The organism is Agrobacterium sp. CFBP 3001 (genome assembly GCF_027871605.1).
GTDB lineage: Bacteria > Pseudomonadota > Alphaproteobacteria > Rhizobiales > Rhizobiaceae > Agrobacterium > Agrobacterium leguminum.
The window spans coordinates 113597-572527 of record NZ_JAQAHD010000001.1 but is presented as its reverse complement, the minus strand read 5'-3'; the positions used below and the strand labels follow the sequence as shown (position 1 = coordinate 572527).

441 protein-coding genes, 7 tRNA genes and 1 riboswitch (2 of these 449 only partly in view) are annotated in these 458931 nt (G+C 60.0%); of the genes, 192 read left to right on the top strand and 256 right to left on the bottom strand.

Going from position 1 to position 458931, the window contains the following annotated elements:
- The 3 genes in view from PH605_RS02775 to PH605_RS02765 are tightly spaced (at most 15 nt apart) and all read left to right on the top strand, a layout consistent with a single transcriptional unit that may run on beyond the window.
- Positions 1-322, top strand: partial view of a 2-dehydro-3-deoxygalactonokinase gene (locus tag PH605_RS02775; protein ID WP_142843977.1) — the end only. It extends 593 nt beyond the left edge of the window; the window shows 322 of its 915 coding nt (coding positions 594-915); its start codon lies beyond the left edge, outside the window; its stop codon occupies positions 320-322.
- Positions 323-337: 15 nt separating this feature from the next.
- The gene (locus tag PH605_RS02770) at positions 338-967 is read left to right on the top strand and encodes a 2-dehydro-3-deoxy-6-phosphogalactonate aldolase (RefSeq protein WP_142843978.1); all 630 of its coding nucleotides are present in this window, start codon (positions 338-340) and stop codon (positions 965-967) included.
- Positions 968-971: 4 nt separating this feature from the next.
- Positions 972-1859 (top strand): SMP-30/gluconolactonase/LRE family protein, encoded by an 888-nt coding sequence (locus PH605_RS02765; RefSeq protein WP_142843979.1) that lies wholly within the window; start codon positions 972-974, stop codon positions 1857-1859.
- Between the two features lie 228 nt (positions 1860-2087).
- On the opposite strand, the gene PH605_RS02760 is transcribed toward PH605_RS02765, so the two are convergent.
- Both PH605_RS02760 and PH605_RS02755 read right to left on the bottom strand, forming a co-directional pair.
- Positions 2088-3440 carry a putative bifunctional diguanylate cyclase/phosphodiesterase gene (locus PH605_RS02760; RefSeq protein WP_003521030.1) on the bottom strand — a complete coding sequence of 451 codons (1353 nt, stop codon included), beginning with the start codon at positions 3438-3440 and terminating at the stop codon, positions 2088-2090.
- A gap of 86 nt (positions 3441-3526) precedes the next feature.
- The gene (locus tag PH605_RS02755; protein WP_065654838.1) at positions 3527-5146 is read right to left on the bottom strand and encodes a response regulator; all 1620 of its coding nucleotides are present in this window, start codon (positions 5144-5146) and stop codon (positions 3527-3529) included.
- Between the two features lie 409 nt (positions 5147-5555).
- Between PH605_RS02755 and mutL the strand changes: the two genes are divergently transcribed.
- Positions 5556-7388 (top strand): DNA mismatch repair endonuclease MutL, encoded by a 1833-nt coding sequence (gene mutL, locus PH605_RS02750; RefSeq protein WP_142844259.1) that lies wholly within the window; start codon positions 5556-5558, stop codon positions 7386-7388.
- A gap of 148 nt (positions 7389-7536) precedes the next feature.
- Positions 7537-7758: a DUF2093 domain-containing protein gene (locus tag PH605_RS02745; RefSeq protein ID WP_003521027.1), complete on the top strand. Its 222-nt coding sequence runs from the start codon at positions 7537-7539 to the stop codon at positions 7756-7758.
- A 195-nt stretch (positions 7759-7953) separates the two neighbouring features.
- Here PH605_RS02745 and lpxK read toward each other — a convergent pair whose 3' ends face one another.
- The 6 genes from lpxK to PH605_RS02715 all read right to left on the bottom strand — a co-directional run bounded on the left by lpxK (position 7954) and on the right by PH605_RS02715 (position 13967).
- Positions 7954-9000 carry a tetraacyldisaccharide 4'-kinase gene (gene lpxK, locus PH605_RS02740; protein ID WP_065654357.1) on the bottom strand — a complete coding sequence of 349 codons (1047 nt, stop codon included), beginning with the start codon at positions 8998-9000 and terminating at the stop codon, positions 7954-7956.
- A 149-nt stretch (positions 9001-9149) separates the two neighbouring features.
- Positions 9150-9887 (bottom strand): HAD family hydrolase, encoded by a 738-nt coding sequence (locus PH605_RS02735; protein ID WP_142843980.1) that lies wholly within the window; start codon positions 9885-9887, stop codon positions 9150-9152.
- Positions 9881-11203, bottom strand: a complete 1323-nt coding sequence (gene waaA / locus PH605_RS02730; RefSeq protein ID WP_003521024.1) for a lipid IV(A) 3-deoxy-D-manno-octulosonic acid transferase — start codon at positions 11201-11203, stop codon at positions 9881-9883. The genes PH605_RS02735 and waaA overlap by 7 nt, the downstream gene beginning before the upstream one ends.
- Positions 11204-11419: 216 nt before the next feature.
- Complete coding sequence (locus tag PH605_RS02725) at positions 11420-11659, bottom strand: DUF4170 domain-containing protein (RefSeq protein WP_003494094.1); 240 nt, start codon at positions 11657-11659, stop codon at positions 11420-11422.
- A 61-nt stretch (positions 11660-11720) separates the two neighbouring features.
- Positions 11721-12527: a 3'(2'),5'-bisphosphate nucleotidase CysQ gene (locus PH605_RS02720; protein WP_080856002.1), complete on the bottom strand. Its 807-nt coding sequence runs from the start codon at positions 12525-12527 to the stop codon at positions 11721-11723.
- 93 nt (positions 12528-12620) lie between these two features.
- Positions 12621-13967 carry a TldD/PmbA family protein gene (locus PH605_RS02715; RefSeq protein WP_003522934.1) on the bottom strand — a complete coding sequence of 449 codons (1347 nt, stop codon included), beginning with the start codon at positions 13965-13967 and terminating at the stop codon, positions 12621-12623.
- 116 nt (positions 13968-14083) lie between these two features.
- Between PH605_RS02715 and PH605_RS02710 the strand changes: the two genes are divergently transcribed.
- Positions 14084-15913, top strand: a complete 1830-nt coding sequence (locus PH605_RS02710) for a monovalent cation:proton antiporter-2 (CPA2) family protein (RefSeq protein ID WP_080852599.1) — start codon at positions 14084-14086, stop codon at positions 15911-15913.
- Between the two features lie 175 nt (positions 15914-16088).
- On the opposite strand, the gene PH605_RS02705 is transcribed toward PH605_RS02710, so the two are convergent.
- From PH605_RS02705 to PH605_RS02695, 3 genes are all read right to left on the bottom strand, one after another.
- Positions 16089-17015, bottom strand: coding sequence for a patatin-like phospholipase family protein (locus PH605_RS02705; protein ID WP_142778770.1), 927 nt, complete (start codon positions 17013-17015; stop codon positions 16089-16091).
- A gap of 188 nt (positions 17016-17203) precedes the next feature.
- Complete coding sequence (gene rsmD / locus PH605_RS02700) at positions 17204-17761, bottom strand: 16S rRNA (guanine(966)-N(2))-methyltransferase RsmD (protein ID WP_035259743.1); 558 nt, start codon at positions 17759-17761, stop codon at positions 17204-17206.
- A complete protein-coding gene (locus PH605_RS02695; protein WP_142843982.1) occupies positions 17742-19649 on the bottom strand; it encodes a pseudouridine synthase in 1908 nt (635 codons plus the stop codon). Before PH605_RS02695 ends, rsmD begins: the two co-directional genes overlap by 20 nt.
- A 71-nt stretch (positions 19650-19720) precedes the next feature.
- On the opposite strand from PH605_RS02695, the gene PH605_RS02690 reads away from it, so the two are divergent.
- Complete coding sequence (locus PH605_RS02690) at positions 19721-20179, top strand: nucleoside deaminase (protein WP_003522940.1); 459 nt, start codon at positions 19721-19723, stop codon at positions 20177-20179.
- A 50-nt stretch (positions 20180-20229) separates the two neighbouring features.
- Here PH605_RS02690 and PH605_RS02685 read toward each other — a convergent pair whose 3' ends face one another.
- The 4 genes from PH605_RS02685 to PH605_RS02670 all read right to left on the bottom strand — a co-directional run bounded on the left by PH605_RS02685 (position 20230) and on the right by PH605_RS02670 (position 26078).
- A complete protein-coding gene (locus PH605_RS02685; protein ID WP_161987669.1) occupies positions 20230-20874 on the bottom strand; it encodes a hypothetical protein in 645 nt (214 codons plus the stop codon).
- A 142-nt stretch (positions 20875-21016) separates the two neighbouring features.
- A complete protein-coding gene (gene ileS / locus PH605_RS02680) occupies positions 21017-23920 on the bottom strand; it encodes an isoleucine--tRNA ligase (RefSeq protein WP_142843983.1) in 2904 nt (967 codons plus the stop codon).
- A gap of 280 nt (positions 23921-24200) precedes the next feature.
- Positions 24201-25181 (bottom strand): bifunctional riboflavin kinase/FAD synthetase, encoded by a 981-nt coding sequence (locus tag PH605_RS02675; RefSeq protein ID WP_078051201.1) that lies wholly within the window; start codon positions 25179-25181, stop codon positions 24201-24203.
- 48 nt (positions 25182-25229) lie between these two features.
- On the bottom strand, positions 25230-26078 hold the full coding sequence (locus PH605_RS02670) for a TIGR01459 family HAD-type hydrolase (protein WP_142843984.1): 849 nt from the start codon (positions 26076-26078) through the stop codon (positions 25230-25232).
- Positions 26079-26445: 367 nt separating this feature from the next.
- On the opposite strand from PH605_RS02670, the gene groES reads away from it, so the two are divergent.
- The 4 genes from groES (at position 26446) to PH605_RS02650 (ending at position 30274) form a co-directional block, all read left to right on the top strand.
- Entirely contained in the window at positions 26446-26742 is a 297-nt protein-coding gene (groES, locus tag PH605_RS02665; protein WP_004440196.1) for a co-chaperone GroES, read from the top strand.
- 74 nt (positions 26743-26816) lie between these two features.
- On the top strand, positions 26817-28451 hold the full coding sequence (groL, locus tag PH605_RS02660; RefSeq protein WP_063947704.1) for a chaperonin GroEL: 1635 nt from the start codon (positions 26817-26819) through the stop codon (positions 28449-28451).
- Between the two features lie 784 nt (positions 28452-29235).
- Positions 29236-29676, top strand: coding sequence for a hypothetical protein (locus PH605_RS02655; protein WP_142843985.1), 441 nt, complete (start codon positions 29236-29238; stop codon positions 29674-29676).
- Positions 29677-29827: 151 nt separating this feature from the next.
- Positions 29828-30274 (top strand): DoxX family protein, encoded by a 447-nt coding sequence (locus tag PH605_RS02650; protein ID WP_142843986.1) that lies wholly within the window; start codon positions 29828-29830, stop codon positions 30272-30274.
- A 60-nt stretch (positions 30275-30334) separates the two neighbouring features.
- On the opposite strand, the gene hisG is transcribed toward PH605_RS02650, so the two are convergent.
- The 3 genes from hisG to hisS form a co-directional block, all read right to left on the bottom strand.
- Positions 30335-31027, bottom strand: coding sequence for an ATP phosphoribosyltransferase (gene hisG, locus PH605_RS02645; RefSeq protein WP_065654370.1), 693 nt, complete (start codon positions 31025-31027; stop codon positions 30335-30337).
- Positions 31024-32151, bottom strand: coding sequence for an ATP phosphoribosyltransferase regulatory subunit (locus PH605_RS02640; protein WP_142843987.1), 1128 nt, complete (start codon positions 32149-32151; stop codon positions 31024-31026). Before PH605_RS02640 ends, hisG begins: the two co-directional genes overlap by 4 nt.
- A 168-nt stretch (positions 32152-32319) precedes the next feature.
- The gene (hisS, locus tag PH605_RS02635) at positions 32320-33840 is read right to left on the bottom strand and encodes a histidine--tRNA ligase (protein WP_142843988.1); all 1521 of its coding nucleotides are present in this window, start codon (positions 33838-33840) and stop codon (positions 32320-32322) included.
- A gap of 157 nt (positions 33841-33997) precedes the next feature.
- On the opposite strand from hisS, the gene relB reads away from it, so the two are divergent.
- The 5 genes from relB to copM are packed head-to-tail and all read left to right on the top strand — an operon-like array spanning position 33998 to position 36119.
- The gene (relB, locus tag PH605_RS02630; RefSeq protein WP_142843989.1) at positions 33998-34225 is read left to right on the top strand and encodes a type II toxin-antitoxin system RelB family antitoxin; all 228 of its coding nucleotides are present in this window, start codon (positions 33998-34000) and stop codon (positions 34223-34225) included.
- On the top strand, positions 34209-34478 hold the full coding sequence (locus tag PH605_RS02625; RefSeq protein WP_142843990.1) for a type II toxin-antitoxin system RelE family toxin: 270 nt from the start codon (positions 34209-34211) through the stop codon (positions 34476-34478). The genes relB and PH605_RS02625 overlap by 17 nt, the downstream gene beginning before the upstream one ends.
- A gap of 6 nt (positions 34479-34484) precedes the next feature.
- Positions 34485-35246 carry a hypothetical protein gene (locus tag PH605_RS02620; protein WP_142843991.1) on the top strand — a complete coding sequence of 254 codons (762 nt, stop codon included), beginning with the start codon at positions 34485-34487 and terminating at the stop codon, positions 35244-35246.
- A 41-nt stretch (positions 35247-35287) separates the two neighbouring features.
- Positions 35288-35686, top strand: a complete 399-nt coding sequence (locus PH605_RS02615) for a hypothetical protein (protein ID WP_237680905.1) — start codon at positions 35288-35290, stop codon at positions 35684-35686.
- A 58-nt stretch (positions 35687-35744) separates the two neighbouring features.
- A complete protein-coding gene (gene copM / locus PH605_RS02610; RefSeq protein WP_142843992.1) occupies positions 35745-36119 on the top strand; it encodes a CopM family metallochaperone in 375 nt (124 codons plus the stop codon).
- A gap of 52 nt (positions 36120-36171) precedes the next feature.
- Here the strand turns inward: copM and PH605_RS02605 are convergent, their stop codons facing one another.
- Complete coding sequence (locus PH605_RS02605; protein ID WP_080855993.1) at positions 36172-37089, bottom strand: LysR family transcriptional regulator; 918 nt, start codon at positions 37087-37089, stop codon at positions 36172-36174.
- An 81-nt stretch (positions 37090-37170) separates the two neighbouring features.
- Here PH605_RS02605 and PH605_RS02600 point away from each other — a divergent pair, with 81 nt between their 5' ends.
- Positions 37171-38214 (top strand): YeiH family protein, encoded by a 1044-nt coding sequence (locus PH605_RS02600; RefSeq protein ID WP_121490399.1) that lies wholly within the window; start codon positions 37171-37173, stop codon positions 38212-38214.
- Positions 38215-38228: 14 nt separating this feature from the next.
- Here the strand turns inward: PH605_RS02600 and PH605_RS02595 are convergent, their stop codons facing one another.
- Together PH605_RS02595 and PH605_RS02590 are read right to left on the bottom strand one after the other, a co-directional pair.
- The gene (locus PH605_RS02595) at positions 38229-38672 is read right to left on the bottom strand and encodes a hypothetical protein (RefSeq protein ID WP_003524901.1); all 444 of its coding nucleotides are present in this window, start codon (positions 38670-38672) and stop codon (positions 38229-38231) included.
- Positions 38669-39298, bottom strand: a complete 630-nt coding sequence (locus PH605_RS02590) for a DNA-3-methyladenine glycosylase I (RefSeq protein ID WP_003524902.1) — start codon at positions 39296-39298, stop codon at positions 38669-38671. Before PH605_RS02590 ends, PH605_RS02595 begins: the two co-directional genes overlap by 4 nt.
- A gap of 236 nt (positions 39299-39534) precedes the next feature.
- On the opposite strand from PH605_RS02590, the gene PH605_RS02585 reads away from it, so the two are divergent.
- Together PH605_RS02585 and PH605_RS02580 are read left to right on the top strand one after the other, a co-directional pair.
- Complete coding sequence (locus PH605_RS02585) at positions 39535-40311, top strand: L,D-transpeptidase (protein WP_127756312.1); 777 nt, start codon at positions 39535-39537, stop codon at positions 40309-40311.
- A gap of 263 nt (positions 40312-40574) precedes the next feature.
- A complete protein-coding gene (locus tag PH605_RS02580; RefSeq protein WP_080817713.1) occupies positions 40575-41234 on the top strand; it encodes an outer membrane beta-barrel protein in 660 nt (219 codons plus the stop codon).
- 209 nt (positions 41235-41443) lie between these two features.
- On the opposite strand, the gene glcF is transcribed toward PH605_RS02580, so the two are convergent.
- The 3 genes from glcF to PH605_RS02565 all read right to left on the bottom strand — a co-directional run bounded on the left by glcF (position 41444) and on the right by PH605_RS02565 (position 45638).
- Positions 41444-42745, bottom strand: coding sequence for a glycolate oxidase subunit GlcF (glcF, locus tag PH605_RS02575; RefSeq protein WP_142843993.1), 1302 nt, complete (start codon positions 42743-42745; stop codon positions 41444-41446).
- Between the two features lie 3 nt (positions 42746-42748).
- Positions 42749-43963: an FAD-binding protein gene (locus PH605_RS02570; protein WP_142843994.1), complete on the bottom strand. Its 1215-nt coding sequence runs from the start codon at positions 43961-43963 to the stop codon at positions 42749-42751.
- A gap of 241 nt (positions 43964-44204) precedes the next feature.
- A complete protein-coding gene (locus PH605_RS02565) occupies positions 44205-45638 on the bottom strand; it encodes an FAD-binding oxidoreductase (protein WP_142843996.1) in 1434 nt (477 codons plus the stop codon).
- A 110-nt stretch (positions 45639-45748) separates the two neighbouring features.
- Here PH605_RS02565 and PH605_RS02560 point away from each other — a divergent pair, with 110 nt between their 5' ends.
- Positions 45749-46648 carry a LysR family transcriptional regulator gene (locus PH605_RS02560; protein ID WP_142843997.1) on the top strand — a complete coding sequence of 300 codons (900 nt, stop codon included), beginning with the start codon at positions 45749-45751 and terminating at the stop codon, positions 46646-46648.
- A 161-nt stretch (positions 46649-46809) separates the two neighbouring features.
- Here PH605_RS02560 and PH605_RS02555 read toward each other — a convergent pair whose 3' ends face one another.
- On the bottom strand, positions 46810-48084 hold the full coding sequence (locus tag PH605_RS02555; RefSeq protein WP_142843999.1) for a DUF3422 family protein: 1275 nt from the start codon (positions 48082-48084) through the stop codon (positions 46810-46812).
- Positions 48085-48372: 288 nt separating this feature from the next.
- Here PH605_RS02555 and PH605_RS02550 point away from each other — a divergent pair, with 288 nt between their 5' ends.
- The 7 genes from PH605_RS02550 (at position 48373) to PH605_RS02520 (ending at position 55994) form a co-directional block, all read left to right on the top strand.
- The gene (locus PH605_RS02550; RefSeq protein WP_142844000.1) at positions 48373-49146 is read left to right on the top strand and encodes a FadR/GntR family transcriptional regulator; all 774 of its coding nucleotides are present in this window, start codon (positions 48373-48375) and stop codon (positions 49144-49146) included.
- 103 nt (positions 49147-49249) lie between these two features.
- A complete protein-coding gene (locus tag PH605_RS02545) occupies positions 49250-50596 on the top strand; it encodes a glycosyltransferase family 4 protein (protein WP_161987672.1) in 1347 nt (448 codons plus the stop codon).
- A complete protein-coding gene (locus tag PH605_RS02540; protein WP_104679325.1) occupies positions 50593-51339 on the top strand; it encodes an HAD family hydrolase in 747 nt (248 codons plus the stop codon). The genes PH605_RS02545 and PH605_RS02540 overlap by 4 nt, the downstream gene beginning before the upstream one ends.
- Positions 51340-51638: 299 nt before the next feature.
- Positions 51639-52079 carry an NUDIX hydrolase gene (locus PH605_RS02535; RefSeq protein ID WP_065654391.1) on the top strand — a complete coding sequence of 147 codons (441 nt, stop codon included), beginning with the start codon at positions 51639-51641 and terminating at the stop codon, positions 52077-52079.
- A 162-nt stretch (positions 52080-52241) separates the two neighbouring features.
- Positions 52242-53747, top strand: a complete 1506-nt coding sequence (locus PH605_RS02530; protein WP_065654392.1) for an inorganic phosphate transporter — start codon at positions 52242-52244, stop codon at positions 53745-53747.
- 17 nt (positions 53748-53764) lie between these two features.
- Complete coding sequence (locus PH605_RS02525; protein ID WP_161987674.1) at positions 53765-54502, top strand: 16S rRNA (uracil(1498)-N(3))-methyltransferase; 738 nt, start codon at positions 53765-53767, stop codon at positions 54500-54502.
- Positions 54503-54620: 118 nt separating this feature from the next.
- Positions 54621-55994 (top strand): glutamate--cysteine ligase, encoded by a 1374-nt coding sequence (locus PH605_RS02520; protein WP_065654394.1) that lies wholly within the window; start codon positions 54621-54623, stop codon positions 55992-55994.
- Between the two features lie 224 nt (positions 55995-56218).
- On the opposite strand, the gene PH605_RS02515 is transcribed toward PH605_RS02520, so the two are convergent.
- A complete protein-coding gene (locus tag PH605_RS02515) occupies positions 56219-56512 on the bottom strand; it encodes a DUF1127 domain-containing protein (RefSeq protein WP_125144775.1) in 294 nt (97 codons plus the stop codon).
- 203 nt (positions 56513-56715) lie between these two features.
- Between PH605_RS02515 and PH605_RS02510 the strand changes: the two genes are divergently transcribed.
- Entirely contained in the window at positions 56716-57666 is a 951-nt protein-coding gene (locus PH605_RS02510) for a LysR substrate-binding domain-containing protein (protein ID WP_004432791.1), read from the top strand.
- 108 nt (positions 57667-57774) lie between these two features.
- Here the strand turns inward: PH605_RS02510 and PH605_RS02505 are convergent, their stop codons facing one another.
- Positions 57775-60213 (bottom strand): DUF1217 domain-containing protein, encoded by a 2439-nt coding sequence (locus tag PH605_RS02505; protein ID WP_065654395.1) that lies wholly within the window; start codon positions 60211-60213, stop codon positions 57775-57777.
- A 366-nt stretch (positions 60214-60579) separates the two neighbouring features.
- Here PH605_RS02505 and PH605_RS02500 point away from each other — a divergent pair, with 366 nt between their 5' ends.
- Positions 60580-61146, top strand: coding sequence for a DUF6101 family protein (locus PH605_RS02500; protein WP_004432786.1), 567 nt, complete (start codon positions 60580-60582; stop codon positions 61144-61146).
- A gap of 78 nt (positions 61147-61224) precedes the next feature.
- Here the strand turns inward: PH605_RS02500 and ubiA are convergent, their stop codons facing one another.
- From ubiA to PH605_RS02480, 4 genes are all read right to left on the bottom strand, one after another.
- The gene (ubiA, locus tag PH605_RS02495; protein WP_142844001.1) at positions 61225-62178 is read right to left on the bottom strand and encodes a 4-hydroxybenzoate octaprenyltransferase; all 954 of its coding nucleotides are present in this window, start codon (positions 62176-62178) and stop codon (positions 61225-61227) included.
- A 121-nt stretch (positions 62179-62299) separates the two neighbouring features.
- Positions 62300-63100 carry a MipA/OmpV family protein gene (locus PH605_RS02490; protein ID WP_065654840.1) on the bottom strand — a complete coding sequence of 267 codons (801 nt, stop codon included), beginning with the start codon at positions 63098-63100 and terminating at the stop codon, positions 62300-62302.
- An 88-nt stretch (positions 63101-63188) separates the two neighbouring features.
- Positions 63189-64445, bottom strand: coding sequence for an SAM-dependent methyltransferase (locus tag PH605_RS02485; RefSeq protein WP_065654397.1), 1257 nt, complete (start codon positions 64443-64445; stop codon positions 63189-63191).
- Between the two features lie 168 nt (positions 64446-64613).
- Complete coding sequence (locus PH605_RS02480) at positions 64614-66932, bottom strand: Tex family protein (RefSeq protein ID WP_142844002.1); 2319 nt, start codon at positions 66930-66932, stop codon at positions 64614-64616.
- A 213-nt stretch (positions 66933-67145) separates the two neighbouring features.
- Between PH605_RS02480 and purD the strand changes: the two genes are divergently transcribed.
- From purD to PH605_RS02465, 3 genes are all read left to right on the top strand, one after another.
- On the top strand, positions 67146-68417 hold the full coding sequence (gene purD / locus PH605_RS02475) for a phosphoribosylamine--glycine ligase (RefSeq protein ID WP_065654399.1): 1272 nt from the start codon (positions 67146-67148) through the stop codon (positions 68415-68417).
- A gap of 157 nt (positions 68418-68574) precedes the next feature.
- A complete protein-coding gene (locus tag PH605_RS02470) occupies positions 68575-69084 on the top strand; it encodes a plant virulence effector HPE1-like domain-containing protein (protein ID WP_142844003.1) in 510 nt (169 codons plus the stop codon).
- A gap of 326 nt (positions 69085-69410) precedes the next feature.
- Positions 69411-71234, top strand: coding sequence for a methyl-accepting chemotaxis protein (locus tag PH605_RS02465; protein ID WP_142844004.1), 1824 nt, complete (start codon positions 69411-69413; stop codon positions 71232-71234).
- Between the two features lie 116 nt (positions 71235-71350).
- Here the strand turns inward: PH605_RS02465 and PH605_RS02460 are convergent, their stop codons facing one another.
- The 12 genes from PH605_RS02460 to PH605_RS02405 form a co-directional block, all read right to left on the bottom strand.
- Positions 71351-71842 carry a DUF523 domain-containing protein gene (locus PH605_RS02460; protein WP_142844005.1) on the bottom strand — a complete coding sequence of 164 codons (492 nt, stop codon included), beginning with the start codon at positions 71840-71842 and terminating at the stop codon, positions 71351-71353.
- A gap of 230 nt (positions 71843-72072) precedes the next feature.
- Positions 72073-74226 carry a glycine--tRNA ligase subunit beta gene (gene glyS / locus PH605_RS02455; RefSeq protein WP_142844006.1) on the bottom strand — a complete coding sequence of 718 codons (2154 nt, stop codon included), beginning with the start codon at positions 74224-74226 and terminating at the stop codon, positions 72073-72075.
- Between the two features lie 125 nt (positions 74227-74351).
- Positions 74352-76289, bottom strand: coding sequence for a DUF2207 domain-containing protein (locus PH605_RS02450; RefSeq protein WP_142844007.1), 1938 nt, complete (start codon positions 76287-76289; stop codon positions 74352-74354).
- A 21-nt stretch (positions 76290-76310) separates the two neighbouring features.
- The gene (gene aroA, locus PH605_RS02445; protein ID WP_142844008.1) at positions 76311-77588 is read right to left on the bottom strand and encodes a 3-phosphoshikimate 1-carboxyvinyltransferase; all 1278 of its coding nucleotides are present in this window, start codon (positions 77586-77588) and stop codon (positions 76311-76313) included.
- Between the two features lie 87 nt (positions 77589-77675).
- On the bottom strand, positions 77676-78227 hold the full coding sequence (locus tag PH605_RS02440) for a LemA family protein (RefSeq protein ID WP_078051226.1): 552 nt from the start codon (positions 78225-78227) through the stop codon (positions 77676-77678).
- A 78-nt stretch (positions 78228-78305) separates the two neighbouring features.
- Entirely contained in the window at positions 78306-79268 is a 963-nt protein-coding gene (locus PH605_RS02435; RefSeq protein ID WP_020813609.1) for a glycine--tRNA ligase subunit alpha, read from the bottom strand.
- Positions 79269-79348: 80 nt separating this feature from the next.
- Positions 79349-79765, bottom strand: a complete 417-nt coding sequence (locus PH605_RS02430; protein WP_142844009.1) for a PIN domain-containing protein — start codon at positions 79763-79765, stop codon at positions 79349-79351.
- A complete protein-coding gene (locus PH605_RS02425; protein ID WP_065654408.1) occupies positions 79762-79992 on the bottom strand; it encodes an AbrB/MazE/SpoVT family DNA-binding domain-containing protein in 231 nt (76 codons plus the stop codon). Before PH605_RS02425 ends, PH605_RS02430 begins: the two co-directional genes overlap by 4 nt.
- 52 nt (positions 79993-80044) lie before the next feature.
- On the bottom strand, positions 80045-80239 hold the full coding sequence (locus tag PH605_RS02420; protein ID WP_142844010.1) for an NfeD family protein: 195 nt from the start codon (positions 80237-80239) through the stop codon (positions 80045-80047).
- A 20-nt stretch (positions 80240-80259) separates the two neighbouring features.
- A complete protein-coding gene (locus tag PH605_RS02415) occupies positions 80260-81126 on the bottom strand; it encodes a S49 family peptidase (RefSeq protein WP_161987679.1) in 867 nt (288 codons plus the stop codon).
- Between the two features lie 91 nt (positions 81127-81217).
- Positions 81218-82018 (bottom strand): tRNA1(Val) (adenine(37)-N6)-methyltransferase, encoded by an 801-nt coding sequence (locus PH605_RS02410; RefSeq protein ID WP_142844011.1) that lies wholly within the window; start codon positions 82016-82018, stop codon positions 81218-81220.
- Between the two features lie 6 nt (positions 82019-82024).
- On the bottom strand, positions 82025-82255 hold the full coding sequence (locus tag PH605_RS02405; RefSeq protein WP_003503261.1) for a putative signal transducing protein: 231 nt from the start codon (positions 82253-82255) through the stop codon (positions 82025-82027).
- A 111-nt stretch (positions 82256-82366) separates the two neighbouring features.
- Here PH605_RS02405 and PH605_RS02400 point away from each other — a divergent pair, with 111 nt between their 5' ends.
- The 4 genes from PH605_RS02400 to moaB all read left to right on the top strand — a co-directional run bounded on the left by PH605_RS02400 (position 82367) and on the right by moaB (position 86883).
- Positions 82367-83383 (top strand): polyprenyl synthetase family protein, encoded by a 1017-nt coding sequence (locus tag PH605_RS02400; RefSeq protein ID WP_080856960.1) that lies wholly within the window; start codon positions 82367-82369, stop codon positions 83381-83383.
- A gap of 189 nt (positions 83384-83572) precedes the next feature.
- Positions 83573-85420, top strand: coding sequence for a tetratricopeptide repeat protein (locus PH605_RS02395; RefSeq protein WP_078051500.1), 1848 nt, complete (start codon positions 83573-83575; stop codon positions 85418-85420).
- 6 nt (positions 85421-85426) lie between these two features.
- Positions 85427-86311 carry a 4-(cytidine 5'-diphospho)-2-C-methyl-D-erythritol kinase gene (locus PH605_RS02390; RefSeq protein WP_142844012.1) on the top strand — a complete coding sequence of 295 codons (885 nt, stop codon included), beginning with the start codon at positions 85427-85429 and terminating at the stop codon, positions 86309-86311.
- A 26-nt stretch (positions 86312-86337) separates the two neighbouring features.
- Complete coding sequence (moaB, locus tag PH605_RS02385; RefSeq protein WP_161987681.1) at positions 86338-86883, top strand: molybdenum cofactor biosynthesis protein B; 546 nt, start codon at positions 86338-86340, stop codon at positions 86881-86883.
- Between the two features lie 234 nt (positions 86884-87117).
- Here moaB and PH605_RS02380 read toward each other — a convergent pair whose 3' ends face one another.
- The 5 genes from PH605_RS02380 to PH605_RS02360 form a co-directional block, all read right to left on the bottom strand.
- Positions 87118-87993, bottom strand: a complete 876-nt coding sequence (locus PH605_RS02380; RefSeq protein ID WP_080855973.1) for a dienelactone hydrolase family protein — start codon at positions 87991-87993, stop codon at positions 87118-87120.
- 118 nt (positions 87994-88111) lie between these two features.
- The gene (adhP, locus tag PH605_RS02375) at positions 88112-89140 is read right to left on the bottom strand and encodes an alcohol dehydrogenase AdhP (protein WP_004432721.1); all 1029 of its coding nucleotides are present in this window, start codon (positions 89138-89140) and stop codon (positions 88112-88114) included.
- 150 nt (positions 89141-89290) lie between these two features.
- Positions 89291-89692: an MAPEG family protein gene (locus PH605_RS02370; protein ID WP_065654414.1), complete on the bottom strand. Its 402-nt coding sequence runs from the start codon at positions 89690-89692 to the stop codon at positions 89291-89293.
- Positions 89693-89804: 112 nt separating this feature from the next.
- Entirely contained in the window at positions 89805-91310 is a 1506-nt protein-coding gene (gene guaB, locus PH605_RS02365; protein ID WP_065654415.1) for an IMP dehydrogenase, read from the bottom strand.
- Positions 91311-91595: 285 nt separating this feature from the next.
- Complete coding sequence (locus PH605_RS02360) at positions 91596-92597, bottom strand: MBL fold metallo-hydrolase (protein WP_065654842.1); 1002 nt, start codon at positions 92595-92597, stop codon at positions 91596-91598.
- Positions 92598-92806: 209 nt separating this feature from the next.
- Here PH605_RS02360 and PH605_RS02355 point away from each other — a divergent pair, with 209 nt between their 5' ends.
- Complete coding sequence (locus tag PH605_RS02355) at positions 92807-94204, top strand: MDR family MFS transporter (RefSeq protein WP_035236057.1); 1398 nt, start codon at positions 92807-92809, stop codon at positions 94202-94204.
- On the opposite strand, the gene PH605_RS02350 is transcribed toward PH605_RS02355, so the two are convergent.
- The 3 genes from PH605_RS02350 to PH605_RS02340 form a co-directional block, all read right to left on the bottom strand.
- Positions 94205-94945 carry an RlmE family RNA methyltransferase gene (locus tag PH605_RS02350; protein ID WP_078051233.1) on the bottom strand — a complete coding sequence of 247 codons (741 nt, stop codon included), beginning with the start codon at positions 94943-94945 and terminating at the stop codon, positions 94205-94207.
- The gene (locus PH605_RS02345; protein ID WP_161987683.1) at positions 94942-96555 is read right to left on the bottom strand and encodes a Ppx/GppA phosphatase family protein; all 1614 of its coding nucleotides are present in this window, start codon (positions 96553-96555) and stop codon (positions 94942-94944) included. Before PH605_RS02345 ends, PH605_RS02350 begins: the two co-directional genes overlap by 4 nt.
- A gap of 233 nt (positions 96556-96788) precedes the next feature.
- Positions 96789-96865, bottom strand: a tRNA-His gene (locus PH605_RS02340).
- 316 nt (positions 96866-97181) lie between these two features.
- Here PH605_RS02340 and PH605_RS02335 point away from each other — a divergent pair.
- Entirely contained in the window at positions 97182-100967 is a 3786-nt protein-coding gene (locus PH605_RS02335; protein ID WP_142844015.1) for an ATP-binding protein, read from the top strand.
- Positions 100968-101045: 78 nt separating this feature from the next.
- Positions 101046-102710: an ABC transporter permease gene (locus tag PH605_RS02330; protein WP_065654419.1), complete on the top strand. Its 1665-nt coding sequence runs from the start codon at positions 101046-101048 to the stop codon at positions 102708-102710.
- A gap of 310 nt (positions 102711-103020) precedes the next feature.
- Here the strand turns inward: PH605_RS02330 and PH605_RS02325 are convergent, their stop codons facing one another.
- The 5 genes from PH605_RS02325 to PH605_RS02305 all read right to left on the bottom strand — a co-directional run bounded on the left by PH605_RS02325 (position 103021) and on the right by PH605_RS02305 (position 108821).
- Positions 103021-103833 carry an ABC transporter permease gene (locus PH605_RS02325; RefSeq protein WP_065654420.1) on the bottom strand — a complete coding sequence of 271 codons (813 nt, stop codon included), beginning with the start codon at positions 103831-103833 and terminating at the stop codon, positions 103021-103023.
- Positions 103834-103837: 4 nt separating this feature from the next.
- Positions 103838-104746 (bottom strand): ABC transporter permease subunit, encoded by a 909-nt coding sequence (locus PH605_RS02320; RefSeq protein ID WP_078051236.1) that lies wholly within the window; start codon positions 104744-104746, stop codon positions 103838-103840.
- An 11-nt stretch (positions 104747-104757) separates the two neighbouring features.
- Positions 104758-105915 carry an ABC transporter ATP-binding protein gene (locus PH605_RS02315; RefSeq protein ID WP_142844016.1) on the bottom strand — a complete coding sequence of 386 codons (1158 nt, stop codon included), beginning with the start codon at positions 105913-105915 and terminating at the stop codon, positions 104758-104760.
- A 240-nt stretch (positions 105916-106155) separates the two neighbouring features.
- The gene (locus PH605_RS02310; RefSeq protein WP_004432613.1) at positions 106156-107253 is read right to left on the bottom strand and encodes a polyamine ABC transporter substrate-binding protein; all 1098 of its coding nucleotides are present in this window, start codon (positions 107251-107253) and stop codon (positions 106156-106158) included.
- A gap of 152 nt (positions 107254-107405) precedes the next feature.
- Positions 107406-108821 (bottom strand): helix-turn-helix domain-containing protein, encoded by a 1416-nt coding sequence (locus PH605_RS02305; protein WP_065654424.1) that lies wholly within the window; start codon positions 108819-108821, stop codon positions 107406-107408.
- A 257-nt stretch (positions 108822-109078) separates the two neighbouring features.
- Here PH605_RS02305 and aceA point away from each other — a divergent pair, with 257 nt between their 5' ends.
- A complete protein-coding gene (aceA, locus tag PH605_RS02300; RefSeq protein ID WP_004432607.1) occupies positions 109079-110368 on the top strand; it encodes an isocitrate lyase in 1290 nt (429 codons plus the stop codon).
- A gap of 84 nt (positions 110369-110452) precedes the next feature.
- Positions 110453-110710: an SMc00767 family acetate metabolism repressor gene (locus PH605_RS02295; protein WP_003493954.1), complete on the top strand. Its 258-nt coding sequence runs from the start codon at positions 110453-110455 to the stop codon at positions 110708-110710.
- A 13-nt stretch (positions 110711-110723) separates the two neighbouring features.
- On the opposite strand, the gene PH605_RS02290 is transcribed toward PH605_RS02295, so the two are convergent.
- Complete coding sequence (locus tag PH605_RS02290; protein WP_142844017.1) at positions 110724-111596, bottom strand: LysR family transcriptional regulator; 873 nt, start codon at positions 111594-111596, stop codon at positions 110724-110726.
- Between the two features lie 85 nt (positions 111597-111681).
- Between PH605_RS02290 and PH605_RS02285 the strand changes: the two genes are divergently transcribed.
- A complete protein-coding gene (locus PH605_RS02285; RefSeq protein WP_065654426.1) occupies positions 111682-112029 on the top strand; it encodes a hypothetical protein in 348 nt (115 codons plus the stop codon).
- 308 nt (positions 112030-112337) lie between these two features.
- Here the strand turns inward: PH605_RS02285 and PH605_RS02280 are convergent, their stop codons facing one another.
- The gene (locus tag PH605_RS02280; RefSeq protein ID WP_142844018.1) at positions 112338-113522 is read right to left on the bottom strand and encodes an NAD(P)/FAD-dependent oxidoreductase; all 1185 of its coding nucleotides are present in this window, start codon (positions 113520-113522) and stop codon (positions 112338-112340) included.
- Positions 113523-113645: 123 nt separating this feature from the next.
- On the opposite strand from PH605_RS02280, the gene PH605_RS02275 reads away from it, so the two are divergent.
- The 6 genes from PH605_RS02275 (at position 113646) to PH605_RS02250 (ending at position 122234) form a co-directional block, all read left to right on the top strand.
- The gene (locus tag PH605_RS02275; RefSeq protein ID WP_035260676.1) at positions 113646-115082 is read left to right on the top strand and encodes a glutamine synthetase family protein; all 1437 of its coding nucleotides are present in this window, start codon (positions 113646-113648) and stop codon (positions 115080-115082) included.
- A 14-nt stretch (positions 115083-115096) separates the two neighbouring features.
- The gene (locus PH605_RS02270; protein ID WP_142844019.1) at positions 115097-116383 is read left to right on the top strand and encodes an NAD(P)/FAD-dependent oxidoreductase; all 1287 of its coding nucleotides are present in this window, start codon (positions 115097-115099) and stop codon (positions 116381-116383) included.
- Positions 116384-116519: 136 nt separating this feature from the next.
- Entirely contained in the window at positions 116520-117995 is a 1476-nt protein-coding gene (zwf, locus tag PH605_RS02265) for a glucose-6-phosphate dehydrogenase (RefSeq protein WP_065654429.1), read from the top strand.
- A gap of 10 nt (positions 117996-118005) precedes the next feature.
- The gene (pgl, locus tag PH605_RS02260) at positions 118006-118704 is read left to right on the top strand and encodes a 6-phosphogluconolactonase (RefSeq protein WP_142844020.1); all 699 of its coding nucleotides are present in this window, start codon (positions 118006-118008) and stop codon (positions 118702-118704) included.
- A gap of 128 nt (positions 118705-118832) precedes the next feature.
- Positions 118833-120653: a phosphogluconate dehydratase gene (gene edd / locus PH605_RS02255; RefSeq protein ID WP_104679319.1), complete on the top strand. Its 1821-nt coding sequence runs from the start codon at positions 118833-118835 to the stop codon at positions 120651-120653.
- 216 nt (positions 120654-120869) lie between these two features.
- Positions 120870-122234 carry a metallophosphoesterase gene (locus tag PH605_RS02250; RefSeq protein ID WP_142844021.1) on the top strand — a complete coding sequence of 455 codons (1365 nt, stop codon included), beginning with the start codon at positions 120870-120872 and terminating at the stop codon, positions 122232-122234.
- 21 nt (positions 122235-122255) lie between these two features.
- Here the strand turns inward: PH605_RS02250 and PH605_RS02245 are convergent, their stop codons facing one another.
- From PH605_RS02245 to PH605_RS02220, 6 genes are all read right to left on the bottom strand, one after another.
- Complete coding sequence (locus tag PH605_RS02245; protein ID WP_035236048.1) at positions 122256-122612, bottom strand: hypothetical protein; 357 nt, start codon at positions 122610-122612, stop codon at positions 122256-122258.
- Between the two features lie 240 nt (positions 122613-122852).
- Positions 122853-123941, bottom strand: coding sequence for an ABC transporter ATP-binding protein (locus tag PH605_RS02240; RefSeq protein ID WP_142844022.1), 1089 nt, complete (start codon positions 123939-123941; stop codon positions 122853-122855).
- 20 nt (positions 123942-123961) lie between these two features.
- Positions 123962-125617, bottom strand: coding sequence for a beta-galactosidase BglA (gene bglA / locus PH605_RS02235; RefSeq protein WP_059760843.1), 1656 nt, complete (start codon positions 125615-125617; stop codon positions 123962-123964).
- 37 nt (positions 125618-125654) lie between these two features.
- Positions 125655-126815, bottom strand: a complete 1161-nt coding sequence (locus PH605_RS02230) for a carbohydrate ABC transporter permease (protein ID WP_142844023.1) — start codon at positions 126813-126815, stop codon at positions 125655-125657.
- A 1-nt stretch (position 126816) separates the two neighbouring features.
- Positions 126817-127830: a carbohydrate ABC transporter permease gene (locus PH605_RS02225; RefSeq protein WP_004432574.1), complete on the bottom strand. Its 1014-nt coding sequence runs from the start codon at positions 127828-127830 to the stop codon at positions 126817-126819.
- 105 nt (positions 127831-127935) lie between these two features.
- A complete protein-coding gene (locus PH605_RS02220; RefSeq protein WP_142844024.1) occupies positions 127936-129297 on the bottom strand; it encodes an ABC transporter substrate-binding protein in 1362 nt (453 codons plus the stop codon).
- Between the two features lie 268 nt (positions 129298-129565).
- Between PH605_RS02220 and PH605_RS02215 the strand changes: the two genes are divergently transcribed.
- Positions 129566-130591, top strand: a complete 1026-nt coding sequence (locus PH605_RS02215) for a LacI family DNA-binding transcriptional regulator (protein ID WP_020812905.1) — start codon at positions 129566-129568, stop codon at positions 130589-130591.
- A 196-nt stretch (positions 130592-130787) separates the two neighbouring features.
- Here PH605_RS02215 and folD read toward each other — a convergent pair whose 3' ends face one another.
- The 29 genes from folD to motA form a co-directional block, all read right to left on the bottom strand.
- The gene (gene folD / locus PH605_RS02210) at positions 130788-131687 is read right to left on the bottom strand and encodes a bifunctional methylenetetrahydrofolate dehydrogenase/methenyltetrahydrofolate cyclohydrolase FolD (RefSeq protein WP_078051250.1); all 900 of its coding nucleotides are present in this window, start codon (positions 131685-131687) and stop codon (positions 130788-130790) included.
- A 77-nt stretch (positions 131688-131764) separates the two neighbouring features.
- The gene (locus PH605_RS02205; protein ID WP_142844025.1) at positions 131765-133537 is read right to left on the bottom strand and encodes a GumC family protein; all 1773 of its coding nucleotides are present in this window, start codon (positions 133535-133537) and stop codon (positions 131765-131767) included.
- A 114-nt stretch (positions 133538-133651) separates the two neighbouring features.
- Positions 133652-134326: a WecB/TagA/CpsF family glycosyltransferase gene (locus PH605_RS02200; protein ID WP_142844026.1), complete on the bottom strand. Its 675-nt coding sequence runs from the start codon at positions 134324-134326 to the stop codon at positions 133652-133654.
- 202 nt (positions 134327-134528) lie between these two features.
- Complete coding sequence (locus tag PH605_RS02195) at positions 134529-135062, bottom strand: flagellar basal body-associated FliL family protein (protein ID WP_142844027.1); 534 nt, start codon at positions 135060-135062, stop codon at positions 134529-134531.
- Positions 135062-135430 (bottom strand): hypothetical protein, encoded by a 369-nt coding sequence (locus tag PH605_RS02190; protein WP_026363659.1) that lies wholly within the window; start codon positions 135428-135430, stop codon positions 135062-135064. The genes PH605_RS02195 and PH605_RS02190 overlap by 1 nt, the downstream gene beginning before the upstream one ends.
- 29 nt (positions 135431-135459) lie before the next feature.
- The gene (locus PH605_RS02185) at positions 135460-136017 is read right to left on the bottom strand and encodes a rod-binding protein (RefSeq protein WP_065654443.1); all 558 of its coding nucleotides are present in this window, start codon (positions 136015-136017) and stop codon (positions 135460-135462) included.
- Positions 136018-136132: 115 nt separating this feature from the next.
- Positions 136133-136552, bottom strand: a complete 420-nt coding sequence (locus PH605_RS02180) for a hypothetical protein (protein ID WP_004432556.1) — start codon at positions 136550-136552, stop codon at positions 136133-136135.
- A 14-nt stretch (positions 136553-136566) separates the two neighbouring features.
- Positions 136567-137322: a flagellar biosynthetic protein FliR gene (fliR, locus tag PH605_RS02175; protein WP_020812910.1), complete on the bottom strand. Its 756-nt coding sequence runs from the start codon at positions 137320-137322 to the stop codon at positions 136567-136569.
- The gene (gene flhA, locus PH605_RS02170) at positions 137319-139406 is read right to left on the bottom strand and encodes a flagellar biosynthesis protein FlhA (protein ID WP_004432552.1); all 2088 of its coding nucleotides are present in this window, start codon (positions 139404-139406) and stop codon (positions 137319-137321) included. The genes fliR and flhA overlap by 4 nt, the downstream gene beginning before the upstream one ends.
- 157 nt (positions 139407-139563) lie before the next feature.
- Entirely contained in the window at positions 139564-139830 is a 267-nt protein-coding gene (gene fliQ / locus PH605_RS02165) for a flagellar biosynthesis protein FliQ (RefSeq protein ID WP_003503352.1), read from the bottom strand.
- A gap of 48 nt (positions 139831-139878) precedes the next feature.
- A complete protein-coding gene (gene flgD / locus PH605_RS02160) occupies positions 139879-140349 on the bottom strand; it encodes a flagellar hook assembly protein FlgD (protein WP_065654445.1) in 471 nt (156 codons plus the stop codon).
- Complete coding sequence (flbT, locus tag PH605_RS02155; RefSeq protein WP_003503362.1) at positions 140340-140789, bottom strand: flagellar biosynthesis repressor FlbT; 450 nt, start codon at positions 140787-140789, stop codon at positions 140340-140342. Before flbT ends, flgD begins: the two co-directional genes overlap by 10 nt.
- The gene (flaF, locus tag PH605_RS02150) at positions 140786-141130 is read right to left on the bottom strand and encodes a flagellar biosynthesis regulator FlaF (RefSeq protein ID WP_004432537.1); all 345 of its coding nucleotides are present in this window, start codon (positions 141128-141130) and stop codon (positions 140786-140788) included. The genes flbT and flaF overlap by 4 nt, the downstream gene beginning before the upstream one ends.
- Before the next feature lie 34 nt (positions 141131-141164).
- The gene (locus PH605_RS02145) at positions 141165-142268 is read right to left on the bottom strand and encodes a flagellar hook-associated family protein (RefSeq protein ID WP_065654446.1); all 1104 of its coding nucleotides are present in this window, start codon (positions 142266-142268) and stop codon (positions 141165-141167) included.
- Positions 142269-142271: 3 nt separating this feature from the next.
- On the bottom strand, positions 142272-143750 hold the full coding sequence (gene flgK, locus PH605_RS02140) for a flagellar hook-associated protein FlgK (RefSeq protein WP_065654447.1): 1479 nt from the start codon (positions 143748-143750) through the stop codon (positions 142272-142274).
- 22 nt (positions 143751-143772) lie between these two features.
- Positions 143773-145068, bottom strand: a complete 1296-nt coding sequence (locus tag PH605_RS02135) for a flagellar hook protein FlgE (protein WP_142844028.1) — start codon at positions 145066-145068, stop codon at positions 143773-143775.
- Positions 145069-145173: 105 nt separating this feature from the next.
- On the bottom strand, positions 145174-145845 hold the full coding sequence (locus PH605_RS02130) for a response regulator transcription factor (protein ID WP_004432529.1): 672 nt from the start codon (positions 145843-145845) through the stop codon (positions 145174-145176).
- Between the two features lie 282 nt (positions 145846-146127).
- Complete coding sequence (locus PH605_RS02125) at positions 146128-146694, bottom strand: lytic transglycosylase domain-containing protein (RefSeq protein WP_161987685.1); 567 nt, start codon at positions 146692-146694, stop codon at positions 146128-146130.
- Positions 146642-148003 (bottom strand): flagellar hook-length control protein FliK, encoded by a 1362-nt coding sequence (gene fliK / locus PH605_RS02120; RefSeq protein WP_142844029.1) that lies wholly within the window; start codon positions 148001-148003, stop codon positions 146642-146644. Before fliK ends, PH605_RS02125 begins: the two co-directional genes overlap by 53 nt.
- Positions 148000-149277, bottom strand: a complete 1278-nt coding sequence (gene motC, locus PH605_RS02115) for a chemotaxis protein MotC (protein WP_125144810.1) — start codon at positions 149275-149277, stop codon at positions 148000-148002. Before motC ends, fliK begins: the two co-directional genes overlap by 4 nt.
- Complete coding sequence (locus PH605_RS02110; RefSeq protein ID WP_125144811.1) at positions 149274-150581, bottom strand: MotB family protein; 1308 nt, start codon at positions 150579-150581, stop codon at positions 149274-149276. Before PH605_RS02110 ends, motC begins: the two co-directional genes overlap by 4 nt.
- A complete protein-coding gene (locus PH605_RS02105) occupies positions 150578-151234 on the bottom strand; it encodes a hypothetical protein (RefSeq protein ID WP_125144812.1) in 657 nt (218 codons plus the stop codon). The genes PH605_RS02110 and PH605_RS02105 overlap by 4 nt, the downstream gene beginning before the upstream one ends.
- A 313-nt stretch (positions 151235-151547) precedes the next feature.
- On the bottom strand, positions 151548-152840 hold the full coding sequence (locus tag PH605_RS02100) for a flagellin N-terminal helical domain-containing protein (protein WP_065654453.1): 1293 nt from the start codon (positions 152838-152840) through the stop codon (positions 151548-151550).
- Between the two features lie 308 nt (positions 152841-153148).
- A complete protein-coding gene (locus tag PH605_RS02095; protein WP_004432518.1) occupies positions 153149-153586 on the bottom strand; it encodes a hypothetical protein in 438 nt (145 codons plus the stop codon).
- Positions 153587-153591: 5 nt separating this feature from the next.
- A complete protein-coding gene (flhB, locus tag PH605_RS02090) occupies positions 153592-154674 on the bottom strand; it encodes a flagellar biosynthesis protein FlhB (RefSeq protein WP_004432517.1) in 1083 nt (360 codons plus the stop codon).
- A 127-nt stretch (positions 154675-154801) separates the two neighbouring features.
- Positions 154802-155845, bottom strand: coding sequence for a flagellar motor switch protein FliG (gene fliG / locus PH605_RS02085; RefSeq protein ID WP_020811423.1), 1044 nt, complete (start codon positions 155843-155845; stop codon positions 154802-154804).
- 27 nt (positions 155846-155872) lie between these two features.
- Positions 155873-156412 carry a flagellar motor switch protein FliN gene (gene fliN, locus PH605_RS02080; RefSeq protein ID WP_065654454.1) on the bottom strand — a complete coding sequence of 180 codons (540 nt, stop codon included), beginning with the start codon at positions 156410-156412 and terminating at the stop codon, positions 155873-155875.
- A 64-nt stretch (positions 156413-156476) separates the two neighbouring features.
- Positions 156477-157436, bottom strand: a complete 960-nt coding sequence (locus PH605_RS02075; protein ID WP_065654455.1) for a FliM/FliN family flagellar motor switch protein — start codon at positions 157434-157436, stop codon at positions 156477-156479.
- On the bottom strand, positions 157433-158305 hold the full coding sequence (gene motA / locus PH605_RS02070) for a flagellar motor stator protein MotA (RefSeq protein WP_020010426.1): 873 nt from the start codon (positions 158303-158305) through the stop codon (positions 157433-157435). Before motA ends, PH605_RS02075 begins: the two co-directional genes overlap by 4 nt.
- 186 nt (positions 158306-158491) lie before the next feature.
- On the opposite strand from motA, the gene PH605_RS02065 reads away from it, so the two are divergent.
- The 17 genes from PH605_RS02065 (at position 158492) to PH605_RS01985 (ending at position 172101) form a co-directional block, all read left to right on the top strand.
- On the top strand, positions 158492-159271 hold the full coding sequence (locus tag PH605_RS02065) for a DUF1217 domain-containing protein (RefSeq protein ID WP_035263933.1): 780 nt from the start codon (positions 158492-158494) through the stop codon (positions 159269-159271).
- A 1-nt stretch (position 159272) separates the two neighbouring features.
- Complete coding sequence (flgF, locus tag PH605_RS02060) at positions 159273-160007, top strand: flagellar basal-body rod protein FlgF (RefSeq protein ID WP_004432506.1); 735 nt, start codon at positions 159273-159275, stop codon at positions 160005-160007.
- An 11-nt stretch (positions 160008-160018) separates the two neighbouring features.
- The gene (gene fliI, locus PH605_RS02055; protein WP_078051257.1) at positions 160019-161425 is read left to right on the top strand and encodes a flagellar protein export ATPase FliI; all 1407 of its coding nucleotides are present in this window, start codon (positions 160019-160021) and stop codon (positions 161423-161425) included.
- A 42-nt stretch (positions 161426-161467) separates the two neighbouring features.
- Positions 161468-161992 carry a hypothetical protein gene (locus PH605_RS02050; RefSeq protein WP_374996852.1) on the top strand — a complete coding sequence of 175 codons (525 nt, stop codon included), beginning with the start codon at positions 161468-161470 and terminating at the stop codon, positions 161990-161992.
- Positions 161993-162162: 170 nt separating this feature from the next.
- Entirely contained in the window at positions 162163-162555 is a 393-nt protein-coding gene (flgB, locus tag PH605_RS02045) for a flagellar basal body rod protein FlgB (protein ID WP_004432502.1), read from the top strand.
- A 3-nt stretch (positions 162556-162558) separates the two neighbouring features.
- On the top strand, positions 162559-162978 hold the full coding sequence (gene flgC / locus PH605_RS02040; protein WP_004432501.1) for a flagellar basal body rod protein FlgC: 420 nt from the start codon (positions 162559-162561) through the stop codon (positions 162976-162978).
- Positions 162975-163310 (top strand): flagellar hook-basal body complex protein FliE, encoded by a 336-nt coding sequence (locus PH605_RS02035; protein ID WP_142844030.1) that lies wholly within the window; start codon positions 162975-162977, stop codon positions 163308-163310. The genes flgC and PH605_RS02035 overlap by 4 nt, the downstream gene beginning before the upstream one ends.
- A gap of 18 nt (positions 163311-163328) precedes the next feature.
- Positions 163329-164117, top strand: coding sequence for a flagellar basal-body rod protein FlgG (gene flgG / locus PH605_RS02030; RefSeq protein ID WP_004432499.1), 789 nt, complete (start codon positions 163329-163331; stop codon positions 164115-164117).
- Positions 164118-164137: 20 nt separating this feature from the next.
- Positions 164138-164626, top strand: a complete 489-nt coding sequence (gene flgA, locus PH605_RS02025; RefSeq protein ID WP_059760559.1) for a flagellar basal body P-ring formation chaperone FlgA — start codon at positions 164138-164140, stop codon at positions 164624-164626.
- Positions 164623-165744, top strand: coding sequence for a flagellar basal body P-ring protein FlgI (locus PH605_RS02020; RefSeq protein WP_142844031.1), 1122 nt, complete (start codon positions 164623-164625; stop codon positions 165742-165744). Before flgA ends, PH605_RS02020 begins: the two co-directional genes overlap by 4 nt.
- Positions 165741-166277 (top strand): MotE family protein, encoded by a 537-nt coding sequence (locus PH605_RS02015; protein ID WP_078051261.1) that lies wholly within the window; start codon positions 165741-165743, stop codon positions 166275-166277. The genes PH605_RS02020 and PH605_RS02015 overlap by 4 nt, the downstream gene beginning before the upstream one ends.
- Positions 166274-166993, top strand: coding sequence for a flagellar basal body L-ring protein FlgH (gene flgH / locus PH605_RS02010; protein WP_078051262.1), 720 nt, complete (start codon positions 166274-166276; stop codon positions 166991-166993). Before PH605_RS02015 ends, flgH begins: the two co-directional genes overlap by 4 nt.
- 28 nt (positions 166994-167021) lie before the next feature.
- A complete protein-coding gene (locus tag PH605_RS02005; protein WP_065654462.1) occupies positions 167022-167522 on the top strand; it encodes a flagellar basal body-associated FliL family protein in 501 nt (166 codons plus the stop codon).
- On the top strand, positions 167519-168256 hold the full coding sequence (gene fliP, locus PH605_RS02000) for a flagellar type III secretion system pore protein FliP (RefSeq protein WP_059760555.1): 738 nt from the start codon (positions 167519-167521) through the stop codon (positions 168254-168256). Before PH605_RS02005 ends, fliP begins: the two co-directional genes overlap by 4 nt.
- Before the next feature lie 372 nt (positions 168257-168628).
- Positions 168629-169549: a flagellin N-terminal helical domain-containing protein gene (locus PH605_RS01995; protein ID WP_065654464.1), complete on the top strand. Its 921-nt coding sequence runs from the start codon at positions 168629-168631 to the stop codon at positions 169547-169549.
- 408 nt (positions 169550-169957) lie between these two features.
- Complete coding sequence (locus tag PH605_RS01990) at positions 169958-170920, top strand: flagellin N-terminal helical domain-containing protein (protein WP_078051263.1); 963 nt, start codon at positions 169958-169960, stop codon at positions 170918-170920.
- Between the two features lie 239 nt (positions 170921-171159).
- Positions 171160-172101, top strand: coding sequence for a flagellin N-terminal helical domain-containing protein (locus PH605_RS01985; protein WP_065654466.1), 942 nt, complete (start codon positions 171160-171162; stop codon positions 172099-172101).
- Between the two features lie 187 nt (positions 172102-172288).
- Here the strand turns inward: PH605_RS01985 and PH605_RS01980 are convergent.
- Positions 172289-172363: transfer RNA gene (locus PH605_RS01980), tRNA-Thr, on the bottom strand.
- A gap of 155 nt (positions 172364-172518) precedes the next feature.
- Here PH605_RS01980 and PH605_RS01975 point away from each other — a divergent pair.
- From PH605_RS01975 to PH605_RS01930, 10 genes are all read left to right on the top strand, one after another.
- Positions 172519-172785, top strand: a complete 267-nt coding sequence (locus tag PH605_RS01975; protein ID WP_125144832.1) for a hypothetical protein — start codon at positions 172519-172521, stop codon at positions 172783-172785.
- Positions 172786-172888: 103 nt separating this feature from the next.
- Positions 172889-174181 carry a UDP-N-acetylglucosamine 1-carboxyvinyltransferase gene (gene murA / locus PH605_RS01970; protein WP_004432483.1) on the top strand — a complete coding sequence of 431 codons (1293 nt, stop codon included), beginning with the start codon at positions 172889-172891 and terminating at the stop codon, positions 174179-174181.
- 113 nt (positions 174182-174294) lie between these two features.
- Positions 174295-174735 carry a DUF2948 family protein gene (locus tag PH605_RS01965; RefSeq protein ID WP_004432481.1) on the top strand — a complete coding sequence of 147 codons (441 nt, stop codon included), beginning with the start codon at positions 174295-174297 and terminating at the stop codon, positions 174733-174735.
- A 132-nt stretch (positions 174736-174867) separates the two neighbouring features.
- Positions 174868-176166, top strand: coding sequence for a histidinol dehydrogenase (gene hisD / locus PH605_RS01960; protein ID WP_142844032.1), 1299 nt, complete (start codon positions 174868-174870; stop codon positions 176164-176166).
- A gap of 3 nt (positions 176167-176169) precedes the next feature.
- Entirely contained in the window at positions 176170-176643 is a 474-nt protein-coding gene (locus PH605_RS01955) for a UPF0262 family protein (RefSeq protein ID WP_004432477.1), read from the top strand.
- A gap of 2 nt (positions 176644-176645) precedes the next feature.
- Positions 176646-177134, top strand: a complete 489-nt coding sequence (locus tag PH605_RS01950; RefSeq protein ID WP_004432476.1) for an arsenate-mycothiol transferase ArsC — start codon at positions 176646-176648, stop codon at positions 177132-177134.
- Between the two features lie 143 nt (positions 177135-177277).
- Positions 177278-177496 (top strand): translation initiation factor IF-1, encoded by a 219-nt coding sequence (gene infA, locus PH605_RS01945; protein ID WP_003503453.1) that lies wholly within the window; start codon positions 177278-177280, stop codon positions 177494-177496.
- A 33-nt stretch (positions 177497-177529) separates the two neighbouring features.
- Positions 177530-178153: a Maf-like protein gene (locus PH605_RS01940; RefSeq protein WP_020010410.1), complete on the top strand. Its 624-nt coding sequence runs from the start codon at positions 177530-177532 to the stop codon at positions 178151-178153.
- A 3-nt stretch (positions 178154-178156) separates the two neighbouring features.
- The gene (yacG, locus tag PH605_RS01935; RefSeq protein ID WP_065654468.1) at positions 178157-178384 is read left to right on the top strand and encodes a DNA gyrase inhibitor YacG; all 228 of its coding nucleotides are present in this window, start codon (positions 178157-178159) and stop codon (positions 178382-178384) included.
- Positions 178385-178532: 148 nt separating this feature from the next.
- On the top strand, positions 178533-179366 hold the full coding sequence (locus tag PH605_RS01930; protein ID WP_161987686.1) for a DUF6030 family protein: 834 nt from the start codon (positions 178533-178535) through the stop codon (positions 179364-179366).
- 12 nt (positions 179367-179378) lie between these two features.
- Here the strand turns inward: PH605_RS01930 and galE are convergent, their stop codons facing one another.
- The 3 genes from galE to mscL form a co-directional block, all read right to left on the bottom strand.
- Complete coding sequence (gene galE / locus PH605_RS01925; protein WP_142844033.1) at positions 179379-180410, bottom strand: UDP-glucose 4-epimerase GalE; 1032 nt, start codon at positions 180408-180410, stop codon at positions 179379-179381.
- 327 nt (positions 180411-180737) lie between these two features.
- On the bottom strand, positions 180738-181904 hold the full coding sequence (locus PH605_RS01920; RefSeq protein ID WP_078051268.1) for a pyridoxal phosphate-dependent aminotransferase: 1167 nt from the start codon (positions 181902-181904) through the stop codon (positions 180738-180740).
- 154 nt (positions 181905-182058) lie between these two features.
- On the bottom strand, positions 182059-182487 hold the full coding sequence (mscL, locus tag PH605_RS01915; RefSeq protein ID WP_080855948.1) for a large conductance mechanosensitive channel protein MscL: 429 nt from the start codon (positions 182485-182487) through the stop codon (positions 182059-182061).
- A 219-nt stretch (positions 182488-182706) separates the two neighbouring features.
- On the opposite strand from mscL, the gene PH605_RS01910 reads away from it, so the two are divergent.
- Complete coding sequence (locus tag PH605_RS01910; RefSeq protein WP_142844034.1) at positions 182707-186216, top strand: PAS domain-containing hybrid sensor histidine kinase/response regulator; 3510 nt, start codon at positions 182707-182709, stop codon at positions 186214-186216.
- Positions 186217-186271: 55 nt separating this feature from the next.
- Here the strand turns inward: PH605_RS01910 and PH605_RS01905 are convergent, their stop codons facing one another.
- The 13 genes from PH605_RS01905 to PH605_RS01845 form a co-directional block, all read right to left on the bottom strand.
- A complete protein-coding gene (locus PH605_RS01905) occupies positions 186272-188119 on the bottom strand; it encodes a methyl-accepting chemotaxis protein (RefSeq protein ID WP_078051270.1) in 1848 nt (615 codons plus the stop codon).
- Between the two features lie 132 nt (positions 188120-188251).
- Entirely contained in the window at positions 188252-188953 is a 702-nt protein-coding gene (gene visR / locus PH605_RS01900) for a transcriptional regulator VisR (protein WP_003522758.1), read from the bottom strand.
- A 53-nt stretch (positions 188954-189006) separates the two neighbouring features.
- Positions 189007-189738, bottom strand: a complete 732-nt coding sequence (gene visN, locus PH605_RS01895) for a transcriptional regulator VisN (RefSeq protein ID WP_065654475.1) — start codon at positions 189736-189738, stop codon at positions 189007-189009.
- Between the two features lie 370 nt (positions 189739-190108).
- Positions 190109-191791 carry a flagellar basal-body MS-ring/collar protein FliF gene (gene fliF, locus PH605_RS01890; protein WP_035262795.1) on the bottom strand — a complete coding sequence of 561 codons (1683 nt, stop codon included), beginning with the start codon at positions 191789-191791 and terminating at the stop codon, positions 190109-190111.
- Positions 191792-191920: 129 nt separating this feature from the next.
- Positions 191921-192304, bottom strand: a complete 384-nt coding sequence (gene cheT / locus PH605_RS01885) for a chemotaxis protein CheT (protein WP_035262798.1) — start codon at positions 192302-192304, stop codon at positions 191921-191923.
- 14 nt (positions 192305-192318) lie between these two features.
- The gene (gene cheD, locus PH605_RS01880; RefSeq protein ID WP_003522762.1) at positions 192319-192864 is read right to left on the bottom strand and encodes a chemoreceptor glutamine deamidase CheD; all 546 of its coding nucleotides are present in this window, start codon (positions 192862-192864) and stop codon (positions 192319-192321) included.
- Positions 192861-193250 (bottom strand): chemotaxis response regulator CheY2, encoded by a 390-nt coding sequence (gene cheY2, locus PH605_RS01875; RefSeq protein WP_003503467.1) that lies wholly within the window; start codon positions 193248-193250, stop codon positions 192861-192863. The genes cheD and cheY2 overlap by 4 nt, the downstream gene beginning before the upstream one ends.
- Positions 193250-194305, bottom strand: a complete 1056-nt coding sequence (gene cheB, locus PH605_RS01870; protein ID WP_142844035.1) for a protein-glutamate O-methylesterase CheB — start codon at positions 194303-194305, stop codon at positions 193250-193252. The genes cheY2 and cheB overlap by 1 nt, the downstream gene beginning before the upstream one ends.
- A complete protein-coding gene (gene cheR / locus PH605_RS01865) occupies positions 194302-195210 on the bottom strand; it encodes a protein-glutamate O-methyltransferase CheR (RefSeq protein ID WP_003522764.1) in 909 nt (302 codons plus the stop codon). The genes cheB and cheR overlap by 4 nt, the downstream gene beginning before the upstream one ends.
- Positions 195211-195223: 13 nt before the next feature.
- Positions 195224-197491 (bottom strand): chemotaxis protein CheA, encoded by a 2268-nt coding sequence (locus PH605_RS01860; RefSeq protein WP_142844036.1) that lies wholly within the window; start codon positions 197489-197491, stop codon positions 195224-195226.
- A 16-nt stretch (positions 197492-197507) separates the two neighbouring features.
- A complete protein-coding gene (cheY1, locus tag PH605_RS01855) occupies positions 197508-197873 on the bottom strand; it encodes a chemotaxis response regulator CheY1 (protein ID WP_003493773.1) in 366 nt (121 codons plus the stop codon).
- Complete coding sequence (locus PH605_RS01850; RefSeq protein ID WP_003503483.1) at positions 197870-198169, bottom strand: STAS domain-containing protein; 300 nt, start codon at positions 198167-198169, stop codon at positions 197870-197872. The genes cheY1 and PH605_RS01850 overlap by 4 nt, the downstream gene beginning before the upstream one ends.
- A complete protein-coding gene (locus PH605_RS01845; protein WP_271192669.1) occupies positions 198169-199776 on the bottom strand; it encodes a globin-coupled sensor protein in 1608 nt (535 codons plus the stop codon). Before PH605_RS01845 ends, PH605_RS01850 begins: the two co-directional genes overlap by 1 nt.
- Before the next feature lie 505 nt (positions 199777-200281).
- On the opposite strand from PH605_RS01845, the gene PH605_RS01840 reads away from it, so the two are divergent.
- The 7 genes from PH605_RS01840 to mnhG all read left to right on the top strand — a co-directional run bounded on the left by PH605_RS01840 (position 200282) and on the right by mnhG (position 206766).
- Entirely contained in the window at positions 200282-200659 is a 378-nt protein-coding gene (locus tag PH605_RS01840; RefSeq protein ID WP_065654481.1) for a hypothetical protein, read from the top strand.
- Between the two features lie 106 nt (positions 200660-200765).
- Positions 200766-203684, top strand: a complete 2919-nt coding sequence (locus PH605_RS01835) for a monovalent cation/H+ antiporter subunit A (RefSeq protein WP_142844038.1) — start codon at positions 200766-200768, stop codon at positions 203682-203684.
- Positions 203684-204019 (top strand): Na+/H+ antiporter subunit C, encoded by a 336-nt coding sequence (locus PH605_RS01830; protein ID WP_020810384.1) that lies wholly within the window; start codon positions 203684-203686, stop codon positions 204017-204019. The genes PH605_RS01835 and PH605_RS01830 overlap by 1 nt, the downstream gene beginning before the upstream one ends.
- Positions 204016-205662: a monovalent cation/H+ antiporter subunit D gene (locus PH605_RS01825; protein WP_035239397.1), complete on the top strand. Its 1647-nt coding sequence runs from the start codon at positions 204016-204018 to the stop codon at positions 205660-205662. Before PH605_RS01830 ends, PH605_RS01825 begins: the two co-directional genes overlap by 4 nt.
- On the top strand, positions 205659-206147 hold the full coding sequence (locus PH605_RS01820; protein ID WP_161987688.1) for a Na+/H+ antiporter subunit E: 489 nt from the start codon (positions 205659-205661) through the stop codon (positions 206145-206147). Before PH605_RS01825 ends, PH605_RS01820 begins: the two co-directional genes overlap by 4 nt.
- Positions 206144-206425: a K+/H+ antiporter subunit F gene (locus PH605_RS01815; protein ID WP_078051276.1), complete on the top strand. Its 282-nt coding sequence runs from the start codon at positions 206144-206146 to the stop codon at positions 206423-206425. Before PH605_RS01820 ends, PH605_RS01815 begins: the two co-directional genes overlap by 4 nt.
- On the top strand, positions 206422-206766 hold the full coding sequence (gene mnhG / locus PH605_RS01810; RefSeq protein ID WP_142844039.1) for a monovalent cation/H(+) antiporter subunit G: 345 nt from the start codon (positions 206422-206424) through the stop codon (positions 206764-206766). The genes PH605_RS01815 and mnhG overlap by 4 nt, the downstream gene beginning before the upstream one ends.
- 9 nt (positions 206767-206775) lie before the next feature.
- Here mnhG and PH605_RS01805 read toward each other — a convergent pair whose 3' ends face one another.
- Positions 206776-207108, bottom strand: coding sequence for a helix-turn-helix domain-containing protein (locus PH605_RS01805; protein ID WP_059760526.1), 333 nt, complete (start codon positions 207106-207108; stop codon positions 206776-206778).
- A 78-nt stretch (positions 207109-207186) separates the two neighbouring features.
- Between PH605_RS01805 and PH605_RS01800 the strand changes: the two genes are divergently transcribed.
- A complete protein-coding gene (locus PH605_RS01800; protein WP_142844040.1) occupies positions 207187-207465 on the top strand; it encodes a hypothetical protein in 279 nt (92 codons plus the stop codon).
- Between the two features lie 53 nt (positions 207466-207518).
- On the top strand, positions 207519-207779 hold the full coding sequence (locus PH605_RS01795) for a helix-turn-helix domain-containing protein (RefSeq protein ID WP_142844041.1): 261 nt from the start codon (positions 207519-207521) through the stop codon (positions 207777-207779).
- Here PH605_RS01795 and PH605_RS01790 read toward each other — a convergent pair whose 3' ends face one another.
- From PH605_RS01790 to PH605_RS01765, 6 genes are all read right to left on the bottom strand, one after another.
- Positions 207780-208370 (bottom strand): alpha-ketoglutarate-dependent dioxygenase AlkB, encoded by a 591-nt coding sequence (locus PH605_RS01790; RefSeq protein WP_142844042.1) that lies wholly within the window; start codon positions 208368-208370, stop codon positions 207780-207782.
- Between the two features lie 160 nt (positions 208371-208530).
- A tRNA-Phe gene (locus tag PH605_RS01785) sits at positions 208531-208606 on the bottom strand.
- Between the two features lie 239 nt (positions 208607-208845).
- Positions 208846-209271 (bottom strand): hypothetical protein, encoded by a 426-nt coding sequence (locus PH605_RS01780; RefSeq protein ID WP_003522779.1) that lies wholly within the window; start codon positions 209269-209271, stop codon positions 208846-208848.
- Between the two features lie 154 nt (positions 209272-209425).
- The gene (locus PH605_RS01775) at positions 209426-211642 is read right to left on the bottom strand and encodes a 3-hydroxyacyl-CoA dehydrogenase NAD-binding domain-containing protein (protein WP_142844043.1); all 2217 of its coding nucleotides are present in this window, start codon (positions 211640-211642) and stop codon (positions 209426-209428) included.
- Between the two features lie 254 nt (positions 211643-211896).
- Positions 211897-213105: an acetyl-CoA C-acetyltransferase gene (locus PH605_RS01770; RefSeq protein WP_142844044.1), complete on the bottom strand. Its 1209-nt coding sequence runs from the start codon at positions 213103-213105 to the stop codon at positions 211897-211899.
- Between the two features lie 36 nt (positions 213106-213141).
- Positions 213142-214938 (bottom strand): acyl-CoA dehydrogenase C-terminal domain-containing protein, encoded by a 1797-nt coding sequence (locus PH605_RS01765; protein ID WP_142844045.1) that lies wholly within the window; start codon positions 214936-214938, stop codon positions 213142-213144.
- Between the two features lie 376 nt (positions 214939-215314).
- Between PH605_RS01765 and podJ the strand changes: the two genes are divergently transcribed.
- From podJ to PH605_RS01745, 4 genes are all read left to right on the top strand, one after another.
- Positions 215315-219064 (top strand): cell division protein PodJ, encoded by a 3750-nt coding sequence (podJ, locus tag PH605_RS01760; RefSeq protein ID WP_142844046.1) that lies wholly within the window; start codon positions 215315-215317, stop codon positions 219062-219064.
- Between the two features lie 263 nt (positions 219065-219327).
- Positions 219328-220254 carry a sulfite exporter TauE/SafE family protein gene (locus tag PH605_RS01755; protein ID WP_003522786.1) on the top strand — a complete coding sequence of 309 codons (927 nt, stop codon included), beginning with the start codon at positions 219328-219330 and terminating at the stop codon, positions 220252-220254.
- Positions 220251-221078, top strand: coding sequence for a TIGR02186 family protein (locus PH605_RS01750; RefSeq protein WP_035265149.1), 828 nt, complete (start codon positions 220251-220253; stop codon positions 221076-221078). Before PH605_RS01755 ends, PH605_RS01750 begins: the two co-directional genes overlap by 4 nt.
- A 160-nt stretch (positions 221079-221238) precedes the next feature.
- Positions 221239-221676 carry a universal stress protein gene (locus PH605_RS01745; RefSeq protein ID WP_003522788.1) on the top strand — a complete coding sequence of 146 codons (438 nt, stop codon included), beginning with the start codon at positions 221239-221241 and terminating at the stop codon, positions 221674-221676.
- 48 nt (positions 221677-221724) lie between these two features.
- On the opposite strand, the gene pdeM is transcribed toward PH605_RS01745, so the two are convergent.
- Positions 221725-222453, bottom strand: coding sequence for a ligase-associated DNA damage response endonuclease PdeM (pdeM, locus tag PH605_RS01740; protein ID WP_065654494.1), 729 nt, complete (start codon positions 222451-222453; stop codon positions 221725-221727).
- A gap of 34 nt (positions 222454-222487) precedes the next feature.
- Entirely contained in the window at positions 222488-225007 is a 2520-nt protein-coding gene (locus PH605_RS01735; RefSeq protein ID WP_142844047.1) for a ligase-associated DNA damage response DEXH box helicase, read from the bottom strand.
- A 121-nt stretch (positions 225008-225128) separates the two neighbouring features.
- On the opposite strand from PH605_RS01735, the gene PH605_RS01730 reads away from it, so the two are divergent.
- Entirely contained in the window at positions 225129-225632 is a 504-nt protein-coding gene (locus PH605_RS01730) for an RrF2 family transcriptional regulator (RefSeq protein ID WP_003519926.1), read from the top strand.
- A gap of 97 nt (positions 225633-225729) precedes the next feature.
- The gene (locus tag PH605_RS01725) at positions 225730-226191 is read left to right on the top strand and encodes a carboxymuconolactone decarboxylase family protein (protein WP_035227571.1); all 462 of its coding nucleotides are present in this window, start codon (positions 225730-225732) and stop codon (positions 226189-226191) included.
- A gap of 26 nt (positions 226192-226217) precedes the next feature.
- On the opposite strand, the gene PH605_RS01720 is transcribed toward PH605_RS01725, so the two are convergent.
- The 3 genes from PH605_RS01720 to PH605_RS01710 all read right to left on the bottom strand — a co-directional run bounded on the left by PH605_RS01720 (position 226218) and on the right by PH605_RS01710 (position 228618).
- Positions 226218-226859: a YitT family protein gene (locus PH605_RS01720; RefSeq protein WP_035236609.1), complete on the bottom strand. Its 642-nt coding sequence runs from the start codon at positions 226857-226859 to the stop codon at positions 226218-226220.
- 71 nt (positions 226860-226930) lie between these two features.
- Positions 226931-227542 carry a YitT family protein gene (locus PH605_RS01715; RefSeq protein WP_065654497.1) on the bottom strand — a complete coding sequence of 204 codons (612 nt, stop codon included), beginning with the start codon at positions 227540-227542 and terminating at the stop codon, positions 226931-226933.
- 134 nt (positions 227543-227676) lie between these two features.
- Positions 227677-228618: a class I SAM-dependent DNA methyltransferase gene (locus tag PH605_RS01710; protein ID WP_161987690.1), complete on the bottom strand. Its 942-nt coding sequence runs from the start codon at positions 228616-228618 to the stop codon at positions 227677-227679.
- A gap of 168 nt (positions 228619-228786) precedes the next feature.
- Between PH605_RS01710 and PH605_RS01705 the strand changes: the two genes are divergently transcribed.
- A complete protein-coding gene (locus PH605_RS01705) occupies positions 228787-229053 on the top strand; it encodes a DUF6460 domain-containing protein (protein ID WP_003493739.1) in 267 nt (88 codons plus the stop codon).
- Between the two features lies 1 nt (position 229054).
- Positions 229055-229552, top strand: coding sequence for a CAP domain-containing protein (locus PH605_RS01700; RefSeq protein ID WP_142844048.1), 498 nt, complete (start codon positions 229055-229057; stop codon positions 229550-229552).
- Positions 229553-229741: 189 nt separating this feature from the next.
- On the opposite strand, the gene PH605_RS01695 is transcribed toward PH605_RS01700, so the two are convergent.
- A complete protein-coding gene (locus tag PH605_RS01695) occupies positions 229742-230833 on the bottom strand; it encodes a quinone-dependent dihydroorotate dehydrogenase (RefSeq protein WP_142844049.1) in 1092 nt (363 codons plus the stop codon).
- A complete protein-coding gene (locus PH605_RS01690) occupies positions 230833-231186 on the bottom strand; it encodes a DUF952 domain-containing protein (RefSeq protein ID WP_059759483.1) in 354 nt (117 codons plus the stop codon). Before PH605_RS01690 ends, PH605_RS01695 begins: the two co-directional genes overlap by 1 nt.
- 244 nt (positions 231187-231430) lie before the next feature.
- Here PH605_RS01690 and PH605_RS01685 point away from each other — a divergent pair, with 244 nt between their 5' ends.
- On the top strand, positions 231431-232081 hold the full coding sequence (locus PH605_RS01685) for a response regulator (protein ID WP_035265127.1): 651 nt from the start codon (positions 231431-231433) through the stop codon (positions 232079-232081).
- A 112-nt stretch (positions 232082-232193) separates the two neighbouring features.
- Positions 232194-232844 (top strand): S24 family peptidase, encoded by a 651-nt coding sequence (locus tag PH605_RS01680; protein ID WP_003519935.1) that lies wholly within the window; start codon positions 232194-232196, stop codon positions 232842-232844.
- A gap of 55 nt (positions 232845-232899) precedes the next feature.
- Here PH605_RS01680 and PH605_RS01675 read toward each other — a convergent pair whose 3' ends face one another.
- Both PH605_RS01675 and uppY read right to left on the bottom strand, forming a co-directional pair.
- The gene (locus PH605_RS01675) at positions 232900-233652 is read right to left on the bottom strand and encodes a polysaccharide deacetylase family protein (RefSeq protein WP_142844050.1); all 753 of its coding nucleotides are present in this window, start codon (positions 233650-233652) and stop codon (positions 232900-232902) included.
- Positions 233653-233678: 26 nt separating this feature from the next.
- Positions 233679-234974 (bottom strand): Wzy-type polysaccharide biosynthesis protein UppY, encoded by a 1296-nt coding sequence (uppY, locus tag PH605_RS01670; protein ID WP_142844051.1) that lies wholly within the window; start codon positions 234972-234974, stop codon positions 233679-233681.
- A 287-nt stretch (positions 234975-235261) separates the two neighbouring features.
- Between uppY and uppX the strand changes: the two genes are divergently transcribed.
- Positions 235262-236554 (top strand): Wzx-type polysaccharide biosynthesis protein UppX, encoded by a 1293-nt coding sequence (gene uppX / locus PH605_RS01665; RefSeq protein WP_026363784.1) that lies wholly within the window; start codon positions 235262-235264, stop codon positions 236552-236554.
- 37 nt (positions 236555-236591) lie between these two features.
- Here uppX and PH605_RS01660 read toward each other — a convergent pair whose 3' ends face one another.
- Positions 236592-237353, bottom strand: coding sequence for a transporter substrate-binding domain-containing protein (locus PH605_RS01660; protein ID WP_142844052.1), 762 nt, complete (start codon positions 237351-237353; stop codon positions 236592-236594).
- A gap of 170 nt (positions 237354-237523) precedes the next feature.
- Between PH605_RS01660 and PH605_RS01655 the strand changes: the two genes are divergently transcribed.
- Positions 237524-239494: a glycosyltransferase family 2 protein gene (locus PH605_RS01655; protein WP_161987692.1), complete on the top strand. Its 1971-nt coding sequence runs from the start codon at positions 237524-237526 to the stop codon at positions 239492-239494.
- Positions 239495-239671: 177 nt separating this feature from the next.
- Here PH605_RS01655 and PH605_RS01650 read toward each other — a convergent pair whose 3' ends face one another.
- From PH605_RS01650 to PH605_RS01635, 4 genes are all read right to left on the bottom strand, one after another.
- Positions 239672-239965: a hypothetical protein gene (locus PH605_RS01650; protein WP_003519942.1), complete on the bottom strand. Its 294-nt coding sequence runs from the start codon at positions 239963-239965 to the stop codon at positions 239672-239674.
- Between the two features lie 52 nt (positions 239966-240017).
- A complete protein-coding gene (gene aqpZ / locus PH605_RS01645) occupies positions 240018-240743 on the bottom strand; it encodes an aquaporin Z (RefSeq protein ID WP_078051291.1) in 726 nt (241 codons plus the stop codon).
- A 132-nt stretch (positions 240744-240875) separates the two neighbouring features.
- A tRNA-Gly gene (locus PH605_RS01640) sits at positions 240876-240949 on the bottom strand.
- A 56-nt stretch (positions 240950-241005) separates the two neighbouring features.
- Positions 241006-242103: a 2'-deoxycytidine 5'-triphosphate deaminase gene (locus tag PH605_RS01635; RefSeq protein ID WP_080856951.1), complete on the bottom strand. Its 1098-nt coding sequence runs from the start codon at positions 242101-242103 to the stop codon at positions 241006-241008.
- A gap of 73 nt (positions 242104-242176) precedes the next feature.
- Positions 242177-242255, top strand: a riboswitch (SAM riboswitch).
- A 43-nt stretch (positions 242256-242298) separates the two neighbouring features.
- Here PH605_RS01635 and PH605_RS01630 point away from each other — a divergent pair.
- Complete coding sequence (locus tag PH605_RS01630; RefSeq protein WP_142844053.1) at positions 242299-243483, top strand: O-succinylhomoserine sulfhydrylase; 1185 nt, start codon at positions 242299-242301, stop codon at positions 243481-243483.
- 233 nt (positions 243484-243716) lie between these two features.
- Entirely contained in the window at positions 243717-244109 is a 393-nt protein-coding gene (gene apaG / locus PH605_RS01625; protein WP_003503545.1) for a Co2+/Mg2+ efflux protein ApaG, read from the top strand.
- A 49-nt stretch (positions 244110-244158) separates the two neighbouring features.
- Here apaG and PH605_RS01620 read toward each other — a convergent pair whose 3' ends face one another.
- The 3 genes from PH605_RS01620 to PH605_RS01610 form a co-directional block, all read right to left on the bottom strand.
- On the bottom strand, positions 244159-245148 hold the full coding sequence (locus PH605_RS01620; protein WP_065654528.1) for an Hsp33 family molecular chaperone: 990 nt from the start codon (positions 245146-245148) through the stop codon (positions 244159-244161).
- A 242-nt stretch (positions 245149-245390) separates the two neighbouring features.
- Positions 245391-246308, bottom strand: a complete 918-nt coding sequence (gene argF / locus PH605_RS01615; protein ID WP_003519982.1) for an ornithine carbamoyltransferase — start codon at positions 246306-246308, stop codon at positions 245391-245393.
- Positions 246309-246365: 57 nt separating this feature from the next.
- Positions 246366-247565: an aspartate aminotransferase family protein gene (locus PH605_RS01610; protein WP_142844054.1), complete on the bottom strand. Its 1200-nt coding sequence runs from the start codon at positions 247563-247565 to the stop codon at positions 246366-246368.
- Positions 247566-247996: 431 nt separating this feature from the next.
- On the opposite strand from PH605_RS01610, the gene PH605_RS01605 reads away from it, so the two are divergent.
- The gene (locus PH605_RS01605; protein WP_078051295.1) at positions 247997-248530 is read left to right on the top strand and encodes a GcrA family cell cycle regulator; all 534 of its coding nucleotides are present in this window, start codon (positions 247997-247999) and stop codon (positions 248528-248530) included.
- A 291-nt stretch (positions 248531-248821) separates the two neighbouring features.
- Here the strand turns inward: PH605_RS01605 and phoB are convergent, their stop codons facing one another.
- From phoB to phoR, 7 genes are all read right to left on the bottom strand, one after another.
- Positions 248822-249505 (bottom strand): phosphate regulon transcriptional regulator PhoB, encoded by a 684-nt coding sequence (gene phoB / locus PH605_RS01600; protein WP_003493692.1) that lies wholly within the window; start codon positions 249503-249505, stop codon positions 248822-248824.
- Between the two features lie 30 nt (positions 249506-249535).
- Positions 249536-250261 (bottom strand): phosphate signaling complex protein PhoU, encoded by a 726-nt coding sequence (gene phoU / locus PH605_RS01595; protein WP_065654531.1) that lies wholly within the window; start codon positions 250259-250261, stop codon positions 249536-249538.
- Positions 250262-250357: 96 nt separating this feature from the next.
- A complete protein-coding gene (pstB, locus tag PH605_RS01590) occupies positions 250358-251173 on the bottom strand; it encodes a phosphate ABC transporter ATP-binding protein PstB (protein ID WP_003519986.1) in 816 nt (271 codons plus the stop codon).
- A 14-nt stretch (positions 251174-251187) separates the two neighbouring features.
- A complete protein-coding gene (pstA, locus tag PH605_RS01585; protein WP_003519987.1) occupies positions 251188-252510 on the bottom strand; it encodes a phosphate ABC transporter permease PstA in 1323 nt (440 codons plus the stop codon).
- On the bottom strand, positions 252507-253991 hold the full coding sequence (pstC, locus tag PH605_RS01580) for a phosphate ABC transporter permease subunit PstC (RefSeq protein ID WP_065654532.1): 1485 nt from the start codon (positions 253989-253991) through the stop codon (positions 252507-252509). Before pstC ends, pstA begins: the two co-directional genes overlap by 4 nt.
- A gap of 263 nt (positions 253992-254254) precedes the next feature.
- Complete coding sequence (locus tag PH605_RS01575) at positions 254255-255289, bottom strand: substrate-binding domain-containing protein (RefSeq protein WP_142844055.1); 1035 nt, start codon at positions 255287-255289, stop codon at positions 254255-254257.
- 195 nt (positions 255290-255484) lie between these two features.
- Positions 255485-256756: a phosphate regulon sensor histidine kinase PhoR gene (gene phoR, locus PH605_RS01570; RefSeq protein WP_142844056.1), complete on the bottom strand. Its 1272-nt coding sequence runs from the start codon at positions 256754-256756 to the stop codon at positions 255485-255487.
- A 233-nt stretch (positions 256757-256989) separates the two neighbouring features.
- On the opposite strand from phoR, the gene ppk2 reads away from it, so the two are divergent.
- Positions 256990-257871 (top strand): polyphosphate kinase 2, encoded by an 882-nt coding sequence (gene ppk2 / locus PH605_RS01565; protein WP_142844057.1) that lies wholly within the window; start codon positions 256990-256992, stop codon positions 257869-257871.
- 48 nt (positions 257872-257919) lie between these two features.
- Here the strand turns inward: ppk2 and PH605_RS01560 are convergent, their stop codons facing one another.
- On the bottom strand, positions 257920-259065 hold the full coding sequence (locus PH605_RS01560) for a hypothetical protein (protein WP_142844058.1): 1146 nt from the start codon (positions 259063-259065) through the stop codon (positions 257920-257922).
- Positions 259066-259319: 254 nt separating this feature from the next.
- On the opposite strand from PH605_RS01560, the gene PH605_RS01555 reads away from it, so the two are divergent.
- A complete protein-coding gene (locus PH605_RS01555) occupies positions 259320-260282 on the top strand; it encodes an NAD(P)H-dependent flavin oxidoreductase (protein ID WP_020811427.1) in 963 nt (320 codons plus the stop codon).
- Between the two features lie 136 nt (positions 260283-260418).
- A tRNA-Thr gene (locus PH605_RS01550) sits at positions 260419-260494 on the top strand.
- A 109-nt stretch (positions 260495-260603) separates the two neighbouring features.
- Here the strand turns inward: PH605_RS01550 and PH605_RS01545 are convergent.
- Positions 260604-260792, bottom strand: a complete 189-nt coding sequence (locus tag PH605_RS01545) for a hypothetical protein (protein ID WP_161987694.1) — start codon at positions 260790-260792, stop codon at positions 260604-260606.
- A 326-nt stretch (positions 260793-261118) separates the two neighbouring features.
- On the opposite strand from PH605_RS01545, the gene PH605_RS01540 reads away from it, so the two are divergent.
- Positions 261119-261277: a YqaE/Pmp3 family membrane protein gene (locus tag PH605_RS01540; RefSeq protein ID WP_020811433.1), complete on the top strand. Its 159-nt coding sequence runs from the start codon at positions 261119-261121 to the stop codon at positions 261275-261277.
- 317 nt (positions 261278-261594) lie between these two features.
- Positions 261595-261837 carry a DUF982 domain-containing protein gene (locus tag PH605_RS01535; RefSeq protein WP_003519998.1) on the top strand — a complete coding sequence of 81 codons (243 nt, stop codon included), beginning with the start codon at positions 261595-261597 and terminating at the stop codon, positions 261835-261837.
- A 96-nt stretch (positions 261838-261933) separates the two neighbouring features.
- Here the strand turns inward: PH605_RS01535 and PH605_RS01530 are convergent, their stop codons facing one another.
- The 6 genes from PH605_RS01530 to PH605_RS01505 all read right to left on the bottom strand — a co-directional run bounded on the left by PH605_RS01530 (position 261934) and on the right by PH605_RS01505 (position 269785).
- Positions 261934-262326, bottom strand: coding sequence for a PRC-barrel domain-containing protein (locus PH605_RS01530; protein ID WP_020810556.1), 393 nt, complete (start codon positions 262324-262326; stop codon positions 261934-261936).
- A 128-nt stretch (positions 262327-262454) separates the two neighbouring features.
- Positions 262455-263336 carry a helix-turn-helix transcriptional regulator gene (locus PH605_RS01525; RefSeq protein WP_003520000.1) on the bottom strand — a complete coding sequence of 294 codons (882 nt, stop codon included), beginning with the start codon at positions 263334-263336 and terminating at the stop codon, positions 262455-262457.
- 109 nt (positions 263337-263445) lie between these two features.
- Complete coding sequence (locus PH605_RS01520; RefSeq protein WP_142844059.1) at positions 263446-265635, bottom strand: TonB-dependent siderophore receptor; 2190 nt, start codon at positions 265633-265635, stop codon at positions 263446-263448.
- Between the two features lie 179 nt (positions 265636-265814).
- On the bottom strand, positions 265815-267491 hold the full coding sequence (locus PH605_RS01515; protein WP_142844060.1) for an ABC transporter permease: 1677 nt from the start codon (positions 267489-267491) through the stop codon (positions 265815-265817).
- 73 nt (positions 267492-267564) lie between these two features.
- Positions 267565-268581 (bottom strand): extracellular solute-binding protein, encoded by a 1017-nt coding sequence (locus PH605_RS01510; RefSeq protein ID WP_003503602.1) that lies wholly within the window; start codon positions 268579-268581, stop codon positions 267565-267567.
- A 148-nt stretch (positions 268582-268729) separates the two neighbouring features.
- A complete protein-coding gene (locus PH605_RS01505; RefSeq protein ID WP_142844061.1) occupies positions 268730-269785 on the bottom strand; it encodes an ABC transporter ATP-binding protein in 1056 nt (351 codons plus the stop codon).
- Positions 269786-270144: 359 nt separating this feature from the next.
- Here PH605_RS01505 and PH605_RS01500 point away from each other — a divergent pair, with 359 nt between their 5' ends.
- Entirely contained in the window at positions 270145-271857 is a 1713-nt protein-coding gene (locus tag PH605_RS01500) for a long-chain fatty acid--CoA ligase (protein ID WP_142844062.1), read from the top strand.
- A gap of 139 nt (positions 271858-271996) precedes the next feature.
- Entirely contained in the window at positions 271997-273622 is a 1626-nt protein-coding gene (pgi, locus tag PH605_RS01495) for a glucose-6-phosphate isomerase (protein WP_142844063.1), read from the top strand.
- 62 nt (positions 273623-273684) lie between these two features.
- On the opposite strand, the gene PH605_RS01490 is transcribed toward pgi, so the two are convergent.
- The 17 genes from PH605_RS01490 to PH605_RS01410 all read right to left on the bottom strand — a co-directional run bounded on the left by PH605_RS01490 (position 273685) and on the right by PH605_RS01410 (position 293308).
- Positions 273685-274413, bottom strand: coding sequence for an esterase family protein (locus PH605_RS01490; protein WP_125145244.1), 729 nt, complete (start codon positions 274411-274413; stop codon positions 273685-273687).
- Complete coding sequence (locus PH605_RS01485; protein WP_142844064.1) at positions 274410-275375, bottom strand: acetylxylan esterase; 966 nt, start codon at positions 275373-275375, stop codon at positions 274410-274412. The genes PH605_RS01490 and PH605_RS01485 overlap by 4 nt, the downstream gene beginning before the upstream one ends.
- Positions 275376-275499: 124 nt before the next feature.
- Complete coding sequence (locus PH605_RS01480; protein WP_003520009.1) at positions 275500-276426, bottom strand: carbohydrate kinase family protein; 927 nt, start codon at positions 276424-276426, stop codon at positions 275500-275502.
- Between the two features lie 100 nt (positions 276427-276526).
- On the bottom strand, positions 276527-277225 hold the full coding sequence (locus PH605_RS01475; protein ID WP_003520012.1) for an orotate phosphoribosyltransferase: 699 nt from the start codon (positions 277223-277225) through the stop codon (positions 276527-276529).
- A gap of 164 nt (positions 277226-277389) precedes the next feature.
- Positions 277390-278427 carry a dihydroorotase gene (gene pyrC, locus PH605_RS01470; protein WP_142844065.1) on the bottom strand — a complete coding sequence of 346 codons (1038 nt, stop codon included), beginning with the start codon at positions 278425-278427 and terminating at the stop codon, positions 277390-277392.
- Between the two features lie 111 nt (positions 278428-278538).
- The gene (locus tag PH605_RS01465; protein ID WP_142844066.1) at positions 278539-279576 is read right to left on the bottom strand and encodes a 4-hydroxyproline epimerase; all 1038 of its coding nucleotides are present in this window, start codon (positions 279574-279576) and stop codon (positions 278539-278541) included.
- Between the two features lie 129 nt (positions 279577-279705).
- Positions 279706-281028: an alpha/beta hydrolase gene (locus tag PH605_RS01460; protein ID WP_142844277.1), complete on the bottom strand. Its 1323-nt coding sequence runs from the start codon at positions 281026-281028 to the stop codon at positions 279706-279708.
- Positions 281029-281214: 186 nt separating this feature from the next.
- Positions 281215-282711 carry an acetyl-CoA hydrolase/transferase family protein gene (locus PH605_RS01455; protein WP_142844067.1) on the bottom strand — a complete coding sequence of 499 codons (1497 nt, stop codon included), beginning with the start codon at positions 282709-282711 and terminating at the stop codon, positions 281215-281217.
- 291 nt (positions 282712-283002) lie between these two features.
- Positions 283003-283803 carry a phosphodiesterase gene (locus tag PH605_RS01450; RefSeq protein ID WP_142844068.1) on the bottom strand — a complete coding sequence of 267 codons (801 nt, stop codon included), beginning with the start codon at positions 283801-283803 and terminating at the stop codon, positions 283003-283005.
- A gap of 66 nt (positions 283804-283869) precedes the next feature.
- Positions 283870-285162: an ABC transporter substrate-binding protein gene (locus PH605_RS01445; RefSeq protein ID WP_142844069.1), complete on the bottom strand. Its 1293-nt coding sequence runs from the start codon at positions 285160-285162 to the stop codon at positions 283870-283872.
- A 42-nt stretch (positions 285163-285204) separates the two neighbouring features.
- Positions 285205-286026 carry a carbohydrate ABC transporter permease gene (locus tag PH605_RS01440; protein ID WP_142844070.1) on the bottom strand — a complete coding sequence of 274 codons (822 nt, stop codon included), beginning with the start codon at positions 286024-286026 and terminating at the stop codon, positions 285205-285207.
- Complete coding sequence (locus PH605_RS01435) at positions 286026-286952, bottom strand: carbohydrate ABC transporter permease (protein ID WP_003520025.1); 927 nt, start codon at positions 286950-286952, stop codon at positions 286026-286028. The genes PH605_RS01440 and PH605_RS01435 overlap by 1 nt, the downstream gene beginning before the upstream one ends.
- Positions 286949-288094, bottom strand: coding sequence for an ABC transporter ATP-binding protein (locus PH605_RS01430; protein ID WP_161987696.1), 1146 nt, complete (start codon positions 288092-288094; stop codon positions 286949-286951). The genes PH605_RS01435 and PH605_RS01430 overlap by 4 nt, the downstream gene beginning before the upstream one ends.
- Before the next feature lie 216 nt (positions 288095-288310).
- On the bottom strand, positions 288311-289123 hold the full coding sequence (locus tag PH605_RS01425; RefSeq protein ID WP_142844071.1) for a class I SAM-dependent methyltransferase: 813 nt from the start codon (positions 289121-289123) through the stop codon (positions 288311-288313).
- Between the two features lie 173 nt (positions 289124-289296).
- A tRNA-Arg gene (locus PH605_RS01420) sits at positions 289297-289373 on the bottom strand.
- Between the two features lie 217 nt (positions 289374-289590).
- The gene (locus tag PH605_RS01415; protein WP_161987750.1) at positions 289591-291009 is read right to left on the bottom strand and encodes an ATP-binding protein; all 1419 of its coding nucleotides are present in this window, start codon (positions 291007-291009) and stop codon (positions 289591-289593) included.
- A 250-nt stretch (positions 291010-291259) separates the two neighbouring features.
- Positions 291260-293308 carry a methyl-accepting chemotaxis protein gene (locus PH605_RS01410; RefSeq protein ID WP_142844074.1) on the bottom strand — a complete coding sequence of 683 codons (2049 nt, stop codon included), beginning with the start codon at positions 293306-293308 and terminating at the stop codon, positions 291260-291262.
- Positions 293309-293660: 352 nt separating this feature from the next.
- Between PH605_RS01410 and rpmH the strand changes: the two genes are divergently transcribed.
- The 4 genes from rpmH to yihA are packed head-to-tail and all read left to right on the top strand — an operon-like array spanning position 293661 to position 296670.
- Positions 293661-293798 carry a 50S ribosomal protein L34 gene (rpmH, locus tag PH605_RS01405; protein ID WP_003493611.1) on the top strand — a complete coding sequence of 46 codons (138 nt, stop codon included), beginning with the start codon at positions 293661-293663 and terminating at the stop codon, positions 293796-293798.
- A 36-nt stretch (positions 293799-293834) separates the two neighbouring features.
- On the top strand, positions 293835-294218 hold the full coding sequence (gene rnpA / locus PH605_RS01400) for a ribonuclease P protein component (protein WP_003520031.1): 384 nt from the start codon (positions 293835-293837) through the stop codon (positions 294216-294218).
- On the top strand, positions 294218-296020 hold the full coding sequence (gene yidC / locus PH605_RS01395) for a membrane protein insertase YidC (protein ID WP_142844075.1): 1803 nt from the start codon (positions 294218-294220) through the stop codon (positions 296018-296020). The genes rnpA and yidC overlap by 1 nt, the downstream gene beginning before the upstream one ends.
- Positions 296017-296670 (top strand): ribosome biogenesis GTP-binding protein YihA/YsxC, encoded by a 654-nt coding sequence (gene yihA / locus PH605_RS01390; RefSeq protein WP_065654559.1) that lies wholly within the window; start codon positions 296017-296019, stop codon positions 296668-296670. Before yidC ends, yihA begins: the two co-directional genes overlap by 4 nt.
- A gap of 12 nt (positions 296671-296682) precedes the next feature.
- On the opposite strand, the gene PH605_RS01385 is transcribed toward yihA, so the two are convergent.
- On the bottom strand, positions 296683-297060 hold the full coding sequence (locus tag PH605_RS01385; RefSeq protein ID WP_271040137.1) for a hypothetical protein: 378 nt from the start codon (positions 297058-297060) through the stop codon (positions 296683-296685).
- A gap of 270 nt (positions 297061-297330) precedes the next feature.
- Here PH605_RS01385 and argB point away from each other — a divergent pair, with 270 nt between their 5' ends.
- The gene (argB, locus tag PH605_RS01380; RefSeq protein WP_003503698.1) at positions 297331-298215 is read left to right on the top strand and encodes an acetylglutamate kinase; all 885 of its coding nucleotides are present in this window, start codon (positions 297331-297333) and stop codon (positions 298213-298215) included.
- A gap of 46 nt (positions 298216-298261) precedes the next feature.
- Here argB and PH605_RS01375 read toward each other — a convergent pair whose 3' ends face one another.
- The gene (locus tag PH605_RS01375; RefSeq protein WP_065654855.1) at positions 298262-299179 is read right to left on the bottom strand and encodes a DMT family transporter; all 918 of its coding nucleotides are present in this window, start codon (positions 299177-299179) and stop codon (positions 298262-298264) included.
- 106 nt (positions 299180-299285) lie between these two features.
- Here PH605_RS01375 and PH605_RS01370 point away from each other — a divergent pair, with 106 nt between their 5' ends.
- Together PH605_RS01370 and PH605_RS01365 are read left to right on the top strand one after the other, a co-directional pair.
- Positions 299286-299999 carry a pyrimidine 5'-nucleotidase gene (locus tag PH605_RS01370; protein ID WP_065654562.1) on the top strand — a complete coding sequence of 238 codons (714 nt, stop codon included), beginning with the start codon at positions 299286-299288 and terminating at the stop codon, positions 299997-299999.
- A gap of 100 nt (positions 300000-300099) precedes the next feature.
- The gene (locus PH605_RS01365) at positions 300100-300717 is read left to right on the top strand and encodes an EF-hand domain-containing protein (RefSeq protein ID WP_125145236.1); all 618 of its coding nucleotides are present in this window, start codon (positions 300100-300102) and stop codon (positions 300715-300717) included.
- A 41-nt stretch (positions 300718-300758) separates the two neighbouring features.
- Here PH605_RS01365 and PH605_RS01360 read toward each other — a convergent pair whose 3' ends face one another.
- Together PH605_RS01360 and PH605_RS01355 are read right to left on the bottom strand one after the other, a co-directional pair.
- Positions 300759-301016 (bottom strand): DUF1150 family protein, encoded by a 258-nt coding sequence (locus PH605_RS01360; protein ID WP_003520040.1) that lies wholly within the window; start codon positions 301014-301016, stop codon positions 300759-300761.
- A gap of 56 nt (positions 301017-301072) precedes the next feature.
- Positions 301073-301498, bottom strand: coding sequence for an Hsp20 family protein (locus PH605_RS01355; RefSeq protein ID WP_003520041.1), 426 nt, complete (start codon positions 301496-301498; stop codon positions 301073-301075).
- Positions 301499-301704: 206 nt separating this feature from the next.
- Here PH605_RS01355 and PH605_RS01350 point away from each other — a divergent pair, with 206 nt between their 5' ends.
- Positions 301705-302649: a nucleoside hydrolase gene (locus PH605_RS01350; RefSeq protein WP_065654563.1), complete on the top strand. Its 945-nt coding sequence runs from the start codon at positions 301705-301707 to the stop codon at positions 302647-302649.
- 71 nt (positions 302650-302720) lie between these two features.
- On the opposite strand, the gene PH605_RS01345 is transcribed toward PH605_RS01350, so the two are convergent.
- Together PH605_RS01345 and PH605_RS01340 are read right to left on the bottom strand one after the other, a co-directional pair.
- Positions 302721-305054 (bottom strand): methyl-accepting chemotaxis protein, encoded by a 2334-nt coding sequence (locus tag PH605_RS01345; protein WP_271040136.1) that lies wholly within the window; start codon positions 305052-305054, stop codon positions 302721-302723.
- Positions 305055-305220: 166 nt separating this feature from the next.
- Positions 305221-306087, bottom strand: a complete 867-nt coding sequence (locus tag PH605_RS01340; RefSeq protein ID WP_031234344.1) for an LOG family protein — start codon at positions 306085-306087, stop codon at positions 305221-305223.
- A gap of 138 nt (positions 306088-306225) precedes the next feature.
- On the opposite strand from PH605_RS01340, the gene dapD reads away from it, so the two are divergent.
- Genes dapD through PH605_RS01325 form a run of 3 tightly spaced genes read left to right on the top strand, consistent with a single transcriptional unit; the run spans position 306226 to position 308872 of the window.
- A complete protein-coding gene (gene dapD, locus PH605_RS01335; RefSeq protein ID WP_003520045.1) occupies positions 306226-307080 on the top strand; it encodes a 2,3,4,5-tetrahydropyridine-2,6-dicarboxylate N-succinyltransferase in 855 nt (284 codons plus the stop codon).
- 15 nt (positions 307081-307095) lie between these two features.
- Complete coding sequence (gene dapE, locus PH605_RS01330; protein WP_142844078.1) at positions 307096-308292, top strand: succinyl-diaminopimelate desuccinylase; 1197 nt, start codon at positions 307096-307098, stop codon at positions 308290-308292.
- Positions 308276-308872: a hypothetical protein gene (locus tag PH605_RS01325; protein WP_003520047.1), complete on the top strand. Its 597-nt coding sequence runs from the start codon at positions 308276-308278 to the stop codon at positions 308870-308872. The genes dapE and PH605_RS01325 overlap by 17 nt, the downstream gene beginning before the upstream one ends.
- A 22-nt stretch (positions 308873-308894) precedes the next feature.
- On the opposite strand, the gene truA is transcribed toward PH605_RS01325, so the two are convergent.
- The 3 genes from truA to def are packed head-to-tail and all read right to left on the bottom strand — an operon-like array spanning position 308895 to position 311191.
- The gene (gene truA / locus PH605_RS01320; RefSeq protein ID WP_078051324.1) at positions 308895-309698 is read right to left on the bottom strand and encodes a tRNA pseudouridine(38-40) synthase TruA; all 804 of its coding nucleotides are present in this window, start codon (positions 309696-309698) and stop codon (positions 308895-308897) included.
- The gene (gene fmt / locus PH605_RS01315; protein ID WP_142844079.1) at positions 309698-310633 is read right to left on the bottom strand and encodes a methionyl-tRNA formyltransferase; all 936 of its coding nucleotides are present in this window, start codon (positions 310631-310633) and stop codon (positions 309698-309700) included. The genes truA and fmt overlap by 1 nt, the downstream gene beginning before the upstream one ends.
- Before the next feature lie 45 nt (positions 310634-310678).
- Positions 310679-311191, bottom strand: coding sequence for a peptide deformylase (def, locus tag PH605_RS01310; RefSeq protein ID WP_003503724.1), 513 nt, complete (start codon positions 311189-311191; stop codon positions 310679-310681).
- Positions 311192-311339: 148 nt separating this feature from the next.
- Between def and PH605_RS01305 the strand changes: the two genes are divergently transcribed.
- Complete coding sequence (locus tag PH605_RS01305) at positions 311340-312533, top strand: DNA recombination protein RmuC (protein WP_161987698.1); 1194 nt, start codon at positions 311340-311342, stop codon at positions 312531-312533.
- A 53-nt stretch (positions 312534-312586) separates the two neighbouring features.
- On the top strand, positions 312587-313486 hold the full coding sequence (locus PH605_RS01300) for a ribokinase (RefSeq protein ID WP_142844081.1): 900 nt from the start codon (positions 312587-312589) through the stop codon (positions 313484-313486).
- 12 nt (positions 313487-313498) lie between these two features.
- Here the strand turns inward: PH605_RS01300 and trmB are convergent, their stop codons facing one another.
- From trmB to sppA, 27 genes are all read right to left on the bottom strand, one after another.
- A complete protein-coding gene (gene trmB / locus PH605_RS01295) occupies positions 313499-314197 on the bottom strand; it encodes a tRNA (guanosine(46)-N7)-methyltransferase TrmB (RefSeq protein ID WP_078051327.1) in 699 nt (232 codons plus the stop codon).
- Positions 314198-314367: 170 nt separating this feature from the next.
- Entirely contained in the window at positions 314368-315630 is a 1263-nt protein-coding gene (metK, locus tag PH605_RS01290; RefSeq protein WP_003520054.1) for a methionine adenosyltransferase, read from the bottom strand.
- A gap of 190 nt (positions 315631-315820) precedes the next feature.
- Entirely contained in the window at positions 315821-316240 is a 420-nt protein-coding gene (locus PH605_RS01285) for a helix-turn-helix domain-containing protein (protein WP_003520055.1), read from the bottom strand.
- A 133-nt stretch (positions 316241-316373) separates the two neighbouring features.
- Complete coding sequence (gene lnt / locus PH605_RS01280; protein ID WP_080855865.1) at positions 316374-317963, bottom strand: apolipoprotein N-acyltransferase; 1590 nt, start codon at positions 317961-317963, stop codon at positions 316374-316376.
- Between the two features lie 223 nt (positions 317964-318186).
- A complete protein-coding gene (locus PH605_RS01275) occupies positions 318187-319332 on the bottom strand; it encodes a hemolysin family protein (protein WP_080855864.1) in 1146 nt (381 codons plus the stop codon).
- 15 nt (positions 319333-319347) lie between these two features.
- The gene (ybeY, locus tag PH605_RS01270; protein WP_080855863.1) at positions 319348-319854 is read right to left on the bottom strand and encodes an rRNA maturation RNase YbeY; all 507 of its coding nucleotides are present in this window, start codon (positions 319852-319854) and stop codon (positions 319348-319350) included.
- A gap of 9 nt (positions 319855-319863) precedes the next feature.
- Positions 319864-320919 carry a PhoH family protein gene (locus PH605_RS01265; RefSeq protein ID WP_080855862.1) on the bottom strand — a complete coding sequence of 352 codons (1056 nt, stop codon included), beginning with the start codon at positions 320917-320919 and terminating at the stop codon, positions 319864-319866.
- A gap of 40 nt (positions 320920-320959) precedes the next feature.
- Positions 320960-322363: a tRNA (N6-isopentenyl adenosine(37)-C2)-methylthiotransferase MiaB gene (miaB, locus tag PH605_RS01260; RefSeq protein ID WP_065654573.1), complete on the bottom strand. Its 1404-nt coding sequence runs from the start codon at positions 322361-322363 to the stop codon at positions 320960-320962.
- A 65-nt stretch (positions 322364-322428) separates the two neighbouring features.
- On the bottom strand, positions 322429-323223 hold the full coding sequence (locus tag PH605_RS01255; RefSeq protein ID WP_125145228.1) for a lysophospholipid acyltransferase family protein: 795 nt from the start codon (positions 323221-323223) through the stop codon (positions 322429-322431).
- Between the two features lie 30 nt (positions 323224-323253).
- Positions 323254-323682, bottom strand: coding sequence for a Fur family transcriptional regulator (locus PH605_RS01250; protein ID WP_003503749.1), 429 nt, complete (start codon positions 323680-323682; stop codon positions 323254-323256).
- A gap of 63 nt (positions 323683-323745) precedes the next feature.
- Positions 323746-324240 (bottom strand): GNAT family N-acetyltransferase, encoded by a 495-nt coding sequence (locus PH605_RS01245; protein WP_020812438.1) that lies wholly within the window; start codon positions 324238-324240, stop codon positions 323746-323748.
- A 52-nt stretch (positions 324241-324292) separates the two neighbouring features.
- Positions 324293-324961: a tRNA (adenosine(37)-N6)-threonylcarbamoyltransferase complex dimerization subunit type 1 TsaB gene (tsaB, locus tag PH605_RS01240; RefSeq protein WP_142844082.1), complete on the bottom strand. Its 669-nt coding sequence runs from the start codon at positions 324959-324961 to the stop codon at positions 324293-324295.
- 19 nt (positions 324962-324980) lie between these two features.
- Entirely contained in the window at positions 324981-325544 is a 564-nt protein-coding gene (locus PH605_RS01235; RefSeq protein ID WP_020812436.1) for a NifU family protein, read from the bottom strand.
- Between the two features lie 145 nt (positions 325545-325689).
- The gene (locus tag PH605_RS01230; RefSeq protein ID WP_003503758.1) at positions 325690-326181 is read right to left on the bottom strand and encodes a universal stress protein; all 492 of its coding nucleotides are present in this window, start codon (positions 326179-326181) and stop codon (positions 325690-325692) included.
- A 114-nt stretch (positions 326182-326295) separates the two neighbouring features.
- Positions 326296-327360: a tryptophan--tRNA ligase gene (gene trpS, locus PH605_RS01225; RefSeq protein ID WP_059759352.1), complete on the bottom strand. Its 1065-nt coding sequence runs from the start codon at positions 327358-327360 to the stop codon at positions 326296-326298.
- Between the two features lie 100 nt (positions 327361-327460).
- Positions 327461-327868, bottom strand: a complete 408-nt coding sequence (locus PH605_RS01220) for a VOC family protein (RefSeq protein WP_065654576.1) — start codon at positions 327866-327868, stop codon at positions 327461-327463.
- Entirely contained in the window at positions 327868-329457 is a 1590-nt protein-coding gene (gene murJ, locus PH605_RS01215; RefSeq protein WP_142844083.1) for a murein biosynthesis integral membrane protein MurJ, read from the bottom strand. The genes PH605_RS01220 and murJ overlap by 1 nt, the downstream gene beginning before the upstream one ends.
- Positions 329458-329464: 7 nt before the next feature.
- Positions 329465-332293: a [protein-PII] uridylyltransferase gene (locus tag PH605_RS01210; protein ID WP_142844084.1), complete on the bottom strand. Its 2829-nt coding sequence runs from the start codon at positions 332291-332293 to the stop codon at positions 329465-329467.
- Positions 332294-332389: 96 nt separating this feature from the next.
- Positions 332390-335041: a DNA mismatch repair protein MutS gene (gene mutS / locus PH605_RS01205; RefSeq protein WP_142844281.1), complete on the bottom strand. Its 2652-nt coding sequence runs from the start codon at positions 335039-335041 to the stop codon at positions 332390-332392.
- A 190-nt stretch (positions 335042-335231) separates the two neighbouring features.
- Positions 335232-336113 (bottom strand): GNAT family N-acetyltransferase, encoded by an 882-nt coding sequence (locus PH605_RS01200; protein WP_065654580.1) that lies wholly within the window; start codon positions 336111-336113, stop codon positions 335232-335234.
- Between the two features lie 94 nt (positions 336114-336207).
- On the bottom strand, positions 336208-338454 hold the full coding sequence (locus PH605_RS01195; RefSeq protein WP_142844085.1) for a hybrid sensor histidine kinase/response regulator: 2247 nt from the start codon (positions 338452-338454) through the stop codon (positions 336208-336210).
- Between the two features lie 55 nt (positions 338455-338509).
- Entirely contained in the window at positions 338510-338998 is a 489-nt protein-coding gene (gene lspA / locus PH605_RS01190) for a signal peptidase II (RefSeq protein ID WP_003520075.1), read from the bottom strand.
- The gene (locus tag PH605_RS01185; RefSeq protein WP_078051340.1) at positions 338998-339858 is read right to left on the bottom strand and encodes a TrmH family RNA methyltransferase; all 861 of its coding nucleotides are present in this window, start codon (positions 339856-339858) and stop codon (positions 338998-339000) included. The genes lspA and PH605_RS01185 overlap by 1 nt, the downstream gene beginning before the upstream one ends.
- Positions 339855-340988, bottom strand: coding sequence for a class I SAM-dependent methyltransferase (locus PH605_RS01180; RefSeq protein WP_142844086.1), 1134 nt, complete (start codon positions 340986-340988; stop codon positions 339855-339857). The genes PH605_RS01185 and PH605_RS01180 overlap by 4 nt, the downstream gene beginning before the upstream one ends.
- 93 nt (positions 340989-341081) lie before the next feature.
- Complete coding sequence (locus tag PH605_RS01175) at positions 341082-341423, bottom strand: LapA family protein (RefSeq protein ID WP_065654584.1); 342 nt, start codon at positions 341421-341423, stop codon at positions 341082-341084.
- A 62-nt stretch (positions 341424-341485) separates the two neighbouring features.
- On the bottom strand, positions 341486-341812 hold the full coding sequence (locus PH605_RS01170; protein WP_333780280.1) for an integration host factor subunit beta: 327 nt from the start codon (positions 341810-341812) through the stop codon (positions 341486-341488).
- A 2-nt stretch (positions 341813-341814) separates the two neighbouring features.
- Positions 341815-342768 carry a signal peptide peptidase SppA gene (gene sppA / locus PH605_RS01165; protein WP_142844285.1) on the bottom strand — a complete coding sequence of 318 codons (954 nt, stop codon included), beginning with the start codon at positions 342766-342768 and terminating at the stop codon, positions 341815-341817.
- A gap of 234 nt (positions 342769-343002) precedes the next feature.
- Here sppA and lptC point away from each other — a divergent pair, with 234 nt between their 5' ends.
- The 6 genes from lptC to ptsN all read left to right on the top strand — a co-directional run bounded on the left by lptC (position 343003) and on the right by ptsN (position 348231).
- A complete protein-coding gene (gene lptC / locus PH605_RS01160) occupies positions 343003-343668 on the top strand; it encodes an LPS export ABC transporter periplasmic protein LptC (RefSeq protein WP_059759327.1) in 666 nt (221 codons plus the stop codon).
- A 13-nt stretch (positions 343669-343681) separates the two neighbouring features.
- The gene (locus PH605_RS01155) at positions 343682-344245 is read left to right on the top strand and encodes an LptA/OstA family protein (RefSeq protein WP_003503784.1); all 564 of its coding nucleotides are present in this window, start codon (positions 343682-343684) and stop codon (positions 344243-344245) included.
- 9 nt (positions 344246-344254) lie between these two features.
- Positions 344255-345064: an LPS export ABC transporter ATP-binding protein gene (gene lptB / locus PH605_RS01150; RefSeq protein WP_003520083.1), complete on the top strand. Its 810-nt coding sequence runs from the start codon at positions 344255-344257 to the stop codon at positions 345062-345064.
- Between the two features lie 265 nt (positions 345065-345329).
- Positions 345330-346880 carry an RNA polymerase factor sigma-54 gene (rpoN, locus tag PH605_RS01145; protein ID WP_142844087.1) on the top strand — a complete coding sequence of 517 codons (1551 nt, stop codon included), beginning with the start codon at positions 345330-345332 and terminating at the stop codon, positions 346878-346880.
- 234 nt (positions 346881-347114) lie between these two features.
- On the top strand, positions 347115-347687 hold the full coding sequence (hpf, locus tag PH605_RS01140; RefSeq protein ID WP_059759321.1) for a ribosome hibernation-promoting factor, HPF/YfiA family: 573 nt from the start codon (positions 347115-347117) through the stop codon (positions 347685-347687).
- 82 nt (positions 347688-347769) lie between these two features.
- Positions 347770-348231 (top strand): PTS IIA-like nitrogen regulatory protein PtsN, encoded by a 462-nt coding sequence (gene ptsN, locus PH605_RS01135; protein ID WP_003503792.1) that lies wholly within the window; start codon positions 347770-347772, stop codon positions 348229-348231.
- Positions 348232-348312: 81 nt separating this feature from the next.
- On the opposite strand, the gene grpE is transcribed toward ptsN, so the two are convergent.
- Positions 348313-348948 (bottom strand): nucleotide exchange factor GrpE, encoded by a 636-nt coding sequence (gene grpE, locus PH605_RS01130; protein WP_078051343.1) that lies wholly within the window; start codon positions 348946-348948, stop codon positions 348313-348315.
- Positions 348949-349060: 112 nt separating this feature from the next.
- Positions 349061-350152 carry a heat-inducible transcriptional repressor HrcA gene (gene hrcA, locus PH605_RS01125; protein ID WP_020811203.1) on the bottom strand — a complete coding sequence of 364 codons (1092 nt, stop codon included), beginning with the start codon at positions 350150-350152 and terminating at the stop codon, positions 349061-349063.
- A 135-nt stretch (positions 350153-350287) separates the two neighbouring features.
- Between hrcA and rph the strand changes: the two genes are divergently transcribed.
- Genes rph through hemW form a run of 3 tightly spaced genes read left to right on the top strand, consistent with a single transcriptional unit; the run spans position 350288 to position 352871 of the window.
- Positions 350288-351004, top strand: a complete 717-nt coding sequence (gene rph, locus PH605_RS01120) for a ribonuclease PH (protein ID WP_003503798.1) — start codon at positions 350288-350290, stop codon at positions 351002-351004.
- Positions 351005-351021: 17 nt separating this feature from the next.
- A complete protein-coding gene (rdgB, locus tag PH605_RS01115; RefSeq protein WP_003520089.1) occupies positions 351022-351666 on the top strand; it encodes an RdgB/HAM1 family non-canonical purine NTP pyrophosphatase in 645 nt (214 codons plus the stop codon).
- Between the two features lie 5 nt (positions 351667-351671).
- A complete protein-coding gene (gene hemW, locus PH605_RS01110; protein ID WP_142844287.1) occupies positions 351672-352871 on the top strand; it encodes a radical SAM family heme chaperone HemW in 1200 nt (399 codons plus the stop codon).
- Between the two features lie 72 nt (positions 352872-352943).
- Here hemW and dnaA read toward each other — a convergent pair whose 3' ends face one another.
- From dnaA to mutM, 4 genes are all read right to left on the bottom strand, one after another.
- The gene (gene dnaA / locus PH605_RS01105; protein ID WP_236780815.1) at positions 352944-354404 is read right to left on the bottom strand and encodes a chromosomal replication initiator protein DnaA; all 1461 of its coding nucleotides are present in this window, start codon (positions 354402-354404) and stop codon (positions 352944-352946) included.
- An 868-nt stretch (positions 354405-355272) separates the two neighbouring features.
- On the bottom strand, positions 355273-355539 hold the full coding sequence (gene rpsT, locus PH605_RS01100; RefSeq protein ID WP_003493474.1) for a 30S ribosomal protein S20: 267 nt from the start codon (positions 355537-355539) through the stop codon (positions 355273-355275).
- Positions 355540-355734: 195 nt separating this feature from the next.
- Positions 355735-356508, bottom strand: coding sequence for an enoyl-CoA hydratase (locus tag PH605_RS01095; protein WP_078051345.1), 774 nt, complete (start codon positions 356506-356508; stop codon positions 355735-355737).
- A 31-nt stretch (positions 356509-356539) separates the two neighbouring features.
- Positions 356540-357436 carry a bifunctional DNA-formamidopyrimidine glycosylase/DNA-(apurinic or apyrimidinic site) lyase gene (gene mutM, locus PH605_RS01090; RefSeq protein WP_125145220.1) on the bottom strand — a complete coding sequence of 299 codons (897 nt, stop codon included), beginning with the start codon at positions 357434-357436 and terminating at the stop codon, positions 356540-356542.
- 143 nt (positions 357437-357579) lie between these two features.
- Here mutM and ubiE point away from each other — a divergent pair, with 143 nt between their 5' ends.
- The 3 genes from ubiE (at position 357580) to PH605_RS01075 (ending at position 361047) form a co-directional block, all read left to right on the top strand.
- Positions 357580-358356, top strand: a complete 777-nt coding sequence (gene ubiE, locus PH605_RS01085) for a bifunctional demethylmenaquinone methyltransferase/2-methoxy-6-polyprenyl-1,4-benzoquinol methylase UbiE (protein ID WP_003520094.1) — start codon at positions 357580-357582, stop codon at positions 358354-358356.
- A 36-nt stretch (positions 358357-358392) separates the two neighbouring features.
- On the top strand, positions 358393-359967 hold the full coding sequence (gene ubiB / locus PH605_RS01080; RefSeq protein WP_080818093.1) for a 2-polyprenylphenol 6-hydroxylase: 1575 nt from the start codon (positions 358393-358395) through the stop codon (positions 359965-359967).
- Between the two features lie 165 nt (positions 359968-360132).
- Positions 360133-361047: a sterol desaturase family protein gene (locus PH605_RS01075; protein WP_080855853.1), complete on the top strand. Its 915-nt coding sequence runs from the start codon at positions 360133-360135 to the stop codon at positions 361045-361047.
- A gap of 9 nt (positions 361048-361056) precedes the next feature.
- On the opposite strand, the gene PH605_RS01070 is transcribed toward PH605_RS01075, so the two are convergent.
- The 3 genes from PH605_RS01070 to PH605_RS01060 form a co-directional block, all read right to left on the bottom strand.
- Positions 361057-361431, bottom strand: coding sequence for an MmcQ/YjbR family DNA-binding protein (locus PH605_RS01070; RefSeq protein ID WP_080855852.1), 375 nt, complete (start codon positions 361429-361431; stop codon positions 361057-361059).
- Positions 361428-362633, bottom strand: coding sequence for a bifunctional phosphopantothenoylcysteine decarboxylase/phosphopantothenate--cysteine ligase CoaBC (gene coaBC / locus PH605_RS01065; protein ID WP_142844089.1), 1206 nt, complete (start codon positions 362631-362633; stop codon positions 361428-361430). The genes PH605_RS01070 and coaBC overlap by 4 nt, the downstream gene beginning before the upstream one ends.
- 69 nt (positions 362634-362702) lie before the next feature.
- Positions 362703-364286, bottom strand: coding sequence for a peptide chain release factor 3 (locus tag PH605_RS01060; protein ID WP_003520100.1), 1584 nt, complete (start codon positions 364284-364286; stop codon positions 362703-362705).
- A 90-nt stretch (positions 364287-364376) separates the two neighbouring features.
- Here PH605_RS01060 and dut point away from each other — a divergent pair, with 90 nt between their 5' ends.
- The 3 genes from dut (at position 364377) to cysK (ending at position 366662) form a co-directional block, all read left to right on the top strand.
- Positions 364377-364847: a dUTP diphosphatase gene (gene dut / locus PH605_RS01055; protein WP_080855850.1), complete on the top strand. Its 471-nt coding sequence runs from the start codon at positions 364377-364379 to the stop codon at positions 364845-364847.
- Positions 364848-364934: 87 nt separating this feature from the next.
- Positions 364935-365552 carry a LysE family translocator gene (locus PH605_RS01050; protein ID WP_142844090.1) on the top strand — a complete coding sequence of 206 codons (618 nt, stop codon included), beginning with the start codon at positions 364935-364937 and terminating at the stop codon, positions 365550-365552.
- Positions 365553-365693: 141 nt separating this feature from the next.
- Positions 365694-366662, top strand: a complete 969-nt coding sequence (cysK, locus tag PH605_RS01045; RefSeq protein ID WP_003520103.1) for a cysteine synthase A — start codon at positions 365694-365696, stop codon at positions 366660-366662.
- Between the two features lie 216 nt (positions 366663-366878).
- On the opposite strand, the gene PH605_RS01040 is transcribed toward cysK, so the two are convergent.
- The 10 genes from PH605_RS01040 to rsmI all read right to left on the bottom strand — a co-directional run bounded on the left by PH605_RS01040 (position 366879) and on the right by rsmI (position 376719).
- Positions 366879-368411: a YifB family Mg chelatase-like AAA ATPase gene (locus PH605_RS01040; RefSeq protein WP_142844091.1), complete on the bottom strand. Its 1533-nt coding sequence runs from the start codon at positions 368409-368411 to the stop codon at positions 366879-366881.
- A gap of 184 nt (positions 368412-368595) precedes the next feature.
- Complete coding sequence (gshB, locus tag PH605_RS01035) at positions 368596-369555, bottom strand: glutathione synthase (protein WP_065654862.1); 960 nt, start codon at positions 369553-369555, stop codon at positions 368596-368598.
- 244 nt (positions 369556-369799) lie between these two features.
- Entirely contained in the window at positions 369800-370312 is a 513-nt protein-coding gene (locus PH605_RS01030; RefSeq protein WP_142844092.1) for a cupin domain-containing protein, read from the bottom strand.
- A gap of 109 nt (positions 370313-370421) precedes the next feature.
- Positions 370422-371522 (bottom strand): sn-glycerol-3-phosphate import ATP-binding protein UgpC, encoded by a 1101-nt coding sequence (locus tag PH605_RS01025; protein ID WP_142844093.1) that lies wholly within the window; start codon positions 371520-371522, stop codon positions 370422-370424.
- Positions 371523-371532: 10 nt separating this feature from the next.
- Positions 371533-372375 carry a sn-glycerol-3-phosphate ABC transporter permease UgpE gene (gene ugpE / locus PH605_RS01020; RefSeq protein WP_003520108.1) on the bottom strand — a complete coding sequence of 281 codons (843 nt, stop codon included), beginning with the start codon at positions 372373-372375 and terminating at the stop codon, positions 371533-371535.
- Between the two features lie 11 nt (positions 372376-372386).
- A complete protein-coding gene (locus tag PH605_RS01015; RefSeq protein WP_170985783.1) occupies positions 372387-373355 on the bottom strand; it encodes an ABC transporter permease subunit in 969 nt (322 codons plus the stop codon).
- Between the two features lie 83 nt (positions 373356-373438).
- On the bottom strand, positions 373439-374737 hold the full coding sequence (locus PH605_RS01010) for an extracellular solute-binding protein (RefSeq protein WP_142844094.1): 1299 nt from the start codon (positions 374735-374737) through the stop codon (positions 373439-373441).
- A gap of 108 nt (positions 374738-374845) precedes the next feature.
- Positions 374846-375406 carry a sugar O-acetyltransferase gene (locus PH605_RS01005; protein ID WP_142844095.1) on the bottom strand — a complete coding sequence of 187 codons (561 nt, stop codon included), beginning with the start codon at positions 375404-375406 and terminating at the stop codon, positions 374846-374848.
- A gap of 13 nt (positions 375407-375419) precedes the next feature.
- Positions 375420-375788 (bottom strand): YraN family protein, encoded by a 369-nt coding sequence (locus tag PH605_RS01000; RefSeq protein ID WP_065654598.1) that lies wholly within the window; start codon positions 375786-375788, stop codon positions 375420-375422.
- Positions 375778-376719 carry a 16S rRNA (cytidine(1402)-2'-O)-methyltransferase gene (gene rsmI, locus PH605_RS00995; protein ID WP_065654599.1) on the bottom strand — a complete coding sequence of 314 codons (942 nt, stop codon included), beginning with the start codon at positions 376717-376719 and terminating at the stop codon, positions 375778-375780. Before rsmI ends, PH605_RS01000 begins: the two co-directional genes overlap by 11 nt.
- Before the next feature lie 267 nt (positions 376720-376986).
- On the opposite strand from rsmI, the gene dnaN reads away from it, so the two are divergent.
- From dnaN to PH605_RS00965, 6 genes are all read left to right on the top strand, one after another.
- Entirely contained in the window at positions 376987-378105 is a 1119-nt protein-coding gene (dnaN, locus tag PH605_RS00990) for a DNA polymerase III subunit beta (RefSeq protein WP_142844096.1), read from the top strand.
- A gap of 193 nt (positions 378106-378298) precedes the next feature.
- Positions 378299-378892 (top strand): phospholipid N-methyltransferase PmtA, encoded by a 594-nt coding sequence (gene pmtA / locus PH605_RS00985; protein ID WP_080855846.1) that lies wholly within the window; start codon positions 378299-378301, stop codon positions 378890-378892.
- 95 nt (positions 378893-378987) lie between these two features.
- Entirely contained in the window at positions 378988-379584 is a 597-nt protein-coding gene (locus tag PH605_RS00980; RefSeq protein ID WP_142844097.1) for a histidine phosphatase family protein, read from the top strand.
- Positions 379585-379588: 4 nt separating this feature from the next.
- Complete coding sequence (gene pyrF, locus PH605_RS00975; RefSeq protein WP_125145210.1) at positions 379589-380296, top strand: orotidine-5'-phosphate decarboxylase; 708 nt, start codon at positions 379589-379591, stop codon at positions 380294-380296.
- Between the two features lie 20 nt (positions 380297-380316).
- Complete coding sequence (locus tag PH605_RS00970; RefSeq protein WP_065654603.1) at positions 380317-380604, top strand: DUF1330 domain-containing protein; 288 nt, start codon at positions 380317-380319, stop codon at positions 380602-380604.
- 121 nt (positions 380605-380725) lie between these two features.
- Positions 380726-381706, top strand: a complete 981-nt coding sequence (locus PH605_RS00965) for a complex I NDUFA9 subunit family protein (protein ID WP_065654604.1) — start codon at positions 380726-380728, stop codon at positions 381704-381706.
- 605 nt (positions 381707-382311) lie between these two features.
- On the opposite strand, the gene PH605_RS00960 is transcribed toward PH605_RS00965, so the two are convergent.
- On the bottom strand, positions 382312-383118 hold the full coding sequence (locus PH605_RS00960) for an undecaprenyl-diphosphate phosphatase (protein ID WP_142844098.1): 807 nt from the start codon (positions 383116-383118) through the stop codon (positions 382312-382314).
- Between the two features lie 159 nt (positions 383119-383277).
- On the opposite strand from PH605_RS00960, the gene PH605_RS00955 reads away from it, so the two are divergent.
- The 13 genes from PH605_RS00955 to guaA all read left to right on the top strand — a co-directional run bounded on the left by PH605_RS00955 (position 383278) and on the right by guaA (position 396839).
- A complete protein-coding gene (locus PH605_RS00955) occupies positions 383278-383970 on the top strand; it encodes a glutathione S-transferase family protein (protein ID WP_003520121.1) in 693 nt (230 codons plus the stop codon).
- 130 nt (positions 383971-384100) lie between these two features.
- Positions 384101-385252: a tRNA epoxyqueuosine(34) reductase QueG gene (queG, locus tag PH605_RS00950; protein ID WP_065654606.1), complete on the top strand. Its 1152-nt coding sequence runs from the start codon at positions 384101-384103 to the stop codon at positions 385250-385252.
- Between the two features lie 3 nt (positions 385253-385255).
- A complete protein-coding gene (locus PH605_RS00945; protein ID WP_142844099.1) occupies positions 385256-386128 on the top strand; it encodes an SDR family oxidoreductase in 873 nt (290 codons plus the stop codon).
- A 428-nt stretch (positions 386129-386556) separates the two neighbouring features.
- The gene (locus PH605_RS00940; protein WP_059759243.1) at positions 386557-386925 is read left to right on the top strand and encodes a septal ring lytic transglycosylase RlpA family protein; all 369 of its coding nucleotides are present in this window, start codon (positions 386557-386559) and stop codon (positions 386923-386925) included.
- A 61-nt stretch (positions 386926-386986) separates the two neighbouring features.
- A complete protein-coding gene (locus tag PH605_RS00935) occupies positions 386987-388276 on the top strand; it encodes an RsmB/NOP family class I SAM-dependent RNA methyltransferase (RefSeq protein WP_142844101.1) in 1290 nt (429 codons plus the stop codon).
- Between the two features lie 155 nt (positions 388277-388431).
- Positions 388432-389709 carry an imelysin family protein gene (locus PH605_RS00930; protein WP_020812392.1) on the top strand — a complete coding sequence of 426 codons (1278 nt, stop codon included), beginning with the start codon at positions 388432-388434 and terminating at the stop codon, positions 389707-389709.
- Between the two features lie 58 nt (positions 389710-389767).
- The gene (locus PH605_RS00925; protein ID WP_142844102.1) at positions 389768-391291 is read left to right on the top strand and encodes a di-heme oxidoreductase family protein; all 1524 of its coding nucleotides are present in this window, start codon (positions 389768-389770) and stop codon (positions 391289-391291) included.
- Positions 391291-392412 carry an imelysin family protein gene (locus PH605_RS00920; RefSeq protein WP_142844104.1) on the top strand — a complete coding sequence of 374 codons (1122 nt, stop codon included), beginning with the start codon at positions 391291-391293 and terminating at the stop codon, positions 392410-392412. Before PH605_RS00925 ends, PH605_RS00920 begins: the two co-directional genes overlap by 1 nt.
- A 4-nt stretch (positions 392413-392416) precedes the next feature.
- The gene (locus tag PH605_RS00915; protein ID WP_142844106.1) at positions 392417-393511 is read left to right on the top strand and encodes a DUF1513 domain-containing protein; all 1095 of its coding nucleotides are present in this window, start codon (positions 392417-392419) and stop codon (positions 393509-393511) included.
- Positions 393512-393562: 51 nt separating this feature from the next.
- A complete protein-coding gene (locus PH605_RS00910) occupies positions 393563-394015 on the top strand; it encodes a TspO/MBR family protein (protein ID WP_142844108.1) in 453 nt (150 codons plus the stop codon).
- Between the two features lie 78 nt (positions 394016-394093).
- Entirely contained in the window at positions 394094-394543 is a 450-nt protein-coding gene (locus tag PH605_RS00905; protein ID WP_142844110.1) for a PaaI family thioesterase, read from the top strand.
- On the top strand, positions 394540-395178 hold the full coding sequence (locus tag PH605_RS00900) for a 5'-methylthioadenosine/S-adenosylhomocysteine nucleosidase (protein ID WP_065654614.1): 639 nt from the start codon (positions 394540-394542) through the stop codon (positions 395176-395178). Before PH605_RS00905 ends, PH605_RS00900 begins: the two co-directional genes overlap by 4 nt.
- Before the next feature lie 83 nt (positions 395179-395261).
- Positions 395262-396839, top strand: coding sequence for a glutamine-hydrolyzing GMP synthase (gene guaA, locus PH605_RS00895; protein ID WP_020812399.1), 1578 nt, complete (start codon positions 395262-395264; stop codon positions 396837-396839).
- Positions 396840-396878: 39 nt separating this feature from the next.
- On the opposite strand, the gene PH605_RS00890 is transcribed toward guaA, so the two are convergent.
- Positions 396879-397367 (bottom strand): hypothetical protein, encoded by a 489-nt coding sequence (locus PH605_RS00890; RefSeq protein ID WP_065654663.1) that lies wholly within the window; start codon positions 397365-397367, stop codon positions 396879-396881.
- A gap of 143 nt (positions 397368-397510) precedes the next feature.
- Positions 397511-398089, bottom strand: coding sequence for a TetR/AcrR family transcriptional regulator (locus PH605_RS00885; protein ID WP_142844112.1), 579 nt, complete (start codon positions 398087-398089; stop codon positions 397511-397513).
- Between the two features lie 189 nt (positions 398090-398278).
- Here PH605_RS00885 and PH605_RS00880 point away from each other — a divergent pair, with 189 nt between their 5' ends.
- Positions 398279-398995 (top strand): 2'-5' RNA ligase family protein, encoded by a 717-nt coding sequence (locus tag PH605_RS00880; RefSeq protein WP_080855833.1) that lies wholly within the window; start codon positions 398279-398281, stop codon positions 398993-398995.
- A gap of 194 nt (positions 398996-399189) precedes the next feature.
- On the opposite strand, the gene PH605_RS00875 is transcribed toward PH605_RS00880, so the two are convergent.
- Entirely contained in the window at positions 399190-399357 is a 168-nt protein-coding gene (locus PH605_RS00875) for a hypothetical protein (protein WP_003503889.1), read from the bottom strand.
- A gap of 237 nt (positions 399358-399594) precedes the next feature.
- On the opposite strand from PH605_RS00875, the gene PH605_RS00870 reads away from it, so the two are divergent.
- From PH605_RS00870 to PH605_RS00860, 3 genes are all read left to right on the top strand, one after another.
- Complete coding sequence (locus PH605_RS00870; protein ID WP_125145166.1) at positions 399595-399942, top strand: ArsC family reductase; 348 nt, start codon at positions 399595-399597, stop codon at positions 399940-399942.
- Between the two features lie 12 nt (positions 399943-399954).
- Positions 399955-400431, top strand: a complete 477-nt coding sequence (ybaK, locus tag PH605_RS00865; protein ID WP_142844114.1) for a Cys-tRNA(Pro) deacylase — start codon at positions 399955-399957, stop codon at positions 400429-400431.
- 88 nt (positions 400432-400519) lie between these two features.
- Entirely contained in the window at positions 400520-401758 is a 1239-nt protein-coding gene (locus PH605_RS00860; protein WP_142844116.1) for an aminopeptidase, read from the top strand.
- 6 nt (positions 401759-401764) lie between these two features.
- Here the strand turns inward: PH605_RS00860 and pecM are convergent, their stop codons facing one another.
- A complete protein-coding gene (gene pecM, locus PH605_RS00855; protein WP_080855831.1) occupies positions 401765-402628 on the bottom strand; it encodes a 4-hydroxybenzaldehyde efflux transporter PecM in 864 nt (287 codons plus the stop codon).
- Between the two features lie 81 nt (positions 402629-402709).
- On the opposite strand from pecM, the gene PH605_RS00850 reads away from it, so the two are divergent.
- The 3 genes from PH605_RS00850 to PH605_RS00840 all read left to right on the top strand — a co-directional run bounded on the left by PH605_RS00850 (position 402710) and on the right by PH605_RS00840 (position 405275).
- Positions 402710-403210 carry a MarR family winged helix-turn-helix transcriptional regulator gene (locus PH605_RS00850; RefSeq protein WP_161987702.1) on the top strand — a complete coding sequence of 167 codons (501 nt, stop codon included), beginning with the start codon at positions 402710-402712 and terminating at the stop codon, positions 403208-403210.
- A 107-nt stretch (positions 403211-403317) separates the two neighbouring features.
- Positions 403318-404025 carry a FadR/GntR family transcriptional regulator gene (locus tag PH605_RS00845; RefSeq protein WP_142844119.1) on the top strand — a complete coding sequence of 236 codons (708 nt, stop codon included), beginning with the start codon at positions 403318-403320 and terminating at the stop codon, positions 404023-404025.
- A 47-nt stretch (positions 404026-404072) separates the two neighbouring features.
- On the top strand, positions 404073-405275 hold the full coding sequence (locus PH605_RS00840) for a mandelate racemase/muconate lactonizing enzyme family protein (protein ID WP_020011125.1): 1203 nt from the start codon (positions 404073-404075) through the stop codon (positions 405273-405275).
- On the opposite strand, the gene xseA is transcribed toward PH605_RS00840, so the two are convergent.
- Positions 405276-406874: an exodeoxyribonuclease VII large subunit gene (gene xseA / locus PH605_RS00835; RefSeq protein WP_142844121.1), complete on the bottom strand. Its 1599-nt coding sequence runs from the start codon at positions 406872-406874 to the stop codon at positions 405276-405278.
- A gap of 189 nt (positions 406875-407063) precedes the next feature.
- On the opposite strand from xseA, the gene PH605_RS00830 reads away from it, so the two are divergent.
- Both PH605_RS00830 and PH605_RS00825 read left to right on the top strand, forming a co-directional pair.
- Positions 407064-407306 carry a hypothetical protein gene (locus tag PH605_RS00830; protein ID WP_078051379.1) on the top strand — a complete coding sequence of 81 codons (243 nt, stop codon included), beginning with the start codon at positions 407064-407066 and terminating at the stop codon, positions 407304-407306.
- Positions 407307-407318: 12 nt separating this feature from the next.
- Positions 407319-407690: a hypothetical protein gene (locus PH605_RS00825; protein WP_078051380.1), complete on the top strand. Its 372-nt coding sequence runs from the start codon at positions 407319-407321 to the stop codon at positions 407688-407690.
- Here the strand turns inward: PH605_RS00825 and PH605_RS00820 are convergent.
- Positions 407687-408670, bottom strand: coding sequence for a Gfo/Idh/MocA family protein (locus PH605_RS00820; RefSeq protein ID WP_142844122.1), 984 nt, complete (start codon positions 408668-408670; stop codon positions 407687-407689). The genes PH605_RS00825 and PH605_RS00820 overlap by 4 nt on opposite strands.
- Before the next feature lie 180 nt (positions 408671-408850).
- Here PH605_RS00820 and PH605_RS00815 point away from each other — a divergent pair, with 180 nt between their 5' ends.
- The 4 genes from PH605_RS00815 to PH605_RS00800 all read left to right on the top strand — a co-directional run bounded on the left by PH605_RS00815 (position 408851) and on the right by PH605_RS00800 (position 411899).
- Complete coding sequence (locus PH605_RS00815) at positions 408851-409411, top strand: cysteine hydrolase family protein (RefSeq protein ID WP_080855827.1); 561 nt, start codon at positions 408851-408853, stop codon at positions 409409-409411.
- On the top strand, positions 409411-410394 hold the full coding sequence (locus PH605_RS00810) for a GlxA family transcriptional regulator (RefSeq protein WP_125145158.1): 984 nt from the start codon (positions 409411-409413) through the stop codon (positions 410392-410394). The genes PH605_RS00815 and PH605_RS00810 overlap by 1 nt, the downstream gene beginning before the upstream one ends.
- Positions 410395-410503: 109 nt before the next feature.
- Complete coding sequence (locus PH605_RS00805; protein WP_065654675.1) at positions 410504-411454, top strand: aldo/keto reductase; 951 nt, start codon at positions 410504-410506, stop codon at positions 411452-411454.
- A 1-nt stretch (position 411455) separates the two neighbouring features.
- A complete protein-coding gene (locus PH605_RS00800; protein WP_080855824.1) occupies positions 411456-411899 on the top strand; it encodes a GNAT family N-acetyltransferase in 444 nt (147 codons plus the stop codon).
- Here the strand turns inward: PH605_RS00800 and PH605_RS00795 are convergent, their stop codons facing one another.
- Entirely contained in the window at positions 411900-412790 is an 891-nt protein-coding gene (locus tag PH605_RS00795) for a LysR family transcriptional regulator (protein WP_065654677.1), read from the bottom strand.
- Positions 412791-412905: 115 nt separating this feature from the next.
- On the opposite strand from PH605_RS00795, the gene PH605_RS00790 reads away from it, so the two are divergent.
- Complete coding sequence (locus tag PH605_RS00790; protein ID WP_142844124.1) at positions 412906-413907, top strand: aldo/keto reductase; 1002 nt, start codon at positions 412906-412908, stop codon at positions 413905-413907.
- A 38-nt stretch (positions 413908-413945) separates the two neighbouring features.
- Here the strand turns inward: PH605_RS00790 and pheT are convergent, their stop codons facing one another.
- From pheT to infC, 6 genes are all read right to left on the bottom strand, one after another.
- The gene (pheT, locus tag PH605_RS00785) at positions 413946-416369 is read right to left on the bottom strand and encodes a phenylalanine--tRNA ligase subunit beta (protein ID WP_142844126.1); all 2424 of its coding nucleotides are present in this window, start codon (positions 416367-416369) and stop codon (positions 413946-413948) included.
- Between the two features lie 24 nt (positions 416370-416393).
- Entirely contained in the window at positions 416394-417476 is a 1083-nt protein-coding gene (gene pheS / locus PH605_RS00780) for a phenylalanine--tRNA ligase subunit alpha (RefSeq protein ID WP_142844128.1), read from the bottom strand.
- Positions 417469-418347, bottom strand: a complete 879-nt coding sequence (locus PH605_RS00775) for a lipopolysaccharide kinase InaA family protein (RefSeq protein WP_142844129.1) — start codon at positions 418345-418347, stop codon at positions 417469-417471. The genes pheS and PH605_RS00775 overlap by 8 nt, the downstream gene beginning before the upstream one ends.
- Positions 418348-418523: 176 nt before the next feature.
- Positions 418524-418928: a 50S ribosomal protein L20 gene (rplT, locus tag PH605_RS00770; protein ID WP_003493358.1), complete on the bottom strand. Its 405-nt coding sequence runs from the start codon at positions 418926-418928 to the stop codon at positions 418524-418526.
- Positions 418929-418968: 40 nt separating this feature from the next.
- Positions 418969-419172, bottom strand: coding sequence for a 50S ribosomal protein L35 (gene rpmI, locus PH605_RS00765; RefSeq protein ID WP_035264590.1), 204 nt, complete (start codon positions 419170-419172; stop codon positions 418969-418971).
- Between the two features lie 189 nt (positions 419173-419361).
- On the bottom strand, positions 419362-419898 hold the full coding sequence (gene infC, locus PH605_RS00760) for a translation initiation factor IF-3 (protein ID WP_078051391.1): 537 nt from the start codon (positions 419896-419898) through the stop codon (positions 419362-419364).
- Between the two features lie 187 nt (positions 419899-420085).
- On the opposite strand from infC, the gene PH605_RS00755 reads away from it, so the two are divergent.
- On the top strand, positions 420086-420874 hold the full coding sequence (locus PH605_RS00755) for an alpha/beta hydrolase (protein ID WP_125145153.1): 789 nt from the start codon (positions 420086-420088) through the stop codon (positions 420872-420874).
- A gap of 118 nt (positions 420875-420992) precedes the next feature.
- Entirely contained in the window at positions 420993-421607 is a 615-nt protein-coding gene (locus PH605_RS00750) for a transglutaminase-like cysteine peptidase (protein ID WP_003524508.1), read from the top strand.
- A gap of 56 nt (positions 421608-421663) precedes the next feature.
- On the opposite strand, the gene mbfA is transcribed toward PH605_RS00750, so the two are convergent.
- The gene (gene mbfA / locus PH605_RS00745) at positions 421664-422647 is read right to left on the bottom strand and encodes an iron exporter MbfA (RefSeq protein WP_142844131.1); all 984 of its coding nucleotides are present in this window, start codon (positions 422645-422647) and stop codon (positions 421664-421666) included.
- Between the two features lie 140 nt (positions 422648-422787).
- On the opposite strand from mbfA, the gene PH605_RS00740 reads away from it, so the two are divergent.
- Together PH605_RS00740 and PH605_RS00735 are read left to right on the top strand one after the other, a co-directional pair.
- Complete coding sequence (locus PH605_RS00740; protein WP_142844134.1) at positions 422788-423258, top strand: group III truncated hemoglobin; 471 nt, start codon at positions 422788-422790, stop codon at positions 423256-423258.
- 162 nt (positions 423259-423420) lie between these two features.
- Positions 423421-424524 carry a TRAP transporter substrate-binding protein gene (locus PH605_RS00735; RefSeq protein WP_125145151.1) on the top strand — a complete coding sequence of 368 codons (1104 nt, stop codon included), beginning with the start codon at positions 423421-423423 and terminating at the stop codon, positions 424522-424524.
- Positions 424525-424530: 6 nt separating this feature from the next.
- Here the strand turns inward: PH605_RS00735 and PH605_RS00730 are convergent, their stop codons facing one another.
- Positions 424531-425625, bottom strand: a complete 1095-nt coding sequence (locus PH605_RS00730) for a helix-turn-helix domain-containing protein (RefSeq protein ID WP_161987704.1) — start codon at positions 425623-425625, stop codon at positions 424531-424533.
- A 145-nt stretch (positions 425626-425770) separates the two neighbouring features.
- On the opposite strand from PH605_RS00730, the gene PH605_RS00725 reads away from it, so the two are divergent.
- Positions 425771-426844 carry an alpha/beta hydrolase family protein gene (locus tag PH605_RS00725; RefSeq protein WP_142844138.1) on the top strand — a complete coding sequence of 358 codons (1074 nt, stop codon included), beginning with the start codon at positions 425771-425773 and terminating at the stop codon, positions 426842-426844.
- Between the two features lie 18 nt (positions 426845-426862).
- Here the strand turns inward: PH605_RS00725 and PH605_RS00720 are convergent, their stop codons facing one another.
- The 3 genes from PH605_RS00720 to PH605_RS00710 form a co-directional block, all read right to left on the bottom strand.
- Positions 426863-427381: a GNAT family N-acetyltransferase gene (locus PH605_RS00720; protein WP_142844140.1), complete on the bottom strand. Its 519-nt coding sequence runs from the start codon at positions 427379-427381 to the stop codon at positions 426863-426865.
- Positions 427382-427401: 20 nt separating this feature from the next.
- Entirely contained in the window at positions 427402-427983 is a 582-nt protein-coding gene (locus PH605_RS00715; protein WP_142844142.1) for a helix-turn-helix domain-containing protein, read from the bottom strand.
- 95 nt (positions 427984-428078) lie between these two features.
- Positions 428079-428480, bottom strand: a complete 402-nt coding sequence (locus PH605_RS00710; RefSeq protein ID WP_078051397.1) for a ketosteroid isomerase-related protein — start codon at positions 428478-428480, stop codon at positions 428079-428081.
- A 73-nt stretch (positions 428481-428553) separates the two neighbouring features.
- Here PH605_RS00710 and PH605_RS00705 point away from each other — a divergent pair, with 73 nt between their 5' ends.
- From PH605_RS00705 to lepA, 3 genes are all read left to right on the top strand, one after another.
- On the top strand, positions 428554-429162 hold the full coding sequence (locus PH605_RS00705; RefSeq protein WP_161987707.1) for a GNAT family N-acetyltransferase: 609 nt from the start codon (positions 428554-428556) through the stop codon (positions 429160-429162).
- On the top strand, positions 429159-430028 hold the full coding sequence (locus tag PH605_RS00700) for a carbon-nitrogen hydrolase family protein (RefSeq protein WP_142844143.1): 870 nt from the start codon (positions 429159-429161) through the stop codon (positions 430026-430028). The genes PH605_RS00705 and PH605_RS00700 overlap by 4 nt, the downstream gene beginning before the upstream one ends.
- Positions 430029-430089: 61 nt before the next feature.
- The gene (lepA, locus tag PH605_RS00695) at positions 430090-431928 is read left to right on the top strand and encodes a translation elongation factor 4 (RefSeq protein ID WP_035240402.1); all 1839 of its coding nucleotides are present in this window, start codon (positions 430090-430092) and stop codon (positions 431926-431928) included.
- Positions 431929-431997: 69 nt separating this feature from the next.
- Here the strand turns inward: lepA and PH605_RS00690 are convergent, their stop codons facing one another.
- Positions 431998-432405 (bottom strand): DUF2000 family protein, encoded by a 408-nt coding sequence (locus PH605_RS00690; protein ID WP_078051400.1) that lies wholly within the window; start codon positions 432403-432405, stop codon positions 431998-432000.
- Positions 432406-432499: 94 nt separating this feature from the next.
- Here PH605_RS00690 and PH605_RS00685 point away from each other — a divergent pair, with 94 nt between their 5' ends.
- Complete coding sequence (locus PH605_RS00685; RefSeq protein ID WP_161987708.1) at positions 432500-433276, top strand: AraC family transcriptional regulator; 777 nt, start codon at positions 432500-432502, stop codon at positions 433274-433276.
- On the opposite strand, the gene PH605_RS00680 is transcribed toward PH605_RS00685, so the two are convergent.
- Positions 433277-434164, bottom strand: coding sequence for an NAD(P)/FAD-dependent oxidoreductase (locus PH605_RS00680; protein ID WP_142844146.1), 888 nt, complete (start codon positions 434162-434164; stop codon positions 433277-433279).
- Positions 434165-434318: 154 nt separating this feature from the next.
- Here PH605_RS00680 and PH605_RS00675 point away from each other — a divergent pair, with 154 nt between their 5' ends.
- Positions 434319-434777, top strand: a complete 459-nt coding sequence (locus PH605_RS00675) for an Rrf2 family transcriptional regulator (protein ID WP_020808452.1) — start codon at positions 434319-434321, stop codon at positions 434775-434777.
- 71 nt (positions 434778-434848) lie between these two features.
- Here the strand turns inward: PH605_RS00675 and PH605_RS00670 are convergent, their stop codons facing one another.
- Both PH605_RS00670 and PH605_RS00665 read right to left on the bottom strand, forming a co-directional pair.
- Positions 434849-435166, bottom strand: a complete 318-nt coding sequence (locus tag PH605_RS00670; RefSeq protein ID WP_003524488.1) for a hypothetical protein — start codon at positions 435164-435166, stop codon at positions 434849-434851.
- A gap of 72 nt (positions 435167-435238) precedes the next feature.
- Entirely contained in the window at positions 435239-436651 is a 1413-nt protein-coding gene (locus PH605_RS00665) for an aminotransferase-like domain-containing protein (RefSeq protein ID WP_161987710.1), read from the bottom strand.
- A 116-nt stretch (positions 436652-436767) separates the two neighbouring features.
- Here PH605_RS00665 and PH605_RS00660 point away from each other — a divergent pair, with 116 nt between their 5' ends.
- Positions 436768-437643, top strand: coding sequence for a DMT family transporter (locus PH605_RS00660; RefSeq protein WP_142844148.1), 876 nt, complete (start codon positions 436768-436770; stop codon positions 437641-437643).
- Positions 437644-437655: 12 nt separating this feature from the next.
- Here the strand turns inward: PH605_RS00660 and PH605_RS00655 are convergent, their stop codons facing one another.
- The 4 genes from PH605_RS00655 to PH605_RS00640 form a co-directional block, all read right to left on the bottom strand.
- Complete coding sequence (locus PH605_RS00655; protein ID WP_142844150.1) at positions 437656-438768, bottom strand: glycoside hydrolase family 25 protein; 1113 nt, start codon at positions 438766-438768, stop codon at positions 437656-437658.
- Between the two features lie 178 nt (positions 438769-438946).
- On the bottom strand, positions 438947-439135 hold the full coding sequence (locus tag PH605_RS00650) for a YegP family protein (RefSeq protein WP_059759498.1): 189 nt from the start codon (positions 439133-439135) through the stop codon (positions 438947-438949).
- 58 nt (positions 439136-439193) lie between these two features.
- A complete protein-coding gene (locus PH605_RS00645) occupies positions 439194-439919 on the bottom strand; it encodes a type 1 glutamine amidotransferase (protein WP_161987712.1) in 726 nt (241 codons plus the stop codon).
- A gap of 138 nt (positions 439920-440057) precedes the next feature.
- Positions 440058-440507, bottom strand: a complete 450-nt coding sequence (locus tag PH605_RS00640) for a DoxX family protein (protein ID WP_003524478.1) — start codon at positions 440505-440507, stop codon at positions 440058-440060.
- Positions 440508-440652: 145 nt separating this feature from the next.
- On the opposite strand from PH605_RS00640, the gene PH605_RS00635 reads away from it, so the two are divergent.
- Together PH605_RS00635 and PH605_RS00630 are read left to right on the top strand one after the other, a co-directional pair.
- Positions 440653-440958: a SelT/SelW/SelH family protein gene (locus tag PH605_RS00635; protein ID WP_142844154.1), complete on the top strand. Its 306-nt coding sequence runs from the start codon at positions 440653-440655 to the stop codon at positions 440956-440958.
- A gap of 119 nt (positions 440959-441077) precedes the next feature.
- Positions 441078-441164, top strand: a tRNA-Leu gene (locus PH605_RS00630).
- A gap of 186 nt (positions 441165-441350) precedes the next feature.
- Here the strand turns inward: PH605_RS00630 and PH605_RS00625 are convergent.
- Positions 441351-441752 carry a pilus assembly protein N-terminal domain-containing protein gene (locus tag PH605_RS00625; protein WP_161987714.1) on the bottom strand — a complete coding sequence of 134 codons (402 nt, stop codon included), beginning with the start codon at positions 441750-441752 and terminating at the stop codon, positions 441351-441353.
- 414 nt (positions 441753-442166) lie between these two features.
- Between PH605_RS00625 and PH605_RS00620 the strand changes: the two genes are divergently transcribed.
- From PH605_RS00620 to PH605_RS00580, 9 genes are all read left to right on the top strand, one after another.
- The gene (locus tag PH605_RS00620) at positions 442167-442358 is read left to right on the top strand and encodes a Flp family type IVb pilin (protein WP_003524475.1); all 192 of its coding nucleotides are present in this window, start codon (positions 442167-442169) and stop codon (positions 442356-442358) included.
- Between the two features lie 99 nt (positions 442359-442457).
- Positions 442458-442970: an A24 family peptidase gene (locus PH605_RS00615; RefSeq protein ID WP_142844158.1), complete on the top strand. Its 513-nt coding sequence runs from the start codon at positions 442458-442460 to the stop codon at positions 442968-442970.
- Between the two features lie 127 nt (positions 442971-443097).
- Entirely contained in the window at positions 443098-443904 is an 807-nt protein-coding gene (cpaB, locus tag PH605_RS00610; protein WP_142844160.1) for a Flp pilus assembly protein CpaB, read from the top strand.
- A complete protein-coding gene (locus PH605_RS00605; RefSeq protein WP_065654703.1) occupies positions 443901-445484 on the top strand; it encodes a type II and III secretion system protein family protein in 1584 nt (527 codons plus the stop codon). Before cpaB ends, PH605_RS00605 begins: the two co-directional genes overlap by 4 nt.
- Positions 445485-445540: 56 nt before the next feature.
- Positions 445541-446233: a CpaD family pilus assembly protein gene (locus PH605_RS00600; protein ID WP_078051408.1), complete on the top strand. Its 693-nt coding sequence runs from the start codon at positions 445541-445543 to the stop codon at positions 446231-446233.
- 34 nt (positions 446234-446267) lie between these two features.
- Positions 446268-447551, top strand: a complete 1284-nt coding sequence (locus PH605_RS00595) for an AAA family ATPase (RefSeq protein ID WP_142844161.1) — start codon at positions 446268-446270, stop codon at positions 447549-447551.
- Between the two features lie 33 nt (positions 447552-447584).
- Positions 447585-449057, top strand: a complete 1473-nt coding sequence (locus tag PH605_RS00590; RefSeq protein WP_142844162.1) for a CpaF family protein — start codon at positions 447585-447587, stop codon at positions 449055-449057.
- 15 nt (positions 449058-449072) lie between these two features.
- Positions 449073-450077 (top strand): type II secretion system F family protein, encoded by a 1005-nt coding sequence (locus tag PH605_RS00585; protein WP_142844164.1) that lies wholly within the window; start codon positions 449073-449075, stop codon positions 450075-450077.
- 9 nt (positions 450078-450086) lie between these two features.
- On the top strand, positions 450087-451073 hold the full coding sequence (locus PH605_RS00580) for a type II secretion system F family protein (RefSeq protein WP_065654708.1): 987 nt from the start codon (positions 450087-450089) through the stop codon (positions 451071-451073).
- 72 nt (positions 451074-451145) lie between these two features.
- Here PH605_RS00580 and PH605_RS00575 read toward each other — a convergent pair whose 3' ends face one another.
- Positions 451146-451970 carry a tetratricopeptide repeat protein gene (locus PH605_RS00575; protein ID WP_142844166.1) on the bottom strand — a complete coding sequence of 275 codons (825 nt, stop codon included), beginning with the start codon at positions 451968-451970 and terminating at the stop codon, positions 451146-451148.
- Positions 451971-452112: 142 nt separating this feature from the next.
- On the opposite strand from PH605_RS00575, the gene PH605_RS00570 reads away from it, so the two are divergent.
- Positions 452113-453507 (top strand): leucyl aminopeptidase family protein, encoded by a 1395-nt coding sequence (locus PH605_RS00570; RefSeq protein ID WP_003524461.1) that lies wholly within the window; start codon positions 452113-452115, stop codon positions 453505-453507.
- Between the two features lie 101 nt (positions 453508-453608).
- Here the strand turns inward: PH605_RS00570 and pncB are convergent, their stop codons facing one another.
- The 6 genes from pncB to PH605_RS00540 all read right to left on the bottom strand — a co-directional run.
- Complete coding sequence (pncB, locus tag PH605_RS00565; RefSeq protein WP_065654709.1) at positions 453609-454913, bottom strand: nicotinate phosphoribosyltransferase; 1305 nt, start codon at positions 454911-454913, stop codon at positions 453609-453611.
- 210 nt (positions 454914-455123) lie between these two features.
- Entirely contained in the window at positions 455124-455483 is a 360-nt protein-coding gene (locus tag PH605_RS00560; protein ID WP_142844168.1) for a hypothetical protein, read from the bottom strand.
- 95 nt (positions 455484-455578) lie between these two features.
- Entirely contained in the window at positions 455579-456430 is an 852-nt protein-coding gene (locus PH605_RS00555) for a C40 family peptidase (protein WP_142844170.1), read from the bottom strand.
- A gap of 18 nt (positions 456431-456448) precedes the next feature.
- Positions 456449-456793: a MarR family winged helix-turn-helix transcriptional regulator gene (locus tag PH605_RS00550; RefSeq protein ID WP_003524457.1), complete on the bottom strand. Its 345-nt coding sequence runs from the start codon at positions 456791-456793 to the stop codon at positions 456449-456451.
- Positions 456794-457157: 364 nt separating this feature from the next.
- On the bottom strand, positions 457158-458264 hold the full coding sequence (locus PH605_RS00545; protein WP_142844171.1) for a DUF475 domain-containing protein: 1107 nt from the start codon (positions 458262-458264) through the stop codon (positions 457158-457160).
- A gap of 291 nt (positions 458265-458555) precedes the next feature.
- A protein-coding gene (locus PH605_RS00540) for a DMT family transporter (RefSeq protein WP_065654713.1) crosses the window boundary here: on the bottom strand, positions 458556-458931 show its end. The gene runs 542 nt beyond the window's last position; 376 of the gene's 918 nt are visible here — the last part of the coding sequence; its start codon lies off the right edge, out of view; it ends in the stop codon at positions 458556-458558.

Here is a 458931-nt window from a genome sequence, read left to right as displayed (position 1 = left end):
CACGGCGGCGGTGCGCGACATCTATGCCAATCCGCAGCTTGCGACCAATCGCTTTTTCACCCTTCGATCCGGCCAGTTGCTGCACGGCCTTACCGCCACCGACGCCAAGGCCAAGCTCTCCGGCATCATGATCGGGCTGGAAATCGCCGGCGCGCATTCCACCGCGCGGCGCGAGACACCGGTGGTGCTGATCGGTTCCGGTGCGCTCGGCGCCCTTTACGAAGGCGCCTTCACCGCCCTTGATATCCACTATACGGTCATCGATGCAGACGAGGCCGTGCGGCGCGGATTGCTGGCCGCTGCAAATGCCATCTGGCCATAAGAAGAAAGATCTACCATGCGTATTCCCTTCCCTTCCATCAAATATCCGCTAATCGCCATCCTGCGCGGTCTGAAACCCGAGGAAACCGAGGGCGTCGTCGGCGCGCTGATCGAAACCGGCTTCCGCGCCATTGAAATTCCGCTCAACTCGCCCGATCCGTTCCGCTCCATCGAGATCGCCGCGAAGATGGCGCCCGCCGATTGCCTGATCGGCGCGGGTACCGTGCTCAGCGTGGAAGACGTGGCCTCGCTGGATGCGGCCGGCGGCAAGCTGATGGTGAGCCCCAATGCCGACGCCGATGTGATCGTTGCCGCACGCGTCAAGGGCATGGTGACGATGCCGGGTGTTCTGACCCCCACCGAGGCGCTGGTGGCCGCGAAGGCCGGTGCGACGGGGCTGAAGTTCTTTCCCGCCAGCATCATCGGCCCCGCCGGCATCAATGCGATCCGGACGATCCTGCCGAAGGATCTCGTCATCGCCGCCGTCGGCGGCGTCTCGGACAATAATTTCGCTGAATATACCTCGGCCGGTATCGTGGCTTTCGGGCTTGGCACCAGCCTTTACAAGCCGGGCATGACGGCGGCGGAGGTGCGCGAACGCGCCACTGTCACACTTTCAGCCTATGATGCAGCCATCGGAGGATAAGAGCTTGGCGACTGTTTTTCCCTTTGCCGGACGTGTTCTGGACGAGACGCCGATGCTGCTCGGCGAAGGCCCGACCTTCGACCCTGCGACCGGCACCGCCTGGTGGTTCAATATTCTCAAGCGGGAACTGCATGAGCTGCATCTCGCCTCCGGCCGCAAGACCGTGCACGCTTTGCCCTTCATGGGCAGTGCGCTCGCCAAGGTCAGCGACAGCAAGCAGCTGATCGCCTCCGATGACGGGCTTTTCCTGCGCGACACGGCAACCGGCGTGCTGACGCTGCATGCGGAGCTGGAAAAGGATTTGCCCGGCAACCGCTCCAATGACGGGCGTATGCACCCTTCCGGCGCGCTGTGGATCGGCACCATGGGCCGCAAGGCGGAGACCGGTGCGGGCAGCATCTATCATGTCGCGAAGGGCACCGTGACCAAGCTGTTTGCCGAGATCAGCATTCCGAATTCGATCTGCTTCTCGCCCGATGGCGCGACGGGATATTACGTCGATACCAAGGTGAACAAGCTGATGCGGGTGCCGCTCGATGCCGATACCGGCCTTCCCGCAGGCAAGGCTGAAGTCTTCATCGATTCCACCGGTATCAAAGGCGGCATCGACGGGTCGGTCTGCGATGCCGAAGGGCATATCTGGAACGCCCGCTGGGGCGTGGGTGCCGTGGATCGTTACGATACGGACGGCAATCACATCGCCCGATATGAGGTGCCCGGCGGACAGACGACCTGCCCGGCCTTCATCGGACCCGACGCATCGCGCCTTCTCGTCACCTCGGCGCGCGAACATCTCGACGACGACGCCATTGCCGCCAATCCGCAGCATGGGTTGACGTTCGAGCTGGGGGTTGAGGTGAAGGGCCGGTTCGAGCCGCTTTATCGGTTGTGAAGCGCGGCGTAGGCCGCCCGCAACAAAACGCGGAGCGCCTTCTGGCAAGGGTTGTTCCCGAAACGACCTCCCTCATTCCTGTGCTTGTCACAGGAATCTAGCCAGCCCAAGTCCTTGGGCTGAAAGGAGTCGTTTCGCCGCGCAGACGCGCGTCGGCTGGATTCCTGTGACAAGCACAGGAATGAGGGTTGGGGGCTGCCTCGCCCCACATTCATGGTCACCCGGTTTTCAGGAAATATCCGACAATATCTCGCGGTAATTCTCGTGCAGATACCGCTGGGTCGCGGCGGCATCGGCGGGGCGGCCGTAGAAATAGCCCTGCCCCATGGCGCAGCCGAGTGCGCGCAGCTTTTCCTCTTCCGCCCGTTCTTCGATCCCTTCGGCCACGACCTCGAGATCGAGCCCTTCGCACATGGCGACGATGGCCTTGATGATATGTTCCGAGGGGCGGTCGCTGCTGATACGAGAAACGAAGGCGCGATCGATCTTCACCTTGTCGAAGGTGAAATCGCGCAGGCGGCCGAGGCTCGACTGGCCGGTGCCGAAATCATCCAGCGAAATGCGAACGCCGGCGCTCTGCAATTCGCTGATAATGCGCTGGGCGGTATCGGCGGAAGTCATGACAGCCGTTTCGGTGATTTCAAGCTCCAGCCGGTGCGGGTCGAGACCGACACGCGAGAGGATGGAGAGAATATTGTCCGCCGTGCTGGGGTCCATCAATTGCGCGGAAGAGAGGTTGAAGGACAGGAAGAGTTCACGCGGCCAGAACAGGGCCGCCTCTGCCGCCTTTCGGAGCAAAGCTTCCGACAGCGCATCGATGAAACCGCGCTCTTCCGCAAGCGGCACGAAAACAGCGGGCGATACGAAACCGAGGTCCGGATCGTTCCAGCGGGCCAACGCCTCGAAACCGATGACCTTCGCCTCTTCCAGCCTGACGATGGGCTGGAAATGCACATCGATGGCATCGGTGATGATGGCGTTTCTGAGCGCCTGTTCCAGTTGCGTCGCCCGCTTCATTTCCTGCGCGATTTCGCGCGAATAGACCGTGATCTGGCCGCGGCCACGTCTCTTGGAGCGATAGAGCGCCGTCTCGGCGCTTTTCAGCAAATCCTCGAATTCATCGCCGGCGAAGGGATAGATGGCAAAACCGAAGGAGGAGGACAGGCGGACATTGCGGTCGCCGAGATCGTAAGGGGCAGAAAGCACGTCCTTGATCATGTTGCCGATGCGCTCGGCGCCCGTGCGCTCGAACACCAGCGGCAGCACGAAGGCGAATTCGTCGCCGTCATGGCGCGTCACGACCGCGCCATCGGGAATGCAGGCCTTCAGCCGGTGCGCGACCTGGCACAGGATTTCATCACCCGCCTGCACGCCGAACAGATCGTTGATGGGTTTGAAGCCGTCTATATTGGCGATGCCGACCGTGAAGGGCGCGGGATCGCTGGAGCGCTCGCTGGCAAGCATGCGAATCTTGTCCCGCAGACGGTAGCGGTTGCCGAGCCCCGTCAGCGGGTCGCTGTAGGCCATCGCCTGCAGCTCGTTCTGGCTGACCTGCAACGTTTGCGGCTCTGCCCGTTTCATTCCTGCATCTCGTGAATCCTGTGTCGACCGCGCTCACAATGCAGGGCAAGTATTAAAAAAGCCATAGCCTCCTGACAAAGGCTACGTCATGCCTGCAGCCGCAGGACATCATTGCCGAAAAGCCGCAGGAAAACCGCCTCGACCATATCCGGGCTGACGGGCTTCAGCAGCATGTCGTCCATGCCGGACGCCCGGCATTTATCGAGATCGCCCTCGAAAGCGTGGGTGATGACGCCGACGATGGGAATGTGCTTTTCGCCGCAAAGGCTGCGCATGCGGCGCGCGACCTCGAAGCCGTCGATATCGCCCAGCGTCGTGTCGAGCAGGACGGCGGAAGGCGGCTGTTCGGCAAAGAGACGCAGGGCTTCCTCGCCCGAGGTGGCGAGCCGCCAGGAAAGCCCGAGACCCTCGAGTATCTGCGAAAAGACGATCTGGTTGACCCTGTTATCCTCGACAAGAAGTATATCGCAGACGCCGCCGGTCTTGAGGATTTCCGGAAGATCCTCCGTCATGATCTCCCAGTCCTCGTCGGCGGTTTTCTCCTTCGGAGACGATTGCAGCCCGGCCGCAAGATAATGCAGCAGCGAAGCGTCTATTTCCTCTTCCTCGATGGTGACGACGGGCAGATCATGCGCGGCGGCAATATCAAGGCAGGCGACGCTCATCTGGGCGTCGACAACGACCACATCGATGCTCACACCGGCGGAGGTCGCGACATCGATGAAGGCGCGCTGCTCGTCCTCGCTCGTCACCGCCGCATGGTCCATGCCGCCTGCCGTCAGCCGGCGACCGGCGGCTTCCGCAAAGCGTCCGTTTTCAGAGACGATCAGCACCGCCTTGCTCTTTAAAACGCCGCCGCGCTTGTCCGTTTCCTCATCCCTGCCGTAAGTGGAGGCGACGAAAGGGACATGTTCCAGCGAGGGGATGACGGGCATGCCGTTGGCATCGATGGTCGCGAGAGCGGTCACGTCCTCCATCGTCGTCACCAGGAAATATCGGCCCGGTCTGCCCACACGCTGTTTGCGGGTGATGGTCAGCACCTCTTCGCCATTCAGCCGCCGCACCCTTTCGGGGATGACGCTCGGCGTGCCGCTATCCAGCACCATGCGATCGGCTATATCGATCCGTCCGGCGACCTTGCGCGAGTGGAGATCGAAAACGGTGCGGCCGAGAATGCTCTCGGGGCTGGTTTCGACCAAGGCGCAGGCGGATTTGTTGACGGCGGCATAGGCCATGTTCCGGTCCTTGACGAAGACGGGAAACGGCAGATTGTCGAGAATATCCTCGATGAGCTGCACGCGCTCGAGGTCGATGCGCCATTGCTCTTCGCGCTTCTTCTGTTCGGAAATATCCGCCACCACGCTGATGCCGAGGCCCGACGGCAGGCGGTTCATGACGAAGCGCAGGAAGCGTTCTCCCTTCAGCCGCTCGGTTTTTTCCGATCTTTCCTTCCAGTGCAGCGCCAGCCGCTCGCCGATCCATTCCTCCCGGCCGAGCGGGCGGGCATTGGCGGAGAGGCTTTCCGCCTCCAGCAGATAACAATCGTAAAGCGCGCTCAGATAGTCGCGCAGCCGTGCGCCAGGGCCGATGACGGCCTCTTCCAGCGGAAAAAAGCTCAAGAGTTTCCGGCTTGCGAAAATAATGTGATCGTTCCGGTCGTAAACGACGATCGCCGCGCCAAGCGCGTCGCAAAGGGCATCAAGCATCACCGTATGAACGCCCGCGCCAGAGGACGCCAAATCACTCAACTGCAAACTCCCGCCTGTTTTTCAGGGGTCAGGCTTATGTTTCTAGTGGAATCGTCCGGGGCTGATGCCGGGATGAAACGAAAAATTCCGAAAAAGAGACATCAGGGTTTGCAACTTGAAGCAGTCTTGAGGGGAAGATGACGCTCACCCATATTCGACGTCACACACCGCCCGGCGAAGGCGGCCCCGTTCCTGCGGTCATTTCAAGCCGCCTCACCATAATCAAGGCCGATTAAAGGCGGATTAACGCTTAATGCCAAGTTGACGGAAATGATCGAATGCCGGACAGGCCGCAAAACATGTGCAAATTTCCGCAGTTCGAGTTTTTTGCTTTCGAAGCCACGGCGAATCCGCGAAAATGACGATCATGGCCATCAAGCAGCTTTCAGAAACCCTCATCAACCAGATCGCCGCCGGCGAGGTCATCGAAAGACCCTCCAGCGCCACGAAGGAACTGGTGGAAAACGCCATCGACGCCGGCGCGACCCGGATCGAGATCGCCACGGCGGGCGGCGGCAAGGGGCTGGTGCGGATCACCGACAACGGCTGCGGCATGTCGCCCGCCGATCTGGAGCTTGCGGTCAGGCGTCACTGTACCTCGAAGATTTCCGATACGCTTGATGATATCCGCACGCTCGGGTTTCGCGGCGAGGCGCTGCCCTCCATCGGCTCGGTCGCCAAGCTGACGATTACCAGCCGCCAACAGGGCGCGGAACAGGGTTCGGTGATTTCCGTCACCGGCGGCAAGGTGTCCGATGTGCGGCCCGCCGCCTCGAATGCCGGCACCATCGTCGAGGTGCGCGACCTGTTCTTCGCCACGCCGGCGCGGTTAAAATTCCTGAAAACGGAACGGGCGGAGGCGGCGGCCATCACCGAGGTCGTCAAACGGATGGCAATCGCCTTTCCGCATATCCGTTTCGTGCTCTCCGGCACCGACCGCTCGACGCTCGAAATCCCTTCGACCGGTGACGACCATCTTGCCCGCATGGCGCAAATCCTCGGTGCCGAGTTCAAGGACAACGCCATCGAAATCGATGCCGGGCGCGAGGATGTGACGCTCACCGGTTTTGCCGGCGTGCCGACCTTCAATCGTGGTAACTCGGCGCATCAATATGTCTTCGTCAATGGCCGCCCGGTGCAGGACAAGCTGCTTTTATCCGCCATTCGCGGCGCTTATGCCGAAACCGTGCCGCATGGGCGATATCCGGTCGCGGTGCTGTCCATCACGCTCGATCCCGCCTTTGTGGACGTGAACGTGCACCCAGCGAAATCCGATGTGCGTTTCCGCGATCCCGGCCTCATTCGCGGGCTGATCGTCGGCGCGATCCGGCAGGCGCTGACCCGTGACGGCGACAGGGCCGCGACGACAGGTGCGAGCCAGATGATGAACGCCTTCCGCCCCGGCTACAGCCCGTCCGGCCTCCGGCCCTCGCCTTCCATGGCGGCCCCCGCGCCATGGTCCGCGGCCACGTCCCCGTCGCGGCCGCTCGCCGTTTCCGGAAACATGCAATTTGCCGAAGCGGTGCAATCGCGCTTTTCCGATATCACCATGCCGACGGCGCGGGCCGAACCGCGCGAGGCTTACGAGGCCTCCCCTGACTCTTCACCAGAGCCGCTGGTGTATCCGCTTGGAGCGGCACGGGCGCAGCTGCACGAGAACTACATCATCGCGCAGACGGAAAACGGCCTCGTCATCGTCGACCAGCATGCCGCGCATGAGCGGCTGGTGTTCGAACAGATGCGCAATGCGCTGCATTCAAGGCGGCCGCCTTCGCAGGTGCTGCTCATCCCTGAAATCGTCGACCTGCCGGAAGAGGATTGCGACCGGCTGATGGATCATGCCGCCGGTTTCGATGCGCTGGGGCTCGTCATCGAGCGTTTCGGGCCGGGCGCGGTCGCCGTTCGCGAAACGCCCGCCATGCTGGGCGAAGTCAATGTGCAGGGGCTGGTGCGCCAGCTTGCCGACGAGATCGCCGAATGGGACGCCGCCTCCACGCTTGCCAACAAGCTGGAATATGTCGCAGCCACCATGGCCTGCCATGGCTCGGTGCGCTCCGGCCGGCGCATGCGGCCGGAGGAGATGAACGCGCTTCTGCGGCAGATGGAAAACACGCCGGGTTCCGGCCAGTGCAATCACGGCCGTCCGACCTATATCGAACTGAAACTTTCCGATATAGAACGGCTCTTCGGCCGTAGCTGACGCTTCATACACGCACGAACGGTGGGGCTGGCCTTGCGCCGCGCCGGGCTATATAAATTTGAGATACTGGAGCACCCAATTGTTCAGGAAAACGCTGCGCCGTTTCGGACTGGGTGCCCTGACGGGACAGAGCAGGAGACGAAAACGGATGAACAGATTTGAAGGAGGCGGCAACCGCCTCGCCGTCATCGAATATCTCGACGGTGACTTCCGCATCGTCCAGACCGGCTCGCACGTCATCTGCGCCGTGACAGGCAAGACAATCCCCGTAGATGAGTTGCGCTACTGGAGCGTGGCGCGGCAGGAAGCCTATGTGGATGCGGCGGCTTCGCTGGAAGCCGAAAAGAAGGCTGGCAATTTGCCGGCGTGAGTTGGGAAGCGGCGCATTGAGTATGGCGCGTGTGCCTCCCCTCATCCCTGTGCTTGTCACAGGGATCCAGCCAGCCCAAGTCTTTGGGCTGAAAGGACTCTTCCCGCCGCGCGGACGCGCGTCGACTGGATTCCTGTGACAAGCACAGGAATGAGGGGAAGTGAGTATACGGCGGTTTATCTTCTTCTCGGTGCTCTAAACCGACGTCCGCGCATTGTCCCGCAGGAGACGCGCACGGCAGTTCCTCACCGCCGTATCGATGATCGTCGCGGCCGCGTTGGGGTCGTCGAACACCATGTCGATTTCGATCACCAGGCTGTTCCACAGCAATTCTTCCGCCCGACCGTGGTGCCCGTTAAGCCGCACCGCGTCCTTGGCCGTCGTCACCAGTTGCAGGTTCTCTTTATCGGCGTCCTGCAGAAGATCGGCGATCTCGTCGTCGCTGAAATGGTGATGATCCGGGAAAGAGCGCTGCAGCACGATGTCGCCGCCGAGCGCCTCGACGGTTCGATAGAACTTGGCCGGGTCGGCGATGCCCGCATAGGCCAGCACGCGCCTTCCCCTGAAATCCTGCGGCTCCTGCGGCGTGATCGCCGCCACGAAGACGGGTTTGGCAGCCTTTGCCGCCTGCCGGACCAGGGCATCGGCCGCATGGCCATTGCCGACCTTCAGGAGCCCGGTCATGTGCCGCATCTGCTCGGCAAGCGGCGCCCTCACCGGGCCGCCCGGCACAAGATGGCCGTTGCCGATGCCACGCATCGTATCGATGACGACAAGCGCATAATCCAGCGTCAGGCGTGCGCTCTGGAAGCCGTCATCCATGATGATGAGATCAACGCCTTCCTTCACCAGCCGGTGTGCGCCTTCCACGCGCTTGCGGGAAATGACCGTGACCGCCTCTCGCGCCAGGAGCAGCGGCTCATCGCCGACATCGGCCGAGCGGTGCTGTCCGGGATCGACAAGGGTGGTGACGTCGAGCGTGCCGCCGTAACCGCGGCTGAGAAATCCGGGTTTCAGGCCCTTTGCAACGGCAGCTCTCGCAATTGCCATCGCCGTCGGTGTCTTGCCGGCCCCACCCACGGTGAAGTTGCCGATGCAGATGACCGGAACGGCAACGCTTGCCCTCTTCGCCGTTCGCATCCGCCGGCCGGCGATCTTGCCGTAAAGAAGCGAGAAAGGAGACAGGAGCCACGCCTGCCAGCCCGCTTTCTGCCACCAGAACGGCGGCGCTTCAGAAACCATCTATTCCCGCTCCCGGCCGCGTCGCCCACGGCATTCCGTTCGCCCGTCACATGTCAGGAGGTTGTTTGCCAGAAAAAACCGTAAATTGCAAAAATGGAATAAACGGGCTTGATGGAGCCGCACCCGGCCCGGCGGAAATTCCACCGGGCTCAGAGAGCCCGTTCCGGCAAAAGCGCTTCAAGCGCCGTGATGTCATCGAAACAAAAATCGGCATCTGCGCCAAGGCTTTCGCGTGAGCCTGTTCCGGTCAAAACGGCGATACGCAAACCGGCACCGGCGTTCTTCGCCATATGCAGATCGTGATTATTGTCGCCGACCACCGCCACACGCTCCGGCGGGAAGCCTATCGCCTCGCAGAAACCGAGAACCATGCCGGGCTGCGGCTTGGTGCCGTAACCGCTGTCATATCCCGCGACAAAATCGACGTCGTTTTCGAAACCGAAGCGGATGGCCGTCTGGCGGATGGAGTTTTCATTGTCGCTGGAGGCGATGCCGAGCTTGTAGCCGCGGGCCTTCAGCCTTGCGAAAAACGCCTTGAGATCGGTCACCGGCACGGATTTATCCGCCGCCTCGGTGAACAACCGGTCGAGGCGCGCCGTCAGCTCCCCGACATCGCAGGTCGAGCCGGCGGCAACCAGACCGGCGGCGATTTCCGCGGTGTTGCCGGCGGCCAGAAGGCTGTCCGGCACCACATGACCGGTAACGGGGTCCATGCCGCAGGCGGAAAGAAGCCGGTCGGCAAGAGCGGGATCGCCCTTGGCGGCAATCGCCGCAAGCTCGCGGTTCACCGGACCCCAGCTGGCGTCATAACCGAGAAGCGTTCCGTCCTTGTCGAAAAGGACTGCGGCGATCGATTGCGCCGCGTTGAGTTCGATATCCGCTACCATGAACCGATGGCGCTCCGCGGTTGCAGCTTGGCGGAAACGGTGAGCGGATTGATATAGGGTTCCAGCGCCTTGACGGTGGAGGACAGCGCACCGCGCATATCCTGAATGACCCGGTTGCCGGCATCGATCATCTTGTAACGCTCATTGTCGTTGACCAGCAGATAATGCACCGCCTTGGCCAGCATCTCCACATCGCGGATGATACGACCGCCGCCGGCGCGGATCAGCTTCTGATAGGCCTCGCGGAAATTCTGCACATGTGCACCAGACAGCACGGCGCAGCCGAGCATGGCCGGTTCCAGCGGGTTCTGCCCGCCCTCGGCAGTCAAGGAGCGGCCGACGAAGGCAAGCTCGGTCAGGCGCAGATAAAGCCCCATTTCGCCGATGGAATCGCCGAGGAAAATATCGGTTTCCGGCGTAATCACGTCATTGCGGCTGCGGCGGGCGACCGAAAGATTCATGCCCTTCAGCATCGCCTCGACATCGTCGCCGCGCTCGGGATGGCGCGGCACGATGATGGTCAGTTGCCCATTGCGCGACTTGATCGCCGCATGAACGGTGGCGGCAGCCTTCTCCTCGCCGTCGAAAGTGGAGATGGCGGCCCATGTCTTGCGATTGCCGACCTGCTTGCGATAGCTCTCCAGCAGCGCCTCGTCGCATGGCGGCGGGTCGGTGTCGCCCTTGAGGTTGCCTGAAATCACCACCGGCCAGGAGCCGAGATCGCGGAAACGTTCGGCATCGAGATCGGACTGCGCAACCACCAGCGCCAGCTTGGAAAACAGCGATTCAGCAATGTCATGCCGGGCTTTCCAGCGGTCGAAGGAACGGTCGGAGAGGCGCGCATTGACCCGGATCTGCGGAATGTGCCGGCGTTCCAGCTCCATCATCGTCACCGGCCAGATTTCCGATTCAGCGGTGATGGCGGCATCCGGCGCCCAGTAGGTCAGGAAACGGTTGACCGCGATTTTGATATCGAGCGGCACATATTGATGGATCACATCGTCGCCCAGCCGCGTGCGGGTCAGTTCGGCCGATGTGACGGTTCCGGTGGTCAAAAGCACGAAGATATCGCGCTTGCGGATTTCGCGGATCAGCGGAATAAGCGCCAGCGTTTCACCCACGCTTGCGGCATGGAACCAGACCAGCGGCCCGCGCGGGCGCTCGGCGCTGGCATAACCGAAACGCTCAAGCCGACGGCGCTTGTCTTCCTTGCCCTTCGCCGCCCGATAGGAAAGATAGGGCTTCGCGAACGGGTAAGCGGCGATACCGGCAATGCGGTAACCGGAAAGAGCGAAACGTGCGATACGGCTGCTCATGACATTCTGCCCTTGATCATTCCGCGCAATGCCCTTCCCCTGTTTTTGGTTGTTATCGCCGCCTACTTCTTCTCAAATTGCGTCATTTTTTGTCATCGGAAACGAAAGCGCGATCACATTTTCTCGCCGCGGTATTCCCGGCCTGCGCCGCTCGCGCAGGAATCACGGAAAAACTCGCTTTCACCCAATAGTATTACAACGCAAGGGCAAAAGGACTCAAATTTTGTCGTCCGGATTGAGAAGACGGTGCATATGCACGATAAAATAACGCATATGGGCGTTATCGACGGTCATCTGCGCCTTGGACTTCCATGCGGTGAGCGCGGAAGCATAGTCCGGATAGATACCGACGATATCGAGCGCGTTCAAATCCCGGAACTGAACATCCTGAAGGTTTTCCAGTTCGCCGCCGAATACGAGGTGCAGCAGCTGTTTCTGTTTGCCAGATTCCGTCATGTCTTTGTCTCTTTCTTAAACTCTGAGAGAGGCCTTCATCTGCGGGATTTCCCGGCAAACGTCAACTGTCAGACAGATGTGAAAACGCTTTCAAAAGTGCAGGCAGCGCATAATCTGCTGCAGCGCACAATGCGGGGTGGTTCACCTGCCGGCGATTATACATCAGAGGTTTTCCATCGAGCCCGACCAGCCGGCCGCCAGCCTTCTCCAGAATGAGGTCGGCAGCGGCGAGATCCCACTCGTGCGAGTTCGCCTTGACCAGCGTTCCGTCGATGCGGCCATCCGCCACCATGGCCAGCCGGTAGGCGAGCGAGGGTACGTGCGGAATGCGCTTGACGCCACCCCGCACCTCTTCCGGCAGATGCGTGATTACGTCTTCTGGCGCCGCCAGATGGAAGATGCCGGCATTTTCACGCGCGGCAAAAACGGGCGCTCCGTTTTTCAGCGCTTCGCCGCCTTCCAATGCGGTGAACTCCTCGGCAAGCGCCGGGGCGACAAGGGCCGCTACCACCGGCCGGCCCTCATGCACCACCGCGACGCTGACGCACCAGGTATCCCGACCGCCGATGAAGGCACGGGTGCCATCGATGGGATCGACGACGAAGACGGTGGAGCGGGAAAGCCTGTCCGTATCGTCATCCGTCTCTTCGGAGAGCCAGCCGTATTCCGGCCGGGCGGAGCGCAGGATGGTTTCGAGAATTTCATTGGCGGCGTAGTCGGCCGCACTGACCGGCGAAAGCCCGCCATTCTTCCACCAGACCTCGGGATCCTTGCGGAAGAAACCGAGGGCCGTCTCGCCCGCCTTGCGGGCGGCTTCGAGGACCAGCCTCAGATCGGAGGCCCAGCGGGCCTCAGCCATATCGTTCATTTTGCCGTCTTTTCCGCGCGCCTCACACGGCGCGCCCGTTTTTCTTCTCGCACTTGCACACAAAGTGCCGGCGAAAACAACCCGCGGGCCGTCTCACTTGCCCGCGATCGTCATGCCTTCAATGGCGAGCGTCGGGGCAGCGACGCCGTATTTACGGTCGATATCGTTGGCCGGCGTGACCCGCATGAACATGTCCTTCAGGTTCGAGGCGATGGTGACCTCGGAAACCGCGAAGGTCTTTTCGCCGTTCTCGATCCAGAAACCGCTCGCTCCGCAGCTATATTCACCCGTGATCATATTGGCGCCGTGGCCGATCAGTTCGGTGACGTAAAAGCCGGTTCCGACCTGTCGCAGCAGATCCTCCGGCGAGAGATCGCCTGGCTCCAGCGCCAGATTGGTGGAAGCCGGCGAAACCGCCGTGCCGCCGCGCACGCCGCGACCGTTGGTTTCAAGGCCGAGTTCCCGCGCCGCCGAGGTGGACAGGAACCAGTGCTTGAGAACACCGTCCTCAATCATCGTCATCTTCTCGCCGCGCACGCCCTCGCCATCGAAGGGACGCGAGGACGGGCCGCGCACGATCTGCGGATCGTCGGTGAGATAAAGGCCCTTTTTCAGAACCTGCTGACCCATCTTATCGCGCAGGAAGCTGGTCTTGCGGGCAACCGAAGCGCCGTTGATGGCGCCGGCAATCGCACCGACAAAACCGCGGGCGATGCGCGGATCGAAAACCACGGTGATGTTGCTGCCGGTATCGACCTGGCGCGGGCCGACACGGCGCACGACTTTTTCCCCGGCGCGACGGCCGATTTCTTCGGCGGCATCGAGATCGGCATAATAAAGGCGGCTGTCGAAATCGTAGTCGCGCTCCATCTTGGTGCCTTCGCCGGCGATGACACTGACGGAACGGCTGAAACGGCTGCCCATATAGCTGCCGGAAAAACCGTGCGAGGTGGCAAGCACGAGGCCGCCCATGCCGCTCGATGCGCCGGCGCCGGAGGAATTGCTGACGCCCTTGACCGCAAGTGCTGCCTCTTCCGAAGCAAGGGCTGCCTCGCGCAGCTGATCGGCCGACACTTCCGTCGCATCGAAAAGCTGAAGATCGTCATAGGAAGTGGCCAGCCGTTCCTTGTCCGCGAGGCAGGCAAACGGGTCTTCCGGCGAAACCTTCGCCATCGCGACGGCCCGTTCCGCCAAGGTCTTCAGGTCGAAGCCCGGATTGGCGGAAACGCTTGCCACCCGGCGGCCAACGAAGACGCGCAGGGAAAAATCGTCGCTTTCGGAGGATTCGGTGCTTTCCACCTTGCCGAGCCGCACGCCGACCGATTGCGAGCGGGAGCGGACGACAACGGCATCCGCCTCATCGGCACCGGCGGCGCGGGCAAGATCGACAAGCTGGCTGGCGCGATCGAGAAGTTTGGAAGAATCTATTTCTGAGGACATGAGTTGGCCTTTCATTCCTGTTCCATTTATTGTGCCAAGAACCCCGCATCAAGGGCGAAACGCCGCTTTCTCCATTCGGACGGTATTGTCGCCACCCTATTCGAAAGTCCGCCCGCATGACCGAGCACGACGCTCTCTTTTCCGAACCCCTGCTGCTTCTCGCCGGCGCGGTCATCGCGGCCTCGGTTTTCCGCAAGCTTGGCCTTGGCACCGTGCTCGGTTATCTGGTGGCCGGCATCATCATCGGGCCGTTCCTGCATCTGGTCACGGATGCGAAGGACATCTTCAACGTCTCGGAACTTGGCGTCGTTTTCCTGCTCTTCATCATCGGTCTCGAACTGAAGCCGTCGCGCATCTGGCAGATGCGGCGCGATATCTTAGGGCTTGGGATGGCGCAGGTGCTGGTGACGGGCAGCGTGCTGGCGGCCATTGCCTGGTGGGCAGGGCTGATCGACTGGCGCGGCAGCCTCGTCGCCGGTTTCGGCCTTGCGCTTTCCTCCACCGCCTTTGCGCTGCAAATCCTTGCCGACGACGGCGACATGAATACGCGGCACGGCAACCGCTCCTTTTCGATCCTGCTGTTTCAGGACCTCGCCATCGTGCCGCTTCTTGCACTCGTCACCATTCTTTCCAACCGGCCGGATGTGCCGACGGATTCGATGGTGTCCGATCTCATCGCCTCCGTCGTTGCCGTGGCCGGCATGGTGCTGGCCGGGCGTTATCTGCTGACGCCGATGTTCCAGATCATCGCCCGCACCGGTGCGAGGGAGGTGATGATCGCCGCCGCCCTCTTCGTCGTCATTGGCGCCGCCGCCATCATGGAGGCGGTGGGTTTGTCGATGGGCATGGGCGCGCTGCTGGCGGGGCTGATGCTGTCGGAATCTTCCTACCGGCACGAGCTGGAAGCCGATATCGAGCCGTTTCGCGGGTTGTTTCTGGCGCTGTTCTTCATGGCGGTCGGCATGTCGCTGCACATCCATATCGTCTATGAGCATATTCTGCTCATCCTGATCGCCGTGCCGGCGATGATGGCGGTGAAGGCGGCGCTGATCTATGGCCTTTGCCGCATCGCCGGCTCGTCGCGTTATGCATCGAGCCGCATCGCGCTGCTTCTGGCGCAGGGCGGCGAATTCGGCTTCGTGCTCTTCACCACCGCTGCCGCCTCCGGGCTGTTTCCGCAGGCAACGGCCTCGATCCTCGTTGCCGTCGTCACGCTTTCCATGGCGCTGACGCCGCTTCTGGCGGTGATTTCACGCCGGCTGACGGCGGAGGATGCGGAAGAGGACAAGCTGGAAGAGGATTTCGACGGGGCGGGCGCGGATGTGCTGATGATCGGCTTTTCCCGTTTCGGCCAGATCGCCTCGCAGATCCTGCTCGCCGGCGGGCGCGACGTGACTGTCATCGACAGCTCGGCCGACCGCGTGCGTCAGGCCGCCCGTTTCGGCTTCCGCATCTTTTTCGGCGATGGCACCCGCAAGGACGTGCTGATCGCCGCCGGCATCGAGCGGGCCGATCTCGTTGCGGTCTGCACCCACAAGAAGGAGGTGACCGACCGTATCATCGACATGATCCAGTCGGAATTTCCGAGCGTGCGCATCTATGCCCGCTCCTATGACCGCGTGCATTCCCTCGACCTCAGGAAAAAGGGCGTGGAATATGAAATCCGCGAGACGCTGGAATCGGGTCTGCTGTTCGGCAGGCGCATTCTGGAGGGGCTGGATATGGATGGCGAAAGGGCGCTGGCGATTGCCGACGACATTCGCGAGCGCGACGAGGAGCGGTTGCAGCTACAGGCCGTGGAAGGCCTCGCCGCCGGCCGGCAGATGCTGCACAACAAGCCGGTGCGCGAGGTGAAGCCCGAACCGCTGATGAAGCCGAAGACCAAGGCGGAAAAGTGGGAAGAAGAAGAGGATGCGGAGGACAGCGAGACGGAAGTTTCGCTGTGAATTGAGTTCAACTTAGTGACTGGGAGCGCCGCGCTTGTTTCTTCTCCCCGCCGGGGAGAAGTCCGCGGCAGCGGGATGAGGGGGCAAGAGTAGCGATATTCGGAGAGGGTACCCCCTCATCCGGCCCTTCGGGCCACCTTCTCCCCCTCGGGGAGAAGAAAACTCGCCTCACTCGTCACGCCTCCACACCCTGCCCGCGGTGAAACAGTTCCACCTGCATGTCGATCTGCCGTTTCAGATCGTCCTTGATGCCAGCCGATGCGTTCAGCACCTCTTCGGACTTCAGGAAATCCAGCACACCGAAACGGTGCACGGGCGGGCGCAGGAAAATATGCGGCGGGCGTAGCCTCAGTTTCAGGGCAATCGCCGCCTGCATCATCAGCTGGCTGGCGCCGAAGAGGCTGTCCAGCCGGTTCGGCATGGTGGTTCCGTCGCCTTCCGGGCCGCCGACGACATCGACGCCGATGACGATATCGGCGCGGTCCAGCAGATGCTCATAGGGCACCGGATTAAAAATGCCGCCGTCGATCATGATGCGGCCATCGATACGCACCGGCATGAACAATGCGGGAATGGCGGCAGATGCGGCCAGCGCCTGGATGATCTCGCCGCGTTCCACCACCACTTCGGTCTGGGCGTAATAATCCGTGGTTATCACTTTGAGCGGAATGGCAAGCTCGGAAAAATCCTTCGGCAGAGCCTGCGGCATCAGGGCGTGCAGGATGAGTTCGAGGTTGAATTGCCCGAGGCGAAAACCGTCCACCGCATGGCGCATCGATGCCGGGCCGAGGCTCCAGAGCCGGTTGGCGACCGAGCCTTTTCGTCCCATCAGTTCAAGTGTGTATTCACGGATTTCCCGGCCGGTCATGCCGGCCGCCATGCCAGCGCCGATGATGGAGCCGATGGACGAACCGGAAATCGCCACGGGCCGGATGCCGAGTTCGTCCAGCGCCTCGATGACGTTGATGTGGCAGATGCCGCGTGCGCCGCCGCCGCCGAGCGCCAGTCCAAAGGTCGGCTCATGGCCGCCCGCACCGTCACCTTCGAGAACCTCTTCCCCGGCGCGGACGATCGTTATGCTCTCGTTTACACCCTGCTCCATGCGAATACCCAAATTCTTTCCACGGCAAAGACTCTGCCTATTGCGCAAACAAGACAAGACCGTGGCGTGACGGGAAGGTGTTCCTGTTAGAGCGTTCTCGCTTTTCTTCGAATCGCGAAAACACTCTAACTCTTTGTTATGTCACATTTCCGGACGGAAAACCGGGCTCCGCTTTTCCTGGAAATGCTTTAGGGCTCGTAACGGTAGAAATGCATTTTCGTATCGCCGAAGATGCGGCTTTCGAGCGGTTTGAAAACCGGATCGACCTTGACCGTCACATCGCCGCGCTCTTCGAGGATGGCGAGCGCGCCGGGGTTCAGCCAGCCGCCGCCATGGGCGGCCGCGAAAGCCTTCTCGCCATGGCCATAGCCATAGGGCGGATCGGCGAAGAGAAGATCGAAGGGTTCGATATTGTTGACGCCGCCGAGCTTGGTGGCGTCACGCCGCAGGATACGGGCGCGGCCATGCAGACCCAGCGCATCGATATTTTCCCAGAGCAGCCCCCTGCCCTCGACGCCGTTTTCGACGAAGAGCGCCACGCGACAGCCGCGCGAAAGCGCCTCCAGACCGACCGCACCGGTTCCGGCAAAAACATCCAGAACGCGCGTGCCATCCAGACTTTCCGGATAGGCATGGCTCAGAATATTGAAGAGGCTTTCCCGCGTCCTGTCGATGGTCGGACGAATGGAATTCGATTTCGGCGCGGCCAAACTCCGGCCGCGGAACTCACCGCCTACGATCCGCATTACGTGTCATTCCCCTGCCTCCAGAAGGTTTGCCACCCGGGCCTTTGCCGCCCGGCTTGCCGCCGCCGGGACCACCGGGGCCTTTGCTCTTGCCTGAGAAACCCGAACGTTCGCCACGCTCGCCCGACTTTCCGAAAGATGGCTTGCCGAATCCGGATTTACCGGCCGGCTTGCCGCCACGGGGCTTGTCTCCCGCCGGGCGCTCGCCGCGTGGGCGGTCACCGTCTTCACGGGGCCTGTCGCGGAACGGACGGTCACCGAAAGGTTTTTCGCCACGTGGGCGGTCGCTGCGCGGGCGGTCACCCTCTTCGCGCGGCTTGTCACGGAACGGACGGTCGCCGAAAGGTTTGCCGCCGCGTGCCGGGCGGTCGCCGAAGCTCTTCTCACCGCGCGGACGGTCGCCCTCTTCACGCGGCCTGTCGCGGAATGGCCGGTCGCCGAACGGCTTTCCGCCGCGCCCACCACGATCACCGAAGCTCTTTTCGCCACGCGGACGGTCGCCACGTCCGCGACCACCTTCTTCTTCGCGGGGGGAATCCGAACGGATCCACTCGCCCTCGGCATCGGCATGCCGCACGACGTTGCGCCGCGCTTCGTCCTGGGCGGAAGGCTTCTTGAAGAGGTTTTCGGCTTCCGCGCGGGCGGAAGACTTGCGCTCCTTGCCGTCACGGGTGGGCCTTGCACCGGGCGCCATCCAGACATTGGCCGTACGGCTGGTGCCGGCGGCCTGGCGGGGGCGGCGGTCGTCGCCTTCATCCTCGCTGCGGCCCTTGGCGGCAAATTTCCCGGCGGGCTTGGAGCCGAACTTGCCAGCCGGCTTGTCGCCGCGCTTGGTATCGAGCCTTCCGAGCGCCTTTTCACGACGGTCCTCGGACTTGCCGCTCTTTTCGAAGCGCGGCTTGCTTTCCGGCGCATCGCTCTTTGCCCATTCGGATTTTACGGGCCGCTTCGGCGCGTCGTCTTCTTCATCCTCAACGGGCGCATTGTAGATCGGCGCGTCGAAATTGGCGCCGGCCTGTTCGATCAGACGCGGGCCGAGCTGGTCGCGCAGCATACGGCCGCGCACTTCCAGCACCTTGCCTTCAGCGAGATCGCCGAGCTGGAACGGACCGTAGGAAACGCGGATCAGCCGGTTGACCTCGAGACCGAGCGCGCCGAGCACGTTCTTGATTTCGCGGTTCTTGCCTTCACGCAGGCCCATGCTGATCCAGACATTGTGGCCCTGGGTACGGTCGAGCGTGGCGTCGATCGCGCCGTAGAGCACGCCATCGACGGCAATGCCTTCCTTCAGCTTGTCGAGTGCGGCCTGATCGACCTCGCCATGGGCGCGCACGCGGTAGCGGCGCAGCCAGCCGGTGGTCGGCAGTTCCAGCACGCGGGAAAGTCCGCCATCGTTGGTGAGCAGCAGCAGGCCTTCGGTATTGATATCGAGACGGCCGATGGACAGAACGCGCGGCAGTTCACCGGGCAGATTGTCGAAAACGGTCGGGCGGCCTTCCGGGTCGGAATTGGTCGTCACCAGACCGGCGGGCTTGTGGTAAAGCCACAGGCGCGTGCGTTCGGCGCCGCGAATCGGCATGCCGTCGACTTCGATCTTGTCGGACAGCGTGGCGTTCACCACCGGCGTATCCAGCTTGACGCCGTTCAGCGACACGCGGCCTTCCATGATCATGCGCTCGACATCGCGGCGCGAGGCGACGCCTGCGCGCGCCATGATCTTGGAAATGCGCTCGGGCTTGGAAGCGCCAACGGTTTCCGGCACCGGGGCGGCCTTTGCCTCGGTCGGTTTCTTTTCGCGCTCTGCGGCGGGCTTGCCGGGGCCTTTCGGCTTCCTGTCGCGGCTAAATGTCTTGCCGCCGTCACGCTTCGGCTTGTCTTTAAAAGTCATTTGCTGTTTGCCTGTTGTTTGGGCTGTCCTATCAGGTCCAAGCACAAGGGTTAAGAGGAAATTGAAACGCAATGGCCGAAAGGACGCATTTCATGGAGCTGGCGCTTTCGGAAGCCCGTGCCGCGGCTAAGCGGCAGGAGGTTCCGATCGGCGCGGTACTGGTTATGGACGGCCGCGTCATCGCCAGTTCCGGCAACCGCACCCGTGAATTGAACGATGTGACGGCTCACGCCGAAATCGCCGTGATCCGCATGGCCTGCGAAGCGCTGGAGCAGGAACGCCTGCCCGGCGCCGATCTCTACGTGACACTGGAGCCCTGCACCATGTGCGCGGCGGCGATTTCATTCGCCCGTATCCGCCGGCTCTATTACGGCGCGCGAGACCCGAAGGGCGGCGCAGTGGAGAGTGGCGTGCGTTTCTTCAGCCAGCCGACATGCCACCATGCGCCGGATGTCTATTCGGGACTGGCGGAAAGCGAAAGTGCGGAAATCCTGCGGCAATTTTTCCGCGAGAAACGTCTCGACGATTGAGCGACCGGCGGGAGGCGCAAGCTTTCCCGCGGGCCATCAGCCATTCGTTATTACTGGAAGGGGTTCCACCAGCTCTTGCCGGTATTTGCCACGGCCGCTTCTTTCTTGCGGCGCTTTTCCTTCTTCTGCTCCGGTTCGCCGAGATCGGTCAGCTGATCCTGCGGAACGCTGCGATATTCAGCCGGCGGATCGGTGAGGAACCTGCGCTGGGCGTTGACGACGGAGCCGCCCTGGGCTTCGGCCTTCGCCTTGCGGAAGGCTTCCCATTTCTGGGTTTCGGTCATCTGGCCGGCGGTGCCGTTGCCTGCAAGCAGCGGCGAGCGATAATGCGGGTTGTTCTTGTTCGCATCCGCCTCTTCGCGCAGGCGTTCGCGGGTTTCTTCCGGCGATTCGACCCATTGCGGATTGTTTTCGCGGCTTGCCATGTTCTGCTGCGGCTCTGCCAGCTGTTCGGCACGGGCCTGAGCGGGAACGACGAGGCCCGGGCGGGGGCTGTATTTCAGGTTGCGCTTTTCCTGGTCATTGCCGGTGATCGAGGTCGCGTTGCCAAGATCGTCGACAAGCTGTTCCGCCGCCGTCTTGCCCGTGCCGTAGGTCGGGCTCGTGCACGCGCCGAGCAACACGCCTATCGTCGTGATGCCAACAACCGTGCGAAACATGCCCAAACCCTGCGCATTACCCTGCATCGTCTTCATTGAAACCCTTCCAGCCGTCCGTCCCACTTCGCCAGACATCGTCTTTCGGCAGGCGGCAGCCCGCATTGCCGTGCAAATCCGGCCATTTTCAGGCAGGTGTACCGGATGAAGAGGCAAAGCGCAATTCATCCGGTCATTTTCGTTACGAGAGTGCGGCAAGCTCACGCAGGGCCGCTGCATCGCGGGCAGAAACGTCAGGATAATCCGGATCAGACCCGACATCGGTGGTGATGCGCCACGAACGCGCGCATTTTTCACCTTCCGCGAGCTTCTGCTCAACCACAACCTTCGGCACTTCCGGCAGGCGGAAGCCATCGGCCGGGCCTTCGTCACCCACAACCGTGATGGCCGAGGTGATGCAGATTTCGGCGAAGTCCTGATCCTTCAGCGCGGCCAGCAGATCGGCGTCGGCGATGTGGACGACAGGTGCCGCCTCCAGCGAGGAGCCGATGCGCTTTTCACGGCGCTCGACTTCAAGCGCGCCCGTCACGACGGTACGGACCTTGCGGATTTTCTCCCACTTCGCTTCCAGCGCATCGTTCTTCCAGTTTGCCGGGATTTCCGGGAACTGGGCGAGATGCACCGACTCCGCATCCGGGTAGCGCGACAGCCACGCTTCTTCCGTGGTAAAGGGAAGCATGGGGGCAAGCCACGTCACCAGGCAATCGAACAGCTTGGCGATGACCGACAGGGCGGCGCGGCGCTTTAGCGACGACGGCGCGTCGCAATAAAGCGTATCCTTGCGGACGTCAAAATAGAAGGCGGAAAGTTCGACATTGGCAAAGTCGATCAGCGCGCGGGTGATCTTCTTGAACTCGAAACCGTCATAACCCTCGCGAACCACGCCATCCAGTTCGGACAGGCGGTGCAGCACCAGCTTTTCCAGCTCCGGCAGATCGTCATAGGCGATCTCCTCGCCCTCAAAATGGGCGAGCGTGCCGAGCATCCAGCGGATGGTGTTGCGCAGCTTGCGATAGGCATCGACATTGGTCTGGATGATGGCCTTGCCGAGGCGCTGGTCTTCCCAGTAATCCGTGGTCATCACCCACAGGCGCAGGATGTCGGCACCCGACTGGCTCATGACTTCCTGAGGGGCGACCACGTTGCCGAGCGACTTCGACTGCTTGCGGCCCTGCTCGTCCATGGTGAAACCGTGGGTGACAACGGCATTGTAAGGCGCACGACCACGCGTCGCGCAGCTTTCAAGCAGCGACGAATGGAACCAGCCGCGATGTTGGTCGGAGCCTTCGAGATAGACATCCGCCGGCCACTTCAAGTCCGGTCGGTCTTCCAGCGTGAAGGTGTGGGTGCAGCCGCTGTCAAACCAGACGTCGAGGATGTCCATGACCTGCTGCCAACGGGCGTGGTCGTGGTCATTGCCGAGGAAACGTTCCTTGGCGCCTTCGGCGAACCAGGCGTCCGCACCTTCGGCCTCGAAAGCCTCGAGGATGCGGGCGTTGACGGCCTCATCGATCAGGACTTCACCCTTCTCATCCGCGAAGACGGCGATCGGCACGCCCCAGCTGCGCTGGCGCGACAAGACCCAGTCGGGGCGGCCTTCGATCATGGCGCGCAGACGGTTCTGGCCGGAGGCCGGAACGAAACGGGTCTGGTCGATGGCGGAAAGCGAACGCGAGCGCAGCGTGGTGCCGTCGCCCAGTTCCTTGTCCATATAGACGAACCATTGCGGCGTGTTGCGGAAGATGACCGGCTTCTTGGAGCGCCAGCTATGCGGATAGCTGTGCTTCAGACGGCCGCGGGCAAACAGGTTGTTTTCCGCGATCAGCGCCTTGATGACGCGGTCATTGGCATCGCCCTTCTTGCCGTTATCGTCCATGACGCGGGCAGCACCGCCTTCGGCCGACGGGCCGAAACCGGGGGCGTCTTCGGTGTAGAAACCGTCGTCGCCGACCGTGAACGGGATCTTAGAGGAGATGCCGCGCGCTTCCAGATCGCGCGCCTGCGCCATCCAAGCATCAAAGTCTTCGCGGCCATGGCCGGGGGCCGTGTGCACGAAGCCGGTACCGGCATCGTCGGTGACGTGATCGCCATCGAGAACCGGAACAGGGAAGGTGTAACCCAGCGATGCCAGCGGGTGGGCGCAGGTGACAGCCGCGAGCTCTTCCGCCTTCACGTCGCGCAGGCGTGTAAATTCGAGCTTTGCCTTGGCAAAGCATTCCGCTGCCAGCTTGTCTGCGAAGACAAGTTTTTCGCCGGGCTGCGGGCCGAAATCATTCGCAGCCGCCGTGACCTCATAAAGGCCATAGGCGATGCGTGACGAAAACGAGACGGCGCGGTTGCCGGGGATCGTCCACGGCGTGGTCGTCCAGATGACGATGGAAGCGCCATTGAGCTCCGCAGAACCTTCAACGACCGGGAACTTCACCCAGATCGTGTCGCTCTCGACGTCATGATATTCGACTTCCGCTTCCGCCAGCGCCGTGCGCTCCACGACCGACCACATGATCGGCTTGGAACCGCGGTAGAGCTGGCCGCTCTTGGCAATCTTCAGCAATTCGCCGGCGATGCGCGCTTCGGCGTGGAAGTTCATCGTCGTATAGGGGTTTTCAAAATCCCCCTCGATGCCGAGGCGTTTGAACTCCTCGGACTGGACCTTGATCCAGCCGGCCGCAAACTCACGGCACTCCTGGCGGAATTCGTTGACCGGAACTTCGTCCTTGTTCTTGCCTTTGGCGCGATAGGCTTCCTCGATCTTCCATTCGATCGGCAGACCGTGGCAATCCCAGCCCGGCACGTAATTGGCGTCGTAACCGCGCATCTGGAACGAGCGGGTGATGACGTCCTTCAGGATTTTATTGAGCGCATGGCCGATGTGGATATTGCCGTTGGCGTAGGGCGGGCCGTCATGCAGCACGAATTTTTCGCGGCCGGCGGCGGAGGCGCGCAGGCGTTTGTAGAGGCCCATTTCCTGCCAGCGTTTCACCGTTTCCGGTTCCTTCTGCGGCAGGCCGGCGCGCATCGGAAAATCCGTCTGCGGCAGATAGAGGGTGGAGGAGTAATCCAGTTTTTCTGCGGTGTCGCTCATAATCGTACCGTTGTTGCGCGCCGTGTCGGTCGCGCCGTCTCAATTTCAAAGAGGGCAAATACGGAAAGCGCCATGACCAAAGTCATGACAAGCGCCAAAATCCCGGACCTTCCGGCTCGTCAGAGCGGGCGGAAGGCCGGGCCAATAATTCGGCCAATCTGAGTTTTGAACATCAACCGGTATTGGGACATGGCCGGTTGTTTATGCGGTTTTCCGGCAAAAAGGAAGAGAAAAGCGACGGCAATATCGACCGGAACAGGGGCTGACCGGCCTTACCCGGTCAAAACGCGATCCTGGCGTCCAGTTCACTGAGCGGACGCACGCCCGATAACATCGCCCTCGCCTCTTCTTCATCGCGCCTGATCTGGGCGACGAGCGGATCGAGACCGTCGAATTTCAGCTCGTCGCGCAGGTGCCCGAAGAAGGAGACCGAACAGACCTCACCATAAAGATCGCCGGAAAAATCGAAGACGAATGTTTCGAGCAGCGCCGCACCGTTTTCGGTGACGGTCGGGCGGTAACCGAAGCTTGCCACGCCATCGCGGATCGAACCGTCCGGGCGTCGGAACCGCACGGCATAGATGCCCGCCTTCAGTTCCGTTTCCGGCGCCAGCGCCATGTTGGCGGTAGGATAACCCAGTGTGCGGCCGAGCTTCTGGCCGCCGATGACTTCGCTTTCCACCGTGAAGCGATAACCGAGCAGGCCTGCGGCGCCCGCTACATCGCCTTCGCACAGAAGCGAGCGGATCCGGCTGGAGGAGACGACATCCGCGCCCTCGTCACGGAAGGCATCCACCAGCGTCACGTCGAAGCCATGGCGTTTGCCGGCCTCCATCAGAAATGCCGGACCGCCTTCGCGGCCCTTGCCGAAATGGAAATCGAAGCCGGTGACGACAGCGCTGGCATGAAGCCAGTCGACCAGAATGGACTGGACGAATTCCTCCGCCGAGCGCTGCGAAAATTCCCGATCGAAGGGATATTCGATGACGGAGCGGAAACCGATCGCCTCAAGGATGCGCGCCTTCAGTGGCGCAGGCGTGAGACGAAAAACCGGCGTATCGGGACGGAAGACGGAACGGGGATGCGGCTCGAAGGTCAGCACCAGCGCGGGAACGCCACGGGCGTCCGCCAGCTCCAGGGCACGATCCAGCACAGCCCGGTGGCCGCGATGCACGCCGTCGAAATTGCCGATGGCGATGACGCCGCCGCGAAGAGCTTCCGGCAGCGGTTCCTTTTTTTCATTGCGGTGAAAAACGGTCATGGCAATCGATCCATTCCTGCGCCAGCTATTCCTTGAGGCAAGACGTCCTCAGGCGAGACGGGGCATCCACCAGCCGGGAGCAGCACCCTGCCCCTTGAGATAGGCATTGAGAAGCGCCTCGTCCGTCTGGCCGTTCAGCGTATATTCGGCGGCGTGAATTCCGCCGCTGATATAAAGAAGGTTGAGACCGCTCGCAATCGCGCCCTTCACATCCGTTGGCATGCCGTCGCCGATGGCGAGCACGCGATACTTGGCGAAGGCGCCGCGCACTTCTTTGGCCGCCGCAAGGCAGGCCTCATAGATCGGCGCATGCGGCTTGCCGGCAATGCGGACCTCGCCGCCGAGCTGTTCATAGTATGCGGCCATGGCGCCGGCGCATGGAATGATGCGCTCGCCGCGCTCCACTACCAGATCGGGATTGGCGCAGATCATCGGCACGTTGCGGGCAATGAAGCCCTTGAGCATTTCGGTATAGTCCTCGGGCGTTTCCGTCTCGTCATCGAAAAAGCCGGTGCAGACCACGGACTGCGCTTCCGCCTCGTCGACGCGCTCGACATCGAGACCGTCCAGCAGCGGCAGATCGCGTTCCGGGCCGAGCAGGAATACTTTTTTCGGGCCTTCCGCAATCAGGCCGCGGGTGACGTCACCGGAGGTGATGATGCGGTCATAGGCCTCATCCGGCACGCCGAGAACGCGAAGCTGGGCGATGACGCCGGGAGCGGGGCGCGGTGAATTGGTGATGAGCACCACCGTCTTGCCGGCCTCGCGCGCTTCCCGCAGCGCAACCGCCGCATCCGGAAAAGCGCTGACGCCATTGTGCAGCACGCCCCATACATCCGAAAGAATAACGTCGAACCCAGCCGTAATTTCGCCGAGAGTGAGAATGCGATGGGCCATGAGATGCTTTCCGGATGCGAGAAGAAGGTGAGCGTCACATCGCAAAGCGGGACGCCGATGGCAAGGAAAAAAGCGCCGCCAGACCGGTCTTTGGCCCCCTGACGCAGCATGAACACAAATGCCCCTTAGATGCGATGCGGCCGCAACGCACGAAAAGAATGTCGTCGCGGCGCGCATCCGCGCATGGGAAATTTCTGTCATGGAACGCTGATAACCATAAGCCATGAAATTTTTTAGACAGGGCGTTCTTGACTCCGGCAGAAGCCCTCCTTATCTCGGTTCCGCTGGCACTCGATAAAGGAGAGTGCTAACACCCATCAGGCGAGTTCCAAAAGCTCGCGCAGTCATTTGATCGAGGGATTAGACAATGACAAGCACCAATTTCCGCCCGCTTCACGATCGCGTCGTCGTTCGTCGCGTTGAGTCCGAAGAAAAGACCAAGGGCGGCATCATCATTCCCGATACCGCCAAGGAAAAGCCGCAGGAAGGCGAAATCGTCGCCGTCGGTTCCGGCGCACGTGACGAGGCCGGCAAGGTCGTCGCTCTCGACGTCAAGGTTGGCGATCGCGTTCTGTTCGGCAAGTGGTCGGGCACCGAAGTCAAGCTCAACGGCGAAGACCTTCTGATCATGAAGGAAGCCGACATCATGGGCATCATCGGCTGATTTCAGTCGACCCATCGTTTCCTTAAATTTCAAGCCGGACCCGGTCCGGCCATTCGAAACCAGGAGTTTTGAAAATGGCAGCCAAAGAAGTAAAATTCGGCCGCACAGCACGCGAAAAGATGCTCAAGGGCGTCGACGTTCTTGCTGATGCAGTGAAGGTAACCCTCGGCCCGAAGGGTCGTAACGTCGTTATCGACAAGTCCTTCGGCGCTCCGCGCATCACCAAGGACGGCGTTTCCGTCGCCAAGGAAATCGAACTGGAAGACAAGTTCGAAAACATGGGCGCACAGCTCGTTCGCGAAGTTGCCTCCAAGACCAACGACATCGCCGGTGACGGCACCACCACCGCGACCGTTCTGGCCCAGGCCATCGTTCGCGAAGGTTCCAAGGCAGTTGCTGCCGGCATGAACCCGATGGACCTGAAGCGTGGTATCGATCTGGCCGTTGCTGAAGTCGTCAAGGACCTTCAGGCCAAGGCCAAGAAGATCAACACGTCTGAAGAAGTTGCACAGGTCGGCACGATCTCTGCAAACGGCGAGCGTCAGATCGGTCTCGACATTGCTGAAGCAATGCAGAAGGTCGGCAACGAAGGCGTCATCACCGTTGAAGAAGCCAAGACCGCTGAAACCGAACTCGAAGTCGTCGAAGGCATGCAGTTCGACCGCGGCTACCTGTCGCCCTACTTCGTGACCAACCCGGAAAAGATGGTTGCGGACCTCGAAGACGCATACATCCTCCTGCACGAAAAGAAGCTCTCGAACCTTCAGGCCATGCTGCCGGTTCTCGAAGCCGTCGTTCAGACCGGCAAGCCGCTCGTCATCATCGCTGAAGACGTCGAAGGCGAAGCTCTTGCAACGCTCGTCGTCAACAAGCTGCGTGGCGGCCTCAAGATCGCTGCCGTCAAGGCTCCTGGTTTCGGCGACCGCCGCAAGGCCATGCTGGAAGACATCGCCATCCTGACCGGTGGTACCGTCATTTCCGAAGACCTCGGCATCAAGCTCGAAAACGTTACCCTCGACATGCTCGGCAAGTCGAAGAAGGTTTCGATCTCCAAGGAAAACACCACGATCGTTGACGGCGCCGGCCAGAAGTCCGACATCGAAGGTCGTGTTGCCCAGATCAAGGCTCAGATCGAAGAAACCACCTCCGACTACGACCGCGAAAAGCTGCAGGAACGTCTTGCCAAGCTCGCTGGCGGCGTTGCCGTTATCCGCGTCGGCGGTTCGACGGAAGTCGAAGTGAAGGAAAAGAAGGACCGCATCGACGACGCTCTCAACGCGACGCGCGCTGCTGTTCAGGAAGGCATCGTACCGGGCGGCGGCGTTGCCCTGCTGCGTTCGTCCACGAAGATCACCGCAAAGGGTGAAAACGACGACCAGGAAGCCGGTATCAACATCATCCGCCGCGCCCTGCAGGCTCTGGTTCGCCAGATTGCAGACAACGCAGGTGACGAAGCTTCCATCGTTGTCGGCAAGATCCTCGAGAAGAACGAAGACAACTACGGCTACAACGCCCAGACCGGTGAATATGGCGACCTGATCCAGCTCGGCATCGTCGACCCGGTCAAGGTTGTTCGTACGGCTCTGCAGAACGCAGCTTCGGTTGCTTCGCTGCTGATCACCACCGAAGCCATGATCGCCGAGCTTCCGAAGAAGGACGCTCCGATGCCGGCAATGCCGGGCGGCGGCATGGGCGGCATGGACTTCTAATCAGTCCTGTCACCGGATTAAGAAAGGGCGGTCTCCGGATCGCCCTTTTTTCGTTGCCGCCCATGCCCTTTAAGTGGTCCGGCGTCGCAAGCGCGCCCGACGGGCGGCATGGACTTCTAATCAGCCCTGTCACCGGATTAAGAAAGGGCGGTCTCCGGATCGCCCTTTTTCTTTGCCGCCCATGCCCTTTAAGTGGTCCGGCGTCGCAAGCGCGCCCGACGGGCGGGATGGACTTCTAATGGGTCCTGTCACCGGATTAAGAAAGGGCGGTCTTCGGACCGCCCTTTTTCTTTGCCGTGCCTGTGGGATTGACGGAAGGCGGCGCACCTTATCGACGCTCTCGCAAGAGATGCCTCATGAAATCAACAGGTTGCATAATTCTGAAGGCCGAAAGCGGAAGGGTTCGTGTATTGTCTCGTTTTGGAACAGGCGTGATTTTATCCGGCTATTTTTGCAACCCCATGCAATAATGGGGCACATCCAAGAGCGAATCACCACCCCATATGGGGCGGATTTCCACTCGGACCGGCTTATAAGTGCGCTATTTAGTTGTGCTTTTTCGCATGCCTCGCGATTTTGAAGAAGAAATACATAATATTTTTGATTTTCTCACTGGCTGGTTGTTGTAGGTAGGGGAAAATAAACTATAAGTCAGCCCCCGTAAGGGTTCCGCGACGGGGCGGCCAGCATTGAAAGGGGTTTCGATGCCTGGCAAATACGTTCGACTGCGGGTGGCGGTAAAGGTTCAACCTGGCAGTGGCGCTTGAAGAGGCGGCGCTGGCACGTGTTCAAGCGGGGGCGCGATTTGTTTGAAATATCAAGACGCAACGATGCTCTGCCTGCGGCGGTAACAGCCACGCCCGATCCCCGCACCCTGTCGCATTTCTTCATGTCGGAGGAGTGGAGCAGCGATCTTTCCAGTGGCGTCATCCGCCTCGGCGAACACGCATCGTTCATGCACGGCCTGCCGCCGGGCGAGTGCGGATTGCTCAGCCTTGTCCGCTGTTACGACCGCGCTGACCACGCCCGCGTTCTGGAACTTTTCGAGCAGGTTTCCACCGCACCTTCACGTTTCTGTTTTTCATCCGGCCTCTCCATCTTGCCGGCGATGCGGCAGCCGGTCATCTGCATGGGAGAATCTTCCGGCTTCGAAGACGGCCAGCAAGGGCGCATATCAGGGCTTTTCCTGTTTCCGCGCTTTGAGGATATTCGCTTCGCCGCCTGAACATGGCGGGACAGACGCCCAGCGCCGTTCACAAAATGAAGACGATTTGTCTTCTATTGTTCATCTTTATGGGCGGATGATTTTCGGTCATTGATATCTCCAGACATTGCAGTTCAACCGGCGACACGCCGATTATTTACCGGAGATATCCATGTCCAGCAGCCAGAACGTTCTCGTTCTCATCGCCCGTATTCTGCTTTCCTTCATCTTCATCACCTCGGGCTTCAGCAAGCTCGTCGATCCGGCCGGTACGGCCGGCATGATCACTGGTGCCGGCCTACCCGCTGCAACCGCGCTTGCCTATATTGCAGGCCTGTTCGAACTCGTTGCCGGTCTTGCCATTCTCGCTGGTTTCCAGACCAAAATCGCTGCCTGGGCGCTTGCCGTCTTCTGCGTCTTCACCGGTCTGGTGTTCCACAGCGGCACCGTTGCCGTACCCGGCTGGCCCGAGCCGGCTCTTGGCTGGATCAACACGCTGAACGGCATCATGATGGTGAAGAACATCACCCTCGCTGGCGCTTACATCCTGCTTGCCGCCTTCGGCCCCGGCGCCTACTCCGTCGACGCCAAGCGCGGCGCGGCTCTGGCCCACGCATAAGCCAAATGGATCGACCAACAAAAAAGCCGCCGGATCGCTCCGGCGGCTTTTTTTACGTCGTCAGACCGCAGCCCTGATGCGCGAGGCTATCTCCTGAACCGCCGCATCGCCGTCATGTTCCGGCTTGCGGGCGCGCACGAAGCAGGCTTCCGAACGGACGATGATGCCGTCGGAGAGAATTTTCAGGTGGTTGGCCTTCAGCGTCGAGCCGGTCGAGGTGATATCGACAATGATATCCGCCTGCCCTGCGGCCGGTGCACCTTCGGTCGCGCCAAGGCTTTCAACGATGCGATAAAGCTGAATGCCGTGCTGGCGCGAAAAGAACTGCTGCGTCAGCCGCCAATATTTGGTGGCGATGGCAAGCCTGCGGCCATGACGGGCGCGGAATTCCGAAGCGACATCGCCGAGATCGGCCATGCTGTCCACATCCAGCCAGATTTCCGGCACGGCGACCACGACATCCGCATGGCCAAAACCGAGGCGGGCGCAGAACTCCACCTGTGCATCGGCATTTGTCAGCCCTTCGCGCACAAGGTCCTCTCCCGTCACGCCGAAATCCACAGTGCCAGCGCCGATCTCGCGGGCGATCTCGGAAGCCGAGAGATAAGCGATCTCGATATCGTCGCGCCCTTCGATGCGGCCGCGATAGGAGCGGTCATTGCCGACAGCCGCGACTTTCAGCCCGGCGCGTTCCAGAACGGCGGAGGCGTCTTCCTTCATCCGGCCCTTTGAGGGTAATGCGATGGTGATCATGGCTTGTCGCTCCCACGCACCGCTTCGATGCGATCCAGCCAGAGCGAAAAGCCCACGGCCGGGATTTTTTCCTGTGCGCCGAGCAGGGTCAGCAGCCGGTCGAAACGGCCGCCACCGGCCAGCACACTGTCTCCACCCGCTTCCACCACCTCGAAAACGAGGCCGGTATAATAATCGAGCGGACGACCGAACGCCGCGCCATAGGTCACGGTTTCGAGATCGACACCGGCATTGGCGAGCGCTGCGACGCGTTTATCGAAAGCGGAAAGCGCGCCATCAAGCTTCAGTTGCGCCTTTGCGGCAAAATCCGCCAGAACCTGCGAGGCCTGCGGCAGAGGCGCCTTCAGGGCCAAGAACTGCTTGAGCAGCGCGAAGCTTTCATCCGGCAGGCGCGTGGCGGCAAGCGCCAGCTTCTCCCGCAGGCGGCGGGCGATTTCCTGCGGCGCGCGGCTGGCATTGGTGGAATAGCCGGTTTCCTGCATCACCGTATCGAGATAATCGACCAGCACCGTCTCGTCGCCCGTCGCCAGAAGGCCGGCGACCCGCGCGTCCAGCCCGGTCATCGGCTTGGGATGTACAAGGCTTTCCAGCAACGCGTCGAGCTGCGCCATATCGCCGAATGCCTGCACCAGCCGCTTCTGCCAGCCGAGCGGCAGGCCAAGGGCGGCAACCACCGCCTCGAACACCTGCTGGTCGCCCAGCGTGACGGCAAGCGCCCGGCCCGGCAGCAGGCGCTGCAGAATGCCGGTGGCGTCAATCACAGCGCGGGCGTCGGCGGCGGCAATATCGGTATCGCCGAGATCCTCGATGCCCGCCTGATAAAACTCGTTGGCACCTTCGCGGCGCTGGCGGAAGACTTCGCCGAGATAGGAATAACGCTTCGGCGTGCCGGTCGCCGTTTCGATATGGCGCAGGCAGACCGGGATGGTGAATTCCGGGCGCAGGCACAGGCTCTCACCCGTTTCGCTCTCCGTCATGAAGATACGGCGGCGCAAATCCTCGCCGGCCATATCCAGAAACGGTTCGGCGGGCTGGATGACGGGCGTGTTCACACGGCTCGTGCGGCGCGCGGCGAATTCTTCCAGTAGCTCTCCGGAAAATTCCGGCATGTCGATCAGGGGCATGGGATATTTCCTGTATACGCCGCTAGATACCCCCCTCTGTCACTTCGTGACATCTCCCCCTCAAGGGGGGAGATCAATAGGAGTACGCCGCGCCGGCCGCTTGCAGATCTCCCCCCTTGAGGGGGAGATGTCCGGCAGGACAGAGGGGGGTAAGCGGCTGACACCACGTTACTTGCCTTGCGCCCGCGCCAAATCTTCAGCTTGCGCGGCCAGAATCTCGCGGACCTTCGCCACCAGATCGGCCTCCGGTACGCTGACCTGCGCCACGCGCGCCTCGCGCCAGCTGGCATTGTCCTCGATCTCGCCGGAGAGGCGCTTGCCTTCGATCAGATCCTTGATCTGCACCACACCTTCGGCGCGCTCGTCACCGCCCTGGATGATGGCGATGGGCGAGCCGAGACGGTCGGCATATTTCAGCTGGTTGCCGAATTTCTTCCAGTTGCCCTGGTACATTTCAGCACGGATGCCTTCGGCACGCAGCGCCTGGGTGAAGCGCTGGTAACGGCCCATGCTTTCCACATCGCCATCCATGACGGTGATCAGAACCGGTGCGAGCGGCTTGACCTGACCGAGCTTGCCGAGGTTCTTAAGCGCCGTCATCAGGCGCGAAACGCCGATGGAGAAACCCGTGGCCGGAACCGGCTGGCCCATGAAGCGCGAAACGAGGCCGTCATAACGGCCGCCGCCGCCGACGGAGCCGAACACGACCTTTTCACCCTTTTCATTGGTGACGTCGAATATCAGCTCGGCCTCATAGACCGGGCCGGTGTAATATTCGAGGCCGCGAACGACCGAGGGGTCGATCTTGATGCGCGTCGCATCGTAACCGGCACTGGTGACCAGAGCGCCGATGATGTTCAGCTCCTCAACGCCTTCCTCGCCTTTCGAGGTGCCCGCAACCAGTTTGGCCAGATCATCGGCGCTTGCCGCATAATCCTTGATGCCGACGAAAAACAGCACCTTTTCGATCTGTTCCTCGCCAAGACCAGCGCCCTTGGTGAAATCACCGGATTCATCCTTGCGGCCGGGGCCGAGCAGCAGCTTCACGCCTTCAGGACCGAACTTGTCGAGCTTGTCGATGGCGCGCAGCACGTTCAGCCGACGACCGGCATTGTCCTCACCGCCGAGACCGATGGCTTCCATGACGCCGTCCAGCACCTTGCGGTTGTTGACGCGAATGACATAGTCGCCGCGCTGAATTCCGAGCGCTTCCAGCGTATCGGCCATCATCATGCACATTTCGGCATCGGCCTGCACTCCGGCAGCGCCCACCGTATCGGCATCGAACTGCATGAACTGCCGGAAGCGGCCGGGGCCGGGCTTTTCATTGCGGAAGACATAACCGGCGCGATAGGTGCGGTAGGGCAGCTGGATTTCGTTGAAATTTTCCGCAACATGACGGGCGAGCGGCGCGGTCAGATCGTAGCGCAGGCTCATCCACTGGTCGTCATCGTCCTGCAGCGAAAACACGCCTTCGTTCGGGCGATCGCTATCCGGCAGGAACTTGCCGAGCGCATCGGTGTATTCAAACAGCGGGGTTTCCACCGGATCGAAGCCATAAAGCTCATAGACCCTGCGGATCTTCTCGATCATCTCGTTGGTGGCATGAATATCGGCAACCGAGCGATCCACGAAGCCGCGCGGCAGGCGGGCTTTCAGTTTCTGAGGCTTTTTTGCTTTTTCGCTCATGATGCCGATCCGATATTTTCCTGAAATTATGCCGGTGTATTAGAGGATGAAGCCCGGTGCGGCAAGCCGCAAAGGCTCCGGTTTTACTGGCCGCTGCGGCCAAGCGGTGCTATATGGGATACATGTATCCCAATTCGGATCGGGAAGGACGCGACCCATGAGCAAACAGACGGCCATACGCCTGCCTGATGAGACCTATGAGCGGCTGAAAGCGCTTTCCGAGCGCACCGGCCGCACATCCGCCTATTACATCCGCGAGGCGATCGAGAAACATATCGAGGATATGGAGGACCTCTATCTTGCGGAGGAGGCGACGCGGCGCATCCAACGTGGAGAATCGAAGATTGTAAGCGCCGAGGAGTTCTGGCGTGATCTGGACAATTGAATATCACACGCTTGTCCAGAAAGAGATGCGCAAGATAAATCCGGAAATGCGCCAGCGAATCCGGAGTTTTCTGCATGAACGATTGGCGGCACTGGATGATCCACGCCAGACCGGCGCCGCCCTGCAAGGCTCCGAACTCGGAAATTTCTGGCGCTACCGGGTGGGCGATTACCGCATCATCTGCGATATACAGGACCACAAGCTCGTCGTGCTGGTGGTCGAAATCGGCCATCGCCGTGAAATCTACCGTTAGGCATTCATGATCCTCGAAGCCCTGCAATATGCCGCCACGCGCGCGGTCACGCCGAAAGAATTCCGGCCGCATATCCGCTATTCCGTCAACCTCTGGGCGCGCGCCAACCGCTGCGCCAAAGCCTGGGCGGAGCATGAAAACAACAGCCGGCAATTCGTGCTGCAATCGGCCAGAAAGCTGAAGCAGCGGCGAACGGCCGTCGTGCTGGGGTCTGGCCTGTTACGCGATGTGCCCTATGATGCGCTGGTGGCGATGTTCGATACGGTCGTGCTGGTCGATCTGGTGCATCTCGCCAGCGTGCAGGCGAAGCTGCGCCTCAATGCCAAAAAGAATGTCCGCATCGCCAACCGCGATCTTTCCGGCTTTGACGATGTTCTCGCCGGTCGGCCGGCGGAACCGCTCGATTTCCTGCGGCGGGTGCCCTATCTCGATCTCGTGGTATCGGCCAATCTCCTGTCACAGATCGGCACCGGCGCACGCCACCGGCTGGAGCGGGAAAAGATCGCAAATGCCCCGTACGATCTTCTGCCGAAGCTCATTCACACCCATCTGGAAGCGCTGGCTGGCCTGCCCTGCAAGGCCTGCCTGATAACGGACACCTACTTCGACGTCATCGGCAAAGACGGCAACCTGCACCAGCATGAAGACCTGCTGCATGGCATCGAGCTTCCCGCCCCCGCCGCATGGGAATGGCTGCTCGCCCCGTTTGGCGAGGAAAGCAGGGATTATCGCATCGTGCATCATGTCATCGCGCGTGAACTGACCTGATCGTCATGCTTATTCCATAATTCCAGCGGTAAATTCACGCCATGTCGCAAGTGGTCCGCACATTGATGTTCCTTGCCTGCCTGCTATACGGCGCAATGCCGGCGCAGATGGCGATGAGCATGTCGATGGCCACCGGCATGGCAGCGTCCTCGCAAGTGCCAATGAAACATGACGGTGCCCATTCGCATCGAGCCCCGGATCGGGACCAAGTGTCTCGGGCGCATGCGGAAAATGGGGCTCATGGAGGGGGCAAGGGCGGTTGCTCCCCGCATGGTGACGATGCCGCACATCCCGGTTCCTGCGCCGCCTGCCTGATCGTTGTTCCGCGAACGATCTTCGCCGACAGCGGCCGCGTGACCTTTGACTATCCCAAGCCGCAGCGCGGCATCGTCTTTCACGGCAAGGCTTCCGCGCCGCCGCTACCGCCTCCCCGCGCCTGACCCCAGATTTTTTCAGACCCGTCTTCGAAAAATCCGTCAGACACAGGAAGGATAATCCATGTCTATCAAGACCATTACGCTCGCCGCCGCTTTTGCGGCCTCTCTCGCCATGCCCGTTCTCGCACAGGAAGCGGGCGGCCATGCCGGACATGACATGTCAAAAGGCACTATGAGCGACAGCGCTTCCACCAAGGCCTTCATGGAAGCCAGCAAGAAGATGCATGGCGATATGGCCATCGATTATAGCGGCGATGCCGATGTCGATTTCGTGCGCGGCATGATCCCGCACCATCAGGGCGCAATCGATATGGCCAAGGTGCAGTTAAAATACGGCAAGGACCCGGAAATCCGCAAGCTGGCTGAAGAAGTCATCAAGGCGCAGGAAGGCGAGATCGCCATGATGAAGGCCTGGCTGAAGTCCAAGGGCAAGTGACGACCGCAATTGTCAAACGGGGAGCGCCGGCTGGCGCTCCCTCCCCACAAGGTTACAACCCTGCGAGACCGGCCTTGTAGTCCTCCGAGGCCGCACGGCTGAGGCGCTCCAGCTCCATGGCCGCCCGGCTGGTATGGCGTTCCTTGTGGCGCAGCAAAGCGAAGTTGCGGGCAGGCAGATCGATGCCGGCTCGGACCAGCAGCCCCTGCCGCAAAAACAGCGAGGCGACGGAGGCGGAAACTGCCGTGGCCGCGCCGCCGGAGCGTGCCGCCATCACCACCGCCTCATTGGACGGCAGTTCCAGCATGACGGACAGTTCAGCGGGGTCCACCCCCATCTGCCGCACCGCCGCCTCGAAGGCGGAGCGGGTGCCAGAGCCCTGTTCGCGCAGAACCCATGAGGTGCCGTAGAGCATATCGAGCGCGGTGAGATAACGGCCATCCGCGAAGGGATGGGCCGAACCGGTGACCACCAGAAGCTTGTCGGAGACGACCGGCTGCACCATCAAGGCCGGCTCATCGATCCTGCCTTCGATGAAACCGACCTCTGCCAGACCGTCGAGCACGGCCTGTGTAACCGTCTTGGTATTGCCGATATCGAGCCGCACGGTCACGCCCGGATAAAGCTTCTTGAACTGCATCAGGATCGGCGGCAGCCAGTAGCTTGCAATCGTCTGGCTGGCGCAGACGGTGATTTCGCCGCGCGTCAGCCCACCCATTTCAGAGAGAATCAATTCCGCATTGCGCACACGCGCCAGCGTCGCCTTCGCTTCGCCCAGAAACGCCCGGCCGCTTTCCGTCAGTTCGATGTTGCGGCCGACGCGATGGAACAGCTCGACATTATAAAAGGCCTCGAGATTCTTGATGGCGGAGCTGACGGCGGAGGCGGTCAAACCGATGGCTTCGGCGGCCCTTGTGAGGTGCTCGCGTTCGGCAACGGCGATGAAGATGCGGAGTTGTTCGAAGGTCATGGCTTTTCATTCGATTTTATCGAATAATATATGCCATATTATTTGATAGAATAAAACAGGCCGCTACGGCATTGTCTGGCCATGGCACAACATCGCACCCTCGCTCATCCCTTTCAGTTTTCGCTTCGCTGGCTCACCCCGCTTCTGCCGGGCATTCTCATCTGCGCGGCGGTCAGCTGCGCCGCCATTCTGGCGGAGCGCTTTCAGGTGCGGCTTGCAGGCCATGCATGGCTCGGCGATCTGGTGCTCGCCATTCTGATCGGCACGCTGCTGCGTTCGCTGGTGTCTCTGCCCGCGGTTGCCTCGGCCGGCATCAAATTCAGCGCCAAGACGCTGCTTGAAATCGCGGTGGCGCTTCTCGGCGCATCCTTGAGCCTCTCCATCCTCAAAGGTGCCGGCGGTTTGCTGATCGGCGGCATTGCGCTGATCGTGGCGCTGTCGCTGATCGTCAGCTATGCCGCCGGGCGGATGCTCGGTCTGCCGCCCAAGCTTGCGACGCTGATCGCCTGCGGCAACTCCATCTGCGGCAATTCCGCGATTGCCGCCGCCGCACCCGCCATCGGCGCCAAGCCGGAAGATGTCGCCGCCTCGATTGCCTTCACGGCCGTTCTCGGCGTCGCCGCCGTGCTGCTGATGCCGTTCCTGCCGCAGCTTCTGGGTCTCGACGCCACCCAATATGGCATTTTCGCCGGGCTGACGGTCTATGCCGTGCCGCAGGTTCTGGCTGCCACAGCCCCGCTCGGCGCAATCGCCGTGCAGACCGGCACCATCGTCAAGCTCATCCGCGTGCTGATGCTGGGGCCTGTGATCGCCGCCCTCTCCGTCATCCATGGCCAGTCCGGCACGGAACGCCTGAGATTGCAGCAGATGGTTCCGTGGTTCATCATCGCCTTCGTGCTGATGATCATGGCCCGGTCCTTCGGCATCATTCCCGAGGCTCTGATCGGCCCTGTCGCCTCGCTTTCCAACATTCTCACCATCATGTCGATGGCGGCGCTGGGCCTTTCGGTCGATATTCGCAGCCTTCGTCATGCCGGCGGCAAGGTTATCATCGCCGCCAGCCTTTCGCTCGTGCTGCTTGGTGTCTTGAGTTTCGGCCTGATCGTGCTGACCCAGGCGGCCTAAGCAAAAGGCGGCTGTTATTTCCCGGTGCTGACCGTCAGCGTGTAATGCGCGCCGAGACCGCGGCGTGGCGAGCCCAGAATAAGCGTCGGGCGGATCAGCCACTCCGTATCCGCCTTCGGCGTCAGCGTTGCGACCTTGCCTTCGGAATCGCTGAAGAAGATCGCGTCCTCATCCGGCGTCGAAAAATCGAAGACCGCCATCAGCACGAATTCGCTGGAGGCGGCAAGCTCGATCTTCACCGTTTGCCCAGCCTTCACCTTCAGGCGATAGACATCGCCGCGCCCGCGCCGCGTCCAGCCGTCAAGCTTCAGCGGCCCGGCTGGCGGCAGCGCCACCTGCTTCAGCCTTTCGCCGTCATCGAGCCAGATACCGTCGACATTGCGGCCTTCCGCGAAGGAGGCATGCGGCACGGCGGCCACGGCCATGGTGAGAGCCAGAAGAAGGGAGGTTACCTTCATGGACGTACAAACTCCCGCCGCATGGCCTCTATCGGCTGGCGGCAATGACAGCCTTCGATATGGTCGTTGACCATACCCATGGCCTGCATGAATGCATAGACGGTCGTCGGGCCGACGAAACTCCAGCCCCGCTTCTTCAGGTCCTTCGAAAGGCGGATGGAGGCGTCGCTGGTGGGGTTGGCCCTTAACGTCGCATAGTCCAGCCTTTGCGGCCTTTCTGCGGCGGCCGGTTCGAAACCCCAGAAATAACGGGCGAGCGAACCGAATTCATCGCGCAACTCCATGGCGCGGCGGGCATTGTTGATGGTCGAGACGATCTTGCCGCGATGGCGGATGATGCCCTTGTCGGCAAGGCATCGCTCGATATCGGCCTCACCGAATTCCGCCACTTTTTCGAATTCGAAGTTGGCGAAGGCGAGACGGAACGCCTCGCGCTTGCGCAGAACCGTCAGCCAGGAAAGGCCGGACTGGAAACCTTCCAGACAGATCTTCTCGAAAAGGCGGCGATCGTCGGTGACGGGATAACCCCATTCCTCGTCGTGGTAACGGCTGTAATCCGCAAGCCCCTGCTGCCAGAAACACCGCACAAGGCCATCCGCGCCCGTTTCAAGTCCCGCTTCATTCATTCCGCAACCACCCTTTTCCGCTCCCGCCCGTGACCGGTTCAGACCGCGCACTTACCACTCATTCACCACGTTTCAAAACCGTGTGCTAACCTTAAATCCAGCTTTCCATAATCAAGCGCTTTTTAATGAACAGCCATTTACGATTCGCTGGCGTCGAGGTGCGAACGTGTCCGGCAAAGCGGGCAAACAGTCCCGCAAATCCATAGTTGCGACATCCCGCAGAGAGAGTCCACCCGATGACGATGAAGTCCGTTTTTCTGGCGCTGAGCCTCGTTTCCACCTTTGCCGCCCCGGCCGCCATGGCCAATGAGCGTTATCGCGAGCGCCCGCCCGTCGTCGTCAGCCCGGATCTTTCCGCCCCCTGGGTCACCCAGCTCGGCGGTCGCGGCAATGTGCGCCCCGTGGTTTATCCGCGCGCGCCTGCCGCACGCCAGCCGTTCTTCCAGCAGCGCCAGGCCGCCATGCCGCAGCGCCCCAGCTCCGGCGTCACATCGCAGCGCCCGGCACGGGTGCAGAATGCCGCCGTCCGCCCCAATGCGCCGGTGCGCACCCAGATCGCGCCGCAATTCCTGCCGCAGATCGTCACCTACCCGACCAATGAAAAACCCGGCACCATCGTCATCGATACGCCGAACCGTTTCCTCTATCTCGTGCTCGCCGATGGCAAGGCCCGGCGGTACGGCGTTGGCGTCGGAAAGCCCGGTTTCGAATGGGCCGGCACCCACAAGGTAACCCGCAAGGCGGAATGGCCGAGCTGGACCCCGCCGAAGGAAATGATCAGCCGCGAGGCGAGGAAGGGACACTATCTGCCTGCCTTCATGGAAGGGGGGCCGGCGAACCCGATGGGCGCGCGCGCCATGTATCTCGGCTCGACGCTTTATCGCATCCACGGCACCAACCAGCCGTGGACGATCGGCAGCAACAATTCCTCCGGCTGCATCCGCATGCGCAACGAGGATGTCACCGATCTTTACGAGCGCGTCAACGTCGGAACCAAGGTCATTGTGATATGACGGCAACGGTTCAGCCTTTCCGGCCGCTTCAGGGCCGGTGTGGCGGCGTATCCGCTTGAATTGCCGCCTTGCGGCGGTACAATCCGGCTCACTTCATTGGAATGAAACTTGGCGGGGGACGCCAGGAGCCGGACCTCTCTCAGGGGGATGATGGAACGGCCTTAAAACGGGTGGTCAATCGGCCGCCCGTTTTTCGTTTCTGTCATTCAAATGTTATCAAAAAACGGTTTGGTGAATTACTGATATCAATCTGGATTCACTTCATGCCGCGCCATACTTTATTTGTTTGCGCCCTGCTGTTCAGCGGCGTTTCCTTCTCTGCCGCAATCGCGGGCGAATTTGAAATTTCCGGTTATGGCGGCTGGCAAAGCGCGCCGCACAGCGATGTGAAGGTTTCCGACGGGCCGGATTTCCGGGCCGGATGGGAAGGCAAGTCGTTTTCCAATCCGCCCTATTGGGGCGTGCGCGGCACCTACTGGTTCGATGAGGGCCAGCTGCGGAATTTCGGCATCTCGCTCGATTTCACCCATGACAAGGTCTATGCCGACGACCAGACGCTTGCCCGCTCCGGCTGGTCGCATTTCGAATTCACCGACGGCCTGAACCTACTGACGCTCAACGCGCTCTACCGTTTTCCGCTGGAATCGCTGCCGATCACCCCTTACGTGGGCGCCGGCGTCGGCATCAACGTGCCGCATGTGGAAGTATACCGCCCATCAGGCAAGACCTTCGAATATCAGTTCGGCGGCGCAACCCTGCAGGCGCAGGCCGGCCTCAGCTACCGCATCACCGACAACTGGTCGACCTTCGTGGAATATAAGGGCACCTATTCCTTCGTCGACGTCGATATCGACAATGGCGGCTCGTTGAAGACCGATATCATCACCAATGCGGTGAATTTCGGCGTGGCGTATAAGTTCTAGCTCTCTTCCCTCATTCCTGTGCTTGTCACAGGAATCCAGCCGACGTGCGTCTGCACGGCGGGGAGAGTCCCTTCAGCCCAAGGACTTGGGCTGACTGGATCCCTGTGACAAGCACAGGGATGAGGAGAAGCCTTTAGAAAGGTGCGCGGCCCCAATCTATACGTCACGCACCGTCATGCAGGATCGCTGCCTTATCGGCACACCACGCTCTAAACCGAAAGCCTCGCCGGTTTCGGCCCGCCATAGGCCCAGTCCAGCAACTCCACCGTGTGCAGGATAGGCATATCCGTGCCGGTTCCGATCTGCGTGATGCAGCCGATATTGCCGGTGGCGATGACATCCGCCCGGGTGGCCTCGATGTTCTTCACCTTGCGCGCCTTGAGTTTGGCGGAAATCTCCGGCTGCAGGATGTTGTAGGTTCCGGCCGAGCCGCAGCAGAGATGCCCTTCCGCCGGATCGCGCACAGTAAAACCCGCCGCCTTCAGGAGTTGTTTCGGGGCAAGCGTGATCTTCTGGCCATGCTGCATGGAGCACGCCGAATGATAGGCGACCGTCAGACCCTGGCTTTGCCCTTGCGGCAGATCGAGGGTGGCGAGATATTCAGTGACGTCCTTCGTCAAAGCCGAGACCCGCGCGGCTTTTTCGGCGTAAGCTGGATCGAGTCGCAGCATGTGACCGTAATCCTTGATGGTGGTGCCGCAGCCGGAAGCGGTGATGATGATGGCGTCGAGACCGCCGCTTTCCATCTCACGCGTCCAGACATCGACATTGCGCCTTGCCGAGGCGAGCGCCTCTTCCTCGCGGCCCATATGATGCACCAGCGAACCGCAGCAGCCCTCCCCCTTCGGCACCACGACCTCGATGCCGAGCCGCGCCAGAAGGCGCAGCGTCGCCTCGTTGATACCGGGATCGAGCACCGGCTGGGCGCAACCGGTGAGGATGGCGACGCGTCCACGCTTCTCGCCCTCGGCCGGCCGCTCTCCCGGACGGGTTGACGCGGAGGCCGCAGGCACGGCGGCGGGGGCGAGAGCGAGCATGGATTGCAGCGGCCTCAGCGCCGGAACTTTGGCAAGCAGGCCGGAGAAAGGCCGCGCCAGCCGGGCCAGATGCAGCGCCAGCCGGAAACGGGCTGGATGAGGCAGGACAGCAACCAGAAGATTGCGGATCAGCCGATCCATAAAGGGGCGCTTGTAGGTCTGTTCGATATGGGCGCGGGCATGATCGACCAAATGCATGTAATCCACGCCGGAGGGACAGGTGGTGGTGCAGGCAAGGCAGGAGAGGCAGCGGTCGATACGGGTGACGACCTCGCGGTCTGCCGGGCGGCTGTTTTCCAGCATATCCTTGATGAGGTAGATGCGGCCGCGCGGGCTGTCCAGCTCGTTACCGAGCGTGACATAGGTGGGACAGGTGGCGGTGCAGAAGCCGCAATGCACACATTTGCGCAGGATTTTTTCGGATTCCGCCACATGCGGATCGGCCAGCTGTTCGGGCGTGAAGGATGTTTGCATGGTTCAGACGGCCCCTTCCATCGTTACGGCCATCTTGCCGGGATTGAAGATGCCCGCCGGATCGAGCTTCTCCCTGATACGCGCAGAAAGCAGCGCTTCCGCCGCCGGGCGCGGTTCGAAGGCAGCGACCGTGGCGCGCACCGCATCGCTCGCCCTCACCAAAGTTGCATGGCCGCCGCCGAGCGCCCGGATCGCGCCGCGCAGTAAATCCGCCTCGGGGTCCGCCTCCATCTGCATCCACACGAGGCCGCCCTGCCAGTCGTAAAAGGCGTCGATGCCCGCTTCCATGCGCAGCGCCGCGACAAGCTGATGACCAACCGAAGGCGCGACCGATACTTTCCACAAGGGCTTCGCCGCCTGTCCGGCATAGGGCGCGACATCGCGCACCTGACGCCACAAAAGCCCGCTTTCCTCACCCTCCAGCAGCGCCCACGGCCCGACCCGGTCCATGACGGAAAGGAGTTTGGCCGTGCGCGCCTCCACCGAGGCGGAAAGCCCTTCCAGCCGCAGGATGGTCGCCGGACCGTCCGGCAATCCGCCCTCGATGAAACGGGAACGAACGCTTTCCGGCAGATGCGCCGCGCCGGAAACCTCGACGCTCATCGCCATCGCCGCCGCCATGATGCGCGTCGCCGCTTCATCGTCGAGACCGGAAACGACCACGGTTTTTTCCGCAGGCGGTTTCGGCAGCACGCGGAAGGTGACTTCTGTGAGGAAACCGAGCGTGCCGAAAGACCCGGCCAGGAACTTCGACAGATCGAGCCCGGTGACATTCTTCATCACCCGGCCGCCGGCCTTGATGACCTCACCGCTGCCATTGACGAAACGGATACCCAGCAGGCTGTCACGTGCGGCGCCCGCCACATAACGGCGGGGGCCGGAAACATTGGCGGCGAAGACACCGCCAATGGTCGGCTCACCTTCGGTGCCCATGATCGGGCGGTGATCCATAGGCTCGAAGGCCGTCATCTGGCGGTTTTCTGCAAGGGCGGCTTCGACGGTTGCGAGCGGGGTTCCGGCCTTGACGGTCATGACCATTTCGGCGGGCAGGTAGGAGACGATGCCGTTCATGGCGCGGGAAGAGAGTGCTTCATCTGCTGCGACAGCATTGCCGAAACCGGAGCGGGTGTTGCCGCCAAGGATTTTCAGCGCGGCTTTTCGGGCGGCGTGGTCGCGGATGATGTCGGCGACCTGGGTTTCTGCGTAGGGGGTCAGCATGTGGTGGCGGGCTCCGGGCATGGGGTGGCGAGGTTTGCGCGAGGGATACCCCCCTCTGCCCTGCCGGGCATCTCCCCCTCAAGGGGGGAGATCGGCAAGAGGCTGGCACATCGTTTCAATTGCACCGTTCGAGAATTGAGCGGGAGGTCGCCGCTTGTCGATCTCCCCCCTTGAGGGGGAGATGCCCGGCAGGGCAGAGGGGGGTAAACCACACCCACCACCGTCACGAAATTCACACCCATCATCCCCTCCCCTCCAGCGGAAACACCTTGGAAGGGTTCATCAGCCAGCCCTCATCGAAAGCCGCACGCACCGCCATCTGCTGGGCAAGATCGGCCTCACCATACTGGTGGCGCATCAGATCCCGTTTTTCGATGCCGACACCATGTTCGCCGGTCAGGCAGCCGCCGGCATCGACGCAGAGCTTCAATATTTCATTGCCTGCCTCTTCGGCGCGGGCCGCATCCTCCGGATCGGTGGCGTTGAACAGGATGAGTGGGTGCATATTGCCATCGCCGGCATGGAAGACATTGGCGACGCGCAGGCCGAGGCGGTCGGTGATTTCGCTCGTCTTTTTCAGCACGTAGGAAAGCTGGGAGAGCGGCACGGTGCCATCCATGCAGATATAATCCGCGATGCGGCCGGTTGCGCCGAAGGCGGATTTGCGGCCTTTCCAGATCGCCGCCGCCTCCATGGCCGACTGGCATTCCTTCACCGTCTTCACGCCATGTTTCCGGGCAATCGCCACGATGTCGGCCAGCATGGCGTCCATTTCCGCCTCGGAGCCTTCGACCTCGACAATCAGCAGCGCGCCGACATCCAGCGGATAGCCCGCTTTGGCAAAAGCCTCGCAAATTTCGATGGCTGGCTTGTCCATGAATTCGATGGCGACCGGGATGATGCCCGCGCCGATAATATCGGCCACGCAGGAGCCGGCCTCCTCCGACGTCTCGAAGCCGAACAGCACCGGTCGCGCACCTTCCGGCCTGGCGATCAGCCGCACCGTCGCTTCCGTCACGATACCGAGCTGGCCTTCCGAGCCGCAGACGAGGGCGAGCAGATCGTAGCCGGCGGCATCGAGGTGCTTGCCGCCCAGCTCCAGCACTGTGCCATCCACCAGCACCATTTTCACGCCAAGCAGATTATTGGTGGTGACGCCGTATTTCAGGCAATGCGCGCCGCCGGAATTCATGCCGATATTGCCGCCGATGGTGCAGGCAAGCTGCGAGCTGGGGTCCGGTGCATAAAAGAAACCTTCAGCACCTGCCGCATCGGAAATGGAAAGATTGGTGACGCCCGCCTGCACCCGCGCCGTACGGTTATAAAAATCCAGTTCGAGGATCGAAGCCATCTTGGAAAGGCCGATCACCACCGCATCCTCCTGCGGGATCGCGCCGCCCGACAGGGAGGTGCCGGCGCCGCGCGGCACGACCGGAATACCGTAACGGTGGCAATATTTCATCACCGCCGCCACTTCTTCCGTCGTTTTCGGCAACGCCACGGCCAGCGGCAGGCGGCGATAGGAAACGAAGGCGTCGGTTTCGAAAGGCACGAGTTCGCGCGGCTCGTGCACAAGACAGTCCGCGGCCAGAATATCCTTGAGGTCCGCTATGATGCGGTCGCGGCCTGCGACGACTTTCGCGCGCGGCTCCAGAAACTTGATCGGCTGCGTCACCGCCCCTCCTCCATGCCATCTCACCAACTGGTATTCTTTCTTTACCACTTTGAAACGGCGCAATCAAATGTTATGGATTTTTTCCTTTCTGGAAACAATCGAGGGCAACTATGACGAATCTGGGTGATCTGGAAGTCTTCGCAAGCGTTGCCGCCTCCGGCAGCATGTCGCTGGCCGCAAGGGAGCTTGGTTATTCGCCCGCCGTCATTTCCAAGCGCATCAAGCGGCTGGAAGAAAAGCTCGGCGCGCGGCTTTTCCAGCGCACCACACGGCAAATCTCGCTGACCGAAGCGGGACAGGGCTTTTACGAGCGGGTGCTTGCCGTGCTGGAAGGGCTGGAAGAGGCCGAGGATTTCGTCTCCGGCCGCGCCAATACGGTCAACGGCACGCTGAAGGTCTCCGCGCCGACTTCCTTCGGGCGCATGCATATCGCGCCGCATCTGAAAGGTTTCATGGAGCGGCATCCTGATCTTTCGGTCAATCTGGTGCTGAGCGACGAATTCATCGACATCATCGAGGGTGGTTACGATCTGGCCATCCGTATCGCCGATCTCAATTCCTCCAGCCTCGTGGCCCGCAGGCTGGCGCCAGTGCGCCGCGTGCTTTGCGCTTCGGCGGAATACGTTGCTGCCCATGGTATGCCCGCGACAATCGAGGATCTGAAAAAGCACCGCTGCCTGCCGGCCCATAATAACGATGTCTGGCGGCTGGAAGGACCGAGCTGCGCGATGAGCATTCGCCCGGAGGGGATGCTCATCACCAATTCCAGCGAGGTGATCCGCGAGGCGGTGATATCGGGGCTCGGCATTGCGTTGCGCTCCACCTGGGATATCGGCCATGAATTGCGCAGCGGCAAGCTGGTGCAGGTTCTGCCGGGTTATGAGGGATCGCGAAACGTCACGCTCTCGGCGGTTTATCCGAGCCGGCAGTTCCTGCCTGCGAAGGTTCGGCTGTTCATCGATTATCTCGCCGGGCTTTATGGGCCTTCACCCTATTGGGAGCAGGGTTGAGGCAGGCGTCGCGTCCGCACCACCTATCCTCCCTCATCCCTGTGCCCGTCACAGGGATCCAGCCAGCCCAAGTCCTTGGGCTGAAAGGAGTCCTTCCCGCCGCGCGGACGCGCGTCGGCTGGATTCCTGTGACAAGCACAGGAATGAGGGAAACTTGGCCCTCAACGCCCGCCCTCGGCATGGGAGCGGCGGATGCGGCGCACCACCCACCAGACGCCGAGGACCGCGAAGGGAACGGAGATGCCGGTGACGACGGCGGGGTCGAGCGGCAGCACATAATGGCTGATCGCCTTGGTGAGATAACCGATGAGGCCGACAACATAATAGGAAATGGCGGCGACCGAGAGGCCTTCGACCGTCTGCTGCAGGCGAAGCTGCATGGCGGCGCGCTTGTTCATGGTGTTGAGCAACACCGTATTCTGCCGTTCCAGTTCCACGTCGATCCAGCTTCGGACGAGCGCCGTGGCGCGATAGAGCTTGCGCGACAGGTTGGCCTGCCGCTCCTCCACCGACTGGCAGGTGCGCATGGCCGGCGCCATGCGCCGTTCTAGAAAGCTGCCCATGGTCTCGTGGCCCTGCACCGGGGTTTCCGCAAGCGCACGGATACGTTCGCGCACGATGCCGTCATAGGCGCGGCTGGCGCCGAAACGATAGAGGCTGAGCGCGGCATTGGCTTCCAGTTCGGCCGCAAGCCGGGTCATTTCCGCCAGCAGCGCGTCCGCCTCGTCGCGCGCCCCGTTTTTCATGCGCTGGGTGATACCCGTCAGGCCATCTTCGATACGGCGGATTTCCGGCGAGAGCGTCTGCGCCATCGGTAGACCGAGCATGGCAAGGGTGCGATAGGTCTCGATATCCAACAGCCGCTGCACCAGCGCGCCGCGGCTGTAATCGCTCAAGCCCCGGTCGATCACCAATATCTGTGTCAGCCCGTCGCGATCCTGCCGGAAATCGGTGAGGATCGCCGCCTGACCGTCGCGCACGTCGCTGTGACAGAGGCTGGTCGGCTCGAAGATCGTCTCCGCCTCAGACGCCACGCCATTTTCCGGGCGGATTTCCAGCCGCACGCCCGAGATCAGCGAGCCGGGCGGCGAAAAGCCGTCGCCGAAGGGATCGCCGGCAATCTCGCCGCCGAATTTTTCCGGCGCAGGGCCATCCCAGAACCAGGTCGAGAATTCGGTATGCCGCTCCCAGCGCAAGGTCCCCTGCCCCCAGGGCATGGCATGGTGGCGGGCATCGCGCTCCGGTGGCGCGACACCGCGGCTGCGCGACATTTCCGCGATGACCGAGTGATGCACGGCCGAACCACCATCCATCATGAAGGCAAGCTGGACGATGATGCGCGAGGGTGCGAGAAGCACCGTCGGTCGCGCATGAACCTCCCCGAGCGCCAGCGATCTTTCCGGCGCGCTTGCGAAAGCAAATCTACCCTTGGCCATTGCGATATCGTCCCCGCCTGTTGCGCCGGTTTTATTAGAGCATTGATCGCGATGAAAACACCGCAATCGAAGCCGTTGTCATTGTTTTGATCCACCTGGCGGAAAAATCCGCTATCCTGTCCTGCCGCTGCATTAACAAAAGCCAATTCGAAAAGGCAGATGCCGTGTTGCCGCAGGCATGGCACGGACGAGGCGTGTAACTGGATAGAATATTTGACCAGTACGATGCTTCGCTGATAATTTGCCCCCATCGAAATACGGGGCGGGATTTCGCCGGAGACTTCTGCGATGGACGAAACGCTTTTTGCGCGCATCGAGCACAGCCGCACATCGCAGGAGGTGATCCTACGCTTCGAGGAACTGATCCTCGACGGCATATTGCGCGATGGCGACAGGCTGCCCGGCGAGCGCGAACTGGCGCAACGCCTCGATGTCTCGCGGCCGATCCTGCGGGAAGCGCTGAAGGAGCTTGAGACCCGTGGCCTCCTTACCAGCCGGCATGGCGGCGGCACCTATGTTGCCGATATTGTCGGCCCGGTCTTTTCAGACCCCTTGAGCGCGCTGATTACCCGCCACAGCCGGGCGACGCGCGATTTCCTCGAATATCGCCGCTATATCGAAGGCATGACCGCCGAACTTGCCGCACAGCGCGCGACCGAGCCGGACAGGCGCAACCTCGCCGCCATCGTGGACAGAATGCGGGAAGCGCATGAGGCGGGCCGTTTCGAAGAAGAGCTTGCGGGCGATGTGGAATTTCACAACGCCATCGGCGAAGCGGCGCATAATATCGTGCTGATGCACACGTTGCGCTCCTGCTATCGGCTTCTGAGCGATGACATCTTCTACAATCGCCATCTCATCTTCACTGTCGCGGGCGCCCATGACGAGGTGCTGAGGCAACATATCGCCATCCACGATGCGATTGCCGCCGGCGATGCGGCTGCGGCAAGGGCGGCGGCGGAGGCCCATATCGACTTCATCGTGGAGACGACATCCAAGGCGCATCAGGCGCGGGAATGGGACCGGATTTCGCGCCTGAGGCAGCAGCAGCGAAGCCTCTGAAAACGCCATCCGGCGAAATGCGGCACCCGGTTTTTTCAGATTTTGATGGAACCTTTTGTGCGCTTTGGTCTTTTTATCGGGTTAATTGGAAAAATTTACCAAGATGGGACCCATGACGACCACGAGCGAAACTGAACGCTATCCGCGGATAGCTCTCATATCGACGCATGGCTATGTCGCCGCGCACCCGCCGCTGGGCGCTGCGGACACCGGTGGACAGGTGGTTTATGTGCTTGAGCTTGCACGCAAACTCGGCCAGCTCGGTTATACTGTCGATCTTTACACCCGCCGCTTCGAAGACCAGCCGGAATTCGATGAGGTCGATGAGCGCGTCCGCGTGGTGCGCATTCCCTGCGGCGGGCGCGATTTCATTCCCAAGGAATATCTGCACCGTCACCTGATGGAGTGGTGCGAAAATGCACTGCGCTTCATCAAGAAAAACGACCTGAATTATTCGTTCATCAACAGCCATTATTGGGATGCGGGCGTCGCCGGCCAGCGGCTTTCCGAAGCGCTGAAAATCCCACATTTGCACACGCCGCATTCGCTCGGCATCTGGAAAAAGCGCCAGATGGAAACCGACTATCCGGAAAAGGCCGATACGTTCGAACTGGAATTCAACTTCAGGGAACGTATCCAGCACGAGCTGATCATCTATCGGAGCTGCGATATGGTGATTGCCACGACGCCGGTGCAGCTCGACGTTCTGATCGAGGATTACGGTCTGAAGCGCAAGCACATCCACATGATCCCGCCGGGTTATGACGACAACCGTTTCTTCCCTGTTTCCGATGCGACGCGGCAGATGATCCGGCAGCGTTTCGGTTTCGAGGGCAAGACGGTGCTGGCGCTCGGACGCCTTGCGACCAACAAGGGTTATGACCTGCTGATCGACGGTTTTTCCGTGCTTGCCGAACGCGAACCGGAAGCCCGGCTGCATCTGGCGGTCGGCGGCGAGAATATGGACGAGCAGGAAACCACGATCCTCAACCAGTTGAAGGAGCGGGTGAAAGCGCTCGGCCTAGAGGATAAGGTGGCTTTTTCCGGTTATGTCGCGGATGAAGACCTGCCGGACATCTATCGCGCGGCCGATCTCTTCGTGCTTTCCAGCCGTTACGAACCTTTCGGCATGACCGCTATCGAAGCGATGGCGAGCGGCACGCCAACCGTCGTTACCATTCATGGCGGGTTGTTCCGGGCCGTCAGTTATGGCCGCCATGCGCTGTTCGCCGATCCTTTCGACAAGGAAGACCTCGGCATCACCATGATGAAGCCGTTCAAGCATGAGCGACTTTACGGGCGGCTTTCCCGCATGGGGGCGCACAAGGCGCGCAGCCTGTTCACATGGACCGGCATTGCCCAGCAGCTTCTCGCCCTTGTGGAAGGCAGAACCATGATGCCGGTTCTGGAAGAAGCCGATTGGGCCGAACCATGGAACGACGGCGATTGAAACCGCTTCGCCTTTTTTCCACCGATCTCGACGGAACCGTCGTCGGCGATAACAACGCCACGCGCCGGTTCCGCGATTTCTGGCATTCGTTGCCGGAGGGTCAACGTCCCCTTCTGGTTTTCAACAGCGGCCGGCTGATCGACGACCAGCTTGCGCTCATCGAAGAGGTACCGCTGCCGCAGCCCGACTACATCATCGGCGGGGTCGGCACCATGCTGCACGCGAAAGAGCGAGGCGAGCTGGCAAACGCCTATACACAGTCCCTCGGCACCGGTTTCGACCCCCAGAAGATTGCCGAGGTCATGGCCGGAATTCCCGGTGTGACGATGCAGGAGGAGCGTTACCAGCACGGCTTGAAATCGAGCTGGTTCCTGTATGACGCCGATGACGCCGCGCTCGAAGAGATTGAGGCCGCACTTGTCGCGGCCGATATCGATGCCCGTATCGTCTATTCCAGCGACCGCGACCTCGACGTCTTGCCGAAAGCCGCCGATAAGGGTGCCGCGCTGACATGGCTATGTGGACAACTACAGATCGGCCTCGACGAATCAGTGGTTGCAGGCGATACTGGCAATGATAGGGCGATGTTTGAGCTAAAGAATATTCGCGGCGTGATCGTGGGCAATGCCCTGCCGGAGCTCGTCTCGCTGACATATCATGATACGCGCTTCTTTCACTCGGCTGCGAAGGAGGCGGACGGTGTGGTCGAAGGCCTCCGGCACTGGGGATTAACCCCGGACTAAAAACAGCCCCGGCTACAATTCATAGCGGCTTTGCAATCCGTATGCTTGAAGGCGGGCGGAGAGGGTATTACCGCATCGGCTGTCCGGCCGGGGAACCACCCGGTCGCAGCTTTGTTCGCATATCTACCATGCCCACCTTTGCCCGCAGGCTTCATCAGCGTGAAGACAGTAGTGGGTTATGGGTGAAAGGGGATTGGCGGAACTTACGGCACATCTATATTAGCAATTGTCACTACCCAGCAAAAAAGGATCAATCCGGATTGAAGATTTTGAATCGATTGGCGACAGATGTTGGCTTGATGTTGCGCAGACCGCCGCGACAGCAATATGCGGCGCTGTGCTATCGATTGTCCAAGAAGAATCCGGAGCCGGAAGTGTTGCTGCTGACCAGCCGGGATACGGGACGCTGGGTCATTCCCAAGGGCTGGCCCATGGCCAACAAGAAGGCCCATGCGGTGGCCGAGCAGGAAGCCTATGAGGAAGCCGGTGTCAAAGGCACGGTGGAAAAGGCGCCCTTCGGTTATTACGAATATGAGAAAAAGCTGAACAGCGGCGTCAACGTACCGTGCAGGGTTCAGGTGCATCTGCTCGAAGTTTCGGAGATGCAGGAAAGCTTTCCCGAAAAGCAATCCAGACGGCTGGAATGGGTCAGTCCCCAGGAAGCGGGAAAACGCGTCAACGAGCCGGAATTGAAAGCACTGATGCACGCTTTCGACAAACGGATGACGCATTCGAAATAGCGCGCCCGCCCCGAACGTGGCAATGTGCAGTTTGTTTTTCCAACATGGCTTTTATCGTCTTTCCTTTTGGAAAGATGTGCGAGATGTAACAGTCTTTCTGTAAAATTGCCTTCAACCTGCGACACTGCCGGACGAAAGGGAATGCTGGCAAACGAGGTCTGAATGGCAATCAAGCCGCCATCGAATATGAAACCGACGCTCGACAAGGATCTCGACAAGATTACCCGTGTCGAAGAGGCGACGCTGCATGTCACGCAGCAGCTTGCCGGCCTTGGCGCGGGGTTCATGTTCGTTGTCCTGGCGGCCATCTTCGCCGGCGTCTTCGTCACCGGCACCGCGGGTTCGGTCATCATCATCGCCGCCGTCGCCATCGGCGCCTATATGGCTATCAATATCGGCGCGAATGACGTCACGAACAATGTCGGCCCGGCGGTTGGGGCCAAAGCCATGCCGCTTGCCGCCGCCCTCATCATCGCCGCCATCTGCGAGATTGCCGGCGCGCTGATCACCGGCGGCAATGTGGTCGAGACCATCTCCAGCGGCATCATCAATATCGAGACAATTCCCGACAGGACCGCCTTTTCATGGGCAATGCTGTCGGCGCTTCTCGCCGCCGGCCTTCTCGTCAATATCTCGACATGGACCAAGGCGCCGATTTCCACCACCCATACGGTGGTGGGCGGGGTTGCGGGAGCGGGAATGGCCGCCTATGGGGCGAAGGCGGTCGACTGGATTTCGCTCGGCAGCATTGCCTTCGCATGGGTTCTGGCACCGTTCATCAGCGCCATCATCGCCGTCGCCATCCTTGCTTTCATTAAGGAATTTATCATTTACCGCGAGGACAAGCTCACCTCCGCCCGACTGTGGGTTCCGGTTCTCATCGGTTTGATGGCGGGCGTCTTTATGGCCTATCTCATCTGGGTCGGATTGCGGCAGCTCATGCATGTGTCGCTTGGCCATGCCAGCCTCACAGGGCTGGTGACCGGGCTCGTGGTCTGGCGGCTCTGCGTGCCGATCATCCGCAAACAATCGGAAGGATTGGAAAACCGCAACCAGTCGCTTCGAATCCTGTTCCAGTGGCCGCTGGTTCTCGCCGCCGGCCTTATGTCTTTCGCCCATGGGGCGAACGACGTTTCGAACGCCATCGGGCCCGTTGTTGCCATCGTGCGGGCCCTGCATGACGAGGCGGTGAGCACATCCGCCCGTGCACCGATGTGGGTAATGCTGGTCGGCGCCTTCGGGCTTTCCTGCGGTATTCTTCTTTATGGCCCGCGCCTTATCCGTCTCGTCGGCGAGCAGATCACCAAGCTCAATCCGATGCGCGCCTTCTGCGTTTCCGTGGCCACGGCGCTCACCGTGCTCGTTGCCTCACGCTTCGGCCTTCCGGTCAGCACCACCCATACGGCAATCGGCGCGGTGTTCGGCGTCGGTTTCTTCCGCGAATGGTACACGCAATCGTCGCGGCGGCGGCAGGAGCTCGTTCAGGCTGGTGACGGCAGGCCCCGCCGGTCCGAAAGATATGCCGACAATCCTTCCGAGATACGCCGCCGTTATCTCGTCCGCCGCTCCCACTTCATGACGATCATCGCCGCCTGGCTGGTCACCGTTCCTTCCAGTGCAGCGCTTGCGGCGCTGCTCTACTGGCTCATGTCGTCCCTCTTTCTCTGAACCTGAAACAGAATCCCATGCGCGCCAATTTCCGGATGCAACGCCTGTATATCGAAGCCAGCCTTGCCGAAGGCGTCGCGCAGGAGGCGACGGGCGAACAGTTCAATTATCTCGCCAACGTGCTGCGCATGACCGACGGTGCGGAAATCCTGCTGTTCAACGGTCGCGATGGCGAATGGAAAGCGAAACTTGCCTTTCCGAGCCGCAAGAAGATCGTGCTCGTCCCCCTCGAGCAGACACGGCCCCAGCCGAACGCCCCGGACCTGCATTATCTTTTCGCGCCGCTGAAAGTCGGGCGCATGGACTATCTGGTGCAGAAGGCGGTGGAGATGGGCGCCGGCCTGTTGCAGCCGGTGATGACGCAGCATGTTCAGGGCAAGATCCACAATACCGAAAAACTGCGCGCCAACGCCATCGAAGCCGCCGAGCAATGCGGCATACTGTCCCTGCCCGAGGTGGCCGAGCCGGTGAAACTGAGGGATATGCTCGAGACCTGGCCCCACGACCGGCGCATCATCTATTGCGACGAAGGCGATGCGGGGCAAAATCCGCTGCCGATCCTGCAAGCCGTCACGGAGCGCAAACTTGCCCTGCTGGTCGGCCCGGAAGGCGGATTTTCCGAGGAAGAAAGGGAGCTTCTGCGCGGCCTTGCCTTCGTTACCCCCATTCCGCTCGGGCCGCGTATCCTGAGGGCCGATACGGCCGCCGTCGCTGCGCTCGCGGTCATTCAGGCGGCGATCGGCGACTGGAATTGACTGGCCCCATTGCGCTTCATGCATCTTTAAAAGAAATTCATTTGCCTCCGGATACGATCCGGCCCTATCTGCCAATCATATGCCTCGCCGCAACAGAGACGTCATAACAAGGTAAGCCATGGCACGCGACACGACCGACCAGACCCCCCTCTCCTCCGTCACGGAGCTTACAGATTATCTGGCGGGCGGTTGCAAAGCTGAAGCCGACTTCCGCATCGGCACCGAACATGAAAAATTCGCGTTTTTCCGCGAGGATAACAGTCCCGTTCCCTATTTCGGCGAAGCCAGCATTTCAGCACTTTTGAAGGGCATGCAGGAAAAGCTCGGCTGGGAGCCGATCATGGACGGCGGAAACATCATCGGCCTTGGCGAGCAGCACGGCATGGGCGCCATTTCCATCGAGCCGGGCGGCCAGTTCGAGCTGTCGGGCGCGCCGCTCGAAAACCTGCACCAGACCTGCAAGGAATCCAACCAGCATCTGGCGACACTGCGCGAAGTGGCCGAGCCGATGGGCATCCGTTTCCTCGGCATCGGCGGCAGCCCGCTGTGGAGCTATGACGAAACGCCACGCATGCCGAAATCGCGTTACGCGATCATGACGCGCTATATGCCGAAAGTCGGGACCAAGGGTCTCGACATGATGTACCGCACCTGCACCATTCAGGTTAATCTCGATTTTTCCTCCGAAGCGGACATGCGCCGGAAGATGCGCGTTTCCATGAAGCTGCAATCGCTGGCAACAGCGCTTTTCGCCTCCTCGCCCTTCACCGAAGGCAAGCCGAACGGTCTTCTTTCCTGGCGCGGCGATATCTGGCGCGACACCGACAATCGCCGCTCGGGCGTGCTGCCCTTCACCTTCAGCGATGACTTCGGCTTCAAGGACTATGTGGAATGGGCGCTCGACGTGCCGATGTATTTCATCGTGCGCGACGGCAAATATCATGATTGCACCCATGTCACTTTCCGCCAGTTCATGAACGGTGCGCTGAAGGGTGAAATCGCCGACTGGCAGCCGACCATGGGTGACTGGACGAACCATCTTTCCACCCTGTTCCCGGATGTGCGCCTGAAGCGCTTTCTGGAAATGCGCGGTGCGGATGGCGGCCCGTGGAGACGCATCTGCGCCCTTCCCGCTTTCTGGGTCGGCCTTCTCTACGATGACGAGGCGCTGACCGCTGCCGATGCGCTGACCGCCGGCTGGAGCTTCGACGAGGTCATCGCCCTTCGCAATGCCGTTCCGGCCAAGGGTCTTTCCGCCGAGATCGCCGGCAAGCCGCTTCTCGGTCTCGCCCGCGAGGTGCTCGACATTTCCCGTACCGGCCTGAAAAACCGCAAGCGCCTGAACGGCGAAGGCCAGGACGAGACCGTGTTCCTGTCGTCGCTGGATGAAGTTCTTGCCAAGAAGACCACGCTCGCCGAAGACCTACTTGCGCTTTACAACGGTCGCTGGGGCGGCTCCGTGCTGCCGGTATTCGAAGAATATCAGTATTGAGGCAGTGCCGCTAAAATTGCGACGCCATTAAAAAAAGCCCGGCGCGGCCGAGGGGCCTGACACCGGGCAAAGGCAGGGCTATTGGCAAATCACCCTGCGGGGAAAACTTTTCCGTTCGAAAGCAATTCCGGCGGCTGGAGGTCTGCCGGAATTGCCCGAACATTCTGGAACGTTTTGGCGCATTTCCGGACGGAAAACCGGGGCCCGCCTTTCCTCGAAATGCTTTAAACGGTCTTGAACCGGGTCACCGCGCGGTTGCGTGCGGCGCGGGTCAAATGGGCGGTCGGATCCTCGAGGAGGCCGGTATTGAGCGCATCCCTCACATCCGAGCGCGCCAGACCGATATCGGCCAGAAGGCGGTCATCGAGTTCCGTGAGACCATTGGCCACGATACGATTGTAGATGCGCTGCAAGAACGTTTTGACGCGGAAAGCAAAGAGGCCGGCGACACGACGAAGCATATCGTTCTGCCTGGAGGTTGCGAGTTCCAGTTCCATTCTCCGTTCTGCCGTGCGCATGACACTTATCCTTTCGTAACGGCACGATGCGGCACCGCCCCCGGCGCACCACGCGCGAGAAGCTGCCTCGGGTTGGGGGCCTGACGTTTCGCCGGCCCGGGGTTGATATTGATTTGCTGGGTGTCAAAATGTCGCAAGACTATTGATCAGTCCAACGAATGTTTCTAATGTGAGGCATCAATCATTCTGATGGATGACCATCCATGTCCGCACCTCTCGACATAGACCAGCTGCATACCTTCATCGCCATCGTCGATACGGGCAGCTTCACCAAGGCCGCAGACCGCGTTTTCAAGACGCAATCCGCCGTTTCCATGCAGATGCGACGGCTGGAAGAACGCATCGGCAAGCAGCTTTTCGCCAAGGACGGGCGTGGCAACCGCCTGACAGCGGAGGGCGAGAAGCTGATGAATTACGCACGCCGCATCATCCGCCTCAATAACGAGGCAATCGCCGCCTTCGACGACAACCGGCTGGAAGGCATGCTGCGCATCGGCACGCCCGATGACTATGCCGACCGCTACATGCCGGAGATTATCGGGCGCTTCGCCAAGACCCATCCCAATGTCGAGCTTTATATCGTCTGCGAACCTTCGGTCAGCCTTGCCGAAAAAATGGCGCGGGGCGAGCTTGATATCGCGCTCGTCACCCATAATCCGCGGGCGCGCTCCTCGGATGTGGTGCGCACCGAGCCGCTCTGCTGGGTCGCTTCCGCCAACCATCCGCTGAAGGACGATGCACCCGTGCCGCTCGCCGTCGGGCGGCGCGATTGCCATTGGCGCCAGCTTGCCTGTTCGGCGCTCGATGCCGATGGGCGTGACTATCAGGTCCTGTTCACGAGCTGGTCTTCCACCGTCGTCGCCGCCGCCGTGCTGGCGGGCATGGCCGTCTCGGTGCTGCCGGAATCGGCGCTGCGCACCGGCATGAAGGTTCTGACCGCCGCGGACGGCTTCCCGCCCCTGCCGCCGGTGCAGATCGGCCTGATGAAACGGCCCGGCCTCTCCCCTTCGCTGGTGAACGCCATCACCGACCACATCACTGCCTGCCTCGACAATATCTCGCCGATGAGCGTTGCCGACGAAATGGACAGCGATGTGAAGACCTACCCCAAGATGCCGCGCCTGCGCGCCGGGCACATGCTGCCGGGGTGGTAAGAGGATAGTACAAATCCCGGGGGATGACGCCGCCTATGCGTGAGGCTTCGTCATCAGCCTCAAGCCGGCTAAAGCCGCTCCTCCCGTCGCTCGTCCGCGCTTTCTCTGTTACCGCGCCCGCAGCGTGGCAACCGCCAGCAGCGTATCGGCGCTGATGCCCACCGAACCGCTGCCGTTGAAGAGCGTCATGATCGGATCGGTGGTGTTCTGCTGATTGTCGTACATGATGGTGAAACGGGCGACCAGCTTCTTGACCTTTTCCGGATCCTGAAAATCCTCGATGTCGAAATATTTCTTCATCATCGTCACCTGCGTATCGACCTCGGCATTGGCGAGCTCGTCCGGAATCCCGAAAGTGGTATTGATGAAGCTCTGGAGCGCCGTGTCGGCGAGGATCGAGTAATAGGACGTCGTTCCGGCCGCCATGCGCTGGAAATAGAGCGCCAGGCGCACGCCGGCATTTTCTTCGCCCGCCTGCGTTTCCAGCGTCTGGGTGAGGTAGTTGTCCAGCGTCTCGTAAAGGCCGCGCCGCGTCTGGATCAGGCTGCGGTCCTCGTGAAGAAGCGTACCGTCGGTATTGAAGTTGAAGGCGGTGACGAGGCGGCGGAAGACCGGATCCATCTCCTTGTTGACGTAGCTGTCCTTGTCATCGAGCTTCGAGGTGAAGGCCTTTTCGAGCTGTTCCTTCGTCACGCTTTCGGGATCGATGCCGAGCGATTCCATCGCGAATTTCGTCAGGCGATCATCGCTCAGGAATTCCTTGAGCGTCTTGATCTTCTGCATCTCGGCCGTGAAATATTCCGATTCCTTCTTCGCCGTTTCCTTGTCCTTTTCCGTGCCGAAAGCCGATTTTTTCTTGATGTAGTCGGCCGACATGGTCTGCATCTCGATTTCCGACTGCGCCAGAACCGGTGTTCCGACGCTGCCATCGGAGGCGAAGTTGAACAGCTCCGCCAGCTTGACATAACGTTCGTCTTTCAGCGTGTAGACGAAGCTCTTTTTATCCTGCAGATCACTGGTGAGGACCTTGCGAATATCGGCGGAATTCACCTTGGCCGGATCGAGGCCGACGGCTTTCAGCGCATAGGTATAGACCGCGCTGCTGTCGATGAAATCCTTGACGGAAGTGACGCTGGCTATATCGCTCTTGAACAGCTTCAGCGCCTTCTCGTCGGCGGCGTCATCCTTGTCGTTATAATAGGTCATATAACCGCTGGTGGTGGTCGCGGTCTGTGCCGTCGTCTGTGGTGTCGTGCCGGCTGCCAGCGTTCCGTCGGTCTGGAAATTGAAGGCATTCCTCAAGGCGATATAACGCTTGTCGTTCTTGCCGACGGTCGCGATGTAGTTGCTCGGATCGCTCAGATCGCTGGTCAGGATATTCTGGATCGTTGCCGTGACGACTGTGAGGTCGTTCAGGTCGAAGGCGGTCCTGATATAGTTGAGAAGCCGGGTATCCGAGGTCAGTTCGGTTACCGTCTTGATCGAACCGATCTTCGATTCGAAATAATCGCGGTTCAGCGTGGCGACGGTCGGCGTCACGCGCGGGGCGCTGCCGATATAGGCATCCGTCAGGGCCTTGAGATTGTCCGCCGTCTGCGCCTGACCGGCGGTGACCGTGCCGTCGTTCTTGAACTCGAAGGCGGTGGCGAGCTGCGCCATCTTGTTATATTGCGTGACGGTGCTGGTGAGCGTCGTCTGCTCGGCCTTGATGGCGGCGAGCTTCGCTTCCCACTCATCCTGCGGCGGCAACACCGCCTCGAGCTGGGTCAGCTGGTCCTGGCGCGTCACCTTTTCCGCCTCCAGCGCCGTGCGCTCCTCGGCCGTCAAACCGGTGCCGGCGAGTTCGGTGTCGATTGCGGTAATCCGCGCGGTGACCTGCGCGTGCAGCTCGATATTGCCCTTCATCGTCAGTTTTTCGACCGCGTCATTATAGGCCGCGCCGTATTTCTGGTTGATGTAGCTGTCGGGATCGTTGATGTCGCTCGTCATCAATCCCTTGATATGGGCATAGGAATAGGTCTTCTCATCGATGCCGAAGACCTGAAAGATATAGGCGCGGGTGCGGTCGTTGCGCAGCAGCTGGTCGACATTGGTCACCGTGCCGACGATAGCCTTGTAATAACGGGTCTCTTCCGCAAGGCTGTCATCGAGATCGGTTATCGACGTATCGTAAAGCCCGATCATCTTGTCGAGCTGCGCTTCCGTCTGAACCGTCTTCGTCGATGTGGTGAAATTGAAGGCTGCGGCAAATTCCCGATAGCGCTCGTCGGTGAGCTTGTTGGCGAAGCTGTTCTGGTCGTTCAGATCGCTTTCCAGCACCTTTTTCATGAAGGCCTTGGCATAGGTCATCTCGCCGAGACCAAAGGCATCCATGGCATAGGAATAGAGCTGGTAATTGTCGAGGAACTCGTCGACGCTTTTCACATTGCCGATGTTTTCCTTGTAATATGTCGTCTGCCGCTCGATGAGCCCCTGCTGCGACACGCGCGACAGGCTTGCCTTCATATCGCGGTTGATGAGGTCGTAGCTGAGATAAGTCGATACCATCCGAATGCCCCCTGGAGACCCGCGCGTCGCTTCAGACGCCGAATGCTCCGGTTTTCAATCCACCCATCGCGCCTCCATCGGGACGCACGGCAAGCCTTTGCCTGACTATGCGGGAGACGCCTTGCCCGGAGCTTGAAAGAGCACAATTTCGGCCGGGATAAAAACCGCATTGTCCCGATCTCTTTTACCTAAGCGAAACCATGCCACAGTGTGTTTTGCTAACCATTTGGGAATGCAAAGTTTTCTTAACCGCGATTTTTAAGCAGTCTCGAACAGGCGGCGGATATTCTCCCGACATCAGAGGACGAAAAGTCCCGATGAGAAGACCGGAAACCGGCTCTCAGGTAAAACAAGGGTAGAATAAACATGACCAAGACCGTTCTGAAGCCCGACTGGGCCGTCGCCACTCTCAGACTCGACCCGGCACGTTTTCCGCAACAGGTCACTTATGGAAAAGGCAATGGCGCGAGCGATGTCGCCGTCACCCTCGATGAACGGGGCGCCGTTCTGAGAAAGGTTCTGTCCTCTTCCGGCCTGCCTCTGTCCTTCGCTTTGCCAGCCCGCGCCTTCAAGGGCGTCGCCGCCCGCGCCATCGACCATGGCGACGGACAGGTAACGGTGACGCTGGAGCTGCACCATGACGATCCGGATCTCTGCGTTCCGCTTCTCGTCGCCCACGATCTCTGCGATATCGCCGCCGACTGGCGCAGCTGGTCCGAGGCCTACCGTATTCCCATGCTGATGGTGGAAGCCGATGGCGTCGCCCGTCCGCTGGAAGAACATCTCGGCAAGGTGCGCACCCAGAATACCCGCCCGCGCCGCCGCCATTCCTATTTCGCGGAACGCCGTCCGCGCTTCCTCGTTCGCCGCTCCACCGGTTCGCTGGGCATGAGCATGAAGATCGAGGGCAAGGAAATCATCGCCCGCAGCTGATAATCTTCAGCCAGACAAATCAAAAAAGCCCGGCGCGGATGACGCGGCCGGGCTTTTTCATTTCGTGTTTTCACAGGCTTATGCCAGCAGGAGCGGCAGGATGAGGCCCGCGAAAATCAGCACGCCGACGCGGTTGTTGGATTTGAACAGCACGAGGCACTGATCGACATCGTCGATATTAAGCACCCAGACCTGCCGGAACAGCATGATGGCCGCGGCGGCAAGGCCGCTATAGGCAATGACGTTAACCCCCGCGATCCAGAACGACAGGAACATCATGACAAGGGCTGTGCCATAAAGGAAAACCAGCCAGCGATGTGTGTTCTCTCCAAACAGCAGGGCGGTTGAACCGATGCCCACGGCGGTGTCGTCTTCCTTGTCCTGATGGGCGTAGATTGTATCATAACCGATCGTCCAGGCGATGGAGCCGACATAAAGCAGGACAGCCGGCCAGGCGATCGATCCGAACTGTCCCGCCCAGCCCATCGGCGCACCCCAGGAAAAGGCAAGGCCGAGGAAAAATTGCGGCCAGTTGGTGAAGCGCTTGGCGAAGGGATAGATCGCCACGAAGATCAGCGAGAATATGCCGGTGGCGATTGCGAAACTGTTGAACTGCAGGAGCACGACAAGCCCCGCAAGCGCCTGCAGGACGATGAAGAGCTTGGCCTGCGACCGGCTCACGCGGCCGGAAGGCAGCGGCCGCGAACGGGTGCGCGCCACGGCCATGTCGATCTTGTGGTCGGCCAGATCATTATAGGTGCAGCCCGCGCCGCGCATCGCCACCGATCCGATGAAGAACAGCAACAGATGCCAGATCAGCGTCGCCCAGGAAAAGCCGCCGCTCGCCATCGCGACATTTGCCGCAAGGGCTGCGGACCAGAAACATGGCCACATCAGCAATTGCCAGCCGATGGGGCGATCCCACCGGGCCAGTTGCGCATAGGGCCAGAGGGGCCTCGGCAAAATCCGATAGACCCAATTATTGGATGGCGCGTCGGAGACGCGATCTGACAAATCGCTGTGGTGAACCATGGGATGGTTCTACAGCATCGGCAGGAAAATCGGAATGGATTTCAGCACCCGGCCGCACACGCGGAAAAGCCCCGCAGCGGTTTCGCCACGGGGCTTTGCAGGACGATATCTCGGCTATTTATCAGGGCAGCGAGAAATTGAACTTGTAGCTCGCCTGAACGCCGATGATGAACTGGTTCTTCGAGCCGCGCTCGCGCACTAGCGAACTGTCGGCGGCGTCACCGGTCAGGCGGCGATATTCCGCAAACGAGCCGACTTCGGCGTTTTCGGTGACTTTCCAGGTGATGGCAGCGCCGATGCCGGCGGAATGCAGGCCGCCGCCCGGGCTATAGGGCGATGGCGCGCCGGCAGCCGTCTGCGCGGCGCTTACGCCGTAATAACGCTCATTGTATTTGCTGCTCACCCATGTCGCGCGCGGACCGGCAGAAATCTGGATGCCGGGGGCGATATCGGTGAAGGCATCGACGGCAACGTCGCCGACCACGCCGCTATGGCTGCGAATGCCCTGACGGACTTCGCCGCGAACGCGCAGCCAGTCGGTCGGATAGGCCTCAGCGAAACCGCCAAGCTCGCCGCCGCGCTTGATGCGGGTCATGCCCTTCAGATCGGACGAGTCGCCCTCGTCACGCGGGGATACCAGCTTTCCGGCAAGACCCATGCTGATCGGGCCATTGTCCAGAAGCGAAATCGAGGCGCTGTCGTTACGCGAGGTGAAACGCGCGCCCTGGCCCTGGCGGCCGAGCGAAATGATGGGCGAAAAGCCGAATTCATTCTTGTTGTCGCCCTGATATTTCGGTGCGGTAAAACCCGCGCCGCCGAGCTTCAGATACCAGTCGCCGGAAAACCAGCCTTCCGCATGGGCATTGCCCAAGGCAAAAAGCGACAGGACACAGGCGGCGGCTGCCGCTGATGGCTTGAACATGAAAGAACCCCAGAAACGCAATACAGACAGGTGTCCGTAGAATTAGAGGGATTGTCTTTCCATTCCATTAACCGTCACTGGGCCCTCGTCAGAACGTCACCTTCTCCAGCGGCGTGCGCGTCTTCTCGAATTCCAGCAGCTTCGCTTCGTTCTGCGCAATGTAGTCGCGACTATGCGGCACGGCATCGCGATCCTTGGCGATCTGGATCTGGAAAATGTGGAAATTTTCATGGGTAAAGGCCATTTCCGACCCCGCCAGATAAAATTCCCACATGCGGAAGAAGCGTTCGTCATAAAGCGCTACCGCTTCTGCCCTGCGCGCCACGAAACGCTCCCGCCAGTGGCGAAGCGTATGGGCGTAATGCATGGGCAGGATTTCGATATCCTTCACCAGCAGCCGCGATTTTTCGATGGCCGGCAGCACCTCGGCAAGCGAGGGAATATACCCGCCGGGGAAAATATATTTTTCGATGAAGGGGTTGGTCGCCAGCGCCGGATAGGGCTGGCCGATGGAATGCAGCACCATCACGCCCTTATCGTCCAGCACCTCCGCCACCTTGTCGAAATAATCGCGATAATGGGTCGGCCCGACATGTTCGAACATGCCGACGGAGACGATGCGATCGTATTTTTTCGAAGCCGGCAGGTAGCGATAGTCCTGCAATTCGAAACGGACATTTGCCGCAAGGCCCCGTTTGGCGGCGCGGTCGCGGGAAACGCGCAGCTGTTCTTCGCTGAGCGTAATGCCGGTTACATCCGCACCGGCGCTTTCGGCAATATACATCGCCATGCCGCCCCAGCCGGAGCCGATTTCCAGCACGCTCTGGCCCGGCTCGGTCATCAGCTTGGCGGCTATGTGCCGTTTTTTGGCAACCTGCGCTTCATAGAGGCTGATGCCTGGCGGATTGAAATAGGCGCAGGAATATTGCCAGTCCTCATCGAGGAAGAGATCGAACAGCTTGGCGCTCAGATCGTAATGATGGGCGACGTTGCTCTTGTTGTGGTTGACCGGCAGATGCATCTTGATGCGGGCGGCGATGATGCGCGCCATGCCGCGCCAGATCATGCCGAAGGACAGCGCCTCACTCAGCGTATTGCCCTTCACCAGTGCAAGGAAATCGTAGATGTCGCCTTCCGCGACCTTCGCCCGACCTTCCATGTACATTTCAGCGAGCTTCAGCGCCGGATCGGCGGCGATCTCCTGCATGGCGGCTTCGTCGGTGAAGTTCAGAACCACCTTTTTTCCCGCGCCGTTGCCGAATGTGCGGCTGCCGCCCGGGCTGTTGACGGTGAGATCACCGGTCTTGATTATCTTTTCGAGAAGAACATGCAGAGACGACGCCATGGCACCCCCAATTGCTAAGTCTCACTTATCAATTTCGCTGACCGTATTCCTTTCGGCACAAGTTTCAAGATAGTCTTATTTCAAAAAAATTGAACGATTTCATCAAGCAAAAAGCCCCGCCGGGGTGTGCGGCGAGGCTTTTGGGTAAAAAATCATTTCAACCGCAGGTCAGCGTCGCTTCATGGCTTCAGCCAGGGCGGCGGCAAGCGCACCACCGGTTTGCGACCCCTCGTTGCGCTCTTTCGGCTTGGATGTCGCGTGCCGCATGGCGCTGGCATTGCCCTTCTCGCGCATCGGCTGCGGCGCTGCCTCGCCGCCATCCTTGCGCATGGTGAGACCGATGCGCTTGCGCTTCACATCCACTTCCACGACTCGCACCTTGACCACATCGCCCGCCTTGACGACCTCATGCGGATCCTTCACGAAACGGTCGGCCAGCTGCGAGACATGCACCAGCCCGTCCTGATGCACGCCGATATCCACGAAAGCGCCGAAGGCGGCGACATTGGTGACGGTGCCTTCCAGAAGCATGCCCGGTTTCAGATCGGTGATCTCGTCCACACCCTCGGCGAAGGTCGCGGTCTTGAAGCTCGGGCGCGGGTCGCGGCCGGGCTTTTCCAGTTCGGCGATGATGTCTTTTACCGTCGGCAGGCCGAATTGCTCGTCGATGAACTTCTTCGGATCGAGCGCCTTCAACGCGGCGCTGTCGCCCATCAGCGAGCGCAGATCGCGGCCGCAGGCGGCGACGATCTTTTTCGCCACACCATAGGCTTCCGGGTGAACCGAGGAAGCATCCAGCGGCTCCTTGCCGTTCGGGATGCGCAGGAAGCCGGCGCATTGCTCGAAGGTGCGCTGGCCGAGACGCGGCACCTTCAGCAGTTCCTTACGGCTGGCGAAGGGGCCGGTCTGGTCGCGATGGGCGACGATGGCATCGGCAATCGAGCTGCCAAGACCGGATACCCGCGCCAGAAGCGGCGAAGAGGCCGTATTGAGATCGACGCCGACAGCGTTCACCGCATCTTCCACGACAGCATCGAGCGAGCGGCTGAGACGGCCCTGATCGACATCGTGCTGGTACTGGCCGACCCCGATGGATTTCGGCTCGATCTTCACCAGTTCCGCCAGCGGATCCTGAAGGCGGCGGGCGATGGAGACGGCGCCGCGCAGCGAAACATCGAGATTGGGAAATTCGGCCGCCGCCCGTTCCGAAGCGGAATAGACCGAAGCGCCCGCCTCCGAGACGATGACCTTGGTGGGCTTCGCGCCCGAAGCGGGCATCTGCGCCAGAAGATCGGCGACCAGCTTTTCCGTCTCGCGGCTGCCGGTGCCATTGCCGATGGCGATCAGTTCGACATTGTGCTTGCGGATGAGGACAGCAAGTTCCGCCTGCGTGCCGCGCACGTCGTTCTTCGGCGGGAAGGGATAAACCGTCGTGGTGTCCAGAAGCTTGCCGGTGCCATCCACCACAGCCACCTTGACGCCGGTGCGGATGCCCGGATCGAGCCCCATGGTGGCGCGGGAGCCGGCGGGGGCTGCCAGCAGCAGATCCTTGAGATTGCGGGCGAAAACATGGATCGCCTCTTCTTCCGCGCGCTCGCGCAATTCGCGCATCAGATCGAGCGAGAGCGACATGGAAAGCTTCACCCGCCAGGTCCAGCCAGCCACTTCCATCAGCCATTGATCGGCGGGGCCGGCATTGCGGATATCGAAGGCGGCGGCGATGGTACGCTGTGCGGGTTTGACCGGTGAGGGATCGTCCGCATCGACATCGATTGTCAGCGTCAGCACTTCCTCGTTCCAGCCGCGCAGCATGGCCAGCGCCCGGTGGCCCGGCACCGTCGCCCAGCGCTCGAAATGATCGAAATAGTCGGAGAATTTCTCACCCGCCGCCTGCTTGCCATCCACGACTTTGGCGCGGAAGGTGGCGTTCTGGCGCATGTAATCGCGCAGGCGGCCGAGCAGATCGGCATTTTCCGTCATGGTTTCCGCCACGATGTCGCGCGCGCCCTCCAGTGCCGCCTTCACATCGGCCACCTCACCCTGAACATAAGCTTCCGCCAGTTTCGCCGGATCGGCGGCGCGGTTCTCCCAGATGGCTTCCGCCAGCGGGCCGAGACCGCGTTCGCGGGCGATTTCGGCACGGGTGCGGCGCTTCGGCTTATAGGGCAGATAGAGGTCTTCCAGCTCCGCCTTGGTGCCCGCCTGCATGATCTTGACCATCAGTTCATCGGTCATCTTGCCCTGACCGGTGATGGAATCGACGATGGAGGCGCGGCGCGCATTAAGTTCGCGCAGATAGACAAGACGTTCCGAAAGCGTGCGAAGCTGGGTGTCGTCCAGCCCTCCCGTCACTTCCTTGCGGTAACGGGCGATGAAGGGAACGGTTGCACCCTCGTCCAGCAGCGCCACCGCCGCCTTTACCTGATCGGGGCGGGCGTTGATTTCGGTGGCGATGAGCGAGGCGAGGCGGGCATTGTCTGCGGTCATAGGGGACTCTTGGGGGTTCTCTGCTTTCACGTCTGGAGCGGCGAACATAATGTCTGATTGTGGCGTGACAACAAGAGGCGGCAACGATTCCACAGGAAAGGCGGCCTTCAAGGGAAAGACGGGTATTTGCGGCGCTTTCTCCTTGACCTTTCGCCCCCCTGCCCTTAACGCCCCTGACACAAGGTTACTGGCGAATTTGCAGGGATATTGACCATGAAAGTTCTGTTGATCGGTTCCGGCGGACGCGAACATGCGCTGGCGTGGAAAATCGCCCAGTCTCCCCTGCTCGATGAGCTTTATGCCGCTCCCGGCAATCCCGGCATTGCCGACCATGCGACACTGGTGGCGCTTGATGTGGAAGACCATGCGGCCGTCATCGCCTTTGCCAAGGAAAAGGCAATCGACTTCGTCGTCGTCGGTCCGGAAGCGCCGCTGGTTGCGGGTCTTGCGGATGACCTGCGCGCCGCCGGCATCGCCACCTTCGGCCCCTCGAAAGCCGCCGCCCAGCTGGAAGGCTCCAAGGGCTTCACCAAGGATCTCTGCGCGCGCTACGATATTCCGACCGGCGCCTACCAGCGTTTCAAGACCGCCGAACCGGCCAAGGATTATGTTCGTCAACAGGGCGCTCCCATCGTCATCAAGGCGGACGGGCTTGCCGCCGGCAAGGGCGTGACCGTGGCCATGACGGAAGCGGAAGCGCTTGCCGCGATTGACGACTGTTTCGACGGCGCTTTCGGCGCGGCCGGCGCCGAAGTGGTGGTGGAGGCCTTTCTCGATGGCGAAGAAGCAAGCTTCTTCTGCCTTTCCGACGGCAAGACCGCGCTGGCGCTCGCCACCGCGCAGGATCACAAGCGCGTCGGCGATGGGGACACCGGCCCGAATACCGGCGGCATGGGTGCCTATTCCCCCGCTCCTGTGATGACACCGGCCATGGTGGAGCGCACCATGAAGGAGATCATCGAGCCGACGATCTCGGGCATGGCCAAGGATGGCAACCCCTTCTCCGGCGTGTTCTTCGCCGGGTTGATGATTACCGCCAAGGGCCCGGAACTTATCGAATACAATGTGCGTTTCGGCGATCCCGAATGCCAGGTGCTGATGATGCGCCTGAAAAGCGATCTGCTGCCGATCCTCTACGCCACCGCCACCGGCACGCTGGACAAGGTTGAGGCGGAATGGCGCGACGATGCGGCGCTGACCGTCGTTCTCGCTTCGAAGGGTTATCCCGGCGCTTACAACAAGAACACGCCGATCGCCCATATTCCCGAGGCCAGCGAAGAGGCGAAGGTGTTCCATGCCGGAACCGCGCTGAAGGACGGCGGGCTGGTGGCGACGGGCGGACGCGTGCTGAACGTTACCGCCCTTGGAAAGACCGTCACGGAAGCGCAGTCCCGCGCCTATGCGCTGGCCGACAAGGTGGAGTGGGAAAACGGCTTCTGCCGCCGCGATATCGGCTGGCAGGCCGTCGCCCGCGAAAAAGCCTGATCCTTAAGGCAAACGGGATTGAGCGCGAATATTTCGTTCAATTTTTACCAAGTTTGCTGACCCGATGGAAACGAAACATCGGTAATACTCGCCGGAACATTGAATGGCGCACCGTGTCTCGATCACGAGGCCGCGCCGTCGTTTCGGGGGTTTTTCGATGCGTCGTCTTTTTCTGACAGCGATTGTCGCGCTGACCGGCGGGTCGGCGATGGCGTCTTCCATCGAATATATAAACGGCGTGCATGTGGCCAATGGCAGCTTCATTCGTCGCGATTGCGCGGACTGCAAGCCCATGAAGGGCAAAGCCGTGGCGCAGGGTTATGCCGTTCCCTCCATTGAGCCGGGCACGCAGCACACGGAAATGCGCGAAGTCGACGGCAAGCGCACCCTGCTGCGCACCGAAGCCTGGCTTGGCGGCGCGCCCGTTACCTTCGTCAGCACCAATCCGGCATGGATGGCGGAAACCCCGAGCACGGCCATCGCGACCTATGACGACGCAGAACCTGTGGCACATCCCGCTGAGACGGTTTCGACATCGGCCGGTATCGACGTGACGACGACCACGGCAGCCGTCAAGGAAATTTCCACCGAAAACGCAGCCGAACCGGCCAGCGCCTCGGTGATCGCCGCCCCCCAGTTCCCGGATTTCCAATTGCGCGGCAATTGACCGGCCGATGACGTCTTTCATGACGAAGGTCAAATAATCGCGTCATCGCTGCATTCCCGAAATGGCGCCGCAACCATGCGGGGAATATTGCTTTTTCTCCCGCATATTCTACCTGTCGGGCCTGATAAAGCTTTCGCTAATTAAATATTTATTCAAATTTTTAGCCGCTAAGTGCGTCTATAGTGCGATGCAGCACAGAATGAGGCCACGGCGCGGACACGCGCTTTTGGGCCCTTTTATCGCGCATCATGCGCCTCTCCCTTCTCCGAAACATCGGTACCGCGCGGCGTTTTCAGGCGCGCGATCCCAAACGCTTGTGAGCGCCCATGAAGAACCTTTCCATTTCCCGTCAGTTGATCGTTCTCGTGGTGGCCCTGATGGCCGCCTTCGCCGTGGCGACGTTTTACCAGCTGAAATCCGCCACTGACGCGATCTATGAGGAACGCTACGGCATGCTGCGGACGCAGGTGCAATCGGCAATCTCTATCCTGCAATCCTTCCACGACAAGGAAAAGGCCGGAACGCTTTCGCGCGACGAGGCCATGAAACAGGCTTACGCCACCGTCAGCGCCATGCGCTTCACGCCGGACGGCTATCTGTTTGGTTACGATTACGACGTGACGATGAAGTTCCATCCCGATGCCAAGCGCGTCGGCGAAAGCTTCAAGGGCAAGCCGGACAGCAAGGGTTTCGCCTATCGTGACGAGCTGGTGCGGCTTGGCCGCAATGGCGGCGGCCAGACGGATTTTTACGGTCCGAAGCCCGGCATGGAAGGCAATGACTACGCCAAGAGCTCCTATGCCCTTGCCTTTGAGCCCTGGCAGGCGGTGGTCGTGACGGGCGTTTACATCGATGATCTGAACGCGCAGGTTCGCGGCGATGTGATGAAGGCGCTGTCGATCGGCGCGCTGATCTTCGTGCTGGCGCTTGCCGCAGCCTTCTACGTCATCCGTGGCATTTCAAAGCCGCTCGGCGACATCCACCGTGCGCTTGGTGAAGTGGCCAATGAAAACGTCTCGCTCGCCATTCCCCATACCGGCCTGACCAACGAGGTGGGCATGATGGCGAAGGCCACCGCCTCGCTTCAGGACAAGGTGCGCGAGCGCCATGCCATGCAGCGCCGTGAGGAAGAACAGCAGCGGCAGCTCAATGCGGAGCGCCAGAGCAATCTCGACATGCAGCGCGACGAGGCAGAATTGCAGGCGCGCGTCGTCACCACCATCGGCGAGGCGCTGGAAAAGCTGGCGGGCGGCGATCTGACCGTGCGTTGCGGCGATCTCGGTAATCGCTACGCGGCGCTGCGCGCCAATTTTAACGAGGCCCTGATCCATCTCGACGCCGCCATGGCCAAGGTGAATTCCAAGAGCATCGACATCGGCGGCTCCAAGGAGGAAATCCGCAAGGCTTCCAACGAGCTTTCGCAGCGCACCGAACGGCAGGCGGCCAATCTGGAAGAAACCTCGGCCGCTCTCGATGAATTGACGGTTGCGGTGCGCCAGACGGCGGAAGGGGCGGCCGACGCCGCCAAGCGCGTCACCACCGTCAGCTCCGAAGCCATCCGCAGCGACCGGGTGGTGGAAGAGGCGATCACCGCGATGAGCGGTATCGAACAGTCTTCCGACCAGATTTCCAACATCATCGGCGTAATCGACGACATCGCCTTCCAGACCAACCTTCTGGCGCTGAATGCCGGTGTGGAAGCGGCACGTGCCGGTGAGGCCGGCAAGGGCTTTGCCGTGGTGGCGCAGGAAGTGCGCGAACTGGCGCAGAAATCCGCCGCCGCCGCCAAGGAGATCAAGGACCAGATCGCCCGCTCTTCCGCCCAGGTGGAAAACGGCGTGCGCCTCGTCGGCGAGGCCGGTGATGCGCTGAAACGCATCTCGGATCAGATCAAATCGGCAAACGAGATCGTCAGCAAAATCGCCCATTCGGCCGCCGAACAGGATACGACGCTGCGCTCGATCTCCTCGTCGCTCAACCAGCTGGATGTCGCCACCCAGCACAATGCGGCGATGGCGGAAGAAACCACGGCTTCGGCCGAGGCGCTGGCCGTCGACACCGAGGAACTGCTGAACCTCATCCGCGGCTTCCGCGTCTCCTCCGGCCACCAGCTTCATGGCATGGCAGAGCAGATGCGCATGGCGGGGTGATACGCCCCAGGACCATCGATGAACAACGGCGCCGGGCGAAACTCCGGCGTTTTCTTTTCAAGCATTTCCAGGAAAAGTTGAACCCGGTTTTCCGTCCGGAAATGCGCCAAAACACTCTAACGGGTCAGCGCATCCAGCCGGTCGATATCGGCAGGTGAAAATACGGCAATACCGGCTTTTTCGAGCAGCGCCGCCGTAACCCCATTGCCCGCGTGTTTGACGCCAGAAAACGAACCGTCATAGATCGCAACCGACCCACAGGACGGGCTGCCGTCAATCAGAAGCGCATATGTGCAGCCATTGGCCCTGGCGAAGGCCAGCGCCCTTTCAGCACCTGCGATAAATTGCACCGTGACATCGCCACCGCTGACCTCCAGCACACGGGCGCGGCCCTCCAGCACATCGACACCGGAGGCACCATTTTCGATTTCCGCCGGCGGGCGCGGCACAGGCATGCCGCCCGCCATCTCCGGACAGATCGTGACCAGCCTGCCCTCGCTTCGCCAGCGGTCTATCGCCGGGTGGGCGAAGGGTTTGCCTCTGCCGTCATAGCGGACCGGTTGGCCGAGGAGGCAGGCGCTGATGAGGATTTTGGGGGTGTGGGTCAATGGGGTCATCCTGCAAGGTCGCGGGCGCAGCTTACCCCCCTCTGCCCTGCCGGGCATCTCCCCCTCAAGGGGGGAGATCGGCAAGGGGCATGCTCACCGCTCTTCCCTAGACGTTCAATGTGGCTGAGAGGTTGCCACGGGTCGATCTCCCCCCTTGAGGGGGAGATGTCCGGCAGGACAGAGGGGGGTGAACCGCGCACACTGACATGTACGGCTACCCCAAAACCCCATCACCCCGTTATCTTCGAGAAATCCGCAACCGTTCCGGTCGCTTCGCGAATAGCCTTCAGCAACGCCAGACGGTTGGCACGGATGGCCGCATCCTCGTCATTAACGAGCACATCCTCAAAGAATTTATCGACGGGCGCGCGAAGTGTGGAGAGCGCCTGCATGGCGGAGCGGAAATCCTCGCCCGCAACAGCCTTCGCAGCATCGGCAGAAGCCGTCCTGATCGCCGCATAAAGCGCCTTTTCGGCATCGAGCTTCAGCAACTCTTCCGAAACGCTGTCCGCCACCACGGTGCCCTTCTTCTCCTCGGCGGCCAGAAGCTGGGTGGCGCGCTTGGCGCCTGCCAGAAGGTTGCGGCCATCCTCACCGGTGATGAAGGCGGTGAGCGCCTCGACACGGCGAGCGATCATCAGCAGATCGTCGGATTCCGGCGTCAGGACTGCGTCGATCAGATCGTAACGCGCGCCGAGGTCGCGGAGATAGACTTTCAGGCGGTCGTGGAAGAAGGAAAGGAGATCCGGATCTTTTGCGACGCTCAGCAGCGGCAACCGCACATTCTTCTCGAGCAAAATCCGCACCACGCCCAACGCCGCACGGCGCAGCGCGAAGGGGTCCTTCGAGCCGGTCGGTTTTTCATCGATGGCCCAGAAGCCCACGAGCGTGTCGAGCTTATCGGCCAAAGCAACCGTGATGGCCACCTTGTCGGCAGGCAGGCGATCTGACGGGCCCTGCGGCTTGTAGTGATCTTCGATGGCCGCCGCGACGCTTTCGTTTTCGCCCTGCAGCGCCGCATATTTGCGGCCCATCAGGCCCTGAAGCTCGGGGAATTCGCCGACGGCTTCGGTGCGCAGGTCGGCTTTCGCCAGCACCACGGCGCGGTCCACCAGAGCGGCATCGGCGCCGACGACGGGGGCCAGAGCCTTCGCCAGTTCGCGAATACGCGCCACGCGCTCACCCTGCGTGCCGAGCTTGGCGTGGAAGGTGACATCAAGCGCATCGAGCTTGGCCATGCGCTGGTCGAGCGGCTTCTTGAGATCGAGGCCGAATTTCGCAGCCGAATCGTTCAGCGTTTCCAGATCGGGCAGATCGCCCTGGTCGCGGTTCCAGAAGTGGCGGGCATCCGACAGGCGGGCGCGCACGACCTTGCCGTTGCCATGGATGATTTCCTTGCCGCCATCGCTTGCCTCGATGTTCGAGATCAGGATGAAGCGGTTGGAAAGACCCTCTTCCGCACCCTGATTGCGGGTGACGAAACACTTCTGGTTGGTCTTGATGGTGAGGCGAATGATTTCCGCCGGGATCTGCAGGTAATCTTCCTCGAAGGTGCCCATCAGAACCTGCGGCCATTCGACGAGGCCAGAGACTTCTTCCAGCAGGCCTTCATCTTCCACCAGTTCAAGACCGTTGGCGAAAGCGAGATCCTTGGCGTCGTGCAGGATGATATCCTTGCGGCGTTCGGCATCGAGAACGACCTTCGCCTTTTCGAGGCTCGAGACATAATCCTCGAAACGGCGCACGGTGATCGGGCCGGGTGCATGGAAACGATGGCCATAGGTGACGTTTCCGGCGACGATGCCGTCGATGGCGAAAGGAATGACCTGCGTTTCGTCATGTTCGGGGCCGAACAGGCAGACGATGGATTGCAGCGGGCGCACCCAGCGCAGGCTTTCCGAACCCTTGCCTTCGATACCGGCATAGCTCGAACCCTTCGGCATGGAGGCGGGGCCGGAGCGCATGGATTTCGGCCAGGGGAAGGAGCGGATGATGCCAGGCATCACCTCGGCGATGATCTCTTCCGCCGGGCGGCCGGGCTTGTTGATGATGGCGATGTAGAAATCGCCCTTCTTCGGATCGGAAACGACCTGCGCTTCCGAAATGTCGTTGAGGCCGGCGCCGCGCAGAAAGCCCTCGATGGCCTTTTCATTGGCGTCGGTGCGCGGGCCCTTCTTTTCCTCGCGCACATCGGCGGAGCGGGCGTTGAGGCCGCGAATATCCAGCGTCAGGCGGCGCGGCGTCCAATATTCGCGCGCACCCTCATAGGTCAGCCCTCTCTCCACCAAGGCATCGGTGACGAGTTTCTTCAGATCGCCCGCCGCCTTGCGCTGCATGCGGGCAGGGATTTCTTCGGAGCGAAGTTCAAGCAGAAGATCGGGCATGGGATCAGGACTTTATCTTTGTATCTTTTGTCGGACGATGTATGCCGTGAAAAACGACAGGTCGGCTTAGCAAGCAACGCGGCAAAAGTCACCAAGGCATTCGGTTAAATTACCGCCCGCAGGCGTTACCAGCCGCCGCCACCACCACCGCCGCCGCCGGAGCCGGAAAAACCGCCGCCGCCACCGCCCGAAAAGCTGGAGCCGGACGAGCTGACAGGCTGGGGAATGGTGGAGGCGATGGTATTGGCCATGGAGGTGGAAAAGCCGCCGATCCTGTCGCCAAAGGTTCCGTAATTGCTGCCCGCATACCAGCCGGGCGCATAACTTGCAGCAGCGGCACCGGCAGCGGCCGTTGCAAGCCATGCCTCGAAGGTGCGGCTCCACGGTTTTTCAACGCCGAGCGCCACGGCATAGGGCAGCAACGTCTCGAAATGCTGCGGCGACATGGCGGGCGCGCCGGCCATGTTCATCCGGTCTTTTTCCGCCAGCGTCAGATAGGTTCGGAGGCCCTCAATGCCATCCATCAGCTTGCGGCCGAGCGGCGTCGGCGCGCCCATCAGGAACAGGAACAGCGCGTTGGTGAGCACGATGCCGCCGATGGCGGCCAGTGCCAGCGACTTGGTGTCATGCGTCACATCCAGCAGGATTTGTGTGGCGATGCCGCCAATGGCGGAAAAGGCCACGAAACCGGCAAAAGCCAGCATGACAATGCCGCCTATCCGCTTGCGTAGCGGTGCGCCGCGCGAAAACTGGCGGCCGATGCCGATCGACAGGATGCTGAAGAAGAAGGAGAAAAAGCCGAAGACCAGCACGGCGGCAATGGCGCTTTCATCCAGATCGCCGAAGATCAACGTCGCGACGATGAGGGCGATGCTGAGGAAGATACCGAACACGGTGTAACCGGCATTGCTGCGGTAATATTTGCCGCGATGTTCTTTCTCTATCGCCGCGCGGAACTGCTTTCCGACCTTTTCAACTTCCGCACCATGGGCCTTGTCGATCGTCAAAGTCTCGCCCGGACTGCCGATGGAGGCAAGCAGCGTCTTCTGGCCGGTCGGCAGATCGGCGGCGGTTGCCTTTTCCGTACGGCGAATGACGATTGCGTTCTTCAGGTCTTCCAGAACGACATAACCCTTCACCGCAAGATCAAGGGCCGAGGCAGAGAGCGCCGTCCAGCCGGCACCTGAAAACCCGCGATTATCGACGTAATTGACCAGAGCCGGCGAAAGTCCCTCCGGCGCATCCCAGCGCGGCACGACCACACCCTTCGCCGGATCGCGGCCGACGGCGAACCAGGCGCGCAGGTAATAAAGCAGCACGGCGAAAAGCCCGCCGCCCGAAAGCAGGATGGCGATATTATCCCGCAGCCACCAGCCCGCCTCCTGTGAGGTGTCTGGTGCGGCAATCGCGCCCTTGGGCAGCTTGACGGCGACCGTCATGCCCTCGCCAACCGTAAACGGGCGGGTGGAGGCGAAGAACACCTCGTTACCTTCGCTCAAGATCCGCGCATCCTTGCCCTTCGCGCCAAGCGGACCGGTAAAGACGGCCGTATCTGTCGCCCTGACGCCCTGCGGCAACGTGATGGTGGCGGAAATCTCACCCATGGGGAATTGCCAGCCATTGCCGGTGACATTCCAGGTCAGCTCATCATAATCGCTGAAATAACGGATCTGCCGGGCGGTGGTATAGGTGATCTGGAAGATGTGCTCGCCGGTCGGCAGAAAACGCTCGGCGCTGCCGGTATAGATGCGGATGCCGCCATCGATATTCTCGGTGCGCCAGTTTTCCGGCGCGCCATCGCGTTCCACCGAAACGACGTTGAAATCCACCTTGGTGCGGCGGTTATTCGCATCTAGCGCATAAAGCGGAAAATCGCGGAAGATGCCGCGCTTGATGTTCTGCCCTTCCGCGCGGGCGGTGATGGTTTCCGTCACCGTCAGCTTGCCATCCGCCGCCAGCTCGATGACGGAATGGTAGGAGCGGATGAATTCCTCCGCGAAGGCCGGGAAGGCCGCGCCCAGGAAGACGAACAGCGCGAGAAGTCTTGCGGCGATGGTCTTCACGGGCGGTCCCTCCTCAATGGCTCAGTGCTGCGGCTCGGCAGCGCTTTCCTTTTCGGTATAGTTGACGCCGAGCGAAGCAAGCGCCTTCCAGTAACCGGGATAGGTCTTGCCGACGCAGGCCGGATTCTGGATGGCAATGCCGCCGACTTTCAGCGCCGCCAGCGCAAAGCTCATGGCGATGCGGTGGTCGGCAAAAGTATCTATGGAGGCCTTGACCGTCTGGCCTGCAAGGGCCGGATCGGCATGCACGATCAGGTCGTCGCCCTCTTCATGTGCCAGACCGTTACGTATTTCGTTGAGGCCGAGCGAGACGGCGCGGATACGGTCGCATTCCTTGACGCGCAGATTGGCGATGCCGACGAAACGCACCGGCGTCTCGTTGAAGGCGGCCAGAACCGCGATGGTCGGAATGGCGTCCTGCATCTGCGAGCCGTCGATTTCGGCGGGCAGGTGCGGAAACTTGGCCATGACATCATAGGCCTTGGCGTCCGGCTGGGTGAATTTATCGGCCGGCGTGCCGATATCGATCGCGCCGCCGGTCAGCAGTTCCGCGCCCCAGAGATAGGTGGCGGCGGAGGCATCCGGCTCGATGTGGAAATCGGTGGCCGTATAGCCCGTCGGATGCACGCGCCAGATGGCGTTGCTGACCCGCTCAATCTTCGCACCGAAAGCCTCCATGGCCGATGTGGTGAGATCGATATAGCCCTTGGCGCCGATTTCCTCACCCTTGAGGACGATATCGACAGGCTTGTCGCCGCAGGCGGCCGCCATCAGAAGCGCCGACACGTATTGGCTGGAGAGGTTGGCGTCGATGGTGACGCTGCCCTTCGGGAAACCCGTGCCCTTGCCGCAGACGGTGACGGGCGGGCAGCCGGTCGGCGCTTCCGCCTCGACACCGAGGGAGCGCAGGGCCTCTACCAGCGGCATGATCGGGCGTTTGCGCATGTGCTCGTCGCCATCGATGATGACGGCACCATCGACAAGTGCGGCAGCTGCGGTGAGGAACCGTGTGGCGGTGCCGGCATTGCCGAGGAAAAGCGGCTTTTCCGGCTGCTGCAACACGCCAGTACCCTCCACGACGAAGGTGGTGGCATCTGGCTCGGTGACCTTGACGCCCATCTCGCGCAGGGCTTCGGCCATATAAAGCGTGTCGTCGCTTTTCAGTGCGCCGGTCAACCGGCTTTTGCCCTTGGCAAGACCAGCCAGGAGAAGCGCGCGGTTGGTGATGGACTTGGAGCCGGGCGGCTCGACCTTGCCGGAAAGCGGATGGTCGGGCGGGGTGATGGTCAGTTCGATCATGATTGTCGTCTTGTCAAAGAATGCGGCGAAGAGCCGGATTATCGGAATTTGAACGGGAGGTCTTAAGCCGCCGAGGGAACAGTGCGCTTAGAATTTCACAGTCGGCACGGCGCGGTCGGCCGGGTTGTCGATCTCGAAATACGGCGCCTTGGCAAAACCGAACTGGCCTGCGACCAGATTGGAGGGGAAGCTTTCCACCTTGACGTTGAGGTCGCGGGCGGCGCCATTGTAATAACGGCGCGACATCTGGATTTCGCTTTCGATGGTTTCCAGCGAACGCTGCAATTCCAGAAAATTCGTATTGGCCTTGAGATCGGGATAGGCTTCGGCAAGCGCAAAGAGCTTGCCGAGCGCCTGCGACAGCAGCCCTTCCGCCTGCGCACGACCCTCGACATCGCCCGCCGGCACGGCCTGCGCCCGGTTGCGCATGGCAATCACCTCCTCGAAGGTGCTCTTTTCATGCGCCGCGTAACCCTTCACTGTCTCGATGAGATTAGGAATGAGATCAGCGCGGCGCTTCAGCTGCACGTCGATGCCCGACCACGCCTCTTCCTTCATCTGCCGCGCCTTGACCAGCCCGTTATAAATGAAGACGACATAAAGCGCGATTGCCGCGATGATTGCCAGCGTGATGAACATTCCCGACCCCTCCTCAAGAGGCGCGGACACCGTAGTGGCGTCCGCACGTTAGACTGTTGCCCCGCCTTACATAAACGTTCAGGCGGCCCTGTTCCAGTTCAGCCCGCCCGCATCCGTCAGCAGGAAGGCTTCGCCGCAGGCTTTCGCCAGTGTGCGCACGCGCAGGATATAGCTCTGGCGTTCCGTGACCGAGATTACGCCGCGTGCATCCAGAAGGTTGAAGACGTGGCTGGCCTTGATGCACTGGTCATAGGCCGGGAACACGCATTTGTGCAGGCGCTGGTTGTCGTTGTCACCGGGCGCGCCAGCGGCGAGAAGCGCCTGGCATTCCTTTTCAGCGTCGATGAAATGACGATGCAGCATGGCTGTATCGGCGAACTCGAAGTTATGGCGGGAATATTCCTGCTCGGCCTGGAGGAAGACGTCACCATAGGAAATCTTCTCTTCGCCTTCGCGGCCGTTGAAGTTCAGGTCATAGACATTGTCGACGCCCTGGACATACATGGCCAGACGCTCCAGACCATAGGTCAGCTCGCCCGCAACCGGCGAGCATTCGATGCCGCAGACCTGCTGGAAGTAAGTGAACTGCGATACTTCCATGCCGTCGCACCAGCACTCCCAGCCAAGGCCCCAGGCGCCGAGCGTCGGGCTTTCCCAGTCGTCTTCGACGAAGCGCACATCGTGCAGCAGAGGGTCGAGGCCGATGGCCTTCAGCGAACCCAGATAGAGTTCCTGCAGGTTCGAGGGGTTTGGTTTCAGGATCACCTGATACTGGTAATAGTGCTGCAGACGATTGGGGTTCTCGCCGTAACGCCCATCGGACGGGCGGCGTGAGGGCTGCACGTAAGCGGCCTTCCATGGCTTGGGACCGAGCGCGCGTAGCGTGGTTGCCGGATGGAACGTACCCGCGCCCACTTCCATATCGTATGGCTGCAACACCGCGCAGCCCTTGTCGGCCCAGTAATTGTGCAGCGTCAGGATCAGCGCCTGAAAAGAACGCTTCGGGTTCATATGGTCGGGAACATCGGTCATTGCAGTCATCGCGGCGTTAGGAGGACAAGTAAGCATTGACTTACTTCGGATGCGGACACGTGCCACGGCATGGCGTGAGGGTCAAGGTTTTATGCGTGGAGAGGGGCGGTGAACGGGTTGACGATCTTCATTCGCCCTTCGACGGTGAGGCCATCCTGCATGTCTTCGGAGAGGAAAACATTGCTTTCCGCCTTCAGCGCTGCCGCCAGCATCAAGGCGTCGTAAAAAGCAACATTGTATCTCTGCACAAGATCAAGCGCGTCCATGTGCAGACCAACGTCCAGCGGCACAATCTGCACCGCCGCCGTTCTGAAATCTTCCAAAGCGGAACGTATACCGCTCCATTCCATTCGCAATTTTTTACGCGCGACAACCGAAAACTCGTTAAGTGCCTGGACGCTGATAACGAATGGCTGCGATATTATCGTATTGGCCACCTCGGAGCGCGGGTCGGAGGTCGAAGCATAGACCAGAATATTGGTGTCAACGAAGGGCGCCTTGCTCAACGCTCATTAGCCTCGTCACGATCAAATTTATAGTCCGGCGGCAATGTCCATCGCAGGGAACGAATTTTTTCAAGCGCCTGTCGCCGCTCTTCGTCAGTCGTCGCGTTGACAACCGCATCGGTTGCAGCAACGACATCCACCTCGTCGCCTTCCTTGATATGCAAGGCTTCCGCGACATCCGCCGGGATGCGGACCGCAAGACTATCGCCCCATTTCGTGACACGCATGACAGCCTCCTTACTCGAAAGCGACTATAGCAAATTCTGCGTTACAGGAAAATTACGCCTCATCCTCGCGCTTCACGCGGTATTCGCCGGTTTCCGGGTCCTTGATCAGCGTGCCGATGGCGCCGGTCTCCCGTTGCTTCTCGCGCTGCTTCGATTTCGCCGAGAGCTTTTCCGCATCGCGGACGAAGCGGCGGTAAAGGATGACGGATCCCACCACCAGAAGAATAATTGTAATGAGCTGCGCCATTAGGCTTTATTCCTGAGACATCATAGACCGAAACGCGACCACAATGCCTTTTCTTCGGCGACCTCCGCAAGCCCCGATACCGCACCGGCGGCCAGCCTTTCGGCATTCACGTCCAGAGCAGCATTGACGCCCGGCACCTTTTTGCCGAACAGAGTGCGACCGCCACTGACGAGCTGCAGCTTGACCTTGGTGCCGTAACGGCGGCGAAGAACCTCACGCATGTCGCCCAGCCCGTCGATCAGGCCGAGGTCGAGGCCGCGCATGCCGGTCCAGAACAGGCCCGAGAAGATCGCCTCGTCGCCCTTCAGTTTCGAGCCGCGACGCATCTTGACCATATCAATGAAAACATTGTGGATTTCGACCTGAAGCGACTTCAGGTAATCGATATCGCCTTCCTTTTCCGGCTGGAAGGGATCGAGGATGACCTTGTTCTCGCCGGCCGTATAGACACGGCGCTCCACGCCGATCTTCTTCAGCATTTCCGGAAAACCGAAACCACCGGAGACGACGCCGATGGAACCAACGATGGAGGTGGGATCCGCGATGATTTCATCACCGGCAAGCGCGATCATGTATCCGCCGGAGGCCGCAACATCCTCGACGAAGATCAGGACCTTCTTTTCCTTTTCCTCGGCGAGCTGGCGGATGCGGTTATAGATCATGCGCGCCTGCACCGGCGAACCGCCGGGCGAGTTGAGCGAAATGGCGACAGCCGGGGCATCCTTGACGGCGAAGGCCTTTTCCAGAAGCGGCGCATAGGAGGCGAGATTGAGGGCGGGGCGGAACTGGTTGCCGCCGGCCATGATCGCACCGTGCATGCGCACCACCGGGATGACGAGCTCTTTTTTACGAAAGCGTTTCGGCACCAGATACTTCAGAAAACCCACTACTCAATCCTCGCAGCATTTATCCGTTCGTCAGGGATGTATGTATCGCCCCGGAAAACACAATGGTTTGCGGCCGGCGGAACGGCGATATTTATGACGCCGGCCGGATTGCCCTTACATTACGCGAATAGGCGGCGCGGCCATTGTTCAGGTCATCGACGAATGGGGTGAAGGCATGGCTGCCGGTCTCATGCATGATGAGCGGCGCACGGAAGGACAGCCGCGCCCGTGAACCTTTGATGGCGGTGACGAGCATGCGCACCGCATCCTCGCCAGGGCGCGGATGAATGAGGGTGATTTCGAGGCCGCCGAAACGGCTGCCGCAGGCGGCGATGATCTCCGCCACCGATTGCGGCCTTGAAATCAGGGAAAGCTGACCACCCGGCACCATGATCGCGCCTGCGGTCCTGATCCAGTCTTCGAACAGGCCATCGGTCATGGCATGCGCTTCGGCCTTCAGGGCATCCGGCGTGCGGCGGTCGCCCGCATCGTTATAGGGCGGGTTCATGATGACGTGATGGAAATGCTCGTCGGGCAACCCCGCTTCGGCGCGTGCTTTCGCCCGCAGCGTCACATCGGCTTCGCGCACGCTGACGCGCGCAGGAAATGCAGCATTCTCAGGCAGTTCGAGGCTGCGTCGGGCAAATTGCGCCATTTCCGGCGAGCGTTCGTACAGCGTCACCTCGGCCTTTTCCAGCCGCGCCGCAACCGCCATGCCGGCGGCACCTGCGCCCGCGCCGAGATCGGCGATCCGGCAGGCACGCTCATCCGCCACCAATGACGCCAGAAGCATGGCGTCCATGCCGGCCCGGTGTCCCCTGCCCTTCGGCTGGATGACGTGAAACCGGCCCCGGTGAAAGGCGTCGATCGTTTCGGAAATGCCGTCGCCCACCGCCGTTCAAGCCTCTTCGTTGCGCAACTCGTCGCCGAGCCCGGCATCGATGAGAATGCGGCGGGCCTGATCGGCCCGATCTTCCTCCACCAGAAACCTTCGTGGCAAAAGACCGAGCGATCCTTCCAGAATGCTCATCGCCTGATCGGCGATGAGGCAATGGATGCCGGCATCCTTCATCAGGCTTTCGGCGAAGGAGAGCAGCACGGCATCGTTGGTACGGATCAGTTCACGCATGGATAGACCTTAAATTCCCATCTTTTTGAATGGCTAGCGGCAATTCGCCCCTTGCCGCGCAAGGCGTCAGTTTTTATTGTCGAATTCAAATTCGAACTGGAGTCCTGTCCCTTGGGCGTCGTCATACCGCTTGAAGAAAGCAAAAACAAACTCGCATCCGTCAAGCCGCTTGTCGACCTGACCCGCCCCGATATGGAACGGGTGAACCAGCTTATCCTTTCCAAGGCCGGTTCCGATGTCCAGATGATACCCGAGGTGGCCAACCACCTCATCTCTTCCGGCGGCAAGCGCCTGCGGCCGATGCTGACGCTCGCCTCGGCCTCGATGTTCGGTTACGAGGGCGATAATCACATCAAGCTCGCCACCAGCGTCGAATTCATGCACACGGCGACGCTTCTGCATGACGATGTGGTGGATGAAAGCGATCTGCGCCGCGGCAAATCCACCGCCCGCACCATCTGGGGCAACCAGGCGAGCGTTCTCGTCGGCGACTTCCTGCTCGGTCAGGCCTTCCGCATGATGGTGGATGTCGGCTCCCTCGATGCGCTCGATGTGCTGTCCACCGCCGCCTCGGTGATCGCCGAGGGCGAGGTGCTGCAGCTTTCTGTCGCCAAGAACATGGAAACGACGGAAGACGATTATCTGCAGGTGATTCGCGCCAAGACGGCCGCCCTTTTCGCGGCGGCGGCGGAAGTCGGCCCCATCGTCGCCAAGACCGACAAGGCGACCCGCAGCGCGCTGAAATCCTACGGCATGAATCTCGGCCTCGCCTTCCAGCTCGTTGACGACGTGCTGGACTACGGTGGAAAATCCGCCGATCTCGGCAAGAATACCGGCGACGATTTCCGCGAAGGCAAGATCACCCTGCCGGTCATCCTCTCCTATCGTCGCGGCACGCAGGATGAGCGCGCCTTCTGGCGCAAGGCCATCGAGAAGGGTGAAAGCAGCGACGAGAACCTTGAAAAGGCGCTGGGCCTGATCACCAAATACAACGGTCTTGGCGATACGATCGGCCGCGCCACGCACTACGGGACCATCGCCCGCGATGCGCTCGCACCGCTGCCGCAGAGCCCCTGGAAAGATGCGCTTCTGGAAGTGATCGACTTCTGCATCGAGCGTCTGAACTGACGCTAGAGGCCGGGCGAAAGGCGGATGGAAAAGACCATCCGCCCAATGTTCCGGGCCAGCTTCTCCGCAAGGCGTGATTGTGGCCGGGGCCATAATTTCTTGCGGGGCTGCTTCAAAAAAGCCATTCTATCGTGACCAACAATGGAAACTGATTTTTCCGTGCTTCTGCACAAAGGCAAAGGTTCCCTCATGCGGCGTAAACCAGCACTCCGTCTTCTCTGCAGCGCGGCTCTTGCCGCTGCTCTCGCAATCGGCGCGGGTGCAAGCCCCGGCTTTGCGGAGACGAAGGCGACACCGGAAGACAAGGCCGTCACGTTCGATCCCGGCAAGGTCAACACCTTCTCCGGGGCCTTCCTCGCCGGGCGCAATGCCGATGTCGATCAGGATTATCCCACCGCGATTTCGCTTTACAAAAAGGCGCTGGAATTCGATCCGGCCAATACGGAAATCCGCCAGCGGCTGATGATCGCCGAACTTCTGAGCGGCAATTTCGAGGCCGGCGCCAAGATCGCCGATTCGATGAAGGACGATACCTCGGTGGAGCGCGTGACGACCATCGTGCGCGGTCTCGACGCCATCAAGGATAAGGAATTCGCCAAGGCCGAGAAGATTCTGAAATATACCGGTCCGAACGATCTCGACCGCATGGTCAACACGCTTTTGACCGCGTGGGCGCGTGCCGGTTCCGGCAAGCCGAAGGAAGCGCTGGCGCTGGTCAACAATATGAAGGGCCCGGGCTGGATTTCGATCTTCCAGAAATACAATGCGGCGGCCATCGCCCTTGTTTCCGGCAACAATGAAGCCGCCCGCAAGAGCCTGAACGAAGCGGTGACGGACCGCGAAGGTGGGGCAACCGCCTCCGATACCTATATGCGCGCTGTGATGGCGCTTGCCCGGCTGGAGGCTTCCGCCGGCAACAAGCAGAAGGCGCTGGATGCGATTGCGGTCGGAGACACTTTCGCACCGAATTACGCGCCGCTGAAGGCGCTTCGCCAGTCCATCGAAAACGGTGAAAAGCCGGAACAGCAGATCACAAATGCGGTTGAAGGTGCCGCCAGCGTCATGTTCTCCATCGCCGGCGCGCTGAACCGCGAAGGCGCCGAAGAGATCGTGACGCTTTATCTGCAGACGTCGCGCGCACTCGATCCGAAGAGCCCGGATACGCTCATCCTTCTCGGCGGCCTTTCCGAAGCGCTGAAACAGCCTGACCGCGCCATTGCCTTCTACCGCGAGGTGCCGAAGGATTCGCCGATGTATCGCATTTCCGAGCTGCAGCTCGGACTGACGCTTGCGCAGACCGGCAAGGTGGATGAGGCGCGCAAGCACCTCAAATCCCTGCTCGAATCCGATCCGAAGGACATTCGTTCCTATCTCGCCTACGGCAGCGTGCTTTCGGACGCCAAGGACTACAAGGCGATGGCCGAGAACTACGACAAGGCCATCGAGGTCATCGGCTCCGTGCCGCAGAAATCCGACTGGTCCGTTTTCTTCCAGCGCGGCATCGCCTATGAGCGACTGAAGGAATGGGACAAGGCCGAACCGAATTTCAAGCGGGCGCTGGAGCTGAACCCGGAACAGCCGCAGGTTCTGAACTATCTGGGCTATTCCTGGGTGGACAAGGGCATCAATCTCGATGAAGGCATGAAGATGATCAGCCGCGCCGTCGAGCTTCGGCCGAATGACGGCTACATCGTCGACTCGCTCGGCTGGGCGCATTATCGCCTCGGAGCTTTCGATGAGGCCGTGACCGAGCTGGAGCGGGCAATCGAACTGAAAGCCGGCGATCCGACCATCAACGACCATCTGGGCGACGCCTACTGGCGGGTCGGCCGCAAGATCGAGGCGGTCTATCAGTGGAACCGCGCATTGATCGGCGACAGCGACGACGTGGACAAGGCCAAGGTGAAGGAAAAGATCGCCAACGGCCTGCCGCCGGTGGAAAAGGACGCCGAAAATACCGCCAAGAAGGAAGTCGCGCCGGTGCCACCGGCTCCTCCGGCACCGGCACCGGCTGCCACTCCGGACAAGAAATCCTGACGCCGCATGCGCGGGCATGACGTTTCCGGGGCCACAGAAACCATCGAGGCGGCCCCGGCGAAGATCAATCTGGCGCTGCATGTGACCGGCCAGCGAGCGGATGGGTATCACCTGCTCGAAACGCTGGTGACCTTTACTGAAGCCGGGGACACGATCCGTATTCGCGACGCCGATGCCGACAGTTTTTCCATCTCAGGCCCCTTCGGCGATCTTTTGCGCGCGGGCGATGGCGGCGATAACCTCGTCACCCACGCCAGGGACCTGTTGCGCGATGCGCTTGCATCGACGGGTCAGCCAGCCCCTCCGGTCGCCATTCATCTTGAAAAGAACCTGCCGGTGGCTTCCGGTATCGGCGGCGGCTCTGCGGATGCGGCGGCGACGCTTCGGGGCCTTTTGCGGCACTGGCGTGCCGGGATCGTACCGGATGCGCTTGCATCCATGGCGCTGACGCTCGGGGCGGATGTGCCGATGTGCCTTGAGAGCCGATCCCTGATCGCGCGCGGCATCGGCGAGGACATCGAACCGGTCACCGATCTGCCAGAACTGGTGATGGTTCTCGCCAATCCGCTGAAGGCGGTCTCGACGCCGGAGATTTTCCGGCGATTGCAGAACAAGACCAATCCGCCCCTGCCGGCCTCTGCGACAATCGGCTGGATGGATTTTCTCGCCCAAAACCGTAACGATCTGCAACCGCCGGCCCAAGCGCTTCTACCGGAGATCGGGGAAATCATTGGGTTGCTTTCGCAGGAGGGTGCTGCGCTTGTGCGCATGTCCGGTTCGGGGGCAACCTGTTTCGGGATTTTTCATTCCCTTGAAGCGGCCAGGAAAGCGGAAACATCGCTTCGGAAGAGGCGCCCCGGCTGGTATTTTCAGGCGACGCGGACCATTTGAAAACCAGACACTTCGAGGATAAGGCCATGGCAGGCGAAAGACCCTTCATTCCCCTTGGCATTGCGGTTTTGACCGTTTCGGACAGCCGCACGCTGGAGAATGACAAATCCGGTGATACGCTCGTCGCAAGGCTGGAGGAAGCGGGCCACAGGCTCGCGGCCCGCGCCATCGTGCCTGATGACAGGGCAGCGATTGCCGGTACCGTGCGCGACTGGACGCTCGCTGAAGGCGTGGATGTGGTCATCACCACCGGCGGCACCGGCTTTACCGGCCGCGATGTGACGCCCGAAGCGCTGGAGCCGCTGTTCGAAAAGCGCATGGATGGGTTTTCCGCGCTCTTCCACCGCATCTCCTATGACAAGATCGGCACCGCCACCATCCAGTCACGCGCGACCGGCGGCGTGGCGAACGCGACCTTCATCTTCGTGCTGCCCGGCTCGCCGGGTGCGTGCAAGGATGCGTGGGACGGTATCCTGAAAGCCCAGCTCGATTATCGCCACCTGCCCTGCAATTTCGTGGAGATCATGCCAAGGCTCGATGAGCATTTGAAGCGTGGGGCTGGGGGCGATTAGATTAAGGGGTGGAGGGCGCGTTGGGCTTACCCCCCTCTGCCCTGCCGGGCATCTCCCCCTCAAGGGGGGAGATCGACTCGTGGTTGGGTCTCGCCCATCTCAACATTCGCGAATGAAGTGGTGGCTGCGCCTCCTGCCGATCTCCCCCCTTGAGGGGGAGATGCCCGGCAGGGCAGAGGGGGGTGAAGCCGCACCCACCTCCGGTTCGCATACAATGCCCGCCCAAAACCCCCATCACGCCAGATATTTCTTGAAGAACTCCGTCGTCCGGCCCCAGGCGAGATCGGCAGCCGTCTTATCGTAGCGCGCCGAGGACGTGTCATTGTTGAAGGCGTGGTTGACGCCGTCATAGACGAAGATTTCAAAGGTCTTGTCGTTTTCCTCCAGCGCCTTCTTATAGGCGTCGATGCCGGCATTGATGCGCTCATCGAGACCCGCATAGTGCAAAAGCAGCGGCGCTTTGATGGCCGGTACATCGGCCGCCGGAGCCTGCTGGCCGTAATAGGCGACACCGGCATTCAAAGCTGCCGATTTGGTAGCGAAACGATTGACCAGCCCGCCGCCCCAGCAGAAACCGACCGCGCCCACTTTGCCATTCGCCCCCTGCCGGGCCGCGAGCCATACCCGGCCCGCTTCGGCATTGGCGACGGTCGCGTCCATGTCGAGACCGCTGAACATCTGCCGCGCCTTCTCCTCATCGGCGGGCGTGCCGCCCTGCGGTGAGAGGAAATCGACAGCAAGCGCCCGAAAACCGGCGAGCGCCACCCGCCTTGCCACGTCACGAATATGGTCGTTCAGACCACGGTTCTCGTGGATGACGATGACGGAGCCGATGGGGCCGGAAACGGATTTCGGTGTAACGAGGTAACCCTTCATCTCGCCGCCGGCGGCGGGATAGGTCACCTCCTCGGCGACGATCCTGTCGTCATCGGCCGCGATGACAGCCGCACGGGCGCTGTTGGCCGAAAGAAGCGGGGCGATGGCCGCCGCCGCTGCACCAGACCCTGCCAATACGGTGAGCTTTTCCATGAATTTGCGGCGATCAAGGCTGAGATGGGTATATTCATCGTAAGCGTCGATCATGGCCTGCGTGATCTTGGGCTTGTCCATCGCTCTATCCTCCTTGAACGCACGGATGCGGGAGGATAGCGCAGATCGCCCCGTGGGGAACGAGGCGGGGGCAAGCGGCGCCACACATTTACGTGAGCGCCGCCAGCCAGTTTTCACATCAGGCGGCGAGGTCCACGACGATACGGCCGTCGATCTTGCCCTCTTCCATGCGGTGGAAGATATCGTTGATGTTTTCGAGCTTGTCCCAGGAGAAATGAGCCGCCACCTTGCCTTCGCCGGCGAAGGTCAGCGCTTCCTCCAGATCCTGCCGCGTGCCGACGATGGAGCCGCGCACCGTGATGCGCTTCAGCACCGTGTCGAACACCGGAATGGAGATGAAGCCCGGCGGCAGGCCGACAAGCGCCATGGTGCCCTTGGAGCGCAGGAAGCCGTAAGCCTGCTCCATGGCCTTGGGCGACACCGCCGTCACCAGCGCGCCATGGACACCGCCCGTCGCTTTCTGTACCTGCTCCACCGCATCTGGCGCGCGGCCATTGACGGTGACATCGGCTCCGAGTTTTTTCGCAAGCGCCAGCTTGTCGTCGAAAATATCGGCGGCAACGACATGCATGCCCATGGCCTTGGCATATTGCACGGCCATGTGGCCAAGCCCGCCAATGCCTGAAATGACCACCCACTCACCGGGCCTGACTTCGGTTTCCTTCAGCCCCTTATAGACGGTAACGCCGGCGCAGAGCACCGGTGCGGCCGGGCCGAAATCGAGATTATCCGGCAGGCGGCCGACGAATTTCGGATCGGCGAGGCCGTATTCCGCAAAGCTGCCATTGACGGAATAGCCGGAATTCTTCTGGCTCGGGCAAAGCGTCTCCCAGCCCGTGCGGCAGGGAATGCAGCATCCGCAGGCGGTGTAGAGCCAGGGCGTGCCGGCGCGGTCGCCTTCCTTGATGCCGGTGACGCCAGCGCCGATCTTGGCGACGTAACCCACACCTTCGTGGCCGGGGATGAAAGGCGGATTGGGTTTGACCGGCCAGTCGCCCGTTGCGGCGTGCAGGTCGGTGTGGCAAATGCCCGTCGCCTTGTAGTTGATGAGAATTTCACCCGGGCCGGGATCCGGTATCGCCACTTCCTCGATGGTCAGCGGTTTTCCAAACGCGCGGACGACGGCTGCCTTCATTGTCTTAGCCATGACATACTCCCTAATCTCTGCTCGCCTGAAATCCTTGACGGCGAGGCAGAGATTAACGGGGATGGGGCGTCATGGAATTGACCCATCGCAAATCGGAGCATTTTGCAAGGCGGGATTGTCTCACTTATGAGGCAACCCCACGGTGCTGATTTACTCCAGCGCCAACCATATGGCGAGCCACGCCCACAGGCAGACGACCAGCGCAAAGCCGATGCCGAACAATGCGCCACGCTGACGCAGGCGGTTGCTGGTGACGTGGACATAGGAATGGGCATAACGCGAGAGCACGAACAGCCATGCCAGAACGACGGTGACGATATTGTCCGCATCCGTGATGTAGAGCAGCAGGCAGGCGATGTGGAACAGCACCGGCAGTTCGAACTGATTGGCGATGTTACGGTTCACCAGATGGCTTTCACGCGCCTCTTCGCCCTGGTCGCGCAGCTTGATCGCCGATTCGCGATCCTTGAAGGTGTATTTGTTACGCCGGATGATCAGGAGCGCATAAAGGCAAAAGACCAGAAAGACATGGGCGATCATCGGCCAGAACATTGCGGTCGTGGGTGACATGCTTTCTTCTCCAATCATGAAAACGCTCCCCGATCCGGCATGAATCGGGGAGCGCCAAATACTCAGTATCCTTTTACGGATTCGCCTCGAAAGATCAAACCGCGCCGGGGTAGTTCGGGCTTTCGCGGGTGATCGTCACGTCATGGGCGTGGCTTTCGCGCAGGCCCGCGCTGGAGATGCGAACGAAGGTGGCGCGCTCCTGGAATTCCTTGATGTTGCTGCCGCCGACATAACCCATGGCGGCCTTGAGGCCGCCGGCCAGCTGGTGCAGAACACCGGAAACCGGGCCCTTGTAGGGAACCTGACCTTCGATACCTTCCGGAACGAGCTTCAGCGTGTCGCGTACTTCCGCCTGGAAATAACGGTCTGCCGAGCCGCGCGCCATGGCGCCTACGGAGCCCATGCCGCGATAGGCCTTGAAGGAACGGCCCTGGTAGAGGAACACTTCGCCCGGGCTTTCATCCGTGCCGGCCAGCAGCGAGCCGATCATGACGGCGGAAGCGCCGGCGGCGATTGCCTTGGCCAGATCGCCCGAGAACTTGATGCCGCCATCGGCGATGACGGGGATATCAGCCGCATTGGCGACTTCAACCGACGACATGATGGCAGCGAGCTGCGGAACGCCGACGCCGGCGACGATGCGGGTGGTGCAGATGGAGCCGGGGCCGATACCGACCTTGACGCCATCGGCGCCGGCATCGATCAGCGCCTTCGTGCCGTCGGCGGTGGCGACATTGCCGGCGATGATGCGAACCGAGTTCGACATCTTCTTGACCTGCGAGACGGCATCCAGCACGCGCTGCGAATGGCCATGCGCGGTATCGACGACCAGAAGGTCGACACCGGCATCGATAAGGCGCTCGGCGCGCTCGATGGCGTCAGCGCCGACGCTGATGGCGGCAGCGGCGCGAAGGCGACCCTGCGCATCCTTGGTGGCGTTGGGATTGAGCTGCGACTTCTCGATATCCTTGACGGTGATGAGGCCGACGCAATTGCCCTTGGCATCCACAACCAGCAGCTTTTCGATGCGGTGCTTGTGCAGCAGGCGGCGCGCTTCCTGCTGATCGACGCTGCTTTCCTTGACCGTGACCAGGTTTTCGCGGGTCATCAGTTCGTAAATCTTCTGCTGCGGATCGGAGGCGAAGCGCACGTCGCGATTGGTCAGAATACCAACGAGACGGCCGTTCTTGTGGCCGCCGGAACCGCCGTTTTCAACCACCGGAATGCCGGAAATGCCATGCGCCTTCATCAGCGCCTGTGCTTCAGCAAGCGTCGCATCCGGGCCGATGGTGACCGGGTTGACGACCATGCCGCTTTCGAACTTCTTCACCTGCCGCACTTCTTCGGCCTGCTCGATGGGGGTCAGGTTGCGGTGGATGACACCGATGCCGCCGGCCTGGGCCATGGCGATGGCGAGGCGGCCTTCGGTAACCGTATCCATGGCGGAAGAGAGGATCGGCAGGTTGAGATCGATATCGCGGGCAATGCGCGTGGCGATATTCGTCTGTCCCGGCATGACTTCGGAATGTCCGGGTTGCAGCAACACATCGTCAAATGTGAGAGCGTCCAAACCAGTGGGTGTTTGAATGATGCGTGCCATGACCAAATTCCTTCATACTGAAAATGCGTGGCCGTTCCGGAACGAAAAGTTCACCCCGGCGCCCTGCAAGGATTGCTTGGAAGTTGGCGAGGGCTGGTAACACGTTCATGACAGGAAGGGAATAGAAAAAACCCGGAATTGCCTTCCGGGCTTTCTTTGTTGCTGCATTGCAGCAGACGTTATAACGCGTCGTGTGGGTCCTTGCCCCACATGACGCGCTATAACTGCTTGTTTTTATGCATGTCGTTATCGCAAAACCGCTGAACACTTTTGCGCGAGATGCATTTAGATGTCGAACTGGTAGGATTTCGGCACGAAACGATAGCCGGTATCCAGCTTTTCCGCGTAACCGACCGCCGGGAAAGGCATGTGATACCCAAGGAAAGGCAAACGGTCGGTGGCGATCATGTCATAGACCTTCTTGCGGGTCGCGGCGGCTGCCGCCTTGTCCATGTCGAACTTCACCTCCCAGTCTGGCTTCTGAAGGGAAAGGACGAAATGGTTGGCCGTATCCGCCGTCAGGATGAGTTGTTTGCCTTCCGATTCGACACGGAAAATCATGTGACCCGGCGAATGACCGAAGGCCGCCACACCGGTAATCCCGGATACGACACTGGCGCCGTCGCCGATGAAGGTCGCCTTTTCCGCCAGCGGCTTGACGTTCGTGAGAACGCCCTTGTGACCGCCTTCCGCAGGCGTGCCGACACGTTTCTCATTCGTCCAGAAATCATATTCCGCCTGGCCGAACACGTAGCGCGCCTTGGAAAAAGCCGGAGCACCCTTTTCCATCAGCCCACCGATATGGTCGCCATGCATGTGGGTCAGCACCACCACGGTCACATCTTCCGGCGTATAACCGGCCGCCGCCATGCCCTCGATCAACCGGCCATTGCCCGCACCGCGCCCGGCCTCACCGAAACCGGTATCGAACAGCACGAGATCCGTGCCGGTATTGACGAGGACCGGCGAGAAGGAATTGACGAATTGCTCCTTCGGCAGAAAATTGTCTTCCAGCAATTTTCCGACCGTCTCGGCCGACTGGTCGGTGCCGAAGGTCTCGCCGGGATTGGGGGCCGCGCGTGCGCCATCCTTCACCACCAGCACTTCGAAATTGCCGAGCTTGAAGCGGTTGGTTTCAGGCGGCATCGCGTGTTCTATCTCCATGGAGGTTTGCGGCTGGCTGGTCTGGGCCGTTGCCGTGCGCGCCATCAACAGCGGCGCACCGAGAACGCTTGCGCCCGCCGCACCGATGAGGCCGCGTCTGCTCATGTTCAAGGATTGGGTCATCATCTTTCTCCCGATATCGCCAACTGGCCGTGATCGCCAACTGAACCATGCCAACGGACAATAAAGCGATAAAGTTGCAAGAAAACCGGCCTCACGCAGGTTTGATCGGAACTTGAGAAATTGATAATTAACGTGTTGGCAAGCCCGCTTATCAGGCGTAGGAGGAACGGCGATATCCTTTGTCGCAGCGGAAAGCCGCAGGCAGCCTCATGAACCGCATCATTCCCCTCATCCTGGCAGTCGCTCTCTTCATGGAGCAGATGGACTCCACCGTCATCGCCACCTCGCTGCCGGCAATTGCCGCCGACCTTCATGTCGGCCCGATCACGCTCAAGCTCGCATTGACGGCCTATATGGTGGCGCTGGCGATCTTCATTCCCATCAGCGGCTGGATGGCCGACAAATACGGCGCGAAGAAAATCTTCCGTTTCGCCATCGGCGTCTTCGTGGTGGGGTCGATCTGCTGCGCGGTGTCGTCCTCGGTGTTCGAATTCGTGCTCTCGCGCTTCTTGCAGGGCATGGGCGGGGCGATGATGACGCCCGTCGGCCGCCTCGTGCTTTTGCGCACGACCAAGCGCAGCGAACTCGTCTCCGCCATGGCGCTGCTGACAATTCCGGGGCTGGTGGGACCGCTTACCGGCCCACCCATCGGCGGCTTCATCACCACCTATTTTTCATGGCACTGGATTTTTCTGATCAATGTGCCGATCGGCGTCATCGGCATTTGGCTCTCGACGATCTTCCTGCCGGAAATCGAAACCACCAACCCGCCGCCGATGGATGGCAAAGGCTTCGTGCTGTCAGGCATCGCCGCCTCCGGTGTGGTGTTCGGCCTCTCCGTCGTCAGCCTGCCGGCGCTGCCGCCGGCCATCGGCATCGCCTCGACGATCATCGGTTTCATCTGCGGTTTTCTTTATCTGCGCCACGCCGCGCGCCACCCCGCCCCCATTCTCGATTTTCGCATATTCCAGAACGCGACCTTCCGGGCGGCGTCCGTCGGCGGCACCGTTTTCCGCATTTCCACGGGCGCCATACCCTTCCTGATGCCGCTGATGCTGCAGATCGGTTTCGGGCTCAATCCGTTCCAGTCGGGCATGATCACCTTTGCCGGCGCAATCGGCGCGATCACCACGAAATTCATGGCCAAGCGGGTGTTTGCGGCAACCGGATTCCGCTCGACACTGATCGGGGCCGGCATCGTCGGCGCCTGCACCACGCTCGCCAACAGCTTCTTCACCCCGGAAACGCCTTATCCGCTGATCATGATCTTCCTTGTGACAGCGGGATTTGCCCGGTCCTTCTTCTTCACCGGATCGAATGCGCTCAGCTATTCCGACATCGAGGACAGTCAGGCCAGCCAGGCGACTTCGATGGCGTCGGTGCTGCAGCAGATCAGCCTGGCGCTGGGTGTGGCTTTCGCCGCCTCCATTCTGGAAGTCAGCAGCATGATGTCCGGCACGCACCTGCAGCTCGCCGATTTCCACATCGCCTTCACCATCGTGGCGCTGGTATCGCTGTTCGCCATCGTGCCGATCATCCGCATGGACGGCAATGCCGGGGCGGCCGTCTCCGGCCACCGCGGCAAGGTCTCACAACCGGCGGAGTGATCAGTCTTCGGAAGCCTCTTCGGCTTCGGATGCGTCGGTCGGCTCGCCCTTGCGGCCCTTGAAGTGCTTAGCAAGCAGGAACATTTCCACCGATTCCGAGCGTGAGGACGCCGGCTTGATGTGGAGAACCTGCTTGAAGTTCTTCTTCAGCATATCCAGCAATGCCTTTTCCGTGCCGCCCTGAAAGGTCTTGGCAAGGAAGTGACCGCCTTCCGCCAGCACCTGAACGGCGAAATCGGCCGCGACTTCGCACAGATGCATGGTGCGGATATGGTCGGTCTTCTGGTGACCGGTGGTGGGCGCGGCCATGTCCGACAGCACCAGATCGGGCGTGCCGCCAACGGCCTCCATCAGCTTTTCCGGCGCGGAGGGATCGAGGAAGTCGAGCTGGAGGATTTTCACACCGGGAATGGGATCGATCTCGAGAAAATCGATGGCCGCGACGCGGATATCGTCCTCGGTCGAATCCGTCACCTTGGAGGCGATCTGCGACCAGCTCCCGGGGGCGGCGCCAAGGTCGATGATGCGGCGCGCGCCTTTGAGGATCTGGTGCTTGTCGTTGATTTCCAGGAGCTTGAAGGCGGCACGGGCGCGATAGCCCTCAAGCCTGGCGCGCTGCACATAGGGGTCGTTGATATGACGTTCCAGCCAGCGGCGCGACGAGGCCTTGAGCTTGGTCTTCTTGACCTTCTGGCCGATCTTGCGGCCGGTGCGGTTGTTGCTTGTCGGCGCCTTGCTCATGTCAAACCTTCCGTCCTGTCCTGCCGTGTCATCTGCATGCGCCTGATGCGGTTGCGCCGCCATGCGCCGTCATCCGCCATCATATCCGTCAAAAGGCCTTCGCGCAGGCCGCGATCCGCCACGCGCATACGGCGTGCCGGCCAGCGGCGGCGAATGGCCTCGAGAATGGCGCAGCCGGCCAGAACCAGATCGGCCCTGTCAGGCCCGATGCAGGCATTGGCGGCGCGGCCCGCGAAATCCCAGGCCAGCAGCTTGTCCTGCATCGCCGTCACCTCGGCGTCCGACAACCACAGGCCATCCACCTTGCGGCGATCGTATCGTGGCAGATCGAGATGGACGCCGGCAAGCGTTGTGACCGTGCCCGAAGTTCCGATAAGATGAAAATCCTCGTGATGGGTTTGCGGCGCGAGAGGCGGGCAATGGAAGGCATCGAGCAATCCTTCGACTTCCCGCACCATCGCGGCGAAGACGTCCGGCGTCACATCGCGCCCGCCATGGCGTTCCGAGAGCGTGACGACACCGACCGGCAGCGAGGTCCAGTGGGTGATGTGGTTGGCGAGTCGGTTCGAGCGGTTTTCGCCGACCTTGATGACGGCGATTTCCGAGGATCCGCCACCGATATCGAACAGCACGACCGAACGCGCCTCGCGCCCAACGAGAGAAGCGCAGCCAGACACCGCAAGGCGGGCTTCCGTCTCGCGGCTGATGATTTCGAGCTTCAGTCCCGTTTCCCGCGTGACACGCGCCAGAAATTCCTCGCCATTCGACGCAGCGCGGCAGGCCTCGGTGGCGATGAGCCGCATGCGCCTGATCGGGCGACCGGAGAGTTTCGCGGAGCAGACTTTCAGCGCCTCGACAGCTCGATCCATGGCGTCGTCGGACAGCCTGCCGCTCGACACCAGCCCCTCGCCCAGCCGGACGATGCGCGAAAAGGCATCGACGACCCGAAACTGACCGGGCCGCGTCGGCTGCGCGATCAGAAGCCGGCAATTATTGGTGCCGAGATCGAGCGCGGCATACATATCCGCCGGCGGCTCCTGGCCATGTTCATGCTGGCGGCCTGCGTGGCGAGCGGATATTTCGGATTGCCGGTGCGGTTCCTGCCCGGCCCCATTGGCGCGACCATTCTGCTTGCCGACGTGTTTCGGCGCATGGGTGGGAACCAGCGGACGGCCCTGTGGATCGCGGTGACCACGCTTGCGGTGGCGCGACTTTCGCCCTGCGCCTGGCGGCACGGCGGATGGATTGGCAGCATCTGTTGCGGCTGGAGCCTGCGCCGGCACGGTGGAAGCTGAGGCAGCCTGCTGAGAGGCACCCTTGCCGCGAGAGCGCCTGCGGCGCTTTCTCTTGCGCGGCTCGGCATCCGGCTCAAGAGCCGATGCATAGGAGGAACCGGCCGGAACATCCGCGGCAACATCATGCGACAGCACAGCAGCGTCACGGGGCTGACCGTCACGCTTGTGTTTCTTGCCACGACGGGATCGCTTCGCTTTCCCTTTGTTCGCCACCGACGCCCCTTGTTCCGACGGCTTTGGGCCGTTTCCGGGGTCGATCACTGTCTTGTCCATTTCGCCGCGCACAAGCGTAGACGCTATGCTGCTGGCTTTCATAAGGTTTCGTTGGGCGGACAATACCAGCGCAAGCGATTTTAGCCAAATGGTTTTTGCCGGGCGGCGTGTGGCAAAGGCTCACACGTCACCAAGGTTGCGTGGGGACCACCATGGACATGGCAATAATTTTGAGGATTTTCGGAAATCGGGAGGGGCCCGCGCGGATCGGGCGGGGAAAGTATTCCCCTCTCCCGGAAAGTCCTTGTGACGCATAACTTACTGGGAGAGGGGAATGGTACGGTTGAGTGGGGTCGAACCACCGACCTCAGGTGCCACAAACCTGCGCTCTAACCAACTGAGCTACAACCGCACATGAAACGCCGAAGCGGCGTCACGGGGGGTGACATAAAAGGTGTTTTCCCCATTTGCAAGTGCCTCTTCGAATTTTGCGAAAAAAGGCTGAGAAAGGCAAGTGCTTTTCAAGGGGCCGGGCTGACATAAAGAGGCCGCAGCGGCCTGTTGATGTTAACTCTATTTGGCGATTCATCCGGCGGATGGTGGACCGGACCGCGCTGTGAAGTTATTTAAAATTCTGTTAACGTGATGCCTCGGCGGGTTTACGTTTAGAGCTTCATGAGGAAGCCGAAAAGCCCGCAAGGTCCGGTAGTGCCAGAATAGGTTTCGACATGCCCGCCGTCCAGTATCCCTTTATCGATATCGCAGTGCATGAACGGGTGCGTGAAGGTTTCGGGCGCGGCGCGGCCATGGCGTTGTTCTCGCTCGACCTTAAAAACGCCCTTTGGGCCAATGGCCGGGGTGCGGCGCTGTTCGGCACGCCGATGGTTTATGATTTTCTGGAACAGGGCCCGAAACCGCAGGACGTGACCTTCCGGCAACTGGCAGCCACGGCGGCGCGGCTTTCCAAAGCAGGCGACAGCCTGCCGTTTACCATTCGCATCACATCGGGTTTCCGCAGCCTTGCCGTTACGGCGCGCGCGGAAATCATCGAGGCCGAACCCGGCCAGCCCGCCATCCTGTTTTCCGCCCTCACCGACCAAGTCGCACCCGACACGGCGGAATGCGCCAGACGCATGATCGAAGGTTTCGACGACCCCGATATCCATATGGCGGTTCTGAACGGCGAGAACGAGATTGTCGCCGCCTCGCCCGGCTTTTCGTCGCTGGGCATCACGCCGCACACGGCACGGACACTGGTGAAAATGGCAGCCGGACAGTCCGGCCATCTCGTCAAGCGGCCGGTGCCGACCGGCAAGGGTTACCTGCCCGCCGCCACCGGCCAGATTGCGGCATCGCCCGAACTGAACCTGATGTTCGTGGTCGAAACCGCGCTGGGCACACTCGATCCCGTCAATGGTTTCGCAGAAGACAGGCCGCAGGAAACGCCAGCCGCCGCCGAGGCCGCCCTGCCGGTTGCGGAGGTCGCGCCCGTTGCCGCTGCAACCTCCTCTTTCGATTCCGTGCTCGATGCCGTCGCTGGCATCGAGGATGTTGAAGAGGTGCAGGAACTGCCGGCCGATCCCGAAGAGGAAGAGGCAGCGCAGCAGGATGAGAACAACCTTCCGTCATTGCCGGAAAACGGAGCGGAGACCCCGGCGGCGCTTTCTGCGCAGGACGCCGACGCCGCGGCACATGTGGCGATGACCGACGACATCGCCGATCTTTTCGAACTCGATGAGGATGAAGCAGACGCCCCCTTAACCGAACGGGCAATCGCCGAAGCCCCTGCGGAAGAGGCTCAAGCCGAAGAAAACGCAGTCGCGGACGATGAAATCGTCGAAACAGCGCCGTCAGACGCTCCTGCCGCAGATGAGGAGATAACGGCGGAGGCGGAGACCGAGGAGGTGGACATCGGGGCTGGCGCAGAAGCGCAGCCTTTTGTTTTCAATGCCGGTGCGCGCGCTTCCCGTTTCGTCTGGAAAATCGATGCGGAAGGACGCTTCAGTTCGATCTCGCATGAATTTGCAGAGGCTGTGGGCGCCAAGGCGGCTGCCGTGGAAGGCATGGGCTTTGCCGATGTCGCGGCCCTGTTCAATCTCGATCCCGACGGCAAGATCCGCGAGCTTCTCGGCCGTCGCGACACATGGTCGGGCAAGACGATCTACTGGCCGGTGGAAGGCACATCGCTAATGGTGCCGATCGATCTTGCCGCCCTGCCCACCTATACGCGCTCACGCGAATTCGACGGTTTCCGTGGTTTCGGCATCGTGCGGCTTGCCGATGCCACCGAAGACCCGCATGCCACCGGCCTGACCTTCCTCAACGGCGAAGAGGCCGATGCGGAAGCACTGCCGCAGCCCGCTATTGAGGATGAAAGCCACGAATTGCTGGCCTTTATCGATGAGGATGACGAGGCGGCGCAAGACGCCGGTTCCATCGCTGAGGACGAGGTCCCGGCAACGGAGGCCGATGCGGCGGATGATGCATCGGACGTGGTTTCGGCCGAAGAACAGCACCATGATTATACCCCGCCGGAATTCGAAGCGCCGGTTGCAGCACCCGCGCTGGAGCCAGCCTATTCCGACAAGGTCGTCCATCTGGAGGAGCGCCGCTCGCGCTCCCGCGAGGGGTTGACCGCAGGCGAGCAGGCCGCCTTCCGCGAAATCGGCCGGGCCCTGGCGCCGGCGGATGCTGCTTCCGAAGAACACCGGGAAACGGATGCGGAAGCCATTTCCGCTGAGCCGACCGTGCAGGATATTCAGCAGGATATCGATGCGGATGCTTCGGAAAGCGCGGCCTCCGAAACGGAAAATGACGACAGGAAAACCGAACCGGCGGAAGAAGACGATCTTTTCGCCGATTATGTTCGTGGCGAGCAGCCTGCGGCCATTCGCGCACCGGCGGATGAAAGCGGTTCCGACGAAAAGCAGGAGCCTGCGGCTGACGAGCGGCCGGCGGCCGATATTGCCGCCGCTATGGTCAGCCCGTCCGTTCGCCCCGCAAATGCCTTGACGGCCGAGACGCTGGACCAGATGCCCGTGGCGCTTCTGGTGCATGCCGGCGACAGGCTGATCCACGCCAACCCGGATTTCCTGCGCTTGACGGGCTATGGCTCTCTCGCCGAGCTCGAAGAGGTGGGCGGTCTGGAAGCGCTGCTGCAGCGGCAGGAGCTGGAGGACATGCCGGACAACGAAGGCGGCATGGTGGTCGTCAGCTCTGACAACGACATCATTCCCGTCAAGGCGCGGTTGCAGTCCATCCGCTGGGAAGAAACCAAGGCGCTGATGCTGTCGCTGGTGCCGCTTGAGGAAAAGCAGGCGCCGGTTGCGGCCGCCAACGAAAATATTGCTGCCGGCGATGCCGAAAATGCGGAAGCAGGCAGCCTCTCCCTGTTGCAGGGCGAAGTGGAGGAGCTGCATTCCATTCTGGAAACGGCCACCGACGGCGTGGTGCTTCTGGGAGACGAAGGCGAAATCCGCTCGCTCAACCGTTCCGCCAGCGCGCTGTTCAACTATGACAATGGTGAAATCGCCGGCAAGCCTTTTGTTACGCTCTTTGCCCATGAGAGCCAGCGCGCCGTGCTGGATTATCTCTCCGGCCTTGCCAATAACGGTGTCGCAAGCGTGCTGAATGACGGCCGCGAAGTGATCGGCCGCGAAGCATCCGGCGGCTTCCTGCCGCTGTTCATGACCATCGGCCGGCTGAAATCCTCGCATGGCTATTGCGCGGTTATCCGCGACATCACCCAGTGGAAGCGCACCGAAGAAGAACTGCGCAACGCCAAGCGGGCGGCGGAAACCGCCAATGCCCACAAGACCGACTTCCTGGCGCGCGTCAGCCATGAAATCCGCACGCCGCTCAATGCCATCATCGGCTTTGCCGACATGATGGCGACCGAACGTTTCGGGCCGATCGGCCATCCGCGTTATGTGGAATATGCCAATGATATCGGCCGTTCCGGCCGGCATGTGCTCGATATCGTCAATGATCTGCTCGATATTTCCAAGATCGAGGCCGGGCAGATGGATGTGGATTTCGTCGCCGTGCCGCTCAACGAAACGGTCGCCGAGGCGGTCTCGCTGGTGCAGCCGCAGGCCAACAACCAGCGCGTCATCATCCGCACCGCTCTTGCGCAATCCGTGCCGCAGATCGTCGCCGACCTGCGCTCGATCAAGCAGATCGTGCTGAACATCCTGTCGAACGCCATCCGCTTCACGCCGTCCGGCGGCCAGATCGTGGTGTCCACCGCCTATGAGGCCAATGGCAGCGTGTCGCTGCGCATTCGCGACACCGGCATTGGCATGACCCGGGCGGAACTGGAACAGGCCATGAAGCCGTTCCGGCAGGTGGCCTCCTCCGGCAAGCGCGTGCGCGGCGACGGCACCGGGCTCGGCCTGCCGCTGACCAAGGCGATGGTAGATGCCAACCGGGCGAATTTCTCCATCACCTCCACGCCGAATGAAGGCACGCTGGTGGAAATCACCTTTCCCTCGCAGCGGGTTCTTGCCAACTGAGGCCATGCGGGCGTAGCAATGCGGAGGCCGCCGGCACGATGGTCGCCGGTTGAGGCCTTTGCACGACAGTAGACTGGCATGTCCATGACGGTTTCCCTTCCGGCAACAAGACGCTTCTCGGTGTTGCCCATCACGGCGGTCATCGTCGCGGCCATTGCCGCCATGCCCATTCTGGCAATTTTCTGGCTGGCGCTGACCGGCAGCACGGAAGGATGGCAGCATCTTCTCGCCAATGTCCTGCCGCGCGCCGGGTTTCGCACCTTCCTGCTCTTGGGGATGACGGCCGCGACGACGGCTTTTTTCGGCATCGTCTGCGCCTGGCTTGTCACCACATTCGAATTTCCGCTGCGGCGGTTATTGTCCGCGGCACTCGTGCTGCCGCTCGCCATCCCCTCCTATCTCGCCGCCTATGCTTTCGGCGAGTTTCTCGACTTTACCGGCCCGGTGCAGAGCGCGTTGCGCGCCGCTTTCGGTTATCACAGCATCCGCGATTACTGGTTTCCAGACATACGCTCGCTCGGCGGTGCGGTAATCGTTCTCAGTTCGGTCCTCTATCCTTACGTTTATCTCTCGGCCCGCGCCGCCTTTTCCATGCAGGGACGGTTTGCGGCCGAAGCGGCCCGCACGCTCGGCGCAAAACCGCTGAACGTGTTCTTCTCCGTGCAATTGCCGATGGCCCGGCCGGCCATCGCCATCGGGCTTTCTCTGGTCCTGATGGAAACGCTGAACGATATCGGCGCGGTTGAATATCTCGGTGTCCAGACGCTGACCTTCACCATTTACGAAACCTGGCTCAATCGCGGCAATCTCGCCAATGCGACGCAGATCGCCGCCGTCATCCTCGTCATCGTCGGTGCGCTGATCGTCATCGAACGCAATGCCCGGGAAAAACAGCGCTTCGGCGCGCCGAAAGCGACAAGCATGGCGCAGCGTCACCGGCTGAAGGCGCTCACCGGCTGGCGGCGGTGGGGTGCAAGCCTTTTCTGCTTCGTTCCCGTGGCGAGCGGCTTTTTCATTCCCGTCATCGTGCTGGGCGGTTACGCCGCGAGGAGGCTCGATGCGCTGTTTGCGCCGAAGCTTCTGAAAGCACTCGGACACAGTCTCGAAGTCTCGCTTTCCGCCGCCTTCGTGACGCTGATTGCCGCTTTCGTGTTTTCCTATGCCATCCGCACCGAGCGCTCGCGCACCTCGAAGGTGGCCGCCCGCTTCGGCTCCATGGGATATGGCGTGCCGGGAACCGTGCTCGCCATCGGGGTGCTCATTCCGCTGGCCAGTCTCGACAATGGCGTCGATGGCTTCATCCGCGCACATTTCGGCTTTTCCACCGGGCTGCTGCTCTCCGGCACCGCCTTCGCCATCATTTACGCCCATGCCGTGCGCTTCATGACCATGGCGGAAGGCACGCTCGATGCTGGTTTCCAGAAGCTTTCGCCGCATATCGACATGGCCTCGCGGACGCTTGGGCGCAACCGGGCGCAGACGCTGTTCAAGGTGCTGTTGCCGAACATGCGGCCCGCGGCGCTGACGGCTTTTCTTCTCGTCCTGATCGAATCCATGAAGGAATTGCCGGCCACCATCCTGCTTCGGCCTTTCGGTTTCAACACGCTGGCCACGCTGGTTTATGAGGATGCATCGCGCTCAAGGGTGCAGGATGCGGCCGTGCCGGCGATCATCATCATCATTGCCGGGCTTATTCCCGTGCTGCTCGTCTCGAAATCGATGGATCATCCAGAAAACCGCTGAGTGGCACGGGCCTTTGCGGCAAAAAGAAAGGCGGCCTTACGGCCGCCTGGATAAGTTGTGCTTTTCAACGAGAGAAAGGGGGACAATCTCGCCAGATGGAAATTATCAGTCCCGGCTATCAAAAATTTGACGGCCCTGCGTTGGGTTTACTTTCCGCCAACTCCTATTAACAAGCGGTTAAAACCAAAATCGATCAATTACCGACGAAAATTCCTATTCTGAGACCGTAAAGCGCCGAAACTAAATTAACAGTTTCTACTTTTCTCGCGATTTCAACAGTAACGCGTAAAAATCAACGCGGGATATTCGATCAGTTCCGTGCCGCCGCATGTTCGTCCCGCATCCGCTGCAATTCGGTGCGTTTGGAAGCGATGGAGGCGACGATCACGCCGATGGTGACAAGCCCGATCAGGATCGTGCAGATGGCGTTGATTTCCGGCGTCACACCAAGGCGAACCTGCGAATAGATCTTGATCGGCAGCGTGGTTGCACCGGGGCCGGTGGCGAAGCTGGCGATCACCAGATCGTCCAGCGAAAGGGTGAAGGCCAGCATCCAGCCGGCAATGACCGCGGGGAAGATGAGCGGCAGGGTGATGCGAAAGAAGGTTTTGACCGGCGGGCAGCCGAGATCGAGCGCGGCTTCCTCGAGACTTCGATCGAAGGTCAGGAGCCGCGACTGCACGACGATTGCCACGTAACACATGGTGAAAGTCGTATGGGCGATAACCACCGTCCAGAAACCGCGATCCACCCCGACGGCCACGAAGAGCAGCAGCAGCGACAGGCCGGTAATCACTTCCGGCATGACGAGCGGCGCATAGATCATGCCGGAAAACAGCACCCGGCCCGGAAACCGCGCGAACCGCGTCAGCGACAGCGCCGCCAGCGTTCCGAGGATGGTGCCGATGGTGGCGCTGAGGATACCGACGCGCAGCGTCACCCAGGCCGCATCCATCAGCCCCTCGTTCGACCACATGGAGCGGTACCATTGCAGCGAGAAACCGCCCCAGACGGTGACGAGCTTCGAGGCGTTGAAGGAATAAACGATCAGGATGATGATCGGGATATAAAGAAAGGCAAAACCGAGAGTGAGGACGGTGATGTCGAATTTTCCGCGCTTCATGGTCTCACCCCACCTTCTTCTGCTGATTCTGGAAGATGGCGATGGGTACCACCAGCAACAACAGCAGCAGCACGGCGACGGCGGATGCCAGGGGCCAGTCGCGGTTGCCGAAGAATTCCGTCCACAGCGTCTTGCCGATCATCAGCGTCTGGGCGCCGCCAAGCAGATCGGGGATGACGAATTCCCCTGTTATCGGAATGAAGCAGATCATCGAGCCGGCCACGACGCCCGGCAGCGACAGCGGGAAGGTGATCTTCCAGAAGGCTTTCCATGGCGGGCAACCGAGATCGGCGGCCGCTTCCAGCAGCGTATTGTCGAGCTTTTCCAGCGCCGAATAGAGCGGCAGCACCATGAAAGGCAGATAGGAATAAACGATGCCGATGAAGATCGCCGTCTCGGTGCGGAAGATATTGACCTGCTGGTCCGGCCCGAGAAGACCGAGCCATTGGAACAGCACCGTCAGCAGGCCTTCTGGCTTCAGAATGCCGATCCAGGCGTAAACGCGGATCAGGAAAGAGGTCCAGAACGGCAGGATCACCAGCATCACCAGCGTCGGACGAACGGAAGACGGCGCGCGCGCCATGGCGAGCGCCATGGGATAACCGATCAGCAAAAGCAGAAAGGTGGAGATGAAGGCGATGCGCAGCGATGATAGATAGGCGTCAATGTAAAGCGGGTCTTCCGTCAGGAAGAGGTAATTTTCGAAATCCAGTTCGGAGAAGAAGGCGCCGAGTTTCGAAAACCCTTCGAAAACCGGCGTATAGGGCGGCATGGAGATCGCCGTATCCGACAGCGAGATTTTGAAGATAATGAAAAACGGTGCTGCGAAGAATAGCAGCAGCCAGAAATAGGGAACCGCGACGACCAGCCAGCGCCAGGGGCTTTGCCGGTTTTCGGGAGTGGTGATCGCCATGAAAGCCTCCCTCAGCGTGTCAGGACGAGGCCGGAATCCGGCTTCCAGTTCAGCCACACCATATCGCCGAAGGTGATCGGGCGGTCGACGAGACGCGAAACATTCGCCTGCGCGGCGCGAATGACGCGGCCATCGGCAAGCTTGACGATGAAGACGGAGAAGTCGCCGAGATAGCCGATATCCCAGACCTCGCCATGGGCGGAATTGACGCTGCTATCGGCGGGCTGGTCGAGCGAGATGCGGACCTTTTCCGGGCGGATGGCGAAAGCCACCTGGCTGCCGGTCGCGGCAGCGCATTCCTGCTCCACCGCCACCTTCAGCCCTTCGCAATCCAGCGTCACCAGACCTGGTTTGCCGATATCGGAAGCATTGGCGACTACATTGGCGTCGAAGATATTGATATCGCCGATGAAATCCGCCACGTAGCGGCTGTTCGGCGCTTCGTAAATCTCGGCCGGCGTCGCCACCTGCACGACATTGCCCTTGTCCATCACCGCAATCCGGTCCGACACCGTCATCGCCTCTTCCTGATCGTGGGTGACGATGAGGAAGGTGAGACCGAGATTGGTCTGGATGTCCATCAGTTCGAATTGCGTTTCCTCGCGCAGCTTCTTGTCGAGCGCGCCGAGCGGCTCATCGAGAAGAAGCACCTTCGGCCGCTTGGCAAGCGACCGGGCGAGCGCCACGCGCTGCCGCTGGCCGCCGGAAAGCTGGCTGGGCTTGCGTTTGGCGAATTCACTGAGTTTGACGAGCCGCAGCATTTCCTCGACGCGCGAGGAGATTTCCGCTTTTGGCAGGCCGTCCTGTTCGAGACCGAAGGCGATGTTTTTTTCCACCGACATATGCGGGAAAAGCGCGTAGGACTGGAACATCATGTTGGTGGGGCGCTTATAGGGTGGCACGCCGGAAATATCCTTGCCCTGCAGCAGGATGCGGCCTTCGGTCGGCTCCTCGAAACCGGCCAGCATGCGCATCAGCGTGGTCTTGCCGCAGCCGGAGGGACCGAGCAGCGAGAAGAATTCGCGTTCATAGATATCGAGCGTCAGATTGTTGACGGCGACGAAATCGCCAAAACGTTTGGTGACGTTTTCAAAGCGGATGAAGGGCACCGCATCGGGGTTGTCCCAAGGGCTGAATTTGCGTTTGACCGGTCCAAGTGTCTTTGCCATGCCCGCCCCATTTTACCCAAGAATCCATCGACAACATATACGATCAGGATGCCGTATAGATGCCATCCCACTGTCTTCATCCCTGTTCCCCGGAACAAGCCCGAGGATGTTACAGGGAACCAGTCAGCCCAAGTCTTTGGGCTGAAAAGACTTCATCTAACCTGACAGACGACAGGTCGCTGGATTCCTGTGACAAGCACAGGAATGAGGGTGGATAGCTCCACCCCATCCCGAATCTGCTTAGCTGCCGGTCTTTATCTGCGTCCAGACGCGGTTCAGGACGCGCTGTTCCTTCGGTCCGTAGGGCGAGATGGTGAAGAGCTTCTTCAGCGTTTCGGCATCGGGATAAACCGCCGGGTTCTTGGCGACGGACTCATCCATCAGCGCCTGCGAGGCGAGGTTGCCATTGGCATACTGAACATAGTTGGAGGCCTTGGCGATGACTTCCGGCCGCATCAGATAGTTGATGAAGGCGTGGGCTTCCTCGACATTCTTGGCATCCGCCGGGATGGCAAGGTTGTCGAACCACATATAGGTGCCTTCCTTCGGAATGACGTAGTTCACCTCGACGCCGTTCTTGGCTTCCTCGGCGCGGCTTTTCGCCTGCAGGATATCGCCGGACCAGCCGATGGTGATGCAGCTGTCCCCGTTCGCCAGCTCATCGATGTAGGCGGAGGAGTTGAAGGTCTTCACATAGGGGCGGATCTTCATATAGACGTCGCCGCCCGCCTCGAGATCGGCGGTTTCCTTGCTATCCGGATTCTTGCCGAGATAGTTCATGGCGATGGCAAAGGTCTCGTCCGACGCATCGAGAATATTGATGCCGCAGGATTTCAGCTTTTCGGCATTTTCCGGCTTGAAGAGAATATCCCAGCTATCGACCGGAACATCGCCAAGCGCCGCCTTCACCTTGGCGACATTATAGCCGATGCCGGTGGTGCCCCACATGTAGTTCACGGCATATTCGTTGCCGGGATCGTATTTGGCCAGACGCTCGGAAACCTCGGGCCACATGTTCTTCAGATTCGGCAACTTGGACTTGTCGAGTTTCTGGAACACGCCGGCATTGATCTGGCGGGCGAGGAAGGGACCGGTCGGCACCACGACATCATAACCGGAGCTGCCGGCCAGAAGCTTGGTTTCCACAAGCTCGTTGCTGTCGAAAACGTCATAGACGACCTTGATGCCGGTTTCCTTGGTGAAATCGGCAAGGATCGATTCGTCGATATAATCCGACCAGTTATAGACGTGGACGACCTTCTCCTGGGCCATTGCCGAGCCTGCTGCAACGAGCGCGGTGGTGAGAGCCAAGGTCAGGCGGAGAGAACGGTTTTTCATGATGTCTCCTGTTAACGCATCCTCACGATGGGAGCGTGATCCCCTTTTTTGGGAGAGACTAGAAAGGAAAACAAAAGGGAGCAAGCGGGAAATGTGCAGCACAGCATTTTCAACCAAATGTGTTCCGGCCAAAAAAAAACGAATGGAAACACCTACTGGAAGTCGAAAACACTGAGACCGGTAACCATTTCATCGAGCCCGAGCGGCCGCGTCAGCGGCGCTTCCGCCCGCGACAGACAGCCCTGCCTTTCGCATAGCCGGCACGAAGGGCCGACGGCGACGGGCGCAGCACCCGAAGCGGCGGGGCCATAGACGGTCTCTCCGGCCTGGGCGAGATCGCAGCCGAGAAGCACGGCCGTTCGCCGCACCCTTTCGCCGAAACCCGCCTGCGGACCTTCCAACGTACGCGACACCGTGAGGAACGCGTCGCCATCCGGCATCTCCACCGCCTCCACCAGCACCTGTCCCGGCTGGGCGAAAGCGGCATGAATATTGAGCCGCGGACAGAGGCCGCCAAAACGCGCCCTTGGAAAACCGCCGGCCCCTGCAAGGCGGAAACGGTTGCCGGCATTGTCGATCTCCATCAGGAAAAACGGGATCGCCGCGGCCGACGGCCGTTGCAGGCTGACAAGACGGTTGGCTGCCTGTTCGAAAGAAACGTTGAAGCGCGACCGCAAAACCTCGAGATCGTATTTCGCCCGCTGGGCGGCGCTGAGGAATGCGCCATAGGGCATCATCAACGCATGGGCGGCATAACGCGCCAGTTCGAAGCGGGCGATGCGCCTTGCCTCCTCCCCTTTCAGGCCGAGCCCTTCAAGCTCGGTCCCGATTTCTTCGCGAAGCGCCAGAAGACAGGTCTCCATCGCCATTTCCCTCAGCTGGTCCGGTTGCGACAGGCGTTCGGATAAAAACAGCCGCATCGAATGCCGGTCGTAACGCCGCCTGAGGTTCGGCATGGCATGAACCGGGAGGGTGCGGACCACGATGCCGTGATTTTTCTGAAGCCATGCCCTCAGCCCGGAGGCGAGATCGTCGCCCGCCGACAGGTGTTTGTGGAGTTCTTCCGCCGCCGCATCGATGGCATGGAAATAGGCCGGCCGGTTTTCAAAGACGTGGCGCACCTCGTCAATCGGCAGGCGGGTGGAGGAGAGCGCCGTCTCATGCCCTTCCCGCGCCAGAAGATCGGAGAGGTCGGAAAGGCGCTGCGCCTGCTCCCTATAGGCCCGGTAAAGCTTGAGGACACCGCTTGCCGCATTGGGCGCGGCATCGGCAACCTCGATCAGTTCCTGCGGCGACGGCACTTCACCGGCCAGCAATGGATCGGCGAAGACCTCGCGTAGCTGCCCGGCGGAACCGGCGCTTTCACCCTGCAGGTCATCCAGATCGACCTTGTAGACGGAGGCCAGCTTCAAAAGCAGCTGCACCGTCAGCGGCCGCTGGTTGCGCTCTATGAGATTGAGATAGGACGGCGAAATCGCCAGCGCCTCGGCCATGGCCGTCTGCGTCAGCGCCAGACCATTGCGAATGCGACGCACGCGCGGGCCTGCAAAAATCTTGTTTTCCGACACCGCCTCACCTCCCCGTCCCTGCGAACTCATACAAACCTGTTACAAACTCTGCGGGCCAAAGCCTTTTACAAAACTTACAATTTTACAGTCATCGCCTGTCACGCACACTACAGCATAACCTCTTTCAAGTCACTGTTTTTTGTGTTTGTTCTGGCGCTCAAATCTCGAAAAATGTAAATGTAGTCACATCAAACGGCGCCATATGATGTTGAAGACGGCCCGTTACGGAAACCGCATTTATCATGGGAGAGAGAAGTATGACGGATTTTTACAAGCTTGTTCCGGGCGCACCGCAGGGACGTTTCGACGGCATCGAGCGCACCTACACTGCCGCCGACGTGGAGCGGCTGCGCGGCTCCGTCGACATCCGCCATTCGCTGGCCGAGATGGGCGCGAACCGGCTATGGAAGCTGATCAACGAGGAGAATTTCGTCAACGCGCTCGGCGCGCTTTCCGGCAACCAGGCCATGCAGATGGTTCGCGCCGGGCTGAAGGCGATCTATCTCTCGGGCTGGCAGGTTGCTGCGGATGCCAATACGGCGTCGGCCATGTATCCGGACCAGTCGCTTTACCCTGCCAATGCCGCACCGGAGCTTGCAAAGCGTATCAACCGCACCCTGCAGCGCGCCGACCAGATCGAGACGGCGGAAGGCAAGGGCCTTTCGGTCGACACCTGGTTCGCGCCGATCGTTGCCGATGCGGAGGCCGGTTTCGGCGGACCGCTCAACGCCTTCGAGATCATGAAAGCCTTTATCGAGGCAGGTGCTGCGGGTGTTCACTATGAAGACCAGCTGGCATCGGAAAAGAAATGCGGCCATCTCGGCGGCAAGGTTCTGATCCCGACGGCGGCGCATATCCGTAACCTGACGGCGGCGCGGCTTGCGGCCGATGTCATGGGTGTGCCGACTCTGGTTATCGCCCGCACGGATGCGGAGGCCGCGAAGCTCCTGACCTCCGATATCGACGAGCGCGACCGTCCCTTCGTGGATTACGATGCCGGCCGCACCGTCGAGGGTTTCTATCAGGTCAAGAACGGTCTTGAGCCCTGCATCGCCCGCGCCGTTGCCTATGCGCCCTATTGCGACCTGATCTGGTGCGAAACCTCCAAGCCGGATCTCGAACAGGCGCGCAGGTTTGCGGAAGGCGTGCACAAGGTGCATCCGGGCAAGAAGCTCGCCTACAATTGCTCGCCGTCGTTCAACTGGAAAAAGAACCTCGATGACGCGACGATTGCCAAGTTCCAGCGCGAGCTGGGCGCGATGGGCTACAAGTTCCAGTTCATCACGCTTGCCGGTTTCCACCAGCTGAATTTCGGCATGTTCGAACTGGCACGCGGCTACAAGGATCGGCAGATGGCGGCCTATTCCGAGCTTCAGGAAGCGGAATTCGCAGCCGAGGCCAATGGTTACACCGCCACCAAGCACCAGCGAGAAGTCGGCACCGGCTATTTCGACGCCGTGTCTCTGGCGATTTCCGGCGGCACGTCTTCCACGACAGCCATGAAGGAATCCACCGAGCACGACCAGTTCCGCCCGGCGGCCGAATAAAATCGAGAAACTGCCCTTCCCGGTGACGGGAAGGGCTTGCAAACCGGATCAAGAACCCCAACCAATAATGAGAGGAGAAATGCCATGAATGCCCATAACCCCATCAAGACCCACGTCAAGGAACGCGCCGAGGAGCAGTCCTCCGCCATGACGCAGGATCAGCAGGCCGCCATCCGCATGCTGGCCAACGATCTGCACCGCCTCAACCAGGCCGTCATGAAAGCCGTCGAGGCCGGCGTTTCCGTCGAGCTGGTCCGCTCGGCCCGCCACCATGGCGGCGGCGGCAACTGGGGCGATCTGCTTATCCCCGTCATCGTCGCACAGGGAAGTGCCGCCGCCTGAAACGGCCTTCTTTCTATGCCGGGCGGCTCTTGCGCCCGGCATAGAGATCGGAATGGCTCTTGATCAGACGGGTCATCCGATCCGCCACCGTCCTGATATCGCGGCGGTGGCGATCGTCATTGTTCATGACGATCCATTGATTGTGGCGAAGCCTCTCCAGCTCTTCGCCTTCCCGAGCGAGCCGCGCATCCGCATCACCCACGAAACAGGGAAGCACCGCGACCCCCGCCCCGGCCAGCACCAGATCGAGAAGCGCCGTCGGACGGTTCACCGTTACCACGATCCCGTTGTTACGATTTTCATGGGGCCAGCGCAGATAGGTTGAAATGGCGTTTTCCTCCGCCACCGCCAGCCAACGGTCGGCGACGGAAACGGCGGCGTTGCGCAGCCTGTAGGGCGCATAGGCCACCTCCCCCGTCCGGATGGCGGCAAGGTTCTTTTCCTGTGGTTCGAAAGCGCGAATGCCGATATCGTTTTCGCGATGGGCCAGAGACGCCCTCTGTTCGGCAATGAAAAGGTCGATGCGGAAATCGTCGCGGTCGGTGCAGATGGCGGAGAAATTTCCGGTCAGCAGCCAGGCGTTCCAGGTGCCGACGGCAATGCGCACGACAGACGAGGCCGACGACGCCTTCTGCCATCCCTCGATGTCCCTCGCCGCATTCTCCATCGCCTGAAGCCGGTCGAACAGCGTGCGGCCGTCTGCCGTCAGGGCGTATCCCGTCTGGCTGCGCTGGAACAGCGCCTTGCCGATACGCCCCTCCAGCTCGACCATGCGTCGTCCCACCGTCGCGGGGCTCAAGCCCGTCAGTGACGCAGCACCCGTCAGGCCGCCGCTGCGTGACACATCGAGGAAAAGCTGATAGGAATCCCAAGTGACGTTTTTCATGGGTGAAAAACGTAGCGCATTTTTTTGCGCAGATAAATCAAAAAACGGCGTGCATCATGGCCCTCCGCATTAGAAGGAGAGCGACATGCACGCGATTTTTGCAGCACGGGCCATCATCGAAAACCAGCAGCCGCGCACACGGCGCGAAGCCATTTTGCAGGAAGAGAAATTTTATGCCGATATGGCGCAGGCATCTCGGCCGTGGCGGCTTTTCAGCGCGCTTATAAGCCGGGTGAAGGCGAAGAGCCGCGGATCAGTGAAAGAGAGCGACCAGGGCTGCCAGAGCACCGGCGGCGATGAGGCTCAGGCGAAAGGCCAGCTGACGGCTCTCGTTGTCAGTGCGGGCGATGGCAATGGCGCGAGGGCGGCGATGTGCAGATCTGTTCATGCGCGGGTTCCTGACGAAAAACTCAACCGACCCATGCCCTGTTGAGGGCCTCCAGCATGACATCATGTGCAGCGGGATCAGTGATCCGGCTTTGCTGGCATTTGGTCAGGATGACTCCGGGCCCGTTAACAGGTTGTTAAAAAGGGCGAAGAGGGACAATAAACTCAGCCAGCAAGTTTGGCGAGCAGGCTCATCATACTCCGTCACCCCGGACTAGGTCCGGGGTCCAGCCGACGCACGTCTGTGCGGCGAGAGTAGTCTTTTCAGCCCAAAGACTTGGGCTGACTGGATACCGGCTCAAGGCCGGTATGACGGAGGAGAAAGTTGCGAACTTACTCCATGGCCAGAGACAGTCACGCGAATTCGCCTGCCGCCTGCCCAGACGCCCAGGCCCACTGGAAATTATAGCCGCCCAGCCAGCCAGTCACATCCACGCATTCGCCGATGAAATAGAGGTTGGCCAGGGATTTCGCCGCCATGCTGCGGGAATCGAGGCCAGTCGTATCAACACCGCCAAGCGTGACTTCCGCCGTGCGATAGCCTTCGGAGCCGGCGGGCTTGATCTGCCAGTCCTGCACCTCATTCGCTAACGTCGTCAGAGCCTTGTCGGACATATCGGCAAGATTGCCGGTGAGGCCTGATTTTTCGACCACATGTTGGGCCAGCCGTTTCGGCAGGATTTCCGCAAGAGCCGTTTGGGCCGACTGTCGGCCGTTCTTCTGCTTCGCTTCCTTTAGCAAGGCGACTATATCGCGCGCCGGTTCCAGCTTGAGGCGGATCGTATCGCCCTCACGCCAGTAGGAGGAGATTTGCAGGATGGAAGGGCCGCTCAAACCGCGATGGGTAAAGAGCAGCGCTTCCTCAAAAGAGGTCTTGCCGTGGAAAACTTCTGCCGGGACCGCGACGCCGGCAAGCGGGCTCAGCTTTTCCAGCGAGCCGGGATCAAGCGTCAGCGGCACGAGGCCCGGACGGGTCTCGATGAGCTTGAGGCCGAACTGTTCGGCGATCTGATAGGCAAAACCGGTCGCGCCCATTTTCGGGATCGACTTGCCGCCCGTCGCCACAATGAGGCTTTCCGCTTCGATGACGCCGGCGGATGTCGTAACGCGAAAACGGGCGCCATCATGGGTGACGGCCGAGACTGACGTTTCGAGCCGCAGCTTTGCATTCACCGCCTGCATTTCGGCAAGCAGCATGCGAATGATGTCCTTGGCGCTGTCATCGCAAAAGAGCTGGCCGAGCGTTTTTTCATGCCAGGCGATGCGGTGTTTTTCGACAAGGGCGATGAAATCGCGCGGCGTATAACGGGCGAGCGCGGATTTGGCGAAATGCGGGTTGGTGGAGAGATAATTCTTCGGCCCGGCATGGATATTGGTGAAGTTGCAGCGACCGCCACCGGAGATGCGGATCTTTTCGCCCGGCGCTTTCGCATGGTCGAGAATGACGACGGAGCGGCCTCGCTGGCCGGCGCGGATGGCGCACATCATGCCCGCGGCGCCCGCCCCTAAAATCAGCACGTCACATTTCTCTGTCATCATTCCATCCGATCCGTTTCCTTTCCTCTTTTCGAAGTGCCGCCCGTTGTCAATGGCGCTTTCCCCCTCGCCAATTGCCAAACTACGGTTATGATGGCGCCAGTCGAAACACAGACCCGGTGATACATGCCCGCCAAGAAAACCATGCTCCGCCCGAAGAAACAGGCAACCATGGCAAAGACACCTCCCCTCGACCTTTCCTCCCCCCGTGGCGTTTCCTCCTGGCGCGAAGCCGCGCAATGGCTGCGGGCGCGCGGGATAGAAGACATAGAATGCATCACGCCCGACCTTGCCGGCGTTCCGCGCGGCAAGATGATGCCGACGGCGAAGTTCACGGGCGATACCTCGCTTGCCCTGCCATCCGCGCTCTACCGCCATACAATTTCCGGCGAATATCCCGATGAGACCGCGAATTTCCGTTACGAGCCGCGCGACAGCGACCTGAAGCTGGTGCCAGATCTTTCCACCCTCTCCGTGGTGCCCTGGGAAACGGACCCGACCGCGCAGGTGATCTGCGACGTGGTGGATGCGGAAGGCAATTTCGTACCCTACACGCCGCGCAACGTGCTGAAGAATGTGCTTTCGCTCTATACCGAAAAGGGCTGGAAGCCGGTCGTGGCGCCGGAAATCGAGTTCTACCTCGTCGCCATGAATGACGACCCGGATTATCCGTTGCATCCGCCGAAGGGCCGCTCCGGCCGTTCCATCGTCGGCGGGCAGAGCTATTCCATCGCCGGCATCAACGAATTCGACGAGCTGATCGACGACATCTACCATTTCTCCGAAAAACAGGGCCTCGAGATCGATACGCTGATCCATGAGGAAGGTCCGGCGCAGCTGGAGATCAACCTGCGCCATGGCGACCCGATCGAGCTTGCCGACCAGGTGTTCCTGTTCAAGCGCACCATCCGCGAAGCGGCGCTTAAACACGGCATCTACGCCACCTTCATGGCCAAGCCCATGCAGGGCCAGCCGGGTTCGGCCATGCACATCCACCAGTCGGTGGTGGAGATCGACAGCGGCCGCAATATCTTTTCCAATGCCGATGGCAGCCCTTCGAAAGAATTCTTCTCTTTCGTCGGCGGCATGCAGCGTTATGTTCCGAATGCGCTCGTCATGCTGGCGCCCTATGTGAATTCCTATCGCCGCCTGACGCCCGACATGGCCTGCCCGGTCAACAATGCCTGGGGTTACGACAACCGCACGACCGCCTTCCGCGTGCCGATTTCCGGCCCGCAGGCGCGGCGTGTCGAAAACCGCCTGCCGAGTTCGGACGCCAATCCCTATCTCGCGCTTGCCGCCTCGCTCGGCTGCGGCTGGCTCGGCATCGTCAACAATATCGAGCCGACCGAACCCACCGCCGATACGGCCAATGAAGGCTCCATCGAACTGCCGCGTGGTCTCCTGGAGGCCGTGGCGCTGCTGGAAGGCGAAGAGCAGTTCGACCGGGTATTCGGCCATGAATTCGTGGGCCTTTATGCCGGCCTGAAACGCGGGGAATTCGAGACCTTCATGCAGGTCATCAGCCCCTGGGAGCGGGAATTCCTGCTTCTCAACGTGTGAGGGGTTCTTAAAGCATGACATGGCAGAGCCCGATTGCGCCGGGACTATCCTGGTATCAGGCAACCGTCGGAGAGCGGCCGGACTATCCGGCTCTCGACGGGTCGAAGCAGGTTGATGTCGCGATCATTGGCGGTGGTTATACCGGCCTCCAGGCCGCGTGTAACCTCGCCGAAAATGGCATCTCGGTCGCCCTCATCGAGGCGCATCGTTTCGGCGATGGCGCTTCCGGCCGCAATGGCGGGCAATTCGGCACCGGCCAGCGTTCCTTCCCCGACGAGATGGAAGAAGAGATCGGCTTCGAGCAATCCAAGCTGCTGTTCGACATTGCCGAGGACGCCAAAAACTACCTGCGCGGCTTCGCCGTCAGCCGCGGCATCGACATGGAATATCTTCCCGGGCAGCTCTATGTGGCGCACAAGGCCGCTTACGAGGACGATTATCGCCGCAGTGTCGATGCGATGAATAATCGCTATGGCTATCCGCATATTTCCTACATGGAACGTGCAGAAGCACGCAAACGCGTCGGCTCCACCCATTATTTCGGCGGCACACGCGATACAGGCACCGGCCATATCCACCCGCTGAAGCTGCTGGTGGGGCTGGCAAAAGCGGCGAAAGATGCGGGTGCCGGCATTTACGAAATGACGCCTGCGAAATCCATCCGGCAAGTGGGCGGCAAGACGATCATCGAGACCCCTTTCGGCGCGATCACCGCGCCACGGGTGTTGATCGCGACCAATGCCTATATCGGCAATCTGGAACCGGTAACGGCAGCCCATATCATGCCGATCCGTTCCTTCATCGGCGCAACCGCACCGCTTGATGCCTATCCGGATATCATCCCCGGCAAAGAAGCGGTGGCCGATTCCCGTTTCGTGGTACGGTACTTTCGCAAGACGGCCGATAACCGGCTGCTGTTCGGCGGGCGTGAGGCCTATACGGCCGATACGCCGCGCGATATTTCCAGCCATATCCGCCGGCAGATCGCGGAAATCTATCCTGCGCTGAAAGATATAGAGATCAGCCATTCCTGGGGCGGCTCCGTCGGCATTACCCTGCCGCGCAAAGTCTTCGTGCGCGACGTCATGCCCGGCGTCACCTCCATCGGCGGTTATTCCGGCCACGGGGTGATGTTGTCGAATTATTGCGGCAAGCTTTATGCCGATCTGGTTCTCGGCAAAAAGGACATGCTGGCGCCCTTCGCGCAGCTGAAGGTGCCCTCTTTTCCCGGCGGGGCGTCGCTGCGCGCGCCGCTGCTTTTCCTCGCGCTCTCGTGGTACGCGTTGCGAGACAGGTTTTAGGCCAATGTTTACAGACTGTTGCCGGCGGCGGACGAGTTGGCGGAAGCAAAATTCATAATTTCACATAACTGAGTCTGGCATTTTTAAATCGATTAGATTATTGATGCCCCAACCTTTGAAGATCGAGAGAATCGATATGAGCAGTCAGATCATTCCTGTTGAACCTTTTGATTGTGTCGTTTTCGGCGGCACGGGCGATCTTGCCGAGCGCAAGCTTCTGCCGGCCCTTTATCACCGGCAGGTCGAAGGCCAGTTCACGGAGCCGACCCGCATCATCGGCGCGTCGCGTTCGGTCATGACCCACGAGGAATATCGCAAATTCGCGCAGGACGCGCTGAAGGAGCACCTGAAGGCCGGCGAATATGACGATGCGCAGGTCGCCACCTTCCTGAACAGGCTTTTCTACGTGCCAGTCGATGCCAAGGGCAATAATGGCTGGGACGTGCTGAAGAAGCTGCTGGACGAGGGCAAGGAGCGCGTGCGCGCCTTCTATCTGGCCGTCGCGCCCGGCATTTTCGGCGATATCGCCGACAAGATCCGCGAGCACAAGCTCATCACCCGCTCGACCCGCATCGTCGTTGAAAAGCCTATCGGCCGCGATCTCGCTTCCGCGCAGGAACTGAACGACACCATCGGCCACGTCTTCAAGGAAGAGCAGATCTTCCGTATCGACCACTATCTCGGCAAGGAGACGGTGCAGAACCTGATGGCGCTGCGTTTCGCCAATGCGCTTTATGAGCCGCTGTGGAATTCCGCCCACATCGACCATGTGCAGATCACCGTTGCCGAAGCGGTCGGCCTGGAAGGCCGCGCGGGTTATTATGACAAGGCCGGTGCGCTGCGCGACATGGTGCAGAACCATATCCTGCAGCTGCTTTGCCTTGTCGCCATGGAACCGCCGGCATCGATGAATGCCGAAGCCGTGCGTGACGAAAAGCTCAAGGTTCTGCGCTCGCTGAAGCCAATCGACACCAGCAACGTCGAAAAGCAGACGGTTCGCGGCCAGTATCGCGCCGGCGCTTCCGCCGGTGGCCCGGTCAAGGGCTATCTGGAAGAGCTGGAAGGTGGCGTTTCCAACACCGAAACCTTCGTCGCCATCAAGGCTGAAATCGCCAACTGGCGCTGGGCCGGCGTTCCTTTCTACATCCGCACGGGAAAACGCCTCGCGACCCGCGTTTCGGAAATCGTCGTCACCTTCAAGCAGATCCCGCATTCGATCTTCGACGATGCGGCCGGCAAGATCGAGGCCAACAAGCTGGTCATTCGCCTGCAGCCGGACGAAGGCGTCAAGCAGTCGCTCCTCATCAAGGACCCCGGCCCGGGCGGCATGCGCCTGCGTCAGGTCTCGCTGGACATGAGCTTCGCCGAAGCCTTCAACGTGCGCAGCCCGGATGCATATGAGCGGCTTTTGATGGACACCATCCGCTCCAACCAGACGCTGTTCATGCGCCGCGACGAAGTGGAAGCGGCGTGGGATTGGGTCGATCCCATTCTCAAGAGCTGGGAAGATCTGGGACAGGGCGTGCAGGGTTACACTGCCGGAACCTGGGGTCCGAGCGGCTCGATCGCACTGATCGAGCGTGACGGCCGCACCTGGCACGATGCCGATTGAGGGCCCGGCGATGAGCGAAACGATACACGTCTTCGACACCGCCGCCGAACTGGCAACCGCTCTTTCGGCAGAGGTTGCCAAACGCCTTGATGCGGCAACGAAGGATCGCGGTGCGGCAAGCATTGCCGTCTCCGGCGGTTCGACGCCCAAGCTGTTCTTTCAGGCGCTTTCCAAACACGATCTCGACTGGCCCAATATCAGCGTGACGCTGGTGGACGAACGTTTCGTGCCGCCGGAAAGCGACCGTTCGAACCATCGTCTCGTTGCCGAGAACCTTTTGCAGAATAAGGCGAAGTCGGCTTATTTCGTGCCGCTGTTCCAGCCGGCGGCCTCGCCGGAGGATGCCGCGACGCTTGCGACCGTCAAGACCGAGGCGATCTGCGACCCGTTCGATGTTGTCATTCTCGGCATGGGAACGGATGGCCATACGGCATCGTTCTTCCCCGGTGGAGACAATCTCTACGAAGCGCTCGATCTCGATGAACCGCGCGGCGTTCTGACCATGGCAGCGGAAAATGCCGGAGAAGAACGGTTGACCTTCAACTTCTCCAGCCTGCACGATGCCGGTTTTCTGGTGCTGCATATCGAAGGCGCTGCCAAGAAGGCGACGCTGGAGAAGGCACAGTCGGGCGAGGATGAGGATGAAATGCCGATCCGCGCCGTGCTGAACCGGGCAGAAACGCCCGTGGATATATACTGGGCGCCATAAGCCAAACGCCACCGCCGCGATTGCGGCCCGGCGACAAAGCGCCCCGAAGACATGAAGACTGAAACACGACAACCGGCCGTTCACCTCCCGGAACGCCGGTTGCCGACCAACGAACAGGATGAACGCCCATGTCCGCCGATTCCCGCATTCAGGCCATCACCGCCCGCATCGTCGAACGTTCCAAGCCCTACCGCGAGACCTATCTCGAGCGGCTGCGGCTGCAGGTCTCGAAAGGCGTTCACCGTTCCGTGCTTTCCTGCGGCAATCTCGCGCATGGATTTGCCGTCTGTTCCCCCGCCGACAAGGACATCCTTGCCGGCGACCGGGTTCCAAACCTCGGCATCATCACCGCCTATAACGACATGCTCTCGGCGCACCAGCCCTATGAGACCTTTCCGGCGATCATCCGCGATGCGGCCAAGGAAGCCGGCGGCATAGCGCAGGTGGCAGGCGCGGTTCCCGCCATGTGCGACGGCGTGACCCAGGGGCAGCCGGGCATGGAGCTTTCGCTGTTTTCCCGCGACGCCATCGCCATGGCGGCCGGCATCGGCCTATCGCACAACATGTTCGACGCCGCCGTCTATCTCGGCGTCTGCGACAAGATCGTGCCCGGCCTCGTCATCGCAGCCCTCGCCTTCGGCCATCTGCCCGCCGTCTTCGTTCCCGCCGGCCCGATGACATCCGGCCTGCCGAACGACGAGAAGTCGCGCGTGCGCCAGCTTTATGCCGAAGGCAAAGTCGGCCGCGCCGAGCTTCTGGAAGCGGAATCGAAATCCTATCACGGCCCCGGCACCTGCACCTTCTACGGCACCGCCAATTCCAACCAGATGCTGATGGAGATCATGGGTTTCCACATGCCCGGTTCCTCCTTCATCAATCCCGGCACGCCGCTGCGCGATGCGTTGACGCGCGAGGCAACGAAGCGGGCGCTGGCAATTACCGCGCAGGGCAACGAGTTCACCCCGGCGGGCGAGATGATCGATGAAAGGTCGGTCGTCAACGGCGTCGTCGGCCTGCATGCGACGGGCGGTTCCACCAACCACACCATGCATCTGATCGCCATGGCGCGCGCAGCCGGCATCATTCTCACCTGGCAGGATATTTCCGATCTCTCCGACATCGTGCCGCTGCTCGCCCGCGTTTACCCGAACGGTCTTGCCGATGTGAACCATTTCCACGCCGCCGGCGGCATGGGCTTCCTCATCAAGCAGCTTTTGAAACAGGGCTTCGTGCATGACGATGTGCGCACCGTCTTCGGACAGGGCCTTGAGGCTTATACCGTGGATGCCATGCTTGACGAGAAGGGCGCGGTTGTCCGCCAGCCCTCCCCCGAGCAGAGCCACGACCCGAAGGTGCTTTCCAGCATTGAGACCCCGTTCCAGCCAACCGGCGGCCTGAAGATGCTGACCGGCAATCTCGGCAAATCGGTCATCAAGATTTCCGCCGTCAAGCCGGAACGTCACATCATCGAAGCGCCGGCTATCGTGTTCCACGACCAGCAGGAGCTTCAGGACGCCTTCAAGGACGGAAAGCTCAACCGCGATTTCATCGCCGTCGTCCGCTTCCAGGGGCCGAAGGCCAATGGCATGCCTGAGCTGCACCGCCTGACACCACCGCTCGGTGTGCTGCAGGATCGCGGCTTCAAGGTGGCGCTGGTGACCGACGGGCGCATGTCCGGCGCTTCCGGCAAGGTGCCGGCCGCCATCCATGTCACGCCGGAAGCCTCCGATTGCGGCCCGATCTCGCTTATCCGCGATGGCGACATCATCCGGCTCGACGCCATTTCGGGAACGCTGGAAGTGCTCGTTTCCGCCGCCGAACTGGCGAAACGCGAACCGGCGCGGGCTGATCTCTCCGGCAATGAATGGGGCATGGGCCGCGAGCTTTTCGCCCCCTTCCGCCGCAATGCCGGTCCGGCTGATCAGGGCGCCAGCGTTCTGTTCCATTGATTTTTGATGGGCGAAGGCCGGGTGCGGCTTTCGCCTTTCAACCCCACTTTGCGGTATCGCCTGAATGCACCTCTCATCGCCGAGAGCTGGTGCAGAAACCGCTTTATTTCCCATGTCTTAAACGTCAGACTTGTCATGCGGCTGTGATGATCGCCCGTTAGGGCCTTCTCAGCCGGCCGCGGGACGGCGGTATAGTTTCGGATGATGGGGCCTGACATGACGATATTCTCAAGCAAACGCCGCGATGTGCTGAAGCTCATGGCCGGCACCGCCCTGCTGCCGCTGATGGCGGCGGCAACGCCAGCGATGGCGCAGGACGTGGCGCTGCGTGCAATCGTCATCTCCGACCTGCATTCGGCCTATGAGCGTATCGGCCAGCTTCTCGCAGCCATCGAAACGCGCATCGCCGCCGACAAGGCGCCCCATATCGTCTTGCTGAACGGCGACCTTTTCGAAATCGGCAATGCGGTGGCCACACGGTCTGCCGGGGAAATCGAATGGACGTTCCTGGCGGCGCTCGCAAAGCTCGCCCCCACCGTCGTCAATATCGGCAATCATGAGCCCGATATCGACAACGATCTCGCCAATTTCGTAAGCCGCGCCCAGGCGCTCGGCATCACCGTGCTGTCCAACATCGTCGACAAGCGCAGCGGAAAGCCTTTTGCTCCTGGTAGCGCCGAAGTGAATGTCGGCGGACAGAGAGTCGTCGTTACGGGTCTCGCCACCAACGCGATCAACACCTATCCAAAGACGACGCGCGAGACGCTCGACATTCCGCAGCCGGTCGAATGGGCCAAGGCCAATCTTCCCGGCATCGTCAAGGCGGGTGCGATCAACATCGTTATGAGCCATGCCGGTGTCGTTGCCGACCGCGATATCCTGCCCCTGCTGCCGGACGGCACGTTGATGATCGGCGGCCATGACCACCTGAACTTCGTGCATGAACAGGGCGCGACCCGATATATTCACACCGGCTCCTGGTGCACCTCCATGACGATTGCGACCATTGCGACACCCGGCAAGGCGGCTGCCATGGAAACGGTCGCGATCGACCTCAATGCGCCTCCCTCCCCGGCTCTCAAAACGCTGATCGAGCAGACGCTCGAAAAGCACCTGACGGCGGAAGAGCGGGCCATCGTCGGTAAAAGCGCGAAGGCGATGAACGTCGATGAGGCGGGCCGCCATGTGGCGCAGCTCATCGCCGCAAAAACCGGCGCGGATGTCGGCTTCATTGCCCATACCTCGCTGGGCGCGGGCCTGCCTGATGGCGATATTCGCCGCTATGATTTTAATGCCTCGGTGCGTTTCGACGGCACGCTGATGGTGACGGAAGTGGATGGCGCGGCGCTTGCCCAAATCCTCAAGCGCTGCAACCAGCACGGCGACATTCCGCTCGCCGCGCGCACCGGCGATTATCTTTACGCCATGCCGGAAAAGCCCGAAACGAAACAGCGCTACAAACTCGTCTGCAACGACTGGTCCGCCATCAATCAGCAAAAATATTTCGGCCGCAGCGATCTTGCCTTCACGGAAGTGCCAGAGTTGAAGTTGAAGCAGACGGTTCTGGGTGGGCTCTCTTAAGCCCACTTCATCACATTGCCTTCAGAACGACCGGATATCGAGCTTCCGGTCTCTATGCGCCGGATGCGTGCTGAACACGAAAATGCGGTCCAGTTCCTTCTGCGTCAGCATGCGCAGGAAGCGTACGTGGATGGTGTTGTTGGCGTTGACGCGCAACATCACGCAGCCGATCTTGGTGATGCGGGCGTCGGGAATATCGAGATAGAACTGGTTCGGCAGGTTATATTTCGTCAGCAGCGCCAGCACCGCTTCGGTCTGGGAGATGCGGATGACATCGCAGCGGCGCGCCGCCATGTGCATCACGGCCTTTTCGGTATATTCGATGCGTGCGGCGTTCATGGTATCTTCCATGCGAAACCGGCTTTCGCGGTCATACATGAAGGATTCTTCCTTGCTCAGGTAATGGTTCCTGATGACACCCGTACCGCTCTGCACGCCCAGACTCCCATGCTCGATCAATGGATTGAGACTAGGTCATAGTCTTTAACAATTCATATCAGCGCAGGCTTAAACAGACCGGAAGCGGGACATTTCCGAGATTTTTCCACAGCGGTAAAAAGGTCAGCAAAAACCCCGGAACGAGGAGGTTCCGGGGCATGGTTTCGGTATCGACGGCGATTAGCTGCGATAGGTCTTGCCCTCGGCGTCGAATAGGTGGAGCTTTTCCTGCGGTGCCGCAAAACGCAGGGTTTCGCCCTTGCCGACGGAAACGATGCCCGGCACCTTGACGATAATCGGTTCCTGCCCCTTGGGCGCTTCGAGATAAAGCAGCGTCACTTCGCCCAGCGCCTCGACGATCGCGACTTTTCCCTCGAAAAGATAATCGTCCCCGGTGACGATGCTCAGATCTTCCGGCCGGACACCGAAGCTCGCAGCCTTGCCCTTTTCGGTTGCGGGCGTCGGAACATAAACGGCGAGCGTCTTGCCGCCGGCAAGTTCGATGGAGGTCCTCTCACCGGTTTCGGTGATCTTTGCAGCGATGATGTTCATGGCGGGCGAGCCGATGAAACGCGCCACGAAAAGATTGGCCGGTCTCTCGTAAAGTTCGAGCGGCGCACCCACCTGTTCCACACGGCCCGCATTCAAAACGACGATACGGTCCGCCAGCGTCATCGCCTCCACCTGGTCGTGGGTGACGTAGATCATCGTCGTATCGGCCATCTGCTCGTTGAGCTTGGCGATCTCGATGCGGGTGGCGACGCGCAGCGCCGCATCGAGGTTCGACAGGGGTTCATCGAACAGGAAGACCTTAGGATTGCGGCAAATGGCGCGGCCGATGGCGACGCGCTGGCGCTGGCCGCCGGAGAGCGCCTTTGGCAGCCGCTCCAGATATTGCGTCAGTTGCAGGATTTCAGCGGCGGCGCGAACGCGGCGGTCGATCTCCTGCTTGTTCTCTTTCGCGATCTTCATGCCGAAGGCCATGTTGTCGTAAACCGTCATATGCGGATAGAGCGCATAGGACTGGAACACCATGGCGATACCCCGCCGCGATGGCGGGATTTCGTTGACGAGCTGGCCGTCAATATACATCTCGCCGCCGGTGATTTCCTCCAGACCGGCGATCATGCGCAGCAGCGTCGATTTTCCGCAGCCCGAGGGACCGACGAAAACGATGAATTCGCCCTGTTCGATCTGAAGATCGATGCCGTGCAGGACCTTCACCTGCCCGTATGATTTGCGGATATCCTTGAGAACGAGACTTGTCATGGGTGTTCCTCCCTCATCTGTCAGGCGTAACGGGCGAAGAATGCGCCCCATGCCGGAAGTTCTACGCTTCTGCCTTCAAGACCGCCTGCAAAGCCGTGGCCTTCGAGAACCTCCCAGTTCCCTTCCGGCAGCGTCGCCTTTGCCGGCGTTGCGGACAGATTGAAGAGGCAAAGCACGGTTTCATTGCCGAGTGTGCGGGTGTAGCTTAGCACTTCGCCCTCAACCGGCTGGAATTCGATGCCGCCCTTGGCAAAAGCGGGATGCTTTTTGCGGAAGCTCAGGAAGCGGCGATAATGTTCCAGCACCGAGGCCTCGTTGCCCTGCTGGGCGCTGACGGCGCGCTGCTTGTGCTCGGCCGGAATGGGCAGCCACGTCTTTTCCGACGTCGAGAAGCCCGCCTGGGCATGACCGGCATCCCACACCATCGGCGTGCGGCAACCGTCGCGGCCCTTGAATTCCGGCCAGAACTGGATGCCGTAGGGATCCTGCAAATCTTCAAAAGCGATGTCCGCTTCGGTGAGGCCGAGCTCCTCGCCCTCATAGATGCAGACGGAACCGCGCTGCGTCATCAAGAGTGCCGAAAGCACCTTGGCGAAGGCGTCCTTGTCCTCGACATGCTCGCCCCAGCGGCTGACATGGCGCACGACATCGTGGTTGGAGAAAGCCCAGCAGGCCCAGCCTTCCGGTGCGGCTTTCGCAAAATCCGCCTGCACATCGGCGACGCGCTGCGGAGTGAGCGCATCGGGGGCGAGGAATTCGAAGGCGTAGCACATCTGCATCTTGTCATCGCCGGATGTATATTCGCCGACGATTTCGAGGCCGCGCTGGCTGTCACCGACTTCGCCGACGGCGGCGATGTCAGGGAACTCGTCCAGCACCGCGCGGAAGCGCTTCAGGAAGGCGATATTTTCCGGGCGGTTCTTGTCGTAGAGATGCTCCTGGAAGTTATAGGGATTGACCGCCGGAGCCGTGGAGGCGTTGCGGCGCTCCGGCGCGAGCGCCGGGTTGTCGCGCAGCTCGAGGTCGTGGAAATAGAAATTGATGGTGTCGAGGCGGAAACCGTCGACGCCGCGCTTCAGCCAGAAACGGGTGATGTTCAGCAGCTCTTCCTGCACTTCCGGATTATGCAGGTTGAGGTCAGGCTGCGAGGTCAGGAAGTTGTGCATGTAATATTGCATGCGGGTCGGATCCCACTGCCAGGCGGAACCGCCAAAGATCGACAGCCAGTTATTGGGCGGCGTGCCGTCCGGCTTGCTGTCCGACCAGACATACCAGTTCGATTTCGGATTGCTGCGGCTGGCGCGGCTTTCCACGAACCACGGATGCTGGTCCGACGTGTGCGACATCACAAGGTCGATCATGACGCGGATGCCAAGGCGATGGGCCTCGGCGATCAGCCCGTCGAAATCGGCAAGCGTGCCGAACATCGGATCGACATCGACATAATTCGAGACGTCGTAACCGAAATCCTTCATCGGCGAGGTGAAGAAGGGCGAAATCCAGATCGCGTCGGCACCCAGATTGGCAATATGCGCCAGACGGTCGGTGATGCCCTTGAGGTCGCCAATGCCATCGCCATTGGAGTCCTGATAGGAGCGCGGGTAAATCTGATAGATAACAGCGCCGCGCCACCAGTCCTTGTTGGGTGTCAAAGCGGAAGTCACCGAAGCGGTCATGGAAGTGTCCTGTCTGGTATGGGCGTTCATGGAATAATCAGCCTCCCTTGACGGAGCCTGCGAGCAGGCCACGCACGAGATAACGTTGAAGAGCAAAGAAGACGCAGAGCGGCACGATGATGGTGACAAAGGCCGAAGCGGTGAGGATTTCCCAATTGCCGCCGCGCGAGCCGAGCAGCGCATTGAGCGCGCCGGTCAGCACCAGCTCGTCCTTCTGCGTGCCGAGGAAGACCATGGCGACGAGCAGGTCGTTCCAGGTCCACAGGAACTGGAAGATGGCGAAGGAGGCGAGCGCCGGAAAGGAGAGCGGCAGGATGATCTTGACGAATATTTCAAAATCGCTCGCGCCATCGACACGGGCGCTTTCGATGATCTCTTTCGGTAGGCCGGAAATATAGTTGCGCAGCAGATAGATGGCGAGCGGCAGGCCGAAGGCGGTGTGCGCCAGCCAGATGCCGGCATAGGTCTTGGATGGCACGCCGAAGATGGTGCCGATTTCATTATAGAGCCTGAGAAGCGGGATCAGCGACATCTGCAGCGGCACGACGATAAGGCCCACCACCATGGCAATCAGCAGATTGCGGCCGGAAAAGCTCATCCATGACAGCGCATAGGCGGCGAAGGCGGCAATCAGGATCGGGATGACGGTTGCCGGCACGGCGACGGTGAGCGAGTTGACGAAGGACTGGCCGATGCCTTCCGAGGTCAGGACCGTGCGATAATTATCGAGCGTGAAGACGGGCGGCGTCGCGACGGAGATGTAAACGCGCTTGCCGCGAGAGCCTTCAAAGCTCGCGGCCTTGCTATATTCATAGGTGCCGTCCGTATTGACGAGCAATGTTTCGCCGTCACCGATATCGGCCGCCTCGCCGGCTTTGAACGCCGTGGGTTCCTGTACGCGAACGCCGAAGGCCGCAACCTTGCCGCCCTCTCCGCTTTCGAAAACATTGCCCGATATGACATAGCGGTTACCTTCCTGCTTCTGCACGGAAGCATCGGCGAGGCGCACTGCCGAGGTCTGTTCTGAACTGGAGAAGGCCGTCCACCAGCCCGACACGGTGATCTGGTCCTTGTCGCGCAGCGAGCTGACGAGAATGCCGAGCGTTGGCAGGAGCCAGAGCAGCACGACGACCAGAACGCTGGCATGGACGATGAGGCGCGGCAGGCCGACGCGGCGAAGGCGTTTGAAAATATTCATCTCAGCGGCCCTCCATCTCGCGGTTTGCCTGGCGGATATTCCAGACCATGATCGGGGTGACGGCCGCCATGATGATGAGCGCGATGACCGCACTTCGGCCGCTGTCGCCACCGCCGCGGAACATCCAGTCGAACATGAGATTGGCGAGAACCATGGTGTTCCATTGCCCGTTGGTCATGGTCAGTACGATATCGAAGACCTTGAGCACGAGAATGGTGATCGTCGTCCAGACGACGGCGATGGTGCCCCAGATTTGCGGCACCATGATCTTCCAGAAGATCTGCCAGCCATTGGCCCCGTCGATGACGGCCGCCTCGATGGTTTCTTCCGGAATGCCGCGCAGCGCCGCCGACAGGATGACCATGGCAAAACCGGTCTGGATCCAGATGAGGATGATCATCAGGAAAAAATTGTTCCAGAAGGGCATGGAAATCCAGACCTCGGGATTGCCGCCGAAAAACTCGACGATGGCGTTCAAGAGGCCGATCTGCACCTGCCCTTCGGCGCGGTATTCATAGATGAACTTCCAGATGACGGAGGCGCCAACGAAGGAGATCGCCATCGGCATGAAGACGATGGATTTGGCGATATTGCCCCACCAGATGCGGTCGGTCATGACCGCGATAACGAGGCCGAAGAAGGTGCAGGCGGCCGGAACGACGGCCAGCCAGAGGATATTGTTGAAGATCGACTGCCGGAAACCGGCATCGAAAAACGCCCAGCGATAATTGGCAAGACCGACGAATTCGCTGCCGGTCCGGTCATAGAAAGACAGGATCAGCGTGGCGATGACAGGGTAAACCAGATAGACCAGCAGGAGGATCAAAGCCGGACCGATGAACAGCCAGGGCCGGACCGCCGCGCGGCGATTGAGGTTACGGGATGCCTGCAATACGTCTCCCGAGCGGACCGGAAAGATCGCCTGAAGCACCTTGTCGGATAGCCAGTAATAGGCAGCGCAGGCAAAGACCCCCGCCACCATCACGCCGATGGCCGAAACGAGTTGTTGAGCCATGTTCCCTCCCTTGATCCTCTCCGCGCCGCGCTGATTTATGCGGTCGTCGGGGCAGCGCCGTTGGTAAGGGCCCGGCAGCAAACCGCCGGGCCCGATCCGATATCTTTACTTCAGGCCGTCCCAGGCCTTCTGGATATCGCTCGCGACCTGATCCGCGGACTTGCCGCCGACGAAATCGATCATGCCGGTCCAGAATGCACCAGCGCCGATCTTGCCGGGCATGAGGTCGGAACCGTCGAAGCCGAAGCTTGTCGCGGTCGTCAGGATTTCACCCTGTCGCTTCATCTGCTCATTGGCATAGGCATCGACATTCACACCCTTATAGGGCGTGAGGAAGCTGGACTGCGCCATCCAGACCTCATGGGCGATCGGCGTTTGCAGGAATTCGACGAAAGCCTTGGCGGCAGGCGCTTCCTTGGTGATGGTGACCAGCGTGCCAGCGCCGAGAACCGGCTTGCCGAGGTCAGGCTTGGACGCGTAAGTCGGCATGTAGAAGAAATCCGCATCCGTCCCCACTTTGGTGCCTTCCGGGAAGAAGGACGGAATGAACGACGCCTGATGGTGCAGGTAGCACTTCGGGGGAATGTCGAAGAGGCCCTTGGGGCTGTCGCGGAAATCGGTGGAGGCCACCGCCGCGACGCCGCCGCTGACATATTTTTCGTTCTTGGCGAATTTGCCGAATTCGTTGATCGCTTCGACCACGGCCGGATCGGTGAACTTGACCTCGTTGGTCGTCCATTTCTGGTAGACGTCGAGCGGCTGGGTGCGCAGCATCAGGTCTTCCACCCAGTCCGTTGCCGGCCAGCCGGTTGCCCCGCCGGAACCGAGACCGATGCACCAGGGCGTGCCGCCATCGGCAACGATCTGGTCCGTCAGCTTGAACAGGTCTTCCATGCTCTCGGGCACCTTGTAGCCCGCTTCCTCGAAGTTCTCAGGCACGTACCAGACAAGCGACTTCACGTCCGCCTTGAAGGGAAAGGCGAAATAGGCCTTGTTGCCGTCCTTGCCCTTGTAGCTGCCGAGGTCGACCCAGGACTGGCCCGCGCCGTAATTTTCCTTGACCCAGTCGGCAGTCTTTTCGCCGAGCGGCACGAGGAAGCCCTTGGCGGCCAGATCGGCCAGAAGGCCGGGCTGCGGCAGGATGGCGATATTGGGCGGCGAACCCGCCTGCGTATCGATGACGATCTGCTGCTCGTAATTTTCCGACGAGGAATAACGGACGTTCACGCCGGTCGCATCGGCGAAGTAGGCGAGCACCGACTGGAACAGGGCCTCGTCTTCACCGCGCCACGGGCCGAAAATCGTCAGCGTCTGGCCTTTCAGATCGGCATGGGCCGCCTTGAAGTCCTCGTAGCTTTTCCAGTTGAACTTGGCGTCGCCGCCGGGTGCAAACTTCAGGTCGGCGGCGAAGGCCGCACCGGACAGCAAAGCCATGACGGCGGCCGTCGCCAAAAGAGTCTTCTGCATGTGATTTACCTCCCATCACATAAAAGGCTCAAAGCGTCCTCTCCAATCAAAGCGCTTTGGCTGCCTATTCATCTCATTGTCATTAAGACGGAGTCAAGAGGCTCTTTCTGCGGAAACGTTGCAGCGCCCTATGAATATTTAATTCGGAAGGCGGCTATCCTTTTCGATTGAGAAATGCGGTGGAGACTGGTAAAAATCTAAAGCGCTTTGGGAATTGAGGAGAGGCTTTGCCGTATTCCCGAGGCGCGCGCATGGAGGAATGACAGACATGAACCTGAAACAGCTGTCGCAACTGCTGGGCATTTCGCAGACGACCATCAGCAGAGCGCTCAACGGCTATCCGGAAGTCAGCGCCGAAACGCGCCGCCGCGTCATGGAGGCTGCCGAAAAGACGGGCTATCGCCCGAATGCCGCGGCACAGCGGCTGGCGACAGGCAAGGTTGGCTCCATCGGGCTTGTCATGCCGATTGGCGAGCATCACCGTTCCGACGTGCATTTCGGCGAATTCCTGAGCGGTCTCGGAGAAGAGGCATCACGCAGCGGCTTTCATCTCGTGATCATGCCGACCGAGCCGGAAAAGGAGCGCGAAGCCCTGCGGGGGCTCGCCGCAAGCGGCAGCGTCGATGGCATCTATCTCGCCTATATGAAGAAGAACGACCCGCGCATCGCCATGATGCAATCGCTCTCCCTGCCCTTCCTCGTGCATGGCCGCTCCGTTGGCGTGGAGGAGGATTATCCCTATCTCGACGTGGACAATGAGGGTGCCTTCCGCGATGCGACCCAGCTTCTCCTCCAGCTTGGCCATACGCGGATCGGGCTTCTGAACGGCCCGGAGGGTTATGATTTCACCTACCGGCGCTGTCTCGGGGTGGAAAAGGCGCTTTCGGCAAATGGCCTGACATTGCATGCGAACAACAAGCGACACAGCAGCATGACCGACGAGGAAGGTTATCTAGGCATGGAAGCCTTGCTGTCACGCCCGGAAAAGCCGACCGCCATTCTCTGCGCCAGTACCGCGCTTGCGCTCGGCGCGATCCGTTCGCTCAACCAGCGCGGCCTGAAACCCGGCAAGGATATTTCGCTTATCGCCCATGACGACGTACTGCCGCTTTTGAAGCCCGATAATTTTTCCGTGCCGCTGACCACCACCCGCTCGTCGCTCAGGGCGGCGGGCGTGCGCGTCGGCCAGCGCCTGATCAACCGGATCAAGCTCAACCAGACGGAACCGCATCAGGAACTCTGGAAGGCGGAACTGGTGGTGCGCGCTTCGACGGGGCCGGCTCCGAAAACGTAAAGGCTGGCCTCCATCCCCCGGCCGTCATACCGGCCTTGAGCCAGTATCCAGCCAGCCCAAGTCCTTGGGCTGAAAAGAGTCGTCTCGCCGCGCAGACGCGCGTCGGCTGGATTCCGGCTCAAGGCCGGAATGACGGAAGTGAGGGCGCAGCGCACAAAAATCGCTGTGCCGTGTAGTTCGATTGAACGCGACAGGCTTAAAACTTCGGCGCGGTCAGACCCAGCGCGCGATGTGCGGCGATGACGGTGTTGGCCATCAGCATGGCGATCGTCATCGGGCCGACGCCGCCCGGAACGGGCGTGATGGCGGCGGCAACGGCGCTCGCCTCGTCATAGGCGACATCGCCCACCAGCTTCGACTTGCCTTCGCCTTTTTCCGGCGCCGGAATGCGGTTGATGCCGACATCGATGACCGTCGCGCCGGGCTTTACCCAGTCGCCCTTGACCATCGCCGCGCGACCGACCGCCGCGACCAGAATATCCGCCGTTTTGCAGATGCCGGCCAGATCCTTGGTGCGGGAATGCGCCATCGTCACCGTGGCATTGGCATTCAGGAGAAGCTGGCCCATGGGCTTGCCGAACAGGTTGGAGCGGCCGATGACCACGGCGTTGAGGCCGGAAAGGTCTTCGCCGTGAATACCACGTACCAGAAGCATGGCGCCGGCAGGCGTGCAGGAAATGAGACCGGTTGCGAGATCGCCGGTCGCGAGCTTACCGGCATTCAGCACGCTCAAGCCATCCACATCCTTCTCCGGCAGGATCGACTGGATGATCTCATCGGAATTGAAGTGTTTCGGCAGGGGAAGCTGCACCAGAATGCCATGGATGGAGGCATCGGCATTCAATTCGCCGACAAGCTTCAGGAGTGCGGCCTGCGTGGTTTCCTCCGGCAGCGTGTGCTGGATGGAGTTGAAACCGCATTGCTTGGCCATCTTGCTCTTGGAGTTCACGTAAGCGTGGCTGGCCGGATCGTTTCCGACGATGACAACCGCGAGACCGGGCTTTACGCCCTTTTCCGCCTCAAGCGCTTCTGCCGATTTGCGGACCGCCTCCGTTACCGAAGCCGCCTTCGCCTTCCCGTCAATCACAACTGCCATGCGTCCTGCTCCTGCTGGGTTACGTAGGCTCCGTATGGTGCCCCCTTCGCAGGAATGCAAGCGAAAATGCGGCGTTTTCAGGCTGTTTTGCGGTAGTCTTCGCGGCGATCGGCGTAATCGGCAAGACGCTCTCTCAGGAACGCCAGTTCGCGTCGCAATTCCATCAGTTCCTCAGCTTCGGCCTGGGCATGGTCGAAGTCCCCGGCCAAGGCTTCGGCCAGAAGCGGTGGAAGTCCGGAAGAGGCCGGATCAGCACTCCTGACCGTGCGGTTGCCCATCAGGACCTGCCGCACGCGCTCGTCCAGCGGCATGTCGTCGTCGTCATTGACGGCCTCGCCGTAATAATCGGCAAAGCCGTCTTCCTCCGGCTTGATGTCCTCTGCGGCGACGTCCGGCAGATCGTCGAACACAGCGGGCTCGATCGGTTCGAATTCGGAAATCTGCAGAGACTCGACCGGCGGCTCGACGGAGGATGGAAGTTGCGCGCCCTCTTCGCTGAGCAATGCGCCCTCCTCTTCCTCATCATGGCGACGGTAGCTCAGGAGATAAAGACTGCCCATCAGGCCGATCAAGGCGCCGCCGCCCGCCAGCATGGCAGCTTGCGTCAGATCGCGGGTCAACTCGCCGGGGGCGGCCTTTTTCACCAAACGGGTCTCGACCGCGGGCGTGGCGGAGGCGGAGAGGTCGCGGCGTTCGCTTGCCTCGAGATAGACATTTCGCGCCGTTTCCAGTTCGCCCTGCAATCTGGAGAACTCGCCGGGGACGACACCGAGTTCGTTCAGGCGGTCGAGGTATTTCTTTTGCTCGCCATTGGCGGTCGCGATCTCCTGAGAGATGCGCTTTTCATCCGCCCGCAGGCCTTCCAGCAATTGCCGCAATGCGGGGGCGGCAAGCGCCTGTGCGGCATCCACCGCATTCTGGGCGGCGATGCGGCGGGGGTGTTTCGGGCCGTAATCGACCGAAACCGCAGCAAGCGCCATGCTGGCGGTCGAGTGTTTCTGCCTGATATCCTCAAGCGCCGAAAAACCCACGCCGGCCGGCAGAGGCTTCGCAAAGACATCATTCGGCTTCAGCGCTGAAGCCGCCGTCAGATCGGCCTGAACGGACACTTGCTGCCGGGTGGTTCGCGCCAGATTGTCGTTTACGTCGCGCAGCTGCTGTTCGAGTTGCTGCGCCTCGGCCATCACGGCATCACCGTGGCGCATCTGGAAACCGTTCAGCGCGGCTTCCGCCTCATCGAGCCTTGTCCGCGCCCTCTCCGTCTCGCGCATGGCGGGCGTCATGGTGCCGGCCTTGCCATCGGCGATCACGCGCATCGAAAGATAATCGGTCAGCCGCATGGCGGTTTCCGGCGTTGCGGCCTTGCCGGTCACGATCAGCGTATTTTCATCCGGAGTGAGTTCCAGCCGGATCGCTTCGCCCACCGCACCGTTCAGCGCCTCGCGCTCGGATAGCGGACGCGCATCCGCGCCGGTCAGAAGGTCGAAAAGCAGGCCAAGCTCACCCTGATTGCGAACGCCGACCATATCGGCGGACTTCAGCTTGAGATCGGCGGTTATACGGTCGAGCCCGGAGGGTGAAAGCAGGGTACGACGCGCCATCGCGAGAAAACGGGCAGCATCGGGGGCATCGTAAGCGGTCTGGGAGACCTCGATCCGGGCCTGAGAAACATAACCGCGAAAGCCCGAATCGACGAGCAGAAGCGGAAGGGCAGCCCCGGCAACGGTGGCAGCGGCGATGCAGCCGGACGTCAGGAGCCGCCGACAATGTCTGCGCCATTGCGATACGGGCACAGCGACATCATCCTCGTCAGGGCGGATCGCCATCATGTCCGGATTGTCATCAACCATCTCAAGCCGTCTGCCGCCCTCGGTGCCGCCCGCGACGGGCGACTGTCAAAACCTTACGAGAGGTTAAAGGATCGTGGCAAACAAATGGTTAACGCAACGCCTGCGGGAACGGCATCAGCTCTTGCCGAGCGCGATGTGCCAGGGTTCGGCACAAAGGCTGTAAAGCCAGCTCATGTGAAGCTTACGGAAAATTTCCGGCATGCCGGCCACTTCCGACGACAGGACCTTGAACAGCGGGCCAACCGCGATGGTGACCCGTGCATTCTCACGGCTGACGGTGCGGTGCAGCCATGTCTCCTGGTTTTCCTTCAACATTCCCGCCAGCAGAACATCCACCTTAACGCCCGATGCATCGCGGTTCAGCATGACGAAATCGTGCCAGGGCGCGTGCGCCCGCAACCTGGCAAGAACCTCGCCGATCTGCGCCGCATCATCTCCCGCCACACCGATGCGCTTCGGCACGGCCATATAGGTGAGAAGCGCCATCACAAAGGCGACGCCGTCGATGGGCGCAGGCAAAGGCTCCCCATTCTCGCTGCGCGCGGCGGCCCTCATTGCTTTGCCCTGCGGCAGAAGCATGCAGCTTTCCAGAATCTGCCGGTAGGCGTTGTTCTTGAGCGAAAGTTTCGCCTTCTCGATGGTGAGAAAGGACAGCATCGTGTGTCCTTCACAGGCAGACGCCCTGGCGCTGACCAATTCCAGCGCCCCATTCCAGTCGAGATCACAGACGCGCAGTCCGTGGATATTCCGTTGCGATTCCGGCCGCGCGAAACCTGACGCGAAACTCATTGCCAACCCCCAAATGCCAAACCCATCGCCACCGATCCAATGCATGGTCTGCGGGATGGTGGTTCATGGGCTTGTTATACAGGTGCAGGTTGAATTTAGCTTGAAAGCAATCTCTAGAATGCCTGGGGATGCGGCAAGAGACAATTAACCAGAACGATGCTCCGCATCCCCTATCCGGCCGACGCCCCTCGCCTGCTGGTCGTCAGTGGCTTGGCGCCGCTTCTTTGCCGACTTCGGCCTTCTCGCCCTCGACGAGCTTGACCGAACGGGGCGTGCCATTGCTGTTCTGCTCGCGGATGTCGGCTTTCGACAGATAATCGAGCTGTTCAATCAGCACGTCCTCGACCACCTCGTCATCGAGCCTTTTGTTCAGCCCCTCGCGGATGCGCTGCTTGAAGGCTTCTGGATCGAAGGTGGAAATATTGGCGATATTGACCATGGAAGAACCCGCAAGCAGCGTGAACAGTTCATCGGTCATCAACTGCGTTGCCGGCAGCTCGATCTTCGCCATCTTGGTCTTGTCGACGCGCAGCGAAATGCGGCTGAGGAAATAGCCGTTTACCCCGCCATCATTGATGACGGGGATCGTGATGCTTTCGCCCTTGACCAGTTGCAGATTGGCCTTTTTCGCCCCCGCCTCATCCGGCGCGGGCGCCGTCGCCAACTGGACAGAGAAATACACCGCGCCGAGCGTGACGGCGCAAACCCAGACGCCAGTGAGAAGAAGCTTCAACATCAGGAGGCTGCGCCGTACATGAACTGTTCCTGCGAATAGGTGCCGTCCGTATCGGCTTCCTGAATGGCGTTCTTCAAGAGGTCCGCAACCGCGCGAACCGCATTCAGATGCGCCTCGACGCGGCTGGCATTGGTGGCGAGCTTGGACTTGATGCCCTTGACCTGCTCCATGTAACCGGCGGCGATTTCCTCGCGCGGCGTATCGCGGAACAGCATCGTCAGCTCATAGAGGCAACGGCTCTTGTGGGCGTTGGAGACCTTGAAATCGAACTGGGGGTCCTTACCGATATTGTCGTTCTCGTTGTCGATGATCATCTCAAGGCGGCCGAGAACGGATTGGATACGGTGGTCGTTCGACATAAGGTCCATGCTTGTCTCCTCGTTAAGGTTTTTCATTCTCAAGCCTCGTCCGTTTTCTCATTGGAAACGCCGAGGACCTGCCGCTCGAACTCCGCCACCATCCGAATTGCAGCATTATTGTCTTTTTCATTCATCGATACGTCGGTAATGCCTTTGCTTTCAGCCTTCCGAAGCGCATCCTTGTAAGCCTGTTCCGCGATGCCGACGCCGCCATTTCTGGAAATCGTGTCGGCAAACTGTTCGGCCATCATGCTCTTCCAGATCTCGCCGGCATTGCCCTTGCCGTAAACTTCCTCGCTGTCTTTCGGCAGCATGTTGGCCACGAAGGTCTGGAGCACCGAGGCTTCATATTTGCGGTATGTTTCCGGGATTTCGGTGCGGGCCGCGCGAATATTGGTGTCGCCGAGACCAGCCTTGGAGGAGGCGCCATCCAGCATGTCGACCGCGGCGCCAAAGCCCTTGCCGGCATCGGCAAGGCTGGTTGCGGCAAAAGCCGCCTTGTTCGCCTTGAGTTTTTCCTGGGCGACCTGAACTTCCTGGGGGTCCGCAGCGCGAACCACATCCATCACCAGATCACTTATCACCGATATCGCCACGTCCAGATCTCCCGAGCTGACGAATGGGCGGCACAGAAAGCCGGCGCATCCGCTCAATCAAGAAACATCGCCGGAGACGTCGTCAAAAACGCCCGCGATGCAACAATAGGACAGACTATGGATCGCCAACCTTGCTGGAGGCTGGTGTGTGGGAAACATTCGTAATTTCTAACAAATCATAGATTGCATTATCGTCGGCCTCGCGGTCCTCTAGATCGCGCGCAAGGTGCATCCTGTCCTCCAGCCGGTCAGCCTTGGTCTTTTCCTTCAGGACCTTGTTTTCCTGAAATTGCTGAACGCCTTCAAGCTGGCGGTCCTGGACGACGAGACGGCCGTAGCGGTCCGAATAGTGCCGGGAAAATGTCTGGTGCACCGGTTCCATGGAACTCATGGCCTCCAGCACGTTCTCCATGGATTGCGCAACTTCCGCCCGTGTGCGGGTGGTATCGGCCAGTTCCACCTCGGCCATTTTTTCCATGTGCCGCTGGACTGTTACCAGACGCTTGAGTTTGGCCGAGCGCTTGTCCGAAGCCATCGCATTTCCCCCGATCAAAAGCCGATGAAGACGGGCCCGAAACCATCCACGAATTGGCGGATGAGGGCCGCGACCGACAGGTAAAGCATGAAAAGACCACCCGCGAGAACGAAGGGTGTCGAGATAAAGAAGACCGGAATCTGCGGCGCGAGCTTGTTGATGAGGCCGACCGCGACGTTGAACATCAAGCCGTAAATCACGAAGGGGCTGGCAAGCCGCAGCATGATCGAAAAAGAGGCTCTGAGCGTATCGGTCAGCGTAATCAGCATCTTCTGGCCGCTGATCAGCGCGCCGACCGGCGTGGCGGTGTAGGAATCCACCAGCGCCTTGAGGACGATGTGGTGGAAATCGAATATGAACAGAACCAGCAGGCCGCCGAAGGTGATGAAATTGGATATCTGGTTTTCCTGCACGTCTTCGATCACATCGGCCCCGCCCGGCGCACTGAGACCGATGGAAGCGCCGATGAGCGCACCGGTGAACTGGAAACCGAGGGTGTAGAACCGCGCGATCAGGCCATACATCGAACCGATGACGACCTCTGTGAAGATGAGGCCGACGACCGTGCCCTGGCTTGCGCCGGAAACTTTCGGATAGATCGTGTCCCACAGCACGGGCAGAAGCGCCATGGACACCGCGACGCACAGAAGCATGCGAATCTGCGGCGAAATGCGCGAGCTTGAAAAGCCCGGCATGGTCATGAAGCATGCGCCGATACGGCAGATGGCAAGGAACAATGCAATGATTGTCCCCTGCGGGTCGGTTATCATGAAATGGCGCCCAGAATCTTGATCTCGAGACCCTTGGCCAGTTCCACATGCGAAAGAACCGGCAGGGTCGCAAAGAGTCGCTCGATAATCATGCGCACATAGGACCGCGTTTCCGGCGAGGTTACAAGGACAAAGGGCAGGCCGCGATCCATGAATTCACGGATAACTTTGGATGCCTGCTCGGAAAACTCCTCAAGATGGCGGGGATCGATGTCGAATTCGACGATTTCGCCCTTCTGGTCGCGCTTCAGCGCCTGATGGAAGACCATATCCCATTTGTTGCCGAGGCGCAGGACGCGCAACACGCCATTGTCGGCAAGATCGCCGCAGAGCTGCTGCGACATGCGCACCCGCACATGTTCGACGATCTGTTCCGTCTTGCGCACATGCGGCGCAAGTTCGGCGACCGCTTCGAGAATGAGATGCAGGTTGCGGATTGAGACGCGCTCGGCGAGCAGCAGTTTCAGCACCGCCTGCAGGCCGGAATAGGACATGTGCGACGAGCAAATCTCGTCGGCCAGCTTCTTGTATTCCGGATCGAGCCTGTCGATGAGGATTTTGACGTCCTTGTAGGACAGGAGCTGCGGCAGGTTGTTGCGGATGACTTCGCTCAGATGCGTCAGCACCACGGAGACGTTGTCGATCGGATGGAAGCCTTCGCGCTTCAGATCCTCGGTGAAGGTCTCAAGAATGGAGACGGCGGGCATGCCGAAAGCGGGTTCGCGGATTTCGTCGCCGGGAATGCTCGGCTTGCGCCCTGCCCCGGTCACGACCAGCACGTCGCCGACGCGCAGGTTGCTGGATGCGATGGTCGTGCCGTGAACGCGAATCTGATAGGCTTTTTCCGGGATCATGATGTCGTCGGAAACCTTGATCTCGGGTACGACGAAACCGTATTGGGTCGCGAATTTTTTGCGCATCTTGCCGACGCGGAAGGCCAGTTCCTGATGCGCCCCGAGAAGGCGGGTGGAAACCTGCTTGCCGAGCGCCAGTTCGATCTCGGCCGTCTTCAGCACCTGCTTGACCGAATCCTTTTCCGCCTCGGTGGTCTGGAGAACCTTGTTCTCCTCTTCCTGACGCCGCAGCGCGCTTTCGGCCTCCGCCTGGCGCGGAATATACCAGCTGCCGAAGGCCATGATGCCGCCGAGGAAGATGAAGGGCAGGAAGGGAAGGCCCGGAATGATGGCGAGCAGTCCCATCAGCATGGCCGAGACCATCAGCGCGCGCGGATAACCGCTCAGCTGGTTGACGACCGCCTGGTCCGTCGAGCCGGCGGTGCCGCCGCGCGAGACCAGAAGGCCGGCTGCCAGCGATACGATCAGGGCCGGGATCTGCGAGACGATACCGTCACCGACCGAAAGCTTGACGAAAACGTCGGCCGCTTCGCCGATGGGCATGCCGTGGCGGAAATAACCGATGATGATGCCGCCGAAAATATTGATCGCGGTGATGATGAGGCCGGCAATGGCGTCGCCACGCACGAATTTCGAGGCGCCGTCCATCGAACCGAAGAAGGAGCTTTCCTCTTCCAGCTCGCGGCGGCGGCGCTGCGCTTCCTTTTCATCGATGATGCCGGCGGACAAATCCGCATCGATCGACATCTGCTTGCCGGGAATGGCGTCCAGGGTGAAACGTGCGCCGACTTCGGCGATACGCGTCGCACCCTTGGTGATGACGATGAAGTTGACGGTGATCAGGATCAGGAAGACGATCAGACCGATCACGAAATCGCCGGACATGACGAGGCTGGAGAAGCCCGCAATCACGCCGCCGGCCGCCGTCGGCCCTTCATTGCCGTGGGAGAGAATAACGCGCGTCGTCGCGATGTTCAGCGACAGGCGGATCATCGTCGCGATCAGCAGCACGGTCGGGAAGGACGAGAAATCCAGCGGCCGCTGAATCCAGAGCGCCACCATGAGGATGAGGACCGAAAGCGCAATCGAAAAGGCCAGACCGATATCCACCAGCATGACCGGAATGGGCAGGAAGAGAACGCAGAGGATCGCCACGATGCCCAGTGCGAAACCGATGTCACGCGTGCTCGGACTGACCTTGGGCAGGGAGATGACTGGTGGTTGCGCCATAAATTCGTCCTGTCTCTTCATGAGAAGGGCGACGGAAAAGCCGTCGCACGGTTCCGTAACAACGGTTTTCGAAAAGCGCACGCAATTCGGCCCGATGCTTTGCGCCTATCACTAGCGGCTGAAGCTTGCGCGAAAGTGGCATCCGCAGCGGACGGCGTCAGAAGCCGGACTGGATGCGGGAAAAGACGAGATTGGAAAAGAGCGATATCTGCGCGCCCACGAAGGGGGCGGCGACGCCGAGGACGAGCATGATCGTGACGATCTTGGGAACGAAGGTCAGCGTCATTTCCTGAACCTGGGTCAGGGCCTGAATGAAGGCGATGACGACACCGACGATCATGGCGGCGAGAACCGCGGGACCGGCCGCAACGAGAACCGTCCAGACAGCCGCCTGCATGATGTCAAGCGCATCGGCCTCGTTCATCGTCGCATCCTCAATCCGGAAAGGCGGCGTCATGCCGCCTCTTCAATGTCAGGAACCGGTCGCGCTATCCGAATCGGTTCCGCTATCAGATGTACTCGTAATCGGGCCGTTGGAGAAGGTCACGCCGGCCTGCAGCAGCACCTTGTCACCAGCTTCGGTGATAGCGACAACGCCGTCCGAATAGACCTCGACTTCCTTCACCACGCCGGTGACGGTGTCGTCGGCGCTCTTGACCGTCTTGCCGACCAGATCGGAGGCGCGCGTCAGGGCTTCCGCCTGCAGCATGCTTTTGAGATGGGTGTTGGTCTTGATGGTCTGCTCGACCTGCGAGAAGCTTGCGAGCTGCGACATCTGCTCGCCCGCATCCATCGGGCTGGTCGGATCCTGGTTCTTCATCTGGGCGATGAGGAGCTTCAGGAAGCTGTCGTAGTTCAGCGACGCCGCGCTGCCGTCGGAGCTGCTCGCCCCGGCATTGGCCCAGGGATTTGACGCTGCCGAAGTGACTGCATCTACCGCCATGGTGCTATCTCCTTGCGAATCTGCTCGATCGTTGCGGGGGTCATTTCCTGATTGTTGAGGATTTTTTCCTCGATCGGGTAGAGACCGCGAATGGCCTTCAGCGCTTCGAAAGCCTTGCCCGAGGCAACCAGTCCGTCGATCCGCTTGAGTTCCGCCAGAACCTCGTCATGCTGGAAGCAGTTCAACAGCATGCTGACCGACTTGCGGAACATGTTGGTGGATTGGTCGCGCCCTTCCGGGTTGATGAGGATCATCTGCGCGATGAAATAAAGCTGCCTCAGCGGCGTCGTCGCCTGATCGGGCTGCAAGACGTGGTTTTCAAGCAGAAACGTGACATCGTTCAGGAATTCGAGCGCCACCTTGCGATCCACACGCAGAACCGCGCCGTTGATAAAAATCTTTTCGCCCGATTTCAGCGAAATCCGAAGTGTACTTTTCATTTAAGTCCATCCCTGATGATGGTTGTCACGTCAATTATGCCCTGGAAATTCGTCGACTGACGTTTCCGGATAAGTTCGCACTCTTTCAATATCCAGATCGCGATGGAAATCAGATTGGCCCTGAGCTCCATGGCAAGCTGGTTGTCGGGTTGCTTGAGATCCTCAATGAAGCGGATCCAGACCCGTCGAGTGTAAAAAAGCGCTTCGATCGTGTGGCGCTGCGAAGAGGAATCCCTTGCCTCCACCAGAAGGTCGATCGATTTTGTCAACGCCTGCCGCTCGCGATCCTTCGCGTTGGCGACACCATCCTCCATGATTTCGGCGTAGGAAAACTGGTACATTCATGTATCCTTTATCTGCCGCCACCCCTGTTCATCAGAGGTAGTTCACCAGACTCATTTTTTGCAGACGCGACGTGAGGCTGTATGCGATTTCAATCTGCTGCTGCAGCAGATCGAGGCGGGTCTTCGCCTCGTAGGTATCGATCCCCTCAATATCCAGCAGATGCGTTTCGATGATCTTCTTCTGGGCTGCCAGCGAATCATTGGCCTTCGAAACGCGGCTTTCGGAAAGGCCGAGCTGGCTTTGCTGCTGGTTCAGGCCACTGATGGCGGTGCCGATATTGGTCACCGACTTGGTCGCCACCATTTCGCGAACGCCGCTATCCACCTTTTCGTCGAGGAAGGTCATCGCCGTCATCGCCGTCAGTGCAAAATAACGCATGCCCTGCGAATTGCTGTTGCTGGAGGTTTCCACGACCTCGTTCTGGCTGATGCGGCTCGTCATGTTGGTGTCGCTCGCCTTGGAGCCGAAGGTCGTCCAGAAATCGTAGTTCTGGCCGGCCGTCAGGCTGCTATGGGGCGGGTTCGTTACCGTCGTGGTGCCGTTGAACACACCTTCGATATGGGTCATGAAGGCTTCGGCCTGGGTCTTGGACAGGCCGGTGATGTCGCCAACCGCCGGCGTCTGCGCCGCCATGAATGCGTTCAGCTCTGTCTCATAGGCTTCCTTCAGGGTAGACCCTTCAGCGAAATAGTCATCGACGGGCTTTACATCCGTATTGATGCCGGAGAACAGAAACTCGCCATTGACCGCCGTATTGGCGAAGCTGGTGAAATTGTTGAAGGCATTCGAGATGGTTTTGGCAACCGTCGTCAGCGTCGGCGCTTCGCTGCTGGTATTAGGGACGAGAACCTTCTGAATTTCCTGTGCGGCCTGCGCCATGCCGTCCAGCGCCGTTTGCGAGGATTTGAGGCGTTGCGTTGCAATCGAATTGACGCTCACCAGCGAAGAGATGCGGTCGATATCGCGATTGAGATCGAGGCTGCGGGCGGTGTTGGCGCCAAGCGTCACGCCGAGATCGGCATGCTTGCCCGTCGTCAGCTCGGTATTGAGATTGGTCATCTCGAGCTGAGCCTTGAGGATGGTGCTGCGCATGCTGTTCTGCATCGCCAGCGATGAAATGAATGACGTTTTCATCGTTTACCTCACCATGTCCATCAGGGACTTGAGCATTTCGTCAACGGTCGTCACCAGTTTGGTCGCGGCCTTGTAGGATTGCTCGATATCCATGAGCAGCGACAGTTCCTCGTCCAGACTGACCGCCGTATTGTTCGAATAGGACGTGGCGGAGCGCTCATAAAGCGCGCTTTTCGCTTCGTTCGCAGAAGTCGCGCCGGAACGTTCCTGTTCGAGCCACCCCATCGAGTTGGTGCCGTATTTCAGGATGCTGGTATTCGTATCGATACGTGTCGACGCGGCAAAATTCATGGGCGCGTCGAAAGCAGTAACATAGCTGCGGATCAGCTCGGAGAAACCGGTTCCCCCCGACGCTGCGGTATTGATCACGTAATCGGTACCGTTGATACCGCCGTCGCGCAACAATTCCGGATTGCCACCTTTGGAAATAATTAACGCCGGGTTGACGGTAATGCTGGCTGCGAGCCCGGGAGAGACAATCCCGTCTGCCGGAATGGTCGTCGCCGCCGGCGAGCCGTAGGTGAAGAGACCCGGCATATCCGGCAGGCCGCTGGTCGCGTCGGCCGGCTTTTCCGCAAACATGGTGATGAGGCCGCGGGCGATTTCGTCGAGCTGGCTCTGCATCGTCGGCGCCAGGTCGTCACGAACCTGCATCAGGCCCTGAAGCGAGCCCTCAGACGTCGTGTTACTGCCGCTTCCTGCCTTCAGCGCTACGCCATCGACATAGATTGCGTTGCCCGTGGTCGTCGCATCATAGCCCGGCTGCGTCTTGAAGGTGACGCTGCGCGGCACGATTTCGAACAGCGTCGCGCCATCCGTCGTATAAAGCGCCACATCGTTGTTGGGACGATTGACGACATTGATGCCGATGATGGAGGAAATATCCTTCAGAAGCGTCTCGCGCTGATCGAGAGCGTCGCTTGGATCGCCGCCTATCGCCGTCTGCGCCTTGACCTCGTTATTGGCTTCCTCGAACTTCGCAAGCAGCCCGTTCAGCTTGTCGACCTGAAGGGCGATTTCCTTGTCGGCGCGCAGACGCATCGCCTGCAATTCGTTCGAGGCCTTGTTCAGGGAACTGGCAACATCGGTGGCCGAGGTGACGGCCGTTGCGGCCAGAGCGGCATCGCTCGGCTTGGCGGCGTAAGCGTCCAGGCTCTTCAGCAGTTCCTTCATATAGGTGGCCGGCGAACTCTCATAATCGTTGCCGCCGAAAATGCTCTTCATTTCCTCAAGGCCGGTCAGAACCGTGCTCTGGCCGGAAGCGAGAGAAGAGCTGGAAATCGTCTGCCTGAGAAGACTTTCATTCTGGGCACGGCCGTTGGAGACGATACTCGCTCCAGCCATGGTCGTGCCGAGAATGGCGGTTCGCTTGACGTAGTTAGCATTGCCGACATTGGCAATGTTCTTGGAGGTAACGTCCGTCTGCTTACCTGTATTATTGAAAATCGACTGCGCAGTATTCATTGCTGACGTGAGCGACATTCATCTGTCCTCGTGAGAAGTATTATCTCTTCAGATTGATCAGGACGTCCATCAAATCCGATCCAGTCTGGAAGACTTTCGAATTCGCTGTGTAGATACGCTGGGATTCAATCATGTCGGTGAGTTCGCTGGCGATATCGACGTTCGAGCCTTCCAGCGCGCCCTTCTGGATGTAACCGAAGCTGCCGGTCTGCGCGAAGCCGATGGTGACGACACCCGACTCGTTGCTAGGCAGATAGACGTTACCGTTCTGCGGGCTGAGATTGTCGACGCTCGGCACCGTGGCCAGCGCCAGCTGGTAGATATTGCGGCGACCGCCATCCTGATAGACCGCCGTCACCAGGCCATCCTTGCCGATTTCGACGTCCTTGATCTGGCTTGGGCCGTTACCGTTCAGAACAGCGGTGCCAGGCGTGAACTTCGAGGAGAACTGCGTCATCTGCGACAGGTCGATCTCGATCGCCTGCGCCACGCCGCTGTTGTTGTCATTAATCGTGATCGAGTTATCCGATCCGGTGGTGAGCTTGTTGGTGGCGGGATCGAAGGTCAGGGTGACCGTTTCCTTGACGAGCGTAGCCGGGGCAGTTGCCGTATAGGGGAAGCCGCCATCCGTCGACTGATCCTGACGATAAACCGACACTTCCCACTGCGGATTGCCGGACGCATCGTTGTCAATGCGCGTGTAATAGAAGTCGTAAAGAACCTTGGCTCCGCCGCTGTCGAACGCCGTGAGCGACGTCTTGCTGCCAACCGTCGACGTTGCGACGTTGGCACTTGGGCGCGATCCCGCAGCAACGATTGCCTCATCACGATTAAGGTTGGCCGGGAAGCTGCCCTGTGTGGAGGGAGACGCCGTCAGACCGAAGTCATTGATATTGATGGCCTCAAGGCCGGTGAAGCCGTTGACGACCGCAGCCGGCGGGTTGGCGCCGTAAGGGTAACCCATCAGCATGAAGCCTGCCGCATTCTCCAGATAACCTTCCGAATTCTTCTGGAAGGAGCCGGCGCGGGTGAGGTAGGGCGTGCCTGCACCGTCCTGAACCACGAAGAAACCGTTGCCCTGAACGGCAAGGTCGGTGCTGGAGGTGGTGTAGGAGAGGTTGCCCTGCTCCGAAATGCTGTAGCGAACGTTGGACTGCACGCCGCCGGACGCGTAGCTGCCCGACGAGGAGGGCAGAACGAGCGAGGAGAACGACGTCGATGCGCGCTTGTAGCCGGTGGTGCTTGCATTGGCGATGTTGTCGCCCACGGTCCCCAGCTTGTTCGCCTGCGCATTCATGCCGGACACACCGGTTCGCATAGTGCCGAAAATACTCATTCAAAAACCCTCGTGGTCATCTTTCAGGGAGAAGGTAAAGCGTTTGGCTTGCGTGAAGCTGTCGGAAATACCGCGTTTGAAAAAGACCACGCGGGTCAATGAAAATCATTGCCAATCAATGCTGTAGCCGAGGAAACGTTTGGAATCGACCGGATCGTAGCCAAGCTTCTTACGCAGCTTCTTGCGCAGCTTGCTGATGTGGCTTTCAACGACGTTTTCTTCGACGTCGTCATCGAAGATGCCGTAGATGGCATTGAAAATCTGCGCCTTGGAAACGCGGCGTCCGCGATTGGCGATCAAATATTCGAGGATGCGGCGCTCACGGCGCGGCAAGGGGAACACTTCACCACCCACTTCCGGGTCGCGGCCGTCGGAGAAAACCCGGATCGGTCCAGCATCGGTGAAGTTCGAGATGACCTGCAATCGGCGACGGATCGCCGCCGCACGTGCAAGGATTTCACGGGGGTGTACCGGCTTGCGCACGACGTCGTCGACGCCGCTGTCGAAAAGCGCCAGCGTCGATTCCAGCGAGGGCTGGTCGCTGACCGCGATCACCGGGGCCGTCGTGCGATCCCTGATCGCCTTCGGCAAAGAAAAGCTCCGGTCGCCCTGGCCGATCAGGAAGGCTTCCACAGCCGCAAGATCGCTTTCCGCCGCCGTCGAGACCCACTCCCCGAATTCGACCGGATCGAACCCGGTCGAGGGAATGCCCTCACGCCCAAATAGAGATGTATAGCCGTCTTTAACGAGCTCGCGCTCATCAACCACTACGATCATTCGTCCGCCTCCGAATCAGTGTGGTGTTTTCCAATGAGGCATTGGTACGAATCGGGCGATTCAGGGACAACTGTAGGAAATCATCGATAGATATTAATAATTGATTAACCATTTTGTGCCGATTTGATCTATATATAGTGGGTATTAACCATATATGGCACAAAATTTTTGTGTAGAAATTTCAAAATTCCGAAAAAACCGCTTGAAATGCCTTTTTTCGATCAATCTATCGCCACATTTCAAAATACGAGTCCCGCGGCGCCTGAAAGCAATTTCAGGTTGTTAACCGTTGCAGAAATTTTTCGCGTTGGCGGTCCATTTTCCGTAGCCCGTCGCCACCAGATTGGCGATGACACGACAGACATATTTCTTCTGCGCCGGATCATTGTTGGGGCCGGCATGATAGCGCGCGACCGCCATGGTCCAGGTTTCATGCCTGTTGTGGAGGTTGCGCAGAAACATGGCGGCATATTCCACATTGCGGCGCGGATCGAACATTTCCCGTGCGGATGCGAAGTTTTCGCCATGGAAATAATGATTTATCTGCATGCATCCGAGGTCGATCAGCTTGGCGCCGTTGCGCTTCGCCGCTTCAAAAGTGGTCAAAGCCTCCTCGGTGGAGGAGGCAAATACCGGTTTTCCCTCGATATTCATGGCGTTGGGGTCGAGACGCCCCTTGCGGCCCGTTTCGGTCAGCCCCACCGAATAGAGAATTCCCTCCGGCACGCCATATTTGCGGGCCGCCGACTGGATCTCTCTTTCACAGACACCTGACGTTGCCGAAGCGGACGCGTTCTCAGAGGTAGACGCCATTGTCAGCAGAAGAGCGGGCAGAGCCAGAAACGCCATCCATGCCTTCATTATGCACCCCCAAATTATCGCCATTGCCTTGCCGCTCGCCCCGTGCTCCGGACTCGTCACGGTTGCGCCCGGCGGCGGCCTGCTGACCCTGCTGCTGCGCCTGCTGATTTTGCTGATTGTTGCCTTGTGTGCCCGTTTGGTCACTCTTGTCGGAAGAAGCGATGCTGATGGTGATGTTATCGACCGTCAGACCCTGCGCCTTGAGACCATCGAGGATGCTCTTGCTGTCTTCCTGGAGCTTTTTATAGGCCGCAACACTCTCCACCGTCATGTGAACGGCAAGCTCGTCACCGGCAAGCCGCAGCGACATTGTCACCGATCCAAGCTCGATCGGCGTCATGTGCAGCTTCAGCGTATGGACGACCTTGCCGGTGCTGCTCTGGGCCGCCGCATTGGAGAGCGACGAACCGGGCTGCATGGCGCTCACCCATTCCGGATCGTTGACGATCAGGCCGGTCAGGGCCGACGCGTTGGTCGAGGGCGCCAGGCCGATGAACCGCCGCGAATCAAGAACCGTTATGGTGTCGGCCGCCTTGCCGGTGCTTTCGCGTGCATCGAACTCGACACGGCCTTCACGCTGAACGGTGCTCATATCCAGAGCCCGCGCCGCGCCTGATCGCGGAGACGAAAAACGGAATGCCGAGGCATCCCCCTCGTTTTCCGAAGCAGAACCCGCCTCGTTACCGGCTGGTGCGATCCCTGTCGGCATGTCCTTGACCGAATGCTCGACCTTGCCTCGGACAGGTTCAGCGCGGTCTGATTTCACCGCGTCGGCCTTGCCGGCAATCGCCTGTGCAATTTCCTCAAGCGGTGTCTTGGCCGTCGCCATATCGGCGGTATTGGCTGTCACCAGCCGCAGTTCCGCCAGCTTCGGATCGATCGTATCGTCCGTCACCTCGGCGTCCTTGTCGGCGTCGTCCTTGAGCTTCTTGCCGGTCTTGCCGTTTTCCGGCGTTGTGCGGGCCGTTTTCACGGCGTTTTGAAACTCGGCCACCGTCTCCTGGGCACGACCTTCGCCGGCATGCTCGTTGACGATCACATTGAGAAATGTTGCGGGCCGCTTGACCGGGACATCCATCTTTTCCGCCTCGCCATCGGGCTGCGCCTGCTGCTCTTCAGCCGGGTTCTCGTCCTGCTGATGCCGCGAATGCAGCGCCTGCGGCGGGCGCTCGTCCCGAACCGTGGAAAGGACATCGCCGAAACTGCCGCCCTTGGCGTCGTCCCTGACGCTGGCGCTGCCGGCGCGCGGATCGGATGGCGGCGCATTCATTATCGCATTGATGGCTGCGTCGATCATGGTGCCCCCTCGCCTTTCTTCAACAGGCTGTCGATTTCATCGAGCTTGCTGCGACCGCTCGTCACGAGTTGCCGCACGTTGTCGCCCTCATCGTCAGCCTTCTGGGTTTCGACCCGCCATATGCTTCTTGCATCGGCAGCGTTCGCTTCGTTTTCGGGCGCATTCCGCCCGGTGTCCTTCGTGGCCGCAGTGTCGGCCTCGACGCCGGACTGCGGAGAAGGAGGACGAACCACCTGCTCGGCAATCGCTCTTGCCGCCTCCCGCAAGGCCCTGTCCCGATCCGAAAGCTGCGCTTCGGGAATCTGCCCTATTGTCTCGATTGCGCTCACCACATCGGGCGTGCCGATGTTGGAAAGGCTTTCATAGAGATTTGCCTGTACTTCCGGCTCACCCGGCAGCGCAGGAGATAGCGCCTTCGCCTTCAAAGCCGCCATGCGCGCCAGCGAATCCTTGCCGCTGATCGCCGCGAGGCGGGAAAGCCGCAGATAGGCTTCCTTCTGCCTCTCGGTATCCATCATGGCGAAGGTTTCCTGTATCGCCTCCTCCCCGATGGAATCGGCGCGCTTGACCACCAGCGAGACCAGAAGGTCCGCAAACTGGCTGGCATAGGGCGAATGCAGGAACCGCCGCGCATAACGCTGCGCATATTCGACGCCGCGTGCCGCATCGCCGTCCTCGACCGCGATGGCGAGCGAACGGCGCAATGCGGCCTCCTCGACGATGGTACCCGGCGCTTCGAGCCGGGCGATATCGTAAAAACCAAGCGCCGCCAGCGGATCGCGCGGGATCGTCACATTGCCGCCGATCAGCGCAAGGTAGGCGCCGATCCGCTTGCCGCGATATTCCGGCACCATGGCCGCAATGCTCTGCGCGACAAGCGTTCCCTTGCCGGAGAGGTATTTGCGCAGGATATCGGCAACGCGGCTGTCGAAATTGCCATCCACATCGCGCGCGACCAGCAGTTCCAGCGTGGCCGGATTGCCGCCGCTCATCGCATAGATGAGCGCCGCATCGACATTGCGCGGATCCTTGAAGATCGCCGAAGGCGCGCTCTTCAGCCGCTCGTCGATGGTCTGAAGTAGAAATCGCTGCATTTCCGAAGCGGAATGGTCGCCCATGGCGACCGAATCCTGCACGAATTGCAGTGAGCGGAGCATGGCATAAGGCATGAGATTGTCTTGCGACTGCGAAAACGCCCTGCCCGGCTCGGAGCCGAGACCGCAAAGCGTCGCCGCAAGAAGAAGCCAGCGTTTCGAGGTTTTCGTCACACTCACCCCCGATCGGCCTCAAGCAGAATTTCGATGCGGCGGTTGGCGTCCGCCAGAGGGTCCGCCGGCACCTGCAATCTGCGGTCCGCAAAACCCGACACCTGCTTTACCCGCTCTTCCGACAGGCCGCCGCGCACCAGCATGTAATAGGCGCTATGGGCGCGATCCATGGAAAGCCGCCAGTTGTCATTGGCCTCGCCCTTGAACTGCCGTCCGTCGGTATGGCCGCGTATCACCACGCTGCCACCGCGCTCCTGAAGCAGTTTGCCGATTTTTTCCATGGCCAGAACCATTTCACGCCGGGGAACGGCCGATCCGATATTGAACATCGGCGTTTCCGTCTGGTCGGAAATGGTGAGCAGCAATCCGCCTTCGGCCGGCGTCACCACCAGACCTTCGGAAAGCTTGCCGGTAATGCCGGATATCTGCTTCTCGATCTCTTCGCGCAGCGTGTCGGCCTTTTCCCAGTCGGCGTCGCTGGCCTTTTGCTCTGCATCGCTCGCCTGGCGCGGCTCGTCCGGCTTTGGCTGCGCGAGCGCTGCCTGCTCGGCGGCATCCGGGCGCTGCTGCGGCACAACGGCGGCGACTTCCATCGATTTGCCGTCTTCCGCCTTGTCGGCCGGTGTCTCGGACGCCTTGAGCGCGACCGCCTGAGCGTTTTCGGCCGCATCCTCCTGTTTGCTCTCGGCGACTTGCTGCTGTTCAACCGGTTTCTGCGGCTGATCGGCGCGGGTGATTTTCACCTGCTGGGTCCAGAAATCGGGATCGAACGGATCGCGATAGGCTTCACCGCCGCTAGCGCCGGTCGCCGGGCCGGAATCGGCGGCGCCGCCCTCGCCCTTGGCGCTGACATTGGCCTGCTGGCCCACCTGCTGGGCGATTTCCGCCAGCACGGAATAGGGATTTTCGAAAAAGTCCGCTTCGGAGAAGTTCGACTGCTCACCGGTCTGCGAGGTCAGGTCTTCGCCCGTCGCCGCGGCCGAGCCTTTGGTGACCTTTTCCGCCTGGATGTTGGACTGGTCCTTCTTCTGGACGCCCTCTTCCTTGTCCACCGGCTTTTCCAGCCCCTTGGACGAGGGTTTCTCATCGGACAGCTTGATCGGGTTGAAGTAGCTGGCGACCGAGGCCTTGGTTTCCTCATTGGCGGCATTGACCAGCCACATGACGAGGAAGAACGCCATCATCGCCGTCATGAAGTCGGCATAGGCGATTTTCCACGCACCGCCATGGGCGCCGTCATGACCGCCCTTGTGGCGCTTGACGATGATGATCTCGTTTTTACCGTGGTGGTGATTTTCGCCTTCACTCATTTCATCACCTTGCGAAGACTGGACGCCCAGGCGGACATGCGCGTCACGAACACGCTTTCACCCAACTCGACGGAAAGATCGATATCGGTGGTCTCGGTAAATTTCATCGTTTCTTCTTCAAAGCCCGGCTGCGTCTTCAGCCGCTCGAACAAATCTTTCGGGCCTTTCACGACAAGCGTGACCCCTTCGCCATCCGGCATGGCGCTACGCACCACATCCGCCAGCGCCGAGACCGCCTTCAGCGACAGCTTTTCCGTCAGGACCGGAGCAAGGATATTGGCGGTCTGTTCGCTGAGATTGGCCGCAATCGCGTCGATACCCTCGCGCAGACCACGGGACAGGGAAGCCGCGATTTCTTCGAGGTGTCCCGAACGCAGGGCCTCCAGCTCGGCCGCATGGGCGGCGATCAGCTCTTCCCGCTCCGCCTGCATCTTCTCGGTGATCTCGCGGGTAGCATCTTCGCGGCCGCGGTCATAGGCCGCCTGTTTCTCGCTCTCCACATCGACGGGAGCAAATTCGTCGAAACCGGAAGCGCCGTCGGCAAAACCGGACAGGAAATCCGTATCGGCCAACGGGTCGCCGAAGGCCTGCGCCGCCGGTTGCGGTTGCGCTTCACCGAAGTCCTTGAGAAACCGTGCGATGGACGCGCTCATGCCTGCCCCCGGCAAAACAGGAGAAAGCGGCCAGACATGTTTCGTCGCCCGCGCGAATCGCAAAAGCCTCGCCGCATTTCCGGACGGAAAACCGGGGTCCACTTTTCCTGGAAATGCTCTAAGCCGTTTGGCGGCACCACCGTCATCCTTGCTACCCTGCCCGTCTCTTCCATGTTTCCCGGCCGGATCACGCCATGCGATCCGCCCCATACTGACCCGACGTTAGGTGTTCAAACTTGTGCGAGGATGAAGGCGGGCTCGATCAGGAAGCCTGCGCCAATTCATCCCCGCGCGCCCACGCCGGCCAGAGCCGTTACTTGAAGAGCTGGAGAATATTTTCCGCATTGGCGTTGGCGATGGAGAGCGCCTGGATGCCGAGCTGCTGCTGCGTCTGCAGCGCCTTCAGCCTGGTCGATTCCTCGTTCATGTCGGCATCGACGAGACGGCCGATGCCCTTGTCGATCACATCCATCAGGCTGGAAACGAAGTTGTCCTGCATGCTGATGCGGCTCTGCAGCGAACCCAGGCTGGAAGCCGTGCTGGTCATCGCCTCAAGCTGCCCGTCGACGAAGGACATCATCATGTCGATGGCGTCTGCGTCGGTATAGGTCGTGCCGCCGCCGGCAAAACCGCCCATGGCCGCGGCAACGATATCGAGATTGCCGAGATCGAGGGTGGAAACGGAAAAGCCGAGGGAACGAGCGGCCGAAGCTGCTCCGCTGCTGGTATCGTAAAACCAGTCGTTGCTGCTGGTGTCGCGATAGGCAGGAGAAACGGTGGTGCCGCCGCTCGACGGATCCGTCCCCGTCACCTTGACCCATACATTTTCGGCAAGGCGGAGATAATTAGCGGTGCCGTCGCTATAGACATTCGGATCCGTATTCGTATCCGTCGTTGCGGCATTCAGCGCGCCGATTTCTGCGTCGGTGAGCTTCGGTACGACAAAACCCGCCTGCGTCGCCGTGCCGGCGGTCGTCGAGGTCTGGGTGACTTCATATTCCGTCTTACTGACGAAAACGGCGTTTTTGTCGAGAATACCGAGCTTTCCGCCACTGAGGTCGAAAAGGACGGTGCTGCTGTCGAGCGTGTAGTCAACGGTGGTGACCCCGACATTGCCCGAGCCAGTGCGGGTGAAGGATGCGACGACCTTTTTGGTGATCGATTCTTCAACCGGCGGCGTGCCACCGTTGCTGATACTGGCCTGCAGCCAATTTTCACCCGAGAAGGAGGCCGATTCGGAGATGCTCTTCAGCTGTTCCTGAAGCTGCTTGATTTCATCCTGAATCTTGCTGCGGTCGGCACCCACGCCATAGGCGGCGACGAGCTTGGCCTTGATCTGCTTGACGACCTCGATCGTGCTTTCAAGCGCGTCATAGGCGGTATCGACCTTGGCGGCGCCCAGACCCAAAGCATCCTGCACGGCCGAAAGCGCATTGTTGTCGGAGCGCATTGTCGTTGCAATGGACCAGTAGGCCGCGTTGTCCGCCGCAGTCTCGACACGATAGCCGGAAGACACGCGCGCCTGCGTCGTTTCCAGATTCTTGTCGATCATCCGCAGGGTTTGCAGCGCGGCCATTGCCGCCGCATTGGTCAAAATGCTGGTCATGGGGTCCACCCAACTCAAAATTTAAGAAAAAATCCGGCGCTGTGCCGACAACGAGCAGGGGCATCATGCGCATCGGCAATGGTCTGAACCGACCACCGCGACCTGCCGTTCGTTAACAAATCGTTAATACGATAGGTAACAAACAACGAGCCTGATTTGCAAGGCGTTCCTCGCTTTCGCAGCCGTGTTTCGCATAAACCGGCAGGCTTCAGGCAAGCTCGGATTAAAACGCACCGGAATGAGGCTGTTGCGCCCGCGATTTCGGCGCGCGCAACGGAGATGACGGAAATAGGGAGCGGGTGATCCGGTTAAGCCGCTTCGCCCTGACGGGTGGGCACGAATCGGGCAGCCGTCAGGCTTTGACGAAGAAACTCGGTGTTCTCGTCCGGATTTTCGGAAGGATTCTGAAACGAGACGTGATTGATCTCAATCGCCGCATGCTCGTTGGCGAGCGTCAATCGCGCATAGACCGTGGCGCCCTTCGGCTTCAGTTCGAGATCGAGGACGATCTCCGGCGCGCCTTCCCATTCGAGCTTATATTCGCCGCCGGCGCCGAAATTGATCGTACCGGGATGATAATAAAGCTCCGCAGCCGATGAAACGAGGTCGGCGATACTGCCGTAGCACTCGAATCGAAGCAGCGAAATCAGGTCGGCCGGGTCTAACAATCGAAGTTCGGTGGCAATCGGGTTGATCGCCTCTGCGACGATCATTTCCCGCTGTTCGGAATAGGCGGATTTTTTCATTGGTTTTATTGAACCCGTATTTTCGATGACTTCATGGCGTAAACCCGGTGAACGAGCTCAGCCACAGCCTTGTAAAAGACTGGTGGAATCACACTATCTACCGAGACTTGCGCAAACATGGAGCGTGCAAGCGGCGGGTCTTCAAAAACGGGGATATTGTTTTCTTCCGCAATCTCGCGGATTTTCAATGCGATAAGGTCCTGACCCTTGGCGACGACGACAGGTGCGTCGCCTTCTTCGCGAACATAACGCAGCGCCACCGCAAAGTGTGTCGGGTTGGCGATGACGAGTGTGGCGCGCGGCACATTGTTGATCATGCGGCGGCGGGCACGGTCGCGGGCGATGGAGCGCTGGCGGGATTTGACCACGGGGTCGCCCTGCGACTGCTTGTATTCTTCCTTCACCTCATGCTTCGTCATCTTCAGCTGGCTGAACCAGTGGTGGCGCGTCCACAAAACGTCGACGGCGGCAAGCAGCGCGGTCGAAAGCAGAATCACGACCATCATCTTTTTGACGATCTCGACGACGCGGACGAAAATCACCTGCGGATCGGAGAACATCAGATCGATGAGGCTGTAAAAATCGCCACGCAGGGCAAGGAACATGATCACCGAGACGATCATGATCTTGAATACGGATTTGCCGAATTCAACGAAACCCTGCTTGCTGTAGATGCGCGTGAAGCCCTTCGCCGGCGAGACGCGCGACCATTGCGGACGCACCCGCTCAAGCACCGGCGACGGCAGGTTCTGGAAAAACGACGAGGCAAGCCCGAAGACGATGAACATGATCATCGCCGGCATGAGCAGATAGGCCATCGAGGTGCCGAGAAAATACAATAGCGACAGGGCATCCGGCCGGGTGCTGAGGTCCCACTGTTCGGGCTGGCCGAACAGGTCCTTCAATGTGACGCCAAGACGACCGGCGCCATCGGGCAGGAAGAAGACCAGGTAACAATAAAAGGCGAGCGACGACGCAAAGATCGGCACTTCGCGAGAAAACGGAAGATTGCCCTTTTCCGCCGCATCACGGAGTTTTTTCTCCGTTGGGGCTTCTGTTTTACTGTCCTTGTCCTGATCGTCTGCCAAGGCACGTCTCCGGGATCAAAAAAGGCCCGCCGATCCCGGCAGGCCGTCAATCCCGAAACTAGCGCCCGTGACCGGCCATCGCAATGGCCGCTTCCGCCGTAAGGGCGGGTTATCAACCGGCTTCCGCTCAAGCAGCGGCCGGTTGTTCCTCCGCGGAAGCTTCCTTCAGCTGGATCTGGCCGGAATTGGCGAGCCGGATCGCTTCCTGCGCGACGGCGCGGCGTGCGATTGCCACTTCGCGGGTGTTGATCGAGGCCTGCGGCACCGCAAGGTCCGATTCGATCATGCGGCGCTGGCGCGGGCTGATGCTGGAGAGCACACATTCCTTGATTTCCATCGTGGCGCCGCGCAGCGCCATCGTCAGAACATCGGCCGAGACATCGTTGAGCAGCAGGACACGGCTGCGCTGCGGCATGAACATGAGGTCGTCGAAGAGGAAGATCTTTGGCTTGACCTTGTTTGCGGCTTCCTTGCTGAGCGTCTCGAGCGAGCTGAGCAGCGTATCGACCTGCGGCTTGTCCAGTTCGTTCATCAGATCGGCAACCTTCGTGGAACCGCCGGCATTACGCTCGGCCTCGATTTCGTTGATGAGGTTGACCACACGCTTCTCGATGATCTGGGCAGCCGTCGGGCTGACTTCCTTCATATTGACGGTACGGTTCATGATATCGGCGCGCTGCTCTTCCGGAATGGTCAGGAGAACCTTAGCGCCGAAGGAAGAAGGCAGCATGGAGAGGATATAGGCGATGGTCTGCGGATGTTCGCGCAGCAGGAACTTGCCGACGAATTCCGGCTCGGCTTCCTGCAGGCGGTCCCAGATCGACGCTTCATAGGCCTGGAAGGCCGCGCGACGGCCGAGAAGGCTGTCCACCTCTTCAGGGGTGAGGCCCTCTTCGAGAATGCTCTCGATTGCCTTGGCATTGTCCATGAGGCCCGTTCCTTCGGTGAACAGGTCTTCGAATTCGGCGACTATCTGGGCAAGCTCATCGGGAGGAATGACACGCAGGGTCTGGGCCGAGGAAATGATCATCTGCAATTCGTGCTGCGTGAAAAATTTCAGCAGCTTGCCGGCGACGCCCTTGCCCATGGCAAGAAGCACCGCGGCCGCCTTGTCGGCCTGAGACAACGGTTTCCCTGCCAGGGGGTTACCGAAATCCTCGAAGTCCATCATGGTCTTTCCTCTCCGTCCCCACAGGGATCAGGCTTTCTTCGTACTCAGTACTTCAATCAATTTTACGCCGAAGCGCGTATCGTCGTCTTCCAGAACCGTTATTTCACCGCGCGCAATACGGCGGCCATTCACCATGATCTCGACCGGCTCGCCGATCTTGCGATCAAGCGCGATCGTTGCGCCCTCTTCAAGGCTCATCAGCCCCGAAACGAGCATTCTGCTGGTGCCAAGCACGATCTGGACATCGATCGGGATGTCCATGATCATTTCCATGTTTTCGGACAATCCGCTGCCAAGCGGCGCCTTCACGCCCGCAACCTGCGGGGCGGCGGCAAAATCATCCATCCCAAAATCGGCCGTTCCGCCACCGAAAGCGGAAAGGTCGGTATCCGTCGAGACCTCGTCCGTGCTGCCGAAATCGCCGAAGTCGCCGAAATCGGAGAGCGAACCTTCCGCATCCGTCTTGAGGACGCCACGCAGATCGCCGATAGCCTGGTCGAGGTCGCCGCCGTCTTCAAACGACGGCAACGCCGCATCATCGGTCACAGGTGTTTTCTTCGTAGCCATGCGCTGATTATTCCCTTTGAAACTTGCGTCAGCCTGCCCAGAACCCAAAAAGGCCAGGCAGGATTTAACCCATCAAATGTCGTAAGATCTCGTCGTCCGTGCTGACATTGTTCTTCACCCGAACCATGTAGCGGTCGCCGGACTTGCCGAATTCGCAATTGTAGAGCTTGGAACCGTTGGCGCTGACCTCGACGCCGATATCGTCCTGCTTCAGAGCCTGGAACGGGATGACATCACCGGCCACCAGCTTGGAAATCGTCCTGAGCGTCAGTGTTTCAAGCTTGATGCGCGCCTCGAGCGTGACCTGCGACCGCTTCACCTGCTCCGAGATCATCTCCATCCATTCCTCCTGCTTCTTCAGCGCCTGGGCTGAAGCCTTGGGGGCAACGATGGAGGTCTTGAGCAGGGGGCGCTGCGGCACGATCAGCGAGAATTCCGAGGATACCTTGCCGATAACGATCTTCATGCGGATGGTCACGCCGTAGAGGCCGGCGATCATCTCGTCGAAGGCGCTCTTTCCGTTGGAATTGAAGGGCGGCTCAATGGTCGCTTCAAAACCGCCCGGCGCGTTGACGCCGGAGCGCAGGACGCCTGCGATGCGGCCAAGAACCATGGCCGCGAGGTCGAGCTCGATATGGGACAGGCTGCGCTCGTCCGGTTCGCCGATCATGTCCGGCGACGCGCCCAGCATGCGCTCCATGAGCGCGATGACGAAGCCGTTGCCGACCGTCATCATGAAATTGGGGCACCAGTTGCGCAGGGAACAATCGGCAACCGCGACGTTGCGCCCGACATTGGCGATCAGGTCGGTCATCAGTCCCGATTCGGAGCCGACATATTCGACGTCGATGGCGATGCCGGTCTCGCTGTGGAAGATATCAGGCAGGAATTCGCTGTAGAGATGGCCGATATCGGAGCCGATCTTGGCGATCGTCTTGCGGTCGGACAACCCACCCGTCAATTTTGCGAGAAGGGCGGTGTCGATGGCGGGTGCTTGTTGTGCTGCAGCTTTTGCCATCGTCATGCCGCCTTGTTTTCGCCGCCGGGGTTCATCATCTCCTGTTCGACGGCGTCAATCGACGGCCGCTCGTAGTTGGAGATGGTCTTGCGGCCGTATTCGAGCGCGACCTGCGGCACCGAGCCGTTCATGTAGGCGATCAGCGTCTGCTTGACGATGATGTAGAGGCGGTGCTGCTTGGTGCGGACGATCTTGACCTGGGACGCGAGCGGGTTGCAGATCGAATAGGACAGGATGATGCCGAGCATGGTGCCGACGAGTGCGGCGCCGATCAGGCCGCCCAGCACTTCCGGCGATTCGTTGATCTTGCCCATGGCCTTGATGACGCCGAGAACCGCCGCGACGATACCGATGGCGGGGAAAGAATCGCCCATGGTGGTGATCGCGTGATAGGGTTTCAGCTTGTCGTTCAGGATGGTCTCGATTTCCTCATCCATCAGCGCCTCGATTTCGTGGCTGCGGGCGTTGCCGATGATGATGAGGCGGACATAGTCACAGATGAACGAGGTCAGTTCCTTGTTTTTCAGAACCGAGGGCGCGCTCTGGAAGATCGAGGATTCTTCCGGATTGTCGATATGGGCCTCGATCTCGTTGCGCGATTTCGTGCGCAGATCGCGCATCAGCGAATAAAGCACGCCGAGCACGTCGAGATAGTTTCGCTCCTTCGGGACCGAATGCTTGAAGGCCTCGCCGAGCGCCTTGCCCGAGTCCTTCACGACCTTCATGGGGTTCGCCATAATGAAGCCGCCGAGACCGGCGCCGCCAATGATCATCAATTCGAACGGCTGAACAAGCACGTCCAGATGACCGCCCATCGCCATATAGCCGCCGATGATGCAGCCGAAGGTGATTATAAGTCCAATTACAATATTCATTGATCGACCACGCCCGAACAGTGTTCCATGCCCCCATGTCTAAAAAATGTGGCTTGCGTGAACCTGTCCGCAAAGCCTCTCCCGCGCTGCCGCCTCCAGCCAGTTTCGCACAAGCAAGCCACGGCACTATGCCGGCAAAGGCGGACGTGCGCCTTGAGATCGGGATCAAACGAGAGCGGCGGTTCAGTGACTTCCACCTACACCAGCTACAGACTGATCAGTCAGGATATCGGCAAATCGCTTGAGCGTGTGTCGGAGCAGCCCGACGTGGCGCGCGAGACCGAATATTACCGCGCGAAGATCGGCGATGTGAAATCCATCGACGATTTCATGGCCGATACGCGCCTTTACAATTACGCGCTGAAGGCGCACGGGCTCGAGGATATGGCCTATGCGAAGGCCTTCATCCGCAAGGTGCTGACGGAAGGCACCTCGGACAAGGACGCCTTCGCCAACAAGCTCTCCGACAGCCGTTATGCGGATTTTGCGAAGTCGCTGGATTTTGCCGGCCTGGGGGCCGCGGCGACCTCCACCGAGGCCGCCAAATCGGGCGTCATCGGCAAATACACCCGCCAGACGCTGGAACAGGAAGCGGGCGACGACAATAACGGCGTCCGGCTTGCCCTTTATTTCGAACGCAAGGCGTCAACCATTACATCCGGCCTCGACTTTCTGGCGGACGATGCGCTCGCGCAGGTGTTTCGCACGGCCTACAACCTTCCCGACGAGTTTGCCGCCGCCGATGTCGACAAACAGGCGGCGCTCATCGAAAAAACCATCGATATCAAGGATCTGCAGGATCCCGAAAAGGTCGGCAAGCTGCTCGAGCGTTTCACCATCATGTGGGAAATGCAAAACCCCTCGACGACCTATGATCCTCTTGCCGTTTTCGGCTCCTCCAGCGGCTACGGCATTTCCCCGGACCTGCTGATCTCCATCAACTCCCTGAAACTCGGAGGCAAATGATATGCAATCCGGACTATACGTCGCCCTGTCCTCGCAGATCGCGCTGGAGCGCCGTCTCACCACCATTTCCGACAACATGGCGAATGTGAACACGGTCGGCTTCCGCGGCTCCGAAGTGAAATTCGACGAAATGGTCGCCAAGAACCACAATGACATGAATGCCAGGGTGGCTTTCGTTTCGCAGGGCAACGACTATCTCTCCACCCGTCAGGGCGCTTTCGAGCAGACCGGCAACTCCTTCGATTTCGCCATCAAGGGCGACGCCTGGTTTTCGCTGGATACGCCCGATGGCCAGATTCTGACCCGCGACGGCCGCTTCACCATGCGTCCGGACGGCGCGCTCATCTCCTCGAACGGTTATCCCGTTCTCGATGCCGGCGGCGGTCCGATACAGCTCAATCCGAATGGCGGCCCGATCACCGTCGGTCTCGATGGCGCCATCCGGCAGAACGAAAACATCGTCGCCACCCTCGGCATCTTCCAGGCGGATTTCTCGCAAGGGTTCCTGCGTCATCCCAATAGTGGCGTGAAGCCGGTGGCCCAGCCGGTTCCGGTGGTCAACAATCATGAAGTCGGCGTCGTTCAGGGTTATCTCGAACAGTCGAACGTCAACGGCATTTCCCAGATGACCCAGCTCATCCAGGTCAACCGCGCCTTTGAAAGCATCTCCTCGCTGATGCGCGATACCGAATCGACCTTCGGCGAAGGCATCAAGACGCTTGGCGGCGCGCGTTGAGGAACTGAGTAATGACAATGCCGGAATCCATGCTCTCGGCTGACGCCATTTCACCGAAGCTCGCACAGCTAGCAAGCCTTGCAGGGCATTATGCCGATCCGGAGTTCTCGGTGGCGCATGGCGGGCATGTCCGCACCATCGCCGCCGGGCACTATACGGTTTCCGGCCTGTCACGGCATGTGCGGCTCGGAGAATTCGTCGCCCATCGCAGCGCGACCGGCATTCATCTCGGCGAAGTGGTGCGCGTGGAACCGGACATCTGCTATGTCTGCCCCATCGAGCCCGGCGAGCCGATCGGCATTCACGACACCGTCATCCGCAAGGGCGCCTTCCGCGTCTCGCCCGACGACAGCTGGTGCGGACGCACCATCAATGCGCTCGGCGAACCCATCGACGGCCAGGGGCCGCTGGCCTCCGGCATCGAGCGCCGTTCGATTTCCAACAATGCGCCGCCCTCGATGACGCGCAAAAGGGTGGAAACGCCTTTCAAGACCGGTGTGCGGGCAATCGATATCTTCTCGCCGCTTTGCCTCGGCCAGCGCCTCGGCATTTTCGCCGGTTCCGGTGTGGGCAAATCCACGCTGCTGTCGATGCTCGCCAAGGCAGACGCCTTCGACAAGGTGGTGATTGCTCTTGTCGGCGAACGCGGCCGCGAAGTGCGCGAATTCATCGAAGACACGATGGGCGAGAACATGAGCAAGTCCATCGCCGTCGTTGCGACAAGCGATGAAAGCCCGATGCTGCGCAAGATGGCGCCGCTTTCCGCCGTCACCATCGCCGAACATTTTCGCGATCAGGGCGACAATGTTCTTCTCATCATCGACAGCGTGACGCGCTTTGCCCATGCCATCCGCGAAGTGGCGGTCGCTTCGGGCGAGCCGCCGGTGGCGCGCGGCTACCCGGCCTCGGTCTTCACCGAACTGCCGCGCCTTCTGGAGCGGGCGGGACCGGGCGCGGAAGGCACCGGCACCATCACCGCCATCGTCTCCATTCTGGTGGATGGCGACAATCACAACGACCCGATTGCCGATTCGACGCGCGGTATTCTCGATGGCCATATCGTGCTTGACCGCAGCCTTGCCGAAGAAGGCCGTTACCCGCCAATCAATCCGCTCGCCTCGATCTCGCGTCTCGCCAAGAAGGCCTGGACACCGGATCAGGAAAAGCTGGTGTCGCGCCTCAAGGCGCTGGTGCATCGCTTCGAGGAAACGCGCGATCTTCGCCTCATCGGCGGTTATCGGCCCGGCACCGATCCTGATCTCGACATGGCGGTGAAGCAGGTTCCGATCATCTACGAAACGTTAAAGCAGCTGCCGAACGAACCGGCGGCGCAGGATGCCTATGCTGATCTGGCGACCGCCTTGCGGAGCGGCGCGCAGAACGGTCAGCCGCAGGTAACTCCCAGAGCGAGAGGCTGACCCGTGAAGAAAAAACGGACCAACGATAGCCATGATGAAGACGTGCTGCCCAAGCCCGCTTTCTTCACGCCCGACCGTATTCTCGCATGGACAGGCATTACGCTTGCTGCCGCGGCAGCCTTCTTTCCCTGGTACGTTTTCTTCAACGAAGAAAAGTTCGGCATGAAAGTGGCGGGCGGCGACCGCACCCGCGATCTGCCCCATACTGGCCCGCGGGAAGTCTTCAGCGTTTCGCCGATGGCCATGACCAACCGCAACAAGGAAGACACCCCGCCGCCGGCGGAGCTGCCCGACATGCTGACGACGGCGACCGTGAACGCAGGCGGCAAGGAAAAACAGAACAATCTGGCAGCCGGGATCGAGGACCAACCCTTCCCCGGCCAGACCTCCTTCCGTCTGCTGCATGTTTCCAACGGGCGCGCCCTGATCGAGGACGGTTCGGGCATGTATATGGTGAGGGTCGGCTCGACCCTGCCGGATAATGCGTTGCTGACGAAGATCGAACAGCGCAACGGCGAATGGCTGATAGAAACGTCTTCCGGAAAGACCTATCGTCCTGAAAAATAAAAGATTTTTCTCTGGCTCAAAAGGCGCGCCGCATCTGCCGGCGCGCCTTTTTGTTTTTGGCAGGCCGCATCCATATCGGCGTCTTGCGCCGTTCCACGCCTTCTCCCCTCTCCGCAAGTCTGACGCAAGATTAGCCCCGTAGGTTCGGGCCATACGAGATGGAGAAGTCTATGCAACCGATTCAACTGTTCGATCTGGCATCCCGCCAAGCGGAATGGCTGAGCGTGCGGCAGGAAGTCGTGGCGACCAACATCGCCAACGCCAACACACCCAAGTTCCGCGCCAAGGATGTCAGCCCTTTCGAAGCGGTCATGCAGGCCACCAGCCAGCAGGTCGGCATGGCGAGGACCAACCCTGCCCACTTCGGCGAGAGCACACTCAGCGACAATATCGCGGTGCGCGACAACCCGGTCAATAACGAGATCGGCATGCAGGAATCGGGCAATTCGGTCGCGCTTGCGGAAGAAATGACCAAGACCGGCGAGATCAAGCGGCAGTACGAGCTGAACGCCAATCTCGTCAAATCCTTCCATCGCATGATGCTGATGACGGTTAAGAGGTAAGCCATGGATCCCTTGAGTGCGGCGAGCAAGATTGCCGGCAGCGGCCTGGAAGTGCAGTCCACGCGACTGCGCATCGTCTCCGAAAACATCGCCAACGCCCGATCGACCGGCGACACCCCCGGCGCCGACCCCTATCGCCGCAAGACCATCACTTTCGGTTCAGAGCTGGACCGCGTCAGCGGCGTGGAACGCGTGACGGTGAAAAAGCTCGGCGTCGACCGTGGCGATTTCGTCAACGAGTACGATCCCGGCAACCCGGCCGCCGACAGCAATGGCATGGTGAAGATGCCGAACGTCAATATCCTGATCGAAATGGCGGACATGCGCGAAGCAAACCGCAGCTACGACGCCAATCTTCAGGTCATCCGCCAGACACGCGACCTCGTCGCCTCCACAATCGACCTTCTGAAGGCATCGCAATGATCGACGGTATCAAGCAAGTCAGTTCCCTTTCGCTCACCCGCGGCGCAAGCGGCATTTCCTCGCTGACGGAAAGCGTTTTCGGCAGCGAGCATACGACGCCCGCCCAGCAGACGGGCGCAAGCTTCGCCAGCGTTCTCGGCAATATCTCGGTGGATGCGATGAACAATCTGAAGAAGGCGGAAGTCGCTTCCTTCGAAGGCATTCAGGGCAAGGCGAATACGCGTGAAGTGGTCGATGCCATGCTTTCGGCCGAACAGTCGCTGCAAACCGCCATCGCGCTCCGAGACAAGATCGTGTCGGCCTATCTCGACATTACCAAGATGCAGATCTAGCCCAGCAGGAATATTGACATGAGAGCTCTTGCCATCGCTGCCACCGGTATGGACGCCCAGCAGACCAATCTGGAAGTCATCGCCAACAACATCGCCAATATCAACACCACCGGTTACAAGCGCGCGCGGGCGGAGTTCACCGACCTTCTTTACCAGACCGAGCGCATGCAGGGCGTGCCGAACCGGGCCAACCAGGCGATCGTGCCGGAAGGCGCCAATATCGGCCTCGGCGTGCAGACCTCCGCCGTGCGCAACATCCACACCCAAGGCAACCTGATCGAGACCGGCAACAAGCTGGACGTGGCGATCATCGGCCAGGGCTGGTTCCAGATCGAGGCGGCTGACGGTTCGACGCTTTACAGCCGCGCCGGCGCCTTCAACAAGAATGCCGACGGCAATCTCGTGACGATCGATGGCTATAACGTCATTCCGAACATCAATATCCCGACCGATGCGCAGGACATCACCGTTACCCGCACGGGCCAGGTGACCGCCCGTATCGGCAATGCCACGGAATTCACCGAACTCGGCCAGCTCACCATCGCCAACTTTGCCAACGAAGCCGGCCTGAAGCCGCTCGGCGACAACCTCTTCGCCCAGACGCCGGCCTCCGGCGACGCGGTGATCGGCGTGCCTGACGATCCGAGCTACGGCTACATCAAGCAGTCCTATCTCGAAGGCTCGAACGTCGACGCCGTCAAGGAAATCACCGACCTCATCACGGCGCAGCGCGCCTACGAGATGAATTCCAAGGTCATCACCACCGCTGACGAAATGGCTTCGATTGTCAGCAAGAACCTGAAGTAAGAACGGAAAGGCAGGCGAACATGAGGTTTGGCCGGAAACATAGCAGCAGCAGAACGGCGCTCGTCCGTATATGCCTTGCGTCTGCCTTTTCACTGGGCGCCCTGACGCCCGCTCTTGCCCAGGCGCCGATGGCGCTGGTTCCCACCCGCACGATCTATCCGGGCGAGACGATCACGCCCGAACAGGTAAAGCCGGTGGAAGTGACCAATCCCAATATTTCCTCGGGTTATGCGAGCGATATCAGCGAAGTGGAAGGCATGATCTCCAAGCAGACCCTGCTTCCCGGACGCACGATCCCCGTTGCCGCCCTGCGCGAACCCTCGCTTGTGGTGCGCGGCACCAGCGTCAAACTCGTCTTCACCATCGGCAACATGACGCTGATGGCTTCGGGAACGCCGATGACCGACGGCTCGCTCGGCGAAATCGTGCGGGTGCGCAACATCGATTCCGGCGTCATCGTCAACGGCACGGTCATGAAGGACGGAACCATTCAGGTGATGGCGAAATGAGAGTGCTTCGTATTCTGGCCGCGGCCGTTCTGTTTTCGGCCCAGCCCTTCCTTTCCGTTCCGGCAGCGTACGCGGATACATCCCGCATCAAGGATATCGCATCGCTGCAGGCGGGGCGTGACAACCAGCTGATCGGTTACGGTCTCGTGGTCGGCCTGCAGGGCACGGGCGACAGCCTGCGCTCCTCGCCGTTTACCGAGCAATCCATGCGCGCGATGCTGCAGAATCTCGGCATCACCACGCAGGGCGGCCAGTCGAACGCCAAGAACATCGCCGCCGTGATGGTGACGACCAATCTGCCGCCCTTCGCCAGCCCCGGCAGCCGTGTCGACGTGACGGTCAGCTCGCTGGGCGACGCCTCGTCGCTGCGCGGCGGCACGCTCATCATGACCTCCCTTTCCGGCGCGGACGGGCAGATTTACGCAGTCGCCCAAGGGGCGCTGATCGTCAACGGCTTTTCCGCCCAGGGCGATGCCGCGACGCTGACGCAGGGCGTCACGACCTCTGCCCGCGTGCCAAACGGCGCGATCATCGAGCGGGAGCTGCCGTCCAAGTTCAAGGATTCGGTCAATCTGGTCCTTCAATTGCGCAATCCCGATTTTTCGACAGCGGTGCGCGTCGCCGATGTCGTCAACGCCTTTGCGCGCGCCCGTTATGGCGATCCCATCGCCGAGCCGCGCGATTCGCAGGAAATCGCGGTGCAGAAGCCCCGTGTCGCGGATCTGACCCGGCTGATGGCGGAAATCGAAAACCTGACCGTAGAAACGGATACGCCGGCCAAGGTCGTCATCAACGAGCGCACCGGCACGATCGTCATCGGCGCGGATGTGCGCATCTCCCGCGTCGCCGTCAGCTACGGAACGCTGACCGTGCAGGTAACGGAAACGCCGCAGGTCATCCAGCCGGCGCCCTTCTCACGCGGCCAGACGGCCGTTCAGCCGCAGACGGATATCATGGCATTGCAGGAAGGCAGCAAGGTTGCCATCGTCGAAGGGCCTGACCTTCGCACGCTGGTTGCCGGTCTCAACAGCATCGGGCTCAAGGCGGACGGTATCATCGCCATTCTGCAAGGCATCAAATCCGCCGGCGCCCTTCAGGCGGAGCTTGTGCTGCAATGATGGAAACTCGGAAGAACAACTCTTTCCCGAACGGCCTTGTCCGCTTCGCGGCCGTCGCCTCGCTGCTTTTCCTGCTTCCCGCTGCTGGCGCGGAAAGCCAGCAGAACGTGGTTTCGGAACTCAGCACGCAGGATGAAATCCAGAAATTCTGCACCAACATCGCCGATGCGGCCCGCGACCAGCGCTATCTGCTGCAAAAGCAGGAGCTGGAAAAGCTGCAGTCCGACGTCAATGAGCGCATTGCCGTGCTGGAAGACCGCAAGGCGGAATATGAGGACTGGCTGGCCCGCCGCGAACATTTCCTCAATCAGGCGAAAAGCAATCTCGTCGATATCTACAAGACGATGAAGGCCGATGCCGCCGCGCCGCAGCTCGAAAAGATGCATGTGGAAATAGCGGCCGCCATCATCATGCAGCTGCCCCCGCGCCAGTCGGGCCTCATCCTCAGCGAGATGGATGCGCAGAAGGCCGCCGTCGTCGCCGGCATCATGTCGCAGGCAACCGATAAAAACACTTCGAAGGATCCTTCATGAGCACGCGTCGTCTTCCGGCCCTCCTCCTGCCGCTCGCCTTGCTTGCCGGCTGCCAGAACAACCAGACCCTGAAGGAAATCGGCAACGCACCCGCGATGAGCCCGATCGGCAGCGGCCTGCAATTCAGCCAGACGCCGCAGATGGGCATGTATCCGAAGCAGCCGAAGCACATGGCGAGCGGCTATTCGCTGTGGAGCGACAGCCAGGGCGCCCTGTTCAAGGATCTGCGCGCGCTCAACATCGGCGACATCCTGACCGTCAACATCCAGATCAACGACAAGGCCGACTTCGACAACGAGACCGAGCGCAACCGCACCAATTCCAGTGGGCTGAACTGGAAGGCCAAAGCTCAGATTCTGGGATGGACGCCGGATGCGGATTCCAGCATCAATTACGGTTCCGACACCGACACCCAGGCAAAGGGCAAGACCAAGCGTTCTGAAAAGCTGACGCTGCTGGTGGCCGCCGTGGTGACCGGCATTCTGGAAAACGGCAACCTCATCATCAGCGGTTCGCAGGAAGTGCGCGTCAACCACGAAATCCGCATCCTCAATGTCGGCGGTATCGTCAGGCCGCAGGATGTGGATGCACAGAACATGATCTCCTACGAGCGCATCGCCGAAGCGCGCATCTCCTATGGCGGTCGCGGACGTCTGACGGAAGTGCAGCAGCCCCCGGTCGGGCAACAGGTCGTCGACCTGTTCTCGCCGCTCTGACCTCGGCACACGGGAACGGGACTGACCCATGGAAAACGAACAGGCTGAGGGCAAGAAAAAATCCTCCCCTCTGGTCATGACCATCGCAGGCGTTGCGATCCTCACCCTGCTCGGCGCGGGCGGCGGCTGGCTGGTGGGCGGCATGATCGCGCCGAAGATCGCCGGCGCGGAGGCGCATGCCCCGGCTGCCGCCGGCGGACACGGCGAGAAAAAGGAAGAGGGCATCGAGAAAATCTCGGCCGAGGCCAACGGCATCGTCCAGCTCGATCCCATTACCACCAACCTCGCCTATCCCTCGACGAACTGGGTGCGGCTGGAAGTGGCGCTGATGTTCAAGGGGCCGGTCGAGGTGGGTCTCGCGGAAGAAATCCACCAGGACATCATGGCCTATGTCCGTACCGTTTCCCTTCAGCAGCTGGAAGGGCCGCGCGGCTTTCAATATCTTAAGGATGACATTCAGGAACGAGTTGACCTGCGCTCTCAAGGGCGCGTATCCAAGGTCATGTTCCGGACCTTTGTCATCGAATGATTCGATTTCTTGTAACCATCGCCGTCCTCCTTGCCTTGCCGGGTCTTGCCAGTGCCCAGCAATTTCCGTCCGATCTGTTCAACACGCAGATAGACGGCTCCGTTGCGGCATGGATCATCCGCACCTTCGGCCTGCTGACGGTTCTCTCGGTCGCGCCGGGCATCCTGATCATGGTCACGAGCTTTCCGCGCTTCGTGATCGCCTTTTCGATCCTCAGATCCGGCATGGGACTGGCTTCGACCCCGTCCAACATGATCCTGCTGTCGATGGCGATGTTCATGACCTTCTACGTCATGTCGCCCACCTTCGACAAAGCCTGGACCGACGGCGTGCAGCCGCTTCTGCAGAACCAGATCAACGAACAGCAAGCCGTGCAGCGCATCGCCGAGCCCTTCCGCACCTTCATGAACGCCAATACGCGTGACAAGGATCTGAAGCTTTTCGTGGACATCGCCCGCGAGCGCGGCCAGGAAGTGATGACCGACAATGTCGTCGATTACCGTGTGCTGGTTCCCGCCTTCATGCTGTCGGAAATCCGGCGCGGTTTCGAGATCGGTTTTCTCATCATCCTGCCGTTTCTGGTCATCGATCTGATCGTCGCAACCATCACCATGGCGATGGGCATGATGATGCTACCGCCGACCTCGATTTCGCTGCCGTTCAAGATCCTGTTCTTCGTGCTGATCGACGGCTGGAACCTGCTGGTCGGCAGTCTCGTCAGATCGTTCAACTGACGGCCTCTGTGCCTGATTGACACCCGTTAACCCTGTTTTTTAACCCCGCGCGCCCAGCTACGCGGGTTTTGCGCGTTTTTACGCTTTGGTTACCAGTTTTTCTGGCGACTTGGTAACTATCTTTTTCAATAAAAAAATTACCATTTAACTAAATCAAAAAGTAACCATAAGTATTTTCCAATATTTCTTGGCGCTCAAATTAATAATTGGGCAATTTTTCGCTGCGAGTTTCTTTCTACACGCAGCGGGTTTGGTTTCTGAAACTAAGCATTTCCGAACCGAGTGGCATGAAGCCGAAACGTTGCGACCGGTAATACCAAACCCGGTATGTCCCCACTCCAGTATCTCGTAAAAACAAGGGACACATTTATTATGGCAAGCATTCTCACCAACACCAACGCAATGGCCGCTCTCTCGACCCTGCGTTCCATCGCTTCCGACCTGTCGACCACGCAGGACCGCATTTCTTCCGGCCTGAAGGTTGGTTCGGCTTCGGACAACGCTGCTTACTGGTCGATCGCGACCACCATGCGTTCGGACAACAAGGCTCTCGGTGCAGTATCTGACGCACTGGGCATGGGCGCTGCCAAGGTTGACACCGCATCTGCCGGTATGGACGCCGCCATCAAGGTTGTCACCGACATCAAGGCAAAGGTCGTTGCCGCCAAGGAACAGGGCGTTGACAAGGCCAAGGTTCAGGAAGAAGTCACGCAGCTGCTCGACCAGCTGAAGTCGATCGGCACGAGCGCGTCTTTCAACGGTGAAAACTGGCTCGTTTCCAGCGCCAACGCCACCAAGACGGTTGTTTCCGGCTTCGTTCGTGACGCCAGCGGCAACGTCAGTGTCAAGACGACGGACTACGCTCTCGACGCCAACTCCATGCTTTACACGGAAGCTACGCCCGGCACGATCGACGCCAACTCCGGCATCCTGAACGCCACCGGTGCGACGACGACTGTCGGCGCCAAGACCTACACCCAGATCTCCGTTCTCGACATGAACGTCACCACCGACGATCTCGACAACGCCCTCTACTCCGTTGAAACCGCTCTGACGAAGATGACCAGCGCCGGCGCCAAGCTCGGTTCGCTGTCTGCACGTATCGACCTGCAGACCGACTTCGCCGACAAGCTGTCCGACACCATCGAAAAGGGTGTTGGCCGCCTCGTCGACGCCGACATGAACGAAGAGTCCACCAAGCTGAAGGCTCTGCAGACGCAGCAGCAGCTGGCAATTCAGGCTCTGTCGATCGCCAACAGCGACTCGCAGAACATCCTGTCGCTCTTCCGCTAAGAGCTGAGCTTCTCATAGCCCTTCGGGGCTGGGGGACCCATTTTCTTCCCACATGCATTCGGGGGCTGACCAAATGCATATCCGGGCAGAAAGCATAAAGGTTCGATAGGCTGAATCGAACCGAATGCACCAGACAGGCCGCATCCCGAATAAGGATGCGGCCTTATCTTTTTTTTAAATATTTCGGGATACGCGCGCGCACGCGCGAGAGTTGTAATTTTGAATTTTCATAATGCTGATTTTCTTTTCCCGCTTATCAATTCATTAACCAAACTGGCGTTACCTAAGCTCATCGAAACGGCGAGCTAACGTTAAAAATCAGCCAGTTAGCAGGCATGATGCTGTGCGCCGTTCCCGGTGAAACCGGAATGTCCCTTCTTTAATCAGCCATTCAAGGGGCACACTACTATGACGAGCATTATTACCAATGTCGCAGCAATGTCTGCGCTCCAGACTCTGCGCACCATCGGCCAGAACATGGAATCCACCCAGGCACGCGTTTCCTCCGGCCTTCGCGTTGGCGAAGCTGCTGACAATGCTGCCTACTGGTCGATCGCGACCACCATGCGCTCCGACAACATGGCGCTTTCCTCGGTTTCCGACGCTCTCGGCCTCGGCGCCGCCAAGGTAGACACCGCTTCTGCCGGTATGGAATCGGCAATCGAAGTCGTTAAGGAAATCAAGGCAAAGCTGGTCACGGCAACTGAAGAAGGCGTCGACCGCACCAAGGTTCAGGAAGAAATCGATCAGCTGCAGAACCAGCTCGTATCGATCGCACAGGGCGCATCCTTCTACGGCGAAAACTGGCTCGTAGGCACTTCGACCCTCGGCGCTGCCACGCCCGGCACGGACCCGGACAAGTCGGTCGTTGCTGGCTTCGTTCGCTCCACCGGCGGTGCCGTTAACGTCACGACCACGAAATACGCCCTCGACAACACCGCAACCGGCAACACTCTTTTCGGTTCGGTTGACGCCACGGGCGCCCCTGACACGAGCGGTATTCTCGGCACGACCGGAACGTTCACGACCGTCGCCGCCCAGTCCGTCTACACACTGGACATCACCCAGTATGCAGCCGCAGACCGCGCCACCAACATGGCCGAAGCACTGACGCTGGTTGAAAACTCCCTGAAGGCAATGACGAGCGCCGCAGCCAAGCTCGGCTCGCTCTCCATGCGTATCGGCCTGCAGGAAGACTTTGCTTCCAAGCTGTCCGACTCCATCGACAAGGGCATCGGCCGCCTCGTGGACGCTGACATGAACGAAGAGTCCACCCGCCTCAAGGCCCTGCAGACCCAGCAGCAGCTCGGCGTTCAGGCTCTCTCGATCGCCAACAGCAACTCCGAAAGCATCCTGTCGCTCTTCCGTTAATCGAAGACCGAAAGCGAAAAATCAACCGCGCCGAAAGGCGCGGTTTTTGTTTGTGCAATTGACTGCAAAATTTAGAAATTTCTTGATTAAGACTTCATTAACCAAATCACCGCTAAATCAGGCCATCGAAACGACTCGTTAACCAAGACGAAAAAGAGGTTAACAGGCATCACGCCGCGTTGTCGTTTCCGGCGATCCCGGAATGTCCCTTCCCATTTAGCCAGCTCAGAGGGGCAATTATGACAAGTATTCTGACAAACACCGCCGCCATGTCGGCGCTTCAGACACTGCGTGCGATCAGCGGCCAGCTCGAAGAGACACAATCCAGAGTTTCTTCCGGGCTGCGCGTTAAAACGGCTTCCGACAACGCCGCTTACTGGTCGATCGCGACCACCATGCGTTCGGACAACATGGCCCTTTCCGCGGTTCAGGATGCACTGGGACTGGGTGCTGCGAAGATCGATGTCGCTTATTCCGCAATGGAAAGCGCCGTCGAAGTCGTGAAAGAAATCAAATCGAAAATCGTCGCGGCAACTGAAGAGGGCGTCGACAAGACGAAGATCCAGGAAGAAATCGACCAGCTGAAAAAGCAGCTGGAATCGATTGCGCAGGGCGCATCTTTCAGCGGTGAAAACTGGTTGCTCGGCACCGGCGCAAAGACCGTCGTTTCCGGCTTTGTCCGTGACGGCAGCGGTTCCGTCAACGTTACGAAAACCGATTATACCCTTGTTGACACGACGACCGCGACGGAAACACCCAATGTGATTTTTGGCCTGACCGGCACGCCCGCAACGCTCGACACCACAAAAGGCATCATCGGAGAGGCCGGCGTAGCCTCGGGCATTTCCGTATGGGACATCGATCTCAAGCTTTTCGATAGCGCAACGCCGCCGACCTACACCATCGGCAATCTTCTCACCGATGTCGAAACCGCGTTTCAGTCGCTCAGCAGCGCATCTTCCGCGCTCGGCTCCATCAAGATGCGCATCGGGCTGCAGGAAGATTTCATTTCCAAGCTTACCGACTCCATCGACAGCGGCATCGGCCGCCTGGTGGATGCGGACATGAACGAAGAATCAACCCGCCTCAAGGCATTGCAGACACAGCAGCAGCTGGGCATCCAGTCGCTTTCCATCGCCAATACCAGTTCCGAAAATATCCTGTCGCTATTCCGTCAGTAAGCGGCGCCCGATGGCTACGGGCGGTTTCGTCCCGCTCTGGCAGCAACAGAATATTCGGATATGGAAACCGCGCTTCGCAAGGGGCGCGGTTTTCCATTTGCCGCGAAATGCGTGGCGCGCGCATGCATCAACCGCTGCAGGCGACCGGTTCAACAACCGCGTAAACATTTGAAACTTTGGAGAGAAATGGTGCTGCTAGAGAGATTTGAACTCTCGGCCTCTCCCTTACCAAGGGAGTGCTCTACCCCTGAGCTATAGCAGCATCCGGTGCCGAAGCGTTTGCTTCAGCATCAAGCGTGGCGGCCTATTGCCATAGGTTTTTGACGAGCGCAAGTCGCAAAACGATATTCTTCATCAAGCGGGGCAAAAAAGCGTGCCCCCTGTTGAAAAATACATTTTTCAGATATTGCTGAATCTATGAACGAACATCATGACAAACAGGCAAAGGCAGCGGTTTCCGCCGGCTCTTCCGCGGAAGCATCCGCCCCGGTGGCCGATGGCAAGCCGCAGGCGGGGCCTGGCGAAAAGGCGCGGCAGCGTGAGGCGGAGCGCAAGGCGCGGGCGGCCAAGAAGCTTCGTGAAAATCTTTTGAAGCGCAAACAGCAGGTTCGTGCGCGCCGTGCAGGCGAAGAGGACGAGACGATTGGCCTGCCTGCCGCAAAAACGGACGAATCATCCTCATAGAGAATTCACCAAGCATAAATTGAAACGCCGCGGAAATTCGTCTAAGGACGCGCCTTTCCGCAAGGCACGATAAAGAAAGGCGGGCACAGGCCCGTAGGGACGCATGGATCGCATCAGAATTACGGGTGGCAACAAGCTAAACGGCATCATTCCCATCTCCGGCGCCAAAAACGCCGCCTTGCCGTTGATGATCGCATCGCTTCTGACCAGCGACACGCTGACGCTCGAAAACGTGCCGCATCTGGCGGACGTGGAGCAGCTCATCCGCATTCTCGGCAATCACGGCGTCGATATTTCCGTCAATGGCCGCCGCGAAAGCCAGGGCGAGGCCTATTCCCGCACCGTGCACTTCACCTGCCGCACCATTGTCGATACCACCGCACCTTACGAGCTGGTGTCCAAGATGCGCGCAAGCTTCTGGGTCATCGGCCCGCTTCTGGCGCGTGAGGGCCGCGCCCGCGTTTCCCTGCCCGGCGGCTGCGCCATCGGCACGCGCCCGGTCGATCTGTTCATCGAGGGCCTCGAGGCGCTCGGCGCAACGATGGAGATCGACGGCGGCTACATCAACGCCACGGCGCCCAAGGGTGGCCTGATCGGTGCGGTTTACACCTTCCCGAAGGTTTCCGTCGGCGCGACACATGTGATGCTGATGGCCGCAAGCCTTGCCCGCGGCACCACCGTCATCCACAACGCAGCCCGCGAGCCGGAAGTAGTGGACCTGGCGCAATGCCTGATCGCCATGGGCGCGAAGATCGAAGGCGCCGGCACCTCCACCATCACCATCGAAGGCGTGACCTCTCTCTCCGGCGCGCGCCACCGCGTTCTGCCGGATCGCATCGAAACCGGCACCTATGCCATGGCAGTGGCAATGACCGGCGGTGACGTGGTGCTGGAAGGCACGCGCGCAGCGCTGCTCGACAACGCACTCGACACGCTCAGGCTCGCAGGCGCCACGATCAGCGAGACGGAAACCGGTCTTCGCGTCGTGCGCAACGGCAACGGCATCCAGCCGGTCGATATCGTCACCGAGCCCTTCCCCGGCTTCCCCACCGATCTGCAGGCGCAGTTCATGGCGCTGATGACCCGTTCGCAGGGTGTTTCGCATATCACCGAAACCATCTTTGAAAACCGCTTCATGCATGTGCAGGAACTCGCCCGTCTCGGTGCGAAGATTTCGCTTTCCGGCCAGATGGCCCGCATCGAGGGCGTCTCCCGCCTGAAGGGCGCGCCTGTCATGGCGACCGATCTGCGCGCTTCCGTATCGCTGGTCATTGCCGGCCTCGTGGCGGAAGGCGAGACCATGGTTTCGCGCGTCTACCACCTCGATCGCGGCTTCGAACGCCTTGAGGAAAAGCTCACCCGCTGCGGTGCGCTGGTCGAACGCGTCAGCGATTGATCCTGTCTTCGCCGCTCATCCGTTTTCTACCGTTGCAGAGTGAGCCCGGACTGCCTATTTCCAATGTAAGTCATGGAAATAGCGGTCCGCACCGCAAAAGAAGGAAGAAAAAGATGAGCGGCCTGAAATTGCTCGCGCTGGATACTGAAGATCTCTCCGTCATCTCGACGCATATGCAGGACAGTGTCTTCAAGCTGAAGGATGTTGCCTTCGAGCCGAAGCACGGCCAGTTCACGCTTTCCGCCAACCGTTTCGTCTGGGAAAGCACTGACAAAAAAAACCTGCCGCCGGAACGCTGCCGCAGCGTCGTTTTCCTGAAACGTGTCTCCGCCGTCCGCTCGCACGGCATCAACCGCGCCGACAGGGAACAGGTGCTGTCGCTTCTCGCCATCCGCTTCGTGCAGAACGGCGAAGGACCTGATGGAGCCGTGGAATTGACGCTTTCGGGCGGCGGCGCCATCGCGCTCGATGTCGAATGCATCGAGGCGCAATTGACCGATGTGAGCGGCGCCTGGGAAACGGCTGCCAAACCGCATCATCCAGACAGCGAATAAGCACACCGCACCATTGCAACGGTTGCCTTTCGTCACCGTTTCGATTTATGCCACATACCAGAGCCGCAATTTTTCTGCGGAAGTTCGTGCACCTCGCGGGATCGCCCGCGGGGACAATGAAAGGGTAATGGCGTGGCAATCTGGCTGGAGCAGGCGTCGGCGGATTTCGAACAGAAATTCGCGGCCTTCCTGACAACCAAGAGAGAAGTTTCCGAAGACGTCAACGCAACCGTTCGCGACATCATCAACGATGTCCGCCATCGCGGCGATGCGGCCCTTGCCCATTATTCCCAGAAATTCGACGGCATCGATTTCACCAAGGTCTCGATGCGTGTCACGGCGGACGAGATCGATGCGGCCTTCGCCGCCGTCGACAAGAGCGTCATCGAGGCGCTTGAACTCGCTGCCCGGCGTATCGAAAAACACCATGCACGGCAGATGCCGAAGGATGATATTTACGAGGACGATATCGGCGTGGGTCTCGGCTCGCGCTGGACCGCCATCGAAGCCGTTGGCCTTTATGTGCCCGGCGGCACGGCGAGCTATCCAAGCTCGGTGCTGATGAATGCCGTGCCGGCGAAGGTTGCCGGCGTGGAGCGCATCGTCATGGTCGTTCCGGCCAATGGCGGCGCGGTCAATCCGGCGGTGCTGGCTGCGGCGCGTATTGCGGGCGTCGAGGAAATCTATCGCATCGGCGGCGCACAGGCCGTCGCCGCACTTGCCTATGGCACGGAAACCATCGCGCCGGTCGCCAAGATCGTCGGCCCCGGCAATGCCTATGTGGCGGCTGCAAAACGCCAGGTCTTCGGCACCGTCGGCATCGACATGATCGCCGGTCCCTCCGAAGTGCTGGTTATTGCCGACAGGGACAATGATCCCGACTGGCTCGCGGCCGATCTTCTGGCGCAGGCGGAGCATGATCGCGGCGCGCAATCCATCCTCATCACCGACAATGCCGAACTCGGCAAGGCCGTTGAAGCCGCTGTCGAGCGGCAGCTGAAGCGCCTGTCGCGCTCAGAGACGGCGGCGGCGAGCTGGGCCGATTTTGGCGCAATCATTCTGGTCGAAAAGCTCACCGACGCCATTCCGCTCGCCAACCGCATTGCCGCCGAGCATCTGGAGCTTGCCGTCGATGACCCGGATGCCCTGATGGCGCATATCCGCAATGCGGGCGCGATCTTCGTCGGACGCCATACGCCGGAAGTGATCGGCGATTATGTCGGCGGCTCCAACCACGTGCTTCCGACGGCGCGGTCGGCGCGCTTCTCCTCCGGGCTTTCGGTGCTGGATTTCGTCAAGCGCACCTCGATCCTGCGGCTTGGACCGGAGCAGCTGCGACAGCTCGCGCCCGCGGCCATCACCCTTGCCCGGTCCGAGGGACTGGACGCGCATGCGCGTTCCGTCTCCATTCGCCTCAATCCGGAAAGTTAAGCGATGGCTTCAGGCGATTTCCGGCTTTGCGACGTGGTACTGGACGACAGCATCGGCCGGTCCACGCCCGACGTGGAGCATGAACGCGCCGTCGCCATTTTCGACCTGATCGAAGAAAACAGCTTCGAACCCTTCGGCCATGATGGCGGCCCCTATCGGCTGCATATATCGCTGGTCGACGCCAAGTTGGTTTTTTCAATCCGCACCGAAGACGAGAAGGATGTCGCGACCCATATTCTGTCGCTGACGCCGTTCCGCCGCATCATCAAGGATTATTTCCTGATCTGCGAAAGCTATTACGAAGCGATCCGCTCCTCTACGCCGAGCCAGATCGAGGCGATCGACATGGGCCGGCGCGGCATTCACAATGATGGCTCGCAGACGCTGATGGACCGGCTTTCGGGCAAGATCAGGATCGATTTCGACACGGCGCGCCGCCTCTTCACCCTTGTCTGCGTGCTTTATTGGCGGGGTTAGAGATGATCGATCCTGCCGCAGCGCCAAACGAGGGACGAGCGCCCAAATCGGTCCTCTTCATGTGCGGCATGAACTCCATCCGTTCTCCCATGGCGGAGGTCATCGCCAAACGGCTGGTGGCGCCCGGGATCTACATCCAGTCCGCCGGGGTGCGGGCCGGCGAGCGCGATCCATTCGTGGATGCGGTGCTGGAAGAACAGGGTTTTTCGCTGGGCAAACACAAGCCGCGCACTCTGGACGAGATCGAGGATGATTTTTTCGATCTGATCATTACATTGACGCCGGAAGCCCATCACGCCGCACTGGAACTGACGCGCTCGAATTCGCTGGACGTGGTCTATTGGCCGACCATGGACCCAACGGTGATCACAGGCACGCGCGAGCAGATTCTCGACGCCTATCGCGAGGTGCGGGACCATCTGGCAAAGCTGATCTCGGAACGACTGCCGAGGCGGCAGCAGCCGGTGGCGGATACGCTTTCAAAAGACTGAAAACTGCCTCGGCCTGTTAAAATCAATCGCGATTTTCAAGCCGATGCTTTAGAGGTTCACAAATGTGCCGGGATTGTGTAGTTTCCGCGCAATTTTCCCGGACTCGATATGTCCGGCACTATCAACAGGAAGAAAACCCTTACATGACAAAAGAAGAAGTCCTTGAATTCCCGGGCATCGTAACCGAATTGCTGCCGAACGCAACATTCCGCGTGAAGCTTGAGAACGACCACGAAATCATCGCCCACACGGCGGGCCGCATGCGCAAGAACCGTATCCGCGTTCTGGCCGGCGACAAGGTGCTGGTCGAAATGACGCCTTACGACCTCACCAAGGGCCGCATCACCTATCGCTTCAAGTAATCCACCTTCCGCATCGGACGCCCGGGCAGCGCAATGACCAATTCAAAACAAAAGCTCGTTCTGGCATCCGGCTCGCCGCGGCGTCTGGAGCTGCTGCATCAGATCGGTATCGAACCGGCACGTCTGATGCCGATGGATATCGACGAGACGCCGGCCAAGCTCGAGCATCCGCGCACGCTCTGCCGCCGTCTGTCATTGCAGAAGGCGGAAGCCGCGCAGGCCGCGCTGAAGAACGAACAGGCGTGGAAAGACGCCTATGTTCTGGGATCCGATACGGTGGTCGCCGTTGGTCGCCGCATCGTCGGCAAGGCCGAATATACGGAAGAGGCCTCGGCGGCGCTGCATCTTCTTTCGGGACGCAGCCATTGGGTCTATACCGGCATCTGCCTTGTGACCCCCGGCGGCAAGATCCGCCAGAAGGTGGCGGAGACCAAGGTGCGCTTCAAGCGCCTCTCCACGAGGGAGATCGAGGCTTACATCGCGTCGGGCCAGTGGCGCGGCAAAGCGGGAGCCTATGGCATCCAGGGCATTGCCGGCGCATTCGTGCAGAAACTGACCGGCTCCTATACCAATGTCGTCGGCCTGCCGCTTTATGAAACCATGTCGCTTCTTTCCGGAGAAGGATTTGAGGTGACTTCGGGCTGGCTCGAAGGATAGGCCATGGCAAAGTCCCCCACCGAAGGCGCTGGAAACGTCACCCCGCTTCGCAAATCCCAGCCATGCCCTGAATGCGGGCGGCCCTCGACGCGCGAAGACTATCCTTTCTGCTCGGATCGCTGCCGCTCGCTCGATCTCGCCCGCTGGCTGAACGGCTCTTACGCCATTCCGGTTGCGGACGATGAAAGCAGCGCCGGCGGACAGGACGGCGGCAAGAATAACGCCGAATGAGAACCTGCACCGCCGGAAACTTCGGCGGTGATTACATAAGATTTTCAGAGCAACCGCTCGCACCACATATTCACCGGGTTGCCGACAGCCCGAAAAACCATATCAGAACCGGCTGACGCCTTTTTCCGCCAGCCCTTAAGGTCTTGCGATGGACGCAGGCTTGCAGAAGAGAGTGAGCCATGGCGCGCTGCTGTTTGCGGTGCTGGCCGTTTGCCTTGCCATAGGCGCAACGGTGCTGCTGGCCAATGACAAGAAGCACCTCAAAAGCCTGCTGGCCTATCTCAATCTGACGCCCGCCATACAATCCGCCACGCCACCGAAGATGAAGCCCGTCAAACGGCAGAAACTCGCCACCCAAAAAGTCTCTCTGCCGCCGCATCTGCTGAAGTTCGAGCAAGTGGGCGACAGAGCATCTTTCGCCCGCGATTTCGTTGTTTCCGGCAAGGAGCTTTGCGAGCGCTTTACAGCCGCAGGTTTCTCCAACCCGCAGGGCTGGCACGCCAGCCCGGTCAACATCCGCAGCTCCGAATGTATGGCCGATTTTGCGGCAGGAAACGCATCGGACCCGGCCGAGCGGGCATCGCTCTTTCTTGAAATAAGGGGCGAAGCGTCCGGAGAAATTCGCTCCATCAGGATGAAGGCCGTTGCGCCCATAACGCCGGACGGGACGGCCGTTCTGGCGAAGCTCGATGAAGCGCTCGCCATGATTATCGGACAGACACGCTGGGCCGATCTGGCGGACATGCTTGAGCCGGCGCGCCGGATGCAGCTCTATCAGGCACAACATTTCGGTATTTCGGTTTCCATGAAACCGGAACCGACGGCGCCGCATCGCCTGAACGTGATTTTGCTCGCAAGCGAACAATCGCCGGGATTGAAGCTGACACGCAGCTTCTTTGACAGGGATCGCTGGCTTAGCCCAGCCGCTCCACAGGATCGGCCGGCGCTCTATCCCTCCGTCAAAAAAGACCGTGTCCGGTGAGGCGAAGGCCGCTCAGCCTATTGCAGCCAGCTTGCGCCGCACCGGCGGAATCCTGTCGCTTTGCTGGGCCTGACGTTTGGCCTCCCACTGAAGTGCTGTGCGAACAATTGTCGCCAGATCGTTGAAGCGGGGACGCCAGCCCAGTTCCGACTGGATACGCGACGAATCCGCCACCATGGTCGCAATATCGCCCGGGCGACGCGGACAATGGATGATCGGAAAATCGCGTTCCGATTCCCGCTGCACCGCCTGCAGGACATCCAGAACCGAATAACCGACGCCATAACCGCAATTAAGCGTGCGGGTGCCGCCACCGGCGCGCAGATGCGCCATGGCCAGCATATGGGCGTCGATCAGGTCGCTGACGTGAATATAGTCGCGGACACCGGTGCCATCGGCGGTCGGGTAGTCCGTTCCGTAAACGTCCACCTGGTCGCGGCGACCGGTTGCGGCTTCACAGGCGACTTTGATGAGGTTGGCCACGCCCGTGGGCGAAGGCCCGGCGCGGCCCTGCGGGTCGGCTCCGGCGACGTTGAAATAACGCAGCGCCACATAATTGAAATCATGCGCCTGCACGACATCGCGCAGCATGATTTCAGAGGCGAGTTTCGACAGGCCGTAGGGGTTTTCCGGGCTGAGGATCGCGGTTTCAGGAACCGGGCCATTAAAGGGCTGGTTTCCATAGACGGCGGCTGTCGAGGAGAAAATGAAATTGCGGATGCCATGGGCGACCGCCGCAGCGACGAGGGCGCGGGTCGTGCCCGTATTGTTTTCGTAATATTCGAGCGGCTGGCTGATCGATTCAGGAACGCTGACAGAGCCCGCGAAGTGGAAAATGGTCTCGATCTGGTTTTCTTCGAAAATCTGGTCGAGCAGGGCGCGGTCCGCCGCATCGCCCAGATAAAAACGCGCCGCCGGCGCAACAGCCCAACGCGACCCCGTCGAAAGCCGGTCGACAACAACGACCTCTTCCCCGGCATCGAGCAAAGCCCACACCATGTGGCTTCCTATATAACCGGCCCCACCCGTGACCAGAACAGCCATGACACTACTTCCCTGTTTGCTTTTCTTAAGCTCATCAAAGCCAATAATTCTTCATCATTGATTACTTGCACAGCGAATACGCGACCAATCCCCCGCCCCATTTAAAAGGTGGCTTACGATTGGTTAGCGCAATGAAGTGCTTTTTATCGATTAGTGAAAATGTTCTCATAAATGGAACAAGGAGCGCATATCACAGAAAATCCCCCACGTCGATGGTTGCGCCGTGGGGTTGCAGTTTTAGGTCTTCGCTGTGATTTTGTTGTCGATTTCCCTACCGCAGCGCGATCCCGGCGCGGCAGGAGAAACCATTGCACGGAAAGCCGACGCTTACCTGCCGAGGATATAGGATGCCAGCCGGCCAGCCGCGTCTTCTATCTGCCTGGGGTTGCGCAGGAAGCAGGCCCGGAGAAACAGTTCCCCTCCCGGACCGAAGGCCGTGCCGGGCGCAAGACCAACCCCGGTCTTGTCGACGATATCGAGCGCCGTCGCCCGGCTGTCGGTTACGCCGTCAATCTTGAGAAAGGCGTAAAGGGCGCCGTCCGGCTTCAGGGTTTCCACACGGTTCGTCGCGATGAGCGCATCGCAGAGAATGTCGCGGGATGTCAGAGCGCGTTCGTAATTCTCACGGACAAAACCATCGCCGTGATCGAGGGCGGCGACCGCGCCGCGCTGCATGAATTGCGCCACGCCTGAGGTGGAATATTGAATGAGATTCTCGATCACCTGACCGATGGCCGGCGGGGCGACAAGCCAGCCGACGCGCCAGCCGGTCATGGACCAGTTCTTCGAGAAGGAATTGGCGAAGACGATCTTGTCTTCCGGCTCCATGACGTCGAGGAAGGACGGCGCACGGCTGCCGGAATAATGATAGAGCGCATAAATCTCGTCAGCGACGATCCACAGATCGTGTTTGCGGGCGAGAGCCAGAACGTCGCGGAGATTGTCGAGCGTCGCCGTCCAGCCGGTCGGGTTGGAGGGCGTATTGATGAAAAGTGCCTTCGTCTTATCCGTGATCGCGCTTTCCAGCCTGTTGATGTCGAGATCCCAGCGGCCGTCGCGGAAATCGATACCGACCGGAACCGCCTTCGCACCCGCCACGCCGATGGCGGCCACGATATTCGGCCATGTCGGAGACAGATAGACCATTTCGTCGCCCGGCGAGGTCAGCGCCTGCACGGCTAGCACGATGGCCTGCATACCGGAACCGGCAGCGTAGAAATGCTCCGGCGGCAGCGACGCCGCGAAATGGCGCTCGTAATAACGGCTCAGCGCCTGCCGCAGTTCGGGAATGCCACGCTGCCAGGTATAGAAGGTTTCGCCATTATTCAGCCCGTCGATGGCGGCCTGATTGATGAAGTCTGGGCTCGGCAGATCGCCTTCGCCAACCCAAAGCGGCAGGAGATTGTCCCGCCCCCGGGCATAATTCACGACTTCAACAATGCCGCTCTCGGGAGCCGCCAGAGAGCGCGCACTCAGACTGTTCAAAATGGACATTAAAGACACTCCGTTTGGTGCCTTCTTATCGCATCGAACCAGCCGTGTGCATGATATTCCGTGAGGCGATCATGGATTTTCTTTATGGGTCATCCCCGGCAGGAGATCGCCGGCCGCATGGGGCGGCACATCAGGCCGGGGACGATGACGACAATCAACGCGTCTTCAGCAGATCGCGGATTTCGGTGAGGAGCTTGACGTCTTCCGGCGGCGGTGCTGCTTCCGGCTTTTCCTCGACCTTCTTGCGCTCAACGGACTCACGAAGCTTGTTGACGCCCTTGACCATCAGGAAAATGATCCAGGCCAGGATAAGGAAGTTGATGAGAACCGTCAGAAAGTTGCCGTAGGCGAAGACGGCGCCCTGATCGCGGGCGGCGGCAAGCGACGTGGCGTTGACGCTGGAGCTCAGCGGCAGGAAGTAGTTCGAAAAATCGAACCCGCCGAAGATCGCGCCGACAATCGGCATGATGAGATCGTTGACGACGGAGTCGACGATCTTGCTGAAAGCCGCACCGATAATAACACCCACGGCCAGATCCATGACATTGCCGCGGGCAATGAAGGTTTTAAATTCGTTAAGCATTCAGATTGTCCCTCTCTCCTGCTTCGCGAGCTGAAGCTATGTGACTGTCCCTACGGGTCAAACCATATAGGGTACGGGCTTCATTTGGAATCCGCGGGATTGCATTTATTAGCTTTTTTGCACGCTCACCTTGAACTTTATGCTCAGACCGCGCTCATTCTCAACGGCGCGGAATTCGCCTATGCTTGATATCAGGGAATTCTTGCATGGGGAGGATGCGTGCTTCCTGGGTGGATCATATTCGGTTCGGCCTTCGCTTATGTCCTGCTGCTGTTTGCGGTTGCAAGCTATGGGGACAGGAAGAGCCGCAAAAGAAACGCTCCGAACAAGGGGCGTCCGTTCGTCTATGCGCTCAGCCTGGCGATTTATTGCACCTCCTGGACCTATTTCGGCGGTGTGGGGCTTGCGGCAGACAGGGGGCTGGAATTTCTCGGCATCTATACCGGCCCGATCCTTGCCTTCACCATCGGCATGCCGATCATCCGCCGCATCGTCGAACTGGCGAAAACGGAAAAGCTGACATCCGTTGCGGATTTCATCGCCGCCCGTTACGGCAAGAACTCCACAGTGGCGATGATCGTCGCCATCATCGCTCTCGTCGGCGCCATTCCCTATATCGCGCTGCAACTGAAAGCCGTTTCCAGCTCGGTGGCGACGATGGTCGATCCCGGCGATTACGGCATTGGCAGCGGCAATCTTTATTTCCTCGATCTGCCGCTGGTCGTCACCATCGTGATGGCGGGGTTTGCCGTCATGTTCGGCACCCGCCACACCGATGCCACCGAACATCAGGACGGGCTCATTCTGGCGATCTCGATGGAATCGCTGGTCAAGCTCGTCGCCATGTGCACCGTCGGCTTTTATGTGCTCTTCGTGCTCTTCGACGGTCCCGTGCATCTGTGGCAGCTCGCCTCCGATAACGAACAGGCCATGCGGGCCATATCCTATCACACGCCCGTCAGCCGCTGGATCGTTATGACCCTGCTTTCCGGCTTCGCCATCATCCTGCTGCCGCGCCAGTTCCACGTTACCGTGGTTGAAAACCGCACGCCGCAGGAGCTGCGCATGGCTGGGTTCCTGCTGCCGCTTTATCTCATCGCGATCAACATCTTCGTGCTGCCGATAGCGCTGGCCGGCATTCTGACGCTCGGCGCCAATGGCGATGCCGATCTCTACGTGCTGCAATTGCCGCTCAATCACCAAATGCCGGTCGTGTCGCTGATCACCTTCATCGGTGGATTTTCGGCGGCGACCGCGATGGTGATCGTCGCCTCGGTGGCGTTATCGATCATGATTTCCAACGATATCGTCATGCCGATCTTCCTGCGGCAGAAGCTCCTGAACCGTTCTCCGCACCGGGACGACTTCGCCAAGACGCTGCTCAACATCCGCAGGACGGCAATCTTTGCGGTGCTGCTTCTGGGCTATGGCTATTATCGCGCCGCCGACAGCGCCACGGGCCTCGCCTCCATCGGCCTTCTCGCATTCGCCGCCATTGCGCAGATGGCCCCTGCCTTGTTCGGCGGGCTGTTCTGGCGGCGCGCCAACGCGCGCGGCGCAATCGCCGGCTTAAGTTCCGGCTTTTTCGTCTGGGCCTATCTGCTGTTCCTGCCAAGCTTCGGTGGGCCGGATAATTCCGAGGTCGCGGCGAATATTCTCGGCTTCCTGTTTTCCGGCAGCACGGTGTTCAATGGGCCTGAAGCCGACCCGTTCGTGAATGCGGTCATTCTCAGCCTGCTCGTCAACAGCCTTGCCTTCGTGCTCGGCTCGCTTTCGCGCAATCCGAGGCCGGTGGAGCGCATCCAGTCCGGCATCTTCGTCAAGCGCCACTCGAAATCGCAATTTGCGACACGCGGCTGGAAAACCCGTGTCAGCGTCGGCGACCTCAAAAGCGCGGTGGCGCGCTATCTTGGCGAAGAGCGCATGCTGCGGTCACTCGCGACCTATGAAAAGACGGCGGGCAGGAAGCTCAATGACGATCAGCCGGCGGACATGGCGCTGATCCATTTCTCCGAACAGTTGCTGGGCAGCGCCATCGGCTCCTCCTCAGCCCGCCTGGTCCTTTCGATCATTCTTCAGAAGGCGGAAGATACCAGTGCGGACACGGCATGGCTGCTCGATCAGGCAAGCGAGGCCCTGCAATATAATCAGGACATGCTGCAAACGGCGCTCGCCCAGATGGATCAGGGCATTGCGGTTTTCGACAGTTCGCAGCAGCTGACCATCTGGAACCGGCGCTTCCGCACGCTGCTGGATTTGCCCGAGCAATTCGGGCAGGTCGGCGTACCGCTGACGGATATCGTTTCGATGCTGCAGGAACGGGGCGATATGCCTGATGGCGACACGAATGAGCTGATTACCAGCTTCCTGACCATGGACCTGCCCTTCTCGCTGGTGCTGGCGGGCGGCGAGCGCATCATCGAAGTGCGCTCCAACACCATGCCGGACAAGGGCATCGTCGCCACCTTCACCGATATCACCCAGCGTGTGGCGAGCGATCAGGCGCTGAAACAGGCAAACGAGACGCTGGAGCAGCGCGTGGCGGAGCGAACCGTGGAGCTTACCCGCGTCAACCGGGAACTGGCAGAAGCGCGAGCATCCGCCGACGAGGCTAATATCGGCAAGACACGGTTTTTCGCCGCCGCCGGCCACGATATTCTCCAGCCGCTGAATGCCGCCCGCCTCTATTCCTCCTCCCTGGTCGAACGGCTTGGCGCATCGGGAGAAAGCGATCTCGTCCACAATATTGATTCGGCGCTGGAATCGGTCGAAACCATTCTCGGCGCGGTTCTCGATATTTCCCGTCTCGACACCGGCTCGATGAAGGCGCGCATGACATCCGTGCCGCTGAATGAGCTGCTGAAACGCATCGAAACCGATTTCGCGCCGATGGCGCAGGAAAAGAACCTCGACCTTGTGGTCATGCCAACCTCGCTCACGGTCCGCTCCGACCCCAATCTCCTGCGGCGTCTGATACAGAATCTCGTTTCCAACGCCATCAAATACACGTTGAAGGGCAAGGTGGTCGTCGGTGCGCGCCGCCGGGGCGGCGAAGTGGTCATTCAGGTGACGGATTCCGGTATCGGCATTCCCTCTTCCAAGTTTCGCACTGTCTTCAAGGAATTCGCCCGATTGGACGAGGGCGCAAGAACAGCATCCGGCCTCGGGCTCGGTCTTTCGATCGTCGATCGGCTGTCGCGCATGCTGCACCATCCGGTACAGCTGATTTCCACCCCGGGAAAAGGCACGACCTTTCGCATCCACCTGCCGCGCGAGGCGGATCGCCTCGTACCGGCCAAAGCCGATAGTGGAATAACCCGTCGGGCAGCCAGCGACCGCCTTCAGGGCGTCCGGGTGCTCTGCATCGACAACGAGCCGAAAATCCTCGAGGGCATGACGCTGCTCTTGACCGGATGGGGTTGTGAGGTTTTACCCGCAGGTTCCGTGGCGACGCTTGAGGAACCCTTCCTCACTTTGGCCGAAGCCCCCGACGTCATCGTCGCCGATTACCATCTGGACGATGGCGACGGCATCAGCGCCATCCGCCTCATCAGGACATTTTACGGCAAGACGATCCCTGCCCTGCTGGTGACGGCGGACCGCAGCCCGGAAGTGCGCAGCGATGCCGAAAAATACGGGATTTCGGTTCAGCACAAACCGGTCAAACCGGCAGCGCTGCGGGCCTATATCAACCAGATATCCAGTACTGTGCGGGCAGCGGCCGAATAAAAACTCCCGGACCTTGCGATCCGGGAGCGGTTTTGACCTTCAAAAAACAGACCTATCAGGCCGCCTGATTGTAGCGATCCCTGCCGGTCGCCGAACCCTGCTCCATCTGGAACCGCTGCACCAGATCGAGCAGCGCTTCCACCTCGCCGGAAAGCACCCGGCTGGCCGCGCTCGACTGTTCGGCAAGCGCCGCATTCTGCTGCGTCATCTGGTCCATCTGGTTGACGGAGCTGTTGACGTTATGAAGCGCGGAGGACTGGTCCTGCGTGGCCGTCGCGATGGTTTCGACATGCTGGCTGACGGTAACGATCTGCTGGCTGATGGCGGAAAGAACCGTGCCCGCCTCCTGCACCAGCTTCGAGCCGGAGCTGACCTCATGCGTCGACTGGTTGATGAGCTGCTTGATCTCGCGGGCCGCGTCGGCGGAGCGCTGGGCAAGCTCGCGCACTTCCTGCGCCACCACAGCGAAACCCTTGCCCGCCTCACCCGCGCGCGCCGCCTCAATGCCCGCATTCAGGGCTAGGAGGTTGGTCTGGAAGGCGATGTCGTCGATGACCTCGATGATCTGCTCGATCTTGCGCGAGGCGTCTTCGATGCGGCCCATGGCGTCGACGGCGTTGCTGACGACCGAACCGGAACTGTCGGCGCTCTGCTTGGTGATGCGCACGGCCTCATTGGCCTCCCGCGCCCGTTCAGCCGACGATCTGACCGTGACGGTGATTTCGTCCACGGCGGCGGCGGTCTCTTCCAGCGAGGCGGCCTGATTTTCGGTGCGCTTCGACAGATCGACCGACGATTGCTCGATTTCAAAGCCGCTATGCTGGATGATGAGCGTGCGCTCGCGGATCTGCCCCAGCGCATCGCGCAGGTTGAGAAGAGATTCGTTGAAATCCGTGCGCAGACGATCAAGACGACCAGCGAAAGGAGTCTCGATCGTGCGGCTCAGATCGCCACGCGAGAGCCTGCCGAGGCCGGAAGCAATCTCGCTGACCGCAAACTCGATCTGCCCGTCGAGCTCCTGTTTCTCGGCGTCGTTGCGGTGACGTTCGGACTCGGCGGCGGAGCGTTCCTCGGCGCTTTTGCCCTCAATCGCCAGTTTCTCGATCGCATTCTCGCGGAAAATCACCAGCGCGCGGGCGATGTTGCCGAATTCATTGGTGTTGGTGGCATATGGGATCGGCGTGTCGAGATTGCCGTCCGAAAGGGACTTCACCGCATCGGTCAGCTTGCCAAGCGGCTGAAGCGTGCGCTTGATGACGAAATAGGCGAGCAATCCGACGCCGAGCATGGCGAGCGCGCCGCAGATCAGCATCATGTCGCGCAGGCTGTATATCTGCGCATCGTAGACATCCATGGGAACGCCCACGAACAGGATGCCGACGGTTGCGCCGGTCTTGTTCGTAACTGGCATATAACCGGTCATGTAGCTGGTGCCGAACAGCGTGGCGGTGCCAAAATAGGCCTCACCCTTGGAGACTTTCGCAAAAGCGGGATGATCGGTAGCAAGCTTGGTGCCGGCTGCTCTCTCGCCCTTTTCGTTCTTCAGATTGGTGGTCATGCGAATGAACTCGCCGCCCTTGGCTTCAAACACGGTAGAAATACCGCCGTTACCGGCTGCGGTGCGGTCGACGAGATCATTGTCGCGCATCGTTCCGATGCTGGCGCGACCCACACTTTTGAGGTCCCCATCCACCATTTCGAGGGCGACGCCGCCGACCTTCAGTTCGTAAAGGATCGCCATGCTGCGCATTGCGCTGTGCGTATCACGCAGCGCGGTGGTGATGATGTTGTCCTTCAAGCGAATGTAGGTCGAAAAACCAACTGCCGCCACGCTGAGCGTGATCAGGCCGATCGTCAACGCGACGACCTTGCCGGCAACGGACTTAAAGAGCCGGTTGTGCATGAAACAGTTCCCCAAAGCCAAACTTATAAAAGTTCTAGTAGGCAACTGTTAAAAAAACGCGAAGCGTCGATAGCGCCTTTTAGGGGGGCACAAGCCGGCCGGCTTATGAGGGACGGGAAAACCCGTCCGCCATCAGTGGATATAACCGAGCCGGATGGCCTTGGCGATCGCCTGGATACGGTTGACGGAATCGAGCTTGATCGTCGCCGAACCGAGATAGGCGTTGACGGTGTGCACGGAAAGCCCGAGCTTTACCGCGATTTCTTCGCTGATACGGCCGTCCCCCGCCAGTTGCAGGCAGGCGATTTCCCTCTCGCTCAGCGCCTCGGAAGGCGCCGCCTTGCGCTCGTCCAGCGCCAGCATGTCCACCATGATCTCGCAGCATTTGATGTGCTGTTCGATCACGACCTCATTGTCGAGAACGAGGTTGGTGCCGCAGAACACAATGTAACCGTTGCCGATGGTGCCGAGCCGCACCGGGAGCGCCAGCCCCGCATAGGGCAATGTGTCGTTCTCGATACGGCGCAGAAGTGCGGGCACATCGGGAAGATCGGCAAAGCCGCCGGCATTCTTGTTGCGCCAGATGACCGGCAGGAGCGATGTCTCGATATGATCGAGAAGAATGTCGCCGACGGCGCGGATGAACTGCGCGCTCTGCTCTGCGGCATTCATGCCCCAGTTTTCCAGCTCGCAGGTCAGCTTCTTCTTGTTCGGGAAACCGGAAGCCGCAGCCTTCGTCACCACGAAATTTCGCGCGCCGACCAGCTTCTGCATGGCGACGAGCTTCGGAAAAAGATCCGACCGGCTCGTCACGACAGGGCTGCGGTAAAACATGCCAGTCTGACCTGAACCCTCATTGTCTTTCGTCTGTACCATCCGTCCGACCATTATACGAGGTTGTTGCGCACGGCGTAGGCAATTGCCTCCGAGCGGGTTTTCGTCGCGGTTTTACGCATCACGCTTGTAATGTAATTATTGATCGTATTGCGCGAAATGCCAAGGATCATCGCAATTTCATCGCTCGTCTTGCCTTCCGCGATCCAGAACAGGCATTCGAGCTCGCGCTCCGTGAGATCGATATCGCGCACGGTTTTTGCTTCGCTGGCAATGCCGAAGCTGACGCAATAGCCCGTCAGCAAAGCGATTTCGCGCAGCCTTTCCGGCGAAGGCACCGCTTCTTCGGGAAACAGCAGCAGCAGCGAAAGCCGGATGCGCCCCACGCAGAAAGACAGCGCCGAATATTGCCGGTCTATGCCGTAGGGAACCGAAACATCGTCGGGAAGGAAGAGCAGCCGCGGCTGCAGAAGCGAAAGGCATTTCTCCATTTCGCTCGATCTGTTCTGGCTGTTGGCCAGTTCGACACCAAGCCTGCGGACCAGATCAAAAGGCCAGTCGGAGGTGACGATGAATTTCAGTCCGGTTTCTTCGAGAAGATCATCCCGCGCCAGCAGATAATGCGAGGCGCCAGCGTAGGTTACGAGCAGATCCAATGCGCCTGCAACGTTACCGGCAGCAGCCGTGGCTGCGACGTTTTTAGCAAGCTGATCGCGCGGCAAGGGTTTACCCATGCCCTCCATAGGCTTGGCAGATAGCCTGCGGATATCAACATCGACTTTCAATCGCCTACGCCCTCTTGCTCCCAGTGGGAGATTATACCTCGGGATGGAATCATTCCATTCGAGAAGCTTACCAAAATGGGACGGCAAGCCCCCGGAGACCGAATCACTTCATTTTATGGAACGGACTGGGATTTGCCATTACCTGACACCAGCCTTTCCACGTATTTCCCTGCTCGTCTATTACTAAAAAAACATACTGAAAAGCTGTTCAATCCATAAACGGCATTCTCAGCCAATTCCCAGCAAACTGTATCGTTGCTGAATTTTTTGTAAACACTGTCCTGAAACGAGACTGCCACGGCTCGCCCGCCAAGCATAGTGAAAAGCCCAAAAACGGAAAAAAGGCCGGGTAAAACCGGCCTTTTCGATATTATGCTGCTTTTTCCACCGCCCATTTGCGCAGGATCTTGGCGGCCCTTTCCTCGCTGATTTCCACCATGCGGGAGAGCCTGCGTTCCGGTCCTTCGCGAACCCGGCGGTTGAATGTGCCCTCGCCATCGCCGCCCGCCAGAAGGTCGTCGGTGCTGTCGAAGCCGAAATCCGCCCCGAAACCTTCCATGAGACCGCCTGCGCCCGCATCCATGCCGGGAGAGAAATCCGGCAGTTCGAGACCGGCGGCCTCCTGGCTGAGCTGGCCTGCGGCGGCACCGTTGCCGGTCACCGTGCGGACCAGAGGGCGTACGCCGAGCCAGACGACAAGGAAGGCAACCGCGACAAAGGCGAGCGAGTTGATGATGCCGGCGGAATTGCGGCTCAGCACTTCCATGATGCCCGGGCCGGTTGCGGCCTCATCCAGCAATTGCGTTTCGAGGAAGTCCATCGCCGTCAGCGAGACGATGTCGCCACGGTCGGAGGAAATGCCTGCCGCCGAAGTGACGATCTTCTGCATTTCGGCAAGATAGGCGTCGATCTTCGCCTGATCGGCGGGCTCGCCGACCATCTTGGCGATCCGGCCCTTGTTGACGACGACCGCGACCGAAATCTTCTCGACAGTGTAGCCGTTCTTGACCGTGGCTACCGTCTTGGAATTGATCTCGTAATTGGTCTGCTCTTCCTTCTTGGCCGACTGGTCGGAGGACTGCGGACCGCCGCCGCCGCCCTGGGGTGCTGCCTGCGGTACGTTCTGTTCCACGGTCGCGGCCGTGTCCGGCTGCGTTTCCTGGGACTTCTGGTCTTCCTTCACCGTGCGCACGGAGCGCTCAACGCGCGATTCCGGATCGTAGACGGTTTCCTGAATCTGACGGCTGTCGGTATTGAGCTGCGCCGTGACGCTGGAGCGGAAATTGTCCATGCCGAGGAAAGGCGCCAGCGCCTTGTCGATATTGGTTTCGATTTCCTGCTGCACATTCTGCGCCAGCGTCAATGAGCGGTTCATGGCTGCATTGGTGACATCATCGCCGGAAGCGAGAAGCTGGCCGGTCGAATCAAGCAGGGTCACATCATCGACTTCAAGGCCGGGAACGGCCGAGGCGACGAGGTGGCGGATGGATGCGGACGCCTTGCGGCCGGCCGAAGCACTGGCGCGAATCATCACCGATGCGGTGGGCTTCTGTTCGCCACGGCGGAAATTGCCGACGTCAGGCATGACGATATGGACGCGTGCGGCCGCAATGCCGTCAATCTGCTGGATGGAGCGGCCGATCTCGCCCTCAAGGGCGCGAACGCGCGTCACTTCCTGCATGAAGGAGGTCAGGCCGAGAGAGCCGACATTGTCGAAAAGCTCATAACCGGCATTGGCGCTGTCGGGCAGGCCGCGCTCAGCCAGAAGCAATCTTGCCTTGCTGGTGAGGCCGACGGGAACCTGAAGGCTGGAACCATCGGTCCCCACCTGAAAGTCCAGACCCGATTCGGCAAGCGCAATGCTGATCTTGTTAAGGTCGCTTTTTTCAAGCCCCACGTAGAGGGTCTCGTAAGCGGGACGGTTCACGTAAAGAGCTGCGGCAAGGATGATGGCCATGGACACAACGCCCACGCCGCCCAGCATCAGCAGCCGTGTCTGCCCCAGCGCCGCGACATTCTTTAAGACCTGAGGGATTTGATTTAACAGATTCATTCTGTTCCGCACCGTCATTCATAGAGTCCGAGACCTTTTGGCCCCGTCGTGACAATAGGGTGCGAAGCTTGCGCGAGCGTTGCCTTTCTCCGCATTCCGCGAAGGACGGCAACGCTGGCCGAAATAGTTCTAGAAGAGGTCGAAGTCGCCCGATGCCTTGTCGAGCGGCTGGGAATGGCCATGGCGGAAGGCCGCGCCGAGCGCCTTCTGCATTTCGGCCAGCTTGACGAGGCTTAGGGCGGTGGAAACATCCACGATCCAGTCTCCGGGGATGGAACCGGTGATGGTATCGATGAATTCCGCAAGGCCGCGGGTTTTCTGGACGGCAAGGTCGATGCCCTGCAACAGCTTGACGCCTTCACTGGACAATTGACCGCTGGTCACTTCAAGCAATTGCGGCTCGATGCGCTCGATGAGATAGGCGACGTCGTGCAGTTCCGATACCACGCGCATCAGAACGTCCGGCAGGGCTTCTTCGAACGGAGTGGCGGCGGTGTGCTCTGCAAGCTGCATTGGAAACTCCGTGACTAGAAAAATTCGATGTCGTTGGCGACTGGCTTGGGGGCCGGCACCGGACGCGTTTCCATGGCAACCGTCTTCTGGGTTTCCGCGCCGCTGAGCGGATGCTGACGTGCACGCCCGGAGACCGGCCAGAATTCGATCTTTCGGCCGTGGTCTCCGCCCGTGGAGGAGCTCAAGACCGGAATACCTTCATCCTTCAGAAACTGCATGGCGAAGATGGCATTCTGCTCACCGACATTGGAGAAGCTGGCAATCGTCTTTGCGCCGCCGAAAACCTTGGCTTCCAGCCGGTCGCGCCGCGCCCCCTGCTTCAGGAGGCCGTTGATCAGGAGCTCCATGAGATGCACGCCGTAACGCGTGGCATCTCCGCCGGTCACATTTCCCGTTCCCGGCAGCAGGAAGTGATTCATGCCTCCCAGGCCGGCAACGGGGTCTCTCAGACAGGCGGCCACGCACGAACCGAGTATCGTCGTCAGCACCACATCGGGATCGCTGACGACCTTATACTCGCCCTGAATGATATGTACGCGCTTGGCCGCAGCTTCAATCATTTCAGCGATCCGAAAACCGCCTCGATGGCAGCGCGCATTTTGTCGATCGTGAAGGGCTTGGCCAGCACGTTGTTGGCGCCGAGCTGGGCTGCCTTCTGCACCAGCGCGCGGTCGCCCTGCGCGGTGAGGATGATGAAGGCGGCCTTCTTGGTTGTCGGGTTAGCCCTGACGGCGTGCAGGAAACCGAGACCGTCCATCTTCGGCATGTTGAAATCGGAAATGACGAGATGATGGGGCTGCTGCTCCATGATCTTCATTCCCTGCTCGCCGTCACCGGCGGCGGTGATCTGCTTGAAGCCGAGCTGTGTCAGCGCATCGCTGAGGAGCAGCCGGCTGGTCACCTGATCGTCGACGATCAGAACTTTGATCTTTTCTGCGAGAGACATTAGTCAGCACCTTCTTTACGGGCAGTGGTTAGTTTCAGGATTTCTTCGCCGATGGAGGCCAGCGGGAGTTGCTGTTCCACGGCACCAAGTTCATAGGCCACGCGGGGCATGCCGTAGACGACACATGTTTTTTCGTTCTGGCCGACGGTGCGCGCGCCGGCATGACGCATCTTCAACAGCCCGGCTGCGCCATCGCGGCCCATGCCGGTCAAAATGACGCCGACGGCGTTACGGCCGGCAAGCTCGGCCACCGAATCGAACAGCACATCGACGGAGGGGCGATGGCCGTTGACGAGATCACGCTCGACAAGCCGGCAGCAGGGTGCGGACCGGTTGGCGATCTGCAAATGGCGCTCGCCGCCCGGCGCAAGATAGATCTTGCCGGTCTGAAGACGTGCACCGTCCGTCGCCTCTTCCACCACGGGGGCGCAGATGCGGTTCAGCCGTTCGGCAAAACTCTTGGTGAAGGTCGGCGGCATGTGCTGGGTGATGACGGTCGGCGGGCAATTGGCCGGGAATTTCTGCAGCACGGCGATCAGCGCTTCGACACCGCCCGTGGAGGAACCGATGGCAACGACCTTGCGCCCAGCCCGATATTCACTGACCGGGACCGGCTGCGGCACGGCTGCGGCTTCCGGGCGCGCCGCGCGGTAGGCGGCGTGTTGAGAGCGGGCAGCGGCCTTCACCTTGTCGGCGAGATCGCCAAAGGGGCGTGCATCGCCCGGCGCCGGCTTGCCGACACAGTCGAAGGCGCCGATTTCAAGCGCAGCCAGCGAAGCATCCGCGCCGCGATGGGTCAGCGACGAGACCATGATGACCGGCATGGGCCGCAGGCGCATGATCTTTTCGAGAAATTCCAGCCCGTTCATTTCCGGCATCTCGATGTCGAGCGTCACGACATCGGGGTTGAGCTGCTTGATGGCCGCGCGTGCTTCCATGGCGTTGCCGGCCTGCCCAACCACCTCGACTTCCGGATCGGCCTTGAGGACAGCCGAAATCAGGCCGCGCATAGTGGGGCTATCATCGACGACGAGTACCCGTGCGAGTGCGCTCATGCCTTCCTCCCCGAAGCGTGACCAGTGAAGCGGTAGGTGGTGATGCCCGTATTGTCGAACAGGTTCTTGGCGTCACCGGAGACGCGTTCGGAATGCCCGATATAAAGATGGCCGCCTTCCGGCAGCAGCCCGGCAAAACGCGACCAGATGCGCATCTGCGTCGGCTCGTCGAAATAGATGACGACGTTGCGGCAGAAAATGACGTCGAAATTGCCTTTGAAGGGCCATTGCGTCATCAGGTTCAATTCGTTGAAGGTGATGAGGCGCTTGACCTTGTCATCGATGCGGAACTTGCGGCGACCGCCGGCATCGACTTCCGTGAACCATTGCTTGCGCATGGCGGGAGACACGGTTTCGAGCGCATTGTCGTCATAGACCCCTGCCCGGGCCTGCGCCAAAATCTTGGGGTCGATATCCGTCGCCAGGATCTTGAAATCGTAATCCGCCGCATTCGGGAACATGGCAAGCACGGTAAGCGCGATGGAATAGGGCTCCTGCCCGTCCGAGCAGGCGGCCGACCAGATGCGGACACGCCCGCCGCTCTTCGCCCGGGCGATGAGGCCCGGCAGGACCTCGTCACGCAGATGTTCGAAATGATGGTTCTCGCGGAAGAAGCGGGTGAAATTCGTCGTCAGGTGCGACAGCATTTCGCGCCGCGCCTGCGCGCCATCCGGCGAGGACACCAATGCGCAATATTCGCGAAAACCCGACAGGCCGAGATTGCGGATATGCTTCGACAGGCGGGAATAAACCAGCGACGCCTTGGTGTCGTTGAGATAGATGCCCGCATCGGCATAGATCATCGCCGCGATTTCCGACAGGTCGCGTCTCGTCAGCGGGTATTCGCCGCTGGCAAGAACCTCGTCGGGAGACTGGCGCTGATCGCTGAAATTAAGTGCTGCCATGAACGATCCGCTCTCAACCCGTCGCCGCAAGCGACATTTCCTGCTTCAGGGGCTGTCCGCGCGAGGCGCTGACGATGGCATCGACATCCAGGATGAGCGCGACACGTCCGTCACCGAGAATGGTGGCGGCGGCAATGCCCGGAACATGGGTATAGTTGGCTTCCAACGACTTGATGACAACCTGGCGCTGGCCCTGGATCGCATCCACCATCAGGGCGCGCTGGCCGCCGCCTTCCGATTCCACCAGAAGGGCGACACCTTCGACCGGATCGGCCTGGGTCGGGCGGAAGTTCAGCACGCGACCGACATCGACCAGCGGGCAGAAGGAGTTGCGGATGGAGATCAGCCGCTGGTTCGCGCCGAAGGAATGAATATTCTTCGCTTCCGGCTGCAGGGTTTCGACGATTGCCGTCAGCGGCACCACCAGCGTCTGGCCGGCAACGGTCACCACCATGCCGTCAAGAACGGCAAGCGTCAGCGGAAGGCTCATGGTGAAGGTCGAGCCATGGCCGGGGCGCGAGGAGATGCTGATGCGGCCGCCAAGCGCCTGAATGGAGCGTTTGACCACATCCATGCCAACGCCGCGGCCGGAAATGTCGGAAATCTTGTCGGCGGTGGAGAAGCCCGGCGCGAAGATCAGATTGTCGATCTCTTCATCCGTCAGGTTCGCATCGGCGGCGATGAGGTCGTTATCGATTGCCTTCTGGCGAACGCGCTCGCGGTTGATGCCCGCGCCATCGTCCTGAAGCTCGATCAGGATACGGCCCGAACGGTGCTTCGCCGAAAGCTTGATGGTGCCTTCCGGGTTCTTGCCCGCCGCTTCGCGTTTTTCCGGTGTTTCGATGCCGTGGTCGACGGCGTTGCGGATCATATGCGTCAGTGGTTCGGCCAGCTTGTCGATGACCGTCTTGTCGACTTCCGTATTCTCGCCTTCGGTGACGAGACGGATCTGCTTGCCGATCATGTCGGCGACTTCGCGGACGATACGCGACATGCGCTGGAACACCGGCTTCACCGGCTGCGCGCGGATCGCCATGACGCTGTCCTGAATTTCGCGCGTCAGCTGCTGCAACTCGTCGAGGCCCATATTGACGGCAGACGTGCCGCTCGCATCGTTTTCGATGACGCTCTGCGACAGCATGGCCTGATTGATGACGAGTTCGCCGACGAGGTTGATCAGGCGGTCGACACGGTCGAGGTCGACGCGGATGGTCTGGCCGGCGCTCGCATTGGCGGCAGCGTTGGCATTCGCCTGGGCTGCGGCAGGCGCTGCCGCCGCTTCACGCTTTTCGATGGCGGCATTGACGCTCTGGGCGATCTGCGTCGTCGCAACGGCCGTTTCGACGGCTGCGGCAACGTAGGACGCTTCAGCCGTGGCGGTTTCAACAGCGGGGTGCTCTTCCGGTCCGCTATCGAGGGCCGAAAGATCGAACGGCACCGGGATCATCGGAAGCTCTTCCGCGTCGTCTGCGGCATCCGAAACAACCGGCACGATTTCCAGATCGCAATCCCATTCGGCAAATTCGAAGACGCTGCGGATGCCCTCTTCGCCCTTGTCGGTCGCAATCGAAACCGTCCAGGAAAGATAGGATGCTTCAGGATCGAGCTTGTCGAGCGAAGGCAGCTCCGACATGTCGCAATTGATGCTCATTTCGCCGATGCGCGAAAGATCGCGCAGGAGAAGTGCCGCCTCGTTGCCTTTCGAATAAAGCGACGCATGCGGCTTGAAGGTGATCTGGAAGGACGGCGCTTCCATCAGCGGTGTGGTTTCGTCGGCAAAGTCCGTGAAGGAGAACGGGATCGGCTCGAAACCGCTCTCATCCGTCGGCTTGGGTGCGACGGGTTGCGGCGCCTTGACTGCGGCCGGCGCTGCCACAGGCGCGGAGACCTGCACGGTTTCGCCGTTTGCCAGCGCTTCCAGTTCCTTGACGAGGCCGCGGGTGCGGCTTTCATCGACGCTGCCGCCGTCTCTTGCCGCATTGGTCAGGTCCGCCAGCACGTCGGCGGAGCGCAGCATGACTTTCAGAACATCCTGTGTCGGCTCCAGCTTGTTGGAGCGGACGCAGTCGAGGGTCGTTTCAAAAACGTGGGCGAAGGCCACGAGATCATCGAGACCGAAGGCACCCGCCCCGCCCTTGATGGAATGAACGGCACGGAAAACGGCGTTGACGGTTTCCGGATCGCGGTCGCCGTCATTCAATTTAAGAAGCCCCGATTCCAGTTCCGCGAGCTGCTCCTCGCACTCCTGGAAAAAGATTTCCTTGATTTCGTTCATATCCATCGTGAAATGTCCCGTATCAGGCGGTTACGCGTTCAATGGCATCGATGAGTTTCGCAGGGTCGAACGGTTTGACGATCCAGCCCGTCGCACCGGCCTGACGGGCGCGGTTCTTCTTCTCTGCGTCGCTTTCGGTCGTCAGGACGAGGATCGGGATCGCACGATACTTTTCGTTGCGCCGTACACCCTCGATGAAGCCGAAACCATCGAGACGGGGCATGTTGATGTCCGTCACGATAACATCCGGGTTGCTCTGCTCGAGCACTTCGAGGCCCTCGATGCCGTCTTCAGCCTGAATGGTTTCGAAACCGGCATTGTTGAGCGTGACCAGGAGCATGTTCCTGATCGTCCGGGAATCATCCACGGTAAGAACTTTTTTCTTCACTTTTGCATCTCCTTGGGGAGCAAATGGTCAATATCGACGCCTATCAGTTTCATCGTCTTGTCGAATGCATCGGAAACCCTGGCAAAACCGAAGGGCTTGCCATCCTCTTCCCAGGATTTCGCGCCGGCCATTAGGACCTGGGCGCAAAGCGCACCGATACGCTCCACCTCGGAGGCATCTACCGACAAAGGTGCTCCCCTCAACGTCATCAGCTTGCCGTGCAGGGCCGATGCTTCGTTGAGATCCAGCACCGGTGACAGTTTCAGCGTCGCCTCAGCTGCTTTTCTGGCTGCCATTACATGACTCCCTGACGTCTGAATTGTTGGTAATCCTGGCCGTAATCCGTGCGATTATCCGCACGGGCCATAAATGAAGTGTCCTGTCGGTCCGCACCGGACGCCGCTCTCGCCTGTACCTGACGGGCAACGCGGAATTCGCGGATGGTGCGGCCGAGTTCGAGAATGACGGTTTGAAGCGCATCGGCCTCGGAGGCGCTCGCGCTGATATCGACGGCGTTCCGGCCGGCCTGCCTTTGCTGCTCGCCGATATCGGCGGCAACCGATTGCAGTTCGCCAGCCTGCTCGGCCGTATGCCGGGAGACTTCCGCGATCATGTCGTTGATGCCAGAGACCTGCCGGACGACACCGCCGATTGCGTCCTGCGTGCGGTTGACCATGCGCACGCCGCCCTCAACCTGCGTCTTGGTGGTGCCGACAAGGCTCTTGATCTCCCTTGCAGCGTCGGCGGAACGCTGGGCGAGCGCCCGCACCTCCTGCGCGACGACAGCGAAACCACGTCCGCTTTCACCCGCGCGCGCCGCCTCGATGCCGGCATTGAGGGCGAGAAGGTTGGTCTGAAAAGCGATCTCGTCAATCGTGCCGATGATCCTGCCGATCTGTTCGGCGGATTGTTCGATATCCGACATGGCGTCAATCGCCTCGCCGATAGCCTTGCCGCTTTCGACCGCCGCCTCGCGGGCGCGGGAAACAGCCGTTTCCGTGGCCGATATGCGCGCACCGTTTTCAGCAACGCTCCCGATCATCGTCTGGATGGCGCGGGAGGTTTCGGCAAGGGCTTCGGCCTGCTGGCGGGAGCGCTCGGCCATGGAGCGGCCCATATCGGCAAAGCGCGCGCCGAGCGCCTCGGCCTCGCCGATGCTGTTTTGCGCCGCGATCAGCGATGCGCCAATCGTTTCCAGGGCCGTATTGAAGGACGCTGCAACATCGCGATAGGCTTCCGGCACTTCGCCGCCGATGCGGGCCTGCAAATCGCCTGCGGCAAAGGCCGTCAGCGCTGTGCCCAGCAACTTCGCCGCTTCGGAGCGGTCATTGTCGCGCTGTTCCGCCAGTTCGCGGCCATGGCGCAGGCGCAATTCGTTGAAGCGCAGCGAGACAGCGATTTCGGTATCGACCATCACCAGACGGACGACATTCTTGACGGCTTCCGCCAGTTCACGGGTTTTCTTGCGGTTGCCGGGCAGGATGGAGCGCGGCGCGTGTTCGGCCACCAGCCCGCCGACGAGATGTTCCAGAACCACCGCGTGGCTGGCGATCTGCCAGCGCGGATCGAGCCCCATGCGGCTGGCATTGTCGGAAAGAACCTTCACCCGCTCGGCATAGAGCGCGTCGAAACGCGCATCGGTCAGAACGCTCCAATGCGAGGATTGCAGATCGTGCAGCCGGTCGAGCTGGTTTTCGCTTTCGAAAGACGGAGAACAGTCCGGCATGGACTGAAAACGGGTCATCACGTCCCGAAGGCCGGCCTTGACGTAAGGCTCCAGCATGCTGCGATAGCTGCGCAGGAAATCGGATTGCGTCTCGTCGAGGCCGGCAAAACGCAACCGTCCCGCCAGGCTTCCGCCTGCCGATCTGCGCGCTTGATCTGATGGCAAATCCTGCCCCAACCGACGTCCCCAACAACATGACGGCCGGTAAAACCCGGCCAAATTGGCCAAGGTTCAGAACGCCAGCACCCTAAGGGGATTTTTGAACGAACATACCCATCGCGGACGATGCGGCATCGACGCTTGCCAGACCTTCTTGAACCAAGAAACGAAAATACCGGATCGGCACCGGTACGGCAGTGCGGCGTCATGCCTGGAAGGGGAGAGAACCCCATTCCGCCGTGGAAATACCATCAATCTTTATGGTTAATTCCTTGCTTGAAAGTTAAGAAACACAGGCGTCGGCGTCAAACGGTAAAATTTGTAAAAGCTTTTAGCCAATGCCGCCCTCACTTTGCCGCAAACGGGCAAAAACGAAAAGGAATCGGACGCTGCGGGCGGTTTTTCCCGCATGCGCGCTGGACAAGCATGTCCGGCTTCCCCTAAAACAAATCAACAGGATATTCGCTCAACGGTGATGCTTTAAAGAGACCTTTACGATCAAGGAGACGCCAACTTGCCATGGATGGAGAAAAGCCGCAGTTCAAGGCGCCATCCGCAAGTGTTGATCGGTCTCGTGGTCGCGAGCCTGCTGGTCATGATCGGCTTTCAGGCGCCGGCCGGCGTCAAGCCCCTTTCCAAAACCAGCCGTCTCGAACGATTGCAGAGCGTCGATCCTGGCCGTTCCCTTTCTCTTCGCCAAAAGGATTGCGATAGCGGCAATGATTTCGGCTGCAGGACCGGCGATGCCGGTTCAGGCCTTCGCCTGGACGCGTTTGCCTCACCCACGCCAAGCCTCAGGGATAATGCGGACGTCTCGTTCGTTGCTGTTGCCATCGTGCCACAAGCTTTCCGAGACTTTGCCAGCGTGGTTCCACGCGCGCCTCCGCATATTATGTATTAGTCATTCCGGCGGTCCTCATCATTCGGTTCATTGCGAACCTTGAGGGATCGGAGTCGTCGGAAACCCGCCGTAGGCTCCCATTCCAGAGAGAAAACCGCCGCCGCATATGACACTTGCAACCATTCTTCCATTCATTGTCGCATTGCCCTTCGTTGGCGCGCTTCTGACGGCCTTCATGCCGCGCGAGGGTGCGGCCGCCGGTCCCGCCTCCGTTGCGGGCGCAGTCGCCCTTTTCGGCCTTGTCAGCAGCATTTTTCTTTATACGAGCGTCAGCGGCGGCGCGGTTCTCAAGTATGATGTGGAATGGCTGCCCCAGCTCGGCCTGAACTTTACCCTGCGGCTGGACGGATTTGCGTGGATTTTCACGATGCTCATTACCGGCATCGGCCTGCTGGTGGTGCTCTACGCGCGTTATTATATGTCGGCCGAAGACCCGATTCCCCGTTTCTTCGCCTTCCTGCTCGCCTTCATGGGCTCGATGCTTGGCGTGGTGCTCTCCGGCAACGTCATCCTGCTGTCGATCTTCTGGGAAATGACCAGCATCTTTTCGTTCCTGCTGATCGGCTACTGGCATCAGAACGCCGGTGCGCGCGACGGCGCACGCATGGCGCTGACCGTGACCGGCATCGGCGGCTTCAGCCTGCTGGCGGGCCTGCTGATCCTCGGCCATATGGCGGGAAGCTATGATCTCGACAGGATCATCGAGGCGGGTGCGGCTATCCGCGCCCATTCCCTCTACGTGCCCGCGCTCATCCTCATCCTCGGCGGCGCGCTGACCAAGAGCGCGCAGTTTCCGTTCCATTTCTGGCTGCCCAACGCCATGGCGGCGCCTACACCCGTTTCCGCCTATCTGCATTCAGCCACGATGGTGAAGGCCGGGGTTTTCCTGCTTGCGCGGTTCTGGCCCGTGCTGGCGGGCACGCCGGAATGGTTCTGGCTGGTGGGCGCGGCCGGCATCATAACCCTGCTGCTCGGCGCCTATTTCGCCATGTTCCAGCAGGACCTCAAGGGTCTGCTCGCCTATTCCACCATCAGCCATCTCGGCCTCATCACCACGCTGCTCAGCCTCGGCAGCCCGCTTGCGGCAGTGGCGGCCATATTCCACATGGTCAACCACGCCACCTTCAAGGCCTCGCTCTTCATGGCGGCCGGCATCATCGACCATGAGACGGGCACGCGCGACATGCGGCGCTTAAGCGGGCTTTATACCTATATGCCCGCAACCGCGACGCTCGCCATGGCGGCAAGTGCGGCCATGGCCGGCGTGCCGTTGTTCAACGGCTTCCTTTCCAAGGAAATGTTCTTTGCCGAGGCCGTCGAAACCCATGCCGACTCGCTGCTGGACCGGGCCCTGCCCTATGTCGCGACGCTGTCGGGCGCATTTGCCGTCGCCTATTCGCTGCGCTTCATCCATACGGTCTTCTTCGGCCCCAAGCCCGTCGATCTGCCGAACCCGCATCCGCACGAGCCGCCGCGCTGGATGCGTTTCCCCATCGAATTCCTCGTCTTCGCCTGCCTGATCGTCGGTATCGTTCCGAGCCTCTCCATCGGCCCGTTCCTGCACTCGGCCGTGCTTTCAGTGCTTGGTGCGCAAACGCCGGTCTACAGCCTGTCGATCTGGCACGGTTTCAACCTGCCGCTGATCATGAGTATCGCGGCGCTGATCGGCGGGGTTACGATCTATGCCCTGCTCGGCGGTTATTTCTCGCGCTGCGACGACGGTCCGCCGGTCTTCCGGCATTTGCGTGGACAGCGCATCTTCGAGCGCATTCTCGTCACCGTGTCCTGGAAATGGGCGCGGTGGCTGGAAAGCACGCTCGGCACGCGGCGTCTGCAGCCGCAGCTGAGGCTTCTTATCCTTGTGGCGCTTCTTGCCGGTTTCTCGCCTCTCTTCCTTTCGGAATTCTCCCTGTCGCTGCCGCGCGTCACGACCTTCGATCCGATCTTCGCCATTCTCTGGCTGATCGGCATGATCGCGGCCATGGGTGCGGCCTGGCAGGCGAAATATCATCGCCTCGCCGCGCTCGTCATGCTCGGCGTCTCGGGCCTCGTCACCTGCCTCACCTTCGTCTGGCTTTCCGCGCCGGATCTGGCCATCACCCAGCTGCTGGTGGAAATCGTCACCACGGTTCTCATCCTGCTCGGCCTCAGATGGCTGCCGAAACGCGTCGAGAAGGTCGACAGCAGCGATGAGCTGCCGGCGCAGCTGCGCCGCGCCCGCGACTTCCTGCTCGCCGCAGGCAGCGGTATCGGCATGTCCGTCATCGCCTATGCCGTGATGACGCTGCCTGTGCCGAACGCGATTGCGACCTATTTCCTCGAACGCGCCTATACCGAAGGCGGCGGCACCAATGTCGTCAACGTCATCCTCGTCGATTTCCGTGGCTTCGATACCTTCGGCGAAATCGCGGTGCTGGCCATCGTGGCGCTCACCGTCTTTGCGCTGCTTCGCCGTTTCCGCCCCGCCCATGAAAGCATCGGGGTGCCGGAACAGCAGCAGATGCAGAACGCCTTCGATGCCGAACGGCCAGACCGCAGCAATGGCGATACGGTCCGCGACTATCTCTATGTGCCGTCCATCGTGATGCAGTGGATGTTCCCGGTCATCATCACCTTCTCGATCTTCCTGTTCATGCGCGGGCACGACCTGCCGGGCGGCGGCTTTGCGGCCGGCATCACCATGGCCATCGGCTTCCTGCTGCAATATCTTGCCGGCGGGGCACGCTGGGCGGAGGACCGCATCCGCATCCTGCCGCTGCGCTGGATGGGTTTCGGCCTTTTGATGGCGGCGGCGACGGGTATTGGCTCCTGGTACTTCGGCTACCCGTTCCTGACCTCTTATTTCCAGTATACGGAGATACCCTATATCGGCAAAATGCCGACGGCATCCGCCCTGCTGTTCGACCTCGGCGTCTTCTCGCTGGTCGTCGGCTCCGTTGTTCTTATCCTGATAGCACTGGCACACCAATCGTTGCGTAACTACCGCGTTCGCACGCCTGAAGCCGCAAAAGCGGAGGACGTGTAATGGAACTCATTCTCGCCATCGGCATCGGCATCATGACCGGCTCCGGCGTCTGGCTGGTGCTGCGCCCGCGCACCTATCAGGTCATCGTCGGACTTTCGCTGCTGTCTTACGCCGTCAACCTCTTCATCTTCGGCGTCGGCGGCATCAAGACCAATGCGCCGCCGGTGCTGGTCAACGGCGTCGACAGCTCCACGCTTGCCGACCCCGTGCCGCAGGCGCTGGTGCTGACGGCCATCGTCATCGGCTTTGCCACCACCGCATTGTTCCTTGTCGTGCTGCTCGCCGCCCGCGGCCTCACCGGCACCGACCATGTGGACGGGAGGGAGACGAAATGATGTCGTTCCCCTTCCACATCGTCATCGCGCCTATCCTGCTGCCGCTGATTACCGCAGCCCTTCTGCTGTTCTTCGACGAGCGCCAGCGCGTGGCGAAAGCCGCCATCAGCCTCACCTCGACGGTACTGTTGCTGGTGGTCGCCATATTGCTGTTCCGCGAGGTCAACTCGACGGTCAATACCGAGATCGCCGCCGTAGTGTCGAGCGGTGTCTATCTGCTCGGCAACTGGCCGGCGCCCTTCGGCATCGTGCTCGTCGCCGACCGTCTTTCGGGCCTGATGGTGCTATTGACGGCGCTGCTCGCCATTCCATCCTTGATCTATTCGATGGCGAAGTGGCACAGGTCGGGCGCGCATTTCCATTCGCTGTTCCAGATGATGCTGATGGGCGTCAACGGCGCATTCCTGACCGGGGACCTCTTCAACCTCTTCGTCTTCTTCGAAGTGATGCTGGCCGCGTCCTACGGTCTGCTGCTGCATGGTTCCGGCCAGCAGCGCGTCAAGGCCGGGCTGCATTATATCGCCATCAACCTCGTCGCCGCCCTGTTCTTCCTGATCGGCGTCAGCCTCATCTATGGCGTTACCGGCACGCTGAACATGGGCGATCTCGCCCATCGCATCGAGGGGCTCAACCCCGATCAGCGCATGCTCTTGGAAACCGGCTCGGCCATCCTCGGCATCGCCTTTCTGGTCAAGGCCGGCATGTGGCCGCTGAATTTCTGGCTGCCCTCTGCCTATGGCGCGGCGTCGGCCCCGGTGGGCGGGCTCTTCGCCATCATGAGCAAGGTCGGCATTTATGTCATCGCCCGCCTGTCCTTCCTGCTTTTCGGACAGACGGCCGGGGAATCGGCCGGTTTCGGCCATGATGCCCTGCTGGTCGGCGGCATCGCCACCATCATCTTCGGGGCTATCGGCGTTCTGGCGTCGCAGGCGCTGGGGCGGCTGGCCGGCTTTTCGGTTCTCGTCTCGTCGGGAACGCTGCTTGCCGCCATGGGCACCGGCAATCCCACGGTTGCGGCCGGCGCGCTTTATTACATGGTCAGCTCCACCCTCACCATCAGCGCCTTCTTCATGCTGATCGAACTGGTGGAGCGTGGGCAGGATGCCGGCGCGAACGTTCTTGCCGTGACCATGGAGGCCTATGGCGAGGGCGACGAGGAAGAGGAGGAAGAAGAGGTCGGCGTGACCATGCCTGCCACCATGGCGGTGCTCGGCGCCTGTTTTGCCGCCTGCGGCATTCTTCTGGCCGGCCTGCCGCCGCTTTCGGGCTTCATCGCCAAATTCTCGATGCTGACCGCCATTCTCAACCCTTCCGGGCTCGGTGCCAATGACAGCGTGTCCACGCTGTCCTGGTGGCTGGTTTTCCTGATCGTCTTTGCCGGTTTCGCCTCGCTGATCTCGATGACGCGCGCCGGCATCCGCACCTTCTGGGCCTCCATCGAAGGCACTGTGCCGCGCGTGCTCGTCATCGAAATCGCCCCCGTGATGCTGCTGCTCGGCCTGACGCTTGCCATGACCGTGCAGGCAGGACCGGTAATGCGATACATGCAGGAAACGGCGCGTATTCTCGACCTGCCGGCAAGCTATATTCAGGGCGTTATTTCCGCGCCCCGGGCGGGAAGCAACCCGGAGGCAGAGCCATGATAAGCCGTGTCCTGCCCTACCCGCTGCTGACAATCTCGCTGATATTCTTCTGGATTACGATCAACAGCTTTTCGCCGGGGCATCTGCTGCTCGGCACCGGTGTTGCGCTTGTCGCCTCCTGGGCGATGGCGTCGCTCAGGCCCGCCAAGCCGCGCATCCGCAACTGGCACAGGCTCGTGCAACTGATCCTGATCGTGCTTTACGATATCGTCAGGTCCAATCTCTCGGTCGTGAAGATCATCCTGTTCAAGCGCGAGAGAGACCGCAAATCCGGCTTCCTGGCCGTGCCGCTCGATATTCGCGACCCGATGGCGCTTGCGGTGCTGGCGACGATCCTGACCTCGACGCCGGGAAGCGCATGGCTCGAATATAATTCCAGCCAGGGCACGCTGCTGCTTCACGTTCTCGACGATGTGGATGAGGCGGCCTGGATAAGCCTTATCAAGAACCGTTATGAAAAACTGCTGATGGAGATATTCGAATGAGTTCGATTATCCTTTTCTGGTCCTTTTCGCTGGCGCAGTTCATGCTCGCCATCGCCATGGCGATCTCGGTCTATCGCATCGCCATTGGCCCGCGCGCGCAGGACCGCGTGCTGGGCATGGATACGCTTTATGTCAATGCCATGCTGCTTCTTTTGACCTTCGGCCTGCGCACCGGCAATGACATCTATTTCGAGGCATCGCTGCTGATCGCCATCCTCGGCTTCGTCTCCACCGTCGCCCTTTCCAAATTCCTGATGCGCGGCGAGGTGATCGAATGAGCGAGGCGCACGAATTTCCCCTCTGGGCCGCCATTGCCGTGGCCTTCTTCGTCCTGCTCGGCGCCTCGCTGACACTGATCGGCACCATCGGCTTTGCCAAGCTCAACAGCTTCTATGAGCGCCTGCATGCGCCCACACTCGGCACCAGCTGGGGCACCGGCGGCATCGTCATGGCCTCGATCATCTATTTCTCCGTCTCCGGCGACCGCTTCGCCTTCCATGAAATCTTCATCGGTATTTTCATGACGGTGACGACGCCGGTTTCCCTGATGCTGCTGGGACGCGCCGCACTTTATCGGGACCGGGCGGAGCAGAATACGGATAATCGGGAGCATCTTTAGAGCGCCGGGCTACTTTGCCCGGCTGTTCGCCACTGCCTCAATTGCGATGGCCATGACTTCCAGATCGCTTTCCGGCAGTGCATTTGCTGCCGCAGCGATCTTTGCTTTCAGCAGATCATGGCCCGTCAGCGCGGCTGTTTTCTTTTCAAAATCAAGCAATGCGTTCGGAGTGCTATCCAGAACGGTGGCTATCCGAACGAGTGTCGCCAGATCAGGCTCCCTTCGGCCCATGATGTAATTGCCGTAACGACGCTCCGTAAGCCCCGCTCGGCGGGCAACTTCCGCATTAGAGAGACCAAGCTCCTTCGCGCGCTTTTTCAGATTTGCTGCAAATGATTCCATAGGAACAGATTGTTCCTGACAGAAACCACGGGTCTATGTACATTATGGCGTCAACTATCACGTCATTATAGGTAGGCCATGCCGCTCAGCGTCGATTATCTCTATCTCATCGCGGGCTGCAGTTTCGTTCTGGCGGCTTACCTCTGGCTCGAATGGCAGACCCGCATTCGACCCATGCTCTTACCAAGCTCGGAGATTAAACGCCTTGCCGATGACCTGATTGAACGACATGGCGAGCGCGCGGAGGAATTCGCCGCAATGGAAGAAGACCGGGCGTGGCGCTATTCGCGAAGCTTGGAGCAGGGCAAATGGCGGCGTGTGCGCAGAGAACTTGAGTGCCGCGACAATATCCCATAGCAGGATAACTCAGGATCGAACCTCGGCACTGCGATTTTGAGATTTTTCGGCACATGACAAAGTCTATGCATACACCCGAGTATCGGCTTCTTGTTGAGATACTGACCGACACGCGGCGAAAAATGGGGTTAACCCAGCAGCAAGTCGCAGACCGGCTGGGTAAGCCACAGTCCTATGTCGCAAAGGCTGAAGGGGCTGAAAGACGCATAGATGTCGTTGAGTTTGCAAAACTGTCGGCGGCAATGGATCAAGACCCGATAGCGCTTCTCCACCTTTTGCTCGAGCGGATAAAAGAGGAACCCTCTCCTCTCTGATCAAGACTGTTTCGAAGCCATGACCTTGCGAAAAGTGAGGGAAATTCGCCTGTCTCGGGCTTTCCTAACTCCGTTCACGATATCCGATTTGCGAGCCGGAATTTCATGGGTCCAGCCGTAGCGGCCAGCGTCTCTCAGCAAGACGCCGGAGCGAGGTTGAAGTAAGACGCCGCATATGGCTGGTCCGCGCAAATCACGAAAAATCATCTCGCATGTGGATAAAAGGCTTATCGATACGATTCCATCGTCAAAACAGGGCACACAATCGACATGCGCACTGATGCCCTGCCCCGGAAGATATTCGTTCGCGATAACCTGATCGGGCAAATCCCGACAATAACCTGTGGTAACCAATCGCTCCGCGAACACGCCAAGCCATGGCGGCAACGGCCCGATATACGCATCCGCGGTAACAGCGCGCGCCTTATAGTCGTACCGATAACCGAAATGCTGCACGCGGCGCTTCAACTCCGTGCTCCACACACCCGCATCCAGTTTGTCGGCAACGGAGGTCTCCTCCTCTGGAGAGAGAAAGCCGCCAAAATAGACTATGCCGGGCGGTAGAAGAGGTAGGCTTGTGACACGATCCATTTGCGGGCTGCTCTCCAACTGCCTGCAACAAACAGGGTTGGCCTATGGTTACACCGGGCCTATCAAAAGCATAAGATGGCGGTAGCTACTCATCGAAATTTGCCTGCAAATGGACAAGCCGTCCATGCGCACAATTCATCAACAATGCTATTGAGATAAATGGTGCCCGGAGGCGGATTTGAACCACCGACACGCGGATTTTCAATCCGCTGCTCTACCAACTGAGCTATCCGGGCACTTCAGGTCCTTGAAGAACCTCCGCTTTTGGCGGCCGGGGCTGTTTGGTGCCCCGAAAGTGAGCGGGGTTATAACATCTTGTTCGGACATGGCAAGCGCCATCGCGAAGTTTTTTGACAGTTTTTTCACGGCGCCTGTGGATGGTTGAAATCTATGCCCGGCGAAGGCCGGATTGCGGCGGAAAACCCGCTCCTGGTCATCCGCCGGGCCAGCGGACCGTGGCGCGGCGGGGGAAGGCTTACGCTCCCTCGTTGCGCCGTGCGGCAAGGCCAAGCGCAATTGGCACCACGGCCACCAGCGCCGCCATGACGGGCGAGGAGGCGAAGATGCGGCTTGCCAGCGAGGTGACGGCAACGGAGCGCACGACCGTCATCAGGCGCGAATTCTCACGGTCGCGCTCATGCCGGGCGTCGGCGGATTTATGATGCGGCGTGTTGGAGGCGGCTTCCAGCCGTTTGACGTCGCGGCGAATCTTTTCGAGCTGTTTGCGAAGGTCTTCCAACTCCGCCCGCAAGGATGATTCCGCCGGGGCGGCGGCACGCGCCCTTCGGGCAGCAGCGGGTTTTGCAGCCTCCTTCTCCGCGGCCTCTTCGTCCAGTTCGGCCAGATGGTCGTCAAGGTCCGAGGGCTTGTCGAAACCGTGGGATCGCAGTGGTGCTTTCATCGCTGTCTCCTGAGGCGTGCTGAATTGCGGCGGCGGGCGCTTTTGCCCGGTCAGCCTTTTCAACGCCTCAGCCGGGCAAAAGGATGCACGAAAAGCGGGGAGACAGGCATAATAAAACAGGCCCCGAAGGGCCTGTTCAATGTCTCGCGGAGCCTCAGGCCGCCTTGGCGGCGCTGGCATAGGGATCGAAGCGACCGTAAAAGGTCTCACCCTTAGCGGCCATGTCCTTCAGCAGCGGCGTCGGCTTGAAGCGCGGGCCGTAAGTCTCGCTGAGCTTCTCGGCGAGTGCCACGAAGTTCTTCACGCCCATGCCGTCGATGTAGGACAGCGCGCCGCCGGTATAGGGCGCAAAGCCGAAACCGAGGATGGAGCCGACATCCGCTTCACGCGGATCGGTGACGATGCCTTCTTCCACCGTGCGGGCGGCTTCCAGCGCCACGGTGACGAGGAAGCGCTGTTTCAGCACCTCCATATCCACCGCTTCAGGCTTCTGCTGCGGATAAAGGTCCTTCAGGCCGGGCCAGAGGGATTTTTTGGCAGGCTTTGGCGGATAGTCGTAAAAGCCCTTGGCGTTCTTGCGGCCGAAGCGGCCCTCGCCTTCCACCAGCTTTTTCACCAGTTCCATATGGCGCGGATCGACGGCCTTTTCGCCGAGATCAGCGACGGTGGCTTTCAGGATCTTGTAGGAAAGATCGATGGCAACCTCATCGTTCAGCGCCAGCGGGCCGACCGGCATGCCGGCGAATTTCGCGGCGTTTTCGATCATGGCGGCGGGTACGCCTTCGATAAGCATATCGTAGCTTTCCGCCATGTAGCGCAGCACGCAGCGATTGACGAAGAAGCCGCGCGTATCGTTGACCACAATCGGGGTCTTTTTGATCTTCGCCACATAATCCAGCGCGACGGCGAGCGCCTTGTCGCCGGTTTCCTTGCCGAGGATCACTTCCGTCAACATCATCTTCTCGACCGGCGAGAAGAAGTGGATGCCGATGAAATCCGCCGGGCGCTTCGAGTTCTTCGCAAGGCCGGTGATCGGCAAAGTGGAGGTGTTGGAGGCGAAGATCGCGCCCTGCGGCAAGACGGCTTCCACGGCTTCGATGACGGCCTTTTTCACGTCGCGGTCTTCGAAGACGGCCTCGATGACGAGATCGGCATCGGAAAGCGCCTTGTAATCCGCCGTCGGGGTGACGAGGTCGAGCAGGGCCTTGCCCTCCTCCTGCGTCAGCCTGCCCTTGCCGATGGCGGCCTTGACGCTTTCCTCGCAATGGCCCTTGCCCTTGTCGGCGGCTTCCTGATCGCGATCCACCAGCGTGACGGGGATGCCGGCGGCAGCCGTGACATAAGCGACGGCAGCGCCCATGAAGCCCGCGCCGACGACGCCGACCTTCTTGAACTCCGTCTTCGGCTGGCCGGCCGGGCGGCGCGCGCCCTTGCCCAGTTCCTGCATGGAAATGAACAGCGAGCGGATCATGCCGAAGGCTTCCTTCGAGCGAAGGATTTCGGTGAAATAACGCTGCTCCACCTTCAGCGCCGTGTCGAAGGGCAATTGCAGGCCTTCATAGACGCATTTGAGAATGGCGAGTGCTGCCGGATAGTTGCCGGCGCTTTCACGGCGCAGGATTGCCGGTGCTGCGGGCCAGAGCTGGGCTGCGGCGGGCGTCCAGATGCCGCCGCCGGGGGCCTTGAAGCCCTTTTCATCCCAGGGGGCGACCGGTTTCAGGCCGTCCTTGATCATCTGCTTTGCGGTTGCAACCAGCTGATCCGGCTCCACCACCTGATGCACCAGCCCCATGGCCTTGGCGCGCGCGCCGGTCAGCGACTGGCCGGTGGTCATCATCTGCAGCGCCGATTGGGCATCCGTCAGGCGCGGCACGCGCTGGGTGCCGCCGGCGCCGGGGAAAATGCCGACCTTGACTTCGGGCAGGGCGATCTTGAGGTTCTTGGCGCTGGAGGCGACCCGGCCGTGGCAGGCAAGCGAGAGTTCAAACGCGCCGCCCATGCAGGTGCCGTTGATGGCCGAGACCCAGGGCTTGCCATTGGTCTCGATCTTGCGGAACAGGCCCGTCATGCGGCCAACCAGCTCGAACAGCTTTGCCGCCGCCTGATCGGGGTTCTTCGTCTTCTCATCATTATAGAAGGAGAACATCGACTTGATCATCGAAAGATCGGCGCCGCCGGAAAAGGTGCTTTTGCCTGACGTGAAGACAACGCCCTCGACGGCGCTGTCGGCGACGGTGGCATCAACAATCGCTTTCAGCTCGTCCATCACTTCTGACGTGAAGACGTTCATGGATTTTTCCGGCATGTCCCAGGTCACGAGGGCAATACCGTCTGCGTCCGTCTCGATGGTGAAATTGGTATAAGTGCTCATTTGGGATTCCTCTTCCCTCAAATTTACCTGCGGTCACGACAGTCCGAGTGCGAGGCCGACACAACCGACCACAAGAACGAGAAACACGATCAAACCCCAACGCTCTGCCCGGAGCCGCCGGATCTGGACAGGGGAAACAGGGCGGATGGACGCCCTATGATCCTGTGCCATGTCCTTTTCCAGATTGTGCCGAGCCAGCTGCTGTTCAACCTCATTCTTGGGCCGCTCGTAAACCTCGCGCCTCATGACCAGCCTCAAACCCGCTCGATAACCGTCGCCGTGCCCATGCCGGCGCCGATGCAGAGCGTGACGAGCGCGGTGTTCAGATCGCGCCGTTCCAGCTCGTCCAGCACCGTGCCGAGGATCATCGCGCCGGTTGCACCGAGCGGATGGCCCATGGCGATGGCGCCGCCATTGACGTTCATCCGGTCGTGATCGATGTCGAAGGCCTGCATGTAACGCAGGACCACGGCGGCGAAGGCTTCGTTGAGTTCGAAAAGATCAATGTCGGCAAGCGACATTCCGGTCTTTTTCAGGAGCTTTTCGGTCACATCCACCGGGCCGGTGAGCATCAGCGCCGGATCGGAGCCGATATTGGCGAATGCCTTGATGCGGGCACGCGGTTTCACGCCCATCGCCTCACCGCCCGCCTTCGAGCCAACCAGCACGGCGGCAGCGCCATCGACGATACCGGATGAATTGCCGGCGTGGTGGACGTAGTTGATGCGCTCCACTTCCGGGTGGGCCATGATGCCGACGGCTTCGAAGCCGCCCATTTCACCCGGCATCTGGAAGGATGGGTTGAGGGAGGCGAGCGCCTGCATGTCCGTGCCGGGGCGCATATGCTCGTCGCGGTCGAGGATCGTCAGGCCGTTTGAGTCCTTCACCGGAATGACCGACTTGTTGAAATAGCCATTTTCCCAGGCGTGCGCCGCACGCTTCTGGCTTTCGACGGCATAGGCGTCCACATCGTCACGGGAGAAACCATATTTGGTGGCGATGAGATCGGCGGAAACGCCCTGCGGCATGAAGAAGGCCGGGAAGTTGACCGAGGGGTCCATGTACCAGGCTCCACCCGACATGCCCATGCCGACGCGCGACATGCTTTCGACACCGCCGGCGATGACGATATCGTCAGACCCCGCCTTGACCTTGCCGGCGGCGAAGTTGATGGCATCGAGACCAGAGGCGCAGAAGCGCGAGATCTGCATTCCCGGCGCCCTGTTGGAATAACCGGCCTCGAAGGCGGCGGCCTTGGGGATCACCGCGCCGGCATCCATAACGGGATCGACGCAGCCCATGATGATGTCGTCTACCGTGGATGTATCAAGTCCGTTGCGGTCGCGGAGGGCTTCCAGTGTCTTGGCGGCAAGGCGAACGGAAGGCACCTCATGCAGGCTGCCATCCTTCTTGCCGCGTCCGCGCGGGGTGCGGACATGGTCGTAGATAAATACGTCGGTCATAACTCTCTCCCTGTGGCGTTATGAACGCCAGATTTCTCAGAATGCTTCCGCAGCCAGTTCCATCATGGTGTCCGCGCCGGTTTCGATGCGGGCCTTGCGCAGCGCCGTTTCCGGCATGATGCGCTCCATATAAAACTTCGCCGTGACAAGCTTGGTCTTGAGGTAATCCTCGTCCGAAGCGCTGCCGGCTGCAAGCGCTTCGCTGGCGGCTTTCGCCATGCGCGCCTGCATGTAGCCCAGCACCACGATTCCAAAGAGATGCATGTAATCGGTCGAGCCGGCACCGGCATTGTCGGGTTTCGCCATGGCGTTCTGCATGAACCACATGGTTGCGGCCTGCAGGTCGTTCAAGCCCTTCTTCAGGCCCTTGGTGTAAAGGCTGAGCTTTTCATCGGCGCGGTTTTCCTCGCAGAAATCGCCGATTTCCTTGAACAGCGCCATGACGGCGCGGCCGCCATTCATGCCGAGCTTGCGGCCGACCAGATCGAGCGCCTGAATGCCGTTCGCGCCCTCATAGATCATGGTGATGCGCGCATCGCGGACATATTGGCTCATGCCATGTTCCTCGATGTAGCCATGGCCGCCGAAGACCTGCTGCGCCATCACGGCGTGTTCGAAGCCCTTGTCGGTCAGGACACCTTTCAGGATCGGGGTGACGAGCCCGAGCAGGTCGTCCGCCGCCTGCCGCTGCTTTTCGTCAGTGGCGCGGTGGGCGATGTCGGATTGCAGCGCGGTCCACAGAAGGAAGGCGCGGCCGGCCTCATTATAGGCCTTGATGGTCATCAGCGTGCGGCGGATATCGGGATGCACGATGATCGGGTCGGCCTTCCTGTCGGGGAATTTCGCTCCGGAGAGCGAGCGGCCCTGAATACGCTCACGGGCATATTCGACCGCGTTCTGGTAGGCGATCTCGCCAACGGAAAGACCCTGAAGGCCGACGCCGAGGCGGGCTTCGTTCATCATCACGAACATGGCCGAAAGGCCCTTGTTCTCAGCGCCGAGCAGATAACCGGTCGCGTCATCGTAGTTCATGACGCAGGTGGCGTTGCCGTGAATGCCCATCTTGTGTTCGATGGCACCGCAGGTGACGCCGTTGCGCTCGCCCGGCGTGCCGTCTTCCTTCACCAGGAACTTCGGTACGATGAAGAGCGAAATGCCCTTGGTGCCCTCAGGCGCGCCTTCGATGCGGGCGATTACCAGATGAACGATATTGTTCGTCATGGAATGTTCGCCGGCGGAGATGAATATCTTCTGGCCGGAAATTTTGTAGCTGCCGTCAGCCTGCGGCACAGCCTTGGTGCGCAGCATGCCGAGATCTGTGCCGCAATGGGGTTCGGTCAGGTTCATGGTGCCGGACCATGTGCCTTCCACCATCTTCGGCAGGTAGGTGTCCTTCTGCTCCTGCGTGCCATGCACCAGAATGGCGGCAATCGCACCCTGCGTCAGACCGGGATACATCATCAGCGACAGGTTGGCCGACGACATATATTCGCCAATGGCGGCGTGCAGCGTATAAGGCAGGCCCTGACCGCCGAATTCCGGCGGAACGGCAAGGCCGATCCAGCCGCCCTCGCAATAGGCGTCATAGGCCTCCTTGAAACCATCCGGCACGGAAACCGAACCGTCATCGGCGCGCTTGCAACCCTGTTGGTCGCCGGAAAGGTTGAGCGGGAAAAGCCGCTCTTCGGCAAGCTTTGCGGCTTCACCGGTAATGGCCTCGATCATGTCGGGGGTTGCATCCTCGAAGCCGGGCAGGTTGTTATACCGCTCCAGGCCGAGAACGTCGTTCAGGATAAAAAGCGTGTCTTTAACTGGGGCCTTGTAAACAGGCATTACCGATGTTCCTCCGCATCGTGGGCGCCGGCAATAATCCGGCCGATATGGGATGACAATATTTGACGTGCGCGTAAACGTCAAATAAATTTCAGCGGAATATCCTTCTCCTTTTTCGCGGAATGGACCTCCGACCCGGCGCAGGGCTGTCGCCTGCCGTAAAAGTTAAAAAATTCCGACCATAGTTAACCACTTCTTTACCACGTTTCGTGAATTCTCCCGACAGAGGTAACTGCTTCGTACTCCGGCGCATTTTCCTCAACGGGGGCGAATACCGGCTCTAGGATTGCTGCATGTTGCGGCGACGGCGTGTCCAGGCAGGCAACGTCGCGACAGATAACCGGGCACGGCGGGCGGAAGCGAAGCGAGCGAAAAGATGAACGGATTGCGATCGAAAACCCAACAGCCAAGCGACAGATCGTCTCTTGATGCGCTCAATCGCACCATTGAAGGCCTCGAAGCCCGTATCGAAGGGCTGATGAGCCAGAAGTTCCCGCGCGACCCCCGGGCCGCGAGCGCTCAGCCCGAAGCGAAAAGCGAGGCTTATGCCGCGTCGCGCGAACCGCGCGCCAGTGTTACTCCGCCGCAGCTCGATCCCGTCAACGAAATCCGCCAGCGCCAGCGTCTCCTCGAAGCGAGCTTCCAACGTCCGCAGGAACCCGCTCTCCGCCCGGAACGGACGATTACCAGACCGCTTGCACCGGAATACCGGCCGAGGGACGCCCAGCAGGCGGCCGCTTCCGCACCGCGGGCCCCCGCCATTCCGCCCCATCAGGAACAACAACGCAATGACGCAGCCCTGCAGGAAATCGCCCAGGCGCTCGTCAATCTGCGGCATGAGCTGAAGCACGACATTGCCGAAGGCGTTGCCCGCGAAGCGCAGGGCCTGCGCACCGAGATCCGCAATATTCGCGCGGTGGCGGAAGACCAGCAGTTCATCGGCGATCTGCGCGACGACATAGCGCGGTTGGCCGGCAGCATCGACCAGCTCGGCAATCTGGCGTCTCCGGATGCCTACGGGCTGCGCAACGAATTCGAGGACCTGCGCCTGACGATCGACCAGCTTGCGCGCGAGGACAGCGTGCACCGGATCGAAAGCCGCTGGAACAATGTGGAAGACACGCTGCGCGGTTTCGACGCCGGCGCGTTGCAGGATGAGATCGTTTCGCTCGCCTATCGTCTCGATGACATCAAGACGCAGCTCGGCGGCATGAGCAATAATCCGGCCGTGCGCGTGCTCGAAGACAAGCTGATCGCCATTGCCAGCGCCGTGGAGCAGCTCGGCAAGCACATGCAGCCGAACGAAGCGGCCTTTACCGAACAGTTTTCCGGCCTCGACCAGCGGCTGGACGAAATCAGCCGCGCCATTGCCGCAACCGGCACGCGCGCCAATGCGCAGGCAACGGACAATGCGCTGGCGCAGCGTCTGGAAAACCGGCTGAACGGCCTTGCCGAACAGCTCGGCGACATCAACCGCCTTGCCGCCGCAAAACCTGAACCGGCGCTGGACCTGACCGCTCGTCTTGAAGCGCTGGCCGGCAAGATCGACGAACTCAGCACCGCCCGCGACGCCGCCCAGTTGCATGAGCGGCTGGACCAGCTTTCCCTGCTTCTGGAGCGTTCGCAGCGCCCCTCGCAACAGGCGGAGCTGACGTCTTTCCTCAGCGACATTTCCCGCAAAATCGATGCGCTGGATCACGGTGCCGTCAATGACGGTCTGGCAGAGCGGCTCGACCTGCTCTCGCGCCGGATCGAGGACCTCGATTATCGCTACAGCCAGCCGCAGCCGGCATCGGGCCTCAGCGAAAGCGCCTTCTCGCGTCTGGAAGAGCGGCTCGGCAATATTGCCGCCCGTCTCGACGAGACCGCCCATGCCGCGCCTGCCGACAGCCACGCGCTGGCAAGCCTCGAAAACCAGATCGCCCATCTCTCGACGCTGATCAGCCAGCCGTTGCAGATGCTGGCCGCAGGCATGCCGCCTGAACTCGATGCCCGCATGGCGGCCATCGAAGACTACATGGCGTCCAACGACGAATATATCATCGAAGCAGCCCGGCAGGCGGCCGAGGCCGTTCTCGACGCCTATACCCGCAATAATCTATCCGCCGGCGCAAACCTTGCCGACATGACCATGCTGACCGATCTTGCGACCGATCTGCGCAATCTCGAAGCCTTGAGCCGCAACACCGAAGAACGCACGCACCGCACATTCGAAGCGCTGCATGAGACGCTGGTGCAGATCGCCGGCCGGCTGGATAACCTCGACAATGCTCCCGCCTACCGCGAAGAGGCCGCGCCCCGCAACGTCGCGAAGCCTGTGTCGGCCCCCGCGCACGAAAATGTATCCATGCCGGCCGCCATCTTCCCGGAAGAGGGTTATATCGCCGAAGAACAGGCCATTCTCGACGCCGACGGGAAAGACGGGGATGCCATCGTGCCTCCCGCTGCGGCAAAGCCCGCGAAGGCGGAAAAAAAGAGCCTGCTTGCCGGCCTGACGAAGCGTTTCAAGACGGGTACTGCAAAGACCGTCAAGGCCGCAGCAGAACCCGTATCGGCTTCCTCCTCCGCCCGCACGCAGGTCGAGCCCGCCCCGTCGCTCGATCCTATCGACGTTCTGCCGGCTGGTCAGGAGAACGAACTTCTGGAGCCGGGTTCTGGTGCGCCCGATATCAAGAAAATCCTCGAGCGCGTGCGCGCCAGCCAGGTGGCCGCCAGCGGCAAGGCCGCAGACGCCGAAGGACGGACGGATTTCATTGCCGCCGCCCGTCGTGCGGCGCAGGCCGCCGCCATGGAAACATCGCCGGAGAAGCTTGATACCGGCAAGAAGGGCCGCAAGGCCGAGGCATCGGGGCTTTCGCGCTATCGCCGCCCGCTGCTGCTCGGCATCGGCGCCATTCTTCTGGCGATGATGGCCATGCCGCTCGTCAAGACGCTGATCGGCGGCGCGGAAGCTCCGGCTCCGGTCATCGAGCAGAAGCAGGACAATAGCCCGGTCTCCGCGCTTCCTGAAGCGGGCGACAAGGCCGTGACCATTCCGTCCGATCTCGCCATCGATCCGGAACAGGCAGCATCCGCCGACAGCATCGAAAACACCGCACCGGCGGAAAACGCCATCGATCCCCGCACCGTCGGCGGCGCACCGCTGCCTGACGAGCCGCCGGTTGCCGACGTTCCTGCCGTGGATGCGGCAAATTCCGGCACCCTCGCGCAGAACGAACCTTCGGCTCCGGCACAGGCCGCCGCCACGGCTGCTCCCGCCCAGGACGCCATCACCGTTCCCGCCGGCATCGAGCCGGCATCTCTTGCCGAAGCGGCCGCCAAGGGCGACACGCAGGCGCTGTTCGAGATCGCAGCCCGCTACACCGATGGCCGCGGCGTTGCCGCCAACCGCACCGAGGCGGCAAAGTGGTACAAGCTCGCCGCTGATCGCGGCCTTGCACCCGCGCAATATCGTCTCGCCAATCTCTACGAGAAGGCGAACGGCGTCGAACGCAACCTTCCCGAAGCCAAGCGCTATTACACGCTGGCCGCGGAACAGGGCAATGCGGGCGCCATGCACAATCTTGCCGTGCTGCTTGCTTCCGATGCGGCCGGTCAGCCGGATTTCGCCGCCGCCGCGCAATGGTTCATCAAGGCTTCCGACCTCGGCGTTCGTGACAGCCAGTTCAACCTCGCCATTCTCTATGCGCGCGGCAGCGGCGTGAAGCAGGACATCGAGGAATCCTACAAGTGGTTCGCCATCGCAGCTAAGGATGGCGACGCCGACGCCGCCCAGAAGCGCGACGAAGTGGCAGGGGCCCTGAACCCGCAGCAGCTTCAGAGCGCCAAGGCCAAGGTGGACGCCTGGAAGGTCAAGCCGCTTTCGGAAGATGCCAACAGCGTCAACCCGCCCGAGGAATGGGCCGGCAAGGAAGGCGTGAAAACTGCCTCCGTGGACATGGAAAAGGCGATCCGCAACATTCAGGCGATCCTGAACAAGAACGGTTTCGATGCCGGCCAGCCTGACGGCAAGCTCGGCAAGAACACCGTGACGGCCATCAAGGACTTCCAGAAGTCCGTGGGCCAGACGCCGGACGGCCGCATTACCAACGAGCTGGTGACCGCGCTTCTCGCCCGCAACAAATAAACATTCGAGAACCCGCGAAGCGGCCCCTGGGCCGCTTTCGCTCAGCCCACCGCAGGAATGTGGCCGGCTGCCGACACACGGCCGCTATCTTTCCAAATTATCAACGTATTTACCGTTGAATGTTGACAGGTCAGGCCCTCGCGGGCATGACGGATGAAGGCCGGGCATGCCCGGTCTTTTCAGACAGAAAGTGTAAATCGCGGCGCGGCCCCCTCACCCGGACAAGCCCTGCCGCCCGGAACCATTTGCCCGAGGTCCGAGCCGTGACTGTCTATCTGCCGATCGCAGAACTGTCGGTGAATATTTTCATCATTCTCGGCATGGGCGCGGCCGTCGGTTTTCTTTCCGGCATGTTCGGCGTGGGCGGCGGCTTTCTGATTACCCCGCTTCTGATCTTCTACAATATTCCGCCTGTGGTGGCCGTGGCGACGGGGGCAAACCAGGTGGTCGCCTCCTCCGTGTCAGGCTCGATCACGCATTTCCGGCGCGGCACGCTCGACGTCAAGCTCGGCAGCGTTCTGCTTGTGGGCGGTCTGGTGGGGGCGACGGTCGGCGTGTGGATATTCTCCTTCCTGCGCAGCATCGGCCAGCTCGATCTCATCGTCTCGCTGCTTTATGTCATCCTGCTCGGCACCGTCGGCGGGCTGATGCTGAAGGAAAGCATTTCGGCGCTTCGCCGCGCCGCCCGCAACGAAACCGTGACGCTGCGCCGGCCGGGCCATCACAACTGGGTGCACCGCCTGCCGCTGAAAATGCGGTTCAAGAAATCGAAGATCTATCTCAGTATCATTCCCATCGTCACGCTGGGTTTCGGCATCGGCATCCTCACCTCGATCATGGGTGTGGGCGGCGGCTTCATCATGGTGCCGGCGATGATCTATCTCTTACGCATCCCCACCAGCGTGGTTGTCGGCACCTCGCTGTTCCAGATCATTTTCGTAACCGCCTATACGACCGTGGTTCAGGCGGCGACCAACTATTCCGTCGATGTAGTGCTGGCCTTCATTCTGATGGTGGCGGGCGTCATCGGCGCGCAATACGGCGTGCGCGTCGGCCAGAAACTGCGCGGCGAACAGCTGCGCGCCCTGCTGGCGCTTCTCGTTCTCGCTGTTGCGCTTCGCCTTGCCGTATCGCTGGTGGTGCGACCCGAAGACCTGTTTTCGGTTGCCGTCGGGGGGTTAGGTTATTGACCCGCCATTTGCTGCTTGCCGCCCTTGCGCTGGCCTCATGTCTCACTTTCGGGCAGACCGCTTCGGCCCAGACGCCGCCGCTTGCCCTGCCGCCCGGCCCGCAGCAGCGATCCCTGCTGGAAAATATCGAAATCGGCGCATCGACGACCGAAATTCCCATTGCTTCCGATTTTCGCGGCGCGGATTTCACGCTTTTCGGCGCGCTGAACAATACCGACCAGTTGCTGCTCGCCATCGGGCAATACGACATTGTCGTGACGCTCGAGGGACCGAGCGACTATATGACCGTGCGCAAGAAGGAACGCGTGGCGGGCATCTGGATCAATACCAGCGCCATCACCTTCACGCCGCTGCCGGAATCCTATTCCATGGCCAGCACGCGCAATATAAGCGATGTCGCTTCGCCCGGAACGCTCCGCGCCATGGGGCTTGGCGTCGATCATCTGTCACTGAAAAGCGCGGTCTTTTCCGGCGTGCCCGACAATGTCTTCGATTTTCAGGAAGCCTATCGGCGTCTGAAGCTTTCCAGCGGCATCTATCGCAACGATACGACCGGGGTGCGGCTGGAACGCACCGGCCTGTTCTGGGCGACTTTGCGCCTGCCGGCCAACGTGCCGAACGGTGTGCACACCGCACGCGCCTATCTCTTCAAGAGCGGCAAATTCATCGCCCAACGCGAACTGAAACTGCGCGTCGTCAAGACCGGCATGGAACAGGCGATCACCGACGCCGCGCATCAGACGCCGCTTGCCTATGGCGCGCTCTGCGTTCTGCTTGCCGTCGTGACCGGCTGGGGCGCCAGCATCATCTTCCGCAAGGACTGATCGGTTTTCATCCCGCAAAAGAGAGCGTCTGCCGCCCCTGTCGGCAAAGATAGCATTCGCTTCCGCCGTCGGTTTGCAGTAAAATTCAAGGCGTTACAATCATACGTGCAGCTCCAGGCGAGCATGTGTGGTTGTGACCGGGATGAAAAGGAGAAATGTCATGTTCAAGCACATTCTCATTCCCACCGATGGCTCGCCGCTGGCGCAGATCGCAATCGACCAAGGGTTCGCTCTCGCCAAGGAGGCAGGCGCAAAGGTGACCGTCGTGACGGTATCGGAACCCTTTCACGTGATTGCCAGCGATGTCGAGGACATTGCCGCCATTGCCGAAGAAGAATTCCACCGCTGCGAGGAAGCGGAACATCTGCTGAGGGATACGCAGGCGCAGGCCACTTCCATGGGGCTGGATTGCGAAGCGCTGCTGGCGCGTGCGGGAAGGCCCGACGAGGCGATCATCGAAGCCGCCAACAGGAGCGGCTGCGATCTCATCGCCATGGCCTCGCACCGGCGCAGGAGCTTCGTGGAGATGCTGCTCGGCAGTGTCACGGCCAAGGTGCTGAAGAATTCGAAGATACCGGTGCTGGTCTACCGGCAATAGAGCATTTCCAGTAAAGCTGCGTTGCGGTTTTACGTCCGGAAGAGACGCTCAGCCGAGAAGATTTGAAAACCGCACCGAATAGATGCGGTCCCTCCCCATCAGATGCGCGACGAGAGCGGCATGATCGAACAGGCCGCGCATGGCTTTGTGCCGCAGATCCAGCCCGCCGCTCATCACCCCGAAAGCCGGCATCAACAGACGCGAACCGTCGGTGGCGAAACAGGGCCGCCGCACCGTCTTTTCACGGCGGCGGACCGTGGCAGAGGGATGCAGGTGCCCGGCGATCTCGCCGGCGGCATCGCCCGGTTTCGGCTCGTGGCGGAAGACGAGAGTGCCGTAAAACATTTCGTCCACCGAAGAGCCCGGTAGATCGACCGTGCCGTCGGGATCGTGATTGCCGTTGATCCATATCCATTCGCGGCCACGGGCCATGTCGCGAATGAGTTCGCGCAGCGGCAGCGGCAGGTGCTCGGAACCGACGCGGTCGTGGAAATTATCGCCGAGGCTGACCACGATCTTCGGATCGTAACGGCTGACAAGGGAGGAGAGGATTTTAAGCGTGGCGATGGTGTCGTAAGGCGGCAGCATGCGTCCGCGCCTTGCAAAGGCCGCGCCTTTTTCCAGATGCAGGTCGGAAACGACGAGCAGCGACAGGTCCGGCAGGTAAAGCCCGCCCAAAGGATCGCACCAGGCGGCGACGCCATTGATGGCAGTTTCGCTGCCGAGGCATTCGAAGCCATTGGAAAACCTGTCGCTCAATGTCAGCCGGCTCAGCACTTTTGCCTTTGTTCCTTCATTCCGCCCAGATGTTTCAGGACATGGCCTCGGCGATCAGCTCGTCTGCAGCCTCGGCCAGCACATCGTCCATCGCCTCACCCGCCACCGTCTCGCGGCCAATTTCCAGCATGACCGGAACGGCAAGCGGCGAGACATGTTCCAGCGCGCGATGGGTGGTGTGGCCCTTGATTCGCTTCAGCATATCGCCAAGACGGCCAATGTCCAAAAGTCCCGCTGCGGCATCGCGCCGCGTCGCTTCCAGCAGGATATGATCCGGCTCATGGCTGCGAAGAACGTCATAAATAAGATCGGCGGAGACCGTGACCTGCCGGCCCGTCTTTTCCTTGCCGGGATGGCGGCGTTCGATCAGGCCGGAAATGACGGCGCAGTTGCGGAAGGTCCGCTTCAGCATGAAGGATTCGTCGAGCCACGCTTCCAGATCGTCGCCCAGCATGTCCTCATCGAGAAGGTCGGCCAGCGACAGGCGGCGGGATTTCAGCCGCATGCCGATATCCTCCATGGCCCAGATGGCGAGTGAATAATCGGTGGCGACGAAACCCATGGGTTTTGCGCCCGCCCGTTCCAGCCGCCGCGTCAGCAGCATGCCGAGCGTCTGGTGCGCCAAGCGTCCCTCGAAGGGATACATGACCATGAAGAAGCGCTTGCGGAAGGGGAAGGTCTCCACCAGCAGCTCGTCGCGCTTGGGAATGATCGACTTTTCCTTCTGGATCGCCAGCCAGTCGCGTACCTGATCCGGCAGCGCATGCCAGCGCGTCGGGTCCGAGAGCATGGAGCGCACCTGATCCGCGAGATAGGTGGAGAGCGGAAACTTGCCGCCGGCATAGGAGGGAATTTTCGGGTCCATGGAGAAGGCCTGGGAGACCAGGCATTCATTCTCCCTGATACCCTCGAAGCGCAACACCTTGCCGGCGAAGAGGAACGTATCGCCCTGCACCAGTTGCTCAAGGAAATACTCCTCGACCTTGCCGAGAGACATGCCGCCGCGCCCGACGGTGCCCTTGGCATTGCGCTTGACCATGCGGACATTGAGTTCCGCCGCCTCGACGATGGTGCCGAGGTTCAGGCGATATTGCTGTGCGACCGCCGGATTGGAGACGCGCCAGCGACCGTCCTTCATCTGGCGGATGCGGGCGTAACGCTCATAGGTGCGCAGCGCATAACCACCGGTGGCGGTGAAATCCACCACCCGGTCGAAGGTGGCGCGCGGCAGGTCGGCATAGGGCGAAGCGCTGGTTACTTCACGATAGAGATCGTCCGCATCGAAAGGCTCGGCGCAGGCCATGCCGAGCACATGCTGGGCGAGAACATCGAGCGCGCCCTCGGCAATCGGCGGCGTATCCTGCGCGCCGATATAGTTCGCATCAAGCGCTGCCCGGCACTCCATCACCTCGAAGCGGTTGGCGGGAACGAGGATGGCCTTTGACGGCTCGTCCATGCGGTGATTGGCGCGGCCTATGCGCTGGGCAAGGCGGCTTGCCCCCTTTGGCGCGCCGACATGCACGACGAGATCGACATCGCCCCAGTCTATGCCGAGATCGAGCGTGGAGGTGGCGACGACGGCGCGCAATTTGTTTTCCGCCATGGCCGCTTCCACCCTGCGGCGCTGGCCGGCATCCAGCGAACCGTGATGCAGTGCAATCGGCAGATTGTCGTCATTGATGGTCCAGAGCTCCTGGAAGATCAGCTCCGCCTGCGAGCGGGTGTTGACGAAGATCAGCGTCGTCTGATGGTCCTTCAGCGCGGCATACAAATCCTTCATGGCGTAACGGGCCGAGTGGCCGGACCATGGGATGCGCTCTTCCGTGCTCAGGATGGAGATATCCGGCTTTGCCCCGCCTTCGACGGTGATGAGGCCGGCGGGCGGCTCATCCTGCCCCTGCGGTGCGAGATAACGGCGCAAATCCATCGGCTCCGCCACCGTGGCCGAAAGGCCGATGAAGCGCACATCGGGTGCGTGCCGGCGCACACGGGCGAGCGCCAGCGCCAGCAAATGGCCGCGTTTGGAGGTGACGAGCGAATGCAACTCGTCGAGCACCACATATTTCAGGTCACGGAAAAAGCGCTCGGCCTCCCTGTTGGCGAGCAGCAGCGAGACCTGCTCCGGCGTCGTCAGCAGAATATCCGGCGGCTTCACCTTCTGGCGCTGGCGTTTGCCCTGCGGCGTATCGCCGGTGCGGGTCTCGATGGAAATCGGCAGGCCCATTTCGGAGACGGGTCTGGTGAGATTGCGTTCGATATCCACCGCCAGCGCCTTGAGCGGCGAGATATAGAGCGTGTGCACGCCGACGAAGCCGGAGCCCGGCGGCACCTTGCCGCGTTCTGCCAGATCGGTGAGAGAAGCCATGAAGCCGCCCAGCGTCTTGCCGGCGCCCGTTGGCGCGATCAGCAGCATGTTCTCGCCGCCGCGTGAGCGCGCCATCAGCTCCAATTGATGCGCGCGCGGAGACCACCCCTTTTCGGCAAACCATTTCTGGAATGGAAGGGGTAAAGCGCCGACATGGGTGCCGGAAATGGGAGACTCGGTGTGTTTCACATCTTCAAGGTAGTGAAAAACCTGCAAAAAAGAAGGGCGGAACGGGGCCGCTTGACAGAAAGCATAATCGCGGATAAATTTTATCCATGATATTGAAACGAACCGCACAGGGACAAGTCGGATGAAACTCGGCGACGGCGTGGAACAGGCCATTCACAGCGTGGGCATGCTGGCGGGACTTTCCGAAGGCGGCGTGCTGTCGGCGGCGGCGCTGGCGGAATTTCACGGCGTTTCCACGAGCTATCTGCTGAAGCATCTTCAGTCGCTGTCCAATGCCGGGATTGTCGCCACCGTGCCGGGGCCGAAGGGCGGTTACCGTCTGGCGAGGGCGACCGACAGGATCACGCTGCTCGATATCGTGCTGGCCGTCGAAGGGCCGCAGCCTGCCTTCCGCTGCGCGGAAATTCGTCAGCGTGGGCCGAACCCCTTGCCGGGGCGTTATTTCACCAAGCCCTGCGGCATCAATGCCGCGATGCTGAAAGCGGAAAAGGCCTATCGAGCCGAACTCGCCAAGACCACCATCGCCGATATTCTGGGCGATCTTGCCGCCAATGACGATGGCGGGATTGCCGCCCGTGGCTGCGCCTTTCTGGAGCTGAACGAGCGCAAAACAGCGACGCGCTGAGACCCAAAAAGACAGGATCACCGAAATACCGGAAACCTCACAGCTTTCCGGACCGATGACGCATGACTTCAAACAGACCCAACCAATGGAGAGACCCATGAAAACCCGTATCAACTATGCCAAAGCATCCCCCGAAGCCTTCAAGGCCGTCATGGCTCTGGAGAATTACGTTCAGGGCAGCGGGCTGGAGCGCCGCTTCGTTCACCTCATCAAGCTGCGTGCCTCGATCATCAACGGCTGCGCTTTCTGTGTGGACATGCATGTGAAGGAAAGCCGCCATGACGGGCTTTCCGAACAATGGATCAACCTGATGAGCGTGTGGCGGGAATCCCCCGTTTATACCCAGCAGGAACGGGCGCTGCTCGGCTGGGTGGACGCGGTGACGAAGATTGCCGAAACCGGCGCCCCGGATGACGCCTTCGAGACGCTGAAGGCGCATTTTTCCGATGAGGATATCGTGAAGATCACCGTCGCCATCGGCGCGATCAACACCTGGAACCGCATCGCCGTCGGTTTCCGCTCGCAACATCCGGTGGATGCGGCTGCGAAGGCAGCGTGACCTCTTAAACCCGAAACGGGCGGCCGCTACATGGCAATGTAGCGGTCGTTTCTGTGATTGATGGCGAGCGTGAGGTTCATGACCAGCGCGCCGAGGACGGAGCAGATGATGACGAAAGGTGTGGCCACGAAAAAAGAGCAGGCCAGCACCATGCCATCAAAGGCGAGCTGGACGAGGCCTGCACGCCAGCCGAAACGATCCTGCAGATAAAGCGCCAATATGCCGAAACCGCCAAGGCTGGTGCGGTGGCGAAACAGCGCCAGCATGCCGGCCGCAACCGTCAGCCCGCCGAAAAGTGCGGCGGCAACCGGATTGATGCTCTGAAATGCGAAAAAGCCGGGCATATATTCCGACAGCAGCGCCGTCATGGCGATGGCGCAGAAGGTCTTGACCGTGAAGGCAAGCCCGAGACGACGGAAGGCGAGATAATAAAACGGCAGATTGACGAGGAAGAACACCGCGCCGAAGCTTAGATCGGTGCCGTAATGCACGAGAAATGCCAGCCCGACCGTGCCGCCCGTCAAAAGGCCGGCAGCGGAAAACAGCGTGACGCCGAGCGAAACCAGCATGCTGCCCGCGAGAACGCCCTGCGCGTCTTCCAGCAAGGAATGACGATCCGGCGCGGAGGCCCAAAGGTTCAGACGCCTGCGCGCAGTCGTATCATCCATGCCCATTCCCCTGTCTTTCGGCCCCTGCCGAGCTATTGCGCCGAAGCGCGACGGATTTCAACCGCTGTCGCTCAGCGCACGACGATATATCTGTCCGAGCGGTGATTGATGGCCAGAAACATGTTGAGCACGAAAGCGCCGACAATCGAATAAACGACGGTGGCCGGATCGATGACGAGGAAGGCGCAGAGCATCACGAAGGCGTCGAAGGCGAGCTGGATGAGACCGGCGCGGACGCCGAAGCGATCCTGAATATAGATGGCGAGAATGCCGATGCCGCCGAGGCTTGCGCGGTGACGATAAAGCGCCAGCAAGCCGTAACCCAGAAGCAGCCCACCCAGCAGCGCCGCCCAGAGCGGGTTGATGCTGTCGATCACCATCCAGCGCGCTTCGACTTCCGTCAGCACCGAAACAAGGCCGATGGCGATGAAGGTCTTGAAGGAAAAGGCAAGACCGAGGCGGCGGAAGGACAGGTAATAGAAGGGCAGATTGACGAGGAAGAACAGGAGGCCGAAGCTGATGCCGAAAGCATAATGAAGCAGGAAGGCGACGCCGGCGGTGCCGCCGGTCAGAAGGCCGACCTTGTTCAGAAGATAAAAGCCAAGCGCCGAGACGATGGCACCGGTAACGATGCCCTGCACGTCTTCCACCGGCGCATGTTTGGCCGGATCGGAACTCCACATGCCGTAAACACTTCTCGTTCTGCTCACGCTTTTTTCCTCAGCTTCAGGCATATTTTGCACTGCAAAAAACATCTGAGCAAGATGGATACGTAAGGAAGCCTGACCTATCGCGAAAATGGCAAGAAACGGAATGTTCAGCCTTTGGCGCGGGCAAGAAAAAGAATGCCGGAAAGGGGTTTTCCGGCATCCTTGCGAATGGTGGTTTTGCGGATTTCGATGAGGGAAAAGCCCGTCCGCTCAAGAAGCTCGCTCACATAGCTCTTCGAGTGGGCGTAACGAAGGGATTCCCGAAGCACGAAACCGTCCTCCTCCCCCGCATCCTCCACCGAAAAGGCGAAAAAGCCTGAAGGCGCAAGCAGGGCGGAAACGAGCGGCATGACGGTTTCGAGACTGCCGAGATACATCATCACATCGGCGGCGGCCACAAGGCCGGCGCGGTGCTGCGCAAGCGTGGGGGTGAAGAGCCCCGAGGCCTCCGGCTCCAGCGAAAGATCGGCCTGGTCGAGATGATCGTAAAGCCTCTTTTCCTCCGCCTTGGCCAGCATATTCTGGGAAATATCGAAACCTTCAAGCCGGTTCGCGAAAGCGCGGATTTCAACGCCGAGGAGACCGGTGCCGCAGCCAATATCGATAATGGTGTCGAAGACGCCGCCTTCCGCTGCCTTGCCGATCAGTTCCGCCAGCTTTTGCGGCACGCTGTAATCCAGCTTTTCCACAAGCGAGGTTTCGAAACGGTCGGCATAATCGTCGAAGAGCCCTTCCACATAGCGGCTTGGCGGTTGCTCGGGCGTTTCGGCGGCGCCGAGAACCGCGAGTTTCAGTTCGGCTGCAAACAGTCCTTCGGTGTCCAGCTCGGCGACTTTCCCGTAGGCCGCGACGGCTTTTTCCGTTTCGCCCGCTTTTTCGTGATATTCCCCGAAGCGAAACCAACCCGCCGTCCACCGCGGCGCAAGCTCCAGCGCCTGTTCCATGAGTTCGGCGGCGGCGGGAAAGTCACCGCTCTCCGCCAGCATGCGGGCATAGTCCGCCCGGCGGTCGGCAATGACGTCACCGGAAGAAAACTGGTTTGGGGCCATTCAAGATTCCTGAGAAGATGTCGGCTGTCATTTATCAAGCCATAAAAAAACTCAAGTCCTATTTCATGGCGGCCTCGTGGAATTGGCGAATTTGACGCGATATAGTGCGCCGAAACTTGCATCGAAGCGTCGTGCTTCATATGTCAGGACAAAACAGGAGACGTGCTGATGGCCGGTGAGGTCAACAAAATGCTGGGTGACACGGTGGCCCGTACCGTGGTGAAGCTGCTGGTGGTTTCATTGCTCGTCGGCTTTCTGATGGCGATCTTCGGATTGACGCCATGGAACATCATCTACGGCGCGCGCGATTTCGTGGTCGACCTGTGGCGCAGCGGTTTCCATGCGCTGGGCGCAATCGGCGACTATCTGATCCTCGGGGCAACGATCGTCATTCCGGTTTTCATCATCCTGCGCCTGCTGAGCTACCGCCGCTGACATGACACACTCCCCGTTTCAAACGCTTTCACGGCGCGGCTTCGTGCTGATGTCCGCCAGCTCCGTTCTTTCCGCCTGCGTCTCCATGCCCACCAACAAGGGCATGCCCTCCGGCACCCGCGACGAAACGGCGGCGGCGCTTCCCATGGTCAACGATCTGCGCCGCTCCAAGGGGCTTTCGCCGCTTGCCATCAATGGCGCGGCAAGCGGTGCTGCCGCCTATCAGGCCGGCCGCATGGTCAAGGCGCAGAAGATGGCGCATCTGATCGGCCTGACCGACAGTTTCCTGATCCGCATGAAAGACGGCAATGTGCCGCTTCCGGCAGCGGAAAACGTGGCCGCCGGGCAGGACAGCGTCGAGCGGGTGGTGAAGGCCTGGATCGGCTCACAACATCACCTCGAAAACATGCTCGGGCCTTATAACGGCCTCGGCGTCGCGGTCGCTTATGACGCGGCCAGCCGCAACCGGCCCTATTGGGCGATGGTGCTCTGCGCCTGAGGTAAGCGACGGGAACCACCCTCTTCCCTCATTCCTGTGCCTGTCACAGGAATACAGCCGACGCGCGTCTGCGCGACGGAAAGACTCCTTTTAGCCCAAGGACTTGGGCTGGCTGGATCCCTGTGACAAGCACAGGGATGAGGAAGGAGAGCTCCTGAGGAAGCGCTGCCGACCGTCCAGGGTCCGCTGTCAGCTAAGCTTGCGATCCGCCCAGCGGTCCACCGCGCTGTCGCGCAGGTCACGAATGGACTGTACGCCCTCGCGGGCGACCAGCTTCGACAGGCCCTTGACGATGGCCGAGGGCAGGCCGGGGCCTTCATAGACCATGCAGGAATAGAGTTGCACGAGATCGGCCCCTGCCCTCACCTTTTCCAAAGCGGTTTCTGCCGATGACACACCGCCGACACCGATGATCGGCAGGTTGCCGCCGACGCGGCGGCGCATCTTGGCGAGAACCGTGGTGGAAAGCTCGAAGAGCGGCTTGCCAGAGAGACCGCCTGCCTCGCCCTTGTGCGGGCCGGGCCTCAGGCCTTCGCGGGAGAGCGTGGTGTTCGAGACGATCAGGCCATCGAGATCATGGGCGAGCGCCTCTTCGGCAACGTCGTCCAGCCCCTCTTCGGTCAGATCGGGGGCGATCTTGAGGAAAACCGGGATGCGTTTGCCGAAACGTGCGGCTTCCACTTTCCGGCGTTCCAGCACAGCGGCGAGAAGAGCGGCAAGGCTTTCGCGCGCCTGAAGATCGCGCAGGCCGGGCGTGTTGGGCGAGGAAATATTGACGGTGAAATAGGATGCAACCGAATAAAACGCCTCGATGCCATGCACATAATCGGCAATGCGGTCTTCGCTATCCTTGTTGGCGCCGATATTGACACCGACGATGCCACGCAGCTTTGCCTGCTTCAGGCGCTCCAGCGCGGCCGCATGGCCTTCATTGTTGAAGCCGAGGCGATTGATGACACCTTCGTCTTCGACCAGACGGAAGATACGCGGTCTGGGATTGCCGGATTGCGCCTTGGGCGTGACGGTGCCGATTTCGGTAAAGCCGAAACCGAGCCTCAGAAGCGGCCCCGGCACTTCCGCATTCTTGTCGTAACCCGCCGCCAGGCCGAGCGGATTGGGGAAGACGAGGCCAGCCACGGTCTGCTGCAGACGCGGATCGTGTGGCACCATGCAGGTGGGCAGGAAGCCGCTTTTCAGCGCCGCAATGGACAGGCCATGCGCCTTTTCCGGATCGACCAGAAACAGGCCCTTGCGGCCGATAGAGGAAAATAATCCGCTCATCACAAAATCTCCGGAAACTGGTGCTGGCCGTCGTGACCGAGCGAAAGCGGCGTTTCCCAAAGCACGGCGGTCAGGGGAAGAGGCGCATAAAGATGCGGGAAAAGATCGCCGCCTCTGGAGGGTTCATAAACCAGCTTGTCGCCGAGGGCCGCGCCGTCGACCGCGATCAGAAGCAGATCGACCTGGCCGGAAAAATGCCGCGCGGCTGTCTCTGCCGCCTGTTTTGCCGTTGAAAAATGAATGAAGCCGTCGGTCAGGTCGATGGCCGCACCTTCGAAGACGCCCTTCGCCTTTGCCGCGCTCCATAACGTCTCCGGCACGATTTTATAGATGATCGCGGGCGTTTCCTGCATAGGGCTCTCCAAGCCTTTCCACTCAGCGGGATTTGCCGCAAAGCTCGAAGATTGTCCACAGTTTCCACGGCATTTTTATTGCGGAGAGCCTGAAAGACCGCCTGTCCACAAGCTTTTCCTTGTAATGCGGGACCGATTGGCGCAACCTTTCGCGGAGGAGCCGGACGTGTTTTCGACCGCCGGCAAATGGGAGTGAGCCAGTATCAGAAAAAGAACCGCATAACGCCCTTGGGAGGGGGCCAGAATGTCGGAACTTGTCATTATCATAGCAGATGACCACCCGCTTTTTCGCGGCGCCCTGAAACAGGCCGTATCCGGCCTCGACGGGCAACAGAGCATTATTGAAGCCGGGGATTTTGAGGCCGCCCGCAGTGCAGCCGCAGCGCGCAACGACGCCGATCTCATGCTTCTCGACCTCGCCATGCCGGGGGTGAGCGGATTTTCAGGCCTGATGGCGCTCCGGGCGGAATTCTCCAGCCTGCCGATCGTCATCGTTTCGGCAACGGACGACGCTACCACCGTGCGCCGCTCCATCGAACTCGGTGCTTCCGGTTTCATTTCCAAATCCTCGGGTATCGACGATATCAGGGACGGCATCCGCGCGGTTCTGGAAGGCGATGTCTGGATACCGGCGGGTCATCAGGGCGATAAGGAACAGGATCCTGACGTGGCCGATCTCATCGGCCGGCTCAGAACGCTGACGCCGCAGCAAAGCCGGGTTCTGGGCATGCTGGCCGAAGGGTTGCTGAACAAGCAGATCGCCTATGAGCTCAATGTTTCCGAAGCCACCATCAAGGCGCATGTCTCCGCAATCCTGCTGAAGCTCAAGGTCGACAGCCGCACCCAGGCGGTGATCCAGCTCGCCAAGATAAATACATCGGCCATGGTGGCGTAGAAAAGGATTTTATTCCTTTCCTTGCTTTACTCCTGACCGGATATGGTCTAGATTCCGGTCAGTAAACGACAGGAGCTTTTCCGCTATCGGCTCCACTTGCGGGCTTTCTATCATGCTGTCACACGAGACGATCTGGAGCGCCATCGATACGCTTGCCGAACGCCACCAGCTAACGCCTTCGGCATTGGCGAAGCGCGCCGGCCTCGATCCCACCTCGTTCAATAAATCGAAACGTTTCGGGCCAGATGGCCGCAAACGCTGGCCTTCGACTGAATCCGTCTCCAAGGTGCTGGAGGCGACGGGGGCAAGCGTCGACCAGTTTTTCGGTTATGCTTTCGGCAGGGCGCAGACCATGCAGCCTTCCGGCGCCGACAACGCCATTCCCCTGCTCGGTTTCGCCCAGGCGGGCTCCGGCGGCTTTTTCGACGATGGCGGTTTTCCGGCGGGTCAGGGCTGGGATGTGGTGGAATTCCCCTCTTCTCCAGAGCGCAGGCAGGGCGTCTATGCACTGGAAGTGCAGGGCGAGAGCATGATGCCGCTCTACCGCGACGGAGATATCCTCATCGTGGAGCCCGGCGCGCAGGTGCGGCGCGGCGACCGCGTGGTGCTGAAAAGCCGCGACGGCGAAGTGATGGCCAAGGTGCTGGCGCGGCAAAGCCCCAAAAACATCGAGCTTCTTTCGCTCAACCCGGAACATCCGAACCGCAGCTTCGACATGGCCGACGTGGAATGGATCGCCCGCATCATCTGGGCCAGCCAATAACCCGCAATTGCGTTTTCCGCGGTATCGACCGGGCACGCGTGCCGAGAATATTCCTCTAAAGACCGAGTGTCCTTGCGGCGGCATCGACCGTCATGATCTTCGCACCGCCCGACACCGCCCTGCGGACGAGACCCTGAAATCTGTCTTCCGGACAACCGTAAAAGCTCGGTGTGTGCGAAACATCATGGGTGAAGATGATGAGCCAGCCGCCTTTTTGCAGAACATCCTCCAGCCAGCCATCGGCGGCGTCGAGGTAGTTTTGATCCGAACGCAACTCGACCGCGGCAAGATTATGCGGGTCGACACTGCCCCGGTTGATCCCTGGCATGATGCCGCGCGCCGTCCTGAACCGGCGCCGCAGCAGAGGCTGCATGACCGGTGAAGCCATACCGAAGGGAACGGAGAAATTGCGCCCGTGGCGGCTTGCATCGAACGAGCCGAGCACGCGGTCATTGCGATCGAGATCCTCCTCGAGCCCCCGTCGGGAAAAGCTCGAGAGTTTGCGATGAGAAAAGGTGTGGCAGGCAAGCTCATGGCCGGCCGCCGCCAGTTCCGAGCAGCCTTTCGCGGAAATCATCTGCTGCTGTTCATCGTATTGGTCGATAAACACGCCGGCGATGTAAAACGTGCCGCAAACGCCCTCGTTTTCCAGAATGCGCGCACCAGCCGTCCAGGCGCTTGCCGGCACATCGTCGAATGTGAAGGACACGATCGGTTCGGACGTTTCGATCCGCACCGCCGGTCCCGGCAAATAGCGCACCAGCCGGTTATTGATCCGGTCGGTAAAAGTCCCGATTTTTTGCGTCATCCAAAGCCCCCCGGCCTGTCTGCAAATTACTGTCCCTCTTCGAGTATGTCGTAAGCCTGATGCCTCAAACAATAGATTGCGATTAGAAGAGAAGACCAGATAGGCCCGGTTCCGGTAAAGAAATTGCTCTCTAAACACGAAGAAAGTAACGCATACACCCAAATTCTGGCAAAAAGTCGGGTAAGTGCCGGGTCCGTGCCCTTGTCCACCGCCGTGCGGAAATCGTTCGCGGGTATGATGACCAGCCAGATGACGGTGAGAATGAAGGCCGGCAGGCCGCCATTCAGCAGGCTTTCAATATAGCCATTATGGGCATGGAAGGCTGTGACCGCCCAGGTGCCGGCAATATCGGCCTGCGACAGGAGCCGGTCGCTCGTCCAGAATGCCTGGAACCCCTGACCGAAGATCGGCGATTGCGCGAAAGTGTCGAAGGATAGCCGCCATATGTCCGTCCGCCCGGTGAAGGTGGAATCGATGCCCAGGCCTTCGACGAAATTCTGTATACTCGGAAAATAGGTGGAGCCGACCGCGGATATGTTGATGAAGGCCAGAAGACCGCCGATCATCAACAAAGTACGGTTGGCATGCCTTTCCATGATCCAGATCAGCGCCACGGTGACGGGCAGCAGCATGGCCGCGGTTTTTCCGTTGGTCTTCCAAAGGAAAAACCCCGCCAGCAGCGTGATGGCGAGGCCGCCCAGCGTCGACCAGGCATTGCGCAGGTAAAGCCCGATCATGAAGAGAATGATCATCGCCGGCGCGGCGGCATTCTTGTGATTGAAGATACCGCGCCAATCACCCGCCAGCGCTTTTTCATCGAGATCATAGGGTTGATGGATCGAGCGCGAGCTAAGGAAGATCACCCCCAGATAGCACAGCACCAGGAGAATGATGGCGAAGATGGCCATCATCCGGTCGAACTGCCGCCGGTCGCGCGGCATGACGACAAGGACGCTGGTGATGAAGCACAGGAGCGCCGTGAAGATCAGACGTTGCAGCGACGTGCCGGGCTGGGTTCCGACCACCGAGCATATCGCCAGCCAGAAAAACAGCAGCAGAATGGGCAGCCGCGGCCGCAGCAGAAGCCCCGTCAGCCGGTGGCGCAGCGCAAAAACGCCGAGGATCAATGCGATCACGAGGCCGGTCAGCTGGTTTGCGGCAGCGTGCGGCACCGGCGGTGCTGCGAGATTTTCGAAAGGCGCGACGGAAATCCAGATATAGAGCATGGTGGCGACGAAGAAAAACGCGTCGCGCCGGCCGCCGGCAAGGGAAATGGCGCTGCCTTGCGCAGAGACGGGCTGCGTATCAGCCAAACGCGGCATGGTCGCCTGCATCGAAAATGGATAGTCGGATCATTGGCCTGCCTTGTGACGAACAACGAAACCCTTCTGAAACAGGGCCATGTCCAAATAACCATAAACAGTCATTATCATCATTATTATGCAATTGCTTTAACCCTCTCTTACCTCAAGAGGGATAAGACAGGATAAACTGCCATTCATTCGGGTCGCGGACTTTCGCTTTATTGGCCGGTTGCGGCTTTTTCAGTTCGCCAGATTTTAAAAAGCAGCGCAGTCATTTTTGAATTCGCCCGGCAATGCCGGAAAACATGGAGAATGAGGTGTCGTTCAATACGCCGCGGCTCGGCCATCTAGTCAGATTGGGATTGACCTACATGGCATCCGGCGGAGCGCTCCTCATGTCCAGCGCCGCCCAGCTTCTGACCTTTGCGCTGCTTGCCCGCCATCTCGGTGTCGAACAATTCGCGCTTTACGCCTCCATCACGGCCGTCACCAATCTCGGCGTCCAGATCTGCGGTATCGGCTCGCAGGAATCGCTGATCCGCCGTGTCGCGCAGGATCGCAGCATGTTTCCCGTCATGCTCGGCCACAGCTATCTTTTGAGCGCCGCGACAGGCGTGGTGCTGACCATCATCGGCATGGTGACGATCCCGGTATTTTTCCCGACCTCGGAAACATTGCTGCACACGCTGATCACCACCTTCCTGATCCTGTTCACGAACCTCGTCCTCCTGAAAGTCATCTCGCTTTCCACGCAGAGCTTCATCGCCCATTCCGACTTCGCCTCCGCCAACAAGCTGGAAGTGATGTTTGCCGTCGCCCGCACCATTGCCGCGGTGGTCGCCTGCCTCATCTTCAAGGTGGAAACGGTGGAGGCCTGGGCGCTATGGAACCTTGCCGCCCACACCATTGCGGCCATGATCTCGGTCAAGGCGATAGCGAGACTCGGCCGCCCGGTGTTCCGCATCGTGCGTGAGGAAATCCGCATCGGAGTCCTGTTTTCCACCCAGTTCCTGTTCAAGGCCGTGCGCGGCAATGCCGATATTCTCGTTCTCGGCGCCATTGCAAGCGCGGAGGTACTGGGCAGCTATTCCATCGCCCGGCGCATTCTCGACAGTTCCTATCTCTCCGTCGAGGCCCTCAACCGGCTGATCTATCCGGGTTCGGCTTCCGCCGCCCTGCAGGGTATCAGCAAGACCATAGAACGCGCCTATAACGTGCTGAAGGCCGCGCTTTTCATCGCGACCGGCAGTGCGCTCGTCATTTTCATCATTGCGCCCTTCCTGCCGCTTTTGTTCGGCGATGAATATGTTTCGCTGCCCATCATCACCCGCGTGCTTTGTTGGGCGGTTCTGCCCATGGCCGTTGCCGCCACCGCTCTCGAGGCGCTCGGCGCATCCGGACGGCAGGATATTCGCGCGAAGATCTGGAACAGTGGCAACCTCATCGGCTCCGTCGTCGTCGCCTTCTTCACCTGGTCATTCAGCATTTCAGGAACGATCGGCAGCTATTTCATGGTGGAAACCGCCATCGCTGCCGCCGTATGGATCGCGCTGCTGCGCCTGCGCCGCAATGAAGAAGTTTTCGCGCCAGCAAAATAGGCGCTGGCGCAGGAACCGATCCGGTGGCCGGCTCTCCCTAATAGAGCCCATAAGGGAAATAACGCCGGTAGATTTCCTCCAGCCGGCCGTTGCGGGAAAGGGCCGCCAGCGCCTGATCGAAAGCCGGAACGAGCACGTTATCGGGATCGACGGTCATGATGGACAGGCCTTCACCGAGAAACCTGTCGGACATATAGGGACCGCCGAAGAGTGCGCAACAGCCATCGGAAGCGCTTCCTGAAACCCAGAAAGGCAGGCGCAGACCATCGGCGAAGATGGCGTCCACCTTGCCTTTCTTCAGCGCGTCATACATCGGCTCGTAACCATCGAAGCCCTCAGCCGCGGCCTTTGGAAAGAATGCCTTCAGCATCTGTTCGTGCCGCGAGCCGGCAACCACACCCACCTTCTTTCCCGAAAGCGCATCGGCACCCGCGCCGGTGAATTTGGCCGCCTTGTTCACCGCAAGACGGGCAGGCATCAGGAGATAGGGCCGCGAGAAGGTAAAACTCTTGCGCAGGTCGGCGGTGGTGGCGAGGCCGGAAATCACCGCTTCGCCCTCGCCCATTTCCAAAGCCGCCTCCAGCTCATCAAACGGCAGCGCCTGCACCTGGCATTTGCTTTCGACCTTCAGTTGCGCGCAGATTTCACGCACCAGATCGACATGGAAACCCGCAAGCCGGCCTTCCTGATCGGTAAAATTGAAGGGCGGGAAATCGACCGACATCAGAAATCTGATGCGGGGAACGGAAGAAAGATCGCCGCCCGGAAACCGCTCCTGCGCATCGAACAGCACCGGCATCCGGTTCCCGTCCGACAGGCCCTCCGCGCGTACATCGCTAAAAAAACCAGTAAATTGTAAAGCGAAAGCTAAAGTAAATCCGAGACCTATATTCCGCGTTACATTCGTCATTCTCATCTATACTATCCGTGACAGGAAGTGGGGCGTTACCATGACGGCGGCGGCGATGCATGGATTATTTTAGGCAATATACACGAGATTCGTTTCGCACGACGCCGGCGACACGAAAAATTACATTTTCCCACGCCAGTGAAAATCCGCTTTCAACCGCTCCCGAACAGGACCAGGCCGGACAGGCCCGCTTTCTCTCTTCGCTGGGATTTGGCAGGCCCTACATCGAGGCATTCGAACAACGGGCTCTGGAAAATGGCTCGACTTTGGAGGACGAATTGCTGGCAAGCGGTCTCGTCACGACGGATGCCTATTTCGGCGCTTTCGCCCGATTCCTGCGATTGCCGTTTCTCCCCGAAATCGGCCCGGACCGTGTGACGGATTTGAATAAGCTGGACACTCAGCTCTCCGAACCGAGGTTTCTGCGGCTGACACCGCTGAACGGCACGCCAACGCTGCTGATCGTACCGGAACTGGCGCGAATGGCGTCGCTGAAAAACATGCTGGATCAACGTCCGCGTCTTCTCGACGAATTTGCCGTGACAACCCCGCAGGCCATGCGCAGCGCAATCTGGAAAGCGGGCGAGGCCCGCCGCTCGGCGGAAACCCAGCAGCGGCTTTTCAACACGGCGCCGCACCATTCCGCCAGGATCACGCTACAGGGCCAGCAGGGTTTTTACAGCGGCGTCCTCCTTACACTGCTCATTCTGTCGCTGCTATTTTACACGGAAGCGGCATTTGCTTATCTGCACGTCACCCTGACGATGCTTTACCTTTTGACCCTGCTTTTCAGGCTGTTCGCACTCGTCCATGCGCCCCGGGGAAACGACGCGAAGAGCATCTTGCCTCTTCGGCAGGAAAACGAATTGCCTGTCTATACCGTTCTGGTGGCGCTTTACCGGGAAGAGGCCATCGTCGGGCAGCTCATCGGGGCATTGGAACGTCTGGACTGGCCCAAATCCCGGCTGGACATCAAGCTTGTCTGCGAAGCAGACGACGCTGCGACGATCGAGGCGATCCAGCGGATAAATCCCGGCCCGCACATAGAGGTCGTCAGGGTGCCGCCCTCCCTGCCGCGCACCAAACCAAAAGCCCTCACTTACGCGCTTTCCGGCGCGCGTGGCGCATTCGTTGCGGTCTATGATGCCGAGGATCGGCCCCATCCGCAGCAATTGCGTGAAGCCTATGCCACCTTCCGCAACGAGCCGGACGAGGTGGCCTGCCTGCAGGCGCCGCTCATCATCAGCAATGCCTCTTCCTCCTGGCTCAGCGCCTGTTTCGCACTGGAATATTCCGGTCTCTTCCGCTGCATGTTGCCTGCCCTTGCCGCACACGGCTTGCCGCTGCCGCTTGGCGGCACCTCCAATCATTTCCGGACCGCCGTGCTGCGGAAGGCCGGCGCCTGGGACCCCTATAATGTAACTGAGGATGCCGATCTCGGCCTCCGGCTGCATCGGCTGGGTTATCGTTGCGGCGTCATCCGGCGACAGACGCTGGAGGATGCGCCGACCTCGCTACCCGTGTGGCTGAACCAGCGAACACGCTGGTACAAGGGCTGGCTGCAAAGCTGGCTGGTGATGACCCGTGCGCCCTTTGCGACCGCGCGCGACATGGGATGGTTTGCCTATGTGGTCTTTCAACTGCTGATCGGCGGCATGCTTCTGTCGTCGCTGGCGCACCCCCTGCTCTTCGTTTCGCTCGCATTCATGACCATCGCCCTCCGGGAAAATGGCGCTGACCTGCTGCTCACCTGGCAGGGTCTTCTGTTTTTTATCGATGTGCTGAATATCGTCGGAAGCTACACGATCTTCGTGCTGATGGGCCGCGGCAGAATGATTGCCTATGAAAGAAGGCATGTCGGAAGGCGGTGGCTGGCAATACCCGCATATTGGCTGATGCTGTCCATCGCGGCCTGGCGGGCCGTGGTGGAACTCAACACCAAACCCTTCGCATGGAACAAGACGCCACACGCGCCTGTCGCCAAAAATACTCATGATCCGGCATCTTCGGCAGAGCCGAAACAGTCCTGATACTTTTTCCGATCAGCCGCGACAGCCGTTCTCGGCTTCACTCACATTGCCGCTCCGGCAAAGCCGTTTCAGGCCTTACGTTACTGCCGTCATCGGTAACGGCAGCCAGTGCCTTGCCGAACGAAGCTCCTCCCTCGGCAAGGACCGTCATTTCATCCTGAAGGTGGCCGAACCGCTCTACTTGGTAACGAGCTTGTTCTTGATCAGGCCGACGATGATCTGCACGATCAGACCGCCGACACCGCCGCCAACGAGCTGGCCGGCGAGAGCGCCGATATCCACGCCTCCGGCTGCCGCATCGCCCGCCGCGCCGAGCAGCGAACCGAGCACGGTTCCGCCGCCGAGGCCGCCGATGGCGCCGGCAATCAGATTGCCGAGCGAACCAAGATCGGAGTCCTTCACTATCTTTCCGCCTGCCGTGCCGCCTACCGCACCGCCGACGATCTGGGCCAATATCGAAGCAAGATCCATGTCATCCTCCTCAGTCGTTTCCCCGACTATTCGAGGAAACAAAGCCTCTTATTCAAGTCTGCGCAGGTTGAACCGAACCGGCATGGCCGGCCTTCTCTTCCTCGCCGAAGATTTTCCAGATCACGGCCCCGATGGCGCCGCCGAGGATCGGAGCGAGCCAGAACAGCCAGAGCTGCTGCAGCGCCCATCCGCCAACGAACAATGCCTGTCCCGTGGAGCGGGCCGGATTGACGGATGTGTTGGTGACCGGAATGGAAATCAGATGAATAAGGGTAAGGGCAAGACCGATGGCGATCGGCGCGAAGCCGGCAGGAACCCTGCCATGCGTAGAGCCCAGAATGACGATCAGGAAAAACGCCGTCAGGATGACTTCGATCAGCAGCGCCGATACGAGAGAATATCCGCCCGGCGAATGTTCACCATAACCATTGGCGGCAAAACCGCCGATTTCAGCCCCCGCCTTGCCGGTGAGGATGACATAAAGCGCCGCAGCCGCGACGACCGCCCCCAGAACCTGCGCCACTATGTAAGGCACGAGGTTCGCCGCCGGGAACTTACCGGCAACAGTGAGGCCGACTGAAACGGCCGGATTGAAATGACCGCCCGAAATGCCGCCAACCGCATAGGCCATGGTCAGAACCGTCAGACCAAAAGCGAAAGCGACACCAAGGAAGCCAATGCCGAGTTCAGGAAAAGCGGCGGCAAAAACCGCACTGCCGCATCCTCCGAAGACGAGCCAAAAGGTTCCCAGAAATTCCGAAAGAAGTTTGCGACTCATAACACTTCCCCCATGTTACGACCGCATCAACTATTACGTGCAATTTAATCGTAGTCAAGCTAAATTGCATATTCGCGTGGCTACCGACACAATGGTGGCTAAACGCAGCAAGAGTGTCAGATGTCTGGAAAATGGAGCGGGTGAAGGGAATCGAACCCTCGTATTCAGCTTGGGAAGCTGCTGCTCTACCATTGAGCTACACCCGCACCGCGCATAAGACATCGGATAGTTCGCAGCGGGTGTCAAGCACCCGCCAGGGTCGTTATTCGGCTCGAAAATGCTTGGAGAGCTTCAGCCCCTGCGCCTGATAATTGGAGCCGAGGCCGGAGCCATAGAGGCCTTCCGGTTTCTGCAGCATGTGCTCGTAAACCAGCCGGCCGACGATCTGGCCATGTTCGAGGATGAAGGGAACCTCGTGGCTGCGCACTTCTAGCACGGCCCGGCTGCCGGTGCCGCCGGCCTGCGCATGGCCGAAGCCGGGATCGAAGAAGCCGGCGTAGTGCACGCGGAATTCGCCCACCAGAGGATCGAAGGGTGTCATTTCGGCCGCATAGAGCGGTGGAACGTGCACGGCTTCGCGCGAGACGAGAATATAGAATTCATCCGGGTCGAGGATCAGTTCGGCACGGCCGCGGGCGTAGAGCGGCTCCCAGAAATCGAGAACGTCGTGCTGGGCCTTCTTGTCGACGTCTACCACGGCTGTGTGATGTTTGCCGCGATAACCGATCAACCCGTTTTCACCGAAACCCTTGAGGTCGATCGAGAGCGCGATGCCACCGCCGGTCACGTTGGGCGTGTCGCTGGCAACCAGCGTTTCCGTCTCGTGCAGCTTCAGCAGTTCACTTTCGTTGAGCAGCGAATGGCCGATGCGGAAGCGGATCTGCGACAGGCGCGAGCCGCGTCGCACCACGATCGGGAAGGTGCGCGGGCTGATTTCCAGATAGAGCGGGCCAGCATAACCGGCCGGTATCTTGTCGAATTCCTGCGCGCTGTCAGTCATGACGCGGGTGAAGATATCGAGACGGCCGGTCGAGCTTTTCGGATTGGCCGAGGCCGACATGTCCGCGGGCAGCGCAAGGCTTTCCATCAAGGGAACGATATAGACACAACCGGTTTCCAGCACCGCGCCCTGGGTAAGGTCGATCTCGTGCAGGCTGAGACGATTGAGTTTGTCGATGACGCGGTTTCCGGGGCCGGGCATGAAGCTGGCGCGCACGCGATAGGCCTTCGAGCCGAGCCTGAGATCGAGGCTGGCGGGCTGCACCTGATCAGCATCGAGATCGGCCTCGCTCTTCAGCTTGCCGCCCGCAAACAGCGCCTTGATTGCGCCATCCGCCAAAATGCCCGTGGTTCTGGTCATGGTCATCATTCCTTTTTACGGCGACAAAACCAAAAGGAAAGCATTGACGCAAGCCGGTAACGGCAGTATGGCAAGCTTATCCCGTGGTGATTTGGCCGGTCGGCTTGCAGCCACGTTAAACAAGTGGCTAAAAAGACCGGGTGCTAGGAACCGGTCTGCTTTTGCGGCCGGTTTTTTTGTTTTGAAGGTGATCACATGAGCAATAAATGGCGCCCGGCAACCCAGCTCGTTCACGGCGGTACGCTACGCTCCCCTTACGGTGAAACGTCGGAAGCGATCTATCTGACCCAGGGTTTCGTCTATGAAAACTCCGAAGCCGCCGAAGCGCGCTTCAAGGGTGAAACGGATGGGTTCATCTACGCCCGCTATGCGAGCCCGACCAACGACATGTTCGAAAAGCGCATGTGCCTGCTGGAAGGCGCTGAAGACGCCCGTGCACTTGCGTCGGGCATGGCCGCCGTCACCGCCGCCATCATGTGCCAGTTGCGCGCCGGCGACCATATCGTTGCGGCCCGCGCCCTCTTCGGTTCCTGCCGCTGGGTGGTGGAAACGCTTGCGCCGAAATATGGCATCGAATGCACGCTGATCGACGGTCGCGATCTCGGCAACTGGGAAAAGTCTATCCAGCCGAACACCAAGCTGTTCTTCCTCGAAAGCCCGACCAATCCGACGCTTGAAGTGGTGGATATTGCCGGGGTGGCAAAGCTCGCCAACCAGATCGGCGCCAAGGTGGTAGTCGACAACGTCTTTGCCACACCGCTTTTCCAGAAGCCGCTCGAACTCGGCGCCCATATCGTCGTTTATTCGGCCACCAAACATATTGACGGCCAGGGCCGCTGCCTTGGCGGCGTGATCCTTTCCGACAAGAAGTGGATCGAAGAAGAGCTGCAGGATTATTTCCGCCATACCGGCCCGGCCATGTCGCCTTTCAATGCCTGGACGCTTCTGAAAGGCATCGAGACCCTGCCACTGCGTGTGAAGCAGCAGACGGCCAATGCCGGCAAAATCGCTGATTTTCTCGCCGATAGCGGCAAGGTCGCCAAGGTCATCTATCCCGGCCGCGCCGATCACCCGCAGGCCGATATCATCGCGCGGCAGATGTCCGGCGGCTCGACGCTGGTCGCTTTCGAGCTGAAGGGCGGCAAGGAAGCAGCCTTCAAGCTGCAGAACGCGCTTGAGATCGTGAAGATTTCAAACAATCTCGGCGACGCCAAGAGCCTCATCACCCACCCCGGCACGACGACGCACAAGAACCTCACCGACGAGGCGCGTGCCGAACTCGGCATTTCCGGCGGCACCCTGCGCCTTTCCTGCGGCATCGAGGATACCGACGACCTGCTGGAGGATCTGGCGAAGGGTCTGGCGGCCGTTTCGGCCTGAAAATTCAATCCGCAAGGCACCATGGCCTGACCGCGTGTCGGGCCGTGGTTCGCCTGTCCGGTCCAAAAAGATCGCTTCAGGCAACCAATATTTACCTTTACCGTTATCCCTAACGGTGGAAAACAGCGCAACAGGAGACGCCTCCTGCCCGTCAAGTCATTCATTTTCTTGACGATAGCCAGAGCCTATAGTGTAGGATGCGGCGGCAGGCATAATATCGAGGTGTGGCGCGTATGTATCGTGCTCTGACAAGGGATATCGAGGTAACGGTCGATCCGTATTATCTCGAGGAACAATCCGACCCGGATGACGATCGTTACGTCTGGGGCTACAAAGTCGTGATCGCGAACAATTCCGATATTCCGGTTACCCTCGTCAATCGCTATTGGCACATCACCGATCAGAACGGACAGGTGGATGAGGTCTATGGGCCGGGCGTTGTGGGTGAGAAGCCGCATCTGAAACCGGGCGACAGCTACGAATATTCTTCCGGCTGCCCGCTGGACACACCTTCCGGCCTGATGTTCGGCCATTATGAAATGGAAACGGAAAATGGCGAGGTGTTCAACGTCACCATACCCGCCTTTTCGCTGGATTCACCCGGCCTGATGCGGGTCCTGAACTGACATTCACCCGGCAACGAAAAAGCCGCGCCCTTCAGGACGCGGCTTTCATTCAGGCATTCTCAAATTCGCTGACATCGTAGCGATAGGTGGTGGAGCAGAACTCGCAGGTCACGGCAATGGCGCCGTCTTCTTCGCTTGCCTCGATCTCCTCAGCAGTGAAACCGGACAGGACGCCCTTAATCTTGTCCCGCGAGCAACTGCAACGGTCGAAAACCGCCTGCGGATCGTAGATGCGCACACCGCTCTCGTGGAAAAGCCGGAAGAGAAGACGTTCCACCGGGACCTGCGGATCGGTCAGCTCGTCGGTATCCACCGTGTTCAGCAGCGTTACCGCCTCCGTCCAGGCATCGTCTTCCTGCACCTCGTGACCGCCTTCATCGCCATCGCCGCCATGCAGGTCGCGCATGCGCAGCCGCTCAGGCGCCTGCGGCAGGAACTGCGCGATAACACCGCCCGCACGCCAGCCATGGCGCGGCTTACCTTCGCCATCACGGTCGAAGAATTCGGCGACGCCCAGCCGCACGCGGGTGGGAAGCTGTTCCGACTGGCGAAAATAAACCCCGGCAATGTCTTCCAGCGAGGAGCCATCGAGCGGCACGATACCCTGATAAGGCTGCATGCCCGCACCCTGATCGATCGTGAAGGCCAGAATGCCGTTGCCGAGCAATTGCTCCGGCGACGTCGCCCCGGCCGCAATCGCCTCCGCCAGCCGCTCCTCATCGAAACGGGCATAAGCGCGCATGCTTTCCGGCGCGGTGAAATCCGCAACCAGAAGGTCGACCGGGCCGTCACCCTTGGTCTGGACGGTCAGCTTGCCGGAAAACTTGAGCGACGTGCCGATCAGCGCCGTCAGAACGGTCGCTTCCGCCAGCAGGCGGGCGACCGCCGGGGGATAGTCATGCCGCTCAAGGATGGCATTCAGCAGCGGACCCACCTGTACGGCGCGGCCGCGCACATCCAGACCTTCGACCTGAAAGGGCACAACCTTGTCGTCGCCAGCAAAATCGAGATCGTCCAGTTCAACCGTTACATCTGCCATGTCATACTCCCTGGCGCAGCCGTGGCGCCGCTACCGTCCAAAAGTCCGGCTTTTAAAATGTGCTTTTTTCGCTTGTCGCACAGAGACCCGGGAAGAGAAACCGCTTCCGGGGAAAAACGTGCAAATCGTGAATGTGGCCCGCCAGCAAAACCGACGAGCCTCTTCGAAGTCCCACAGATGGTAATCTATGCGGTCAAGTTCAAGCACCCGGCGTGACGCGTGTCAGGCCGGGCGATTGCTCATCAAATGACGCCCATGCACCATGCAATGATGGACTTCTGCGCGTGGAGGCGGTTTTCCGCCTCGTCGAAGACGACGGATTGCGGACCGTCGATCACGGCATCCGTCACTTCCTCACCGCGATGGGCCGGCAGGCAATGCATGAACAGCGCGTCTTTTTCCGCCTTGGCCATCAGGGCTTCATTCACCTGATAGGGCTGGAAAATGTTGTGGCCGCGCGCCTTGTGTTCCTGGTTCATGGACACCCAGGTATCGGTGACGACGCAGTCCGCACCCGCAACGGCCTTGTCGGCATCATGGCACAACATGATCTCGCCGCCATTGTTGCGCGCCCAGTTCAGGAACTTGTCATGCGGTTCGGAGCCCATCGGCACGGCCATCGTCATGCGGTAACCGAAACGGGCCGAGCCTTCGACGAAGGAATGCAGGACGTTATTGCCGTCACCCGTCCAGGCAATGGTCTTGCCTTTGACCGGGCCGCGATGTTCCTCGAAGGTCATGATATCCGCCATGATCTGGCAGGGATGCGTGTCGTCCGTCAGGGCGTTGATGACCGGCACGGTCGCGTGTTCGGCAAGCTCCAGCAGGCGCGAATGATCCGTCGTGCGGATCATGATGGCGTCGACGTAACGCGACAGCACCTTGGCCGTATCGCCGATCGTTTCGGCGCGACCGAGCTGCATTTCCGTACCGGAGAGGAAAAGCGTCTCGCCCCCGAGCTGGCGCATGCCGACATCGAAGGAGACGCGGGTGCGGGTGGAAGGCTTTTCGAAGATCATAGCCAGCATCTTGCCGGCAAGCGGCTTTTCCGCCGTTCCGGCCTTGGTGGCGGCCTTGCGTGCGCGGGCATCGTCGAGAATTGCCCGCAGGTCCTGCGAGCTGACGGCCGACAGGTCAAGAAAATGTTTAGGTGAAGCCATTTCAAACTGTCCCATGCTCGCGAGCCTCGGGGAAGAGGCCCGCCCTTTATTGTTTCCTCAGGCGATTTTTGCCTGTTTCGCTGTCAGGGAAGCGGCGGCCGCTTCCACGCGTGACAGACCCTCGCGGGCCTCTTCCGCCGTGGTGACGAGCGGCGGCAGAAGACGGATGACGTTGTCGCCCGCCGGCACACCCAGCAGATGCTCGGCGCGCATGGCCTGCAACAGCTCGCCCGATGGAACCTTGGCCTTGATGCCGAGAAGCAGGCCTTCGCCACGGATTTCTTCGATAACGTCAGGATAACGATCCTTCAGCGAAGCAAGGCCCTGGCGGAAGACCAGCGCGACATCACGAACCTTTTCCAGAAAACCCTCGGAGAGGACGACATCGAGCACGGCGTTGCCGACAGCCATGGCCAGCGGGTTGCCGCCATAGGTGGTGCCATGCACGCCCGCCGTCATGCCGGAAGCAGCATCCGCCGTCGCAAGGCAGGCGCCGAGCGGGAAACCGCCGCCGATACCCTTGGCAACCGCCATGATATCCGGTGCGACGCCCGTCTGCTCATAGGCAAAGAGCTTGCCCGTACGGCCAACGCCGGTCTGGACCTCATCGAAAATCAGCAGCATGCCATGCTCATCGCAGAGCGACCGCAGCAGCTGCAGGAATTCCTTGGCTGGCGCGCGAATGCCACCCTCGCCCTGAATGGGCTCGATCAGAAGCGCGGCCGTCTCGGCCGTGATGGCGGCTTTCAACGCATCGACGTCACCGAAGGGCACCTGGTCAAAACCTTCGACCTTGGGACCGAAACCTTCGAGATATTTCTGCTGGCCGCCGGCGGCAATCGTCGCCAGCGTGCGGCCATGGAAGGCACCTTCGAAAGTGATAATCCGGAACTTTTCCGGATGCCCCTTGGAATAATGATAACGGCGCGCGGTCTTGATCGCGCATTCCAGCGCTTCTGCGCCGGAATTGGTGAAGAAGACCTTGTCTGCGAATGTCACTTCCGTCAGGCGCTTTGCAAGCTTTTCCTGGCCCGGCACTTCATAAAGGTTCGAGACGTGCCAGACCTTCTCGGCCTGGGTCTTGATCGCTTCCACGAGGTGCGGATGGGCATGGCCCAGCGAGTTGACCGCGACGCCGGCCGCAAAATCCAGATATCGTTCGCCGCTTTCCGTGAACAGCCAGACGCCTTCGCCTCGCTCGAAGCGCAGGGGGGCTCTTGCAAACGTATCGAACAATGGCGCGGCGGCTTCGGCCATGGCTGTATCACTCCTTGCGCGGATGCGCTGTCAGACGGTTGTCAATAGGCTTTCGGGGTTATCCCTTGCCTGAAAATCAAAAATGCCGCCTCGCGGCGGCAGGGGCACTATTGTCACTTCGCCTGCCGATGTCAACAAAAGTCCGCGTTTCCCGGGCTTCTCAAGCCCTAGTAGGTAGCGACGGACGAGGCCCAAGGTGTTGCCTTTCAGACTCAACTCGCCAGCAAGTTGGGGAAAACCGGAAAATCGATTCGAGATGATTCCCGCGACTCTTGCCACGGAGTCTGCGTGGCACTAGGTTAATCGCTAATTACTAGACTGCATTGCGGCGGAACTAGTCACCAAAAATCAGGCAGAAACCACGCTCGCGGCACGCCCGCGAGGCGGAGAGGGATTCTGCCGACATTATACGCGACGAGCGGAGAAGCGGCATGAACTGGACAGACGAACGGGTCGAAAAACTCAAGAAATTGTGGTCCGAGGGGCTTAGCGCCAGCCAGATAGCAGCACAGCTGGGCGGCGTCAGCCGCAATGCCGTCATCGGCAAGGTCCATCGCCTCAACCTGCCGGGACGCGTGAAGGCCGGCGGCCCGGTTACTTCGGCGCGTTCCGCGCCCAAGCGCACTGCCGCCCCTGCCCCGCGCGCGACGAATTTCGCAGCCCGCGTCAGCGCAGCACCTGCACGCGCCCTGAACCGCTCGAGCGCGGCAACGGCGCTGCACGAGGAGATCGATATCGAGACCGCCGAAGTTCTCGATTACGTTCCCTCCAAAAATGTCGTGACACCGATTTCCCGCCGCCTGACGCTGACGGAACTGACGGAGCGCACCTGCAAGTGGCCGGTCGGCGATCCGCTGAAGGATGATTTCCATTTCTGCGGTTGTGAAGCACTGGAATCTTCGCCCTATTGCAAGTTCCATGCAAAGCTTGCCTACCAGCCGGTAAGCGAGCGTCGCAAGGCTTGAGTGTTGCGGCACGCATTCGACACTCAAAAACTACGGGCCTTCGGGCCCGTTTTTTTGTGACAAACGCACCACGCTTCCCGGACGGCTACAGCAGAACACAAAGGCTTATTCTTCGTCGTCGCGTTTCGCCCTTCAATCCGGATTTCGGTGGGCTCTCAACCGCTCGTCAAGCAGATGAAAGTATCGTGCTTGCGGAAGGTTCAAAATGAAAAGGCCCGACACCATTCCGGTTTCGGGCCTTTTCATTTTGGCGGAACGTCATGCTGAGGGGAACCGTCAGTTCGGTTCCGATCAGGCTTCCATCGAATATCCTGCACCGCGCACGGTGCGGATGACGTCTTGCATATGGGAAAAATTGAGCGCCTTACGCAGGCGTCCGACATGCACGTCGACGGTACGCTCATCGACGTAGATATCATGGCCCCAGACGCCATCCAGCAACTGCGAGCGGGAGAACACCCGGCCCGGAGAGGTCATCAGGAACTCCAGCAGGCGGAATTCCGTCGGGCCGAGACGCACTTCACGGCTCTTGCGGTGAACGCGATGGGTCTCGCGATCCAGTTCGATATCGCCGCATTTCAGCACCGAAGACAGAACCTCGGGGCGGGCCCGGCGCAGCATCGCCTTGACGCGGGCCATGAGTTCCGGTGTCGAAAACGGCTTGACGACATAATCGTCGGCGCCGGTGGCGAGGCCGCGAACCCTTTCGCTTTCCTCGCCGCGCGCCGTCAGCATGATGATGGGCAGGCGCTCGGTTTCCGGCCGCATCCTGAGCCGACGGCACAGTTCGATACCGGAAACGCCGGGAAGCATCCAATCCAGGATAAGGAGGTCCGGAATACGTTCCTGCAGCCTGATTTCTGCCTCGTCTCCACGGGGTATCGTGTCGACGTCATATCCCTCAGCCTCGAGATTGTAACGAAGCAGGACGCTCAGCGCTTCCTCGTCTTCCACAACTGCAATCTTGGGCACCATATACTAACTCCGCAAGCCGCTGCCTGTCTGTTACTCGGTCACCGAACCGAGGGTGTTGGAACTGTCGTCCTTCGGACGCTCGCCTTCCGGCTGGCTTCCGGTGGTCATGTAATAGATCGTCTCTGCGATATTAGTGGCGTGGTCGCCGATACGCTCGATGTTCTTGGCGCAGAACAGAAGATGCGTGCAGGTGGTGATGTTGCGCGGATCTTCCATCATGTAGGTCAGAAGCTCACGGAAGAGCGACGTGTACATGGCGTCGATTTCTTCGTCGCGCTCGCGAATGGCATTGGCCTTCTCGGCGGAACGCGTGGAATAGACGTCCAGCACTTCCTTGAGCTGCACCAGCGCGAGTTCCGACAGGTGTTCGATTCCACGGGCGAGCTTGCGCGGCACGCCGGTGCCGGCAACCGCGATGACGCGCTTGGCGGTGTTCTTGCCAAGGTCGCCGACGCGCTCAAGGTCAGCTGCAATACGCAGAGTGCCGATGATCTCGCGAAGGTCGGCCGCCATCGGCTGGCGTTTGGCGATGGTGACGATGGCCTTGTCGCCGATCTCACGCTCGGCGTGGTCGAGGATCGCATCGTCGGAAATGACCTTCTGTGCGAGCGCGGCATCGGAATTGACGAGCGCACGCACGGCGTCGGCGCACATCTGCTCCGCAAGACCGCCCATTTCGGCGATACGACGCGTAAGGAATTTCAGTTCGTCGTCATAGGCCGACAGAATATGCGAATGGGTCGTTGTTTGTGTCATGGTCTAGTCCTCCGGCTTGGCCTGCATGCGCGTACCCGGAAGCGGGCACGGCAGAAGCACCAGTCTTGTTCGGTTTCGATAAAGCGCCGGCCGGGATCAGCCGAAGCGGCCCATGATGTAATCCTGCGTGCGCTGGTCGTCCGGATTGGTGAACATCTTGTCGGTTTCGTTTTCCTCGACAAGATGACCAAGATGGAACATGGCCGTGCGCTGGGAAACACGCGCCGCCTGCTGCATGGAGTGCGTGACGATGACGATGGTGTAATTGGTGCGCAGCTCGTGGATCAATTCTTCGACCTTTGCGGTCGCGATCGGGTCGAGAGCCGAGCAGGGCTCGTCCATCAGGATCACTTCCGGGCTGACGGCAACGGCGCGTGCGATGCACAGACGCTGCTGCTGACCGCCGGAAAGACCGGTGCCGGATTCGTGCAGACGATCCTTAACCTCGTTCCAGAGACCCGCCTTCTGCAGGCTCTGCTCGACGATCTGGTCCATATCCGCCTTGTTGCGGGCGAGACCATGGATGCGCGGACCGTAGGAAATGTTTTCGTAGATGGACTTCGGGAAGGGGTTCGGCTTCTGGAACACCATGCCGACGCGGGCGCGCAATTCCACGACGTCAATCGCCTGATCGTAGATATCGTCGGTGTCGAGCGTGATCTTGCCGGTGACCCGGCAACCGTCGATCGTGTCGTTCATACGATTCAGGGTACGCAGGAAGGTGGATTTGCCGCAGCCGGACGGGCCGATAAGCGCGGTCACCGTATTTTCGCGAACGTTGAGGTTCACGTCGTAAAGCGCCCGCTTTTCGCCGTAATAAACCGAAACGTCCTTGCCGATCATCTTGTATGAGACTTCATTCATTTTCTTGTCCAGCGCCTTTTCAACTGCTGCTTCCGACAACATGTTCATTGCTCAAGCTCCCTCTACCAGCGCCGTTCGAAGCGGCGACGCAACAGGATTGCGCCAACATTCATGACGATGAGGAACAGAAGCAGGATGATGATAGCGCCGGATGTCCTTTCGACAAAGGCGCGCTCGGCTTCGTTCGCCCACATGTAAATCTGCACCGGCAGGGCCGTGGACGGATCCATCGGCGTTGTCGGGTAATTCGCAACGAATGCCACCATGCCGATCAGGAGCAGCGGCGCCGTTTCGCCCAGCGCGTGGGCGAGACCGATGATGGTGCCGGTCAGAATGCCGGGCATGGCGAGCGGCAGCACATGGTGGAAGATCGTCTGCATCTTGGAAGCGCCGAGGCCGAGGGCTGCGGCGCGGATAGACGGCGGCACGGCTTTCAGGGCAGCGCGCGTCGCGATGATGATCGTCGGCAGGGTCATCAGCGTCAGGACGAGGCCGCCGACCAGCGAGGCCGAGCGCGGAAAGCCCATGAAGTTGATGAAGACCGAGAGGCCGAGCAGGCCGTAAACAATCGAAGGAACGGCCGCGAGATTGTTGATATTCACCTCGATAAGATCCGTCAGACGGTTCTTCGGGGCGAATTCCTCGAGATAGATGGAGGCCGCAACGCCAATCGGCAATGACAGCACCAGCACGATCAGCATCATATAGAACGAGCCGATCAGCGCCACACCCACACCCGCCGCTTCCGGACGGCTCGACGCGCCGTTGACGAAGATGCCGGTGTTGAAATGTTTGCCGAGCTGGCCGCTTTCGGCGAGCTGGTTCATCCAGCCGAGCTGCTGGTTCGAGATACGGCGATTGGCTTCATCCGCCGTCAGGTCGACCTGGCCCTTGAAGGCGCTGTCGACGTCGCCCGACGCCAGCAGCGTGACGGTGCGCGTGGTGCCGATGACGGCGGGATCGGCGACGACGATATCGCGAAGCTGCGTGCGCACGCTGTCGGAGATCAAGAGGTTGACGGCGCGAAGACCGGCGCGGTCCGTCGGCGCAACGCCAAGGACCTTGGCGACAGCATCGCGGGCGATGACGGGATAATTGGCCGTCATCAGCTTTGTGGGATTGGTGGCCCGCTCATTTTTCGGATCGATGATCTGTTCGGAAAACTCGACCGGAACGGTGATCATCGTCTGCTGGAAAGCGGTGTAACCCTTGGAAACCACCGAGAAAAGCAGCAGGAAGAGAAAGATGAGGCCGAAGGAAATCGCTGCCATGCCGTAGGCACGGAAGCGGCGTTCGGCGGCATAACGGCGCTTGATGCCGATATCACGGCGCGTGGCCTTGTTGACGGCGCTCGCGCCGGCTGCGGGAGAGACGATGTCGGTCATTCATATTGCTCCCGGTATTTGCGCACGATGTAAAGCGCGTAGATATTCAGGCAAAGCGTGATGGCGAAAAGCGTGATGCCGAGCGCAAAGGCAACCAGCGTCTGCGGCGAGGTAAATTCAAGGTCGCCGGTAAGCTGGCTGACGATCTTGACCGTCACCGTGGTCATGGGCTCGAAGGGATTGAGCTGCAGGCGGGCAGCAACACCGGCCGCAAGAACCACGATCATGGTTTCGCCGATGGCGCGCGAAGCCGTCATCAGCACGGCGCCGACGATGCCGGGAAGAGCGGCCGGAATAATGACCCTCTTGATCGTCTCGGAACGCGTGGCGCCAAGACCGAGCGAACCGTCACGCAGCGAGCGCGGCACGGCGGTGATGATATCGTCCGACAGCGACGACACATAGGGGATCAGCATGATGCCCATGACGAAGCCGGCGGTGATGACGCTCTGCGCCTGGATGAAGTTGGCGTAGTTGCCCGTCGCCAGACCGTTGATCTGCGTGGAAATGTCTCTGAGGAAAGGACCGACCGTCGTGAGCGCGAAGAAGCCGTAGACGATGGTGGGAATGCCGGCGAGCACTTCAAGCAGCGGCTTTGCCATGGAGCGGAAGCGCGGCGAGGCATATTCCGCCATGTAGATCGCCGAAAAGAGACCGACCGGAACCGCAACCAGCATGGCGACGAAGCCGATATAAAGCGTGCCGGCGAGCAGCGGGATCAGGCCGAACTGGCCGGAGGAATCGGTGGCGCCTGCCGCCGCAAAACGCGGATCCCAGACCGTTCCGAAGAAGAACTGGTGCGCAGGGACCATGGTGAAGAACTGGATCGCCTCCGTCAGCATCGAAAGGACGATGCCGATGGTCGTGAGGATGGCGATGGACGAGGCGACCAGCAGGGCCGCGAGAATGACTTTCTCGACCTGGTTGCGCGCCCGGAAACGCGGCGCGATTGCACGCAGCGCATAGGCGCCGCCGCCGAGCGCGGCCAGCAGCACGACGGCGATCATCGCAATACGGCTGGTGGAGGTCATGCTGTTGAGCGTGTGGGCGGCATCGACCATGAACCGCTCGGGATCGCCGGCGATTGCAACACCCTTCGATGCCAGAAGCGGCCGAACCGCAGCCGTGTCGGCCTCGACCTGCGCGGTTTCCTCCGGCGTCAGCCGCTGGAGGCCACGGGCGATGGAGGTCACCATACCGTAGGTCAGGCTCTGCTGCGCTTCGGATTGCGCCCGGACATCCTCGGGGAAACTACCGCGCACCGCCGAAGTGACGAGCAATGGGCTGACAATGAGCCAGGCACAGAGAATGAACGCCGCGGGCAGCACCGCCCAGACGACCGCGTAGGAACCGTGATAACCGGCACGGGAATGCATGCTGGAGGGGCGACCGCCAGACAGGGCAACGGCACGGCGGCTGCCGAGCAGATAGCTGCCGATGCCGATGAGCGCCAGTATCAGCAAAAGGATCGATGTGTTCATTAGAGTTCCCTCGGCGTGCCTCAAGAGCACGGTGCGATATCGGGCAAATCAAAAAGTCATCAAAACGAGACCGCTGGACCATCCCATGATGCCTGCCGCCTGACTGTATCATAGTCTGGCAAGCGTCAAGGTTGATACATCCTATCCATCTGTAATCCATCGACAATCATGTGGATGGCGATGGTTAGGAACTGTCAACCGCGGACGACGGCCCAAGCGAAGCCGAATGAGGGGCACGGCAAAGCCGCACCCCTCTTTCTTCATTACATCGTGGAGCCGGCCGAGAACTTCGAGCGGATTTCTTCGCGCTCTGCGTCCGGAGCAGCAACCAGGCCGTAGTTGGCGAGCGGGGAATCCGGGCCGATCATTTCGTCGGAAACGAAGAACTCGACATATTCCTTAAGGCCCGGGATAACGCCCAGGTGAGCTTTCTTCACGTAGAAGAACAGCGGGCGGGAAACCGGGTACTTGCCGCTGGCGACGGTTTCGGTGGACGGAACGACGCCCGAAACGGTCGCGACCTTCAGACGGTCAGCGTTGTTTTCATAGAAAGCGAGGCCGAAAACGCCGAGGCCGGTCTTGTTGGCATCGATGCGAGCAAGCGTTTCGGTGTAATCGCCGTCGATGTCGACTGCCGCGCCGTCCTTACGGACTGCAACGCACTTGGCAGCAGCCTGCTTGGCGTCGGTGATGAGCGTCTTGATGACGTCGGTCGCCTTGGCTTCCTTGCAGCCGTCAGCCATGATCTTCTCTTCGAAGACTTCGCGCGTGCCGTGCTTGGAACCCGGGATGTAAGCAGCGATTGCCACATCAGGCAGTTCCTTGTTGATTTCCGACCACTTCTTGTAAGGGTTGGCAATGAGCTTGCCGTCCTTGACGACTTCAGCGGCGAGCGCAAGGTACAGATCCTTCGGCTCGAGCTTGATATCCTTGTTGGAAGAGTCCATTGCGAAGACGATACCGTCGTAACCGATCTTCACTTCCTGAACGTCGGCAACGCCAGCAGCCTTACAGGCGGCCAGTTCGTCGCTCTTGATTTTGCGCGAAGCGTTGGCAATGTCGATGGTGCCTTCGCCGACGCCCGAGCAGAACGCCTTCAGACCGCCGCCCGTGCCGCCGGACTCAACAACGGGAGCCTTGAAGTTCGGGAAGGTTTCGGCAAAGGTCTCGGCAACGATCTTGGCGTAAGGCAGAACTGTGGAGGAACCGGCAACCTGGATCTGGTCGCGAGCAGCGGCGGCGCCAGCGAAGGCGACAGAAGCCACCAGAGCTGCTGCGGAAAATTTAACGATGTTCATTTGTCTCTCCCGTCGTGGGCTTTGTTGTGGACGCAGCCGATAGCGACACTCGCTCTTAGCTTGCGCTCGGCGACCTTTTCTTAACCACCGTAGCCCCATCCTTTTATGTCACTTTGACGAAAGATTTGTGACAATCTAACCTATTGATTTTATTTATAAATATGCGCGACATTAAAAGCAGATACATATTTTATGTCAGAATCTCACAGTGAAGTCCGTGCCGCTGCCCAATTCCGATTTAATGATGAGGCGGGCGCGGTGGCGGGTGAGGATGTGCTTGACTATGGCAAGTCCGAGACCCGTGCCCTTTTTCGAGCGGCTGTCGGCGACGCTGACGCGATAAAAACGCTCCGTCAGACGCGGCACATGTTCGGTGGGAATGCCGGGCCCCTTGTCGATGACGCTCACCTCCACCGGCTTGCCGGGTTCGGCCCTCAGCCAGACATCCACGACCTTGCCTTCCTGGCCGTATTTGCAAGCATTTTCAACGAGGTTCTGGAATACCTGCACCAGCTCGTCGCGGTCGCCCTGCACCTCTGCCGGTCGGTCGGGCAGGTGCAGCGTGATGGTCACATCCAGCTCGTCGGCAAGCGGCAGCAGGGTATCGCGCACATGGCCGATGACGGGAACGAGATCGACCTTCTGGTCGGGCGCTATGTTGGCCCGCAATTCCAGCCGCGACAGGGACATGAGATCGTCCACCAGCCTGCTCATGCGGGTTGCCTGATCCAGCATGATGGCAAGGAAACGTTCCTGCGCCTTCGGGTCGTTGCGCGCCGGCCCCTGCATGGTTTCGATGAAACCGCGCAGCGAGGCGAGCGGTGTGCGCAATTCATGGCTGGCATTGGCGACGAAGTCGCTGCGCATGCGGTCGATGCGGCGAAGCTCCGAGACGTCGCGGAACGACAGGATATAGAATGGCGGGCCTGCCCCCTCTCCCACATCCGCACGGGCGATACGAACGATGAAGACCCGTTCGGAAGGGAAGCGCTCCGAATGTTCGACCTGGTTAGGCTGGCCGGTGGTGATGGTTTCGCGAATGACATCCAGGAGGCCGGGAGAGCGCAACCGGGCGGAAATATGCGCCCCGGCGGGCAACTGGCCGAAGGCACGCTCGGCCGCGCCGTTCTGAAACAGCACGCTGGCGTTCCTGTCGAGAATGAAAACGGGGGTATCCAGAACCGCGAGGCCCGCCCTTACGCCGGAAATGACGCTTTCGCCGGGCACTTCCTGCTCATCTGCCTCCTCAGCCGGGCTCCCGTCCTTTGCGGGAGCGGCCCTCGGCCCCTCCCGGGCGGCGAGGATGGCAATGACGGCGCAAAGCCACAGGGCGGCGGGCATGTAGGGCGTGTTGAGCTCGGCAACGGCCACGATAGCGAGCATGCTGACGATGAGAACGGGCAACCAGTTTCGGCCGAGCTTCGTTCCCAAACGCCTTAACCCACCATCGCCTTCCATGACTGCCATTTCAGCCTGCTCTTTCCACTTTCATCTGACAGCGCATCGAAATCTCATAGGCCAGTTTCATGACAGAGATTCATCATCGCGCATTTTCCACAACGTATATGCGCAAAATCGACGCCGCAATCGCTGCCGCCGCAGCACCCCGGTCAAGCGCTCCTGTTTCACTTGAATTCTGGCTATGGATGTGAACTCATTGGCGTCGAGTTGCCTTTACACAACAACAGCCGGAGGAAACCATGGGCGAAGAAACGAAGAAGCGGGCGGTCGATATCACCATAGGCGGCAAACTGCGCAGCTTCGACATCGACGATCCGGTTCTTCCTGACTGGGTTGAGGAAAAGAAACTTTCCGCCGGCGATTTTCCCTACGACAAGAAGATGAAGCGGGAGGACTACGACAGCACCCTCGAGGCGCTGCAGGTGGAGCTGGTCAAGGTGCAGTTCTGGCTGCAGGCCACCGGCAAAAGGGTCATGGCGGTTTTCGAGGGCCGCGATGCGGCGGGCAAGGGCGGCGCGATCTTCGCGACCCGGGCCTATCTCAACCCCCGCTATGCCCGCGTGGTGGCGCTGACCAAACCGACGGAAACCGAACGTGGCCAATGGTATTTCCAGCGCTATATCTCACATTTTCCGACCGCCGGCGAATTCGTTCTCTTCGACCGCTCGTGGTATAACCGCGCAGGCGTAGAGCCGGTCATGGGTTTCTGCACGCCTGAGGAACACAAGCGTTTCCTCAAGGAAACGCCGCGTCTGGAAAAGATGCTGGTCCATGAGGACGTTCATCTGTTCAAGTTCTGGCTCGACATCGGCCGCGAAACGCAGATCGAACGCTTCCATGACCGCCGCCACAGCCCGCTGAAATGCTGGAAGCTTTCGGATATGGACATAGCCGCGCTGACGAAATGGGACGACTACACGCAGAAGCGCGACGAAATGCTGGAGAAGACCCACACCGACGCCGCCCCCTGGACGGTGGTGCGCGCCAACGACAAGCGCCGCGCGCGGGTAAACCTCATCCGTCACATCCTTCTTGCGCTCGACTATGAGGGCAAGGACAAAAAGGCAATCGGCGAAATCGACGACAAGATTTTGGGATCTGGGCCAGATTTTCTCAAATAGGACCGGAAGACACTGACAGGCGCCTCCATTCGAGACGCCTGTTTTCCCTTACTGGCCCGGCAGAATGCGCACGGAATAAAGATTGACCGGACGGCCGCTGCCATCGATATCGCTGTTGATGAAGATCCTGCCCGGCGCATTGGGGGCGAGAGATCGTTCGAATGTCGCGTTCAGCAGCATGTCCGCGCGCTCGGCCGTAGCCGTGAAGCGGTGGCGGGAGCAATCGCCCAATGTCGCGAAATCGCAGGCGACGGACACCTGGGTCTGACGGTCGCTGGAGGATTGCAGCGTGATCGAAATGGTCGAGGACTTGCCCGCCATATCCCGCATCACCTCCACCGGAACCTCGACGCTGACGGCGCCATCCTGCGAGACACTTCTCGAGGTTACCTTTATCGCCTTGCCAGCGGGTGTGGCGATGTTTTCGACATTGGCGCGTGGACCAGCCGAAACACCGGAACTGCCACGCTCCGCATTGAAGACTTCCACCCAGTCATCGGAAAAACCACGACCGGCGGAAAGGCTCGGCGCGGGCTCCGTCCCGTTGAAATCCTCGGCCTGCACCTGCGCCGGCGGATTGGGCACGCTGGTATCGCGCTGCTCCGGCGAGAGCAGGAGGCCTGAGGAATAGACCCACCAGGCGCCGAAACTGATAAAGGCCAGAAGCGTCACGTAGATGAAAAGCCGGGCGAAAAGCCCCCGGCGCTTGCGGCGGCCAACCGCACCTTCCGGCCGGAAGGCTAGCGAAGAATCGCCCGCGCGGGAGCCTCCCTTCGGCGGCTTGCCATTGCGCTGCCCCGCCCTCAGAGGCTCCGGAGCAGCGGCGGCGCCCGGCCGCACACCGCGCGTTTCGCCACGCAGCTCCGGCTCAACACCCATATCGCCGTGGTGGGACGGCTGCGAAACGGGATCGACGGAGTGATCGTCGTGCGCCGGACTTTCCGGTGCGGGCGGGCGCAATTGCTGCTCCACCCTGTCCAGAAGCCGGTTGCGCTCTTCATTCTCGATCTGGTGGATCAGGCCTTCAAGCCGCTGGCGCTGCTGGGAGACAACCTGCGGATCGTCTATGCCCTGCTTGCGCAGGCCCGCTTCCAGTGCCTGACGGGAGGATTGGTAAATCCGTGCACGAACTTCGGCGTTCGATCTGTCCGATTTTTCCAGAGCATTTCTGATTGCCGTTTCCAGTCCGCTCACGACCGATCCTTGTTCTATTGCGCTTTGCAAAAAATATGCGGCGCTGCGCCATGGGTTCACGATTCGGTAACGGCTATACCGCCCCTCCGCAAGCATCGTTTGTGATAAAGACCGGATTGCCTTGGGGAAAATCAATTCATTGTGGCGCTACGAACGCAGATTCGAGAGGCGAATGCCACGCTGTTTTCGCTTTCAATCTGCTGCTGAACGCGATATTGACTTACGTGTGCGTAAACGTAATTCGTGGAGGAGACATGCTACCGTCCGTGCTGAAAGACAATCTGCGTCTTCCGGTCATAGCATCACCGCTATTCATCATTTCACATCCGCAGCTGACGCTGGCGCAGTGCAAGGCGGGCGTCATCGGCGCTTTCCCGGCGCTCAATGCGCGGCCCGAAAGCCAGCTCGACGAGTGGCTGGCAATGATCACCGAGGAGCTTGACGCTCACAACCGGGCCAATCCCGAGCGCCCGGCGGCGCCCTTTGCGGTCAACCAGATCGTGCACATGTCCAACCGGCGGCTGGAGCACGATCTCGGCCTTTGCGTGAAATACAAGGTGCCGGTGGTGATTTCTTCGCTTGGCGCGGTGCCGGAGGTCAATGCGGCCGTGCATTCCTATGGCGGCATCGTGCTGCATGACGTCATCAACGACCGCCATGCCCGCTCCGCCATTCGCAAGGGCGCGGATGGGCTGATCGCGGTGGCGACGGGTGCCGGCGGACATGCGGGCACGCTTTCGCCCTTCGCCCTCGTTCAGGAAATCCGCGAATGGTTCGACGGCCCGCTGCTGCTGGCCGGCGCCATCGCCAATGGCGGCTCCATTCTCGCGGCACAGGCCATGGGCGCGGATATGGCCTATATCGGCTCCCCTTTCATCGCCACCGAGGAAGCGCGCGCTTCAGAAGGCTACAAGCAGGCGATTGTGGACGCGCAGGCCAAGGATATCGTCTATTCGAACTATTTCACGGGCGTACACGGAAACTACCTGAAAAGCTCGATCGTCGCCTCCGGCATGGATCCCGACAATCTGCCCGAAGCCGATCCGTCAAAAATGGACTTCGAAACGGTCTCCGGCGGCGCCAAGGCCTGGAAAGACATCTGGGGCGCAGGGCAAGGCATCGGCGCCGTTAAGGCGGTGGAACCGGTGGCAGCGCTCGTCGATCGTCTGGCAAATGAATATGAAACCGCCAAAAAGCGCATCTGCGGGAAAGGCTGAAGTCTCCGGCAAACAATGGACAGGCAAAGCTTTTTGCGGAAATTTCAAAACCAGCACATTCAAGGCTTGAAATCCGTCAGCATTGCCTGTATCAGCCCGCCATGAAGCTGATCCGCAACAAACGGGTCACAATCGGGCCGCTTTAGCTCAGTTGGTAGAGCACGTCATTCGTAATGACGGGGTCACGTGTTCGAGTCACGTAAGCGGCACCATTTTTCTCACAGACTATTATCTGAATAGACACGCGCTGTCAGGACCAGCCCGAAACATAGGGCCGGCCGTGCAGACCCGCGAGATAAAAGCGCTGCGATTAACGAACAATCACGCCGTACTGACCGTAATACGGTGGGCGCGGGCGGTGGCGATAGTCACCGCGCCATTCCCTGCGATCCCGCCATTCTCTGTGTTGGCGCCAGTTCCGGCGGTCATAGTCGCGGTAATATCTGTCTCGATCATAAGCTCGATAATAGACACCGGACGAATAATATCCGCCCGTGCGGTAACCGCCATCGTCAACGCATCCGCTCAGGATGCCGACCGACAAGAGGCAGATTGCTGCGGTTAGAATCTTCATGAACTCATCTCCCAATAACCGACCTCAACGTCTGTCCGTGTCCTCGGTTCCGTTAGGAAGAGTGATGCGGCAGGCCTGAACGAGGGCTGAATGATACCGGTCGCTCTGACCTGATGCCTCATACGGGAGTGGGTTCATCAGAATTGGCGGCTTCCGGCTGCCGGCTACACCGATGGAAGGTAGGTATTCGTCGTCATGCTGAAACCAACCGGGCTCCACTCACGTTAATTGTCTAGTTTTGATTAACTTGAAAGCTCTCAACATGGACGTCATTCGGATCCTGATCGCCATCATCCTTCCGCCCGTCGGCGTGTTTCTTCAGGTCGGGCTCGGCCTGCATTTCTGGCTTAATATTCTCCTGACGCTGTGCGGTTATGTGCCTGGCATTATCCACGCGATCTGGGTGATCCTGCGGAGGTGATATCCGCTCTTACTGGCGATGGGACGTCCGCAACATTTTAGTACGCGATTAAATTCTCATTGGCTGCTGGAACCTCGTCTTCTTCCTCACGTTATGGTGATGACATCAGCGAAGGAGAAAATCATGAATCAGATCATCTACATCGTCGGCCTCGTCGTCATCGTTCTGGCGATCCTGTCGTTTTTCGGCTTCCGTTGATCCCCGTTGTCAATTCGATCGCTTGCGCATATCCTAAGCAGCAGTGACACACGACTGCGTTCATGGGTTGCTTCGCTGTCGAGTGTATTTCGGGATCGCGTTGCTCTGGGAGGTGCACGATGAAGAACGAGAGATGGACAGAGCCTGTCGAGGTCAATCTCGAGGCGAATGGCAAGAGTGTCATCGCCGGCCCCTTCGAAGCGTTGACATTATTGACCGAAGGCTGGCCCAAAATTGGCGGATTGAGCTTCGTGAGAGCGAGAAGCGCCTGCCGTGCCGCCCTTGACGGCCGTAAATCGCCCGAAGAAGCGCGCAAGTGCTTTACAGACGCGGTTTCCGAGATGCAGAAAAACCCGCATTGACGCACCCAAAAGAAAACGGCTCCTGAAAAGGAGCCGTTCTTTTATTTGCGACGCTTTCGGCGATCGAACGGCCGGAAGCGTTTTTTTCTCTGGGCCTTACATCCAATAGGGTGCGACGCCGTAATAATCATAGACCTTGCGGTCCTTGGCGTTCAGCAGATCGTTATCGTCGAGATTGGCGAAGTGCGGCGCATTTTCAATCTCTTCCTTGGTGAGATCGATGCGGTAGCCGTCGAGTTCTTCGTCGTAATGCAGCTTTTCCCAGGGCAGTGGATAATAGTCGTCACCGATGCCGAGGAAGCCGCCAAAGCTCAAGACCGCATAGGCAACGCGCCCTCCGCGCTTTTCCAGAATGATGCGCTGGATCGAGCCAATATGCTTGCTGTCGGCGCCGTAAACACGCGTGCCTTCCACCTTGTCGCTGGCGATCAGGCTCGGCGTATCCTTGACATAGGGGTCCTGTCCGGCGCGGGGTTCCTGATGCATCATGTGCCTTTCCTCCTTGATTTTCCTCATTTGTGTCACGTCTGGTAAACCCTTCGACGGACAATTCGTTCCGCGGCGTTTCAGGCGCTTCGGCGGGAATTTTTTTGAAGGGGAATGGAACGAAAACGACCTTATTGGCGGATTTTCTGCCAGACAGAGGGAGAAACACCGACCATCTTGCGAAAGACGCGGGAGAAATGCGCCTGATCCGAAAACCCGGCGGCAATGGCGATGTCGGTCAGCGCCATGTCTGTCCGCATCATCAGTTCCTTGACGTGATCAATGCGCGCCTGCATCTGCCATTGGTGCGGCGGCACGCCGGTGGAGGCCTTGAAGGCATGGCTGAAATGCGATTGCGACAGATTGGTGAGTTCCGCCAGCTCCTCCAGCCGGATCGACCGCAGGCAATGTTCGCGGATGTAATCCGTCGCCGCTCTCAACTGCCATGCGGCGAGCTTGCTGCGTTTTTTAACCGGCTCCCGCTTCACTTTCAGGAAGTCCGTCAATAGCGCCAGCACGAGGCTTTCGCCATAAAGGTCATGCAGCGGATCGGGATTATCGCATTCGGCGGCAATCAGGCGCGCCAGCGCCAGCAGGCGCTCATCCTCGAACATCAGATGCGGATCGAGCAGGCTGTGCGGGTCGAAGCCCTGTACCAGTCGAGCACCCAGCAATCCTGCATCGAAATGCAGATCGAGGTGGCGCACGAAGGAGACGTTGCTCAGTTCGGCATGCACGTCCAGATCGGCGGGCACGAAGGAAATACGGTTCGCCTTGGACGACCCGTAATTGTCGCGACGGCAGCGGTTCATCATGAACCGGCCGTCATCCGTCCCGTCCATATCCAGCAGGAAAACGAAACGTGGATCCTTGCCGACATAACGGCCGCCGGCCTTCGGGGCGCAACGCACATCCCAGAGATCGGCGACGATGCCGTTCCAGACCCGCGAGCGTGGGCCGCCAATGACGGCAAAGCCCTCGATCTCATTTTCCATCCGCACGCGGAAAGCCATGGCCTCTCGATCCCGCAGGGCGCCATGGCGCCACTATAAACATGATAAATCTATTCATGTTTATAGTGGCAAACTGCTTTCCCCGCAACTGCCGGCCTTCAGCTAAGTCTTACCACTTCTTGGAAAGCTTGAAGGTGATGGTGCGGCTATCGCCCCAGCCGCAGACGGAGACGCCGGCGCAGCTCTTTACATATTCCTTGTCGAAGACATTGGCGACGTTGATCGATGCGGTCCAGTCGTTCTTCTCATAGCGGATTGCGGCGTCGAAGACGGCAGCATCCGGAACGCGCAACGTATTTGTCTCATCCGCCCAGGACTTGCCCTGATACCGTACGCCGCCGCCGAGGCTGAGGCCCTCCAGCGCGTCCGTGGTAAAGGCATAGTCCAGCCACAACGAGGCGGTGTGAGCGGGCACGATCCATGGCGATTTGCCGATAAGGTTAGGATTGGCATCGCGGGTAATCTCCAGATCCGTATAGGAATAGGAGGCGATCGCCTTCCAGTTGTCGGTGAGATTGGCCTTGGCCTCCAGCTCGAGGCCAGTGGCTTCCACCTGCCCGAACTGGCCGCTCGTGGTGACCCCGCCAGCCGTATAGGAAACGATGGCATTGTCCTTCACCAGCTTGAAGACGGAGGCCGTGATGCTGCCATCGAAGAAGGTCGGCTCATATTTGATACCGGCCTCGAACTGGTGTCCCTCCTCCGGCGAAGCGGGAGTGCCATCCGCAAGCGTATCGATGAGCGGATTGAAGAAAGTGGCGGCCGAGACATAGGGTGTCAGGCCATTGTCGAATTCATAGGCGAGACCGGCGCGGCCGCTCAGCGCATCGTCATTCGAGCGGCGGGAGAGGCCCGCAGGCAGCCTGTTGTTCAGTTCCGTGTCGACATAGTCGTAACGGCCATTCAGCGTGACCAGCCAGCCATCGCCGAAACGCAGCTGGTCCTGCGCGTAGATGCCGATCTGCTGCTGGGTCACGATATTGTCGGCATAAACGAAATTCGTTCCCTGCGTCGAGCCATAGATCGGGTTGCGCGCACCGATGGCATTCGATCCGCAGCAGGCCTGCACCTGGTCCAGCCGGTAATATTTATAGTCGAGACCGAAGAGCAGAGAGTGATTGACCGCGCCGGTATCGAACTGGCCTTCGACCCGATTATCCACGCCGAAACTGTCGACTTTCGACACGCCATCGTAACCGAAGCGGGTCAGCATATAGTCGTTGGTGGTGGCATCGAGGATCGGCTGGCCGTTTGCGTCTGTATTGGCCCAGCCGCCGGCATAGGGTCCGGTTTCGTGCTTGTAGAGGTGACCATAACGGGCGTTCTGGCTGATCGTCCAGCCATTGTCGAATTCATGGCTGACCTCGTAACCCACCATGGACTGGTAGACGCGGCCATTGTCGATATCCGGCTCGCCATAAAACGCCTTTCGGTCGAGCTTGCCGAAGGGCGCGTCGACCACGGTGCCAACATAGGGCAGGAAGCCGTTGCCGATATGAACCTGATCGAGCGCCGAGAAATAGCCGTAGAGCGTGGCGCTTGTCTGCGCGTCCGGCTCGAAGGTGATCTGCGGCATGATGAAGCCGCGCAAATCCTCGGAATAATCGGTGTAATTATCGCCGCCGGAGACCTTGCCGGTGACGCGATATTTCCACACGCCTTCACCATCGACCTTGTCGCCGAGATCGAAACCGAAGAAGGCATTGCCGAAATTATTGATGCCGATTTCCGTTTCGCGCACCGGCTCATCCTGCGTGCGCTTGCGGACCATCTGCACGATACCGCCGGGATTGGCGCCACCGTAAAGCACCGAGGCGGGGCCTTTCAGAACTTCCACGCGCTCCAGACCGTAGGCATCCATCTGGAAACCGCCGAAACCGTAGCTGAACAGGTTCAAACCATCCAGAAACACGCCGGTCTGGGTGGCCTGAAAACCGCGAATATAAATCCAGTCCGTGTCCGGGTCGGTCCCGAAGGGCTCCGCCGTCACACCGGGGGTGTAACGCAGTACCTCGTCGATTTTCGTCACTGCGCCGCGGTCATCCATTTCCTGGCGGCCGACGACCGATACGGATTGCGGAATATCCCTGGTTTCCGTCTCGGTTTTCGAACCGGTCGCACTTTTCTTCGCGACATAACCCCGGACCGGACCCGTCGCGTTTTCCGCGCCCTGCCCTTCAACGGTAATCTGCTGCAGAACTGTCGTGTCCTGCGCGTGGCCCATCGCTGGCGCCAGCAAAACAACGGCGGCCGTGCCCAAAGCCAGACGGCTCAAAAACATCCCATGCAAATTTTTCAAGATATGCCCCGAAACAGATCGCAGCCGATGTCCAAATTCGACAGGCCGCGGCACCTCAATTAAGCTGAGTATTTACATCAGGATTAAGGCAGGATGCTTGTCGTTTTCTGGCGGGATTTGAAGCTTATTGGCCTCTCGCACAGTTTCGCGCCCGTGATTTATCGGACAGGGCTTCGATATCAACCCTTGCGCCGGCCGATCCTTGCAAGCTGCATGACCGGAAGCATGCCAATGACGACGATTGCCAGCGCTGCGATTGCCGCCTCCTCATAGGTGCCGCGCGCCGCTTCGCCATAAAGATGGGTAGCGAAGGTTTCGAAATTCAGCGGCCTCAACAGAAGTGTTGCGGGAAGCTCCTTGACGCAATCGACAAAGATCAGCAGCGCCGCCGCCGCAAGCGACGCCTTGGATAGCGGCAGATGAATCTGGCGGAATGTCTGCGTCGCGGATCGCCCGAGCGTTCGCGAAGCGTGATCGAAGGATTGCGGTATGCGGCTGAGGCCGGCATCCACACCGCCCGCCGCAATGGTGAGGAAACGCGCCGAATAGGCGTAGATCAGCGCGGCACCGCTGCCGATGAAGATGAGGCCGGTAGACATGCCGAACCAGTCACGCATGGTCTGGTCGACAAACCGGTCGAAGCCGCCAAGCGCGATCAGCACGCCGATGGCGATGACCGTGCCGGGGGCCGCATATCCGACCGTCGAAAGCCGGTAGGACCAGAGCGAGAGACGTCCCGGTGCAAGGCGCATGGCGTAAGCAACCGCAAGGCCGAAGATAAGGGTGATAACCGTCGCCAGTCCGGCAAAGACGATGGTGTTCAGAGCCTCATCGGCAAAGCGGGCGGAGAGGCCGCTGAAACGGAACCGTTTCCATGCCTCGATGACGAGATAGCTGGCCGGCGCCACAAAGCCGATAAGGACCGGCAGGCCGCCGAGTACGAAAGCGGCCCAGCCCTTCAGGCCGTTGAGCCGCAGCGGCTCCAGTTCCCTGCTCTTCTGCGCCGAAACGGCATAACGCTGCTTGCGCCGCGCCCAGCGCTCGAGCGCCACGAGGGCGACAACGATGAACAGCATGGAAAGCGCGATCTGCGCCGCACCCGGCAGGTCGGATTTCGTGACCCAGGTGGTGTAGACGGAAACGGTGAGCGTGCGGACGCCGAGGAATTCCGATGCGCCTATATCGTTGAGCGCTTCCATCAAGGCGAGGCTGATGCCGACCGCAATCGCCGGTCGCGCCAGCGGCACCGCGACCTTGAAGAAGGCTTTGCGTCTGGAAACGCCGAGCGTTCGTGCCGCTTCCAGCAGGTTGCCCGCCTGTGTCAGGAACATGGCGCGGACGGGAATATAGACATAGGGAAACAGCACGAAGCCGAGAAGGACGATGCAGCCCGTCATGGACCTTATGTCCGGCAGACGAAATTCGCGCGGGCTGGAATAACCGAGCAGCCAGCGGATCGCGCCCTGCACCGGTCCGATGGGATGCAGAATATCCAGATAGGCGTAAGCCACGATATAGGTGGGCATGGCCAGCGGCAGCAGCAGCGCCCATTCCAATATTTTGCGGCCGGGAAAATCATAGGCGGTGACCAGCCAGGCGGCATAGGTTCCGACGACGCCGGCCAGCAACCCGACCCCGGCGAGAAGGATCGCCGTATCCGGAAGCGCCGTCCAGAGCACGGTCGAGCCGAGATGCGCCCACAGGCCTTCAGAACCCTGCAACGCCTGCGATACAAGCGCCAGAACCGGCACCATGGCGCCGCAGACCCCCAGCACGGAAAGGCACAGCCACCAGAAGGAGGATGAAAACCTGGCTCGGGCACGAGGTGTCAATGGCTGGATGGCGTCTGGATTCATGTGCTTTTAGAAAATACGCGGAAAGGCGCCCGCGAATGCGAACGCCTTCCACCATGTTATCGCTGATTGGCCCTTACTTGTCGAAACCGACCTTGTCGACCAGCTCGCTCGCCTGCTTGCGGTGCGAGACGATTTCCGTCAGCGGCTTGTTATCGATCTTCAGCGTACCGAAGGAAGCGATGATCTCGTTGAGAGCCGCACCCTGCTTGACCGGATATTCGTAGTTGGCTTCAGCATAGATTTTCTGGGCTTCGTCGGAGACGAGATATTCCAGCAGCTTGACGGCTTCCGCCTTGTTCGGTGCATTTTTGGCCACAGCCGCGCCGCTGATATTGACCTGCGTGCCGCCATTCTTGAAGGTCGGCAGAACCACCTTGATGGCGTCGCCCCACTTTACCTGCTCCTCGCCGCCCTTGCCCGAGCGCATCAGACCGACATAATAGGAGTTGGCGATGCCGATATCGCAAATGCCGCCGAGGATATCCTTGGCAACGTCACGGTCGCCGCCGCCTGCCTTGCGGGCCAGGTTTTCCTTGACGCCGGCAAGCCACTTTTCGGTGTCCGCAGCGCCGTAATGGGCGATGTAGTCGGCAAAAAGCGCCGTGTTATAGGGGTGCTGGCCGGCGCGAATGCAGACCTTGCCCTTCCACTTCGCATCCGCCAGATCTTCATAGTTGAAGGAGGCGAGATCGACATCCTTCGCCGCATAAAGAACGCGGGCGCGCATGGAGAGCGCGAACCAATGGCCCTTGGCGTCGCGAAGTTCAGCCGGGATAGCCTTGGTCAGGGTTTCGGATTCGACCGCCTGGGTGACGCCCTTTTCGGCGAGATCGACGAGGTTGCCGGCATCCACCGTCATCAGAACGTCGGCAGGCGAGCTTGCGCCCTCGCTCAGAACGCGCTCGGCAAGACCGTCCTTCAGGAACACGGTATTGACCTTGACGCCGCTCGAGGCGGTGAAGGATTCCAGCAGCGGCTGGATCAGGCCCGGTTCGCGGGTGGTGTAAATGTTGAGTTCCGCAGCGCTGGCCGTTCCAGCTGCAAAGGCAACCGTGCTGGCAAGCAGGGCAAATCTGGTAAATTTCGTCATGTTTTGTCTCCCTCTCCGATAGCGGCATATAGAGGGAGCAGACATCATACATGATGACCCAAATCAAGTTTTATTTCTCTGTTTTTCGGGCGGATTCGATCACCAAGAGTTGAAAATGGAGCGGAAATGAACATGCAAATCCGCTCACTCAACTTGCAGTAAATATCAGCACTCCCTTGGGGTCGATACCGAAGCGCACCGCTGTCGTCCGTGCGGGTGTGCGCTGCATTGTCCTCACACGCAGATCGGCCGACAGTCCGGGCACGGCTATGCCAAGCTGCTCGATTTCCCCGAGGAAGACACGGCTCGATATTTCGCCGGCAATTCCTTCTTTCGCCGCACCGTCCTCGATGATCGAAATCGCATTTGGGCGAACATAGGCAACGGCGGCGAGACCGTCAGGCAGATCGGACGCATCGCCCAGAAGCCCGAGCGGCGTTTCGACTCTTCCCTGTTTTACCCGGCCTTCGATTTTGTTGAAGGCGCAGAAAAAATCGGCGGCATAACGGGTCTTGGGATGATCGTGGATTTCGTAACCCGTGCCGCTCTGCACGATGCGCCCGCGCTGCATCAGAACCACACGGTCACCTGCCGAAAGCGCCTCTTCCGGATCATGCGTCACCATGATCGCCGTCGTGCCCAGTTGCCGCAACAGGCCGAGCGTTTCCTCGCGCACGCTGTCGCGCAATCCCCTGTCCAGATTGGAAAAGGGCTCGTCCATAAGGAGCAGGCCGGGCTGCGGGGCAAGCGCGCGGGCGAGCGCCACACGCTGCTGCTCGCCGCCAGAAAGCGTATGCGGATAACGTTTCGCCAATTCCTGCAGGTGAACATGTTCTATCATCTCGGCAGCGCGGCGGCGGGCTTCCACCTTCGGCAGAGATCGAAGACCGAACATGACATTCTGCTCGACGGTCAGATGCGGAAACAGCGCATAATCCTGAAAGACAAAACCGATATTGCGCTTTTCCGGCTCGATGAAAACAGCGGGGCCGGCAACGACAGCGCCGTTCAGGGAAACGCTGCCATGGTCCGGCGTCTCCACGCCCGCCACGATGCGCAGCAGGGTCGACTTTCCACAGCCGGAGCGCCCTACCAGACAAATGATTTCGCCGCGTTCAACGGAAAGATCGATATCGGACAGCACTTCCGTCTCGCCGAATCTCTTCCCGACCGATTTCAGTTCAAGCGCTGCCCTGCCTGCCATTTCCAATCCTGCCCTGCTTTGCGAATTATGTTGATCGCTCAAATCAGGATTAAAGTCAAAAAAGCCGGGCAAAATGCTTTTCCCTTCACGAGTTGGCGAGATGTGCGGCAGCAATATTGACGTTTACGTTAGAGTTAAATAGGTTTTGCCGACGAGATAGACGTCAAGGGATTAGGCGTCTATCATTCGTCACCGGGGAGCGAGAGGAGCGGTCGATCCGGTGACGCCACATGAGGTTCCCTCAACCCGGCCGATTGAGCCGGCTGAATGCGGGAGCTTCGTGAACATCAGGCAGCCGAAAGCGCCCTTCATGCGTTTCAAGGAATGCGCGGCGCGACAAAGACTCTGGGAGGAGAAGCATGAGTGAACTGTCCCTGGGACACCCGGAAAATGTCAGCGCAGAGAAGCGTTGGCTGGCATCCTATCCGCCGGGCGTACCTTCCGAAATCCCCGCATCCGCCCATGCCTCCCTTGTCGAACTTCTCGAAAAGAGCTGTGCGCAATTTGCCGACCGCAAGGCCTTTTCCAGCATGGGAAAGTCCCTGACCTATCGGGAACTGGACGCTGAAACCCGCGCGGTCGCTGCCTGGCTGCAATCCAGAGGGCTGGAAAAAGGCGACCGGGTTGCCGTGATGATGCCGAATATCCTGCAAAATCCCGTCGCGGTATACGGGATCCTGCGGGCGGGCATGATCGTGGTCAATGTCAATCCGCTCTACACACCGCGGGAGCTGGAACATCAGCTCAAGGATTCCGGCGCAAAGGCGATCTTCGTTCTGGAAAACTTCGCCCATGTGGCACAGCAGGCGGTGCCGAAAACCGCGGTGCGGCATGTGGTCGTCGCGGCGATGGGCGATCTCCTCGGCCGGAAGGGACATATCGTCAATCTGGTGGTTCGCAAGGTCAAGAAACTGGTGCCCGCCTATACCATTCCCGGCTCCATCAGCTTCAAGGCCATGCTGAAGGAAGGTCTGGGATTTTCGCTGAAGCCGATCAGCCTCACGGCGCAGGACATCGCCTTCCTGCAATATACCGGCGGCACAACCGGTGTGTCCAAGGGTGCGGTTCTCACCCATGCCAATCTTCTGGCCAACAAGCTTCAGATCAGCCTGTGGCTGGACGCCGCTTTCAATGGCCGAAAGGACCGTCCGGAAGTTCTCAACTTCATCTGCGCGCTGCCGCTCTGCCACATCTTCGCATTGACGGTGAATTCGCTGATGGGCATTGCGCTCGGCGGTCATAATCTGCTGATCGCCAATCCGCGCGACATTCCCGGCTTCGTGAAGGAGCTGACGCATTATCAGCCGCATGTTTTCCCTGGCATCAACACGCTTTTCAACGCGCTGATGAACAATGAGGATTTCCGCAAGCTCGATCTGTCGTCGCTTATTCTGGTTCTCGGCGGCGGCATGGCGGTGCAAAGGCCCGTGGCGGAACGCTGGCTTTCGATCGTCGGTTGCCCGATTGCAGAAGGCTACGGCCTCTCCGAGACATCCCCGGTCGCCACCGTCAACCGCCTCGATTCCACGGAATTCAGCGGCACCATCGGCCTGCCCATCTCCTCGACGGAAATCGATATTCGCGATGAGGACGGCAACAGCCTGCCGACAGGCGAAGTCGGCGAGATCTGCATTCGCGGGCCGCAGGTCATGGCCGGCTATTGGCAGCGGCCGGATGAAACCGCAAAAGCCATGACCGCCGACGGCTTCTTCCGTTCCGGCGACATGGGTTTCATGGACGAGCGCGGTTACACCAAGATCGTTGATCGCAAGAAGGACATGATCCTCGTTTCCGGTTTCAACGTCTATCCGAACGAGGTGGAAGAAGTGGCCGCCAGCCATCCGGGCGTGCTGGAATGCGCCGCAATCGGTGTTCCGGATGAACATTCCGGCGAAACCGTCAAGCTTTTCGTGGTCAAGAAGGACCAGTCGCTCACGGAAGCGGAGCTCAAGGCCTTTTGCGCCAAGAACCTGACGAACTACAAAAGGCCGAAAATCATCGAGTTCCGCACCGAGTTGCCGAAATCGAATGTCGGCAAAATCTTGCGGCGCGAATTGCGCAATCTGAACTGATTGTCTCGCGCAATGGGGAGAGCCGGGCGACCGGCTCTTTCTTTCGTCCCGGCCCTTTTCTTTTATCAAAGTCGCCTTGATTTGGCCGCCTGAAAAAGAATAGTTTCCTCATCCTTCCACGGAAGCCGAGGAGCACAAGATGCAGGCCACCATCGAAAAACTGAAAGCAACGGCGAGCAGCACAGCCGCAACCGATCTTCGCGCCGCCTTTGCGGCCGACGACAAGAGATTCAGCCGTTTCAGCGCCAAATTCGATGACCTGCTGATGGACTATTCCAAATGCGCCGTGAATGAGGAGATCGTCACGCTTCTCGAACAGCTCGCACGCGAAGGTGGCGTCGAGGCCAAGCGCGAGGAGATGTTCTCGGGCAAGGCGATCAACTTCACCGAAGACCGCGCCGTGCTGCACACCGCACTGCGCAATCGCTCCAATACGCCGGTTCTCGTGGACGGCAAGGATGTGATGCCTGACGTGAACGCCGTTCTCACCGCCATGGGCAAGTTTGCCGAGGCGATCCGTTCCGGTTCGCTGAAGGGTGCGACCGGTAAGAAGATTACCGACGTCATCAATATCGGCATTGGCGGTTCCGACCTCGGCCCCGTGATGGCGACGCTGGCGCTTGCGCCTTTCCATGACGGCCCGCGTGCGCATTTCGTCTCGAACATCGATGGCGCCCATATCGCCGATACTCTGAAGCTTATCGACCCGGAAACCTCGCTGTTCATCGTCGCGTCGAAGACCTTCACCACCATCGAGACGATGACGAATGCCGCCACTGCGCGCCGCTTCATCGCCGAGAAACTGGGTGAGGCAGCTGTCAAGCATCACTTCGCCGCCGTTTCCACCGCGCTGGACAAGGTTGCCGCCTTCGGCATCGAAAGCGACCGCATCTTCGGTTTCTGGGACTGGGTTGGCGGACGTTATTCGATCTGGTCGGCCATCGGCCTGCCGCTGATGATCGCCATCGGGCCGGATAATTTCGGCAAGTTCCTGGATGGCGCGCATGCCATGGACAGGCACTTCCGCGAAGCGCCGATCCGTGAAAACCTGCCGATGCTGCTCGGCCTCATCGGCTTTTATAACCGCAACGTGCTGAATTATCCGACCCGGGCGATCCTGCCCTATGACCAGCGTCTGTCGCGTTTCCCGGCTTATCTGCAGCAGCTCGACATGGAATCGAACGGCAAGGGCGTCACTATCGACGGCACGCCCGTCGAAGGCCAGTCCGGCCCGGTCGTCTGGGGCGAGCCCGGCACCAATGGCCAGCACGCCTTCTACCAGCTCATCCACCAGGGCACGAGCGTCATTCCGGCCGAATTCATGATCGCCGCCAACGGTTTCGAGCCCGAACTGCGCCACCAGCACCAGCTTCTCATTGCCAATTGCCTGGCGCAATCGGAAGCGCTGATGAAGGGCCGCACGCTGGCTGAGGCAAAAGCCCAGCTCACCTCCAAGGGCATGGAAGACAAACTCGCCGATTTCATCGCGCCGCATCGTGTCTTCACCGGCAACCGCCCCTCCATCACCTTCGTTTACGACAAGCTGACGCCGTTCGCGCTTGGCCGTCTGATCGCGCTCTACGAGCACCGCGTTTTCGTCGAAGGCGTGCTGTTCCGCATCAACTCCTTCGACCAATGGGGCGTGGAGCTGGGCAAGGAACTGGCGACCGGCCTGCTGCCGGTCGTGGAAGGCAAGGAAAGCGCTGCCAGCCATGACAGCTCGACGCAGGGACTGGTGAAGGCGCTGGCCGGTCTGGCAGGCTGAGTGACGTTAGGACCGTAATCTAAAAAGCCGGAGACACCTCCGGCTTTTTTTATGCGGCGGCCTTAAATATAAAGCGCCGCCATCTTGCGCCACGCGCCCGCCCGGTGGGCGCGGCCATCCCAGACATGCATTTGATGCCCCACATGCTTCTCCGACAGAACCCGGCTCAGATGATGGTTGTTGCCCAGAAACGGGTCAGCATCGCCGATGGTGAAAACCATGTCGATGCGGCGCAGGTGTTCAAGCCGCCACGGGCATGCGAGGCCCGGCAGGAAATGGCTCGGCATGTGGAAATAGATATCGTCGTCGTAATAGCCATCGAACAGATCGCCGAAGAATTCCACCTTCATCGTCAGATCGTAACGGCCGGAAAAGGCGACGAGCTTGCGAAAAAGATGCGGGTGGCGAAAAACGAGACTGGCGGCCTGAAACGCACCCAGGCTGCAACCCTGCACGATCGTATCGCTATTAGGGTTTTTCTCGGCCATCAGTGGCAGCACTTCGTTCAGAATATACTCTTCGAAGGCGGCATGGCGGCGAATGCGATCGGCGGGATGATGCCCGGCCGCGTAGAAGGTCTCTCTGGCAAGCCCCTCTATGCAATAAAGCTGAAGGTGGCCCGCCTCCAGCTTGTCGGCCAGACTGCCGACAAGACCCAGTTCCTCATATTCGAAGAAACGCCCGTCGCGGGTGGGAAACATCAGCACCCTGGCGCCGGAATGTCCGAATATTAACAGCTCCATGTCGCGATGGAGCCTTTGACTATACCAGCGGAGATATTCGCGTTTCATGGCACCTTGAAAAACCGTCTGACCTTGTCCTTATGGACCGCATCTTGCGATGCGCTGTCAGGGTAATCGAAATGCCCGGCGTCGAGGATGAATATTTCATTAAATTTTGATTTCGGCAGCGCATTGGCCACCGCGAACTGGCAGGGCGGCGCGACCGCCGGATCGAAAAGCGCGGGTGCGACCAGCATCGGCACTTTTATGCGGGTGGCGGCACAGGCGGCATCGAACAGGCGCAGCGTCTCAAGCACATTGGCATGGGTCTTCTGATAGGTCTGAACCGCATCCGCACTGCCAACGGTCGGCAGCGTCAGCCAGAACGGCCGGTGTCCGAATGTCGGCACGACAAGATGACCACGGTCTATGCGCTCGTCGAAAGGGATGGCCAGTGCACCGATGCCGCCACCGAAACTGATGCCGCTATAACCCACCTGCCCTTCCAGCCACGGATAGAGGCTGATGAGTGTGGAAACGGCAACCCATAGATCGTCGACGCAGCCGCCGATGATGTAATCGTCTTTCCTGTCGATATTATAGAGAACATGAAGCGACGGGTCGGACGAGATCGGCGGACAAGCGCTCAGCGACAGCCCGCGAAAACAGGGAAACAGCACGGCCGTTTCTTCCACCGGCACGTCGAAATCGGGTTCCCCTCGCCCGCCATAACCATGGCCGACAACGAGGCCACGGCGCACCTGCCCTTCGCGCGGCAAAAGCAGCCACCCGCCGATGCGAAAACCGCCGGTGGAGGTGTAGGTCATATCGAGGACATGCCAGCGGGGGTCGGTGAGCCTGCTCTTGCGCAGCACCGGCCGGGGATCCGTGGCGAGCGCGCGGCGATAGCGCTTTTTCCAGAAATCATCAAAGCCCGGCGGCGCTTCGGGCGGGGTGATGGCCAGCAGCTGCTCGCGTTGCATGCCATAGGTCGGGTCAAAATCGAAAGGATGGGACTTGGGAGGGCTCATGCGATGCTTGTTTCGTGAAAAAACAGCGGACACAAGCTTCATAATATCGAAATAACGGTTTTTTACGGTTCTAAAGCCGCGAAGAGTGTTGAACCACCTTTTCAAAATGGTTCAACCGCGCTCATCACAAACCGATTTCATGCGCAAAGGGTGGATTCGCGCCGGCCCGCGAAACGGTGACAGCGGCCGCTTTCGCGCCGAGCGCCAGAGCCTTCCTGATCTGGTCTTCCGTCAGCGAGGCAACCTGCGCCTTGGTCAGCAGACCCTGCATTTTCAGCGAGGCAAGAATGCCGGCATCGAAGGTGTCACCCGCGCCGACAGTGTCGACCACTTCCACCCGCTCGGAGGCCACTTCAACCTTGAGATTGGCGCTATACCCCACCGCGCCCTTGGCGCCACGGGTGACGACGACGAGTTTCGCGCCGTGATGCAGCCAGTGGCGGGCAAGCGTATCCTCATCACCTTCCAGCCCGAACCAGGCAAGGTCCTCATCCGAGAATTTCACGATATCCGACATGGCCGCCATGCGGCGGATGCGGGCCATGTGGGACTGCTTGTCCTTGATGAAACCGGGGCGGATATTGGGATCGAGCGAGATGACACGGCTTTCGTGCTCGCGCGTCATCAGCGCCTCATAGGTGCTGCCGCAAGGCTCCGGGATAAGGCTGATCGCACCGAAATGCAGCGCCTCGCAATCGGCGCCCAGTGCCGGAAGCTCCGCTTCGGTGATCATCCGGCCGGCGGTGTTCTCGTCATAGAAGGCATAGGTCGCATGGCCATCCACCAGCTTCACGAAGGCGATGGTGGTCGGCCGCGAAAGGGTGGCGCAATAGCTGAAGTCGACATTGCTGGCGCGCAGGGTTTCCCGCAGGATATCGCCCATCATGTCATCGGAAAGACCCGTGAAGAAGGCGGATGGAACGCCGAGACGCCCAAGCGCAATCGCCGTGTTGAAGACCGCTCCGCCTGCATAGGGGGCAAAACCCGCCTCACCCAGCGTCGTCTGCCGGGGCAGCATGTCGATCAGGGCTTCACCACAACACAGGATCATTACGGTCCTCCTCAAAACAGCAAATCAAATGGACTTAAATCGATTTAGACGAAGATCGATCGGAAGGCCAGCCGCAAAACCGGGCTGGCCGCATCCGAAATTAAGATTGCGGCAATTCGCTGACACCGCCGCGTTTTGCCGACCATGGCAGCGGGTTATCGAGGAAGGCTTCGACCTCCGAGAGGGTCTTTTCGTCGAACAGTTTTTCAGCCCGGGCAACCGCCAGAACATCGCGCCAGGTGGTCAGGTAATGCAGCTTGACATTGCCATTGGCGAAGCGCGCTTCGGCCTCTTCGAAGATGCCGTAATAGAACAGCGCGATGCCGTGATCGACAATGCCGCCCGCCGCTCGGATGGCGTCGATGAAGGTGAACATCGAGCCGCCGGCCGTCGTCAGATCCTCGATGACAAGAACGCGGGCTCCCTCCGGCATATGGCCTTCGATCTGAGCGTTGCGGCCATGGCCTTTCGGCTTCTTGCGGCAATAGATCATCGGCAGGCCGAGGCGCTCGGCAAGGAAAGCGGCAAAGGGAATGCCCGCCGTTTCACCACCTGCCACACAGTCAAACTTCTCGAAACCGGCCTCGCGCATCACCGCCGCCGCCGCAAAATCCATCGCCGCCGAGCGGATGCGCGGGAAGGAGATGAGCTTGCGCATGTCGATGTAAACCGGGCTCTTCATGCCCGAAGCGAAGGTGTAGGGGCTTTCCGAATTAAAATGGACCGCCTTGATTTCCCACAACATCTTCGCAACCAGTTCCGCAACGACGGCGCGGTCAGTGAATGTGAAATGGTTCATAGGCGTTCTCCTTTTTCGGCCTTGGTTTATCGCTCCGAAAACCCGGATCGGTTTTCGGAAAGCACAACGTCTCGGTTCAGCATTGCAGGCATCCGCAGGCGGCGCCGAAGGGCGAATGCCTGGGGACCATAACAAAACCGCCGGCAGTGCCGGCGGTTAAAAAATCAACTCACATCCCAATGGAGCGGGAACATCGGATCGAACACGGTGACCGGCCCGGCGCCCGTCTCGATTTTTTCAGGAAAGGCCACCGCTTCCTCGCGCTTGACCAGCGTGATCGTCTCCTCGTTCGGGGCCAGCCCGTACCAGGCCGGGCCGTTAAGCGAAGCGAAGGCTTCCAGCCTTTCGAGGGCGTTTTCATCCTCGAAGACGTGGGCGAGACAGCTCATGGTGTTGATCGAGGTATAGATGCCGGCGCAGCCGCAGGCGCATTCCTTCAGCGGGTCCACATGCGGGGCGGAATCCGTGCCGAGGAAGAAGCGTGCATCGCCCGAAGTCGCGGCAGCCCGCAGCGCCAGCCGGTGTTCTTCGCGCTTGGCGACGGGCAGGCAATAATAATGCGGCTTGATACCGCCGACCAGGATGGCATTGCGGTTGATGATGAGGTGATGGGTGGTGATGGAGCCGGCGATGTTGGCCTTGGACGACTTGATATAGTCCACGCCGTCACGGGTGGTGATGTGCTCCATCGTTACCTTGAGTTCCGGCAGGCGCTGGCGCAGAGGCTCCAGAACCGTATCGATGAACACCTTCTCGCGGTCGAAAATATCGACTTCCGGCGTCGTGACCTCACCATGCACGCAGAGCGGCAGGCCGATCTTCGCCATGCGCTCCAGAACCGGCATGGCCTTGTTGAAATCGCGCACACCGCCGTGGGAATTGGTGGTCGCACCGGCCGGGTAGAGCTTTACGGCCGTGATGAGACCGCTTTTTTTGCCCTCTTCCACATCGTCGGCCTGCGTGTCCTCGGTGAGATAGAGGGTCATCAGCGGCTCGAAACGGTCACCCGCGGGAATGGCCTTGACGATGCGTTCGCGATAGGCGCGGGCATCGGCCGTGGTGACGACCGGCGGCACCAGGTTCGGCATGATGATGGCGCGGGCGAAATGGCGGCTCGTATCCCCGATCACCCCTTCCAGCATTGCCCCATCACGCAGGTGCAGGTGCCAGTCATCAGGGCGGCGCAGGGTGAGCGACTTCATCGGGATACCTCGGAGCATGATGGAATTGCGCCCGCTTAGCATCTTTTGTCGCGGGAAAACAGCCGCCCGACACGATCAGGCAGCCGTAAATGTCATTTTTTTAAAGCGCGCTCAGATGTTGCCCGCTTCCGGACCCCAGACATCGGTCATGGCGAAACCATCGGCCAGCGGATCAAAGGGATCGAGACCCACCTGATGCAGGCCGAAGGTGAAGCCGCGTCCGGCAATGGTGGGGATGACAGCCGGGCGGCCGGCCACCTCGGTGACGGTGGAAAGGCCGACATCGAATTCCGAACCGATGATCGAGCGGGATTTATACTCGTCTCCCACCTTCACCTTGCCGCGCGCATATAGCGTGGCGAGATTGGCCGAATTGCCGGTGCCACAGGGCGAGCGATCCGCCCGGCCCGGCCACATGGTGGTGCAGGTGCGGATGGAGCCATCCGCATCCACATCGCGGAACATGACATAGGCGACACCGGAAATGGCCGGGATTTCCGGATGAACGGCGGTCATTTCACGGTTGACCAGATCCTTCAGGATCATGCCCGCCGAGACCAGTTTGGCCGCATTGGCCTTTTCGATCGTCAGGCCGATCTGGCGGACATCGACGAGCGCATAAAAGATGCCGCCATAGGAAATATCCATCGTCACCCTGCCCCATTCGGGCGTGTCGATGCTGACATCCAGCTCATGCACGAAGGACGGCACCATGGTCAGCTTGACCTTTTCGCAACGACCGTCGTGGCAGGTAGCCGTTGCCTTGACCAGACCGGCGGCCGTTTCGAGGATGATGACGGTTTCCGGCTCCTGCATTTCCACCGTGCCGCTTTCCAGCAGCGCCGTCGTCGCGCAGATGGAATTGGAACCGGAGCTGGCATGCGCCTGATCCGGCTGGAGAATGACGAAAGCGGCGTGCGCATCCGGGTGCTTCGGCGGCAGGAGAAGATTGACCGACCCCATCGGCGTGCCGCGCGGCTCCAGTGTCAGAAAGCGACGAAGCGCCTCACCCTGCGGATCGGTATTCATCCAGTGAAGCTGTTCGGCCACCGTGTTACCGGGAATTTTCGGCGCGCCGCCGGTGACGACACGGCCGATTTCGCCTTCGCAATGGACATCGAGAAGCTGGAGGGTGCGTTTCCAACGCATGGGGGTCTACTCCGGAAGTTGGGTTATTGACCCGACCATACAGATAAAAATACAAGCTGTATACAAATCTGCGAAGGCGAGATGGTGAAAATCGCTTACGGTTTCACCATCTCGCTTTTGATCTTTGATCTATCGGTTACGGCACTCTGCGCGGTTTCGATTGGCGGTCGCCTCGCAATTCACTCTCGATGACTGAACAGCCTGATCGTCCACCACGGAACCCGCCGTATCGCCTACCGATCCGACGGTATTTTCCACGGAGCGGCCGAGCCGTTCCACCTGCCTGCCGTAATTTTCACGCGTGCGCGGATCGAAGACCGCAATGGGGGCGCTGACCACGACGCTGGCCGCCGTTCCGACGGTTTGCGCCGCCCCGATGCTGACAGCACCCAGCGCCTCCCCCAGACCGACATCGGAATCCGTTACCGTCTGCCCGGCGATAAGGCGGTCGCCGATAAGCCGGACAACCTCGGGGCTTTCGGCGAATTTTCCATGGTTCAGGCGGTCGCCGGATTGCAGCTTGGTCAAATCCAGAACGGTGATACCGGCTTTTTCAAGCTCGCTGCGATAGGGCTCGACGGATGGGTCGATCTGGCCGAGACGATCGACGTTGCCGGAAATGCGGCGTGACAGGCTGAGAGCGCGATCATCCTGCGAAACGAACAGAGTGAATTTCGGCGGCGTTTTGCCGAGGCTTGCGAATTGCCGGCTGAACACGTCGACATCGAGATCGGGTGCGGCGAGAATGACATTGCCGATCTTCGGATCGACACGGCCATTGCGAATGGCCATCTGGCGCAGCGCCTCCACCGCAAGCCAGGTGCCCATGGAATGGGCCATGACCGTGACCTCGCCGATGGACTTGTCCTTCGCGAGGCGGGTCAGCATCTCTTCCAGCGCATCGCGCGAGTAGTTGGTGCTTTCCTTGTCGTAATTATAGTCGAAAATGCTCGCCCGCGACGGCCAGGTGAAGACCACCGGCACGACATCCGTGCCGGAATCATGGACGATCTGGGCGAAGCGATAGACGGATTCTTCGTAACGGTTATTGAAACCATGCACGAAGACCAGCACGCGGCGGTCCTTCTGGATATGTTTGCCGATCCAGCTTCGTGTCTCGGCTTCGGAGCGAATGGGCTCCACCGCCACCGTTGTAAAATCCTTCAGCGGGTTCGGCGGCAGTTTCTTCGGCCATTGCACCTGCCCGACCTTGCGGTTGGCATTGGGCGGAATGGAAACCGTCACCGCATCCACCTTCAGACCCGTTCCACGCTCGCCGCCAAAAAGCACGGCGGCGTTTTCCGATGGCGCGCGGGTGGTGGCGACCAGAAGGTTGACCGGCGTGGTTCCCGCCACGGTCTGCCCCGTCGGCGTCATGACCCCAATCGGACGCCCCCCGCAGCCGGCGAGCAGGGCAACAATGGCGATCATGGCCACGAAGCGAATGGGCATCACGTTACTCTCCTACAACCCAGAGGCAGCCAGACAGCAGCCGGGGGAGAGGATTTTCTACCGGAGGCGGAACCGCCGCGCCAGCAACCACAGCACCGGAGCGGACAATTTCCGCCCCGGTGTGTCCAAACGGACCCAATAGCACGGCTGTCACACCGGCAACGGAGCGCCTTCTAAAATGCAGGCCTATTTCTGCGGCAGCATCGTGCCCCTTTCGCGCAGAGCCGCATGCCAGGATAGCGCTTCTTCGATGAGATGCGGCGTGTGCCCACCCCGCGCCGCCGCCCGCCGGTAATAATCCGTCAGCGCATCGCGATAATCAGGATGCACGCAGTTTGCGATGATGACCGCCGCGCGCTCGCGAGGCGCCAGCCCACGCAGATCGGCAAGCCCGATTTCGGTGACGAGAATATCGACATCATGTTCGGTATGATCGACATGGCTGACCATCGGCACGACACTTGAAATGGCCCCGCCCTTGGCGATCGATTTGGTGACGAAGATGGACATATAGGCGTTGCGGGCGAAATCCCCCGAGCCGCCGATGCCGTTCATCATATGGGTTCCGCCGACATGGGTGGAATTGACGTTTCCGTAGATATCGAATTCCAGCGCCGTGTTGATGCCGATGATGCCAAGGCGGCGGATGACTTCCGGGTGGTTGCTGACCTCCTGTGGCCGCAGGATAAGCCTGCTCTTATATTCCGCCAGTCGCGGCATCACCTGCTCGTTCATGGCGGAAGACAGCGTGATCGACGACCCCGAGGCGAAGGTGAGCTTGCCCGCATCAAACAGTTCGAAAGTCGAATCCTGCAGGACCTCCGAATACATTTTGAGATCGTGAAACGGCGTATCGATGAAACCGTGCATCACCGCATTGGCGATGGTGCCGATGCCGGCCTGAAGCGGCTGGAGTTCATGGGTCATGCGACCATGACGCACCTCGTTCAGCAGGAACTCGGTGAGATGGCCGGCAATCGCCTTGGTCTCGTCATCCGGCGGCAGCACCGTGGAGAAACTGTCGCTCTTGTCGCTCAGCACGATGGCGGCGATCTTTTCAGGCGGCACCGGAATAAACGGCAGGCCCACACGGCTGTCCGTCGCCACGACAGGGATGGGCATGCGGGTCGGGCGTTTGGCGGGAATGAAGATGTCGTGCAGCCCTTCCAGCACCTCGGGCTGCGACAGGTTGATCTCAACGATGACCTTGTCCGCCAGAATGGCGAAGCTTGCGGAATTGCCGACGGAGGTGGTGGGCACTATGCCGCCGTCTGCCGTAATCGCAACTGCTTCAACGATGGCGATATCGACGCCGTGGATCTGGCCGCCGCGCAATTGCTCGACCGTTTCGGAAAGGTGCTGGTCGATGAACATCACCTTGCCGTCATTGATCGCCCTGCGCAAAGCCGGATCGGACTGGAACGGCATGCGACGCGCCAGCATGCCCGCCTCCACCATGGTCTTGTCGAGATCGTTGCCGAGCGAGGCGCCGGTCATCAGGGTGATTTTCATGGGGTTCGTCTTGGCGCGCTCGGCCAGCGCCAGCGGCACCGCCTTCGCTTCGCCGGCGCGCGTAAAGCCGCTCATGCCCACCGTCATGCCGTCCTGAATGAGACTGGCGGCCTCTTCGGCGCTGACGATCCTGTTCAAGAGGGACGCGTTGCGGATACGCTTTTCAAGCATGCAATTCTCCATGATCTGTCATCACGATGGCACGGCATTCGGCTGGCCACCTTTCGGCGACTATGGCGTGCAGTTTCATCGATGAAACTGACATAGATCAAGGGTGCGCACGGAACCATGGTTCCGATGCATCACATCCCGTTCAACAAACCAGAAGTGGCGCATCGGCGCGACAGGCCACGGGGGTCTTCTCGCCACCGCAGCCTTGCAATCGTCAAAAATCTCTCCCTCACCACCGCCAACAGGCGACGAGGCGAAGGTCATTTCCGTGCAACACGGAAACGTCCGGTGTCAGGGGCCTTCGCAGACAGGCGCCTGACCGAGCACAACCTGCCCCACTTCCGCATCATAGGCACGCAGACCGAATGCGCCGAGGCTTATGACCCGGTAACAGGGATTACCGCCCGTCCACAGCGGATCGACAACATCGATATCGGTGATGAAACGGTGGGCGCAGGCCTGACCGGAACTGTAGGCGATGCCTTCGGCGGTCGTGCCTGCCATCGGCACATGGATATGGCCAAAAATGATATGACGTATACCGGCCGGATGAGCGGCGAGACGGCGCATGACAGCACCGTCATCATGCATGCCGATATGTTCGAAATGGCGGATGCCGCAATCCATCGGCGGGTGATGAATGAACACCGTCACCGGCAATTCGCCCGCGCTTTCCAGCGCACTCTCCAGCCATGCCAGACGATCCGCACCATATATGCCGCCGATCACATCGGCCTCGTGGCTGTCGAGAAACAGCAGCCGACCGAATTCGGTATCGATGAAGGACTGGATGTAGCCGTTATCGTCACGCGGCTGTTCCGGAAAAGCCGCGACGAATTCCGGGCGGCGGTCGTGATTGCCGAGCATCAACTGAACGGGGATCGAAACGGGCGCGAGGATATCGCGAAGCAGCTCATAGGCTTCCGGCTCGCCGTAATTGCAAAGATCACCCGTCATCACAAGAAGATCGGCGTCGGCATGTTTTTCGACAATATCGGCCACCGCCGCGCGCAGCTGCTTTTCCGGGTCGACGCCGTTTACAGCAATGCCGGGGGGTACGAGATGGGTGTCGGTGATCTGGATGATCTTCATAACAGGTCTTTCTGCGCAAAATGGCTGCGGGAACGGATTTCCCCGCAGCCTTTTCGATGGTTTTGCTTATTTCAGCAGGGCGTTGGTCTGCTCGACGATCTGCTTGAGACCGGCTTCCGGCGTTACTTCACCGCGCATGACGGTGCCAATGATGTCGCGCTGGGTTCGCCAGATGCGGACGGAATCGCCACCCGGATAACCGGCCCAGGGGAGCGAACGGTCAGCCTGAAGCGAAGCGGTCTTCACATTCGGGTTCTCGACATAATAAGGAGCGAGGAAGTCCGGGCCGGTTGCCAGCTTGTTGGTCGGCAGGTAGCCGGTGATGCGAACGATGGTGTTCTGTGCTTCCGGACCGGTGATCCACTTCAGGTATTTCCAGGCAGCATCCTGCTTGGCCTTATCCTGCGTCAGGATAACGGCAGAGTTGCCGCCGGTGGGCACGCCGCCCTTTTCCTTGTTGTCGAGCGGGAAGGTCGCGGTCTTCAGCTTGAAGCGGTCGCCGACCAGACCCTGGATCGTCTGAACATGGGCAGGCGTCGAGAAGATGAAACCGGTGAGGCCTGCACCGAACTGCTGGCGCGACTGATCCCAGTCGAGCAGGTTCTGGCCGCCTTCGGTGACGAACTGACGGGTCATCTTCAGGGCGTTGAGGCCGATCTCGTTATCGAAGCCAACGGTCTTGGCCTTCTCGTCAACGAGCTTGCCGCCCTGTTCGACGATGAGCGCCTGCCACAACCAGTCATCCGGCCAGCCGTTGATGTCGTAGCTCATGCCGGCGAACTTGGGATCGAGAGCCTTGATCTTCTTTGCGAGAGCAATGAGCTCCGCAAAGGTCGTCGGCATCTTGTCCGGATCGCCGCCAGCCTTGGTGACGAGGTCGGAGTTGATGTAGATGATCGGCGAGGACGCGTTGACCGGCAGACCATACTGCTTGCCGTCGATCTGGCCGAGGGCGGCCATCTTTGGGCTGTAGTTCTTGTCGAGGAAGGCCTGACCGCCTTCAGCCTGAATGAACGGGCCAAGATCGGTGATCTGGTTGCGCGGTGCGAGCGTGTGAACGAGTTCCGCCGTCAGGTTGTAGCCAGAGAAATAAACGTCCGGCAGATTGCCCGTGACAGCGGAACGCAGAACCTGCTGCTGGCCTTCATTATAACCGGCGGCTGGAGCGAGGAAGTTGATCTTTACGTCCGGGTTCTTCTTCATGAATTCATCGGCCAGCGGCTGATGGAACTTGGTGAAGCCCGGCAGGTTGTAAAGAACGTTGAGCGTGATTTCATTGGCCAGAACCGGCTGAGCGAGGCCCGCAAAAGCCATGCCGAGAGCCAGACCGCCTATCACAGCGCGTCGGTTGAGTTTCATGTCAGTCTCCAGAGAGGTTGGGAGGAGGAAATCTGAACGGCGTCACTTGACGCCGGTCATGGTAATACCGGCGATGAAGTGCCGCCGTGCGAGGAGGAAGCACAGCACCATCGGCGCGGTAATCAGTGTGGCGCCCGCCATCAGCGCACCGTAATTCGCGCCGGATTCGACATCGGCGAAGAGCATCATGCCAAGCGGCGGCGGGGCGAGATTGGTGTCGGAGACCACGATCATCGGCCAATAAAGGTCGTTCCAGTGGGCAACGAGCGAAAAGATCGAGAAAGCGGCGAGCGAAGGCAGCGATCCGCGAAGGACCAGCCCCCAGCAAATCTCCATTTCCGAGAACCCATCCATGCGGGCAGCCTCGATGATTTCATTCGGATAGCTGCGGAAGGACTGATTGAACAGGAAGATGGCGAAGACCGAAAGGAAGAACGGCATCATCATCGCGAAATAGGTATTCAGGAGTTCCGTCTTGGCTAGACCGACAAAAAGCGGCAGGGCGAGCGCCTGAATGGGAACGCAGAGCGCCGCAATGACGAGGCCCAGCAGCAGCTTGCGACCGGGGAACCGGAGCTTCGCCAGCGCATAGGCAGCCGGAACCGACGTCAGGATCTGCACGACGAGAATGCCGACGCAGACGATGACGCCGTTGAGCATGAAGCGCGCCATCGGGACCTGACCCGCCGCCCTGGCATAATTATCCACAGCGTCGAATTTCTGCGGGATCAGCCAAAGCGAGACATCGAAAATCTCTGCCGGTGAGCGGATCGAGGTCAACACCATCCAGTAGAACGGCAGGAGCATCACGAAAGCGCCAAGGGCAAGCACGAGATGTGGGAGATATTTGCGGAGTGCGGCCATCAGTAGTGCACCTTCCGGTCCATGTGCAGCGTCTGGCCGATAGACAGGACCAGCACGATCGCGAGGAAGATAATCGTCAGCGCGGCGGCATAACCGGTGTTGGAATATTCGAAACCTTCGAGATAGAGATCGAACAGCAGGGTTTCAGATCCGAAGCGGCCCTTGGTGAGCACAGCCACCGTCTCGAACACCTTGAAGGCCGAGATGGAGGTGGTGACCACCACGAACATGGTCGTCGGCCCAAGCATCGGCCAAGTCACGGTCAGGAAGCGGTCGATCGGGTTCTTGGCGCCATCCAGCCGCGCCGCCTCGTGCAGATCCTTCGAAATGGCGGTGAGGCCCGCGAGGAACAGCACCATGTTGAAACCCAGGATCTGCCAGACGCCCATCAGCGCCATGGTGGGAATGAGGAGGACGGGATTGGAGAGGAAGGCGACCGGCTCAAAGCCCAGCCATTTGATCGCCGCATTCACCGGACCAAGCGAGGGATGCAGCAGGAACTGCCACACGGTCGCCATGGCGACGAGGGTTGCGGTGACGGGGAGGAAATAAGCCACCTCCCAGAAAGCCCGGCTGCGCTTGCGGTTATAAACGAGCAAAGCCACGCCGAGCGCCAGAAACACACCGAAGGGAATGACGATGAGCGCATAGATGGCGGTATTGGCCAGAGAGCGCAGGAAGACCGGATCCTGAAACGCCTTGACGAAGTTTCCGAGGCCGACAAAGCGGGTGGAGAGCGAACCGAGCTGGTAATCGGTGACGGAAAAACCGGCCAGAACGAGCATCGGAACGATATAGATCGCCAGAAGCAGCAGGCTTGCGGGGGCAGCGAACATCAGGCCGCGCCAGATCATCCGCCGGTCCGCCTTTGACAGCCGCGGGCGAGCCTTCGCGCGCGCGGCCGTGGAAAAATCGACCGCCGTCATGCCGGCACCCGTTCGCGCACCGTGATCTTGCGGCGCAGGCCATCGGCCGCGAAAAGATGCGCGCGTTCCGGCGCAAAGCCGAGATTCATTACGCCATTCATATCCGCTCCCACGGCATCGCCGGCGCCCTGACGCAGGGTGATGGCGACCGTCTCGTCGCTCAGCAGACGGCAGCTCACAAAGCGGTCGGCGCCGTGGGTTTCGCTGCGCACCACGCGCACAGCAAAACCTTCTTCGCCCGGGCGCAAATCTTCGGCACGAAGGCCGAGCGTCGCCGGGCCGGCATCGCGGCCCACACCCTCGATGCCAAGATCGCGTCCAAAGGCCGTGACTTTACCCTGCGTGTCGATTTCGACCGGCAGCAGGTTGATGGATGGCGTGCCGATGAAACGCGCGACCGTCAGCGTCGCGGGCTTGCGGTAAAGCTCGTCCGGCGTGCCAAGCTGCTCGATGCGGCCTTCCGACATCAACGCGATGCGGTCGGACATGGTCATGGCTTCGATCTGGTCGTGGGTGACATAGATGAAGGTCGCCCCCAGCCGACGGTGCAGGCCGGCCAGTTCCTCACGCATGTGGGCGCGGAGCTTCGCATCGAGGTTGGAGAGCGGCTCGTCCATCAGGAAGGCAGCGGGCGAACGCACCAGCGCCCGGGCGAGCGCCACGCGCTGACGCTGGCCGCCGGAAAGCTGCGCCGGCTTGCGATCCAGCAAATGCGCGATCTGTAGCGTCTCGGCCGCCTGTTCGACGGCGGCGTCGATCTGGCTCAGCGTTTCTGCCGGGGCCGCAAACCGTCCGACCAGCGGCAGGCGGGCGGCAAAGGGCAAACGCCGCATCCTGAGCGGTGTGGCAATGTTCTGGCGCACGCTCATATGCGGATAAAGGGCGTAGGACTGGAAAACCATCGCCAGATTACGATCGCTCGGATCAACCTCTGTCACATCCTGATCGCCGATGGAGACCGAACCGCGATCCGGTGTTTCCAGCCCCGCAATGATACGCAGAAGCGTGGACTTGCCGCAGCCCGACATGCCGACGAGAGACAAAAACTCTCCGGGACGGATGGAGAGATCGATCTCTTTCAGAACATCGTCAGCCCCGAAGCCTTTGCCGATGCCCGAAAGTTCAAGTGATTGTGGCGTCATTCTGCGCTCCTTTTCTGGAGCGCATATGCTTATATTGTATGACAATATGACGAAGGTTTGCGGAAAGTTCGATGACACTCGAAAGCCCGGTAATCCCGGGCTATCGGAAAATCCTTTGGTACAGGCCTCCACCCAAAACCACTAATATTTAGGGGGTATTGCTCAAATATTCCCCGTTCGCACTTATAGACTGAGAAGCGGGCCGGCAGCGTCGGTTTAAACGGCGGCGAGAATCACATGCGCCTGAATTTTCGCGGCAACCGCGCCACCGCCATGCCGCGCTTCGATGGCCGCGGCGGCGCAATCTGTCGCGGTGTCGAGCCCTCCCGGTGCTCTCACCTCAATTTCCGTCCGAAGCACGGTTCCCTGACAATAAGCCATGGCCGGAATGCGCGGTGAAGAGGCGCGGCTCTGCGCGGCCACCGTCTCAATCGTCACGCGGGAAAAACCGGCCTCCTCCAGCTCGTGGCGAATGAGTGCCGTGTCATGATAACCGTGCGGGGTACGGACCATGAAGCGCGGCGGATCACCGGGGAACAGGCGCGCCAGAGCGTTCGTCACATCATCCGCGAAGTGATTTTCCTCGATGCGGTCCCATACATTGAATAGATAATGTCCGCCGGGCTTCAATACCCGCTTCGCCTCGCGATAGGCCGACAAGCGGTCATTAAAGAACATCGCGCCGAACTGGCAGAAAACGAGATCGAACACAGCGTTTTCAAAAGGCAACGTCTGGGCATCCACCTGCCGCCATCTTATGCGGCGATCCGGCGCCTGTTGCGACGCCGCAAAATCGAGCATCGGCTGGTTGAGGTCGGTTACCACATAGTTTGCCGCGGGCAATAATCGGGGAGCCAATTCGCGCGTGACGGCGCCGGTGCCTGCGGCGATTTCCAGAATATCAATTGGCATCAAGGCAGCCGCCCTGCGCGCCAGATCGGCGGCGAATGGCGCAAAAATCAGCGGCACCATATAGCGGTCGTAATTTTCCGGAATCGAACCCGCAAACACCTTGTCCGCTTCCAACATGGCTTTCACCCGGGGACATCTGATGACCGGGTGACTTTAGCATATATTCGGGACGTTCGGAATTCACTCGGCCCTGCGGACCGTCGAAGCATCCGCCAGAACACACTTGCCGATATCAGCGATATCGCGCGTGAAGGCGATTGTTTCAGGACTTTATTTTATGGGAAGAGAAATGGCGCACCCGAAGAGATTCGAACTCCTGACCCCCAGATTCGTAGTCTGGTGCTCTATCCAGCTGAGCTACGGGTGCGTGCCGTTCCGGTCGTTTCCGGTGGCGTGGCGATCCTCTAAAACGTCCTCATTCCGAATGCAAGCGATTTCGCTTCGAAATTGTCATTTTTCCGCAGCAATTCATTTATCTCATTGATTTTATTATAAATTCCATGCGGATCATTTTCCACGGGCCAGATACCCTGTCCGTTTGGGCGGGGAGAATGACTGCGCGAACCGGCTGCGGAGCTGGTTTTTCAGGCGGTTCTGGCCGCCTGTACGGAGGCGGCGCGGTCGGCTATCTCGATGCGGAACTGCGTGCCGGGACCGGGCTTTTCGACGAGCGCGATCGTGCCGCCATGGGCAAGCACGAGTTCGCGGGCAATGACCAGCCCGAGGCCCGTGCCGCCGGAGCGGGCCGAACCCCTGAAAGCGGAAAACAGGTTCTCCTTGGCCTTGCGCGGCATGCCCGGCCCATTGTCGTCGATGACGATGCTGACGACGCTGCCGGCCCTCTGGGCCGAGATGGAAAGATGCCGAAGCGCAGCATTCGCGGTATCCGATTGCAGGGCCTGAACGGCATTGCGACAGAGATTGTGGATGACCCGGAAAAGCTGCTCGGAATCCGCATCGACTGTGAGGTCGGATGGCACGCTGTCCTGAAATTCAATACCGCTGTCCGGATCGAGCGCCAGAATATCGCGCACATCCCGCACCAGAAGGCTCAACTGCACCATCTTGCGTTTCGGTGCGCCTTCGGTCGCCTGGCCATAGGCCAGAACCTCGCCGGTATAGGCCACGGCGCGGTCGATGGTGCGCAGCAGTTTCGGCGCGAAGCTCCTGACCATCGGATCCTTTGCGTCCACCAGACGGTCCGACATGAGCTGCGCGGAGGACAGGATGTTGCGCATGTCGTGATTGATCTTCGAGACCGCCAGGCCGAGATCCACGAGGTTCTTCTGCTGGCGCAGGGTCTTCTGCAGTTCGGTCTGCATGTCGGCGAGGTGGCGGCCGGCAACCGATAGTTCATCCGTTCCCTCCTCAGGTACGAAAATCCGCTCGGGATTGCCCGGATCCTCGGAGAAGTTCTGCATGCCGAGCGTCAGCCGGCGTATGGGCCGGATCATGATGCGGTTGATGGAAATGAAGATCAGGCCTGCGGTGATCAGCGACAGGACGATGGAAATCAGGAAAACGTTTCGCGCATAGGCAAGCATTGCCGCCCGCAGCTTGTTTTCGCCGAGCACCAGTTCGATGATCGTGTCGCTGTCGCCGACGACATCGAAAACGCGGATGACGCGGTTGCCGCCGAACAGCAGGGTGGAAAAGGCGTCCCGCACCGCAGCCACCTGCGAAACGTCGGAAAGATCATATTGCTCATCGACGCCCGGCGGCGTTTCCGCCACGGCGAGCAGGCGTGAGGTGCCGTCCTTGCGCAGCGCGATAAGCTTCGCGCCGGTTGCCATCAGCGTGTCGTTCTGCACGCTTCGCGGCAGTTCGGCCTGCAGGCCGTCGATGACAGCGCCGGCTGCCGCGGCCGTATTCAGACGGTCGCGCAACCACGAAAGACGCATATTGGCGACGGAAGGCACGAAGATCAGCACTTCGGCGATCATCACGAAGATGACAGTGAGCAGCAGCAGCCGTCCCGAAAGACCGGCGGTCAATCCCGGCATGCAATGCACCGGATCGTCTTGCGTGCGGTCCAAGCTGTCTACGCCTTTAGAAAACACCGGGCCATGATCCTGTATGCGCGCCGCTGCTTGCGTGGAACGGCTCGGTTTATATGCAGCGATGATAATAGGACCTAATGGATATTTTTCCAATGCGCTGCAAAATAAAGGTTTTCATTGCCGGAAAAACAAACGCCGCCCGGCAGGGGCGGCGTTCGAAGGTAAGCCGGTTTTGAAGCGGACCGCTGGTCGTCTAGAACTCCTGCCAGTCGCCATGTGCGGGTGCTGCCGCAGGCTGGGCATTGAGCGCGCGGCTGACGCTGTTCATCAATTTGCGGGCCGGAGACGCCACCGCCGGCGTCCTGCCGGAGACCGCCACCGGTCCGGCGGAAACCGTCATCGGCCTCGCGGGCTGCTCGATGCGGGGGCTGCGCTGCACATTCTCCGCGCCGACATTGAAGCGCGCCACGAGCGTCACAAGATGGTCGGCCTCGCTGCTCAGCTTATGGGTTGCAGCCGAGGTTTCCTCCACCATTGCTGCGTTGCGCTGCGTTACCTGGTCCATCTGGTTGATGGCGGTATTCACCTCATGCAGACCGGTGGACTGCTCCCTGGCGGCCGTGGCAATCGAATGGATGTGCTCGTTGATTGCCAGAACGCGGGTCTCGATCTCGCTCAGTGCGCCGCCGGTTCTCTGCACCAGCGATACGCCACGCCCGACCTCTTCGCCGGATTTTGTGATCAGCGCCTTGATGTCCTTCGCTGCCGTTGCGGATCGTTGCGCAAGTTCTCGCACTTCCTGAGCGACGACGGCAAAGCCCTTGCCCGCTTCACCCGCACGGGCGGCTTCCACGCCGGCATTCAGCGCCAGCAGGTTGGTCTGGAAGGCGATTTCGTCGATGACGTTGATGATCTGGCTGATTTCGCGCGAGGCATGCTCGATGCGATCCATGGCGGACACGGCGTCGCGCACGACATTAGCGGACTCTTCCGTCTTCTGCTTCGTTTCGGCAACCATGGCGCTGGCTTCCTGCGCACGGTCGGTCGAATTGCGGACGACGGCGGTAATCTCATCCAGAGCGGCGGAGGTTTCCTCCAGCGCCGCGGCCTGCTGTTCGGTCCGCTTCGACAGGTCGTCGGCCGCCGAGCGCAATTCGTTCGCGTTGCCGCTGATGCCCTCCGTGCTGCCGCGCACTTCGCGCATCGTCTCGCGCAGCTTGGTCAGCGTCTGGTTGACGTTCCCCTGGAGTTCGGCAAAGACGCCCCGGAACTCGCCATCCATTCTCTCCGTCAGATCGCCCCGCGCAAGGCCTTCTATGACGCGGCTGGTCTCGGATACGCCATTATGGACACCGGTGAGGAGCGAATTGATCGTCGCGGCGAAACGATTGAGGTTGTCGTCGCCATAATCCTTGTTGATGCGGCGGCTGAAATCGCCCTGGGCCGCAGCGTCGACGACGATGGCCATGCCGGCCTGCAGATCGTCGCTCTTGGCGCGCATGGCGGCTTCCTGCGCATTCATGCGGCGCACTTCGCTGCCGTTTTTCTTAAAGACCTCGACGGCCGCAGCCATTTCGCCGATTTCGTCGTTGCGGCCGAGATAGGGAACGTCCGCGTCGAGATTTCCATCGGCCACGGCATTCATCACCTGCGAAACCCTGCGGATGGGTGCGCTGAGCTGCCGCGTTCCGATGTAGAGACCGAAGGCGGCTCCCGCGCCGACACCGGCAACCGTCACCGCGACGATCACCCAGAATATCGCGGTGCTGAAAGAATCTACTCCTGCCTTCACGACTTCGAGTTCGGCAAGGTCGTTTTTCACGACGCTGTCGATCTCCGCCTGATAGGCCTTGCGGTTGGCGCGGTTCGCCTCGTTATTGCCCTGCTGGCTGGCCGCCTGCGGCCCGTTTTCCTTCGCCAGCCGCACGGTTTCCAGACGGAAAGTGCGGAATTCCTTGGACCGGCCGACAAGCTTGTCGAAACTCGCCTGTTGTTCCGCCGGCACGAGCGGCGCCCAGCTGGCAATGAGCTTTTCCATGGCGTCGAGGTTTTTGACCATACCGTCGGCAAAGGGGGTGGCTGCCGCCACATCGGCTGCCGCGTAGACACCGCGTGCCTCCATGACGACTGCCGTTACCAGACGGTTGAGCGCCTCGCCCTTATAGGCCCTTTCGGCGGTTCCCTCGAAATGATGCGACCGAACCCAGAATTCGTTGATCGCATAGATGGACAACCCGCCAATGGTACAGGCCACAAGGCTCATCAGCCCGACAAGTAGATTGATACGACCGCGAATTCTCAACTTCGTTCCCCCAACAAAAACCAGCCGCGCGATGAAAATGGGAAGCTGGCATAACTTTTTCGCGTCACAAGATTTATCAACGCTGCGTTAAGAAAGAATTTCGGATTTTATCGATTGCGCGCCGGAATCGGCCTCCATCGGCGGTCGGCGAAGGAGATGGCGGTGCGTTTTCCGCAAAAGGTGAAGCGCGAAAACCCCTTCGGCAATTGACTTTGCTCGGCCTATGCCCTTATAAGCCGCGCACGCTCGGCCATTGAAAGCTCGCCCAGGCGGGGTTAGCCGTGCAAAAAACGAAACGCTCTTGCAAATTATTGCAAATTCAAGAAGGGCCGCACACCGCGGTATTAAATAAATGTCGAAGCGTACTTACCAACCGTCCAAGCTTGTCCGCAAGCGTCGCCATGGCTTCCGCGCCCGTATGGCTACCGCCGGCGGCCGCAAGGTTCTCGCAGCCCGCCGTGCGCGCGGCCGCGCTCGTCTTTCGGCTTAATTGCCGCCTCTGTGACCCGGTGAAAGTCGCGGGCACATGAGTAAGACAGGAAAACTGCCCGGCCGGCTTAAAAACCGGTCGGATTTCCTTGCCGTTCAGGCAGGAGAAAAACGGCGGGGAGGCACCTTTCTTCTGGAAGTGCTTGACCGGAAAGCCCCGGAAACCGAGCCTCGCGTCGGTTTTACCGTAACGAAAAGACAAGGCAACGCGGTAGAGCGAAATCGCATGCGCCGCCGTCTCAAGGAAGCCGTCAGGCTTTCTGCCGGATTCGCAATGAAGCCCGGTCATGACTATGTGATTGTCGCCCGCAGGGACGTGCTCGATACGGCCTTCCCGAAACTTCAGTCTCTCCTTAACGAGCGAATTGAAGGAACGGCGAAACCGAAACGGTCCCAGGAGACCCGCTCCAGGAAAGAATGATGGAAAAGAACCGTAATTACTTCATCGCGATAGCCCTTTCGGTTGTCATCGTCCTCGCCTGGCAATTCCTTTACATGAATCCGCGTATCGAGCAGCAGCGCCGCGCCGAAGAGGCCCGCCAGGCGCAGCAGCAGACGACGCAGCAACAGCAGCCGGCGCCGGGCGCCGCACCAGGTGCTGCCGTTGAAGGCGCACCGCCCGCCTCCTCACCGCAGACTGCCGCCACGGCGACCCGCGAAGAGTCGATTGCAAGAACCCAGCGCGTGGCCATCGAGACCAACGCCATCGCCGGCTCGATCAACCTTACCGGCGCCCGCTTCGATGACATCCGGCTCAAGGACTACCATGAGACCGTCGATGACTCGAGCCCGATCATCACGCTGTTCTCGCCCTCCGACACCAAGGACGGCTACTTCACCGAACTCGGTTACGTTGCAGCACAGGAAGTCGGCGGCGTTCCCGGCCCGACCACCGTGTGGACGCTGGCAAGCGGCGACAAGCTGACGGAAACCACCCCGGTCACCCTCACCTACACCAATTCCAAGGGCGTGATTTTCTCCCGCACGGTTTCGATCGACGAGCATTACATGATCTCGGTCGCCGACAAGGTGGAGAACCCCGGACAGGCGGCGATCTCCTTTGCCACCTATGGCCGCGTGACGCGCAACAACAAGCCCGCAGCTCCCCCGGTCTTCGTCATCCATGAAGGTTTCCTCGGCGTTTCGGGCAAAGACGGCAGCCTGACGGAAGAAAAATACAAGGACGTCGAAGAAGCACCGGTAACGGTTGCCAAGGCGACCGGCGGCTGGCTCGGCATCACCGACAAATATTGGGCCGCGGCCATCGTTCCGCCGCAGACGACGCCGTTCGAGACCCGTTATTCGCACATCACCGGCAATCAGCCGAGCTATCAGGCCGATTTCAAGAGCGACCCGCTGACGGTCGAGCCCGGCCAGTCGATCGAGCTGAAGAGCCTCGTTTTCGCTGGCGCCAAGGAAGTGCCGCTGGTCGACCGTTACGAGACGACCTACGCCATTCCGAAGTTCGACCTTCTGATCGACTGGGGCTGGTTCTACTTCATCACCAAGCCGATGTTCAAACTGATGGATTTCTTCTTCCGTTATTTTGGTAATTTCGGCGTGGCGATCCTGCTCACCACCATCGTCGTCAAGGCGCTCTTCTTCCCGCTCGCCAGCAAGCAATATGCTTCCATGGCGAACATGAAGCGCGTGCAGCCGAAGATGGAAGAGCTGAAGGCCAAGCATGGCGATGACCGCATGGCCATGCAGCAGGCGATGATGCAGCTCTACAAGGAAGAGAAGATCAATCCTGTTGCCGGCTGCTGGCCGATGCTTTTGCAGATCCCGGTCTTCTTCGCGCTCTACAAGGTCATCTACGTCACCATCGAAATGCGGCATGCGCCGTTCTTCGGCTGGATTCACGACCTTTCCGCGCCGGATCCGACGTCGCTGTTCAATCTCTTCGGCCTTCTGCCTTATGATGTGCCGCACTTCCTGATGATCGGTGTCTGGCCGCTTGTCATGGGCATCACCATGTTCCTGCAGATGCGCATGAACCCGACGCCGCCCGATCCGACGCAGGCGATGATCTTCAACTGGATGCCGCTGATCTTCACCTTCATGCTGGCCTCCTTCCCGGCCGGTCTGGTCATCTACTGGGCATGGAACAATACGCTCTCCATCACCCAGCAGGCCGTCATCATGAAGCGCCAGGGCGCCAAGATCGAACTGTTCGATAACATCAAGGGGCTGTTCAAGCGAAAGCCGGTGCAATCGAAATGAGTGAGACCGGCACGGCAATCGAAAAGCCCCTGTTCGGGCGACCCTGGATTTTCATTCGCGGCGTTCCCGCAATGAAATTCCTGCCGCCCGAAGGCCCGCCGGAGATTGCCTTCGCCGGCCGTTCGAATGTCGGCAAGTCCTCGCTCATCAATGCGCTGGTGGGCCACAAAGGGCTTGCCCGCACGTCCAATACGCCCGGACGCACGCAGGAACTGAACTATTTCGTTCCGGATGGTTATTCCGGCGAAGCGGGCGATCTGCCGCCGATGGCGCTGGTCGACATGCCCGGTTACGGTTATGCGCAGGCCCCGAAGGATCAGGTCGATGCCTGGACGAAGCTCGTCTTCGATTATCTGCGCGGCCGTGCCACGCTGAAGCGCGTTTACGTGCTGATCGATTCCCGCCACGGCGTGAAAAAGAACGACGAGGAGGTTCTGACCCTGCTCGACAAGGCGGCCGTTTCCTACCAGATCGTGCTGACGAAGACGGACAAGATCAAGGATGCCGGCGTTCCGCGTCTGATCGGCGAAACGCTGGAGAAAATCCGCAAGCGTCCCGCCGCCTATCCGGAAGTTCTCGCCACATCCTCGGAAAAATCATTCGGGCTGGATAGCCTGCGGGCCGAGATCGTCAGAACGATCTCTCTTTGAGAGACACGCCTCTCAGGCGATGGTGAAAAGCAGAACGGCGGTCCAGAGCATCGCCGTCAACGCCAGAACGCGCCAGAAGCGCACGGAATGCCAGACTTCCGAAAGCATGGCTGCGAACATGCTGCCACCCCGTAGCGGCTGGCCCCTGAATGGCAGGCCGGAGCGGCCTGGGTCCCGTTCCAGCAGCGCGGCGACGGTCGCGTTTTCGCGATGTTCGGCTTCCGCCAGATTGTCCCGCCAGCGCCTGACCATGGCGGCGACCTGGCGGTCGCGTTTGACGCGCTTGGCAAGCTGCGCCATGCTTTCCGGCGGCAGGGCACCCAGCACATATTCGCCCGCAAGGACTTCATCCCGCAAACCGCTTTGCTTGTCTCTATCGGGTGCCGTCATGTGGTCTCTCGCTCCTCGGTCGTTCAGGTCAGCATCGCTCCCGCGGCGCGCGACATCCCATATCGCCCTGAATTAACCCCTCCCCTTTCCATGGAAGGCTGGTCCCATTGGGCCTTTATGTCAATCTTATTACGGGGCCGGGACAGCCAAAAAAAAGAAATTTGACCGCTGCCGACACAATAAGGCCAGGAGGTTATTTCATCCGTCAAAGACTTGCTTTAGAGCGGTGACAGGCTTTCAACGGCCGCAACCACAGACCGAGGTTTTTAGATGACGTCTTCCGAAAGCGAAACTCAGGCGCGGCTGCTCGCACAGGCTCTGCCTTTCATGCAGAAATACGAGAACAAGACCATCGTGGTGAAATATGGCGGTCACGCCATGGGGGATTCCACGCTCGGCAAGGCTTTCGCGGAAGACATCGCCCTGTTGAAGCAATCGGGCATTAACCCCATCGTCGTGCATGGCGGCGGCCCGCAGATCGGCGCGATGCTGACCAAGATGGGCATCGAATCGAAATTCGAGGGCGGCCTGCGCGTCACCGACGCCAAGACGGTCGAGATCGTCGAAATGGTTCTGGCCGGCTCGATCAACAAGGAAATCGTCGCCCTCATCAACCAGACGGGCGAATGGGCCATCGGCCTGTGCGGCAAGGACGGCAACATGGTCTTTGCCGAAAAGGCGAAAAAGACCGTCATCGACCCCGACAGCAATATCGAACGTGTGCTCGATCTCGGCTTTGTCGGCGAAGTCACGGAAGTCGACCGCACCCTGCTCGACCTGCTCGCCAAGTCGGAAATGATCCCGGTCATCGCCCCGGTCGCGCCTGGCCGCGATGGCGCCACCTATAATATCAACGCCGATACCTTCGCCGGCGCGATTGCGGGTGCGCTTCACGCCTCGCGTCTGCTGTTTCTCACCGACGTTCCCGGCGTTCTCGACAAGAACAAGGAACTCATCAAGGAACTCACCGTCTCGCAGGCGCGTGCGCTCATCAAGGACGGCACGATTTCCGGCGGTATGATCCCAAAGGTCGAGACTTGCATCGACGCCATCAAGGCCGGAGTTCAGGGCGTGGTGATCCTCAACGGCAAGACGCCGCATTCCGTCCTTCTGGAAATCTTCACGGAAGGCGCCGGCACGCTCATCGTGCCCTGACAGGCTTCAGGTGGCGGACGGCAAGCCGGTCCGCCACGACAGGCATTCAGCCGAATGCCAAAAGTGACAGCACGCCCACGACAATCAGCAGGCAGCCGGACAGTTCGAGCCGGTTGATCTTCTCCTTGAAGAAAAGCACGGTCGATGCGAAGGCGAAAAGCATCTCCACCTGCGCCAATGCCTTCACCACGGCGGCCTGCTGCAGGGTCATCGCCGTGAACCAGCCGAACGAGGCCGTAGCGCCCACGAAACCGACCGCCAGCGACGGTTTCCATACCTTCGCGATGCGCCGCAACTCTTCCCGCTCGCGCCAGACGATCCACAGGAACATCGAAACCGTCTGCATGACGATGACGACAACGAGGGTAAAGCCCGCCTGCATCATCGCGTCCGGAGCGGGAAGGCTCGGTGCAAGCGCGAGCGACGCAGACCGGTAGGCAACCGATGACAGGCCGAAGAAAGCCCCCGAGGCAAGGCCGATACCCGCTGTCCGGCTGAAGATCGACGTGAAGAAGGAAGCGGGCGTGACTTCCGTGCGCGCCACCGAAATAAGCATGACGCCGGCGACCGAGATGGCGATGGCCGCCAATGTGCCGCCATTGACGCTTTCCCCGATGAAAATAAGCGCGAACAGTGCCGCCTGCGCCGGCTCGGTGCGGGAATAGGCCGTTCCAACCGCAAAATTACGGAAGGAGAACAGGTGCACCAGCAGGAAGGTGGCGGCGATCTGCGCCATGGCGCCGACCGTCGCCCACACGGCGAAGGACATGTTCGGCACCGGCAGAGGGCGGCCGAGCCCGAAATGCAGAAAAGCAAGATAGGCGAGAGCGAAAGGCATGCCGAAAACGAAGCGCACGAAGGTCGCGCCCGTGGTGCCCATCATGCCCTTGAGGTGCTTTTGCAGGGTCGAGCGCAGGTTCTGCAAGAACGCGCTTGCGAAAGTGATGCCTATCCAGAGTTCCATGGCCTTGGCGGTATCATGCACCGGAGGCCGCAGCCAAGCCCGATTTTCTGATCAATCGTCGTCTTTTCGATTTTCTTCGGCCTTCGAAACGGGCATAAAGCAGGCCATGGACACAAAGCCGAAAAACCTGCCAGAAGCCGCCGATTTCGACCATGTGAGCGAATGGGTCTTCGATCTCGACAACACGCTCTATCCGCATCACATCAATCTGTTTTCGCAGATCGACCGTAACATGACGGCCTATGTGGCGGAGCTTCTGAAGCTCGATCCCGACGAGGCCCGGGCGCTGCAGAAGCGCTATTATCATGACCACGGCACGACGCTTCAGGGCCTGATGATCCACTACGGCATCAGCCCGGACGAGTTTCTGGAACGCGCCCATGCCATCGATTATTCGGCGCTGAAACCGCATCCGGAACTCGGCGAGGCGATCAAGGCTTTGCCGGGCCGCAAATTCATCCTTACCAATGGCAGCGTCAAACATGCGCAGGCGGCGGCCGGTGCGCTCGGCATTCTCGATCATTTCGAGGATATTTTCGACATCGTCGCTGCGGGCTATCTGCCGAAACCGGCCAGCGCGACCTATGAGAAGTTCGCGGCGCTTGCGAAACTCGACACCCAAAAAGCCGCCATGTTCGAGGATTTGCCGCGCAATCTCGCGGCGCCCAAGGCGCTCGGCATGAAGACCGTTCTGCTCGTCCCCGCCAATCTCGAGGGCGTCATCATGGAACGCTGGGAAATCCCAGCCGCCACGGATGCGCATATCGACTACATCACCGACGACCTGACCGGCTTCCTGACGAAAGCCATTGCAGGCTGAGCAGCGAACATTACCGAAGCTTCATGCACCTTACGGATGTTTAAGTGGTGAGGCGTGCTGGACGTCATTATCTTCTCTTCAGGGACACCAAAGAAAGGTAATGACGATGACCACACGAAAAATCGCCCTGTCTGCTCTTGGCGCAGCCCTTTTGATCGGCACGGCCGCGACGGCAAGCTTCGCCGCCCCACCCGCTCCGGGCAAAGGCCACGGCGAGCGCATGCCGATCCGCCAGGAAGCGGCCTTCGTTCACCTGCTGAAGGTGGCTGACAGCAACAAGGACGGCAAGATTTCCAAGGAGGAATTCGCCGCCCGTCAGGACGCGCTCTTCACCGAGATTGACAAGGACAAGGACGGCTCGATCACGCCGAAGGAAATGCGTGAGTATCGTCAGGCGAAGATGGAAGCTTTCCGCGCCGCCAATCCGCGCCCCGAGCGTGAGGACGCCAAAGCCGAAGAGGGGAAAGGCCCCGAGGGCAAGCGCGCCGAAAGACATGCCGAGCGCGAACATGGCGGCCGGTTTGGCCATCAGGGCTGGGGCAAGCATGGCGGCAAGGGCGCAGGTTTCGCGCTGATCCGCTGGGCCGATACCGACGAGAACGGTCAGGTCAGCAAGGCCGAATTCACCGCCGCCGGCGAAAAGATGTTCGAACGGCTGGACAAGAACAAGGACGGCGTCATCTCCATCGACGACATGCCGGACCGCCCGTTCCTTTAACCCGCTAAAGAAAAAGCCCGCTCAAAAGCGGGCTTTTTTCTTCAATGCAGGCTGACGGTCTGGAGATCGTCTTCGGCAGCCTTGAAAAACGTACTGGACCGGTTGTCCGTCAGGAGGATCGGCGTACCATCTGCACCGAACAGCGCCCAAAGGTCCAATTGCGGATCGAGATCGGGCGCTTCCGGGAAACAGCGGCTGACGTCTTCCGCGCGGATCTTGCGGATATATCCCACTTCTCCTTCGCCGATATGGGCGAGCTGGGATTGGGTGAGACGCGCATGCGCTTCTTTCAACAGCATATTTCAGCCTCCTTCTTCACGCCGAGCGATTCGTGTCGGATTCCGGCGTTCACGTTCTACTCTGAGACGGAAATATTAATTTTCTTCACCACGTTTGAAATTTCCGGCCGCACCAGATCGATGGAAAGCAGGCCGTTGCGCAGGCGCGCTTCCCTGACCTGCATGCCATCGGCAAGCACGAACACCCGCTGGAACTGGCGGGCCGCGATGCCGCGATAGAGAAAATCGCGTTTCTCCTGTTCCTGCTGGCGTCCGCGAATGACGAGCTGGTTATCGGCCGTCGTCACATCCAGATCGTCCTGCGAGAAACCGGCAACCGCGATGGTGATGCGCAGGCGTTCCGGCACATCGCCGCTGCCCGGCAGGCGCTCGATATTATAGGGAGGATAGCCGTCATTGGCCTTCGCCATGCGCTCCAGCGTTTTTTCCATGGCATCAAAACCCAGCAAAAGCGGGTGGGTGAATGGCGTCATGCGGCTCATGTCTCTTTTGTCCTTGCAACCAAGCGACGTTTCGCGGTCCCGCTTCCGGCAACCTCGCCGGTCAGTCGCACCGGCCCCTGCAATATGGGAAGCACAACCGCAATACGCAAGACGCGGCGACGAGCAAAGGGGACACCGGGGAATGAGGCTTGACAAGTGAGCACCCGCCGCTCGAAAAAAGCGCTCATCTCAACGGCGGGCAAGACATGGCAGAACGCAGAAAAATCATTATCGACACCGATCCGGGCCAGGACGACGCGGCGGCAATCATGCTCGCCTTCGCAAGCCCGGAGGAAATCGACATTCTCGGATTGTGCGCCGTCGCCGGCAACGTTCCGCTGAAGCTGACCAGCCGCAACATCCGCATCATCAGCGAATTGTGCGGCCGCACCGATATTCCCGTCTATGAGGGCGCCGAGAAGCCGCTGGTGCGCAAGCCCATCACCGCAGAGCACGTTCACGGCAGCACCGGCCTCGATGGCCCGGTTCTCGATGAGCCGACCATGGAAGCGCAAAAGCAGCACGCGGTCGATTTCATCATCGAAACGCTGATGCGGGAACCCGCCGGCACCGTAACGCTCTGCACGCTCGGCGCGCTGACCAATGTGGCGCTGGCGCTCCTGAAGGCGCCGGAAATCGCCGACCGCGTCAAGGAACTGGTGATGATGGGCGGCGGCTTCTTCGAGGGCGGCAACATCACCCCGGCGGCGGAATTCAACATCTATGTCGACCCACAGGCCGCCGATATCGTCTTCCGCTCCGGCATGCCGATCGTCATGATGCCGCTCGACGTCACCCATCAGTTGCTGACAACCAAGGCTCGGGTCAGCCGCATTCGCGACATTGGCACGCGGCCGGCCATCGCCATGGCGGAAATGCTGGAATTCTTCGAGCGTTTCGATATCGAAAAATACGGCTCGGACGGCGGCCCACTGCATGATCCGACTGTCATTGCCTATCTCGTCAAACCCGAACTGTTTCAGGGTCGCGAGTGCAATGTCGAAATCGAGGTCCATTCGGAACTCACCATGGGCATGACCGTGGTGGACTGGTGGAATGTTACCGAACGACCCGCCAATGCCCGCGTGATGCGCAATGTGGATGCCGACGGCTTCTTCGAGTTGCTGACGGAACGTTTCGCCCGTCTCTGATGGAAGCGGACATTAAAAAAGGGCCACTGGCGATACCAGCGGCCCTTTTCATTTGAGACGGAAATGGCGCGTCAGAATTCCGTCCAGTCATCCTGCGCCAAAGCGTTTGCGCCGCTGGTTCTCGGACGGGCGCGGGGCGCGGTCGGGCGGGCCGACGCCTGCGCCGGAGCGACGGGTGCGCGCATTGCCGCCGCCGTGGCGCGCAGTTGCTGGCTGGAATGGCCGCCGGAAACGGAGAAACCGGCAACGAGCGACTTCAGCGTTTCTGCCTCGCTGTTCAGCGTCACGCTGGCCGCCGTAGTTTCTTCCACCATCGCCGCATTCTGCTGGGTGACCTGATCCATCTGCGTGACGGCGGAGTTGATCTCCTTCAGGCCTACCGCCTGTTCGCTGGCTGAAGCGGAAATCTGCCGTATCAACTGGTTGATCTGCAGAACCTGATCGGCGATTTTTTTCATCGTCTCACCGGCCTTGCCGACGAGCTGGACGCCCTCGTTCACCTGGGTGGCCGAGGTGTTGATGAGACCCTTGATCTCCTTGGCGGCGGTTGCGGACCGCTGCGCCAGTTCGCGCACTTCCTGTGCGACGACGGCAAAGCCCTTGCCGGCATCACCGGCGTGGGCTGCCTCGACGCCCGCATTCAGCGCCAGGAGGTTGGTCTGGAAAGCGATCTCATCGATAACCCCGATGATGCGCGAGATTTCGGCCGAGGATTGCGCGATGCCTTCCATGGAGTTTACGGCCTGCTGCACGACCTCACCCGACTTGCCTGCGTCGTCGCAGGCATGGCTGACGGCTCCGGCCGCCTCTGCGGCGTTTTCCGCGCTGGAATTGACCTGCGCCGTCAGCTCATTGAGGGCGGCGGCGGTTTCTTCCAGGCTTGCGGCCTGCTGTTCCGTGCGGTGCGAAAGATCGCTGGCGGCGCGAGTGATCTCGCCCGTGCCGTTGCCGATGCTGACGACGGTTGCGTTGACGGTGGAAACCGTTTCCTCAAGGCTCGCAAGCGCCGAGTTGAAGTCTTCGCGCAGCTTCGCATATTCGCCGGGGAACTCGTCCTCGATGCGGTAGGTGAGATTGCCCTGCGAAAGCGCATTGAGACCAGCACCCAGCACGCCGACAATGTGCTGCTGCATCCGGCTGTTTTCAGTACGCTCGGATTCCGAGCGCTGGCGCGCCGTTTCCGCGTGACTACGCTGGGCCTCGGCTTCGGCCTCCATCTCGCGGATGCCGGCAAGCTTCGCGCGGAAACCTTCAAGCGCAGTAGCCACTGCACCCGTCTCATCCCGGCGTTCCTGTCCGGAAACGGGCACATCGTAGCGACCGTCGCTCAGCGTCCTGACATCGGACACCAGGGAGGCAAGCGGATTGCGGACGAAATGGCGCACGGCGAAATAAAGCGCGGTGATGACGGCGGCGAGAATGACGATCGCGCCGATGATCATCATGTATGTCTGTTCCTGAACCGGTGCGTTCAGGGCCTGATGGGGAATATCCACCAGCACCACCCAGGTCGCGTTGAGACCCGGAACGGCGAAGGGATAAACGAGACGATTATAGGGCGCGTCCGTATCGAGGCCGAGATTTTCGATGAGGCCCTGCTTGCCGGACGTAATCGCCGCCTGAACGGTGCTCGCACCGTCTCCGTCATAGGCTTTCATGTTCTGCGCGGGCGTCGGCGGCACCAGCCACTGGCCACCCTGCGAAACGAGCGTTACGCGGCCGGTCTCGAAAGGGTGCAGCGCCTGCAGCTTCTGCGACAGCGAGGCCAGCGAGATATCCACACCTGCCACGCCGATCATCTTGCCGTCCGACATGACCGGATAGGCAAGCGAGGTCATGGTTGTGGGTACTTCCGTGCCTTCTGCGAGATAGGGCTGGGTAATGGCGCCCTTACCGGATTTGGAAGCGAGCGCATACCATTCCGCCGCATAATCATTCTTGAAGGTCGAGAACTGGATGTCGCCCTTCTGGGTCTTCGACCAATAGGGCGCAAACGCACCGTTTTCATTGGTGCCGAGATCGAGCCTGCCCGCAATCTCCTTGCTCTGCCCGTCAAAGAGACCGAGCTGCTCGCAGAACCAGCTTCCGAAAGCAAAGGCATTCTGCTCGACATTGGCCTTGAGGATGTTGACGATGCCGGGGCGATCCATCGATTTCGCCTGATGCGCACGGCCGATAACGCCGGCCATGGAGCGCGCGGCGCTGCCGAGTTCACCGACATCGGCGGCGATGACGTTGGCGATGGCGCGCGCTTCGGTATTGGCCTGATCCATGGTCAGCGCGTGCACGCGCTCACTCGTCTGGGAAATAAGGAAGGAATTCGATGCAACGAGAACCGTGGTGATGGCGCAGCCGGTTACGAGGATCAGCTTGGTCGCAAGCGACTTCACTTGGAAATTGAACATTTTGGCCTCGATCAAATCGCCCGCCCGAAAAGGCTGACGTCAACGGATGAGAAATCTCCGTCATGGAGGCCCGTCCACAAGGGACAGTGCGCTGCAGCGCGACGGGGCAAAATTAGAAGAAGATTGCTAATTAAGCCCTAAAATTACTTCGTCGCGCCAAGCATAATCAGTGTTCGTAGTGGGCCGAGATGATTTTCCATGCATCGTCGGCCGTTTCGGCGAAATGCAGAAGATTCATGTCTTCCGGCGCGATGGTGCCGAAATCCGCCAGGAATTCGAAATTGATCACCGATCGCCAGAATTTCTCGCCGAAGAGGATGAGCGGAATGGGCTCCATGCGTTTCGTCTGGATGAGCGTCAAGGCCTCGAACAATTCGTCCAGCGTGCCGAAACCGCCGGGGAAGATAACCACCGCCTTCGCCCGCATCAGGAAATGCATCTTGCGAATGGCGAAATAGTGGAAGTTGAAGCTCAGCTCCGGCGTCACATAGGGGTTCGGCGCCTGCTCGTGCGGCAGGACGATGTTGAGGCCGATGGACGGACCGCCGGCATCGGCAGCGCCGCGATTGCCCGCTTCCATGACACCGGGACCGCCGCCGGTGACCACCACATATTCGAGGTGGTCGGATTTCGCGGCATAGTCGGTGCAGAGACGGGCGAATTTACGCGCCTCGTCATAATAGACCGAGGATTGCTCCAGATTGCGCTTCTGCGTCTCATTGCGCGCCGCCCAGGCCTCACCGCCGGGTTCGGGAATGCGGGCGCCGCCGAACATGACGACGGTGGATTTGATGCCGCGCTCGGTCAGCGCCATTTCCGTCTTCAGCAGTTCCAATTGAAGCCTGACGGGGCGCAATTCCTCGCGGCAGAGAAAATCCATGTCCACATAGGCGAGGCGATAGGACGGGGAATCCGACTGCGGTGTTTTTTGAACGACCTCGGCCTGCTGCTTGTCCACGGCACTGCGCTTCAAGGGGTCCCATACCCCGTCCTTGCGCCGCAACTTGCCGTTTTTCAGTCGTGTCATTTCCATGCCTTTCGTCTGACGCGCCAAATCACCCAAATCACATTGACGCCTTTCCAACACTCCCTTAGATCAAATGACCAAAGCCTTCCAGCGGCGCGGGACCATCCGTGACCACGAACACCACGCGACTTTAAGGAATTTTCCATGAGCCTTACGGATCTCACCTCCCTCGAAACCATCATCGAAACCGCCTTCGACAACCGCGATGGTGTGAACGTATCGACGAAGGGCGAGGTTCGCGACGCCGTGGACACATCTCTTCAACTTCTCGATAGCGGCAAGGCACGCGTGGCCGAAAAGCAGGCTGACGGAAGCTGGAAGGTGAACCAGTGGCTGAAAAAGGCCGTTCTTCTCTCCTTCCGCCTGAACGACATGGAGATCGTGACCGGCGGACCGGGCGAATCTACCTGGTGGGACAAGGTGCCGTCGAAGTTCGAAAACTGGGGTGAAAACCAGTTCCGCGCCGCCGGTTTCCGCGCCGTGCCGAACGCCGTCGTGCGCCGCTCCGCCTATGTCGCCAAGAACGTGGTGCTGATGCCTTCCTTCGTCAATCTCGGCGCCTATGTCGATGAAGGCACGATGGTCGACACCTGGGCAACCGTCGGCTCCTGCGCGCAGATCGGCAAGAATGTGCATCTGTCGGGCGGCGTCGGCATCGGCGGCGTCCTGGAGCCCTTGCAGGCGGGCCCGACGATCATCGAGGACAATTGCTTCATCGGCGCACGTTCGGAAGTCGTGGAAGGCTGCATCGTGCGTGAGGGCGCGGTTCTCGGCATGGGCGTTTTCATCGGCAAGTCCACCAAGATCGTCGACCGCGCCACCGGTGAGATCACCTATGGCGAAGTGCCGCCCTATTCCGTCGTCGTTGCCGGCACCATGCCGGGCAAGCCTTTCCCGAACGGCGAGCCGGGCCCGAGCCTTTATTGCGCCGTGATCGTCAAGCGCGTCGATGAAAAGACCCGCTCCAAGACCGGCATCAATGAGCTTCTGCGCGACTGATATAAAGCGACTGCCATGACCACGACCGATCCCGTTGCCAATCTCGCCGCTCTCATCCGTTGCCCTTCGGTGACGCCTGCGGAAGGCGGCGCGCTTTCCCTGCTCGACACCCTGCTTTCACCGCTTGGTTTCCAGGTGGACAGGATGGTGGCGAGCGAGGCGGGAACGCCTGACGTGGAGAACCTTTACGCCCGACTCGGCACCGACGGTCCGCATCTGATGTTTGCCGGCCATACGGATGTCGTTCCGGTGGGCGACGAGGCCGCATGGAGCCATCCACCCTTTGCGGCCGAAATCGCCGGCGGCGAAATGTTCGGTCGCGGTGCGGTGGACATGAAGGGCGGCATCGCCTGTTTCGTTGCCGCCATTGCCCGCCATATTGAAAAACACGGCAAGCCGCGGGGGTCCGTTTCTTTCCTGATTACAGGCGATGAGGAAGGCCCGTCGATCAACGGCACCTCCAAGCTGCTGGAATGGGCGGCCGCCAAGGGCGAGACATGGGATGCCTGCGTGGTGGGCGAGCCGACCAATCCCGACCAGCTTGGCGACATGATCAAGATCGGCCGCCGGGGATCGCTTTCCGGCCGCATCACGGTCCATGGCGTGCAGGGCCATGCGGCCTATCCGCATCTCGCCGACAACCCCATTCGCGGGCTGCTGCAACTGACCCATGCGCTGATGCATCCGCCCTTCGATCATGGCACCGACGATTTCCAGCCCTCCAATCTGGAAGTAACGACCGTCGATACCGGCAATGCCGCCACCAATGTAATCCCGGCGCGGGCGACGGCCTCCTTCAACATCCGTTTCAACGATACGTGGACTGCAGAGAGCCTGCGCGCGGAAATCATCCGCCGCCTCGATGCCGCCGCGGCGGAAGGCGAGCTTCGCCCCGACCGTGCACCGGTGAAATACGATATCGTCTGGGCCGACCGCCCGGCCCATGTCTTTCTTACCCGGAACAATGCCCTCATCTCGTCGCTTTCCGGCGCGGTGGAAGCCGTGACGGGCAAGGAACCGAAGCTTTCGACCACCGGCGGCACCTCGGATGCGCGTTTCATCAAGGATTATTGCCCGGTGGTGGAATTCGGCCTCGTCGGGCAGACCATGCATATGGTCGATGAGCGTGTGGCGGTTGCCGATCTCGAGACGCTGATGCGCATTTACGAGACCTTTATCGAACGCTGGTTCGCCCATGCCGACGGCGAGTGAAATAAGGCTCTATCTGACGGGCCTGTGGCTTCTGCTGCTCGGCGACCATAATGGCGCTCGTTATCTGGACCTCTCCGAGCGCGGCATGTGGCGGTCCTTCTATTCCGCCCTCTGGTGCCTGCCCGCCATGCTGGTTTCCTGGCTGTGGCTGCGCGCCGCCTTCCTCGCCAGCTATCCGCCCGGCACCGGAACGGGCTTTATCTTCTTCTTTCGTCTGGCAATGGTCGAGGCGATCTGCTGGATCGTGCCGCTACTGTTGATCGGCATGCTGCTGTTTGCCTTCGGCGCACGGGAAAAATTCGCGCCGCTCGTCACCACCATGAACTGGCTGTCGCTGCCCTTTTCCTACGCCTATGCGGTTCTGATCCTGATCGCATTCTTCCTGCCGCCCTTGCAGGGGCTGATCGCCATTCTCTGGCTGGCGCTGCTTCTGTCGCTGGTCTTCGCCTTCTCGCGAATTGTGCGGTTCTTCATCCGCGACCAGTCACTGCTCGTCTCGGCCATCGTCATGACGCTGCTGGTGCCCGGCATGCTTCTGTCAGAAGCGCTGCAGCGTTTTCTCGGCGTTTATCCGGCCTGAGAGCCGGCGTGGGTTTTAGCGGTCAATCCGCGTCCTCAGCCATATCGGCTTCAGGGTACCTGCGACGCGGCGGAATGACGTCGGGATAATCCACCTGCATGAAATAGAGACCGTCCGGCGGTGCGACCGGGCCGCAGGCCTTGCGATCCCGCGCCTCCAGTGCGGCGCGCACATCCTCGGGCGTCGTCGTGCCTTCGCCCGCCAGTTTCAGCGTGCCCGCAAAAGAGCGGATCTGGTTATGCAGGAAGCTCTGCGCGGTCGCACGTATCTCGATGAGATCGCCGGTGCGCGTCACATCCAGCCGGTCGAGCGTGCGCACCGGGCTGTTCGCCTGACAATGCACGGAGCGGAAGGTCGTGAAATCATGCCGGCCGACGAGCATCTGGGCGGCTTCATGCATGCGCTCATGGTCCATGTCCTTCGACACCCACCATGCCCGCTTGTGCTCCAGCGCCAGCCGGGCCTTGCGGCAGATGATGCGGTAAAGGTAGTGCCGACGAAGGGCGGAAAACCGGGCGTCGAAATCCTCGGTTACGGAAGCGGCATCGAGGACGGCCACGGCTTCACCCGCCATGGCGAGATGCGCATTGAGGGCATTGCGAAGCTTGTAGGGCTCCCAGTCTCGGGAAAGATCGACATGGACGACCTGCCCGACTGCATGCACGCCGGAATCAGTGCGGCCGGCGCCGCGAATGGAGACGCTCTCTCCCGTCAACGAGCGAACCGCAGCCTCCAGCGCACCCTGAACCGAGGGGCCGTTATCCTGTCTCTGCCAGCCATAATAAGGCGTGCCGTCATATTCGACAGTCATGCGGAAACGTGGCATCAGCCGAGCCTCGTTGTGGTCGGAACCGGTGTGCCGCGCACGAAATCGGCCGCCGACATCGGCTTGCCGCCCGCCTTCTGCAGACGGGTGAGCCGCACGGCGCCGCTGCCGCAGGCAATGGTAAGGGCGTCATCCAGCGCCGCGCCCGCTTCTCCCATGCCGCTTGCCAGTTCGGAGGCCAGAACCTTCACGCGTTCCGTCTTGCCGCCGATGTCCATTTCCAGCCATGCGCCGGGAAACGGCGAAAGGCCGCGAATGTGGTTATGCACGTCCTGCGCCGGCCTCGAAAAATCGATGCGGGTCTCGCCCTTGTCGATCTTCGCGGCATAGAGCACGCCTTCTTCCGCCTGCGTGACAAGCGGCAGGTCACCGGTTTCCAGCTTGTCCATAGCCTGCCGCATCAGCCGCGCGCCGGCCAGCATCAGGCTGTTATGCAATTCTCCGGCGGTCATGTTCTCATCGATCGCGACCTTGGCGGTCAGTGCGACGGGGCCGGTATCGAGCCCCTTTTCCATTTTCATGACCATCATGCCGGTCTCGGCATCGCCGGCCATGATGGCCCGCTGGATGGGGGCAGCGCCACGCCAGCGCGGCAGCAGCGAGGCGTGGCCGTTATAACAGCCAAGGCGCGTGCCGCTGAGGATCGCTTCAGGCAGCAGCAACCCGTAAGCCACGACAACCGCAACATCGGCATTGAAATCCCGGAACTGCTGTCGGTCTTCCTCTGCCTTGAAGTTCACCGGCGTCAGCACAGGCAGGCCCAACAGTTCGGCGGCCTGATGCACCGGGGACTTCTGCAGATCCAGGCCACGACGGCCGCCGGGACGCGGCGGTTGGGTGTAGACGGCAACGATCTCGTGGCCGGCCTCCACCAGTGCACGCAGGGTGGGAACGGAAAAATCCGGCGTACCCATAAAAATGATGCGAAGAGCCATCGTCGCCCCCTGCCCCGTCATCCATTCCGGTCCGCAGAGTACGGATCAGATCTTTGCGCGGGCCGCTTTCGTGAATTTCTTGATGACCATGTCGCGCTTCAGCCGCGAAATATGGTCGATGAAGAGAACGCCGTTCAGGTGATCGATCTCGTGCTGCAGGCAGGTGGCGAGCAGGCCGTCCGCCTCGACCGTCTGCTGCTTGCCGTCACGGCCGACATATTGCACCGTGAGCGACGCGGGACGCTCAACCTCGGCGTAATAATCGGGGATGGAGAGGCAGCCTTCTTCATAGGTCGAGACATCGTCCGACACCTTGAGGATTTCCGGATTGATGAAGACGATCGGGGTCTTTTCCTCGCCTTCACGCGCAACGTCGATCACCAGCATGCGGCGCGCCACGCCGATCTGAATGGCGGCGAGGCCGATACCCGGCGCATCATACATGGTTTCCAGCATGTCGTCGGCAAGACGCAGCACCTCGGCATCCACCTTTTCGATGGGCTTCGATTGCTGGCGCAGCACGGGATCGGGCAAAATGATAAGCGGTTTGATGGTCATGGCTTCCCATAACGTATCTCTTGCGCGGAGGAAATAAAAAACACGAGGTTCAATCAGCCTCCGGCATCCGTCCCGCCCGACTCATTTCCGCCGCAGGAATGTTCTTGTTTTGATCTTCCGAATCACAAGAAACCTGCTAGATTTAATTATGAGCATAGATTTCTCCGTTCTCCTCGATCCCGCGTTACGGGCCGGCTCCGTCGACATCAGCTTCGGCGCGCTGCTCGCGGCTCTGGTTTTCGGTCTGGCCACGACCTGGCTGGTGACGGCGAGCCGTGCGAAAAAAGCAGGAGCCGACGGCGAAATCTCCGACCTCCTCAAAACACAGTCCGAACTGCATGGCCGCATCGCCGCCATGGCGGAAACGCTCGGCACCCGCCAGACCGAGATGAGCCAGACGCTGAACCAGCGCCTCGACGGCATGTCGCAACGCCTTGGCGAAACACTGACGGAGCAGACCCGGTCGACGCATGAGAATCTGAGCCGCCTGCAGGAGCGCCTCGCGGTCATCGATGCCGCGCAGGGCAATATTCAGGATCTGGCCAAGGACGTCGTCGGGCTTCAGGCCATCCTTTCCAACAAGCAGACGCGCGGCGCCTTCGGACAGGCCCGCATGGAGACGCTGATTGCCGATGCGCTTCCGGCCGGGGCCTTCCAGTTGCAGCCGACGCTTTCGAACGGTTATCGGCCTGACTGCACCATCAAGATGCCCAACAATGCCCCGCCGCTCGTCATCGACGCCAAGTTTCCGCTGGAGGCATGGAACGCCATCAAGGCGGACGAGACGCCCGAAACCAAACGCGCCGCCGTGCAGCAGTTCCGCCGCGATATGGAGGTGCATATTCGCGATGTCGCCGAGAAGTATCTCATTCGCGGCGAAACCCAGGATACGGCCTTCATTTTTGTGCCGTCCGAATCGATCTTCGCCGATATTCACCAGCACTTCGAATATCTGGTGCAGCGCGCTCACCGCGCCCGCGTCGTCATCGTTTCGCCGTCACTTCTGATGCTGTCGGTACAGGTCATCCAGTCCGTGCTCAAGGATCAGCGCATGCGCGAGCAGGCGCATCTCATTCAGGGTGAAGTGGCATTGCTGATGGACGATGTGCGGCGGCTGGACGACCGGACGCGCAAGCTGCAGGCCCATTTTGGATTGGCGCAAAAGGATATCGACATGATGCTGATCTCCTCCGACAAGGTGCTGGCGCGCGGCCAGAAAATCGAAGGTCTCGATTTTTCACCGACGGAAAAAGAGACGTCGCATGGGGAAATAGAGCAGGCTCGACGCTTTGCCGAGAACAGGGCGGGAACGGCAAAGTTGCGGGTGGTTGACGACGAGTGATCCGCTCGGGCAAAGTCGCCGCCTTGCTTGAATTCTATACGGATACGCCCTCCATGATTACTGTTTTCGGCTCCATCAACATGGACCTCGTCGCCACCGCCAAACGCCTGCCCAAGCCGGGTGAAACCGTGACGGGCGAGACCTTCTCCACGGCCGCTGGCGGCAAGGGAGCCAACCAGGCGCTGGCCGCACGGCGTGCGGGCGCCTCGGTCAAGATGGCAGGGGCTGCGGGCGATGACACCTTTGCAGTGCCGGCGCTGACATTGCTGCGCGACGCGGGAACCGATCTGTCATTGGTTAAAACCACGCCCGGCCCTACCGGTACGGCAGTGATCCTTATCGGCGAAGGCGGGGAAAACATGATCTCGGTCATTCCCGCCGCCAATGGTGAAGTCTCCGCATCCGACGCCGCGAAAGCCCTGGCGGAAATGTCGGCGGGCGATATTTTGATGCTGCAGTTCGAGATACCCGCGCCCGCTATCGAAGCGGCGCTGACGGCTGCGAAGGCAAAGCGCGTCACCACCGTCATCAATACTGCGCCACTGACCGCCGATGGGCCGCGGCTTGCGGGCCTTGCCGATATCGTCATCGCCAATGAAACCGAGTTCGAATTGCTGATCGGAAAGAACGGCCTTTCCGGTTCTGAGCGGGAAAACGAACTGAAAGCCCTGCATGACAGGACCGGCCAGACATTGATCGTGACGCTCGGTGCCGATGGCGTGATCGCCATGCGCAACGGCAAGGTTTTCCGGGCTTCCGGCCTCAAGATCGAACCGGTCGATACGGTCGGTGCGGGCGACACCTTCTGCGGTTATCTCGCCGCCAGCCTCGATCAGGGTATGGATTTCGAAAGGGCGCTGAAGCGCGCCGCCGTCGCAGGCTCGCTCGCCTGCACCCGCGCCGGCGCCCAGCCTTCCATTCCGCTTGCCGCGGAAGTGGATGCGGCCCTCTGAGGGCTCAGCCGCTCAACGACGAATGAAGGTGAGATAGGCCGAGCTGCGGCCTTCTCTTTTCGCCTTGTTCTCATAACGCGTGCCCGGCCAGTTGGCGTAGGGCGTGCGCCAGTCATCAGCACTCGTCGCTGTCCATTCGAAGCCGCCATGGCGGGCGCAATGCTGCAGCGTCCAGTTGACGTAAGTATCGATATCGGAAGCGAAGCAGAACTTTCCGCCGGGTTTCAGCACGCGATGGAAGCGGGCGAGGTTGACGTCTGAAACGAAACGACGCTTCCAGTGCTTCTTCTTCGGCCACGGGTCAGGATAGAGAAGGTCGATATGATCGATCGATCCCTCGGGCAGCCAGTCCAGCAATTGCGTCGCATCATCGTCGTAAAGGCGGATATTCATCAGCTCGCGTTCACGCACGGCGGCGAGCAGCTTGGCCATGGAATTGACGAAGGGCTCCACGCCGATGAAACCCGTCTCCGGGTTTTCAACCGCGCGGTGGGCGAGATGCTCGCCGCCGCCAAAGCCTATCTCCAGACGGATCGACCGCACATCCGCGGGAAAAAGAGCGGCGAGATTTTGCGGCGGGGCGCTTTCCAGATCGATTTTCAGCAAAGGCAACAGGTTCTCGATTGTGTCGACCTGCTGATTGCGCAGGGGCTTGCCCTTGCGTCTGCCAAAAAATGCTTCCGTCGCGCGCGAACGCCGTTCTTCCGTCATCTCATACTCTCAAGAACAAATAGACTTAACCCGCACAGCGCCACATGAGGCACTGTGCGGGTTACAAAATTGGTGACGGTATCTCTCAATCGCCGTCAAATAACAAGCGCGATATCTGGTTGACGCATTTTCCGGACGTAAAACCGCTACGCGATTTTACCGGAAATGCTTCAAGCGCTCAAAGCTTCCTTGAGCGGCTTCACCAGATCGAGCTTCTCCCATGAGAAGGAGCCGTCACGGCCGGCCTTGCGGCCGAAATGGCCGTAGGAAGACGTCTTGGCGTAGATCGGCTTGTTGAGATCGAGATGACGGCGGATGCCCGACGGCGACAGGTCCATGACCTTGCGGATCGCGGCCTCGACCTGATCTTCGCTGACCTTGCCGGTGCCATGCAGATCGACATAGATCGACAGCGGCTGGGCGATGCCGATTGCGTAGGAAATCTGGATCGTGCAGCGCTCGGCAAGACCGGCAGCCACGACGTTCTTGGCGAGATAACGGGCGGCATAGGCGGCGGAACGGTCGACCTTGGTCGTGTCCTTGCCGGAGAATGCACCGCCGCCATGGGGCGCGGCGCCGCCATAGGTGTCGACGATGATCTTGCGACCCGTCAGGCCGGCGTCACCATCGGGACCGCCGATGACGAACTTGCCGGTCGGGTTGATGTACCACTGGCAATCGTCAGCGATCTTCAGGTCGCCCAGAGCTTCGCGGATATAGGGCTCGACAACGGCGCGAACCTTCTTCGAATCCCAGCTTGCATCGAGATGCTGCGTGGACAGAACGATGGATACGGCTTCCGCCGCCTTGCCGTCGACGTAACGAACCGTGACCTGGCTCTTGGCGTCGGGGCCGAGCTTGGCCGCTTCGCCTTCGCCGCTTTTACGGGCGGTGGCGAGCAGCTGCAGGATACGATGGGAATAATAGATCGGAGCCGGCATGAGGTCAGGCGTTTCCTTGCAGGCGTAACCGAACATGATGCCCTGGTCGCCGGCGCCCTCGTCGCCCTGCTTGTCGGAGGCGTTGTCCACGCCCTGCGCGATATCAGCAGACTGCGGATGCAGGAGAACGTCGATCTTGGCGGTCTTCCAGTGGAAACCATCCTGCTCGTAGCCGATGTCGCGGATCGCCTTGCGGGCGGCGGACTTGAACTTCGAGGGGTTGATGACCGGGTGGCCAGCGGCGTCCTTGAGGACCTTGCCGTCCTTGTCCTTCTTCAGAAGCGTATCGGGAACCCGAACCTCACCGGCGATAACGACGCGGTTGGTCGTCGCAAGCGTTTCGCAGGCAATGCGCACGGTCCACGGGTCAACGCCCGTCTTGGACGCTTCACGATAGATGAGATCCACAATTTCATCGGAAATACGATCACAAACCTTGTCCGGATGACCCTCGGCCACGGACTCGCTGGTGAACAGATAATTGGCACGCATGCGGGATTCCCCTCAAAGAACGGTCTTGGAGTTTGTTAGTCATTTCGGCCGTGAAAAACAAGGACACAACCACATAAATATATCTTTATGTGAGAATTCCTTTCCAATCGGGCACAAAAAAACGGTCCTTGCGGACCGTTGAGTGCCCGGCATCCCGTGCCGGAAATTTTCTGCGTCGCGCGGGCTGCGCTTACTCGGCGTCACCTTCGGCGGCGAGCGCCTTGACGAGATCGACGAGACGGCGGCGAACCTTCGGGTCGGCGATCTTCACGAAGGCGCGGTTCAGCTGCAGACCTTCAGCCGAGGACAGAAAGTCGACCACATAGTTGGAGCTCGACGCCTCCGCCATGCCGGGTGTGCCGCCAGCCTGATCGCCGGGTGCATCTTCGAAAAAAAAGGAAACGGGCACATTAAGGATCGCGGAAATATTCTGGAGGCGGCTGGCGCCAACGCGGTTCGTGCCTTTTTCATACTTCTGGATTTGCTGAAAGGTAATTCCGAGACTTTCACCCAGCTTCTCCTGGCTCATTCCGAGCATGGTTCTGCGAAGGCGAATTCGGCTTCCGACATGAATGTCGATGGGGTTAGGCTTTTTCTTATTCTCGGTCATCATGCGGTCCTGACACTCGGAAAGGGTTGATATCTCGCTTCATTACTATTCGAAGAAATGAGTCGGCAATTCGACAGCGTCTAAACTTGTTTTACGACTGACGTATTCACTATGCAATTACAGGGGTTCCCGGTCAATTCTGGCGCCGAGCGAAACTCAAGGCGGGAAATACCGCAACGATCATCAAGATAGAAAAAATCAACCAGAAATACGTCCGATGTATGTCGTAAGTAAATGCGTCGTTTGACCCACCACTCAAAGTGGCGTCAACAATTCCCACCCGGCCGTAATCGAGCCCCGCAATAATGCGGCCATAGGGGTCTATGACGGCGGAAATTCCGGTATTGGCACCGCGAATCACCGGCACGCCCGTCTCAACGGCCCGGACCCTCGCCTGCAGAAAATGCTGATAGGGGCCGGGCGTATCACCGAACCAGCCATCATTGGTCACATTCAGGATGGCGGCCGAGCCGGCCAGCCCCGGCGTCATCTCACCCGGGAAAATGATCTCGTAACAGATGAGAGGATAGAAGGTCTTGCCCGAAGGAAGCGTGAGCGGCGTGCGCGAGGAAGCGGCGGAAAAACCTCCCGGCAGGGCGATGACATTGTCGATGCCGAACTCCCGCAGGATGCCTTCAAAGGGGACATATTCGCCAAAAGGAGTGAGATGCACCTTGTCGGTCGCGCCGATGATCTCGCCCTGGCTGTCGATCGCATAGACCGAATTATAATAACGCGGCGGGCGGCCTGCCCCCTGATCTTCCATTCTCACGGCGCCGGTGAACAGCACCTGCCCATCTTCCAGCGTTTTGGCGATTTCCGCCAGAGCATCCGGGTTTTGCGTCAGAATGAACGGCACCGAGGTTTCCGGCCAGACGATGATATCAGGGCGCTTTTTCCCTTCGCCGGGCGGCAGAGCCGAGAGCCGCAGGTGCTCGCCAAAAATCTCCGCCCTGTCCGCGTTCAGCATCTTGCGTGACTGATCGATGGAAGGCTGCACGATCCGAACGGTCAGTGCGTCTGCGGGCACCTCCGCCGGCGTCTGGAGACGGTAGAAGCCATAACCGAAATGGCCGGCCAGTAGTAGCCCCGCCACAACGAGACCCGACCACATTCCTTTTTTCGTGCCTATCAGCGCCGGCGAGGCGAATATGAAAACCGCAAGCGTCGTCACGCTGAAAAGACCAAGCAGATGTGCCGACTGCATCATGATCGGGATGGGCATGATGCCGTAACCGATGGCGTTCCAGGGAAAGCCGGTGGCTAGGAAGCTGCGCAGCCATTCCGAAAAGCCGAACGCGGCAGCAAGTGCAGCGATACGGCCGAGGCCCTCCGACCAGAGGAGATTGGCTGCGGCAACCGCAAAACCGTAAAACAACGCCAGAAAAGCGGGAAGACCAAGGATGGCGAGCGGCAGCGCCCAGGCGAATTCATCGGCTTCCAGCAGGAGAGCATTGCCGAGCCACCACAGGCCAGCGACGAAGTAACCAAGCCCGAAACACCAGCCGATGCCGAAGGCTGGCAGGATGCGGCTGAAGAGGCCGCCGCCCGGTTTTCCAGTGCAGCCATCCACAAGCCAGACAAGCAGAGTGAAAGAGAAAAACAGCGCTGCAAAAAAGCCGAATGGAGGCAAAGCGAGCGCCCCGACCGCACCTGCAGCAATCGCCATAACTGCGCGGCTCATGCCGCCGGCCAGCATTACCCTGCCTGCAAGACGCTCCATGCCATCTCCGTTTATGCGCGTCCGGAAAAGCCCGCCGCCGACAAGGCCGCGCCACGGAATTTCCCCTCAGACCCGACGTAAAGGAAAAAAGATTCGCAGTCCACAGGAGGCGTGGCGACCGAAGCGCCACTTGTTCTTTTCGACGCCGAACACGGGCATTCATACCTGTCGCATTGATATGTCGAAAGGTGGAAGCGACGGGGAAAAACCCCGTCACCCTTTCTTAATCGGCGTTCTGCTGGTGCGTGATAAGGCGAACATCCGGCGCAGACAGCGCAATCACCTCATTGGCGCCCGCTTCGCCCGGAGCGCGATCATCCTCACCTTCGGAGCCGTGATCCCGGACGATACGAACGCCCTTGATACGCCTGCTGTCCGCATCGAGGATCTGGAACTCGAAACCGGGCACGGCCCGGACCACCTCGCCCTTGGCCGGAATGCGGCCGAGCGCGAAGAAGATGAGACCGCCGAGCGTATCGATTTCCTCCAGATGTTCACGCACATCGAATTCCGGCCCGATCGCCTCGGCAAGTTCGGTGAGTTCCGCGCGTGCATCCGCGACAAGCACGTCGGCTGAAAGACGCGAAAACATCGCCTCGTCCTTGTCGTGCTCGTCATCGATATCACCCACGACCATCTCGACGATATCCTCGTGGCTGACGAGACCGTCGGTGCCGCCATATTCATCGATCACCAGCGCAAGCTGGGTTCTCTGGGCCTGCATCGTCTTCAAAAGGTCGGAGGCGAGCATCGAGGGCGGTGCGAAAAGAATTTTGCGCACCAACCCGGCAGCGGCAACCGTCTGCTCCAGATCGACACGCGCCAGGTCGAAATTCGGCCGCGGTGAACGCGGCGCCTTTACCTCACCGTAAGCGACGCTCCGCGAACCGGCACGGCGCTTGTTGCGGGCCTGCTTGGCGACATAGGCCAGCAGATCGCGAATGTGGATCATGCCCTTCGGATTATCCAGCGTCTCGTCATAGACCGGCATGCGCGAACGCCCGGTTTCCTCAAAGAGGATCAGCGCATCGCCGATCGTCATATTCTCATCGAGACCGTCGATGTCCACACGCGGGATCATGATATCTTCGACCCGAATCTCGCGGAAACGCAGGATATTGTTGAGCATCGCCCGTTCTTCGGGCGAAAAGGCCGCACCGATTTCGGTGTCGTCCATCAGCGCGTCGGTCAAATCCTCGCGCAGGCGCTCGCCCTGGGATGGTTTCAGCAACCGTGCGATGCGTGACCAGATGGTCGATTTCGGCTTGGCGTTGTAGTCGTGACGTAAGTGACTACTGCCCTCCTCCGAAGAGGACTGCTCGCCGTTTTCTCTGCCCTCATTGGCAGGTCGTGCAGAATGTTCGTTCATGGCTCCAGACAATATTTAAAGCGGTTCCTGACCCGCGTAAGGATCAGATAGGCCAAGCACCGCCAAAATGCGAGTCTCAAGCGACTCCATTTCTTCCGCTTCTTCCTCGTCCATGTGGTCGTAACCGAACAAATGCAGGAACCCATGAACGAGCAGATGGGTCAGATGATCCCCGAAACTCTTCTCAAGTTCAAGGGCCTCGCGTTCAACCGTCTCGCGCGCGATGACGATATCGCCCAGCATGGGGCCCGGTATTCCTCCCGGCTCCAGCGGAAAAGCCGGGAAAGACAGGACATTGGTTGCCTTGTCCTTGTCGCGCCACTCAGCGTTGATTTCGCGAATATTTTCGTCGTCGGTGAAGACCAGCGACAGTTCCACCGGCATTTTCGGGAAGGGTTGGTCCTCTTCCCGCTTCAGGAAATCGACCGCCACATCCAGCACCCTGGTGGCGAAGGTCAGCAGATCCTCTTCCGAGGACCAGCCTTCGGCCTCGACGCTGATTTGAATATCCAGAGCTGTCATTGCTTTACGTCAGCTGCCCTTTACGAGGCTTTCATCCGGCACGGCCGTGTGGGATTCGTAAGCCCGGACGATACGCGCCACCATCGGATGACGAACGACATCGACATCCTTGAAGCGCACGACGGACACGCCTTCGACATCGCTGAGGATTTGCAGGGCCTCGACAAGACCGGATTTCACGCCGCGCGGCAAATCCACCTGGCTTGGGTCACCGGTCACGATCATGCGGCCGTTCTCACCAAGACGGGTGAGGAACATCTTCATCTGCATGGTCGTGGTGTTCTGGGCTTCGTCCAGAATGACGGCGGCGTTGGCAAGGGTACGACCGCGCATGAAGGCCAGCGGCGCGATTTCGATGACGCCCGCCTGAATGGCGCGCTCCACCTTGTCGCCCGGCATCATGTCATAAAGCGCGTCGTAAAGCGGACGCAGATAAGGATCGACCTTTTCCTTCATGTCGCCCGGCAGGAAGCCCAGGCGCTCACCCGCTTCGACGGCGGGGCGCGACAGGATGATGCGGTCAACCGCGCCGCGCTCCAGAAGCTGCGCCGCATGCGCCACGGCAAGATAGGTCTTGCCGGTGCCGGCGGGGCCGACGCCGAAAACCAGTTCGGACTGCTCCAGTGCCCGCATGTAGACATCCTGTGTCGGCGTGCGGGCAGCGATGGTCTTCTTGCGGGTGGAAATCTGTGCCATGGAAATCTTCGCCTTGCGTTCCATCGTCGGCAAGGTCAGCTGGTCGTCCGCGGCCATGGCCATGCGGATCGCGCCTTCGACATCGGAAACCTCGGCGGTTCCGCCTTTGAGCAGCCGTTCATAAAGGAAATCCAGCGCCCGACGAGCCTGATTGGTGGCAACGACATCGCCGGTGATGGCAACGGAATTACCGCGCGGGCGAGCGTCGATATTGAGGCGCTGTTCCAGAAGCTTCAGGTTCTGATCGAACTGACCGAATAGCTCTCCCGCTATCCTGTTATTCTCGAACGTGAGGACGAAGTGATTGGCGTCGGTCGCGGCTTGGCGTGGCTGGCGCGATGAATTTGATACCAATTCGTGTGCGTTCAAGCGGTCAGACTCCTGTCCCAATCAGTGTCGGCTCCTCACTCTAACTCCCTGCCACCTCGGCAAACAAGCTGTTTGGACCCGTTGCGGTGATTCGTACATTAACAATGTCACCGATTTTCAACGTCTTTGCATCAAGATTCACGGATTGCAGCCATGGAGAGCGACCTATCAACTGCTCAGGCATGCGGCCGGGCTTTTCCAGCAGCACATCCATGGTTTTTCCGACCAGCGATTCCGCAAATTCCTTCTGCTGCCGCAGCAACAGGGCCTGCAATCTTTCCAGTCGCTCGGCCTTCACCTCTTCCGCAACCTGATCGGTGAGATCGGCTCCCGGCGTGCCGGGACGGGTGGAATATTTGAACGAGAAGGCCTGCGCATATTTCACCGTCTCGACCATCGCCATCGTATCTTCGAAATCGCGATCCGTCTCACCGGGGAAACCGACAATAAAGTCCCCCGACATGGCAATATCAGGGCGGGCGGCGCGGATTTTTTCGATAAGCTGGATATATTCCTCACCCGTATGGCGACGGTTCATCGCTTTCAGAATGCGGTCCGAACCCGATTGCACCGGCAGATGCAGATAGGGCATCAGGATGCGCAAATCGCGATGCGCGCCGATAAGGCGCTCGTCCATGTCGCGCGGATGGCTGGTGGTGTAGCGAAGCCGTGCAAGGCCGGGAATTTCCGCCAGCCTGTAGAGCAGCTCGGCAAGGCCCCATTTCTCACCCTTCGGGCCTTCGCCCTGCCAGGCATTGACGTTTTGGCCGAGCAGCGTGATCTCGCGCACGCCGGCATCGACGAGCTTCATCGCCTCATCGACGATCTGGCGCACGGGGCGGGAGACTTCCGAACCGCGCGTATAGGGCACGACACAGAAGGTACAGAACTTGTCGCAACCTTCCTGCACCGTCAGAAACGCCGTTACGCCGCGCGTGCGCAGCGTCGCCTTTTCGGCGACAGGCAGGTGCTCGAACTTATCCTCGACCGCATATTCGGTCTCGATGACACGCTCGCCGCCGCGCACCCGCTTCAGGGCGTCCGGCAGGCGATGATAGGTCTGCGGGCCGATGACGACATCAACGGCGGGCGCACGGCGAAGGATTTCCTCGCCTTCCGCCTGCGCAACGCAACCGGCAACGCCGATCATGAATTCGCGGCCCTGCTCTTCGCGCGATTTTTTCATGTCGCGCAGGCGGCCTAGCGCCGAGTAGACCTTTTCAGCCGCCTTTTCGCGGATATGACAGGTGTTCAGCAGAACCAGATCCGCCTCGCCCATATCTTCCGTCTGAACGTAGCCGTCCTTCGCCAGCGCATCGCTCATACGGACGGAATCGTAGACGTTCATCTGACAGCCATAGGTCTTGATGAAGACCTTTCTGCTGTTCGAACCCTCGCGGGCAATCATGGGTGGGGCGTCGAGGCCAAGCGTTTCCTGGGTCATGGCGGCTATCTAGTGTTTTTCACGGCCAGATTAAACAGAAAAATGCCGGAAAAGCTACGATCTCGCTAATTCCGCCAGCCGCCGCGCAGGCTGAAGGCCAGCATGGAGCGGATGGAGGCGGCGATATCGGTCGCCAGGCGCTTGCGGTTATCCGTGCTGTGAAACGGAACGCTGTCACCGAATGTCACGTCGACATCGATGGCGCCGGCCCTGATGATGCCGAGAAGATGCGGCACGAGCGTGATGCTGCCCGGCCAGGCGGCGATGACGCGATGGTAGCGCCCCATGGCCATGCCCTGCACCCTGGTATAGGCGATGGCGACCGGCTGCACATAAACCAGCTTGCCCGGCACCTGTTCAGCGGCGGTGGAGGCCGCACCGAACAGCGAGGATTTGACGGCAAGCATGCGGTTGCCGTCCGAGGTGGTGCCTTCGGGAAACAGAACGACGATCTCGCCATCGGCCATGCGGCTGGCGATCTCGCTCACCTGCGCGCCGGTGCTGCGTTTCTGCTCACGCTGAACAAAGATGCTTTTCTGCAAGCGGGCAAGCCAGCCGAACACCGGCCAGTCCCGCACTTCCGTCTTGGCGATGAACACCACGTCGGCAATGCTGCCCAAAACGAGGATGTCCTTCCACGAGGCGTGATTGACCGCAAGCATCAGCGGTTTCGCCCGCTCCACATCGCCATGCACATGCACGCGGATGCCGAGAACATGGCAGGCGATGCGATGCCAGAGGCGCGGAATGCGGCGGCGAAGCCGCCAGTCGAAGGCAAGGCCCAACAGTTGCAGCGGCAGCAATATGAGCGTGACGATCAGAAGAACGACCGCGATATAGGCTGTCCGGAGCCACATCATGATTGGAACGCCCGTCTGCTCACCGGCGTCTCAGTGTTCGCCGGGCTTCAACGGCACGCCGTAAAGTTCCAGCCGGTGATCCACGAGCTTGAAGCCGTGTTCCCTGGCGATCTTTTCCTGAAGTGCCTCGATCTCGGCGGAATGAAATTCGATGACCACGCCGTTCTTCAAGTCGATCAGGTGATCGTGATGTTCCTCGGGCACGGTCTCATAGCGCGAACGGCCGTCGCGAAAATCGTGACGCTCGATGATGCCGGCATCCTCGAACAGCTTCACCGTTCTGTAGACGGTGGAAATCGAGATGCGCGGATCCACGGCGGAGGAGCGGCGGTAAAGCTCCTCGACATCGGGATGGTCGGCTGACTCCTGAAGGACGCGGGCGATGACACGGCGTTGATCCGTCATCCGCATGCCGCGTTCGGCGCAAAGCTCCTCCAGCGTTTTCGAAAGGTCTGTCACGTCTTCTGGCCTTTTGAGAATTCCGGTTTGCGGCTTTCGCCGAAAAATGCCTGTCGCAGGGAACTAGCGAAGATCGCGGCGCATGACAAGCGCCGTCGACTTCGTTCCATCCTTTGCGGTGTAATAGGCCTTGCGTTCCGCGACGGTTTTGAAGCCGAGCTTCCTGTAAAGCCCCAGCGCAGAGGCATTATTATTATCCACCTCAAGAAACATGGTTTCGGCGCCGCGCATCATCGCCTCGCGGATGGCCGACTGCATCAGACGCCAGCCGAGACCGGCGCGTGCGAACTTGTCCGCCACGGCAACGGTCAGGATTTCCGCCTCACCCGCCACTTCCCGCGCCAGCACGAAACCACCGAGCGGCTTGCTGAAAAAGGCGTTGGTCTGGCGTGCGACAGCACCGAAAACCGACCCTTGCGTCAGCAGCCCGGAAAACTCCCCGTCGTTCCACGGGCGCGGAAAGCGCAGCGCATGCAACTCCGCCACCGCGGCGCAATCCTCATGCTGCATCGGCACGATCTCGAAATAGGGCTTCCAGGTCAGATAGTCGTCAAACATAACAGGAATCGGGCATCACAGGAATCATTCGCACATGTTGACGAATGCCCTATCAGGCAACGCCCTGACGTGCCAGCGCAAAACCGGTCTGCGGCCGGGCATCCGGCCCGCGCAGATAAAGCGGCGCGGGTTTCGGCTGGCCAGCTGGCTTGCGCGCAGCAGCACGCGCGACCGAGGCAATCGGGAAGTGATCCGGTCCCGAACCCGCCTCCAACCCCGCCAAAAGCGGCGCGGCTGAACCGATAACGGCGCCATCAAAACCGGTGGTAACCGTTTTGGCGTCGTCCAGGGGCAGAAGCGCAGCATCGCGCAGCGGCGATCCATCCGCACCGAATGTCTGCAGATAGGCTTCGCCGCGTTTGGCATCCAGCGCGACGGCCACGGGCCGGCCGGGATTTGCAAGCAGATGATGAAGCGCCAGCGTTTCAAGCGTGGTGACGCCCACGGCCTCGACGCCGAGCGACAGGGCAAAGCCGCGCGCGGCGGCGACCCCGACGCGGATACCGGTGAAAGACCCCGGCCCGATGGTCACGGCGATGCGCCCGACATTCTGGAGCGCCAGTTGCGCCTGCTCCAGCGCACCGTCGATCACCGCCATCAACCTTTCGGCATGGCCCTTGCCGATCGTTTCGCATACCTCGCCGAGCACCCTGTCGGAGGCGCTGTCATAAACGCAGGCGGAACAATCCACACCTGAGGTGTCGAGTGCGAGAACAATCATGATGGCCTGGCTTGCGCTTTTATACCGCTTCGACTTCGCGCACTTCCGGCACGAAATGGCGAAGCAGATTCTGAACGCCATGCTTCAGCGTGGCGGTGGAGGACGGGCAACCCGAGCAGGCGCCCTTCATGTTCAGGAACACCGTGCCGTCGCGGAAACCGCGGAAGGTGATATCGCCGCCATCCTGCGCCACGGCGGGGCGAACGCGGGTATCCAGCAACTCCTTGATGGTGGCGACGATGGTTTCGTCACCCTCTTCGAAGAATTCGCCCTCCTCATCCGACACTTCAGCCGCAACAGCCGTGCCCATGATCGGGCGGCCGGACATGAAATGTTCCATGATCGAGCCCAGAATAGCAGGCTTCAGGTGCTGCCATTCCGCACCGTCCTTGGTGACGGTGATGAAATCGAAACCGAAATAAACGCCGGTCACGCCCGGAATGGTGAAGAGGCGCTCCGCCAGCGGCGAAGCCTGCGCCTGCGACGGGTTGAGAAACTCAGCCGTACCGCTTTCCAGCACCACCTTGCCCGGCAGGAACTTCAGCGTTGTCGGGTTCGGCGTGGCTTCCGTCTGAATGAACATCGTCTGTCTCCTTCGAGGTCGCCGTTCACGCCCCGTAATTTAGAATTCTTCCAAAAAATACGCCCGGCGAAGCTGCACTTCAAGCCCTGACATGATAATTACATTCAAGAAATCGTCAGCCCCAAGATCTTGCCCGAAACCAGGATCAGCAGAGCGCGTCGATTTCCTCGTCCGACAGCGTATCCGGCAACACGGTGACGGGAATGGGAAAGGCTGCCCCACGTCCGGCAATGGAGGAAACAAGCGGTCCCGGCCCCTCCTTCGTCGAGCCAGCCGCGAGCACCAGAATGGCTATATCGCGGTCTTCCTCGATCAGCCCGTGGATCTGCTCGGTGGCGCTGCCTTCGCGGATCACCGCTTCCGGCTCGATCCCGATGGTCTCGCGCACCTTCTGGGCGATCTTGGCGAGCGTGGCTTCCGCCTCCTCACGCGCTTCGGCCCGCATGATCTGCTCGACACCCAGCCATTGCTGGAAATCGCCTTCCGGGATCATGTAAAGCAGCACCAGCCCGCCATTGGAGTTCTTGGCACGACGACCGGCATAGTGCACGGCCCTTTCGCATTCCGGTGTGTCATCGATAACAGCGAGAAATTTGCGACGATGCCCTTCCAGACGCGACAGCCGTTTTGAAACCATTCTGCACTCCCTAGGTCCGCCGTGATCCGTAAAACCGCCCGACGTTTCGGGCGGAGATTATATCAAATCACGGCAGGCGCAAACCGCCCGCCGCATTCGCGCAGCAGCGACCTGTCAGCGCAGGAAGCCGATGATGTCGCGCACCTCGTTCATCGTCTTTTCGGCGATGGTGCGTGCCCGCTCGCCGCCCTGTTTGAGGATGGCGTCGATATGGGTCGGGTCATCGAGAAGGCGGCGCATCTCGTTGTTGACGGGGGCCAGAACATTAACCGCAAGCTCGACGAGGGCCGGCTTGAACGCCGAGAACTGCTGTCCGCCGAATTCGGAAAGAACATCCGCCTTGGTCCTGTCGGACAGCGCGGCATAGATGCCGACGAGGTTTTCGGCCTCGGGGCGACCCTTAAGACCTTCCACTTCGCTCGGCAGCGCGTCCGGATCGGTCTTTGCCTTCTTGATCTTCTTCGAGATCGCGTCGACATCATCCATCAAGTTGATGCGCGAAAGATCGGAAGGGTCGGACTTCGACATCTTCTTGGTGCCGTCCTTGAGCGACATCACCCGCGGTGCAGGACCGCCGATCAACGGCTCGACCATCGGGAAATAGGCGTGCACCGGCTCATCGCCCACGGTGATATCGAGCCCGAGGCCCGCCTTGCGGATATGATCGCCGAAATCGATGTTGAATTTCTGGGCGATATCGCGGGCAAGTTCCAGATGCTGTTTCTGGTCGTCTCCAACAGGAACATGCGTGGCGCGATAGACGAGAATGTCGGCGGCCATCAGGCTCGGATAGGCCAGCAGGCCGAGCGACACCTGTTCGGCATTCTTGCCGGACTTGTCCTTGAACTGCGTCATGCGCTCCATCCAGCCGATGCGCGCCACGCAGTTGAACACCCATGCGAGTTCCGCATGCTGCGGCACGGCCGACTGGTTGAAGACGATATGTTTTACGGGATCGATGCCCGAGGCGATGAAGGCGGCCGCAATCGAGCGGGTCTGCGCCTTCAGGTCCGTATGAACGAGCTGGGCGGTGATGGCATGCATGTCGACGACGCAATAGATGCAGTCGTTATCTTCCTGCAGCGCCACGAACTTGCGGATCGCGCCGAGATAATTGCCGAGATGCAGATTGCCGGTCGGCTGGACGCCCGAGAAAACCAGCGGCTTGAATGCGTTCATTGTCGTCCTCGAAAAGGCTTGTGGAGGGCCCCGCCCCATGGTTGGAATTGCACGCGCGCTTATGCACCCGCAGCCCCTCGCAATCAAGCGGTTTCAAGGGCTATCCAAGGCGCGGCTGAAGGAGGTCCCAGCGATTTCCGTAAGGGTCGGCAAAGACCGCGACGGAACCATAAACCTCATGGCGCGGTTCTTCCAGAAAGCGCACGCCACGTGCAGTCATGGTTTCATGGTCGCGGGCGAAATCGTCGGTATGCAGGAAAAATCCGACACGGCCGCCGGTTTGGTTGCCGATGGCACGTCGCTGCTCTTCGCCATCCGCCTCGGCAAGCAGAAGGGCGCCACCGTCAGCGCCCTGCGGCTTGACCACCAGCCACCTTTTGCCGTCGTCCAGTGGCTCATCGGAGAGGCACTCGAAGCCGAGGACATCGCAATAAAACGCCTTCGCCCGATCGTAGTCATCAACCACGAGGGTAACGATGGCGATGCGGCGGTTTTCAGCAAAGGACATCAGCCAGCATCCGTTTCGGCAGTCTTTTTTCCGCGTTTGCGTACGGCCCTCTTCACCATACCGATATCGCCACCTCCAGACACGAAAGCCAGGACGAAATAGACCAGCATGGCGGCAAAGACGAGGGCCATGATTGTGCCGGCACGCACGAAGATGGACGAGGCGGAAGACAGCTCGAAGGTCAGCCACGTCAGCGCATAATGCACGAATACGGCCATCAGTGCCGCCGCAAGCAGCAGGCGCGGAATGCGGGTGAGCAGCGGAATATCCACCTGCCAGTGACCACGCCACAAAAGCATGCCGAACAGCAGGGCGGCATTCACCCAGCCGGCGGTGATTTCGGCAATGGCGATGCCCGGGCCGCCAAGACGCGGGAAAAGCGTCAGTGCCAGCGAGACATTCACGACAACGGAAATCGCCGCGAAGATCATCGGTGTGCGCGTATCCTCGCGGGCGAAGAAGCCCGGAATGAAGGCCTTGATCAGCACAAAAGCCGGCAGACCAAGACCATAGATACCAAGGATTTGCGCGACGGTGACAGTGGCTGAAGGCGAGAAATTGCCGCGCTCGTAAAGAAAACGAACGATAGGCTCCGCCATGACGAGAAGTGCTGCGGCAGCCGGCAATGTCAGGAACAGTACGAATTCGACCGAGCGGTTCTGCAGGCTTCCGGCCTCCACCATATGCCCGCCGCGCAACGCCCGCGCCAATTCCGGCAGAAGCACGGTGGCCACCGCGATGCCGACGACGCCGAGCGGCAGCTGGTAAATCCGGTCGGCATAGGCAAGCGACGAGATCACGCCCTCGCCGGCAGAGGCGATATTGGTGTTGATCAGCAGATTGATCTGGGTGATGCCGCCGGTAATCGCTGCCGGCAGCGCAAGAACCAGGAGGCGCTGCACATTCTTCGTCAGCCGCGGCCTGCGAAAGCCGATCCGCATGCCGGCATTGCGCACGGCAATCCAGACAATGGCGAGCTGCACCAGACCCGCCGCCATCACGCCCCAGGAGAGCGCATAACCCACCTGAAGCGGATCGTAATTTTTCCACCATGCCAAAGCGAGCACGCCGATGAGGATGATGTTGAGGAAAACGGGAGCAATTGCGGCTGCGAAATAACGATGCAGCGAGTTCAGCATGCCGCCCATCATTGCCGCCAGAGACATGCAGGCGAGATAGGGGAACATGATGGTGGCGAGATGGACGGTGTTGTCGAATTTCACCGGGTCGTCCAGAAAGCCCGGCGCGATCACCGTGCGCACGATGAATGGCATCGACAGTTCCATCAGGATCGTCAGGGCCAAAAGCACTGTGAACAGGACGCCGAAGACTTCCTCGGAAAAGCGTCTCGCGCCTTCCATGCCGTTCGCCTCGATTTCCTTGGCGAATAGCGGCACGAAGGCCGAGTTGAAAGCGCCTTCGGCAAACAGCCGCCGGAAGGTATTGGGAAAACGGAAAGCAGCATTGAAGGCATCCGCCACCGGGCCGGTGCCGACGGCGGCGGCCATCAGGGTTTCTCGCAGGAAGCCGAAGATGCGGCTGCCGAGCGTGGCCGTGCCGACGGTGGCGAACTTGCCGATCAGACTCATGGGCGCTTCAAGCCTTTGCCGTTCGCGCGGCCGGCAGGGCCGCCACGTCTGGATGGGCGATGATGCCGTTCGGCATACGGTCTCGCAATTCGTCTTCCTGCTCGCTCATCACCGCCTTCAGGCGCGTGGCGATGCTGGCCTGCCGGTTGTCATTCGTCACCTTCTGGCCGAAGAGGTCCGTCACATAGAAGGTGTCGATGACCTTTTCGCCGAAGGTGGTGATGCGGGCGGAGTGAATATCGAGCGACAGATCCGCGATAACGGCCGTCATATCCGCCAGAAGCCCCGGCCGGTCGAGGCATTCCACTTCGATGACGGTGAACTTGTTCGACAGCCCGTTGGAGATGATGACGGAGGGCGGAATAGTGAAGGCGCTCTTCTTCTTGCGGCTCTTGGTGCGGGTAGCGATCATTTCCGGCAGGCGCTGCTTGCCGGAGAGAACCTCCTCGATGAGCTTGCCGACATTGTTGCCGCGCCGCGTCTCGTCCTCATCGATCGGAAATTCGCGGTTGATGAGGATCGTATCGAGCGCCCGCCCATCGGACGTCGTGAAGATTTGCGCATCGGCGATATTGGCGCCGGCGGCAGCACAGGCGCCGGTGATGATGGACAGCAGACGCGGATGGTCGGGCGCCAGCACGGTGATTTCGGTGATGGCGTGGAAGGAATGGGTGCGCACCATGGTCGACAGCGCTTTTTCCTGCTTGTCGGCCTCCCGGATGAAGCGGGTGTGACGCACCTGGTCTTCGAGCGCCACCGTCAGCAGATAGGGCTCGTAGTGCAGCTTGGTATATTTGCGCCGCGCCTTCTGGCCCCAGTCCTCGAGGGCGTCGTAGAGCGCCTGCCGGGCGATCTGCGCGCGCTCCTTGCGGGAGACTTCCGAGAAGCCGCCCGACAGCAGCAGTTCGGTCTCGTAATAAAGCGAACGCAGCAGCTGCCCCTTCCAGCCGTTCCAAACGCCGGGACCGACGGCGCGGATATCGCAGACCGTCAAGATGAGCAGCATCTTCAGCCGCTCCATGGACTGCACCTTATCGGCGAAATCGGTGATGGTCTTGCGGTCATGCAGATCGCGCGTTTGGGCGACCATGGACATCAGAAGATGCTGCTCGATCAGCCAGACCACCGTTTCGGTCTGCTTGCCGGTGAGGCGAAAACGCTGGCAGAGCTTGCGGGCGACACGCGCGCCGGCAATCGAGTGGTCTTCCTGCCGGCCCTTTGCCACATCGTGCAATAGAACGGCGACATAAAGCGCCTCACGTTCCTCGACGCTCGGCATCAGCTGGTTGGCAAGCGGGTGGGCATCGACGGCCGTTCCCTTGTCCACTTCCGAAAGCACGCCGACAGAGCGGATCAGATGCTCATCCACCGTATAGTGATGATACATGTTGAACTGCATCATCGCGACGATCTTGCCGAATTCGGGGATGAACTTGCCGAGCACGCCTGCCTCGTTCATGCGGCGCAGGGTCAGCGCCGGATCGCGCCGCGACGTCAGGATCGACAGGAAAAGCCGGTTTGCCTCTTCATTTTCCCGCAGCTCGTCATTGATGAGCGACAGCGAGCGGGTGACGACACGCAGCGCATCGGGATGCAGTTCGAGATTGTTGATATCGGCAATGTGGAACAGCCGGATCAGATTGACCGGGTCGTTCTTGAAGACATCTGGCTTGGCAAGCGCGATGCGCCCCCGATCCTCGACGAATTCCACCGAGCCGGGGATTTTACGCACGCGATGGGCAAAGCGGCTCAGCACACCGGAAAGGCCCGGCACATCCTTCGCCTGCCGGTCTTCCAGTGCGGCGCAGACGATGCGCGTCAGATCGCCGACATCCTTCGCCACGAGAAAATAGTGCTTCATGAAACGCTCAACGGCGGAGAGGCCGGGGCGCGGCTGATAATTCAGGGCATCAGCAATCTCACGCTGGATGTCGAAGGAAAGGCGCTCTTCCGCCTTGCCGGTGATGAAATGCATCTGGCAACGCACAGCCCAGAGAAAATCATCGGCCTTTTCGAACAGCCTGAGTTCAGGCCGCGACAGGACGCCGAGCTTGACCAGATCGGCCGTATCGCGGACGTGATAATAATATTTGGCGATCCAGAACAGCGTGTGCAGGTCGCGCAGGCCACCCTTGCCTTCCTTGACGTTCGGCTCCACCAGATAACGCGTATCGCCCGCCTTGCGGTGGCGCTGGTCGCGCTCGGCGAGCTTTGCGGCGATGAATTCCGGGCCGGTGCCGGTGACGACTTCTGACTCGAAGCGTTTTTCGAGATCGTCGGTCAGGGATTTCTTGCCGCAGATCGCCCGCACTTCCAGAATGGCGGTGCGGATCGTCATGTCGGATTTGGAGAGGCGGATGCATTCATCCACCGTGCGGGTGGCGTGGCCGACCTTGAAACCGAGGTCCCAGAGGAGATAGAGCACGAACTCCACGGCCTTGTGCATGTCAGGTGTGTTCTTGGTGGGAAGCAGGAACAGGAGGTCGATATCCGATCCCGGCGCCAGCGTGCCGCGTCCATAACCGCCAACCGCGGCGACCGCGATCTGCGGCGCATCTTTCGGATAGACGTATTGGCAGGCGAGATCATAGAGCGTTTCGATCAGCCGATCCTGGAGCCAGGAGATGCGCCGGGCGCAGTCAATGCCGCTGCCATCGGCTTTCAGTAGTTCTCTGGCCTTTTCCCGGCCTTCCGTACTGGCCTTGCGGAAGATCGGCAGTAGATCGGACTTGATATCGGCGATGCGTTTGCCGTCTTCCTTGAAGATGATGTCACAGTCGCGCTTCAGCGCCGATACATCGAGAATGTCGGAAAAATCCAGGTCCTTGATGGCCATCTATGCCGGTATCCATGTCCTGTGGGAAATCCCACCACTTGCGATGGGAGTGTCCTATAGCGAGTTTTAAAGGCGATGGACAGGCAGTCTATCCTCTTAAGCCTTGCCAAGTTCTTTCTTCAACGTATAGAGCGCGTCCAATGCCTCACGCGGCGTCATTTCGTCGGGGTTGAAGCCTTTCAGAGCTTCCTCCAGCTTCGATGGTCCGGCCTTGCGGGTTTCCTCGCGGCGAACCGCGATCTGGAACAGCGGCAGATCGTCGATCAACTGGCTGGCCGGGTTCTTGCGGTCGGCATCTTCAAGCTTCGTCAGCACCTCGCGGGCGCGCTCCACTACCGATGCAGGCAAGCCCGCAAGCCGGGCCACCTGAATGCCATAGGAACGATCCGCAGCACCCGGTCCGACCTCGTGCAGGAAGATCACGTCACCTTCCCACTCCTTCACCCGCATCGTGGCATTGGAAAGGCGGCCGAGTTTTTCCGACAGCACGGTCAATTCGTGGAAGTGGGTGGCGAAGAGACCACGGCAACGATTGACCTCATGCAGATGCTCCACCGCCGCCCAGGCGATGGAAAGACCGTCAAAAGTTGCGGTGCCCCGGCCGATCTCGTCCAGAATGACCAGCGAGCGATCCGTCGCCTGATTGAGAATGGCGGCCGTTTCCACCATTTCCACCATGAAGGTCGATCGGCCGCGCGCCAGATCGTCCGATGCGCCGACACGGGAAAACAACCGATCGACGACACCGATATGGGCGGCTTCCGCCGGAACGAAGGAACCGATCTGCGCGAGGATGGCGATCAGCGCATTCTGGCGCAGGAAGGTGGATTTACCGCCCATATTCGGGCCGGTGAGCAGCCATATCGCGCCGTTCTTACCACCGTTGACGGCTGACAGATCGCAATTATTGGCGATGAAGGGTCCGGCAGACTGCCGCCGCAACGCCTGCTCCACCACCGGATGCCGCCCGCCCTTGATCGCAAAGGTCATGGAGGCATCAACAATCGGGCGGCAATAGGCCTGTTCGGTCGCGAGATAAGCAAGGCTAGAGGCGACATCGATCACAGCAAGCGCCAGTGCGCCGGCCTTGATCGCTTCCGCCTGGTGCACCACAGCCTTGACCATGCGCTCGAAGGCTTCCAGTTCCATGGTTAAAGCCTGCGCAGCGGCATTGGCGATGCGGCTTTCAAGATCGGCAAGCTCGGTGGTGGTGAAGCGCATGGCGCCCGCCATGGTCTGGCGGTGGATAAAACGCGCCTTGGCCTCGTCCGTCGCCATCATCACATCGGCATTGCCTGCCGTCACCTCGATGAAATAGCCAAGCACATTGTTGTGCTTGATCTTGAGCGACTTGATGCCGGTCTCATCGGCATATTTCAGTTGCAGCCCGGCAATCACCCGACGCGACTGGTCGCGCAGCGCCCGCACCTCGTCGAGTTCGGGATTGGCGCCTTCACGCAGGAAACCGCCATCACGCTTCAGAAGCGGGAGATCGTCGGCAAGCATCGAGCCGAGCATGGCTTCGAGACCGCCGGGCAGGGCTTTCAAATCCGCGAGCGCCGCCGCCAGCTCGTCCGGCAACAATCCCTGATCGAGAATGGCGGCAATCTTCTCGGCAGAAGCCAGCCCCTGCCTGATGGCGCCGAGATCGCGCGGGCCGCCGCGCTCCAGCGCAAGGCGGGAGAGCGCACGCGGCATATCCGCAACCTGTTTCAGCGCATCACGCAGGCCGTCACAGAGCGAGACGTCATCGATCAGATAGGCCACGGCATCGAGGCGAGCATTTATTTTTTCCGGGTCGGTCAAGGGCGACATCAGCCGCTCGGCGAGAAGCCGCGCGCCACCTCCTGTTACCGTGCGGTTCAGGGCATGCAGCAGCGATCCGTCCCTTTCGCCCGACAGCGTCTTCACCAGTTCCAGATTGGCGCGGGTGGCGGGATCGATGAAAAGGGTCGAAGCGGCGCTTTCGCGCTCCGGCGCACCGAGTGGCGGGCGCTCGGCGATCTGGGTCTTTTCGACATAGGCGACGGCAGCGGCGGCGGCCGCCATTTCCACACGCGAAAAGGTGCCGAAGCCGTCCAGCGTTGAGACGTTGAAATAACGCGCGATGCGCCCTTCCGCCGTGGCGCTGTCGAAGAGGATCGCCGGCTGCGGCACGGCCACGCGGCCAAGCACATCGAAAACCGGCCGCAATTCCTCGTCATGGAACAGGCTGTCGGCGACGATCAGCTCGCGCGGATCGATGCGCCAGATATCGGCGAGAAGCCGTGTCAGCGTGGTTTCCGCCAGGCGGAAAACGCCGGTGGAAATATCGATCCAGGCGAGTGCAAACTGCGCCTCGGCACTGCCGCGAATGCGGGCAAGCGCCATCAGATAGTTGGATTCCGTCGGCGACAGCAGCTTTTCTTCGGTCAGCGTGCCGGGTGTGACAAGCCGCACCACATCACGCTTGACCACGGATTTCGATCCGCGCTTCTTGGCTTCCGCCGGATCTTCCACCTGTTCGCAGACGGCAACGCGATAACCGCGCAGGATGAGTTTCTGCAGATAATCATCCGCCGCGTGGACAGGGACGCCGCACATGGGGATATCATGACCCATATGCTGGCCGCGTTTCGTCAGCGTGATGCCCAGAGCGCGGGAGGCTTCGACCGCATCGTCGAAGAACAATTCGTAAAAATCGCCCATGCGGTAAAACAGCAGCGAACCGGGATTGTTCGCCTTGATCTCGATATATTGCTCCATCATCGGAGTGGCCGTCGCGCGGCTCTCTTCCGAGATCAGGGAAGCGGTTGTCAGAACGTCCGTCAATGGTCTGCCGATGTCATATCGTGTTGCGGAAAAGAAGGGCCGACACTAGCGGCAATCTCCACCTCAATACAACACGCGCGGGAACGCTGCCCACAGGAACATCCCGCCCGGCTGCGCCGAAACCCGGTCAGCCGTTGATGCGCTCGGCCTCGCCGCCATAATAGCTGATGTAACGGCCGGCGATGGACGAAACCGGCAGGACTACGAGGACGTCTGTGGTATTGAAGGCATGGTCCACGACCGCGCCGGAGCCGAACATGGCGCCGAGGCGCATATAGCCCTTGATCAGCGGCGGCATGGCGTTCAGCGCCTTGCGGGCGTTGAGCGCCTCTGCCGGCACAAGGTCCATCTCATGATAAAGCTCGGGAAGGGCGGAAGCTTCCCACTCACCCTTGGCCACGCAATTATGGTGCAGGAAAGACAGGGCAAGCGCGTGGGCTTCCGGCTGCACGCCGGGGAAGGAGGCGCAACCGATCATGGCATCCATGCGGTGTTTCACGGCATAGGCCCAGTTGCCCTGCCACAGAAGCTCGACGGTGCGTTTGGTGCGATATTCGGGCAGCACGCAGGAACGGCCAAGCTCCATGAAACGCTTGCCCGGATGGCGCGCAACGAGACCGGCGATGTCGAATTCGCTGGCGGAATAAAAACCGTTATTGGCAAGCGCGATTTCCTGCCGCAGCAAGCGATAGGTGCCGACGATCTGGTCTTCGCTGTCGCCTTCGATCGCCTTGTCGAGCACGAGCAGATGGTCGCAGACGCTGTCCCAGGCATCGATATCGCGCTTGCGGCGCATGGCTTCCGCGGGAAGCCGCGCCTTCATTTCCTCGACGAAAACCCGGTAACGCACGGATTGCGCGGCATCGATCTCGCGTTCATTTCTGGCGAGCCGTGTTTCCAGCGTGCCGATACGGCCGAAAAGACCCTCATTGTCCTGAGCTGCCTCGGGACGAGGATGAATGACAACATTGTTTTCACAAATGTCGTGATTGAGGATTTCGGCAACCATGGGGAATCGCTCCGCCACCAAAGAATTTTCCTGTCATAAATCACTAATTGACGACAGAATAGTGACAAAATGCCGCCAGCGCGAGTCTGTCAAGTTATGATAGCGACAGGCGTTTCGCCTCCAGCAGACGGCGAATTTCCTCAACCAGCCGTCGTGGGTCGGCAGGCTTGGTCAAAACCGCACCGACACCGGCCCCAAGCAGGATTTCGGCAGTCGCGTCACTCGCATCTGCGCTGAGCACGATGACGGGAATATTTCTTTCGCCCTTGAGCTTATAGAGAAGGTCGGGAAGCACATCGAGCCCCTCGCCGCCCGGCATGTTGAGATCTGAGACGATGAGTTCAGGCAGGCGGGTTGCGCCCGGCTCCACAGATTGCCGCAACGCCTCAAAATCCTCGACAGCGCGGACGATATAGCCGCTTTTTTCCAGAACGGCGCGGATGATGCGCTGATTGACGGCATCGTCTTCGGCCACGAGTATCTCGATACCGCTCGCCCCTTCCGCCACCCGCGAGGAAAATCCCACATCCGGGTGGTTGTCGTTGATGGCGTCGCGCCTCTCAATGCCGCGCAGACGGCCGCACAGGACGTCGATCAGGGATTTTTCCCGTAATGGCCGGATCAACCAGGCATCGAAGGCCACATGCATGGTCGACGGCCGCTCTTCGGGGCTGACGAGCAGCGTGCGGCGGACATTCTGTTGCGGCCAATCCTTCAGGGCGTCCCTGAAGAGCGGCGAAATGCGCCGGTCGACGATGATATCGGTAAGGTCGGCCGCTCGCGCAGCAGAACCCTTCCTCAGCTTTTCCAGATCCTCAGGCTGATGGATGAGAGTGCATTGACCGCCGAAAGCCTCGAGCGCCTCCATCGTCACCGCCGCCGCCACGCCCTTCGGTGCGATGAGCAGGACATTTGTATGCCTCAGGCAATGACGCCTTGCCGGATCCGCCATTTCGGCAGGGGCGCCTGCCGGGCGAAACGCCAGTTTGAAAGTGCTGCCCTTGCCCTTGCGGCTCGAAACCGTGAGGCGGCCGCCGAATTCCCGCACGATACGGGCGGAAATCGCAAGTCCAAGGCCGGTGCCGGCGCTTCGTTGCGACAACGGGCCCGCCTGTTCGAATTCCCCGAAAATACGGGCCTGTTCCGCCCGGCTCATGCCCGGGCCGGTATCCTCGACGGCAATGTGCAATTCGTCGTCGGCCATGCGCGCCCGGATGACGACGCCGCCTTCCTGCGTGAATTTGACGGCATTGCCGAGGAGATTGAAGAGGACCTGACGTAGCCTCGCCGGGTCGAAATCGAGATGATCGGGCACATTCGGCGCAACGAAGGAGGTGATTTCTATGCCTTTTTCATGGGCGCGATGGGCCAGCATCTCGACGATGCTCTCGATCAGCCGGCGCAGGTTTTCCGCGCGCGGATTGAGCCTGAAACGGCCGGCCTCCATGGTCGAATAATCCAGCAGATCCTCGACAAGCTGCACCAGCGACTGGCCGGATTGCCGCATGCCATCGAGATAATTTCGCTGCTCCTCGTTGAGCCTCGTCTGCGACAGAAGATGGTTCATGCCGAGCATGCCGGAAAGCGGCAGGCGAATTTCATGGCTTACGGTGGCAAGCAGCCGCGCCTTTTCGGCATCGGCCTTTTCGGCGCGCAGCCGGGCGTCCTCGCGCTCGCCGAGCGCAAGCCGCTCTTCGGTCACGTCTCGGGCGATGCTGCTGATGAGAAGACGGCTGCTTGCCAGATCGCGGGTCACGACATCATGCCAGGAAAAGATGCGCTGACCGAACGGGGTTGCGATCTCCACATCATAGGCATGGACCTTGTCGCCCGGACGGAAAGCGATGCCGATTTCCTCGCAGCTCAGCCCTTCGGGCGCCGCACAGCCGGTCATTTCGCGGAAAACCCGGTTCGCTTCGACAATGCGCCTGTTCATGTCACGGATCACGACGATATCGCCCATGAATTCCTGCATCTCGGCAATCAGCGAGCGGTTTTGCGTTTGCCGCAGCTGAAGATCGGAATCCGCAGCCCGCACGGTGGGCTGATGGAAAGATTCATCAAAGAGCGTATAGAGCAGGACACCGACGAGAACCGCGCCAAAAAACGTCGCCAGCGCAACGGTAACCGCATAAGGCACAGCAAGCGCGATCAGGGCTGCGGAAAAAGCCCCGACCGATAACGACGCGGCGACATAGAGCGCAATCGACCTGGTATCGGTCGCATGTTCTTCATCAGCATGGCGCGTTGTTGGCTCGACACGATCCGCCGGCTGCGCCGCCGTCGCGGCCAGGCCCAGCTCGTCTGAAACCTTCTGCCGAAGTCTTGCCAGTTCGCTCATAGGCAACCGCTACCACGGCAGCGGTTTTGATATGTTTGGCTGAAACCCTAAAATTTTACTTTTTAGCCGTCCGGGCGTGCAAAAACTCGTCGAGAATGACGCAGGCTGCGCCGATGGTTATGAAACTGTCAGCCAGATTGAAGACCGCGAAAGACCATGTCTGCGTATGAAACAGGATATAGTCGATGACATGTCCATAAAAAAAACGGTCGAGCAGATTGCCGGCAGCACCTGCGATAATGAAGGCAAAGCCGAGATGGGCAAAGGTGCGGTCCGCCGCCGTCTTGCGCCACAGCCACAAGACGAAGACCACGATGACGAGCCGCATGCTGACGATGAACCAGCCATGCATGTCCTCCAGCATCGAAAAGGCCACGCCGAGATTATAGGTGCGGTAAAGCGCCAGGAACGGGGCAACGGGCACCATCTCCTGCAGCGGCAGATAGGCTTCGACCAGCTGCTTGACGATCTGGTCCAGCACCAGTGCGGCGACGATCAGCGCGAAGGCCGGGCCGAATTTCGAGAACAAAGCCGCTTTGGCCATTACGTCACCGGTGCGAGTTCGAGGAGATGTCGCCGTGCTTCAAACAGCATGACGGCAGTTGCGATGGCGAGATTGAGGCTGTCGGCGCGGCCCTGCTGGGGAATGCGCGCCAGCTGGTCGGCCTTGCCGGCGAGTTCCGGCGGCAGGCCGGATTGCTCATTGCCCATCAGGAGCACAACCGGCTTTCCGGCATAGTCGATCTTTCGGTAATCCACCGAGCCGGCGAGATGGGTGGCGACAACGCTGACCTGCGCCGATTTTTTCCAGGACAGGAATTCCTCGACCGAAGCGCGGGCGACGGGCGTGGCGAAGACCGAACCCATGGTGGCGCGCACCGTTTCCAGCGAAAACGGATCGGTGCAATCCCCGACGAGAATGACGCCCGAAGCGCCGGCCGCATCAGCCGTGCGGATGATGGTGCCGAGATTGCCGGGATCGCGAACCCGGTCGAGCGCGATATAGGTCTCGCCCTTTTCCGGGCGGATATCCTTCAGCGCCTTCCATTTCTGTTCGAAAATGCCGACGACCATCTGTGGATTGTCGCGGCGGGTGATCGAGGCGATAACCTTTTCGCTGACTTCGAGCACCAGACCGCCCGATGCGACCGTCTTCACCGCCGCCTGCTCCACCAGCGGCTTGCCCTTGGCGGCCTTGGCATAAACCAGCGTCTTGATCGTCCAGCCGAGTTCAAGCGCGTCGATAACCAGCTTCAGGCCTTCCGCCATGAAGGCGCCGGTCTCTTCCCTGCCCTTTTTCTGGGTAAGCGCCTTGATATCCTTGATGATGGGATTGGCAAGGCTGGTCACTTCCTTGACCTGGCCAACCCGGCGCGTGGTGTTTTCGCGCATATCTTTCATCATTTCGGCTCCCAGCGGCTGAACAGCGATGTGGAAAGCACACGGCCCGGCGTTTTGCCGTCTAGCCCGGCCTCACGAATGACCAGTTCGCCTGATGCGACAACACCGCCAGCGCCGCGCATGGTTTCACGCATCAGCTCATGCATCGAATAAAAGCTGGCCCTGATCGAATAGGCCGTCAGCACCAGGCCAAGCGCCTTGGGCGACAGGATTTCCCGGCAGATATCGAGCATCAGCGGCAGATGGTCGAATAATTGCCAGACCTCGCCATGGGTGCCGCGGCCGAATTTCGGCGGGTCGGTGAGGATAATGTCGTATGTGCTGCCGCGACGTTCCTCGCGCTGGATAAACTTCATCGCGTCTTCGCAAATCCAGCGGATCGGCGCCTGTTCAAGCCCAGCGAGTGCCTGATTTTCCTTGGCCCAGCCAATCGCCTTCTTGGAGGCATCCACGTGGGTGACTTCAGCGCCTGCGGCCGCCGCGACCAGCGACGCGACGCCGGTGTAACCGAAGAGGTTCAGCACTTTCAGCGGACGGCCGGCGGTCTCGACGGCATTTTTCAGCCATTCCCAATGGACGATCTGTTCCGGAAAGACGCCGACGTGACGGAAAGCGGTGAAACGGCCAAGAAAGTCGACCCCGAGCAGGGAGAGAGGCCAGGTTTCACCCAGAGCCGCCTTGGGGAAACGCCAGCGCCCCATACCGTCCTCATCCGTGTCGCCGGTAAAGACGGCATCCGCATTCTGCCACACACGATCAGGAACGGAAGGCTGCCACAGCGCCTGCGCCTCGGGACGAACGACGCGGTAGTCACCGTACTGTTCGAGCTTCAGGCCGTTGCCGCTGTCGATCAGGTGAAAATCACCCGCGCCGCTCGATTCCAGAATGACTGGAACCTGTTCTGCCGGCAGTTCACCGGTGCGCTGCATAAGCGCGCGCGCAGGAACCTGTTCAACGGGGGCCGCTACGACGGTCTTTTCCTTCGGCGCGGCTTTCTGCACGTTGCGCACTGCATCGGGCTCGCGCTTTTTCGGCGTGGCATCCGCACGGCGCGCCGGCTTTGCGGCATGGACCTGTTTTTTATCGCTCCCGGCGCGCGCGCGATTGCCCGGCCGGCTGTCTTTTTTCTTCAATGGAAATCTTTCCGCTTCTGCCCGCGTCTTATTGCGCCAGCAAATAGCATTCCGAACGCCGCTCGACTAGAGCCGGAGCGACTGTCGGCACCATCACTTTGCCGGGAGTTGGCCCGCATGCGGCAGCTGCCCGGTTGCGGCCGCCTTCTGGCGGTTTGCCTCATCGTGCCAGCGAACGGCTTCTTTGGCTTCTATACGAGCGCGTTTGCGATGTTTGCCCTGAGCGAACCATGTAGCCGCCGACCCCAGGAGAACGCCAAAAATGACCGCCAGAAAGAGGAAAACGAAAAACGGCGCGGTAAAGGATAGAACACCATCTTCCGGTCGGAATGGATTGAGCGCCAGGGTCACGGACTGACGATTGGCCACGCACAGGATGACGAGGATGATCGCCAGCGGAAGCAGGATGATGAGGTTGATGATTTTTTTCGACATCCGACAATACTCCATCGCTGCGGGGCTCCGCTCGCTCTGTTTCCGGCGCGGGCTGAGGACGATCAATCGTCCTCTTCGTCACCCATGCCGGGGTTCAGGCGCTCGCGCAGTTCCTTGCCCGTCTTGAAGAAAGGCACCCATTTTTCCTCGACGAAAACCGACTCACCCGTGCGCGGGTTCCGACCGGAACGCGACGGACGGTTTTTCACCGAAAATGCGCCGAAACCACGAAGCTCGACACGATTTCCTGCCGCCAGGGCGTCGGTGATTTCATCCAGCACCGCATTGACGATGTTTTCCACGTCACGGTGATAAAGGTGCGGGTTACGCGCAGCAACGATCTGCACCAGTTCAGACTTGATCACGGTTGCCCCCTTAAAGAATTGGATTTTTAACGCGGCTCAACCTGCCAAACGGAAACAAGACCGTCAAGAAACAACTTGTCCGTACCGAGCTGGCCGGGGCCTGCGAAGGGAATTAAATCGTCATATCCCAGAAACTTCGCTATTTGCGCAACACTGAGAACCGCAAAAGGCGAGCGGGATGACGGCGCGCGCCATTCGACGATCGGCAAATCCTTGGCAACACCGCGTGTTTCGAAATAGCTGCGAATTTCCTTTTCGCCTCCAAGCGTATCGACCAGCTTGTTGGCGAGCGCCTGCCTGCCGGTGAAAATCGATCCATCCGCCAGTTTCAGCACGTCTTCGCGCGGCAGCTTGCGGCGATCGGCCACAAGATCGACGAACCAGCCGTAGCTGTCCATCACCATGGCGCGGATCATCGTCTTCGCTTCCTCCGGCGCCTCGTGGAACGGCGAAGGCTCCGCCTTCATCGGCGACGACTTGATTTCCTGCAACGAAACGCCGAGCTTTTCCATCAACGGGCCAAGCTGGGGGTACTGAAAGATCACGCCGATCGAGCCGGTTATCGAGGTCTCGCCGGCGACGATGACATCGCCTGCCGATGCGATCATATAACCTGCCGAAGCAGCGAGCGTGCGCACATCCGAGACAACCGGCTTCTTTTCCGCAACGCCTCGAATGGCCTTGAAGATGCGCTCACCGCCATAGGTGGTGCCGCCTGGCGAGGAAATCGACACGATCAGCCCTTCGACGTTCTCGCTCTTGGCGATCTTGTCGAGCCGCTCGAGAAGTTCGGTATTGTCGGTGATCAGGCCGGAGACCTCGACGCGGGCAATATGGGGCTTCGCGCTTTGCTGCGGTCCATCCCATAAAAACCGGTAAAGACCGAAAGCGCCGGCGACAAGCAGGAGAACGGCGGCAATCCGCCAGAAAGTCAGCTTGCGGCGCAACCGCCTGCGATCCGCTATCGCCATATTGTCCATAAAAACCTCTGTCATCCGCTTTTGCGCTTCAGGCCATATGGTTCTTCTAACGCGAAGCCGCAAGGAAACAATAAGGAAACCAGAATTACGATAAAATTCGCATTTCCCTTGCACCTCTCCAGACAAAAACCATATTGGCAGGACAAAGCACTCATGCCAAAGACATTTAGATAGAGACACAAGCCTCGATTGTGCGCCACAATGGCGCCCTAGAAGCATTCCGGACCCACTCTTATGCTCGAAAGACTCCGCGAACCCGCGCCAGCATTTTCGCTGCCCAATGACCAGAACGGCGCCTATGACACCGCGCTGCGGCATTCTGCGCGCGTGAAGCGGCTGAAAATCATTCTGCCGCTCGGCGCGGCAATCATTTCGCTCGCCTTCATCGCCGTTTCGGTTATCCGAACCTGGGCGCCCGATGAGGTCTCTCTGGAGAGCGCACGAATTGAAGACGGCAAGATCGTGATGGAAAAACCCGCTGTTGCCGGCCGCAACGAGAAGGGGATCGATTATTCCATGAACGCCGACCGTGCGTTGCAGGACATCGCCAACCCCAATCTCATGACGCTTGAGAAGGTTCTGGCGGCAGTGCCGGTGAACGACAGTGTCGCGCAGGTGATCGCCCAGGAAGGCATTTTCGACCGGGCGACCAACAAGCTGAAGATGACCGCCCCTTTTGACATCAATCTCAGCAATGGCATACAAGCGAAGTTCCAGTCTGCGGATGTCGATCTGAAGGCCGGAAAAATGAGCAGCCAGGAGCCGGTTTCGATCAAAACAAACGACGGCTCGATTGTTGCGCAATCGATTGACATCGCCGATAATGGCAAGACAATTACATTTTCGGGGCAGGTACGGGCACGTATCGCTGCATCCAATATCAAGAATGAAGGCAAGTGAGAGCCCGGTCCAGATGATGCAAATTTCCCGTCCCGTTTCCCTTGGCAAATCCGCCGGCCTTGCAGCCGCAGGCCTTGTCTTTTCCTGTCTTGCAACTGTGGCTTTCGCCCAGAACACCACCAGCAACATGCAGGGCGTCAAACTCTCCGGCGACCAGCCTATCGCGATTGAAAGCGATCAGCTCGAGATTCGCGATCAGGAGCGCAAGGCCTATTTCACCGGCAATGTGAAAGTGGTGCAGGGAACGACCACCCTTCAGGCCGGCAAGATGACCGTGAATTACAAGGGCGAGGGTTCTTCGCTCACCAGCGGCGACGCCAATATCGAAAAAATCTTCGTCGACAATAATGTCTATCTGACGTCCGAGACCCAGAAGGCGACGGCCGATCACGGCGAATTCGACATGGCGGCGCAGACCTTCATCCTGACCGGCAAGCAGGTCGTGCTGTCCGAAGGCACGAATGTCTTCACTGGCTGCAAGCTCACCGTTCTGATGAATACGGGACAGGCCAAGCTGGAAAGCTGCGGCGGCCCTGTCCGGATCATGCTCGATCCGAAATCGCAGAAAAAACAGTAGTCTTTCCTCGTGAAGATACCCTCGATCTCAAAGATATTCGGCGGCGGGCGCAGCCGATCCGCGGACGCGGCCTCGCCGGCGGACAAGACCCCCTATCAGGGCACGCTGATCGCGCATGGCCTGACGAAGACCTATAATACGCGCCGTGTCGTCAACGGGGTTTCGCTGGTCGTGCGCCGAGGCGAGGCCGTGGGACTGCTCGGCCCGAACGGTGCGGGTAAAACCACCTGTTTTTACATGATCACGGGCCTGGTGCCCGTGGATACTGGCAAGATCGCCATCAACGGCAATGATGTCACCACCATGCCGATGTATAGACGCGCCCGTCTCGGCGTCGGTTATCTGCCGCAGGAAGCATCGATCTTCCGGGGCTTGACGGTCGAGGAAAACATCCGCGCCGTGCTGGAAGTGCATGAGCCGGACGCTGCCAAGCGCAACCGCAAGCTCGATGAGCTGCTGGAAGAGTTTCATATCGCGCAACTGCGAAAGTCGCCTGCCGTGGCGCTTTCGGGTGGTGAGCGGCGGCGTCTGGAAATCGCGCGCGCACTCGCGACCGATCCGACCTTCATGCTGCTCGACGAACCTTTCGCGGGCGTCGATCCGATTTCGGTCAGCGATATCCAGAATCTGGTGAGACACCTGACAGCGCGCGGCATCGGCGTTCTCGTGACCGATCACAATGTCCGTGAAACGCTCGGTCTCATCGACCGCGCCTACATCATCCATGCCGGCGAGGTGCTGACGCATGGACGTCCGGACGATATCGTCAACAATCCGGATGTACGCCGTCTCTATCTCGGCAATAATTTCAGCCTTTGAACGCCTAGAGCGGGATCGCGAAAAGTGTGTGGTTTCCGCTTGAAATCCCGCTCTAATTATATGATCTAGATCATGATTTAAGATTTTAGGTCGTTTCGACCTAAAATCATCATGATCGGCGCGCGAAAGATTCTTCATCGCGCCCCGCCCTGACGCTTGACCAAACAAGATAAAAAAGCAATTTTTGGGCCAAGTTCCGTCGTCTCAGTAAAATTTCTGGAAAATCAGGCGATGGAGAAGCTGTAAGGGGAGTTTCGCGTCCGCCATGGCATTGTCTGCCAGCCTTTTGCTGCGTCAAAACCAGTCTCTCGTGATGACACCGCAACTGATGCAGTCCATCCAGCTGCTTCAGATGACGCATTTCGAGCTGACGCAGTTCATTGCGCAGGAGGTGGAGCGCAATCCACTGCTGGAAATTGCGGCAAACGATGGCGATTTGAGCAGCGATGCCCCGGCAGAGACTGAGAGTTTCGGTGACGTGGACGGCGAAGGCCCGGAGAGATCCGCGACGGTGACGTCCGACAGCGACGACTGGTATGGCGACCGCGCCGCAAATCTCGGCGAGCAACTGGACACCAGCTTCGAAAACGTCTTTCCCGACGATGCCGAGCCCAGAAAGGCCGATGCGCCCGAACTGGCCGGCCAATGGAAATCCATGCCCGGCCAGGAGTCGGGGGAAAGTTACGACCTCGACGATTTCGTCGCGGCCAGACAGAGCCTCGGTGACCATCTCAATCAGCAACTGCCGCTCGCCATATCCGCCGCCGAGGACCGGATGATCGCCGATGCGCTGATCGGCCAGCTTGATGAGACCGGCTATATTGCGGCGGATGCCGTCGACGACGTCGCCGAACGGCTGGGAGCGGCACCGTCAGCGGTCGAGCACGTTCTGAAGACGCTTCAGGGTTTCGACCCACCGGGTGTATTCTCCCGCTCCTTAAGCGAATGTCTGGCAATCCAGCTTGCCCAGAAGGACCGGCTCGACCCGGCAATGCGGGCTTTCGTCGACAATCTGGAACTTCTGGCGAAACGCGACTTTGCCTCCTTGAAAAAAATCTGCGGCGTCGATGAGGAAGATCTTCTCGACATGCTGGCGGAAATCCGCACGCTCAATCCCCGCCCCGGCGCGGGTTACGATTCGATGGTTTCGGAGACCATCGTTCCCGACATTATCGTTCGTCCCTCCTCCACCGGCGGCTGGCTGGTGGAAATCAATCCCGAGACCCTGCCGCGCGTGCTCATCAACCAGAGTTATTTCGCAGAGGTGTCTAAACATAAGGCACGTGCAGGCGAGGATCAGGATTTTCTGGCCGAGTGCATGCAGACGGCGCATTGGCTGACCCGCAGCCTCGATCAGCGCGCCCGGACAATCATGAAGGTCGCGACGGAAATCGTGCGCCAGCAGGACGCCTTTCTCGTCAATGGCGTGGATCATCTGCGCCCGCTGAACCTCAAGACGGTAGCCGACGCCATCAAGATGCACGAATCCACCGTCAGCCGGGTGACGTCCAAAAAATACATGTTGACGCCGCGCGGTCTGTTCGAACTGAAATATTTCTTCAGCGTTTCAATCAGCGCCGTGGAGGGCGGTGACAGCCATTCGGCCGAAGCGGTGCGTCATCGCATCAAGGCCATGATCGCGCAGGAGGCCGCCGAGGCGGTTCTGTCAGACGATGATATCGTCGACAATCTGAAAAAGAGCGGTATCGATATCGCCCGCCGCACCGTCGCCAAATATCGCGAGGCGATGAACATCCCCTCCTCCGTGCAAAGGCGCCGGGAAAAGAAGGCGATGGCCAAGCTGTCCGCCTTCTGAGCGGCGGCCGCGATCACGTTTATGGCGGTTTTTTGCCGCACCATTGACTCTTGCCACGGCAAGGGCTAGAAGCCCGCCGCACACGTAAGCAAGGTCATTTGTAACGGATTCATCTCCACCGTCCATGGGCGTAAAATTCGAATGAGGGCTTTTTAAGGTCTTCGAAACGCTTGGATGCGCGCGCGGCTTGACGTAAGCTGGTACTCGCAAATCACTACAAAAAGGAAAATTTCCATGAGTGTGCGTGTATCTGGTAAACATATGGAGATCGGTGAATCTTTCCGTCAGCGGATCGAGGACAATATAGGTCTGGCAGTTACCAAATACTTCGATGGGGGGTATTCAGGCCAAGTGACCGTGGAGAAGTCCGGATCGCGTTTTGCCGCCGACTGCAAGCTGCATCTCGATACGGGCATTGTATTGCATGCGGCGGGTCAGGCAAATGATCCGCAGGCCAGCTTCGATGCCGCCGCAGAGCGGATCGAGAAGCGCCTGCGCCGCTACAAGCGCAAGCTTAAGGACCACCACAATGGTGCGAATGGCGTGTCGCAGGAAATCGCCTATACGGTGATGGATGCTATTCCCGATGAGGACCACGAGGTTCCCGAAGATTACGCACCCACCATCGTAGCGGAGAGTTCGAAACAGATTAAGACAATGTCCGTCGCCAGCGCCGTGATGGCGCTCGACATGACGGACGAACCGGTTCTGCTGTTCCGCAGCCCGGGCAAGGAATATCTCAACATCGTTTACCGGCGTCATGACGGCAATATTGGCTGGATCGACGCGGAAACGATCAAGAGCTGAACAGTCTGACAAGACGTGGGAGGCAGAGCGCGAAAGCGTAGCTGCCTCCTGCATCGTCTCGATGGCATGAAGGAAAAAGAGAATGGCGTTGGCAGATTTGCTGCAACAAGATGCGATTATTCCCGCCCTCAAGGTGAATTCCAAAAAGCAGTTGCTTCAGGAGCTGGCCGCAAAGGCAGCCAGAATTACCGGAGTCTCGGAACGGGAAGTTTTCGACGTCATCCTCCAGCGTGAGAAACTCGGCTCCACCGGTGTGGGCCACGGCATCGCCATTCCGCATGGCAAGCTCAACAGCATCCATCAGATCACCGGCGTATTCGCACGCCTTGAAACACCGGTCGATTTCGAAGCGCTGGACGACCAGCCCGTCGATCTGGTTTTCCTGCTGCTCGCGCCCGAGGGCGCCGGCGCGGATCACCTGAAGGCGTTGTCCAGAATTGCACGCGCCCTGCGCGACCCTGAACTGGTCGCCAAGCTGCGCGCCACCGATTCCGACACCGCAATCTACGCTTTCCTCAATCAGGAGCAGGCGACAGCGGCCTGATCGCGGGCTAACTCCCTCAGTTTAACGGCAATAAAAAACGCGCCCTGAAGGCGCGTTTTTTATGACGTAAGGATAGATGCCTTACGCGTCTTTTTCATTGAGAGACGAGGTGCCCGGCTCGGCCGATGCGGCAACTTCCGCCTTCGGGCCGCCTTTGGCGACGCCGACCATCGCCGGGCGCAGGACGCGGTCGCCGATGGTGAAACCGGCCTGAACCACCTGCAGCACGGTATTGTTCGGAACTGCCGGATTCGGAATTTCGAACATGGCCTGATGGAAGTTCGGGTCGAACTTCTGGCCCTCGGCATCGATCTTCTTCACGCCGTGGCGTTCCAGCGTCGACAGCATCGAACGTTCCGTCATCTCGACGCCTTCGATCAAACCATTGAGACCGGCTTCGCCATTGGTCTTGAGTTCATCGGGAATGGCTTCAAGCGCGCGGCGAAGATTATCCGAAACGGCAAGCATGTCGCGTGCAAAGGCAGCCAGCGAATAGGCCTTGGCGTCCTTGACATCACGCTCGGTGCGGCGGCGAAGATTGTCCATCTCGGCGGCAAGGCGCAGAAATTTATCGCGCAGATCGGCGTTCTCAGCCTTTAGTAACTCCACCGGATCGGGCTCTGCCGTTTCGGCCTGTTCTTCACCTGCCTGAGCAAGATCGACAAACTCTTCCGCGACGTCCGCGTCAGGTCCGGGCTTTTTTGTATCGTCGGTCATGACGTTCTCCAGATTTGAATATGTTGGTTGCGCCCGATATCGAGCTTTGACGGGCAAAAATCAAGTCTTGCGGCGAAAAGCTTGCCGCATTCCCTGACCTTGCGGGTCTGTCCTATCTCTGCTTGCGGGAAAGGCGGGCCATGATCTGCGCCGTATAGTCCACCATCGGCACGATACGGGCGTAATTCAGCCGGGTCGGGCCAATGACGCCGACCGCACCCACGACACGATTGTCCTCATCGCGATAGGGCGCGACGATCAGCGACGAACCGGACAGCGAAAACAGCTTGTTTTCCGAGCCGATGAAAATCCTGACCCCCGAGCCGCTTTCCGCGAGATTGAGGATTTCGATGAGATTTTCCTTGCGCTCCAGGTCGTCGAACAGCAGGCGCACCCGATCGATATCTTCCTCACCGGCGAGACCTTCGAGCAGGTTGGAGCGGCCGCGAACGATGAGGCGGCCGAGCTTGCCCTCCTCATTGTCTCCCGCCCATACCGCCAGACCACGCTCCACGAGGTCCTGCGCCAATATGCCGAGTTCCGATTGCAGTTCGGCCCGCTGCGTCTGGAACTGACCGCGCAACTCATGCAGCGTCTGACCGGATAGATGGGCATTGATGAAATTCGCCGCTTCGGTCAATTGCGACGAAGAGATGCCGGCCGGCAATTCGATGATGCGGTTTTCGACCTGATTGTGGTCGCCCACCAGCACGGCGAGCGCCTTGGTGGGCTCCAGCCTTATGAATTCGACATGCTTGAGGATGACGTCGTTCTTCGCCGTCAATACGAGGCCCGCGCCGCGCGACATGCCGGACAGCATGCGGCTCGCCTCCGTCAAAAGCCCTTCCAGCGACTGTTCGTGGCCGGCGACCGGCCCGATCTGACGGTCGATAGTCGCCCTTTCCTCGGCGGGCAGGTCACCCACCTGCATGAAGGCGTCAACAAAGAAGCGCAGCCCCGTCTGGGTCGGCAGGCGACCGGCGCTGATATGCGGCGAATAGATGAGGCCAAGCTCTTCGAGATCGCTCATGACGTTGCGGACGGAGGCGGGTGAAAGCGACATCGGCAACAGCCGCGACAGGCTGCGCGATCCGAGCGGCTCGCCCGTATCGAGATAACCTTCGACGATGCGCCGGAAAATTTCCCGAGACCGTTCATCCAGCAGCGATGCCTGATCTTTTGATAGCGGTGCGGAAAAACCCATTTCGTCCGTTCTTTGTCGTTCAAACCAGCTCGCATCAATATAATGCGTTGCAACGCCGGGGCAAAATGGAAATTGGCTTTGCAAAAGCCCGGACCTCGCCTTAGAAGGCAGGGACCAACATGGAGAGTGGATCATATGCGGCCTTCAGGCAGAAAAACCGACCAGATGCGCAAGGTTTCCTTCGAGCGCAATTTCTCGAAACATGCCGAAGGTTCCTGTCTCGTGAAATTCGGCGACACGCATGTGCTCGTCACCGCCAGCCTTGAAGAAAAGACGCCGCCGTGGCTGCGCAACAGCGGCAAGGGCTGGGTCACCGCCGAATATGGCATGCTGCCGCGCTCCACCCATGAGCGCATGAAGCGCGAAGCCGCTTCCGGCAAGCAGGGCGGTCGCACGCAGGAAATCCAGCGCCTCATCGGCCGTTCGCTGCGCGCCGTCGTCGATCTGCAGGCGCTGGGTGAGCGCCAGATCAGCATCGACTGCGACGTGATCCAGGCCGATGGCGGCACTCGCACCGCCTCCATCACCGGCGCGTGGATTGCGCTCCACGATTGCCTGAAATGGATGGAAACCCGTAACATGATCAAGGTCGAGAAGGTTCTGAAGGACCATATCGCCGCGATCTCCTGCGGCATCTTCGCCAACCAGCCGGTGATCGATCTCGATTATCTCGAGGATTCTTCCGCCGAGACCGATGCAAATTTCGTCATCACCGGCTCCGGCGGCATCGTCGAGGTTCAGGGCACGGCGGAAGGCGCGCCCTTCTCCGAGGAAGAATTCCTGACGCTGCTCGGTCTTGCCAAGGCCGGTTGCAGCGAACTGGTCGCCCTTCAGAAACAGGCGATTGCCTGAGCCGACAGGAAAGCACCATGCGCAAGCTCGATACCAGAACGATCGTCGTCGCCAGCCATAACAAGGGCAAGATCGCCGAAATCGCCGATCTGATCGGGCCTTTCGGCTTTTCCGCCAAATCGGCGGCGGAGCTGAATTTCGAAGAGCCGGATGAGACGGGTACGACCTTCGAGGAAAATGCCGCCATCAAGGCGCTTGCCTCCGCGAAGGCATCCGGCCTTCCGGCTTTGTCCGACGATTCCGGTCTGGTCATCGATGCGCTGGATGGTGCGCCGGGTGTCTATACCGCCAATTGGGCGGAAACGGCCGATGGCACCCGCGACTTCGCCATGGCGATGCAGAAGGTCGAAGATGCGCTGGCCGAGCGGGGCGCATCGAAGCCGGAAGACCGCACCGGCCGCTTCGTCAGCGTGCTGTGCCTCGCCTGGCCGGATGGGCATCTCGAATATTTCCGCGGCGAGGTGGAAGGCACGGTGGTGTGGCCGCCACGCGGAACGAGCGGTTTCGGTTACGATCCGGTCTTCAAACCGGAAGGATACGACACCACATTCGGCGAGATGAGCGCGGATGAAAAACACGGTTGGAAACATGGCGACGCCTTCGCGCTTTCGCACCGTGCCCGGGCGTTTAAAAAATTCGTAGAAACCTGCCTGGAGGCATGAACCCGATGGTCGGGGAGCATCAACTTTCTGCCCCCGGCGCGTCGCTTCTGCCGGATACGGGCGATCCCGGTTTCGGGATCTATCTGCATTGGCCCTTCTGTGCGGCCAAATGTCCCTATTGCGATTTCAACAGCCATGTCCGCCACCGGCCGGTGGATCAGGAACGGTTTACGGCGGCCTTTCTCCGTGAAATGGAACATATGCGGACGCTGAGCGGTCCGCGCGTCGTGACCAGCATCTTCATGGGCGGCGGCACGCCGTCGCTGATGGACCCGCAGACGGTGGGCGCACTTCTCGATGGCGTCTCGCGCTTCTGGCATGTGCCGGATGGTATCGAGATCACCATGGAAGCCAATCCTTCTAGCGTCGAGGCGGAGCGTTTTCGCGGTTACCGCGCGGCGGGCGTCAACCGTGTCTCGCTCGGCGTACAGGCGCTGAACGACCGGGACCTGAAGTTCCTCGGCCGCCTGCATGATGTTTCCGATGCTTTGAAAGCCATCCGGCTGGCGCGGGAGATTTTTCCGCGCATGTCCTTCGATCTCATCTATGCCCGCCCGAACCAGACGGTGGCCGAATGGGACGCAGAGCTGAAAGAGGCTGTCTCCTACGCTGTCGACCATCTGTCGCTCTATCAGCTGACCATCGAGGAAGGCACGCCCTTCTACGGGCTGCACAAGGCCGGCAAGCTCATCGTGCCGGATGGCGAACATTCGGCTGTGCTTTATGAGGCGACGCAGGAAATCACCGAGCGTTACGGCATGCCGGCCTATGAGGTTTCCAACCATGCCCGGCCGGGTGCTGAAAGCCGCCACAACCTGACCTACTGGCGTTATGGCGATTATGCCGGCATCGGCCCCGGCGCGCATGGACGCCTGACGAGAGGCGCTTCCAAGCTCGCAACCGCCACCGAGCGCCACCCGGAAAACTGGCTCGAAACCGTTGAGCGGGAAGGCCACGGCATGGTCGATCAGGAGCTGCTTGGCGTCGATGAGCAGGCCGATGAATTGCTGCTGATGGGACTTCGCCTGCGCGAAGGTATCGATCTCGCCCGCTGGAGCGACCTTTCCGGCCGCGATCTCGATCCGGAAAAGGAGGAATTCCTCCTCCAGCACGGTTTCGTGGAGAGGCTCGGCAATTCCCGCCTGCGCTGCACGCCGTCCGGCATGCTTATTCTGGATGCGGTGGTGGCCGATCTCGCCTGCTGACGCCAGCCTCCACCCCAGCTTTAGCCCAATAGACAAGACGACAATAAAAAAGCGGCCCGAAGGCCGCTTTTTTCATGCGTTGTTTTCGTTGATCAGGCGTTTCAACAGCTCAACCTCATGGCCGAGCTTGGTGTCGCCGGAAATCAGTTCCTCGATCTTGCGCACGGCATGCAGAACCGTGGTGTGATCGCGACCGCCGAAACGGCGACCGATCTCGGGGAAAGACCGCGGCGTCAGCATCTTTGCCAGATACATGGCGATCTGGCGCGGCTTGACGATGACGCGGGTGCGGCGGTTGGACACCAGCTCCTGTCGCGACACATTATAGTGCTTGGCGACGATGCGCTGAATATCCTCGATGCGTACACGCTTGGCCTCACCCGTCCCGACGAGATGCGACAGCAGCTCATCGACACGATCAACCGAGAGGTTCGGCTCGAAGGAGCGACGGAACATCAGCTGGTTGAAGGCGCCTTCCAGTTCGCGTCCGCTTGCCGTCACGCTCTTGGCCACATGGGTCAGGATTTCATCCGAAATCTCGAAGGACGGATCGTCCTGACGTGCCGAGCCGAGGCGGCGGTTGAGCATTTCATAGCGCATGTCGTAGTCGGGACCTTCGATCTCGATGGCCATGCCGCCCTGAAGACGGGAACGGACACGCGGATCGAGCGATTCCAGCTCCCACGGCGCACGGTCAGCCGCGACCACGACCTGCTTGGCGCTGTCGAGCAGCATGTTCAGCAGATGGCAGAATTCGTGCTGGATCATCTTGCCCTGCAGGAACTGCATGTCGTCGATGACGAGCAGGTCGATGTTGCGCAGTGTGTCCTTCAGCGTCAGCGCGTCATTGTCGCGGATCGCAGTGGCGAAACGCCACATGAAATATTCGGCCGTCAGATAGACCACGCGCGGATTGCGCGGGCTGTCGATGGCGGCATTGGCGATTGCCTGCAGAAGATGTGTCTTGCCGAGGCCGACACCCGCATGGATGAACAGCGGGTTGAAGCGCACGGCGCCGGCACCGGCTTCGGCGATCGTCTTTGCCGCCGCAAGGGCGACACGGTTGGACGAGCCTTCGACAAAGGTATCGAAGGTGAAACGGGTGTCGAGCGGCGAACCGAATAACGGCCCGGAACCGCCCTGACGCAAGGTCGCCTGCGAAGCCGCAGGCTGTGCGACAGGCGTCGCGGGCTGCGACGGAATGAAGGACTTGTTACGCTGAACCGCGCCGACTTCCGGAACGGGCTGCGCCCTTTCCTCGGTCTGTGCCGGACGGACCGGGCGGCTGGCCGAGCGGACCAGAATCTCCACCTTCAGCACATCCGGATCCTCGCTCTGGACGAGGTTCGTGATCAGATCCATGTAACGGTTGTTGATCCAGGACTTCAAAAAGGTCGTCGGAACGGTAAAACGGACGACGCTTTTCGAAACGGAATGGAGTTTGAGCCGTGCAAACCAGCTTGCATAGACCTCCGGACCAACCTGTGCCTTGAGCCGCGCGCTAAAACGTTCAAACAGCGCATCGTGCGTCATTGCCGATTTGTCCCCTGCCGCATCTGAGCAAGCTGCATCACGCGTCTTCGGTGCGCGGTCCCCATCAGCCACCGCACCCATCGCCAAATTCAATTGCATATTGCCGCCTTTCAAATTGCCAATCATAGCCTGACGATCAAAGATCGATCGCCAGAGATCCCCCTCGTATATTTTTGCCTCCAGCGTTCCCCTCGAAAGAACGTCAAAGGCGACTACTCGTTTGCGAGCCGGTTATCCCATTTCCCTCCCCCTCATGGAGAGGCCTGCGACACGCTAAAACGCTCCTTTCGTTACAACCTTAAGGCGCATTCTTGAGGACAAAAGCTCCCGCCCGTTCCGGAGACCGAAACGGCACAAAAAGCTCCATGACCTGAAAAAACGGACCCCGAAAGACCCGCCAGCAAGAAGGTGAATATCGTCGATACGATCATCGAGATAATCTGTGGACTGAGATCCGCACCCCTTGTTGAAATGCATTTAGGCAGGATCGTGGGGAGAGATCAATGGCGTTTTTTCTGCAAAAACTCAGATCGGCCATTGACTCGCAAAGGCCGTTTTGCATCACCGACGAGGTGCGAAGCAGAATCGCTTATGAATCAATGAGATTCAATTTTGGCAATTTTTGAGAGCTGATTTTGGCAAAAAAATAAAAATCTTCTTGACTCAAAACTGGCCGCGACTTCCGTAGAGAAAGCCCCCGAGTTTTCCAGAGACCTCCAGCAAGCTGTTGTTTTTATTGCAAATTTCCTGTCGTCCATCTGACATGCGTTTGTCACGTTACGGCAGCAATGGTTAACGGGCAGTTAGAATCACAAAAAGCCCGGTCAAAAGACCAGGCTTTTTGAATAATTATTTGTGATTAGCCGGATTAGGCGGAAAGAGCCTTAACGCGCTGTGCGAGACGCGACACCTTGCGGGATGCGGTGTTGCCGTGCAGCACGCCCCGGGTGGCGGCGCGCTGGATCTCGGGCTGAGCTGCCTTCAGAGCTTCGGTAGCGACTGCGAGATCACCGGAAGCGATGGCTTCCTCGACCTTGCGGATGAAGCCGCGAACGCGCGAACGGCGAGCCTTGTTGACTGCGGTACGGCGAGCGATCTTGCGGGTCGCCTTTTTCGCCGAAGTTGTATTGGCCATGTATGCCTCTCTTCGAATTCAAACCAAATTCCGCAACCATAGGATCGGGTCGTTCGAAGACCTCACGTAACCCAAGAATGCGGGAGTAATTTCGGACAAGCCGGATGGCTTTCCTTAACCGTGGGCGGGCATATACCGCTAAAGCTTACGCCCGTCAACGCGCAAAACGCTTAAAAGCGCCGATATTCCGAATCCTTAGCGATTCCGGAAAGCGGGTTTGCGCTTTTCCACGAAGGCGGCCATGCCCTCCTTCTGATCCGCTGTCGCAAAGAGCGACTGGAAGGATCGTCTTTCATATCTCAGTCCTTCCGTAAGCGGCACCTCGAAGGAGCGATTGACGCTTTCCTTGGCCATGAGAACGGAAGCACGCGACAGGGAAGCGATGCGGGTTGCCGCCTCCACCGCCTCGTCCATGAGATTTGCAGCCGGCACGACACGCGACACGAGACCGGCGCGCTCAGCTTCCGCCGCATCCATCATGCGCCCGGTCAGAACCAGGTCCATGGCCTTCGCCTTGCCGACCGCCCGTGTCAGCCGCTGCGAGCCGCCCATGCCAGGGATGACGCCGAGGGTGATCTCCGGCTGGCCGAATTTTGCCGTGTCCGAAGCGATGATGAAATCGCACATCATCGCCAGTTCGCAGCCGCCGCCAAGCGCAAAGCCGGATACGGCGGCGATGACCGGCTTGCGGGTGGCCGCAACCTCGTCCCAGCCGCCGAGAAAATCGCCGACATAGGCATCGACGAAATCCAGCCCCTGCATTTCCTTGATATCGGCGCCTGCCGCAAATGCCTTTTCCGAACCGGTTATAATGATCGCACCGATGGAATCATCGGCGGAAAACGAAGACAGAATGTGCCGCAGCTCTTTCAGAAGCACCGAATTGAGAGCGTTGAGCGCCTTGGGGCGGTTGAGGGTGATGACACCCACCTCATCGCGTTTCTCGACCAGTATCGTTTCATAGTCCACGGCAATCTCCCCTTCCGGCACTCCGGCTCCGTTACTTCTGGCAGGCGGCGCAATAAAAGGTCGAACGACCGGCCTGCACCACCCTTTCAACCGTACCCCGGCAGCCGGGCGTCCGGCAAGGCTGGCCTTCCTGATCGTAGACCGAAAAGGAATGCTGGAAATAACCGAGCGTTCCGTCCGTCTGTATATGGTCTCGCAATGAGGAGCCGCCAGCGGCGATCGCATCCGCGATCACGTCGCGGATTTTCTCCGTCAGATCGACGAGCTGCGCTTTGGGCTTGCCACCTTTCGTCACCAGCGTCCCCGCCGCCCGCAAAGGCGAAAGATGCGCGCGCCACAGCGCCTCGCAGACATAGATATTGCCGAGACCGGCAATGACCTTCTGGTCGAGCAATGTGCTTTTCAGGGGCTGGCTTTTGCCTTCAAACCGGCTCGCCAGATAATCCGCGCTCAGCGCATTGCCTGTCGGCTCCGGGCCGAGCTCGGCAAAAGCGGGGTAAAGGTCGAGCTTGTTGCGCTCCACCAGATGCATGAAGCCGAAGCGGCGCGGATCATTATAGATGACGCAGACGCGCTCTTCCCCTTTATCCAGATGAAAGACGACATGGTCATGCTTGCCGTCTTTGGACCGGGCATGGTGAAACACGCCTGGAGCATCGCCGGCCTCACCCGCCTCCGCCTCGATGCGGAACGAGCCGGACATGCCGAGGTGGGAAACGATGGTCAGCCCATCCTCCAGTTCGATCAGAAGATATTTCGCCCTGCGCCCGAGCGACAGGATCGTCTTGCCTTCGATAAGCGCTGCGAAATCCTGCGGGAATGGAAAGCGCAAATCGGGGCGGCCGAGATGGAGCCTGCGGACCCTTGCGCCTTCCATGGCGGGCGCAAGGCCACGTCTGACGGTTTCGACTTCTGGCAATTCTGGCATCTGGCTTATCCGACAGTTTATCGTTAGGACCATGTGGTCTATACAATGCACGCGAAATGTCGCGCCCAGGCGATGCGGCAACAGATAGCGTTGCCATGGCGTTTCCGCTATGGTCCGCCACGCAATAAATATGGAGACAGACGATGACCGACGCCCGTACCACTGCCCAAGGCGGCATGGAAACGTCCTATGGCTTCCACAAGGTGGACGAAGGCAAAAAGCAGGGGTTGGTCAACGAAGTCTTCCACAAGGTGGCCAAACGCTACGACATCATGAACGATGTGATGTCGGCCGGCCTGCACCGGCTGTGGAAAGACGCCATGGTCTCTTCGCTTTCGCCGCGCAAGGATGCGTCCTACAAGGTTCTGGACGTTGCGGGCGGCACCGGCGATATCGCCTTCCGCATCATCGAAGCCTCCAACCGTCTGGCGCATGCCACTGTTCTCGATATCAACGGCTCGATGCTGGCCGTCGGCGAAGAACGCGCGGCAAAAAAGAAGCTTTCCGACAATCTGACCTTCGTGGAAGCCAATGCCGAGGAACTGCCTTTCGAAGCAAACAGTTTCGACGCCTATACGATCGCCTTCGGCATTCGCAACGTACCGCGCATCGACGTCGCGCTGAAGGAGGCCCATCGCGTGCTGAAGCGCGGCGGGCGGCTGCTGGTGCTGGAGTTTTCCGAGGTCGAAATGCCGTTGCTTGACCGCGTTTACGACGCCTGGTCGTTCAACGCCATCCCGCAATTCGGCAAGATGATCACGGGTGACGCCGAGCCCTATCAATATCTGGTCGAATCGATCCGCAAATTCCCCAATCAGGAGGATTTCGCGACGATGATCCGCACCGCCGGCTTCTCCCGTGTCACCTATACCAATTACACCGGCGGCATCGCCGCCCTGCATTCCGGCTGGAAGCTTTAAGACCATGGCCGGCAGACGCAGGAGACAAGCATAAGCATGAGTACTTTGGGCGCATATTTCCGCCTCGCAAGGGTTGGCTGGGTTCTCGTGCGCGAAGGCGTCGTGCTGGCCCTGCCTTCCGATGACCTGCCTGCTCCCGCCCAATTGTTGAAAGCGCTGCTGAAGCCGTTCGCCCGCAGCAAGGCGAAAAGGGCGCAGCGCAGCGACCGTCTGGCGGTGGCTGTCGAACGGCTTGGTCCTTCCTACGTGAAGATGGGCCAGTTTCTCGCCACCCGGCCGGATGTGGTGGGCGCCGACTTCGCCGACGATCTCGCGAGCCTTCAGGACCGCATGGCTTTTTTCCCGGCGGCTGCGGCGAAAGCGAATATCGAAGGCTCGCTCGGCCGTTCGGTGTCCGATCTCTACAGGGAGTTCGGCGATCCTATCGCCGCCGCCTCCATTGCCCAGGTTCATCCGGCAATGGTGGATACACCGAAGGGGCCGCGCAAGGTGGCCGTCAAGGTCATCCGCCCCGGCGTGCGCCAGCGTTTCCAGAACGATCTCGAGGCGATGTATCTGATCGCCGATCTACAGCAGCGTTTCGTCCGCTCCGCGCGTCGCCTGCGCCCCGTCGAGGTGACGCGCACGCTGGAGCAGACCACCAAGATCGAGATGGATCTGCGGCTCGAGGCCGCCGCCCTTTCCGAACTTGCGGAAAACACCAGGGACGATCCCGGATTCCGAGTTCCCGAGGTCGACTGGGAACGCACCGGACGCGATGTCGTCACCATGGAGTGGATCGACGGCGTCAAGATGTCGGATATCGAAGGGTTGAAGGCCGCCGGCCACGACCTGAACAAACTTGCCGACACGCTGATCCAGTCCTTCCTGCGGCACACGCTGCGCGATGGCTTCTTCCATGCAGACATGCATCCCGGCAATCTCTTCGTCGATGCTGAGGGCGAGATCGTCGCCGTCGACATGGGCATTGCCGGACGTCTCGGCAAAAAGGAACGCCGCTTCCTTGCCGAGATCCTCTACGGCTTCATTACCCGCGATTACATGCGGGTGGCGGAAGTGCATTTCGAAGCCGGTTACGTGCCGGGCCATCACGATATAGCAAGCTTCGCCCAGGCGATCCGCGCCATTGGCGAGCCGATCCACGGCCAGCCGGCCGAAACGATCTCCATGGGCAAGCTTTTGACGCTGCTGTTCGAAGTGACCGAGCTTTTCGACATGGAAACGCGGCCGGAACTGGTGATGCTGCAAAAGACCATGGTGGTGGTGGAAGGCGTGTCGCGCATGCTCAATCCACGCTTCAACATGTGGAAGGCGGCAGACCCCGTCGTCGGTGGCTGGATCAGGGACAATCTCGGCCCGAAACGCATCGTCACCGATCTGAAGGACGGCGTGAAGGCGGCCCTGAAGCTCGCCGAGGCAGCGCCGGAGATCGCCGCCAAGACCGAAAAGCTGCATTCCGAGTTGATGTACATGAGCGAGAACGGCCTGCGTTTCGACGCGCAGACGGCGGAAGCCATCGGCAAGGCGGAAGCGCGCCACACCAAATGGGGACGGGCGGCACTCTGGGTCATAGCGCTGACGCTTCTTTACATCGCCATCAGGATAAGCTGAGCATCTCGGCACCGGTGAGTGCCATGTTTGTGTAATGCATTGGAGCGATAAGGGCCTGATCTCCAATCGAGACAGGTGATCGATGCGGGGTAAGGGCTGCTTTGATGCCTGCGCGGAATTGCGCCGGCGGTATAGACGGACGATGCCGGACGGGATTTGATTTTGATGGCAAAAGCGCAAGTATTGAAAGAGGCCCTTTCCTATTCGTCGTGGCCGCTGGTGTTCGTCGGCGGCCTCGTGGGGTCCTATTTCGCTTTCACGAGCAGCCATCCCATCGCGGCCTTTTTGACCGTCTACGCGGGCGCGGTTTTAAGCCTGTTTCTTCTCGAACGTTATATTCCCTACGAAATCCAATGGCTTGAGGGTGATGGCGAGACCGTGAACAGCATCGGCCACACGCTTTTGACGAAAGGGCTCGTCCAGCTCGCAGCCGCCGCAGCGGCAATCTTCCCGATGGTGACCGCCAATGTGCTGCAGCCGCTCGCCGCCATACGGTTCGACCTGTGGCCGTCTCATCTGCCGATGATCGTTCAGGTCGCCCTTGCGGTGACAATTGCCGAATTCGGCCTCTACTGGTCCCACCGTATTGCGCATGAAACCGTATTCTTCTGGCGTTTCCATGCGCTGCATCACAGCGTCGTGCGGCTCTGGGTCGTCAATACGGGACGGTTCCATGTGGCCGATTCCCTGTTCAAGATCGCGCTCAGCCAGATTCCGCTCTATTTCATGGGTGCGCCGCTACAGGTTTTCTGGTGGCTGGGCGCCGTTACCGCATTCATCGGTATTTTGACCCATTGCAACGTCGATATGAAAACGGGGCCGCTCGATTACGTGTTCAGCACCCCGCGCCTGCACCGCTGGCACCATTCAAAACAGCTTCCGGAAGGGAACACCAATTACGGCGAGAATCTCGTCTTCTTCGATCTGATCTTCGGCTCCTACCATAATCCCGACAGGCCTTCTTCCACCGATATCGGCATCAAGGGCAAGATTGCGAAAGGATTCCTGCCGCAGCTCCTGCAGCCCTTCACCAAGGAAGGCGTCCGCCAGATCATCGGCAAGGACACCAAGCTCGACTGAACCGAAAAACTACAGGGCACGCGCAGTCTCGATCACGATACCCAGTTCGCCCCGCAGTTTTTTGGTCAGACCAGCCGCGACAAGCTCATAGGAGCGGCGCACATAATGCTCCAGTTCTTCCTGTTCGAGCGGGGAATGATCGCCAATCGATATCCATTTGCGTTTGGCGAAATAAGGCGCCTGCCCTATGCCTTCCAGCGAGGTCAATATTTCGAAGCTCTCTTCCGAGCATTTCACGACCAGCCGCCAGTCCTCCCGCTCGCCAAGCACGGCAAAGACCTTGTCGCCCACCTTGGCGACATGGGAATCCCATTGGTCGACGAAACGCACGCCAGGCCATTTGCCGAGCACCCTGTCGAAAGTCTTGCGATCGAACAGGCTCATGCGAGTTTCTCCGCGATCAGGGCCGCCAGACGTTTTGCAACGTCGGCCTTATCGAGATCCGGCCAAACATCGATGCCATCCGCGGAAATGATCTTCACGCTGTTGCGATCCCCGCCCATGATGCCGGTTTCCGCCGAAACATCATTCGCGACGATATAATCCGCCCCTTTGCGCTCCAGCTTCGCCCGGCCGTTCTTTTCGACATCCTGCGTTTCGGCGGCGAAGCCCACCACAATCCTCGGGCGCTTTTCATGATGGCCGACGGTTTTGAGAATATCGGGATTTTCCGTCAGTTGCAGCGCCGGCGGCGCATCGCCCGGCTGCTTCTTGATCTTCTGCTCCGACGAGCCCGTCACCCGCCAGTCGGCGACGGCAGCGACCATGACGGCGATATCCGCCGGCAGTCTCGATATCACCGCATCGCGCATCTCCTCGGCGCGCTCGACATGGATCGTCGTGACCCCGGCAGGATCGGCGATGGTGACCGGGCCGGAAACCAGCGTAACCTCTGCCCCCAGTTCCGCCAGAGCCGCCGCAATGGCATGGCCCTGCTTGCCGGAGGAGCGGTTGGCGATGTAGCGCACCGGGTCAATCGGTTCATGCGTGGGGCCGGAGGTGACGATCGCCGTTCTGCCCTTCAGGGGCTTTGGCCCCTCATCCAGCAGTGCGGCGACGGCTTCGACGATCTGCAATGGCTCGGCCATGCGGCCAAAACCAGCCTCGCCTTTCTCTGCCATCTCACCGGCCATCGGGCCGATGAAAAACACGCCATCTTCTTTCAGCGTTTCGACATTACGCAGCGTGGGCTTCGCCGCCCACATTTTTGGGTTCATCGCCGGTGCCACCAGCACCTTGCGATCCGTCGCGAGAAGAATGGTGGAGGCAAGATCGTCTGCAAGACCATGCGCCATCTTCGCCATCAGATCGGCGGTGGCGGGTGCCACAAGCACGAGGTCGCAGTCACGCGCCAGCCTGATATGGCCGACATCCTGTTCATCCTGCCGGGAAAAGAGCTCGGTGAAGACATGGGTGGCGGAAAGTGCACCGACGGCAAGCGGCGTGACGAATTCCTGGGCGCCCTTCGTCATCACCGGCGTCACCTTCGCGCCGCGCTCTTTCAGACGGCGGATGAGATCGAGGCTTTTATAGGCTGCGATGCCACCGGAGATGATGAGGAGAATATGTTTGCCTGAAAGCGTCATGATGCCGGACCAGTTTCCCGTTTCAGGGGAAACTAAGCCCTTGGCATACAAAGTGCAATCACGCCTTTGTCACGCCGCCTTGGCGACGTGATATTCCTTGATCGCGACCATCTTGATCGCCGGAAAACGCTCGGACTCATAGCGGAGCGAGAAGGCGTCCTGCGCCAGAAACACCGGATCGCCATCCAGATCGCGGGCGATATCGCCGCGCTTGACGTTGAGGAACTTGTCCATTTCCGCCGGCTGATCGGAAGAAATCCAGCGGCAGACGGAAAAGCGCGACATTTCGAAGGAGACCGGCAGGCCATATTCGCCCATCAGACGCTCCTTCAACACGTCGAGCTGCAGCGCACCGACAACACCGACGATGGCCGGCGAGCCGTCTTCCGGCGAAAAGAGCTGCACGACGCCTTCTTCCGCCATCTGCTGCAGGGCTTCCTTCAGCTTCTTCGCCTTCATGGCGTCCTCAAGACGCACGCGGCGGAGAATTTCCGGCGAAAAGTTAGGCACGCCCTGGAAGACGAGGTTTTCACCCTCGGTCAGCGTATCGCCGATGCGCAGCGTACCATGGTTCGGGATGCCGACCACGTCACCCGCAAAGGCCGTATCGGCAAGCTGGCGCTGCGAGGCGAAGAAGAACTGCGGCGCAGTGAGGCCCATCTGTTTGCCGGTGCGGGCAAGCCGCGCCTTCATGCCGCGCTCCAGCTTGCCGGAGCAGATGCGGGCAAAAGCGATGCGGTCGCGATGGTTCGGGTCCATATTGGCCTGAATCTTGAAGACAAAGGCCGTCATTTTCTCTTCAGCTGCATGGACGGTGCGGGTGTCCGCCACCTGATCGCGCGGCGGCGGTGCGAAATCGCCAAGCGCATTGATGAGATCACGTACACCGAAATTGCGCAGCGCCGAACCGAAGAACACCGGCGTCATATGACCTTCGAGAAATGCCTGACGATCGAAAGGACGGCAGGCTTCCAGCGCAAGCTCCGTTTCCTCGACGAAAAGATGGCGCTCATTTTCCGGCAGACGATCGGCAACCGCCTGCGGACCGTTGACCGGCATGGCTTCCACCTGCGTATCCACGCCACGGAAGGTGCTGTCGGCGAGATTATAGGCGCCGCAGAAGGTCTTTGCCCGACCGACCGGCCAGGTGATGGGCGCCGTATCGAGTGCGAGCTTCTCTTCCACCTCATCCAGAATCTCGAAGGGGTCGCGGCTTTCGCGGTCCATCTTGTTGATGAAGGTGATGATCGGAATATCGCGCATGCGGCAGACTTCGAACAGCTTCAGCGTGCGCGGCTCGATACCCTTGGCGGCGTCGATGACCATGATCGCCGCATCCACCGCCGTCAGCGTGCGGTAGGTGTCGTCGGCGAAGTCCTCGTGGCCGGGCGTATCGAGAATGTTGAAGACACGGTCATTATATTCAAAGGTCATGACCGAGGTGACGACCGAAATGCCGCGCTCACGCTCGATCTTCATCCAGTCCGAACGGGTCTGGATGCGATCCTTCTTCGCCTTCACCTCACCGGCAAGCTGGATCGCTCCGCCGAACAGCAGCAGTTTTTCAGTGAGCGTGGTCTTACCCGCGTCCGGGTGCGCGATAATAGCAAAGGTGCGGCGGCGGGAGACCGCCTCGGCAAGTGTTTCGGCCATCTGACAAATCCTGTGGAATTGCGGGCTATCTAGCGTTTCAGGCCCGCATTTGCAATTGACCTTGCCGCGATCTCGGCAAACTAATGCCGGATGACCCTTCAAAACGACAATCGCCCCCCTCTCCGGCTCGTCCGCCTCGCCAATGGCGCTGACCTCGAATTGCCGTCCTATGAGACCCGTGGCGCTGCCGGCATGGACCTGCGCGCGGCCGTACCTGCCGGTGAACCGCTGACCCTGCAACCGGGCGAACGCGCGCTGGTCCCAACCGGTTTCATCTTCGAAGTTCCGCAGGGATACGAGGCGCAAATCCGCCCCCGCTCCGGCCTCGCCATCAAGAACGGCATCACCTGCCTCAACTCTCCCGGCACGGTGGATAGCGATTATCGCGGCGAGGTGAAAGTCATCCTCGCCAATCTTGGCCAGGAGATTTTTATCATCGAGCGCGGTATGCGCATTGCGCAGATGGTGATCGCGCCGGTAACCCAGGTTGTTGTGAGCGAGGTGACGGAAACTTCCGAGACGGCGCGGGGCGCCGGCGGTTTCGGCTCCACCGGGGTTTAGCGACACCACTGGGACAGAAGCGCGGAATGATTGTCTTTACCCGGCAATTTCGCTATGGATTTGGCGGATTTTTCGGGAAACACGATCATGACGCTGACGACCCTTTTCGCCTATGCCACCGCCCTCTTCATCGCCGCTGCCATTCCCGGCCCCGGCATGACGGCGATCGTGGCGCGGGCGCTGGGTTCGGGCTTTCGCGAAACCTTCTTCATGGGTCTCGGGCTGGTGCTGGGCGACATGATTTACCTGACCGCTGTGATCCTGGGCCTGGCCTTCGTCGCGCAGACCTTTCAGGAAGCCTTCATGGTGCTGAAATTCGCGGGCGCGGCCTATCTCCTTTATATCGCCTGGAAGCTTTGGACCGCCGGTCTCTTTCCGCAGGACCTGAAGGCGAAGAAGAGCACCAGCATGTCCATGTCCTTCCTGTCCGGCCTGCTGATCACACTCGGCAACCCAAAAACCATGCTGTTTTATGTGGCGCTGGTGCCGACGCTGATCGATATCCGCATGATCGGCCCTTCGGAATATGCGACCCTTCTCGCCATCACCTTCATCGTGCTGATGGCGGTTCTCCTGCCTTACATCCTGCTTGCGGCCAAGGCGCGTAACCTCCTGAAAAGGCCGAGCGCCTTGACGATCCTCAACCGCACGGCGGCGGGTATTCTGGCCGGAACCGCGACCATGATCGCGATCCGCAGCACGTAAAACAAATTCGTGCATTTATGCGATTTATCGTGAAATTATTCCTGCAATTTAGGGATATTAGGACGAACGTTCGCTAGCTTGCGAAAGCTATTGCTCCTATTCTGCCGCTCAAATCTTGCGGTCTTTACACAGGAGAGCATCATGCCCGAAGCCAGAAAGCCCGGACGCGGACGCGTCTATTCCTCGATTACGGAAACAATCGGCGACACACCGATCGTGCGGCTCGACAAGCTGGCGAAGGAGAAGGGCGTGAAGGCCAACCTTCTCGCCAAACTCGAATTTTTCAATCCCATCGCTTCCGTGAAGGACCGCATCGGCGTCGCCATGATCGAAGCTCTGGAAGCGCAGGGCAAGATCACCCCCGGCAAAACCACGCTGGTGGAGCCGACATCCGGCAACACGGGCATCGCGCTTGCCTTCGCCGCCGCTGCGAAGGGCTACAAGCTGATCCTGACCATGCCTGAAACCATGTCCGTTGAACGCCGGAAAATGCTGGCCCTGCTCGGCGCCGAACTGGTGTTGACCGAAGGCCCCAAGGGCATGAAGGGCGCCATCGCCAAGGCGCAGGAACTGGCCGAGACCCTGCCTGACGCCATCATTCCGCAGCAGTTCGAAAACCCCGCCAATCCCGATATTCACCGCAAGACGACGGCTGAAGAAATCTGGAACGACACCGAGGGCACGGTCGATATTCTCGTCTCGGGCATCGGCACCGGCGGCACCATCACCGGCACGGGTCAGGTGCTGAAGTCGCGCAAGCCCGAGGTGAAGGTCATTGCCGTCGAACCTGCCGACAGCCCGGTTCTTTCCGGCGGCAACCCCGGCCCGCACAAGATTCAGGGCATCGGCGCCGGTTTTGCACCCGCTATCCTCGATACCGGCATTTATGACGAGATCGTCACCGTGACCAATGACGAGGCTTTCGAAACCGCACGTCTGGCGGCAAGGCTGGAAGGCGTGCCGGTCGGCATCTCCTCGGGTGCGGCGCTGGCGGCGGCCATCAAGGTTGGCGCGCGGGAAGAAAATGCCGGCAAGAACATCGTCGTCATCATTCCTTCCTTTGCGGAACGCTACCTTTCGACAGCGCTTTTCGAAGGCCTCGGGCTTTAAGACAAGCTTTCAAGCGCGGTAGAATCGCGCGCCAGAGTAGCGAATATTCTTATGTGCCGCCGGCTTCCGCTGGCGGCACAGTTTTTTTCAGGGAAGGCACAAAAGGCGAATTTCTGGAGCATATCCGGTTTAAACGGAATCGTTAGATGTGCTCTAATTACTTGTTTTTACACACTTCCCCACCAAAAACCGCTTCGTGCGTTTACTGGAAATGCTCTATGCCGCCGCCGTCAGCCTTTCGCCAGCGATACGATAGGACACGGCTTCCGCCACATGGATACGGCCGACCGTCTGTTTACCATCCAGATCGGCCAGGGTGCGGGCAACCTTGAGAATGCGATGATAACCGCGCGCGGAGAACTTCAGCCGCTCGGCCCCATCGCGCAGCAATTGCAGCCCGGACGCATCCGGCTCGGCATATTTTTCTATCAGGGTCGTCGTGCAGCGGGCATTGGTGCGAATGGCGGCAAATCCCGCCGCCGCGTAACGTTCCTGCTGCGCAAGGCGCGCCCGGGCGACACGGGCGGCGACCGCCGCACTCGGCTCTGAAGCGACGGGGCGGATGAGATCGGCGGCGGAGACGGCGGGAACGTCGATGCGGATATCGATACGATCCAGCAGCGGGCCGGAAATGCGGGCCTGATAATCCGTCACACAACGCGGGCCTCGGGCGCAGGTGAAACCCGGCTCTCCCGCCATGCCGCAACGGCAGGGGTTCATCGCCGCAACGAGCTGGATTTCCGCCGGATAGCTGACGCGATGATTGGCCCGTGCAATGACGCATTCGCCCGTTTCCAGCGGCTGGCGCAATGCATCCAGCACCTGCGGCGAAAATTCCGGGAACTCATCCAGAAAAAGAACGCCGTGATGGGCGAGCGAAGCCTCACCCGGCTTGGCGCGAAGCCCTCCGCCGATCAGCGCCGCCATGGTGGCGGAATGGTGCGGGGTGCGGAACGGCCTGCGGTCCGAAAGCTTGCCGCCGGACAATTGGCCGGCGATGGAATGGACCATCGACACTTCCAGCAATTCCGCCGCCTCCAGCGGCGGCAGGATGGAAGGCAGGCGGGCTGCGAGCATGGATTTGCCGGAGCCGGGTGGACCGACCATGAGCAGGTTGTGGCCGCCGGCGGCTGCCACCTCCAGCGCGCGCCGGGCGCTCTCCTGTCCTTTGATATCCGCTAAATCCGGCAGATTGACCGGGTTGGTGCGAATAGCGGGCGTCGGGCGCGAGAGAAGCTGGGTGCCGCGAAAATGATTGGCCAGTGCAATCAGGCTGCGCGGGGCGAGAATATCGATACCGGCGCCGGCCCAGGCCGCTTCCGGCCCGCTTTCAGCCGGGCAGATCAGCCCCTTGCCAAGCGCATTTGCGCCGATCGCCGCCGGCAGGGCGCCCGAAACCATACCGATGGTGCCATCGAGATTGAGTTCGCCGAGAACCACATAACGTGCCAGCATTTCTGCCGGTATCGCGCCCAAAGCCGCCATGAGGCCAAGGGCAATGGGAAGATCGAAATGCGATCCTTCCTTGGGCAGATCGGCAGGCGCGAGATTGACGGTGACCTTTTTTGCCGGCAGCGCCAGACCCGAGGCATGCAGGGCGGCCTGCACCCGCTCGCGGCTTTCGGCCACCGCCTTATCGGGCAGGCCGACAATCTGGATGCCCACCTTTCCCGGCGCGACCATGACCTGCACCTCGACGGGCACACCCTCTATGCCCTGAAATGCAACCGTATTGACCCTTGCCACCATGGCCTGCCCCCGCAACCGGCCGCGCTGGTTAGAGCTTCATGCCCTATCGCGACCACCCGCAAGCAACGTGCCACAGGGCAAAGAATAAAACAAGAACATCCAGCGAACAATTTCTCGCTGGCGATGTATTTTAGTTGTGTCTAGTTGTACTCGCGGAACAAAGCTGGACCGGCGCAAGCCCGCCTCAGAAATCCTGGGCTTCGCGCTTTTTCTCGATCGCATCCCACAACAGGCTTGCGACATCGGCACCGCCGAATTTCCGCACTTCGCGAATGCCGGTCGGCGAGGTGACGTTGATTTCCGTCATATAGTCGCCAATCACATCGATACCGACGAAGAGGAAACCGCGCTCGCGCAAGGCAGGGCCGATCCGGCGGCAGATTTCCTTCTCGCGCGCCGTCAGTTCCGTCGGTTCCGGCCGGCCGCCGGCATGCATGTTGGAGCGGGCGTCGTTTTCCGCCGGCACACGGTTGATTGCGCCCACCGGCTCGCCATCCACCAGCAGGATACGCTTGTCGCCTTTGCGGACATCAGGCAGATATTGCTGGGCGATATAAGGTTCGCGGAACATCTGGCCGAACATCTCCAGCAGAGAAGAGAAATTGCGGTCGTCGCGCGCGGAATGGAAGACGCCGGCGCCACCATTGCCGTAAAGCGGCTTGAGGATGATATCGCCCATTTCATTACGAAAGCGGGCGATTTCGGCCACATCCTTGGTGATCAGCGTCTTCGGCATCAGATCGGCGAATTCGGTGACGAAAATCTTTTCAGGCGAGTTGCGCACCCAGACGGGATCGTTGACCACCAGCGTTTTCGGATGAATGCGCTCCAGCAGATGGGTCGAGGTGATGTAAGCCATGTCGAATGGCGGATCCTGACGCAGATGGATGACATCCATGGTCGACAGATCGACGCGCTCCGGTTCGGAGAGCGAGAAATGGTCACCCTTGATGTCACGCAGTTCCATCTGCTCGACAGTGGCGTAAATCTTGCCATCGCGCATGGAGAGGCGCTCGGGGGTATAATGGAACAGCCGGTATCCCCGCGCCTGCGCCTCAAGGCTCATGGCGAAGGTGGAGTCACCGGCGATATTGATGCCGGAGACATGATCCATCTGGATCGCGACGTTCTTGATCTTCGCCATGCGCATGTTCCTCTTGCAGCATGCGGACACTTTGTCGGCCCGCGGTGCTCATTGCCTCGCCTTTTCAAGCTTCCCTGCAGGACCGGTATAAACCCGGAAATGCTTCAGAAAACCCTGAAGGTGTAGGGCAGCGACCATTCAAAGGCAACTGCTGCAAGCGGTGGTTTGTGTGAGTTTTATTGAACCTTCACAATTCCGTCGGCGAAGCCATGCAGGTCCCCGCCGACTGGAATGTTCTATGGGTTCAGGCCGCCAGCTTATAGGAACGGCCGGCAAACAGCTTGTTCTTGACGCGATAGGCAAAAGCCAGCGCCTTGGGGAACGGACGGCGCATGAAAGCGACCTTGCGGACATAATCATCCACCCGCCAGGTGGCCCATGTTCCCGCAGGGAAATAAGCGACATCGCCGACCCGCAGGATGCTGATGGAACCGTCTTCCGCGGTCACATGCACTTCGCCTTCGAGAATATAGACGGTTTCATCCCAGCCGAAGAACCAGCGGAACTCACCCGCCGTGCAATCCCACATGGCGGTGCTGGACGCACGGTCGCCGCTTCTGGAATGATCCGCCGCGCGCGCCTGGGGGTTGCCGGAAATGACCCATTCCGGATTGATGGGGGCCGGCTGAAGCCGCAGATCGGTGCAGGATGCGCTGACGACAGCCTCGTCTTTTGAGCGGCGCAAATAGGCCGGCAATATCGGCACCGTGCGGACCGCCATGGTTGCTGCGGCGGCGAACATCATTTTGAAGGACATATTAGAAAACCCCCGTGAAATATTGGAGGTCTTCTATCATCAGGATCGTAACGAAGCGGTTTTGACAATCGGCGCAATTTTAGTCATCGCGCCGATTTCTGCGAAGCACTCAGGCTGTCGCCATTTGCGCGGGCTGCGCCGCCAGCTGCTCCGCTTTGCCGACGATGCGCTTGCCGGTTTCGCTGGAGAAGAAATGCAGTTTCTCCGGCGCGATCGTGACGGAGAGCGCAGACGGAACCTCGACATCCGGCGGGAAAGCAACTGTCAGGCTCTGGTCACCGATCATGCCGTGGATAAGTCGCTGCGAACCCAGTTCCTCGATGTAATCGACCCGAAGCGGGAAGCTCTGCTCACCTGCCGCTGCGAGGCGGAAATCTTCCGCCCGCATGCCCACCGTCACGGGGCCGGAGGCAGGCGCGAAACCGTTGAGCGCAAAGAGCGACGGACCGATGGCGAGGCTATCGCCATGCAACTCGGCGTTCAGCAGGTTCATGGCGGGAGAGCCGATGAAACTCGCTACGAAGGTCGAGGCAGGGGTGTGATAGACATCGAGCGGTGCGCCGATCTGTTCGATACGGCCGCCATTCAGCACCACGAGACGATCGGCGAGCGTCATGGCTTCCAGCTGATCGTGGGTGACGTAGATCGATGTGGTGCCGAGACGCTTTTGCAGGCGCTTGATCTCGCCGCGCATGGAAACGCGCAGCTTGGCGTCGAGATTGGACAGGGGCTCGTCGAACAGGAAGGCCGCCGGTTTGCGCACGATGGCGCGACCCATGGCGACACGCTGCCGCTGGCCGCCGGAAAGGGCGCGCGGCTTGCGGTCCAGATAGGGCTCAAGTTGCAGCATACGCGCGGCTTCGGCCACACGCGCATCGATCTCCGTCTTCGGCGTCTTGCGGTTCTTCAACCCGTATTCCAGGTTCTGGCGCACCGACATATGCGGGTAAAGCGCGTAGTTCTGAAACACCATGGCGATATCACGGTCGGCCGGATCGGCCTGATTGACCACCCGGTCACCGATCTTCACAGTGCCTTCGGAAATATCCTCAAGCCCTGCGACCATGCGCAGAAGCGTGGATTTGCCGCAGCCGGAAGGGCCAACGAGAACGATGAACTCGCCGTCCCTGATGTCGATATCGACGTGATGCACGGCGCGCACGCCGCCGTGATAATCCTTGCAGACCTGACTGATTTCTATCGCGGCCATTTCGGTCTCCTTATTTATCGCTTTCGGTCAGGCCCTTGATGAACCAGCGCTGGAAAATGACGACGATCAGCACCGGCGGCAGCATGGCCAGCACGGCGAGCGCGAAAGCTTCGTTGTAATCGGGAATTTGCGAACCGACCCAGACCTGCAGGATCGACTTGATGCCGCGCATCAGGGTGAAGAAGCCCTCATCCGTCGTCATCAGCATGGGCCAGAGATACTGGTTCCAGCCGTAAACGAACATGATGATGAAGATCGCCGCCATCATGGTGCGGGACAGCGGGATGAGAACGTCGATGAAGAATTTCACCGGCCCTGCGCCGTCAATGCGGGCAGCCTCCAGCAACTCCTCCGGCACGGATTTGAAGAACTGCCGGAAATAGAAGGTGCCTGTCGCCGAAGCGAGAAGCGGCACGATGAGGCCGGTGTAGGAGTTCAGAAGGCCAAGTTTGCTCATCACCTCGTAGGAGGGCATGATGCGCACTTCGAGCGGCAGAAGCAGCGTGGTGAAAATGATCCAGAAGGCGAGCGTTGCGAACCGGAACCGGAAATAAACGATCGCATAGGCCGCCGTCATCGACAGGACGATCTTGCCGACGGCAAAACCGATGCCGAGGATCAACGAATTCAGCACCATGTTGAGACCCGTTATCTGCCCGGTGAAGCCGCCCTTCTGGGTCAGGACCTTTTCATAAGTCTCGATGAAATTGTCGCCGGGAACCATCGTCAGACCGCTGCGGTGGATTTCCGCAGCGGTATGGGTGGAGGTCATGAAGGCCACGATGACCGGCAATATCAGGAACAGCGCGCCGATGATCAGCACCAGATGATCGAGGGGTTTTGTCTTGTACATGGTCTTTTCCCTCAATTGTAATGGATGCGCTTTTCGATGAAGCGGAACTGGATGATGGTGAGAACGAAGACGACCAGCATCAGGATGACGGACTGGGCCGAAGAGCCACCGATGTCATTGCCGCGGAAACCATCCAGAAACACCTTGTAGACCAGCGTGATCGGGTTGTTGGCAGCCTTGTCCTTCACCATCACGTCGATGACGCCGAATGTGTCGAAGAGCGCATAGGTGATGTTGATGATCAGCAGGAAGAAGGCCGTGGGCGCCAGAAGCGGCATGATCACCGTCCAGAACCTGCGAAAGCCAGAACGGCAGTCGATGGCCGCGGCTTCCCGCACGGAGACCGGAACGCCCTGAAGACCGGAGAGGAAGAAAATGAAGTTGTAAGGGATCTGCTTCCAGACCGCGACAACGATCATGGCGAAGGCCGTATCGAAATAATTAAGGCCGACCTTCATGTCCCAGCCGAGGAATGCAGCCATCTTCACGAAGGGGCCAATATGCTGGTCGAAAAACATCATTCCGATGAGACCGGCGACCGGCGGCGCGATGGCATAGACGGAAATCAACAGCGTCTTGTATGTCGAGCTGCCCCGAATGACCGCGTCGGCCTTGACGGCGAGCAGCAGGCCGAGCGCCAGCGAAAAGAAGGTGACCAGCACGGTGAAGACAACCGTGAATTTGGCGATGCTGAGATATTCGGGGCTGAAGATCGCATCCGAATAGTTGGCAAGTCCGACGAAGGAAGCGCCGAAACCGAACGGGTCTTCGATATAGAAGGACGAATGTATGGCCTGAACCGATGGCCAGTAGAAGAAGATGAAAATCACCGCAAGCTGCGGCGCCAGAAACAGGTAAGGTACGTAGGACGAGGAGAACTGCACGCGCTTCATGCCGGCGTCGGCAGGTTTGGCTGGCTTTCCAGCCTTTGCGGACCAGCCGGACAAAAACCGGCGCGGTTGAGACGATGTATAGGCCACGCTTGCGCTTCCTTATCCGAGAGCGAGCCTCCCTTCCGTGGGAAAGGAGGCTCGGCAATGGTCATTGGTTTCGAAACAGACGATCAGCCGGCCGTCTTGGCGAAACGGGCGAGCAGGTCGTTGCCTTCCTTCTCGATGATGTCGAAGGCGTCCTTCGGGGTCACTTCGCCGGAGAAGATGCGGTTATATTCGCGTTCCATGACGGCGCGGATCTGCGGGTAGAAGCCGAGGCGGTAACCCTTGGACCATTCGCCGCCCGGCAGCGAGAGCTGCTGGATGCCGACTTCCGCGACCGGCTTTTCCTTGTAGAAGCCTTCAGCCTTGGCCTTTTCGTAAGCGGCCTTGGTGATAGCGACGTAACCGGTTGCCTTGTGGTAGAAGACCTGGATTTCCGGCGAGGTCAGGAACTGGAAGAAGTCGGCCACGCACTTGTTTTCGGCTTCAGACTTGCCCGACATTGCAAAAAGCGCCGCGCCACCGATGAAGGAGTTGGTGCCGGCACCCTTGATGGAGCCCCAGTAAGGAAGGAAGGTTGCCGAGAACGGCATGGTCGCCGTCTTCTGCAGGCCGCCGAAGGAGCCCGAAGAACCAATCCAGAACGCGACCTTGCCTTCTTCAAAGGGCTTCTGGTTGTCGTTCCAGCCGGCGCCGTAATAGGCGAACAGGCCCTTGTCCTTCCAGTCCTTCAGCTTGTCGAACATCATGACGAGGTTCGGGTCGGTGACCTTGAGCTTGGTGTCGGTGACGCTGTCATAGCCGTTATTGTTGGTGGCGAACTGGATGTTGTTGCGGGAGAAGAAGTTCTCCGTGAACTGCCAGGTGAGCTGCGACTGAACGAGCGGAATGTAGCCGGCTTCCTTCAGCTTCGGCGCAACCTGCTCGAACTCTTCCCAAGTCTTCGGCGCTTCGACGCCGGCCTTTTTCAGGGCTTCGTCGTTGACGTACATGATGGGAGCGGAGGAGTTGAACGGCATGCCGACGAACTTACCGTCAGCGGCAGCGTAGAAATAACGCACGCCGTTGATGAAGGCATCGCGGTCGAACTTGTAACCGGCCTTGTTGATGAGATCTTCGGCAGGAATGACAGCGCCCTTGGCGTTGATGATGGTCGCGGCGCCAGCATCGAAAACCTGGAGGATGTTCGGCTGTTCGCCAGAGCGGAAAGCAGCGATGCCGCTGGCCAGGGCTTCTTCGTAGGAGCCCTTGGAAACCGGCGTCAGAGCGCATTCTTTCTGGGCTTCGTTGAACTTCTGGGCGACTTCGTTGATGACTTCGCCATTGCGGCCGCCCATGCCGTGCCACCAGGTGATGTTGGTAGCAGCCATGGAAGACGTCGCCGAAATGCTGACGGCCACTGCGGCCATGGAAATCTTCTTCAACATTACTAAATCCTCTCCACCATTTATTGGGATGAGGATGCGAATAGAGACGTTCCATGACGCCTCTTTGACAGTTCCATGTCAGATTTATTACAGCGACTGACGAAAATCTCAGTCGGTCATGCGCTTTATCGGCCGAGCCGGATTTCCGACCACCGTCACGCCCGGCGGCACATTGCGCGTCACCACCGAACCGGCGCCGACAATCGCGCCGTCACCAATAGTGATGCCAGCCCGAACGATCGCTCCGCCGCCGATCCAGACATCACGGCTGATCGTCACGGGCTTTGCGATTTCAATGCCTTGCGCTCGCGGCACCGGGTCCAGATGGTGTTCCGCACAATAGATCTGCACCGCAGGCCCGAGCATCGCGCCGTCGGCTATCGTAACTTTCGCGGAATCCAGAATGGTGCAGCCGGCATTGAGATAAACATTTTTACCAAGTGTGATGTTGAAGCCGTAAGCGCAATGAAACGGCGCTTCGATAAATGCCCCTTCACCAACAGAAGCGAACAGAGCCCTTAGCAACGGGGCCACTGCCCCGCGCTCATCCGGCGGCATCGTATTGTGCTGGTGGACGGCCCCTCGTGCCCGCCAGCGCAATATATCCAGCTCGGCATCCATGCAGCTGTACCATTCGCCCGCGGCCATTTTTTCCCGCTCGGTGGACATGTTTCCCTCCCCTTTAAAAGGCGTCGATAAAATGCTGCGGCAGGCGTCGTGGCAAAACGGCGATGATATCGAAACGCAGCGAAAAGCGCGCGGCATCCTTGCGACGGGCGAGCCACAGATCGGCCGCCGCCCGAATGCGTTGCTGCGAATGGAAACCGACGGCATCCACGGCACCTTCGCCGGACGTTCGCGCCTTGACCTCGACAATGGCGACGAGGTCCTTCTTGCGGGCGATGAGATCGATTTCCCCCAGCCGGGTACGATAACGAATGGCGAGGATGCGATATCCCTTCAGCAGCAGATAAAGTGCCGCCCAATATTCCGCGGCATGGCCGCGTCGCTCGGCCTTGCGCCTGTTATTGCTTCGCCCGTCAGCGGCCATCCGTTTCCTTCATATCCAGCAGCCTTTGATAAAGCTCCTTGCGCGGCAGGCCCGTCAGCTTGGCGGCTTCGCCTGCCGCCTTGGCGGCGGGCATGGTGGCGACGAGGTCCTTCAGCAGCTTCTCGACATCCTCGATATCGGGAATCTCGTCATAAGAGGGCGGCTCCACCAGAAGCACGATCTCACCCTTCACCACACGGTCACCACCGTAATAATCCGCAAGCTCGCCAAGCGTGCCGCGCCGGAACTCCTCGAAGGTCTTGGTCAGCTCGCGGCAGACCACGGCGCGGCGGTCGTGGCCGAGCACTTCGGACGCGACCTTGACGGAAGCGCCAATGCGATGCGGCGATTCAAAGAAGATCAAGGTGGCCGGGATTTTTGCGAGTTCGGCAAAACGGTCGCGCTTGCCCCGATCCTTCACCGGCAGGAAGCCCGCAAACAGGAAAGCATCGCTCGGCATTCCCGAACCCACGAGGGCGGCGAGCGGCGCGGATGCCCCCGGCACCGGCACGACACGATGCCCGGCCTCGAGCGCGAGCTGGCCGAGGCGGTAACCGGGATCGGAAACGAGCGGCGTTCCGGCATCCGAGACCAGCGCCACGGATTTTCCCGCCTCAAGCGCCGCAATGAGCTTCGGCCCCGCTTCGTTTGCGTTGTGCTCATGATATGCGAGCGGGCGGGTGCGGATGCCGTAACGTTCGAGCAGGATGCGGGTGACGCGGGTATCCTCGCAGGCGAGAACATCGGCCGAGGCCAGCGTTTCCAGCGCGCGGATGGTGATATCGCCAAGATTGCCGATGGGCGTGGCCACGAGATAAAGCGCAGGCTCCAGCGGCCGGGCCGGAATGGTGGCCGTGCCGATCCTGAAGCTCTTTGTTGCATCTCTCAAGTCGCTGTTCGATATTTCTTCCGTCACACGGCTTCCAATCATTCTGGCCGATTATTCGCGGCCGGTCGCTCTGGTTTCCTCTCTTTATGGGCAATAGAAAACCGGCGAACAAGGTCCACGGACGCCCCCAGCCTGTGGATCATGCTGTATAGCAGCAAAATGACCCGTGGCAGATGCACTCGGCTCTTGCATTTCCTGCAATAACTCTGCCATTTTGCCCGTCCACATTGTCCGGCTTTCTGGCCGGTGAAGACTCTTCTTGCCGATCCGGCGGTGGCCGGTTCGCAACGGTTGAAAGCGGTAGCGTCCATGCGTATTACTCTTGAGCGGTCGAACCTTCTGAAATCGCTGAACCACGTCCACCGGGTCGTCGAGCGTCGCAACACGATCCCGATCCTGTCCAACGTCCTGCTGCGCGCATCCGGCGCCAATCTGGACATGAAGGCGACCGACCTCGATCTCGAAATCACCGAAGCGACACCGGCCATGGTGGAGCAGGCAGGCGCCACCACCGTGCCGGCGCATCTGCTTTATGAAATCGTGCGCAAGCTGCCGGACGGTTCCGAAGTGCTTCTGGCCACCAATCCGGACGGCTCCTCGATGACGGTTGCCTCCGGCCGTTCGAAATTCTCGCTGCAATGCCTGCCGGAAGGGGACTTCCCCGACCTCACGGCCGGCACCTTCAGCCACACCTTCAAACTGAAGGCGACCGATCTGAAGATGCTGATCGACCGGACGCAATTTGCGATCTCGACCGAAGAAACGCGTTATTACCTGAACGGCATTTTCTTCCATACCATCGAAAGCAATGGCGACCTGAAGCTGCGCGCCGTCGCGACCGATGGCCACCGCCTGGCGCGCGCCGATGTGGATGCGCCTTCCGGTTCCGAAGGCATGCCGGGTATCATCATACCGCGCAAGACCGTCGGCGAGTTGCAGAAGTTGATGGACAACCCCGAGCTGGAAGTCACCGCCGAAGTCTCGGATGCGAAAATCCGCCTGACCATCGGTTCGGTCGTTCTGACCTCGAAGCTGATCGACGGCACATTCCCGGATTATCAGCGCGTGATCCCGACCGGCAACGACAAGGAAATGCGCGTCGATTGCCAGACCTTCGCGCAGGCTGTCGACCGCGTCTCGACCATTTCTTCCGAGCGCGGCCGCGCCGTGAAGCTCGCGCTCACCAACGGCCAGCTGACGCTGACCGTCAACAACCCGGATTCGGGAAGTGCTACGGAAGAAGTGGCTGTCGGTTACGACAATGATTCGATGGAAATCGGCTTCAACGCCAAATATCTCCTCGACATCACCTCGCAGCTTTCCGGCGACGACGCGATTTTCCTGCTGGCCGACGCCGGCTCGCCGACGCTCGTTCGCGACACCGCTGGCGACGATGCGCTTTATGTTCTGATGCCGATGCGCGTTTGAAACGGGACTTTTTTGCAGGTTTCATCAAAAAAGCCGGTGGAACGCTTCACCGGCTTTTTTTGATTCGGCGACGGTGTCTTTCAAACCGTAAGCGAATTTTTCCAGTTACGACATTTTGCCTTGTTTTTGCGCCAAATGGGATCAACATTGCGTAACAGTTTTTTGACAATGACCAAAAGCATCTGAGGGAACTATGGCACTTAACCTGAAGCAACGGCTTGAACAGAAATTTGAAGAAGAAATTCGCTTTTTCAAAGGCATGGTCAGCCAACCGAAAAAAGTCGGGGCCATTGTACCGACATCGTCCATCACGGCGAAAAAAATGGCCAGTGTCATCAATCCCCATTCCGGCCTGCCGGTTCTCGAACTCGGCCCGGGCACCGGTGTCATCACCAAGGCCATTCTGGCGCGCGGCATCAAGCCGGAGAACCTGACCGCCATCGAATATTCGACCGATTTCTACAATCAGCTCCTCAGGAGCTATCCGGGCGTCAATTTCGTCAATGGCGACGCCTTCGATCTCGATGCGACGCTTGGCGAACACACGGGCCAGATGTTCGACAGCGTCGTTTCCGCCGTGCCGATGCTGAATTTCCCCATGGCCGCCCGTATCAAGCTTCTCGATGAATTGCTGAAGCGCGTGCCTCATGGCCGCCCCGTCGTGCAGATATCCTACGGTCCGATTTCCCCCATCGTCGCGCAGCCGCATCTCTACCACATCCGTCATTTCGATTTCATCGTGCGCAATATTCCGCCGGCGCAATTGTGGACCTATACGCGGGCCTGATCTTCGACAGAGGGCGGGAACTCGTCATTTCCCGGTCGTGACGAATGGTTAGGGTGTCGATTTGCCCTTTCCATCGCCCTTGAGGACCGATTGCCATGCATGCGCTCTACATCACCCATCCCCAGGTCAAGATCGATCCGGCTGTTCCCGTTCCCGAATGGGGGCTTTCGGACAGGGGTGCCGAGCGGACGCGCGAGGCAAGCCGCCTGCCCTGGGCGCGGTCATTGCGCCGCATCGTTTCCAGCGCCGAGACCAAGGCGATCGAAACCGCCCGCATCCTGGCTGAAACCTCCGGGGCGGAAATGGACATCGTCGAGGCAATGCATGAAAACGACCGGTCCGCCACCGGCTTCCTGCCGCCGCCGGAATTCGAAAAGGCGGCGGACTGGTTCTTCGCCCATCCCGAGGAGAGTTTTCACGGCTGGGAGCGTGCAATCGACGCTCAGGCAAGGATCGTCGGGGCAGTCAAAGCCGTTCTCGACCGGCACGACCCGCAGCAGCCAATCGCCTTTGTCGGACATGGTGGCGTAGGTACGCTGCTGAAATGCCATATCGAAGGCCGCGGCATCAGCCGCAGCAAGGACCAGCCGCCCGGCGGCGGCAATCTCTTTCGCTTCTCCATCGCCGACTTTTCACTTGCAGCCGCGTCCCCCACATGCGACTGGACGGCAATGGAAACATGGCAGGGATAAGACAATGACCGCGCGCGAAAAACTCATCGTCGGGCTGGATGTTCCGACTGTGCAGCAGGCCGAAGACATCGTGTCGAAAATCGGCGACGAGGTTCTGTTCTACAAGATCGGTTATCAGCTGGTCTTTGCCGGCGGTCTCGAATTTGCGCGCGACCTTGTCCAGAGCGGCAAGAAGGTCTTTCTCGACATGAAACTGCTCGATATCGACAATACCATCGCCTCCGGTGTCGAAAACATCGCCCGCATGGGCATGTCGATGCTGACGCTGCATGCCTATCCCAAAGCGATGCGCGCCGCCGTCAAGGCCGCCGAAGGCTCCGGCCTCTGCCTGCTGGGCGTCACCGTGCTGACGTCGATGGACGACGTCGATCTCGCCGAGGCAGGTTATGCCTCTGACGCCCGTTCGCTGGTGCTGCGCCGGGCGGAGCAGGCACGCGAGGCTGGCATGGGCGGCATCGTCTGTTCGGCGGAAGAATCGACCGCCGTGCGCGAAATCCTCGGCCCGGACCTTGCCGTCGTCACCCCCGGCATTCGCCCGGCCGGCGCGGATCTCGGCGATCAGAAGCGGGTGATGACACCCTACGACGCCATCAAGGCCGGATCGAGCCATCTGGTCGTCGCCCGCCCGATCGTCAGGGCGGAAGACCCGAAAGCGGCGGCCCGCGCCATTCTTGACGACATGCTGCGCGCCAGCTTTCCGGCCAATCAGTAACGACAATCGGAGGAGATGAAATGGCAAAGGGATATTGGATCGCCCGCGTCGATGTGCGCGATAGTGAGCGTTACAAGGACTATGTCACGACGGCTAAGCCCGCTTTCGAGCGGTTCGGCGCCAATTTCCTGGCCCGTGGCGGCGCGCTGACCGAGCTGGAGGGCAAGGCGCGTGCGCGCAACGTCATCATCGAGTTCCCGTCGGTGCAGCACGCCATCGACTGCTATAATTCTCCCGAATATCAGGCCGCGGCCAAAATCCGCCAGGAAGTCGCGGATGCGGAGATGATGATCGTCGAAGGAATTTGACGTCCGTCAACCGCATTTCCCAAACCGTCTTCCAGCCTCGCGACAACATCTCTTCACGCGCGCGCGGCTTTGGGCTAAGAGACTGAAAAACGCTTTATCGACAGCTTCTGAGGAGCCTCCCATGACCTTGGCCAACCTTCCACCCCTCGTCACCGTTTTCGGCGGTTCGGGTTTTGTCGGGCGGCATGTCGTGCGGATACTTGCGAAGCGCGGTTATCGCATCCGCGTCGCCGTACGCCGCCCGGATCTCGCCGGGTTCCTGCAGCCGCTCGGCAATGTCGGCCAGATTTCCTTCGCCCAGGCGAACCTGCGTTATCGCGATTCCATCGTCAAAGCCGTGGAAGACGCCGACCATGTGGTCAATTGCGTCGGTATCCTGACCGAAAGCGGCCGCAACACCTTTGACGCCGTACAGGAATTCGGCGCGAAAGCCATTGCCGAGGCGGCCCGCGATGCCGGCGCCACGCTGACGCATATCTCCGCCATCGGCGCGGATGCCGGTTCGCCGACCGGTTATGGCCGCACGAAGGGCCGCGCCGAGGCCGCCATCCATTCCATTCTGCCTGGCGCCGTGATCCTGCGCCCGTCGATCATTTTTGGACCGGAAGACGATTTCTTCAACAAGTTCGCAAAGATGGCCCGCAGCATGCCGTTCCTGCCGCTGATCGGTGGCGGGAAAACCAGGTTCCAGCCGGTCTATGTCGAGGATGTCGCGGAAGCCGTCGCCCTTGGCGTCGATGGCAAGCTGAAGCCCGGCGCGATCTATGAACTCGGCGGTCAGGATGTCATGACATTCCGTGACTGTCTCGAGGCGGTTCTTGCCGCGACCTACCGGGAGCGTCCCTTCGTCAACCTGCCCTTCGGCGTCGCGTCGATGATTGGCAAGATCGCTTCAATGGTGCCGCTGATTGCGCCGCCGCTGACGCCCGATCAGGTGACCATGCTGAAAAAGGACAATGTCGTTTCCACTGACGCCGAAAAGAACGGCCTGACACTGGAAGGCATTGGCATCACGCCCGTTCGCGTCGCGTCCATTCTGCCTTCCTATATGGTGCAATACCGCCCGCACGGCCAGTTCTCAAATGCCGGAAAAGCGGCCTGAAGCCCATCTTCAGCCTCATCGAACACAACAAAGCGGGAGCCATTCCCGCTTTTTGTTTTTGCGCAATTCAATCGCAACCAAACCGCTATTCGTGCATTTTCCCCTCAACTGCAGGGGAGGTGTTGAATGAACCAGGGCTGCTTTGCAAAGCCGGGTAAAAGTTAACGGTGGTCCGGCCTCCACAGGCAAGCGTGGCACAAGCGCAACTGTGGAAAAGACTTCGTATTAACCCGGTATTCAACAAGCTGCTTTATTGATATTCGCCACATTCCAAACATATCCCGACCACTCAATTCACACACGGCGGCATGATCCGCGCAAACGAACGTCTGAAAGGCAATCATAAAATGGGCAGATCTATCGCACTCTTTTTTGCGTGTGCGGCTTTGGTGGTTCTGGCGGGTTCTTTCATGGCGCCGGGAACGGTTGCAGCGGGTAAGAGCGGTTGCGCTCCCGCCTATGGCGTCGACCCCTGCGCAACGGCTTCGATCAGCACCAACTGATCGGCCTTTAAAAGTTTCAAAGAAAAAGCGCCGCCGGTTCTCCGGGGCGCTTTTTCTTTTTCTGTTCGTTCGTCACGAACGGAGATTATTCCCGCCCCTGGTTCAACCCAGAACCAGAAGTGCCACCAGTCCCAGCGAACCGATGGCGATGCGCCACCAGGCGAAGGGTGCAAAGCCCCGCCGTGACACGAAATCCAGCAGGGAGCGAACAACGAAGAGGCCGGAGACGAAAGCGGCGATGAAACCGACGGCGATCAGCGCACCGTCATCGAAGCTCAGCGCATCGCGGTTCTTGTAAAGATCGAGCGTGAAAGCACCGAGCATGGTCGGCATCGCCAGGAAGAACGAAAATTCGGCGGCGGAGCGCTTGTCCGTTCCCATCAGCAGCGACCCGACGATTGTGGCGCCGGACCGCGACGTGCCGGGAATCATCGCAAGGCATTGGAAGAGGCCGATCTTGAAGGCGAGCGACGGCGGATAATCCATAATGTCGGTATATTTCGGTTTCAGCGGCATGCGGTCGACGCCGAGCAGAATGACGCCACCGATGATCAGCACCACACAGATGAGCATCGGCGTTTCAAACAGCACGGTCTTGATGAAGTCATGCGCCAAAGCGCCGATTATCGCCGCCGGCAGGAAAGCGAGAGCGACGGCCAGCACGAAGCGGCGCGCTTTCGCGCTTGTCGGCAGAGCGAGCGCAATCGACACAAGCTTTTGAAAATAAACAAGAAGGATCGCAACGATCGCACCAAGCTGAATAAGAACGGCAAAGGTGTTGCCGGGTGATTTGAAGCCGAGGAAATGCCCGGCCAGCAGCACGTGCGCCGTTGAGGAGACGGGAATGAACTCCGTCAGACCCTCGATAATGCCCAGCAGAAGCGCGCTGATGATCGATTGGTCACCCATGAGGTATCCTTCTTTTCAGGGGGAAAGTGGCAATGGAAGGCAATTGCGTTAAACTTGTTTTAAAGTAGCCAAGCTCTTATAGCGTCTTGATGAAGCGAAACTGAAAAAGTTTTTCGGCAAATGCCGATCATGACAACCAATCGTAAAAATTGAGTACCGATGCCAACTCTCTATCACTCTCCGATGTCGACCGCATCCCGGTTCGTTCGTCTGATCCTCGCGGAATACGGGTTCCAGACCGATCTCGTGGAGGAGCAGCCGTGGGAAAGACGGCGGGAGTTTCTGGCGCTCAATCCGGCCGGCACCCTGCCGGTCTATCTGGATGACAATATGCGCTCGCTGAGCGGGCCCTATGTGCTTGCGGAATTTCTTGACGAAACGCATGGGGTTCTGAAGCGCGACCGTCGGCTTCTCGCCGAAGACCCGTTTCAGCGTGCGGAAATCCGCCGGCTGACGGAATGGTTTCTGCAGAAGATGGAAAACGACGTGACCCGGCCGCTGGTGCGGGAAAGGGTCTATAAATTGCAGATGACGGCGGCGCAGGGTGGCGGACCGCCGGATTCCAAGCTGCTGCGCACGGCCCGCAACAACATTCGCCAGCACATCAAATATCTGGAATGGCTGGCTGGCTCACGCACCTGGCTTGCCGGCGACCGGTTGAGCTATGCCGATCTTGCCGCTGCTGCCGCGGTCTCGGTGCTGGACTATCTCGGTGAGATCAACTGGCTCGAAGCGCCGATTGCCAAGGAATGGTATCAGCGGGTGAAATCCCGTCCTTCCTTCCGGCCGTTCCTCAGCGAACGCATTCCGCGCCTTGCCCCTTCCTCCCACTACGCCGATCTGGACTTCTGAGGTCTGGCCTTCCGGTTATTTGCTGTGGCCTGCGGCTGTATCCAAAGCATGTCGTTGTCCCGAAACCGCTGCACACTTTCGGGCGACATGCATTATATATGCCGCGGAATAACCCGCAGGAGAAACGACCATCGACGTCGCGAGCGAAAAGCAGCGAATACGCGCGCGTAAACTGACGGACTTCGTTCGTCAGGAAGCGCTTTCGCTTGGCTTCGATCTGTGTCGCATCACCGCGCCGGACAGCATTCCGCTCGCACCCGAACGGCTGAGACAGTTTCTCGACAATGGCTATCACGGTACGATGGCGTGGATGGAAGAAACCGAGGCCCGCCGGGCAGAGCCGAAAACGCTCTGGGGAGACGTGCGCTCCATCGTCATGTTCGGGCTGAACTACGGCCCCGAGGAAGACCCACGCGGCCTGCTTTCCAAACCCGACAAGGCTGCCATTTCGGTCTATGCCCGCAATCGCGATTATCACGACATCATCAAGGGGCGGCTGAAGGAAATCGCCACCCGTTTTGCCGCGCGCGCCGGCGAGGATGTGAAAGTCTTTGTCGATACCGCACCGGTAATGGAAAAACCGCTTGCCGCCGCCGCCGGTCTCGGCTGGCAGGGCAAGCATACCAACCTTGTCAGCCGCACCCATGGTTCGTGGCTGTTTCTCGGTAGCATGTTCACCACGGCCGAACTCTGTCTTGACGAGGCTGAAAGGGACCATTGCGGCTCCTGCCGCGCCTGTCTCGATGCCTGTCCGACGGCCGCTTTCCCCGCGCCCTATCAATTGGATGCGCGCCGCTGCATCTCCTATCTCACCATCGAGCACAAGGGGCCGATCCCGCACGAATTCCGGCCGATGATCGGCAATCGCATCTATGGCTGCGACGACTGTCTTGCCGCCTGTCCGTGGAACAAGTTTGCAGCGAGCGCCTCCGAGATGAAATTGCAGGCGCGCGAGGATCTGAAGGAACCCTCCATCGCCTTCCTGCTCACGCTCGATGACGCAGCCTTTCGCGGTTTCTTCAGCGGCTCACCCGTCAAGCGCATCGGCCGCAATCGCTTCATCCGCAATGTGCTGATCGCGGCGGGCAACTCGGCCGACCGGCAATTCGTGGAACGATGCAAGGCGCTTGCCGAAACCGACCCTTCGCCCGAAGTACGCGGCATGGCCGCGTGGGCTTTGTCGCGGCTTATGGACAGGGACGAATTCCGTACATACTCTGCCGGTCGCGCGCCGGAGCCTGATCCGGAGGCGGAAATGGAATGGCAACTGGCAGAGGCGTGACGCATGCATGTGATGATTTTTGGCGCGGGATATTCTGGGAAAGCCATCGCTAACGCGCTGAGAACCGAAGCAGCAAGCGTTTCCGGCACCACACGCAGTCAGGACAAGTTTCCAAACCTCACCGCCGCAGGCATGACGCCCTTCCTCTTTGATGGCGTTCAGCTCAATGACGAACTCGTCGCCGCAATGGGCAACATCACGCATCTCGTACAATCCGTCGCGCCGGGCAAGGATGGCGATCCGCTGCTTGCGCTTCTGGGTGGCGATCTGAAAAAGCTCACGCCCAATCTGAAATGGGTCGCTTATCTTTCCACCGTCGGCGTTTATGGCGACCATGGCGCCGCCTGGGTGGACGAGACAACGCCCTGCCGCCCGGTCTCCGCGCGATCCGTGGAACGGGTGGCTGCGGAAACCGCCTGGACTGCGGCAGCGGAAAAGGCGGATGTGCCGCTTGCCATCCTGCGCCTTTCCGGAATTTACGGCCCCGGACGCAATGCCTTCATGAATTTCGAGAAGGGAACGGCGCGGCGGCTGGTGAAGAAGGACCAGGTGTTCAATCGCATCCGGGTCGAGGATATCGGTGCCGCACTTGCCTTTCTGGCACGGAAAAACGAACGCGGCATCTTCAACGTGACCGACGACGAACCCTGCCCGCCGCAGGATGTGGTGAGTTTCGCAGCAGCATTGATGGGGGTGGAACCGCCACCCGAGCAGGCCTTCGAGACCGCCGATCTGACGCCGATGGCGCGCTCTTTTTATGGCGAGAACAAGCGCGTTTCCAACGCCAGAATACGCAATCTCGGCTTCGATTTCCGCTTCCCGGAGTACAGGTTCTCCCTGAGACAATTGTGGGAAAACGGCCTCTGGCGAGGCTGAAAAATTCCCTCTCGAAAAGCGATGAAAAATCCTTCCAATCCCGCTTTTGCGGATGGTTTTCGTCTTATTTCAGCCAATTAGGATTTTATTAACCGTCCAAAAATCACTAAAATCGTAGTCATTAGAAAAATATTTCACTCACATTTCGTGAACTGGATTCACGAAGCCGTGACCCGCAACAGCATTTCCGTTATCCATTGATTCTGCGTTATTTTTTCCAGCTTTTGGCCGGGACGCCCTGCCGGCAGCTTTCCGGCTAACGATCACGAATATTACATACTGTAACAGTTCGTGATTTGAGGTCAGCTTTTTTTCGCCATTTTTCCCTCGCCCTACAATCTCGCATCAAAAGGCGTTCAGGCCAGTTCATGGCCGTTTAGCAAGGGCACAATCAATCGGCGCGGGGCCGATTTTCAGGGAAGCACAGTTTGTTGAATATCCGTCGTATAACTTTCACCGCTGCAACTATCGCCGCCTGTTCCATCATTGCGCCTCTTCAGGCGAATGCGGCAAATGGTTGTGGAGGCGCATCGTGGTATGCGTTGACCTCCAAGACTGCTTCGGGCGAGCGCATGAACGCCGCCAACCTGACCGCCGCCCACCGCTCGCTGCGGTTCGGCACCAAGGTCAAGGTGACCAATGCGCGCAATGGCAAGGCCGTTGTGGTGCGCATCAATGACCGTGGGCCGTTCATCAAGGGCCGCGTTCTCGATCTTTCCAAGGCAGCCGCCAAGAACATCGGCATGATCAACTCCGGCACCGCCAAGGTCTGCTACGAGGTCGTCAAGGCCGATTGAGCCTTGCCCTCGCCGCCATTCGCGTCTACCAACCGGGCTTAGCACAAGAACGAGGTAGACAATGCGTTTAGGCGGGCGTTTGGCCGGAGCAATCGAAGTATTGGCGGATATTGAGGGACGCAGGCGTCCCGTCGCCGATGCTCTGAAAGATTGGGGCCTTGCCCATCGTTTCGCCGGCTCCGGCGACAGGGCTGCAATCGGCAACATCGTCTATGACGCGCTGCGCATGAAACTGTCGCACGCCTGGCTGATGGATGACGACAGCGCTGCCTCGCTTGGTTATGCCGTGCTGCTGCGCCAATGGGGCAAAAGCTTTTCGGACCTTTCGGCGGAATTCGACGGCGACAAATTCGCCCCCGCCGCACCGGATGAACAAAGGCAGCAGGCCTTTCTGTCCCGTTCCCTCAGCGATGCACCGGCCCATATTCAGGGCGACATACCCGAATGGGTGCAATCCTCCTTCGAAACCGCCTTTAGCGATCGCTGGCTCGCCGAGGCGCAGGCCCTGAACGAGCGGCCCACGCTTGATCTGCGCGCCAACACCTTGAAAGCAACGCGCGACAAGGTGCTGAAGGCTCTGGAAGAAAGCGGCGCAGAAGCCACGCATATTGCCCGGCAGGGCGTTCGCATTCCCGCCGGCGAAGGCCCTTCCCGCCTGCCGAACGTTACCGCCGAACTGTCCTTCCAGAAGGGCTGGTTCGAAGTACAGGACGAAGGTTCGCAGATCGTTGCCGACCTTGCCGGCGCGCATGAAGGCGAACAGATCCTTGATTATTGCGCGGGCGGCGGCGGCAAGACGCTGGCCATGGCGGCCAGCATGAACAATAAGGGCCAGGTCCACTCCTTCGACGCCGACCGCAAGCGCCTTGCGCCGATCATCGAACGGCTGAAGCGGGCTGGCACACGCAATGTGCAGGTGCACGACCGCGCCTCCGGCCTTACGCCGTTTCAGGAGAAGTTCGACCGCGTTCTGGTCGACGCGCCCTGCACCGGCACCGGGACATGGCGCCGCCGGCCCGACACCAAATGGCGGCTAACGGCCCGTAATCTGGAAGAGCGCGTACAGCAGCAGGGCGAGGCGCTCTCACAGGCCAAGGGGTTCGTACGCCCGGGCGGAGAGCTGCTTTATGTCACCTGTTCAGTTCTACCCGAAGAAAACGAACAGCAGGTAAGGCGTTTCTGCGCGGAAAATCCGGAATTCTCCATCGGCTCCGCACTGGAACGCTGGCAGACGACTTTCGGCGGCAACGCGAATAAACCGCATTCTTCCGACGGCAAGACAGTGACGCTGACGCCTGCAACCACAGATACGGATGGCTTCTTCTTCTGCTTGATGAAACGCAAAGCATAACACCGTCTTTGCAAGCACTGATTTTACTTGGAAAACAACGCCAGGTCTTGTTTCAAAGCATTCTAAACTAGAATGTTTGACACAAGTTTGTGATTGGGTCAGAACTCGCTTGCCGCGGCGCGAAGTCATTTCACGCCTGCCGAAGGAGAGGGATCATGATCCGCAAAACCATTCTCAGCGCTTCTTTTGCGCTTCTTGCCGCATCTGCGGCTTTCACCGCGCTTCCCGCCCGGGCCGCCACCGACGCGGCCGCCGTCGTCAAACATTATGCCGATGTCGCGCATGCGAAATATGAGGATTCGCTGACCACGGCGAAGGCGCTGGACAAGGCCATCGATGCGCTGATCGCAACGCCGAGCGAAGAAACCCTGAAGGCCGCCCGGGAAGCATGGATCAAGGCCCGCGTTCCCTATCAGCAGTCGGAAGTCTATCGTTTCGGCAACCCGATCGTCGATGATTGGGAAGGCAAGGTGAATGCATGGCCACTGGATGAAGGCCTGATCGACTATGTCGACGGTTCTTATGGCACGGAAAGCGACGAGAACGAGCTTTACGTTGCCAACATCATCGCCAATCCGAAGATCAAGATCAGCGGTGAAGAGGTCGACGCCTCCAAGATCACCCCCGAGCTGATCGAAAGCCTGCACGAGGCGGGCGACGTCGAAGCCAATGTGACGACCGGTTACCACGCCATCGAATTCCTGCTCTGGGGCCAGGATCTGAACGGCACCGGACCGGGCGCGGGTAACCGCCCCTATACCGATTACGACAAGGCGAAATGCACGAACGGTAATTGCGACCGCCGGGCCGATTACCTGAAATCCGCCTCGACCCTGCTGATCAAGGATCTTCAGGAGATGGTGGATGCCTGGGCGCCGGAAGGCGAAGCCACGAAAACGGTGGAAGCCGATCCGAAAGCGGGCCTGACCGCCATTCTCACCGGCATGGGTTCGCTCTCCTATGGCGAGCTGGCGGGTGAGCGCATGAAGCTCGGCCTTCTGCTGCACGATCCGGAAGAGGAGCATGATTGCTTCTCCGACAACACCTACAATTCGCATCTTTACGACGCGATCGGCATCGCCTCGGCCTATACCGGCGACTATACCCGCGTGGACGGAACGAAGATGACGGGCGCCTCGCTGTCGGAACTGGTCGGCGCCAAGGACAAGGCGCTGAACGACGAGATGCTGGCGAAGCTGAACAAGACGCTCGACGCCATGCATGCCATGGAAAAGCGCGCGCAGACCGTCGAGGCCTATGACCAGATGATTGGCGAAGGCAACAAGGAAGGCAACGCCGTGGTTCAGACGGCCATCGACGGCCTTCTCGACCAGACGAAGACTGTCGAACGCGTCATCGCGGCGCTCGATCTCGGCAAGATCGAGCTTGAAGGCTCCGACAGCCTCGACAATCCGAACGCCGTCTTCAAATAAGCGGTAAAACGGGTCGCAGGTCGCTGCGGCCCGTCACTTTTCACCCGCCCTTATTGTCATGCAATTTTTGCTGCCGCCGATCCGCAAGCCATTCTTCTTCGCCGGGGCAGCCTGCCTTGTGGCGTCGATGGCGCTTGCCGAACCGCTGCGCAACGACCTGACGGAGAAAGATCGAAGCCGCGTGCTGGCCGTGACTGCGCCAACGGCAGATTTTACCGGGCCGGAACCTTTCGAAGCCATGTCCGGCGGAGCAACAACCAGCACCAGCAAGGCCGACAGCGGCGCGTTCTCCCATCCTTCCGCTACAATGCCGCTCGAACGGAAGCAGGATTTCAAGCTCGGCAATGCACTGTTCCAGAAGCTCTGGGTCTCCTCTCCGTCCTCCACACAGGCCTCGGACGGGCTCGGGCCGCTGTTTAACGCTCGATCCTGCCAGACCTGCCATGTGAAGGATGGCAGGGGTCGACCGCCTCTTGCCGGAGAAGACGCCGTCTCGCTGTTTCTGCGGCTGGCGCGACCGGCCCGTGATGAAGCCGAACGACACGCCATTGCCAGCCACCAGACCTTGAATTTTCCCGATGAGACCTATGGCCGGCAGCTTCAAAACCTGGCCATTCCCGGCCTCGCCGCCGAAGGCAAACCGGTCATCACCTACACGGAAGAGCCGATTCAGCTGGCGGATGGCGAGGTGGTGATGCTGCGCAAGCCCGACTATGCCGTGGCGAACCTGCAATATGGCCCGCTCGGTGCCGACACGACGCTTTCGGCGCGCATTGCCATGCCCACCCTCGGTCTTGGCCTGATCGAGGCCATTGCCGAGGCCGATATTTTGGCCCAGGCCGACCCGGACGACAATGATGGCGACGGCGTTGCCGGGCGTCCCGCATGGGTCAAAGACCATCGCACCGGCGAGGTGAAACTCGGTCGGTTTGGCTGGAAAGCGCAGAATGCGAGCGTGCGAGACCAGAGCGCCAGCGCCTTCTCCCACGATATCGGCATTTCCACACCGGATGCGCCGAATGCCTATGGCGACTGTACCGGCGTACAGAAGGACTGTCTTGCCGTGCCGACCGGTGTGCAGCTGAGGCTAGGGCCGGTGGAGGCGCCCGATCCGGTTCTCGATCTCGTGACCTTCTACACCGAAAACCTCGCAGTGCCGCGCCGCCGCAACGTCGATGATCCGACGGTTCTGCGGGGAAAGCAGCTTTTCTACGCCTCCGGCTGTACGGCCTGCCACACCCCGAAATTCGTCACACGCCGCGACACCGCCGACCCAATGCATGCGTTCCAGCTGATCTGGCCCTATTCCGATTTTCTGCTGCATGACATGGGCGAAGGACTTGCCGATGGCCAGCAGGTGGGCGAAGCCAGCGGACGGCAGTGGCGAACCCAGCCGCTCTGGGGCATAGGCCTGACGCAAAAGGTCAATGGCAACGGTTTTTACCTGCATGACGGGCGGGCGCGCAGCCTGACGGAAGCGATATTGTGGCACGGCGGCGAAGGGCAAAAAGCGCGCGACGCCTTTGCCGCCTTGCAAAAATCCGACCGGCAGGCTTTGCTGGCCTTTCTGGAGTCCCTTTGATGAAAAATGCCATGCGAAAAATTTCTGGCGTCATGTCCGTGCTGCTGCTTCTGACCACGCCGCCGGCAAGGGCGCAGGATGTGGAGCTGATGCCGCCGCCGCCGCTCGACCCGGTTGAGGTGCGAGGCGTGATGGAAAAGGCAGTGAACGGCTTCATCCGTCCCGGCTATGACCGCTTCCGGCAGTCGGCGGAGACGCTGGAAGGCCGCATGAAAGCTTTCTGCACCGCTCCCTCCGAAACGACCGCAGCGGCGGCCAAGGCGGCCTTTGTCGATACGGTGTCAAGCTGGTCGACCATCGAGATCGTGCGTGTCGGCCCTGTCATCGAGAAGAACCGTTTCGAACGCGTGCTTTATTATCCCGACAAGAAGGGTCTCGGACTGAAACAGGTGCAGCGTTATCTCACCGAAAAGGATGAAAGCGTCACGAGTGCGGATGGCCTGAGCGGCAAGAGCGTTGCGGCGCAGGGGCTCGGCGCTCTTGAGTTCGTGCTTTACGGAACCGGAGCGGAAGAGTTGCTCGACAGGAAGGGTGATTTCCGCTGCCGCTATGGCGCTGCTATCGCCGGCAATATCGCCAATGTGGCAACGGAACTTTCTGACAGCTGGAATGCGCCTGACGGCGCGCAGAAAAACTGGACGCAGCCCGGAGCGGACAACCCCGTCTTTCGTGACGAGCGCGAGGCGCTGGTCGCCCTGCTCGGCATTCTCGTCCATGGCTCCGAAGCCATTCGCGACCAGCGGATCGAAACCTTCTACAAGGGACCGGACAAGGCAAGATTTCCCCGCACCGCCATTTATTGGCGCTCCGGCCTGACATGGCAGAGCATTTCCACCAATATCAAGGCGGTTCAGACCCTGCTGCACACGGCGGATATGGTCGAACTCGTACCGCCCGATCAACGCTCCATCGTCAACTCCATCGATTTCATCGCCAAATCGATGATCCGCGTTGCCGGGACCATCGATACGGATGTGCAAAAGGCGCTGGATCAGGACGATCAGCGCGCCAAGGTGGATTATCTGCTGCTCAATGGCAAAGACCTGATCTACCGCTTGAACGATCAATATGGCGGCGCGATCGGCCTCAGCTCCGGCTTCTCCTTCGCCGATGGGGACTGAGCCGATGATCTCTGGCACCAAACGGATGCTGATAGATCGGCGCAGCTTCATCAAAGCGGCGGGAGTTCCCTTCCTCGCCGCGCTGGCTCCCCGTTCACTTTTTGCGCTGGAGCGGACAGACGCGGTCTTTGCCTCCGCCTTCCGCGCCCGTGACGGGTCCTACGGCATTGCGACGGTGAGCGAACGCGGCGAGATCATCGACCGTGTCGCGCTTCCTGCCCGCGCCCATGGAATGGCGACGAGCCACACGACCGGCATGACCGTGGCCTTTGCGCGCCGGCCCGGCACCTTCTTCATGGCCTTCGACCCCGCGCGGCGCGGCGAACCGATCGTGATGCACACGCCGGAAAACCGCCACTTCTACGGCCACGGGCAATTCTCCCCTAACGGGGCAATCCTCTATGCCAGCGAAAACGACTTCGACGGCAATCGCGGCGTTATCGGGCTGTATGACGCCCGCAACGGCTTTACCCGCATCGGCGAATATGATGCGCATGGCATCGGCACGCATGACATGACGGTGAGCGATGACGGGCGGCTGATCGTGATCGCCAATGGCGGCATCGAAACCCATCCGGATTTCGGCCGAACCAAACTCAATATCGACAACATGCAGCCGTCCCTCGTGCTTCTGGATGCGGCGACCGGGCAAGTGATCCAGAAACAAGCCATGCCGGCCCATCTGCGCCAGCTTTCCACCCGCCATGTCGATCTCGGCGATGACGGGCGTATCTGGTTCGCCTGCCAATATGAGGGACCGCGCAACGATCTCCCGCCGCTTGTCGGCCATTTCTCCAGGGGCGAGGCTCTCACCTTCGTCGATCTGCCGGAAGAAACGACGGTGCGCCTTGCCAATTATGTCGGGGCCATTGCCGTCAACCGGCGCGATGGGCTGGTGGGCCTGACATCACCCAACGGCAACGCCGCCGTGACGCTGGATGCGAAAACCGGGCGCGTCGTTTCCGAGACGACCGTGCGGGAAGCGGCAGGCGTCGCGCCCGCCGCGAGAGGCATTGCGGTTTCTTCCTATGACGGATTTTTCGAGACCCGGCGCAGCGACGTGGCGTGGGATCAGCACATCGTGCGTCTGTCCAGCTAAAATACTGAAAAGACAGGGGAACAAAAGCACGGCCGGCGCATTTGACGGATCATGAGAAACCTTGCCGTCTATGTCATTTTTGTGGTTGTTGTTGTTGCCGTGGGGGCGCTGATCGGCGTCAACAATGTGCCCGGCGAATGGTATCAATCGCTGCAGAAGCCTTTCTTCAATCCGCCCAACTGGATTTTCGGGCCCGTCTGGACCGCGCTTTACGTGCTGATCGGCATTGCCGGCGCGCGGACATGGATCCGCAAGCCGATGGGAACGCGCATGCGGCTGTGGTTCACGCAGATGGTGCTGAACTTCCTGTGGTCTCCGATTTTTTTCGGAATGCAAAGCCCGGCGGGGGCGCTCGTCATCATCGTTCCGATGCTGATCTGCATCGTCGCCTTTATGGCGCTCACCTACCGCCGTGACCGCATATCCATGTGGCTTTTCGTGCCCTATGCCGTATGGGTCGCCTTTGCCACGATGCTGAATGCAAGCATCGGCATGTTGAACTAAATCCCCGCACCGCCCTTGCCTTGCCTGCCGCCACGCGCCATGTCAGTTTGCGATGAGGCAGAAGCAGGCAGGTAGGCCATGGAGATCACGGATCCCGGCGATTTTCGTCAGCGGATAGAAAGAAGCTTTGCGCGGCAGGGCGTGGTGCTGGCGATTAACGCCGAGATCACCCGTATCGAACACCGGCTGGTGGAAATCGAGCTTCCTTTTCATGAAAAGCTGACGCAGCAGCACGGCATATTGCATGCGGGCGTCATCGCCGCCGGTCTGGATACGGCCTGCACCTATGCCGCTTATACGATCATCGAGCCGGAAGCCTCGCTGCTGACCATCGAGTTCAAGGTCAACCTCATGTCGCCCGGGCGCGGCGAGCGGTTCCTGTTTCGCGGCGAGATCATCAAGCCAGGGAACAACCTGATCGTCGCCGATGGCCGCGCCTATGCGCTGTCCGACGGACCGGCGAAGCTGATCGCCTCCATGACGGGCACGATGATGGTGGTGAAGGGTCGCGAGGATATTACCGGATGAGCTACCGGCTTTTGCATGTCGCGGATAAATCCGTCCTCTTTGTCATGGCCGCTTCCCCCGAATACGGTCCCCATCTCCAGGCACGCATTGCGCCGCTGATGACCGGTATCGGCCCTGTCGAGGCGGCGATTGCCGTCACGGCCGTTCTTGCCGGTCTCGATGCGGCCGATCACCTGCCGGACCTCGTCGTTTCGCTCGGTTCCGCCGGTTCGCGGACGCTGGAGCAAACCGGCATCTATCAGGCGATTTCGGTTTCCTATCGCGACATGGACGCCTCCGCCTTCGGTTTCGAAAAGGGCTGCACGCCGCTGCTCGATCTGCCCGCCGAAGTGGCCTTGCCTTTTCGAATACCTGAAATTGCCGAGGCCCGGCTTTCCACGGGCGCCAATGTCGTTTCGGGTGAGGCCTACGGGCTGATCGACGCCGATATGGTGGAAATGGAAACCTTCGCGGTTTTAAGAGCCTGCCAGCGCTTCGGCGTACCGCTCGTCAGTCTGCGCGGCATTTCCGATGGCAAGGTGGATGTGAACCATGTGGACGACTGGACGGAGTACCTGCACATCATCGATGAAAAGCTGGCGGATGCCGTCCACCGGCTTTGCCGCGCCATCGAGGACGGCGTGATTGCCCTTTAGAACCTTGCGATTTTCGCAAATTTCCGCTGTTTGACGCCCGCTTCCGGGTTGCCTAAAGCCGCCATTTTCTTTAAAGGCTCGCCATGACCCAGATAGCCCATCCCGACAGCATTCTCATCATCGATTTCGGCAGCCAGGTGACGCAGCTGATTGCGCGCCGCATCCGCGAAGCCGGGGTCTATTGCGAAATCCATCCGTTTCAGAATGCCGCAGAGGCGTTCGAGAAGCTTCAGCCCAAGGGCGTGATCTTCTCCGGCGGCCCCGCATCTGTCACGGCGGAAGGAAGCCCGCGCGCACCGCAGGCGGTGTTCGACAGCAAGGTTCCGATCCTCGGCATCTGCTACGGCCAGCAAACGCTCTGCACGCAGCTCGGCGGTGTGGTCGAGGGTGGCCATGCGGCGGAATTCGGCCGCGCCGATATCGACATCAAAAAGGCGAGCCCGCTTTTCGAAGGCTTCTGGGAGCAGGGCAAGAGCTATCCCGTCTGGATGAGCCATGGCGACCGCGTGACGAAGCTGCCGGAAGGTTTCGAGGTCATCGCGACCTCTGAGAACGCACCTTTCGCCATCGCCGCGGACGAGACGCGCCACTATTACACCACCATGTTCCACCCGGAAGTGGTGCATACGCCGGACGGCGGCAAGCTGCTCTCCAACTTCGTGCACAAGATCGTCGGGCTCAAATCCGACTGGACGATGGCGGCCTATCGCGCCGAAATGATCCGCAAGATCCGCGAACAGGTCGGCACCGGCCGCGTGCTCTGCGCGCTTTCCGGCGGCGTCGACTCCTCGGTTGCGGCCATCCTCATCCATGAGGCGATCGGCGACCAGCTCACCTGCGTTTACGTCGATCATGGCCTGATGCGGCTTGGCGAAAGCGAGCAGGTCGTCGGCATGTTCCGCGACCACTACAATATTCCGCTGGTGCATGTGGATGCCGCCGACCTGTTCCTCGGCGAACTGTCGGGCGTTTCCGATCCGGAAGTGAAGCGCAAGACCATCGGCCGCCTGTTCATTGAGGTCTTCGAGGCCGAAGCGGCCAAGATTGCTGCCGATGGCAAGGGTGCACCGAATTTCCTGGCGCAGGGCACGCTTTACCCTGACGTCATCGAAAGCGTCTCCTTCTCCGGCGGCCCCTCGGTCACCATCAAGAGCCACCACAATGTCGGCGGCCTTCCCGAGCGGATGAACATGCAGCTCGTTGAGCCGCTGCGCGAACTCTTCAAGGATGAGGTTCGCGCTCTCGGCCGCGAACTCGGCCTGCCGGACAGCTTCATCGGCCGCCACCCCTTCCCGGGTCCGGGTCTCGCAATCCGCTGCCCCGGCGCGATCACACGCGAGAAGCTCGATATTCTGCGCAAGGCGGATGCGATCTATCTTGATGAAATCCGCAAGGCCGGTCTCTACGACACCATCTGGCAGGCCTTCGCCGTGCTGCTGCCGGTGCAGACCGTGGGCGTCATGGGCGATTACCGTACCTATGACTTCGTCTGCGCGCTTCGCGCCGTGACCTCGGTGGATGGCATGACGGCGGATTTCTATCCCTACGACATGAATTTCCTTGGCCGCGCAGCAACCCGCATCATCAACGAAGTGCGCGGCATCAATCGCGTCGTCTATGACGTGACGAGCAAGCCGCCCGGCACGATCGAGTGGGAATAAGGACTATACTCGACAGGTCCTATAAAGATGACGCCGCGACTAGTTCGCGGCGTTTCTGTTTTGCCGTGCGAGATAGATGATCTGGGCGGTCAGACCGACCACGAGGATCGCCAGCAACCCTGCCTGAGCGCCGAGAAGCAGCGGCGATTTCAGGTCCGTAACCAGAGGGTGACCGTCTGGAACACGACGCAGGATTTCGCTCACCGTCGGGACCATCAAAAGAAACGCACTGATGCTGAGACAGATGGTTTCGATATATCTGGCCATGCGCGTTGAACCCAGAACGCCTTCGATGCCGTAACCTGCGAGCAGGAACAGGATGGTCAGGACGCCAACGCCGTAACTGATCGGCTGATGCGCCACGAGGAAGACCGTCGCAGCGCCAATGAGCATGGAGACAAGATAAAGAGTGCCTGGCGCTGATCGGGGAACGATTCGGCCGTGGCGGGCAAACATGTAAATGGCGGCGGGAATGGCCGGCAGGCTTCCAAGCGTATGGATCCAGCCGAGCGGAGAAATTCCGAACATGAGAGATTGCCTTTCTCGTCCAAAAGGACGTGGTGGTCCGGGAAGCAGTCCGTCATCGACAAATCTGCCAGCTTACTACGGTCTATTTTTTCGGTGGCGTGCCGCTCGGGTCATGCATCGAGCTCCCTCGCGAAACTGCAGTTTCAAGCGGCCATGCGCTCCAGCATGGGGCGGGTTATTGCGCCAAAAGTCGTCGCATCACCATGGGCACGGGCGGAAAGCATCGCGCCATGCACGGTAGCCATGAAGATTTCAGCATTGGCTCTGGCGGTTCCGTTCAGCGCGAGGCGCCCCTGGGCAACGCCACGTTCCAGAACGGCGGTGAGCCAGTCGGAGAGACTTCGAAAATGCGTGCGCACTTCAAGAGCGACTGTTTCAGGAAGAACCGGAATTTCACTGGCGAGCAGAGCGCAGACGCAGAAGGGGTGAGTGGCCTCGGCGATACAGCCCTCCCAATAGCTGATATAGGCGCGGAGCTGTTCGAGCGGGTCGGAAATGTTTTGCTCCAGTTCGGCGATACCCGCTTCCGCCTCCTGCCTGTATTGCGCAACGAGTTTTTGGACCAGATCGGACTTGCTGGGAAAGTGATGGTGAATGCTCGCATTGCGAATGCCGACCACGGCGGAAACGTCGGCATAGCTGAAACTGTTGTAGCCGCCCTTTATGATCAGGGAGCGTGCGCAACGGAGGATTTCATCGGCTTTGGTCTGTGGATTTTTCATGAGAGCTGCCTACCAATTAGTAGGTAGAATGTCAATATCAGGCGGTTTTAACCTGCGGCTGCGAAAAGGCGCTCCCGGCTATTTCCCGGCATCGGGTAAGCACCCAAGGCTTTTGTTCTCTTTTTGTTCTTTTAATTATTGCCGCTGGTGATAATATCCCGGCCCAGGCAAAGGCCGTGGAGCATCGCTATGGGTTTTGGGTTGGCAAATGAAGGAGGTTTAAGGCAGCTTTTCTTCGAAGGATGGGAGCCGGAGAAAATACGGCGTTTCAATCCGCGATTTAGCAGCAAGCTCTTGATCACGGTGAAACCGCCGGCCGCCCTGGCGGAACGAATTTTTGCCGATGCGGCGCGCCATGCCGCAGGGCGGACGAAGCGTGAGGCCTATCCGCCGGAGCTTCTGCACATAACCCTGCTCTGTATCGGAGGTTTCGAGACCGTGCCTCACGGGCTAGTAGAAAGGCTGAAGGCAGCGCTGGGGGAGATCAAGGCTCGGCCCGTTCCGATCACATTCGATGGAACATCGCTTTTCGGCAATCGCAACAGTCTGGCGCTACACAGCAGCCGCGAGATGCAGGAACTTAGGGCTCTGGCGAAAATGGTGCAGCGCGCCCTGCGGCGGGCAAACCTGCCCTATGTCGCTGCATCGTCGTTTACGCCACATCTCACCGTTATCTACGGCTGCGGGAAAATTGAGTTGATGCCGGCTGACAAACCCTATAGCTGGCTTGCGGGGAGCTTCGAACTCGTTTTCAGCCACAATGGCGAAACACGGCATGAACTGCTCGGGCGCTTCGCACTCTCGCCGAAAGCGGAGCGTTATGAACGGCCTGAAAGCCAGCTCCATTTGCCGGAAAAAGTGATCGGACCTTCGAAACGGCCGACACAAAGGGCATCGGTGCGATAACATGCACCTGAAGCGGCGCACCACTCCCATGCCAACTTTCCGCATTCTCCATTGGGAACTATGCGGAACCTTCTTGTGCGAATCCGACGCTTTTCGCGCCAGTTGCACACCCGCCGCGCCAGCCGAAAACCGATCCGGTTATCGATCCTGAGCGCAAGCGAGGCGCTATCGCCTCGCAACGGATAATGACCAGCTTAGAGCTGTACCTTGTCGAAAGCCTTGCCGTCGATGCCGAGGGCTTCGAGATCGGCGCGGGCGGGCTTGCGATGTGCGCGAACAGCGGCCGAAACCGAGAGCGCTGCACCGAGAACGGCGAAAGTTTCACCGAAGAAGTTACGCGATGTCTTTGCAACCTGACGCATTTTTCTCTCCATCTTTGATGCCCAGATAATGGGCATTTCCGGCCCATTCTACAACTCATGATGCAGCAGGGAAGCCATGCAGCTTTGCTCGCGCTCGTTTGGATATCAGCCATTGCGATTTTGCATGGCTTAAGCGCCAGGACCGGGTATATGCGCAGGGCACTTCAGCAAGCGGGTTGAATAAGACGGATATTTTGTTATGCCGGAAGTGCTTTTAGAGACGAAGAGGCAGAAGGCATGACGGTCACGATTTACGGCATCAAGAACTGTGACACGATGAAGAAGGCCAGAAGCTGGCTGGAAGCCAACGGTGTCGACTATTCTTTCCATGACTATAAGGCGGCCGGCATTGATCGTGCCCATCTGGAAACATGGTGCGATGCCGCGGGCTGGGAAACGGTTCTCAACCGCGCCGGCACGACCTTCAAAAAACTCAACGACGGCCAGAAGGCCGATCTCACCCGTGAGAAGGCCATCGGGCTGATGCTGGAACAGCCCTCCATGATCAAGCGTCCCGTGCTGGAAGCGAAGGGCAGGATAACCGTCGGTTTCAAGCCTGAAACCTACCAGACCCTTTTTGCGTGAACGCAGCCCGCCATGTCCAAAACAACCCGTGCCACCCAAATGCTGACCAAGGCCGGCGTTGCCTTCACCACCGTCACCTATGATTACGACCCGAATGCCGACCGCATCGGCCTGCAGGCGGCCGAGGCGATCGGTGAACCACCGCATCTGGTGCTGAAAACGCTGATGGCGGAACTCGATGGCAAACCGGTCTGCGTCGTCGTCCCTTCGGATCGCGAGGTCAGCATGAAGAAGTTGGCCGCCGCCTTCGGAGGCAAATCCGCCAGCATGATGAGGCCTGCCGATGCGGAGCGCGCCACCGGTTACCATGTCGGCGGCATCAGCCCTTTCGGGCAGAAGAAACAGGTGCCAACGGCCATTGAGGCCGGGGCCACGGCGCATGATTATGTCTACATGAATGGCGGACAACGCGGCCTGCAGGTGAGGCTTTCGCCCCGCGATGCCCAAAGCGCACTGAAGGCCATTGCCGCGCCGCTGGTCGCTGATTGAAGCGCGGGATGCGCGCCTGAAAGCATTTGGCTTTCGGAAGGAATGGGCTATGGTCGGCACCTCCCATTGAAATAGACGAAGGCAGATCATGACCGTTTCCCCCATCGATCCCGTCAAACTCGAAAAACTGGCCGAAGTCGCAGTCAAGGTCGGCCTGCAATTGCAGAAGGATCAGGATCTGGTGATTACCGCACCGCTGGCGGCCCTGCCGCTGGTGCGATTTTTGACCAAACACGCCTATATGGCGGGTGGCGGACTGGTCACCACCTTTTATTCTGACGAAGAAACCACGCTTGCCCGCTATCGCCACGCCAGCGACGCCAATTTCGACCGGGCTTCCGGCTGGCTTTATGAAGGCATGGCGAAGGCCTATGCCAATGGCGCGGCGCGGCTGGCGATTGCCGGCGACAATCCCATGCTGCTGGCTGAACAGGACCCCGCCAAGGTAGCCCGCGCCAACAAGGCCAATTCCACGGCCTACAAGCCGGCGCTGGAGAAGATTTCCAATTTCGACATCAACTGGAACATCATCTCCTATCCGAACCCCTCCTGGGCGAAGCAGGTCTTCCCCGGTCTCGCGGAAGACGAAGCGATCCGCAAGCTCGCGGACGCCATCTTCGCCGCGTCGCGGGTAGATCTGGCCGATCCGGTCGCGGCCTGGGCCGAGCACAATGCCAATCTCGCCAAACGTTCGGCATGGCTGAACGGCGAGCGTTTCTCTGCGCTACATTTCACCGGCCCCGGCACGGATGTGAAGATCGGCCTCGCCGACGGCCATGAATGGCATGGCGGCGCCTCCACCGCCAAGAATGGCGTGACCTGCAACCCGAATATCCCAACGGAAGAGGTCTTCACCACCCCGCATGCGCTGCGTGTCGACGGTTACGTCTCCAGCACCAAGCCGCTATCGCATCAAGGAACGCTGATTGACGACATCCAGGTGAAGTTCGAAGCCGGTCGCATCGTCGAAGCCAAGGCCTCGAAGGGCGAAGCGGTGCTGAACAAGGTGCTCGACACCGACGAGGGCGCGCGGCGTCTCGGCGAAGTGGCGCTGGTGCCGCATTCCTCGCCGATCTCGGCAAGCGGCATCCTGTTCTACAACACGCTGTTCGATGAAAACGCCTCCTGCCACATTGCGCTCGGCCAATGCTATTCGAAATGCTTCCTCGACGGTGCTTCGCTGTCGCAGGATGAAATCAAGGCGCAGGGCGGCAACTCAAGCCTGATCCACATTGACTGGATGATCGGCTCCGACAAGGTGGATATTGACGGTGTGAAGCCGGACGGCTCCACGGTTCCGGTGATGCGCGAGGGCGAATGGGCCTGACGACACCTATCTCGGCAACTGGCTGCGCTGACTGAGCCAGATGCTGAAAAGCACCGCAACGAAACCGACGATCTGCGCTGGCGTGAGGCTTTGGCCGAGCGCCAGCCAGCCGAGCAGGGTTGCAACGACCGGGCTTAGGAAGCCGAGCGATGCGGCGGCGGAAGGTTCGATGCGGGCAAGCCCGCGAAACCACAGAAAATAGGTCAGGGCAGCACCGACAAGTCCCAGATAGGCCATGCCGAGAATATTGGCCGCTGTCGGCGTCGGCAGGGCCGGCTCCAGGAAATAGGCGACCGGCAGCAACAGAAGGCCGCCCGCCGTCAATTGCCAGGCGGTGAATGTGAGGTTCGACACCGGCGGCCGCCATTTGCGGGTCAACACCGTTCCGAAAGCCATGGAGACGGCACCGGCAAGACCTGCCGCCACACCGATACCATCCAGCGCAGCGCCCGGCGCCAGAACCAGAAGCGCGACGCCGACAATGCCCAGAAAACCGGCCGCGATGGCAAGCGGCCGGACGGGTGCGGCGAGAAACAGCCGGGAAAGGCCAATCACGATCAGGGGCTGGACTGCACCCACCGTTGCCGCCACGCCGCCCGGCAGCCGATAGGCCGACACAAAAAGCATCGCCCAGAAGAACGAGAAATTCAGCGCCCCGAGAATGAAGCTGCGCGGCCACCAGATACCGTGCGGCAGCTTTCTTACAAAAAGCAGCAAAAGCACGCCGGCCGGGAATGCGCGCAGCATCGCGACATGAAAGGGATAGCCGTGCGGCAAAAATTCGGTCGTCACGAAATAGGTGGTTCCCCAGATGGCGGGGGCAAGGGCGGTCACCACCACATCGGCGGCATAGGTCGGATTTTTCTTCATTTCAAGAATCTCTATATCAAGATAAATGCAATCTAGCCGATTTTATCTTGACGTCAAGACATCAATTGTTATGCCTTGGTGATGAGCAAAGAACCGTTGGACCATGTCGATCACATTCTGGCGCAATGGCGCAGGGAGCGGCCCGATCTCGATGTCGGCCCCATGGGGCTGCTCGGGCGCCTGAACCGTCTCACCACCCATCTCGGCCGGGAGGTGGAGGCGGTGCTGCTTAAGCACGGGCTTTCCTCTTCCGCTTTCGATGTGCTGGCGACATTGCGGCGCTCCGGCTCACCCTACAGGCTCTCCCCCGGCGATCTTTTGGCCATGACGATGGTGAGTTCCGGCACCATGACCAACCGGATCGACCAGCTCGAGAAAGCCGGGTTGGTGGAGCGTATCCATAACCCGAACGACCGGCGCAGCGTCCTGATATCGTTGACGGAACGGGGGTTTGCCATTGTCGAGGAAGCGGCAGGCGCTCACGTCGAAAACCAGCATCGCCTGGTCGCCGGCCTCAGCGAAGAAGAGCGTGCGACGCTGAACCGACTGCTGAAACGGTTTTTGCGGGATTTCGAAGAATAGGCTTTTCGGCCCGACAAACACACAAGGGCTCCGGGATGGCGCTTGTTTCGCTCCCAAAAATCCTGTAAGCAATTTTCCATAAACCTGTACTACAGGTTGGAGGAAAAATGTTAACTGCCATTTCGCATGAGTCCGGTCTCGTCAGCAGCACGATCGGCGCTATCACCCGCCATATCCGCGAAAACGAACTTGCACCGGGAGCAAAGCTCCCCAGCGAGCTTTCGCTCTCGCAGCAGCTAGGTGTCTCCCGCACCGTCGTTCGCGAGGCTTTCCGGTCCCTCTCGGCCATGCGGTTGATCGACGTGAGTGCCGGCAAGCGCGCGACGGTGGCGACGCTGGATCACGGTGCAATGTCATTGATGTTCGAACATGGCATTCACACCGAACAGATCAACATCCAGCAGATTTACGACGTGCGCCGCACGATCGAAGTCAGAACCGTGACGCTCGCGGCACTGAGACGCACGGATGCGGAAGCGCTCACCATTCTCGACCATGCCAACAATATGGAGCGGGATTTCGGTGACAATGACAATGTCATGGAACACGACCTTGCTTTTCACCTCGCCGTTGCCCGAGCCTCGAAGAACCCGGTTTTCGAACTCATTCTCGGCGCCTTTCAAAACGTGACGCGCCAGACATGGCCGATCGGATGGAAGAGCCGAACATCCGACGCGCAGCGTCATGCAGCCGGGGAACTTCATATCGCCATCGGGCAGGCCATTGCCGCCGGTGACCCGCAAACCGCCTCAACGCTGATGGCGCGGCATTTCGATGAAAGCGTGCATGCGCTTCTGGCCGCCGGCATAGCCTGATTTTTTCAACGCAATCCCAGACGAAAATCTCTGGAGGAGACACTTTCATGAAAATCACAAAACTCGAGACCGTCCGTGTGGCGGAACGGGCAAACCTGCTCTGGGTTCTGGTCCACACCGATGAGGGCATTACCGGGCTTGGCGAAACCTTTTATGGCGCCGAGACGGTGGAGACCTATGTGCACGAATACATCGCCCCCCGCGTGATCGGCCGCGACCCGCTGCAGATCGACCTTTTGGCGCAGGACCTCGTCGGTTATCTCGGCTTCCGTTCATCGGGCGCGGAAGTGCGCGGCAACTCCGCCTTCGATATTGCGCTGTGGGACATTTTCGGCAAGGCGACAAACCAGCCCATCGCCCAGCTTCTCGGCGGTTTCAGCCGTAAGGAAATCCGCACCTACAACACCTGCGCGGGCACCGAATATATCAAGAAGGCGACCGGGCAGCAGACCGCCAATTATGGCCTTTCCGGCGGCAAGGACTATGACGATCTGAACGGCTTCCTGCACCGGGCAGACGAGCTTGCCCATTCGCTGCTGGAAGACGGCATCACCGCCATGAAGATCTGGCCCTTCGACGCGGCGGCGGAAAAGACGCGCGGGCAATATATCTCGATGCCGGACCTGAAAAGCGCGCTCGAGCCATTTGAAAAAATCCGCAAGGCAGTGGGTGACAAGATGGATATCATGGTGGAGTTTCACTCCATGTGGCAGCTTCTGCCCGCCATGCAGATCGCAAAGGCACTCACCCCCTACCAGACCTTCTGGCATGAAGACCCGATCAAGATGGACAGTCTTTCCAGCCTGACGCGTTATGCCGCCGTTTCGCCCGCGCCCATTTCCGCCTCGGAGACGCTCGGCTCCCGCTGGGCCTTCCGCGATCTGCTGGAGACAGGTGCTGCCGGTGTGGTGATGCTGGACATCAGCTGGTGCGGCGGGCTTTCGGAGGCGCGCAAGATCGCTTCTATGGCGGAAGCCTGGCATCTGCCCGTCGCCCCCCATGATTGCACCGGGCCGGTGGTGCTCTGCGCCTCCACCCACCTGTCGCTCAACGCGCCGAACGCGCTGGTGCAGGAAAGCGTTCGCGCCTTCTACAAGACCTGGTATCGCGATCTCGTCACCGCATTGCCTGAGGTGAAGAACGGCATGATCACCGTGCCGCCGGGCGCCGGCCTTGGCATGGAACTGCATCCCGATATCGAAAAGACCTTCACCGTCAGCCGCCGTTTTTCGGATGCGGCGTCGATCTGATCAGAACAGGCTGCCCTGATTGCCCGGATCGGAAGAAGCCGGTTTCGCCGGCTTCTTTTTTGGCACTATGGGGTTATCCGGGGATGGCGCTCCCTCCCCCGTCGTGATGGCCGAGACGCGGCCATCGGCAAATTCCATCGAGACCACAGCACCTGAAGCAATAGCGGCAGCGCGGGTCAGCGGCCTGTTCTCCTCATCGCGGATCACGGCATAACCGCGTTTCAGCACGTTTTTATAAGAGAGCGATTGCAGGATGCGGTCATGGGCGGCAAGGCCCGCACGGTTCTGTGCCATGCGGTGCAATACGGCTGTATCGGCCCGGCGCGCGCCGGTGACGACCCGCTCCTTCTGCCGCTCCACCTGGCCGAGCAGCCGGGCGGGAAGCGAACGCAGCGCGGAATCGAAGGCATCGACGCGGCCTTTACCCTGCAGCAGACGGCGCTCCACCAGGGTCTCAGCCCGGTGCATGCGCTCGGTAAACCGTTGCCTGTGCTGTTTGAGACCGTTCAGCAGGGTTTCCGGCCTGAGACCCGAGGCGGACCGCTCAAAAGCGCGGCGCTTGTTCAGGGTTGTCAATTCCAGTCCACGCCCGAGACCGCTCGCGGCCTCGTCGAAACGGCGGCGCGGCAGGGCCAGAAGCTGATCGAGCGACGGCAGCGCGCGCACCAGCGCCCGCACGCCCTGACGGCGATTGTCCATCTGCCGCGATACCGAGCCTGAAAGACGCGCAGCAAGGCCGGAGAGCTGCGCTTCCAGTTCCGCACGCACCGGCACGGCCATTTCGGCGGCCCCCGTCGGGGTCGGCGCGCGCACATCGGCAGCGTAGTCGATCAAGGTCGTATCGGTTTCATGCCCGACGGCGGAAATCAGCGGGATTTCGCTTTCGGCAGCGGCGCGTACGACGATTTCGTCGTTGAAGCTCCAGAGGTCCTCCAGACTGCCGCCGCCACGCGCGACAATCAGCACATCCGGCCGCGCAATCTCACCGCCGGGCTGAAGCGCATTGAAACCGCGAATGGCGTTCGCCACTTCTTCGCCCGAACCTTCGCCCTGCACCTTGACTGGCCAGACGACCACATGGACAGGAAATCGATCCGAAATGCGGTGAAGAATATCGCGAATGACAGCGCCCGTGGGCGAGGTAACGACGCCGATGACATGCGGCATGAAGGGCAGCCGGCGCTTGCGGGCCGCATCGAACAGCCCTTCCGCCGCCAGACGCCGGCGGCGATCTTCCAAGAGCGCCATCAGCGCGCCGGCGCCGGCAGGCTCGAGGCTTTCTATGACGATCTGGTATTTCGACGAGCCGGGAAAAGTTGTGACCTTGCCGGTGGCAATGACTTCCATGCCCTCTTCCGGGCGGAACTTCAGCCGCGAGAAGGTGCCTTTCCAGATCACCGCATCGATACGGGCGCGGTCGTCTTTCAGCGAGAAATAGGCATGTCCTGAAGAATGCGGACCGCGATAGCCGGAAATCTCGCCGCGCACCCGCACCTGTTCGAAAGCCGTCTCCACCGTGCGCTTGATGGAACCCGACAGTTCGGAGACCGAGAACTCGGCAAGATTGCTCAATGCTGCGTGGGAGAAGATATCGCTCATGCCCGTTTGTAACCAAAACCCGTCGATTCGGAAATGCCGGCACCGGCCGGCCTCATTTTAACGGCGATGAAACCATATCCTCAACTAACGAGTTAGGAAAATGGGGATTGGAGGAGGAAACAAGGGTTCGTTAGGGAAAACGGCGTTACGTCTTGCCCCAGGCCCGGCAACCAAAGAGGAGGCGGCATCATGATTTTTCTTACCGCCACAGCACTCGGCGTAACCGCAGTTGCGCTTCGTTCGGTTTTCAGCATCGTTTTCATCTGCATGATGATTATCGGTGCCTATGGCGTGGCGATTGCACTTTCTTCCACGGCCGTGCCCTTGATGTCGCTGCTTCTGGCGCTCGCCGGTTACAATTTCGGTGTCGTGGGTGTCGTCCTTAGCCTTCTGGTGCTGCAGCGCCCGCGCTCCACCCAGCCAACCCTCTAAAAGCCCACAGTCTTGAGGCGTCCGCACTTTGCGCTGACCGAGATTTGCGGACTGGCCGCTGACCTTGCCGTGACCTGTCTGGTTATTTTCTATCTCGGCGTCGATCCGCTGGCCGCCCGTTTGCCGGGCGCAGCAACGGGGCTTGCAACAAGCTGGCGGCTGAACCGTGCAAATGGTGAGGCGTCAGCCAGGCTGAACAGCTTTCTGATGAATGCCGTCACAGTCACCTCACGTATCGTCAGTGTCGGCCTGTTTGCCCTGCTGCAATGGCGCAATCCTCTCGTCCAGCCGCTCGTCCCACTTGCCTTTTCAGCGCTGGCGGCACTGGCGCTGGCGCTTTACGGTTATTGGCGGCTTCAAAAGCAACGGCAAGATCAGGACTAAACCGTCTCCCAGCCATTCTTTTCCGCCGCCCGGTAGATGGCGTCGATGAAAAGCTGGTTCTTTCTCGAGCTTTCCAGCGTCACGACGTCGCCCTCGCCCTTCGCCGCACGGGCAAAGGCCTCCGCCTCCAGCTTATATTGGCGGCTATCCTGAAACCGGAAGATTTGCGACTGGTTATGGGCCTGATTGGTCAGCTCGATCTCTTCCGCACCCCAGCGATTGGCGTTGAAGGGAGATTTGACCTCAATGTATCCCTCAGTGCCATGGAAAACCATGAGCTGACGGGCGGCAAGCTGTGTGGCCAGATAAAAACTCAGTTCGAAGCCGCCGAAATCGGCCCTGACACTGGAATAGATATCTGTGCCGAACTCCTTATCGCGCTCGACGGTGGCCTGTACGCGCCGGGGCTCCGCGCCGGTAGCAAAGCGCGTCACGATGGTCGGGTAAACGCCGATATCCGGCAAGGCTCCCCCACCCAGTTCGGGAATATTGCGCATATTGCCGGGATCGCGGTTGAAATAGCTGAAAGCGCCCTGAACATGCTTCAGTGTGCCTGTCGCGCCGGACGCCAGCAACTCCTTAACCTTCGCCCAGACGGGCGCATAGGTGACCATGAAAGCTTCCGAAATGACAACACGGTTGCGGTCACGCGCGGCGATGAGGGTGTCGATCTCCCCAGCCTTCAATGCAATCGGCTTTTCGCACAGAACATGCTTGCCGGAATCGGCGGCCTTGATGGTCCATTCCACGTGCTGCGAGGTCGGAAGCGGAATATAGACGGCGTCGATCACATCCGAGGCCAGCATCTCCTCATAGGAGCCGAAGGCGTGGGGCACGGAAAAACGATCCGCCACCGCGCGCGCCTTGGCGAGGTCACGGCTGGCGATAGCGCTGACCACGCAGTTCTGCGCATCCTGTATCGCCGGAATGACGTGATCCTGAGCGATTTTCGCCGTTGAGATTATTCCGAAACGCAGCATTCCAATCTCCCGCTCTGCCATCCGCCGGAAACTTACCATCGTCATACGGTCTGGCAAGCCGCACATGCATGACAGAGCAGAGTATGGCTGAATGTGTCCTGTCTTTGTCGGAATGCCTGCTTTTCTCCGATCTGGATAAGAGGAATTATGCTATGCATGAACCCAATGGAGAAACATGAAATGTCCTCTTCTCGTACAGCGCTGCTTGTCATCGACGTTCAGGAGTCCTTTCGGCACGCCCCTTACTTCGAGGAAAGCGAGCTTGCCGACTATCTGGAGAAGCAGCAGGCACTGATCGACGGCGCCAGGGCTGCGGGCATTCCCGTCGTACAAATCTTCCACGTCGATGGCGACAGGGCCTTTTCAAAAGACAGCGGCTATATCCGGGCGCTGGAGGGTGTGCGGATTACCCCTGATGTCACCTTTCACAAAAACCGCCATTCGGCTTTTGCCGGCACCGGCCTCGAAATCTGGCTGACGCAGAAGGGCATCAACCGGCTGATCGTCTCCGGCATCCGCACCGAACAATGCTGCGAAACCACCACCCGGCATGCTTCCGATCTTGGTTACAGCGTCGATTACGTCACCGAAGCGACGCTGACTTTCCCGATGACACATGCTTCCGGCACCGTCTTCAGCCCGGACGATATCCGCAAGCGAACCGAGCTGGTGCTGGCCGGCCGCTTCGCGCGCATCGTGACCGTCGATGATGCACTGGCCACCGTCAAAGAGGCCGCCTGATGGATAAAGGCGGCACGCGCACCATTCCCTTTTATACGCTTGTGCCGCCACATGCGCTGTTGCTCGATATTGCCGGCCCGCTCGAAGTGATCCGTTATGCCAATGGGGAACAGCGGGACATCCATTTCGACTGCCGCTACATTGCTGCGACTGACAAACAGCAATCTTCCATCGGTCTTGCGCTTTCAGGGCTGGAGAACTTGCCTGCGACCCTGCCGGAAAATGCTTTCCTGCTGATCTCCGGCAGCACATCACGCTTCGACAACGATCCGGAGACAGGGCGAGAGCGGCAAGTGCTGGCGGCATGGCTGCGCCGTGTTGTGCGCCCCGATACGACAGTCATTTCCATCTGTTCCGGCGCGCTGCTGGCGGGCGAAGCCGGGCTTTTCGATGGGCGCAACTGCACGACCCATGCCGATTGCCTTGAAGGGCTGCGTCGCATCGCGCCGCTGTCCCAGGTGGCCGAAAACCGCCTTTTCGTCGAGGATGGCAACCGCTTCTCAAGCGCCGGAATTTCCACCGGCGTCGATCTGATGCTGCATGTGGTTTCCCGGCTGACATCCCCGGCTGTCGCCGCGCGTATTGCCAAAACCATGGTGGTTTATCTCAGACGCAGCGGCAACGATCCGCAAATCTCCCCCTGGATGACCGGCCGCAACCACATCCACCCCGCCATTCACCGGGTTCAGGACCGTGTGATGGCCGAGCCGGCGCAGGACTGGTCGCTGGAGCGGCTGGCCGATATTGCGGCGCTCAGCGAAAGGCATTTGTCGCGACTGTTTCGCGAGCATACCGGCATCAGCGTCATCGACTACGTCAACCTGATGCGGGTCAATCTCGCCCGCGACATTCTCGCCAACAGTCGCCTGGATATGGAAGCCATTGCCGAACGGGCGGGCTTTGCCTCCGCCCGGCATTTACGGCGTGTCTGGCAGCAGCATAATCGTTACCCGCCCAGCCATTATCGCGGTTTTCAGGCCTGATAATCTCAAACCCTGTCGCTGCCTGATGAATGCCATCAAAGGAATTGAATGGTTATGCGGATGAGCAGTTGCTAACCTTGCCACCAAGACAGCAACAGGAGCATTCCCCGTGGAAAAACGAAGCCTCGGCCGCACCGGCCTCTCCATCGCCCCGATCGTTTTCGGCGGTAACGTGTTCGGCTGGACAGCGGATGAGAAGACTTCCTTTGCGCTGCTCAACGCCTTTTTCGACGCCGGGTTCAACGCCATCGACACGGCGGATGTCTATTCCGCCTGGGTGGACGGACATGTGGGCGGCGAGTCCGAGACGATCATCGGCAAATGGCTGAAGCAGTCGAGCGTGAAGCGCGAAGATGCGGTAATCGTCACCAAGGTCGGTTTTGACAATCGCGGCCAGAAGACAGGCCTCAGCGCCAAGTGGATCGAAGAGGCCGTGGAAGCGTCGCTGAAGCGGCTGCAAACCGACTATATCGACCTTTACCTCGCCCACAAGCCGGATGCGGATGTGCCGCTGGAGGAAACGCTCGCCGCTTTCGGCAAGCTGAAGGAGCAGGGAAAAATCCGCGCCATCGGCTGCTCCAATTATTCCGCAAGCCAGCTTCAGGAAGCGCTGGACACGGCCGCAAAAAACAATCTTCCCCGTTATGACGTGCTGCAGCCGGAGTATAATCTCTATAACCGCAAGGATTTCGAAGGTCCGCTTGCCGAGCTTTGCCAGAAGGAAGAGATCGGCGTCATCAATTATTACAGCCTCGCCGCCGGCTTCCTCACCGGGAAATATCGTGCCAAGGCGGATACGGAAGGCGTCGCCCGCAGCTATCGCGTGGGTGAATATGTCAATACGCGCGGGCTTGCCATTCTGGGCGCCATGGATGCCGTGGCAGTGGAAACCGGGGCCAAGCTTGCCGATATCGCACTGGCCTGGCTGTTGCGAAAGAAGGCGATAACCGCGCCGATCGCCAGCGCCACCAGCCTCTCCCAGCTTGAAAGCTTCAAACGCGCCGTCGAGTTAAAGCTGACGGATGAGATGATGACGCTGCTCGACAAGGCGGGTGCGTAACATGGAGCTCAGAATTCGCGATGCGCAGCCGGCTGACCGGACGGAATGGCTGCGCCTGTGGAACGACTATCTTGCCTTTTATGATGTCGAACTTGCCGATGAGGTGACCGAGCATACCTGGGCGCGCATTCTCGATCCCGCATCCCGGGTTTCCATGCGCGTGGCCATGCTCGGCGACCGCATGGCCGGTTTCGCCATTCACCACTTCCATGATTCCACCTGGGTAAAGACGCCTGACTGCTATCTGGAAGACCTGTTCGTCGATGGCGAAATCCGCGGCAAGGGAACGGGCCGGGCGCTGATGGACGATCTTGTCGCCATCTGCAAGGACAAGGGCTGGTCACGGCTCTACTGGCACACCGGCGAGGACAATCACCGCGCCCAGAAGCTCTACGACAGCTATGTGAAGAGCGACGGCCATATCCGCTATCGCATCAAGTTCTGATCAATTCCTGAAGCGGAAGAAATCCACGAAAGCCCTCAGCGCCGGCCTCATCTGCCGGCGCGAGGGATAATAAATGTAAAAACCGTCGAACGGGGCGCACCAGTCGTCAAGCACGCGGATAAGCCTGCCCGCCCGGATATCGTCTTCAACACGCTGCTCGAAAACGAACGCAAGCCCTGCCCCGTCGATGGCAGCCCGGCGAATGAGGCTCTGGTCCGACAGGATCAGCGGCCCCTGCACATCAACCACCAATGGCTTGCCATTCTTCTCCAGTTCCCAGCGATAGATAAGGCCGCTGGCGAAACGCCGGCGGATACAGCGATGCCGGATGAGATCCCTTGGATCCTGCGGTGGTGGATTTTCTGAGAAATAGGAGGGCGCGCCGACAATCGCACCGCGCCATGCGCCGCTGGCTTTTACCGCAATCATATCCGCATCGAGGTGCTCGCCAAGCCGCAAACCCGCATCGAAACCTTTCGCGACAATATCCTCGAAACGATCATCCGTTGAGATTTCGAGTGAAATATCGGGATAGAGCCGCAGGAACTCACCCAGCCGGGGCACGATGAGGTCCTCGGCAGCAAGCCGCGGCAGGGTGATGCGCAGGGGGCCGGCCGGTCTTCCGCCCTGCTCGGCAAGCGTCTCGATGACCGCATCGATATCGGCAAGTGCCGGACCAAGCGTTTCGAGAAGCCGCCTGCCCTCCTCTGTCGGCGAAACGCTGCGGGTGGTACGATGAAGCAGACGCAAGCCAAGGCTCGCCTCCAGCGACGACACCGCATGGCTGACGGCGGAAGGGGCAATGGCAAGTTCGGCGGCGGCCTTGCGAAAGCTTCGGCCTTCGGCAACGGCAGCGAGAACAGCCAGTTGGGAGAGTTGCACACGGTTCATTGTTCTAAATGATAGAACAACCCACGCGGATTTGCAGCGATTATTTTTGCCGCCATGAGACGCTATTTTCTCATCACGCCCTGATGACGGGCGGTTCCTTTGGAAGGACGAACAGATGAAAAAAAGAACCCTTGGAAACAACCTTTCCGTTTCCGCGCTTGGCCTCGGCTGCATGGGCATGACACACGCCTATAGCCCGACCGGCGATGAGAGCAGCGCAATTGCAACGCTGCACCGCGCCGTCGAACTCGGCGTCACCTTTTTCGATACGGCGGAAGTTTATGGGCCTTACAACAACGAAATCCTTGTCGGCAAGGGTTTGAAGCCCTATCGTGACAAGGTGGTCATCGCCACCAAGTTCGGTTTCAAAATCGACACCAGCAAACCCGCTGGCCAGATGATGGTGGGCACCGACAGCCGCCCGGAAAATGTGCGCGCCGTCGCCGAAGCCTCTCTCAAACGCCTCGGCGTCGATGAGATCGACCTGTTCTACCAGCATCGCGTCGATCCGAATGTTCCGATCGAAGACACGATAGGCGCTATGGCCGAGCTCGTCCGGCAGGGCAAAGTGAAGCATCTCGGCCTATCGGAAGCGAGTGCCGAAACGCTTCGCAAAGCGCACGCCGTTCATCCGATTGCGGCAATTCAGAGCGAATATTCGCTGTGGACCCGCGACGTGGAGGAAAACGGCGTGCTGGAAACCTGCCGAGAACTCGGCATCGGTTTCGTCCCCTTCAGCCCGCTCGGGCGCGGTGCCTTGACGGGCGCGCTGAAGTCGCTCGACGGCCTTGCATCCGACGACTTCCGCCGCGGCCTGCCGCGCTTCCAGAGCGAAAACTTCGACGCCAATCTGGCGCTCATCAAGCTTCTGGAAGACATGGCGACTGAGAAAGGCGTGACCGCCGGACAACTGGCGCTGGCCTGGGTTCTGGCGCAGGGCGACTTCATCGTTCCTATTCCCGGCACGACAAAAATCGCCAATCTGGAGAAGAACGTTGCCGCAGCGGAGGTGTCGCTGACGGCAGAAGAAGCCGCCAGCCTCGGCGCACTGCTTTCGCCCGCAAAAGTCGCCGGCGCGCGTTACCCGGAACAGATGTCACGGATGGCCAACCGATAACAACAAAAAGCCGCGGCAGTGCCGCGGCTTTTTTCATTTCAGGCGCGCAGGACGCCGCCCGTCGATTTCTCGACATTGCCGACGATCTTGGCCGTCAGGGCCTCGAAATCCTCGTCCGTCAGCGTCTTGTCGACCGGCTGGATCTGCACTTCGATGGCGACCGACTTGCGGTTTTCACCGAGCGATGCGCCCTCGAAAATATCGAAGACATTGACGCCGGTGATCAGCTTGCGGTCAGCGCTGGTCGCAGCCTTGATGATGGCGCCCGCCTCGACCGACTTGTCGACCACGAAGGCGAAATCGCGCTTGACGGCCTGGAAGGGCGAAAGCTCGAGCGCAGGCTTGGTGCGGGTGGCCTTCTTCTTCGGCTCCTGCATGGCGTCGAGATAAATCTCGAAACCGCAATAGGCGCCGGAGACATCCAGTTCGGAGAGCGTCTTCGGATGGAACTCGCCGAAATAGCCGAGCACGACCTTCGGACCCATCTTGATGGTGCCGGAGCGGCCGGGATGATACCAGCCGGGGCCGCCGGCTTCGATCTGCACATTGGCCATGGGCAGGCCGCAAGCTTCCAGCACCGAGAGCGCATCGGCCTTGGCGTCATAGACATCCACGGGCTTGCCACCGCCCTTCAAAGCATTGGACCACATGCGGCCGCTGCCTGCGAGCGAGGCCGTGCCACGACGAACACCGCCAGCAACGCGGCGTTGCTTATCAGGTGTATCGCCCTCATAGGTGCCGGAAACCTCGAAGATCGCGACGTCACCATAACCCTTGTCGGCATTGCGCTGTGCGGCAGTCAGCAGGCCGGGCAGCAGCGAGGGCCGCATGTCCGACATATCGGCCGCAATCGGGTTTGCGAGCTTGAGGGCCGGCGAACCACCGCCGAAGAGTTTCGCCTGCGCTTCCGGGATGAAGGACCAGGTGACGGCCTCGAGCATGCCGCGGCTTGCCAGCGCACGGCGCGCGGTGCGGGTGCGGATTTGCAGCGTGGTCAGGATACGGCCGTTGACCGCGCCGAAGCTTTCCAACGGCTCGGGCTTGATGTTGTCGACGCCATGGATGCGCATGACCTCTTCCACCAGATCGGCCTTGCCATCGACATCCGGACGCCAGGACGGCACGGTGACGGAGACGCGCTCGCCCGTTCCCTCGACGCTGAAACCCAGGCCTTTGAGAATGGCGAGGCTCTCTTCCGCCGAGACTTCCAGACCTGTCAGGCGCTTTACTTCCGCGAGCGGGAAATCCACGACCTTGAGCTCATAACCCTTGTAACCAACGACCTTCGCCTCGCCGGCAATGCCGCCGCACAATTCGAGAACCAGTTCGGTGGTACGCTCCAGACCCGGAACCATATATTCCGGATCGACGCCGCGCTCGAAACGATAACGCGCATCGGTGATGATGCCGAGCGAACGGCCGGTCTTGGCAATGTTGATCGGATCCCAGAGAGCGGATTCGATCAGCACGTCGACAGTATTGTCATCGCAGCCGGAATGTTCGCCACCCATGACGCCGCCGATGGATTCGAGACCTTTCTCATCGGCGATGACGACATTGTTCGGGCCGAGCTTATATTCACGCTGGTCGAGCGCGAGGATCGTCTCGCCCTCTTTTGCGCGGCGAACCGTGAGATCGCCCTTGACCTTGGCGGCGTCGAAGACGTGCATCGGCCGGCCCTGATCGAAGGTCATGTAGTTGGTGATGTCGACTAGCGCATTGATGGGACGCAGGCCGATTGCCAGCAGGCGCTGCTGCATCCATTTCGGGCTGGGGCCGTTCTTCACGCCACGAACGACGCGCAGCGAAAAGCCGGGGCAGAGCGCCGCATCGTCCAGCTCAAGCTTCACGTCGACCGGGGTTGCGCCTTCCACCTTGAAGGACGGCGCGGGTCTCGTCTTCAGCTTGCCGAGACCGGAAGCAGCGAGATCGCGGGCAATACCGTAGATCGAGGTGCAGTCCGGGCGGTTCGGGGTCAGGTTGATTTCGATGACCGGATCGTCGAGCCCGGCATAGGCGGCGAAGGAGGTGCCGACCGGCGCATCTTCCGGCAGGTCGATGATGCCGTCGTGATCTTCGGAAATGTTCAGCTCCTTTTCGGAGCACATCATGCCGTGGCTTTCCACGCCGCGTATCTTGCCGACGGCAAGGGTGACGTCGATGCCCGGAACATACACGCCCGGACGCGCGAGCGCACCGACGAGGCCGGCGCGTGCATTCGGCGCGCCGCAGACGATCTGCACCGGCTTGCCGTCGCCGGCGTCGACGGAGAGAACCTTCAGGCGGTCAGCTTCCGGGTGCTTCTCGGCGGAGAGCACCTTGGCGATGACGAAAGGCTTGTAGGCCGCCTTGTCGTCAACGTCCTCGACCTCAAGGCCGATTGCCGTCAGCCGCTCGCAAATCTCATCCAGCGTCGCATCGGTATCGAGATGCTCTTTCAGCCAGGAAAGAGTGAATTTCATGTCTTTGCTCCTTGGCTAACCGGATTAAACGCTCAAACCGCCGAACAGCGTCGGCATGTCGAGCGGGCGGAAGCCGTAGTGGTTCATCCAGCGGACATCGGCGTTGAAGAAATCGCGCAGGTCCGGCATGCCGTATTTCAGCATGGCGATGCGGTCGAGGCCCATGCCCCAGGCAAAGCCCTGATATTCATCCGGGTCCAGCCCGCCGGCTCGCAGCACGTTCGGGTGCACCATGCCGCAGCCGAGGATCTCCATCCAGTCCTTGCCTTCGCCGAACTTGACGATGGGGCCGGAACGGTCGCACTGGATATCCACCTCGAAGCTCGGCTCCGTGAAGGGGAAGAAGGAGGGGCGAAAGCGCATGACGACGCTGTCGACCTCGAAGAAGGTCTTGCAGAATTCTTCCAGAATCCAGCGCAGATTGCCGACATGCGCCTTCTTGTCGATGACAAGGCCTTCGACCTGATGGAACATCGGCGAATGGGTAGCGTCGGAATCCTGGCGATAGGTCTTGCCGGGAATGACGATGCGGATCGGCGGCTTCTGGCTTTCCATGGTGCGGATCTGCACTGGCGAAGTGTGGGTGCGCAGCACCTTGCGCTCGCCCTTTTCATCCGGCTGGAAGAAGAAGGTATCGTGCATCTCGCGGGCCGGATGGCCTTCGGGGAAATTCAGCGCCGTGAAGTTGTAATAGTCGGTTTCGATATCCGGACCTTCGGCGATCGAGAAACCCATATCCGCGAAGATCGCGGTGATTTCATCGACGATCTGGCTGATCGGATGAATGCGGCCGCGCTCGGCCGGAGACTGGCGGACCGGCAGGCTGACATCCACCGTTTCCGCCTTCAGCCGGGCAGTAATGGCAGCGTCCTTCAGCGCATTCTTGCGCTCGCCGATGAGGTCGGTGATTTCGGTCTTGAGCTGGTTGATGGCGGCGCCGCGGGTCTGGCGCTCTTCCGGCGTCATGCTGCCAAGCGTCTTCAGAAGCTCCGAAACCGAGCCCTTCTTGCCAAGCGCGGAAAGGCGCACGGCTTCAATGGCCGGCTCATCGGCAGCCGTGGCGATCTCCGACATCAATTGCGATTTCAAGGTATCAAGTTCAGTCATCTTTTCCTGCCTTGCCGGTCTTTTTAACAGCGGCTTCGGGGTTCACAGCATTCATCAGATAGTCGGTCGCCATGATAAAGCGTCGCAGATCACTACCCATCCGCACGCGCCCGATCAACCGGGCAACCGGTAAAAAACGCCCCAGAATGCCGGTCAGACGGCACAATTCTTCCAGCGCCCGGGGCGGGGCGTTTTCGCGCCAGCGGGCAAAGGCGGCATCGCAGGTTTTCCGCGCATCGCAGGCGCGGGTCGCGACCTGTAAAAACAGCAGCCAGACATCGCGGGCCTGCGCCGTCTCGAGCGGCATGACTTCCTGCGGGCGCTCCTCAAAATCCATGAAACCAACGCGGCCGTCTTCGAGAAAAAAGTCGCGCACATGCGGGCGCCCATGGCAAAGGCCTGCCGCATGCAATTCGCCGAGTGCCTCGGCAGATTTTACCAGCAGGGCATCATGTTCCGCCGGCGCGGCTGTCTTTATCGCGTCCATGCGCTCGATGATGGTGGGGCCAACGTCGCCCAGCACAACTGCGGTCCGGGAAGAATAGATCACGGGCGGAACCGGAAAACCACTGGCCTTGAAGGCCTGCAGCGTGTCGAGTTCGCGACGCATCAGGCCGGCACCGTCGAGCGGCGGCGAAGGGCGCATGAAGGTGTAAGGAAGCAGCTTTGCGAGAAAGGTCTGCAGCTTTATCCACCAGGACGGCGTTTCCGTGCCCTGGCGCTTGATCCATACTGTCAGTTGCGACAGCTCAACCTTCTGGACCCGCCGCTCGCTTTTTAACAAAGCGTGCATGAGAGTGGCAATATCTGCATCATCAAGATGTACTCGAAACCCTTCGGCTGTATCAGCCTGATTTTCATTAACCAGCATTCTCGTCCACCAGGAGATTTTTCAGGGCAGACGCGCTGGATACTCTATTTTTCCTAAATTTCTAAATTAAAAACTACGATACATTCTCGACCAGGCGGTTGCACCAGCCAAACGCAAAACCCGCGCCGGAGAACCGGCGCGGGTTTCAAATGAACAACAGATTGTCCGCGCCGTAATTACTTTACAGCGGTTTCAAACTCGTTGGCCGTACCAGCATCCTTGAGGTACTCAAGCGCCTTCTTCGCTGCTTCGACGAGCGCGCCGAATGCTGCCGGCTCATGGATAGCCATGTCGGACAGAACCTTGCGGTCGACTTCGATGCCAGCCTTGTTCAGGCCGTCGATGAAGCGGCCATAGGTCAGGCCGAATTCGCGAACAGCAGCGTTGATACGCTGGATCCACAGAGCGCGGAAGTTGCGCTTGTTGACCTTGCGGTCGCGGTAAGCGTACTGCTTGGAACGATCCACGGCAGCCTTTGCTGCGCGGATGGTGTTCTTGCGGCGGCCGTAGAAGCCCTTGGCTGCCTTGAGTGTCTTGGTGTGCTTGGCGCGGGAAGTTACGCCACGTTTTACGCGTGCCATGTCATGATCTCCTTAAAGTGTCCAAATGTGCGGAAAAGTCTCAGAGACCGTTCGGCAGGTAGTTCTTGACGACCTTCTTGCCGTCAGCGTCGGCGAGAACCATGGTTCCGCGCGCGTCGCGAATGAACTTGTTGGTACGCTTGATCATGCCGTGGCGCTTGCCGGCGGCGGCTGCAACAACCTTACCGGTTGCGGTGATCTTGAACCGCTTCTTTGCAGCGGACTTCGTCTTCATCTTGGGCATTTTGCTACTCCGTTTTTGTATCGAAACAGGCAGACGAGGCCTATTTCAAGCTATTCAGGAACGGCCTCGGCATGCCCTGCCGGACCGTTCGGACGCGCGCTTATAACCGCAGTCGGCTAAAAGCGCAACGGGGAAAGCAAACTTCCCCTTGCGATGGCGATTCATGCGGCCTTAAAAGGCTGGCGCAAATTATTTCGGGGCGAGAACCATCATCATCTGACGGCCTTCCAGCTTCGGCTCGGCCTCCACCTTGGCAATCGCCTGGGTGTCTTCCTTCACCTGAAGGAGAAGCTTCATGCCGAGTTCCTGGTGGGCCATTTCGCGGCCGCGGAACTTCAGCGTTACCTTCACCTTGTCGCCATCGTCAAAGAAACGGCCCATCGCCTTCATCTTCACGTCATAGTCGTGCGTGTCGATGTTGGGGCGCATCTTGATTTCTTTAACTTCGACGATCTTCTGTTTCTTGCGCGCTTCAGCGGCCTTTTTCTGGGTCGAGTACTTCAGCTTGCCGAGATCGAGGATCTTGCATACCGGCGGTTCAGCGTTCGGCGAAATCTCAACGAGATCGAGACCGGCCTCCTCCGCCAGTTTCAAAGCCTGATCCGTCGGCATGCTACCGAGGTTCTGGCCCTCTTCATCAATAAGCTGAACTCTGGGAACCCGAATTTCCCGGTTGGAGCGCGGCCCCTCCTTGACGGGGGCATCGGCTTTGAAAGGTCTGCGAATGGTCGTATTCTCCTGATCTGTTTCTGGATCACGTCAGCAAAAAACAGCTTGTTTGGTACAAGCGGCGGAAATGTCGTTATTGCCGTGGCGAAGTCAATAGCATATCTGCCCGAAAAGATCACCTGTTGTCACGGTTTTTGCAAATACGCCGCCGTTGTTGCACCAAAATCAGGAGAATTGCATAGACATGACCGAACAAGCCGCTGAATTCCTGCGCGTAGGCCCAGACAACGACACCCGCGACATTGCTTTCCTTCATCGCCCGGCGGCTTCGGGTGAGAATATACCGATGCTGGTATGGCTCGGCGGCTATCGTTCCGACATGACCGGAACCAAGGCGGTTGAACTCGATCGCTTCGCCGCTGAAAACGGTCTTGCCTGCCTGCGGCTCGACTATTCCGGCCATGGCGCCTCCGGCGGCGACTTCAGGAAGGGCACGATTTCCCGCTGGCTGGAAGAGGCGCTTGCCGTGGTGCGCGCAAAGGCGCCGTCGCGCGTCGTTCTCATCGGCTCCTCCATGGGCGGATGGATTGCGCTACGCATGGTCGAGGAGTTGCGCAAGGCGGGCAGCGCGCCATCCGTCGCCGGTCTCGTCCTCATTGCGCCAGCGCCGGATTTCACGCAGGAGCTGATAGAGCCCAGCCTTTCGGATGCGGAAAAAACCTCTCTGGCGGAAAAGGGATATTTCGAGGAACATTCGGAATATAGCCCCGAGCCCAACATCTTCACCCGCGCGCTGATGGAGGACGGGAAGCAGAACCGCGTGCTGCAGGGTATCATCACCACCGGCTGCCCCGTTCACATCCTGCAGGGCATGCGCGACCCGGATGTTCCCTATCAGCATGCACTGAAGCTTCTAGAACATCTTCCGTCCGACGACGTCGTGTTGACGCTGATCCGCGACGGCGACCATCGGCTTTCCCGGCCGCAGGATATCGAGCGGATGCTCGCCGCGGTCAAAGCCCTTGCAATATAGGCATTTGCGCAACGCTCTTAACCATATTCGACGAGTCTTGCGCGCCGCCGATTGCTAGCGATTGACTCAAGCCCCCTATCCCTCTTAACTTTTCGTTAAGAATTAAGGGACGGGTTTCATGATGAACGCACCGCTGGCGCGTGCGCTGCTGTTTGCAGTTGCCGCCGGGCTAATGACTGCTGCCTCCGCCACGGCGGAAACCAAGGGAAGCCCTTCCATGGTGACGGGGGGGATTACCTCCCAGCCTATCGGCCATTATGAGTTCTGTCAGAAATATGCCGATGAATGCAATATTCGCAGCAAGGCGACGCCGCCGCCGCGCGTCACGGATTATGGCTGGGATGTCATTCGCGAAGTCAATACGTCCGTCAATACCACCATCGTGGCGATGACCGATCAGGAAATCTACGGCAAGGACGAAGTCTGGGAATATCCGACGACCGCCGGCGACTGCGAAGATTTCGTGCTGCTGAAGCGAAAGAAGCTGGTCGAGCGTGGTTTTTCCGTGGCCGATCTTCTGATCACCGTCGTGCGCAAGCCGGATGGCGAAGGCCATGCCGTGCTGACCCTTCGCACCACCGACGGCGATTATATTCTCGATAACCTCACCGACGACGTGAAGCTGTGGACCGACACCAACTACACCTATCTGAAGCGGCAGGCGTCCTTCAATACGGGCCGTTGGGTCTCCATTGAAGACGGTCGCGACGTGCTGGTCGGCGCATTGCGCTGACGCCTGTGCCAGGTTCGAAGGAATTAAGAGCCCGCTATTGCGGGCTCTTTCTTTTTTTACCCATTGCCGATGATAATGCCGGCCGCAAGCACCAGTGAGCCGCCGAGGACCACCTGAAACACCGCGCGCAGGAACGGCGTTTCCATGAAGCGGTTCTGAATGAAGGCGATGGCCCAGAGTTCCACGAAAACGACGACGGCGGCAATCGCGGTCGCCGTCCAGAAATGCGGAATGAGATAGGGCAATGCGTGGCCGAGGCCGCCTATGGCCGTCATGATGCCCGAGGCCAGGCCCCGCTTTACCGGAGAACCGCGGCCAGAAAGCTTGCCATCATCATGGGCGGCTTCGGTGAAGCCCATGGAAATACCCGCACCAACGGAGGCCGAGAGGCCGATAAGGAAGGTCTGCCAGGTATCCTGCGTGGCAAAGGCGGCCGCGAAAATCGGCGCGAGCGTCGAGACGGAGCCATCCATAAGCCCCGCAAGACCCGGCTGAATATAGGTCAGAAGAAATTGCCGTTTTGCGGTTTCCGCCTCTTCGGTCTTGCCGTTTTCATCGAGGTGTTTTTCTTGCAGCATCTGCGCAATGTCTTCGTGACCCCGCTCCGCCTCGGCCAGATCGCCGAGGAGCTTGCGTGTTGAGGCATCGCTGGTACGCTTGACGGCCTCATCGTAGAAGCGGATCGCCTGCGCTTCCATCAATTCGGCCTGGGCGCGGATTTTTTCGAGCGACAGGTTCTTCACCAGCCAGTCCGGGGTGCGCTCATAGAAACCACGCACATGTTCGCGGCGGATCAGCGGGATGGTTTCTCCGAAGCGGCGGCGATGCATATCGATCAGCACGTTTCGATGCTGCTGCTCGACCTCGGCCATATCCTCGAAGACTTTGGCGGATTGCGGATATTGCGCGCGCAGATGATCGGCATAGGAGCGATAGATGCGGGAATCGTCCTCCTCGGATGAAATGGCGAGCGCGAGGATTTCCTGTTCGCCAAGGGAGGAAAAGGGACGTTTGGACAGGGGAAAAAGACTGCGAAACATGGCTGAGACCTTTTTTAGAATAATTCTAAATACATCCGCATCGCACCGGGATCAAGCCTTCTTAGAATAATTCTAATAAGGCAAAGGGTCGCATTGCGGGCCGCATCGCAGCGGGGTAAATTCGCGAAAAAGGAAACACCATGCAGGACGACGTTGCGGCCAGAGCCGCTCACAGCGCGGAAATTCAGGACAGGGCGGAAAAAGCCATGGCGGAGATCGGCGTCGATGCCGGTTTCATCGATTTGCTGGTGGAGACATTCTACGGCCGCGTTCTTGCACATCCCACGCTCGGCCCGGTTTTTGATGCGCGGCTTGCCGGGCGCTGGCCGGAGCATATGGCCAGAATGAAACAGTTCTGGGCGGCTGTCGCGTTCAAGAATGGTGGTTATGGCGGCAAACCCGTGCAGGCGCATCTCGGCGTAAAGGGCATGTCGGCGGAGCTTTTCCCGCAATGGCTTGCGCTGTTTTCCGCTACGCTTGATGATATTGCGCCAAGCAAAGAGGCCCACGACTGGTTCATGGAAACGGCGGAACGCATCGCCAGAAGCCTGACGCTTTCACTGTTTTACAATCCCGCAATGGACGACCCGGCGTTGATGCGCAGCAAGTGACGCGGAAAGACGTGACGAAGCAACATTCGCCAAGCATCACCGGAGATCACGCAAGTTTCGAACATTCCCTCTTGATGGCTGCAGGGATAAATGTTTAGTAGCCAGCGGGAGGCGTACCGTGCGGTTCGCCTGTAATATGCAGACATAACAGGGCTTATCGACATGGATCGCAGATCATTTATCCGCAAGGCGGGCGCTCTCAGCGCCGGTGTTACCGCAACGGCGCTTGCCGCTCCGGCTATTGCGCAGGAAAACCCCAAGATCACCTGGCGCATGACATCGTCCTTCACCAAAGGCCTCGACATTCTTTTCGGCGCGGGCCAGATCGTCGCCGACCATGTCAAGGAAGCCTCCGGCGGCAACTTCGTCATTCAGCACTTTGCCGGCGGTGAAATCGTGCCGGCGCTGCAGGCGGCGGATGCGGTGACGGCCGGCACCGTCGAAATGGCGCATACCTGCTCCTATTATTACGTCGGCAAGGACCCGACCTTCGCGCTCGGAACCTCGGTTCCTTTCGGCCTCAATGCACGCCAGACGAATGCCTGGTTCAACCAGGCCGGCGGCAATGAGCTGCTCAACGAATTCCTTGCCCAGCACAATATTTACTCGATCCTGCTCGGCAATACCGGTGCCCAGATGGGCGGCTGGTTCCGCAAGGAAATCAACACCATCGACGACCTGAAGGGTCTAAAGATGCGTATCGCCGGCCTGACCGGCCAGGTGATGCAGAAGGTCGGCGTGACACCTCAGCAGATCGCCGGCGGCGATGTCTATGCGGCCCTGGAAAAGGGCACGATCGACGCCACCGAATTCGTCGGTCCCTATGACGACCAGAAGCTCGGCTTCTACAAGGTCGCGAAATATTATTACTACCCGGCATGGTGGGAAGGCGGCCCGGCCGTTCATGCCTTCGTCAATCTGCAGAAGTTCAACGAGCTTCCGGAGAACTACAAGCGCATCCTGAAAGACGCCTGCGCCGCCGGCAGCGCCAGCATGCTGGAGCGTTACGACGCCCGCAATCCCAAGGCGCTGAAGGAACTCGTGGCGCAGGGCGCCATCCTGCGCCCCTTCAGCCAGGAAATCCTCGATGTCTGCCACAAGGCGGCACAGGACACCTATGCGGAGATTTCTGCCAAGAACGAGAGCTTCAAGAAAATCTACGAGAGCCAGCAGGCCTTCAAGAAGGACGCCTATCTCTGGGCGCAGATCGCCGAATACACCTATGACACCTACATGATGATCCAGCAGCGCAACGGCACGCTCTGATCCCCATCATTTCCCGACGATCTTCAAACGGTCATCCGGCATCTGCCGGGTGACCGTTTTGTTTGGCGAGACCAGCTTCCACACTTCACGCTCCCGCCAGTCGACCGGGCTCATGCCGGTGACGCGGCGAAATTCGCGGTTGAAATTGGACTTGGTCTGAAAGCCGGAGGACAGCATGATCGCGGTCACCGATTGCTCCGTCTCTTCCAGCAGCCGGCAGGCTTCGCGGATGCGCAACTGATTGACATATTGCGAGACATTGACGCCGAGCGAGCGGTTGATCGCGCCTGATATCTGCCGGCTCGGCAGGCCGAGGCGTCTTGCAAGCCGCGACAGGTTGAGATTCTCATCACGGTAAAGCGCCTGTGTCTCCATCAGCCGATCAACCCTTGCGACGATATCGCGGTCCTGTTCCGATGGCTCCGCCGATGCTGACAATTCCGCGACAGGTTCTATGCCTGTTTGCGGCGCCTTGCTCTTGCCGGCCAGCGCGGCCATGAGGCCAATCAACAGCAGGCCAAAAAGATTGGCATTGCTGACCAGCGCTGCAACACTCTGCCCATGCGCCCATTCGAAATCGAAAAACACGAGCAGATCGAACAGGGCAGAAACACAAAGAGCGATGGCAGCGATAATAAGCGCCCGGTGCGCCGAGGTGACGCTGGCAAATTGCGCCTCGTCCAGCCCATCCGGCCCCTTTCTGCCAAGAAGAAGCAGGGCAATGGCGTGGCCGACAAAAATGACGATCAGCGCAAGATCGATCGCCATCGGCCAGATGAATTCCATGATGACGATGAGCAAAGGCGACAAAGCGAGGTTGGCAAGCATCGCTATCCTGCTCTCCGCCGCCACTCTCATCAGCCCACGAAAAGCAATGTAGACGAGCGGCGGCAGGCAGGCGGCGAGGACCGGCAAAACATAACGCGCTTCGCTGACGCCATACCCCCAGCGCAGTCCGACAAGGACGGATTGAAGGGCACAAAGCGCGATCAACGTCAGAAAGGCCCGATTGGTTCGCACATCGTCTCCGCCTCGAAAGAAAACGATGAACATGACAACCAGCAGAAGCGCCACGACGAAAGGCAGCGGAATGAACAGCACGAATGAATATCCCCGAAACAACGGCTTATATTGCCAATTCATGGACCAGATCGCGTTTCGGGACGACCTTTAACACGATCAAGGACGCAAAAAACATGTCGCGGCGCAGATTGAACCCCGTTCTTTCCAACCGCACGAGGTTTTCATGCGCCCTATCGCCACCGTCACGGCCATCCTGTTTTCCGCTCTCGTCACCCAGCCTGTTTTTGCAGGCGAGGCTGTCGGCGTCAGCGAAACCACCATCCATTCGCCGGCACGCGGCAAGGATCTTGCCGTCACCATCTGGTATCCCTCCGACGGAAAGGGCACGCAGACGGTTTCCGGCGATGACCGGATTTTTCAGGGCACGCCCATATTCAAGGACGGTGCTGTGAAATTTGGTCGGCTGCCGCTTGTGCTTCTGTCTCACGGCTCGGGTTCAAGAGTGTCCGGCATGGCATGGATCGCCGCGAAGCTTGCGAGCGAAGGTTTCATTGTGGCAGGAGCCAACCACCCCGGCACCACCAGCGGCGATTCCACACCCGCCGATACACCGAAAATCTGGGAGCGAACGGACGATCTCTCCACGATTGTCACTGTTCTAACGGCAAAGGGCAAATGGTCGAGTGCTATCGACGCGCAGAGGATCGGCGTGCTCGGCTTTTCGCTCGGCGGCAGCGCGGCGATGGAGATTTCGGGCGCGCGCGCCGATCTCGATGCCTATGCGCGCTATTGCGAAGACTATGCCACGATGATGGATTGCCAATGGTTCGCCGGTGCCCGGGGTTATCTCAAGGGCGAGCCGGTCAGCGTGCCGAAGCTCGATCTCAGAACCATCGACAAGGCACGTTTCGAGCAGCAGAACCGCGATCCCCGTATTCGGTCCGCCGTACTGGTCGATCCCGGTCTGGCGCTCGCCTTTCGGCCTGACAGCCTGAAGCAGATCGATATTCCGCTCACCTTCATCAATCTCGGCAATAAGGGCAAAATTCCACCCGCCGTGCTTGCAGATAAACTCGCGAACGAAGTGCCCGGCGCGACCTATCAGCAAGTGGACGAGGCCAATCATTTCAGCTTCCTGCCGTTGTGCAAACCGGATGCCGACGCCTTTCTCAAATCCGTCGGTGAGCGCGATCCCATCTGCGAACCGGCCGGACCGCGGGACCGCGCGGATATTCACGCACAATTGGAGACGATTATCGCTGCCGCCTTCAACCGTACACTGAAGCCGGGTCAGTAAGGCGGCAGACTGAAAGGCCTAGCCGATCCGCTTATAGAAAAGGGTCGTGCCGCAAAAGCGTCCATCAGGAAACAGGGCGTAATCGGGGATGACGCCGACCCGCTCCCAGCCGAGGCGAGGATAGATCGCCTCGGCATCGCTGCCCGTGGCCGTATCCAGCACCAGCAGGGTACGACCACGTTTTGCCGCCTCCTCCTCCACTTTTTGCATGAGCTTGCGGGCAAGTCCGAGGCCTCGCGCGGACGGATGCACCAGAAGCTTCATCAAATCGCCGCGATGCGGCTGGTTGGGTTTGGAGGCAAGGCCGACCTGCACGGTGCCCATCACCTTGCCATCCACTTCCGCCACCACGTGAATGGTGCTGCCCTCGCCCGCCGCTTCTGCAACTGACTGCCAGAAAGGCTGCGCATCCTGCGGTGAAAAGGGCAACATGAAGCCGACGGATGCGCCCCCGTTCACGCAGGCAGCCAGAACCTCACAGAGTTCGGGCAAGACATCGATGGTCTCTTCCCGGTTCAACACGCGGATGGTGGTCATAAAAACTCCTGTCGGGGAAATCAGCGCTGTCTTTGGTCCAGCACGACGGCATAACGGGCAGGTTTTTCGGAGGGGTTGTGGAAAACATGCCCCTCGCCAACCGGCATGAAAAGGCAATCTCCGGGTTCCAGCCGGTGAACGTCTCCGCCGCTCGTCATTTCCAGCACACCTTCGAAAAGCCAGACATATTGCGTCATCCCCCGGCTCGCCGCATGCGGAGGGAAGCCGACGCGCGCGCCGGGCGGAAATTCGACTTCGACGATATCGACATCGGATCCCACACGCGGCGGAGAGATGGCGCGGCGCACATAACCGGTCTCCGGATCTTTCCAGAGCTGCTGATCACGCTTTTTCATAAGCGGGGACACAGCCTCTTCGTTTTCAGCGAAGAAACCGGAAAGCGACAGGCCAAGGGCTGCGCAGATGCGGGCCAGCAGCGAGGCCGTAGGGCTCGCCTCTCCACGCTCGATGCGGGAGATCATGGCGCGGCTGACGCCGGATTCGGCGGCGAGCCTGTCCAGCGTCAGGCCGTTTTCAGCCCGCAATGTTTTGATCCGCTCGCCGATGGAGCGCTCAAGAATATGATCTTCGTTTTCCATCATATGAGAATTGCACTCTCATATGATGGAGTCAATATCCACGATAATGGAAACTATCATCTTCTTTGCCGCCGGTTGCTTTGCGGCAAAAGAACGTCTCAGGCGCCGACCTGGGCAATCCAGTCGTTCAGATTATAGTAGTTCGTTACTCGGCTAACTTTGCCGTCCTTCAGGTCAAAAAAGGCACCGGCCGGTAGTACGTATTTCTGGCCATTCGCCTCGGGCAATCCCTCGTCGGTCTTGAGATATTCGCCGTTGACGATGAATTCTGCGGAAGCACGCTTGCCATCTTCGCTCGCCATGATGACCATGTCGGTGAGATTTTCCTTATAGCAGCGGTTCATATGGTCCATGAAGGAAGCGAAGGCGGCCTTGCCGGTCTGGCGCTCGCCCTGATTGATGTCGTGCACCACCTCATCGTGAAGAAGCGCCAGAAAGGCATCCATGTCCTGACGGTTGAAGGCTTCGTAGTAGGCGCGGATGGTCTCGGCAGCGGTCATCGTCTTCTCCGTTCAATGCTTGCGCGGGTTTTCCATGACGGTATAACCAGTGCAACCGAAAGTGAAAATGCCCATGACCGTCGAAATCAAGTCTCTTTCCGGCATTGACGCCACACCGTATTTCGATGACCTCGCGCGCCTGCGGATCGAGGTGTTTCGCGCCTTTCCCTATCTCTATGACGGCTCGCTGGACTATGAGCGCAAATATCTCGCGACCTATGCCGATACGGACGGCGCCGTCTTCGTGCTGGCGCTTGATGACGGCAAAGTGATCGGCATGTCCACCGGCATGCCGATGGCGGCCGAGACCGAAGAGGTGAAGGAGCCCTTCGTCAAAGCAGGTTACGATCCGGACCGGATATTCTACTTCGGTGAAAGCGTACTTCTGCCCGGCTATCGCGGCCACGGCATTGGGGTGCGTTTCTTCGAAGAACGGGAGGCGCATGCAAAGCGGCTCGGTTTCGACAGGTGCACTTTCTGTGCTGTGGAGCGACCCGCAGACCATCCACGACGCCCGGCGGACTACGTGCCGCTGAACGCCTTCTGGGAAAAGCGCGGTTATAGCCATCACCCGGAACTGCGCACCAGCTTCACATGGCAGGACCTCGACGAAAGCGTTGAAAGCCCGAAACCGCTGTCCTTCTGGATGAAGACCATTCTTGCCGGAGACGGAGACAAATGACACGCCTTGCCGCCAGCCAATATGCCATCGAGCTGATCGAGACATGGGAGGCTTATGCCGCGCATCTCTCCGCCATCGTTCGCGAGGCGAAGGAAAAAGGCGCGGAATTGTTGCTGCTTCCTGAATATTCGGCCATGGCGCTGACCGGGCAATTGCCACCCGCCGCGCGCTCCGATCTGCATCGTTCCATCGAAGAGATACAGCCGTTGATCCCTTCCTGGGTAGAGCTTTGCGAGGAGCTGGCGCGGCAACATCAAATCCTCTTCCAGCCGGGCAGCGCACCGGTGAAGGACCCGGACGGCAAATTCCGCAACCGCGCATGGCTGTTCGGCCCGGATGGGCTGATCGGCTATCAGGACAAGCAGATCATGACCCGTTTCGAGCGGGAGGAATGGAACATTCATGCCGGCGTCGAGGGCCTGAAAGCCTTCGAGACGCCGATAGGCAGGCTGGGCATTCTCATCTGCTACGACAACGAGTTCCCGATGCTGGGCCGCAGACTGGCGGAGCTCGGCGTCGAACTCGTGCTCGCCCCCAGCTGTACCGACACGTTGGCGGGTGCTTACCGGGTGCGCATCGGCGCGCAGGCCAGGGCATTGGAAAACCAATATGCCATCCTCTCCTCCCCCACCGCGGGCGAGGCCCCATGGTCTCCCGCCGTCGATGAGAATCGCGGCCGCGCCGCCCTTTACGTGCCGTCCGACTACGGCATGCCCGCATCCGGTATCGTCGCGGAAAGCGAAAGCGATGCGGTGACACAGGGCACGCTTCTGATCGCCGATATCGATCTTGCCGCCGTCGCAAGACTCCGAACCGAGGGACAGGTGGCCACCCGGCGCGACTGGCCGGAGCAATTTGCGATCTGAAAAGCCCATTTTAAAAGGCTTTTAACCAAATTCCCGCTTTGCGGTGTGACAAGCCCCTGCTATAGCGCGGGACATGAGCACAAATTCGACCCGCACGCCCCTGGACCATATCCGCAACTTCTCGATCGTTGCCCACATCGATCACGGCAAATCGACGCTGGCCGACCGGTTGATCCAGTCGACGGGCGGCCTTGCCGAACGCGACATGTCGGAACAGGTTCTCGATTCGATGGATATCGAGCGCGAACGCGGCATCACCATCAAGGCCCAGACCGTGCGCCTGCACTACAAGGCGAATAACGGCGAGACCTATGTGCTGAACCTCATCGACACGCCCGGCCACGTCGACTTCGCCTACGAAGTGTCCCGCTCGCTTTCGGCCTGTGAAGGTTCGCTTCTTGTGGTCGACGCATCGCAGGGCGTGGAAGCCCAGACGCTCGCCAACGTCTATCAGGCCATCGATAACAATCACGAGCTGGTCACCGTGCTTAACAAAATCGACCTGCCGGCGGCCGAACCTGACCGCATCAAGGAGCAGATCGAAGAGGTGATCGGCATCGACGCCTCCGACGCCGTGATGATTTCCGCCAAGACCGGTCTTGGCATTCCCGATGTTCTGGAAGCCATCGTCCACCGTCTGCCGCCACCGAAGAGCGAAGTCGGCGAAAACGGACCGCTGAAGGCGCTGCTGGTCGACAGCTGGTACGACACCTATCTCGGCGTCATGGTTCTGGTGCGCGTCATCGATGGCGTGCTGAGCAAGGGCCAGCAGATCCGCATGATGGGCTCGGGCGCGAAATACGGCATCGAGCGCGTCGGCGTGCTGACTCCGAAGATGGTCAATGTCGACAGCCTCGGCCCCGGCGAGATCGGCTTCATCACCGCCTCGATCAAGGAAGTCGCCGATACCCGTGTTGGCGATACCATCACCGACGACAAGCGCCCGACGGCGCAGGCCCTGCCCGGCTTCAAGCCTGCGCAGCCCGTGGTGTTCTGCGGCCTCTTCCCGGTCGATGCGGCCGACTTCGAAGATTTGCGCGCGGCGGTGGGCAAGCTTCGTCTCAACGACGCCTCCTTCTCCTTCGAAATGGAATCGTCCGCCGCCCTCGGTTTCGGTTTCCGCTGCGGTTTCCTCGGCCTGCTGCATCTCGAAATCATTCAGGAGCGCCTCGAGCGCGAGTTCAATCTCGATCTCGTCGCGACAGCGCCTTCCGTTGTCTATGAAATGACGCTGACGGATGGCACGGAGAAGGAACTTCACAACCCGGCCGACATGCCCGACGTCGTGAAGATCAAGGAAATCCGCGAGCCCTGGATCAAGGCGACGATCATGACGCCGGACGAATATCTCGGCGGCATCCTGAAACTCTGTCAGGACCGGCGCGGCCTGCAGACGGAGCTGACCTATGTCGGCAACCGTGCGATGATCACCTATGAGCTACCGCTCAACGAAGTGGTGTTCGATTTCTACGACCGGCTGAAATCCATCTCCAAGGGTTACGCCTCGTTCGATTACAACATCATCGACTATCGCGAAGGCGACCTCGTCAAGATGTCTATCCTCGTAAACGGCGATCCGGTGGATGCGCTCTCCATGCTGGTTCACCGCTCGGCGGCGGACCGGCGCGGGCGTGGCATGTGCGAAAAGCTGAAGGAACTCATTCCGCCGCACATGTTCCAGATCCCGATCCAGGCGGCTATCGGCGGCAAGGTCATCGCCCGCGAAACCGTGCGTGCGCTGCGCAAGGACGTGACGGCGAAATGCTATGGCGGCGACGCGACGCGCAAACGCAAACTTCTCGACAAGCAGAAGGAAGGCAAAAAGCGCATGCGCCAGTTCGGCAAGGTGGAAATTCCGCAGGAAGCCTTTATCGCTGCGCTGAAGATGAACGACGAATAAGCGGCAAAATCATATTGCCGTCGCGATTGAAGGGAGGCCCATCGCCTCCCTTTTGCGTTTAGGCTTCTATCACGCGTGCAGCTTCGCACCCTTGGTAATCTTGTCGACGATCTTCCTGTCGGCCCTCAGCGCCATGCCGACCACCTTGGCATTCTCCGGCGAAAACTCCGAAAATACCTGGCGATTGGCGACATCGTGCCCGGTGGCGAACATTTCCTCGATATAAAGCGAAGTCGTGACGTCGCGCTCGAGGGATCGCTGATGGATTTTGCGCAGCGCCTCCTGATCCGTGGCCATGACGACAATCGGCTGGATGGACAGGGGATTATAGACGTTGCCTGCCCCGTCGCGGTATGGTTCTCCAATGATCTCCTTGGTCTGGGCGACGATCCCGGACATGAGAAATGCGGTAACGTTCAGTTTTTGCCACACGGCAAGGTCATCGCGAAGGATGACGGCGATCTTGGTATCAAACATGCGAACTCAATCTGGCTGTGGTTACGAAAGAGAAGCGATCCTAGCGCCTCGGGGCGTCGGCGATCTTGAACGTTCGTGCAAATTCGAAGGGATCGTGCAGGCACCCTCCAGCGAAGGCATAGAACGCATCGAAGCGCGCTTTCATGGCAACGCCTATGCGCCGCACCGTCATGATACCTATGCGCTGGGTGTCACGCTTTCCGGCGTCCAGACTTTTTCCTATCGGGGGAAATCGCATTTCAGCACGCCCGGAAGGGTAATCGTGCTGCATCCGGACGAAGTCCACGATGGTGGCGCAGGCACCGATGAAGGCCTGCGCTACCGTATGCTTTATCTTCCGCCCGAAAAAACGACTGAGGCCGGATATAATGCGCTGCCCTTCGCCCAGAATCCCGTCATCGAGGATGAGGAATTCCGGCAATGCCTCATCGAGGCGCTTGGCAATCTGGAAGGCGCGCCGGACAATCTGCTTCTCACCGACTGGCAGTCGAGACTGGCGGATTTGCTCTGGAAACATTCAAACGGAAGCGCCAGAACCATCAAACGGATCGACCGGATCGCCGTTTTACGGTGCCGGGACTATCTGCTGGAGAATAGCGCCGACACCGTCGGTTCCGAAGAGCTGGAACGGATAAGCGGGCTCGACCGCTTCACGCTCTTTCGGCACTTTCGCTTCCTGTTCGGCACCAGCCCGCACCGTTATCTCATCATGCGCCGGCTGCAAAAATGCAAAGAGATGATGCGTGCGGGTGCGGGCCTTGCGGAAACGGCATTTGCCTGCGGTTTTGCGGATCAGGCGCATTTTACCCGACATTTCAAAAATGCCTTCGGCATGCCGCCGGGCCGCTGGCTCAATCTTGTTTCGCATTGATCATTCCGGAAACAGGATCGACCGGTGAGCCGCAGCACCCGCCATGGCGCCGTCTCCCACCGAAAGGGCGACTGAGCCGGCAGGCCTTGCCACATCACCGCAGGCGAAGATGCCGCGGGCCGTGGTCTGTTTCATGGGATCTGTCACGATGGTCGATCCCATCGGCCCCTCCTCCACGGCGCAGCCAAGTTTTTCCAGCCAGTTCGAGGCGATACGCAACTTCGGCTGGGTGAAAAGGCCAGCCAATGCGATGCTGCGTCCATCCGCCATAACGACATCCGCATGCCCCGTAATTTCCCGGATTCGGGTTGTTTCCACCCGCACGCCCCGGGCCGCCAACAATGCCTGCTGATCCCCATCCGGCTCGAATACGCCATTGGTGAAAAAGGTCGTCTCGCCCCAGTCGGGCAGCATCAATGCGTGGTGAATGGCCAGAGGTGAAGCGGCGATGACACCGATCTTTTCCTGATTGAGCTCGTAACCATGGCAATAGGGGCAATGGAAGACCGAAGAGCCCCAACGCTCTTTCAGCCCGGCAATAGCAGGCAATTCATCGGTGACGCCCATGGCGAGGATCAGCCGGTCCGCTGTCTCACGGCGTTTGCCATCGATCTCGACTACAAAATCGCCGGAGGAGCCTTCGGCATCGGTCACCCTCCCCTCAACCCAATCTATGGTCGGGTAACGTTCGATCTGGCGGCGCGCCTCGGCGATAATTTCACCCGGCGCCTTTCCATCCTGGCCGAGAAAACCGTGGGAATGGCTGGCGAAACGGTTTCTCCGTTCACCGGCGTCCACCACCAGAATGTTTTTTCTGGCGCGTCCAAGCTGCAGGGCGGCCGAGAGGCCGGCATAGCTGCCGCCGATAATGATGACGTCGAATTTCATGATGCACCCATCGTTTCAGGAAAGAGGCGGAAGTGCCGGTTCATTTCACGATACTTATATTGTTACGTGATTTTCAGAGTCAATAGTCACGCAACTTATATTGTTACGTCACATCGAAAGTGATAGCGTCGGTGTAAACAGACGGGTTTGGACAATGAGACACGACACGCGGCTTTCACGGGTGCTGCATATTCTGATCCATATGGAAAATCATAAGGGTGCGGCGACATCCGAGAGCATCGCGGCGATGCTTCAGACCAACCCGGTGGTGGTGCGCAGGACAATGGCCGGCTTGCGCGAGCATGGTTATGTCTCGTCGGAAAAGGGCCATGGCGGCGGGTGGGTGCTGGCGCGGCCGCTCAGCGAAATCACGCTGCTCGACATTTACCGGGCGCTTGGCGCACCGGAACTGTTCTCGATAGGGCTGGCGGGCGACAACCCGAATTGCGTTATTGAACAGGCCGTCAATGCAGCACTTTTCGACGCCATGAAAGAGGCGGAAAACATTCTGCTATCCCGTTTCGGGAGCATTGCCCTTTCGCAACTGGCACAGGAATCCATCAGCCGTTGGTCCAGGGTTTCCAACCACCCTTCCGCGATGGAGCAGCTTTAGGGCGCGGATGATGGCCGCAAAGAAAAACCGCCTGCCCGGAGGCAGGCGGTTTTATCATATCAGTAGGCCCGTTACGGCTGGGTCTGCGTGCCGCCCGTATTCGGGCTTGCCGGTGCGGTGTTGTTCGCAGGCGGTGTTGCCGGAGCGGTTGGAGCCATGGGCGCCGGTGCCTGATCCGTTGCCGCTGGCGGCGTGGTGGAGGATGTCGTGGCCGGATCGGTGGTCGGGCCGCTCATCTGCGACCAGGCGAAAACGCCCACCAATACGACGACGATGATCGCCAACCACGGCACCCAGGACGACGACGTGCGGGCACGCGGTTCATTGCTGATATTCACTTCCGGACGAAGATCGCGGTCCGGACGCGGGTTGTTGGGATCGAATGTCATGGTGTTTCCTCCTCTTCATTCTGCGGAGAAAACGACGTTCACGGGATTTTGTTCCGATTCCTTCCAGAACGCTTACAACCGACGAGGTTCGGGCGCTTGCTGAAGCGCCTCCGCCAGCACCGTCATGACCTGCGGACCTGCCATTTGCGACACATTGAAACGCATGAAACCGGAGGCGTTCTGCGAGGAACTGAACACATTGCCGGGGGCCAGCACCACCTGCCGCGAAAGCGCGCGGCGCGCCACATCGGCGGCATCAACCCCGTCCGGTAGGCGGCACCATAAAAACATGCCCGCCTGCGGTTCGATCCACGGCACACATCCGACCGACCTCAGACGCGCCGCCACCTCCGGCATCGTTGCCGCAAGACGCTGCCTCAGCGCCTCGACATGCTTGCGGTAACTGCCATCGGTCAAAAGCGACAGGATCAGCGCCGCCGAAAAATGCGTTCCGCCAAAAGTGGTGGCGATCTTGAGATCGGTCAGGGCTTCCACCCATGCGACGGGCGCTGCAATGAAACCGCACCGCACGGAGGCCGACAGTGTTTTTGAAAAACTGCCTATCTGGACGACGCGGTTAAGACCGTCGAAGGCCGCCAGCCGGGACGCGGCCTGGGTTTCGAAATCGGCAAAAATATCATCCTCGATGATGGTCAGCCCCACCTGTTCGGCGAGCATCAGCAGGCGATGGGCGGAAACGGCGGAAAGCCTTGCACCTGTCGGATTATGGATTGCGGAATTGGTAATATAAAGCCGGGGCTGATGGTCTTTCAGCGCCTGCTCGAAGAGTGCCAGATCCGGTCCGGTCGGCGTATAGGGAACACCGACGATCTTCACCCGATGCGCCCGCAAGAGGGCGTGGAAATTGAAATAACAGGGATCATCGACAACAACCGTATCCCCCGGTTGCAGCAGGAAACGGCACAGAAGATCGATCGCCTGCGTGCCTGAATCGGTGAGCATGATCTGGCTGGCGCCCGCCTGCACCCCGTGTTCGGCCAGCCGGCGCGACAGAAGCTGGCGCAGCGGCAACAGCCCCATCGGACTGCCATAATCCGTCAGCAGGGCGGCGTCGGCGCGGGCAAGCCCGCGCATCGCCCGCCTCAACGCTTCCTGCGGCATCCACGATGCGGGAAGCCAGCCGCAGCCGGGTTTGGCGAGAACGGAACCCTCATCCAGCGCCTGCCGCGAGACCCACAAGGGATCCACCGCCCTATCGAGCTGCGGCTCGATATCGGCAAGCGACAGGGGCGCAAGCGGGCCCGAAACGAAAAAACCGGAGCCGGGGCGCGAGCTTATCGTACCATCCGCCACGAGCCGGTCGTAGGCCTCGACAACGGTGGAGGTGGAAACCTGCATGGTCTTCGCCAGTGCCCTGACCGACGGCAGGCGCGCGCCAGGCACCAGGCTGCGCGAGGCGATGCGTTGCCGCACACTTGCCATCACCTTCTCTATGCGCGTGCCCGCAGCGACTTGTCCGTCCACACTTTCCTCCAACTGTACCGCTTATGATACCATAACAGTTTGTTGAAATTGTATATGATTGTCGCTGTTCCTGCCAGCCATTCCGGATCAAGAAAGGCAAAACGCAGGAGTTGACAATGGACAAGACGACGAGCGGCTGGCTGAGCGGTCTGACAGGCGTGGTGATATTCAGCGGTTCGCTGCCCGCGACACGCATTGCGGTAACGGGTTTCGATCCGGTGTTCCTGACCGTCGCCCGCGCCAGCATTGCGGGCCTGCTGGCGCTGGCGCTGCTGTCTCTGTTCAGGCAAAGGCGCCCGGCGCGCGATGACCTGACATCGCTTTTAATCGTCTCGCTCGGCGTCGTGGTGGGCTTCCCGTTACTGACCGCACTCGCCCTGCGGCATGTCACCTCGGCGCATTCCATCGTTTTCGTGGGGCTCTTGCCGCTCGCAACAGCAATCTTCGCCGTGCTGCGCGGCGGAGAACGCCCACGCCCCGTCTTCTGGCTCTTTTCCTGTCTTGGAAGCGCGCTTGTTGCGGGGTTTTCGCTGTCGAATTCGTTTGCCGCCGGGATCGAGGCCTCGCTTGCCGGCGATCTTCTGATGCTCGGCGCAATCATCGTCTGCGGGCTTGGCTATGCGGAAGGTGCTGCCCTTTCCCGCAAGCTGGGCGGCTGGCAGGTCATTTCCTGGGCGCTGGTTCTTTCCCTGCCGGTAATGCTGCCGCTTGCTTTCTTCACCGGGCCGGAAACGCTTGCCGGCATCGACCCGCAGGCCTGGGCCGGCCTTGCCTATGTTTCCCTGTTCAGCATGCTGATCGGCTTCATCTTCTGGTATCGCGGACTGGCGCTTGGCGGCATCGCAGCCGTCGGCCAGCTGCAATTGCTTCAGCCCTTTTTCGGGCTGGCACTTGCCGCGACCCTGCTGCATGAGGAAGTGAGCCCGGCCATGATCGCCGTTACGCTTGTGGTGGTGCTCTGTGTTGCAGGCGCACGAAAATTCGCGCGTTGACGGCTGCCATCGTCAGCTCGAACGGCGGTCCACCCAGCGATGCCATGCATCCTCACTGCCGTTGAAGACATTGAGATCGATGCGGCCATCGACGCCGTGCGACAGGCCGGAACCGGAATATTGCCAGAACAGCCACTTGCGGCTGGGATAAACCACCGATGGATGCTGGGCGACGGCGCGCAGCCAGAAGGGATAATCCTGGAATTCGCCCTGGAGGTTGTCCTTGTAAAAATCGGGCGCCGTATAAATGATCGGCCGCTGGCCGTAATGGCGCTCAAGCTTGTCCATGAAGACGCGCATCTTTTCCAGAACGCGTTCACGGGAATGGCGCATCTTGCAGCTCGATTCGCCGTTATATTCCACGTCGATGACCGGCGGCAGGGCTTCCGGGTCGCGCGGTACATTGCGAATGAACCAGTCCGCCTGTTCGCTGGCGTTGCGGCACCAGTAGAAGAAGTGGTAAGCGCCGCGGCGAATGCCCGCTTCCTTCGCGCGCTGCCAGTTGGTGCGGAACATCGGATCGAGATGGTCGCCGCCATCCGTCGCCTTGATGAAGGCGAAATTGGCGCCGCGTGTGCGCAGCTGCGGCCAGTTTATATTGGCCTGCCAGCGGGATACATCCACCCCGTGGACCTGGAAATGACGCGGCTGGACCTTGCCGAAATTGATCGGCTTGGCATCGCTGAAGCTGGAGCGGAAAATGCGCGAGCGGATTTGCGCACCGGCGCTCGCCGCCGGGGCCGCAGCCATGGCCAACTGGACCGGGCGCTCCATCTGGTTGATCGTGGGGCGCTCCGCCGGCCGCACCATTCCCGCCGCCTGTGACGGAACCGGCAAACGGATTTCAGGTGCATTCTGCGTTAACGACGCCCTGGGGGTGACAGCGGAAAAGGCCTTGGGTTCGTCAGGCACCGGCCCGCCCCATGCCAGAACTTCCTGCCGTGGCTGTGCTGAAATGGGCTGGGTACCGACACTTGCCTGCGGCACCGGCGCGGATGGCGTGACCGAACTCGTCGTTTCCTTCGAGGGCAAACCGGCCACCAGGCTTTCCGGCCCGGAACTGGACGTGCAGCCTCCAAGCAGGAAGCAACCGAAGAAAAGTGCTGGCACAGCCGATGAACGCATGAGAACCCGTACGCAAAACAAATCGGGGGCACTCTGATGCCGCCCGGAGACCTCGAAATACAAATGCTAACGGAAGATTATCAAAAAAGACTGAATCTTATCTTTACGTCGGCACCCACCGATGCGCCCGTCATTTCTGGCAGGCGAAACGGTTCGAGTTCTCGCGTCGTGGCGCGGCTCAGGCCGTCATGGCGGTCAGATCGACAGTGTCGGCGCCGGGGGAGTTTCTCTTGATCGATTCGATCGCATGGATAGCCGACGCCTTCGCCTTGTACCCTTCCGACGAGAACATTGTCTCCCCGTTGGATGCCTTGAAGCGGAAACGATATTCGCCGGCCTTGTCCTGATAGATTTCGAATTTGTACATAATCTTTGCGCCTCCTTTCGCGCGGTAGTCCATCAGCCGCAACTCTGTTCGGCCTCGATCACTTTCGCAACGGAAAATCGCCGATCTGAATGAGCCGTACCCAGGCTCGAGCGATCTCCAGCCCGGCTGCATCGGCCATTTCTGCGCGCAAGCCACGGTGGTCACGATAATTCTCCAGCCAGCCCGGCGACATTCTTTCGACGGAAGCAGGAAACGCCTGGCACCAGCCATCAACCACGGCGGTCGAGGCCTCGAAATGGAATTGCGTGCCATAGACCGCCCGGCCGATGCGAAAGGCCTGATTTCGTGTCGCGCCATTGGTCGCAAGCCGCGTGGCGTCCGGCGGAAGCGTAAATGTATCGCAATGCCACTGAAAAATAGGAAAGGTCTTTTCCAGCCCGGCCAATAGCGGATCGGACACGCCCTCTTCCGTCAGGGAGACATCCTGCCAGCCGAATTCCGGCGGCCCCGAGAGAATATTCTCTCCGCCATAGGCGCGCGCCAGCAACTGGCTGCCGAGGCACACACCCATGACCGCTTTACCAGCATCGCCAAAGGCTTTCATGAGAAGGGCGAGATCGGCAAGATAGGGATAAAGCGCATCGTCAAGCGCGTTCTGTTCGCCGCCCAGAACGACAAGCGCATCATGGTCGGCGGCATCCCTTGGGAGCGACTCACCCGCATAGGCGCGGATCACATGGATTTCCGCCGCCGCTTCTTCCAGCGCTACGCCGAGTTGCCCATGCGGCGTACCCGCCATGTTTTCTATGATTGCGACGCGCATAAGACCTCGTGGAGACTACAATGGATTCAACCGGCCAAGAGTGCCGATCGAATCCAGCTTCACCACGAGAAAAATCGATTTTCAAGAGCCGCGGCGTCGTCAGTGCGACGACAGGCGGATGACCTGACCTGATGCGCCTTAGAATTCACGCGCCAGTTTGGCGTCTGCGGAATGCCGGTTGCCGCCACGAACGGCAAAGAACAGGAAAATCGCAGCCCACAGAATCGATTTTTCCGCGCCGCCCAGACCTTCCGCCTTTACGATGCCGTGAAAATAAACCGTTACCAGAAGAACGATCATGGCCGCGAAAGATGCCGGCCGTGTGAACAGGCCGATGGCGACCAGAATGCCGCCGAAAAATTCCGTGGCGGCAAGCAGCGGCGACCAGAAGACGCCGGGATAAAAGCCGAGGCTCTCCACCATGCCGACTGCGCCGAAAGGATTGACGATCTTGCCGAAACCATGGGTGACAAGAAGAAGCCCGGCCGTGACGCGCAGGATCGTCTCCACTAGATCGTGTGTCGCATTATAAAGCGGTGCGACCGCCGGAACGAAAAGACGCTGACGATTATTCTCGAACTGGGCCATAGGATCTCCACGTTTCAGCCTTCGACAGCTTCTCTGTTCGCAAAGCCGCATGATAAGAACAAGCGTACGCCCGGTAAAAACATGAGTATTATGGTTGACATTATCGTGAACATTATTGCCGCTGCGCGGTGAAGGAGACCTGAGGATGACCGAGACAAAACCCCGCATAACCATCCGCTATTGCACGCAATGCAACTGGCTGCTCCGGGCAGGCTGGATGGCGCAGGAAATCCTGCAGACCTTCGCTTCAGACGTCGGCGAAGTCAGCCTCGTTCCCTCGACCGGCGGTCTGTTCGAGATCACCGTGGACGGCACGACCATATGGGAACGCAAACGCGATGGCGGTTTTCCCGGCCCAAAAGAACTCAAACAGAGAATCCGTGACATCATCGACCCGGAGCGCGACCTCGGTCATGTGGACAGAACGAAGCATGAAGGGTTCGACACCTGACCCGGCGACATGTTTCAACAGCCCTAACCAAGTTTTTTCCCTTTAAAATCAATGATCGTCATAAAAGTTCAAAAAGCCTGTTGACACCGGGCGGCTGCCCTCGTACATCGCTCTCCGTCGCCCAGATGGCGGAATTGGTAGACGCGCCAGCTTCAGGTGCTGGTACTCGCAAGGGTGTGGAGGTTCGAGTCCTCTTCTGGGCACCATTCCATTTTTGATCTTAGCCAGATCAAGAACTTAGCCGAAAAAACAGCAACATATAGCCGACCGGTAAACGCCGGGAAGCGTGTTGCTTTTTCGCCTTTTCCACTTACAGAAAAGCTACGAACAGGCCGCTTCCGTTTTTGTCGGAAGGCCTTTTGTCCTGTCTGAAATACGATCGACCTTACCTGTTATGGCTGATCGCCACTATTTTGCGAATGCTGTTCGCAATTCGGCGTACAGGACAGAACGGTCCGCTCCGTTTGGCGGAAAACACGCACCGTATTGCCCTCGTCGATAGAGACGAGAATGCGTTCATCCACGATAGGATTGCCATCGGCATCCAGAAGCACGAGATTGGTCGTGCCGAAACTGCGACCCGTCAGAACAATCGTGGTGGCATCGGCAACCGTGGCATCGGCGACTTTGGAGTTGCCGACGATAACCTTGCTGACGGCGCGGTCGAGACGAAGGACACGGGCGTGATTCATCGAAACGCGCAAAATGTCATCCTCAGCGAAGGCGGGCTGCAGCGAACCCGATAGAAAGACGGACAAGCCGACCACAATTTTCGCCAGTTTTCCGGATGACACGCGTTTGGCCCTTGCTCACTACCCGCACTTTATTGCTCCACACCATGCGCGGTTTTAGTGAATGAAGCGTTAAATGGCGGAAATCCGCAATGCGGATGGTAACCATTCGTAATGTATTGATATTTTCACGTCTCTCCGTCGCGCGTCAAAACTGAACAGCTGCGCCTCTTTCAAAGGAAACTTTGCCAAAAGAGAGAAATGGGCAGCGTCTGAATATATTTGTTTATCAGCAAATATAAAAATGCAGACAATACTTTTTATTTTTATTTACCAAGAGAAACTCATCCTGCCGTTTACTTTGAGTTAATCGTTTTTTTTAAGCGCTTGGAAATCGCTCCGTTGTAGTTTGAACCCAACCGAACAACGGAGAACAGTTGTCGGCGTGCTGAACCAACACAAGTTAGGAGAGACCCTATGACCAAGATTTTTGCTCGTTTCCTCAAGGATGAATCCGGTGCTACCGCAATCGAATATGGTTTGATTGCTGCACTTATTTCCGTTGGCATCATCGGTGGTACCACGGCAGTCGGCGGTAAGCTGAAAGACACTTTCACTTTCATCAGCACCTCGTTCACGAACTCGAAAGCCTCCACCGGCGGCGTTTGATTGATAAAAAGTATAATGCAGGTGATTTACCCAGAATTGGGAAATCACCTGCATTTGCTATTCTTCCAGCTGAATTGAATAGATTAAGGCAGGGTAACTATGATCGTTGCAGCGATTTTTCTTATTGTCCCGCTCTGCCTCAGTTTCGCGGCCTTGAACGATCTTTTCAGCATGACGATCCCCAACTCGATAACCGTCGTGCTCTTACTATCTTTCGCTTTCGTAGCGCCCCTATCGGGAATGGATTTGCAGACTTTTATCTTAAGTCTCGCAGGCGGCCTCGCCGTTTTTCTCTGCTGTTTTATGCTCTTCGCTGCCAATGTCATGGGCGGAGGAGACGCAAAACTGCTGACTGGAGCGGCAGTCTGGTACGGCTTCGACATTTCTCTCGTAGAATTTTTACTTGCGGTGACGCTGATCGGCGGCGCATTGACAGTTGGCATACTACTGCTGAGATCACGGTCACAGGAAATCGTAGCCATCGGCATACCGATCCCTGATTCCCTTATGGTTGCCAAGAAGATTCCATACGGTATCGGTATCGCTGCAGCGGGGCTTCTGACGTATGGGAATTGCCCCCTCGTAAAAGCGGCGATCACAAGCCTATACTAGATCAGGATTTCGATCCCAATCGTTTATAGAATTGTTAACTACAAATCCAAGCACACTATTAACCATAATTATACCAATCGCGCGCCATCCTGACGGGAGAAGAATCTGATTCCCTCAAGGATCGAGCATGAAACCGTCGCGTATCTTTATTCTTTCCGTTGCTCTGGTGGCCGCCGGTCTTGCCGGCCTTGTCGCCATGCAGATTTCCGGCGCGAAGCAGGTCATCAAAAAAGCAGAAACGATCATCCAGAAAGAACCGACGGTCAACGTTCTCGTCTCTTCGGTCAATCTGCCCGTCGGTAGCCGCCTGAACGACAGTTCCGTGCGCTGGACACCCTGGCCACAGGGCAATGTGGTCGACAGTTTCATAACGGAAGTAAAAAGGCCTGACGCCATTACCGAACTCACCGGTGCGGTCGTGCGGCTGCCTCTGTTCGAAGGTGAACCGATCCGGCCGGAAAAAGTGGTCGATTCCAGCACGCGCATCATGTCCTCCCTTTTGCCGGCCGGGAAACGCGCTGTCGCCACCGAGATTTCCGTCTCGACAGGCGCAGGCGGTTTCGTGCTGCCGAACGACCGGGTCGATGTGATCATGGTCCGCAAGGGCGACAATAATAACTTTCTGACCGAAAATGTTTTGAACAATGTTCGTGTCCTGGCAATCGATCAGCAGATCAAGGAAGGCGAGGACGGAACGTCGGCAGTGGTCGGCGCAACCGCCACGCTCGAACTCACACCGGAACAGGCGAAGATCATAACGGTGGCGCAGCAAATGGCGGACCGTCTCACGCTTGCTTTGCGCTCCGTCGCCGATGCGCAGGAAAACGATACGCTTTCGGCTGGCCATCTTCTCAGCGGCGGTTCCGGACAGCCGGAAATCCAGGTGATCAAATCCGGCTCGATCGTGAAGAGCGGTCAAGGAGCTTCACAATGACCGGAAGGCTCATGACAAATCGTCTCAACCAACGCCTGCGTTCATCGATGGCGGGTGGGCTCGCATTCTGCCTGGCCTTTTCAGGCGTTCCCGGCCAGCATTCCCCCAAGTTTCTGCGCGTCAGCGAAGCGGAGGCGCAAAGCGCAAGCATCGTGCGGATTACCGAAAGCGGCACAGGCATTCGCAAGCGCTTAAAGCTGGGTTTAAACAAGGCGTTGGTCATCGACCTGCCCGAAGATGCACACGACATTCTCGTTGCCGATCCGAGCCTTGCCGATGCCGTCACCCGCACGTCCAGACGTATTTATCTTTTTGGTAAAACGGTAGGACAGACCAACATTTTCATTTTTGGTGAGGGCGGCCGGGAAATCGTCAGTCTCGATCTGGAAGTAGAGCGGGACATCTCCGGACTCGAGGCGAATATTCGCCGTTTCATTCCCGAGTCGGATATCAAGGTAGAAATCGTTTCAGACAACATCGTTCTTACAGGATCGGTGCGTACACCGCAGGACTCCGCACGCGCCGTTCAACTTGCCGACGCATTTCTAAAAGGCGGTGAGGCCACCACCCGTAATATATCTCTGACAGGCGGTGACAATGGCGGCGATGCAGCGATTTTTGCGGAGCGCCGGCAGGTATCGCAAATTGTGAACATGCTGACGATTGAGGGTGAAGATCAGGTAACACTGAAGGTTACCGTCGCCGAGGTGAGCAGACAGGTTCTGAAGCAACTCGGCTTCAACGGCTCCATCAGCAGTTCAACAAGCGGTAATGGTTTCGAATTTGCGAATCCGTCTAATCTTGGCAATGTGATCGATGGCGCGTCAAGAATTGCCAGTGGTGCGATAGGCTCGGGGTCTCTCAGATTCGCTTCTTATCTCACTGCAATGGAGCAGGCGGGCGTCATGCGTACATTGGCGGAACCAAGCCTGACGGCTATTTCCGGAGAGCAGGCAAAGTTCTACGTCGGAGGCGATTTCAGGATTGCCGGAGAACAGGAAGTCGACATCGACGAGGACACCGGGCGACCCACAATTACGCGCACGACCAATACTGTCGATTATGGGATCACGTTAAACTTCAAGCCCGTGGTGCTTTCGCCGGGCCGAATAAGTCTCAAAATTGAAACCAATGTTTCCGAACCCACCTATGAAGGCAATGTTGTAACTGGCAATTCGGGCCGCACGGTCCCAGGTTCGACCTACATGTCGGTCAGAAAGCGTGAGACCTCCACAACGGTCGAGCTTCCCTCCGGCGGATCGATCGTGATCGCAGGTCTCGTTCAGGACAATGTCCGCCAGGCCATGTCCGGGCTTCCGGGCATGTCGAAAATCCCGATTTTCGGCACGCTTTTCCGCAGCAAGGACTTCCTGCGCAACGAAACCGAACTGGTCATTATCGCAACGCCCTATCTGGTGCGGCCCGTTGCCCGCAATCAGATCGCCCGGCCAGATGATAACTTCAATCCGGAAAACGACGCCGCCATGTATTTCATGAACCGCGTCAACAAGGTCTATGGCCGCAAGGATCAGGTTCAGGCCGCGCCCTATCAGGGGTCAGTGGGGTTCATCTACAAATGACGACACGCACACAAAATCCCCTCTTCACAGCAAGCCCGGTCAGGGCAGGAAACGTCATGAAGGAACCCTATTCCTCCTTTTCCCCCTACCTTTCCGGAAGACGGACCGGCCTCGTCGTCGTTGCCGCGCTTGCCGCCGGCCTGTTGCAGGGTTGCGCACGCGATCCGATGACCACCAACGCCATTCCCGACGATTATCGCACACGCCACCCGATTACCCTGTCGGAAGCGGAGCATTCGCTGGATATTCCGGTCTCGGCCAGCGACAGTCGGCTGACCACAGCGATGGCGGATAATGTCCGCGGCTTTGCCCAGAATTATGCGTCGATGTCCACCGGGATCATCAATATTCAGACGCCGTCGGGATCGGCCAACTCGGCGGCCGCATCGCGAATGGCGAAACAGATTCGCTCGACGCTTTCCGGCGCGGGTGTGGCGCCGGGCAAGATCATGGAGACGCGTTATGCCGCTTCCCCCAATGGCGACGCCTCTCCCATCCGTTTGAGCTATGTCGCCGTTACCGCCATGACCGGTCAGTGCGGCCAATGGCCAGAGGATCTCTCGGACAATACCTTCGCCAATAAGAACTGGTACAATTTCGGGTGCGCGTCCCAAAGCAATCTCGCAGCGCAGATCGCCAATCCCATGGATCTGGTCGGCCCGCGTGGCATGAGCCCGATCGATGCCGAGCGCCGCGCGGTCGTCATCGACACCTATCGCGGCAAGACTTCGACCGCGGCAACAGATTGATGCAGACCCAAAATTTGTCACGGCAGGATAGACGATGAGCGCTGTAGAATACGATATCAAACCTAGCGGCGGCGGGGAAGCCGAGCCGCCCGTGCGCGCTTCGGATATGGATCGCCTGCGCCCCCTGCCCCGCATTTCCGTTCACGCTTTCTGCGTCAGCGACAACATGCAAGGCGTCATGGACGGATTGTCCAGCGACCGGCGCATGAGCAAGGTTACCCTGCGGGTGACCAAGGGCGATATCAATGCGGCAGCCACGATGTTTTCCACGTCGCCCACGCCCAATCTCATCGTTCTTGAAACGGCAAGCTCAACCGCCTCGCTGCTGGACGATCTCGCGCCCCTGGCGGAAGTTTGTGATCCCTCCACGCGTGTCATCATTGTCGGCCGACACAACGACATCACGCTTTATCGCGATCTCATCCGCAACGGCATTTCCGAATATCTCGTAGCTCCGGTCAATATGGCCGATCTCCTGGCTTCGATCGCCGCGATCTTCGTCGATCCGGAAGCGGAGCCGCTGGGCCGCAACATCGCCTTCATTGGTGCCAAGGGCGGCGTAGGTTCATCGACCATCGCGCATAATTGCGCCTTCGGCATTTCGAGTCTTTTCTCCACGGAAACCATTCTGGCGGATATGGATCTTGCCTATGGAACGGCGAATATCGATTTCGATCAGGACCCTGCCCAGGGCATGGCTGAAGCGGTCTTTTCGCCGGAGCGGCTGGACGAGGTATTTCTCGACCGTCTTTTGACGAAATGTTCCGATCATCTGTCGCTTTTGGCGGCACCGTCTCTTCTCGACAGAACCTACGATCTCGATCGTCAGGCTTTTCTGCCGATCCTCGAGGTTTTGCAGCGCAGTGCCCCGGTTGCGGTTCTCGATCTTCCCCACCAATGGTGCGACTGGACGCGCGCAGTCCTTGCGGAAGCCGATGAGGTGGTCATAACGGCGGTTCCCGATCTCGCAAATCTGCGCAATACGAAGAATCTCTTCGACGCTCTCATCAAGCTGAGACCCAACGATAAATTGCCGCACCTCGTTCTCAATCAGGTCGGCATGCCCAAGCGCCCGGAAATCGCGCCGGCGGACTTCCTTGAGCCGCTGGAAATCGAGCCGATTGCGATTATCCCATTCGACGCACAATTGTTCGGAAACGCCGCCAATAGCGGACGCATGATCAGCGAGATGGATGAAAAATCCCAGACGGCGGAAACCTTTTCGCAAATCGCCCATACCATCACCGGCCGCTCCGTGCTGCGCAAAAGCAGGCGCGGCGGTCTGGAAAAACTGAAGAATATTCTCAAGCGCAAGTAGGCCTTCTGCCTGCGTCCTTAGACGGAAACGCCGATGTTCGGAAAACGCGGGCCTGAAGGCCCAGCCAGAAGCACGAAGCCGGATCTTGCTGCACCTGTGCCCATGCAGGTAACGGCGGCGCCTGAACCTCGTTCTGCTGCACTTGACACTCTTGAACCCGGCCAATCACCGGTGGTGCGTCAAGCAATCGCAAGCGCACCGCTCGCGCAGAGAAAACGCGCCCGCACGGAAGACTACTACAATACCAAGAGCCAGGTATTTTCCGCGCTTATCGATACGATCGACCTTTCGCAGCTCGCCAAGCTTGACGCGGAAAGCGCGCGCGAGGAAATTCGCGATATCGTCAACGACATTATCACGATCAAGAATTTCGCCATGTCGATTGCCGAGCAGGAAGAGCTGCTCGAAGATATCTGCAACGACGTTCTTGGTTACGGACCGCTGGAGCCGCTTCTCGCACGCGACGACATTGCCGATATCATGGTCAACGGTTCCGGCCAGACCTTCATCGAAGTCGGCGGCAAGACCATCGAATCCGATATCCGTTTTCGTGACAATGCGCAGTTGCTTTCCATCTGCCAGCGCATCGTCAGCCAGGTCGGCCGACGCGTGGATGAGTCGAGCCCGATATGCGACGCCCGCCTTCCGGATGGGTCGCGCGTCAACGTCATCGCTCCACCGCTTGCCATCGACGGTCCGGCGCTGACGATCCGAAAATTCAAGAAGGACAAGCTGACACTCGACCAGCTCGTACGTTTCGGAGCGATCACGCCGGAAGGCGCTACATTGCTCAAGATCATCGGTCGCGTCCGCTGCAATGTCGTTATCTCGGGCGGCACCGGCTCGGGTAAGACGACGCTTCTTAACTGCCTGACGAGCTTCATCGACAAGGATGAACGCGTCATCACCTGTGAAGACACCGCCGAACTGCAGCTGCAGCAACCGCATGTGGTGAGGCTCGAAACGCGTCCGCCCAATATCGAAGGGGAAGGCGAGATCACAATGCGCGATCTCGTCAAGAACTGCCTTCGCATGCGGCCCGAACGCATCATCGTCGGCGAAGTGCGCGGACCGGAAGTTTTCGACCTTCTGCAGGCCATGAACACCGGTCACGACGGTTCGATGGGAACGCTGCACGCCAATACCCCACGCGAATGCCTCAGCCGTATCGAATCGATGATCGCCATGGGCGGCTTCACACTGCCGGCCAAAACCGTGCGTGAAATCATCTCAGGATCGATCGATGTCGTCATTCAGGCAGCGCGTCTGCGTGACGGCTCGCGCCGGATAACCCAGATTACGGAAGTGATCGGTATGGAAGGCGATGTCATCGTCACCCAGGATCTGATGCGATACGAAATCGAAGGCGAAGATGCGAACGGCAAGCTGATCGGCAGGCACGTATCGACCGGCATCAGCAAGCCCAATTTCTGGGATCGTGCACGCTATTACGGCGAAGAGAAACGCCTGGCAGCCGCGCTCGATGAGATGGAAAAGACATCCTAAGGGAAAGCGACTGCCATGGACCCGACAATAGCGTTACTGGCCGTACTTGTCGCCATCTCGGCAGGAGCACTCGCCTACGTCTTTCTTTTCCAGCAGATAGAGGTCGAGAAAAAGACCACCAGCCGTTTCAAGCGGGTGCAGGCCGCAGAGACGGATCATACAAACATCAAAGCTGCACGAGACCGCGTCCAGGAACTCAGCAAGCGCCGCAAATCCATGCAGGACAGCCTGCGGGATATGGAAAAAAAACAGAATGAAAAGGCGAAAAAAGCGAAGAATGTGAGCCTGCGCGACAAGCTGGTGCAGGCTGGGCTGGCAATCTCCGTTCGGCAGTTTCATCTCCTGAGCGCAGGTGCTTCGGCTTTCGCCACTCTCATCGCGCTTCTATATGACCTATCATTAATAACCTCGCTGCTCATAGGCGCAGTGGTAGCTTTAGGGCTGCCCCGTTGGGTATTGGCGTTCATCCTCAAGCGCCGGCAGAAAAAATTCCTTGAGGAATTTCCCAATGCGCTGGATGTCATGTGCCGCTCAATCAAATCCGGATTGCCGCTGAATGACGCCGTGCGACTGATCGCGTCTGATGGTCAGGAGCCGGTGAAAACAGAGTTTCAGCGGGTCGTAGATGCGCAGCAGGTTGGTATCGGGATTCCCCAAGGGATAGAGCGCATGATGCTGACCATGCCGCTTTTCGAAGTCAGCTTCTTCAGCACCGTCATCAATATCCAGGCACAGGCGGGCGGCAATCTTTCGGAGGCATTATCCAACCTTTCAAAGGTATTGCGTGACCGAAAGAAAATGCGCGCCAAAGTGAACGCTCTATCGATGGAGGCAAAAGCGTCGGCCGTCATTATCGGCGCATTGCCTTTCATTGTGATGCTGCTGGTGCACTTCACGTCGCCCGACTATCTCGCGGTCCTCTTCACGGATATGCGCGGGCACATCATTCTGGGTGCATCCGGGCTATGGATGCTCATCGGAATTTTCATCATGCGTCAAATGATCAATTTCGATATTTGAGGGTCACCGATGACAGGAAATCTCCTTTCAGACCTGACGAATCCGCAAACTATAATTGCGATTCTTGTAACAGTGGCGGTTTTCGCCACCCTTTATACGCTCATTACACCTTTCTTCGAACGAAAGGACTTTGCCAAGCGAATGAAGGCCGTATCGTCCGAACGGGAACTTATTCGCAGCCGCGAGCGCGAGCGTCTGGCAACTGCAACCAGAGACGGCAAGGCCTCCCTGCGTGGCAACAACAACAAGTCCGCACGGCGAATCGTCGAAAAATTCAATCTCCAGGAAGCGCTCGCCGACAAGAACACAATGAACAAGCTGCGAGCGGCCGGTTTTCGTTCGCAAAATGCGCTTAATACATTTCTTGCCGCCCGATTCATATTGCCGTTCATTTTTCTGGCCGTCGCATTCACCTGGATTTTCGTTCTCGGAAATCTTGCGGATAAAGCCTTCTTCATTCGACTGATGGCCGTTCTTCTTTTCGGCTATATCGGCTTTTATGCTCCCAATATCTACGTTTCTAACCGCATGACCAAGCGACAGGTCTCGATCAAGCGGGCTTGGCCAGATGCACTTGATCTCATGCTGATCTGCATCGAATCCGGTGTTTCGATGGAAGCGGCCATGCGCCGCGTGGCGGAAGAGATGGGAGAACAGTCGCCTGAACTTGCGGAAGAAATGATCCTGACGACAGCGGAATTGTCCTTCCTTCAGGACAGGCGTGTCGCGCTTGAGAATTTTGGTATGCGCACACAACTGGACGGTGTCAAAAGCGTGGTGCAGGCCCTCATCCAGGCGGAACGATATGGCACGCCGCTCGCACAGGCTCTGCGTGTTCTGGCGCAGGAAGGTCGAGACGAGCGAATGAATGAAGCTGAGAAAAAGGCCGCAGCGCTGCCGCCCAAACTGACTGTACCGATGATAGTGTTCTTCCTGCCGGTTCTCATCGCCGTTATTCTCGGGCCTGCCGGCATTCGTGTCGCCGACACGTTCTAACGACGGAAACGCGCAGGAGCGAAACCGGAAATCGTTCGATCAGGGCAACCCTTCTATACCTGCGAAAGCGTATCAACCAGCCGGCTTGCCGTCCTTTTTCGCCAGTTGCTGCCAGGAGTTCTGCTGCGAAAGCATGGCACGCAGATAGGTGAGGTTTGCCTGTGCCTGCTGCGCAGAGAGCTCCTGAACCGCGATGCGCTCGGCTTCGGCAAAGCGGCCCTGTAGACCGACCACGAGTGCGAGATTCTGGCGAACGCGGCTATCGGCGCCCGGCTGGGCGATGGCGGATTGCAGATATGTTTCGGCAGTGCGCGGATCGCTCGACAGAACATAGGACATGCCGAGGTTGGACAATACGCTCGGGTCGTTCGGCTTCAGGTCAAGCGCCTGCCTGTAGCGGGAACGCGCCTCGTTCGAGCGTCCAAGCTGATCGAGCACGGCGCCCTCGGCGGAATAAAGCCGCCAGTCGGGCCTGTCCGGCGTCTGCGCCCGCTGGATGGTCGAAAGCGCCTGTTCCAGCTGGCCGGCAGCGGCCTGCGATTTGCCATAGGCGGCAAGGACATCGCGGTCGGCCGGATTGGCGATGGCGATCTGCTGCATGACGGCGAGAGCCTGTGTGTTCTTGCCGGTCATCATCAGCACGCTGGCATAATTCATGCCGACCGATTTATCCTTGGGACTGCGTTCATAAGCTTTGCCGGCGCTCTCCTCCGCCTGCCGAAGCTGCTCCATGTTCATGTGATCATAGGAGCGCGTGGCGGCGGGAATGGAGCCGGTGGACATGCGATCAGGCTTGTTGGTGCTCGCGCATCCTGAAATCGCAAGAACCAATGCGGCAAGACATGCTCCCCGCAGCAACCCTGTCCGGCCTGTCTCGCCCAAAGAAAATGCAGTCATGGCAGCGCCCCCGCCCAAGAATGATCAATCTTGCGCCCGACACACGACAGACTCACATGACGCAACTTTCGCTTAAGCAATAATCTGTTAACCCTAACAGAGCGTTAATCGCACCGATTCTCGACATTTACGGAAGCATACAATGGCGCCCTATCAGTTCATCGAACGCCCGACCCCTTTCAGCTCCAAGGCCGGCAGCACATTGCCGGTTTTCGCCGTCACACCGGCCCATATCGAACAGGGCGCCATCGATCCTGTCGCTCTGGATTGGGCGAAGAAGGCGGGGTTCAAGGCGGAGGCAGGCGCCATCCTGCTCGTTCCTTCCGCCGATGGTTCGCTGGGCGGCGTGCTTCTCGGCCTCGGCGGCAATCCCTCGGAAATCCCCTTCATCACCGGGAAACTCGCCCGTGAACTGCCGGAAGGCGAATGGCACATCGAGACCGCACCCCTGACGGCCAATCGCCTCGCTCTCGGTTTCGGTCTCGGCAGCTACCGCTTCGACAAATACAAGACCACCAAGACGAACGGGGCAAAGCTCCTTATTCCGCAGGACGCGGAAGACGGCGAGATCAAGCGCGTACTGGCCGGCGTTTTCCTTGCGCGCGACCTCATCAATGTTCCGGCCAACGACATGGGGCCGGATGAGCTTGAGATTGCCTTTCGCGCGCTTGCCGCCCACTACAAGGCAAAGGTGAAGGTCACCACCGGCGATGATCTGCTCAAGGAAAACTTCCCCCTGATCCATGCTGTCGGCCGGGCCAGCGAAAGCGCGCCGCGGCTTCTGGAGATGAACTGGGGCAAGAAGGGCAATCCGCGCCTCACCCTTGTCGGCAAGGGCGTCTGCTTCGATACAGGTGGCCTCGATATTAAACCTGCCGCCTCCATGGCGCTGATGAAGAAGGATATGGGAGGCGCGGCCAATGTGCTCGGCCTTGCGCTGATGATCATGGATGCGAAGCTGCCGGTCGATCTTCGCGTTCTCGTGCCCGCGGTCGAAAACTCCATCTCCTCCAATGCCTTCCGCCCCGGCGATATCTACCGCAGCCGCAAGGGGCTGACGGTGCAGATCGACAATACCGACGCTGAAGGCCGTCTTGTTCTGGCGGATGCGCTGGCCTATGCGGACGAAGATGCGCCGGACCTGATGATCGACATGGCAACGCTGACGGGTGCCGCACGCGTCGCGCTCGGCCCGGATCTGCCGCCCTTCTACACTGATGATGAGGATCTGGCGCATGATATCGCGGAAGCCAGCATCGATACGGACGATCCGCTGTGGCGCATGCCGCTCTATATGGGCTACGACAAGGATATCCGCTCACGCGCAGCCGATATCACCAACGCGCCTTCGGGCGGCATGGGCGGATCGATCACCGCCGCCCTGTTCCTGAAGCGTTTCGTTACCAATACCAGGCGCTGGGCGCATTTCGATATTTACGGCTGGTCTCTGAGCGAGAGGCATCATTCATCGATCGGCGGGGAGGCGCAGGGTATCCGCGCACTCTTCCATTACATCGCACATCAGTTTGCGAAGTAATCTGCTTATAGGTGCAGGCTTCCACGGGCGCTTCCTCAACCGGAGCGCCCGTTCTCAATTCAGAGCATTTTCCGGGCGGAAAACCGGGCTCCACAAAAGCTCTAAACCAGAACCTTCTGTTCCTTATGGTCCTCTTCGCCGAAGAACTTCAGGTAACGCTCCACTTCGGCTGGGTCGCCGGTGGCCTTTTGCGGATTGTCCGAGAGCTTCACCGCCGGCCGGCCATTGGCGTCGCTCACCTTGCAGACGATGGAAATCGGCTTGAGGCTGGCGATGGTTTTTGGCGCGCAACCTGCAAAATCATTGGTGAGGTTGGTGCCCCAACCGAAGCTCATGCGGACACGGCCTTCGAAATGCCTGTAGGTATCGATGATGGCGTCGACATCGAGACCGTCGGAGAAGATCAGCATCTTCTTGCGCGGATCGCGGCCCATCTTCTGCCACCACTCGATGATCTTTTCCCCACCTTCGATCGGCGGCGCACTGTCGGGACGGAAACCCGTCCAGTCTGCCACCCATTCCGGCGCGTTGCGCAGGAAAGCCGCCGTGCCGAAGGCATCCGGCAGTACGATCAGCAGGTTGCCGCCATAAAGCCGGTTCCAGTCCTTCAGAACCTGATAGGGTGCTGCGGCGAGCTCCTCATCCGTCTGCGCCAGCGCCGCGACCACCATCGGCAGTTCATGCGCGTTCGTGCCGACGGCTTCGAGATCGGAATCCATGGCGAGCAGGACGTTACTCGTACCGGTAAAGGCGGGCCCGATGCCTTCCTTCAGCGCTTCGACGCACCAGCGTTGCCAAAGGAAGCTGTGGCGGCGACGGGTGCCGAAATCGGAAATGCGCAGGCCCGGCAGCTCCCGCAGCCGCTCCACCTTCTCCCACATCTTGGCCTTTGCGCGGGCATAAAGCACATCGAGCGTGAAATAACCGAGCGAGCGCATGGCGCTGCGCGAGCGCAACTCGTTGATGATGGCGAGCGCCGGGATTTCCCAGAGCGTCGTGTCCATCCAGCGGCCATGAAAATTCAGCTCATATTGCCCGTCGCGCTTGAAAAGCTCATATTCCGGCAATTGATAGCTCGACAGCCAGGAGAGGAATTCCGGCTCGAAAATCTGCGAGCGGCCGTAAAACGTGTTACCCGCAAGCCAGATGTTTTCCTTTTTGGAAAGACGCAGGGTGCGTGCATGATCGAGCTGTTCGCGCAGCTCCATCTCGTCGATTTCTTCCGCCAGCCGCACCGTCTTCGTGCGGTTGATCAGCGAAAACGTCGCGTCGACCTCCGGATAGAGCTTCCAGATCATCTGCAACATCAAGAGCTTGTAGAAATCCGTATCGATCAGGCTGCGGACGATAGGGTCGAGTTTCCAGGTATGATTATGGACACGGGTGGCTATATCGGTCTTCGTCATACTCGCATTCCCCAATATCGGCCAAAGGTCAGAATAGCCGATGTCACTCCGCACCCCGGCAGGTATCAACCTGTCATGCGGAAGATTTATCTGAAAAAGCGACAACAAGTCCAGAGCACCGGCCAGGCAAATGCCCGCCGCCACCGCCCGCGCATCGATTTTCCGAAGAGCGCAATGGGGTTTTCGGTCCGCTGCTGGAGCGATGCCGCCTCAGAAGGTCGGGTCTACGGGGTTTATGCCGGGATACCAGTCCTTGGAAACCGGGTTTCTGCCGCCGAAGCTGGAAATTCCGTTTTCATCGGTGCAACGGTAACCCTGAACGGGAAGTCCACGGCTGCCAAAAACATTCCGGTAGGGGCCGCGCGAATATCCGGTCGAGCCAAGAGCGCTGTGGCAATTGTAACGGACCTTTGGCTGCAGCGTGCGCGGATCCTTGACGCCTGGCAGATTTGCATAGGCATCCGGCGCGGGGGCAAAACCGTTCTGGAAAACAGTCTGCGCCTGCGCCGACACGCTCAGCAAAACCGCCGCGAGGATCGCTGCCAATCGTGTCGCCGTTCTTGTCTTCATCGATGCCGGTCCCGAACCATCATCCAACCGATGTAGGCTGTCGGCGGCTCTCGCACAAAGGGCCTCACAGGCACAATTTCGTGAAAGCCGCCTTTTCAGTCTTCCAGGCGGCGGAAAGCCGTCGGCTTTTCGTACAGCCAGCCGATACGCTCGATGGCCGCATCGAGATTTTCGCGTGCGACATTCATCGTATGGCCATTGGCATGCAGCAGCGTTTCCTCGTTTTCCATGAGGCCGACATGGCCCTTCCAGAAGACGAGATCGCCGCGGCGCAATTCATCCCGCTCTATTTCGACGCCGAGCGACTTCACCTGCATGTCGGTATCGCGCAGAACCCGCCGGCCCGCCATGGCCATGGAAAGCTGCACGAGGCCGGAACAATCGATACCGAAGCCGGAACGGCCGCCCCAGAGATAGGGGGTCTCGATAAAGCGCAGTGCTACCGCCACATAATCCTCTTCAAGCGCCTCATCCACGGCGCGACAATGGGCGGCGATGATGCCTTCGCCCTTTTCGGTCAGCAGGTAACGGGTGCCGCGTGTCTCCGCCTCACCAACGATGCGGATGAGACTGCCCATGGACAGCGCTGCGACCGGCGGTTTGCGCAATTCAGCGGCTGGATAGAGAAAAGTGCGCGGTGCAATCACCCGATGGGTGGCGACAACGACATCGCCGATCGCCGTTTCCGGCACATAGCCGGCATAACCATCTGCATCCGCCTGCACCCATGCCCAGCCATTCGCGTGCTCGAAAACACGGACGGTTTCGCCAGACAGCAGCTCGGTATCGATGCCAGCGGCAAGGTCCGGCGTCGGCCGCAGGCCAACAACCGGCACCGCGATCTGCGCGGGCGAGCCGCTGACAAAACGTTCGGCCTGCACCACGCCCTGCAGCTTTTCATCGGCGAGATCGGAGCGGAAGACATTCAGGCGGCGGTCGAGCATCATGGGTTTCACATCCAGAGGTTAAATCTTGCGCGCCTGATCAATAATCAGATCGCCGAATTTTTCCAGATAAAGCGCACCGGCTACTGTGCGTTTTATCACGACATTGCGCTTGTCCCGCTCATCCCGAACCCGGTCGACCAGTCCAAGAGCACCCAGACTGTCGAGGGCGCGGGTGATAACCGGTTTGGTCACACCCAGCATGGCGGCGAGACCCCGCACGGTGTGCGGCGGCGGCACGAGATAAATCTGCAGCAGGATGGCGGTTTGACGCAAGGTCAAATCCGGCTGATCGTCAATGACCTGCGCCGTGGATACACGATGCCAGAGACCCAGTGCCTCCGTGGGCGACAATTGTGCAGGCAAACCGTGACCCTTCCAGTCGTTGTCTTATCGTTTTCATTCAACCGAACGGAAAACTCAAGAACCATCCCGCACAAACAGAACCGCCGCACGGCGCAGATCAGAAAGATCGCGCGGCGCGGCGGTATTTGTTGACCCGTTTTCGAGCCATGATGTCCCCTCTGGACTTGCAGAATGAGATGCAGGAAGCGTGCCAGTTTTGATGCAACGCACAAGCAATAGTAAAAACAGTGGCTTAATTCAAAAACTCCGCCTTATGGCGAAATTTTTCGCAAAGGATAAACAGCAGCAAAAATAGGCAAAAAAATAATTCAATGCTTAAAAACTGCCTTCCGCCGCGACAGCGGAAGGCATGGGTAATTGCGGATCAGATCTCCGCGCCGCGCGCGGCATCGACCGCATCGGCACTCTGTCGCCGGTTATAGCGGATCGACGACCAGAGCGAGATGCCGATCAGGCCCGCGCCGCCAAGGCCCGTGATGACCTCCGGAATATGCACCATGGTCTGCACGTACATGATGACGGACAGGATGAGGATTGCATAAAAGGCGCCGTGCTCCAGATAGCGATATTCCGCCAGGGTTCCCTTCTCGACCAGCATGATGGTCATCGAACGCACATACATGGCGCCGATGCCGAGGCCGATGGCGATGATGAACAGGTTCTGCGTCAGCGCAAAAGCGCCGATAACGCCATCGAAGGAGAAGCTGGCATCCAGCACTTCGAGATAAAGAAACGCACCGAAGCCGCCTTTCGCCGCGCCTTCCAGCATTTCCTGGCTGCGGTCGAGAATGCCGCCGACGACTTCCACCAGCAGGAAGGTCAAAAGACCCCAGATCGCCGAATGGAAGAAGGTGTTGGCCGCGACCGGACCAAGTTCCGGATTGTCGCTAGCACCGATGATGCGGGAAAAGATCAGCATGACGACCAGCACGAAGGCAATCTCGATGCCCTTCACGGAGGAATAGGTTGCAGCCTTTTCCTCGATCCAGCGCACCCAGTGCACGTCCTTTTCATGGTCGAAGAAGAAGTTGAGACCGACCATCATCAGGAAGGTGCCGCCGAAAGCCGCAATCGGCAGATGGGCGTCACGCATGATTTCCGCGTAACGTTCCGGCTGCGTAGCCGCCATGACAATCGCCGTCCACGGGCCGACATTGGCCGCAACGACCACGATGAGCAGCGGGAAGACGATACGCATGCCGAAAACGGCAATCAGGATACCCCAGGTCAGGAAGCGATGCTGCCAGACCGGTGTCATATCCTTGAGCTTATTGGCGTTGACGATGGCGTTGTCGAAGGAAAGTGAGATTTCCAGCACCGCCAGCACGACGCAGATGAAGAAGATCGTCGCCGTACCGCTCACCGTTCCGGTCATTTCCCAACCGAGATAACCGCCGAGGATCAAACCGACCACGGTGACGATAAAAGCCCACTTGAAGTAGGTAAGCGTGTTTTTCTGGGCAGCGCTCATGTCCGGTCGCCTCCCATAAAGAGGGCGTTCAGGGGCCGACGCAGGGCGTCAGGCCGCACGCAGAAAGCACGCGCGCGAAGCACATTCGGGTTTTTCATAGTTTTTAATCCGCCGGCCAATTTTTGCAGGCGGTACCGACATCGCGAGAGCGCCGTAAAACTCTCGCCAGAGGGGCCCGGCACCTTTGTTTCCTCTGCCGTTGCGAGACAAATCATCGCAGGGCTCTTTCTTACTCCCTGAAGATCACGCCTTCGTCAAGTCCCGTGATCGTGATCAAGGCCCTGAGAAAGATCAAACCTGCTCTGCTGCCAGGTCTTCAGCGGTTTCGCGGCGGCGTTTGAGAGTATTTTCGCGGAAGAAGATATAAAGGCCGGAAAGAACGATCAGGCCTGCGCCGACGACGATACTCGTCTGCGGCACATCGCCGAAGAACAGCCAGCCGAAAATCACCGCCCAGAGCAGCAGCGTATATTGCAGCGGCGCGACGGTGGCGGCATCGGCGAGTTTAAGCGCCCGGTTGACCAGCACATGCGCCGTCATGGCGACGACACCGAGCAGGCCGAGGAAGGCGAGATCGAAACTGGACTGAACCGGCAGCCATCCCGATGGCGTGATGAATACCGCGACAATGCCCGCAAGCGCCGCACCGATGATCTGCCAGAAGGCA

Bases quoted from the DNA above. Each gene is read 5' to 3' on its own strand.
- PH605_RS02770 (WP_142843978.1), top strand. From the start codon at position 338: ATGCGTATTCCCTTCCCTTCCATCAAATATCCGCTAATCGCCATCCTG.
- PH605_RS02760 (WP_003521030.1), bottom strand. From the start codon at position 3,440: ATGAAACGGGCAGAGCCGCAAACGTTGCAGGTCAGCCAGAACGAGCTG.
- PH605_RS02755 (WP_065654838.1), bottom strand. From the start codon at position 5,146: ATGCTTGATGCCCTTTGCGACGCGCTTGGCGCGGCGATCGTCGTTTAC.
- mutL (WP_142844259.1), top strand. From the start codon at position 5,556: ATGGCCATCAAGCAGCTTTCAGAAACCCTCATCAACCAGATCGCCGCC.
- PH605_RS02745 (WP_003521027.1), top strand. From the start codon at position 7,537: ATGAACAGATTTGAAGGAGGCGGCAACCGCCTCGCCGTCATCGAATAT.
- lpxK (WP_065654357.1), bottom strand. From the start codon at position 9,000: ATGGTTTCTGAAGCGCCGCCGTTCTGGTGGCAGAAAGCGGGCTGGCAG.
- PH605_RS02735 (WP_142843980.1), bottom strand. From the start codon at position 9,887: ATGGTAGCGGATATCGAACTCAACGCGGCGCAATCGATCGCCGCAGTC.
- waaA (WP_003521024.1), bottom strand. From the start codon at position 11,203: ATGAGCAGCCGTATCGCACGTTTCGCTCTTTCCGGTTACCGCATTGCC.
- PH605_RS02725 (WP_003494094.1), bottom strand. From the start codon at position 11,659: ATGACGGAATCTGGCAAACAGAAACAGCTGCTGCACCTCGTATTCGGC.
- PH605_RS02720 (WP_080856002.1), bottom strand. From the start codon at position 12,527: ATGAACGATATGGCTGAGGCCCGCTGGGCCTCCGATCTGAGGCTGGTC.
- PH605_RS02715 (WP_003522934.1), bottom strand. From the start codon at position 13,967: ATGTCCTCAGAAATAGATTCTTCCAAACTTCTCGATCGCGCCAGCCAG.
- PH605_RS02710 (WP_080852599.1), top strand. From the start codon at position 14,084: ATGACCGAGCACGACGCTCTCTTTTCCGAACCCCTGCTGCTTCTCGCC.
- PH605_RS02705 (WP_142778770.1), bottom strand. From the start codon at position 17,015: ATGGAGCAGGGTGTAAACGAGAGCATAACGATCGTCCGCGCCGGGGAA.
- rsmD (WP_035259743.1), bottom strand. From the start codon at position 17,761: ATGCGGATCGTAGGCGGTGAGTTCCGCGGCCGGAGTTTGGCCGCGCCG.
- PH605_RS02695 (WP_142843982.1), bottom strand. From the start codon at position 19,649: ATGACTTTTAAAGACAAGCCGAAGCGTGACGGCGGCAAGACATTTAGC.
- PH605_RS02690 (WP_003522940.1), top strand. From the start codon at position 19,721: ATGGCCGAAAGGACGCATTTCATGGAGCTGGCGCTTTCGGAAGCCCGT.
- PH605_RS02685 (WP_161987669.1), bottom strand. From the start codon at position 20,874: ATGAAGACGATGCAGGGTAATGCGCAGGGTTTGGGCATGTTTCGCACG.
- ileS (WP_142843983.1), bottom strand. From the start codon at position 23,920: ATGAGCGACACCGCAGAAAAACTGGATTACTCCTCCACCCTCTATCTG.
- PH605_RS02675 (WP_078051201.1), bottom strand. From the start codon at position 25,181: ATGACCGTTTTTCACCGCAATGAAAAAAAGGAACCGCTGCCGGAAGCT.
- PH605_RS02670 (WP_142843984.1), bottom strand. From the start codon at position 26,078: ATGGCCCATCGCATTCTCACTCTCGGCGAAATTACGGCTGGGTTCGAC.
- groES (WP_004440196.1), top strand. From the start codon at position 26,446: ATGACAAGCACCAATTTCCGCCCGCTTCACGATCGCGTCGTCGTTCGT.
- groL (WP_063947704.1), top strand. From the start codon at position 26,817: ATGGCAGCCAAAGAAGTAAAATTCGGCCGCACAGCACGCGAAAAGATG.
- PH605_RS02650 (WP_142843986.1), top strand. From the start codon at position 29,828: ATGTCCAGCAGCCAGAACGTTCTCGTTCTCATCGCCCGTATTCTGCTT.
- hisG (WP_065654370.1), bottom strand. From the start codon at position 31,027: ATGATCACCATCGCATTACCCTCAAAGGGCCGGATGAAGGAAGACGCC.
- PH605_RS02640 (WP_142843987.1), bottom strand. From the start codon at position 32,151: ATGCCCCTGATCGACATGCCGGAATTTTCCGGAGAGCTACTGGAAGAA.
- hisS (WP_142843988.1), bottom strand. From the start codon at position 33,840: ATGAGCGAAAAAGCAAAAAAGCCTCAGAAACTGAAAGCCCGCCTGCCG.
- relB (WP_142843989.1), top strand. From the start codon at position 33,998: ATGAGCAAACAGACGGCCATACGCCTGCCTGATGAGACCTATGAGCGG.
- PH605_RS02620 (WP_142843991.1), top strand. From the start codon at position 34,485: ATGATCCTCGAAGCCCTGCAATATGCCGCCACGCGCGCGGTCACGCCG.
- PH605_RS02615 (WP_237680905.1), top strand. From the start codon at position 35,288: ATGTCGCAAGTGGTCCGCACATTGATGTTCCTTGCCTGCCTGCTATAC.
- copM (WP_142843992.1), top strand. From the start codon at position 35,745: ATGTCTATCAAGACCATTACGCTCGCCGCCGCTTTTGCGGCCTCTCTC.
- PH605_RS02605 (WP_080855993.1), bottom strand. From the start codon at position 37,089: ATGACCTTCGAACAACTCCGCATCTTCATCGCCGTTGCCGAACGCGAG.
- PH605_RS02600 (WP_121490399.1), top strand. From the start codon at position 37,171: ATGGCACAACATCGCACCCTCGCTCATCCCTTTCAGTTTTCGCTTCGC.
- PH605_RS02595 (WP_003524901.1), bottom strand. From the start codon at position 38,672: ATGAAGGTAACCTCCCTTCTTCTGGCTCTCACCATGGCCGTGGCCGCC.
- PH605_RS02590 (WP_003524902.1), bottom strand. From the start codon at position 39,298: ATGAATGAAGCGGGACTTGAAACGGGCGCGGATGGCCTTGTGCGGTGT.
- PH605_RS02585 (WP_127756312.1), top strand. From the start codon at position 39,535: ATGACGATGAAGTCCGTTTTTCTGGCGCTGAGCCTCGTTTCCACCTTT.
- PH605_RS02580 (WP_080817713.1), top strand. From the start codon at position 40,575: ATGCCGCGCCATACTTTATTTGTTTGCGCCCTGCTGTTCAGCGGCGTT.
- glcF (WP_142843993.1), bottom strand. From the start codon at position 42,745: ATGCAAACATCCTTCACGCCCGAACAGCTGGCCGATCCGCATGTGGCG.
- PH605_RS02570 (WP_142843994.1), bottom strand. From the start codon at position 43,963: ATGCTGACCCCCTACGCAGAAACCCAGGTCGCCGACATCATCCGCGAC.
- PH605_RS02560 (WP_142843997.1), top strand. From the start codon at position 45,749: ATGACGAATCTGGGTGATCTGGAAGTCTTCGCAAGCGTTGCCGCCTCC.
- PH605_RS02555 (WP_142843999.1), bottom strand. From the start codon at position 48,084: ATGGCCAAGGGTAGATTTGCTTTCGCAAGCGCGCCGGAAAGATCGCTG.
- PH605_RS02550 (WP_142844000.1), top strand. From the start codon at position 48,373: ATGGACGAAACGCTTTTTGCGCGCATCGAGCACAGCCGCACATCGCAG.
- PH605_RS02545 (WP_161987672.1), top strand. From the start codon at position 49,250: ATGGGACCCATGACGACCACGAGCGAAACTGAACGCTATCCGCGGATA.
- PH605_RS02535 (WP_065654391.1), top strand. From the start codon at position 51,639: ATGTTGCGCAGACCGCCGCGACAGCAATATGCGGCGCTGTGCTATCGA.
- PH605_RS02530 (WP_065654392.1), top strand. From the start codon at position 52,242: ATGGCAATCAAGCCGCCATCGAATATGAAACCGACGCTCGACAAGGAT.
- PH605_RS02525 (WP_161987674.1), top strand. From the start codon at position 53,765: ATGCGCGCCAATTTCCGGATGCAACGCCTGTATATCGAAGCCAGCCTT.
- PH605_RS02520 (WP_065654394.1), top strand. From the start codon at position 54,621: ATGGCACGCGACACGACCGACCAGACCCCCCTCTCCTCCGTCACGGAG.
- PH605_RS02515 (WP_125144775.1), bottom strand. From the start codon at position 56,512: ATGCGCACGGCAGAACGGAGAATGGAACTGGAACTCGCAACCTCCAGG.
- PH605_RS02510 (WP_004432791.1), top strand. From the start codon at position 56,716: ATGTCCGCACCTCTCGACATAGACCAGCTGCATACCTTCATCGCCATC.
- PH605_RS02505 (WP_065654395.1), bottom strand. From the start codon at position 60,213: ATGGTATCGACTTATCTCAGCTACGACCTCATCAACCGCGATATGAAG.
- PH605_RS02500 (WP_004432786.1), top strand. From the start codon at position 60,580: ATGACCAAGACCGTTCTGAAGCCCGACTGGGCCGTCGCCACTCTCAGA.
- ubiA (WP_142844001.1), bottom strand. From the start codon at position 62,178: ATGGTTCACCACAGCGATTTGTCAGATCGCGTCTCCGACGCGCCATCC.
- PH605_RS02490 (WP_065654840.1), bottom strand. From the start codon at position 63,100: ATGTTCAAGCCATCAGCGGCAGCCGCCGCCTGTGTCCTGTCGCTTTTT.
- PH605_RS02485 (WP_065654397.1), bottom strand. From the start codon at position 64,445: ATGGCGTCGTCTCTGCATGTTCTTCTCGAAAAGATAATCAAGACCGGT.
- PH605_RS02480 (WP_142844002.1), bottom strand. From the start codon at position 66,932: ATGACCGCAGACAATGCCCGCCTCGCCTCGCTCATCGCCACCGAAATC.
- purD (WP_065654399.1), top strand. From the start codon at position 67,146: ATGAAAGTTCTGTTGATCGGTTCCGGCGGACGCGAACATGCGCTGGCG.
- PH605_RS02470 (WP_142844003.1), top strand. From the start codon at position 68,575: ATGCGTCGTCTTTTTCTGACAGCGATTGTCGCGCTGACCGGCGGGTCG.
- PH605_RS02465 (WP_142844004.1), top strand. From the start codon at position 69,411: ATGAAGAACCTTTCCATTTCCCGTCAGTTGATCGTTCTCGTGGTGGCC.
- glyS (WP_142844006.1), bottom strand. From the start codon at position 74,226: ATGCCCGATCTTCTGCTTGAACTTCGCTCCGAAGAAATCCCTGCCCGC.
- aroA (WP_142844008.1), bottom strand. From the start codon at position 77,588: ATGATCGAACTGACCATCACCCCGCCCGACCATCCGCTTTCCGGCAAG.
- PH605_RS02440 (WP_078051226.1), bottom strand. From the start codon at position 78,227: ATGTTCATCACGCTGGCAATCATCGCGGCAATCGCGCTTTATGTCGTC.
- PH605_RS02435 (WP_020813609.1), bottom strand. From the start codon at position 79,268: ATGACTGCAATGACCGATGTTCCCGACCATATGAACCCGAAGCGTTCT.
- PH605_RS02425 (WP_065654408.1), bottom strand. From the start codon at position 79,992: ATGCGTGTCACGAAATGGGGCGATAGTCTTGCGGTCCGCATCCCGGCG.
- PH605_RS02420 (WP_142844010.1), bottom strand. From the start codon at position 80,239: ATGGCGCAGCTCATTACAATTATTCTTCTGGTGGTGGGATCCGTCATC.
- PH605_RS02405 (WP_003503261.1), bottom strand. From the start codon at position 82,255: ATGCGTGAACTGATCCGTACCAACGATGCCGTGCTGCTCTCCTTCGCC.
- PH605_RS02395 (WP_078051500.1), top strand. From the start codon at position 83,573: ATGCGGCGTAAACCAGCACTCCGTCTTCTCTGCAGCGCGGCTCTTGCC.
- PH605_RS02390 (WP_142844012.1), top strand. From the start codon at position 85,427: ATGCGCGGGCATGACGTTTCCGGGGCCACAGAAACCATCGAGGCGGCC.
- moaB (WP_161987681.1), top strand. From the start codon at position 86,338: ATGGCAGGCGAAAGACCCTTCATTCCCCTTGGCATTGCGGTTTTGACC.
- PH605_RS02380 (WP_080855973.1), bottom strand. From the start codon at position 87,993: ATGGACAAGCCCAAGATCACGCAGGCCATGATCGACGCTTACGATGAA.
- adhP (WP_004432721.1), bottom strand. From the start codon at position 89,140: ATGGCTAAGACAATGAAGGCAGCCGTCGTCCGCGCGTTTGGAAAACCG.
- PH605_RS02370 (WP_065654414.1), bottom strand. From the start codon at position 89,692: ATGTTCTGGCCGATGATCGCCCATGTCTTTCTGGTCTTTTGCCTTTAT.
- guaB (WP_065654415.1), bottom strand. From the start codon at position 91,310: ATGGCACGCATCATTCAAACACCCACTGGTTTGGACGCTCTCACATTT.
- PH605_RS02360 (WP_065654842.1), bottom strand. From the start codon at position 92,597: ATGACCCAATCCTTGAACATGAGCAGACGCGGCCTCATCGGTGCGGCG.
- PH605_RS02355 (WP_035236057.1), top strand. From the start codon at position 92,807: ATGAACCGCATCATTCCCCTCATCCTGGCAGTCGCTCTCTTCATGGAG.
- PH605_RS02350 (WP_078051233.1), bottom strand. From the start codon at position 94,945: ATGAGCAAGGCGCCGACAAGCAACAACCGCACCGGCCGCAAGATCGGC.
- PH605_RS02345 (WP_161987683.1), bottom strand. From the start codon at position 96,555: ATGAAAGCCAGCAGCATAGCGTCTACGCTTGTGCGCGGCGAAATGGAC.
- PH605_RS02335 (WP_142844015.1), top strand. From the start codon at position 97,182: ATGCCCGCCGTCCAGTATCCCTTTATCGATATCGCAGTGCATGAACGG.
- PH605_RS02330 (WP_065654419.1), top strand. From the start codon at position 101,046: ATGTCCATGACGGTTTCCCTTCCGGCAACAAGACGCTTCTCGGTGTTG.
- PH605_RS02325 (WP_065654420.1), bottom strand. From the start codon at position 103,833: ATGAAGCGCGGAAAATTCGACATCACCGTCCTCACTCTCGGTTTTGCC.
- PH605_RS02320 (WP_078051236.1), bottom strand. From the start codon at position 104,746: ATGGCGATCACCACTCCCGAAAACCGGCAAAGCCCCTGGCGCTGGCTG.
- PH605_RS02315 (WP_142844016.1), bottom strand. From the start codon at position 105,915: ATGGCAAAGACACTTGGACCGGTCAAACGCAAATTCAGCCCTTGGGAC.
- PH605_RS02310 (WP_004432613.1), bottom strand. From the start codon at position 107,253: ATGAAAAACCGTTCTCTCCGCCTGACCTTGGCTCTCACCACCGCGCTC.
- aceA (WP_004432607.1), top strand. From the start codon at position 109,079: ATGACGGATTTTTACAAGCTTGTTCCGGGCGCACCGCAGGGACGTTTC.
- PH605_RS02295 (WP_003493954.1), top strand. From the start codon at position 110,453: ATGAATGCCCATAACCCCATCAAGACCCACGTCAAGGAACGCGCCGAG.
- PH605_RS02290 (WP_142844017.1), bottom strand. From the start codon at position 111,596: ATGAAAAACGTCACTTGGGATTCCTATCAGCTTTTCCTCGATGTGTCA.
- PH605_RS02285 (WP_065654426.1), top strand. From the start codon at position 111,682: ATGCACGCGATTTTTGCAGCACGGGCCATCATCGAAAACCAGCAGCCG.
- PH605_RS02280 (WP_142844018.1), bottom strand. From the start codon at position 113,522: ATGATGACAGAGAAATGTGACGTGCTGATTTTAGGGGCGGGCGCCGCG.
- PH605_RS02275 (WP_035260676.1), top strand. From the start codon at position 113,646: ATGCCCGCCAAGAAAACCATGCTCCGCCCGAAGAAACAGGCAACCATG.
- PH605_RS02270 (WP_142844019.1), top strand. From the start codon at position 115,097: ATGACATGGCAGAGCCCGATTGCGCCGGGACTATCCTGGTATCAGGCA.
- zwf (WP_065654429.1), top strand. From the start codon at position 116,520: ATGAGCAGTCAGATCATTCCTGTTGAACCTTTTGATTGTGTCGTTTTC.
- pgl (WP_142844020.1), top strand. From the start codon at position 118,006: ATGAGCGAAACGATACACGTCTTCGACACCGCCGCCGAACTGGCAACC.
- edd (WP_104679319.1), top strand. From the start codon at position 118,833: ATGTCCGCCGATTCCCGCATTCAGGCCATCACCGCCCGCATCGTCGAA.
- PH605_RS02250 (WP_142844021.1), top strand. From the start codon at position 120,870: ATGACGATATTCTCAAGCAAACGCCGCGATGTGCTGAAGCTCATGGCC.
- PH605_RS02245 (WP_035236048.1), bottom strand. From the start codon at position 122,612: ATGTATGACCGCGAAAGCCGGTTTCGCATGGAAGATACCATGAACGCC.
- PH605_RS02240 (WP_142844022.1), bottom strand. From the start codon at position 123,941: ATGACAAGTCTCGTTCTCAAGGATATCCGCAAATCATACGGGCAGGTG.
- bglA (WP_059760843.1), bottom strand. From the start codon at position 125,617: ATGACCGCTTCGGTGACTTCCGCTTTGACACCCAACAAGGACTGGTGG.
- PH605_RS02230 (WP_142844023.1), bottom strand. From the start codon at position 126,815: ATGAATATTTTCAAACGCCTTCGCCGCGTCGGCCTGCCGCGCCTCATC.
- PH605_RS02225 (WP_004432574.1), bottom strand. From the start codon at position 127,830: ATGGCTCAACAACTCGTTTCGGCCATCGGCGTGATGGTGGCGGGGGTC.
- PH605_RS02220 (WP_142844024.1), bottom strand. From the start codon at position 129,297: ATGCAGAAGACTCTTTTGGCGACGGCCGCCGTCATGGCTTTGCTGTCC.
- PH605_RS02215 (WP_020812905.1), top strand. From the start codon at position 129,566: ATGAACCTGAAACAGCTGTCGCAACTGCTGGGCATTTCGCAGACGACC.
- folD (WP_078051250.1), bottom strand. From the start codon at position 131,687: ATGGCAGTTGTGATTGACGGGAAGGCGAAGGCGGCTTCGGTAACGGAG.
- PH605_RS02205 (WP_142844025.1), bottom strand. From the start codon at position 133,537: ATGGTTGATGACAATCCGGACATGATGGCGATCCGCCCTGACGAGGAT.
- PH605_RS02200 (WP_142844026.1), bottom strand. From the start codon at position 134,326: ATGAGTTTCGCGTCAGGTTTCGCGCGGCCGGAATCGCAACGGAATATC.
- PH605_RS02195 (WP_142844027.1), bottom strand. From the start codon at position 135,062: ATGTTGAAGCTTCTTCTCACTGGCGTCTGGGTTTGCGCCGTCACGCTC.
- PH605_RS02190 (WP_026363659.1), bottom strand. From the start codon at position 135,430: ATGGACCTTATGTCGAACGACCACCGTATCCAATCCGTTCTCGGCCGC.
- PH605_RS02180 (WP_004432556.1), bottom strand. From the start codon at position 136,552: ATGGCTTCGGACAAGCGCTCGGCCAAACTCAAGCGTCTGGTAACAGTC.
- fliR (WP_020812910.1), bottom strand. From the start codon at position 137,322: ATGATAACCGACCCGCAGGGGACAATCATTGCATTGTTCCTTGCCATC.
- flhA (WP_004432552.1), bottom strand. From the start codon at position 139,406: ATGGCGCAACCACCAGTCATCTCCCTGCCCAAGGTCAGTCCGAGCACG.
- fliQ (WP_003503352.1), bottom strand. From the start codon at position 139,830: ATGAACGAGGCCGATGCGCTTGACATCATGCAGGCGGCTGTCTGGACG.
- flgD (WP_065654445.1), bottom strand. From the start codon at position 140,349: ATGGCGGTAGATGCAGTCACTTCGGCAGCGTCAAATCCCTGGGCCAAT.
- flbT (WP_003503362.1), bottom strand. From the start codon at position 140,789: ATGAAAAGTACACTTCGGATTTCGCTGAAATCGGGCGAAAAGATTTTT.
- flaF (WP_004432537.1), bottom strand. From the start codon at position 141,130: ATGTACCAGTTTTCCTACGCCGAAATCATGGAGGATGGTGTCGCCAAC.
- PH605_RS02145 (WP_065654446.1), bottom strand. From the start codon at position 142,268: ATGAAAACGTCATTCATTTCATCGCTGGCGATGCAGAACAGCATGCGC.
- flgK (WP_065654447.1), bottom strand. From the start codon at position 143,750: ATGTCGCTCACGTCAGCAATGAATACTGCGCAGTCGATTTTCAATAAT.
- PH605_RS02135 (WP_142844028.1), bottom strand. From the start codon at position 145,068: ATGAGTATTTTCGGCACTATGCGAACCGGTGTGTCCGGCATGAATGCG.
- PH605_RS02130 (WP_004432529.1), bottom strand. From the start codon at position 145,845: ATGATCGTAGTGGTTGATGAGCGCGAGCTCGTTAAAGACGGCTATACA.
- PH605_RS02125 (WP_161987685.1), bottom strand. From the start codon at position 146,694: ATGGCGTTTCTGGCTCTGCCCGCTCTTCTGCTGACAATGGCGTCTACC.
- fliK (WP_142844029.1), bottom strand. From the start codon at position 148,003: ATGATCGACGCAGCCATCAATGCGATAATGAATGCGCCGCCATCCGAT.
- PH605_RS02110 (WP_125144811.1), bottom strand. From the start codon at position 150,581: ATGAGTGAAGGCGAAAATCACCACCACGGTAAAAACGAGATCATCATC.
- PH605_RS02105 (WP_125144812.1), bottom strand. From the start codon at position 151,234: ATGAGCGCGTCCATCGCACGGTTTCTCAAGGACTTCGGTGAAGCGCAA.
- PH605_RS02100 (WP_065654453.1), bottom strand. From the start codon at position 152,840: ATGACCAGCATTTTGACCAATGCGGCGGCAATGGCCGCGCTGCAAACC.
- PH605_RS02095 (WP_004432518.1), bottom strand. From the start codon at position 153,586: ATGAAAAAATCCGCCTATTCCGAACAGCGGGAAATGATCGTCGCAGAG.
- fliG (WP_020811423.1), bottom strand. From the start codon at position 155,845: ATGATGGACTTCGAGGATTTCGGTAACCCCCTGGCAGGGAAACCGTTG.
- fliN (WP_065654454.1), bottom strand. From the start codon at position 156,412: ATGGCTACGAAGAAAACACCTGTGACCGATGATGCGGCGTTGCCGTCG.
- PH605_RS02075 (WP_065654455.1), bottom strand. From the start codon at position 157,436: ATGACGATGGCAAAAGCTGCAGCACAACAAGCACCCGCCATCGACACC.
- motA (WP_020010426.1), bottom strand. From the start codon at position 158,305: ATGAATATTGTAATTGGACTTATAATCACCTTCGGCTGCATCATCGGC.
- flgF (WP_004432506.1), top strand. From the start codon at position 159,273: ATGCAATCCGGACTATACGTCGCCCTGTCCTCGCAGATCGCGCTGGAG.
- fliI (WP_078051257.1), top strand. From the start codon at position 160,019: ATGACAATGCCGGAATCCATGCTCTCGGCTGACGCCATTTCACCGAAG.
- flgB (WP_004432502.1), top strand. From the start codon at position 162,163: ATGCAACCGATTCAACTGTTCGATCTGGCATCCCGCCAAGCGGAATGG.
- flgC (WP_004432501.1), top strand. From the start codon at position 162,559: ATGGATCCCTTGAGTGCGGCGAGCAAGATTGCCGGCAGCGGCCTGGAA.
- PH605_RS02035 (WP_142844030.1), top strand. From the start codon at position 162,975: ATGATCGACGGTATCAAGCAAGTCAGTTCCCTTTCGCTCACCCGCGGC.
- flgG (WP_004432499.1), top strand. From the start codon at position 163,329: ATGAGAGCTCTTGCCATCGCTGCCACCGGTATGGACGCCCAGCAGACC.
- flgA (WP_059760559.1), top strand. From the start codon at position 164,138: ATGAGGTTTGGCCGGAAACATAGCAGCAGCAGAACGGCGCTCGTCCGT.
- PH605_RS02020 (WP_142844031.1), top strand. From the start codon at position 164,623: ATGAGAGTGCTTCGTATTCTGGCCGCGGCCGTTCTGTTTTCGGCCCAG.
- PH605_RS02015 (WP_078051261.1), top strand. From the start codon at position 165,741: ATGATGGAAACTCGGAAGAACAACTCTTTCCCGAACGGCCTTGTCCGC.
- flgH (WP_078051262.1), top strand. From the start codon at position 166,274: ATGAGCACGCGTCGTCTTCCGGCCCTCCTCCTGCCGCTCGCCTTGCTT.
- PH605_RS02005 (WP_065654462.1), top strand. From the start codon at position 167,022: ATGGAAAACGAACAGGCTGAGGGCAAGAAAAAATCCTCCCCTCTGGTC.
- fliP (WP_059760555.1), top strand. From the start codon at position 167,519: ATGATTCGATTTCTTGTAACCATCGCCGTCCTCCTTGCCTTGCCGGGT.
- PH605_RS01995 (WP_065654464.1), top strand. From the start codon at position 168,629: ATGGCAAGCATTCTCACCAACACCAACGCAATGGCCGCTCTCTCGACC.
- PH605_RS01990 (WP_078051263.1), top strand. From the start codon at position 169,958: ATGACGAGCATTATTACCAATGTCGCAGCAATGTCTGCGCTCCAGACT.
- PH605_RS01985 (WP_065654466.1), top strand. From the start codon at position 171,160: ATGACAAGTATTCTGACAAACACCGCCGCCATGTCGGCGCTTCAGACA.
- PH605_RS01975 (WP_125144832.1), top strand. From the start codon at position 172,519: ATGAACGAACATCATGACAAACAGGCAAAGGCAGCGGTTTCCGCCGGC.
- murA (WP_004432483.1), top strand. From the start codon at position 172,889: ATGGATCGCATCAGAATTACGGGTGGCAACAAGCTAAACGGCATCATT.
- PH605_RS01965 (WP_004432481.1), top strand. From the start codon at position 174,295: ATGAGCGGCCTGAAATTGCTCGCGCTGGATACTGAAGATCTCTCCGTC.
- PH605_RS01955 (WP_004432477.1), top strand. From the start codon at position 176,170: ATGGCTTCAGGCGATTTCCGGCTTTGCGACGTGGTACTGGACGACAGC.
- PH605_RS01950 (WP_004432476.1), top strand. From the start codon at position 176,646: ATGATCGATCCTGCCGCAGCGCCAAACGAGGGACGAGCGCCCAAATCG.
- infA (WP_003503453.1), top strand. From the start codon at position 177,278: ATGACAAAAGAAGAAGTCCTTGAATTCCCGGGCATCGTAACCGAATTG.
- PH605_RS01940 (WP_020010410.1), top strand. From the start codon at position 177,530: ATGACCAATTCAAAACAAAAGCTCGTTCTGGCATCCGGCTCGCCGCGG.
- yacG (WP_065654468.1), top strand. From the start codon at position 178,157: ATGGCAAAGTCCCCCACCGAAGGCGCTGGAAACGTCACCCCGCTTCGC.
- PH605_RS01930 (WP_161987686.1), top strand. From the start codon at position 178,533: ATGGACGCAGGCTTGCAGAAGAGAGTGAGCCATGGCGCGCTGCTGTTT.
- galE (WP_142844033.1), bottom strand. From the start codon at position 180,410: ATGGCTGTTCTGGTCACGGGTGGGGCCGGTTATATAGGAAGCCACATG.
- PH605_RS01920 (WP_078051268.1), bottom strand. From the start codon at position 181,904: ATGTCCATTTTGAACAGTCTGAGTGCGCGCTCTCTGGCGGCTCCCGAG.
- mscL (WP_080855948.1), bottom strand. From the start codon at position 182,487: ATGCTTAACGAATTTAAAACCTTCATTGCCCGCGGCAATGTCATGGAT.
- PH605_RS01905 (WP_078051270.1), bottom strand. From the start codon at position 188,119: ATGCACAACCGGCTCTTTAAGTCCGTTGCCGGCAAGGTCGTCGCGTTG.
- visR (WP_003522758.1), bottom strand. From the start codon at position 188,953: ATGTTTTACCGCAGCCCTGTCGTGACGAGCCGGTCGGATCTTTTTCCG.
- fliF (WP_035262795.1), bottom strand. From the start codon at position 191,791: ATGAATCTGTTAAATCAAATCCCTCAGGTCTTAAAGAATGTCGCGGCG.
- cheT (WP_035262798.1), bottom strand. From the start codon at position 192,304: ATGCAGCTTGCAGAGCACACCGCCGCCACTCCGTTCGAAGAAGCCCTG.
- cheD (WP_003522762.1), bottom strand. From the start codon at position 192,864: ATGATTGAAGCTGCGGCCAAGCGCGTACATATCATTCAGGGCGAGTAT.
- cheY2 (WP_003503467.1), bottom strand. From the start codon at position 193,250: ATGTCTCTCGCAGAAAAGATCAAAGTTCTGATCGTCGACGATCAGGTG.
- cheB (WP_142844035.1), bottom strand. From the start codon at position 194,305: ATGAGCGCACTCGCACGGGTACTCGTCGTCGATGATAGCCCCACTATG.
- cheR (WP_003522764.1), bottom strand. From the start codon at position 195,210: ATGGCAGCACTTAATTTCAGCGATCAGCGCCAGTCTCCCGACGAGGTT.
- PH605_RS01860 (WP_142844036.1), bottom strand. From the start codon at position 197,491: ATGGATATGAACGAAATCAAGGAAATCTTTTTCCAGGAGTGCGAGGAG.
- PH605_RS01850 (WP_003503483.1), bottom strand. From the start codon at position 198,169: ATGGCAGCCAGAAAAGCAGCTGAGGCGACGCTGAAACTGTCACCGGTG.
- PH605_RS01840 (WP_065654481.1), top strand. From the start codon at position 200,282: ATGGAGAAAAGCCGCAGTTCAAGGCGCCATCCGCAAGTGTTGATCGGT.
- PH605_RS01835 (WP_142844038.1), top strand. From the start codon at position 200,766: ATGACACTTGCAACCATTCTTCCATTCATTGTCGCATTGCCCTTCGTT.
- PH605_RS01830 (WP_020810384.1), top strand. From the start codon at position 203,684: ATGGAACTCATTCTCGCCATCGGCATCGGCATCATGACCGGCTCCGGC.
- PH605_RS01825 (WP_035239397.1), top strand. From the start codon at position 204,016: ATGATGTCGTTCCCCTTCCACATCGTCATCGCGCCTATCCTGCTGCCG.
- PH605_RS01820 (WP_161987688.1), top strand. From the start codon at position 205,659: ATGATAAGCCGTGTCCTGCCCTACCCGCTGCTGACAATCTCGCTGATA.
- PH605_RS01815 (WP_078051276.1), top strand. From the start codon at position 206,144: ATGAGTTCGATTATCCTTTTCTGGTCCTTTTCGCTGGCGCAGTTCATG.
- mnhG (WP_142844039.1), top strand. From the start codon at position 206,422: ATGAGCGAGGCGCACGAATTTCCCCTCTGGGCCGCCATTGCCGTGGCC.
- PH605_RS01805 (WP_059760526.1), bottom strand. From the start codon at position 207,108: ATGGAATCATTTGCAGCAAATCTGAAAAAGCGCGCGAAGGAGCTTGGT.
- PH605_RS01800 (WP_142844040.1), top strand. From the start codon at position 207,187: ATGCCGCTCAGCGTCGATTATCTCTATCTCATCGCGGGCTGCAGTTTC.
- PH605_RS01795 (WP_142844041.1), top strand. From the start codon at position 207,519: ATGACAAAGTCTATGCATACACCCGAGTATCGGCTTCTTGTTGAGATA.
- PH605_RS01790 (WP_142844042.1), bottom strand. From the start codon at position 208,370: ATGGATCGTGTCACAAGCCTACCTCTTCTACCGCCCGGCATAGTCTAT.
- PH605_RS01780 (WP_003522779.1), bottom strand. From the start codon at position 209,271: ATGAAAGCACCACTGCGATCCCACGGTTTCGACAAGCCCTCGGACCTT.
- PH605_RS01775 (WP_142844043.1), bottom strand. From the start codon at position 211,642: ATGAGCACTTATACCAATTTCACCATCGAGACGGACGCAGACGGTATT.
- PH605_RS01770 (WP_142844044.1), bottom strand. From the start codon at position 213,105: ATGACCGACGTATTTATCTACGACCATGTCCGCACCCCGCGCGGACGC.
- PH605_RS01765 (WP_142844045.1), bottom strand. From the start codon at position 214,938: ATGCCTGTTTACAAGGCCCCAGTTAAAGACACGCTTTTTATCCTGAAC.
- podJ (WP_142844046.1), top strand. From the start codon at position 215,315: ATGAACGGATTGCGATCGAAAACCCAACAGCCAAGCGACAGATCGTCT.
- PH605_RS01745 (WP_003522788.1), top strand. From the start codon at position 221,239: ATGTTCAAGCACATTCTCATTCCCACCGATGGCTCGCCGCTGGCGCAG.
- PH605_RS01730 (WP_003519926.1), top strand. From the start codon at position 225,129: ATGAAACTCGGCGACGGCGTGGAACAGGCCATTCACAGCGTGGGCATG.
- PH605_RS01725 (WP_035227571.1), top strand. From the start codon at position 225,730: ATGAAAACCCGTATCAACTATGCCAAAGCATCCCCCGAAGCCTTCAAG.
- PH605_RS01720 (WP_035236609.1), bottom strand. From the start codon at position 226,859: ATGGATGATACGACTGCGCGCAGGCGTCTGAACCTTTGGGCCTCCGCG.
- PH605_RS01715 (WP_065654497.1), bottom strand. From the start codon at position 227,542: ATGTGGAGTTCCGATCCGGCCAAACATGCGCCGGTGGAAGACGTGCAG.
- PH605_RS01710 (WP_161987690.1), bottom strand. From the start codon at position 228,618: ATGGCCCCAAACCAGTTTTCTTCCGGTGACGTCATTGCCGACCGCCGG.
- PH605_RS01705 (WP_003493739.1), top strand. From the start codon at position 228,787: ATGGCCGGTGAGGTCAACAAAATGCTGGGTGACACGGTGGCCCGTACC.
- PH605_RS01700 (WP_142844048.1), top strand. From the start codon at position 229,055: ATGACACACTCCCCGTTTCAAACGCTTTCACGGCGCGGCTTCGTGCTG.
- PH605_RS01695 (WP_142844049.1), bottom strand. From the start codon at position 230,833: ATGAGCGGATTATTTTCCTCTATCGGCCGCAAGGGCCTGTTTCTGGTC.
- PH605_RS01690 (WP_059759483.1), bottom strand. From the start codon at position 231,186: ATGCAGGAAACGCCCGCGATCATCTATAAAATCGTGCCGGAGACGTTA.
- PH605_RS01685 (WP_035265127.1), top strand. From the start codon at position 231,431: ATGTCGGAACTTGTCATTATCATAGCAGATGACCACCCGCTTTTTCGC.
- PH605_RS01680 (WP_003519935.1), top strand. From the start codon at position 232,194: ATGCTGTCACACGAGACGATCTGGAGCGCCATCGATACGCTTGCCGAA.
- PH605_RS01675 (WP_142844050.1), bottom strand. From the start codon at position 233,652: ATGACGCAAAAAATCGGGACTTTTACCGACCGGATCAATAACCGGCTG.
- uppY (WP_142844051.1), bottom strand. From the start codon at position 234,974: ATGCCGCGTTTGGCTGATACGCAGCCCGTCTCTGCGCAAGGCAGCGCC.
- uppX (WP_026363784.1), top strand. From the start codon at position 235,262: ATGGAGAATGAGGTGTCGTTCAATACGCCGCGGCTCGGCCATCTAGTC.
- PH605_RS01660 (WP_142844052.1), bottom strand. From the start codon at position 237,353: ATGCCGGTGCTGTTCGATGCGCAGGAGCGGTTTCCGGGCGGCGATCTT.
- PH605_RS01655 (WP_161987692.1), top strand. From the start codon at position 237,524: ATGGATTATTTTAGGCAATATACACGAGATTCGTTTCGCACGACGCCG.
- PH605_RS01650 (WP_003519942.1), bottom strand. From the start codon at position 239,965: ATGGATCTTGCTTCGATATTGGCCCAGATCGTCGGCGGTGCGGTAGGC.
- aqpZ (WP_078051291.1), bottom strand. From the start codon at position 240,743: ATGAGTCGCAAACTTCTTTCGGAATTTCTGGGAACCTTTTGGCTCGTC.
- PH605_RS01635 (WP_080856951.1), bottom strand. From the start codon at position 242,103: ATGACCAGAACCACGGGCATTTTGGCGGATGGCGCAATCAAGGCGCTG.
- PH605_RS01630 (WP_142844053.1), top strand. From the start codon at position 242,299: ATGAGCAATAAATGGCGCCCGGCAACCCAGCTCGTTCACGGCGGTACG.
- apaG (WP_003503545.1), top strand. From the start codon at position 243,717: ATGTATCGTGCTCTGACAAGGGATATCGAGGTAACGGTCGATCCGTAT.
- PH605_RS01620 (WP_065654528.1), bottom strand. From the start codon at position 245,148: ATGGCAGATGTAACGGTTGAACTGGACGATCTCGATTTTGCTGGCGAC.
- argF (WP_003519982.1), bottom strand. From the start codon at position 246,308: ATGGCTTCACCTAAACATTTTCTTGACCTGTCGGCCGTCAGCTCGCAG.
- PH605_RS01610 (WP_142844054.1), bottom strand. From the start codon at position 247,565: ATGGCCGAAGCCGCCGCGCCATTGTTCGATACGTTTGCAAGAGCCCCC.
- PH605_RS01605 (WP_078051295.1), top strand. From the start codon at position 247,997: ATGAACTGGACAGACGAACGGGTCGAAAAACTCAAGAAATTGTGGTCC.
- phoB (WP_003493692.1), bottom strand. From the start codon at position 249,505: ATGGTGCCCAAGATTGCAGTTGTGGAAGACGAGGAAGCGCTGAGCGTC.
- phoU (WP_065654531.1), bottom strand. From the start codon at position 250,261: ATGACACAAACAACGACCCATTCGCATATTCTGTCGGCCTATGACGAC.
- pstB (WP_003519986.1), bottom strand. From the start codon at position 251,173: ATGAACATGTTGTCGGAAGCAGCAGTTGAAAAGGCGCTGGACAAGAAA.
- pstA (WP_003519987.1), bottom strand. From the start codon at position 252,510: ATGACCGACATCGTCTCTCCCGCAGCCGGCGCGAGCGCCGTCAACAAG.
- pstC (WP_065654532.1), bottom strand. From the start codon at position 253,991: ATGAACACATCGATCCTTTTGCTGATACTGGCGCTCATCGGCATCGGC.
- PH605_RS01575 (WP_142844055.1), bottom strand. From the start codon at position 255,289: ATGAACATCGTTAAATTTTCCGCAGCAGCTCTGGTGGCTTCTGTCGCC.
- phoR (WP_142844056.1), bottom strand. From the start codon at position 256,756: ATGGCAGTCATGGAAGGCGATGGTGGGTTAAGGCGTTTGGGAACGAAG.
- ppk2 (WP_142844057.1), top strand. From the start codon at position 256,990: ATGGGCGAAGAAACGAAGAAGCGGGCGGTCGATATCACCATAGGCGGC.
- PH605_RS01555 (WP_020811427.1), top strand. From the start codon at position 259,320: ATGCTACCGTCCGTGCTGAAAGACAATCTGCGTCTTCCGGTCATAGCA.
- PH605_RS01545 (WP_161987694.1), bottom strand. From the start codon at position 260,792: ATGGCGGTTACCGCACGGGCGGATATTATTCGTCCGGTGTCTATTATC.
- PH605_RS01540 (WP_020811433.1), top strand. From the start codon at position 261,119: ATGGACGTCATTCGGATCCTGATCGCCATCATCCTTCCGCCCGTCGGC.
- PH605_RS01535 (WP_003519998.1), top strand. From the start codon at position 261,595: ATGAAGAACGAGAGATGGACAGAGCCTGTCGAGGTCAATCTCGAGGCG.
- PH605_RS01530 (WP_020810556.1), bottom strand. From the start codon at position 262,326: ATGATGCATCAGGAACCCCGCGCCGGACAGGACCCCTATGTCAAGGAT.
- PH605_RS01525 (WP_003520000.1), bottom strand. From the start codon at position 263,336: ATGGCTTTCCGCGTGCGGATGGAAAATGAGATCGAGGGCTTTGCCGTC.
- PH605_RS01515 (WP_142844060.1), bottom strand. From the start codon at position 267,491: ATGAATCCAGACGCCATCCAGCCATTGACACCTCGTGCCCGAGCCAGG.
- PH605_RS01510 (WP_003503602.1), bottom strand. From the start codon at position 268,581: ATGACGAAATTTACCAGATTTGCCCTGCTTGCCAGCACGGTTGCCTTT.
- PH605_RS01505 (WP_142844061.1), bottom strand. From the start codon at position 269,785: ATGGCAGGCAGGGCAGCGCTTGAACTGAAATCGGTCGGGAAGAGATTC.
- PH605_RS01500 (WP_142844062.1), top strand. From the start codon at position 270,145: ATGAGTGAACTGTCCCTGGGACACCCGGAAAATGTCAGCGCAGAGAAG.
- pgi (WP_142844063.1), top strand. From the start codon at position 271,997: ATGCAGGCCACCATCGAAAAACTGAAAGCAACGGCGAGCAGCACAGCC.
- PH605_RS01490 (WP_125145244.1), bottom strand. From the start codon at position 274,413: ATGAAACGCGAATATCTCCGCTGGTATAGTCAAAGGCTCCATCGCGAC.
- PH605_RS01485 (WP_142844064.1), bottom strand. From the start codon at position 275,375: ATGAGCCCTCCCAAGTCCCATCCTTTCGATTTTGACCCGACCTATGGC.
- PH605_RS01480 (WP_003520009.1), bottom strand. From the start codon at position 276,426: ATGATCCTGTGTTGTGGTGAAGCCCTGATCGACATGCTGCCCCGGCAG.
- PH605_RS01475 (WP_003520012.1), bottom strand. From the start codon at position 277,225: ATGAACCATTTCACATTCACTGACCGCGCCGTCGTTGCGGAACTGGTT.
- pyrC (WP_142844065.1), bottom strand. From the start codon at position 278,427: ATGAAGTCGCTCACCCTGCGCCGCCCTGATGACTGGCACCTGCACCTG.
- PH605_RS01465 (WP_142844066.1), bottom strand. From the start codon at position 279,576: ATGCGTTGGAAACGCACCCTCCAGCTTCTCGATGTCCATTGCGAAGGC.
- PH605_RS01460 (WP_142844277.1), bottom strand. From the start codon at position 281,028: ATGCCCATTCGCTTCGTGGCCATGATCGCCATTGTTGCCCTGCTCGCC.
- PH605_RS01455 (WP_142844067.1), bottom strand. From the start codon at position 282,711: ATGCTTGAAAAGCGTATCCGCAACGCGTCCCTCTTGAACAGGATCGTC.
- PH605_RS01450 (WP_142844068.1), bottom strand. From the start codon at position 283,803: ATGAAGATCATCCAGATCACCGACACCCATCTCGTACCCCCCGGCATT.
- PH605_RS01445 (WP_142844069.1), bottom strand. From the start codon at position 285,162: ATGAAACTCAACCGACGCGCTGTGATAGGCGGTCTGGCTCTCGGCATG.
- PH605_RS01440 (WP_142844070.1), bottom strand. From the start codon at position 286,026: ATGGCCGCACTCCGCAAATATCTCCCACATCTCGTGCTTGCCCTTGGC.
- PH605_RS01435 (WP_003520025.1), bottom strand. From the start codon at position 286,952: ATGACGGCGGTCGATTTTTCCACGGCCGCGCGCGCGAAGGCTCGCCCG.
- PH605_RS01430 (WP_161987696.1), bottom strand. From the start codon at position 288,094: ATGACGCCACAATCACTTGAACTTTCGGGCATCGGCAAAGGCTTCGGG.
- PH605_RS01425 (WP_142844071.1), bottom strand. From the start codon at position 289,123: ATGTTGGAAGCGGACAAGGTGTTTGCGGGTTCGATTCCGGAAAATTAC.
- PH605_RS01415 (WP_161987750.1), bottom strand. From the start codon at position 291,009: ATGCCGGGATTGACCGCCGGTCTTTCGGGACGGCTGCTGCTGCTCACT.
- rpmH (WP_003493611.1), top strand. From the start codon at position 293,661: ATGTCGAAGCGTACTTACCAACCGTCCAAGCTTGTCCGCAAGCGTCGC.
- rnpA (WP_003520031.1), top strand. From the start codon at position 293,835: ATGAGTAAGACAGGAAAACTGCCCGGCCGGCTTAAAAACCGGTCGGAT.
- yidC (WP_142844075.1), top strand. From the start codon at position 294,218: ATGGAAAAGAACCGTAATTACTTCATCGCGATAGCCCTTTCGGTTGTC.
- yihA (WP_065654559.1), top strand. From the start codon at position 296,017: ATGAGTGAGACCGGCACGGCAATCGAAAAGCCCCTGTTCGGGCGACCC.
- PH605_RS01385 (WP_271040137.1), bottom strand. From the start codon at position 297,060: ATGACGGCACCCGATAGAGACAAGCAAAGCGGTTTGCGGGATGAAGTC.
- argB (WP_003503698.1), top strand. From the start codon at position 297,331: ATGACGTCTTCCGAAAGCGAAACTCAGGCGCGGCTGCTCGCACAGGCT.
- PH605_RS01375 (WP_065654855.1), bottom strand. From the start codon at position 299,179: ATGGAACTCTGGATAGGCATCACTTTCGCAAGCGCGTTCTTGCAGAAC.
- PH605_RS01370 (WP_065654562.1), top strand. From the start codon at position 299,286: ATGGACACAAAGCCGAAAAACCTGCCAGAAGCCGCCGATTTCGACCAT.
- PH605_RS01365 (WP_125145236.1), top strand. From the start codon at position 300,100: ATGACGATGACCACACGAAAAATCGCCCTGTCTGCTCTTGGCGCAGCC.
- PH605_RS01360 (WP_003520040.1), bottom strand. From the start codon at position 301,016: ATGCTGTTGAAAGAAGCGCATGCGCGTCTCACCCAATCCCAGCTCGCC.
- PH605_RS01355 (WP_003520041.1), bottom strand. From the start codon at position 301,498: ATGAGCCGCATGACGCCATTCACCCACCCGCTTTTGCTGGGTTTTGAT.
- PH605_RS01350 (WP_065654563.1), top strand. From the start codon at position 301,705: ATGGCAGAACGCAGAAAAATCATTATCGACACCGATCCGGGCCAGGAC.
- PH605_RS01345 (WP_271040136.1), bottom strand. From the start codon at position 305,054: ATGTTCAATTTCCAAGTGAAGTCGCTTGCGACCAAGCTGATCCTCGTA.
- PH605_RS01340 (WP_031234344.1), bottom strand. From the start codon at position 306,087: ATGGAAATGACACGACTGAAAAACGGCAAGTTGCGGCGCAAGGACGGG.
- dapD (WP_003520045.1), top strand. From the start codon at position 306,226: ATGAGCCTTACGGATCTCACCTCCCTCGAAACCATCATCGAAACCGCC.
- dapE (WP_142844078.1), top strand. From the start codon at position 307,096: ATGACCACGACCGATCCCGTTGCCAATCTCGCCGCTCTCATCCGTTGC.
- PH605_RS01325 (WP_003520047.1), top strand. From the start codon at position 308,276: ATGCCGACGGCGAGTGAAATAAGGCTCTATCTGACGGGCCTGTGGCTT.
- truA (WP_078051324.1), bottom strand. From the start codon at position 309,698: ATGCCACGTTTCCGCATGACTGTCGAATATGACGGCACGCCTTATTAT.
- fmt (WP_142844079.1), bottom strand. From the start codon at position 310,633: ATGGCTCTTCGCATCATTTTTATGGGTACGCCGGATTTTTCCGTTCCC.
- def (WP_003503724.1), bottom strand. From the start codon at position 311,191: ATGACCATCAAACCGCTTATCATTTTGCCCGATCCCGTGCTGCGCCAG.
- PH605_RS01305 (WP_161987698.1), top strand. From the start codon at position 311,340: ATGAGCATAGATTTCTCCGTTCTCCTCGATCCCGCGTTACGGGCCGGC.
- PH605_RS01300 (WP_142844081.1), top strand. From the start codon at position 312,587: ATGATTACTGTTTTCGGCTCCATCAACATGGACCTCGTCGCCACCGCC.
- trmB (WP_078051327.1), bottom strand. From the start codon at position 314,197: ATGACGGAAGAACGGCGTTCGCGCGCGACGGAAGCATTTTTTGGCAGA.
- metK (WP_003520054.1), bottom strand. From the start codon at position 315,630: ATGCGTGCCAATTATCTGTTCACCAGCGAGTCCGTGGCCGAGGGTCAT.
- PH605_RS01285 (WP_003520055.1), bottom strand. From the start codon at position 316,240: ATGACCGAGAATAAGAAAAAGCCTAACCCCATCGACATTCATGTCGGA.
- lnt (WP_080855865.1), bottom strand. From the start codon at position 317,963: ATGGAGCGTCTTGCAGGCAGGGTAATGCTGGCCGGCGGCATGAGCCGC.
- PH605_RS01275 (WP_080855864.1), bottom strand. From the start codon at position 319,332: ATGAACGAACATTCTGCACGACCTGCCAATGAGGGCAGAGAAAACGGC.
- ybeY (WP_080855863.1), bottom strand. From the start codon at position 319,854: ATGACAGCTCTGGATATTCAAATCAGCGTCGAGGCCGAAGGCTGGTCC.
- miaB (WP_065654573.1), bottom strand. From the start codon at position 322,363: ATGACCCAGGAAACGCTTGGCCTCGACGCCCCACCCATGATTGCCCGC.
- PH605_RS01255 (WP_125145228.1), bottom strand. From the start codon at position 323,223: ATGATGTGGCTCCGGACAGCCTATATCGCGGTCGTTCTTCTGATCGTC.
- PH605_RS01245 (WP_020812438.1), bottom strand. From the start codon at position 324,240: ATGTTTGACGACTATCTGACCTGGAAGCCCTATTTCGAGATCGTGCCG.
- tsaB (WP_142844082.1), bottom strand. From the start codon at position 324,961: ATGATTGTTCTCGCACTCGACACCTCAGGTGTGGATTGTTCCGCCTGC.
- PH605_RS01235 (WP_020812436.1), bottom strand. From the start codon at position 325,544: ATGTTCATTCAGACGGAAGCCACGCCGAACCCGACAACGCTGAAGTTC.
- PH605_RS01230 (WP_003503758.1), bottom strand. From the start codon at position 326,181: ATGGTTTCAAAACGGCTGTCGCGTCTGGAAGGGCATCGTCGCAAATTT.
- trpS (WP_059759352.1), bottom strand. From the start codon at position 327,360: ATGAACGCATTCAAGCCGCTGGTTTTCTCGGGCGTCCAGCCGACCGGC.
- PH605_RS01220 (WP_065654576.1), bottom strand. From the start codon at position 327,868: ATGTCCTTTGCTGAAAACCGCCGCATCGCCATCGTTACCCTCGTGGTT.
- murJ (WP_142844083.1), bottom strand. From the start codon at position 329,457: ATGAGTCTGATCGGCAAGTTCGCCACCGTCGGCACGGCCACGCTCGGC.
- PH605_RS01210 (WP_142844084.1), bottom strand. From the start codon at position 332,293: ATGGCCATCAAGGACCTGGATTTTTCCGACATTCTCGATGTATCGGCG.
- mutS (WP_142844281.1), bottom strand. From the start codon at position 335,041: ATGATGGAGCAATATATCGAGATCAAGGCGAACAATCCCGGTTCGCTG.
- PH605_RS01200 (WP_065654580.1), bottom strand. From the start codon at position 336,113: ATGGTTGCCGAAATCCTCAATCACGACATTTGTGAAAACAATGTTGTC.
- PH605_RS01195 (WP_142844085.1), bottom strand. From the start codon at position 338,454: ATGAGCGAACTGGCAAGACTTCGGCAGAAGGTTTCAGACGAGCTGGGC.
- lspA (WP_003520075.1), bottom strand. From the start codon at position 338,998: ATGGCCAAAGCGGCTTTGTTCTCGAAATTCGGCCCGGCCTTCGCGCTG.
- PH605_RS01185 (WP_078051340.1), bottom strand. From the start codon at position 339,858: ATGATGAAAGATATGCGCGAAAACACCACGCGCCGGGTTGGCCAGGTC.
- PH605_RS01175 (WP_065654584.1), bottom strand. From the start codon at position 341,423: ATGTCGAAAAAAATCATCAACCTCATCATCCTGCTTCCGCTGGCGATC.
- sppA (WP_142844285.1), bottom strand. From the start codon at position 342,768: ATGGACAATATGGCGATAGCGGATCGCAGGCGGTTGCGCCGCAAGCTG.
- lptC (WP_059759327.1), top strand. From the start codon at position 343,003: ATGCTCGAAAGACTCCGCGAACCCGCGCCAGCATTTTCGCTGCCCAAT.
- PH605_RS01155 (WP_003503784.1), top strand. From the start codon at position 343,682: ATGATGCAAATTTCCCGTCCCGTTTCCCTTGGCAAATCCGCCGGCCTT.
- rpoN (WP_142844087.1), top strand. From the start codon at position 345,330: ATGGCATTGTCTGCCAGCCTTTTGCTGCGTCAAAACCAGTCTCTCGTG.
- hpf (WP_059759321.1), top strand. From the start codon at position 347,115: ATGAGTGTGCGTGTATCTGGTAAACATATGGAGATCGGTGAATCTTTC.
- ptsN (WP_003503792.1), top strand. From the start codon at position 347,770: ATGGCGTTGGCAGATTTGCTGCAACAAGATGCGATTATTCCCGCCCTC.
- grpE (WP_078051343.1), bottom strand. From the start codon at position 348,948: ATGACCGACGATACAAAAAAGCCCGGACCTGACGCGGACGTCGCGGAA.
- hrcA (WP_020811203.1), bottom strand. From the start codon at position 350,152: ATGGGTTTTTCCGCACCGCTATCAAAAGATCAGGCATCGCTGCTGGAT.
- rph (WP_003503798.1), top strand. From the start codon at position 350,288: ATGCGGCCTTCAGGCAGAAAAACCGACCAGATGCGCAAGGTTTCCTTC.
- rdgB (WP_003520089.1), top strand. From the start codon at position 351,022: ATGCGCAAGCTCGATACCAGAACGATCGTCGTCGCCAGCCATAACAAG.
- hemW (WP_142844287.1), top strand. From the start codon at position 351,672: ATGGTCGGGGAGCATCAACTTTCTGCCCCCGGCGCGTCGCTTCTGCCG.
- dnaA (WP_236780815.1), bottom strand. From the start codon at position 354,404: ATGACGCACGATGCGCTGTTTGAACGTTTTAGCGCGCGGCTCAAGGCA.
- rpsT (WP_003493474.1), bottom strand. From the start codon at position 355,539: ATGGCCAATACAACTTCGGCGAAAAAGGCGACCCGCAAGATCGCTCGC.
- mutM (WP_125145220.1), bottom strand. From the start codon at position 357,436: ATGCCAGAATTGCCAGAAGTCGAAACCGTCAGACGTGGCCTTGCGCCC.
- ubiE (WP_003520094.1), top strand. From the start codon at position 357,580: ATGACCGACGCCCGTACCACTGCCCAAGGCGGCATGGAAACGTCCTAT.
- ubiB (WP_080818093.1), top strand. From the start codon at position 358,393: ATGAGTACTTTGGGCGCATATTTCCGCCTCGCAAGGGTTGGCTGGGTT.
- PH605_RS01075 (WP_080855853.1), top strand. From the start codon at position 360,133: ATGGCAAAAGCGCAAGTATTGAAAGAGGCCCTTTCCTATTCGTCGTGG.
- PH605_RS01070 (WP_080855852.1), bottom strand. From the start codon at position 361,431: ATGAGCCTGTTCGATCGCAAGACTTTCGACAGGGTGCTCGGCAAATGG.
- coaBC (WP_142844089.1), bottom strand. From the start codon at position 362,633: ATGACGCTTTCAGGCAAACATATTCTCCTCATCATCTCCGGTGGCATC.
- PH605_RS01060 (WP_003520100.1), bottom strand. From the start codon at position 364,286: ATGGCCGAAACACTTGCCGAGGCGGTCTCCCGCCGCCGCACCTTTGCT.
- dut (WP_080855850.1), top strand. From the start codon at position 364,377: ATGACCCTTCAAAACGACAATCGCCCCCCTCTCCGGCTCGTCCGCCTC.
- PH605_RS01050 (WP_142844090.1), top strand. From the start codon at position 364,935: ATGACGCTGACGACCCTTTTCGCCTATGCCACCGCCCTCTTCATCGCC.
- cysK (WP_003520103.1), top strand. From the start codon at position 365,694: ATGCCCGAAGCCAGAAAGCCCGGACGCGGACGCGTCTATTCCTCGATT.
- PH605_RS01040 (WP_142844091.1), bottom strand. From the start codon at position 368,411: ATGGTGGCAAGGGTCAATACGGTTGCATTTCAGGGCATAGAGGGTGTG.
- gshB (WP_065654862.1), bottom strand. From the start codon at position 369,555: ATGGCGAAGATCAAGAACGTCGCGATCCAGATGGATCATGTCTCCGGC.
- PH605_RS01030 (WP_142844092.1), bottom strand. From the start codon at position 370,312: ATGTCCTTCAAAATGATGTTCGCCGCCGCAGCAACCATGGCGGTCCGC.
- PH605_RS01025 (WP_142844093.1), bottom strand. From the start codon at position 371,522: ATGGCCGCGATAGAAATCAGTCAGGTCTGCAAGGATTATCACGGCGGC.
- ugpE (WP_003520108.1), bottom strand. From the start codon at position 372,375: ATGTACAAGACAAAACCCCTCGATCATCTGGTGCTGATCATCGGCGCG.
- PH605_RS01010 (WP_142844094.1), bottom strand. From the start codon at position 374,737: ATGTTGAAGAAGATTTCCATGGCCGCAGTGGCCGTCAGCATTTCGGCG.
- PH605_RS01005 (WP_142844095.1), bottom strand. From the start codon at position 375,406: ATGTCCACCGAGCGGGAAAAAATGGCCGCGGGCGAATGGTACAGCTGC.
- PH605_RS01000 (WP_065654598.1), bottom strand. From the start codon at position 375,788: ATGGCCGCTGACGGGCGAAGCAATAACAGGCGCAAGGCCGAGCGACGC.
- rsmI (WP_065654599.1), bottom strand. From the start codon at position 376,719: ATGATTGGAAGCCGTGTGACGGAAGAAATATCGAACAGCGACTTGAGA.
- dnaN (WP_142844096.1), top strand. From the start codon at position 376,987: ATGCGTATTACTCTTGAGCGGTCGAACCTTCTGAAATCGCTGAACCAC.
- pmtA (WP_080855846.1), top strand. From the start codon at position 378,299: ATGGCACTTAACCTGAAGCAACGGCTTGAACAGAAATTTGAAGAAGAA.
- PH605_RS00980 (WP_142844097.1), top strand. From the start codon at position 378,988: ATGCATGCGCTCTACATCACCCATCCCCAGGTCAAGATCGATCCGGCT.
- pyrF (WP_125145210.1), top strand. From the start codon at position 379,589: ATGACCGCGCGCGAAAAACTCATCGTCGGGCTGGATGTTCCGACTGTG.
- PH605_RS00970 (WP_065654603.1), top strand. From the start codon at position 380,317: ATGGCAAAGGGATATTGGATCGCCCGCGTCGATGTGCGCGATAGTGAG.
- PH605_RS00965 (WP_065654604.1), top strand. From the start codon at position 380,726: ATGACCTTGGCCAACCTTCCACCCCTCGTCACCGTTTTCGGCGGTTCG.
- PH605_RS00960 (WP_142844098.1), bottom strand. From the start codon at position 383,118: ATGGGTGACCAATCGATCATCAGCGCGCTTCTGCTGGGCATTATCGAG.
- PH605_RS00955 (WP_003520121.1), top strand. From the start codon at position 383,278: ATGCCAACTCTCTATCACTCTCCGATGTCGACCGCATCCCGGTTCGTT.
- PH605_RS00945 (WP_142844099.1), top strand. From the start codon at position 385,256: ATGCATGTGATGATTTTTGGCGCGGGATATTCTGGGAAAGCCATCGCT.
- PH605_RS00935 (WP_142844101.1), top strand. From the start codon at position 386,987: ATGCGTTTAGGCGGGCGTTTGGCCGGAGCAATCGAAGTATTGGCGGAT.
- PH605_RS00930 (WP_020812392.1), top strand. From the start codon at position 388,432: ATGATCCGCAAAACCATTCTCAGCGCTTCTTTTGCGCTTCTTGCCGCA.
- PH605_RS00925 (WP_142844102.1), top strand. From the start codon at position 389,768: ATGCAATTTTTGCTGCCGCCGATCCGCAAGCCATTCTTCTTCGCCGGG.
- PH605_RS00920 (WP_142844104.1), top strand. From the start codon at position 391,291: ATGAAAAATGCCATGCGAAAAATTTCTGGCGTCATGTCCGTGCTGCTG.
- PH605_RS00915 (WP_142844106.1), top strand. From the start codon at position 392,417: ATGATCTCTGGCACCAAACGGATGCTGATAGATCGGCGCAGCTTCATC.
- PH605_RS00910 (WP_142844108.1), top strand. From the start codon at position 393,563: ATGAGAAACCTTGCCGTCTATGTCATTTTTGTGGTTGTTGTTGTTGCC.
- PH605_RS00905 (WP_142844110.1), top strand. From the start codon at position 394,094: ATGGAGATCACGGATCCCGGCGATTTTCGTCAGCGGATAGAAAGAAGC.
- PH605_RS00900 (WP_065654614.1), top strand. From the start codon at position 394,540: ATGAGCTACCGGCTTTTGCATGTCGCGGATAAATCCGTCCTCTTTGTC.
- guaA (WP_020812399.1), top strand. From the start codon at position 395,262: ATGACCCAGATAGCCCATCCCGACAGCATTCTCATCATCGATTTCGGC.
- PH605_RS00890 (WP_065654663.1), bottom strand. From the start codon at position 397,367: ATGTTCGGAATTTCTCCGCTCGGCTGGATCCATACGCTTGGAAGCCTG.
- PH605_RS00885 (WP_142844112.1), bottom strand. From the start codon at position 398,089: ATGAAAAATCCACAGACCAAAGCCGATGAAATCCTCCGTTGCGCACGC.
- PH605_RS00880 (WP_080855833.1), top strand. From the start codon at position 398,279: ATGGGTTTTGGGTTGGCAAATGAAGGAGGTTTAAGGCAGCTTTTCTTC.
- PH605_RS00875 (WP_003503889.1), bottom strand. From the start codon at position 399,357: ATGCGTCAGGTTGCAAAGACATCGCGTAACTTCTTCGGTGAAACTTTC.
- PH605_RS00870 (WP_125145166.1), top strand. From the start codon at position 399,595: ATGACGGTCACGATTTACGGCATCAAGAACTGTGACACGATGAAGAAG.
- ybaK (WP_142844114.1), top strand. From the start codon at position 399,955: ATGTCCAAAACAACCCGTGCCACCCAAATGCTGACCAAGGCCGGCGTT.
- PH605_RS00860 (WP_142844116.1), top strand. From the start codon at position 400,520: ATGACCGTTTCCCCCATCGATCCCGTCAAACTCGAAAAACTGGCCGAA.
- pecM (WP_080855831.1), bottom strand. From the start codon at position 402,628: ATGAAGAAAAATCCGACCTATGCCGCCGATGTGGTGGTGACCGCCCTT.
- PH605_RS00850 (WP_161987702.1), top strand. From the start codon at position 402,710: ATGAGCAAAGAACCGTTGGACCATGTCGATCACATTCTGGCGCAATGG.
- PH605_RS00845 (WP_142844119.1), top strand. From the start codon at position 403,318: ATGTTAACTGCCATTTCGCATGAGTCCGGTCTCGTCAGCAGCACGATC.
- PH605_RS00840 (WP_020011125.1), top strand. From the start codon at position 404,073: ATGAAAATCACAAAACTCGAGACCGTCCGTGTGGCGGAACGGGCAAAC.
- xseA (WP_142844121.1), bottom strand. From the start codon at position 406,874: ATGAGCGATATCTTCTCCCACGCAGCATTGAGCAATCTTGCCGAGTTC.
- PH605_RS00830 (WP_078051379.1), top strand. From the start codon at position 407,064: ATGATTTTTCTTACCGCCACAGCACTCGGCGTAACCGCAGTTGCGCTT.
- PH605_RS00820 (WP_142844122.1), bottom strand. From the start codon at position 408,670: ATGCTGCGTTTCGGAATAATCTCAACGGCGAAAATCGCTCAGGATCAC.
- PH605_RS00815 (WP_080855827.1), top strand. From the start codon at position 408,851: ATGTCCTCTTCTCGTACAGCGCTGCTTGTCATCGACGTTCAGGAGTCC.
- PH605_RS00810 (WP_125145158.1), top strand. From the start codon at position 409,411: ATGGATAAAGGCGGCACGCGCACCATTCCCTTTTATACGCTTGTGCCG.
- PH605_RS00800 (WP_080855824.1), top strand. From the start codon at position 411,456: ATGGAGCTCAGAATTCGCGATGCGCAGCCGGCTGACCGGACGGAATGG.
- PH605_RS00795 (WP_065654677.1), bottom strand. From the start codon at position 412,790: ATGAACCGTGTGCAACTCTCCCAACTGGCTGTTCTCGCTGCCGTTGCC.
- PH605_RS00790 (WP_142844124.1), top strand. From the start codon at position 412,906: ATGAAAAAAAGAACCCTTGGAAACAACCTTTCCGTTTCCGCGCTTGGC.
- pheT (WP_142844126.1), bottom strand. From the start codon at position 416,369: ATGAAATTCACTCTTTCCTGGCTGAAAGAGCATCTCGATACCGATGCG.
- pheS (WP_142844128.1), bottom strand. From the start codon at position 417,476: ATGACTGAACTTGATACCTTGAAATCGCAATTGATGTCGGAGATCGCC.
- PH605_RS00775 (WP_142844129.1), bottom strand. From the start codon at position 418,347: ATGCTGGTTAATGAAAATCAGGCTGATACAGCCGAAGGGTTTCGAGTA.
- rplT (WP_003493358.1), bottom strand. From the start codon at position 418,928: ATGGCACGCGTAAAACGTGGCGTAACTTCCCGCGCCAAGCACACCAAG.
- rpmI (WP_035264590.1), bottom strand. From the start codon at position 419,172: ATGCCCAAGATGAAGACGAAGTCCGCTGCAAAGAAGCGGTTCAAGATC.
- PH605_RS00755 (WP_125145153.1), top strand. From the start codon at position 420,086: ATGACCGAACAAGCCGCTGAATTCCTGCGCGTAGGCCCAGACAACGAC.
- PH605_RS00750 (WP_003524508.1), top strand. From the start codon at position 420,993: ATGATGAACGCACCGCTGGCGCGTGCGCTGCTGTTTGCAGTTGCCGCC.
- mbfA (WP_142844131.1), bottom strand. From the start codon at position 422,647: ATGTTTCGCAGTCTTTTTCCCCTGTCCAAACGTCCCTTTTCCTCCCTT.
- PH605_RS00740 (WP_142844134.1), top strand. From the start codon at position 422,788: ATGCAGGACGACGTTGCGGCCAGAGCCGCTCACAGCGCGGAAATTCAG.
- PH605_RS00735 (WP_125145151.1), top strand. From the start codon at position 423,421: ATGGATCGCAGATCATTTATCCGCAAGGCGGGCGCTCTCAGCGCCGGT.
- PH605_RS00725 (WP_142844138.1), top strand. From the start codon at position 425,771: ATGCGCCCTATCGCCACCGTCACGGCCATCCTGTTTTCCGCTCTCGTC.
- PH605_RS00720 (WP_142844140.1), bottom strand. From the start codon at position 427,381: ATGACCACCATCCGCGTGTTGAACCGGGAAGAGACCATCGATGTCTTG.
- PH605_RS00715 (WP_142844142.1), bottom strand. From the start codon at position 427,983: ATGATGGAAAACGAAGATCATATTCTTGAGCGCTCCATCGGCGAGCGG.
- PH605_RS00710 (WP_078051397.1), bottom strand. From the start codon at position 428,480: ATGACCGCTGCCGAGACCATCCGCGCCTACTACGAAGCCTTCAACCGT.
- PH605_RS00705 (WP_161987707.1), top strand. From the start codon at position 428,554: ATGACCGTCGAAATCAAGTCTCTTTCCGGCATTGACGCCACACCGTAT.
- PH605_RS00700 (WP_142844143.1), top strand. From the start codon at position 429,159: ATGACACGCCTTGCCGCCAGCCAATATGCCATCGAGCTGATCGAGACA.
- PH605_RS00690 (WP_078051400.1), bottom strand. From the start codon at position 432,405: ATGTTTGATACCAAGATCGCCGTCATCCTTCGCGATGACCTTGCCGTG.
- PH605_RS00680 (WP_142844146.1), bottom strand. From the start codon at position 434,164: ATGAAATTCGACGTCATCATTATCGGCGGCAGCTATGCCGGCCTCTCG.
- PH605_RS00675 (WP_020808452.1), top strand. From the start codon at position 434,319: ATGAGACACGACACGCGGCTTTCACGGGTGCTGCATATTCTGATCCAT.
- PH605_RS00670 (WP_003524488.1), bottom strand. From the start codon at position 435,166: ATGACATTCGATCCCAACAACCCGCGTCCGGACCGCGATCTTCGTCCG.
- PH605_RS00660 (WP_142844148.1), top strand. From the start codon at position 436,768: ATGGACAAGACGACGAGCGGCTGGCTGAGCGGTCTGACAGGCGTGGTG.
- PH605_RS00655 (WP_142844150.1), bottom strand. From the start codon at position 438,768: ATGCGTTCATCGGCTGTGCCAGCACTTTTCTTCGGTTGCTTCCTGCTT.
- PH605_RS00650 (WP_059759498.1), bottom strand. From the start codon at position 439,135: ATGTACAAATTCGAAATCTATCAGGACAAGGCCGGCGAATATCGTTTC.
- PH605_RS00645 (WP_161987712.1), bottom strand. From the start codon at position 439,919: ATGCGCGTCGCAATCATAGAAAACATGGCGGGTACGCCGCATGGGCAA.
- PH605_RS00640 (WP_003524478.1), bottom strand. From the start codon at position 440,507: ATGGCCCAGTTCGAGAATAATCGTCAGCGTCTTTTCGTTCCGGCGGTC.
- PH605_RS00635 (WP_142844154.1), top strand. From the start codon at position 440,653: ATGACCGAGACAAAACCCCGCATAACCATCCGCTATTGCACGCAATGC.
- PH605_RS00620 (WP_003524475.1), top strand. From the start codon at position 442,167: ATGACCAAGATTTTTGCTCGTTTCCTCAAGGATGAATCCGGTGCTACC.
- PH605_RS00615 (WP_142844158.1), top strand. From the start codon at position 442,458: ATGATCGTTGCAGCGATTTTTCTTATTGTCCCGCTCTGCCTCAGTTTC.
- cpaB (WP_142844160.1), top strand. From the start codon at position 443,098: ATGAAACCGTCGCGTATCTTTATTCTTTCCGTTGCTCTGGTGGCCGCC.
- PH605_RS00605 (WP_065654703.1), top strand. From the start codon at position 443,901: ATGACCGGAAGGCTCATGACAAATCGTCTCAACCAACGCCTGCGTTCA.
- PH605_RS00600 (WP_078051408.1), top strand. From the start codon at position 445,541: ATGAAGGAACCCTATTCCTCCTTTTCCCCCTACCTTTCCGGAAGACGG.
- PH605_RS00595 (WP_142844161.1), top strand. From the start codon at position 446,268: ATGAGCGCTGTAGAATACGATATCAAACCTAGCGGCGGCGGGGAAGCC.
- PH605_RS00590 (WP_142844162.1), top strand. From the start codon at position 447,585: ATGTTCGGAAAACGCGGGCCTGAAGGCCCAGCCAGAAGCACGAAGCCG.
- PH605_RS00585 (WP_142844164.1), top strand. From the start codon at position 449,073: ATGGACCCGACAATAGCGTTACTGGCCGTACTTGTCGCCATCTCGGCA.
- PH605_RS00580 (WP_065654708.1), top strand. From the start codon at position 450,087: ATGACAGGAAATCTCCTTTCAGACCTGACGAATCCGCAAACTATAATT.
- PH605_RS00575 (WP_142844166.1), bottom strand. From the start codon at position 451,970: ATGACTGCATTTTCTTTGGGCGAGACAGGCCGGACAGGGTTGCTGCGG.
- PH605_RS00570 (WP_003524461.1), top strand. From the start codon at position 452,113: ATGGCGCCCTATCAGTTCATCGAACGCCCGACCCCTTTCAGCTCCAAG.
- pncB (WP_065654709.1), bottom strand. From the start codon at position 454,913: ATGACGAAGACCGATATAGCCACCCGTGTCCATAATCATACCTGGAAA.
- PH605_RS00560 (WP_142844168.1), bottom strand. From the start codon at position 455,483: ATGAAGACAAGAACGGCGACACGATTGGCAGCGATCCTCGCGGCGGTT.
- PH605_RS00555 (WP_142844170.1), bottom strand. From the start codon at position 456,430: ATGATGCTCGACCGCCGCCTGAATGTCTTCCGCTCCGATCTCGCCGAT.
- PH605_RS00545 (WP_142844171.1), bottom strand. From the start codon at position 458,264: ATGAGCGCTGCCCAGAAAAACACGCTTACCTACTTCAAGTGGGCTTTT.